408 protein-coding genes, 8 tRNA genes, 1 rRNA gene and 10 pseudogenes are annotated in these 452,184 nt (G+C 71.0%); 265 read left to right on the plus strand and 162 right to left on the minus strand.

Annotated features, from left to right (window positions below; translation table 11 throughout):
- The 3 genes and pseudogenes from rrf to AB0E78_RS19430 all read left to right on the plus strand — a co-directional run.
- Nucleotides 1-95: ribosomal RNA gene (gene rrf / locus AB0E78_RS19420) — 5S ribosomal RNA — on the plus strand; the annotation flags it as partial.
- A 219-nt stretch (nt 96-314) separates the two neighbouring features.
- Nucleotides 315-1,412: pseudogene (locus AB0E78_RS19425) on the plus strand (hypothetical protein); the annotation flags it as partial.
- 78 nt (nt 1,413-1,490) lie between these two features.
- On the plus strand, nt 1,491-2,312 hold the full coding sequence (locus tag AB0E78_RS19430; protein WP_361834612.1) for a hypothetical protein: 822 nt from the start codon (nt 1,491-1,493) through the stop codon (nt 2,310-2,312).
- 93 nt (nt 2,313-2,405) lie between these two features.
- Here AB0E78_RS19430 and AB0E78_RS19435 read toward each other — a convergent pair whose 3' ends face one another.
- Complete coding sequence (locus tag AB0E78_RS19435; protein WP_361833834.1) at nt 2,406-3,683, minus strand: DUF1015 domain-containing protein; 1,278 nt, start codon at nt 3,681-3,683, stop codon at nt 2,406-2,408.
- Nucleotides 3,684-3,755: 72 nt separating this feature from the next.
- Between AB0E78_RS19435 and AB0E78_RS19440 the strand changes: the two genes are divergently transcribed.
- Complete coding sequence (locus AB0E78_RS19440) at nt 3,756-4,784, plus strand: HAD hydrolase-like protein (RefSeq protein ID WP_361833836.1); 1,029 nt, start codon at nt 3,756-3,758, stop codon at nt 4,782-4,784.
- A 157-nt stretch (nt 4,785-4,941) separates the two neighbouring features.
- On the opposite strand, the gene AB0E78_RS19445 is transcribed toward AB0E78_RS19440, so the two are convergent.
- The 3 genes from AB0E78_RS19445 to AB0E78_RS19455 are packed head-to-tail and all read right to left on the minus strand — an operon-like array spanning nt 4,942 to nt 7,003.
- The gene (locus tag AB0E78_RS19445) at nt 4,942-5,775 is read right to left on the minus strand and encodes a siderophore-interacting protein (protein ID WP_361833838.1); all 834 of its coding nucleotides are present in this window, start codon (nt 5,773-5,775) and stop codon (nt 4,942-4,944) included.
- Nucleotides 5,775-6,821: an ABC transporter substrate-binding protein gene (locus AB0E78_RS19450; RefSeq protein WP_361833840.1), complete on the minus strand. Its 1,047-nt coding sequence runs from the start codon at nt 6,819-6,821 to the stop codon at nt 5,775-5,777. The genes AB0E78_RS19445 and AB0E78_RS19450 overlap by 1 nt, the downstream gene beginning before the upstream one ends.
- A complete protein-coding gene (locus tag AB0E78_RS19455) occupies nt 6,821-7,003 on the minus strand; it encodes a hypothetical protein (RefSeq protein WP_361833842.1) in 183 nt (60 codons plus the stop codon). Before AB0E78_RS19455 ends, AB0E78_RS19450 begins: the two co-directional genes overlap by 1 nt.
- Nucleotides 7,004-7,060: 57 nt before the next feature.
- Here AB0E78_RS19455 and AB0E78_RS19460 point away from each other — a divergent pair, with 57 nt between their 5' ends.
- Genes AB0E78_RS19460 through AB0E78_RS19470 form a run of 3 tightly spaced genes read left to right on the plus strand, consistent with a single transcriptional unit; the run spans nt 7,061 to nt 10,034 of the window.
- Entirely contained in the window at nt 7,061-8,104 is a 1,044-nt protein-coding gene (locus AB0E78_RS19460; protein ID WP_361833844.1) for an iron chelate uptake ABC transporter family permease subunit, read from the plus strand.
- Nucleotides 8,101-9,129, plus strand: coding sequence for an iron chelate uptake ABC transporter family permease subunit (locus AB0E78_RS19465; protein WP_361833846.1), 1,029 nt, complete (start codon nt 8,101-8,103; stop codon nt 9,127-9,129). The genes AB0E78_RS19460 and AB0E78_RS19465 overlap by 4 nt, the downstream gene beginning before the upstream one ends.
- Nucleotides 9,126-10,034: an ABC transporter ATP-binding protein gene (locus AB0E78_RS19470; RefSeq protein ID WP_361833848.1), complete on the plus strand. Its 909-nt coding sequence runs from the start codon at nt 9,126-9,128 to the stop codon at nt 10,032-10,034. Before AB0E78_RS19465 ends, AB0E78_RS19470 begins: the two co-directional genes overlap by 4 nt.
- On the opposite strand, the gene AB0E78_RS19475 is transcribed toward AB0E78_RS19470, so the two are convergent.
- Entirely contained in the window at nt 10,018-10,365 is a 348-nt protein-coding gene (locus AB0E78_RS19475; protein WP_361833850.1) for an SCP2 sterol-binding domain-containing protein, read from the minus strand. The two genes, AB0E78_RS19470 and AB0E78_RS19475, sit on opposite strands and share 17 nt — an antisense overlap.
- Nucleotides 10,366-10,407: 42 nt before the next feature.
- On the opposite strand from AB0E78_RS19475, the gene AB0E78_RS19480 reads away from it, so the two are divergent.
- From AB0E78_RS19480 to AB0E78_RS19490, 3 genes are read left to right on the plus strand one after another with little or no spacing between them, the layout of a single operon-like run.
- Nucleotides 10,408-10,755 carry a hypothetical protein gene (locus tag AB0E78_RS19480; protein WP_361833852.1) on the plus strand — a complete coding sequence of 116 codons (348 nt, stop codon included), beginning with the start codon at nt 10,408-10,410 and terminating at the stop codon, nt 10,753-10,755.
- A gap of 7 nt (nt 10,756-10,762) precedes the next feature.
- Nucleotides 10,763-11,578: a TlyA family RNA methyltransferase gene (locus AB0E78_RS19485; RefSeq protein WP_361833854.1), complete on the plus strand. Its 816-nt coding sequence runs from the start codon at nt 10,763-10,765 to the stop codon at nt 11,576-11,578.
- 11 nt (nt 11,579-11,589) lie between these two features.
- On the plus strand, nt 11,590-12,495 hold the full coding sequence (locus AB0E78_RS19490; protein WP_361834615.1) for an NAD kinase: 906 nt from the start codon (nt 11,590-11,592) through the stop codon (nt 12,493-12,495).
- Nucleotides 12,496-12,535: 40 nt separating this feature from the next.
- On the opposite strand, the gene AB0E78_RS19495 is transcribed toward AB0E78_RS19490, so the two are convergent.
- Nucleotides 12,536-13,885 carry an FtsX-like permease family protein gene (locus AB0E78_RS19495; RefSeq protein WP_361833856.1) on the minus strand — a complete coding sequence of 450 codons (1,350 nt, stop codon included), beginning with the start codon at nt 13,883-13,885 and terminating at the stop codon, nt 12,536-12,538.
- 234 nt (nt 13,886-14,119) lie between these two features.
- On the opposite strand from AB0E78_RS19495, the gene recN reads away from it, so the two are divergent.
- The 3 genes from recN to AB0E78_RS19510 all read left to right on the plus strand — a co-directional run bounded on the left by recN (nt 14,120) and on the right by AB0E78_RS19510 (nt 18,320).
- Nucleotides 14,120-15,847: a DNA repair protein RecN gene (recN, locus tag AB0E78_RS19500; protein WP_361834618.1), complete on the plus strand. Its 1,728-nt coding sequence runs from the start codon at nt 14,120-14,122 to the stop codon at nt 15,845-15,847.
- Between the two features lie 44 nt (nt 15,848-15,891).
- Complete coding sequence (locus AB0E78_RS19505; RefSeq protein WP_361833858.1) at nt 15,892-16,668, plus strand: hypothetical protein; 777 nt, start codon at nt 15,892-15,894, stop codon at nt 16,666-16,668.
- A gap of 506 nt (nt 16,669-17,174) precedes the next feature.
- Nucleotides 17,175-18,320, plus strand: coding sequence for a glycosyltransferase family 4 protein (locus AB0E78_RS19510; protein WP_361833860.1), 1,146 nt, complete (start codon nt 17,175-17,177; stop codon nt 18,318-18,320).
- A gap of 24 nt (nt 18,321-18,344) precedes the next feature.
- On the opposite strand, the gene AB0E78_RS19515 is transcribed toward AB0E78_RS19510, so the two are convergent.
- Nucleotides 18,345-19,982, minus strand: a complete 1,638-nt coding sequence (locus tag AB0E78_RS19515; RefSeq protein WP_361833862.1) for a PucR family transcriptional regulator — start codon at nt 19,980-19,982, stop codon at nt 18,345-18,347.
- 153 nt (nt 19,983-20,135) lie between these two features.
- On the minus strand, nt 20,136-21,947 hold the full coding sequence (locus tag AB0E78_RS19520) for a glycoside hydrolase family 15 protein (RefSeq protein ID WP_361833863.1): 1,812 nt from the start codon (nt 21,945-21,947) through the stop codon (nt 20,136-20,138).
- A 414-nt stretch (nt 21,948-22,361) separates the two neighbouring features.
- On the opposite strand from AB0E78_RS19520, the gene AB0E78_RS19525 reads away from it, so the two are divergent.
- The 11 genes from AB0E78_RS19525 to AB0E78_RS19575 all read left to right on the plus strand — a co-directional run bounded on the left by AB0E78_RS19525 (nt 22,362) and on the right by AB0E78_RS19575 (nt 35,139).
- Nucleotides 22,362-24,029: a CTP synthase gene (locus AB0E78_RS19525; protein WP_361834621.1), complete on the plus strand. Its 1,668-nt coding sequence runs from the start codon at nt 22,362-22,364 to the stop codon at nt 24,027-24,029.
- A gap of 86 nt (nt 24,030-24,115) precedes the next feature.
- Nucleotides 24,116-24,742 carry an NUDIX hydrolase gene (locus tag AB0E78_RS19530; RefSeq protein ID WP_361833865.1) on the plus strand — a complete coding sequence of 209 codons (627 nt, stop codon included), beginning with the start codon at nt 24,116-24,118 and terminating at the stop codon, nt 24,740-24,742.
- Nucleotides 24,743-24,957: 215 nt separating this feature from the next.
- Nucleotides 24,958-27,009 carry a tetratricopeptide repeat protein gene (locus AB0E78_RS19535; protein ID WP_361834624.1) on the plus strand — a complete coding sequence of 684 codons (2,052 nt, stop codon included), beginning with the start codon at nt 24,958-24,960 and terminating at the stop codon, nt 27,007-27,009.
- A 144-nt stretch (nt 27,010-27,153) separates the two neighbouring features.
- On the plus strand, nt 27,154-28,269 hold the full coding sequence (gene ald / locus AB0E78_RS19540) for an alanine dehydrogenase (protein WP_361834627.1): 1,116 nt from the start codon (nt 27,154-27,156) through the stop codon (nt 28,267-28,269).
- A 324-nt stretch (nt 28,270-28,593) separates the two neighbouring features.
- Complete coding sequence (locus AB0E78_RS19545; protein ID WP_361833867.1) at nt 28,594-29,805, plus strand: ParA family protein; 1,212 nt, start codon at nt 28,594-28,596, stop codon at nt 29,803-29,805.
- A complete protein-coding gene (locus AB0E78_RS19550; protein WP_361833868.1) occupies nt 29,790-30,386 on the plus strand; it encodes a hypothetical protein in 597 nt (198 codons plus the stop codon). The genes AB0E78_RS19545 and AB0E78_RS19550 overlap by 16 nt, the downstream gene beginning before the upstream one ends.
- Nucleotides 30,387-30,404: 18 nt before the next feature.
- Nucleotides 30,405-31,352 carry a segregation/condensation protein A gene (locus tag AB0E78_RS19555; protein ID WP_361833870.1) on the plus strand — a complete coding sequence of 316 codons (948 nt, stop codon included), beginning with the start codon at nt 30,405-30,407 and terminating at the stop codon, nt 31,350-31,352.
- The gene (gene scpB, locus AB0E78_RS19560; protein ID WP_361833872.1) at nt 31,349-32,014 is read left to right on the plus strand and encodes an SMC-Scp complex subunit ScpB; all 666 of its coding nucleotides are present in this window, start codon (nt 31,349-31,351) and stop codon (nt 32,012-32,014) included. Before AB0E78_RS19555 ends, scpB begins: the two co-directional genes overlap by 4 nt.
- Nucleotides 32,015-32,024: 10 nt before the next feature.
- Complete coding sequence (locus tag AB0E78_RS19565) at nt 32,025-33,257, plus strand: pseudouridine synthase (RefSeq protein WP_361833874.1); 1,233 nt, start codon at nt 32,025-32,027, stop codon at nt 33,255-33,257.
- A gap of 131 nt (nt 33,258-33,388) precedes the next feature.
- A complete protein-coding gene (locus AB0E78_RS19570) occupies nt 33,389-34,135 on the plus strand; it encodes an NUDIX domain-containing protein (RefSeq protein ID WP_361833876.1) in 747 nt (248 codons plus the stop codon).
- Nucleotides 34,132-35,139, plus strand: coding sequence for an ADP-ribosylglycohydrolase family protein (locus AB0E78_RS19575; RefSeq protein WP_361833878.1), 1,008 nt, complete (start codon nt 34,132-34,134; stop codon nt 35,137-35,139). Before AB0E78_RS19570 ends, AB0E78_RS19575 begins: the two co-directional genes overlap by 4 nt.
- Here the strand turns inward: AB0E78_RS19575 and AB0E78_RS19580 are convergent.
- From AB0E78_RS19580 to AB0E78_RS19595, 4 genes are read right to left on the minus strand one after another with little or no spacing between them, the layout of a single operon-like run.
- Nucleotides 35,136-35,831 carry a nucleotidyltransferase domain-containing protein gene (locus tag AB0E78_RS19580; protein WP_361833880.1) on the minus strand — a complete coding sequence of 232 codons (696 nt, stop codon included), beginning with the start codon at nt 35,829-35,831 and terminating at the stop codon, nt 35,136-35,138. The genes AB0E78_RS19575 and AB0E78_RS19580 overlap by 4 nt on opposite strands.
- A 22-nt stretch (nt 35,832-35,853) precedes the next feature.
- Nucleotides 35,854-36,327 (minus strand): Rieske (2Fe-2S) protein, encoded by a 474-nt coding sequence (locus AB0E78_RS19585; RefSeq protein WP_361833881.1) that lies wholly within the window; start codon nt 36,325-36,327, stop codon nt 35,854-35,856.
- Nucleotides 36,324-36,917, minus strand: a complete 594-nt coding sequence (locus AB0E78_RS19590) for a DUF6529 family protein (RefSeq protein WP_361833883.1) — start codon at nt 36,915-36,917, stop codon at nt 36,324-36,326. The genes AB0E78_RS19585 and AB0E78_RS19590 overlap by 4 nt, the downstream gene beginning before the upstream one ends.
- A gap of 28 nt (nt 36,918-36,945) precedes the next feature.
- Complete coding sequence (locus tag AB0E78_RS19595) at nt 36,946-37,638, minus strand: hypothetical protein (RefSeq protein WP_361833885.1); 693 nt, start codon at nt 37,636-37,638, stop codon at nt 36,946-36,948.
- A 190-nt stretch (nt 37,639-37,828) separates the two neighbouring features.
- Here AB0E78_RS19595 and AB0E78_RS19600 point away from each other — a divergent pair, with 190 nt between their 5' ends.
- The 6 genes from AB0E78_RS19600 (at nt 37,829) to der (ending at nt 42,911) form a co-directional block, all read left to right on the plus strand.
- On the plus strand, nt 37,829-38,296 hold the full coding sequence (locus AB0E78_RS19600; protein ID WP_361833887.1) for a YidB family protein: 468 nt from the start codon (nt 37,829-37,831) through the stop codon (nt 38,294-38,296).
- Nucleotides 38,297-38,429: 133 nt separating this feature from the next.
- Nucleotides 38,430-38,792: a chorismate mutase gene (gene aroH / locus AB0E78_RS19605; protein WP_361833889.1), complete on the plus strand. Its 363-nt coding sequence runs from the start codon at nt 38,430-38,432 to the stop codon at nt 38,790-38,792.
- Complete coding sequence (locus tag AB0E78_RS19610; protein ID WP_361833891.1) at nt 38,789-39,874, plus strand: prephenate dehydrogenase; 1,086 nt, start codon at nt 38,789-38,791, stop codon at nt 39,872-39,874. The genes aroH and AB0E78_RS19610 overlap by 4 nt, the downstream gene beginning before the upstream one ends.
- A 166-nt stretch (nt 39,875-40,040) precedes the next feature.
- The gene (gene cmk / locus AB0E78_RS19615; RefSeq protein ID WP_361834630.1) at nt 40,041-40,724 is read left to right on the plus strand and encodes a (d)CMP kinase; all 684 of its coding nucleotides are present in this window, start codon (nt 40,041-40,043) and stop codon (nt 40,722-40,724) included.
- Entirely contained in the window at nt 40,682-41,368 is a 687-nt protein-coding gene (locus AB0E78_RS19620) for a lysophospholipid acyltransferase family protein (RefSeq protein WP_361833893.1), read from the plus strand. Before cmk ends, AB0E78_RS19620 begins: the two co-directional genes overlap by 43 nt.
- A 70-nt stretch (nt 41,369-41,438) precedes the next feature.
- The gene (gene der / locus AB0E78_RS19625; RefSeq protein ID WP_361833895.1) at nt 41,439-42,911 is read left to right on the plus strand and encodes a ribosome biogenesis GTPase Der; all 1,473 of its coding nucleotides are present in this window, start codon (nt 41,439-41,441) and stop codon (nt 42,909-42,911) included.
- Nucleotides 42,912-42,983: 72 nt separating this feature from the next.
- On the opposite strand, the gene AB0E78_RS19630 is transcribed toward der, so the two are convergent.
- Both AB0E78_RS19630 and AB0E78_RS19635 read right to left on the minus strand, forming a co-directional pair.
- Nucleotides 42,984-43,283, minus strand: a complete 300-nt coding sequence (locus AB0E78_RS19630; protein WP_361833897.1) for a hypothetical protein — start codon at nt 43,281-43,283, stop codon at nt 42,984-42,986.
- A gap of 178 nt (nt 43,284-43,461) precedes the next feature.
- On the minus strand, nt 43,462-44,265 hold the full coding sequence (locus AB0E78_RS19635; protein ID WP_361833899.1) for a hypothetical protein: 804 nt from the start codon (nt 44,263-44,265) through the stop codon (nt 43,462-43,464).
- 526 nt (nt 44,266-44,791) lie between these two features.
- Here AB0E78_RS19635 and AB0E78_RS19640 point away from each other — a divergent pair.
- Nucleotides 44,792-45,424, plus strand: a complete 633-nt coding sequence (locus AB0E78_RS19640; protein ID WP_361833901.1) for a transglycosylase family protein — start codon at nt 44,792-44,794, stop codon at nt 45,422-45,424.
- Nucleotides 45,425-45,544: 120 nt separating this feature from the next.
- Nucleotides 45,545-46,480 (plus strand): transglycosylase family protein, encoded by a 936-nt coding sequence (locus AB0E78_RS19645; RefSeq protein ID WP_361833903.1) that lies wholly within the window; start codon nt 45,545-45,547, stop codon nt 46,478-46,480.
- Here AB0E78_RS19645 and AB0E78_RS19650 read toward each other — a convergent pair.
- The 3 genes from AB0E78_RS19650 to AB0E78_RS19660 are packed head-to-tail and all read right to left on the minus strand — an operon-like array spanning nt 46,455 to nt 50,888.
- Nucleotides 46,455-47,156 (minus strand): ATP-binding cassette domain-containing protein, encoded by a 702-nt coding sequence (locus AB0E78_RS19650; RefSeq protein ID WP_361833905.1) that lies wholly within the window; start codon nt 47,154-47,156, stop codon nt 46,455-46,457. The genes AB0E78_RS19645 and AB0E78_RS19650 overlap by 26 nt on opposite strands.
- Complete coding sequence (locus AB0E78_RS19655; RefSeq protein ID WP_361833907.1) at nt 47,153-50,371, minus strand: ATP-binding cassette domain-containing protein; 3,219 nt, start codon at nt 50,369-50,371, stop codon at nt 47,153-47,155. The genes AB0E78_RS19650 and AB0E78_RS19655 overlap by 4 nt, the downstream gene beginning before the upstream one ends.
- 4 nt (nt 50,372-50,375) lie before the next feature.
- Nucleotides 50,376-50,888, minus strand: a complete 513-nt coding sequence (locus AB0E78_RS19660) for a hypothetical protein (protein ID WP_361834632.1) — start codon at nt 50,886-50,888, stop codon at nt 50,376-50,378.
- Between the two features lie 201 nt (nt 50,889-51,089).
- On the opposite strand from AB0E78_RS19660, the gene AB0E78_RS19665 reads away from it, so the two are divergent.
- The 5 genes from AB0E78_RS19665 (at nt 51,090) to AB0E78_RS19685 (ending at nt 56,333) form a co-directional block, all read left to right on the plus strand.
- The gene (locus tag AB0E78_RS19665) at nt 51,090-51,599 is read left to right on the plus strand and encodes a hypothetical protein (protein ID WP_361833909.1); all 510 of its coding nucleotides are present in this window, start codon (nt 51,090-51,092) and stop codon (nt 51,597-51,599) included.
- On the plus strand, nt 51,574-52,854 hold the full coding sequence (locus AB0E78_RS19670; protein ID WP_361833911.1) for an ABC transporter substrate-binding protein: 1,281 nt from the start codon (nt 51,574-51,576) through the stop codon (nt 52,852-52,854). The genes AB0E78_RS19665 and AB0E78_RS19670 overlap by 26 nt, the downstream gene beginning before the upstream one ends.
- Nucleotides 52,855-53,018: 164 nt before the next feature.
- On the plus strand, nt 53,019-54,299 hold the full coding sequence (locus AB0E78_RS19675; RefSeq protein WP_361833913.1) for a glycosyltransferase family 4 protein: 1,281 nt from the start codon (nt 53,019-53,021) through the stop codon (nt 54,297-54,299).
- The gene (locus tag AB0E78_RS19680; RefSeq protein ID WP_361833914.1) at nt 54,296-55,171 is read left to right on the plus strand and encodes a hypothetical protein; all 876 of its coding nucleotides are present in this window, start codon (nt 54,296-54,298) and stop codon (nt 55,169-55,171) included. The genes AB0E78_RS19675 and AB0E78_RS19680 overlap by 4 nt, the downstream gene beginning before the upstream one ends.
- Before the next feature lie 91 nt (nt 55,172-55,262).
- The gene (locus tag AB0E78_RS19685; RefSeq protein ID WP_361833916.1) at nt 55,263-56,333 is read left to right on the plus strand and encodes a YafY family protein; all 1,071 of its coding nucleotides are present in this window, start codon (nt 55,263-55,265) and stop codon (nt 56,331-56,333) included.
- Here the strand turns inward: AB0E78_RS19685 and ctaD are convergent.
- A pseudogene (ctaD, locus tag AB0E78_RS19690) lies at nt 56,269-57,906 on the minus strand (cytochrome c oxidase subunit I); the annotation flags it as partial. The gene AB0E78_RS19685 and the pseudogene ctaD overlap by 65 nt on opposite strands.
- A 416-nt stretch (nt 57,907-58,322) precedes the next feature.
- On the opposite strand from ctaD, the gene AB0E78_RS19695 reads away from it, so the two are divergent.
- Nucleotides 58,323-58,538 (plus strand): I78 family peptidase inhibitor, encoded by a 216-nt coding sequence (locus tag AB0E78_RS19695; RefSeq protein WP_361833918.1) that lies wholly within the window; start codon nt 58,323-58,325, stop codon nt 58,536-58,538.
- A gap of 140 nt (nt 58,539-58,678) precedes the next feature.
- On the opposite strand, the gene AB0E78_RS19700 is transcribed toward AB0E78_RS19695, so the two are convergent.
- Both AB0E78_RS19700 and AB0E78_RS19705 read right to left on the minus strand, forming a co-directional pair.
- Nucleotides 58,679-59,692, minus strand: coding sequence for a phosphatase PAP2 family protein (locus AB0E78_RS19700; protein ID WP_361833919.1), 1,014 nt, complete (start codon nt 59,690-59,692; stop codon nt 58,679-58,681).
- A gap of 236 nt (nt 59,693-59,928) precedes the next feature.
- Nucleotides 59,929-61,089, minus strand: coding sequence for a glycosyltransferase family 39 protein (locus tag AB0E78_RS19705; protein WP_361833921.1), 1,161 nt, complete (start codon nt 61,087-61,089; stop codon nt 59,929-59,931).
- Nucleotides 61,090-61,319: 230 nt separating this feature from the next.
- On the opposite strand from AB0E78_RS19705, the gene AB0E78_RS19710 reads away from it, so the two are divergent.
- Together AB0E78_RS19710 and AB0E78_RS19715 are read left to right on the plus strand one after the other, a co-directional pair.
- Entirely contained in the window at nt 61,320-62,951 is a 1,632-nt protein-coding gene (locus AB0E78_RS19710) for an MFS transporter (protein ID WP_361833922.1), read from the plus strand.
- 119 nt (nt 62,952-63,070) lie between these two features.
- Nucleotides 63,071-64,267 carry an acyl-CoA dehydrogenase family protein gene (locus AB0E78_RS19715; RefSeq protein WP_361833923.1) on the plus strand — a complete coding sequence of 399 codons (1,197 nt, stop codon included), beginning with the start codon at nt 63,071-63,073 and terminating at the stop codon, nt 64,265-64,267.
- Between the two features lie 13 nt (nt 64,268-64,280).
- Here AB0E78_RS19715 and AB0E78_RS19720 read toward each other — a convergent pair whose 3' ends face one another.
- Complete coding sequence (locus AB0E78_RS19720; protein ID WP_361833924.1) at nt 64,281-64,724, minus strand: cell division protein SepF; 444 nt, start codon at nt 64,722-64,724, stop codon at nt 64,281-64,283.
- A gap of 289 nt (nt 64,725-65,013) precedes the next feature.
- Between AB0E78_RS19720 and AB0E78_RS19725 the strand changes: the two genes are divergently transcribed.
- Nucleotides 65,014-66,294, plus strand: coding sequence for a DUF5685 family protein (locus AB0E78_RS19725; protein WP_361833925.1), 1,281 nt, complete (start codon nt 65,014-65,016; stop codon nt 66,292-66,294).
- Nucleotides 66,295-66,340: 46 nt separating this feature from the next.
- Here AB0E78_RS19725 and AB0E78_RS19730 read toward each other — a convergent pair whose 3' ends face one another.
- Entirely contained in the window at nt 66,341-67,345 is a 1,005-nt protein-coding gene (locus AB0E78_RS19730; RefSeq protein WP_361833926.1) for an ABC transporter substrate-binding protein, read from the minus strand.
- 532 nt (nt 67,346-67,877) lie between these two features.
- On the opposite strand from AB0E78_RS19730, the gene AB0E78_RS19735 reads away from it, so the two are divergent.
- The 9 genes from AB0E78_RS19735 to adhE all read left to right on the plus strand — a co-directional run bounded on the left by AB0E78_RS19735 (nt 67,878) and on the right by adhE (nt 78,822).
- Nucleotides 67,878-68,741 carry an amino acid ABC transporter permease gene (locus AB0E78_RS19735; protein WP_361833927.1) on the plus strand — a complete coding sequence of 288 codons (864 nt, stop codon included), beginning with the start codon at nt 67,878-67,880 and terminating at the stop codon, nt 68,739-68,741.
- Nucleotides 68,738-69,616 carry an amino acid ABC transporter permease gene (locus tag AB0E78_RS19740; protein ID WP_361833928.1) on the plus strand — a complete coding sequence of 293 codons (879 nt, stop codon included), beginning with the start codon at nt 68,738-68,740 and terminating at the stop codon, nt 69,614-69,616. The genes AB0E78_RS19735 and AB0E78_RS19740 overlap by 4 nt, the downstream gene beginning before the upstream one ends.
- On the plus strand, nt 69,613-70,374 hold the full coding sequence (locus tag AB0E78_RS19745; protein ID WP_361833930.1) for an amino acid ABC transporter ATP-binding protein: 762 nt from the start codon (nt 69,613-69,615) through the stop codon (nt 70,372-70,374). The genes AB0E78_RS19740 and AB0E78_RS19745 overlap by 4 nt, the downstream gene beginning before the upstream one ends.
- A 92-nt stretch (nt 70,375-70,466) precedes the next feature.
- A complete protein-coding gene (locus AB0E78_RS19750; protein ID WP_361833932.1) occupies nt 70,467-71,438 on the plus strand; it encodes an ABC transporter substrate-binding protein in 972 nt (323 codons plus the stop codon).
- 72 nt (nt 71,439-71,510) lie between these two features.
- Nucleotides 71,511-72,329, plus strand: coding sequence for a DUF1684 domain-containing protein (locus AB0E78_RS19755; protein WP_361833933.1), 819 nt, complete (start codon nt 71,511-71,513; stop codon nt 72,327-72,329).
- A 285-nt stretch (nt 72,330-72,614) separates the two neighbouring features.
- Nucleotides 72,615-73,511 (plus strand): S1 family peptidase, encoded by an 897-nt coding sequence (locus tag AB0E78_RS19760; RefSeq protein WP_361833934.1) that lies wholly within the window; start codon nt 72,615-72,617, stop codon nt 73,509-73,511.
- Between the two features lie 164 nt (nt 73,512-73,675).
- Nucleotides 73,676-74,614: a slipin family protein gene (locus AB0E78_RS19765; RefSeq protein ID WP_361833936.1), complete on the plus strand. Its 939-nt coding sequence runs from the start codon at nt 73,676-73,678 to the stop codon at nt 74,612-74,614.
- Nucleotides 74,615-74,889: 275 nt separating this feature from the next.
- On the plus strand, nt 74,890-75,975 hold the full coding sequence (locus AB0E78_RS19770) for a S1 family peptidase (protein ID WP_361833938.1): 1,086 nt from the start codon (nt 74,890-74,892) through the stop codon (nt 75,973-75,975).
- A 213-nt stretch (nt 75,976-76,188) separates the two neighbouring features.
- Entirely contained in the window at nt 76,189-78,822 is a 2,634-nt protein-coding gene (gene adhE / locus AB0E78_RS19775) for a bifunctional acetaldehyde-CoA/alcohol dehydrogenase (protein WP_361833940.1), read from the plus strand.
- A gap of 18 nt (nt 78,823-78,840) precedes the next feature.
- On the opposite strand, the gene AB0E78_RS19780 is transcribed toward adhE, so the two are convergent.
- Both AB0E78_RS19780 and AB0E78_RS19785 read right to left on the minus strand, forming a co-directional pair.
- On the minus strand, nt 78,841-79,986 hold the full coding sequence (locus AB0E78_RS19780) for an AAA family ATPase (RefSeq protein ID WP_361833942.1): 1,146 nt from the start codon (nt 79,984-79,986) through the stop codon (nt 78,841-78,843).
- Between the two features lie 210 nt (nt 79,987-80,196).
- Nucleotides 80,197-81,258 carry a DUF3533 domain-containing protein gene (locus AB0E78_RS19785; protein WP_361833944.1) on the minus strand — a complete coding sequence of 354 codons (1,062 nt, stop codon included), beginning with the start codon at nt 81,256-81,258 and terminating at the stop codon, nt 80,197-80,199.
- A 175-nt stretch (nt 81,259-81,433) separates the two neighbouring features.
- On the opposite strand from AB0E78_RS19785, the gene AB0E78_RS19790 reads away from it, so the two are divergent.
- The 4 genes and pseudogenes from AB0E78_RS19790 to AB0E78_RS19805 all read left to right on the plus strand — a co-directional run bounded on the left by AB0E78_RS19790 (nt 81,434) and on the right by AB0E78_RS19805 (nt 87,436).
- Complete coding sequence (locus AB0E78_RS19790) at nt 81,434-84,889, plus strand: DNA polymerase III subunit alpha (protein ID WP_361833946.1); 3,456 nt, start codon at nt 81,434-81,436, stop codon at nt 84,887-84,889.
- On the plus strand, nt 84,886-85,860 hold the full coding sequence (locus AB0E78_RS19795) for a hypothetical protein (protein ID WP_361833947.1): 975 nt from the start codon (nt 84,886-84,888) through the stop codon (nt 85,858-85,860). Before AB0E78_RS19790 ends, AB0E78_RS19795 begins: the two co-directional genes overlap by 4 nt.
- A 330-nt stretch (nt 85,861-86,190) precedes the next feature.
- Nucleotides 86,191-86,373: pseudogene (locus AB0E78_RS19800) on the plus strand (helix-turn-helix transcriptional regulator); the annotation flags it as partial.
- Between the two features lie 196 nt (nt 86,374-86,569).
- Nucleotides 86,570-87,436, plus strand: a complete 867-nt coding sequence (locus AB0E78_RS19805; protein ID WP_361833949.1) for an alpha/beta fold hydrolase — start codon at nt 86,570-86,572, stop codon at nt 87,434-87,436.
- A gap of 73 nt (nt 87,437-87,509) precedes the next feature.
- Here the strand turns inward: AB0E78_RS19805 and AB0E78_RS19810 are convergent, their stop codons facing one another.
- Nucleotides 87,510-88,502, minus strand: coding sequence for a lytic polysaccharide monooxygenase (locus AB0E78_RS19810; RefSeq protein ID WP_361833951.1), 993 nt, complete (start codon nt 88,500-88,502; stop codon nt 87,510-87,512).
- A 900-nt stretch (nt 88,503-89,402) separates the two neighbouring features.
- Between AB0E78_RS19810 and AB0E78_RS19815 the strand changes: the two genes are divergently transcribed.
- Nucleotides 89,403-90,065 (plus strand): sigma-70 family RNA polymerase sigma factor, encoded by a 663-nt coding sequence (locus AB0E78_RS19815; RefSeq protein ID WP_361833953.1) that lies wholly within the window; start codon nt 89,403-89,405, stop codon nt 90,063-90,065.
- 4 nt (nt 90,066-90,069) lie between these two features.
- The gene (locus tag AB0E78_RS19820) at nt 90,070-90,714 is read left to right on the plus strand and encodes a hypothetical protein (RefSeq protein ID WP_361833955.1); all 645 of its coding nucleotides are present in this window, start codon (nt 90,070-90,072) and stop codon (nt 90,712-90,714) included.
- A 25-nt stretch (nt 90,715-90,739) separates the two neighbouring features.
- Here the strand turns inward: AB0E78_RS19820 and AB0E78_RS19825 are convergent, their stop codons facing one another.
- The gene (locus tag AB0E78_RS19825) at nt 90,740-91,426 is read right to left on the minus strand and encodes a response regulator (protein WP_361833957.1); all 687 of its coding nucleotides are present in this window, start codon (nt 91,424-91,426) and stop codon (nt 90,740-90,742) included.
- Nucleotides 91,427-91,630: 204 nt separating this feature from the next.
- Between AB0E78_RS19825 and AB0E78_RS19830 the strand changes: the two genes are divergently transcribed.
- From AB0E78_RS19830 to AB0E78_RS19845, 4 genes are read left to right on the plus strand one after another with little or no spacing between them, the layout of a single operon-like run.
- The gene (locus AB0E78_RS19830; protein ID WP_361834635.1) at nt 91,631-92,614 is read left to right on the plus strand and encodes a tripartite tricarboxylate transporter substrate binding protein; all 984 of its coding nucleotides are present in this window, start codon (nt 91,631-91,633) and stop codon (nt 92,612-92,614) included.
- A complete protein-coding gene (locus tag AB0E78_RS19835) occupies nt 92,611-93,165 on the plus strand; it encodes a tripartite tricarboxylate transporter TctB family protein (RefSeq protein WP_361833959.1) in 555 nt (184 codons plus the stop codon). The genes AB0E78_RS19830 and AB0E78_RS19835 overlap by 4 nt, the downstream gene beginning before the upstream one ends.
- Nucleotide 93,166: 1 nt before the next feature.
- Nucleotides 93,167-94,675: a tripartite tricarboxylate transporter permease gene (locus AB0E78_RS19840; protein WP_361833961.1), complete on the plus strand. Its 1,509-nt coding sequence runs from the start codon at nt 93,167-93,169 to the stop codon at nt 94,673-94,675.
- A gap of 20 nt (nt 94,676-94,695) precedes the next feature.
- Nucleotides 94,696-95,139 (plus strand): N-acetyltransferase, encoded by a 444-nt coding sequence (locus tag AB0E78_RS19845; protein ID WP_361834638.1) that lies wholly within the window; start codon nt 94,696-94,698, stop codon nt 95,137-95,139.
- Between the two features lie 6 nt (nt 95,140-95,145).
- Here the strand turns inward: AB0E78_RS19845 and AB0E78_RS19850 are convergent, their stop codons facing one another.
- Nucleotides 95,146-95,292, minus strand: coding sequence for a hypothetical protein (locus tag AB0E78_RS19850; RefSeq protein ID WP_361833963.1), 147 nt, complete (start codon nt 95,290-95,292; stop codon nt 95,146-95,148).
- A gap of 108 nt (nt 95,293-95,400) precedes the next feature.
- Between AB0E78_RS19850 and AB0E78_RS19855 the strand changes: the two genes are divergently transcribed.
- Nucleotides 95,401-96,882 carry a trifunctional class I SAM-dependent methyltransferase/NUDIX hydrolase/VOC family protein gene (locus AB0E78_RS19855; RefSeq protein ID WP_361833965.1) on the plus strand — a complete coding sequence of 494 codons (1,482 nt, stop codon included), beginning with the start codon at nt 95,401-95,403 and terminating at the stop codon, nt 96,880-96,882.
- 77 nt (nt 96,883-96,959) lie between these two features.
- Here AB0E78_RS19855 and AB0E78_RS19860 read toward each other — a convergent pair whose 3' ends face one another.
- Together AB0E78_RS19860 and AB0E78_RS19865 are read right to left on the minus strand one after the other, a co-directional pair.
- Complete coding sequence (locus tag AB0E78_RS19860) at nt 96,960-97,481, minus strand: DUF402 domain-containing protein (protein WP_361833968.1); 522 nt, start codon at nt 97,479-97,481, stop codon at nt 96,960-96,962.
- On the minus strand, nt 97,462-98,391 hold the full coding sequence (locus AB0E78_RS19865; RefSeq protein ID WP_361833970.1) for a GNAT family N-acetyltransferase: 930 nt from the start codon (nt 98,389-98,391) through the stop codon (nt 97,462-97,464). The genes AB0E78_RS19860 and AB0E78_RS19865 overlap by 20 nt, the downstream gene beginning before the upstream one ends.
- A gap of 76 nt (nt 98,392-98,467) precedes the next feature.
- On the opposite strand from AB0E78_RS19865, the gene AB0E78_RS19870 reads away from it, so the two are divergent.
- On the plus strand, nt 98,468-98,860 hold the full coding sequence (locus AB0E78_RS19870) for a GntR family transcriptional regulator (protein WP_361834641.1): 393 nt from the start codon (nt 98,468-98,470) through the stop codon (nt 98,858-98,860).
- Between the two features lie 56 nt (nt 98,861-98,916).
- Here AB0E78_RS19870 and AB0E78_RS19875 read toward each other — a convergent pair whose 3' ends face one another.
- A complete protein-coding gene (locus AB0E78_RS19875) occupies nt 98,917-100,011 on the minus strand; it encodes a DUF5925 domain-containing protein (protein WP_361833972.1) in 1,095 nt (364 codons plus the stop codon).
- Between the two features lie 153 nt (nt 100,012-100,164).
- Between AB0E78_RS19875 and AB0E78_RS19880 the strand changes: the two genes are divergently transcribed.
- On the plus strand, nt 100,165-101,589 hold the full coding sequence (locus AB0E78_RS19880) for a xylan 1,4-beta-xylosidase (protein WP_361833974.1): 1,425 nt from the start codon (nt 100,165-100,167) through the stop codon (nt 101,587-101,589).
- A 39-nt stretch (nt 101,590-101,628) separates the two neighbouring features.
- Here the strand turns inward: AB0E78_RS19880 and AB0E78_RS19885 are convergent, their stop codons facing one another.
- The 6 genes from AB0E78_RS19885 to AB0E78_RS19910 all read right to left on the minus strand — a co-directional run bounded on the left by AB0E78_RS19885 (nt 101,629) and on the right by AB0E78_RS19910 (nt 110,169).
- Nucleotides 101,629-105,405 carry a lipopolysaccharide biosynthesis protein gene (locus AB0E78_RS19885; RefSeq protein WP_361834643.1) on the minus strand — a complete coding sequence of 1,259 codons (3,777 nt, stop codon included), beginning with the start codon at nt 105,403-105,405 and terminating at the stop codon, nt 101,629-101,631.
- A 151-nt stretch (nt 105,406-105,556) separates the two neighbouring features.
- On the minus strand, nt 105,557-106,357 hold the full coding sequence (locus AB0E78_RS19890) for a polysaccharide deacetylase family protein (RefSeq protein ID WP_361833975.1): 801 nt from the start codon (nt 106,355-106,357) through the stop codon (nt 105,557-105,559).
- 31 nt (nt 106,358-106,388) lie between these two features.
- Complete coding sequence (locus tag AB0E78_RS19895; RefSeq protein WP_361833977.1) at nt 106,389-107,420, minus strand: glycosyltransferase family 2 protein; 1,032 nt, start codon at nt 107,418-107,420, stop codon at nt 106,389-106,391.
- Entirely contained in the window at nt 107,417-108,253 is an 837-nt protein-coding gene (locus AB0E78_RS19900) for a glycosyltransferase family 2 protein (protein WP_361833978.1), read from the minus strand. Before AB0E78_RS19900 ends, AB0E78_RS19895 begins: the two co-directional genes overlap by 4 nt.
- Nucleotides 108,254-108,632: 379 nt before the next feature.
- Complete coding sequence (locus AB0E78_RS19905) at nt 108,633-109,733, minus strand: GNAT family N-acetyltransferase (RefSeq protein ID WP_361833980.1); 1,101 nt, start codon at nt 109,731-109,733, stop codon at nt 108,633-108,635.
- A 1-nt stretch (nt 109,734) separates the two neighbouring features.
- Nucleotides 109,735-110,169 carry a hypothetical protein gene (locus AB0E78_RS19910; RefSeq protein ID WP_361833982.1) on the minus strand — a complete coding sequence of 145 codons (435 nt, stop codon included), beginning with the start codon at nt 110,167-110,169 and terminating at the stop codon, nt 109,735-109,737.
- Between the two features lie 234 nt (nt 110,170-110,403).
- On the opposite strand from AB0E78_RS19910, the gene AB0E78_RS19915 reads away from it, so the two are divergent.
- A complete protein-coding gene (locus AB0E78_RS19915; RefSeq protein WP_361833984.1) occupies nt 110,404-111,228 on the plus strand; it encodes an SGNH/GDSL hydrolase family protein in 825 nt (274 codons plus the stop codon).
- A 20-nt stretch (nt 111,229-111,248) separates the two neighbouring features.
- On the opposite strand, the gene AB0E78_RS19920 is transcribed toward AB0E78_RS19915, so the two are convergent.
- Together AB0E78_RS19920 and AB0E78_RS19925 are read right to left on the minus strand one after the other, a co-directional pair.
- Entirely contained in the window at nt 111,249-112,838 is a 1,590-nt protein-coding gene (locus AB0E78_RS19920; RefSeq protein ID WP_361834645.1) for a serine/threonine-protein kinase, read from the minus strand.
- A gap of 110 nt (nt 112,839-112,948) precedes the next feature.
- A complete protein-coding gene (locus AB0E78_RS19925) occupies nt 112,949-113,323 on the minus strand; it encodes a hypothetical protein (RefSeq protein ID WP_361834700.1) in 375 nt (124 codons plus the stop codon).
- Nucleotides 113,324-113,379: 56 nt separating this feature from the next.
- On the opposite strand from AB0E78_RS19925, the pseudogene AB0E78_RS19930 reads away from it, so the two are divergent.
- The 4 genes and pseudogenes from AB0E78_RS19930 to AB0E78_RS19945 all read left to right on the plus strand — a co-directional run.
- Nucleotides 113,380-113,704: pseudogene (locus AB0E78_RS19930) on the plus strand (sigma factor-like helix-turn-helix DNA-binding protein); the annotation flags it as partial.
- On the plus strand, nt 113,701-114,450 hold the full coding sequence (locus tag AB0E78_RS19935) for an anti-sigma factor (RefSeq protein WP_361833986.1): 750 nt from the start codon (nt 113,701-113,703) through the stop codon (nt 114,448-114,450). The pseudogene AB0E78_RS19930 and the gene AB0E78_RS19935, both read left to right, overlap by 4 nt.
- Before the next feature lie 116 nt (nt 114,451-114,566).
- Nucleotides 114,567-114,833 (plus strand): hypothetical protein, encoded by a 267-nt coding sequence (locus tag AB0E78_RS19940; protein ID WP_361833988.1) that lies wholly within the window; start codon nt 114,567-114,569, stop codon nt 114,831-114,833.
- Nucleotides 114,834-115,089: 256 nt separating this feature from the next.
- Complete coding sequence (locus tag AB0E78_RS19945) at nt 115,090-116,760, plus strand: amidohydrolase (protein ID WP_361833990.1); 1,671 nt, start codon at nt 115,090-115,092, stop codon at nt 116,758-116,760.
- 15 nt (nt 116,761-116,775) lie between these two features.
- Here the strand turns inward: AB0E78_RS19945 and AB0E78_RS19950 are convergent, their stop codons facing one another.
- Both AB0E78_RS19950 and AB0E78_RS19955 read right to left on the minus strand, forming a co-directional pair.
- On the minus strand, nt 116,776-117,558 hold the full coding sequence (locus tag AB0E78_RS19950; protein WP_361833992.1) for an ABC transporter permease: 783 nt from the start codon (nt 117,556-117,558) through the stop codon (nt 116,776-116,778).
- A gap of 84 nt (nt 117,559-117,642) precedes the next feature.
- Nucleotides 117,643-118,581: an ATP-binding cassette domain-containing protein gene (locus tag AB0E78_RS19955; protein ID WP_361833994.1), complete on the minus strand. Its 939-nt coding sequence runs from the start codon at nt 118,579-118,581 to the stop codon at nt 117,643-117,645.
- A 62-nt stretch (nt 118,582-118,643) separates the two neighbouring features.
- Between AB0E78_RS19955 and AB0E78_RS19960 the strand changes: the two genes are divergently transcribed.
- Nucleotides 118,644-119,354: a TetR/AcrR family transcriptional regulator C-terminal domain-containing protein gene (locus AB0E78_RS19960; RefSeq protein ID WP_361833996.1), complete on the plus strand. Its 711-nt coding sequence runs from the start codon at nt 118,644-118,646 to the stop codon at nt 119,352-119,354.
- Between the two features lie 37 nt (nt 119,355-119,391).
- On the opposite strand, the gene AB0E78_RS19965 is transcribed toward AB0E78_RS19960, so the two are convergent.
- The 3 genes from AB0E78_RS19965 to hmgA are packed head-to-tail and all read right to left on the minus strand — an operon-like array spanning nt 119,392 to nt 122,736.
- Nucleotides 119,392-120,603 (minus strand): type ISP restriction/modification enzyme, encoded by a 1,212-nt coding sequence (locus tag AB0E78_RS19965; protein ID WP_361833998.1) that lies wholly within the window; start codon nt 120,601-120,603, stop codon nt 119,392-119,394.
- A 15-nt stretch (nt 120,604-120,618) separates the two neighbouring features.
- Nucleotides 120,619-121,368, minus strand: coding sequence for a GntR family transcriptional regulator (locus tag AB0E78_RS19970; RefSeq protein ID WP_361834000.1), 750 nt, complete (start codon nt 121,366-121,368; stop codon nt 120,619-120,621).
- Between the two features lie 21 nt (nt 121,369-121,389).
- Nucleotides 121,390-122,736 carry a homogentisate 1,2-dioxygenase gene (gene hmgA, locus AB0E78_RS19975; protein WP_361834002.1) on the minus strand — a complete coding sequence of 449 codons (1,347 nt, stop codon included), beginning with the start codon at nt 122,734-122,736 and terminating at the stop codon, nt 121,390-121,392.
- A gap of 101 nt (nt 122,737-122,837) precedes the next feature.
- On the opposite strand from hmgA, the gene AB0E78_RS19980 reads away from it, so the two are divergent.
- The 4 genes from AB0E78_RS19980 (at nt 122,838) to AB0E78_RS19995 (ending at nt 128,701) form a co-directional block, all read left to right on the plus strand.
- On the plus strand, nt 122,838-123,470 hold the full coding sequence (locus AB0E78_RS19980) for a TetR/AcrR family transcriptional regulator (RefSeq protein ID WP_361834004.1): 633 nt from the start codon (nt 122,838-122,840) through the stop codon (nt 123,468-123,470).
- A gap of 110 nt (nt 123,471-123,580) precedes the next feature.
- Nucleotides 123,581-125,866, plus strand: coding sequence for a molybdopterin-dependent oxidoreductase (locus AB0E78_RS19985; RefSeq protein WP_361834005.1), 2,286 nt, complete (start codon nt 123,581-123,583; stop codon nt 125,864-125,866).
- Between the two features lie 121 nt (nt 125,867-125,987).
- Entirely contained in the window at nt 125,988-127,421 is a 1,434-nt protein-coding gene (locus AB0E78_RS19990) for a citrate:proton symporter (protein ID WP_361834007.1), read from the plus strand.
- Nucleotides 127,421-128,701 (plus strand): MFS transporter, encoded by a 1,281-nt coding sequence (locus AB0E78_RS19995; RefSeq protein WP_361834009.1) that lies wholly within the window; start codon nt 127,421-127,423, stop codon nt 128,699-128,701. Before AB0E78_RS19990 ends, AB0E78_RS19995 begins: the two co-directional genes overlap by 1 nt.
- Here AB0E78_RS19995 and AB0E78_RS20000 read toward each other — a convergent pair.
- Nucleotides 128,685-129,899: a S8 family peptidase gene (locus AB0E78_RS20000; RefSeq protein WP_361834011.1), complete on the minus strand. Its 1,215-nt coding sequence runs from the start codon at nt 129,897-129,899 to the stop codon at nt 128,685-128,687. The genes AB0E78_RS19995 and AB0E78_RS20000 overlap by 17 nt on opposite strands.
- A 340-nt stretch (nt 129,900-130,239) precedes the next feature.
- Here AB0E78_RS20000 and AB0E78_RS20005 point away from each other — a divergent pair, with 340 nt between their 5' ends.
- Together AB0E78_RS20005 and AB0E78_RS20010 are read left to right on the plus strand one after the other, a co-directional pair.
- A complete protein-coding gene (locus tag AB0E78_RS20005; RefSeq protein WP_361834013.1) occupies nt 130,240-131,628 on the plus strand; it encodes an aldehyde dehydrogenase family protein in 1,389 nt (462 codons plus the stop codon).
- A 59-nt stretch (nt 131,629-131,687) separates the two neighbouring features.
- The gene (locus tag AB0E78_RS20010; RefSeq protein ID WP_361834015.1) at nt 131,688-132,770 is read left to right on the plus strand and encodes a Zn-dependent alcohol dehydrogenase; all 1,083 of its coding nucleotides are present in this window, start codon (nt 131,688-131,690) and stop codon (nt 132,768-132,770) included.
- Here AB0E78_RS20010 and AB0E78_RS20015 read toward each other — a convergent pair.
- Nucleotides 132,767-133,813: an urea transporter gene (locus tag AB0E78_RS20015; protein WP_361834017.1), complete on the minus strand. Its 1,047-nt coding sequence runs from the start codon at nt 133,811-133,813 to the stop codon at nt 132,767-132,769. The two genes, AB0E78_RS20010 and AB0E78_RS20015, sit on opposite strands and share 4 nt — an antisense overlap.
- Before the next feature lie 133 nt (nt 133,814-133,946).
- Nucleotides 133,947-134,606 (minus strand): TetR/AcrR family transcriptional regulator, encoded by a 660-nt coding sequence (locus tag AB0E78_RS20020; RefSeq protein WP_361834019.1) that lies wholly within the window; start codon nt 134,604-134,606, stop codon nt 133,947-133,949.
- Nucleotides 134,607-134,682: 76 nt separating this feature from the next.
- Between AB0E78_RS20020 and AB0E78_RS20025 the strand changes: the two genes are divergently transcribed.
- The 3 genes from AB0E78_RS20025 to AB0E78_RS20035 all read left to right on the plus strand — a co-directional run bounded on the left by AB0E78_RS20025 (nt 134,683) and on the right by AB0E78_RS20035 (nt 136,909).
- On the plus strand, nt 134,683-135,834 hold the full coding sequence (locus AB0E78_RS20025; RefSeq protein WP_361834021.1) for an acyl-CoA dehydrogenase family protein: 1,152 nt from the start codon (nt 134,683-134,685) through the stop codon (nt 135,832-135,834).
- A gap of 82 nt (nt 135,835-135,916) precedes the next feature.
- Nucleotides 135,917-136,207 (plus strand): YiaA/YiaB family inner membrane protein, encoded by a 291-nt coding sequence (locus AB0E78_RS20030; RefSeq protein ID WP_361834023.1) that lies wholly within the window; start codon nt 135,917-135,919, stop codon nt 136,205-136,207.
- A 69-nt stretch (nt 136,208-136,276) separates the two neighbouring features.
- Nucleotides 136,277-136,909 (plus strand): TetR/AcrR family transcriptional regulator, encoded by a 633-nt coding sequence (locus AB0E78_RS20035; protein ID WP_361834025.1) that lies wholly within the window; start codon nt 136,277-136,279, stop codon nt 136,907-136,909.
- Between the two features lie 13 nt (nt 136,910-136,922).
- On the opposite strand, the gene AB0E78_RS20040 is transcribed toward AB0E78_RS20035, so the two are convergent.
- Entirely contained in the window at nt 136,923-137,387 is a 465-nt protein-coding gene (locus AB0E78_RS20040) for a MaoC family dehydratase (RefSeq protein ID WP_361834027.1), read from the minus strand.
- A gap of 127 nt (nt 137,388-137,514) precedes the next feature.
- Between AB0E78_RS20040 and soxR the strand changes: the two genes are divergently transcribed.
- Nucleotides 137,515-137,982: a redox-sensitive transcriptional activator SoxR gene (gene soxR / locus AB0E78_RS20045; RefSeq protein WP_361834029.1), complete on the plus strand. Its 468-nt coding sequence runs from the start codon at nt 137,515-137,517 to the stop codon at nt 137,980-137,982.
- Here soxR and AB0E78_RS20050 read toward each other — a convergent pair.
- Entirely contained in the window at nt 137,939-139,249 is a 1,311-nt protein-coding gene (locus tag AB0E78_RS20050; RefSeq protein WP_361834031.1) for a solute carrier family 23 protein, read from the minus strand. The two genes, soxR and AB0E78_RS20050, sit on opposite strands and share 44 nt — an antisense overlap.
- Nucleotides 139,250-139,253: 4 nt before the next feature.
- On the minus strand, nt 139,254-140,396 hold the full coding sequence (locus AB0E78_RS20055; RefSeq protein WP_361834648.1) for an aryl-sulfate sulfotransferase: 1,143 nt from the start codon (nt 140,394-140,396) through the stop codon (nt 139,254-139,256).
- Nucleotides 140,397-140,479: 83 nt separating this feature from the next.
- On the opposite strand from AB0E78_RS20055, the gene AB0E78_RS20060 reads away from it, so the two are divergent.
- Nucleotides 140,480-141,064, plus strand: coding sequence for an XRE family transcriptional regulator (locus AB0E78_RS20060; RefSeq protein WP_361834032.1), 585 nt, complete (start codon nt 140,480-140,482; stop codon nt 141,062-141,064).
- Nucleotides 141,065-141,169: 105 nt separating this feature from the next.
- On the opposite strand, the pseudogene AB0E78_RS20065 reads toward AB0E78_RS20060, so the two are convergent.
- A pseudogene (locus tag AB0E78_RS20065) lies at nt 141,170-141,400 on the minus strand (RNA ligase family protein); the annotation flags it as partial.
- Nucleotides 141,401-141,409: 9 nt separating this feature from the next.
- Complete coding sequence (locus tag AB0E78_RS20070; protein WP_361834034.1) at nt 141,410-142,132, minus strand: 3-keto-5-aminohexanoate cleavage protein; 723 nt, start codon at nt 142,130-142,132, stop codon at nt 141,410-141,412.
- A 51-nt stretch (nt 142,133-142,183) separates the two neighbouring features.
- On the opposite strand from AB0E78_RS20070, the gene AB0E78_RS20075 reads away from it, so the two are divergent.
- A complete protein-coding gene (locus AB0E78_RS20075) occupies nt 142,184-142,702 on the plus strand; it encodes a hypothetical protein (RefSeq protein ID WP_361834036.1) in 519 nt (172 codons plus the stop codon).
- 53 nt (nt 142,703-142,755) lie between these two features.
- Here AB0E78_RS20075 and AB0E78_RS20080 read toward each other — a convergent pair whose 3' ends face one another.
- The gene (locus AB0E78_RS20080) at nt 142,756-143,364 is read right to left on the minus strand and encodes a hypothetical protein (protein ID WP_361834038.1); all 609 of its coding nucleotides are present in this window, start codon (nt 143,362-143,364) and stop codon (nt 142,756-142,758) included.
- A gap of 249 nt (nt 143,365-143,613) precedes the next feature.
- On the opposite strand from AB0E78_RS20080, the gene AB0E78_RS20085 reads away from it, so the two are divergent.
- A complete protein-coding gene (locus AB0E78_RS20085; protein WP_361834040.1) occupies nt 143,614-146,436 on the plus strand; it encodes a penicillin acylase family protein in 2,823 nt (940 codons plus the stop codon).
- Nucleotides 146,437-146,461: 25 nt separating this feature from the next.
- On the opposite strand, the gene AB0E78_RS20090 is transcribed toward AB0E78_RS20085, so the two are convergent.
- From AB0E78_RS20090 to AB0E78_RS20105, 4 genes are all read right to left on the minus strand, one after another.
- Nucleotides 146,462-147,742: a serine-threonine protein kinase gene (locus AB0E78_RS20090; protein WP_361834042.1), complete on the minus strand. Its 1,281-nt coding sequence runs from the start codon at nt 147,740-147,742 to the stop codon at nt 146,462-146,464.
- Between the two features lie 61 nt (nt 147,743-147,803).
- Entirely contained in the window at nt 147,804-149,057 is a 1,254-nt protein-coding gene (locus tag AB0E78_RS20095) for an MFS transporter (protein WP_361834651.1), read from the minus strand.
- Between the two features lie 131 nt (nt 149,058-149,188).
- On the minus strand, nt 149,189-150,538 hold the full coding sequence (locus AB0E78_RS20100; RefSeq protein WP_361834044.1) for an erythromycin esterase family protein: 1,350 nt from the start codon (nt 150,536-150,538) through the stop codon (nt 149,189-149,191).
- Nucleotides 150,539-150,667: 129 nt separating this feature from the next.
- Entirely contained in the window at nt 150,668-151,948 is a 1,281-nt protein-coding gene (locus tag AB0E78_RS20105) for a DUF1343 domain-containing protein (RefSeq protein ID WP_361834045.1), read from the minus strand.
- Between the two features lie 158 nt (nt 151,949-152,106).
- Here AB0E78_RS20105 and AB0E78_RS20110 point away from each other — a divergent pair, with 158 nt between their 5' ends.
- From AB0E78_RS20110 to AB0E78_RS20120, 3 genes are read left to right on the plus strand one after another with little or no spacing between them, the layout of a single operon-like run.
- The gene (locus AB0E78_RS20110; protein ID WP_361834047.1) at nt 152,107-152,871 is read left to right on the plus strand and encodes an SDR family oxidoreductase; all 765 of its coding nucleotides are present in this window, start codon (nt 152,107-152,109) and stop codon (nt 152,869-152,871) included.
- Entirely contained in the window at nt 152,817-154,592 is a 1,776-nt protein-coding gene (locus AB0E78_RS20115; RefSeq protein WP_361834049.1) for an AMP-binding protein, read from the plus strand. The genes AB0E78_RS20110 and AB0E78_RS20115 overlap by 55 nt, the downstream gene beginning before the upstream one ends.
- Nucleotides 154,593-154,614: 22 nt before the next feature.
- Nucleotides 154,615-155,208 (plus strand): TetR/AcrR family transcriptional regulator, encoded by a 594-nt coding sequence (locus AB0E78_RS20120; protein WP_361834050.1) that lies wholly within the window; start codon nt 154,615-154,617, stop codon nt 155,206-155,208.
- A gap of 13 nt (nt 155,209-155,221) precedes the next feature.
- Here AB0E78_RS20120 and AB0E78_RS20125 read toward each other — a convergent pair whose 3' ends face one another.
- From AB0E78_RS20125 to AB0E78_RS20135, 3 genes are all read right to left on the minus strand, one after another.
- A complete protein-coding gene (locus AB0E78_RS20125; protein ID WP_361834052.1) occupies nt 155,222-156,445 on the minus strand; it encodes an acyl-CoA dehydrogenase family protein in 1,224 nt (407 codons plus the stop codon).
- 7 nt (nt 156,446-156,452) lie between these two features.
- Nucleotides 156,453-157,487 carry a phosphotransferase family protein gene (locus AB0E78_RS20130; RefSeq protein WP_361834054.1) on the minus strand — a complete coding sequence of 345 codons (1,035 nt, stop codon included), beginning with the start codon at nt 157,485-157,487 and terminating at the stop codon, nt 156,453-156,455.
- Nucleotides 157,488-157,716: 229 nt separating this feature from the next.
- Nucleotides 157,717-158,013: a hypothetical protein gene (locus AB0E78_RS20135; RefSeq protein WP_361834056.1), complete on the minus strand. Its 297-nt coding sequence runs from the start codon at nt 158,011-158,013 to the stop codon at nt 157,717-157,719.
- A 205-nt stretch (nt 158,014-158,218) separates the two neighbouring features.
- On the opposite strand from AB0E78_RS20135, the gene AB0E78_RS20140 reads away from it, so the two are divergent.
- Nucleotides 158,219-159,175: an NADP-dependent oxidoreductase gene (locus AB0E78_RS20140; RefSeq protein ID WP_361834058.1), complete on the plus strand. Its 957-nt coding sequence runs from the start codon at nt 158,219-158,221 to the stop codon at nt 159,173-159,175.
- Between the two features lie 27 nt (nt 159,176-159,202).
- Here AB0E78_RS20140 and AB0E78_RS20145 read toward each other — a convergent pair whose 3' ends face one another.
- From AB0E78_RS20145 to AB0E78_RS20170, 6 genes are read right to left on the minus strand one after another with little or no spacing between them, the layout of a single operon-like run.
- Entirely contained in the window at nt 159,203-159,526 is a 324-nt protein-coding gene (locus AB0E78_RS20145) for a DUF202 domain-containing protein (RefSeq protein WP_361834060.1), read from the minus strand.
- The gene (locus tag AB0E78_RS20150; protein ID WP_361834062.1) at nt 159,526-159,918 is read right to left on the minus strand and encodes a DUF202 domain-containing protein; all 393 of its coding nucleotides are present in this window, start codon (nt 159,916-159,918) and stop codon (nt 159,526-159,528) included. The genes AB0E78_RS20145 and AB0E78_RS20150 overlap by 1 nt, the downstream gene beginning before the upstream one ends.
- Nucleotides 159,919-159,938: 20 nt before the next feature.
- Nucleotides 159,939-160,475, minus strand: coding sequence for an NUDIX domain-containing protein (locus AB0E78_RS20155; protein WP_361834063.1), 537 nt, complete (start codon nt 160,473-160,475; stop codon nt 159,939-159,941).
- A 15-nt stretch (nt 160,476-160,490) separates the two neighbouring features.
- Nucleotides 160,491-161,264, minus strand: coding sequence for a glucose 1-dehydrogenase (locus AB0E78_RS20160; RefSeq protein WP_361834064.1), 774 nt, complete (start codon nt 161,262-161,264; stop codon nt 160,491-160,493).
- A complete protein-coding gene (locus AB0E78_RS20165) occupies nt 161,257-161,886 on the minus strand; it encodes a helix-turn-helix domain-containing protein (RefSeq protein WP_361834066.1) in 630 nt (209 codons plus the stop codon). The genes AB0E78_RS20160 and AB0E78_RS20165 overlap by 8 nt, the downstream gene beginning before the upstream one ends.
- Before the next feature lie 36 nt (nt 161,887-161,922).
- Nucleotides 161,923-162,918, minus strand: coding sequence for a DMT family transporter (locus AB0E78_RS20170; protein ID WP_361834068.1), 996 nt, complete (start codon nt 162,916-162,918; stop codon nt 161,923-161,925).
- A 189-nt stretch (nt 162,919-163,107) separates the two neighbouring features.
- Between AB0E78_RS20170 and AB0E78_RS20175 the strand changes: the two genes are divergently transcribed.
- The 5 genes from AB0E78_RS20175 to AB0E78_RS20195 all read left to right on the plus strand — a co-directional run bounded on the left by AB0E78_RS20175 (nt 163,108) and on the right by AB0E78_RS20195 (nt 168,943).
- Nucleotides 163,108-164,763, plus strand: coding sequence for an FAD-binding dehydrogenase (locus AB0E78_RS20175; protein WP_361834070.1), 1,656 nt, complete (start codon nt 163,108-163,110; stop codon nt 164,761-164,763).
- A gap of 210 nt (nt 164,764-164,973) precedes the next feature.
- Entirely contained in the window at nt 164,974-165,942 is a 969-nt protein-coding gene (locus AB0E78_RS20180) for a hypothetical protein (RefSeq protein ID WP_361834072.1), read from the plus strand.
- A gap of 42 nt (nt 165,943-165,984) precedes the next feature.
- Complete coding sequence (locus tag AB0E78_RS20185; protein WP_361834074.1) at nt 165,985-167,562, plus strand: APC family permease; 1,578 nt, start codon at nt 165,985-165,987, stop codon at nt 167,560-167,562.
- Nucleotides 167,563-167,703: 141 nt separating this feature from the next.
- Nucleotides 167,704-168,369 carry a molybdopterin-dependent oxidoreductase gene (locus tag AB0E78_RS20190; protein WP_361834654.1) on the plus strand — a complete coding sequence of 222 codons (666 nt, stop codon included), beginning with the start codon at nt 167,704-167,706 and terminating at the stop codon, nt 168,367-168,369.
- Nucleotides 168,341-168,943, plus strand: coding sequence for a cytochrome b/b6 domain-containing protein (locus tag AB0E78_RS20195; RefSeq protein WP_361834076.1), 603 nt, complete (start codon nt 168,341-168,343; stop codon nt 168,941-168,943). Before AB0E78_RS20190 ends, AB0E78_RS20195 begins: the two co-directional genes overlap by 29 nt.
- A gap of 119 nt (nt 168,944-169,062) precedes the next feature.
- Here AB0E78_RS20195 and AB0E78_RS20200 read toward each other — a convergent pair whose 3' ends face one another.
- Together AB0E78_RS20200 and AB0E78_RS20205 are read right to left on the minus strand one after the other, a co-directional pair.
- A complete protein-coding gene (locus AB0E78_RS20200) occupies nt 169,063-170,460 on the minus strand; it encodes a gluconate:H+ symporter (RefSeq protein ID WP_361834078.1) in 1,398 nt (465 codons plus the stop codon).
- A gap of 47 nt (nt 170,461-170,507) precedes the next feature.
- Nucleotides 170,508-171,017, minus strand: a complete 510-nt coding sequence (locus AB0E78_RS20205) for a gluconokinase (protein WP_361834080.1) — start codon at nt 171,015-171,017, stop codon at nt 170,508-170,510.
- A 169-nt stretch (nt 171,018-171,186) separates the two neighbouring features.
- On the opposite strand from AB0E78_RS20205, the gene AB0E78_RS20210 reads away from it, so the two are divergent.
- The 4 genes from AB0E78_RS20210 to AB0E78_RS20225 all read left to right on the plus strand — a co-directional run bounded on the left by AB0E78_RS20210 (nt 171,187) and on the right by AB0E78_RS20225 (nt 176,991).
- Nucleotides 171,187-171,888 (plus strand): FCD domain-containing protein, encoded by a 702-nt coding sequence (locus tag AB0E78_RS20210; RefSeq protein ID WP_361834082.1) that lies wholly within the window; start codon nt 171,187-171,189, stop codon nt 171,886-171,888.
- A 54-nt stretch (nt 171,889-171,942) separates the two neighbouring features.
- Nucleotides 171,943-172,344, plus strand: a complete 402-nt coding sequence (locus AB0E78_RS20215; RefSeq protein ID WP_361834084.1) for a YchJ family protein — start codon at nt 171,943-171,945, stop codon at nt 172,342-172,344.
- Nucleotides 172,345-172,703: 359 nt separating this feature from the next.
- Nucleotides 172,704-175,589: a peroxidase family protein gene (locus AB0E78_RS20220; RefSeq protein ID WP_361834085.1), complete on the plus strand. Its 2,886-nt coding sequence runs from the start codon at nt 172,704-172,706 to the stop codon at nt 175,587-175,589.
- On the plus strand, nt 175,576-176,991 hold the full coding sequence (locus tag AB0E78_RS20225; RefSeq protein WP_361834087.1) for a hypothetical protein: 1,416 nt from the start codon (nt 175,576-175,578) through the stop codon (nt 176,989-176,991). Before AB0E78_RS20220 ends, AB0E78_RS20225 begins: the two co-directional genes overlap by 14 nt.
- A 107-nt stretch (nt 176,992-177,098) precedes the next feature.
- Here AB0E78_RS20225 and AB0E78_RS20230 read toward each other — a convergent pair.
- A tRNA-Leu gene (locus tag AB0E78_RS20230) sits at nt 177,099-177,183 on the minus strand.
- A gap of 181 nt (nt 177,184-177,364) precedes the next feature.
- On the opposite strand from AB0E78_RS20230, the gene AB0E78_RS20235 reads away from it, so the two are divergent.
- From AB0E78_RS20235 to AB0E78_RS20245, 3 genes are all read left to right on the plus strand, one after another.
- Nucleotides 177,365-178,717 carry a M20/M25/M40 family metallo-hydrolase gene (locus tag AB0E78_RS20235; RefSeq protein WP_361834089.1) on the plus strand — a complete coding sequence of 451 codons (1,353 nt, stop codon included), beginning with the start codon at nt 177,365-177,367 and terminating at the stop codon, nt 178,715-178,717.
- Nucleotides 178,718-178,913: 196 nt separating this feature from the next.
- A complete protein-coding gene (gene chpH / locus AB0E78_RS20240; protein WP_361834091.1) occupies nt 178,914-179,147 on the plus strand; it encodes a chaplin ChpH in 234 nt (77 codons plus the stop codon).
- Nucleotides 179,148-179,287: 140 nt separating this feature from the next.
- Entirely contained in the window at nt 179,288-180,088 is an 801-nt protein-coding gene (locus AB0E78_RS20245) for a chaplin (RefSeq protein ID WP_361834093.1), read from the plus strand.
- Nucleotides 180,089-180,170: 82 nt separating this feature from the next.
- Here AB0E78_RS20245 and AB0E78_RS20250 read toward each other — a convergent pair whose 3' ends face one another.
- Nucleotides 180,171-180,359: a DUF5703 family protein gene (locus AB0E78_RS20250; protein ID WP_190082655.1), complete on the minus strand. Its 189-nt coding sequence runs from the start codon at nt 180,357-180,359 to the stop codon at nt 180,171-180,173.
- A 47-nt stretch (nt 180,360-180,406) separates the two neighbouring features.
- Here AB0E78_RS20250 and AB0E78_RS20255 point away from each other — a divergent pair, with 47 nt between their 5' ends.
- Nucleotides 180,407-181,180 (plus strand): hypothetical protein, encoded by a 774-nt coding sequence (locus tag AB0E78_RS20255; RefSeq protein ID WP_361834095.1) that lies wholly within the window; start codon nt 180,407-180,409, stop codon nt 181,178-181,180.
- 60 nt (nt 181,181-181,240) lie between these two features.
- On the opposite strand, the gene AB0E78_RS20260 is transcribed toward AB0E78_RS20255, so the two are convergent.
- Nucleotides 181,241-183,529 (minus strand): helix-hairpin-helix domain-containing protein, encoded by a 2,289-nt coding sequence (locus AB0E78_RS20260; protein WP_361834097.1) that lies wholly within the window; start codon nt 183,527-183,529, stop codon nt 181,241-181,243.
- Entirely contained in the window at nt 183,526-184,506 is a 981-nt protein-coding gene (locus tag AB0E78_RS20265; RefSeq protein ID WP_361834099.1) for an aldo/keto reductase, read from the minus strand. Before AB0E78_RS20265 ends, AB0E78_RS20260 begins: the two co-directional genes overlap by 4 nt.
- Before the next feature lie 177 nt (nt 184,507-184,683).
- On the opposite strand from AB0E78_RS20265, the gene AB0E78_RS20270 reads away from it, so the two are divergent.
- Entirely contained in the window at nt 184,684-185,733 is a 1,050-nt protein-coding gene (locus AB0E78_RS20270) for an LLM class F420-dependent oxidoreductase (RefSeq protein ID WP_361834101.1), read from the plus strand.
- A gap of 237 nt (nt 185,734-185,970) precedes the next feature.
- The gene (locus tag AB0E78_RS20275) at nt 185,971-186,759 is read left to right on the plus strand and encodes a ferritin-like domain-containing protein (protein WP_361834656.1); all 789 of its coding nucleotides are present in this window, start codon (nt 185,971-185,973) and stop codon (nt 186,757-186,759) included.
- 12 nt (nt 186,760-186,771) lie between these two features.
- Here AB0E78_RS20275 and corA read toward each other — a convergent pair whose 3' ends face one another.
- Nucleotides 186,772-187,770: a magnesium/cobalt transporter CorA gene (gene corA, locus AB0E78_RS20280; protein ID WP_361834659.1), complete on the minus strand. Its 999-nt coding sequence runs from the start codon at nt 187,768-187,770 to the stop codon at nt 186,772-186,774.
- Nucleotides 187,771-187,832: 62 nt separating this feature from the next.
- Between corA and AB0E78_RS20285 the strand changes: the two genes are divergently transcribed.
- The 5 genes from AB0E78_RS20285 to AB0E78_RS20305 all read left to right on the plus strand — a co-directional run bounded on the left by AB0E78_RS20285 (nt 187,833) and on the right by AB0E78_RS20305 (nt 194,546).
- Nucleotides 187,833-188,519, plus strand: coding sequence for a histidine phosphatase family protein (locus tag AB0E78_RS20285; RefSeq protein WP_361834103.1), 687 nt, complete (start codon nt 187,833-187,835; stop codon nt 188,517-188,519).
- Between the two features lie 81 nt (nt 188,520-188,600).
- Nucleotides 188,601-189,191, plus strand: coding sequence for a DUF3090 domain-containing protein (locus tag AB0E78_RS20290; protein WP_361834105.1), 591 nt, complete (start codon nt 188,601-188,603; stop codon nt 189,189-189,191).
- On the plus strand, nt 189,155-190,000 hold the full coding sequence (locus AB0E78_RS20295; RefSeq protein ID WP_361834107.1) for an SCO1664 family protein: 846 nt from the start codon (nt 189,155-189,157) through the stop codon (nt 189,998-190,000). Before AB0E78_RS20290 ends, AB0E78_RS20295 begins: the two co-directional genes overlap by 37 nt.
- Before the next feature lie 153 nt (nt 190,001-190,153).
- The gene (mshC, locus tag AB0E78_RS20300; RefSeq protein WP_361834108.1) at nt 190,154-191,383 is read left to right on the plus strand and encodes a cysteine--1-D-myo-inosityl 2-amino-2-deoxy-alpha-D-glucopyranoside ligase; all 1,230 of its coding nucleotides are present in this window, start codon (nt 190,154-190,156) and stop codon (nt 191,381-191,383) included.
- Between the two features lie 103 nt (nt 191,384-191,486).
- Nucleotides 191,487-194,546 (plus strand): NPCBM/NEW2 domain-containing protein, encoded by a 3,060-nt coding sequence (locus tag AB0E78_RS20305; protein WP_361834110.1) that lies wholly within the window; start codon nt 191,487-191,489, stop codon nt 194,544-194,546.
- 123 nt (nt 194,547-194,669) lie between these two features.
- Here the strand turns inward: AB0E78_RS20305 and AB0E78_RS20310 are convergent, their stop codons facing one another.
- From AB0E78_RS20310 to AB0E78_RS20325, 4 genes are all read right to left on the minus strand, one after another.
- On the minus strand, nt 194,670-195,332 hold the full coding sequence (locus tag AB0E78_RS20310) for a hypothetical protein (RefSeq protein ID WP_361834112.1): 663 nt from the start codon (nt 195,330-195,332) through the stop codon (nt 194,670-194,672).
- Nucleotides 195,333-195,405: 73 nt separating this feature from the next.
- Nucleotides 195,406-197,223, minus strand: coding sequence for a S8 family peptidase (locus tag AB0E78_RS20315; protein WP_361834114.1), 1,818 nt, complete (start codon nt 197,221-197,223; stop codon nt 195,406-195,408).
- Between the two features lie 289 nt (nt 197,224-197,512).
- Nucleotides 197,513-198,589, minus strand: coding sequence for a PAC2 family protein (locus AB0E78_RS20320; RefSeq protein WP_361834116.1), 1,077 nt, complete (start codon nt 198,587-198,589; stop codon nt 197,513-197,515).
- 140 nt (nt 198,590-198,729) lie between these two features.
- On the minus strand, nt 198,730-199,401 hold the full coding sequence (locus tag AB0E78_RS20325; RefSeq protein ID WP_361834118.1) for a FadR/GntR family transcriptional regulator: 672 nt from the start codon (nt 199,399-199,401) through the stop codon (nt 198,730-198,732).
- A 157-nt stretch (nt 199,402-199,558) separates the two neighbouring features.
- Here AB0E78_RS20325 and AB0E78_RS20330 point away from each other — a divergent pair, with 157 nt between their 5' ends.
- Nucleotides 199,559-200,101 (plus strand): MarR family transcriptional regulator, encoded by a 543-nt coding sequence (locus AB0E78_RS20330; protein WP_361834120.1) that lies wholly within the window; start codon nt 199,559-199,561, stop codon nt 200,099-200,101.
- A 3-nt stretch (nt 200,102-200,104) separates the two neighbouring features.
- On the opposite strand, the gene AB0E78_RS20335 is transcribed toward AB0E78_RS20330, so the two are convergent.
- Genes AB0E78_RS20335 through AB0E78_RS20385 form a run of 11 tightly spaced genes read right to left on the minus strand, consistent with a single transcriptional unit; the run spans nt 200,105 to nt 210,159 of the window.
- Entirely contained in the window at nt 200,105-201,124 is a 1,020-nt protein-coding gene (locus AB0E78_RS20335; RefSeq protein WP_361834121.1) for an aromatic ring-hydroxylating dioxygenase subunit alpha, read from the minus strand.
- Nucleotides 201,125-201,129: 5 nt separating this feature from the next.
- A complete protein-coding gene (locus AB0E78_RS20340; protein WP_361834123.1) occupies nt 201,130-201,363 on the minus strand; it encodes a recombinase-like helix-turn-helix domain-containing protein in 234 nt (77 codons plus the stop codon).
- A gap of 49 nt (nt 201,364-201,412) precedes the next feature.
- Nucleotides 201,413-202,348, minus strand: a complete 936-nt coding sequence (locus AB0E78_RS20345; RefSeq protein WP_361834125.1) for a PDR/VanB family oxidoreductase — start codon at nt 202,346-202,348, stop codon at nt 201,413-201,415.
- A 12-nt stretch (nt 202,349-202,360) separates the two neighbouring features.
- Nucleotides 202,361-203,986 carry a thiamine pyrophosphate-binding protein gene (locus AB0E78_RS20350; protein WP_361834662.1) on the minus strand — a complete coding sequence of 542 codons (1,626 nt, stop codon included), beginning with the start codon at nt 203,984-203,986 and terminating at the stop codon, nt 202,361-202,363.
- Between the two features lie 21 nt (nt 203,987-204,007).
- Nucleotides 204,008-204,793 (minus strand): SDR family oxidoreductase, encoded by a 786-nt coding sequence (locus AB0E78_RS20355; protein WP_361834127.1) that lies wholly within the window; start codon nt 204,791-204,793, stop codon nt 204,008-204,010.
- Between the two features lie 19 nt (nt 204,794-204,812).
- The gene (locus AB0E78_RS20360) at nt 204,813-205,553 is read right to left on the minus strand and encodes an SDR family oxidoreductase (protein WP_361834129.1); all 741 of its coding nucleotides are present in this window, start codon (nt 205,551-205,553) and stop codon (nt 204,813-204,815) included.
- On the minus strand, nt 205,546-206,067 hold the full coding sequence (locus AB0E78_RS20365) for a cupin domain-containing protein (RefSeq protein ID WP_361834131.1): 522 nt from the start codon (nt 206,065-206,067) through the stop codon (nt 205,546-205,548). The genes AB0E78_RS20360 and AB0E78_RS20365 overlap by 8 nt, the downstream gene beginning before the upstream one ends.
- A gap of 27 nt (nt 206,068-206,094) precedes the next feature.
- A complete protein-coding gene (locus AB0E78_RS20370) occupies nt 206,095-206,874 on the minus strand; it encodes an alpha/beta hydrolase (RefSeq protein WP_361834133.1) in 780 nt (259 codons plus the stop codon).
- Nucleotides 206,871-207,668 carry an aspartate dehydrogenase domain-containing protein gene (locus AB0E78_RS20375; protein ID WP_361834135.1) on the minus strand — a complete coding sequence of 266 codons (798 nt, stop codon included), beginning with the start codon at nt 207,666-207,668 and terminating at the stop codon, nt 206,871-206,873. Before AB0E78_RS20375 ends, AB0E78_RS20370 begins: the two co-directional genes overlap by 4 nt.
- Complete coding sequence (locus AB0E78_RS20380; protein WP_361834137.1) at nt 207,665-208,618, minus strand: VOC family protein; 954 nt, start codon at nt 208,616-208,618, stop codon at nt 207,665-207,667. The genes AB0E78_RS20375 and AB0E78_RS20380 overlap by 4 nt, the downstream gene beginning before the upstream one ends.
- 53 nt (nt 208,619-208,671) lie before the next feature.
- Nucleotides 208,672-210,159 carry an aldehyde dehydrogenase family protein gene (locus AB0E78_RS20385; RefSeq protein ID WP_361834139.1) on the minus strand — a complete coding sequence of 496 codons (1,488 nt, stop codon included), beginning with the start codon at nt 210,157-210,159 and terminating at the stop codon, nt 208,672-208,674.
- A gap of 269 nt (nt 210,160-210,428) precedes the next feature.
- Here AB0E78_RS20385 and AB0E78_RS20390 point away from each other — a divergent pair, with 269 nt between their 5' ends.
- Nucleotides 210,429-211,808: an MFS transporter gene (locus AB0E78_RS20390; protein WP_361834140.1), complete on the plus strand. Its 1,380-nt coding sequence runs from the start codon at nt 210,429-210,431 to the stop codon at nt 211,806-211,808.
- A gap of 100 nt (nt 211,809-211,908) precedes the next feature.
- On the opposite strand, the gene AB0E78_RS20395 is transcribed toward AB0E78_RS20390, so the two are convergent.
- The 8 genes and pseudogenes from AB0E78_RS20395 to AB0E78_RS20430 form a co-directional block, all read right to left on the minus strand.
- Nucleotides 211,909-212,655, minus strand: a complete 747-nt coding sequence (locus AB0E78_RS20395) for a ferredoxin reductase (protein ID WP_361834142.1) — start codon at nt 212,653-212,655, stop codon at nt 211,909-211,911.
- A 46-nt stretch (nt 212,656-212,701) separates the two neighbouring features.
- Complete coding sequence (locus tag AB0E78_RS20400; RefSeq protein WP_361834664.1) at nt 212,702-213,313, minus strand: sulfite oxidase-like oxidoreductase; 612 nt, start codon at nt 213,311-213,313, stop codon at nt 212,702-212,704.
- A 2-nt stretch (nt 213,314-213,315) separates the two neighbouring features.
- Nucleotides 213,316-214,740 (minus strand): amidohydrolase, encoded by a 1,425-nt coding sequence (locus AB0E78_RS20405; protein WP_361834144.1) that lies wholly within the window; start codon nt 214,738-214,740, stop codon nt 213,316-213,318.
- Nucleotides 214,741-214,815: 75 nt separating this feature from the next.
- A complete protein-coding gene (locus AB0E78_RS20410) occupies nt 214,816-215,589 on the minus strand; it encodes a nucleoside phosphorylase (protein WP_361834146.1) in 774 nt (257 codons plus the stop codon).
- Entirely contained in the window at nt 215,586-216,482 is an 897-nt protein-coding gene (locus AB0E78_RS20415; protein WP_361834148.1) for an ABC transporter permease, read from the minus strand. The genes AB0E78_RS20410 and AB0E78_RS20415 overlap by 4 nt, the downstream gene beginning before the upstream one ends.
- Complete coding sequence (locus tag AB0E78_RS20420; RefSeq protein WP_361834150.1) at nt 216,479-217,579, minus strand: ABC transporter permease; 1,101 nt, start codon at nt 217,577-217,579, stop codon at nt 216,479-216,481. Before AB0E78_RS20420 ends, AB0E78_RS20415 begins: the two co-directional genes overlap by 4 nt.
- A gap of 275 nt (nt 217,580-217,854) precedes the next feature.
- Nucleotides 217,855-219,363: pseudogene (locus AB0E78_RS20425) on the minus strand (ABC transporter ATP-binding protein); the annotation flags it as partial.
- Nucleotides 219,347-220,405 (minus strand): BMP family ABC transporter substrate-binding protein, encoded by a 1,059-nt coding sequence (locus AB0E78_RS20430; RefSeq protein ID WP_361834152.1) that lies wholly within the window; start codon nt 220,403-220,405, stop codon nt 219,347-219,349. The pseudogene AB0E78_RS20425 and the gene AB0E78_RS20430, both read right to left, overlap by 17 nt.
- 353 nt (nt 220,406-220,758) lie before the next feature.
- On the opposite strand from AB0E78_RS20430, the gene mtnA reads away from it, so the two are divergent.
- Nucleotides 220,759-221,829: an S-methyl-5-thioribose-1-phosphate isomerase gene (mtnA, locus tag AB0E78_RS20435; RefSeq protein WP_361834154.1), complete on the plus strand. Its 1,071-nt coding sequence runs from the start codon at nt 220,759-220,761 to the stop codon at nt 221,827-221,829.
- A gap of 79 nt (nt 221,830-221,908) precedes the next feature.
- On the opposite strand, the gene mtnB is transcribed toward mtnA, so the two are convergent.
- The 8 genes from mtnB to AB0E78_RS20475 all read right to left on the minus strand — a co-directional run bounded on the left by mtnB (nt 221,909) and on the right by AB0E78_RS20475 (nt 230,204).
- A complete protein-coding gene (mtnB, locus tag AB0E78_RS20440; protein ID WP_361834156.1) occupies nt 221,909-222,523 on the minus strand; it encodes a methylthioribulose 1-phosphate dehydratase in 615 nt (204 codons plus the stop codon).
- The gene (mtnC, locus tag AB0E78_RS20445) at nt 222,520-223,242 is read right to left on the minus strand and encodes an acireductone synthase (RefSeq protein WP_361834666.1); all 723 of its coding nucleotides are present in this window, start codon (nt 223,240-223,242) and stop codon (nt 222,520-222,522) included. Before mtnC ends, mtnB begins: the two co-directional genes overlap by 4 nt.
- A 2-nt stretch (nt 223,243-223,244) precedes the next feature.
- Nucleotides 223,245-223,829 carry a cupin gene (locus AB0E78_RS20450; RefSeq protein ID WP_361834158.1) on the minus strand — a complete coding sequence of 195 codons (585 nt, stop codon included), beginning with the start codon at nt 223,827-223,829 and terminating at the stop codon, nt 223,245-223,247.
- 71 nt (nt 223,830-223,900) lie between these two features.
- Nucleotides 223,901-224,965, minus strand: a complete 1,065-nt coding sequence (locus AB0E78_RS20455) for an LLM class flavin-dependent oxidoreductase (protein WP_361834160.1) — start codon at nt 224,963-224,965, stop codon at nt 223,901-223,903.
- Nucleotides 224,966-225,090: 125 nt separating this feature from the next.
- Nucleotides 225,091-226,698, minus strand: coding sequence for a glycerol-3-phosphate dehydrogenase/oxidase (locus AB0E78_RS20460; RefSeq protein ID WP_361834162.1), 1,608 nt, complete (start codon nt 226,696-226,698; stop codon nt 225,091-225,093).
- Nucleotides 226,699-226,703: 5 nt separating this feature from the next.
- Nucleotides 226,704-228,251 carry a glycerol kinase GlpK gene (glpK, locus tag AB0E78_RS20465; RefSeq protein WP_361834164.1) on the minus strand — a complete coding sequence of 516 codons (1,548 nt, stop codon included), beginning with the start codon at nt 228,249-228,251 and terminating at the stop codon, nt 226,704-226,706.
- A gap of 61 nt (nt 228,252-228,312) precedes the next feature.
- Complete coding sequence (locus AB0E78_RS20470) at nt 228,313-229,104, minus strand: MIP/aquaporin family protein (protein ID WP_361834166.1); 792 nt, start codon at nt 229,102-229,104, stop codon at nt 228,313-228,315.
- 335 nt (nt 229,105-229,439) lie between these two features.
- Nucleotides 229,440-230,204, minus strand: a complete 765-nt coding sequence (locus tag AB0E78_RS20475) for an IclR family transcriptional regulator (RefSeq protein WP_361834168.1) — start codon at nt 230,202-230,204, stop codon at nt 229,440-229,442.
- A gap of 340 nt (nt 230,205-230,544) precedes the next feature.
- On the opposite strand from AB0E78_RS20475, the gene metH reads away from it, so the two are divergent.
- From metH to AB0E78_RS20495, 4 genes are all read left to right on the plus strand, one after another.
- On the plus strand, nt 230,545-234,063 hold the full coding sequence (metH, locus tag AB0E78_RS20480; RefSeq protein ID WP_361834170.1) for a methionine synthase: 3,519 nt from the start codon (nt 230,545-230,547) through the stop codon (nt 234,061-234,063).
- 98 nt (nt 234,064-234,161) lie between these two features.
- Nucleotides 234,162-234,863: an HAD family phosphatase gene (locus AB0E78_RS20485; protein ID WP_361834172.1), complete on the plus strand. Its 702-nt coding sequence runs from the start codon at nt 234,162-234,164 to the stop codon at nt 234,861-234,863.
- 322 nt (nt 234,864-235,185) lie between these two features.
- Nucleotides 235,186-236,793, plus strand: a complete 1,608-nt coding sequence (locus AB0E78_RS20490) for an ABC transporter substrate-binding protein (protein WP_361834174.1) — start codon at nt 235,186-235,188, stop codon at nt 236,791-236,793.
- Nucleotides 236,794-236,865: 72 nt separating this feature from the next.
- Nucleotides 236,866-238,452 carry an ABC transporter substrate-binding protein gene (locus AB0E78_RS20495; RefSeq protein WP_361834176.1) on the plus strand — a complete coding sequence of 529 codons (1,587 nt, stop codon included), beginning with the start codon at nt 236,866-236,868 and terminating at the stop codon, nt 238,450-238,452.
- 94 nt (nt 238,453-238,546) lie between these two features.
- On the opposite strand, the gene AB0E78_RS20500 is transcribed toward AB0E78_RS20495, so the two are convergent.
- Together AB0E78_RS20500 and AB0E78_RS20505 are read right to left on the minus strand one after the other, a co-directional pair.
- Complete coding sequence (locus AB0E78_RS20500; protein WP_135332738.1) at nt 238,547-239,218, minus strand: response regulator transcription factor; 672 nt, start codon at nt 239,216-239,218, stop codon at nt 238,547-238,549.
- Between the two features lie 14 nt (nt 239,219-239,232).
- On the minus strand, nt 239,233-240,114 hold the full coding sequence (locus AB0E78_RS20505; RefSeq protein WP_361834178.1) for a RecB family exonuclease: 882 nt from the start codon (nt 240,112-240,114) through the stop codon (nt 239,233-239,235).
- Between the two features lie 128 nt (nt 240,115-240,242).
- Between AB0E78_RS20505 and AB0E78_RS20510 the strand changes: the two genes are divergently transcribed.
- The 3 genes from AB0E78_RS20510 (at nt 240,243) to AB0E78_RS20520 (ending at nt 243,517) form a co-directional block, all read left to right on the plus strand.
- On the plus strand, nt 240,243-241,769 hold the full coding sequence (locus AB0E78_RS20510; RefSeq protein WP_361834180.1) for a site-2 protease family protein: 1,527 nt from the start codon (nt 240,243-240,245) through the stop codon (nt 241,767-241,769).
- 47 nt (nt 241,770-241,816) lie between these two features.
- Nucleotides 241,817-242,728: a tRNA (adenine-N1)-methyltransferase gene (locus tag AB0E78_RS20515; RefSeq protein ID WP_361834182.1), complete on the plus strand. Its 912-nt coding sequence runs from the start codon at nt 241,817-241,819 to the stop codon at nt 242,726-242,728.
- Nucleotides 242,729-242,938: 210 nt separating this feature from the next.
- Nucleotides 242,939-243,517, plus strand: a complete 579-nt coding sequence (locus AB0E78_RS20520) for a hypothetical protein (protein WP_361834184.1) — start codon at nt 242,939-242,941, stop codon at nt 243,515-243,517.
- A 125-nt stretch (nt 243,518-243,642) separates the two neighbouring features.
- Here AB0E78_RS20520 and AB0E78_RS20525 read toward each other — a convergent pair whose 3' ends face one another.
- Nucleotides 243,643-243,957 (minus strand): ferredoxin, encoded by a 315-nt coding sequence (locus AB0E78_RS20525; protein WP_361834186.1) that lies wholly within the window; start codon nt 243,955-243,957, stop codon nt 243,643-243,645.
- Nucleotides 243,958-244,211: 254 nt separating this feature from the next.
- Between AB0E78_RS20525 and arc the strand changes: the two genes are divergently transcribed.
- The 6 genes and pseudogenes from arc to prcA all read left to right on the plus strand — a co-directional run bounded on the left by arc (nt 244,212) and on the right by prcA (nt 249,980).
- A complete protein-coding gene (gene arc, locus AB0E78_RS20530) occupies nt 244,212-245,978 on the plus strand; it encodes a proteasome ATPase (protein WP_361834188.1) in 1,767 nt (588 codons plus the stop codon).
- Between the two features lie 213 nt (nt 245,979-246,191).
- A complete protein-coding gene (gene dop / locus AB0E78_RS20535; RefSeq protein WP_361834190.1) occupies nt 246,192-247,703 on the plus strand; it encodes a depupylase/deamidase Dop in 1,512 nt (503 codons plus the stop codon).
- A gap of 124 nt (nt 247,704-247,827) precedes the next feature.
- On the plus strand, nt 247,828-248,046 hold the full coding sequence (locus AB0E78_RS20540; RefSeq protein WP_249590985.1) for a ubiquitin-like protein Pup: 219 nt from the start codon (nt 247,828-247,830) through the stop codon (nt 248,044-248,046).
- An 87-nt stretch (nt 248,047-248,133) separates the two neighbouring features.
- A pseudogene (locus AB0E78_RS20545) lies at nt 248,134-248,329 on the plus strand (recombination endonuclease VII); the annotation flags it as partial.
- Entirely contained in the window at nt 248,281-249,126 is an 846-nt protein-coding gene (prcB, locus tag AB0E78_RS20550; protein ID WP_361834192.1) for a proteasome subunit beta, read from the plus strand. The pseudogene AB0E78_RS20545 and the gene prcB, both read left to right, overlap by 49 nt.
- A 53-nt stretch (nt 249,127-249,179) precedes the next feature.
- Complete coding sequence (gene prcA, locus AB0E78_RS20555) at nt 249,180-249,980, plus strand: proteasome subunit alpha (protein ID WP_361834194.1); 801 nt, start codon at nt 249,180-249,182, stop codon at nt 249,978-249,980.
- 69 nt (nt 249,981-250,049) lie between these two features.
- Here prcA and AB0E78_RS20560 read toward each other — a convergent pair whose 3' ends face one another.
- Nucleotides 250,050-251,075, minus strand: a complete 1,026-nt coding sequence (locus AB0E78_RS20560) for a LacI family DNA-binding transcriptional regulator (protein ID WP_361834196.1) — start codon at nt 251,073-251,075, stop codon at nt 250,050-250,052.
- 130 nt (nt 251,076-251,205) lie between these two features.
- Between AB0E78_RS20560 and AB0E78_RS20565 the strand changes: the two genes are divergently transcribed.
- The 17 genes and pseudogenes from AB0E78_RS20565 (at nt 251,206) to AB0E78_RS20645 (ending at nt 268,040) form a co-directional block, all read left to right on the plus strand.
- Complete coding sequence (locus AB0E78_RS20565; RefSeq protein WP_361834198.1) at nt 251,206-252,465, plus strand: MFS transporter; 1,260 nt, start codon at nt 251,206-251,208, stop codon at nt 252,463-252,465.
- A gap of 9 nt (nt 252,466-252,474) precedes the next feature.
- Nucleotides 252,475-253,836 carry a Pup--protein ligase gene (gene pafA / locus AB0E78_RS20570; RefSeq protein WP_135334215.1) on the plus strand — a complete coding sequence of 454 codons (1,362 nt, stop codon included), beginning with the start codon at nt 252,475-252,477 and terminating at the stop codon, nt 253,834-253,836.
- 130 nt (nt 253,837-253,966) lie between these two features.
- Entirely contained in the window at nt 253,967-254,968 is a 1,002-nt protein-coding gene (locus AB0E78_RS20575; RefSeq protein WP_361834669.1) for an FKBP-type peptidyl-prolyl cis-trans isomerase, read from the plus strand.
- Between the two features lie 43 nt (nt 254,969-255,011).
- On the plus strand, nt 255,012-255,386 hold the full coding sequence (locus tag AB0E78_RS20580) for an FKBP-type peptidyl-prolyl cis-trans isomerase (protein ID WP_361834201.1): 375 nt from the start codon (nt 255,012-255,014) through the stop codon (nt 255,384-255,386).
- A gap of 138 nt (nt 255,387-255,524) precedes the next feature.
- The gene (locus tag AB0E78_RS20585) at nt 255,525-256,478 is read left to right on the plus strand and encodes a WYL domain-containing protein (protein WP_361834203.1); all 954 of its coding nucleotides are present in this window, start codon (nt 255,525-255,527) and stop codon (nt 256,476-256,478) included.
- A gap of 14 nt (nt 256,479-256,492) precedes the next feature.
- Nucleotides 256,493-257,491, plus strand: coding sequence for a WYL domain-containing protein (locus tag AB0E78_RS20590; protein ID WP_361834205.1), 999 nt, complete (start codon nt 256,493-256,495; stop codon nt 257,489-257,491).
- A gap of 29 nt (nt 257,492-257,520) precedes the next feature.
- Nucleotides 257,521-257,754 carry a hypothetical protein gene (locus AB0E78_RS20595; RefSeq protein WP_361834207.1) on the plus strand — a complete coding sequence of 78 codons (234 nt, stop codon included), beginning with the start codon at nt 257,521-257,523 and terminating at the stop codon, nt 257,752-257,754.
- Between the two features lie 9 nt (nt 257,755-257,763).
- Nucleotides 257,764-257,961, plus strand: coding sequence for a hypothetical protein (locus AB0E78_RS20600; protein ID WP_361834209.1), 198 nt, complete (start codon nt 257,764-257,766; stop codon nt 257,959-257,961).
- Nucleotides 257,962-258,210: 249 nt separating this feature from the next.
- Nucleotides 258,211-258,504 carry a Sec-independent protein translocase subunit TatA gene (gene tatA / locus AB0E78_RS20605; protein WP_361834211.1) on the plus strand — a complete coding sequence of 98 codons (294 nt, stop codon included), beginning with the start codon at nt 258,211-258,213 and terminating at the stop codon, nt 258,502-258,504.
- 47 nt (nt 258,505-258,551) lie between these two features.
- A complete protein-coding gene (gene tatC, locus AB0E78_RS20610) occupies nt 258,552-259,514 on the plus strand; it encodes a twin-arginine translocase subunit TatC (protein ID WP_361834213.1) in 963 nt (320 codons plus the stop codon).
- 43 nt (nt 259,515-259,557) lie between these two features.
- Nucleotides 259,558-260,203: pseudogene (locus tag AB0E78_RS20615) on the plus strand (diacylglycerol kinase family protein).
- 52 nt (nt 260,204-260,255) lie between these two features.
- Nucleotides 260,256-263,066 carry a DEAD/DEAH box helicase gene (locus AB0E78_RS20620; protein ID WP_361834216.1) on the plus strand — a complete coding sequence of 937 codons (2,811 nt, stop codon included), beginning with the start codon at nt 260,256-260,258 and terminating at the stop codon, nt 263,064-263,066.
- Nucleotides 263,067-263,476: 410 nt separating this feature from the next.
- Nucleotides 263,477-265,114 (plus strand): ATP-binding protein, encoded by a 1,638-nt coding sequence (locus AB0E78_RS20625; RefSeq protein WP_361834219.1) that lies wholly within the window; start codon nt 263,477-263,479, stop codon nt 265,112-265,114.
- Nucleotides 265,111-265,518 (plus strand): roadblock/LC7 domain-containing protein, encoded by a 408-nt coding sequence (locus tag AB0E78_RS20630; RefSeq protein ID WP_361834221.1) that lies wholly within the window; start codon nt 265,111-265,113, stop codon nt 265,516-265,518. The genes AB0E78_RS20625 and AB0E78_RS20630 overlap by 4 nt, the downstream gene beginning before the upstream one ends.
- Complete coding sequence (locus tag AB0E78_RS20635) at nt 265,515-265,922, plus strand: DUF742 domain-containing protein (RefSeq protein ID WP_361834223.1); 408 nt, start codon at nt 265,515-265,517, stop codon at nt 265,920-265,922. Before AB0E78_RS20630 ends, AB0E78_RS20635 begins: the two co-directional genes overlap by 4 nt.
- A complete protein-coding gene (locus AB0E78_RS20640; RefSeq protein ID WP_361834226.1) occupies nt 265,903-266,517 on the plus strand; it encodes an ATP/GTP-binding protein in 615 nt (204 codons plus the stop codon). The genes AB0E78_RS20635 and AB0E78_RS20640 overlap by 20 nt, the downstream gene beginning before the upstream one ends.
- 65 nt (nt 266,518-266,582) lie before the next feature.
- Nucleotides 266,583-268,040 carry a cytochrome P450 gene (locus tag AB0E78_RS20645; RefSeq protein ID WP_361834671.1) on the plus strand — a complete coding sequence of 486 codons (1,458 nt, stop codon included), beginning with the start codon at nt 266,583-266,585 and terminating at the stop codon, nt 268,038-268,040.
- Here AB0E78_RS20645 and AB0E78_RS20650 read toward each other — a convergent pair.
- From AB0E78_RS20650 to AB0E78_RS20665, 4 genes are all read right to left on the minus strand, one after another.
- Nucleotides 268,034-268,936: an RluA family pseudouridine synthase gene (locus tag AB0E78_RS20650; protein ID WP_361834673.1), complete on the minus strand. Its 903-nt coding sequence runs from the start codon at nt 268,934-268,936 to the stop codon at nt 268,034-268,036. The two genes, AB0E78_RS20645 and AB0E78_RS20650, sit on opposite strands and share 7 nt — an antisense overlap.
- An 88-nt stretch (nt 268,937-269,024) precedes the next feature.
- Nucleotides 269,025-269,621, minus strand: a complete 597-nt coding sequence (locus AB0E78_RS20655; RefSeq protein ID WP_361834229.1) for a GNAT family N-acetyltransferase — start codon at nt 269,619-269,621, stop codon at nt 269,025-269,027.
- A 182-nt stretch (nt 269,622-269,803) separates the two neighbouring features.
- The gene (locus AB0E78_RS20660) at nt 269,804-270,646 is read right to left on the minus strand and encodes a siderophore-interacting protein (protein ID WP_361834231.1); all 843 of its coding nucleotides are present in this window, start codon (nt 270,644-270,646) and stop codon (nt 269,804-269,806) included.
- Between the two features lie 52 nt (nt 270,647-270,698).
- A complete protein-coding gene (locus AB0E78_RS20665) occupies nt 270,699-271,604 on the minus strand; it encodes a 5'-3' exonuclease (RefSeq protein ID WP_361834675.1) in 906 nt (301 codons plus the stop codon).
- A 280-nt stretch (nt 271,605-271,884) separates the two neighbouring features.
- Between AB0E78_RS20665 and AB0E78_RS20670 the strand changes: the two genes are divergently transcribed.
- Both AB0E78_RS20670 and AB0E78_RS20675 read left to right on the plus strand, forming a co-directional pair.
- The gene (locus tag AB0E78_RS20670; RefSeq protein WP_361834234.1) at nt 271,885-273,048 is read left to right on the plus strand and encodes a glycine betaine/L-proline ABC transporter ATP-binding protein; all 1,164 of its coding nucleotides are present in this window, start codon (nt 271,885-271,887) and stop codon (nt 273,046-273,048) included.
- Entirely contained in the window at nt 273,041-275,653 is a 2,613-nt protein-coding gene (locus AB0E78_RS20675; RefSeq protein ID WP_361834236.1) for an ABC transporter permease/substrate binding protein, read from the plus strand. Before AB0E78_RS20670 ends, AB0E78_RS20675 begins: the two co-directional genes overlap by 8 nt.
- Nucleotides 275,654-276,147: 494 nt before the next feature.
- Here the strand turns inward: AB0E78_RS20675 and AB0E78_RS20680 are convergent, their stop codons facing one another.
- Entirely contained in the window at nt 276,148-276,510 is a 363-nt protein-coding gene (locus tag AB0E78_RS20680; RefSeq protein ID WP_361834239.1) for a transposase, read from the minus strand.
- 101 nt (nt 276,511-276,611) lie between these two features.
- On the opposite strand from AB0E78_RS20680, the gene AB0E78_RS20685 reads away from it, so the two are divergent.
- The 5 genes from AB0E78_RS20685 to AB0E78_RS20705 all read left to right on the plus strand — a co-directional run bounded on the left by AB0E78_RS20685 (nt 276,612) and on the right by AB0E78_RS20705 (nt 280,292).
- Nucleotides 276,612-276,989, plus strand: a complete 378-nt coding sequence (locus AB0E78_RS20685; protein ID WP_361834241.1) for a helix-turn-helix transcriptional regulator — start codon at nt 276,612-276,614, stop codon at nt 276,987-276,989.
- A gap of 173 nt (nt 276,990-277,162) precedes the next feature.
- On the plus strand, nt 277,163-277,675 hold the full coding sequence (locus tag AB0E78_RS20690; protein WP_361834244.1) for a phospholipase A2: 513 nt from the start codon (nt 277,163-277,165) through the stop codon (nt 277,673-277,675).
- A gap of 211 nt (nt 277,676-277,886) precedes the next feature.
- Entirely contained in the window at nt 277,887-278,879 is a 993-nt protein-coding gene (locus AB0E78_RS20695; protein ID WP_361834246.1) for a hypothetical protein, read from the plus strand.
- 105 nt (nt 278,880-278,984) lie between these two features.
- A complete protein-coding gene (locus AB0E78_RS20700; RefSeq protein ID WP_361834248.1) occupies nt 278,985-279,557 on the plus strand; it encodes an XRE family transcriptional regulator in 573 nt (190 codons plus the stop codon).
- Between the two features lie 12 nt (nt 279,558-279,569).
- Nucleotides 279,570-280,292, plus strand: a complete 723-nt coding sequence (locus tag AB0E78_RS20705) for a helical backbone metal receptor (protein ID WP_361834250.1) — start codon at nt 279,570-279,572, stop codon at nt 280,290-280,292.
- Here AB0E78_RS20705 and AB0E78_RS20710 read toward each other — a convergent pair.
- Nucleotides 280,219-281,400: a TDT family transporter gene (locus AB0E78_RS20710; protein ID WP_361834252.1), complete on the minus strand. Its 1,182-nt coding sequence runs from the start codon at nt 281,398-281,400 to the stop codon at nt 280,219-280,221. The two genes, AB0E78_RS20705 and AB0E78_RS20710, sit on opposite strands and share 74 nt — an antisense overlap.
- Nucleotides 281,401-281,470: 70 nt before the next feature.
- Between AB0E78_RS20710 and AB0E78_RS20715 the strand changes: the two genes are divergently transcribed.
- Entirely contained in the window at nt 281,471-282,421 is a 951-nt protein-coding gene (locus AB0E78_RS20715; RefSeq protein ID WP_361834255.1) for a LysR family transcriptional regulator, read from the plus strand.
- A 305-nt stretch (nt 282,422-282,726) separates the two neighbouring features.
- Here AB0E78_RS20715 and AB0E78_RS20720 read toward each other — a convergent pair whose 3' ends face one another.
- The 3 genes from AB0E78_RS20720 to AB0E78_RS20730 all read right to left on the minus strand — a co-directional run bounded on the left by AB0E78_RS20720 (nt 282,727) and on the right by AB0E78_RS20730 (nt 285,823).
- On the minus strand, nt 282,727-283,434 hold the full coding sequence (locus tag AB0E78_RS20720; RefSeq protein WP_361834256.1) for a gamma-glutamyl-gamma-aminobutyrate hydrolase family protein: 708 nt from the start codon (nt 283,432-283,434) through the stop codon (nt 282,727-282,729).
- Nucleotides 283,435-283,476: 42 nt separating this feature from the next.
- On the minus strand, nt 283,477-284,922 hold the full coding sequence (gene eat, locus AB0E78_RS20725) for an ethanolamine permease (protein WP_361834259.1): 1,446 nt from the start codon (nt 284,920-284,922) through the stop codon (nt 283,477-283,479).
- A gap of 130 nt (nt 284,923-285,052) precedes the next feature.
- Complete coding sequence (locus AB0E78_RS20730; protein WP_361834260.1) at nt 285,053-285,823, minus strand: FCD domain-containing protein; 771 nt, start codon at nt 285,821-285,823, stop codon at nt 285,053-285,055.
- Between the two features lie 77 nt (nt 285,824-285,900).
- On the opposite strand from AB0E78_RS20730, the gene AB0E78_RS20735 reads away from it, so the two are divergent.
- From AB0E78_RS20735 to AB0E78_RS20760, 6 genes are all read left to right on the plus strand, one after another.
- Nucleotides 285,901-287,265, plus strand: a complete 1,365-nt coding sequence (locus AB0E78_RS20735; protein WP_361834262.1) for a glutamine synthetase family protein — start codon at nt 285,901-285,903, stop codon at nt 287,263-287,265.
- 43 nt (nt 287,266-287,308) lie between these two features.
- On the plus strand, nt 287,309-288,682 hold the full coding sequence (locus AB0E78_RS20740; RefSeq protein WP_361834678.1) for an aldehyde dehydrogenase family protein: 1,374 nt from the start codon (nt 287,309-287,311) through the stop codon (nt 288,680-288,682).
- A 6-nt stretch (nt 288,683-288,688) separates the two neighbouring features.
- Nucleotides 288,689-289,468: a 3-oxoacyl-ACP reductase gene (locus AB0E78_RS20745; RefSeq protein WP_361834264.1), complete on the plus strand. Its 780-nt coding sequence runs from the start codon at nt 288,689-288,691 to the stop codon at nt 289,466-289,468.
- A gap of 95 nt (nt 289,469-289,563) precedes the next feature.
- Nucleotides 289,564-290,865, plus strand: a complete 1,302-nt coding sequence (locus tag AB0E78_RS20750; RefSeq protein WP_361834267.1) for an HAD family hydrolase — start codon at nt 289,564-289,566, stop codon at nt 290,863-290,865.
- Nucleotides 290,866-290,899: 34 nt separating this feature from the next.
- Nucleotides 290,900-292,204: a haloacid dehalogenase-like hydrolase gene (locus AB0E78_RS20755; RefSeq protein WP_361834268.1), complete on the plus strand. Its 1,305-nt coding sequence runs from the start codon at nt 290,900-290,902 to the stop codon at nt 292,202-292,204.
- A 64-nt stretch (nt 292,205-292,268) separates the two neighbouring features.
- Entirely contained in the window at nt 292,269-293,228 is a 960-nt protein-coding gene (locus tag AB0E78_RS20760; RefSeq protein WP_361834269.1) for a DUF2510 domain-containing protein, read from the plus strand.
- 13 nt (nt 293,229-293,241) lie between these two features.
- On the opposite strand, the gene AB0E78_RS20765 is transcribed toward AB0E78_RS20760, so the two are convergent.
- On the minus strand, nt 293,242-294,444 hold the full coding sequence (locus tag AB0E78_RS20765) for an amino acid deaminase/aldolase (RefSeq protein ID WP_361834271.1): 1,203 nt from the start codon (nt 294,442-294,444) through the stop codon (nt 293,242-293,244).
- Nucleotides 294,445-294,660: 216 nt separating this feature from the next.
- Between AB0E78_RS20765 and AB0E78_RS20770 the strand changes: the two genes are divergently transcribed.
- Genes AB0E78_RS20770 through AB0E78_RS20780 form a run of 3 tightly spaced genes read left to right on the plus strand, consistent with a single transcriptional unit; the run spans nt 294,661 to nt 298,047 of the window.
- Nucleotides 294,661-296,115 (plus strand): hypothetical protein, encoded by a 1,455-nt coding sequence (locus AB0E78_RS20770; RefSeq protein ID WP_361834273.1) that lies wholly within the window; start codon nt 294,661-294,663, stop codon nt 296,113-296,115.
- Nucleotides 296,112-297,284, plus strand: a complete 1,173-nt coding sequence (gene mycP, locus AB0E78_RS20775) for a type VII secretion-associated serine protease mycosin (protein ID WP_361834275.1) — start codon at nt 296,112-296,114, stop codon at nt 297,282-297,284. The genes AB0E78_RS20770 and mycP overlap by 4 nt, the downstream gene beginning before the upstream one ends.
- A gap of 31 nt (nt 297,285-297,315) precedes the next feature.
- Entirely contained in the window at nt 297,316-298,047 is a 732-nt protein-coding gene (locus AB0E78_RS20780) for an SseB family protein (RefSeq protein WP_361834278.1), read from the plus strand.
- Nucleotides 298,048-298,078: 31 nt separating this feature from the next.
- Here the strand turns inward: AB0E78_RS20780 and AB0E78_RS20785 are convergent, their stop codons facing one another.
- The gene (locus tag AB0E78_RS20785) at nt 298,079-298,465 is read right to left on the minus strand and encodes a DUF1844 domain-containing protein (RefSeq protein WP_361834281.1); all 387 of its coding nucleotides are present in this window, start codon (nt 298,463-298,465) and stop codon (nt 298,079-298,081) included.
- 390 nt (nt 298,466-298,855) lie between these two features.
- On the opposite strand from AB0E78_RS20785, the gene infC reads away from it, so the two are divergent.
- The 10 genes from infC (at nt 298,856) to AB0E78_RS20835 (ending at nt 309,924) form a co-directional block, all read left to right on the plus strand.
- Nucleotides 298,856-299,542, plus strand: coding sequence for a translation initiation factor IF-3 (gene infC, locus AB0E78_RS20790; protein ID WP_361834681.1), 687 nt, complete (start codon nt 298,856-298,858; stop codon nt 299,540-299,542).
- Nucleotides 299,543-299,647: 105 nt separating this feature from the next.
- Nucleotides 299,648-299,842: a 50S ribosomal protein L35 gene (rpmI, locus tag AB0E78_RS20795; RefSeq protein WP_135330421.1), complete on the plus strand. Its 195-nt coding sequence runs from the start codon at nt 299,648-299,650 to the stop codon at nt 299,840-299,842.
- Between the two features lie 94 nt (nt 299,843-299,936).
- The gene (gene rplT / locus AB0E78_RS20800) at nt 299,937-300,320 is read left to right on the plus strand and encodes a 50S ribosomal protein L20 (RefSeq protein ID WP_361834284.1); all 384 of its coding nucleotides are present in this window, start codon (nt 299,937-299,939) and stop codon (nt 300,318-300,320) included.
- Nucleotides 300,321-300,436: 116 nt separating this feature from the next.
- The gene (locus tag AB0E78_RS20805; RefSeq protein WP_361834286.1) at nt 300,437-301,282 is read left to right on the plus strand and encodes an RNA methyltransferase; all 846 of its coding nucleotides are present in this window, start codon (nt 300,437-300,439) and stop codon (nt 301,280-301,282) included.
- Nucleotides 301,283-301,337: 55 nt separating this feature from the next.
- On the plus strand, nt 301,338-302,480 hold the full coding sequence (locus tag AB0E78_RS20810; RefSeq protein WP_361834289.1) for an ATP-binding protein: 1,143 nt from the start codon (nt 301,338-301,340) through the stop codon (nt 302,478-302,480).
- Nucleotides 302,481-302,640: 160 nt separating this feature from the next.
- On the plus strand, nt 302,641-303,768 hold the full coding sequence (gene pheS, locus AB0E78_RS20815; protein ID WP_361834291.1) for a phenylalanine--tRNA ligase subunit alpha: 1,128 nt from the start codon (nt 302,641-302,643) through the stop codon (nt 303,766-303,768).
- Nucleotides 303,768-306,275, plus strand: coding sequence for a phenylalanine--tRNA ligase subunit beta (pheT, locus tag AB0E78_RS20820; RefSeq protein WP_361834294.1), 2,508 nt, complete (start codon nt 303,768-303,770; stop codon nt 306,273-306,275). The genes pheS and pheT overlap by 1 nt, the downstream gene beginning before the upstream one ends.
- A gap of 374 nt (nt 306,276-306,649) precedes the next feature.
- Nucleotides 306,650-307,639 carry a PP2C family protein-serine/threonine phosphatase gene (locus tag AB0E78_RS20825; RefSeq protein WP_361834683.1) on the plus strand — a complete coding sequence of 330 codons (990 nt, stop codon included), beginning with the start codon at nt 306,650-306,652 and terminating at the stop codon, nt 307,637-307,639.
- Nucleotides 307,640-307,907: 268 nt separating this feature from the next.
- Nucleotides 307,908-309,257, plus strand: a complete 1,350-nt coding sequence (locus AB0E78_RS20830; protein WP_361834297.1) for a transcriptional regulator — start codon at nt 307,908-307,910, stop codon at nt 309,255-309,257.
- Between the two features lie 124 nt (nt 309,258-309,381).
- The gene (locus tag AB0E78_RS20835; RefSeq protein WP_361834300.1) at nt 309,382-309,924 is read left to right on the plus strand and encodes an NUDIX hydrolase; all 543 of its coding nucleotides are present in this window, start codon (nt 309,382-309,384) and stop codon (nt 309,922-309,924) included.
- Here the strand turns inward: AB0E78_RS20835 and AB0E78_RS20840 are convergent.
- A complete protein-coding gene (locus tag AB0E78_RS20840; RefSeq protein ID WP_361834302.1) occupies nt 309,921-310,178 on the minus strand; it encodes a hypothetical protein in 258 nt (85 codons plus the stop codon). The two genes, AB0E78_RS20835 and AB0E78_RS20840, sit on opposite strands and share 4 nt — an antisense overlap.
- A gap of 199 nt (nt 310,179-310,377) precedes the next feature.
- Nucleotides 310,378-311,238 carry a 3-hydroxybutyryl-CoA dehydrogenase gene (locus tag AB0E78_RS20845; protein ID WP_361834304.1) on the minus strand — a complete coding sequence of 287 codons (861 nt, stop codon included), beginning with the start codon at nt 311,236-311,238 and terminating at the stop codon, nt 310,378-310,380.
- Between the two features lie 180 nt (nt 311,239-311,418).
- On the opposite strand from AB0E78_RS20845, the gene AB0E78_RS20850 reads away from it, so the two are divergent.
- Nucleotides 311,419-312,651, plus strand: coding sequence for a family 10 glycosylhydrolase (locus AB0E78_RS20850; protein ID WP_361834307.1), 1,233 nt, complete (start codon nt 311,419-311,421; stop codon nt 312,649-312,651).
- A gap of 36 nt (nt 312,652-312,687) precedes the next feature.
- Here AB0E78_RS20850 and AB0E78_RS20855 read toward each other — a convergent pair whose 3' ends face one another.
- Entirely contained in the window at nt 312,688-312,882 is a 195-nt protein-coding gene (locus tag AB0E78_RS20855) for a DUF1918 domain-containing protein (protein ID WP_361834310.1), read from the minus strand.
- A 91-nt stretch (nt 312,883-312,973) separates the two neighbouring features.
- A complete protein-coding gene (locus AB0E78_RS20860) occupies nt 312,974-313,933 on the minus strand; it encodes a DMT family transporter (protein WP_361834312.1) in 960 nt (319 codons plus the stop codon).
- On the opposite strand from AB0E78_RS20860, the gene AB0E78_RS20865 reads away from it, so the two are divergent.
- Nucleotides 313,932-315,377, plus strand: a complete 1,446-nt coding sequence (locus AB0E78_RS20865; protein ID WP_361834315.1) for a PLP-dependent aminotransferase family protein — start codon at nt 313,932-313,934, stop codon at nt 315,375-315,377. The genes AB0E78_RS20860 and AB0E78_RS20865 overlap by 2 nt on opposite strands.
- Nucleotides 315,378-315,412: 35 nt before the next feature.
- Nucleotides 315,413-315,853, plus strand: a complete 441-nt coding sequence (locus AB0E78_RS20870; RefSeq protein ID WP_361834318.1) for a GNAT family N-acetyltransferase — start codon at nt 315,413-315,415, stop codon at nt 315,851-315,853.
- Between the two features lie 138 nt (nt 315,854-315,991).
- Here the strand turns inward: AB0E78_RS20870 and AB0E78_RS20875 are convergent, their stop codons facing one another.
- The 5 genes from AB0E78_RS20875 to AB0E78_RS20895 all read right to left on the minus strand — a co-directional run bounded on the left by AB0E78_RS20875 (nt 315,992) and on the right by AB0E78_RS20895 (nt 319,982).
- On the minus strand, nt 315,992-316,513 hold the full coding sequence (locus AB0E78_RS20875; protein ID WP_361834320.1) for a DUF6314 family protein: 522 nt from the start codon (nt 316,511-316,513) through the stop codon (nt 315,992-315,994).
- Between the two features lie 47 nt (nt 316,514-316,560).
- Nucleotides 316,561-317,547: an aldo/keto reductase gene (locus AB0E78_RS20880; protein ID WP_361834321.1), complete on the minus strand. Its 987-nt coding sequence runs from the start codon at nt 317,545-317,547 to the stop codon at nt 316,561-316,563.
- A gap of 131 nt (nt 317,548-317,678) precedes the next feature.
- A complete protein-coding gene (locus AB0E78_RS20885; RefSeq protein WP_361834323.1) occupies nt 317,679-318,152 on the minus strand; it encodes a VOC family protein in 474 nt (157 codons plus the stop codon).
- Nucleotides 318,153-318,290: 138 nt separating this feature from the next.
- On the minus strand, nt 318,291-319,295 hold the full coding sequence (locus tag AB0E78_RS20890) for a MerR family transcriptional regulator (protein ID WP_361834326.1): 1,005 nt from the start codon (nt 319,293-319,295) through the stop codon (nt 318,291-318,293).
- Nucleotides 319,296-319,298: 3 nt separating this feature from the next.
- Nucleotides 319,299-319,982 (minus strand): HEAT repeat domain-containing protein, encoded by a 684-nt coding sequence (locus AB0E78_RS20895; protein WP_361834329.1) that lies wholly within the window; start codon nt 319,980-319,982, stop codon nt 319,299-319,301.
- A 131-nt stretch (nt 319,983-320,113) separates the two neighbouring features.
- Between AB0E78_RS20895 and argC the strand changes: the two genes are divergently transcribed.
- From argC to AB0E78_RS20920, 5 genes are read left to right on the plus strand one after another with little or no spacing between them, the layout of a single operon-like run.
- Nucleotides 320,114-321,142, plus strand: coding sequence for an N-acetyl-gamma-glutamyl-phosphate reductase (gene argC, locus AB0E78_RS20900; protein ID WP_361834332.1), 1,029 nt, complete (start codon nt 320,114-320,116; stop codon nt 321,140-321,142).
- A complete protein-coding gene (gene argJ, locus AB0E78_RS20905) occupies nt 321,139-322,293 on the plus strand; it encodes a bifunctional glutamate N-acetyltransferase/amino-acid acetyltransferase ArgJ (RefSeq protein ID WP_361834334.1) in 1,155 nt (384 codons plus the stop codon). Before argC ends, argJ begins: the two co-directional genes overlap by 4 nt.
- Nucleotides 322,290-323,231 (plus strand): acetylglutamate kinase, encoded by a 942-nt coding sequence (gene argB / locus AB0E78_RS20910; RefSeq protein WP_361834337.1) that lies wholly within the window; start codon nt 322,290-322,292, stop codon nt 323,229-323,231. The genes argJ and argB overlap by 4 nt, the downstream gene beginning before the upstream one ends.
- Nucleotides 323,228-324,436 carry an acetylornithine transaminase gene (locus tag AB0E78_RS20915; protein ID WP_361834340.1) on the plus strand — a complete coding sequence of 403 codons (1,209 nt, stop codon included), beginning with the start codon at nt 323,228-323,230 and terminating at the stop codon, nt 324,434-324,436. Before argB ends, AB0E78_RS20915 begins: the two co-directional genes overlap by 4 nt.
- Before the next feature lie 7 nt (nt 324,437-324,443).
- Nucleotides 324,444-324,998, plus strand: coding sequence for an arginine repressor (locus AB0E78_RS20920; RefSeq protein WP_361834342.1), 555 nt, complete (start codon nt 324,444-324,446; stop codon nt 324,996-324,998).
- 5 nt (nt 324,999-325,003) lie between these two features.
- Here the strand turns inward: AB0E78_RS20920 and AB0E78_RS20925 are convergent, their stop codons facing one another.
- The 8 genes from AB0E78_RS20925 to AB0E78_RS20960 all read right to left on the minus strand — a co-directional run bounded on the left by AB0E78_RS20925 (nt 325,004) and on the right by AB0E78_RS20960 (nt 332,049).
- On the minus strand, nt 325,004-325,258 hold the full coding sequence (locus AB0E78_RS20925; protein WP_361834345.1) for a hypothetical protein: 255 nt from the start codon (nt 325,256-325,258) through the stop codon (nt 325,004-325,006).
- Between the two features lie 88 nt (nt 325,259-325,346).
- Nucleotides 325,347-326,330, minus strand: a complete 984-nt coding sequence (locus AB0E78_RS20930) for a PfkB family carbohydrate kinase (protein ID WP_361834348.1) — start codon at nt 326,328-326,330, stop codon at nt 325,347-325,349.
- Nucleotides 326,327-327,793 carry a cytosine permease gene (locus tag AB0E78_RS20935; RefSeq protein WP_361834349.1) on the minus strand — a complete coding sequence of 489 codons (1,467 nt, stop codon included), beginning with the start codon at nt 327,791-327,793 and terminating at the stop codon, nt 326,327-326,329. The genes AB0E78_RS20930 and AB0E78_RS20935 overlap by 4 nt, the downstream gene beginning before the upstream one ends.
- Nucleotides 327,794-327,852: 59 nt before the next feature.
- Nucleotides 327,853-328,857 carry an ADP-ribosylglycohydrolase family protein gene (locus AB0E78_RS20940; RefSeq protein ID WP_361834351.1) on the minus strand — a complete coding sequence of 335 codons (1,005 nt, stop codon included), beginning with the start codon at nt 328,855-328,857 and terminating at the stop codon, nt 327,853-327,855.
- Nucleotides 328,854-329,573, minus strand: a complete 720-nt coding sequence (locus AB0E78_RS20945) for a GntR family transcriptional regulator (protein WP_361834354.1) — start codon at nt 329,571-329,573, stop codon at nt 328,854-328,856. Before AB0E78_RS20945 ends, AB0E78_RS20940 begins: the two co-directional genes overlap by 4 nt.
- A 71-nt stretch (nt 329,574-329,644) precedes the next feature.
- Nucleotides 329,645-330,628: a bile acid:sodium symporter family protein gene (locus tag AB0E78_RS20950; protein ID WP_361834357.1), complete on the minus strand. Its 984-nt coding sequence runs from the start codon at nt 330,626-330,628 to the stop codon at nt 329,645-329,647.
- A gap of 116 nt (nt 330,629-330,744) precedes the next feature.
- A complete protein-coding gene (locus tag AB0E78_RS20955; RefSeq protein ID WP_361834359.1) occupies nt 330,745-331,458 on the minus strand; it encodes a L,D-transpeptidase family protein in 714 nt (237 codons plus the stop codon).
- A 3-nt stretch (nt 331,459-331,461) separates the two neighbouring features.
- Nucleotides 331,462-332,049 carry a pyridoxamine 5'-phosphate oxidase family protein gene (locus tag AB0E78_RS20960; protein ID WP_361834362.1) on the minus strand — a complete coding sequence of 196 codons (588 nt, stop codon included), beginning with the start codon at nt 332,047-332,049 and terminating at the stop codon, nt 331,462-331,464.
- A 139-nt stretch (nt 332,050-332,188) separates the two neighbouring features.
- Here AB0E78_RS20960 and argH point away from each other — a divergent pair, with 139 nt between their 5' ends.
- The 4 genes from argH (at nt 332,189) to AB0E78_RS20980 (ending at nt 336,877) form a co-directional block, all read left to right on the plus strand.
- Complete coding sequence (gene argH, locus AB0E78_RS20965; RefSeq protein ID WP_361834365.1) at nt 332,189-333,619, plus strand: argininosuccinate lyase; 1,431 nt, start codon at nt 332,189-332,191, stop codon at nt 333,617-333,619.
- Nucleotides 333,620-333,715: 96 nt separating this feature from the next.
- Nucleotides 333,716-334,690, plus strand: a complete 975-nt coding sequence (locus AB0E78_RS20970; protein ID WP_361834367.1) for an aldo/keto reductase — start codon at nt 333,716-333,718, stop codon at nt 334,688-334,690.
- A gap of 97 nt (nt 334,691-334,787) precedes the next feature.
- Nucleotides 334,788-335,339, plus strand: coding sequence for a TetR/AcrR family transcriptional regulator (locus AB0E78_RS20975; protein ID WP_361834369.1), 552 nt, complete (start codon nt 334,788-334,790; stop codon nt 335,337-335,339).
- The gene (locus AB0E78_RS20980; RefSeq protein WP_361834372.1) at nt 335,336-336,877 is read left to right on the plus strand and encodes an MFS transporter; all 1,542 of its coding nucleotides are present in this window, start codon (nt 335,336-335,338) and stop codon (nt 336,875-336,877) included. Before AB0E78_RS20975 ends, AB0E78_RS20980 begins: the two co-directional genes overlap by 4 nt.
- Nucleotides 336,878-337,034: 157 nt before the next feature.
- On the opposite strand, the gene AB0E78_RS20985 is transcribed toward AB0E78_RS20980, so the two are convergent.
- Nucleotides 337,035-337,655 (minus strand): lysophospholipid acyltransferase family protein, encoded by a 621-nt coding sequence (locus tag AB0E78_RS20985; RefSeq protein ID WP_361056899.1) that lies wholly within the window; start codon nt 337,653-337,655, stop codon nt 337,035-337,037.
- Nucleotides 337,656-338,132: 477 nt separating this feature from the next.
- Here AB0E78_RS20985 and AB0E78_RS20990 point away from each other — a divergent pair, with 477 nt between their 5' ends.
- The 3 genes from AB0E78_RS20990 (at nt 338,133) to AB0E78_RS21000 (ending at nt 340,439) form a co-directional block, all read left to right on the plus strand.
- On the plus strand, nt 338,133-339,293 hold the full coding sequence (locus AB0E78_RS20990; RefSeq protein WP_361834374.1) for a glycerophosphodiester phosphodiesterase: 1,161 nt from the start codon (nt 338,133-338,135) through the stop codon (nt 339,291-339,293).
- Between the two features lie 89 nt (nt 339,294-339,382).
- Nucleotides 339,383-339,898, plus strand: a complete 516-nt coding sequence (locus AB0E78_RS20995) for a sigma-70 family RNA polymerase sigma factor (RefSeq protein ID WP_361834376.1) — start codon at nt 339,383-339,385, stop codon at nt 339,896-339,898.
- 37 nt (nt 339,899-339,935) lie between these two features.
- Nucleotides 339,936-340,439, plus strand: coding sequence for a GNAT family N-acetyltransferase (locus tag AB0E78_RS21000; RefSeq protein ID WP_361834378.1), 504 nt, complete (start codon nt 339,936-339,938; stop codon nt 340,437-340,439).
- Between the two features lie 16 nt (nt 340,440-340,455).
- On the opposite strand, the gene AB0E78_RS21005 is transcribed toward AB0E78_RS21000, so the two are convergent.
- Together AB0E78_RS21005 and AB0E78_RS21010 are read right to left on the minus strand one after the other, a co-directional pair.
- Entirely contained in the window at nt 340,456-340,875 is a 420-nt protein-coding gene (locus tag AB0E78_RS21005; RefSeq protein ID WP_361834380.1) for a hypothetical protein, read from the minus strand.
- A gap of 1 nt (nt 340,876) precedes the next feature.
- A complete protein-coding gene (locus tag AB0E78_RS21010) occupies nt 340,877-341,236 on the minus strand; it encodes a hypothetical protein (protein ID WP_361834381.1) in 360 nt (119 codons plus the stop codon).
- 70 nt (nt 341,237-341,306) lie between these two features.
- Here AB0E78_RS21010 and AB0E78_RS21015 point away from each other — a divergent pair, with 70 nt between their 5' ends.
- The 10 genes from AB0E78_RS21015 to AB0E78_RS21060 all read left to right on the plus strand — a co-directional run bounded on the left by AB0E78_RS21015 (nt 341,307) and on the right by AB0E78_RS21060 (nt 354,634).
- Entirely contained in the window at nt 341,307-341,954 is a 648-nt protein-coding gene (locus tag AB0E78_RS21015; RefSeq protein ID WP_361834384.1) for an HAD family hydrolase, read from the plus strand.
- A gap of 406 nt (nt 341,955-342,360) precedes the next feature.
- Nucleotides 342,361-343,419: an ATP-binding cassette domain-containing protein gene (locus tag AB0E78_RS21020; RefSeq protein ID WP_361834385.1), complete on the plus strand. Its 1,059-nt coding sequence runs from the start codon at nt 342,361-342,363 to the stop codon at nt 343,417-343,419.
- Entirely contained in the window at nt 343,416-344,147 is a 732-nt protein-coding gene (locus AB0E78_RS21025) for a methionine ABC transporter permease (RefSeq protein ID WP_361834388.1), read from the plus strand. Before AB0E78_RS21020 ends, AB0E78_RS21025 begins: the two co-directional genes overlap by 4 nt.
- 56 nt (nt 344,148-344,203) lie before the next feature.
- Complete coding sequence (locus AB0E78_RS21030) at nt 344,204-345,037, plus strand: MetQ/NlpA family ABC transporter substrate-binding protein (RefSeq protein ID WP_361834390.1); 834 nt, start codon at nt 344,204-344,206, stop codon at nt 345,035-345,037.
- 2 nt (nt 345,038-345,039) lie between these two features.
- Nucleotides 345,040-345,867 (plus strand): MetQ/NlpA family ABC transporter substrate-binding protein, encoded by an 828-nt coding sequence (locus AB0E78_RS21035; RefSeq protein WP_361834393.1) that lies wholly within the window; start codon nt 345,040-345,042, stop codon nt 345,865-345,867.
- A gap of 134 nt (nt 345,868-346,001) precedes the next feature.
- Nucleotides 346,002-346,646, plus strand: coding sequence for a GNAT family N-acetyltransferase (locus AB0E78_RS21040; RefSeq protein ID WP_361834396.1), 645 nt, complete (start codon nt 346,002-346,004; stop codon nt 346,644-346,646).
- 119 nt (nt 346,647-346,765) lie between these two features.
- Nucleotides 346,766-347,977 carry a precorrin-6y C5,15-methyltransferase (decarboxylating) subunit CbiE gene (cbiE, locus tag AB0E78_RS21045; RefSeq protein WP_361834398.1) on the plus strand — a complete coding sequence of 404 codons (1,212 nt, stop codon included), beginning with the start codon at nt 346,766-346,768 and terminating at the stop codon, nt 347,975-347,977.
- 354 nt (nt 347,978-348,331) lie between these two features.
- Nucleotides 348,332-352,336 (plus strand): nicotinate-nucleotide--dimethylbenzimidazole phosphoribosyltransferase, encoded by a 4,005-nt coding sequence (gene cobT / locus AB0E78_RS21050; protein WP_361834400.1) that lies wholly within the window; start codon nt 348,332-348,334, stop codon nt 352,334-352,336.
- Nucleotides 352,337-352,497: 161 nt separating this feature from the next.
- A complete protein-coding gene (gene cobA / locus AB0E78_RS21055; protein WP_361834402.1) occupies nt 352,498-353,730 on the plus strand; it encodes a uroporphyrinogen-III C-methyltransferase in 1,233 nt (410 codons plus the stop codon).
- A gap of 85 nt (nt 353,731-353,815) precedes the next feature.
- Nucleotides 353,816-354,634 (plus strand): RNA methyltransferase, encoded by an 819-nt coding sequence (locus tag AB0E78_RS21060; protein ID WP_361834404.1) that lies wholly within the window; start codon nt 353,816-353,818, stop codon nt 354,632-354,634.
- Here AB0E78_RS21060 and AB0E78_RS21065 read toward each other — a convergent pair.
- Nucleotides 354,625-355,938 (minus strand): serine/threonine-protein kinase, encoded by a 1,314-nt coding sequence (locus AB0E78_RS21065; protein ID WP_361834406.1) that lies wholly within the window; start codon nt 355,936-355,938, stop codon nt 354,625-354,627. The two genes, AB0E78_RS21060 and AB0E78_RS21065, sit on opposite strands and share 10 nt — an antisense overlap.
- 195 nt (nt 355,939-356,133) lie before the next feature.
- Here AB0E78_RS21065 and AB0E78_RS21070 point away from each other — a divergent pair, with 195 nt between their 5' ends.
- The 4 genes from AB0E78_RS21070 (at nt 356,134) to AB0E78_RS21085 (ending at nt 358,378) form a co-directional block, all read left to right on the plus strand.
- Entirely contained in the window at nt 356,134-356,430 is a 297-nt protein-coding gene (locus tag AB0E78_RS21070; protein ID WP_361834409.1) for a hypothetical protein, read from the plus strand.
- A 198-nt stretch (nt 356,431-356,628) separates the two neighbouring features.
- A complete protein-coding gene (locus AB0E78_RS21075; protein WP_361834411.1) occupies nt 356,629-356,835 on the plus strand; it encodes a hypothetical protein in 207 nt (68 codons plus the stop codon).
- 229 nt (nt 356,836-357,064) lie between these two features.
- Nucleotides 357,065-358,003 (plus strand): aminoglycoside phosphotransferase family protein, encoded by a 939-nt coding sequence (locus AB0E78_RS21080; protein ID WP_361834414.1) that lies wholly within the window; start codon nt 357,065-357,067, stop codon nt 358,001-358,003.
- A gap of 69 nt (nt 358,004-358,072) precedes the next feature.
- Nucleotides 358,073-358,378 carry a zf-TFIIB domain-containing protein gene (locus tag AB0E78_RS21085; protein WP_361834417.1) on the plus strand — a complete coding sequence of 102 codons (306 nt, stop codon included), beginning with the start codon at nt 358,073-358,075 and terminating at the stop codon, nt 358,376-358,378.
- Between the two features lie 54 nt (nt 358,379-358,432).
- On the opposite strand, the gene AB0E78_RS21090 is transcribed toward AB0E78_RS21085, so the two are convergent.
- The 5 genes from AB0E78_RS21090 to AB0E78_RS21110 all read right to left on the minus strand — a co-directional run bounded on the left by AB0E78_RS21090 (nt 358,433) and on the right by AB0E78_RS21110 (nt 358,925).
- Nucleotides 358,433-358,507, minus strand: a tRNA-Val gene (locus tag AB0E78_RS21090).
- A gap of 45 nt (nt 358,508-358,552) precedes the next feature.
- Nucleotides 358,553-358,624 (minus strand) — tRNA-Val (locus AB0E78_RS21095).
- 42 nt (nt 358,625-358,666) lie between these two features.
- Nucleotides 358,667-358,738, minus strand: a tRNA-Val gene (locus AB0E78_RS21100).
- 1 nt (nt 358,739) lies between these two features.
- Nucleotides 358,740-358,813: transfer RNA gene (locus AB0E78_RS21105), tRNA-Cys, on the minus strand.
- Nucleotides 358,814-358,852: 39 nt separating this feature from the next.
- Nucleotides 358,853-358,925 (minus strand) — tRNA-Gly (locus AB0E78_RS21110).
- A 163-nt stretch (nt 358,926-359,088) separates the two neighbouring features.
- Here AB0E78_RS21110 and AB0E78_RS21115 point away from each other — a divergent pair.
- The 3 genes from AB0E78_RS21115 to AB0E78_RS21125 all read left to right on the plus strand — a co-directional run bounded on the left by AB0E78_RS21115 (nt 359,089) and on the right by AB0E78_RS21125 (nt 361,867).
- Nucleotides 359,089-360,147 (plus strand): chorismate-binding protein, encoded by a 1,059-nt coding sequence (locus AB0E78_RS21115; RefSeq protein WP_361834686.1) that lies wholly within the window; start codon nt 359,089-359,091, stop codon nt 360,145-360,147.
- Entirely contained in the window at nt 360,147-360,968 is an 822-nt protein-coding gene (locus AB0E78_RS21120) for an aminodeoxychorismate lyase (RefSeq protein ID WP_361834420.1), read from the plus strand. Before AB0E78_RS21115 ends, AB0E78_RS21120 begins: the two co-directional genes overlap by 1 nt.
- 74 nt (nt 360,969-361,042) lie before the next feature.
- Nucleotides 361,043-361,867, plus strand: coding sequence for a GNAT family N-acetyltransferase (locus tag AB0E78_RS21125; RefSeq protein WP_361834422.1), 825 nt, complete (start codon nt 361,043-361,045; stop codon nt 361,865-361,867).
- Between the two features lie 25 nt (nt 361,868-361,892).
- Here AB0E78_RS21125 and AB0E78_RS21130 read toward each other — a convergent pair whose 3' ends face one another.
- Nucleotides 361,893-362,426 carry a DsbA family protein gene (locus tag AB0E78_RS21130; RefSeq protein ID WP_361834425.1) on the minus strand — a complete coding sequence of 178 codons (534 nt, stop codon included), beginning with the start codon at nt 362,424-362,426 and terminating at the stop codon, nt 361,893-361,895.
- A gap of 200 nt (nt 362,427-362,626) precedes the next feature.
- Here AB0E78_RS21130 and AB0E78_RS21135 point away from each other — a divergent pair, with 200 nt between their 5' ends.
- Nucleotides 362,627-363,070 carry a hypothetical protein gene (locus tag AB0E78_RS21135; RefSeq protein ID WP_361834428.1) on the plus strand — a complete coding sequence of 148 codons (444 nt, stop codon included), beginning with the start codon at nt 362,627-362,629 and terminating at the stop codon, nt 363,068-363,070.
- 360 nt (nt 363,071-363,430) lie between these two features.
- Nucleotides 363,431-363,601, plus strand: a complete 171-nt coding sequence (locus AB0E78_RS21140) for a hypothetical protein (protein ID WP_361834430.1) — start codon at nt 363,431-363,433, stop codon at nt 363,599-363,601.
- A 67-nt stretch (nt 363,602-363,668) separates the two neighbouring features.
- Here AB0E78_RS21140 and AB0E78_RS21145 read toward each other — a convergent pair whose 3' ends face one another.
- Nucleotides 363,669-364,241, minus strand: a complete 573-nt coding sequence (locus AB0E78_RS21145) for a CGNR zinc finger domain-containing protein (protein ID WP_361834433.1) — start codon at nt 364,239-364,241, stop codon at nt 363,669-363,671.
- 227 nt (nt 364,242-364,468) lie between these two features.
- Nucleotides 364,469-364,882: an SsgA family sporulation/cell division regulator gene (locus tag AB0E78_RS21150; RefSeq protein WP_003959770.1), complete on the minus strand. Its 414-nt coding sequence runs from the start codon at nt 364,880-364,882 to the stop codon at nt 364,469-364,471.
- A gap of 191 nt (nt 364,883-365,073) precedes the next feature.
- On the opposite strand from AB0E78_RS21150, the gene AB0E78_RS21155 reads away from it, so the two are divergent.
- Both AB0E78_RS21155 and AB0E78_RS21160 read left to right on the plus strand, forming a co-directional pair.
- Nucleotides 365,074-365,505 carry a TIGR02611 family protein gene (locus AB0E78_RS21155; protein WP_361834436.1) on the plus strand — a complete coding sequence of 144 codons (432 nt, stop codon included), beginning with the start codon at nt 365,074-365,076 and terminating at the stop codon, nt 365,503-365,505.
- A gap of 66 nt (nt 365,506-365,571) precedes the next feature.
- Nucleotides 365,572-365,643 (plus strand) — tRNA-Val (locus tag AB0E78_RS21160).
- Between the two features lie 116 nt (nt 365,644-365,759).
- On the opposite strand, the gene AB0E78_RS21165 is transcribed toward AB0E78_RS21160, so the two are convergent.
- Nucleotides 365,760-368,255 carry a hypothetical protein gene (locus AB0E78_RS21165; RefSeq protein WP_361834439.1) on the minus strand — a complete coding sequence of 832 codons (2,496 nt, stop codon included), beginning with the start codon at nt 368,253-368,255 and terminating at the stop codon, nt 365,760-365,762.
- A 92-nt stretch (nt 368,256-368,347) separates the two neighbouring features.
- On the opposite strand from AB0E78_RS21165, the gene AB0E78_RS21170 reads away from it, so the two are divergent.
- The gene (locus tag AB0E78_RS21170; protein WP_361834441.1) at nt 368,348-368,794 is read left to right on the plus strand and encodes an SRPBCC family protein; all 447 of its coding nucleotides are present in this window, start codon (nt 368,348-368,350) and stop codon (nt 368,792-368,794) included.
- A gap of 62 nt (nt 368,795-368,856) precedes the next feature.
- A tRNA-Val gene (locus AB0E78_RS21175) sits at nt 368,857-368,928 on the plus strand.
- Nucleotides 368,929-368,989: 61 nt separating this feature from the next.
- Here AB0E78_RS21175 and AB0E78_RS21180 read toward each other — a convergent pair.
- Complete coding sequence (locus tag AB0E78_RS21180) at nt 368,990-369,715, minus strand: 3'-5' exonuclease (protein WP_361834444.1); 726 nt, start codon at nt 369,713-369,715, stop codon at nt 368,990-368,992.
- 169 nt (nt 369,716-369,884) lie between these two features.
- Here AB0E78_RS21180 and AB0E78_RS21185 point away from each other — a divergent pair, with 169 nt between their 5' ends.
- From AB0E78_RS21185 to thrS, 3 genes are all read left to right on the plus strand, one after another.
- Nucleotides 369,885-370,451: a DUF4365 domain-containing protein gene (locus tag AB0E78_RS21185; protein ID WP_361834447.1), complete on the plus strand. Its 567-nt coding sequence runs from the start codon at nt 369,885-369,887 to the stop codon at nt 370,449-370,451.
- The gene (locus AB0E78_RS21190; RefSeq protein ID WP_361834689.1) at nt 370,448-371,689 is read left to right on the plus strand and encodes a hypothetical protein; all 1,242 of its coding nucleotides are present in this window, start codon (nt 370,448-370,450) and stop codon (nt 371,687-371,689) included. The genes AB0E78_RS21185 and AB0E78_RS21190 overlap by 4 nt, the downstream gene beginning before the upstream one ends.
- A gap of 120 nt (nt 371,690-371,809) precedes the next feature.
- Complete coding sequence (gene thrS / locus AB0E78_RS21195; protein WP_361834449.1) at nt 371,810-373,786, plus strand: threonine--tRNA ligase; 1,977 nt, start codon at nt 371,810-371,812, stop codon at nt 373,784-373,786.
- A 41-nt stretch (nt 373,787-373,827) separates the two neighbouring features.
- On the opposite strand, the gene AB0E78_RS21200 is transcribed toward thrS, so the two are convergent.
- Nucleotides 373,828-374,493 carry a potassium channel family protein gene (locus AB0E78_RS21200; protein ID WP_361834451.1) on the minus strand — a complete coding sequence of 222 codons (666 nt, stop codon included), beginning with the start codon at nt 374,491-374,493 and terminating at the stop codon, nt 373,828-373,830.
- 67 nt (nt 374,494-374,560) lie between these two features.
- Here AB0E78_RS21200 and AB0E78_RS21205 point away from each other — a divergent pair, with 67 nt between their 5' ends.
- Complete coding sequence (locus AB0E78_RS21205; protein WP_361834454.1) at nt 374,561-375,124, plus strand: HIT domain-containing protein; 564 nt, start codon at nt 374,561-374,563, stop codon at nt 375,122-375,124.
- Nucleotides 375,125-375,130: 6 nt separating this feature from the next.
- On the opposite strand, the gene AB0E78_RS21210 is transcribed toward AB0E78_RS21205, so the two are convergent.
- Together AB0E78_RS21210 and AB0E78_RS21215 are read right to left on the minus strand one after the other, a co-directional pair.
- The gene (locus AB0E78_RS21210; RefSeq protein WP_361834456.1) at nt 375,131-376,798 is read right to left on the minus strand and encodes a hypothetical protein; all 1,668 of its coding nucleotides are present in this window, start codon (nt 376,796-376,798) and stop codon (nt 375,131-375,133) included.
- Nucleotides 376,799-376,930: 132 nt separating this feature from the next.
- Nucleotides 376,931-379,129 carry an elongation factor G-like protein EF-G2 gene (locus AB0E78_RS21215; RefSeq protein ID WP_361834459.1) on the minus strand — a complete coding sequence of 733 codons (2,199 nt, stop codon included), beginning with the start codon at nt 379,127-379,129 and terminating at the stop codon, nt 376,931-376,933.
- 202 nt (nt 379,130-379,331) lie between these two features.
- Here AB0E78_RS21215 and pgsA point away from each other — a divergent pair.
- The 15 genes and pseudogenes from pgsA (at nt 379,332) to AB0E78_RS21290 (ending at nt 394,797) form a co-directional block, all read left to right on the plus strand.
- Nucleotides 379,332-380,059 (plus strand): annotated as a pseudogene (pgsA, locus tag AB0E78_RS21220) (phosphatidylinositol phosphate synthase).
- Nucleotides 380,056-380,994 (plus strand): phosphatidylinositol mannoside acyltransferase, encoded by a 939-nt coding sequence (locus AB0E78_RS21225; RefSeq protein WP_361834461.1) that lies wholly within the window; start codon nt 380,056-380,058, stop codon nt 380,992-380,994. Before pgsA ends, AB0E78_RS21225 begins: the two are co-directional and overlap by 4 nt.
- On the plus strand, nt 380,991-382,151 hold the full coding sequence (locus AB0E78_RS21230; RefSeq protein WP_361834464.1) for a glycosyltransferase family 4 protein: 1,161 nt from the start codon (nt 380,991-380,993) through the stop codon (nt 382,149-382,151). Before AB0E78_RS21225 ends, AB0E78_RS21230 begins: the two co-directional genes overlap by 4 nt.
- 78 nt (nt 382,152-382,229) lie before the next feature.
- Complete coding sequence (locus AB0E78_RS21235; protein WP_361834466.1) at nt 382,230-382,775, plus strand: hypothetical protein; 546 nt, start codon at nt 382,230-382,232, stop codon at nt 382,773-382,775.
- Between the two features lie 137 nt (nt 382,776-382,912).
- Nucleotides 382,913-383,827, plus strand: coding sequence for a pyridoxal 5'-phosphate synthase lyase subunit PdxS (pdxS, locus tag AB0E78_RS21240; protein WP_361834469.1), 915 nt, complete (start codon nt 382,913-382,915; stop codon nt 383,825-383,827).
- Nucleotides 383,828-383,839: 12 nt separating this feature from the next.
- On the plus strand, nt 383,840-384,448 hold the full coding sequence (pdxT, locus tag AB0E78_RS21245) for a pyridoxal 5'-phosphate synthase glutaminase subunit PdxT (RefSeq protein WP_361834472.1): 609 nt from the start codon (nt 383,840-383,842) through the stop codon (nt 384,446-384,448).
- Nucleotides 384,449-384,523: 75 nt separating this feature from the next.
- A complete protein-coding gene (locus tag AB0E78_RS21250) occupies nt 384,524-385,282 on the plus strand; it encodes a YebC/PmpR family DNA-binding transcriptional regulator (RefSeq protein WP_361834475.1) in 759 nt (252 codons plus the stop codon).
- Between the two features lie 134 nt (nt 385,283-385,416).
- Complete coding sequence (ruvC, locus tag AB0E78_RS21255) at nt 385,417-385,974, plus strand: crossover junction endodeoxyribonuclease RuvC (protein WP_361834691.1); 558 nt, start codon at nt 385,417-385,419, stop codon at nt 385,972-385,974.
- Nucleotides 385,971-386,579, plus strand: a complete 609-nt coding sequence (ruvA, locus tag AB0E78_RS21260) for a Holliday junction branch migration protein RuvA (RefSeq protein WP_361834478.1) — start codon at nt 385,971-385,973, stop codon at nt 386,577-386,579. The genes ruvC and ruvA overlap by 4 nt, the downstream gene beginning before the upstream one ends.
- A 36-nt stretch (nt 386,580-386,615) precedes the next feature.
- Nucleotides 386,616-387,698: a Holliday junction branch migration DNA helicase RuvB gene (gene ruvB / locus AB0E78_RS21265; RefSeq protein ID WP_361834481.1), complete on the plus strand. Its 1,083-nt coding sequence runs from the start codon at nt 386,616-386,618 to the stop codon at nt 387,696-387,698.
- 164 nt (nt 387,699-387,862) lie between these two features.
- Complete coding sequence (yajC, locus tag AB0E78_RS21270) at nt 387,863-388,330, plus strand: preprotein translocase subunit YajC (RefSeq protein WP_361834483.1); 468 nt, start codon at nt 387,863-387,865, stop codon at nt 388,328-388,330.
- Between the two features lie 170 nt (nt 388,331-388,500).
- Complete coding sequence (gene secD / locus AB0E78_RS21275) at nt 388,501-390,279, plus strand: protein translocase subunit SecD (RefSeq protein ID WP_361834486.1); 1,779 nt, start codon at nt 388,501-388,503, stop codon at nt 390,277-390,279.
- A gap of 1 nt (nt 390,280) precedes the next feature.
- Nucleotides 390,281-391,420, plus strand: coding sequence for a protein translocase subunit SecF (gene secF, locus AB0E78_RS21280; protein ID WP_361834488.1), 1,140 nt, complete (start codon nt 390,281-390,283; stop codon nt 391,418-391,420).
- Nucleotides 391,417-391,965, plus strand: coding sequence for an adenine phosphoribosyltransferase (locus AB0E78_RS21285; RefSeq protein ID WP_361834490.1), 549 nt, complete (start codon nt 391,417-391,419; stop codon nt 391,963-391,965). The genes secF and AB0E78_RS21285 overlap by 4 nt, the downstream gene beginning before the upstream one ends.
- 228 nt (nt 391,966-392,193) lie before the next feature.
- Nucleotides 392,194-394,797 carry a RelA/SpoT family protein gene (locus tag AB0E78_RS21290; protein ID WP_361834492.1) on the plus strand — a complete coding sequence of 868 codons (2,604 nt, stop codon included), beginning with the start codon at nt 392,194-392,196 and terminating at the stop codon, nt 394,795-394,797.
- 73 nt (nt 394,798-394,870) lie between these two features.
- Here the strand turns inward: AB0E78_RS21290 and AB0E78_RS21295 are convergent, their stop codons facing one another.
- A complete protein-coding gene (locus AB0E78_RS21295; RefSeq protein ID WP_361834495.1) occupies nt 394,871-396,103 on the minus strand; it encodes a DUF349 domain-containing protein in 1,233 nt (410 codons plus the stop codon).
- Nucleotides 396,104-396,237: 134 nt separating this feature from the next.
- Nucleotides 396,238-397,059: a peptidylprolyl isomerase gene (locus AB0E78_RS21300; RefSeq protein ID WP_361834497.1), complete on the minus strand. Its 822-nt coding sequence runs from the start codon at nt 397,057-397,059 to the stop codon at nt 396,238-396,240.
- A gap of 146 nt (nt 397,060-397,205) precedes the next feature.
- On the opposite strand from AB0E78_RS21300, the gene AB0E78_RS21305 reads away from it, so the two are divergent.
- The 6 genes from AB0E78_RS21305 to rpsD all read left to right on the plus strand — a co-directional run bounded on the left by AB0E78_RS21305 (nt 397,206) and on the right by rpsD (nt 403,264).
- The gene (locus tag AB0E78_RS21305) at nt 397,206-397,910 is read left to right on the plus strand and encodes an MBL fold metallo-hydrolase (protein WP_361834500.1); all 705 of its coding nucleotides are present in this window, start codon (nt 397,206-397,208) and stop codon (nt 397,908-397,910) included.
- A gap of 13 nt (nt 397,911-397,923) precedes the next feature.
- Nucleotides 397,924-399,186, plus strand: a complete 1,263-nt coding sequence (gene hisS, locus AB0E78_RS21310; protein WP_361834503.1) for a histidine--tRNA ligase — start codon at nt 397,924-397,926, stop codon at nt 399,184-399,186.
- A 252-nt stretch (nt 399,187-399,438) separates the two neighbouring features.
- On the plus strand, nt 399,439-400,089 hold the full coding sequence (locus AB0E78_RS21315; protein WP_361834506.1) for a vitamin K epoxide reductase family protein: 651 nt from the start codon (nt 399,439-399,441) through the stop codon (nt 400,087-400,089).
- A 48-nt stretch (nt 400,090-400,137) separates the two neighbouring features.
- Nucleotides 400,138-401,487 carry a replication-associated recombination protein A gene (locus AB0E78_RS21320; RefSeq protein ID WP_361834509.1) on the plus strand — a complete coding sequence of 450 codons (1,350 nt, stop codon included), beginning with the start codon at nt 400,138-400,140 and terminating at the stop codon, nt 401,485-401,487.
- A gap of 50 nt (nt 401,488-401,537) precedes the next feature.
- Nucleotides 401,538-402,305, plus strand: a complete 768-nt coding sequence (locus AB0E78_RS21325; protein ID WP_361834510.1) for an HNH endonuclease family protein — start codon at nt 401,538-401,540, stop codon at nt 402,303-402,305.
- A gap of 344 nt (nt 402,306-402,649) precedes the next feature.
- On the plus strand, nt 402,650-403,264 hold the full coding sequence (gene rpsD, locus AB0E78_RS21330) for a 30S ribosomal protein S4 (RefSeq protein ID WP_361834513.1): 615 nt from the start codon (nt 402,650-402,652) through the stop codon (nt 403,262-403,264).
- Here rpsD and AB0E78_RS21335 read toward each other — a convergent pair.
- Nucleotides 403,252-405,432: a regulator gene (locus AB0E78_RS21335; protein ID WP_361834516.1), complete on the minus strand. Its 2,181-nt coding sequence runs from the start codon at nt 405,430-405,432 to the stop codon at nt 403,252-403,254. The genes rpsD and AB0E78_RS21335 overlap by 13 nt on opposite strands.
- A 139-nt stretch (nt 405,433-405,571) precedes the next feature.
- On the opposite strand from AB0E78_RS21335, the gene AB0E78_RS21340 reads away from it, so the two are divergent.
- From AB0E78_RS21340 to nusB, 13 genes are all read left to right on the plus strand, one after another.
- Entirely contained in the window at nt 405,572-406,042 is a 471-nt protein-coding gene (locus AB0E78_RS21340) for a DUF948 domain-containing protein (protein WP_361834519.1), read from the plus strand.
- Between the two features lie 7 nt (nt 406,043-406,049).
- Nucleotides 406,050-406,415, plus strand: coding sequence for a DUF6167 family protein (locus AB0E78_RS21345; protein ID WP_361834521.1), 366 nt, complete (start codon nt 406,050-406,052; stop codon nt 406,413-406,415).
- Nucleotides 406,415-409,084 (plus strand): alanine--tRNA ligase, encoded by a 2,670-nt coding sequence (alaS, locus tag AB0E78_RS21350; RefSeq protein ID WP_361834524.1) that lies wholly within the window; start codon nt 406,415-406,417, stop codon nt 409,082-409,084. Before AB0E78_RS21345 ends, alaS begins: the two co-directional genes overlap by 1 nt.
- 20 nt (nt 409,085-409,104) lie before the next feature.
- A complete protein-coding gene (ruvX, locus tag AB0E78_RS21355) occupies nt 409,105-409,569 on the plus strand; it encodes a Holliday junction resolvase RuvX (RefSeq protein WP_361834694.1) in 465 nt (154 codons plus the stop codon).
- Nucleotides 409,570-409,693: 124 nt separating this feature from the next.
- On the plus strand, nt 409,694-411,415 hold the full coding sequence (mltG, locus tag AB0E78_RS21360; RefSeq protein WP_361834527.1) for an endolytic transglycosylase MltG: 1,722 nt from the start codon (nt 409,694-409,696) through the stop codon (nt 411,413-411,415).
- Entirely contained in the window at nt 411,415-412,242 is an 828-nt protein-coding gene (locus tag AB0E78_RS21365) for a shikimate dehydrogenase (RefSeq protein WP_361834529.1), read from the plus strand. The genes mltG and AB0E78_RS21365 overlap by 1 nt, the downstream gene beginning before the upstream one ends.
- A 156-nt stretch (nt 412,243-412,398) precedes the next feature.
- Nucleotides 412,399-413,583, plus strand: coding sequence for a chorismate synthase (gene aroC, locus AB0E78_RS21370; RefSeq protein WP_361834532.1), 1,185 nt, complete (start codon nt 412,399-412,401; stop codon nt 413,581-413,583).
- Nucleotides 413,580-414,095: a shikimate kinase gene (locus tag AB0E78_RS21375; protein ID WP_361834535.1), complete on the plus strand. Its 516-nt coding sequence runs from the start codon at nt 413,580-413,582 to the stop codon at nt 414,093-414,095. Before aroC ends, AB0E78_RS21375 begins: the two co-directional genes overlap by 4 nt.
- Nucleotides 414,092-415,204, plus strand: a complete 1,113-nt coding sequence (gene aroB, locus AB0E78_RS21380; protein WP_361834538.1) for a 3-dehydroquinate synthase — start codon at nt 414,092-414,094, stop codon at nt 415,202-415,204. The genes AB0E78_RS21375 and aroB overlap by 4 nt, the downstream gene beginning before the upstream one ends.
- Before the next feature lie 161 nt (nt 415,205-415,365).
- On the plus strand, nt 415,366-416,304 hold the full coding sequence (locus AB0E78_RS21385) for a Pro-rich N-terminal domain-containing protein (protein WP_361834541.1): 939 nt from the start codon (nt 415,366-415,368) through the stop codon (nt 416,302-416,304).
- A gap of 86 nt (nt 416,305-416,390) precedes the next feature.
- A complete protein-coding gene (locus AB0E78_RS21390; protein WP_361834544.1) occupies nt 416,391-417,497 on the plus strand; it encodes a M24 family metallopeptidase in 1,107 nt (368 codons plus the stop codon).
- Nucleotides 417,498-417,555: 58 nt separating this feature from the next.
- On the plus strand, nt 417,556-418,122 hold the full coding sequence (efp, locus tag AB0E78_RS21395) for an elongation factor P (RefSeq protein WP_344521662.1): 567 nt from the start codon (nt 417,556-417,558) through the stop codon (nt 418,120-418,122).
- A gap of 2 nt (nt 418,123-418,124) precedes the next feature.
- Nucleotides 418,125-418,559: a transcription antitermination factor NusB gene (nusB, locus tag AB0E78_RS21400; RefSeq protein ID WP_361834547.1), complete on the plus strand. Its 435-nt coding sequence runs from the start codon at nt 418,125-418,127 to the stop codon at nt 418,557-418,559.
- Between the two features lie 210 nt (nt 418,560-418,769).
- Here the strand turns inward: nusB and bldD are convergent, their stop codons facing one another.
- Complete coding sequence (gene bldD / locus AB0E78_RS21405; RefSeq protein WP_249591133.1) at nt 418,770-419,270, minus strand: transcriptional regulator BldD; 501 nt, start codon at nt 419,268-419,270, stop codon at nt 418,770-418,772.
- Nucleotides 419,271-419,468: 198 nt separating this feature from the next.
- On the opposite strand from bldD, the gene pyrR reads away from it, so the two are divergent.
- The 14 genes from pyrR (at nt 419,469) to AB0E78_RS21475 (ending at nt 436,195) form a co-directional block, all read left to right on the plus strand.
- Nucleotides 419,469-420,041, plus strand: coding sequence for a bifunctional pyr operon transcriptional regulator/uracil phosphoribosyltransferase PyrR (pyrR, locus tag AB0E78_RS21410; protein WP_361834550.1), 573 nt, complete (start codon nt 419,469-419,471; stop codon nt 420,039-420,041).
- A gap of 84 nt (nt 420,042-420,125) precedes the next feature.
- Nucleotides 420,126-421,112: an aspartate carbamoyltransferase catalytic subunit gene (locus AB0E78_RS21415; RefSeq protein ID WP_160503766.1), complete on the plus strand. Its 987-nt coding sequence runs from the start codon at nt 420,126-420,128 to the stop codon at nt 421,110-421,112.
- A gap of 3 nt (nt 421,113-421,115) precedes the next feature.
- Nucleotides 421,116-422,402 carry a dihydroorotase gene (locus AB0E78_RS21420; protein ID WP_361834552.1) on the plus strand — a complete coding sequence of 429 codons (1,287 nt, stop codon included), beginning with the start codon at nt 421,116-421,118 and terminating at the stop codon, nt 422,400-422,402.
- Nucleotides 422,399-422,995 (plus strand): hypothetical protein, encoded by a 597-nt coding sequence (locus AB0E78_RS21425; RefSeq protein ID WP_361834555.1) that lies wholly within the window; start codon nt 422,399-422,401, stop codon nt 422,993-422,995. Before AB0E78_RS21420 ends, AB0E78_RS21425 begins: the two co-directional genes overlap by 4 nt.
- Entirely contained in the window at nt 422,992-424,158 is a 1,167-nt protein-coding gene (gene carA, locus AB0E78_RS21430; RefSeq protein WP_361834558.1) for a glutamine-hydrolyzing carbamoyl-phosphate synthase small subunit, read from the plus strand. The genes AB0E78_RS21425 and carA overlap by 4 nt, the downstream gene beginning before the upstream one ends.
- On the plus strand, nt 424,151-427,459 hold the full coding sequence (gene carB, locus AB0E78_RS21435) for a carbamoyl-phosphate synthase large subunit (protein WP_361834561.1): 3,309 nt from the start codon (nt 424,151-424,153) through the stop codon (nt 427,457-427,459). The genes carA and carB overlap by 8 nt, the downstream gene beginning before the upstream one ends.
- Nucleotides 427,460-427,533: 74 nt before the next feature.
- Nucleotides 427,534-428,640: a quinone-dependent dihydroorotate dehydrogenase gene (locus tag AB0E78_RS21440; protein ID WP_361834564.1), complete on the plus strand. Its 1,107-nt coding sequence runs from the start codon at nt 427,534-427,536 to the stop codon at nt 428,638-428,640.
- Nucleotides 428,637-429,482, plus strand: a complete 846-nt coding sequence (pyrF, locus tag AB0E78_RS21445) for an orotidine-5'-phosphate decarboxylase (RefSeq protein WP_361834566.1) — start codon at nt 428,637-428,639, stop codon at nt 429,480-429,482. The genes AB0E78_RS21440 and pyrF overlap by 4 nt, the downstream gene beginning before the upstream one ends.
- Before the next feature lie 276 nt (nt 429,483-429,758).
- Nucleotides 429,759-430,082, plus strand: a complete 324-nt coding sequence (locus tag AB0E78_RS21450) for an integration host factor (RefSeq protein WP_003956414.1) — start codon at nt 429,759-429,761, stop codon at nt 430,080-430,082.
- A 38-nt stretch (nt 430,083-430,120) separates the two neighbouring features.
- Nucleotides 430,121-430,714: a guanylate kinase gene (gmk, locus tag AB0E78_RS21455; RefSeq protein ID WP_361834569.1), complete on the plus strand. Its 594-nt coding sequence runs from the start codon at nt 430,121-430,123 to the stop codon at nt 430,712-430,714.
- Nucleotides 430,715-430,788: 74 nt separating this feature from the next.
- Nucleotides 430,789-431,061: a DNA-directed RNA polymerase subunit omega gene (gene rpoZ / locus AB0E78_RS21460; RefSeq protein WP_005319902.1), complete on the plus strand. Its 273-nt coding sequence runs from the start codon at nt 430,789-430,791 to the stop codon at nt 431,059-431,061.
- 118 nt (nt 431,062-431,179) lie between these two features.
- Nucleotides 431,180-432,400 (plus strand): bifunctional phosphopantothenoylcysteine decarboxylase/phosphopantothenate--cysteine ligase CoaBC, encoded by a 1,221-nt coding sequence (gene coaBC, locus AB0E78_RS21465; protein WP_361834572.1) that lies wholly within the window; start codon nt 431,180-431,182, stop codon nt 432,398-432,400.
- Nucleotides 432,401-432,714: 314 nt separating this feature from the next.
- The gene (metK, locus tag AB0E78_RS21470) at nt 432,715-433,923 is read left to right on the plus strand and encodes a methionine adenosyltransferase (protein ID WP_361834575.1); all 1,209 of its coding nucleotides are present in this window, start codon (nt 432,715-432,717) and stop codon (nt 433,921-433,923) included.
- A 124-nt stretch (nt 433,924-434,047) separates the two neighbouring features.
- Nucleotides 434,048-436,195, plus strand: coding sequence for a primosomal protein N' (locus tag AB0E78_RS21475; protein WP_361834577.1), 2,148 nt, complete (start codon nt 434,048-434,050; stop codon nt 436,193-436,195).
- Nucleotides 436,196-436,491: 296 nt separating this feature from the next.
- On the opposite strand, the gene AB0E78_RS21480 is transcribed toward AB0E78_RS21475, so the two are convergent.
- Entirely contained in the window at nt 436,492-437,040 is a 549-nt protein-coding gene (locus AB0E78_RS21480; protein WP_361834580.1) for a hypothetical protein, read from the minus strand.
- Between the two features lie 348 nt (nt 437,041-437,388).
- Between AB0E78_RS21480 and fmt the strand changes: the two genes are divergently transcribed.
- Together fmt and AB0E78_RS21490 are read left to right on the plus strand one after the other, a co-directional pair.
- Complete coding sequence (fmt, locus tag AB0E78_RS21485) at nt 437,389-438,333, plus strand: methionyl-tRNA formyltransferase (RefSeq protein ID WP_361834582.1); 945 nt, start codon at nt 437,389-437,391, stop codon at nt 438,331-438,333.
- Between the two features lie 34 nt (nt 438,334-438,367).
- Complete coding sequence (locus AB0E78_RS21490; RefSeq protein ID WP_361834584.1) at nt 438,368-439,825, plus strand: transcription antitermination factor NusB; 1,458 nt, start codon at nt 438,368-438,370, stop codon at nt 439,823-439,825.
- On the opposite strand, the gene AB0E78_RS21495 is transcribed toward AB0E78_RS21490, so the two are convergent.
- Nucleotides 439,799-442,021, minus strand: a complete 2,223-nt coding sequence (locus tag AB0E78_RS21495; protein WP_361834586.1) for an MMPL family transporter — start codon at nt 442,019-442,021, stop codon at nt 439,799-439,801. The two genes, AB0E78_RS21490 and AB0E78_RS21495, sit on opposite strands and share 27 nt — an antisense overlap.
- Nucleotides 442,022-442,153: 132 nt before the next feature.
- On the opposite strand from AB0E78_RS21495, the gene rpe reads away from it, so the two are divergent.
- The 5 genes and pseudogenes from rpe to AB0E78_RS21520 all read left to right on the plus strand — a co-directional run bounded on the left by rpe (nt 442,154) and on the right by AB0E78_RS21520 (nt 446,501).
- Nucleotides 442,154-442,840, plus strand: coding sequence for a ribulose-phosphate 3-epimerase (gene rpe / locus AB0E78_RS21500; RefSeq protein WP_361834589.1), 687 nt, complete (start codon nt 442,154-442,156; stop codon nt 442,838-442,840).
- Between the two features lie 207 nt (nt 442,841-443,047).
- Entirely contained in the window at nt 443,048-444,046 is a 999-nt protein-coding gene (locus AB0E78_RS21505; RefSeq protein ID WP_361834697.1) for a sugar-binding domain-containing protein, read from the plus strand.
- A 75-nt stretch (nt 444,047-444,121) separates the two neighbouring features.
- Nucleotides 444,122-444,507, plus strand: a pseudogene (locus tag AB0E78_RS21510) (ribonuclease domain-containing protein).
- The gene (locus AB0E78_RS21515; RefSeq protein WP_361834591.1) at nt 444,504-444,884 is read left to right on the plus strand and encodes a barstar family protein; all 381 of its coding nucleotides are present in this window, start codon (nt 444,504-444,506) and stop codon (nt 444,882-444,884) included. Before AB0E78_RS21510 ends, AB0E78_RS21515 begins: the two are co-directional and overlap by 4 nt.
- Nucleotides 444,885-445,058: 174 nt before the next feature.
- A complete protein-coding gene (locus AB0E78_RS21520; protein ID WP_361834594.1) occupies nt 445,059-446,501 on the plus strand; it encodes a GuaB1 family IMP dehydrogenase-related protein in 1,443 nt (480 codons plus the stop codon).
- A gap of 69 nt (nt 446,502-446,570) precedes the next feature.
- On the opposite strand, the gene AB0E78_RS21525 is transcribed toward AB0E78_RS21520, so the two are convergent.
- Genes AB0E78_RS21525 through AB0E78_RS21535 form a run of 3 tightly spaced genes read right to left on the minus strand, consistent with a single transcriptional unit; the run spans nt 446,571 to nt 449,427 of the window.
- Nucleotides 446,571-447,509: a GDSL-type esterase/lipase family protein gene (locus AB0E78_RS21525; RefSeq protein WP_361834597.1), complete on the minus strand. Its 939-nt coding sequence runs from the start codon at nt 447,507-447,509 to the stop codon at nt 446,571-446,573.
- On the minus strand, nt 447,506-448,315 hold the full coding sequence (locus AB0E78_RS21530) for an SDR family oxidoreductase (RefSeq protein WP_361834599.1): 810 nt from the start codon (nt 448,313-448,315) through the stop codon (nt 447,506-447,508). The genes AB0E78_RS21525 and AB0E78_RS21530 overlap by 4 nt, the downstream gene beginning before the upstream one ends.
- Nucleotides 448,312-449,427, minus strand: coding sequence for an LLM class flavin-dependent oxidoreductase (locus AB0E78_RS21535; RefSeq protein WP_361834602.1), 1,116 nt, complete (start codon nt 449,425-449,427; stop codon nt 448,312-448,314). The genes AB0E78_RS21530 and AB0E78_RS21535 overlap by 4 nt, the downstream gene beginning before the upstream one ends.
- A 307-nt stretch (nt 449,428-449,734) precedes the next feature.
- Between AB0E78_RS21535 and AB0E78_RS21540 the strand changes: the two genes are divergently transcribed.
- The gene (locus AB0E78_RS21540; protein ID WP_361834605.1) at nt 449,735-451,204 is read left to right on the plus strand and encodes an amino acid permease; all 1,470 of its coding nucleotides are present in this window, start codon (nt 449,735-449,737) and stop codon (nt 451,202-451,204) included.
- A gap of 10 nt (nt 451,205-451,214) precedes the next feature.
- On the plus strand, nt 451,215-451,670 hold the full coding sequence (locus tag AB0E78_RS21545) for an Lrp/AsnC family transcriptional regulator (protein ID WP_361834607.1): 456 nt from the start codon (nt 451,215-451,217) through the stop codon (nt 451,668-451,670).
- Here the strand turns inward: AB0E78_RS21545 and AB0E78_RS21550 are convergent.
- Nucleotides 451,667-452,184, minus strand: a 518-nt coding sequence (locus AB0E78_RS21550) for a hypothetical protein (RefSeq protein ID WP_361834609.1), incomplete at its 5' end; no start/stop codon positions are given. The genes AB0E78_RS21545 and AB0E78_RS21550 overlap by 4 nt on opposite strands.

The following is a 452,184-nucleotide window of genomic DNA, read 5'->3' on the forward strand; positions in this document are numbered from 1 at the left end:
AAACGCCCGGTTACATTCCGAACCCGGAAGCTAAGCCTCATAGCGCCGATGGTACTGCAGGGGGGACCCTGTGGGAGAGTAGGACGCCGCCGAACAATCTTTGGAGGACCCTTGGTCCCAGCGTCCACGCTGGGACCAAGGGTCCTTTTTTGTTTTGTCGAAGCGCGCCGGCTACCCGGCTGCGCGAGAATGACTGCGGTACCGAAGACTAGGAGTCACCGATGTCCACCAACTCTCCCGACGAGCGACCGGAGCGCGGGCAGCGCAGCCGGGACGGTGGCGACCGGGGCGGAAACCGTGGCGGCGCACCGCGTCGCGACAACGACCGCAGCGGTGGCGGGCGTCCTCCGTTCCGCCGCGACGACCGCCCCACCTCCGGTGGTCCCCGCCGCGACGACCGCGACCGGGGTGCCCCTCGTCGTGACGACCGTGGCGGCAGCGGTGACCGTGGCGGCTTCCGTCGTGACGACAACCGTGGTGGCGGCGGTGACCGTGGTGGTTTCCGTCGTGACGACAACCGTGGTGGCGGCGATCGCCCCGGGTTCCGTCGCGATGACCGCTCGACCTCCGGTGGCCCGCGTCGCGACGACCGTGGTGGCGACCGTCCCCCGTTCCGTCGCGATGACCGGCGTGACGACAATCGTGGCGGCGGTGACCGTGGTGGTTTCCGTCGCGATGACAACCGTGGTGGCGGTGACCGTGGTGGTTTCCGTCGCGATGACAACCGTGGTGGCGGTGGCGGCGGCTTCCGTGGGCGTGACGACCGTGAGGGTGGCGGGCGTCCTCCGTTCCGTCGTGACGACCGCTCGACCTCCGGTGGCCCGCGTCGCGACGACCGTGGTGGCGACCGTCCCGCTTTCCGTCGTGACGACCGCTCCACCTCCGGTGGCCCGCGTCGCGACGACCGTGGTGGCGACCGTCCCCCGTTCCGTCGTGACGACCGTCGGGATGACCGACGTGACGATCGCGGTGGTGACCGTGGTGGTTTCCGCCGTGATGACAACCGTGGCGGCGGCGACCGCGGTGGCTTCCGCCGAGACGACCGCCGTGACGACAACCGCGGCGGCAGCGGTGACCGTGGCGGTTTCCGCCGCGACGACAACCGTGGCGGCAGCGGTGGCGGCGACCGTCTCCCGTTCCGCCGTGACGACCGGCGCGATGACCGGCCCCGCGGTGGCGACCGTCCCGCTTTCCAGCGCGATGACCGTCGTGATGACAACCGTGGCGGCGGCGACCGCGGTGGCTTCCGTCGCGATGACCGCGGCAGCGACCGTGGTGGCGATCGCGGTGGTGACCGTGGCGGCTTCCGGCGCGATGACAACCGTGGTGGCGGCGGTGGCGGCGGCTTCCGTGGGCGTGATGACCGCGGACCGCGGCGCGACGACCGTGGTGGGCGGCCCGGCGGGTTCCGTGGCCGCGACGACCGGCGTGACGGCGACCGGGGTGGATACCGCGGGCGTGACGACCGTGACCGCGAGCCGATCAAGCGGCTGCCGATCCCCGATGACGTCACGGGCCGCGAGATCGACAAGGACGTACAGCAGGAGCTGCAGAGCCTTCCCAAGGGGCTCGCTGAGGACGTCGCCAGGAACCTGGTGATGGTCGCCAACCTCATCGACGACGAGCCCGAGCAGGCCTACGAGTACTCGCGGATCGCGCTGCGGCTCGCCTCGCGCGTCGCCGCCGTACGAGAGGCGGCGGGATTCGCCGCGTACGCGACCCAGAAGTACAACGAGGCGCTCGGTGAGTTCCGGGCCGCCAAGCGGATGACCGGCACGGTCGAGCTCTGGCCCGTCATGGCGGACTGCGAGCGCGGGATGGGCCGGCCCGAGAAGGCGCTGGACATGGCCGGTGCGCCCGAGGTGCAGAAGCTGGACAAGCCGGGGCAGGTCGAGATGCGTCTCGTCGCCGCCGGTGCGCGGCGTGACCTGGGGCAGATCGATGCCGCCATCGTCACCCTGCAGGGCCCCGAGCTGGCCTCGAACTCCGTCCAGCCGTGGACCGCGCGACTGCGGTACGCCTACGCCGACGCGCTGCTCGCCGCGGGGCGTGAGGACGAGTCGCGCGAGTGGTTCGCGAAGGTCATCGAGTCCGACAAGGACGGCAGCACCGATGCGTCGGACCGCCTGGCCGAGCTGGACGGTGTCGAGTTCGTCGACGCGCTCCATGGCGACGCGGACGCGCCGGTCGCGGAGCCCGCGGTCGTCGATGCCGCCCCCGTCCACGAGGACGAGGACGAGGGCGTCGAGGAGTACTACGACGAGGACGACTTCGAGCTGGACGACGAGGGTGACGAGGACCGCAAGGCCTGAGCACTGACCTGGTAGTACGACAACGGGCGGGATCCCTTCGGGGATCCCGCCCGTTGTCGTATCCGGAAGAGGTCGTATCCGCAAGAGGCGGAATCAGAGGCCGAGGCTGCGCAGGACCAGGCCCGATGCCGGCTTGGGGCCGAAGGACGTGGACTTGCGGGGCATCGTGACCCCCTGGCGGGCCAGGTCGCGTACGACCTCTTCGCGGACCGGGTGCATCAGGACGGCCGTGCCGCCGTCACGTTCCGCCTTCTCCACGGTCGCGCCGGTGTCGTGGATGTACGCGATGTGCTCCGGGGCGTCCGGGATCTGCCAGATGTGATCGAGGAGCGTGGAGTGCAGGACCGTCGCGTCCAGGGTGCGCCAGGCCTCAGGAGGGCCGGCCGGGATCGTCCGGGCCAGCAGGTCGGGGTCGGGCCGGTCTATGAGGTGGAAGGCGCCATCACCCACGAGGAGGAACGCGTTGCCTTCGGCCGCCGCGTCGGCCAGGGCTTCGAGCGCGTGCGGCAGGGGGCCTTCGACGGTGCGTACGCGGAAGGAGCCCGCGAGGGCGGCGAGGGCGTCCGGGACCGGGAGCCGGTGCAGGTAGCGGTGGATGGCGCGGACCCGGAGCGGGTAGCGCGCGGTGTCCACCAGGAGCACCAGGCCGTAGTCCCACGGGCTGGACGACGGGTGCTCGGAGCGCAGCCGGAGATAGGTCGCCCAGCGGTGGTGGCCGTCCGCGATCAGGGCCTGGTGGCGCGCGAGATCTGACTGGATCTCGGCGAGATCGGCGGGGTCGGTGACCGCCCACAGACGATGGCTGAAGCCGTCCTCCGTGGTCGTCGACAGGAGCGGCTCGTGCGTCACGGTGCGCTCGATGACGGCTGTCGCGCCGGTGGCGTCGCCGTTCGAGCGGTATGTCAGGAGCAGCGGTTCGAGATTGGCGCTCGTCGTGCGCATCAGGGCCGCGCGGTCCTCCACGACATGGGTCATGACGCCTTCGTGGGGCAGGACGATGCCTTCGTCCGCCTCGGACAGGCGCAGTGCTCCGATGACGCCGCGCTGCAGGATGCTGCCGTCGCGCTGTTCGTAGATGTAGAGGCTCGGCTCCGGGTCGGGCGCGAGGATGCCCCGCGCGAGCCAGGCCCGCAGGGTCTCGGCTGCCTGCTGGTTGCGGGCCTCCGGTGTGGTGGCCTGCGGGAGGATCAGCCGGACGATGTTGTGCGGGTCGGCGGACTCCAGGTGGAGCAGGCCGTCGGGCCGTACGACCACGTCGTACGGCGGGGACGTCACGGCGGCAAGGCTGCCGACCTGCTCAGGGACGTAGCGCACGCCTCGGAACGGGATCAGGTCGAGGCCTTGGTCGTCGGTATGACCCGCTGTGTTCATTGCTGCATCGTATGTGTGTCAGTGGCATGAGCGATGATCGGGGGAGTGGGATCGATCGAGGAGCGATGCGTAATGAGCCAGACCGCCAGGACGCGGCCCGAAGGCAGCCGAAATGTGCTGAGCGAGGCGTATGACACGGCGCTGCTCGACCTGGACGGGGTGGTGTACGCGGGCGGCCACGCGATCGCCCACGCCGTCGAGTCGCTCGGCACGGCCCGGTCCGGCGGCATGCATCTCGCGTACGTGACGAACAACGCGCTGCGCACGCCGGACGCGGTGGCCGGGCATCTGACGGAGCTCGGCATCCCGACCGGGGCGGCGGACGTCATCACGTCCGCGCAGGCGGCGGCGCGGCTGGTGAGCGAGCAAGTCCCCGCGGGGGCGCGGGTCCTCGTGATCGGCGGCGAGGGGCTGCGGGTCGCGCTGAAGGAGCGCGGGCTGGAGCCGGTGGAGTCGGCGGACGACGGTCCGGTGGCCGTCGTGCAGGGGTACGGCGGCCCCGACATGGCGTGGGGCCGTTTCGCCGAGGCCTGTTTCGCGATCGCGCGGGGCGTGCCGTGGTTCGCGTCCAACACGGACCTGACGATTCCCAGCGCGCGGGGCATCGCGCCCGGCAACGGCGCGGCGGTCGAGGTCGTACGCATCGCGACGGGCGCGGAGCCGCAGGTCGCGGGCAAGCCGCTGCCGCCGATGCACCGCGAGACGATCCTGCGGACGGGCGCCGAGCGGCCGTTGGTCGTGGGGGACCGGCTCGACACGGACATCGAGGGCGCGTTCAACGGCGAGGTGGACTCGCTGCTCGTCCTGACCGGGGTGACCGATGGCGCCCAGCTGCTCGCGGCCCCGCCCGAGCACCGGCCCACGTACGTGGACGCGGATCTGCGCGGCATGCTGACCGGCCAGCCCGAAGTGACCCCGGTGGAGGGCGGCTTCGGCTGCGGCGGGTGGACGGCCGCGGTGCGGGGCCAGGAGCTGGTGCTCGACGGTGAGGGCGACGCCATGGACGGGCTGCGGGCGCTGTGCGCGGCGGCGTGGACGGAGGCGGGGGACGGGAAGTGCACGCTGGACGGAGAGAAGGCGTTGTCGCGGCTGGGGTTGTAGCCGGAGCAAGGCCGTAGCTCCGAAGCTCAGACTGCTTGCCGGGCCCGGCTGTGCGGGCCCGGGGCCCGGTGCCCTGCGCTGGCCGCTCGCCTCGTGGCGAAGCCCCGGCCTGCGGGCGGTCGGGGCTTCGGCGTGCAGTAAGGGGTGGGGAGAGCGGTCAGGCCGTCTCGTTGCGGTCGATCAGCTCGTCCGTGGTGGTGCCCCTGCGCCAGTAACCGGAGAACGAGATCCGCTTGCGGTCGAAGCCGCGGTCGCCGACCAAGTGGCGGCGCACTGTCTTGACCGTCGCGGACTCGCCCGTGACCCAGGCGTACGGAGTGCCCGAAGGGAGCTCGGCGGCACGGACCGCCGACGGCGTCGCGTCCTGCTCCGTGAGCCAGGTGATCTCGGCATCGGCCTTCGTGGGCAGCTCCTGCTTGTCCGCCAGGTCGTGGACCTCGATCCAGACGCGGGTGGGCATCGCCGGCGGGAGCGTCTCCAGGATGGCCGCGACCGCCGGGAGCGCCGACTCGTCGGCGGTCAGCAGGACCCAGTCGGTGTCCTGCGGGGGCCTGAAGTCGTAGGCGCCGTTCTCCTCCTCGATCGGGGCGAGTACGCCGATCCGTGCGCCGGGGCGTGCGGACCGCGCCCAACTGGTGGCCGGGCCGTCGTTCGGCGAGGGAGCCGCGCCGTGGACCGCGAAGTCGACGATCAACTCGTCCGGGTCGCGGCGCAGTTCACGTGTGGTGTAGGTGCGCATGATGCCCCGGACGTCGGGGTCGAGGGCGAGCCAGTCGGCGTACCAGCTGGCCGCGTTCCCCTCCGAGGTGTCCGGCATGACGGGGGCGTCCTGCCCGGGGTGCGGAAGGAACACCTTGATGCGCTGGTCGCGGCCCGCCGAGCCCATCCGGGCCAGTCCTTCGCCGCCGAGGGCCACGCGGATCATGGAGGGCGTGACGTACTCGGTGCGCAGCACGTGGACGTCGAAGAAGTGGTACGGGGAGTCAGTCATCAGGTGAGCCTCTTCGACTTCTCGATGGCGGCGGCGAGTTGTTCGAGCACGGGGGCGTAACCGGCGTAGCTGTAGCGCTCCTCCATCGGCCAGGGCACGGTCTGGCCGGCCTTGACGGCGGGGAGCAGCTCCCAGGTGGGTTTCTTCGCGAGATCCTTGGGCGACAGCGCGGTCGACCGGTTGTCGATCATGATGAGATCGGCGTGGTACTTGTCGGCGTTCTCCCAGCTGAGGAACTCCCAGAAGCCCCAGTCGTCGCTCTTCTTGCCCTCGACGAACTCGACGCCCAGGTCCTTGAAGTAGTTGAGGTCGCAGTACGAGTCCGGCACGGCGACGTAGAACTGGTCGTCGTCGCCGGTCATCGCCAGGACCTTCAGGCCGCGGTTGGCCTTCGCGGCCTTGCGCAGTGTCCGCTCGGCCTTGTCGAAGCGGGCCTTGGCCGCCCGCACCTTCTCCGTCCCGAGGTCCGCGCCCAGGGACTCGGCGAGCTCGGTGTAGCGCTTCAGCGGTTCCAGGAGCGAGGCGCGGGCGCCGTTGATGCCGACGGTGGGCGCGAGCGACTCGATCTTCTTGGTGCTGTCCGCGGGTACGAACCACAGGGCGGGCGGCGGGAACATGTTGCTGATCAGCAGGTCGGGCTCGAGGGCCGCGTACTTCTCGATGCTGAACTGGTTGAAGGACTCGCCCAGGCTGGTCAGTTTGTCGACATCGAGATCGCCCGCTTGCGGGTTGGGCTTGCCGCCCACCGGCTTGGAGGGGCCGAAGATGCCGGTGCACGAGACGCCGTAGTCGTGCAGGGCGGCAGCCGTACTGACGAAGGCGACGATGTTCTTCGGGGCGTGGTCCACCTTGGCGGTCCTGCCGCGGTCGTCCTTGAAGCTCCAGGGTCCGGAGCCCGTGCCCTTCCCGGATTTCCCGGCTTCCCCGGATTTCTCCTCGCTCCCGCAGGCGCTGAGCAGGGCGCCGAGGCCGAGGGCTCCGCCGGAGGCCAGCAGGCCGCGGCGGGACATGCCTCCGGGGGCGGGGGAGCGGTGGGTGGTGGGCATCAGGCTGCCGCCTTCGTCGTGGCTTGCGGGGTGGCTTTCGCGGTGGCTTTGCGGTCGCCCTCGAAGCTGTCGCCCTTGAAGCTGTCGCCCTTGAAGGTCCGGTCCGAGCCGCCGCCCGGCGATCTTGCGCCGCCCTCCCCGCCGAAGACGGCTCGGACCAGGAGGTATCGGGCGGCGGGCACGCATCGGTGGTGCTTCTCTCGTCGAAGTCGAGTGCGAGGGTAGGCTAACCTAACCTGGTGTTGGTCGACAGTCCCCCAGAAGCCAGCGCGGAGACCGCCCCCGCGCCACCCAACCGCCGCGCGATACGCAGCGCCGGGCTCCTCGTCTCGGTCTGTGTGCTGCTGCTCGTCGTCGTGGCGAGCATCGCGGTCGGAGCCAAACAGATGTCTCTGGACCAGGTCTGGCACGGCCTCTTCCAGGACACCGGGACGTACGGCGATGTCGTCGTCGGAGAGCGGCTCTCGCGGACGCTGCTCGGCGCGCTCGTCGGTGTGGCCCTCGGCCTCGCGGGCGCCGTCCTCCAGGCGCTGACCCGCAATCCGCTGGCCGACCCCGGACTGCTCGGCATCAACCTCGGCGCATCGGCCGCCGTCGTCACCGCGATCAGCTTCTTCGGCGTCACCTCGCTGAGCGGCTATGTGTGGTTCGCCTTCTTCGGAGCGGCAGTCGTCGGCGCCGCCGTCTATGCCCTCGGCGGGACCCGCAACGCCACGCCCGTGCGGCTCGCGCTCGCCGGCACCGCGCTGAGCGCCGCCCTCTACGGCTATCTGCAGGCCGTGATGATCACGGACAACGCCGCGCTCAACAAGATGCGCTTCTGGACGGTCGGTTCGCTGGCCTCCGCCAAGAACGAGACCATCCTGCAGGTCCTGCCCTTCCTCGTGATCGGCATCGTGCTCGCCCTCGCCCTCGCCCGGCCGCTGAACGCCATGGCCATGGGCGACGACACCGCCCGCGCGCTCGGCGCCCATCTGAACCGCACCCGCGCCCTGTCCATGACCGCCGCGACCCTGCTCTGCGGGGCCGCCACCGCGGCCTGCGGGCCCATCGTGTTCGTCGGCCTGATGGTGCCGCACATCGTGCGCTCCTTCACCGGGCCCGACATGCGCTGGATCCTGCCGTACGCGGCGATCCTCTCGCCGGTCCTGCTGCTCGGCGCCGACGTCGTCGGGCGTGTGGTCGCGCGGCCCGCGGAACTGCAGGTCGGCATCATCACCGCGTTGATCGGCGCTCCGGTCTTCATCTTTCTCGTACGACGGCGGAGGCTGGCACAGCTGTGAAGGCGATACGCACCCGGGGCGGGCTCAGCTTCCGCCTCGACGTCCGCACGGCCGTGGTCGTCGCCGTGCTCATCCTGGCCGCGCTCGTCGCGAGCGTCGTCCTGATCGGCACCGGCGACTTCCCCATCCCCGCCGCCGACGTCATCCGCACCCTGCTCGGCAACGGGGACGCCGGGCAGGAGTTCATCATCAACGACCTGCGGCTGCCGCGGGTCATCGTCGGTCTCCTGGTGGGGGCCGCGCTCGGGCTCGGCGGCGCGATCTTCCAGTCCATCTCCCGCAACCCGCTGGGCAGTCCGGATATCCTCGGCCTCGGGCAGGGGTCCACCGCGGGCGCGCTCATCATGATCGTGCTCTTCCAGGGCACCGCGGTGCAGGTCGCGGGCGGCGCGTTGGTGGGCGGTCTGGTGACCGGCTTCGCGATCTACGTGCTCGCCTGGAAACGGGGCGTGCACGGCTTCCGGTTCGTCCTGGTCGGCATCGGCGTCTCCGCCTTCGTCACCGCGATCAACGGCTATCTGCTCACCAAGGCGGACCTCGTCGACGCCGCCCGCGCCGTCGTCTGGATGACCGGCTCGCTCAACGGCCGGGACTGGGATCAGGTCTGGCCGTTGCTCGTCCTGTGCGCGATCCTCGTACCGCTCGTCATGACGTACGCGCGTCCGCTGCGGATGCTGGAGATGGGCGACGACGTCGGGTACGCGCTCGGCGTGCCCGTCGAGCGCACCCGCATCGTCCTGATGGCCTCGGCCGTGCTGCTCACCGCTGCCGCCACCGCCGCGGCGGGGCCCGTCAGCTTCGTGGCGCTCACCGCGCCGCAGCTCGCCAGGCGGCTCACCCGCTCGCCCGGGCCGAACCTGATGCCCGCGATGTTCATGGGCGCCACCCTGCTGATCGTCGCGGACTGGGCCTCGCAGCGGGCCTTCGGCGCCGACCAGCTGCCCGTCGGCGTGGTCACGGGTGTGCTCGGCGGCATCTACCTGCTGTGGCTCCTCGTCATCGAGCGCAAGGCGGGGCGGATATGAGGACGCGCACCGCCAGCGACACGAAGACCTCTGATACCTCTGAGAGCACCGACAGGCAGGAGCGTGCCGCAGTGAACCGGCTCATCGCGGATGACGTGACCCTTGGTTACGACCAGCGCGTCATCGCGGAGAAGTTGTCCGTCGAGATCCCCGACAACTCCTTCACGGTGATCGTCGGCCCGAACGCCTGCGGCAAGTCCACCCTGCTGCGCGCCCTGTCGAGGATGCTCAAGCCCTCGGCGGGCCGTGTCCTGCTCGACGGGAACGTCATCCAGTCGATGCCCGCGAAGAAGGTGGCACGGACGCTCGGCCTCCTCCCGCAGTCGTCCATCGCGCCCGACGGGATCACCGTGGGCGACCTGGTGGCGCGCGGCCGCTACCCCCACCAGGGGCTGCTGCGGCAGTGGTCGGGCGAGGACGAGCGGATCGTGGGCGAGTCGATGGCCTCGACCGGTGTCGCCGAACTGGCCGATCGCTATGTCGACGAACTGTCGGGCGGACAGCGCCAGCGCGTCTGGATCGCGATGGCACTCGCCCAGCAGACCCCGCTGCTCCTCCTGGACGAGCCGACGACGTTCCTGGACATCCAGCACCAGATCGACGTCCTCGACCTGTGCGCCGACCTCCACGAGGAGCAGGGCCGCACGCTCGTCGCCGTGCTGCACGACCTCAACCACGCGGCCCGGTACGCGACCCACCTCATCGCCCTGCGCGACGGTCAGGTCATCGCCGAGGGCGCGCCGGCCGACGTGGTCACCACGGAGCTGGTGCGGGACACCTTCGGGATGGACTGCCAGATCATCGACGACCCGGAGACCGGGACGCCGCTCGTGGTGCCCGCGGCGCGGCGGGGCCGCAAGAAGCCGGCGGAAGCGGCGGGCGCGGGGACTAAAGCAGCGACCTGAGGCGGAGCATGTCGCGCAGGCCCGCCTCCAGCTTGACCCGGCCGGAGGCCCAGGCCTTCGCGAAGTTCAGCTCGCCGTCGACCATCGCCACCAGATCGTCGCCGGACATGGCGAGCCGGATCTCGGCCTTCTCGCGAGGGGCGCCAGGATGCGTGTCGAGCACCGTGATCCGGCCGTTCTCGAGGCGGCCCGTGAAGGTCACGTCGAGATCGGTGATGTGGCAGCTCAGCGAGCGGTTGAGCGCGGCGGCGCTGCGCACGCCGCCTTCGGCGCCCGCCAGGTTGTCCGAGAGTTTGTCCAGTGCCGTGCGGCACTCTTCGATCGTCGCCATCGTGATCGACGGTACCGCAGCGCTTCGCGGTAGCGTCGGGGCATGAGCGACTCGTTGCCGGGCCCCGAGCCCGAGCCGGTGGAGCCCGAGGTCCCCGCGGCCCCCGAGGCCTCCGAGGTCCGGGCGGAGACGTACGACCCGGTCGGGCCCGCGCCCCTCGGGGTGGAGCGTGTCCCGACCGGCGACGCGGAGGTGGACGGCCTGCTCGGGCGGCTCGGCGATGCCGACCACCTCGCCACGGACGGCCACATCGAGGTGTACGAGGATGTACACCGGGGACTGCGTGACGCGCTGACCGCGCTCGACGCACGCCCCGGGCCGCCGGCCCCCTCACCCATGGGGGCGCCCGCGGCTTCGTCCCCGCACTCACCCCCGTACATCAGGAGCTGAACAGAACGTGGCAGGAGTGGCACGCCGCCGCCTCGACGCCGAACTGGTCCGGCGCAAGCTCGCGCGCTCGCGCGAGCACGCGAGCCAGCTGATCGCCGCCGGGCGGGTGACCGTCGGCAAGAACACCGCGACGAAGCCCGCGACGCAGGTGGAGACCGCCGCAGCCATCGTGGTCGCGACCGACGAGAGCGATCCCGACTACGTCTCGCGCGGCGGCCACAAGCTGGCGGGCGCGTTCGCCGCGTTCGTGCCGCAGGGCCTGGCCGTCGAGGGGCGGCGCGCGCTCGACGCGGGCGCGTCCACCGGTGGCTTCACCGATGTGCTGCTGCGCGCGGGCGCCTCGGGCGTCGTCGCCGTGGACGTCGGGTACGGCCAGCTCGCCTGGTCGCTGCAGAGCGACGACCGGGTCACCATCAAGGACCGCACGAACGTACGAGAGTTGACGCTGGAGGCCATCGACGGGATCCCCGTCGACCTGGTCGTCGGCGACCTCTCGTTCATCCCGCTCGGTCTCGTGCTGCCCGCTCTCGCGCGCTGCGCCGCCCCGGACGCCGACCTGGTCCTGATGGTCAAGCCGCAGTTCGAGGTCGGTAAGGAGCGCCTGGGCAGCGGCGGTGTGGTGCGCAGCGCGGAACTGCGGGCCGACGCCGTGCGCGGTGTGGCCCGGCAGGCGTGGGGGCTCGGGCTCGGAGTGCGTGGCGTGACTGCGAGCCCGCTGCCCGGACCTTCCGGAAATGTCGAGTACTTTCTGTGGCTGCGTGCCGGGGCGCCCGAACTGGACCCGGCGGACGTTGACCGTGCCGTGGCGGAGGGGCCCCGTTGACTCAGACCCGAGTGACCCAGACCCGAGCTCGTACCGTTTTCCTGCTCGCGCACACCGGACGGCCTGCCGCCATCCGCAGTGCCGAACTCGTCGTCCAGGGGTTGCTGCGCAGCGGCATCGGCGTACGGGTCCTGGAGGCGGAGGCGGCCGATCTGCCGCTGCCGCCCGAGGTGGGCACCGTGAAGGAGGCCACGCCCCAGTGCCTCGACGGCTGTGAACTGCTCGTCGTCCTCGGCGGGGACGGCACGCTGCTGCGCGGCGCCGAGTTCGCCCGCGCCTCCGGGGTGCCGATGCTCGGCGTGAACCTGGGCCGCGTCGGCTTCCTCGCCGAGGCCGAGCGCGACGACCTCGACAAGGTCGTCGACCGGGTGGTGACCAAGGCGTACGAGGTCGAGGAGCGGATGACCATCGACGTCGTCGTGCACAGCAACGGCGATGTCGTGCACCGCGACTGGGCGCTCAACGAAGCGGCCGTGCAGAAGATGTCGGCCGAGCTGATGCTCGAGGTCGTCCTGGAGATCGACGGGCGTCCGGTCACCGGCTTCGGCTGCGACGGCATCGTCTGCGCGACCCCGACCGGCTCCACCGCGTACGCCTTCTCCGCGGGCGGGCCCGTGGTGTGGCCGGAGGTGGAGGCGCTCCTGATGGTGCCGATCAGCGCCCACGCCCTGTTCGCCAAGCCGCTGGTGACCTCGCCGGACTCGGTGCTCGCCGTGGAGGTCCAGCACCACACGTCGCACGGGGTGCTGTGGTGCGACGGGCGCCGGACCGTGGAACTGCCGCCGGGGGCGCGGGTCGAGGTGCGCAGGGGCGGGGTGCCGGTGCGGCTCGCGCGGCTGCACCACGCGTCGTTCACCGACCGGCTGGTCGCGAAGTTCGCCCTGCCGGTGTCCGGGTGGCGCGGGGCCCCTCAGTAGCCGTACGTCGGATTCCCGGGCGCCGTGGCGGGGCGCGCCGTCACGCCGTGGCGACGACCGTTATCGCGCGGCGCCGCATCACGCTCGCCACCGGCAGGCCGGTGGCGAGCAGCGTGAGGAGCAGGGTGCCCGCCGCGATCCCCGCCGGCACACCCCACGGCAGATACGGGAGCGCCGAGCCGAAGGCGGTGCTGAGGATGGGGGCCAGCGTGCCGAGCGCGATCGCGGTGCCGAGCAGCAGCGCCGTCCCGGCGACGACCACGGCCTCCCAGGCGGCCATCGCCCGCACTTGGGCGCGCTGGCTGCCCACCACCCGCAGCAGGGCGACATCGCGGCGCCGCTCGAAGGAGATCATGGCGAGGGTGTTCGCCGCGGCGATGGCGGCGAAGCCCGCGTAGAGCCCCGTGCCCACGTAGTCGAGCCAGACCTCGCCCGTGCTGCCCGCCGAACCCGTGTGGTGCTGCGCCGTGGTGTGCATGCCGATCTTCGTCAGGCCGAACCCCACGACCAGCAGGAGCGGCACCACCGCGGCGGAGAAACGGCGGGGCTGCGAGCGGACGTTGAGCATCGCCAGGCGCGCGCTCGCGCCGAACCGGCCCACCAGTGCGGAGACGAGCCAGGCCGCGGGCCCGATGATCCGCGGGCCAAGGAGACCCGCGCCGACGCAGAAGAGGATCAGGACGAGGAAAGCGCCCTCGCTCGCCTCGTCCGCGGGCTGCTTCGACAGCAGCACCGAGACCACGCAGGCCCCCGCGGCCGCGATCAGGCCGAGGGGCGCCCGGAGCATGCCGAGCCCCCGCCGCCCGGTCGCCGCCTCGCTCAGGGCGCGGGCCGGGCGGAGCAGCGAGAACCGCAGTGCCGAGAGGAGCGCGGCGAGCGTCGTCGTCACCACGGCCACGCCGAGGCACACCGGCAGGGCGACCCAGCCGAACCGGAAGTCCGCCTCCGCGGGGAGCAGCCCGTGCGACACCATGCCCGCGTGCCACCAGCGCGCGACGAAGCCGCCGAGGACGAAGCCGGCGAGCGCCGCGGGGACCGACGCGGCGAGGGCCTGAACGGCGACCGCGCGGCGCACCTGACGGGGCTTGGCGCCGATGGAGCGGACCATGGCCAGCTCGCGGTGCTGCTGCGTGACGGCCGTGCCCATCGTCGACGCGACCACGAATATCGACATGTAGACCGATCCGATGAGAAGGACGACGGCCATGTCGCCGACTCCGTTCTCCGTGATCTGCCTGCGGGCCCGTGCGGAGAGCCCGTCGGTGCCCGTCGTGCCGAGCATCATCGTCGACGCGCTCACCACGGTCGCCGCGAAGAGCGCGGCCACCGCCGTGCCCACGAATGCCGGTCGGTGCGCGCGCAGCGCCGCCTGTGCCAGTCCCGTTCCCATACTGATCATGGTGGGGTGCCGGGGTATCCGCCCACCAGGAGGCTGGCAGGAAGATCCTTGTGGGGGTAATCCCCACCCTCGGAGCCCCCACCCGGAATCCGTACCCCTGCGGGTGACGCGTCCGTTCGGTCCGCCTTTGCCACCTGCGTCTTCGTGGACGGAAGGTGGAAGGAGACCAGGGGCCGTCGCACACCTGGCCCATGACCTCGTAAGGTCGTGTCCGTGTTGGAGGAGATGCGGATACGGTCGCTCGGAGTCATCGACGACGCAGTGGTCGAGCTGTCGCCGGGGTTCACCGCGGTCACGGGCGAGACCGGTGCGGGCAAGACGATGGTGGTCACCAGCCTTGGCCTGTTGCTCGGCGGTCGCGCCGATGCCGCCTTGGTGCGGATCGGTGCCAAGGCGGCGGTGGTGGAGGGCCGGATCACGGTGCCCGAGGGCACATCGGCCGCCGTGCGCGCCGAGGAAGCGGGGGCCGAACTCGACGACGGAGCGCTGCTCATCAGCCGTACGGTCTCGGCGGAGGGACGCTCCCGTGCGCACCTCGGCGGCCGTTCGGTGCCGGTGGGCCTGCTGTCCGAACTCGCCGACGACCTCGTCGCGGTGCACGGCCAGACGGACCAGCAGGGCCTGCTCAAACCGGCCAGGCAGCGCGGGGCCCTCGACCGGTACGCGGGCGACGCGGTCACCGTGCCGCTGGCCAAGTACACGGCCGCGTACCGCAGGCTGCGGGCCGTGACGACCGAGGTCGACGAGATCACCACGCGTGCGCGTGAGCGGGCCCAGGAGGCCGATCTGCTGCGCTTCGGCCTCGACGAGGTCGCGGGCGTGGAGCCGCGCGAGGGCGAGGACACCGAACTGGCCGCCGAGGCCGAGCGGCTCGGTCACGCGGAGGCGCTCGCCTCCGCCGCCACGGCCGCGCACTCCGCGCTCGCGGGCATCCCCGAGGACCCGGAGGGCGTCGACGCCGCGACGCTGGTGGCGGGCGCCCACCGGGCTCTTGAGGCGGTCCGTTCGCACGACCCCGCGCTGGCCGCCCTTGCCGAGCGGATCGGCGAGATCGGGATTCTGCTGGGCGATGTGGCGGGTGAGCTCGCGGGGTACGCGGACGACCTCGACGCCGATCCCCTGCGCCTCGCGGCGGTGGAGGAACGGCGTGCCGCGCTCACCCAGCTGACGCGGAAGTACGGCTCCGACATCGACTCCGTGCTGGCCTGGGCCCAGGAAGGGGCCGCGCGGCTCACCGAACTCGAGGGCGACGACGACCGCCTGGAGGAACTGACCGCCGAGCGGGACGCCCTGCGGAGCGAACTCGCGGGGCTCGCGCAGGCGTTGACCGATGCCCGGATGGAGGCGGCGTCGCGGTTCGCGGCGGCCGTCACCGCGGAGCTGGCCTCGCTGGCGATGCCGCACGCGCGCGTGACGATCGACATCACCAGCACGGAGGTGCCGGAGGGCGCGGACGGCGTGCCGGTCGGCGGACGCGTCGTCGCGTACGGCCCTGCGGGCGTCGACGAGGTGGAACTCCTCCTCGCCCCGCATCCGGGCGCTCCGCCGCGGCCGATCGCCAAGGGCGCGTCCGGCGGTGAGCTGTCGCGCGTGATGCTCGCCGTGGAGGTCGTCTTCGCGGGCACGGATCCCGTGCCGACGTACCTCTTCGACGAGGTCGACGCCGGTGTCGGCGGCAAGGCCGCGGTCGAGATCGGCCGCAGGCTCGCCCGCCTCGCCAAGTCCGCGCAGGTCGTGGTCGTGACGCATCTGCCCCAGGTGGCGGCCTTCGCCGACCGGCAGCTGCTGGTCGAGAAGACGAACGACGGGAGCGTCACGCGCTCCGGCGTGCTGGTCCTCGAGGGCGAGGACCGGGTACGGGAGCTGTCCCGGATGCTGGCGGGCCAGGAGGACTCGGAGACCGCGCGGGCGCATGCCGAGGAGCTGCTGGCGACGGCCCGCGGGGACGGCTAGGGGGGACGGGGGCCGGGTGCGCGCCCGGCCCTAGGCTGGGCCGCATGATCGACCGCAAGCCCGCCCGGCGCCTCACGGCCCTCCTCGCCTCCGCCGCCGTCACCCGCGCGGCCACCACCCTGCTGCGCTCACGCGCCCCAGGCGGTCCCGACCGCTGGCAGCGGAAGAACTACGCGGGGCGGGCGGTGGAGTTGTACGCCGGGCCCGCCGCCGCCATCGGTGCGGCGTCCGGAGCCGTGGCGCTGCCCGCCAGGACCCGGGCCGCCGCCGCGCTCGCCGTGCTCGCGGCGGGGGCCTGCGGGGCGTACGACGACACGGCGGGGGAGGGCGATCCGCGCCGTGGCTTCCGTGCGCACCTGGGCGCGCTGCGGGACGGCGAAGTGACCAGTGGGGCCGTGAAGTTGTTCGGGGTCTCCGCGGCGGGGCTCGCCGCGGGTGCGCTGCTCAAGGAGCGGCCGGTGGACAAGCTCCTTGCGGGCGTCGTGATCGCGGGCACCGCCCACTTCGTCAACCTCGTGGACGTACGGCCGGGAAGGGCCGCCGGAGCGGTGGTCGGGCTGGGAGCACCGGGGCTGCTGCGCCGAGGCACCGCCGGGGTCCTCGCCGCCGCCTCCGTGGGGGCCGCGGTGGCCGTGCTGCCGGACGACATCGGGGAGCGCGCCATGATCGGCGATGCGGGCGCCCACGCCTTGGGCGCGGCCCTGGGCACCGCCATCGTCGCAGGCAACGCCCGCCTGGGCCTCACCGCCCACGCGGCGGCCCTGGTTGCGGCTGCTGTGTGCGGGGAGAGGGTGAGCGCGGTGGCGGGGAGTCGGGGCTAGGGGGGGGCGGGGGCATGCCTGGCCGGAGCTCGGGAACGGCACGGCTGTGCGAGCCTCACCGCCCATGCGGCGGCCCTGGTGGCAGCTGCCGTGTGAGGGAAGAAGATCAGCAGGGCCCAGAGCCAGGCAGCTTGGAGTCTTGGTCGAGCCACGCCGGAGCATTGCCCGGCCGGGGTGCGCCATGCCAAGGTCCTGCCCAGCCGGGGCTCTGCCCGGCCAGGGCCTTGCACAGCCAAAGCGCCGCACAGCCAAAGCCTCCGTCTGGCCAGCGGCCTGCCGCGCCGAGGTTCTGAAAGGCTTTCGCTTGGGGGGTGGGCGCTGCGAAGATGCGGGGGCCGTAGGTCCTCCTCGGTGCTGAATCCCCGTTGTCCTCACCCGTGTGGGTGATCCGCGTCAGGGAGTTGCCCGCCCCGACACGGAAGAGGCCTTTCGGCGGTGCCGGAACGTCCGTACGGACTGGCATCCTTGGCGCAGCCCCCCGACGCCGACCCAGGAGCCCCGGCTACGTGAGCCACGTGAGCAGCCACTCACCGCACGGTCAGATCCCGCTGCACACCGTGCAAGTGCTGGGCGGTGGCAGCGCGGGCAGCAGTGCCCACGTCAGGTCGCTCGCCGCGGGCCTCGCGGCGCGCGGCGTGCGGGTCACGGTGTGCGCCCCTTCCGAGGCGGCCGGCGCCTACGACCTGACGGGCACCGGCGCCCGGCACGTACACGTGGCCCGCAGCAGCGACCCCGCATCCGTCGCCGCCCTCCGGATGGCCTGCGTGGACGCCGACCTCGTGCACGCGCACGGACTGCATGCCGCGCTCCGCGCCGTCCTCGCGCTCACCGGACGCCGCATCCCCCTCGTCGTCACCTGGCACACGCGCGCGCACGCGGAAGGCGCCCGCGCCCGGCTCCTGCACCTCCTGGAGCGACGCGTCGCCAAGGCCGCCGCCGTGGTCCTCGGCACCTCGTCCGACCTCGTGGACCGTGCCCGCAGCAGGGGCGCACGGGACGCCCGTCTCGCCCCCGTCACGTTCCCCGCGCCGCGCGCGGCGGCCGGGACGGCAGGGGCGGTCGAGGACGCCGAAGGGCTGCGCCACAAGGCCCTGGCCGAACTCGGCGCCGTCGGACGGCCGCTGATCGTCACGGTCGGCACGCTCGAACGGCAGCGGGGCCACGACGTCCTCCTGGAGGCCGCGCGCGCCTGGCGCCACCTCGACCCCCTGCCGCTCGTCGTCATCGCGGGCGAAGGGCCCGAGCGCGCCGCCCTGCAGCGCCGTATCGAGAGTGAACGCCTTCCGGTCCGGCTCGTCGGGCGGCGTGACGACGTGCCCGAGATGCTCGCGGCGGCCGATCTCGTGGTGCTGCCCAGCAGCTGGGAGTCCCGCTCCGTGCTCGCCCAGGAAGCTCTGCACGCGCGCGTGCCGCTCGTCGCGACCGCGGTCGGCGGCATCCCCGAACTGGTCGGTGACGCCGCCGCGCTCGTCCCGTACGGTGACGCCGAGGCCCTGGCCACCGCCGTCGCACGGCTCCTCGCCGACCCCGCGCTCAGGGAGCGGCTCAAGGACAAGGGCACGGCGCAGGCGGCGACATGGCCGACCGAGGACGAGACGGTCACCCAAGTCCTCAGCGTCTACGACGAGTTGACGCAGCCCTTCGCCACCTAGGACCCCAGGCCCAGGGCCCACGCGCTACGCCACATGCCTCCGGGCCCGCAGTGCCAGGCTCAGCGCGAGCACCGTCTGCGGGTCGTCCAGGTCCGTGCCCAGGAGTTCGCTGATCCGGGCGAGGCGGTTGTAGAGCGTCTGCCGGTTCAGGTGCAGTTCGCGCGCCGTCTCCGCCTTGCGTCCCGCATGCGCCAGGTACGTCTGCAGAGTGGGCAGCAGCGGGGGCTTGGAGCGCCGGTCATGGGCCCGCAGCGGGCCGATCGCGCGGTCCACGAACGCCGCGAGCGCCGAGTCGTCGTAGTTGTGCAGGCGCCACAGCAGCAGGTCGATGTCCAGGCGCCGCGCGTCGTACCAGGGGCGGTCCGAGAGGCCCTGCGCGGCCGTCGCCGTCTCCGCCGCGTGCCGCAGCCCCGCCGAGGCCGCCGCCCAGCCGCCCGCCACCCCGACCACCACGACCGGCGGCAACGCCCCGGCCCGCTGCATCCCCGCCCGCTCCACGCCTGCCCGCAGCGCGGCGGCGACCCGGTCGGCCACCGCCGTGCGTTCGGACTCCGAGCGCAGGCCGAGCAGCAGCGGAACACGCCCCTCGACCGGACGTACGCCGAGCAGCACCGGCACCCCCACCGCGGCGAGCTCCTCCGCCACCGCACGCGCGAGCACGGCCCAGCCGCCCCCGGGCGGCAGACCGTCCGCGAGCCGCATCACCACCGGGAGCAGCGGGCTCTCGCCGGGCTTGAAGCCGAGCACCCGCGCCTGGGCGGGCGCGTCGTCGGCCTGGATCCGCCCCTCCGCAAGATCGGTCAGGAAGTCGCCCCGGCCGCGCGCGGCGAGCTCCTCCTCCTGGCGCGCCTGCATCAGGACCACCGCGAGCGAGCCCGCGGCCCGCTCCGCCGCGATCCGGTGCACCGGAAGCAGCGCGGACTCCACGGCGAGCAGCACCAGGCGGGCGCGTACCGAACCCGAGCCGGGACCGCCGCCGGGCACGTCGACGAGCAGTGCGCCCGCGGGCGGCCCGTCCTTGTGCTGGCCCCGCAGCCCCTCCCACACCTGGAGCGGATCGGCGCACTCCGTGCCCGCCCCGGCGGCGTACAGGAGCTGCCCGTCCGCCGTCTCCAGGAACACCGGGTTGCCGCTGAAGTCCGCCAGGACGTTCAGGACCTGGGGTACGCCGCCCCCGCCGAGCAGCGCCTCCGTGCAGCGCCGGTGGACCTCTTCGGCCCGCTGGAGCAGCGCGTAGTGGCCGTTGACGATCTCGGTGTGGACCTCTTCGGTGACCGTCACGAAGGGCACCTCGCGGTGCAGCTGCACGAGCGGAAGACCCGCGGCGCGCGCCGTCTCCACTATCGCCGCGGGGAGGCGCGTGAAGCGCGGGCCCAGCTCGACGACGAGGGCCGCGATGCCGCGCTCGGCGAGCTTGCGCACGAAGACGCGCTGCTCGGCGGGGCGTGCGCCCAGGCCGAGGCCCGTGGTCAGGAGCAACTCGCCGCCCTTGAGGAGCGAGGCGATGTTCGGCACTTCGCCCGCGTGCACCCACCGCACCGTGCGCTGCAGCCGTTCGGCGCCCGCGACCACCTCGGGGAGGCCACCGCGCAGCCCCGGAAGTTCCAGGGCACGCTGCACGGTGATGCCGCCCTGGGTGCCCTGCGTGCCCTGACTTTCCATGGAGCGGACGCTACCTGCGCATTCGCTCCGGGAACATCTCCGACCGGTTACGGGAGTGATCTGTTCCGCTCATGTCCCGGCAACCGGTCGCCCCGGAACGGAAAACGGACGGCGACGGGAAATCCCGTCGCCGTCCGGACCTGAAGGGCCTCGCTAGCCGCCGTACGCCCCGCTCGCGGTCAGCCGCAGTGCCGTGTCGATCAGCGGCACGTGACTGAACGCCTGCGGGAAGTTGCCGACCTGGCGCTGCAGCCGCGGATCCCACTCCTCCGCGAGGAGCCCCAGGTCGTTGCGGAGCGCGAGCAGCTTCTCGAAGAGCTTGCGGGCCTCGTCCACCCGGCCGATCATCGCCAGGTCGTCCGCCATCCAGAACGAGCAGGCCAGGAAGGCGCCCTCGTCACCCTCCAGGCCGTCCACGCCCGCGTCGTCGCCGGTCGTGGGGTAGCGCAGGATGAAGCCGTCCGACGTCGAGAGCTCCCGCTGGATCGCCTCGATCGTGCCGATCACGCGCTTGTCGTCCGGCGGCAGGAACCCCATCTGCGGGATGAGCAGCAGCGAGGCGTCCAGCTCCTTGGAGCCGTACGACTGCGTGAACGTGTTCCGCTCCTTGTCGTAGCCCTTCTCGCAGACGTCCCGGTGGATGTCGTCGCGCAGCTCGCGCCACTTCTCCAGGGGGCCGTCGGCGTCGCCGGACTCGATGAGCTTGATCGTGCGGTCGACGGCGACCCAGACCATCACCTTGGAGTGCACGAAGTGGCGGCGCGGGCCGCGCACCTCCCAGATGCCCTCGTCCGGCTGGTCCCAGTTCGTCTCCAGGTACCGGATCAGCTTGAGCTGGAGCAGCGAGGCGTAGTCACTGCGGGCCAGGCCCGTCATGTGCGCCAGGTGCAGCGCCTCGGTGACCTCGCCGTACACGTCGAGCTGGAGCTGGTGCGCGGCGCCGTTGCCCGCCCGCACCGGGGTCGAGCCCTCGTACCCCGGCAGCCAGTCGAGCTCCGCCTCGCCGAGCTCACGCTCGCCCGCGATGCCGTACATGATCTGCAGGTTCTCGGGGTCGCCGGCCACCGCACGCAGCAGCCACTCGCGCCAGGCGCGGGCCTCCTCGCGGTACCCGGTGCGCAGCAGCGAGGAGAGGGTGATGGCGGCGTCACGCAGCCACGTGTAGCGGTAGTCCCAGTTGCGGGAGCCGCCCACGTCCTCCGGCAGCGATGTCGTGGGCGCCGCGACGATGCCGCCCGTGGGGGCGTACGTGAGGGCCTTCAGCGTGATCAGCGAGCGGACCACGGCCTCGCGGTACGGGCCGTGGTACGTGCAGTGATCCACCCACTCGCGCCAGAAGTCCTGCGTGGCCACGAGGGCGTTCTCGGGCTCGGCGGGCGCGGGCGGCCCCTTGTGGGAGGGCTGCCACGAGATGGTGAACGCGATCCGGTCACCGGGCGCGACCGTGAAGTCCGAGTACGTCGTGAGGTCCTTGCCGAAGGTCTCGGCCGACGTGTCGAGCCACACCGAGTCGGGCCCCGCGACGGCCACCGTGCGTCCGTCGACCTTGTGCACCCAGGGCACCACACGGCCGTAACTGAAACGCATCCGCAGGGCGGAGCGCATCGGCACCCGGCCGCTGACGCCCTCGACGATCCGCACGAGCTGCGGGGCGTCGGTGTCGCGCGGCGGCATGAAATCCGTCACGCGGACCGTGCCGCGCGGGGTGTCCCACTCGGATTCCAGGATCAGCGAGTCGCCGCGGTAGGTGCGCCGCGCGGCGGTCGGCGGTGGTGCGTCGGGGCTGTGAGCGGGCCCGAGACGCCAGAATCCGTGCTCCTCCGTGCCGAGCAATCCGGCGAAGATGGCGTGAGAGTCGAAGCGGGGCAGGCACAGCCAGTCGACTGTGCCGTCCCGGCAGACCAGGGCAGCGGTCTGCATGTCTCCGATGAGTGCGTAATCCTCGATGCGCCCGGCCACGTGCATCTCCAGTCAAACGGCCACGTCGCCCTCTCGGGGCGCTCGCTCTACGGTCAAGGGTTCGCTGTAAAACGAACTGCACGAGCCTCTTGTTCCGGGTGAACGGACGGGGATGATTGCCGTTGATCGGTCCGGCTCGGCAGCGAGTGTCCGAGCAGGATACGACGCACCCAGGTGATCTGCGCGCCGCTCCCGGCAACGAGCCTGCGTCGAACGGGTGAGCGCCAGGTGAGGGAGGTGTGACCGGAGTGCCCGAGCGTGGCCGGAAGCAGCCTCCCCCGGTCGCTGATACCCTGGTAGCCCGTGAGCCGGTGGTCATTGAACCCCCGAACCGCAGCGACGGCACCTCCTCCAGAACCACCTGAGGACGACGCCGGTACGCACCCTCCAGACCGCGACCACGGGAGCCCCCTCTTGGCCATGCAGCCCGCTGCTTTTCGAAACAGCACAGCCACGACGACCAAGCACATCTTCGTCACCGGGGGTGTCGCGTCCTCCCTCGGGAAGGGGCTGACGGCCTCCAGTCTCGGCGCGCTGCTCAAGGCCAGGGGTCTTCGGGTCACCATGCAGAAGCTCGACCCGTACCTGAACGTCGACCCCGGCACGATGAACCCCTTCCAGCACGGTGAGGTGTTCGTCACGAACGACGGCGCCGAGACCGACCTGGACATCGGTCACTACGAGCGCTTCCTCGACGTCGACCTCGACGGCTCGGCCAACGTCACCACCGGCCAGGTCTACTCGCAGGTCATCGCCAAGGAGCGGCGCGGCGAGTACCTCGGCGACACCGTGCAGGTCATCCCGCACATCACCAACGAGATCAAGCACCGCATCCGCCGCATGGCCACCGACGACGTCGACGTGGTCATCACGGAGGTCGGCGGCACGGTCGGCGACATCGAGTCGCTGCCGTTCCTGGAGACGGTCCGCCAGGTCCGCCACGAGGTCGGCCGCGACAACGTCTTCGTCGTGCACATCTCGCTGCTGCCCTACATCGGCCCGTCCGGTGAGCTGAAGACCAAGCCGACCCAGCACTCCGTCGCGGCCCTGCGCAACATCGGCATCCAGCCCGACGCCATCGTGCTGCGCGCCGACCGCGACGTGCCGACCGCCATCAAGCGCAAGATCTCGCTGATGTGCGACGTCGACGAGGACGCGGTCGTCGCCTGTGTCGACGCCAAGTCGATCTACGACATCCCGAAGGTCCTGCACACCGAGGGCCTCGACGCCTACGTGGTGCGCAAGCTGGACCTGCCGTTCCGCGACGTGAACTGGACCCAGTGGGAGGACCTCCTGGACCGGGTGCACAACCCGAACCACGAGGTCACCATCGCGCTGGTCGGCAAGTACATCGACCTGCCCGACGCCTACCTCTCGGTGACCGAGGCGCTGCGCGCCGGCGGCTTCGCCAACCGCGCCCGCGTCAAGGTCAAGTGGGTCACGTCGGACGACTGCAAGACCGCGGCCGGCGCCGCCAAGCAGCTCGCCGACGTCGACGGCATCTGCATCCCCGGCGGCTTCGGCGACCGCGGCGTGACCGGCAAGGTCGGCGCGATCACCTTCGCCCGCGAGAACAAGATCCCGCTGCTGGGCCTCTGCCTCGGCCTGCAGTGCATCGTGATCGAGGCCGCCCGCAACCTCGCGGACATCCCCGACGCCAACTCCACGGAGTTCGACTCCGCCACCGGCCACCCGGTCATCTCGACCATGGCCGAGCAGCTGGACATCGTCGCCGGTGAGGGCGACATGGGCGGCACGATGCGGCTGGGCATGTACCCGGCGAAGCTCGCCGAGGGCTCCATCGCGCGCGAGGTGTACGACGGCAAGGAGTACGTCGAGGAGCGCCACCGTCACCGCTACGAGGTGAACAACGCCTACCGCGCCGAGCTCGAGAAGAAGGCCGGCATCCTCTTCTCCGGCACGTCCCCGGACGGCAAGCTCGTCGAGTACGTCGAGTACCCGCGCGAGGTCCACCCCTACCTGGTCGCCACCCAGGCGCACCCGGAACTGCGCTCGCGCCCGACCCGCCCGCACCCGCTCTTCGCGGGCCTGGTGAAGGCCGCGGTGGAGCGCCAGACGGGTAAGTAACACAAGAGCGATACGGTTGCCGGGGTACGAGCCTTATGGGGCGCGTGCCCCGGTTTCTGTTTGCACGTGTGGGAGGACAGGGCGACATGACGATCAAGGACACCGCCGAGGAGTGGCAGGTCACGGAGACCCGCACGCCCTTCGTGGGGAACAAGACCTCCGTCCGTACGGACGACGTGGTCATGCCCGACGGCACGGTCGTCACCCGTGACTACCAGGTGCACCCCGGGTCGGTCGCCGTGGTCGCCCTTGACGACGTGGGCCGCGTCCTGGTCCTGCGTCAGTACCGCCACCCCGTCCGCCACAAGCTCTGGGAGATCCCGGCCGGGCTGCTCGATGTCCCCGGTGAGAACCCCCTGCACGCGGCCCAGCGCGAGCTCTACGAAGAGGCGCACGTCAAGGCCGAGGACTGGCGCGTCCTGACCGACGTCTACACCACGCCCGGCGGCTGCGACGAGGCCGTGCGGATCTTCCTGGCACGCGATCTGTCCGAGGCCGACGGCGAGCGCTTCGAGGTCTCCGAGGAGGAGTCCGACATGGAGCTGGCGCGCGTACCGCTCGACGAGCTCGTACGCGGCGTGCTCGCCGGAGAGCTGCACAACAACTGCCTCGTCGTGGGCGCCCTTTCGCTGACCGCCGCACTGGCGGGTGACGGCGTCGACGCGCTGCGCCCCGCCGACGCGCCCTGGCCGGCGCGCCCCTTCGAGGCCTGAGGGGCCTGAGGGGCCATCAGAGCTCTCCGGTGTGACGATCTGTTGATCCGATCGGGGGACTTGTGCGCGCCGCTCGCCGGAGGAGGCGCCACGGCCTGAACTAGGCTCTGGAAGCGTCCCGACCGGAGTCCCGGCGGGTTCGCGCGCAGGCGGACGGAGCATGGCCCGTGACGGATCAGGCGGTCGACACGGACGGTTCGGCGGCGGGCGGCGCGGTGCCGCGGCCCGCTCCGGCCCAGACTTCCGAGGGCGGTCGGTTCGTCGGCCGTCGCAGGGAGTTGAAAGAGCTCCGGGCCGACATCGACCGCGCGGGGCTCGACACCATCTCGGGCCGCAAGGCGCCACGGGCCCGGGTGCTCCTCATCGCGGGCCGCCCCGGATCAGGCCGCACCGCACTAGCCGAGGAACTCGCCCGGCAGGTCGCCGACACCTACCCCGACGGAGTGCTGCGCGCCCAGCTCACGGAACCCGACGGCACGCGCGTGCCCACGGAACGCACCGCCCGCGAACTCCTGGACGCCCTCGAGGTGCCCGCACCGGCGGGAGCCGACGAGGACGAGCTCGCCGAAGTGCTCCGCGAGGCCCTCTCCGGACGCCGGGCCCTGCTCCTCCTGGACGGGGCCGCGGACGCCGAGCAGGTCGACCCGCTGCTCCCGGACGCGCCCGAGTGCCTGGTCGTCGCCGTGTCCCAGGGCCCGCTCACCGGGATCCCGGACGTGCGGCCGTGCACGCTGGGCGGCCTGGACACCGCGGCGGGCGTCGAACTGCTCTCCCGTGCGGCGGGCCCGGTGCGCATCACGGTCGACCCGCGGTCCGCGGAGAGCCTGGTCGAGGCGTGCGCCGCGCACCCCGCCGCGCTCGTCCTGGCCGGCGGCTGGCTCTCCGGGCGGCCCAAGGCGGCCGTCGCCGACCTGGCCAAGCAGGTGCACGACCGGCCCGAGGACGAATCGGCGCCCGGCGCGCTCTCCCGCATGTTCCAGCTCTCGTACGCCTCGCTGCCCGGGGCGGCCGCGCGGATACTGCGTTACCTCTCCCTCGCCCCGGCCGGTCACGTCGACCCGCACACCGCGTCCGCGCTCGCCGGCTGCTCGGTCTCCGCGGCCCGCACGACCCTGGACGACTTCGTGAAGCTCGGCCTGGTCAGGGCCGTGGATTCACCGCTTCCGCAGTACGAGCTGCCCGCCTGTCTGGTGCCGCTGCTGCGTGCGCGCACCGAGAACCAGGACCGGGCCGCCGAGGTGCAGCTCGCGCGGGCCAGGATGCTGGAGCGGACCGTGCGCCTCCTCCAGTCCTGCCGGGCGATCACGGAGCCGGACGGCTCCGGGGCCCGCAAGAAGCTCGCGGGCCTGCCGCGAGCCCTGCGGTTCCCCAGCCCCGCCGCGGCCTCGGAGTGGCTGCGTATCCGGCAGCCCGCCCTGCTGGCCGCCGCACGGCTCGCGGTCGCCGACGGGGAGCTCGACACCCTCGCGCGACGCCTGATGGCGGCCCTGACGCGGGCCCTGGTCGCCCACCGGGGCACGGAGGAGGCGGCTCCGGAGCTGTATGGAATCCACCGTCTTGTCCTTGATGTCGCCGAGCGCCGGAATCTGCCCCGCGAAAAGGCGGCTGCCCTCCTGAATCTCGCGGATCTGGACGCGCGGACGGGGCGCACGCAGGAGGCGCTGGTGCGCTATCGGCTTGCTCTGGATGCCGGACGGGAAGCAAATGATCCGTACGCGACCGGTCGGGCGATGGAATCCGTAGGTGGCGCCTACCAGGAGCTGGGGGACTGGTCGCGGGCCTCGGACTGGTTCGGGCGCGCCCTCGCCCATCGGCTCGCGCGCGACGAGCGCACCGACGCCGCCCGCCTCTACGGCCGTATCGCGACGGCGCACACCTATGCGGGCCGCTACGGCGAGGCGCTGCGCAACTGGAGCTCCGCCGTCACCGGGCACCGCAAGACCGGTGATGTGGCGGGCCAGGCGCGGGCGTTGAGCGAGCTGGCGCGGGTCCAGGAGTACGCGGGGCGGCCCGAGGAGTCGCTGCGCACCTGCCAGGAGGCCGTCGAGTGGGCGCGGCAGGCCGGTGACCTACGTCTCCAGGCGGCGCTGCAGCTCAGGCTGGCCGACACCCTGGACCGGCTCGGCGACCCGGCGGCCGCCCGGCTGCACCGCAGTGCCGCCGAGCGCATGCTGGGAGGGGAGCTCGACGAGGTCACAGGGCTTGCATCGAAAGATGGAGCAGCGGCTTCCGCCTACGAAATCCGTAGCGCTTCCGCAGAAGATTGATGCATTGAAAGGCTAGACAGCGAGAAGTCCTTCATTAGACTGGCTCCGCCGCGTACTTCCGCGGTGTCTCCGATGCGCCCTCTTGTGTATCGGTATGTAGTTCATTGCCCGAAAGATCCCTGAGCCAAGAGGACCGTGATCGACGTGAAGGTCGGCATCCCCCGCGAGGTCAAGAACAACGAGTTCCGGGTGGCCATCACCCCCGCCGGCGTGCATGAGCTGGTGCGCCACGGCCACCAGGTCGTCATCGAGCGGAACGCCGGTGTCGGCTCCTCGATCACGGACGCGGAGTACGTCTCCGCGGGCGCCCGGATCCTGGACACCGCCGACGAGGTCTGGGCCACCGCCGACCTCCTCCTGAAGGTCAAGGAGCCGGTCGCCGAGGAGTACCACCGCCTCCGCAAGGACCAGACGCTCTTCACCTACCTGCACCTGGCCGCGTCCAAGGAGTGCACGGACGCGCTCCTGGACTCCGGCACGACCGCCATCGCGTACGAGACCGTCGAGACCGCCAACCGTGCGCTCCCGCTGCTCGCCCCGATGTCCGAGGTCGCGGGCCGCCTGGCCCCGCAGGTCGGCGCCTACCACCTGATGGCCGCCAACGGTGGCCGCGGTGTCCTGCCCGGCGGTGTCCCCGGTGTCGCGGCCGGCAAGGCCGTCGTCATCGGCGGCGGCGTCTCCGGCTGGAACGCCATGCAGATCGCCATCGGCATGGGCTTCCACGTGACCCTGCTCGACAAGGACATCAACAAGCTCAAGGAGGCGGACAAGATCTTCGGCACGAAGATCCAGACCGTCGTCTCCAACGCCTTCGAGCTCGAGAAGGCCTGCCTCGAGGCCGACCTCGTCATCGGCGCCGTCCTCATCCCGGGTGCGAAGGCCCCCAAGCTCGTCACCAACGAGCTCGTGTCGCGCATGAAGCCGGGAAGTGTCCTTGTCGACATCGCGATCGACCAGGGCGGCTGCTTCGAGGACTCGCACCCGACGACGCACGCCGAGCCGACCTTCCCGATCCACAACTCGGTGTTCTACTGCGTCGCCAACATGCCCGGCGCGGTGCCCAACACCTCGACGTACGCGCTGACCAACGCGACGATGCCGTACATCGTCGAGCTGGCGAACCGCGGCTGGGTCGAGGCGCTCCGCCGCGACAAGGCCCTTGCCCTGGGCCTCAACACCCATGACGGCAAGGTCGTTTACAAGGAGGTCGCCGAGTCGCACGGTCTCGAGCACGTCGAGCTGGAGACGCTCCTCGGCTGAACCTGACCGCTTTCGTCAACGAAAGTCGTCAATCTCACGCCAACGGCCGGACCTTGAGAGGGGTCCGGCCGTATGCGTATGTCCGTGGACATGGTCAACTCGCCTTGAACGTAACCCTTTAACCGATTCGCACACCCCGGAATCGTGCCGAAGACACGCCGTGCACCCTTGACATGGGGGCGTTCGATTGCCGACACATCGGGCCGGGTCCGGCGGATTGTGTTGCTGCGGACCGGTGACACGCCATAGAGTCGCCAACCGTCGGCATGGTGCCACGCTGACCTATCGAGAAATTTCCTGGTCACCAAGGAGGTAAGACGACTTGTGAATGAGTCGACATTTGCTCCCGGGGGTGGTCAACCAGGAACCTCTGAGCGGGGCCAAGGACCCGTGGGGCTCGAGGTTGTCGGCTCCGTCGCTGTCCGCACCTTCGCAGCCCGCCAGAACCCCCAGCAGACACAGCCGACGCAACCGACCCAGTCGACCCAGTCGGCATCGTCTGCACCCCAGAGCATGGATGGCCATCACGTGAACGCCATGGCCGGCGACCGGAGTGGCGAGAACACCACCCACACCCAACTCGCCGACTACGAGGAAACGCCCCAGGGGCACTTCTACGACCCTGACGCCGAGTACGAGCCCGATCCCGAGTACGCGGCCACGCTGGCCCCGGACGCGGCCCGTCAGCGCCGTGAGCGCATCGGTCCCACGGGGCGCCCGCTGCCGTACTTCCCGATTCCGGGTCCGCTGACCGATCACGGTCCCGCGAAGATCATCGCGATGTGCAACCAGAAGGGCGGCGTGGGCAAGACGACGTCGACCATCAACCTGGGTGCCGCGCTCGCGGAGTACGGACGCCGGGTCCTGCTGGTCGACTTCGACCCGCAGGGCGCGCTCTCGGTGGGCCTCGGGGTGAACCCGATGGAGCTGGACCTGACGGTCTACAACCTGCTCATGGAGCGGGGCATGTCGGCCGACGAGGTGCTGCTGAAGACGGCGGTCCCGAACATGGACCTGCTGCCCAGCAACATCGACCTGTCGGCCGCCGAAGTGCAGTTGGTGAGCGAGGTCGCGCGCGAGTCCACGCTGCAGCGGGCGCTGAAGCCGCTGATGCAGGACTACGACTACATCGTGATCGACTGTCAGCCCTCGCTCGGCCTGCTCACCGTGAACGCCCTGACGGCGGCTCACAAGGTGATCGTGCCGCTCGAGTGCGAGTTCTTCGCGCTGCGCGGTGTGGCCCTGCTGACGGAGACCATCGAGAAGGTCCAGGAGCGGCTCAACCCCGACCTGGAGCTCGACGGCATCCTGGCCACCATGTACGACTCCCGCACGGTGCACAGCCGTGAGGTGCTCGCGCGGGTGGTCGAGGCCTTCGACGATCACGTGTACCACACGGTGATCGGACGCACGGTCCGCTTCCCGGAGACCACGGTCGCCGGTGAGCCGATCACGACGTACGCATCGAACTCGGTCGGCGCGGCCGCTTATCGCCAGCTCGCCAGGGAGGTGCTCGCCCGGTGTCACGCCGAGTGAGTCTGCCGGGGGCCGACGAACTGTTCCGTACGACCGGGGGGATGGCGCTGCAGTCGTCCTCCCCGCGACGCCAGGCGAACGGCGAGGCGAGGGTGCCCCCGCCCGCGGGCGAGAGCGACGAGGCCGCCGCCGGTGACACCCACGGTGGCGCCGCGGCGGGAGACGGCGGTGACGCCGCCGAACACGGCGCCGCCGACGCGGAGTCGGGTGAATCCCGCAGCCGCTCGGCCGCCGAGGGCGAGAAGGACGGGCGCCGTCCCGCCCAGGGCCAGGAAGGCGCCGCCGCACAGGGCGGCGGCGGCCGGTCCGCGAACTCCTCCTCCACGGCACAGGCGCGGCGGCGCGCACGGGCCGCCAACCGGCGGCCCAGCGGGCGCGAGCGGCACGACGAGAAGATCACCGTGTACGTGTCCGCCGAGGAGCTGATGGACCTCGAGCACGCGCGTCTGGTGCTGCGGGGCGAGCACGGGCTCGCGGTCGACCGCGGGCGCATCGTCCGTGAGGCGGTGGCCGTCGTCCTCGCCGATCTGGAGTCACGCGGGGACGCGAGCATTCTCGTACGACGGCTTCGCGGGCGGTAGCGGTAGCGTTCCCGCCTGATGGCCACGACTGACGACTCCGCACCGCCTGCCCCTCGCCGCGCCCTGGGGCGGGGCCCCGGTGTGGCTCCCGCGGAGCCCGAGCCGGAGCCTCAGCCCGAGCCGTCCCCGGAGCCCGAGCCGTCCCCCGAGCCGGACGACGGGCGGTTCAAGGTCCGGCTCGCCAACTTCGAGGGCCCCTTCGACCTGCTGCTTCAGCTCATCTCGAAGCACAAGATGGACGTCACCGAAGTCGCGCTGTCCACGGTGACCGACGAGTTCATGGCGCACATCCGCGCCATGGGTCCCGACTGGGACCTGGATCAGACCACCGAGTTCCTGGTGGTCGCCGCCACCCTGCTCGACCTCAAGGCGGCCCGCCTGCTGCCCTCCGCGGAGGTCGAGGACGAGGCGGATCTCGCGCTGCTCGAAGCGCGGGACCTGCTCTTCGCACGGCTGCTGCAGTACCGCGCGTACAAACGGATCGCCGACATCTTCAGCGAGCGGCTCGAGGCGGAGGCCCGGCGCTATCCGAGGACCGTCGGCCTTGAGGCCCATCACGCCGAGCTGCTGCCCGAGGTCGTCATCAGCATCGGCGCCGAGGGGTTCGCCGCGCTCGCCGTGAAGGCGATGCAGCCACGGGCGAAGCCCCAGGTGTACGTCGACCACATCCATGCCCCGCTGGTCTCCGTGCAGGAGCAGGCCGGGGTCGTCATGGCCCGGCTCCGGGAGCGGGGCGAGGTCAGCTTCCAGGTGCTCGTCGAGGACGCGGGGGACACCCTCACCGTCGTCGCCCGCTTCCTCGCGCTCCTGGAGCTGTACCGCGAGAAGGCCGTGGAGCTGGACCAGGAGACCGCCCTGGGCGAGCTGATGGTGCGGTGGACCGGCGGGGACGGCGACGGGCAGCCGACGGTGACCGACGAGTTCGACCGCGCCCCGGAGCCGGTGAGTGAGGAGAAGGCCACATGAGCCCCACGAGTGCCGAGAGTCCTGCGGGAGACCTGGCGGGCGCCGTCGCCGATCTGGAGCTGCGGCCCGCCCTGGAGGCCGTCCTCATGGTCGTCGACGAACCGGCCACCGAGGAGCACCTCGCCAAGATCGTCGACCGGCCCCGGCGGCAGGTCGCGGACGCGCTGCGGGAGCTCGCCGACGAGTACACCGTGCAGAAGCGGGGCTTCGAGCTGCGGCTCGTGGCGGGCGGCTGGCGGTTCTACACCCGGCCCGAGTACGCCGCGGCCGTGGAGCGCTTCGTCCTCGACGGGCAGCAGGCGAGGCTCACCCAGGCGGCCCTGGAGACCCTCGCGGTCGTCTCGTACCGCCAGCCGGTCAGCCGTTCCCGGGTCTCGATGGTGCGCGGAGTGAACTGTGACGGCGTGATGCGGACGCTCCTCCAGAGGGGTCTGGTGGAGGAGGCGGGCGCGGAACCCGAAACAGGTGCGATCCTGTATAGGACGACGAACTACTTTCTGGAGCGGATGGGCCTGCGCGGCCTGGACGAGCTCCCGGAGCTCGCGCCCTTCCTCCCCGAGGCTGAGGCGATCGAGGCCGAGACGCTGGAAGGCGTTCCGTCGTTCGACCCGGACGCACCCGATGCGCCGGGTTATGAGTACACCGAGGGCACAGTCGACTAACGGAAATTTGATGCGAAGCAGCAACGGCAGGAACAGCAGCGGAAACAACGGCGGGAGCCGTGGTGGCAACAGCGGCAGCCGTGGCAGCAGCGGTGGGCGCCCGACCGGCGGCGGTCGCGGAGGCGGCGGTGGCCGCCCGACCGGCGGTGGCCGTGGCAGCAGTGGCGGCGGCGGTGGCGGCCGTGACTACCGGGGTTCCGGTAACAGCCCCGACCGGCAGGGACGCGGCGCCGGTGGCGCGCGCGACGACCAGCCGCCGAAGCGGGAGAGCAAGCCCCGTCCCGAGGAGCGCCGCTACGACGTAGGCGGCGACGCCTCCAGGAAGGGCCGCGGCGCGGCAGCGCGCGGTGGCGCCAAGGGCGGCCCCAGGGCGCCCCAGGGCTCGGACCGCGGTACCCGGCGCGGCGCGGGAGCTCCCTCGACGTCCCGCGAGTACGACGCGAGGCAGGAAGAGCGCAACCGCGAGCGTTACGCGGGCAAGCCGAAGGTCAGCCCGCCCAAGACCTTCCCGGGCGCCGAGCAGGAGGGCGAGCGGCTGCAGAAGGTCCTCGCCCGCGCGGGCTACGGCTCGCGCCGTGCCTGCGAGGAGCTGGTCGAGCAGGCGCGCGTCGAGGTCAACGGCGAGATCGTGATGGAGCAGGGCCTGCGGGTCCAGCCGGAGCGCGACGAGATCAAGGTGGACGGCCTGACGGTCGCCACCCAGTCGTACCAGTTCTTCGCGCTGAACAAGCCCGCCGGTGTCGTCTCCACCATGGAGGACACCGAGGGCCGCCAGTGCCTGGGCGACTACGTGACCAACCGCGAGACGCGGCTGTTCCACGTGGGCCGTCTGGACACGGAGACCGAGGGCGTCATCCTGCTCACCAACCACGGTGAGCTGGCCCACCGCCTCACGCACCCGAAGTACGGCGTGAAGAAGGTCTACCTCGCGCACATCGTCGGTCCCATCCCGCGTGACCTGGGCAAGCAGCTCAAGGACGGCATCCAGCTCGAGGACGGGTACGCCCGCGCGGACCACTTCCGCGTCGTCGAGCAGACCGGCAAGAACTACCTCGTCGAGGTGACCCTCCACGAGGGCCGCAAGCACATCGTGCGCCGCATGCTCGCCGAGGCGGGCTTCCCGGTCGACAAGCTGGTGCGGACGTCCTTCGGGCCGATCGCGCTGGGCGACCAGAAGTCGGGCTGGCTGCGCCGGATGTCCAACACCGAGGTCGGCATGCTGATGCAGGAAGTCGACCTCTAGGCGACGGCCCCGGGCTGAGGAGAGGCGGCCGGTTCCCGCGTGTGCGGGGGCCGGCCGCCTTTTCGTGTCTTGCGGGGCGCCACCCCCTCCCTTTATAGTCGAGCTGACTATAAAGGGAGGGGGTCGAAACCATGCAGGGCTACGACAAGTACGCCTTCGAGCCGTTCGCCGTCACCGTCGACCTCGCCGTCTTCACCGTCCGCGTCGGCCGCCTGCACGTGCTGCTCGTCGAGCGCGGCCAGGAGCCGTACGCGGGCCGCTGGGCACTGCCCGGCGGATTCGTGCTGCCCGAGGAGTCCGCCGAGAGCGCGGCGGGACGCGAGCTCGCCGAGGAGACCGGCCTCACCGACAGCGCAGGGCTCCACCTGGAGCAGCTGCGCACCTACAGCGAACCGGACCGCGATCCGCGGATGCGCGTCGTCTCGGTCGCCTTCGCGGCGCTCGTCCCCGATCCGCCCGCCGTGCGCGCGGGCAGCGACGCGGCTCGCGCGCAGTGGCTGCCGTACGGCAGCCAGGGGCCGCTCGCCTTCGACCACGACCGGATCCTGGCCGACGCCCACGACCGCGTCTGCGCCAAGTTCGAGTACACCGGCCTGGCCACGGCCTTCTGCCCGCCCGAGTTCACGCTCGGCGAGCTGCGGCAGGTCTACGAGACGGTGTGGGCCGCCGAGCTCGACCCGGCCAACTTCCGGCGCAAGGTGCTCGGCACCTCCGGCTTCGTCGAGGCGATCCCCGGTGCCGCGCGCCTGACGGGGGGACGCGGCAAACCGGCGGCCCTGTACCGCGCCGGTCCCGCCACCTCCCTGCACCCGCCCCTGCTCCGCCCCTCGGTCGTCCCCGCGGAACCCGCGGAATCCTCGGAAGGAAAGCCCTCATGAAGCGTGCCGCCACCGGATCCCTCATAGGCCTGGCCCTGGGGGACGCGCTCGGCTTCCCGACCGAGTTCAACGACGTGCCGTCGATCCTCGCCAAGTGCGGGCCCTGGCGGGAGATGGAGCTGCCGAGGCCCGCGATCGTCACGGACGACACGCAGATGACGCTGGCGCTCGCGCGCGGGCTGCGGGCCGCCATGGACCGTGGGCCGCTCGGGCCGAAGAGGATGGAGCGGCCGGTACGCGAGGAGTTCGTGGAGTGGTACCAGTCGCCGGAGAACAACCGCGCGCCCGGCAACACCTGCCTGGAGGCCTGCTACCTCCTCAGGACCGGCAAGCCGTGGGAGGAGGCGAGCCAGGTGCACTCCAAGGGCTGCGGCGCCAACATGCGGGTCGCGCCCCTCGGCTTCGTCCCCGGCCTGAGCGACGAACAGCGGGCGGGCGCCGCCCAGTTGCAGTCCGCGCTCACGCACGGCCACCCGACGGCGCTCGCCGCCTCCGACCTGACCGCCCACGCCGTGCGGCTGCTCGCGGAGGGGGCCGAGCTCACGGGGCTCGTGGGGCTGCTGCGCTCCTACGCGTACGAGAACCGCGAGACGTACCACCACCGCTGGCTCGGTGACCTGTGGACGCGCGGTGGGGCACCGACCCCGGGGGTCTTCATCGCCGAGGGCTGGGACGAGTGTCTCGCCGTCCTGGAGCGCCTGGAGTCCGCACTGCGCGGCGCCAACCCGGAGACCGACCCCTGCCTGGCCACCGGCGCGGGCTGGATCGCCGAAGAGGCCCTCGCCACCGGTCTGCTCTGCTTCCTGATGTTCCCCGACGAGCCCCTCACCGCCCTGCGCCGAGCAGCCTGCACCTCGGGCGACTCCGACTCGATCGCCTGCCTGGCCGGTGCCTTCGCCGGGGCCCACCTGGGCGCGGACGCCTGGCCCGCCGAGTGGGCCGGGCGGATCGAGTACCGCGACGAGCTGCTCGAACTCGGGGCGCTGTGGGACGGGGACGCCTAGGCCGCGGCCGCCCAATCCCGTCGTACACGGAACAGGAAGTCCTCGATCCGGCGGCGGTCCGGCCCGGCGGGGAGCGGGGTGCGGGTGGCTGCCTCGTCCGCTTCCGCCGCGAGGCGGTTCATCCAGGACTCGACGTCCTGCCAGGACACCTCGCCGCGCTTGACCGCCAGCAGGGGCTCGCGCTGGTCGCCGACGTCGATCGTCAGGCTGCCGGTGCGCAGCAGGTCGCGGCAGCTCGTCAGGAGGCGCAGGAGGTGCATGGCGTGCTTCCAGCGGGGGGCGCCGTGCAGGCGTACGTCCGCTTCCAGCTTCTTGTGCTGGCCGAGTGCGTAGCGGCCGAAGGTGGTGTGGACCTGGCGGGACAGAAAGGCGTCGCGCAGGGCCAGGAGTTCACGGCCGGTGTCCGTGAGCTGCTCCACGAGGGGGGAGTGCAGGCACTCCAGGATGTTCGGGTTGGCGCGCAGGGCCAGCTCGCAGAAGCGTTCGAGCTCCCAGCTGAACTGCTCGTCCGCCGGGCCGTCCACGTGCGTGGGCGGCTTCTCGAAGTGCCAGAAGAGCGGCGTGGGGGCCAGGAAGACGCCCCTGCGGTCGGTGTCGCTGCCGTCCGTGGCCAGGCCGAAGGCGCGCGAGCCCATCACACAGGCGTAGACGGTGTGGTCGCGTACGAGGTCCAGGTCCGTGGGGCGGTGCATGCGGGGAGCGTACGGGGGCGGGCTAGCCGAGCGTGATCGAATTTCCGGTGACGTCGATGTTCTGCGGGGGCAGCGGGCGCGGCGCGGGGCCGTCCGCCACCGAGGCGTCCGCCACCCGGTACTTGCTGCCGTGGCAGGGGCAGTTGATCGTGCCGCCCTCGACCGCGCCGACCGTGCAGCCCGAGTGGGTGCAGACCGCGGAGAAGGCCTTGAATTCACCCTTCTCCGGCTGGGTCACGACCACCTTCTTGTCCTTGAAGATCTTCCCGCCGCCGACCGGGATGTCGGACGTCTTGGCCAGCTCCTCGGCCTTGGGCGGCGGCTGCTTCTTCCCGCTCTTCCCGCCGGACTTCGACGGCGCTGCCGAGCTGGTCTCCGACTTCGGCGGCTCCTCCGGCTGCGCGCCCTCGTCCCCGTACTTGCTGCACCCGGCGGTCAGCGCGACCGCGCCGCCCGCGGCGATGACCGTGCGCCGTGAGGGCGGTGCCCCGCTCATGTCGTCACCCCGAACGTACGGAAGAACCACAGCGCCGACGTCAGCCAGACCACCGTGAGGACCACGAAGAGCAGGCCGCCGACCACCGGAAGCAGCCAGCCGGGCAGCTTCTCCGCGCGGAGCAGCAGCATCTTGGCGCTGAACGCGCCGAAGAAGAAGCAGCCGAGCAGCGAGTGCCACATCACCCGGGACGAGTACGTCTGGTAGCCGAGCGCGTAGAGGCAGTGCACCGCCACCGGGACCGCCGTCAGGAACGCGATCCGGCCCGACCAGCGGTGCAGCGCCGACGACCAGGACGGGCCCGGCAGGCGTCCGTACACCATGAACGCCGAGACGACCTGGACCAGCGCGAAGGCGAACGCCGTCGTGCCGAGCCAGGCCTTGACCGCGCTCGTGCTGCTGAACCCGGCGAGGTTGAAGGCCGTGCCCTGTGGGTCGTGCGTCCTGCCGTACACCCCGAGGCCGATCGCGACCGCGGCGGCGACCAGGGCGGGGACGAGATAGCGGGCCGGGTGCGGGCGGCGGTGGCCGCCCATGCCCGGAGGCGGGCCGAATCCGCCCTGTGTCGCGGCGTTCGGATCGACGCTCATGGCGGCTCCCTGGTCGGGGCGGAGCGGGTCAGGGGACGACGGGGCGGGCGGTGATGCGGGCGCCGTCGACCGTGACGGCGCCGGTCTCGGGGTCGAGCCGCGGTGCCTTCCGCGGCTTGTCGTCGCGCTTGACGATGCCGACCTGCCGCCCGTCGGGCAGGACGATCCAGCCGCCGTCGATCTTCGCGCCGCGCACCTCGGTGGTCGCGCGGTAGAGCCCGGACGGCTTCTTGGCCCTGGCGGCGGTGAAGTCCCGCGGCTGCTTGCCGACCTCGACCTTGCCGGTGACCGCGTTGCCGGCGAGGGTGCCGTCCAGCTTCGCGCCGTGCTTGCCGGTGAGACGCATGGAGCCGTCGTCCTCGACGTTGCCCTTCAGCCAGGACTCCGCGTCACGGCCGTTGCAGTAGTACGCGATGGCCTTGTCGTCGCGGATCGAAATGGAGACGGCGGCGGCGTCGTTGGCCGTGCGGCCCGCGTACTCGGATTTCCCGGCCGGTTTCTTCGACGGGCTCTTCGACGGGCTCTTGGTGGGGCTCTTGGTGGGCGTGGGGGACGGGGTGTCGTTGGTGGACTTCGAGGCGGAGGGGGCCGGTGGCGCGCCGCCGGGCGAGTCCCCTCCGTACGACGAATTGCCCGTCCCTGTGGTCGCGTTGAGCGACAGCATGAACAGGGCGAGCAGCAGCCCCCCGAGAAGCGTGTAGAGCGGGCCTGAGCGCTTCATGCGGCCTCCCCCGAGGCGTGGGCCTTGCCGGCCCCTCCATGCAAGCGGACCTGTGCCCCCGGCGTCCATAGTTGAACGCCCACCAATCGGGCCAAGTGGCGACAGAGGGCGATTCGGGTGACATTGGCAGGGTCTGAGGTCCGTGCCCCTTCGAGGCGCCGACCCGGCCCCTCACTCGAAAGGCGTGACCATGGCGGGTAACGATCTGGGAAGCCTCCTCGGCGGTCTCCTCGGCGGCGGCCAGGGGGGCCGGGGCGGCGCCGGTGGCTCCGGCGGCGGCAACGTCCTCGGCTCGCTGCTCGGCGGCCTGCTGGGCGGCGGCGCGGGCGGCACAGGCGGCGGCGGTCAGGGCGGCTCCGGCGGCGGCAACCCGTTGGGCGGCCTGATGGACATGATCACGAAGTCGGGCCTGGTCAGCCAGGACCAGCTGGACTCCTGGGTCGGCAAGGGCGACAACCAGCCGCTGAGCCCGGACCAGGTCAAGCAGGCCGTCCCCGACGAGACCCTGGACAAGGTGGCCACCGACGCGGGCGTCAGCCGTGACGAGGCCGCCGACCAGATCGCGCGGCAGCTCCCGCAGGCCGTCGACAAGCTGACCCCCGAGGGGCAGGTCCCGACGGGCTCGCTGGAGGACATCATCAGGGAGCAGAAGCTCTGATCCCACCCGGGCTCCCACCCCGGTGAGGCCCGCGGCGTCCGTCTCGGCAGGCGGGCGCCGCGCACTCGTCCCCGGGGCCCTGACTACCCTTGTCGGTACAGCAGTCATACGTACGCGAGCGAGGAGCAGCACTGTGGCGGTACGAGCGGTCCGGGGCGCCGTCCAACTGGAGCGGGACACCGCCGACCACATGGACGAGCAGGTCAGCGAGCTGCTCACCGCCATCCTCGAGCGGAACGAGCTGACCCAGGACGACCTGATCAGCATCTGGTTCACCGCGACGCCCGATCTGCACAGCGACTTCCCCGCCGCGGCCGCGCGCAGGCTCGGCATCGTGGACGTCCCGCTGATCTGCGCGCAGGAGCTGCAGATCGAGGGCGCCATGCCGCGGGTCGTCCGCGTCCTCGCGCACATAGAGTCCCCCCGGCCCCGCGCCGAGATCACGCACGTCTACCTGGGCGCCGCGGCCACCCTGCGCAAGGACATCGCCCAGTGAGAACCGCTCTCGTCATCGGCACCGGCCTGATCGGCACCTCCGCCGCCCTCGCCCTCGTCTCGCGCGGCGTGACCGTGCACCTAGCCGACCACGATCCCGGGCAGGCCCGCACGGCAGCCGCGCTCGGCGCCGGCACCGACGAGATGCCCGAGCGCCGGGTCGACCTGTGCGTCGTCGCCGTGCCCCCCGCGCACGTCGCGGCGACCCTGGCCGACGTCATGCGGCGCGACGTGGCCCGCGGCTACCTCGACGTGGCGAGCGTCAAGGGCGGCCCGCGCAGGGAGCTCGAAGCGCTCGGCGTCGACCTCACCCCGTACATCGGCACGCACCCCATGTCGGGCCGTGAGCGCAGCGGCCCGCTGGCCGCCACCGCCGACCTCTTCGAGGGGCGGCCCTGGGTCCTCACGCCGACCCGCGACGCCGACACCGAGGTCCTCAACCTCGCCCTTGAGCTCGTCGCCCTCTGCCGTGCCGTGCCGGTCGTCATGGACGCCGACGCGCACGACCGCGCGGTCGCGCTCGTCTCGCACATGCCGCACCTGGTCTCCAGCATGGTCGCCGCCCGCCTCGAGAACGCCGAGGAGACAGCGGTGCGGCTGTGCGGGCAGGGCATCCGTGACGTCACGCGCATCGCCGCGTCGGACCCGCGGATGTGGATCGACATCCTGTCGGCCAACCCCGGCCCCGTAGCCGATCTGCTGTCCGCCGTCGCCACCGATCTCGACGAGACGGTGACCGCGCTGCGGGCGCTGCAGTCGGCGGACGAGGCGAAGCGCAGCGAGGGCGCCGCGGGCGTCGAGAGCGTGCTGCGGCGCGGGAACGCGGGACAGGTCCGGGTACCCGGCAAGCACGGCGCCGCGCCGGCCGCGTACGAGGTCGTCGCGGTGCTCATCGACGACCAGCCGGGACAGCTGGCCAGGATCTTCGCCGACGCGGACCGTGCCGGGGTGAACATCGAGGACGTCCGCATCGAGCACGCGACGGGGCAGCAGGCGGGCCTCGTGCAGCTCCTGGTGGAGCCGAAGGCGGTCCCGATACTCGCCGCGGCGCTGCGCGAGCGGGGCTGGTCCATCCGGCAGTGACCCGGGCCGGCCGGCCGCGGGGCGACCGGGCGGGGGCGGGCGGGACAGGGGTCGCCCCCCGGGCAGTAAGAGGCGGCCACGGGAGCCAGTAACCTTATGCAGGGCAAGAATGCCGCCCTGCTCTCGCCCCGTGCACACAGAAAGGTGCCCGCACCCCGTGGAAACCGTGGAAACCGCCCCGGCATCAGTGATCGTCGCCATCGACGGGCCCTCCGGCACGGGCAAGTCGAGCACCTCGAAGGCCGTCGCCGCCCAGCTCGGCCTCAGCTACCTCGACACCGGCGCCCAGTACCGTGCGATCACCTGGTGGATGGTGCACAACGGCATCGAGCTGAGCGACCCGACCGCCATCGCCGATGTCGCGGGCAAGCCCGAGATCATCTCCGGCATCGACCCGCTCGCCCCGACCATCACGGTCGACGGCACGGACGTCGCGGGGCCGATCCGTACGACCGAGGTCACCTCGAAGGTCAGCGCCGTCAGCGCCGTCCCCGAGGTGCGCGCCCGCATCACGGAGCTGCAGCGCACCATCGCCGCCTCCACCGAGAAGGGCATCGTCGTCGAGGGGCGTGACATCGGTACGACCGTCCTGCCCGACGCCGACCTGAAGATCTTCCTCACGGCTTCGCCCGAGGCCCGCGCCGCCCGCCGCAGCGGCGAGCTCAAGGGTGCCGACGTCGCCGCCACGCGTGAGGCGCTCATCAAGCGGGACACGGCCGACTCGAGCCGCAAGACGTCCCCGCTGGCCAAGGCCGACGACGCCGTCGAGGTGGACACCACCGAGCTCACGCTGCAGCAGGTCATCGAGTGCGTCGTCACCCTCGTCGAGGAGAAGCGGGCAGCGAAGTGACCGCGGCGCCGTCGGAACGGGGTGCGGAGGTCGGCCGCCGCATCGGCGTCGGCCTCATGTACGGCCTGTGGAAGCCCCGCGTCCTCGGCGCCTGGAAGGTCCCCGCGACCGGCCCGGTGATCCTGGCCGTGAACCACTCCCACAACGTCGACGGCCCGATGGTGATGGGGACGGCCCCCAGGCCGACGCACTTCCTCATCAAGAAGGAAGCGTTCATAGGCCCCCTGGACCGTTTCCTGCAGGGCATCGGGCAGGTCAAGGTGGACCGTGAGATCGCCGACCGCACGGCGATCACCCGGGCCCTCGGCGTGCTCGACCACGGCGGCGTCCTCGGGATCTTCCCCGAGGGCACCCGGGGCGAGGGCGACTTCGCCTCGCTGCGCGCCGGCCTCGCGTACTTCGCCGTGCGGAGCGGGGCGCCGATCGTCCCGGTCGCGGTCCTGGGAAGCACGGAGAAGCGCGGACGGTTGTTGAAGGGGCTGCCCCCGCTGCGCAGCAGGGTCGACGTCATCTTCGGTGACCCCTTCGAAGCGGGCGACGACAGCGGACGGCGTACGCGCAAGGCGCTGGACGAGGCGACCGTGCGCATCCAGCAGCGGCTCACCGCGCACCTGGCGGACGCCAGGCGCCTGACCGGGCGCTGAGCGAGACTTTCAGTAGTGGACCCCTCCGAGGCGGTCCACCGATCACGAATACGACAGAGGTACGGACTTCATGAACGACCAGATCCAGCCCGAAGGCTCGGCTGAACACGAGCACGGGGCGCTTGGCGATGCCGAGTACGCGGAGTTCATGGAGCTCGCCGCGGAAGAGGGCTTCGACGCCGAGGAAGTCGAGGGCGCCATCGGCGAGGCGGGCCACGGCCCGCTGCCCGCCCTCGCCGTCATCGGCCGCCCGAACGTCGGCAAGTCGACCCTCGTCAACCGCATCATCGGCCGCCGCGAGGCCGTCGTCGAGGACCGCCCCGGCGTGACCCGCGACCGCGTGACGTACGAGGCCGAGTGGGCGGGCCGCCGCTTCAAGCTCGTCGACACCGGCGGCTGGGAGCAGGACGTCCTCGGCATCGACGCGTCCGTGGCCGCCCAGGCCGAGTACGCGATCGAGGCCGCCGACGCGGTCGTCTTCGTCGTGGACGCCACGGTCGGCGCCACCGACACGGACGAAGCCGTCGTGCGCCTTCTGCGCAAGTCCGGCAAGCCCGTCGTGCTGTGCGCCAACAAGGTCGACGGCCAGTCCGGCGAGGCCGACGCCACCGCCCTGTGGGCGCTCGGCCTCGGTGAGCCGCACCCCGTCTCCGCGCTGCACGGCCGCGGCACCGGCGACATGCTGGACGCCGTCCTGGACGCGCTGCCCGAGGCGCCCGCCCAGTCCTTCGGCACCGGCATCGGCGGCCCCCGCCGCATCGCGCTCATCGGTCGCCCGAACGTCGGCAAGTCGTCGCTGCTCAACAAGGTGGCGAACGAGAACCGCGTGGTCGTCAACGAGATCGCGGGCACCACCCGTGACCCGGTCGACGAGCTCATCGAGCTGGGCGGCATCGTCTGGAAGTTCGTGGACACCGCGGGCATCCGCAAGCGCGTCCACCTCCAGCAGGGTGCCGACTACTACGCCTCGCTGCGTACCGCCGCCGCCGTCGAGAAGGCGGAGGTCGCGGTCATCCTGATCGATGCCAGCGAGTCGATCAGCGTCCAGGACCAGCGCATCGTCACGATGGCCGTCGAGGCGGGCCGCGCCATCGTCGTCGCGTACAACAAGTGGGACACCCTCGACGAGGAGCGCCGCTACTACCTGGAGCGGGAGATCGAGACCGAGCTCCTCCAGGTCGCCTGGGCCCCCCGCGTCAACGTCTCCGCCGAGACCGGCCGCCACATGGAGAAGCTCGTCCCGGCGATCGAGGCGGCCATCGCGGGCTGGGAGACGCGCGTCCCGACCGGCAGGCTCAACGCTTTCCTCGGTGAGCTCGTGGCCTCGCACCCGCACCCGATCCGCGGTGGCAAGCAGCCCCGCATCCTCTTCGGCACGCAGGCGGGCACGAAGCCGCCGCGGTTCGTGCTCTTCTCCTCCGGCTTCATCGAGCACGGCTACCGCCGCTTCGTGGAGCGCAGGCTCCGTGAGGAGTTCGGCTTCGAGGGCACGCCGATCCACATCTCGGTGCGGGTGCGCGAGAAGCGCGGCCGCAAGAAGTAGGCACGGATGGACCAAGGGGCCGGGCCCCGCCTTCTTGACGAAGGCGGGGCCCGGCCCCTTGACGGTGGTGCCTCAGAATCCCCTGCGCGGCCCCGGCGGCAGCGCCGCCGGGAACTGCTGGTGCACCGTGCCGTGCTGCTCGTGCCCGTAACGGGTGACGTGCAGCTGGCTGAAGGTGTTGTGCCGGGGGTCGAGCCGGTCACCGACGCGGTGCATGCCGTACGGCGCGCTGCCGAACGACGTGAAGCCCAGATCCTCCTCGCCGGTCCGGTCTCCCGGAAGGGCCTTGAACGACCTGCGGTACTCCGAGTAGAGCGCGTCGTAGATCGGTGTGGCCGAGTGGTCGCCCCCCGTGTCCTGCGCCGAGCGCATGGAGGGAATGGGGGCCTGGTACGCCGGCCGGGGGCGGGAGGGGTCGTATGTGTGCACGTATGTGCCAACGACCCCGTGGTCGTACGGATGCGGGGGCCGCGCCGCTTTCACGGGGCGCCCGGAGCGTGACCGGCGCGGCCGGGGCTCGGGGCGTGAGAGCGGCGCGGCCCGCACGGGCTCAGGTGCCCGCGAGCGGCATCGACGCCGCGACGAGGCGGCCGTGGGTCGCCGCCTTGTCCAGGGCGCCGCGCAGCAGGTCCTCGCGGGGCTGGCGGCCGATGGAGCCGACCGGCGCCGCGAACAGGAGTACGCTCTGGAGCTTGTTCGCCGCCGAGCGCCAGTCCTCGGTGACCTGGAGCGGGTGGTGGGCCTGCCACCAGGCGACGGGGGAGCCGCCGCCTGCCGCGGGCTGGAGCACCGCGTGCAGCTGGCCCGCGGCGAGCAGCACCGACCAGCCGTGCAGCACGGGGGGTACGACGTCCAGCGAGGCCGCCGGCGTGAAGCCCTGCTCCACCAGGAGCTGCAGGAAGTCGTCGCCGCCGCCGGGGGCGGACCCCGGGCGCGCGATGGCGCCGGTCGGCTCGACCACGAGGGCGGGCCGCAGCTCGCCCTCGATGAGGACGAGACCGCTGGTCACGCCGAGGACCGCCTGGTCGGGCACGCCTTCGCCACCGGATCCCGCGACACCGGCGAGGCCGGTGCCGTCCTCACCGGTGATGGAGCGCACGGCACCCTGCAGCTGCTCCTCGGAGACCTGGACGATCTGGGAGGGCAGGCAGGTGGCGTGGGCGAAGGCGAGCACGGCGGTCTCGTCGCCGATGAACAGGACCGTGCTGGTGCGTTCCTGTTCCGTGTCGCCGGGGGTACGGCAGGACGTGCAGTCGTAACTGCCCGGGGCGTTCTCTCCGGCGAGCAGCCGGTCGGCTTCTTCGTCGCCGATCTCGGCGCGTACGTCGTCGCCGACGTCGAGCATGCGCGGCACGGGGGGCTCCTCGGAATCGTTGAGTGCGGACCGGGGGTGCCCGGCTCATAAGAAGACAACGGGCGATCAGTGGCGCAGGTCACGCGCGAAGGCGAACGGAATCGAACCATCCGCAGCGGAGGGTGAGTTGCCCGGCGGAATCCGTCACTCCGCGCCAACGGCTTCTGCGTGCAGGCAAGTTGGGTCGGTGAGGTGGGTCACAGATCACCATGGCGACAGGTCGACAAATGCTGAAATCAGGGAATTAAGTGGCTGGCTTGAATTGGCCGATACCGGGGGTAACGGCTAACTGGCCTGGAATGACAAGGAGTTGGTTGATATCGGGGCGAGCAGGCGCCTAGATTCCACCGCCGTGTGCAGCGAGCACCGCTCGGGCACGTCCGCCGGCCGCACCAGGCAGCCAGCTCAAGCACCACGGCACGCATGTGCCGAACTCCGGCGGACGGGGTGAGCGGACCTCCGGCGTCAGACGCGCGAGGAGGTCCGGGACACCTGGGGGACCCCGGGTTCTTCGAGAGGGATATTCATGTCCGCACGTCCCAAGTGCGTTCGCAGGACAGCAGTGATCGGCGGAGCGGCGTTGCTCGCCCCGCTGGGACTGCTCACCGCCACCGGCCAGGCGTCGGCGGCGGACGGCGGAGTGTGGGATCGCATCGCCCAGTGCGAGAGCGGCGGAAACTGGCGCGTCAACACCGGGAACGGCTACTACGGAGGACTGCAGTTCTCCGCCGGTACCTGGCGCGCGTACGGCGGGGGCGCCTATGCGGCGACCGCCGACAAGGCGTCCAAGGCGCAGCAGATCGCTGTCGCCTCGAAGGTCCAGCGAGCCCAGGGATGGGGCGCTTGGCCCAGCTGCTCGGCGCGAGCCGGTGCGTCCGGCAGTGCGCCGGGGGCGGCAGCCGCTCCAGCGGCCCCCAAGGCGGCCAAGGCTCCCCAGGCCCCCAAGGCCCGGCAGCAGCCCGCCGGGCCGCGGACGCGGACGCCGAGTCACGCGAACCGGGGATCCGGGCGCGGTGACTACACCGTTCGGCAGGGGGACACCCTCGGCCGGATCGCTGCCGCGCACGGCGTGAGCTGGCAGCAGGTGTACTCCGCCAACAAGGCGGTCATCGGCGGGAATCCGAACGTGATCCTGCCCGGGCAGCGGCTCGACCTCTGAGCCCCGGCCGCCCAGGGGCGCGGTCCCGCCCGGTCGCCCGACCGGGTGGGGCCGCGCCCGCGGCGGCGCGGCACGGCTCCGCGCCGCGGTGGCGCTGCCTAGCGTGGGCGGATGTATCCGATGCCGATCAAGAGTCTCCGGTCGTCGTGGCCCGCTGGTCTGGTCATCGCCGCCGTCTCCTCGCTGCTGCTCCCCGTGACCGCGTACGCGGCTCCGACGCCGCCACGGCCCCTGCCGGGGTCCGCTGCCGCCGCGTACGACTGCTCCCGTACCGACGGGCCGTGGAACTGCCTCGCGGAGTGCGAGAGCACGGGCCGGTGGCACGTGAACACGGGGAACGGCTTCTACGGAGGGCTTCAGTTCAAGCAGTCCACCTGGGAGGAGTTCGGCGGGCTCAAGTACGCGCGGCGCGCCGACCTCGCCACCAAGGCGGAGCAGATCAAGGTCGCCGAGGAGGTGCTGCGGGTCCAGGGCTGGAAGGCCTGGCCCGTGTGCTCCAAGAAGATCCCCAGGGAGATCCGCGAGGGCTGGGGCACCGTGCATGTCGTCAAGGCGGGGGAGACGCTCAGTTCCATCGCCCGCCGTTATGACGTGAAGGGCGGATGGCAAGCCCTGTATCGAGCCAATCGCAAGGAGGTCGGGAGCCGTCCCGACCGGCTGTCGGTCGGCACGAAGCTGGTCATCCCGAAGAAGGGGGCGAAGGTGGCCGGGCCGGCGGGGGCGGCGAAGCCTGCTAAGCCTGCTAAGCAGTCGAAGCCTGGGGAGTCGGGTAAGCCTGCCGAGCCCGCGAAGCCGTCGAAGCCATCCAAGCCGTCCAAGCCGTCGAAGTCGACTGAGCCTGGCGCGTCGGCCAAGCCTGCGGAGTCGGGTAAGCCCGCTGAACCTGGAGCGTCGGCTGGGCCTGTTGAGCCTGGGGAGTCCGCTGGGGCTGCTGAGTCGGTCAAGCCTGATGTGTCGGCCAAGCCCGTGGAGTCGGCTGGGCCTGTTAAGCCTGTTAAGCCTGTCGAGTCGGCCAAGGCCGGTGAGTCGGTCAGGCCGACGGCCTCGGGCGGCTGACTTCTGTTGCCTCGCCGCTGAACACGACCGCGCCACGGCGCAGTTCGTGCACCACCACTGCCGTCCGGCCCGCGTGTTCGCGCAGGCCGGGCGGCAGCCGTTGTTCCGCCGTCATGACGCAGGTGCCCGGGCCGCGCGTGCTCAGGGCGATGAGGAGGTCGTACGTTCGGGACGCGACGGCGGGGGACATGCCCTGGGTGGGCTCGTCGATCAGGATCACCCGGGCGTCGGAGGCCAGGAGTGCGCGGGAGAGGGCGAGCATGCGTTGTTCGCCGCCGGAGAGGGTGCCCGCGGGGCGGGGGAGGAGCGGGCGCAGCTCGGGGTACGCGGCCAGGGCCGGGGCGATGTCGGCCTTGTCGCCGGGGCCGGAGAGGCCGAGGTTCTCGGTGACGGTGAGGTGGCCGAACACCGCTTGTCCGTCCGGTACGAAGCACAGGCCGCGCCGGGCGCGGGCGTGAGCGGTGAGCCGGGTGACGTCCGTGCCGTCCCAGGTGACGGTGCCGGTGGTGAGAGGGACCGTGCCGGCGAGGGCGCGCAGCGCGGTGGTGCGGCCCGAGCCGTTGCGGCCCAGGAGGACGGTGAGGCCCGGGGACGGGGCGGCGATGCTCACGCCGTGCAGGGCTTCGAGGGGGCCGTAGCGGACGCGGGCCTCGCGGAGTTCGATGCCGGTCCTCATGGGGTCGCCCTGGGGAGGACTTCGGCCGGTGGGCCCGACGTGACGATGCGGCCTGCTGCCATGACGTGCACGGTGTCGGCCAGGTCGGCCACCAGGTCGATGTCGTGCTCGACGACCAGGAGGGCCATGCCGTCGGCGGCCAGGGCGCGCAGGACGCGGGCCAGCGCGGCCACTTCGGCGGTGTCCAGGCCTGCTGCCGGTTCGTCCAGGAGGAGCGTGTGGGGGTGGCCTGCGAGGGCTCGGGCCAGTTCTACGCGTCTGAGAGTGCCGGTGGGGAGGTCCGCGGCGGGGTGGTGGCGGGTGGTGTCGTGGTGGAGGGACAGGAGGCGGAGCGCTTGGGCGGTGGCTTGGGGGCTCCGGGGCCCGCCGGCCTGCTCAGCGCCCACTCGGACGTTCTCCGCGATGGTCAGGGACGGGAACACCGCCAGTTGCTGGAACGTGCGGGCCACGCCCAGGCGGGTGCGGGCGTGGGCGGGGGTGCGGGTGATGTCCTGGCCGTCGAGGGTGATGCGGCCGGCGTCGGGGCGGAGGGTGCCGGCCAGGCAGTGGAAGAGGGTGCTTTTGCCCGCGCCGTTGGGTCCTACTACTGCGGTGATGTGGCCCGGGGGTATGCAGAGGTCGACGCTGTCGAGAGCCGTGAAACCGTCGTAGGTGGCGGTGATGTGGTGAGCCGTGAGAGGTAGCGGGACGTCGCGACGGGCTCGGCTCGGGGCCGGGCCCGCCTCGGTACGGTCCGGTGGCCGCGGGACTGCCGCACCCCCGAGGCCCCGCGAACCACGCTCCGAGCGACCCTCCCGAACCACCCCATCGTCCCGCCCCGACGCCTGCACCCCGGCACCACTTTCCCGCTCCCCGTCGCGTCCCGGCCCCCTGCCGGGCAATGGGACGGACCTCACCCACCGACCGAGCCACGGGAGGGGACCCTCCTGCCCGCTGCGGGGCGATCGGGTGGGGTCCGCCCGCCAGCGAAGCCATGGGACGGGATTTGCCCGTCGGTTGAGGGGCGATCGGATGGGCCCCGGCCGCCAGCGAAGCCATCGGGCGGCACCTGCCTGCCCGCTGCGAGGGGATCGGGTGGGGCTCGCCTGCCGACCGAGCTCTGGAATACGGCCCGTCCGCCCGCTGCGGGGTGATCGGTTGGGGTCTGTCCGCCGGCCAAGCCCTGAAATAGGGCCTGCCTGTCCGCTGCGGGGCGATTGGGTGGGGCTTGCCCGGCCACGAAGCCGTCGGAGGGGACTCGCTCGCCCGTTGCCTGGCCATCGGACAGGGCCCGTCCGCCGACCAAGCCAGCGGGCAGGACCTGCCCCTCCGCTGCCGGGCAATCGGGTGGGTGGGTGGGAGAGGTTGTTCGTGGAGGTGGACGTGGAGGTGGAGGTGCGGGGGGCCGGGGGGATGGGGAGCAGGGCTGTGGCGGCTCGGGTGGCCAAGGGGGTCAAGAAGCGGCGGCGGTGGTTCCAGTTGGCGGTAGCCGGGACGCGGCCCACCAGGACCGCGAGGACACCGATCACCGCGGCGGCCACCCCGCCCCGGGCCCCCGCGTCCAGGCCCACAAGGAGCGCCGCCGCCACCAGCGCCCCCAGCAGGCTGTCCGCGCCGAGGACCACCACCGCCGCGAACCAGAGGAGCCCGCGCACGGGGTCGTACGCGGCGGGGTCGAAGGCCCGTAGACCCATGCCCAGCATCCCGCCCCCCAGGGCGGCCAGCGCCGCACCGGCCACGAAGGCCGTGAGCTTCAGGGTGCGGACGGGGACGCCCGCGGCCGCCGCCCCCGCCTCGTGGTCCCGCATCGCGGCCAGCGCGCGCCCCGTACGGCCCCGCCGCATGCTGAGCGCGAAGAGCAACGCCGCGGCGAGCAGGACCAGTTCGAGGACGTAGTACGCGCGGTCGCTGTCGAAGCCCGCCGGACGGTCCAGGGCGAGGCCCGACGTCGCGTACGGCTGGGCGAAGACGAAGCGGCTGACGCCGACGCCCACCGCGAACGTCGCCAGGGCGAGCGCGAGGCCCCGGCGGGTGATCGCGGGCCAGCCGGTGAGGAGACCGAGGGGGGCCACCAGGAGGACGGCCACGGCCAGGGCGGGCAGGTGGGGGAGTGGGGGCAGGCCCGGAAAGCGGCCCGCCGCCAGGAGTGCGGTGAAGAGGGCGCCCAGACCCGCGTACGCCGCCTGGCCGAGGGAGATCTGGCCGCCCCGGCCGGTGACGATCACCAGCGAGAGCAGGATCACCGCAAGGGCCGGGACCTGGACGGACGTGGTGAGGTCCGAGCCCGCGAAGCCCAGCGGGATGAGGAAGAGGACCGCCGCCACGATCCACGCCCCCGGTGGCGTCGGGACGCGCGCGGTCGCCGTGCGCGGGAGCGTGTTCCGCGAACCGAGGCCCGGCAGCGCGAGGGCCGCGACGAGGAGGGCCACCACGAACAGGTTCGCGCCCAGGGACTGGAGGAGCTCTTCCGCCCAGCCGGAAGGATGCAGGCGGGTCAACTGGCTCTGGGCCACGCCGAGTCCGAGGGCCACCGATATCGCGATGAACAGGCTGCGCATACGGGCCGCCACCGCGACCGCCATCACCTCCATGACCAGCAGCGGCATGCCGTAGGGGTCCAGGCGTACGAAGGGGGCGAGCAGGGTGCCGGTGAGGCCCGCCGTGAAGGCGCCGAACGCCCAGCCCGTCGAGGCGACCCGGTCCGCGTCGATACCGCTGAGGACCGCGAGGGGGCGGTTGTCGACCACGGCCCGCAGCTCGCCGCCGAAGCGGGTCCACCGGGTCACGGCCCAGACCGTCGCGGCGAGGGCGACCGTCACCGCCAACGGGGCCCAGGGGTCCGCCGACACGAGGGTGGGGGCGTCCGCCTTCGCTCCCGGGCCCCAGATCAGTGCGGCCCCGCCGACCAGCAGGACGAAGACGCCGATGGACGCCACCAAGGTCTGGGCCGGATCGCTGCCCAGGACCGACAAGGGGCGGAAGACCGCCTTCTCCAGGAGGAGCCCGATGGCCGGGGCGACGAGGAGGAGCGTGACCGCCGTGGCCAGCGGCAGGGGCCAGTGCCACTCCACCGCCAGCTGGCGCAGGACGTACGCGCAGACCATCGCTATCGCGCCGTGCGCGAAGTTGAGGACACCGGTCGCGCGGTACGTGACGATCAGGCCGATGCCGGTGAGGGCCGCCGCGCTGCCGACCGCGAGCCCGGCCAGTGTCAGGTCGTAGCTCAGGGAGGCCACCGGGTCATCGCTCCGGTGACGGGGTGAGGGGGGTCTCCTGCGGTTCGCAGATGGGGCACGGGCTCAGATCGCCGGTCGCGAGGATGTGGGCGTCCGCGGGGACCGCCTCCGGTTTGCCCGCCACCAGGGGGCAGTCGGCCCGGTGCCAGAGCGTCCCGCCGGGGATCATCAGGAGGTCGCCGCTGGTCGCCACCGGGGCCGGGCGCTCCGTCGTGGCGGGAGCCGTGCCCGCCGCCACCAGGAGTTCGTACAACTCCTCGACGCGCGCCGTGGCCAGGGTGCTCCTGCCGTGGGTGAGGAGCACCGCACCGGCGATGATCAGGGCCGCGCCCGGCACCGTGCACGACGCGAGATACGGGAGCTGACGTTCGGCGAAGCGTTCGCCCGAGATGCCGTACCAGCCGATCACGCAGAGGACCGCACCGGCGGCGAGGGCGGCGAAGGCCGTCCAGAGGACGGGGCGCACGGCACGGAGCCCGGCCGAACGAGCTGTCTGATCCGGTTGAGCCGCCCGCATCTGCGCCCCCTGGGACACGTTCGTAGCGTCGGTGGGCTGTCCATGTCAGCCGATGGATTGCACTATGCCTTCTGCAAGCTGACCCTGAAAGCTCCGGGCCGCGATGGCCCGGACCGATACCCGGTGGTGAGCCAGATGGTTCTCTGGACCAGCCCCAAGCGGGGGAGCGATCTCAGGCGGGGAAGGGTGCGGAGCGCGGCGTTGGCGGCTGCCGCGGTCCTGCTGGTCGCCCCGGCCGCCGTGGCATGCGGTGACGACAGCGGCGGGGGCGGCGACAGCGATCCGCCCAAGCCGTCCGCGGAGAAGTCGACCCAGGACACCCCTTCCGATGCTCCGTCGGAGGATGCGCCCGCCGATCCGGCGGCTGCCGAGAAGCAGGTCAAGGAGAACTTCGAGAAGTTCTTCGATCCCGCCGTCCCCGTGAAGGACAAGGAGGCCGTCCTGGAGGACGGGGCGAAGATGCGGGGCGTCCTGGAGAGCTTCAGCGGCGACAAGCGCGGCAGGCAGGTCAGCGCCGACGTCACCAAGGTCGAGTTCAGCTCGGCGACCGAGGCGGACGTGACGTACGCCCTGACCCTGAAGGGTGCCACCGCGCTGCCCGACGCCTCGGGCACCTCCGTCAACCAGGACGACACCTGGAAGGTGTCCGTCAAGACGCTCTGTGCCCTGGTGAAGCTGAGCGGCAATGAGTCGCCCGGTCCGGGCTGCTGAGGCACTGGCCGCAGCCGCGCTGCTGGTGGCGGTGGCGGGGTGTGGCAGCCGGCTCCCCGAGAGCGACTTCGAGAACAGGAGCACGGCGCCCGCCCCGTCGCGGGCGCCGGTCCGGGTCGGCGTCATCACGAGTGCGACGAGCCCGGTCGGCGGCTCCGCGTTCACCGGGCCGCGGGACGGGGCCAAGGCGTACTTCGAGCGGCTGAACGCGCGGGGCGGGATCGACGGGCGCAAGGTCGAGGTGCGTACGTGTGACGACGGCGGCAGCGGCGTCGGCAACAACGAGTGCGTGCACAAGCTGGTCGAGGAGGAGCGCGTGGTCGCGCTCGTCGCGACCTCCTCCCTCGACTACGCCGGGGCCTCCCGGGTCTCGGACGCCCGCGTGCCCGACGTCGGGGGCCAGCCGATCGGTTCCGCGTACGACACCTATCCGCACCTGTACGGGATCTACGGCAGCCTCGCCCCGCGGAACGGGAAGCCCGGCTGGGGCGGCAAACTGATCGGCGGGACCGAGGTCTACCGCTACTTCAAGCGGGAGCAGGGGGCACGGACCGCCGCCGTCGTCTCCTACAACCAGGCCGCGTCCGCCGCGTACGCCCGTCTCGTCACCCGGGGCCTGAAGGCCGAGGGCTACAAGGTGATCACCGAGCAGGTCGACTTCGCGCTGCCCAACTTCCGCGCGGCGGCGGCCGACCTGAAGGAGCAGGGCGCCGACCTGGTCTTCGACGCGATGGACACCCACGGCAACGCCCAGCTCTGCGAGGCGATGGACGACGTGGGCGCGCGGGTCACCGCCAAGGTCACCAACGTCCAGAACTGGACGTCCACCGTGTCCGAGGACTACAAGGACGCGCCGCGCTGCCGCAACGCCCTGTGGGCCACCGGCGCGAGCCGCAACTACGAGGACACGGACCAGCCCGCCGTACGTGAGTTCCGTGCCGCCATGAAGGGCCACAAGGAGCTCTCCCAGTGGCAGCTGGAGGGCTGGGCCGCCGCCATGTGGTTCACGGACGCGGCGAAGTCCTGCCGGGGTGACGTCACGCGCGCATGTGTCGACCGCTTCATGAACCGCGACGCGTCCTACACGGCACGTGGACTGCTGCTCCCGGTGACGTACGAGAAGCGGGCCGAGCCGCCCGGGGCCCGTAGGGCCTGTGTGTCGGTGGCCCGCTGGAAGGACAGTGAGGGCTGGGTCACACAGGGAGACATGAGCGACAACTGCTTCACGGTGCCGCAGCTCTCCTACCAGCCATGATGCATGTACCTAGCAGGAAAGTTCCCGAAACCGGGTACCGATAGCACAACTGTTCAGGAACAAGATGATGATGAAACCCAACCCTCTGTCCGTAATCCCCGTCTAACCCTGCGGTAGGCGGACGAGAGGGACTGTCCGCGGGGAAGCGTGGAATACGGGGACGCATGCACATCTCTTTCCTTATTCACAACGCGTACGGAATCGGCGGGACGATCCGGACGACGTACAACTTGGCGAACACCCTCGCCGAGCAGCACGACGTCGAGATCGTCTCCGTCTTCCGGCACCGCGACGAGCCCGTGTTCTCGCCCGACTCCCGCGTCCGGCTCAGTCACCTCGTCGACATGCGCAAGGAAAGCCCCGGCTACGAGGGTGAGGCCGCCGAAGCCCTGCGGCCCGCCCGGACGTTCCCCAGCGCGGAAGGCCGCTACGACCAGTACAGCGCCCTCACCGACCGGCGCATCGCCGAGCACCTCTCCTCGGTCAGCGCCGATGTGGTGGTCGGCACGCGGCCCGGCCTGAACGTGCACCTCGCCCGCGAGACCGCGCGCGGCCCGCTGCGCGTCGGCCAGGAGCACCTCACCCTGGACAGCCACTCCAAGGAACTGCGCCGCCAGCTCCGCAGCGTCTACCCCCGCCTCGACGTCCTGACCACGACGACCGAGGCCGACGCCCGCGCCTACCGCCGCAAGATGCGCCTGCCCGGCGTCCACGTCCAGGCCGTGCCCAACCCCGTGCCCGCGCCCGGCATCGAGCCCGCCGACGGCTCCCAGAAGTGGGTCGTCGCGGCCGGGCGGCTCGCCCCCGTCAAGCGCTACGACCTGCTGATACGGGCCTTCGACCAGGTGCGCGCCGAGCGCCCCGACTGGCGCCTGCGGATCTACGGCGGCGGCAAGCAGAAGGACAAGCTGCGCGCCCTGATCGACGAACTCGGCCTCTACAACCACGTCTTCCTGATGGGACCCGCCCACCCCATCGAGCCCGAGTGGGCCAAGGGCTCCATCGCGGCCGTCACCTCCAGTCTCGAGTCCTTCGGCATGACCATCGTCGAGGCGATGCGCTGCGGCCTGCCCGTCGTCGCCACCGACTGCCCGCACGGGCCCGGCGAGATCATCGACAACGGCGTCGACGGACGCCTCGTCGAGGTCGGCAACCCCGACGCGATCGCGGGCGGACTGCTCGAACTGATCAACAACGACGGGTTGCGTCGGCAGATGGCGGACGCCGCCCTGGAGGACTCCGAGCGCTTCGACCCGGCCCGCATCGCCGAGCGCTACGACGCGATGTTCACCGGGATGCTGGACCGCGGCAGCTCCTTCGGCGGCCGGATGCGCGGCTCACTGCACCGCACCCGGGGCGCGCTCCTGAACGGCGCGTACGCGGTGCGGGACATCGGACACGGGGTACCGACCAGCGGCATACAGACGAAGGGATCCACCGCATGACGGCCTTGGCCACCTCGGACGCCTCATCGCCCTGCGGCACCGGTGCCGATCAGGACGTCGCGACGGCACCACGCGCCGACTGCATAGCCGACTCCGCCGGAGGCCTCACCTTCGATGTCACCGACCCCGGTGGCAAGGGCGCGGCCTACCTGCTGCTGCGCCGCCGCGACGCGGCCTCCACCGACGAGGACGTGCGGCTCCCGCTGTCCCCGGCGGCCGACGGCAGGCTGCGGGCCGCGCTGCCCAGCAGCGTCGAGCTGGCCGAGGGACGCTGGAACGCCTACGCGGAGGTCGGGGGCGGCACCCCCCGCCGCCTCGCGCCCGGCGTCAACGACCTGCGCTCGCTGGTCGACCGTGCCCCCAGCGGCGCCCGCGGCCACATCGCCGTCCGCATTCCGTACGCGACCAAGCAGGGCAACCTCTCCGTACGCAGCTGGCTGCGCGCCCCGCACGCGGAGGTCGGCGAGCTGCGGATCGCCGGGACCGCGGTCACCGCGCAGGGCCGCGTGTACGGCACCGCGCTGACCGGCGCCGCATACGCCGAGGCGTCCCGCCGCGCCGAGCCCGACCGGATCGAGCGCTCCGAACTGGACGCCGACGGCGTGGAGTTCAGCTTCGGCCTGCACTGCGACGTGCTCGCGGCCGGCGGCCCGGGGCCCTGGGACCTCTGGCTGCGCCCGGCGGGGGAGAGCGGGCCGCGGATCCGGCTCGCCCGGATCCTGGACGACGTCCCGGACAAGAAGCAGATCTTCACCTACCCGGCGGTCCGGCTCGACACCGCGGCGCACGGCTCGCTGGAGGCCGGGGCGTACTACACGAACGACAACGACCTCTCGGTACGCATCCGCGAGGCGGAGCCGGCCGAGGACTGACGCACGTCGAGGACTGACACATAGGGAGCCCAGGGAGAGCTGACGTCATCGCGGACCGTGGCTGTCCGCGACGCCGGGCACAATCAGCCCCATGTTGGAGACCTCCGCACGTCTGCTCCGCCTGCTCTCGCTGCTCCAGGCCCACCGCGACTGGTCGGGCGCGGACCTGGCCGACCGGCTGGGCGTCACCCCGCGCACCGTGCGCCGTGACGTGGACCGGCTCCGCGAGCTCGGCTACCCCGTCAACGCGAGCCCCGGCACGGGCGGCGGCTACCAGCTGGGCGCGGGCGCGGAGCTGCCGCCGCTGCTCCTGGACGACGACGAGGCGGTCGCCGTGGCCGTCGGCCTGCGCACCGCCGCCGGACAGGGCATCGAGGGCATCGGCGAGACCTCCGTACGCGCCCTGACCAAGCTGGAGCAGGTCCTGCCGAACAGGCTGCGGCGCAGGGTGGGAGCCCTGACGGCGTTCACCGTGCCGATGCTCAGGACCCCGCGGCAGCAGGCCGTCGACCCCTCGGTCCTGACCGAACTCGCCCATGCCTGCCGGGACGCGGAGCGGCTGCGCTTCGACTACCGCGACCACGGCGGCAGTTCGACCCGCCGCACCGTCGAACCGCACCGCATCGTCTGCACCGAGCGCCGCTGGTACCTGGTCGCCTGGGACGTCGACCGCGACGACTGGCGCACGTTCCGCGTGGACCGCATCGCCCCGAGGCCGCCGCACGGCCCGCGCTTCGAGCCGCGCACCCCGCCCGCCGACGACCTCGCCGCGTACGTCTCCAAGGGCGTCTCCACGCGCGCGTACGCCGCCCAGGCGGTGCTCAGGCTCCTGGTGCCCCTGGAAGAGGCGGCCCAGCGGATCACCCCGTCGGACGGCACGCTGGAGGCCGAGACCGAGCGCAGCTGTCTGCTCCGCACGGGCGCCCTGAGCCTGGACGTCATGGTGATCCACGTGCTCCTGATGGGCTTCGAGTTCGAGGTCGTCGAGCCGGCGGACTTCACCGAACGGATCGGCGAGGCGCGGGACCTGCTCAGCCGGGCCCTGGACCGGGGTGTTCGGTCTGCGGATCCGGATGCTGTTCCTCCGGTGGCTGGAACGCCGCGTACTCGGGATGGTGCAGATCGAACGCCGGGGACTCGGAGCGGATCCGGGGCAGCGTGACGAAGTTGTGGCGCGGCGCCGGGCAGGCCGTGGCCCACTCCAGGGAACGGCCGAAGCCCCAGGGGTCGTCGACGTCGACCTTCTTGCCGTACTTGGCGGTCCTCCAGACGTTGTAGAGGAACGGCAGAGTGGACATGCCGAGCAGGAACGCCCCGATGGACGAGATGGTGTTGAGCGCCGTGAAGCCGTCCGCCGCCAGGTAGTCCGCGTACCGCCGTGGCATGCCCTCCGCGCCCAGCCAGTGCTGGACGAGGAACGTCACGTGGAAGCCGACGAAGAGCGTCCAGAAGTGGATCTTGCCGAGCGTCTCGTCGAGCATCTTCCCGGTGAGTTTGGGCCACCAGAAGTAGAAGCCGCCGAAGGTCGCGAAGACGACGGTGCCGAACACGACGTAGTGGAAGTGCGCCACGACGAAGTACGAGTCGGTGACGTGGAAGTCGAGGGGCGGCGAGGCCAGGATGACGCCGGTGAGCCCGCCGAAGAGGAAGCTCACCAGGAAGCCGATGGCCCACAGCATCGGTGTCTCGAAGGACAGCGAGCCCTTGAGCATCGTTCCCGTCCAGTTGAAGAACTTCACGCCCGTGGGGATCGCGATGAGGAAGGACATGAAGGAGAAGAAGGGCAGAAGCACCGCGCCCGTCGCGAACATGTGGTGCGCCCACACGACGACGGAGAGCCCGGTGATGGCCATCGTCGCGCCGATCAGGGGCAGATAGCCGAAGATCGGCTTCCTGCTGAACACCGGGATGATCTCGGAGATGATCCCGAAGAACGGCAGCGCGATGATGTAGACCTCGGGATGCCCGAAGAACCAGAAGAGGTGCTGCCACAGCAGCGCACCGCCGTTCTCCGGGGCGAACACCATGGAGCCGAAGCGCCGGTCCGCCTCCAGGACGAGCAGCGCGGCCGCGAGCACGGGGAACGCGAGGAGCACCAGGATCGAGGTGAACAGCACGTTCCAGGTGAAGACGGGCATCCGGAACATCGTCATGCCCGGCGCCCGCATCCCGATGACGGTCGTCAGGAAGTTCACCGAGCCGAGGATCGTGCCGAACCCGGAGAGCGCGAGCCCCATGATCCACAGGTCGGCGCCGATCCCCGGCGACCGCTCCATGCTGTTGAGCGGCGCGTAGGCGAACCAGCCGAAGTTGGCGGGGCCGCCGGGCACCAGGAACGAGCCGAGCACCATCAGGCCGCCGAAGAGGAACAGCCAGTACGACAGCATGTTGAGCCGCGGGAAGGCCACGTCCGGGGCGCCGATCTGCAGCGGCATGATCTCGTTGGCGAAGCCCGCGAAGGTCGGCGTCGCGAAGAGCAGCAGCATGATCGTGCCGTGCATGGTGAACATCTGGTTGAACTCGTTGTTCGACATGAGCTGCAGCCCGGGACGGGCGAGCTCGGCGCGCATCATCAGGGCAAGCAGGCCCGCGATGAGGAAGAACACGAACGACGTGATCAGGTACAGGTGACCGATCTTCTTGTGGTCGGTGGTGGTCAGCCAGTCCACGAGGACCCGGCCCGGACTCTTCTGCCGGACCGGCGGTGCTGCCGCGGTTGCGGTCTCAGTCCCCATCGCTCGCCCCTTCGCCGTTGCGCCACTGGCCCTGCACGAAGCACCCGCCATGATGCTCGCGTCCCACCCGGATCCGACAGGGGGCGTACCGGCCCGCTGTGCTGGAACCCTGAATTCCCTATGCGTCGTCACCTCTCGCCGAGCGCCCCGGATTCGGAAATGGGGAGGGTGTGTAAAGGCAACTCCGTGCTCTGTCCGGCGCGCTATTTCGGTGGTATCGGAGCGCTCTCGGGGAGCTCGCGGGAAATCCAGGAATGGCGTCGCAACAACTGCGGAACCGCCCGTACGTGTGACGGAGTTAAGGCGAAACGGGCGTCGTGATCCTGTGACAAAAGCGTGACCGGAGGGGGACCGGTGACGCATGGTGTCCGGCTACGGCCTTCCCCGGCCCGGCCGGGCCGCCTACCGTGGCGGGCATGGCACCTATACCGACCCCTCCCGCCGAACCCCAGGACAGCTTCGACGCCTACGTCGGCCTCGCGGCCGAGGGCGCCGAGCGGCAGGCCCGCGAGCGCGGCTGGTCCACCGTCAGGTCGCTGCCGCCGGGCGCGATCATCACCATGGAGTACCTCGCGGGGCGGCTCAACTTCGAGGTCAAGGAAGGCGTCGTGATCCGCTGCTGGAAGGGCTGACGACTCCGGCCGGCCCCGGCGGCGTATGACCACGGCGCGGCGGCCACGGCACGGCGAAAGGCCCCGGTTCCTGGACGGAACCGGGGCCTTCGCGATGCGGGGGATGGGTTGTGCGTACCGACCCCCGCTGTCTTGGGGTGCTAGCCGCCCGCCACCGGGCGGGGCGACGTGGCGGCGCGTGAGGCCCGCTCGGAGTGCGGCGGGCGGCGGCTGCCCGCCGGGGTGACCGGGCTGCGCTCGGAGCGCGGCGTGTGCGGTCCCGGCGCGAGGTAGGCCGGGGCGCGGGCCGGGCGGGCGGCGCCGACCGGCTCGCGGAGCGGAGGCTCGCCGGCCGGGGCGGTCGCGGGCTGCGGCACCCTCGCGGGCGCCGGGGCGACCGGGGCCGTGAGACCGGCGCGGCGGGCGCGCCACAGGTCCCGCACGCTGAAGATCCAGCCCTCGACCCGGGTGAGCAGCGGCTCCACCCAGGGCAGCGCGAGCAGGACGAGCAGACCCGCGGCCCAGCCGAGGAGGACGTCGCTCAGCCAGTGCGTGCCGAGGTACACCGTGGTCAGGCCGACGCTGAGGGAGACCACGGCGGAGAGCGCCGAGAGGTAGCGGCGGGTGCGCGGAGTGGAGGCCATGTAGGCCAGGATTCCCCAGGTCACGACGGCGTTGGCGGTGTGACCGGAGGGAAATATATCGCCGCCGAGCCACATCTCGTTGGCGCCGATCGTGGTGGCGTAGTGCGGGCCGAGGCGGCCCATGCCGAGCTTGGCGGCGCCGACCGTGACGTTGAGCAGCAGCAGGGCGGCGCCGAACGTCAGGAGCGGGCGGATGGTGTGCTGGCGCCAGGAGCGCCAGCCCAGCCAGGCCGCGACCATCACGGCGGTCGGGCCGCGCTGGCCGAGGACCACCCAGTAGTCGAGGAAGGCGTGGATCTCGGGCCACTGCTGGTAGGGCCGGAAGAACATGACCTGCCAGTCGAACCGCACCAGCCACGACGTGGTCAGCACGGCGACCACGATGGCGAGGTAGAAGGCCAGGGTCGCGCTGAAGAGCACGATCCTGTGTCTGCTCATCCTCGGCAGATCGAGGCCGGCCGGTCGTTCCGGCTCCCGGTCGAGACGGGCGAAGACCCGGTCCAGACGGGTGAGGTTTCGTTCGGTACGCACCCAATCGACGTTACAGCGAGTGAGTGAGGGACTAGGCCGAATCAGTGGCTTTGTGATGACGATGTGATGTGGCATTGATCTCAGGCGGAAGTTTATTCCTGAGGTTTCCCTATTCCGGGACGAGGCCATTACCGAATTCGTTGATCATTTGCGGGACCGTTTTATGGCCCTTATTAATTCGTTCACCGGGGGCTGGTGCGGAATTTCCCGTACGCTCACCGGGCCCCCGGAAATGATCATGGCGGACCCGAGCCGTTCAGCCAGAACGCCCCGTACACCGCGCTCGCCACGGCCACACCCCCCAGGACCAGCGCCGACCTGGGCGTACGCAGCCGGGCGAGCGCCACCGCGAGCGGCAGGAGCAAGGGGAAGGCGGGCAGCAGGAGGCGCGGCTTCGAGCCGAAATAGCCCGCGGCGCACAGGGCGAGCGCCACGACGATCCCGCAGTAGACGAGGAGCGGCAGCGGCTGCTGCCTCCGTACGCCGATGACGTACAGCCAGACCACCAGGGCGACCCCGATGATCAGGCCGGCTCCCGCGAGGGCCCCGGGGAAGCCGGTGAACTTGTCGCCGACGAAGCGGGCGAAGGCGTAGCCGAAGTCGAAGCCGTTGCCCCAGCCCGCCTGGACGTCGAGATAGCCGAGGAGGCCGTCGCCGGTGCGGTGGCCGACCCACAGGACATAGCCCGCGGCGCCGAGCGGCGCGAGGACCACCCCGAGGATCATGCGCGGATCGGGCCTGCGCTCCCGGTAGAGGCGGACGGCCGCCGTCACCCAGATCGCGGCGACGACCGCGGCACCGACCGGCCGGGTCAGGCCCGCGCAGGAGGCGAGCACGCCCGCCCACACCCAGCGGCCGGTGAGCACCGCGTACAGCGACCAGGCCGCGAGCGCGGTGAAGAGGGACTCGCTGTACGCCATCGACTGCACGATCCCCACGGGGAGGACCGCCCACAGCGCGATCGCGCAGACACCGGCCCGGCGTCCGTAGAGGTGATCGGCGATCGCGAAGATCCCCGCGGCGGCGCAGAGCGAGGCGAGCCAGCTCACCACCAGGCCTGCATCGGCGTACGACAAGGGGCTGACCGCCGAGACGAGACGTTCCAGCCAGGGCAGCAGCGGGAAGAACGCGAGGTTCGAGTGGACGCTGCCGTCCGGGAGCGTCACCTCCCAGCCGTAGCCGTGCTCGGCGACGCGGGTGTACCAGAGGGAGTCCCAGCGGGCGGTGAGGAGCGTGTGCGGGCTCTTGCCCGCCGCCGCGCTCCACACCGCGAGGACCACGACCCCCAGGGCGCGCACCCCCGCATAGGCGAGGAGTGCGGGCGCCGCACGGCGCAGCGCGGCGCTCGCACGGGCGCCGTACGACGGCGGGGGCAGGCGTTGGTCCAGGTCGGTCACGGGCTCGATTATCGGCGCAGGCGGGAACCGGCCGCCCGCCCGGGTGCGTGGTCCAGGGGTGTGCCGCGTGGCGTACGCCACACCCTCCGCGCGCAACCGTGAGAGGTCCACCACGCGACACTGCCGTGAACTCGCGTACTCTGACGGCTCACTCGCCTTTCGTTGCCGCCAGCTGGGAGATCACGTCCCGCGGGGCCGCCGATGCGAGGGATCACTGGGAGGTATCGCACATGTCGGGTTCAACCACGGCCACCGCTCCTTCCGGCCGTCGGGTACCCGGGTCGCAGGGTGGCGCCAACCGCTGGCTGGTGCTCGTCGTTCTCTGCGTGAGCCTGCTGCTCGTCGCCGTCGACGCCACCGTTCTGCACGTCGCCGTGCCCGCCGTCACCGAGGACCTGAAGCCCGGTGGCATCGAGCTGCTGTGGATCGTGGACATCTATCCACTGATCTGCGCCTCGCTGCTCATCCTCTTCGGCACCCTCGGTGACCGGGTGGGCCGCAGACGCGTGCTGCTCCTCGGCTATGCCCTCTTCGGTGTGGCATCGGCCGTGGCCGCCATGGCGGACAACGCCCAGATCCTGATCGCGGCCCGCGCCCTGCTCGGCGTCGGCGGCGCGATGATCATGCCCGCGACGCTCTCGATCCTCCGCCAGGTCTTCCCCGACCGGCGTGAGCGCGCCGTCGCCATCGGTGTGTGGAGCGCGGTGGCCGGAATCGGCGCCGCGGGTGGGCCGCTGCTCGGCGGGTTCCTCCTGGAGCACTTCTGGTGGGGCTCGGTCTTCCTCATAAACATCCCGCTGATGCTGGTCAGCCTGCCCATCGGGCGTCTGTTGCTTCCCGAGTCGACGGGCGACCGCGACGGGCCGTGGGACGTGGTCGGCGCGCTGATGGCCGCGGGCGGTCTCTTCGGCCTCGTGTTCGCGGTGAAACGGGCGGGCGGCGGCGAGTCGCCGTTCGGCATGACGACCCTCCTCTCGTTCTTCCTGGGCGCGGCCCTCCTGGTCGGCTTCGTCCGCAGACAGCGGCGGCGCGAGCACCCGCTCATCGACCTGTCGATGTTCGCGCGGCCCGCGTTCAGCACCTCGCTGGGCTGCATCGTGCTCGCGATGCTCGCCCTGGTCGGCCTGGAACTGGTCGCCGCGCAGTATCTGCAGCTGGTGCTCGGCCTCTCCCCGTTGGAGACCGGCATGCGGCTCGTGCCGCTCACCGTCGCCGCGATGGCCGCGGGCCTGGCCGGATCGAAGCTCCTGCACCGCTTCGGCCCGCGCGCGATGGTCGCCTCCGGCTTCACCCTCACGGCGGTGGCCGTGGTGATCCTCACCGGCATGGGCGACCAGCTGAACGACCCGCTGATGATGACCAGCTTCGTGCTCCTTGGCCTCGGCCTGCAGACCACGCTCTTCGGGTCCTACGAGTCGATGCTCAGTGAGGCACCCCAGGCGCAGGCGGGCGGCGCCGCCGCGATCGGCGAGACCTCCTACCAGCTGGGTGCCGGTATCGGCATCGCGCTGCTCGGCAGCGTCATGAACGCGGCGTACGCGCCGGGCCTCTCCTCCGTGCAGGGCGTGCCCGCCAAGGAGAGCGCCGCAGCGAGCCACTCGCTCGGCGAGGCGTACGAAGTCGCTTCGGGGCTCGGCGGCGGGGCGGGCGAGGCTCTGCGCAACGCCGCCCGCGAGTCCTTCGTGCACGGACTGCATGTGACGTTGCTGGTCAGTGCGGGGCTGCTGCTGCTCGGCGCGCTGATGGCGCTGAAGCTGCCGCGGACCATGGAGTGCGGGACGCCTGCGGCGCTGCCCGAGCGCGAGCCGGGGGTACCGGCACCCCGGGGCGAGGCGGGAGTCCCTGCGGAGTCCATCCGCTGAGCCGCACCCCGGCGCGACAGCCGGGGCGGGCCGCTCTGGACGTGCGGGATGCTGCGTCGTAACGTCAGCCGAGCCGTAGCTAACTACCACTGCTAGTTTTCGTGTCGCCGGAGGCCCGCATGTCCGCAAGCGCCCGCATCCCTCTGCCGCCCTTCGACCCCGCCGACCCCCTCGGCATCGACGACCTCCTGGAGCCGGAGGACCTCGCGATCCGGGAGACCGTCCGCAGCTGGGCGGCCGACCGCGTCCTGCCGCACATCGCCGACTGGTACGAGAAGGGCGAGCTGCCCGGCATCCGCGATCTCGCCCGCGAACTCGGCTCGATCGGTGCGCTCGGCATGTCCCTGGAGGGCTACGGCTGCGCCGGGGCGAGCTCCGTCCAGTACGGCCTCGCCTGCCTGGAGCTGGAGGCCGCCGACTCCGGCATCCGCTCGCTCGTCTCCGTGCAGGGCTCCCTCGCCATGTACGCCATCCACCGCTTCGGCTCCGAGGAGCAGAAGCAGCGCTGGCTGCCCGGCATGGCCGCCGGCGAGATCATCGGCTGCTTCGGCCTGACCGAGCCCGACCACGGCTCCGACCCGGCGTCCATGCGCACCTTCGCCAAGAAGGACGGCACCGACTGGGTGCTCACCGGGCGCAAGATGTGGATCACCAACGGATCGGTGGCCGGGGTCGCCGTGGTCTGGGCCCACACCGACGACGGGATCAGGGGCTTTGTCGTCCCCACGGAGACCCCCGGCTTCTCGGCGCCCGAGATCAAGCACAAGTGGTCGCTGCGCGCGAGCGTCACCAGCGAGCTGGTGATGGACGAGGTACGACTGTCCGCCGACGCCGTGCTTCCGGAGGTCACCGGGCTCAAGGGCCCGCTGAGCTGTCTCTCCCACGCGCGCTACGGCATCGTCTGGGGAGCCATGGGCGCGGCCCGCTCCTCCTTCGAGGCGGCCGTCGAGTACTCCAAGACCCGCGAGCAGTTCGGCAGGCCCATCGGCGGCTTCCAGCTCACCCAGGCCAAGCTCGCCGACATGGCGGTCGAGCTGCACAAGGGCATCCTGCTCGCGCACCACCTCGGCCGGCGTCTGGACGCGGGCAGGCTCCGTCCCGAACAGGTCAGCTTCGGCAAGCTCAACAACGTACGAGAAGCGATCGAGATCTGCCGCACGTCCCGGACGATCCTGGGCGCGAACGGGATCTCGCTGGAGTACCCCGTGATGCGGCATGCGACGAATCTCGAGTCGGTGCTCACCTATGAGGGCACCGTCGAGATGCATCAGCTCGTGTTGGGCAAGGCGCTCACCGGCCTTGACGCCTTCCGGTGAGCGGCCCTGCCCGCTAGCTCTGGTTGAAGAAACCGTCCGCCGGACGGCTTGTCGCCTCCCCGTTGACGATGTGCGTGTCGGCGGGGGTGAGCAGGAAGACCCGCGTCGCCACGCGCTCGATGGAGCCGCGCAGACCGAACGTCAGGCCCGCCGCGAAGTCCACGACGCGCTTGGCGTCGCCGGGCTCCATCGACGTGAGGTTGATGATGACCGGGACACCGTCCCGGAAGAGCTCGCCGATGCCGCGCGCGTCCCGGAAACTGTCCGGGGTCACGGTGCCGATCCGGCGCCCTTCCTCTTCGGCGGCCTCGGCGACCACCCGCACCCGCGGGTCGGTCACCCAGGCTTCGCCGGGACCCTCGGCCCCGTCGTCGTCGTAGCCGTCGTAGTAACGCTCGTCATTGTTGTTGTCGTCGACGAGGCCAAGCCAGGCACTCGCCTTGCGCACCGATCCCATGGACGCCTCCTCTCACAGCGGGCTTTCTGCGTTCCGCATCCCCATGTTCGTCCATGATGCGGATAGTGCGCCAAGTGGATAGTCGCCGCGCGGGGTTTTCGTGACGGTACTGGTGCAGAGTCAACACGCCGTAAACGCGTGAGCCCCAAGGGTCCTGCTGTGTACAGCTGCTGACAGTGAGTGAAATATGATTCTTCACGGCGTACGGGTGACGACCGGTGCGTCCGGGTGAACGGACCCCTCGATACGATGCCCCAGTTGAACGAAAACAGGCTCACGGGGGAGTCGCATGTTCGGAATCGTCAGGCCCTGCAGTCATCGTCTGGGCGAGGGGCTGAAAACACAATGGATGGCGCACCTCTGCGGCCTCTGTCTCGCGCTGCGCAGTGATCACGGGCAGTTCGCCCGCGTCGTGACCAACTACGACGGCCTGATCATCTCGGTTCTGACGGAGGCTCAGGCGGAGCGGTCCACCGGCTGGCGCCGCACCGCGGGCCCCTGTCCGCTGCGCGGCATGCGCACCGCTTCCGTCGCGCAGGGCGAGGGCGCACGGCTCGCCGCCGCGGTCTCGCTGGTGCTCGCGTCGGCGAAGGTGCGCGACCACGTCGTCGACGGGGACGGCCTCTTGGCCCGCAGGCCGGTGGCCGCCGCCGCCCGCAAGGTGGCGCGGAGCTGGGACCGGGCGGGCGCCCGCACGGGCGCCGATGTGGGATTCGACACGGCGGTCCTGCTCGACGCCGTCGAACGGCAGGTCGGCATCGAGGGCTTGGCCGGCCCCGGCACCTCCCTGCTCACGGTCACCGAGCCGACCGAGACCGCGACCGCCGCGGCCTTCGCGCACACCGCCGTCATCGCGGGCAGGCCGGGCAACGCCGAGCCGCTCGCGGAGGCCGGACGGCTCTTCGGCAGGCTCGCGCATCTCCTGGATGCCGTGGAGGACAGGGAAGCTGACGCCGCGTCGGGTGCGTGGAACCCGCTGACGGCCACGGGCACCGGCCTCGCCGAGGCCCGGCGGCTGGCCGACGACGCGCTGCACGGCATTCGCCTGGCACTGCGCGACGCCGAATTCACCGACGGCAAGCTCGCCCATGTGCTGCTCGCGCATGAGCTGGGGCGTTCGGTGGACCGCGCCTTCGGCACCGACGCGTGCGGGCACACACATGAGGTGACGGCCCATCAGGGCGGCACGTTCGGACCGCCGCCGGAGCAGGGCGGACCGTACGGACCTCCCTCCAGCGGTCCGTACGGCCCGCAGTCCCCGTACGGAGGTGGCAATCCGTACGGAGGCGGGGCACCCGGCGGGCCCGTCGGTCCTGGTGGACCCGGCGGTCCCGGCGGGTTCGGGGGTGGGCCCGGGTTCGAGCCGCAGCCGCCGAAGCCGGGCAAACGGGGCTTCTGGGCGGGGTGCGCGGTCGCCATCGGGCTCTGCTGCACCTGCAAGGTCTGCTGCGCCGATTCCTACGAGGGCCCCTGGTCCCGCAAGAAGCGGGAGGGCTGCTGCAACAACTGCGGCGACTGCGGGTGCTGCGGTATCTGTGAGTGCTGCCAGTGCTGTGACTGCGGGATCTAAGAGGTGAGAGGGCCCTGCGGAGGCGCGGGAGGCCTCTGACGGGCCATCAGTCCTTGATCTCCGGCGGTGAGATCCGCGACGTCCTGATCGCCGAGTCCTGGGTTCCCCACTTCTTCAGGATGCGGTCGTACGTCCCGTCCTCGATCAGCCGGTTCACCGCGGCCTGGAAGGCGGGCGCCAGCTTCGTGCCCTTCTTGAAGGCGAAGCCGACGTCGAGCCGGTGGTACTCGCCGAGGAACTTCAGGCCCTCCTGGTGGGCGACCGCGTAGCGCAGGCCGTTGATCGTGGACATCACCACATCGCTGCGGCCCTGCTGGAGCGAGCCCCAGATCGCGCCCTGCTCGGCGTACGTCTTCACGCTGTACGGCTTCTTGCCCGCGTCCTCGCACACGTGCTTGTTGTCCTCCAGGGTGACCTCGAAGGTGGTGCCCGCGCCGGTCGCCACGTTCAGACCGCACAGCTGCTTGAAGTCGGTGACCTTCTTCAGCTTGCTGTCGTCGCGGACGGCGAAGCCCTGGCCGTCGTTGATGTAGGTGACGAAGTCGATGGTCCTGCGCCGTTCCTCGGTCACGCCGAAGTTTCCGGTGCCCAGGTCGTACTTCCCGCTGTCCAGGGCGGGCAGGATCGCCTCGAAGCTCGCGGCCTCGCGCTTCAGCTTCAGGCCGAGCGCCTTGGCGACGGCCTCCGCGAAGTCGGCGTCCTGGCCGACGATCGTCCTGCCGTCCTCCAGATACGTGTTGCCGGGCGGACTGCCGCCGACGGCCGTCGCGAGACTGAGGGTGCCCCGCTCGCGTACGTCCGCCGGCAGGAGTTTCGCGGCCGCCGCGTCCTTCTCGACCGCGGAGACCACGTCCCGGGTGGGGATCTTGTCGCTCTTGCCCGCGGGCGCCGCGCCGCCCGTGGTGTCGGCGGAGCCTCCGGAGCCGCAGGCGGTGAGCGTGAGCGTGGCGGCGGTGATCAGGGCGAAGGCCGCCTGAACACGAGCCGTCTGGATACGAGCCGTCTGGATACGAGCCGGCTGGCTGTGACGGGAATGCGGGGACTTGCTCATGGCGTGACGATCTCCATCGGGCAGCAGGGCAGGGCGAAGCGGACGTACGAGGGAGGGGTGCCGCCGCTCAGAGCGGTGCGGCGGCGGAGTATGCGTGTGAAGGCGAGGTCAATGGCGCGCGGACGCACGGGAGACGCGACGCAGAGGAGACGCGGCGCACGGGAGATGCGAGGCCGAAGAGACCCGGAAGGGAAAAGGGCTCAGCGCGCAGGGGGTCGGCTCAGAGAGTCGTCGAACACGACGCCGACCACACTCGACCGAAGTCGATGTGGGAGCGCGTGACCAGCCACTGCTGCGGATGCATGGGGCAAGTGGAGCAGGCATCCGTTTCCCCGTCAACTGCCGTGAGACGTACCGCTCATATCCTGGACGGCCTTGACAGCGGGCCGAAAGCGACCCGTACTCTCAGGGCGGATCGTGCTGAGGGGCTCGGTCCGTGTGAAGGCACCACCCGTGTGTGATCTCCCGCCGAGCGTTGCGCCAGGCGTTCCGCCGCGCGCCGGAGATCTCCCGTATCCACGGAGCCTTCGCCATGTCTTCGTCATCCGGCACGCTCGCCAAAGCCGCGACCGCCGCTCCCGAGAACCCGCCACCCGATGTCCCGCGCATCGTGCCGCAGCGCCGCACCGGGCAGTGGGTCGCCGCCGCCGCGGTCCTCGTGCTCCTCGCGCTCGCCCTCAACTCCGTCGTCCGCAACGAAGCGTTCCAGTGGGACGTGGTCGGTGACTACTTCACCTCCGCCTCCGTGCTGCGCGGACTCTGGCTCACGCTCTGGCTGACCGCCGTCGTCATGGCGCTCGGTTTCGCACTCGGCGCGGTGCTCGCCATGGGGCGCCTCTCGGCCAACCCCGTTCTGCGCGCGGTCAGTTGGGGCTATGTGTGGCTCTTCAGGTCGATGCCGATCCTCGTGCAGCTGCTGTTCTGGTTCAACATCGGGGCGCTGTACCCGTACCTCTTCGGCGTGAAGACGGTGAACCTCCTGGGGCCCATCACCATCGCCGTCATCGGGCTCACCCTGCACGAGGCCGCGTACGCCGCCGAGGTGGTGCGCGGCGGGATCCTCTCCGTCGACCGCGGGCAGATCGAGGCCGCGCAGGCGCTCGGGCTCAGCCGGTGGCGCAGATGGCGGCGGATCGTCCTTCCGCAGGCCATGCGCTCCATCGTGCCGCCCGCCGGGAACATGCTGATCGGCACGCTCAAGGGCACCTCGATCGTCAGCGTGATCGCCGTGCAGGACCTGCTGTACTCCGTGCAGCTCGTCTACCACCGCACCTACCAGGTCATCCCGCTGCTCCTGGTCGCCACCATCTGGTACGTGGTGATCACCTCGCTCCTGAGCGTCGGCCAGTACTACGTGGAGCGGCACTACGCGCGCGGTTCGGAGCGCACCCGATGAGCGTCACGGAGCACAGGCCGCCCGCAAGTGACCTCGCGAAGGACGACTTCGGGGCGCTGAAGGTCGTCCCCGTACGCCATCCCTGGCGCTGGGCCGCCGTCCTCGCGACGGCCGTCCTCGTGGCCCAGTTCGCGCACGGCCTGGCCACCAACTCCGGCTGGGAATGGGAGGTGTTCGCCGAGTTCTTCACCGCCGACGTGATCCTCAAGGCGGTCTGGGTCACCCTTCAGCTCACCTTCTACGGCACGGCTCTCGGCTTCGCGCTCGGCATCGTGATCGCCTTCATGCGGCTCTCGGCGAGCCCCTTCCTGAGGGCGGTGGCCTTCGCCTACATCTGGGCGTTCCGGTCGATCCCGCTGATCGTGCAGCTGCTCTTCTGGTTCAACCTGGCCTATCTCTACAAGGAGCTGCAGTTCGGGATCCCGTTCGGGCCCGGCTTCTTCTCCTTCGACACGATGGGGCTCGTCGGCGCGATGAGCGCGGCGGTCCTCGGCCTCGCCCTGCACCAGGCCGCGTACGCCGCCGAGATCGTGCGCGCCGGCGTCCTGTCCGTCGACAGCGGTCAGCTGGAGGCGGCGGCGGCCCTCGGCATTCCCCGGCTGCGGCAGATCCGCCGCATCGTCCTGCCACAGGCGATGCGCTCGATCCTGCCCAACGCGGCCAACGAGATCATCTCCCTCTTCAAGGGCACCTCGATCGTCTCCGTGATGGCGATCGGCGAGCTCTTCTACCAGGTGCAGGTCATCTACGGCCGCAACGGCCGCGTCGTGCCGCTCCTGATGGTCGCCACCGCCTGGTACGTCCTGCTCACCAGCGCACTCTCCGTCCTCCAGCACTACGTCGAACGTCACTTCTCAAAGGGGGCATCGCGATGAGCGCGATGGTCGAACTCCGGTCCGTACACAAGTCCTTCGGGTCCCTGGAAGTCCTGCGAGGCCTCGATCTGGAGGTACGGAAGGGAGAAGTCACCGTCATCCTCGGGCCCTCCGGCTCCGGCAAGTCCACGCTCCTGCGCGCCATCAACCACCTGGAGAAGGTGGACCAGGGGTGGATCAGCGTCGACGGTGCGCTCGTCGGCTACCGCCGCTCCGGCGACAAGCTGTACGAGCTGCGCGAACGCGACGTGCTCAAGCAGCGCACCCAGATCGGCTTCGTCTTCCAGAACTTCAACCTCTTCCCGCATCTGACCGTCCTGGAGAACATCGTCGAGGCGCCCGTCTCGGCGCTGAAGCGCCCGCGCAAGGAAGCCGTCGCCGACGCCGGGACCCTGCTCGCCCGGGTCGGGCTCGCCGACAAGGCGGACGCCTACCCCAAGCAGCTCTCCGGCGGGCAGCAGCAGCGCGTGGCCATCGCCCGCGCGCTCGCCCTGGAGCCGAAGCTGCTGCTCTTCGACGAGCCGACGTCCGCGCTCGACCCCGAACTGGTCGGTGAAGTCCTCGACGTCATCAAGGACTTGGCGGGCCAGGGCACCACGATGATCGTCGTCACCCACGAGATCGGCTTCGCGCGCGAGGTCGCCGACACGGTCGTCTTCATGGACGAGGGACTCATCGTCGAGCAGGGCACCCCCGGCGACGTGCTCGACCGGCCGCGGCACGACCGCACCCGCGCGTTCCTCTCCAAGGTCCTCTAGCCACTCTTCCCCCCTTACCCCTTTCCCCCCTTACCCCTTTTCTCCACTTTCCCCTCTTTCCCCTCTTTCTCAGGTCATCCAGGAGCTCCCGCATGTTCTCCCGACGCACCCTCTCCGCATCCGTCGCCGCCCTGGCCCTCGCACCCCTGCTGGGCGCCTGCGGCGGGGACAGTGACGCCGCGACCGGCGGCGGCGAGCCCGGCACAAAGAAGGTCGGCAACATCAACATCGGGCCCGACCAGAACCGCGTACGCGGGAAGAAGGTGGACGCCGTCGCGGACCTCGTGCCCGACGAGGTGCGCGAGCGCGGCACGCTGCGGCTCGGCGGCAGCGCCGACTCGGTCGCGCCCCTCGGCTTCTACGCCACCGACGACAAGACGCGGATCGGCTCCGAGGTCGACATCGCGAGCCTGGTCGCCGACACGCTCGGCCTGAAACCCACGTTCCAACAGGTCTCCTGGGAGAACCTCTTCGTCGGCCTGGACAGCGGAAAGTTCGACGGGGTCTTCTCGAACGTCACGGTGACGGAGGAGCGCAAGGAGAAGTACGACTTCGCGACCTACCGCCACGACAACATCGCCTTCGAGGCCCGCAAGGACGCCGACTGGACGGCGAAGAAGCCGGCGGACGTGGCGGGGAGGTCGATCGCGGTCTCCTCCGGCACCAACCAGGAGAAGATCCTCCTCGACTGGAGCGAGCAGAACGAGAAGGCCGGGCGCGAGCCGGTCGCCGTCAAGTACTTCCAGAAGGACTCCGACTACTACCTGGCCCTCCAGTCGGGCCGCATCGACGCCTACCTCGGCCCGAACCCGTCGGCCGCGTACCACGTCGCGTCATCGGGCCAGACGAAGATCATTGGGACGCTGTCGGGCGGCGGACCCGACATCCAGGGCGAGATCGCCGCCACCACGAAGAAGGGCAGCGGGCTCGTCGACGCGTACGCCGCCGCGCTCAACCACGTGATCAAGGACGGCAGTTACGCCAAGGTCCTCAAGCGCTGGGGTCTGACCGGCGAGGCAGTGAAGAAGTCGCAGATCAACCCCAAGGGTCTGCCCAAGCCGTAGGCACGGAATTCGAGGGCGCGACGCCGCGCTCACCTCTCGGGCCGAGCGTGCCCGTATGGAAGGGTTGATCACATGACGACGGACGCATCGACGGACGCATCGCGCGACTGGAAGCACTGGCACGAGCAGCGGACGGAGACGGTGTCGGCGCCCTACGGCCCGCTCGCCCTCACCGGCACACACTGGCTCGCGGACTACCCGGACGGCTCGCTTCCGGACATCCCCGGGCGCTGGACCGAGGCGGGCGACGAGATCGTCCTGACCGCCGAGGTGAGTGACGGGCTCACCCTCGACGGGCAGCTCTTCGACGGAGAGGCCCGGCTCACCGCCGACCCCGGCCCGGTCGGCGCGGCCCGCGTCGGGCACGGCGACCGCCGCCTGGTCGTGCTGCGCCGCGAAGGCCTCTGGGCGGTACGCGACTTCGACCCGGAGTCCGCCGCGCGCCGCGCCTTCCGGGGCATCGAGGCCACCGGGTACGACGCGCGCTGGGCGGTACCCGGGCGTTTCACCCCGTACGCCGCCGAGAGCACCACCGACGGGGTGCGCACCGTACGGGTCGGCAACGCGGACAGGGTGGAGCGGGGGCTGGGCCTAGGCGGTGAGCTGGCCTTCACCTTGGCCGGAAAGGACCACACGCTCCAGGTGTCGGTGGAGGGCGACGGCTCGCTGTGGGCGGTGTTCGCCGACGCGACCAGCGGGGTGTCCAGCTACCGGTTCCGCTTCCTGCGGCCCGCCGCGCCCGACGCCGAGGGCCGTACGACGGTGGACCTCAATCGCGCGCTTCTTCCCCCGTGCGCCTTCGCCGACCACTTCATCTGCCCTTTCCCGCCTCCGGGCAACACCCTTGACGCCGAGATCGCCGCGGGGGAGCGGAACCTCATCGATCGCTGACGCGTCACAAGCGCAGCTTCGGGAGCAGAGCCCGGAAGCCGAGCCGAAGACCCGAGCCCCGGCGGCGTACGACAGGTACGACAGCCGCCGGGGCCGGTCGCCGTGTATCCGGCTGACGGCCGAAAGGCGCCCTTGTGCGCGGTGTCCCCGGCCCGAATACTCCCGAGCAGCGCTTGTCAGGAGCACGGCTTATCCGGAATCCGGCTTGCCTTTTGCTCATTGGCTGCGCCTCACGGGCCTTCAACCCACGCGGGCCCACTGACTTCCCCCCGGGAGGAACAACAAGTGAGGAACAAGCGCACCACCCCCCGCAGCGGCATAGCGAGACGTACTCGTCTGCTCGCCGTGGCCACCGGACTTGTGGCCGCCGGCGCGCTCGCCGTCCCCGCTGCGAACGCCAATGACGTCACCACCTTCAGCTCGGCGCAGCTCACCAAGGCGAGCGACGCGGTGCTCGACGCGGATGTCGCAGGCACCGCATGGAGTGTCGACAAGGCGACGAACCGCCTGGTCGTCACCGCCGACAGCACCGTCTCCAAGGCCGAGATCGCCAAGATCCGGGAGGCGGCGGGCAGCAACGCCGACGCCCTCAAGGTCGAGCGCACTCCCGGCAAGTTCAACAAGCTGATCTCCGGCGGCGACGCGATCTACGCGTCCAGCTGGCGCTGTTCGCTCGGCTTCAACGTCCGCAGCGGCAGCACCTACTACTTCCTCACCGCCGGTCACTGCACCGACGGCGCGGGCACCTGGTGGTCCAACTCGGGCCACACCACGACGATCGGGAGCACGACAGGGTCCAGCTTCCCGACCAACGACTACGGCATCGTCAAGTACTCCGGTTCGGTCAGTCACCCCGGAACGGTCGGCAGCCAGGACATCACCAGTGCCGGCAACGCCACCCTGAACCAGACCGTCACCCGGCGCGGCTCCACCACCGGTATCCACAGCGGCAAGGTCACGGGCCTGAACGCGACCGTCAACTACGGCGGCGGTGACATCGTCTACGGCATGATCAAGACCACGGTCTGTGCCGAACCCGGCGACAGCGGCGGTCCGCTCTACGCGGGCACCAAGGCGATCGGCCTCACCTCGGGCGGCAGCGGCAACTGCTCCTCGGGCGGCACGACCTTCTTCCAGCCCGTCACCGAGGCGCTGAGCGCGTACGGCGTGAGCGTCTACTGATCCACGTACGGCCCATGGGTCAGTCTGCAGCCAGCAGCAGGAGAGCCCCCGTCCGGCAGTCCGGGCGGGGGCTCTCTCCTGTCTTCCGTCTCCCTTTGTGCGCCCGGCGGCGTTACCTTCGAAGTGCACGCCCAACACGCCCAATTCGGACCCTGGGGGCCGGCATGGTCGAGGAGCTGGTGGCGGCGGCGGTGACCGTCGGGTCTGTCGGAGCGCTCTACGCGATGGCCGCGGCGCGTGTGGTCAAACAGTACGAACGGGGCGTGGTGCTCCGGCTCGGACGCCTGCAGCGTTCGGTGCGCGAGCCCGGGCTCACGATGATCGTGCCGTTCGTGGACCGGCTCCGTAAGGTGAACATGCAGATCGTGACGATGCCGGTCCCGGCGCAGGACGGCATCACCAGGGACAACGTCACGGTGCGGGTGGACGCGGTCATCTACTTCAAGGTGATCGATGCCGCCGAGGCCGTCGTCCAGGTGGAGGACTACCGCTTCGCGGTGTCGCAGATGGCGCAGACCTCCTTGCGGTCGATCATCGGCAAGAGCGATCTGGATGATCTGCTCTCCAACCGCGAGAAGCTCAACCAGGGTCTGGAGCTGATGATCGACTCTCCCGCGGTCGGGTGGGGCGTGCAGATCGACCGGGTCGAGATCAAGGACGTGTCGCTCCCGGAGACGATGAAGCGGTCGATGGCCCGCCAGGCCGAGGCTGACCGCGAGCGGCGGGCCCGCGTGATCAACGCGGACGCCGAGCTGCAGGCCTCCAAGAAGCTGGCCGAGGCCGCGCACCAGATGTCGGAGGAGCCTGCCGCGCTCCAACTGCGGCTGCTGCAGACCGTGGTGGCCGTCGCCGCCGAGAAGAACTCGACCCTCGTGCTGCCCTTCCCCGTGGAGCTCCTGCGTTTCCTTGAGCGGGCCCAGCAGCCGGCCGCTGCCGAGCCTCTCGCCGTGGTGCCTCCTGCCGCGGCGCCTCCCGCAGCGGTGTCCGAGGCACCCGCCGCCGTGACCGAATCTCCCGCCGTCGCGCTGCCGGACTTTGGCGTTCCGGGGCCGGAAGCCAACGCTCAGAGCGCGCCAGGAGCGTCGAGAACCGGACAGGACTAGTCCTTACCCGCTGCCGATCACCCGCTCGCACCGGGTGTTTGCAGCGGGAACCGACGTGGTGAGACGGACGTCGGTGAAGACGCCGGGGGCGCACGGTGTTTGTCGCGTGCGCGTCCTGAAGTAGACCTTGTGTGCTACCGGGCGGCATCGGGATAGTGGGCCGCACCCTTTGGCATGGACGCGGCTTTCGCAGCGTGTGCGACTCCGTGCCGGTACGCCTTCCGGTCCCCAGGTCCCCACACCGAACGGGCCGACCCCCCACAGGAGGACGTGAGTTGAAGCACCGACGCGTATCCAAGCGACGTGCCGCCGTGGCAGGTGCGGGCATCACCGCACTGATCGCCGCCGGAATCACCTTCCAGACTGCGAACGCGAGTGAGAGTGCCCCGACCCCCACGCCGGACACCCTCTCGATCGCGAAGGCCGGAAAGCTCGCCTCGTCCCTCGGGAAGGATCTCGGCCTCGACGCGGCCGGAACGTACTACGACGCCAAGGCCAAGAACCTCGTCGTGAACGTCCTCGACGAGAGTGCGGCCGACGCCGTCGAGTCGGCGGGCGCCAAGGCGAGAATCGTCGAGAACTCCCTCGCCGAGCTGAAGGGCGCCCGGTCGACGCTCAGTGACAAGGCCTCCATCCCCGGCACCTCGTGGGCGGTCGACTCGGCCACCAACAAGGTCGTCGTCACGGCCGACCGCACGGTCAAGGGCGCCGACCTCGACAAGCTCGGCGCGGTCGTCAAGGGGCTCGGCTCCAAGGCCGAACTCCAGCGCAGCAAGGGGGAGTACAAGCCCTTCATCGCGGGTGGCGACGCCATCTGGGGTGGCGGCGGCCGCTGCTCGCTCGGCTTCAACGTGGTCAAGGACGGTGCGCCGCACTTCCTGACCGCGGGCCACTGCACCGAGTCGATCACCAGCTGGTCCGAGGAGCAGGGCGGACCGGTCATCGGTGAGAACGCGGGCTCCAGCTTCCCCGACAACGACTACGGCATCGTCAAGTACAGCGGCGACACCGCGCACCCGAGCGAGGTGGACCTGTACAACGGCTCGAAGCAGGCCATCACCAAGGCGGGCGACGCGACCGTCGGGCAGAAGGTGCAGCGCAGTGGCTCGACCACGAAGGTGCACGACGGTACGGTCACCGGTCTCGACGCCACCGTGAACTACGGCAACGGCGACGTCGTCAACGGACTCATCCAGACCGACGTCTGCGCCGAGCCCGGCGACAGCGGCGGCTCGCTCTTCGCGGGCGACACCGCGCTCGGCCTGACCTCGGGCGGCAGCGGTGACTGCAGCGCCGGCGGGGAGACGTTCTTCCAGCCGGTTCCGGAAGCGCTGAGCGCCTTCGGCGCGGAAATCGGCTGAGGCCCAAGCGGCTGAGGCAGTAGCCCCCGGCGGGGGCAGCAGGATGTGGGGCCGGTCCGCCACGGCGGACCGGCCCCTTTCCTCGCTCTCTTGTGAAATCTTTCACAAAGTGACCTTCGGCCTGCCCGGAGAGGTCTTTGGCGGCGCCTGACGCACGGCACGCGGGTGTGCAATTGAGGCATAAGCGAAAAGTCTCACCGAAGGAGCCCCGTCATGGAGGCCAAGGAGATGGTGGACGGACTGGTCGAGGGAGCGCTGACCGCGCTCGGCCGGTTCGCGTCGTACGACCAGGAGCAGGTCGACCACATCGTCAAGAAGGCCTCCCTCGCCGCGCTGGACCGGCACGGGGAACTGGCGAAGCTGGCCGCGGAGGAGACCGGTCGCGGGCTCTTCGAGGACAAGGCCGTCAAGAACCTCTTCGCCTGCGAGCATGTCGTCAACTCGATGCGCGGCCTGAAGACCGCGGGCGTCATCTCCCGCGACGAACTGAACGGCATCACCGAGATCGCCGAACCGGTCGGCGTCGTCTGCGCGATGACCCCGGTGACCAACCCGACGTCGACGACCCTCTTCAAGGCCCTCATCGCCCTGAAGACCCGCAACCCCATCATCTTCGCCTTCCATCCCAGCGCCCAGCGCTGCTCCGCCGAGGCCGCCCGGATCGTGCGCGACGCCGCGGTCGAGGCCGGCGCCCCCGCGGACTGCGTGCAGTGGATCGAGGAGCCCTCGATGGAGGCGACGGGGCTGCTCATGAACCACGCGGGCGTCTCCACCATCCTCGCCACCGGCGGCAACGCCATGGTCAAGTCCGCCTACTCCTGCGGCAAGCCCGCGCTCGGCGTCGGCGCGGGCAACGTACCCGCGTACGTCACGCGCAGCGGAAAACTGCGGCGCGCCGTGCACGACATCGTGCTCTCCAAGGCCTTCGACCACGGCATGATCTGCGCATCGGAGCAGGCCGTCATCCTCGACCAGGAGATCTACGACGAGGGGATCGCGGAGTTCGAACGGCTCGGCGCGTACGTCGTCACGGCGGCCGAGAAGACCAAGCTGGAGGAGTTCGTCTTCGGGACGACCGCCTTCGGCGCCGACTGCTCGGGCGCGAAGCTGAACGCGTCCGTCGTCGGCAGGTCGCCGCGGTGGATCGCCGAGCAGGCCGGATTCGAGGTCCCCGAGGGCACCTCGGTCATCGTCGCCGAGTGCGCGGAGGTCGGCGAGGGCGAGCCGCTCACCCGCGAGAAGCTCTCCCCGATCCTGGCCGCCCTGAAGGCCGACTCCACCGAGCGGGGCCTCGAACTGGCAGCCCAGATGGTCGAGTTCAACGGTCTGGGCCACAGTGCCGCCATCCACACCGAGGACGAGGAGCTCGCCGAGGAGTTCGGCAGGCGCGTCAAGGCGGTCCGCGTCATCGTCAACGCACCCTCCACCTTCGGCGGCATCGGCGATGTCTACAACGCCTTCCTGCCCTCGCTCACCCTCGGCTGCGGCTCCTACGGACACAACTCGGTGTCCGACAACGTCTCCGCGGTCAACCTGATCAACGTCAAGCGAATCGGACGGCGGAACAACAACATGCAGTGGTTCAAGGTTCCGCCGAAGATCTACTTCGAGCGCAACTCCCTGCGCTACCTGGGCGAGATGGACGGCATCAAGCGGGTGTCGATCGTGACGGACAAGACGATGTCGGCGCTCGGCTTCGTACAGCGCGTGACCGACATCCTCGCCGCACGCCCCGGAGCCGTCACCGTCCAGGTCATCGACGACGTCGAGCCCAACCCGGAGCTCGCGACCGTGCGTGCCGGAGCCGCGCGCATGCGGGACTTCGAGCCGGACACGATCATCGGGCTCGGCGGCGGCTCACCGATGGACGCGGCCAAGATCATGTGGCTGATGTACGAGCACCCGGAGATCGAGTTCGCGGACACCAAGGAGAAGTTCTTCGACATCCGCAAGCGGGCCTTCAAGTTCCCGGGCCTTGGCGAGAAGGCGCAGATGGTGGCCATCCCGACCACCTCGGGCACGGGCTCCGAGGTGACCCCGTTCGCCGTCATCTCCGACCCGAAGGCCGCGCAGAAGTACCCCCTGGCCGACTACGCGCTCACCCCGAACGTCGCGATCGTCGACCCGGTCCTGCCGATGAAGCTCCCCGCGACGGTCACCGCCGACTCCGGCTTCGACGCGCTGACCCACGCCACCGAGGCGTACGTCTCGGTGTACGCGAACGACTACACCGACGGGCTCTGCCTCCAGGCGATCAAGCTGATCTTCGAGAATCTGGAGCGGTGCGTCGTGAACGGGGCCGGCGACCCCGAGGCGCGCGAGAAGATGCACAACGCCTCGACCGTGGCGGGCATGGCCTTCGCCAACGCCTTCCTGGGCCTGGTGCACGCGATGGCACACACGCTTGGCAACACCTTCCACGTCTCGCACGGCCGCACCAACGCGCTGCTCCTGCCGCACGTCATCCGGCACAACGGCACCGTCTCCGGCAAGGCGACCCCGTGGCCGAAGGCCGAGGTCTACCGCGCCCCGGAGCGGTTCCAGGAGATCGCCCGGATGCTGGGGCTTCCGGCGGCTTCCCCTGAGCAGGGGGTCGAGTCCTACGCCCGTGCCGTCGAGGAACTGCGTGCCAAGTGTGGTCTTCCCTCGTCCTTCGCGGAGGAGGGCGTCGACGAAGCCGCCTTCATCGAGGCGCTGCCCGAGCAGGCGATGAACGCGTATGCCGATCAGTGTGCGCCGGCCAACCCTCGGATGCCGATGCTCTCCGAGATGGAGGGGCTGATGCGGCAGGCGTACTACGGGGTCGAGCCCCGAAGGGGCGCGGGGAACTGCGCGACCAGCCGCTGACGACCCGCAGGTTCGAACTCAGCGCTTCGGCCAGTACCAGAGCGGTTCGTCCAGGAGACTCTCCCGGCCCGCCACCGCCGTCTGCCCCGACTCCTTGAACAGCTCTAGGGAGTTCACGTCGACCCGGTGGCGCACCGCTCTCTTGGCCACGGCTTCGGCAAGAGGGCGGGCATGGGTCACCAGGACGACCTGCGTGTCCTTCGTCGCCGTGAGGATCAGGTCCGCGAGGGGGCGCAGGAGGTCGGGGTGCAGGCTCGTCTCCGGTTCGTTCAGGACCAGGAGCGAGGGCGGCCGGGGCGTGAGCAGTGCCGCGGTCCACAGGAGATAGCGCAGGGTGCCGTCGGACAGCTCGGCCGCTCCGAGGGGGCGGGTCAACCCGCGCTGGTGCAGCTGGAGTTCGAAGCGCCCTCCGCTGTCGATGGTCCGCACCCGGCTGCCGGGGAAGGCGTCGTCCACCGCGGCGTCAAGGGCCGCCGGGTCGCCGATCTCGCGGATGGTCTGGAGCGCCGCGGCCAGGTCGGCGCCGTCATGGCCGAGGACCGGGGTGCGGGTGCCGATCCGTGCGGCTCGCGCGGGGGCTTCGGCGTCCGTACGGACGTGGTCGTAGAACCGCCAGGAGCGGATCAGTTCGCGCAGCCGCAGCAGGTCGGGCGCGAGCTGGGGGTCCGCGAGCTCGCTCAGCATGCTGTCGTACGGACGGATGCCCTGGGAGCGGTGCCAGCCGCCGTCGGCCGTACGGGTGCGCACGGCAGGACCCGAGCGGTCGGAGAGCAGGGCGGCGGGGCGCAGGACGGGCCCGGCCCAGGTGCACTCGCGCTTGATCTCCGGGTCGAGGTTGAAGAGGGAGGGCGCCGCGCCCGTGCCCGAGGTCGGGATGGGGTACCCGAAGTCGACCGCGTACCCGAACTCGTCGCCCGCGAAGCCGAGGCGCAGGCCGGCCGCCTCCGCCTTCTTCTCGCCCGCCCACATCGCCGAGGGGAGTCCGCCCTCGCGGGCCAGGGCCGAGACCGCGCCGCCCCGAGCGGAGTCGGCGAGCAGCCGCAGCGCGCGGTACAGGCTCGACTTGCCGGTGCCGTTCCCGCCCGTCACGACGTTCAGCCGGTCCAGCGGGACGATCAGTTTGCGCAGGGAGCGGTAGTTCTCGACCGCCAGGGTGCTGATCATTGCTCCAGCCTCGCACCAGGGTCTGACAACGGCGCCCGGATCCGGCTCGGAGGTACAGCGCCCCGGCGGTCGCGCCGTGCCCGGACCAGCCGGTGACCCGGTTCCAGCCCACGGAGGTGAGTCCGAGCGGCCCGAGCTGGGCCTGCGCGGTGGGCTCCATGCGCTTGACGGAGACCGCCTGCGCCGCGGGGCCCGAGCGGTGCGGAAAGTTCACGCGGCGGTGCTGCCCGAACCCGAGCCGGCGCCGTGCGTCTCCGGCGGCTTCTTCTCGCCCGGCTGGCGGTCCCCGCGCAGCGCGGACATGACCAGGGTGACGACGGTGCCCAGGACCGCCCAGGCGGCGAGCACCAGCATCGGTCCGGTGATCGCGTTGCCCTTGAAGTACGCGATCGAGCGGGCCACCCAGGTGCCCGCGCCCGGCGGCAGCCAGGGCCCGATCTCCTTCCAGAACGGCGGCAGCATCGGCAGCGGGAAGGCGCCGCCCGCGCTCGGGTTGCCCGCGATCACCACGAGCAGCACGGCGAGGCCGATGCCCACGATGCCGGTGAGCGACTGCAGGGCGAGCGTGATCATGCCGACCGAGAAGACGACGAGCGAGCCGAGGCCCCACAGGCCCATGATGCTGCCGGGCAGGGCGCCGAGGACCGGCCCGATGATGATGGCGCCGCCGATGCCGCCCGCGATCGAGTAGAGCGCCATGACGCCGGTCCTGATCAGTGCGCGCTGCCGGTTGGTGGCCCGGGAGCCGGCGCTGATCGCCAGGATCGAGGCGCACAGGTAGCCGCCGACGCACCAGCCGACGACCAGGTAGAAGGACGAGAGCCCGTCGAAGTCCTTGGTGGACGCCGGGGCCACGTCCACGGTCTTGACCGTCCGCTTCTCGGCCGCGTCGACCTGGGTGGCGATCTTCTCCAGTGCGGTGGCGAGCACGGTGCCGCCGCCCGAGCCGACCAGGAGGGTGTCGGTGGTGCCCCGGGGGTCGACGATCAGGGCGCCGTCGATGTCGCGGTTCATGATCTGGTGCCGTGCCGCGGCCTCGTCCTTGAGTACGCGGGGGTCGAGCGGATCACCGGGGAGTTTCCCGAGCTTGTCCGAGGTCTCCTTGGCCGCGGGGCCCGGAGCGACGACCCCGAAGGGCACGTCCTTCGGCTTCGGGTCGTGCAGGGCCCCTACATAGGAGGCGATGAACAGTAGCTGCAGGACCAGTACACCGATGACCAGCAGGGCTGCTCGCGGGGTGACGGCGCTCTTCAACTCGTCGGTGAAACTCATGCCCCCACGCTCCGTGTCCCCTGCCGTTCCCGCAGGCGGGCGGGGCCGAATGGGCGAAGCGGGTGCGGGTCGGATGGGGTGCCGTACGCCGGTGTCGTACGTACGTTCGAAACTTGGTCTATGGTGGAGGCGGGGGATGTGAGAACGGATCGATTCAGGGTTTCAGGAGGTGCGTGTGCCCGGGTTCACGCATCTGCACACCGTCTCCGGGTTCTCCCCGCGGTACGGGGCCTCGCACCCGGAGCGGCTTGCCGAGCGCGCCGCCGAGCGGGGCATGGACGCCCTCGCGCTCACCGACCGGGACACCCTCGCGGGGGCCGTCAGGTTCGCCAAGGCCTGCGCGAAGGCGGGGGTGCGGCCGCTGTTCGGGGCCGAGCTCGCGGTGGGGGAGCCGGCTCCGCCGCAGGGTGCCAGGCGGCGGACCCCGGTGCGCGGAGGTGCCTTCATCGATGAATCGACCCCGCGCGTGACCTTCCTCGCCCGCGACGGCGCCACGGGCTGGGCCGCGCTGTGCCGCCTGATCACCGCCGCGCACCGGAGCGGCGAGGGGCAGCCCGTCCTTCCGTGGGAGGAGAACCACGGCGAGGGCATGACCGTGCTGCTCGGCCCCGCGTCCGACGTGGGGCGCGCGCTCGCCGCCGGGCGCCCCGACCGGGCCGCCCGCCTCATCGCCCCCTGGCGCGAGCGCTACGGGGACGCGCTGCGCCTGGAGTCCGTGTGGCACGGCCGCGAAGGCACCGGCCCCGGCTCGCTCCGCCTCGCCGCCCGCACCGTCGGCTTCGCCGCCGAGCAGGGGGTCCGTCCCGTCCTGAGCAACGCCGTCCGCTACGCCGACCCGGGCATGGGCCCGGTCGCCGACGTGCTCGACGCCGCCCGCCGCCTCGTTCCCGTCGACCCGACCAAGGAACTCGACAGCGGGGAAAGGTGGTTGAAGGGCGCCGACGCCATGCTGGGCAACGCCGAGCGGATCGTGGAGGCGGCCGGTTTCCGCCGCGACACCGCCCACCGCCTCGTCGAACAGACCCGGACGGCCGCCGCCGAGTGTCTCGTCGACCCTGAGGACGACATCGGCATCGGCTCCGTCCGCTTCCCCGAACCGCACCTCGTCGGCGCGGGCCGCCGCAGCGCCCAGCGCGTGCTCGCCTCGCGGGCGGCGGCGGGGATGGTCCTTCGGGGGTACGACCGCGCCCCGGACGCCTGCGGCTACTGGGAGCGGATGCACCACGAGCTGGACATCATCGCGTACCACGGCTTCGCCTCCTACTTCCTCACCGTGGCCCAAGTGGTCGACGACGTACGTGACTTGGGCATCCGGGTCGCGGCGCGCGGCTCCGGCGCCGGGTCCCTGGTCAACCACCTCATCGGCATCGCGCACGCCGACCCCGTCGAGCACGGCCTGCTCATGGAACGGTTCCTGTCCACGCGCCGGTCCGTCCTGCCCGACATCGACATCGACGTCGAGTCGGCCCGCCGCCTCGAGGTCTACCGCGCGATCATCGGCCGCTTCGGCACCGAGCGGGTCGCGACCGTCGCGATGCCCGAGACCTACCGGGTCCGCCACGCCATCCGCGATGTGGGCGCCGCCCTCTCCATGGACCCGGCCGAGATCGACAGGATCGCCAAGGCCTTCCCGCACATCCGCGCGCGCGATGCCCGCTCGGCGATGGAGGAGCTGCCCGAGCTGCGCGAGGTGGCGGGGGAGGCGGAGAACCACGGCCGCCTGTGGGAGCTGGTCGAGGCCCTGGACGCGCTGCCGCGCGGGGTCGCCATGCACCCGTGCGGAGTGCTGCTCTCCGACGCCTCGCTGCTCGCCCGTACGCCCGTCGTGCCCACCAGCGGCGAGGGCCTGCCCATGTCCCAGTTCGACAAGGAGGACGTGGAGGACCTCGGGCTGCTCAAGCTCGACGTGCTCGGGGTGCGGATGCAGTCGGCGATGGCGCACGCGGTGGAGGAGGTCGAGCGGGCCACGGGTGAGCGGGTGGACGTGGACGCGGTGCCGCCGGGGGACCCGGCGACGTACCAACTCATCAAGTCCACCGAGACGCTGGGCTGCTTCCAGATCGAGTCGCCGGGCCAGCGGGACCTGGTCGGGCGGCTGCAGCCCGCCACCTTCCACGACCTGGTCGTCGACATCTCGCTCTTCCGGCCGGGACCGGTCGCCGCCGACATGGTGCGGCCCTTCATCGAGGCCCGGCACGGCCGCGCGCCCATCCGCTATCCGCACCCGGACCTGGCGGGCCCGCTCAAGGAGACGTACGGCGTCGTCGTCTTCCACGAGCAGATCATCGAGATCGTGGACATCATGACCGGCTGCGGGCGCGACGAGGCGGACCGGGTGCGGCGCGGGCTCTCCGACCCCGAGTCGCAGGGGCGGATCCGGTTCTGGTTCGCGCAGCAGGCGGCGGCGAAGGGGTACGACGGCGAGACGATCGGCCGGACCTGGGAGATCATCGAGGCCTTCGGCTCGTACGGCTTCTGCAAGGCGCACGCGGTGGCCTTCGCCGTGCCGACGTACCAGTCGGCGTGGCTGAAGGCCCATCACCCGGCCGCCTTCTACGCCGGGTTGCTCACCCACGACCCCGGGATGTACCCGAAGCGGCTGCTGCTCGCGGATGCGCGGCGGCGGGGGGTGCCGATCCTTCCCCTGGACGTGAACAGGTCCGCGGTCGCTCACCGTATCGAACTGGTGTCCGGTTCTGGCTCGGCTCCGGACCGCTGGGGCCTGCGTCTCGCCCTCTCCGACGTCCACGGCATCAGCGAGGCCGAGGCCGCGCGGATCGCCGACGCGCAGCCCTACGCCTCGCTCCTGGACTTCTGGGAGCGGGCCAGGCCCAGCAAACCGGTCGCCCAGCGGCTCGCACAGGTCGGCGCGCTGGACGCGTTCGGCGCCAACCGCCGCGATCTGCAACTGCACCTCACGGAGCTCAGGCGGGGCTCGCGGGGCTCCTCCGGGGCCCAACTCCCGCTGTCCGGCGGGCGGAAGACGGCCCCCGCCGGGCTGCCCGACCTGGACGACGCGGAACGACTCAGCGCCGAACTCGGCGTCCTCGGCATGGACTCCTCGCGCCATCTCATGGGCGACCACGCGGAGTTCCTCCGGGAGCTCGGCGTGCTGACGGCGCGCCGCCTGAGGGAGGCCGAGCACGGGGCGACCGTGCTCGTCGCGGGCGCCAAGGCGGCCACCCAGACCCCGCCGATCCGCTCCGGGAAACGCGTCATCTTCAGCACCCTGGACGACGGAACGGGCCTGGTCGACCTGGCCTTCTTCGACGACGCGCACGAACGGTGCGCGCACACCGTCTTCCACTCCTGGCTGCTCCTGGTCCGCGGCGTGGTGCAGCGGCGCGGGCCGCGCAGCCTCAGCGTGGTCGGCGCGGCGGCCTGGAACCTGGCGGAACTGGTGGAGCTGCGGCAGGAGGGCGGGCTGGAAGCGGTGGGGGCGCGTCTTGCCGAGTCGGGGCCGGAGCCGGGGCCGGAGGGGGAGTCCGACGGAACCCCGGCGGACGCCGGCCGCCGCATCCGGATGTCCACGGGGTACGAGATGCACCCCTGGGCCGACCTCCAGCCGCCCGGCGAACGGGCGGCGACAGGGCGGAAGTTGTGGCACCAGAGCCCAGGGAGCGCGGGATGAGCACCCTCTGCGTACGGTTCCTCCTGCCGCCCATGTACGAGGCGGCCGTGCCCCGACTGCTCACGTTGCTCGGCGAGTTCAGCCCCGTGGTCGAGGCGCTGCCGCCCGACGCCGCGCTCGTCGACGTACGGGGAGCTATGCGTTACTTCGGGCGGGACGCCGTCGAGCTCGCCTCGGTGATCCGGGTGCGGGCGCTCGCCCTGTACGGCGTGGACTGCGTGATCGGCGCCGGACCCGGGCCGATGCTGGCGCGGATGGCCGCGCGGGAGGCCGCGCCCGGGGTGACCCGGGCCGTGGGCGGGGATCCCGACGCCGTCGCGGAGTTCCTCGGGCCGAAACCGGTCGCCGAACTGCCGGGGGTCGGCCGCGCCACCGCCCGCACCCTCTGCTCGTACGGGCTCGACTCCGTCGGCAAGGTGGCCGCCGCGCCGCTCTCCACGCTGCAGCGCCTCGTCGGCGTCCGCGCTGGCCGCGAGCTGCGGGAGAAGGCGCACGGCGTCGACCGCGCGCGTGTCGTGCCGAACGCCGCCGCGCGCTCCCTCGCCTCCGAACGCTCCTTCTCTCGCGACGAGTTGGACCCCACGCGGCACCGCAGGGCGCTGCTCTCGCTCACCGAGGAACTCGGCGCGCGGATGCGCGTCGAGGGCCAGGTGTGCCGCTCCCTGACCCTCACCGTGCGGTACGCGGACCGCTCCACGACGACCCGCACCCGTACGCTCCCCGAACCGACCGCGCACTCCTCCGCGCTGACCGCCACCGCGTACCGCATGTACGAGGCGCTCGGCCTCCAGCGGGCCAGGGTGCGCGGCATCTCCCTGCGCGCCGAAGGGCTCGGGGACGCCGAACAGGCCTCCCACCAGCTGATGTTCGACCCGGTGGACGACAGGGCCCGCCGGATCGAGGAGGTCGCCGACCGGGCGCGGGCCAAGTTCGGGCCCGGCGCGATCGTGCCGGGGACGCTGGCGGCGTAGCACCGCGCCCCGGGGTCACAGGTCCCGGCGGGCACGGTGTCGCGCCCCGGGGGCGCCCGGCACCGGGCCGTCGGCCACACCCGCGACGGCTCCAACAGCCCACGGGCGTACGCCCACAGGCCAATACCCCCGGGAGGGAGGGCCGCATACGATCGGCGCATGGACATAAAGCCAGGTCAGCCGCTGCCCGAGCAGGGCCGGAGCGGGGACGGGAGCGCGACGGTCGGGAGCGGGGACGGGAGTCGTGGCCGGAGCGGGAGCCGCGGCAGGCTCGCCGCCGGGCGTCCGTGGCCGGCCGTGCGCGCGGGCCTGGCCTGGAGCCGGGCATGCGAGGTGCTCACGCTGGTCGGCCGCGGGCTTTCCAACGCGGAGATCGCGGCCGAGCTCGTCATCGCCGTGGCCACGGTCAAGGCGTATGTGGCGCGGCTCTTCACCAAGCCGGATCCCCGCGACCGGGTCCAACTGGTCATCATCCCGTACGAGTTGGGGCTGGTCGTGCCGCCGAGGAGGTGACCCGGCGGGGCGGCGGCCGGGTGAGACCGGACGCGGTGGGCCGCGCGATCGTGCCAGTGGTCACTGGAAGTTTTACCGACGCGTAACTTCACACTTTCACTACCGGCTCGTAATTTGTCGTGTGCACGGCATCCTCGTGATCCGGATCACAGGGCTCACTCATCGCAACTCCCTTGAGCCGCAAGGAGATCACACGATGCTGCCCTGGAGACGAGCGCTCAGAGCGCTTGCCGCCGCCCTCCTCATGACGGGCGCGCTCACCCTCACCCCTGCCGCCACGGCGTCCGCGGCCCCCGCCGCCGCAGCCGCCACGTCGAGCGGCTGGAACGACTACGGCTGCAAGCCGTCCGCCGCCCACCCCCGCCCCGTGGTGCTCGTCCACGGCACCTTCGGCAACTCCATCGACAACTGGCTCGTCCTGGCGCCGTACTTGGTGAGGCGCGGCTACTGCGTCTACTCCCTGGACTACGGCCAGCTGCCCGCAGTGCCCTTCTTCAACGGGGTCGGGCCGATCGACAAGTCGGCCGAGCAGCTCGACGGCTTCGTCGACAAGGTGCTCGCCTCGACGGGCGCCGCGAAGGCGGACCTCGTGGGCCACTCGCAGGGCGGCATGATGCCCCGCTACTACCTGAAGTTCCTCGGCGGCGCGGCGAAGGTGAACGCCCTGGTCGGCCTCGCGCCCGACAACCACGGCACCACCCTGCTCGGCTTGACCAGGCTGCTGCCCTACTTCCCCGGCATCGAGGACCTGCTCACCACCAACACCCCGGGCCTCGCCGACCAGATGGCAGGATCACCGTTCCTGACCAAGCTCAACGCGGGCGGCGACACCGTCCCCGGCGTGCGCTACACCGTCATCGCCACCAAGTACGACGAGGTGGTCACCCCGTACCGCACGCAATTCCTGACCGGCCCCGGCGTACGCAACGTGACCCTCCAGGACCTGTGCTCCGTCGACCTCTCCGAACACGTGGCGATCGGGATCCTCGACCGCGTCGCGCACCATGAGGTCGCCAACGCGCTGGACCCGGCGCACGCGACCCCGAGCACGTGCCTGTCCTGACCGAGCGCGGACAGCGGGCCGCCGCCTCCCCGGAAGCGTGAGGGGAGGCGGCGGCCCGCTGATTGCTCCGTACTCAGCGGCCGTGGCGCGCCGAGCGGCGGCGGGCCGTGCCGAACATGGCCGCGGCGCCGATGGCGAGGGCGGCTGCGCCGCCGATCGCGATGTACGGGGTGGTGCTGTCGCCGCCGGTCTCGGCGAGGTTCTCGTTCGTGGCCGCGACGGGCTTCTCGGCGCCGCCGTTCACCTCGGGCTCGTTGGCGGCGGTGTCGTCAGCCGCGGCCGGGGCCGGTGCGGAGGCCTCGGCGCCCGTCTTGGCGTCGCTGTCACCGTGGCCGTGGTGCTCGACGGTCGACTTGTCGGCGCCCGCGGCGATGTCCTTCTCGGAGGGCGCGGAGGCGGTCGGGGCCGGAGCCGCGGCGCCGCCGCCGCTGTCCTTGCCGAAGACGACGTCGGAGCAGGTGTAGAACGCCTCGGGGGAGTCCGAGCGCTGCCAGACCGAATAGATCAGGTGACGGCCGGTCTTGGCCGGGACCTTGCCGTCGAAGACGTAGTCGCCGTTCTCCATCTTCGGGTCGGCGACGTCGACGAAGGGCTTCTCCTCCAGGTCCGACCACTTCAGGGGCTTGGACGGGTCGTACGAGTCCTTCGTGATGTACAGCTCGAAGGAGCCCTTGTGCGGGGCGGTGCCCTTGTAGTGGAAGGTGTGGTTGCCGCCGGACATCTTGCTGGACGGCCAGTCGGCGCGCGGCAGGTCGAGGCCCTTGTACTTGTCGTTGCCGGCGCTGCACAGCTTGCCGTCGGGGATGATCTCCTTCGACTTGCCCGCGGCGTTGGCGATGTTCACGCCGTTCCAGTCGTAGAAGGCCTGCGCGCCACTGGCCGCGACGGCCGCCTTGCAGGCAGCCGACTTCGGGGCCTCGGGACCCTCCTGGAAGCACGCGGAGACACGGCTCACCGGGTCCGTCATCGAACCGTGCGCGGCGGCGGGGGCGGCCGAAAGGGCGGTCAGGGCGAGCGGGGCGATGCCGGCGGCGGCGATCGCGGCGACCTTGCGACGTGCGGTCATGGGTGGTTCTCCTCAGCGGCGGTTCTGGGGGTGGGGGACACGAGACGGTTGCGAACGGCCGGTGCCGCCCCCCGATTACGTGCGGCGCCGACGGTTCGTAACCGGCCCGGCGACGAGAAAGCTAGCCGCTGAAATCCCCGAATTCGCCTGCTGGGAGGGGGTGATGGCGATCTTTATGGTCGACTTAAGGGAGGGCTAACCGGGGGCTCAGGCTGGGTCCGTGTGAGTCCCGGTTTGGCCGGTAGGTGAGCTACGGGCCGGTCCGGAGGGGGTCGCCGGGAAGCCGGAAGCGCTGTCGGGCCCGTCAGTTCGACCCCGCGTGACTCAACAGGCCGCCACGTGACCGGAGTTGGGCACAGTAGAGTGATGTGAGTCACATTGGGGGCCAGTTCTGAACGCGATGCGTCGGCGCGAGGGGCGCGGGAGGGGGCGTGGGCCGCATGCCCCGGTGGCATGTGGCGGGAGGGTTTGCGCTGGCCAGAGCGCCGCACGCAGAGTGACGACCAGTTACCTATCGTTCACTCTCGAACACAAATTCTTCCCCACAGTTACTCCCAAGTCACTTTGCGTCCAGAATTGGCCGCCTCGGACATACGCGTTTGCCCCGGCGATCCGAAATCCTGCGGTTGAGGACATCGACGTTCTCCGGTGGTCCGCACCTGGTGCAGGGCGGCCTGCCGTCAGCAGGACAAAGGACAGGAACAGTGACCTTCACCCTCGACGAACTTCTCGCCGCGACGGTCGTCGTCACCGCGCTGCGGGTCTTCGCCCCCGACGCACGCCATCTGACGCGCCGCCTGCTGGCGCCGGAGTGCGCGTGGGCGCCGCCGAACTGCTCAAGGGGAAACGTCCCTCCGACACCGTCGAGCTGCCTGCGCCGAGCGACGAGGGAGCCCGGTGATGAGCGACCCCACCACGTCGGTGCCCTCCGAGGACGCCGAACAGCCCAAGGACGCCGGCTTCGCCACGATCGGGATGTCCTGCGCCCCGTCGTCCGACCTGCCCGCCCTCACCGGCATGTCCTACGAGATGCCCCCCGACCTGGAACGCTGCTTCGCCCGCTACGCCAAACCCCAGCTCCGCTACGCACACTCGATGCTCGGCGACAAAGAAGCCGCCAAGGCCGTCGTGCGCCGCTGCTACCGGCACCTCGCCCTGAACTGGCGCAACGTGCAGCAGGAGGAGAGCCCGGAGGCGTACGCCTGGAAGCTCCTCAAGCAGCGCGTGGAGATCCACCTGCGGCTGGCCGGGCGGCCCGCCCCGGCCCAGATGGTGCAGAGCGCCGCTTTCCAGCACACCGCCCGCGCCACCCTGGAGGCCGCGCGTCACCAGTTCACCGCGATGGAATCCGCCCTCGGCCTGTACACCGCGATAGCGGGCCTTCCCGAGCGCCAGTACGACGTCATCGTGCTCCACTACGTCCTGGGCTATCCCTCCCGGCGCATCGCCCACATCATGGGGATCAAAGCTGACACCGTTCGTTCTCACCGGCGCCTGGCGCGCCAGCGCATGGCCATCAAACTCGGTCTGTCGATCGATCCAGCCGCCGACGAGAAGGAGTAACCCCGTGCCGAGCCACATCGACACCGCCCTCGCCCAGGCTGCGATGGACGACGTGTTCACCGACGCCGACCTCGCCGACCTCAAGCAGGAGATCGTCAGGGACGTCACCCAGACCCTGATGTTCGGGGCCGTGCCCGGCCCGGCCGGTCACATGCCCACCGTCCACGAGCAGGCCGCGGCCAGCCTGGACGTGGTGTCCACCCAGGTCCTGCACCATCCTGAGGCGGCCGGACACCTCTCCCGGCTGGCCGCCCGCGGACCCGACAATCCCGACGGCGCGCTGCACTTCGCCTGCCTGCTCGGTCTGGCGGGCTGCTGGGAAGGTGCCCAGTTCTGGTGGCAGTTCTCCGCCGGTGCGGGCAACGCGGTCGCCGCCCACTGCCTGAACCTCTACCACCTCAGCCGGGGTGAGCTCCGCGATGCCAACTTCTGGGCCGAGCAGGCCATCACCCTCGCCGACCCGCCAGGACCCCGCTCCCCGCATCAGCGCCGACCGGTCGCGCAGCGCGAGCCCCGGCTGCCCCGGCGCCTGCACGAGGCCGTGCGCCGGCTCAAGGTCGACACCGTGGAGGACTTCGGCATGGGCAAGGTCCCCTACCCGGACTCGCACCTCGTCGATCAGGCGGTCGAGGAACTGACCACCGCCTGACGGCCAGGGCCGCCACTCCGCAGGGCTACCGCACCCACCGGTACCGCCGCTCCGGCCGCCCCGTCCCCCCGTACCGCAGCGTCACCTCGGCCCGGCCCGTGTCCGCGAAGAACTCCAGGTAGCGGCGGGCGCTGACCCGGGAGAGCGTTCCCTCCTGGGCGCACTCCGAGGCGGAGAGCCCGCCCGGATGCCCCCGCAGGGTCTGCTCGACCAGGTCCGCGGTGTGGGCCGCAAGGCCCTTCGGGAGTTCACGGGAGCCGGGCGGCCGGGTGCCGAAGATCTGGTCGACGTCCTCCTGGCGTGCCTCGTCCAGGCCGTCCAGGCGGGCCCGCACCGCCGCCACGTGCAGCAACTGCTCACGCAGGGCGGCCTGGTTGAACGGCTTGATGAGGTAGTGCAGGGCTCCGGCCCGCAGCGCCGCCCGCACGATCTCCGCGTCCCGCGCCGCCGTGATGAACAAGGCGTCAAGCGGCTGCCGGTCCCGGTCGCGCTCCTCGACGGCACGCAACTCCCGTAGCACCGCGATGCCGTCCATGTCGGGGAGATAGATGTCGAGGAGGATCAGATCGGGGCGCAGCCGTTCCACCGCCGCCAGCGCCTGAGCACCGCTGTGCGCCACCCCCACCACCGCGAATCCGTCCACCGCGGACACATAACGGCTGTGCAGTTTGGCGACCATGAAGTCGTCGTCCACGACCAGCACCCTTGTCATCGCCGCAGGCTATGGGCGCGACCACAACGACCACAACGTCCGTTGATTCCGGAAGAGAGACAGCTTCTTAACGCGCAGGCAACATGTGGGCCACCTCACAGGAATCCCCGTCCCCGCGGACGGCGGCCGGGTTCCCGCCCCCACGGGGAGCCCGGCCGCACCGACTCCCCCCAAACGACTACGTACCGACAGGTGGTGGCACACGTGCGTCTGCGCACACCCCTTGCCCTGCTCGGGGCCGCGCTGCTCGTGCTCGCAGGGCCGCCGCTGCTCTCCACGGGCGGCGGCGCCGAGACCGGCACACAGATCCCCGGCCTGCGCCTCATGGTCCCCAACACCCCGGGCGGCGGCTACGACATCACCGCCCGCACCGCGGCGAAGAACGCCGAGGATGCCGGACTCACCCACAACATCGAGGTGTTCAACCTGCCCGGCGCCGGCGGCACCGTCGGCCTTAGCCGCCTCGTCGGCGAACACGGCAACGGCAAGCTCGCGATGTCCATGGGCCTCGGGGTCGTCGGCGCCGCACGCTCCAACGACTCGCCCAAGACCCTCGCCGACACCACCCCGATCGCCCGCCTCACCGAGGAGCCGGACGTCGTCGTGGTCGCCAAGGACTCCCCGTACAAGGACATCAAGCAGCTCGTCGCCGCCTGGAAGAAGAACCCGGGCAAGCTGCCGGTCGGCGGCGGTTCGTCCCCGGGCGGCCCCGACCACCTCGCCCCGATGCTGATGGCACGCGCCGCCGGGATCGACCCGAAGAAGGTCAACTACGTCCCCTTCGACGGCGGCGGCGAACTCCTCGCCTCGATCCTCGGCAAGAAGGTCGCCTTCGGCGTCTCCGGCGTCGGCGAGTACCTCGACCAGATCAAGTCGGGCGAGCTGCGGCTGCTCGCGACCACCGGACCGAAGCGCGTGAAGGGTCTGGAAGGACCGACCCTCAAGGAGTCCGGCTACGACGTGGACTTCACCAACTGGCGCGGCATCGTCGCCCCGCCCGGCCTCTCCGACGCGGAACGCAAGAAACTCACCGGCCTGGTCAGGAAGCTCCACGACTCCCCTGAGTGGCGCAAGTCCCTCAAGACCAACCGCTGGGACGACGCCTTCCTCACCGGCGACGAGTTCGGCGACTTCCTGGCCGCCCAGGACAAGAGCGTGGTGTCCGTGCTGAAGGAGCTGGGACTGTGACGACGACGACCGAATCCCCGTCGACCCCGCCCGACGAGCACGGCAGCGGAAGCAGCCGCCGCACCTGGCTGCGCGAGCACTCCGAACTCGGCGTGTGCGTCATGCTGCTTGCCCTCGGCGCCCTCGTCCTCACCGACGCGCTCACCATGGACGTCGAGATCGCCCAGCGCGGCCCCATCGGCCCCAAGACGGTCCCGGTCGTCGTGGGCATCGGCCTCCTCGTCGTCGCCGTGATCCTCGCGGTCGACGTCCTGCGCGGCGGTCGCGGCGAGGCCGAGGGCGGCGAGGACATCGACCTCTCCGAACCCGCCGACTGGCGCACCGTGCTGCTCCTCGCCGGAGTCTTCCTCGGCGCCGCCGTCCTCATCGAACCGCTCGGCTTCCCCGTCGCGGGCGCCCTGCTGTTCTGGGGCGCGGCGTACGCGCTCGGCAGCCGGCACCTGGACCGCGATCCGCTCATCGCGGCAGGGCTCTCCCTCATCACGTACGTCGTCTTCAACAACCTGCTCGGGGTGCCGCTGCCCGGCGGACCACTGATGGGAGTGCTGTGACATGAACGCCTTCAACTCCCTGATGGACGGCTTCGGCACCGCCCTCACCCCGATGAACCTGCTCTGGGCCGCCGTCGGCGTGCTCCTGGGCACCGCGATCGGTGTCCTGCCCGGCATCGGCCCCGCGATGGCGGTGGCACTCCTGCTCCCCGTGACGTACGGCCTGGAGCCGACCGGCGCGTTCATCATGTTCGCGGGCATCTACTACGGAGCGATGTTCGGCGGCTCGACGACCTCCATCCTGCTCAACACCCCGGGCGAGAGCGCCGCGGTGGTGGCCGCGATGGAAGGCAATCCGATGGCCAAGGCGGGGCGCGGCGCACAAGCCCTCGCCGCCGCCGCCATCGGGCACTTCGCGGGCGGCATCATCGGCACGACCCTCCTGGTGGCGCTCGCGCCGACGGTCGCCGACCTCGCGGTCGACATCGGGGCGCCCGACTACTTCGCCATCATGGTCCTCGCGTTCATCGCCGTGACGTCGGTGCTCGGCTCGTCCCGTGTACGAGGACTCGCCTCGCTCCTGATCGGCCTCACCCTCGGCCTGGTCGGCCTCGACCAGATGACCGGGCAGCAGCGACTGACCTTCGGCTCGCTCCAACTCGCCGACGGCATCGACGTGGTGATCGTCGCGGTCGGTCTCTTCGCGATCGGCGAGGCCCTGTGGGTCGCCGCCCATCTGCGGCGCACGAGCGGCGAGGCGATCCCCGTCGGCCGCCCCTGGCTCGGCAAGGCCGACGTGAAGCGCACCTGGAAGTCCTGGCTGCGCGGCCCGCTCATCGGCTTCCCGTTCGGCGCGATTCCCGCGGGCGGCGCGGAGATCCCCACCTTCCTCTCGTACGTCACCGAGAAGCGCCTGTCCAAGCACAAGGACGAGTGGGGCAAGGGCGCCATCGAGGGAGTCGCGGGCCCCGAGTCGGCGTCCTCGGCATCCGCGGCGGGCACCCTCGTCTCCATGCTGACGCTCGGCCTCCCCACGACGGCGGTGGCCGCGGTGATGCTGGCCGCCTTCCAGCAGTACGGAATCCAGCCGGGCCCGCTCCTCTTCGAACGCGAACCGGACCTGGTGTGGGGCCTGATCGCGTCCCTCTTCGTCGGCATGGTCCTGCTCCTGGCCCTGAACCTGCCGCTGGCCCCGGTCTGGGCCAAACTGCTCCGCATCCCAAGGCCCTACCTGTACGCGGGCATTCTCTTCTTCGCCGCGGTGGGCGCGTACGCGGTCGGCGGCGAGGCCCTCGACCTGGTGATCCTGCTGATCATCGGCCTGATCGGCTTCGGCATGCGGCGTTACGGACTGCCGGTCCTGCCCGCCGTCATCGGCGTCATCCTCGGCCCGAACGCCGAGCAGCAGCTGCGCCGCGCCCTGCAGATCAGCGACGGCAGCGTGAGCGGCCTGGTCGACACGCCCTTCTCGATCACGGTGTACGTGATCATCGCGCTGATCGCGCTGTGGCCGCTCCTGAAGAAACTGCTGGTGCGGGGCAGGAGGACTGACGTAGATGTAAAGGCATGACCCACGACGTGACCCGCCCCATGCCCGATGAGATCCGCCCCGCCACCGCCGCCGATGTCCCCGCCGTGAAGGCGGTGACGGACGCGGCGTACCACCCCTACATCGCGCGCATCGGTGTCGTGCCCGTCCCCATGGAGGCGGATCACGCGGCGGACGTGGCGGCGGGGCGGGTGTTCGTCACCGGGGACCCCGTGGTGGGTCTCCTGGTCCTCGTCCCGCACGCGGACCATCTGTTCCTGGACAGCATCGCGGTCCACCCCGAGGCGGCGGGCCAAGGGGTGGGCCGCCGCCTGCTCGCCTTCGTGGACGAGCGGGCGCGGTCGCTGGGACTTCCCGAGGTCAGGCTCTATACGAACGCGATGATGTGGGAGAACCAGAAGCTCTACCCGCGCCATGGTTACGAGTTGGTGGAGCGCAGGGTGGACGGCCCGTACGACCGCTTCCACTACAAGAAGACCCTCTAGCTGATCTCACCCATCGGGCCACCAGGTCCGCTGGATGTCCTTGCGGACCTCGGGGCGCTCGCGAGGCCGCTCGCGCTCCTCGGACTCGTACTTCTCCCGGACCTGCCGATTGGTGGGCTTACCGACGGTCTTGTGCACGGTCACACGGCGCATGGCTGCCTCCCTGTACTACCGATGTCCAAGGTAGGACGTCGGTAGACCTCTGCAGGGAGGGTTTCTCATCGAAGTTGGATTGTCAGTGGCGGGTGTCACCATCGCCGGATGACGATCGACTGGGACGCCGAGGCGGCCACCTTTGACGACGAGCCGGACCACGGACTGCGGGACACGGTGGTGCGGGACGCGTGGGCGGAGCGCCTGCGGGACTGGCTGCCGAAGACCCCCGGCGACCTCCTTGACCTGGGCTGCGGCACCGGAAGCCTCTCCTTGCTGGCCGCCGAGCGAGGGCATCGCGTCACGGGCGTGGACCTGTCCCCGAACATGGTGGAGCTGGCCCGCGAGAAGCTGTCGGGGCACGCGGCCCAGGTGCTGGTCGGCGATGCGGGTGAGCCTCCGGTGGAGGGACGTCTTTTTGACGTGATCCTGGCCCGGCACGTGCTGTGGATGTTCCCGGACCCGGAGGAGACGCTGCGGCACTGGTGCGGGCTGCTGCGGCCGGGCGGACGCCTGGTGCTCGTCGAGGGCGTGTGGGGCACGGAGAACCCCGCCGGAATCCCCGCGGACCGCCTGATCGGCGCGCTGACGCCGGTGGCCGGTCAGCTCCGTGCCGAGCGGCTCTCGGGCGACGAGCGGCTGTGGGGGAAGCGGGTGGAGGACGAGCGTTACGCGGTGATCGCCGACCTCCTGGCGACGCCCGCCCGGCACAAGGAGGTGGTGGACGTCCACCTCATCCTGCGCCGCGGCGACGAGGTGCTGCTGGCCCGCCGCGCCGGGACCGGTTACGGGGACGGACTGCTCAACCTCCCCTCCGGTCACGTGGAGGCCGGCGAGGACGTCCGTACGGCCGTGATCCGCGAGGCCCGCGAGGAGATCGGCCTGGCGCTCACGCCCGACGACGTCAGCGCCGAACTGGTCCTCCAGCACCGGGGTCCTGGCGGGGCAGCCCGCATCGGCTGGTTCTTCGAGGCGGCGTACGGCGCGGGCGGCGAGCCCTTCAACGCGGAGCCCGACAAGTGCGACGAGCTGAGCTGGCACGGGGTGGCCGAGCTGCCGGACGACATGGTGGCGTACTGCAGGGCGGCTCTTGAGGCGTGGCGGGCGGGGGAGCGGTTCGCCCTGCACTGGCAGGAGGCGGGTGACGCGGTGCGGTACGAGAGGGGCGGGGCCGATCGGTCGGTCGCCCTCACGCCTGCGCGGGGCGCGCACCATGTGGAGCTCTGGGTGCCGGACTTCGCCGCCGCGGAGGCTTCGTGGGGCTGGCTGCTCGGGGAGCTGGGGCATGTCCGTGAGCAGCGCTGGCAGGGCGGCGGCAGCTGGCGGCGAGATGCGTCGTACGTGGTCCTTGAGCAGTCGCCGGACATGCGGGACAGCGGCCATGACCGGCTGCGGCCCGGCCTGAACCACCTGGCGTTCCATGTGCGCAACAGGGCGGAGCTGGACCGGCTGGTGGCGCGGGCGCCCGGGCACGGATGGTCGTTGCTCTTCCCGGAGCGGCATCCGTTCGCGGGAGGCGAGAAGCATTGCGCGGCGTATCTGGAGGACGGGGCGGGCTTCGAGGTGGAACTGGTCGTCGGGGCGCCCTGACCGGAAGGGCCCGAACGCCGGACGGCCCGGACCGTCATCCGGGCCGTCCGGCGCATGTGGACCTGAAGCGCCTGGTCCTACGGCGCGTCGTGGAGGGCGGAGGCCGGGGCGAGGGGTTCTCCGTCGCGGGCCAGGCGCTCCAGTTCGTCCAGGGCGGACAGGGCCCTGGACGCCGCCTCGGGGTCGCGCTCGGCGAGGCCGCTCTCGGCGAACTCGTCCTCGTCCAGGCGCAGGATCGTCCGGCCGTCCGCCGAGCACCACAGGTCGAGGTCCAGGTCCTCCACCGTCAGCGTCGAGCCGTCCCGCACCGCCGGGCGCGTCACGTCGCAGTACCAGCCCTTCAGGACGCCCGTGGAGGTGCGGACCTCCTTCACGGCGTACCAGCGATCACGCCAGTAGTGCTCCGTGAAGACGTCGCCCGGCTCGAAGCGCACGAAGCCGAAGTCCCGTACGCCGTCGGCCGCCCACGGTGCTCGGACCGTCACCACGGTGCCGTCGTCCGCGACGACCTCCGCCGGATAGCGGATCTTCGTGCGGCCCGCCTTCATCAGGACGACTTCCACCTGGCCGGGCGTCGTGTCAGCCGAGGTCTCGGACATGACGTACCTCCGTCGCGCAGATCTCGTAACCGAACCACTTGTTGATCGCCAGCATCGGCTCGTTGCCCGCGTCGTTGCCGGTGAACGCCTCCGTGCAGCCCGCGGCACGCGCCCGGTGCAGGGAGTCGTTCTTGGCGAGCTTGGCCAGGCCGCGGCCGCGGAACGCGCGTCCGGTGCCGGTCATGCCGCTCGCGTAGCGCGACGCGCCGTCCGTGCGGGCCAGGGTGAAGGCGGCCGGGCGGCCGTCCACCACGGCCACCGTGGTCAGCTCGCGGTTGACCAGGGGGTGGTTCCAGGTCTCGGCGAGCCAGTGCGCGTAGTCCGTGAACTCCGCGGCCACATCGCTCGGTTCGTCCGCGACGGTCTCCGCGTCCAGGTCGAAGAGGGCACGCGGGTCGTCCCCGTACGAGGCTCCCGTACGCAACTCCACCCCGTCCGGCGGCTCTTGGCGGGGCGGCAGCACGCCGCCCGCCAGGTCAAGCCGGAGGAAATGGGCGGAACGGCTCGCGCGGTAGCCGCGTGCGGCGGCGAAGGCGCGGTTCGCGGGCTCGTCGAGCACCCAGGAGAAGACCGTCGAGACTCCCTCACCCGACAGGTACTCCTCCGCCGTCCGCAGGATCAGCGATCCGGCGCCGATGCCGCGCCGGCCGGGGAGCACGTAGACGTTGGCGAAGCCCTGGCCCGGCTCGGGGCTGTCGTAGGAGACACCCACCTGCGCCGTGCCGATGATCTCTCCGTCGCTCTCGGCGACCAACTGGCTGTACCGGGACTCCGGATGGGCGTGTGCCAGATCGAACCTGACGGAATCGGCGGTGGCGAGCATGGCGGGCACGCAGGCGCGGCGGACCACGGCGAACGCCTCGGCGTCCGGCGTGTTGCCGGGGCGCAGGGCGCGGACAAGGACGGTCATGGGGCCGCACGCTACGCGCGGAGCGTGCCGTGGTGCCTCTTATTTTCCGGGGGTGCGGGACAATCGCCGCGTGACGTTGAAGATCGAGATCGAAAGCGACGGGGCCGGCGCGGGCACGGGCGGTGTACCGGCCTACGAGCAGGTGCGGGCCCAGATCGCCGAGCAGGCGCGGGGCGGTGCGCTGCCGGTCGGCTACAAGCTGCCGACCGTGCGGGGGCTCGCCCAGGAGCTGGGGCTCGCCGCCAACACGGTGGCCAAGGCGTACCGGGCGCTCGAGGGCGACGGGGTGATCGAGACGCGGGGGCGCCACGGGACGTTCGTCGCCGCCGCGGGGGACGCGGCGGCGCGGGAGGCTTCGGGGGCCGCCCAGGCCTTCGCCGAGCGGGCTCAGCGGCTCGGGCTTTCCGAAGCCGCCGCGCTTGCCGCCGCGCGGGATGCTTTGCGGGCCGCTTATGGGGACTCGGGGTGAGCTGACCCCGTGCTGCCCGCCCACTGTGGCGAGCACGCCCCGCTACAGAGACCCCGCTACAGGTACAGCCCCGCGTCCGCTCCCTCTCTCGGGTCCGGCACCGACGTCGGGGACGTGCCGCGGCGCAGGGCGTACAGCTCCGCCAGGGTCGCGCCCTCGCGGGGGACGCCTTCGTCCGTGCCGAGCCAGTCGACCGACTCGGCGCGGGTCAGGCTCCCGACCTCGATCCGGGCGAGGCAGCGGCCGGGCCGGACCACCGCCGGGTGGAGCCGCTCCAAGTCCTCGTTGGTCGTGACGCCGACCAGGACGTTGCGGCCCTGCCCGAGCAGCCCGTCCGTCAGGTTCAGGAGCCTCGACAGCGCCTGCCCGGCGGTGTGCTTCGCCTCGCCCCGGATCAGCTCGTCGCAGTCCTCCAGGAGCAGCAGCCGCCAGCGGCCCTTCGCCGTGCCGTCGTCCTCACCGATCGCGATGTCCATCAGATAGCCGACGTCGCTGAACAGCCGCTCCGGGTCCAGGACGCAGTCCACCTGGCACCAGTCCCGCCAGGACCGCGCGAGCGTCCGCAGCGCCGACGTCTTGCCCGTGCCCGGCGGGCCGTGCAGCAGCAGGAGGCGGCCCGAGATGTCCTCGGGGCCCGTCTTCATCAGGGAGTCCATGGCCCCGGCGACCGGCGCGGTGTAGTTCTCCCGCACCTCCTCCCACGTACCCGCGGCGATCTGCCGTGTGGTGCGGTGCGGGCCGCGCCTGGGGGACACGTACCAGAACCCCATGGTCACGTTGTCCGGCTGGGGCTCCGGTTCGTCCTGCGCGCCGTCCGTCGCCTGCTTCAGGACCTTCTCCGCGAGGTCGGCGCTCGTCGCCGTCACCGTGACGTCCGCGCCGCGGTTCCAGCGCGAGATCAGGAGCGTCCAGCCTTCGCCCTCGGCCAGCGTCGCGCTGCGGTCGTCGTCGCGGGCCGCGCGCAGCACCGTCGCGCCCGGCGGAAGGAGCGTGGAACCGGACTTGACGCGGTCGATGTTGGAGCTGTGCGAGAAGGGCTGCTCGCCGGTGGCGAAGCGGCCGAGGAAGAGAGCGTCCACGACATCGGACGGAGAGTCGCTGTCGTCGACGTTGAGCCGGATCGGCAGGGTGTCCTGAGGGTTCGCAGACATGCCGCCATGATCCGGCACGCAAGTGCCCTTGTGCATCCCGGTTTACGTACTCCGCCGTACTCCGTTCAGGTGCCGGGTCCGGTGGCGCCCCGTGGCAAAGCTGTGGTCCGGAACCTGTCCCACCGACAACCACCGCCGTTACTCTTGTCCTTGATGGCACGTCATGGGTGGAATTCGGGGGCACAGCGGTGGCGACTGACCGCGCTGCTCGGCGTTGCTCTGGCCGCACTGGCCCTGATCCTGACCGTAACCAACACACTGCCCGGTGACGGCACGGGCACCGAGGGCACCACGCGCGACGGCGACAAGGTGCACGGCACGCCCGCCGTCCCGCCCGGCGAGGCGAAACCGGCCGTCGGCTGGGGCTTCACCCACACCCAGTACAGCGCGGACGAGGGCGGCGACGCCGCCACCCGGCGGGTCGAGGAGCTGCTCGCGGGCAAGCCTCGCCCGCTGCCGCAGATCCAGCACATCATGGGCTGGGGCGCGGGCAACCCCGAGCCGGTCAAGGGGCGTTACGACTTCTCGGCGATGGACAAGCGGATGGACTTCATCCGCGCCACCGACGGCACGCCCGTCGTCACCCTGTGCTGCTCCCCGGACTGGATGAAGGGCGGCAAGCCCGGCGCGGACAACACCGACTGGAGCCAGCAGGCCCTGGAGACCGCCCCGGAGCGCGCCCACTACAAGGACTTCGCCAAGCTCGCGGCGACCGTCGCCAAACGCTATCCGGACGTACGGCACTTCATCGTCTGGAACGAGTTCAAGGGCTTCTGGAACAGCGAGAAGGCCCGCTGGGACTACGAGGGCTACACCGAGCTCTACAACCTGGTCTACAAGGAGCTCAAGAAGGTCAACGAGGACATCCTGGTGGGCGGCCCCTACCTCGTCATGGACAGCCTCGACCCGCGCCAGAGCGAGGGGGCGTCGACGAAGGTCGAGGGCGACTGGGGCCGCATGGACCAGCGTGCGCTCGACGCCTTCGACTACTGGAACAAGAACAAGGCGGGCGCGGACTTCGTCGTCGTGGACGGCTCCAGCTACACCGTCGACGACGAGATGCTGCCCGACGAGTTCAAGGCCACCGACAAGCTCACCGCCGTGAGCAAGTGGGTGCGGGAGCGCACCGGCGACCTGCCGCTGTGGTGGGCCGAGTACTACGTGGAACCGGGCGACAGCAACGACGACCGCGACGACTGGTCCGAGCCGCACCGCGTCGCCGTGCAGGCCTCGGGACTGATGGCGATGGTGCGCGGCGGCGCGAGCAGCGGCTTCTACTGGAATCCGCAGAACAAGGGCGAGAGCTGCGCGGGCTGCCTGTGGCGCTCCACGCAACTCGACGACGGCGGAACGGAGTTGCCCATGCTGACGATGCTCTCCCGGTTCAGCGAGGAGTTCCCGCCCGGCACGGAGTACGACAAGGTCTCCGTCGCCCCCGACGACGTACCGAACGTACGCGTCCTCGCGAACAAGAAGACGGTGCTCGTCGTGAACACCCTCGACCGCCCGATCAACGCGAAGATCGACGGGCAGCGGTTCGGGATGAAGGGGTACGAGGTGAAGTGGCTGAAGCGCTGATCCGCTTCAGCCACCGTCCCCACCCCGCGGCCCGGCTCGTCACGCCATCGTCAGGAACCGCTGGATCAGCGAGGCGAGCAGCACCGCTAGGAGTGGCAGCGAGAACCAGAAGCTGCTCTGCAGCCAGCGCAGCTGCCGCACGCTCGGCTCCACCGCTACCCGCACGACCTCGCGGGTGACGAGCAGCAGGACCAGGGCGATCGCCGCGAGCGCGCCGACCACCGACCAGGGGGTCCAGGTCACCTGCGGGCCGATCGGGCCCGGGGCGGCCTTTTCGACCTTGCCGTCCGGCTGCTCGCGCAGGGTGTAGAGGGTCGCGTCGTCGTTCGTGAAGACCTTCTTCAGCTCCTGGCGGTTGTCGAGGTTCGTGATCAGCCGGGTGTCCCAGGTCCTGGGGTAGCCCACGTCCATCTGGAGATAGACCGTCTGACTCTTGTTGATCATCAGATACGAGTGGGGGCCCGCGTCCTTGAGCGCCTTCACCAGGCTGGAGACCAGGACCGGGTCGGCCGGGGCGAGGGTCGGGACGTACTGGACCTTCTCCATGTCACGCGCGCCCCACGGCATCGCGGGCGTCACGTTGTTGAGCGTGTCGTCGCTCATCCACAGCAGCCGCACCGTCGGGTCGTCGTGCGCGTACACGTACTCCATGGCGGCGACCTCGCCGACCCGGGTCCGCTCGAAGGGTTCGTTGCCCCAGCGCGCCACCAGGAAGCCGCCCATCAGGACGAGACCCGCCATCAGCGCGGCGATCGGCGCCAGGCTCACCCGGTCGCGGTCCCGTTCCTTCGCGGTGATGCCCGCGCGCGGGAACAGCGCGAGACCGCCCAGGAGCGCGGCGCCCGGCAGGGCGAACATGAAGACCCGCAGTGCCATCTCGCCGCCGTACGACTGCATGCCGAAGCCGAGGAACGGGACGAAGGTCAGGACGAGCAGCGAGCGTTCCGTGTACTTGTGGTCGCGCCGCCGCCACCAGCCCCAGCAGGCGAGCGCCATGACGGTGCCGGCGAGCGCCACGCGCGCGTAGAGCACGAGTTGATGGGTCGAACTGCCGCCCTCGATGCGCCCGGACACCGACGAGGACACGTTGTCGCCGACACCGCCCATCCCGCCGAACAGCTCGTCGAAATGCCCCGACCAGTACGGTTCCGCCAGGAAGCCGACCCAGACGGCGACGAACACCGCGAACAGGATCGGCAGGCCGCGCAGCTCCGAGCGGCCCACCAGGACGAGCACGGCCAGGACGCCGAGCATCACGAACGGCGTGAGCTGGTGGGCGGGGACCGTCGCCGCGAACAGGGCGATCAGGACCCCGAGCAGCACCGCGCGCTGGCGCCGGTCCGCGGGTTCGACCTCGAGCTCGCCCGGGCGCCGCTTGGCCCACAGCACGTGCGGCGCGCGGAACCACACGAGGAGCACCGCGACGAACACCAGATAGAGCAGATACGTGAAGCCCTGCGGGGAGAAGTAGTCCTGGCCGACCCAGCCGCTCAGTGCGAAGATCCACAGCCCGGCCCACTTGGCGCGCCAGGACGCCCGCATGGAACGCACGAGCAGGAGCATCGGCGCCAGATAGAGCAGCTGCATCGCCAGCGGCCACCAGCGGATCACCTCGGTCATGTCCGAGACCCCGCACGCCTTCGCCACGAAGGTGGCCGCGGCGAAGAACCCGGGCCAGCTCCAGCGCGCGTCCAGGTCGGGCACCGCCGTGCCGGTCCTGTCGATGTACTCCATGAAGCCCAGGTGCTGCCAGGCCGTCGCGAACCGCGGCTCGTCCTCCAGGACGGCGGGCAGGGCGTGCAGGCAGATCACCGTGACGACCAGCGTCACCAGGAGCAGGGTCTTGTGCGGCCGTTCCAGCCAGAGCAGCGAGGCGAAGACGACGACGAGCAGCGCAGCCCCGACCAGGGTCGGCACGGGCAGGACGGAGATGAGCCCGAGCCCGCCCATCGTGTCCAGGTCCGCCTCGGTGATGCCCACGGTGGGCAGCCAGTAGAGGGCGAGCGCGAAGGCGAGGAGCAGCGCCATGAAGGCGGCGCGGCGGCGGGGGAGCGGTCCGGGCGCGACGACGGGCGGGGGCAGGGGCGGGGCCTGCGGCGCGGGTGCGTCGGTGCCTGGCTCCGCGGCGGGCGCCGTGACGGCCGATGACACCGAGGGCTGCATCGGCGCGGACGGCTCCGGATCCGGCTCGCGTGGCTTGGGCGGTGTTCTCAGCGCCCACGTCGGCCGGTTCTCCATGTCGTCCCCCTCGTCCCCCGTACCCGCGGCCTTTCCGGAAGCGGCCCGCTCGGAAGCCGGCTTCCCGGACGCGGTGCTCCCCGAGGCGGCTCTGCTGACCGCCGGTGTCCCGAAAGCCGGTGTCCCGGGACCCGGGCGCATGTCGGGTCTGCGCTCCGGATGCTCGAAGTCGGTCAGCACCGCGAGGTGCAGCGTGTCCGAGTCGAGCGACTCGCGCAGCGCCCAGGCGGGCCCGCGCCGCGCCTTCTTCTGACCCGGCTGACCCGGCTGACCCGGCTGACCCGGCTCGTCCGCGGGGAGCGCGGGCGGCGCGTCGGCCGTCCCCAGGTCCGCGAGATCGCCGTCCGGCGCCCCGCCGTCGGCCGGCTCCGCCGACGGCGTTCCCCGCGCCACCCGGTACAGCTTCGGCGCCGCGATCGCCACGATCACCGAGAGGCTGGAGACCTCCGCGACGCCCGCGCCCGTAAGACCCATCCGCGGCAGCAGAAGCAGTGTCAGGCCGAGCACGAGCACGCACAACAGGCCCTGCAGCCAGGCGATCCCGGACGTCCGGCTCTGGGCACGCTGCACCGCGAAGTACGTCTCCATGACGACCCGCAGCGCCGCGCCCACCGCGAACCAGCGCAGCAGCGGCGTCGCCGCGTCCGCGTACCCCTGGCCGAAGACCCGCAGGATGTAGGGCGCGCAGAGGAAGAGCAGACCGCACACCGGCAGCATGATGCGCGCCATGCGGCGCAGCGCGGCCCGGGTGTTCGCCGCGAGCCGCGCCGGGTCGTGCGCGCCCTCGACGGTCAGTGAGGCGCCCATGTTGATGGCGAGCAGGTTGACCGTGCCGCCGATCGTGGTGGTGATGTAGAAGTACGCGTTGTCGACCGAACTGACCTGCGAGGCGACGATCACCGGTACGAGATAGACCACGGCGAGCGAGAAGAGCGAGCCCGTGTAGTCGCCCGCCAGGAAGCGGCCCATCTCGCGCAGCGTCGGCGGCTGCGTCTTGTCCTGGGTCGCCTTGATGTGCCGCGGCACGAGCCGCCGGAACACCAGGAAGCCGAGCGGGATGACGGACAGGGCGATCGCGGCGACCCACGACACGAAAACGCCCGCCGTCGGGATCGCGGCGGCGATCGCGATCAGCAGGCCCAGCTTGACGACCGAGAAGATCGTGTTGCCGACCGGCACCCACAGCGCGCTGCGCAGCCCCGTGAGCACCCCGTCCTGCAGGGTGAGCAGCGACCAGGCGACGACCGCGGCGATGAAGCCGAGGCCGTTCAGCGGGCCGTGCAGGAATTTGTACGAGGGTCCCCACAGGTCCAGCGTGAACAGGAAGATCAGTGCGGCGAACGCGACGACCAGCGAACTGCCCGCGTACGTACGGAAGATGAGCCTGCCGGTGGCGCGTCCCGCGACGGGGATGAAGCGCGCGAGGGCCCCCATCAGGGTGAGCGCGGTGAGGCCCGCCAGGAACTTCATGGCGGCGATCGCCGCCGAGCCCTGGCCGACCGCCGACTCGGAGTAGTACCGGGCGGCGGCCAGCCAGAAGCCCAGGCCGAGCACGCCGGAGATGCCGGTGTTCAGCATCAGTGCGTAGGCGTTGCGGAACAGGGGACTCCCACCGCCTGATCCGCCCAGGCCGGGCAGCCGCAGTCTGCGCGGCCTGCCCGACCTGCCGGACGACGGCTGCTGTTCGGTACCGGGAGCCCCAGAGACGTCTGCCTGGGCGGTGGACGTGTCAGACACGGGTACGAGTTGCCTTCCGGCGGGCCTGTCGGACTCTGCGGATCACGGCGTACCCCTTGGTGAGGGCGGAGTCCTTGGCGAAATTACGGCCGATCGCACGGCCCTCGACGAGCCGCTCGAACTCCTCGATGCCGGTGGACCGGCGCACGGTCACCCGCTGCAGGGCATAGGGCCCCTGGGTGCGCCGCGCGAGACGGTTGCCGACCGCGAGCGACTGGGCGAACCCGGCGCCGCGCACCGTCCGGCGCACCCGGCGGCTCGAATAGCCGTACGGGAAGGCGAAGGAGGCGGGCCGGGTGCCGAGTTCGTCGGTGATGATCTCCTTGCAGCGCAGCAGTTCGAACCAGAGGTCGTCGTCGTCCAGTTGGTCGAGCTGCGGGTGCGTGTGGCTGTGACCGCCGATCTCCGTGCCCGCCGCCGCCAGTTGGCGCACCTGGTCCCAGTCGAGCATCCGGTCGAGGCCGCCCCCGGTGTCGTGCGCCCCGCGCAGCCACCCCGTGGAGACGAAGAGCGTCGACGCGAAGCCGTGCTTGGCGAGCGCGGGCAGCGCGTGCCGGTGCACGCCTTCGTAGCCGTCGTCGAAGGTGATCAGGACGGGCCTGGCCGGCAGCGCGCGGCCGGGGGTACGCCAGATCGCGGCGAGCCCGGCCGTGCTGAGCGGTGTGAACCCCCGCTCGCCGAGCAGTTCGAGCTGCTCGGTGAACGCCTTTGGAGACACGGACAACTCCCGTGTCTCCAAAGTCGGTTCATGGGCGATCGAGTGATACATCAGTATCGGCACGGGCGGGTTCATGGCGGCCCTCCTCGGCCGGTCGGTGCCGCGCTCATGCGGCAGCCCCCTCACCATCCGCGTCCTTCCCGATCTCCACGACCGAGAAGGTGGCGCCTCCCCTGCGCGCGCGGACACTCCCGAGGACGTACCCCCCGGCCGCGGTGACCACGCCCGCCACGATGGCCCCGGCGCGGCCCGCGCCGCCCGGACGGGCGAGCAGCGCGTCCCGCAGGCCGCGCCCGACACCGGCGGGCAGGACGCGCGTGGTGTACCGCCGCTCGGACTCGAGTCCCTTGCCGGCCCCGACGCTCCGGGCCACGAGCGCCTTGGAGAGCCCCTCCGCATACGTCCGCGTGCGGAAGTAGTGGAAGCGCTCCCGCGCGGCGGGGACCCGGTGGTGGATCACCGCGCGGTCGTCGATGAGCAGGACGGCGTCGGGGCGTGCCCGCGTGAGGCGGATGCACAGCTCCGTCTCCTCGCAGCCCAGCGGACGCTTGTCGCCGTCGCGCCCGATGCCGGTCGCGAAGCCCCCCGCCACCTCGAAGGCGCTACGCCGGAAGGAGGCATTGCCGCCCAGGACATTGCGCACCCGCACGCGCCCCTCGGGCAGCCCCCTGTACGTACAGCCCACGACCCAGTCGAACTCCTCGGGGAACCAGGCGGGCCTGCGCCGTGACTCCCAGACGGGCATGGTGCGCCCGCCCACCGCGAAGACCTTCGGGTCGGCGTACCCCTCGGCGAAGTGGCGCAGCCAGTCCCGCTCCGCGACGGCGTCGTCGTCGAGGAACGCGATGATCTCGCCGCTGGAGGCGGCGATCCCGGTGTTGCGGCCCGCGGAGAGGCCGCGGGGGCCCGCGTTCGCGAGCACCCGCACCCCTTCGGCCTCCTTGTACTCCTTGGTGAGCCGGTCAAGGAGCGAGGCGTTGTGATCCACCACGAGAAGCGTCTCCAGCGCCGCCAGGGACTGCGCCCGCACCGAGGAGACCGCCGCGAGGATGTCCTCCCAGCGGTCCTCGGTGTAGACGCAGATGACGACGGAGACACCCGCGACCGCGCTGCCCCCGTGGTGGCCGGGAGCGCTCAAGACACCTCTCCCTGACGCGTGGGGAAGGGACCTCCACGGGCACGGCGGCGCTGCTGCCCGCGGCGGTTGGAGCGCTCGGTGAGGATCACCTTCAGGACGCGCAGACCGTCGCGCACGGCCCTGAGATTGCTGACGCCGTGGATGCGCAGATACTCGTGGCTGGGGATCTCCTGAACCTTGAGCCCGGCCTTGACCACCCTGATGTTCATCAGGGTCTCCACCTCGAAGCCCGTGCAGTCGAGCTCTATCTTGTCCAGGCAGTGCTTCCAGAAGGCGTTGTAGCCGTAGCACAGGTCGGTGTAGCGGGCGCCGAACTTGGCGTTCACCACGGAGCAGAGCACGTGGTTGCCGAGCTTGCGGATCGGCGTCATGTCGTCCGTGGCACCGCCGTTGGCGAACCGCGAGCCCTTGGCGAAGTCCGCACCCGAGACGAGGGCGGAGACATAGCTGACGATCTCGTGCCCGTCGGCGGAGCCGTCCGCGTCGACCATCACGATGATGTCGCCGGTGCACGCCTCGAATCCGGTGATCAGGGCGTCGCCCTTGCCCTTGCCCAGCTGTCTGACGACCTTCACGTCCGGCCACAGCTCCCGGGCGACGGCCACCGTTTCGTCGGTGGAATTGCCGTCAACAAGAACGACTTCGTGAATCCATTCGGGCAGCGTCTTGAAGACGTAGGGAAGATTCTCCGCTTCATTCATGGCGGGAATCACGACACTCACCGGCGGAGTGATCGCCAGGTGGGTGGAAATCGGCCGGTAGTTGCCGGACAGCGCTTTCTTCTCCAACGGATCCGGCCCCGGTTCGGTGGCCGGGCGCACAACAGAACTCATGAGTCTTGTCCCTCTCGTCCGGTGGACCGCCCACCCCCGGGCGGTCCGGATATGTATCCGGTTCGAAAGGGGGGTTCTCACGTGAGCATGACGAAATGGATCTCCGTGCATGCCGAGTGAGCTGGCATCGCGCGGGACGTGACTCGGCATGAATTCGGTCGCCGAGCACGGCACCCCCCTACCGCGCCCCGCGTCGGCACCACCGCGACCTTGAGCCCTCCCCTAGATCGCAACGCGTGATGGACCGATGCGGGTGGATGTACGACGGTATTGATGATTGAGACCGTATGGCAAGGCCTGGAACGGGCCCTCACGTTTTTGATGATTTGGCCGATCTTGATGGGCACATATGGAGCGCACTGTTCCTTCCTGCGCCCGCTTATTCCTTCTTTCTTGATCGAATTTGGCCCATGCGTTTCAGCAGCTTGTCGGCCGGTTCGAAGAGTTCCGGACGGGACAAGACCGTGTTGCGCAGCGCCCTGACCGGAGCGCGCCGCGCCCGGTGTCCGATCGCTGCCGGATGGCGCAGAGCCACCCACCCCTCGGACACGGTGAGTTCGCGCGTCTTGAGGGAGTCCTTGTACTGCTTCTGGCCCCGCCCCAGATCGAGATAGGCGATGCCGTCGGCGGCGGCCTCCTCGGCCATGCGCAGATGCATGATCAGGCCGGGCGAGTACTTGGCGAACGCCGGGTCGTAGGCGGGGAACCACTGCGCGATCACCCGCTCGGAGCGCAGCCCGAAGTGCGCCGCGGCCGGTACGTCGTCCACGTACAGGACGGAGAGCACACCGGCGAACTGTTCGGACCTGGTATGGAAGAGCTGGCGCACGAGCTGCCTGATCCAGGCCTGCGCGAAGCGGTCGCTGCGGCCGGTCCTGCGGTACTGGGCTGACTTCCACTCCATCAGGACGCGCAGCACCTCGGGGTCGCGCTCGTCGTGCACATAGCGCACGGTGCCGCGGTCGCGCCCCAGCCTGCGCTCCTTGGCGAGTGTCGTGCGGGCGAACTTCGGCGACTTCGCCTTGAGCTGGGCGAGATAGGCCTCGTACCCCTGGTCGATGTCCATGACGGGGGAGGCGAAGGAGCCGGAGGCGCCCGCCTCGAACGGCTCCTGGCCGCCGGCCAGGTGGTCGAACTCGTACATCGCGAGCCCGCAGGCCCGCAACAGCTCCCGCGCGTCCCAGGTGAAGCCGGGCCGGTGCACCAGGCCCTGACAGTCGGAGACGCCGAGGCCGATGGCCCGGCCGATGCCGGTGATGGATCTCTGGAACGGGAAGAACGCCGCGGGCTCATCGGCCTCGCGTACGACCGCGATCCGCACCCCGCGCCGCCAGTGGCCCACCGCGAGGGTGAACTCCGGCGAGAGGAACGGATTGCCCAGCTCCGGCGCGCCGTTGAGGTGGGCCTTGGACTGCAGTGCTGTCCAGGCCACCCGGTCCGCAGCGGTGAGTTCTCCAGGGCGGTGCACGGTGATGTCCACGTCAGGAGGTCCGCCTCGTCGGGGCACGGCGGCGTCGCAGCCGCCGTGCCAGTACCAGCAGATGGATGAGCGAGCCGATCACGGTGATGGCCACGACCCCGCCGCGCGCCGACCACAGGTGGAGGGCCAGCATCGACTGGGTCACCAACAGGTTGACCGCGACGGCCCCGGAAACGGAAGCGATGATCCGGCCGCACGGATCAAGTCCCCTGAGGGCGGCCGCGATTGCCCCGCCGGGAGCGGCCAGCAGGAAGAACAGGGTGAAGGGGGCGCGCAGCGGCGAATCGACGTCCGTGAGCGCGAGCACCGCGCCGACCGCGCCCACCGCCACGGCCGTGCCCGCGAGCAGCGGCAGCGCGTCTTCCTGGCGTCTCGGCCGGTCGTCGGGCCCTCGCCCGGTGTCTGATGACGGTGCCTTGATCCCGATGGTCTGCATGGGCGACTTTGCCCCCCGAAGCGCCGGATGCCGGGCTTCAATGTCGCGCAGTCGACGGCGGCGCGTCAAGGTGCGGAGGGAGTGTGGAGATGTTCGCCGCAGGGCCCTTGAACCGCAAGGGAACTTCCTCTGTGGACAAGGGAATTGCAGGCGAACTTGTTGTCATGAACACTATCGGCGCCCTGGAGGGAGTGGTACCACAGTCGAGGCAGAAATCCTGCTAAGGGAGGTTCCATGAGATTGTCCCGAATCACGGCATACGTTTCCTCACTCCTCCTCGCCACCGCCTTCGCCCTCACCGGGGCCACAGCGGCTCAAGCGGACCAGCCCCCCGGTCAACAGGCCGCGGCCACCGGCTATGTGGCACTCGGCGACTCCTACTCCTCCGGTGTCGGAGCCGGCGGATACGACAGCGGGAGCGGCAACTGCAAGCGCACCCCGCGCGCGTACCCCGCACTCTGGGCGGCCGCCCACTCACCCTCGAGTTTCAGTTTCACGGCTTGCTCGGGCGCTCGTACGGGTGATGTCGTGGCCAACCAGCTCGGCCCGCTCGGCTCCGGGACGGGCCTGGTCAGTCTCTCCGTCGGCGGCAACGACGCCGGCTTCGCCGACGTCATGACGACCTGTGTGCTCCAGTCCGAGAGCAACTGCCTCGCACGGATCGCCCAGGCGCGCAGTTACGTCGAGACGACGCTGCCCGGCAATCTCGACAAGGTCTACTCGGCGATCAGCGCCAAGGCACCGGCCGCCGAGGTCGTCGTGCTCGGCTACCCCCGCTTCTACAAGCTCGGCGGCGGCTGCATCGCCGGCCTCTCCGAGAAGGAACGCGGCGCCATCAACAGCGCCTCCGACTTCCTCAACTCCACGACGGCCAAGCGCGCCGCCGACCACGGCTTCACCTTCGGCGATGTGACCCCCGCCTTCACCGGGCACGAGATCTGCTCGAGCGACGCGTGGCTGCACAGCGTGAACTGGACCAACATCGGCGAGTCCTACCACCCCAAAGCCGCGGGCCAGTCCGGCGGCTACCTCCCCGTGTTCAGCGCCGCCGCGTCCTGACGCACCCCGCTCGGCTCCACTCAGTCCGGCGCATAGGAGGAGGCCCCGCCCGTCGGGGTCTCCTTTTCGCATGTCACCGAGTACGCCACCGAGTTGGAGCTCGTCTTCACCGGACTGCGCACCTCGACACTGACAGAGTTCTGATACGTCGAACCCGGCTCCCCGGCGACCGTCTCCGTGTGGTGCACCTGCTTGGTCCTCCCGCCGCCGGAGGCGAAGCTGAGCGACTTCCAGCCGGGGTCGCTCGACTCGCCGGACTTGGTCACCCAGCGGTAGTCGACGGTGACCGGGACCCGCCCCACGGTGAACGTCGCCGTGAACGAAGGGGAGGTGGCCGGCGGACAGGCGCCGCTGTACTCCGTGTTCGTACCGGTGACCGAGACCTTGACGGACTGCGCAGGGTGCGTGGTCGAACCGCCGTTCCCGCCGCCGGTCTTCCCGCCCGAGCCGCCGCCCGTGGTGCCGCCGGTGGAGCCGCCGTCACTGCCGCCGTCGCCCGACCCTCCGCCGTCGCTGCCGCCCGAGGTGCTGCCGCCGTCCTTGCCGCCGTCGGAGCCACCGCTGCCGTTCCCGCCGCCGTTGCTTCCGCCGCCTTCGGACGCCCCGCTGCTGCTGCCGCCCCCGCCCCCGTCGTCGCGGTTCACCAGGGCGTACACGAGTCCGCCCAGGGCAAGCGCCAGGGCCACCAGACCCGCGGCAAGGACGAAGACCGAGCGGCGCGAGCGCTTCGGGGGGACGGTGCTCGTCGTGGTGACGAGGGGGTCCTGCGGGCCCGGCGGAGGTGGCGAGGGCAGCTGTTGTTGCTGCTGCGAGGTGACGGTCGGCATGTACGGCAGCGGCATCGGCGCCTGCGGGGTGCCGCCCGCCGCGACGAGCCGCAGCTGGTTCTCGGCATCGGCGGCGGAGATCCGCGCGGCGGGGTCCTTCCGCAGCAGCCCTTCGATGACCGGGTACAGCGGCCCCGCGTTCCGCGGCGGCGGCAGCTCCTCGTCGACGACCGCGCGCAGCGTGCTGAGCGGGGTGTCCTGCCGGAAGGGGGAACTGCCCTCCACGGCCGCGTAGAGCAGCACTCCCAGCGACCACAGATCGGACTCTGGGCCCGGCCGCCGCCCCAACGCCCGCTCCGGGGCCAGGAATTCGGGGGAGCCCACCACCTCACCCGTCATGGTGAGGGCCGAACTCCCCTCCACCATGGCGATCCCGAAGTCGGTGAGGACGACCCGCCCGTCGTTCGCGATGAGTACGTTGCCCGGCTTCACGTCGCGGTGCAGCACCCCGGCGTCATGGGCGGCGCGCAGGGCGGCGAGCACCTCGGCGCCGATGCCCGCGGCGCGCTGCGGGAGCATCGGCCCCTCCGCGTCCAGGACGTCGGACAGCGAGAGACCCCGCACGATCTCCATGACGATCCACGGGCGCCCGTCCTCGCTCGCCACGTCATAGACCGTCACCACGTTGCGGTGCGGGATCCTGGCGGCGGCCCACGCCTCGCGCTCCAGGCGGGCGTACAGCCGGTCGACGTCAGGGGCCGGGAGCCCGGCGGGCGCCCGCACCTCCTTGACCGCGACCTCGCGGCCCAGGACTTCGTCGCGGGCCCGCCAGACCGTGCCCATGCCGCCCTCGCCCAAGGGGGACAGCAGGCGGTAGCGCCCCGCGATCACACGCTCGTTCCCGCTCACGGGCGTCCCCCATCGGCAGCCGGGCGATTCTCCACAAAATTACCTCAACCGAGCGCGGTTGCCGCCCCCTTGAACACCAATCCACACCCGAGGGCGACCACGACGCAGGCGGAACCCCACGGCAGGAACCGATGCGTGGCCCGATGCAGCCACCGGGGCCCGTGGACCCGCCGCCCGGCGAGGGCCCCGACCCGCACGACGAGGAACCCGGCGGCCGTCAGCGTGACCGCGAGCCCGACCCCGTACGCCAGTACGAGCAGTAGCCCGAACCAGGCCTCGCCGAGGGCCGCGGCCCCGACGAGCACGACCAGGGCGGCCGGGCTGGGCACGAGGCCACCCGCGAAGCCGGGTGTCAGGTCATGGCGGGCCACGAGCCCGGTCAGCGTCTGCGTCCACCGGTCCGCGCCGCGCGGCAGCACGGAGGCAGGCGCCTGAGGCCGCTCCTCGCTCAGGGCCGGGCCGCCGGGGGGGGATCCGCAGGGCGGTCGACCGGGTCCGCAGCGTCCGCGCGGCGAGCGACCGCGAACGGCGCGTGGCCGAGCGGGGCGACGGGCCTGCCTTCGACGAGGTCGCCGAGGCGGTCGAGGGCCGCCTCGAGCGCGAATGGGTGCGCCGCTGCCTGCGGCGCCTCACCGACCTCCAGCGCCAGGCCGTCACCCTCGCCTACTACGACGGCTATACGTACCGGGAAGTGGCCGGGCGTCTTTCCGTGCCCCCCCGGCATCGTCAAGACGCGGATGCGGGACGGACTGCTGCGGCTGCGCGACTGCCTGGGCGCCGCAACGGGAGACGCGACATGAGCCGGGACCGCGGCCACGGCGGCCGTCGAACTCCCGCCGTCGGGCGACCGCGGCCCCTGCGGCGCGTCCACTCCCTGGCCGCCCCCTACGCCCTGGACGCCCTCGAACCCCTGGCGGGTGCGGCGGCGGTCCCGCCACCACCCGGCCTGCGCGAGCGGGTGCTCACCGCCGTACGCACGACGGAGCAGGACCCGGCGCCGAGGGCGCCCGTCACCCGGAGCGCGCCCCCTCGCTCCCACGCACTTCTCCCCGTCGGCCGCATCGGTCGCGTAGGCCCCTTCGGTCGCGTGGCCATCGCCGGTCTCACCGCTCTCGCGCTGGCGGTGACCGTGATCCTCGCCGTCCAACTGGTCCGTTCCGACGGCCGGCTCGGCCGTGAGCGTGCCGAAGCACGTGAGATCGCCCACGTCCTGGCCGCTCCGGACGCTCGCGTGGGCGGAACGGAGGACGCGTGGGGGCGCGGCATCAACGTCGTAGCGTCGGAGTCCAGGCGGCGCGCCGTGGTGACCGTCACGGGGTCCGGGGCACCACTGAAGGGCCGTGCGCACCAGCTCTGGCTGCGGCGGCCCGGCTCCGCGCCCCGCTCCCTGGGCGTCCTGGACGGCGAAACGCCGGTGATCGCCACGATCCTGAGTGCGTCCGCTACGTCACTCGCCGTGACCACCGAACCCGACGGTGGCTCAGAGGAGCCCACTTCCGCCCCTCTTGTCCAACTCGCCCTGGAATCAGTTGGATTCGGAGAGTAATCGTCAACATCCTTACGGGGTAGGTGAATCCTGTGACCGGGATACACGAGTGTCGGGACGGGGCGATAGGGTTAACCTGCCCTGGGCCGGGTGCCCTCGTACGGGTGGGGAGTGACATGGAACAGATAACGGTGCGCAGCAGGGCGCGTGTCCCTGCGATCACCTGCGGGAGCAGCGCGACCAGCTCGCGTCTCGACCGCCATCTCTCAGTGCTGGGCGGCCCCGCCGTCCCGCAGCGCGAGACGGCGGAAGCGACGCTGCTGATGCGTGAGCTGACCTCGCGGGGCGCGCACGACCGCAGTGGCCGTAGTGCACGTGTGCGGAGGGTCTCTCTCTTCGCTCCCTTGCGCAGGCTGCGTCGGTCCCTCTTTGGGGGTCGCTGACCACGGGTGGTCGGGGGTTCGGCCGCCGCTCAGCGGCGGATTGCTCCCACCCACCCGCCCCTTACCTCTCCGTACACCTCACCTGTCACACAGTTCACGTAACACCCTTGTCATGCGCACCTGTTGACGCCGCAACTTTCCGGCCCCAATGTGGCTGATTGATTGGCTGATACACCCAACCTCACCCCCGGAGGTGCGCGTGTGTGACCTGCACGATCAGCATGAGCATCAAGCACTCCCCGCGAGCGGCCCGCCCTTGAGCCGCCGCCACATCATGCAGCTCCTCGGCGCGGCCGGTGTCACCGCCGGCGTCATGACCGCCGACGCGGACCCGGCGATGGCCGCGGGCACGGACGACAGCCCCGCGGCGTACGAAGCGCCCGAAGGCCTCGCGGCCGACACCCCCGCCAAGCGCGCGGCGCTCGACTGGATCACCTCCCACGACGACCGGATCACCGGCCTGAACGCCGAGATCTGGGACAACGCCGAGCTGTCGCTCCGTGAGTGGAAGTCCTCCATCGCCGAGGCCGACTTCCTCGAACGGGCCGGATTCGACGTCAAGTTCGGCACCGCGGGCTTCCCGACGGCGTTCACCGCGACCTTCACGCACGGCAAGGGCGGCCCGGTCCTCGGCTTCAGCGGCGAGTACGACGCGCTGCCCGGCCTCTCGCAGAACAAGGGCGTGGGCCACCACGATCCGCGCGAGTACATCCACGACCCCTTCGCGCCGAGTTACGGGCCCGGCCACGGCTGCGGCCACAGCGCGCTCGGCACGGCGGCAGCCGCCGCCGCGGCGGCCGTCGCGCAGGCCGCGAAGAAGCACCGGCTGCCCGTCACCGTGAAGTTCTTCGGCTCCACGGCCGAGGAGATGCTCATCGGCAAGACGTACGCCGTCAGCAAGGGGGTGTACGACGGCCTCGACGCGTTCCTGGACTGGCATCCCTCCACGGCCAACGCGACCGGCTGGGGCAGCACCACCGCGATGACCGCCGTCACCTTCACCTTCCTCGGCGTGGCCGGGCACGGCGGCACCCCGCTCGGCAACAAGTCCGCGCTGGACGCCGCCGTGATGATGGCGACGATGTCGGAGTTCCTGCGCGAGGAGAACCTCGCGCCGAGCGGCCGGCTGCACTGGGTGATCAACAACGGCGGTGACATCCCGAACGTCACCGCCGAGATCGCAGAGATCTCGTACTACGTGCGCGAGGGAAGCCCCGCCCGCGTCCAGGTCCTCCTGGACAAGGTGATCGCGGTCTCCGAGGCGGCCGCGAAGGCGTCACAGACGACGGTCCGGCACCGCGTGACGTCGGCCTGCTGGAACCAGCTCCCGGCCAAGGCCTTCGCCGAGCTCCTGCACGCGAACATGCGGGAGATAGGCCCGCCCGAATTCCCTTCCGCGGCCCATGAGTTGGCCAAGGAGCTCCAGGAGTCACTCGGGCTGCCGCAGAAGGGCATGCACGACGAGATCGGTGAATTGAACCCGCCCAACCCGGTGTTCATGGGCGGCGGTTCGACGGACGTCGCCGACATCAGCTGGAACGTCCCCACCGTCTCGATGGGCGCCGCACTCGCCCCCATCGGCACCAAGATGCACACCTGGTCCACGGCCGCCTGCGCTGCGGCAGCCCCCGGCCAGGCCGCGGTGATCGCCGCGGCGAAGTACCTGGCGGCGACGGCGGTCGACCTGATCACGCAGCCCGAGCGCCTGAAGGCGGTCAAGGACGAGTTCAAGGAGCGTACGAAGGGCGTCAGTTGGAAGACCGCCCTGCCGGACGGCTATGAGCCGCCGATGTACGAGCCCCCGGCGTGGTTCCTGAAGAAGACCGGCCAGAAGTGGCCGCCGCCGAACATCACCTGGCCGCCGAAACGGGTGGTGTCCCAGGAGAAGTTCTCCTCGCTGGGGCCGGAACTCGCACCCCAGAAGTAGGGCGCGGCCGTACGCTCACCGTCCTCCGCGCGTGTACCGGCGGACGGCGAGCGGCACGCACACGGCGAGCAGCGCGAGCGACCAGAGGACCGACCCCGCCACGGGGTGCGCCACCGGCCAGGCGGCGTCCGCGGGCACGGGCGCGTTGCCGCACAGATCGCGCACCGCCGTGGCCACCGCGCTGATCGGATTCCACTCGGCGACGGTGCGCAGCCACCCGGGAAGCCCGTCGGCGGGGATGTACGCGTTCGAGAGCAGCGGCAGCATGAACGTCGCGCCGCCCAGCTGCCCCGCAGCCTCCTCGCTCTGCGAGACGAGCCCGAGCAGGATGCCGACCCAGGTCGTCGCGAACCGGAACAGCAGCAACAGGCCGAAGGCGGCGAGGGACTGGAGCGGTCCGCCCTCGATCCGCCAGCCCATCGCGAGGCCGACGAGCATCAGCGGCACGAGCCCCACCGCGGTGGTCAGCAGGTCGGCGGCGGCCTGCCCGAGCGGCACGGCCGAGCGGCTCATGGGCATCGTGCGGAACCGGTCCATGACGCCCCGGTGGGAGTCCTGGGCGGCGGTGAACATGCCGGTCATGATGCCGTTCGCGGCGGTCGCGACGAGCATGCCAGGGACGAGGAACGCACGGTAGTCCGCGCCGGGCATGGCGAGGGCGCTGCCGAAGACGTAGCCGAAGAAGAGCAGGAAGACGATAGGCATCGTCTGGGTCATGACGAGGATGGCGGGCGCGTGCTTGATGCGCCGCAGATGCCGGCCGAGGACGGCGGTGCCGTCGTAGAGGATGGCGCTCATGAGAACCCTTCGGGGTGTGCGCGGGGTATGCGGAGTCGGGGTGATCGGGTGGCTGGGCGGAAGAATCCGTCGTGAAGCGGCGGTCTAGGAAACGCGCGAGACGAGCCGCAGAAAGACCTCGTCGAGCGTCGGCGCCCGCAGCGTCGCGTCCACGACGGGCACCCCGGCGGCATCCAGCTCCCGTACGACACGCGGCAGCGTGAGATCCGCGTCGAGGGCGACGGCGCCGGCGGTGCGCTTCTCCTCGTCGAGGACCGGCTCGGCCCCGGTGAGCTGATCCAGGACGACCGCGGCGGCGTGCAGCGCCTGCCTCTCCGCATCAGGGGCGAGGACGACCTCGACGTAACTCCCGATCTGCGCCTTCAGCGCGCCCGGCGTACCGCGGTGCGCGGCCCGCCCGCCGTCGATCAGCACGATCTCGTCGGCGAGCTGATCGGCCTCCTCCAGATACTGCGTGGTCAGGAGCACGGTCGTCCCTTCGGCGGCCAGTTCCCGTACGGCCTCCCAGATGCCGTTGCGGCTGTGCGGATCGAGTCCGGTGGTGGGCTCGTCGAGGAAGAGCACGCGCGGCCGCACCAGAAGGCTCGCCGCGAGATCGAGCCGCCGCCGCATGCCGCCGGAGTAGGTGCGCGCGGGACGGTCGGCCGCGTCCGCGAGTCCGAACCGATCGAGCAGTTCGTCGCCCCGCGCCCGCGTAACCCGCAGCAGCCGGGCGAAGAGCCGCAGATTCTCCCGTCCCGTCAGATCCCCGTCGACGGAGGCGTACTGCCCGGTGACCCCGATGAGCCGGCGCACCGCGGCGGCCTCCCGCACCACGTCGTGCCCGGCGACGAGCGCCCTCCCGGCATCCGGTGTCCGCAGCGTGGTGAGCAGGCGCACCGCCGTCGTCTTGCCCGCCCCGTTCGGGCCGAGCAGACCGCAGACCGTGCCCTCGGGGACGGCCAGATCGAGCCCCCGCAGGGCATGGACGTCCCCGAAGTGCTTCTCCAGACCCTCACTAAGTACAGCGTACGTAGAAGTCATGCCCGCACGGTACCTCACTACGTACGCTGTACGTAACTAAGATGGGGTCGAGGTGATGATCAATGGCGGGCCGAGCGGCCGAACCGGAAGTGATCTGGGCGCGCCCCGAGCGTGCGGGCCGAGGCCCGAAGCCCGCGTACAGCAGGGCGGACATCGCGGCGGCGGCCGTCCGCATCGCCGACGCGGACGGCATCGACGCGGTCTCCATGCGCAGGGTCGCGGGCGAGCTGGGCTGCGGCACCATGTCGCTCTACAACTACGTGCCGCGCAAAGAGGACCTCTACGAGCTGATGGTCGACGCGGTGAGCGGCGAGTACGTGCTGGCGGAGGGGCCGGCCGGCAGTGACTGGCGCGCGGAGATGCTGGCGCTCGGCCGCCAGACGCGCGACCTCATGCGACGCCACCCGTGGCTGCCCCGGATCATGTCGGCGCTCTACGGCTTCAGCCCGAACGCCCTGCGCTACCTGGAGCACTGCCTCGGCGCCCTGGAGGGTCTCGACGCGCCCTACGGCACCAAGGCGGAACTCATCGGCATGGTCAACGGCTCGGTCATGACGTACGTCTCCAGCGAGCTCGCCATGGCGGAGCGCGCGCGGGCACTGCCCTGGTCGGAGGAGAGGGAACAGCAGGCGAGGTACGCGTATCTCGCCGGGCAGGTGGCCACCGGGGCCTACCCGCGGCTCGCGGAGGCGCTCAAGGAGACGCCCGCGCCGGGCGACGCGGACGAGCTCTTCGACCGGATGCTGAACCGGCTCCTGGACTCGTTCGCCTGAGTGACGCGGGGCGGGCTCAGGGCGGGGTGAAACCGGCTCAGAGCAAGGCGAACTGGCCGCCCGGGCCTTCCTCGTGGTGGTCGAGGACCGATGCCGGGCGCCTGGCGGTGTCGGGGACGGGGAGCACGCCTGCTTGGTGCAGGGCGCCCGTCGAGATGCCGGGGTCCGCCGACGTGGTCAGTGACGTGGCCAATTCCGTGTGCAGCGGGCGCAGTTCCGCGAGGAGGGCCAGCACCGTGATGAGTTCCAGTAGTTCGGACGTCCAGGTCTGGGGCCACTCCGCGGGCCGGATCGCCTCCAGGGAGCCCGCCTCGCCCGCCGCCGTCCGCCGCTCGAACCACAGCTCGATGACCCGCACTCCGCTCACCTCGAAGTCCCATGCCTCCCGCGGCACCGGCGAGATGCGGCCCGCGTCCACGCACAGGGCCTCCTCCTCGGGGTCGTACGACACCTCGGCGGGGCGGGCGGGGAGCGGTGCCCGTACGTAGGGCCGGCGCCCGCCCGGAAGCTTCGGCCGGGTGCCGTCGCCGCGGGCTTGGAGCGCGAGAACGCGGCGCCCGAGCTCCGTGCCCCGCGCCCAGATCCCGGCGTCGGACGTCAGCGGCACCCGGCAGCCGCCGGGGGACGCCTCCGCGACGGCGAGCGTCCAGGCGGCCAGGTCACCGGTGCCGACGTCCTGGCCCAGCGCCGAGGAGAGATGGTCGAGCAGTCCGGGAGCAACGTTGGGTTCGAGCCCGCCCGGGCGGCGGAACAACGGCCGGATGCGCCCAGGGCGCCCGGCGGGGGAGCGGCCGTCCGGCAGCACGGCGGAGGCAAGGACCGCGGGGCCCGTGGAGCCGGTGACGTACCCCTGCTCGACGAGGAACAGCTGGCCCTCGCCCGCGACCCGCCACAGCTCCGGCCGTGCGGTGTCGATGAGCCGGTGGTCCGGGATCAGCCACTGCTCGTCGAAGGGGCCGTGCAGGACGCGCACCGGATCGGGGCAGGCGCCCGAAGCGGCGGCCAGCGGGACCGTCGCGCCCTGGTGGCCGGGCAGTTGGGAGACCGCGGTGTGCAGGGTGCGCGAGCGCGAGGGGGAGAACAGCCTCTCGCGCTCAGCCGGATCCGCCCGTACGAACGCGGCCCAACGGGCCCTGAGCGTCGCGGCGTCCGGCCCCATCGGCCACCCGCGGCCCGGCCGGAGCGGCGCGACGGACCACGGCATCAGGTCGCCGAGCAGCGGCGCTTCGTCGTGCGTCACGCCCGGCATCGTACGTCGGGACCCTTACGTCGCGTCGAGGGTGACCGTGAAGGAGAAGCGGTCGCCGCGGTAGTGGATGCGCGCCACGTCCAGGGCGCGGCCGTCCTCGTCGTACGTGATGCCCGTGTAGTGCAGGATCGGGCTGAGCAGCGGCACTTCGAGGAGGCGGGCCGTCTCCGGGTCGGCGAGCGTGGCCTCGACGGTGTCGGTGATGCGGCTGATGCGGACGCCCACCACATCGCGCAGGACCTTCGTCATGGGCCAGCGCGCCAGGTCGTCGAGTTCGACGCGGTCCGCGAGCTCGGGACGTATGAAGTTATGGGCGTGATTGGTCGGTTCGCCCGTCTTCTCGTCGCTGCGCAGCCGGTGGTACGTCGCCACCTCGGTGAGGTCCGGGAAGTGCTCGGTGAGTTCGCCCGGGACCGGGGCCGTGCCGTGTGCCAGCAGCTGCGTGCTCATGCCCGACTGCTGGGCCACGATCGCGTCGACCGAGCCGAGCAGCCGGACCGGTGAGCCGCGCTGGGCGCTGGGCTCGATGAACGTGCCGCGCCGCCGGTGCCGGGTGATCAGGCCCTCGTCCTCCAGCTCCTTGAGCGCCTGCCGCATGGTCAGGACGCTCACGCCGTAGTGCCCCGCCAGCTGCTCCTCGGTGGGCAGCCGGAGCGGGGCATCGGGCGTGCGGCCGAGTATCGAGGCACGCAGGGACTGCGACACCTGATACCAGAGCGGCAGCTTGCGATTCAGGACGATCGAGTCCGGGGCGAAAGCGGTCACGGTCTCTCCGAATCAGCTCGATCAGTTTCGAAAATGGCGCTCCAGACCCTCCCACACATCGTCGTATCCGCGCTGCAGATGGGAGGCCTGAGCTGCTTGTTCGGTCGCCGTCACCGGCCAGCGTGTCTCGAACATGAAGGCAAGCCCGTCGTCGATCTTCTGCGGCTTCAGCTCGGCGGCCGACGCCTTGTCGAAGGTGTCGCGGTCGGGGCCGTGCGCCGACATCATGTTGTGCAGCGAGCCGCCGCCCGGCACGAAGCCCTCCGCCTTCGCGTCGTACGCGCCCTCGATGAGACCCATGTACTCGCTCATCACGTTCCGGTGGAAGTACGGCGGCCGGAAGGTGTCCTCGCCGACCAGCCAGCGCGGCGCGAAGACCACGAAGTCGACGCCCGCCAGGCCCGGGGTGTCGGACGGCGAGGTGAGGACCGTGAAGATGGACGGGTCCGGGTGGTCGTAGCTGATGGTGCCGATGACGTTGAAGCGGCGCAGGTCGTACACGTACGGGACGTGGTTGCCGTGCCAGGCGACGACGTCGAGCGGCGAGTGATCATAAGTCGCCTGCCACAGGTTGCCGCAGAACTTGTTCACCACCTCCACCGGACGGTCGTCGTCCTCGTACGCGGCGACCGGGGCCCTGAAGTCCCGGGCGTTGGCCAGGCCGTTCGCGCCGATCGGGCCCAGATCGGGGAGCTGGAAGACCGCGCCGTAGTTCTCGCACACATAGCCGCGGGCGGTCCCGTCCAGGAGCTCCACGCGGAAGCGCACCCCGCGCGGGATCAGCGCCACCTCGCCCGGCTCGGCGCGCAGCAGGCCGAACTCGGTGCGCAGGAGCAGGCCGCCCCGCTCGGGTACGACGAGGAGTTCGCCGTCCGCGTCGCTGAACACCCGGTCCGTCATGGAGGAGTTGGCGTGGTAGAGGTGCACGGCCATGCCGGTGCGCTGGGTGGCGTCTCCGTTGCCGCCCAGCGTCCACAGGCCCGCGAGGAAGTCCGTGCCGGGCGCGGGCTCGGGGAGCGGGTTCCAGCGCAGGCGGTTGGGGTCGGCGTCCTGGGTGAACGGCGCCGTGCGGATCGTGCCGTTGTCGACGCGGGTGAACGCGGGGTGCGCGGCCGAGGGGCGGATGCGGTAGAGCCACGAGCGGCGGTTGTGCGCGCGGGGCTCGGTGAAGGCGGTGCCGCTCAGCTGCTCCGCGTACAGCCCGAGGGGAGCGCGCTGGGGTGAGTTGCGGCCGTGCGGCAGGGCGCCGGGCACGGCTTCGGAGCTGTGTTCGTTGCCGAAGCCGGAGAGGTACGTCAGTGCCTCAGCCGTCTTGCGCGGGTCGTTCGCGTCACCACGGCTTGCGTCGCTGGTGTATTCCCGGCTCATCATCGCTCCCTCGTCAACGATTCCTATGGCACACCGTAGGATTCACGTTTTCCTTCCGCAAGGGGATCCATGGATGTGAACAATGCTCTACTCTCCCGGGGGTGCCCCACCGTGATCAGCGCAAGCCCCCGCCGCCCCCGAAAACCCTGCGCCGCGTGCCCGTGCAGGAGCGCAGCGCCGAGCGGCTGACCCGCATCCTCGACGCCTGCGCCGACCTCCTGGACGAGGTCGGCTATGAGGAGCTGAGCACCCGCGCCGTCGCCGCCCGCGCGGGTGTACCGATCGGTTCCGTCTATCGCTTCTTCGGCAACAAGCGCGCCATGGCGGACGCCCTGGCCCACCGCAACCTCGACGCGTACGGGGAGCGCGTGGCGGCGCGCATGGCCGGTGTGGAGCGCGGGGACTGGCGCGGCGCCGTCGACGCGGCCTTCGACGAGTACCTCGCCATGAAGCGCAGCGTCCCCGGCTTCGGCCTGGTCGACTTCGGCATCCCCTCGGCCCCCGACGCGATGCCCGACGCCAACTCGGACGTCGCCGAGCGGGTGGCGGGGCTGCTCGCCGCCCACCTCGACCGGCCGCTCGACAAGAAGCTGCGCCGGACGGTCCTCGTCGGCGTCGAGGCGGTGGACGCCGTCCTGCAACTCGCCTTCCGCGCACACCCGTCGGGCGATCCCGACCTCATCGACGAGACGCGGACCCTGCTGCACTCCTATTTCGCGGGTTCGCTGGACTGAGCCGGGCCCGCGGGTTTGCGACCTCGGTCCCTCAGGGGCCTGACGCCATGCATACCGGTCGGTATGGTGAGGGCGCACGTGCGACGCCGCCGCCGCCCTGGAGGGTCTCCATGCCCAGCACCGCCCTGCGTATCTGCCCGCTCTGCGAAGCCACCTGCGGGCTCACGCTCACCATCGAAGGGACCGCCGAAGGTGCGCGCGTGACCGGTGCGCGCGGGGACCGGGACGACGTGTTCAGCCGCGGCTTCATCTGCCCCAAAGGTGCCTCCTTCGGAGAGGCCGACTCCGACCCCGACCGTCTCAAGACCGCCCTCGTACGCAAGGACGGCGTACTCCAGGAGGCAAGCTGGGACGAGGCGTTCGACGCCGTCGCCGCCGGGCTCCGCCCGCTGATCGAGCGGTACGGGCCGCAGGCGATCGGCGTGGTGCTCGGCAACCCGAACGTGCACACCATGGCGGGCGGCCTCTACCCACCCGTGCTCCTCGGCTCGCTCGGCACCCGCAACGTCTTCACCGCGAGCACTGTCGACCAGATGCCCAAGCACGTCTCCAGCGGGCTCCTCTTCGGTGACGCGTTCGCCATTCCCGTGCCCGACCTGGACCGCACCGACCATCTGCTCCTGCTCGGCGCCAACCCCCTGGACTCCAACGGCAGTCTGTGCACCGCCCCCGACTTCCCCGGCAAGCTGAAGGCGCTGCGCGCCCGCGGCGGCACCCTCACCGTCGTCGACCCGCGCCGCACCCGCACCGCGAAGCTCGCCGACCGTTACCTCGCGATCCGGCCCGGCACGGACGCGCTGCTGCTCGCGGCCATGGTCCAGGTCCTCTTCGAGGAGAAGCTCACCGACCTCGGCGCACTCGTGGACCAGGTGGAGGGCGTCGAGGACGTGCGCGAGGCCGTACGCCACTTCACGCCCGACGCCGTGTCCGCGGCCTGCGACGTGCCCGCCGACACCATCCGCGCCCTCGCCCGCGACCTCGCGGCGGCGCCCACCGCCGCCGTCTACGCCCGCGTGGGCGCCAGCACCGTCGCGTACGGCACGCTCACCAACTGGCTGGTCGACGTGCTGAACGTGCTGACCGGCAACCTCGACCGGCCGGGCGGCGCCCTGTTCCCGCTCTCGGCCACCGACCGCGCGCCCCGCCCGGCGGGCCCCGGCAAGGGGTTCGCCCTCGGCCGCTGGCACAGCCGCGTGAGCGGGCACCCCGAGGCCAAGGGCGAACTGCCGATCGCCGCGCTCGCCGAGGAGATCGACACCCCGGGCGACGGGGCGATCCGCGCGGTCGTCGCCGTCGCGGCCAACCCGGTCCTCTCGGCGCCCGACGGCGACCGCCTCGACAAGGCCCTTGCCTCGCTCGACTTCATGGTGAGCGTCGACCCGTATCTGAACGAGACCTCCCGCCACGCCCACGTGGTCCTGCCGCCGCCCCCGCCCTCGCAGAGCGCCCACTTCGACTTCGTCTTCAACGGATTCGCCGTACGCAACCAGGTCCGCTACACCCGCGCCGCGCTGCCCCTGGCGGCCGGCAGGATGCCCGAGACGGAGATCCTCGCCCGGCTCGTGCTGGCGGCGAGCGGGATGCACGGCGCCGATCCGGCGGCCGTCGACGCGATGGTCGTCGACAAGACCCTCGGCAAGGCCGTCACCGAGGCGCACTCGCCCGCGTACGGACGTGACCCCAAGGAACTGTCCGCCCTCCTCACCGGCGAGAGCGGGCCCGAGCGGCGGCTCGACCTGATGCTGCGCCTGGGCCCCTACGGCGACGGATTCGGCGGGCGCGGCGACGGCACGGACGGCCTCACCCTCGACCGGCTCCTCGCCCACCCGCACGGCATCGACCTCGGGCCGCTGGAGTCCCGCCTCCCGCAGGTCCTCAGGACCCGCAGCGGACGCGTGGAGCTCCTCCCGGGGCCGATCGCGGACGACCTGCCCCGCCTGACGAACGCGCTGCGTGCCGCCCCGGACGGGCTCGTCCTCGTGGGCCGCCGTCATCTGCGCTCCAACAACAGCTGGATGCACAACGTGCGCACCCTCACCGGCGGCTCCAACCGCTGCACCCTGCACGTCCACCCCGAGGACGCCGCCCGCATCGGCCTGGAGAACGGCGGCCACGCGCGCGTGGAGGCCGCCGGCGGTGAACTGACCGTCCCCGTGGAGGTGACCGACACCGTGCGCCCCGGAGTCGTCAGCCTGCCGCACGGCTGGGGCCACGACCGCCCCGGCACCCGCCTGTCCGTCGCGGCCGAGAACCCCGGGGCCAATGTGAACCAGCTCCTGGACGGCACGCTCCTCGACCCGCTCTCCGGGACGTCCGTCCTCAACGGCTTCCCGGTGTCCGTCACTGCCCTTGTGCCAGCACCCGTACCGGCGGCTGTTCCGGAAGCAACTCGTTGACCAGGAGTTTTGCGCTTATTGCTCGCACGTCAACATCTTGTTAACGCCGGAGAGCGGGTCCTAACGTCAACCGGACCGCCAGACCTGGTGGGAGTTCGATGGTGAACGTTAGGTAGCCCCCATGCTGACAATCCTCGGATTCGTCATGATCGCCACCTTCCTGGTGCTGATCATGATGAAGAAGATGTCGCCGATCGCGGCGCTGGTCCTGATCCCCGCACTCTTCTGCGTGTTCGTAGGAAAGGGAGCCCATCTCGGGGACTACGTCCTCGAAGGCGTCGGGAACCTGGCGCCCACGGCGGCCATGCTCATGTTCGCCATCGTGTACTTCGGCGTCATGATCGACGTCGGCCTCTTCGACCCGATCGTCCGGGGCATCCTGCGCTTCTGCAAGGCGGACCCGGTGCGCATCGTGGTCGGCACCGCGCTGCTCGCCGCGATCGTCTCGCTCGACGGCGACGGCTCGACGACCTTCATGATCACGGTCTCGGCGATGTATCCGCTCTACAAGCGCCTCAAGATGAGCCTCGTCGTCATGACGGGTGTCGCGGCCACCGCCAACGGCGTCATGAACACCCTGCCCTGGGGCGGCCCGACGGCCCGCGCCGCGACCGCGCTCAAGGTCGACGCGGCCGACATCTTCGTGCCGATGATCCCGGCGCTCGCCATGGGCCTCGTGGCCGTCTTCCTGCTCTCCTACGCACTGGGTCTGCGGGAGCGCAAGCGGCTCGGCATGCTCTCCCTGGACGAGGTCCTGGAGAAGGAGACGGCGAGCGAGACCGTTCTGGTGGGTGCCGGCGGTTCCACGGGCGGCCGTACGTCGCTCACGAAGAAGACCACCGGGGGAGCGGGCTCCGGAACGGACGCCGCAGCCGCTTCCGGTGCGGCCGACGAAGCCGACGAGGACGACGGCTTCCAGGGTCTCGACCCGAACCGCGCCACCCTGCGCCCCAAGCTCTACTGGTTCAACGCCGGTCTCACCGTGGTCCTGCTCACCGCCATGATCATGGAGTGGCTGCCGATTCCGGTCCTCTTCCTGCTCGGCGCCGCGCTCGCCCTGACCGTCAACTTCCCGCACATGCCCGACCAGAAGGCCCGCATCGGCGCCCACGCGGAGAACGTCCTCAACGTCACCGGCATGGTCTTCGCAGCCGCCGTCTTCACCGGCGTCCTCCAGGGCACCGGCATGGTCGACAGCATGGCCAAGTGGCTCGTCGACGCGATCCCGGAGGGCATGGGCCCGCAGATGGGCCTGGTCACCGGCCTCCTGTCGCTGCCGCTCACCTACTTCATGTCGAACGACGGCTTCTACTTCGGTGTCCTGCCGGTCCTCGCCGAGGCGGGCCAGGCACACGGCGTCAGCACCCTGGAGATCGCCCGCGCCTCGATCGCCGGACAGGCCCTGCACATGTCGAGCCCGCTGGTGCCCGCCGTGTACGTCCTCGTCGGCATGGCCAAGGTCGAGTTCGGCGACCACACCAAGTTCACCGTCAAATGGGCCGTGCTCACCTCGCTCGTGGTGCTCGGCTCCGGAATCCTCTTCGGCATCATCTGATGCCATCGACACCGGGCCGGGCCTGGTTGCTGCGCCTCGTCATCGCCTTCAGCTTCGCGCAGGGGGCGGTGTCGATGGCGCGTCCGGCCGTCTCCTACCGGGCCCTCTCACTGGGCGCCGACGAGCGGGCGATCGGCGTCATCGCGGGCGTCTACGCGCTGCTTCCGCTCTTCGCCGCCGTGCCGCTGGGGCGCAGGACGGACCACGGGCGGTGCGCGCCGCTGCTCCCGGTCGGCGTCGTCCTGATCGCCGGAGGGTGCGCGCTCAGCGGTACGGCGGGTTCGCTCGGCACGCTCGCCGCCTGGAGCGGCGTGATGGGCCTGGGCCACCTCTGCTTCGTGATCGGCGCCCAGTCGATCGTCGCCCGGCAGTCGGCCCCCGACGAACAGGACCGCAACTTCGGGCACTTCACGATCGGCGCCTCGCTCGGGCAGCTGGTCGGGCCGATCGCCGCGGGCTCCCTCATCGGCGGGGACATGGGCCGCACGAGCGCCCTCGCCCTGCTCGTGTCGGGGGCGGTCGCGGCGGTCTCGCTCACCTCGCTGTGGCGCATCGAGCATGTCCGTCCCGCCGGCGCCTCGTCGAAGCGGAGCGACAAGGTGCCGGTACTCGGCATCCTGCGCACCCGTGGCGTACCCGCGGGGATCTTCATCAGCCTCGCGGTGCTCTCCGCGACGGACATCCTCACGGCTTACCTGCCGGTGGTCGGCGAACACCGGGGCATCGCGCCCGCGACGGTGGGCGTACTGCTCTCGCTGCGGGCCGCGGCGACGATCGCCTGCCGGCTCGTGATGACGCCGCTGATCAATCTGCTCGGCCGTACGGTGCTGATCGTCGTCACGTGTCTGCTGGCCGCCGTGCTGTGTGCGGGGGTCGCGCTGCCGGTGCCGGTGTGGGGGCTCGGCGTGATGCTGGTGCTTCTCGGGTTCTGCCTGGGGGTCGGGCAGCCGTTGTCGATGACGACTGTGGTGCAGGCGGCTCCTGAGGGAGCACGGTCCACTGCGCTTGCCTTGCGGCTTACGGGGAATCGGCTGGGCCAGGTCGCCGCCCCGGCCGGGGCGGGCCTCATCGCGGGAGTCGCAGGGGTGGCCGCGCCGTTCGTGACGCTGGGCGGGCTCTTGCTGGTGGCGGCCGGGTTGGGGCTGAGGCGTAACCCTGTGAGGCCTCGACCGCCGGACGGGCTGGGAAAAGCCCGTCCGGCGATTGAGGACGAACTCGGCGGAGCCGGTGATGGGCGGTGCACCGACCCCGGGTCACGGGCTGCTACGGGACGATCTTGAGCAGCCTGTTCGGGGATCCGGTGCCGGGGCTGGTCACCTTGCCGGTCGTGGCTCCGTTCACCAGCGCCGAGGCGACCTGAGCGGGCGTGGCCGAGGAGTGCCCCGCCAAGTACACCGCCGCCGCACCCGCGACGTGGGGCGTGGCCATCGACGTACCGGAGATGGTGTTCGTGGCCGTGTCGCTGGTGTTCCAGCCGGCCGTGATGGAGACGCCCGGCGCGAAGATGTCCAGGACCGAGCCGTAGTTGGACCAGCTGGCCTTGGCGTCCGTGTTGCTGGTGGCGCCCACCGTGATGGCCGCGGGGACCCGCGCCGGGGACGACGAGGAGGCGTTGACGCCCTCGTTGCCCGCGGCGACCGCGTAGCTGACGCCGTCGGCGATGGAGTTCTTCACCGCGTTGTCGAGCGTGGTGGAGGCGCCGCCGCCGAGCGACATGTTGGCCACGGCGGGTGCGCCCGCCGCGTGGTTGCTCGTCACCCAGTCGATGCCCGCGATGACACCGGCGGTCGTGCCGGAGCCGTTGTTGTCGAGCACGCGGACGGCGACGATCTTGGCCTTCTTGGCGACGCCGTACGTCTTGCCCGCGATGGTGGTGGCCACGTGCGTGCCATGGCCGTTGCCGTCCTGGGCGGTGCTGTCGCCGTCCACGGCGTCATAGCCGTTGACCGCGCGCCCGCTGATCTCGGAGTGCGTGATGCGCACGCCTGTGTCGATCACGTACGCGGTGACGCCCGAGCCCGCGGTGTCCGGGTAGGTGTAGGTGCCGGACAGCGGCAGGCTCGTCTGGTCGATGCGGTCCAGGCCCCAGGGCGCGTTGCTCTGGGTCGCGTCCGCACGGACCGTCCGGTTCTGCTCGACCGAGGCGACGGCGGGGTCGGCGGCGAGCTGTCTCGCCTCCGCCGCGCTCAGGTCGACGGTGTAGCCGTCGAGCGCGGACCTGAAGGTCTTCTTCACCGACCCGCCGTACTCGGATATCAGGCCCTTGCCCTGGGTCGAGGCGGCGCTGAAGCCCGAGTTCTTCTTCAGGGTGACGATGTAGCTGCCCTTGACGGCGTCGGCCGAGCCGGCTCCGATCACGGTGCCCTCGGCGGGGGCGGCCTGGGCCGGAAGGGCGGTGACCGCACCGAACAGCGTGGCGGCGGTGGCGGTCGAGATCGCCGCGGCGATCACAGTCTTCTTGCTGCGCAGCATTGCCATTACGAGGGAGTCCTCCTCATAGGCGGCGCTCGCCCTGGGTCGGGCGGCGCAACTGTGGGGGCGTGTGCGTGATCGCACACACAGCCGGGAGCGGTGCGTTCCGCTCCCGGCGCGAACAGAAGAATGTCGGCTCTACGGGCGTAGATCAAGGGAGTTGGCGCCTTGACATGTTTCTGTCACATGCGCGAAATCGAAGGCCCGTCGAATGCCGCGGCCGAGTGCCGGGGGAGTGCGTGGGGGTAGGTGTGGAGCCGGGGTGAATGCCCCCGGCCCGGACGCCCCTGGTGCCCAAAAACTATCAGCGCTAGTTTGGGGTGCGGACGACTACCTGAGGAGTGCGATGAAGGCCCACGACGGCATGTACATCGGCGGCGCCTGGCGGCCCGCCGCCGGTACGGACACGATCACGGTTCTCAACCCGGCCGACGAGCAGCCGGTCGGGCAGGTCCCCGCCGGTACGGCGCAGGACATCGACGCGGCGGTGCGCGCCGCCCGCGAGGCGTTCCCCGGCTGGGCGGCGACCCCGCCCGCCGAGCGCGGCGCGCTCATCGGGGCGCTGCGTGACCAGTTGGTCGCGCGGCAGGACGAGATCGCCGAGACGGTGACGGCGGAGCTCGGCTCCCCGCTCCCGTTCTCGCAGATGGTGCACGCGGGCGTGCCGATCCTGGTCTCCGGTTCGTACGCCGAGCTCGCCGCGACGTACGCCTTCGAGGAGAAGATCGGCAACTCCACCGTCTATATGGAGCCGGTCGGCGTCGTCGGCGCGATCACACCCTGGAACTACCCCCTCCACCAGATCGTCAACAAGGTGGCCCCCGCGCTCGCCGCGGGCTGCACGGTCGTTCTCAAGCCCGCCGAGGACACCCCGCTCACCGCCCAGCTCTTCGCCGAGGCGGCGCACGAGGCGGGCATCCCCGCCGGTGTCTTCAACCTGGTCACCGGGCTCGGCCCGGTCGCGGGGCAGGCGCTCGCCGAGCACGAGGGCGTCGACCTGGTCTCCTTCACCGGCTCGACGGCGGTCGGCAAGCAGATCGGCGCGACCGCGGGCGCCGCGGTCAAGCGCGTCGCCCTGGAGCTCGGCGGCAAGTCCGCCAACGTCATCCTGCCCAGCGCGGATCTGACCAAGGCGGTCAAGGCCGGCGTCGCCAACGTCATGTCCAACTCGGGCCAGACGTGCAGCGCGTGGACCCGCATGCTGGTGGACTCCGCGCGGTACGACGAGGCGGTGGAGCTCGCCGCGGAGGCCGCCGCCAAGTACGGCTCCCGCATCGGCCCCGTCGTCAACGCCAAGCAGCAGGCGCGCGTGCGGGGTTACATCGACAAGGGCGTCGAGGAGGGCGCGCGCGTGGTGGCCGGCGGCTCCGAGGCCCCGCGCGAGCAGGGCTACTTCGTCCAGCCCACGGTCTTCGCCGACGTCACCCCGGAGATGACGATCGCCCAGGAGGAGATCTTCGGCCCGGTCGTCTCGATCATCAGGTACGAGGACGAGGACGACGCCCTGCGGATCGCCAACGGCACGGTGTACGGGCTCGCGGGCGCGGTCTGGGCCGCCGACGACGCCGAGGCGATCGCGTTCGCCCGCCGCATGGACACGGGCCAGGTCGACATCAACGGCGGCAGCTTCAACCCCCTTGCCCCGTTCGGCGGTTACAAGCAGTCGGGGGTGGGGCGCGAGCTGGGTCCGCACGGGCTCACCGAGTACCTCCAGACGAAGTCCCTCCAGTTCTGACCCCTTCCGCACCCTCCGCTGCCGGCCTTGGCCGTCAGCCCTCTAAGGAGTACGCCACCGTGGTCCGCGCCGCTGTTCTGCCCGCCGTCGGTTCTCCCCTGGAGATCACCGAGATCGATCTGCCCGAGCCGGGCCCCGGCCAGGTGCGGGTGCGTCTCGCCGCGGCCGGGGTCTGCCACTCCGACCTGTCCCTGACCAACGGCACGATGCGGGTGCCCGTGCCCGCCGTGCTCGGGCACGAGGGCGCGGGGACGGTCGTGTCCGTGGGCGAGGGCGTCACCCATGTCGCGCCCGGTGCCGACGTGGTCCTCAACTGGGCTCCGTCCTGCGGCAGTTGTCACCCCTGCTCGCTCGGAGAGGTGTGGCTGTGCGTGAACGCGCTGGCCGGTGCCGCCGACGTGTACGCCCGCCGCGCCTCGGACGGCGCCGACCTCCACCCCGGCCTGAACGTCGCGGCGTTCGCCGAGGAGACGGTGGTGGCGGGCAACTGCGTGCTGCCCGCCCCGGTCGGCGTCCCGCTGACGGACGCGGCGCTCCTGGGCTGTGCGGTGCTCACCGGGTACGGCGCCGTGCACCACTCCGCGAAGGTCCGCGAGGGCGAGACGGTGGCCGTCTTCGGGGTCGGGGGAGTGGGCCTCGCGACGCTCCAGGCGGCCCGGATCGCCGGTGCGTCGCGGATCATCGCCGTCGACGTGTCCCCGGAGAAGGAGGAGCTGGCGCGGTCGGCCGGGGCGACGGAGTACGTGGTCGCCTCCGAGAAGACGGCCAAGGCCATCCGCGGGCTGACCGACGGCCAGGGCGTGGATGTGGCGGTGGAGTGCGTGGGGCGCGCGGTGACGATCCGTACGGCCTGGGAGTCCACGCGGCGCGGCGGCCGTACGACGGTGGTCGGCATCGGCGGCAAGGACCAGCAGGTCACGTTCAACGCTCTGGAGCTCTTCCACTGGGGCAGGACGCTCGCGGGCTGCGTGTACGGGAACTCCGACCCGGCGGCCGACCTGCCGGTGCTCGCGGACCATATCCGGGCGGGACGCTTCGACCTGGGTGTGCTGGTGACGGACCGGATCGCGCTGGACGGGATCCCCGCGGCCTTCGAGAACATGGTCGCGGGCAAGGGCGGACGGGCGCTGGTGGTGTTCTAGACGGCAGGGGGTGCGACCGGTTCCGGTGCCGTTTCCACCGACGGCGCCGGAGCCGTCGTGCGCAGCCGCGCGAAGGACTTGGCCGCCGCCAGGAACGCGAGCGTCGTCAGCACGAACGGCCAGGTGAAGGTGTGCCCGCCGGACGGTGCGAGGAGCGCCGACATGGCCGAGCTGACGGCGGTCGCCGTGGCGGCGCCCACGAGCGCGTACGCGAGCGTCGCGCCCCGCACCGGAAGGAAGACGCCGCACAACGCCAGGGCGACGAGCACCGAGTTGTATCCCATCGAGCCGTCCGCGATCTGCGCGGCCGGTGCCCCGAGCGCCCATGCCGAACCGATCCCGACCGCGCTGCCGAGGCACGCCACGACGCCCGCGCGACGGCTCGCGACGAAGAGGCCCACGAGCAGCACCGCGCCGACGTACCACTGCGGCATGAAGAAGATCTGGGCGAAGTCGGCGAAGAACGCCCGTGCCAGGTCGGCGGGTTCGAGCGAGGTCGGGCCCGTCGCCGCGCGCGTCAGCGCGGCCAGCGCGTCCCCGTGGTGCCAGACCCGCTCGAAGCCGGGCGCGGCGATCGTCATGGCGCTCGCGAGCAGGCAGTACGGGAGCGTGAGCGAGGGCAGGTCCCAGACGGCGAGGAGGTTGACGGCCGCCGCCGTCACGACCGTGACCACCACGCAGCCCGCGAGGGCGAGCGCGGCGGTGGACAGGTGCCCCGCGCCGAGGAACACCGCGAAACACAGCGCGGTGAGGCAGGCGTTGAAGCCTTCGAGGCCGGTCGAGACGCGGTCATGCGCGGCGCCGAGCAGCCAGGCCGTCCCCGTGCCGACGGCCGTGCCCGCGAGGCCGTAGAGGCCGTACTCCCAGCCCGCCGCGAAGAGCGCCACGCAGAAGATGCCGCCCGCCGCCGCGCTGGGCAGGAAGGTGACCTGCGCCTGACCGCGCAGGACGTGGGCGGCGAAGGGCAGTGCCCTGGAGAGCGGGCCGGAGGGCGGCCCCGTGGTCCCAAAAGGCAGGCTTCTGGCATCCGTTGAGTGCCGCACGGCTCACTCCCGTGTTACGTCCATGTTTCGCCCGGCAAGACGGATGCACCTTACATCTACCTGGGGGAGCGTGGCGATACCGAGGTGCGCACGCCCGCTCCGAAGTGATCGACCGTCAGGGCGAACCCCGTCGTCAGGCCGTCGGCGCCGCCACCTGTGCGTACTGGAGCGCGAGCCCGTCGAGCAGTGCGCGAAGGCCCGTCTCGAAGGCCCGCTCGTCGATCTGCTGCTGACGCTCGGCAAGCAGGTGGGCCTGGCCCAGGTGCGGATAGTCGGCCGGGTCGTAGGCGGTCTCGTCGTCCACGAAGCCGCCGGCGAAGGACCCGAGCGCCGAACCCATGATGAAGTACCGCATCAGCGCGCCGATCGACGTGGCCTGTCCGGCGGGCCAGCCCGCGTCGACCATCGCCCCGAACACCGCGTCCGCGAGCCGCAGTCCGGCCGGGCGGCGGCCGGGACCGCCGGCGAGCACCGGAACGATGTTGGGGTGCAGGGTGAGCGCCGCGCGGTACGAGACGGCCCAGTCGTGCAGCGCCGTCCGCCAGTCCCGCTCGTCGCCGGCCTCGAACATCGACAGGTCGACCTGCGCGCTCACCGAGTCCGCGACCGCCTCCAGGATCTCGTCCTTCGTGCGGAAGTGGTTGTAGAGCGAGGGCCCGCTGACCCCGAGCTCGGCGGCGAGGCGGCGCGTCGAGACGGCGGCGAGACCCTCGGCGTCCACGAGCGCGCGCGCCGTCTCGACGATGCGATCTCTGCTGAGGAGGGGCTTGCGCGGTCGGGCCATGCGGCACATAGTAGGGCTGCCGCCAGAAACTAGCAGTGCTAATTTAAATGTGGACCCACACGTCGATCCGAAGAGGTGCCCCGCGATGAACCTGGAGCTCAGCGAGGAGCAGTCCGCCGTCCGGCAACTGGCCAAGGACTTCGTGGCCCGCGAGATCGCGCCCCACGTCATCGAGTGGGACCGCGCCGAGAGCGTGGACCGGTCGATCGTGAAGAAGCTCGGTGAGGTCGGCTTCCTCGGGCTCACCGTCGAGGAGGAGTACGGCGGCTCGGGCGGCGACCACCTCGCGTACTGCCTGGTGACCGAGGAGCTGGGCCGCGGCGACTCGTCCGTGCGCGGCATCGTCTCGGTCTCGCTGGGGCTCGTGGCCAAGACCATCGCGTCCTGGGGGAACGAGGAGCAGAAGCGGCAGTGGCTGCCCGGGCTCACCTCCGGGGAGCTCGTCGGCTGCTTCGGGCTCACCGAGCCGGGCACCGGGTCCGACGCGGGCAACCTCACGACGAAGGCCGTGCGCGAGGGCGGCGACTTCGTCATCAACGGCTCCAAGATGTTCATCACGAACGGCACCTGGGCCGATGTCGTGCTGCTCTTCGCACGGACGAACGACGCCCCCGGACACAAGGGCGTCTCCGCCTTCCTCGTGCCGACCGACACCCCCGGCCTGACCCGCCGCACCATCCACGGCAAGCTCGGCCTGCGCGGCCAGGCCACCGCCGAGCTGGTCCTCCAGGACGTCCGCGTCCCGGCGTCGGCCATGATGGCGCCCGAGGGCAAGGGCTTCTCCGTCGCCATGTCGGCGCTCGCCAAGGGGCGGATGTCGGTCGCCGCCGGGTGCGTGGGCATCGCCCAGGCCGCCCTCGACGCGGCCGTGACGTACGCGACGGAGCGCGAGCAGTTCGGCAAGGCCATCGCGGGACATCAGCTCGTCCAGGAGCTGATCAGCGACATCGCGGTGGACGTGGACGCGGCGCGCCTGCTGACCTGGCGGGTCGCCGACCTCATCGACCGCGGGCAGCCCTTCACCACCGAGTCGTCCAAGGCCAAGCTGTTCGCCTCGGAGGCCGCGGTGCGCGCCGCCAACAACGCGCTCCAGGTCTTCGGCGGCTACGGCTACATCGACGAGTACCCCGCGGGCAAGCTGCTGCGCGACGCGCGCGTGATGACGCTCTACGAAGGCACGAGCCAGATCCAGAAGCTGGTCATCGGGCGGGCGCTGACCGGGGTCTCGGCCTTCTGAGGTGGCGGGGTGCAGGAGCTGAGTACGCGAGCTGAGTACGGGAGCGGATGTGACGGGGCCGCTCCCGGGTGAAGCTCTGATCATGAGTGAGACACCGGTCAAGCAGCAGAGCACCACCGCCTACTACGGCCAGGCGGTCGCGTCCTTCGCCGTGGCGCTCGGCGCGACGGCCGTCGGCATCTACAGCCTCGACGTCAGCGGCTGGATCCGCGCCTTCCTCGCCATTTCCGTCCTGTACCTGACGACGTCCGCGTTCACCCTCGCCAAGGTGGTCAGGGACAAGCAGGAGGCCGGTCAGCTCGTCAGCCGCGTCGACCAGGCCCGCCTGGAGAAGATCCTCGCCGAACACGACCCGTTCAAGCCGGTGGTCTGACCGCCGTCCTAAGCGCTTGCTCACCGTCAGGGGTATGGTGTCCCTCCCGACCGGCGGAAGGAGTGGGCGATGAGCACGGCGGAGCAGACCGAGGGCGATGACCTGCCATGGGGCGAGGTCACGCCTGATGCGGCGCGGCGGCTGCTGGTCGCCGCCGTCGAGGCCTTCGCCGAGCGCGGGTACCACGCGACGACGACCCGGGACATCGCGGGCCGCGCCGGCATGAGCCCCGCGGCGCTCTACATCCACTACAAGACTAAGGAAGAGCTGCTCCACCGCATCAGCCGGATCGGCCACGACAAGGCGCTGCGGGTGCTGCGTACCGCGGCCGACGGTCCCGGCACCGCGGCGGAGCGGCTCGCCGACGCCGTACGGTCCTTCGTGCGCTGGCACGCCGACCATCACACCACCGCCCGTGTCGTCCAGTACGAGCTGGACGCGCTCGGCGAGGAGCACCGCACGGAGATCGTCGCGCTGCGCCGCCAGTCGGACGCGGCCGTGCGGGACATGATCAACGACGGGGTGCGGGACGGGGAGTTCGACGTCCCCGACGTGCCGGGCACCACGCTCGCCGTGCTCTCGCTCTGCATCGACGTGGCCCGCTGGTTCAACGTCGCGGGCCACCGGACGCCCGACGAGGTCGGCGCACTCTACGCCGACCTCGTGCTGCGGATGGTGGGGGCCCGGGCGCAGGCTGCCTGAGCCCCGCCCGGGCTCAGAAGTAGTAGCGGGACACCGACTCCGCGACGCAGGCGGGCTTCTCGGCGCCCTCGCGCTCGACGGTGACCACGGCCGTCACCTGCACACCGCCGTCCTTGGTCTGCTCGACCTCCTTGAGTACGGCGGTCGCCCGCACCCGGGAGCCCGAGGGCACCGGCGAGGGGAAGCGGACCTTGTTGGTGCCGTAGTTGACACCCATCTTCATGCCCTCGACCCGCATCACCTGCGGCACCAGGCTCGGCAGCAGCGACAGCGTCAGATAGCCGTGCGCGATGGTCGTCTTGAAGGGGCCCTGCGCGGCCTTCTCCACGTCCACGTGGATCCACTGGTGGTCGCCCGTGGCGTCGGCGAACAGGTCGATTCGCTTCTGGTCGACCTCCAGCCATTCGCTGTGCCCGAGCTGCTCGCCGACTCCGGCACGCAGGTCGTCGGCCGACGCGAAGATCCTCGGCTCTGCCATGTCCCTGGCCTCCTCAAAGTATTCGAACTAAGCGCTTGCTCAGCATGCTGGGTGCGCCGACGTGTGTCAACGGACCGGCCGGGAGGGCGGACAGTCCAGCGATTGCCCAGCGATTAGGGTGTGAGGGGTGCCCCAGATCCCAGAGAAGATCCACGAGCTCACGGTCGGCCAGCTCTCGGCCCGAAGCGGCGCGGCCGTGTCGGCCCTGCACTTCTACGAGTCCAAGGGTCTGATCAGCAGCACCCGCACCTCGGGCAACCAGCGCCGCTACCACCGTGACGCGCTGCGCCGCGTCGCCTTCGTCCGCGCCGCCCAGCGCGTCGGCATCCCGCTCGCCACGATCCGCGACGCGCTCGACTCGCTCCCCGAGGAGCGCACCCCCACCCGCGAGGACTGGGCGCGCCTCTCGGAGACCTGGCGTTCGGAACTGGACGAGCGCATCCAGCAGTTGGGCCGGCTGCGCGATCACCTCACGGACTGCATCGGCTGCGGCTGTCTCTCCCTGGAGACGTGCGTGCTCTCCAACCCCGACGACGTCTTCGGTGAACGCCTCACCGGTTCGCGTCTGTTGGCGGAGCGCCGGCCCCGGTCGTGACCTCGGGCCTTTCCCGCGGCCCCAGATGGCGGAAGGCCACGCTCAGGATCACCGCGGCGAGCGCCCCCGCGGCCACCCCGCTGCCGAAGATCGTGTGTGCCCAGGGCGGCAGCGGCGCGTACAGGCCGGGGGTCATCACCGGCAGCAGCCCCACGACCAGGGCGAGCGCGACGACGATGCTGTCGGTGCCGTGGGTGAGGTCGACCCGGGACAGCATGCTGAAGCCGAGGACGGCGATCACCGCGTAGATCACCAGACCCGCCGCGCCGACCACCGGCTCGGGGATGGCGGCGAGCAGCCGCGTCAGCGGCGTGAGCAGCCCGCAGGCGATGAGCAGCACGCCCGCGCCCGCCGTGACGAACCGGCTGCGTACGCGCGTCAGTTGGACGATGCCGATGTTCTCGGCGCTCGTCACCATCAGGGACGTGCCGAAGACTCCGGCGCCCAGCGAGACGAGGGCGTCGGCGCGGGCGATGCGCGGCACGTCCCGGCCCGCGTCCGGGGTGCGGCCCACCGCCTCGCTGTTGAGCACGGTCTGGCCGGTGGCCTCGGCGAGCGAGGCGAGCGCGAAGACAAGCAGCGGGATCGCCGCGAGCAGGTCGAAGTGCGGGGCGCCGTAAGGGAACGGGTCCGGCAGGGCGAAGGAGCCGCCGGACGCGAGGTGGATGTCCGTGCCCAGGAGGAGCGCGATGACCGTGCCGCCCGCCAGGCCGAAGAGCACCGCCATCTGCCGCCACACGCCCCGCAGGACGAGGAAGAGGACCGCGATGACGCCGAGCGTCGCGAAGCCGGGTCCGGGACCCGACGCCACCATCGGCGCCGTCACCTTGATCATGTTGATGCCGATCAGGACGACCGTCGTGCCCATCACCAGCGGCGGGAAGAGCCGCACCACCCTTCCGTAGAAGGGCAGTACGCAGATCAGGAACACCGCGGCGATCAGGACGGAGCCGGACGCCGTCGCGGGCCCGTACTCCTTTCCGATCTGCAGGAAGATCGCCACCGCGGCCCCGCCCGGCAGCATCAGGAACGGCAGCCGGGCGCCGACCCGCAGCGCCCGCACCCCGAGGGACTGGAACAGCGCCCCGATGCCGCAGAGCACCAGCGTGGCGCTGAGCAGGGAGGCCGTCTCGCCGGCGGTCAGCCGCAGCGTCGTGCCGATCAGGATCACGGAGGAGACCGGAGCGGCGATCCCGGCCAGGAGGTGCTGGAGGGCGAGCGGTGCGAGGCGCGGCAGCGGGAGGCGCTCGTCGACGGCGGCCACCACGGGCTCAGCCCTTCGCTGGAGCGGCAGCCGGGGTGAGCCAGGGCAGTTCGGAAGGGGCGTAACGGTAGGCGCGGAAGACGGCGTTGGGTTCGGAGGGGAAGAGTTTGCGGACCTCTTCCTCCTCGTAGCCGCCGAAGAAGGGAACGACGTACTCCCAGCAGAGATAGCCGTCCGCGGTGACCTCGAAGAGGCGGCCCGCGGGGGAGTCGGCGACCAGCGTGTTGCCGTTCGGCAGGCGCTGGGCGCTGCCCATGAACGGTGCGAAGAACGACTCGCGGGCCGGGTCGTGGTACTCCCAGACGATCTTGCCGCTGGAGCGCTCGATCTCGATGACCCGGCTGAACGGCACGTCCCAGTGCGGCCGGAAAACGCCGTTGTCGAAGACCAGGAAGTTGCCGTTCGGCAGTTCGGTCGGGCAGTGCTGCTGGGAGACGACGCCGGGCTCCGACCGCCAGATGATGTCGCCCGTGGCGCGGGATATGACCACGACGGCGGAGACCGAGCGGAAGCTGGCGAGGATGTTGCCGTCGCTCGTCGGCAGGACGCTGTTGATCAGCGGGTAGTGCTCGCGGGCGTAGTCCGGGTGGAGCGGGAAGTCCGCGCGGCCGAGCCGCTCGGAGACCTTCCACTCCCAGGTGGTGTTCCCTTCGGCGTCCACCTCGACGATGGTGTCCGCCCAGATGGTGCCTTCGGCCTCGGAACCGGGCACTCCGCCGCGGACCGCGTCCGCGTCCGCGCCGGTCAGGGGTTCGAGCGCGGTGTAGAGGAGCCGCCCGTCGCCGTAGTGGTGCGCGTCGTGGTGCTGGAAGCGGTCGCGGTGCTCGCGCAGGACCGTGCCGTCCGGGGCGATCTCCTGCATGATCCCGCCGCGGTACTTGTGCCACATGGGGAAGAGGGCGGGCTCGTCGGGGAGTACGCCGTTGTAGGCGAGGTTCCCGTTCGGCAGGATCCGCGCGTGCCGTCCCGGGCGGTGCGGGAGGTTCCACTGGTGGGCGATCTCGCCGTGGGCGTCGATGAGGTAGACCTCGCCGGTGCCGGTGAGCGGGGCGAAGAGGGTGTAGCCGCCGTAACTGGCGTCCTCGTCCAGGGCCATCAGGCCGGTGCCGCGGCGGCGGCGCTGATTCTGGTCCACGCGGGAAGGGGTCATCGGGGTCATGCGGGGTCTCCTTCGTTTCCTTAACTTTCTTAAGTGACGCCGAAGAGGTTAACCCCACCGATAGGCTGAGGGACATGGGTACGAGTGAGGAAAATGCTGCGGGCGCCCCGCAGGTGGGTCCCGGCATCCGCAGGCTCCGCCGGGCCCTCGACCTGACGCTGGCTGACGTGGCGGCGCGGGCGGGGGTCTCGGCGCCGTTCCTCAGCCAGGTGGAGAACGGCCGCTCCCGGCCCAGCATGGGATCCCTGCAGCGCATCGCCGACGCCCTCGACACCACGGCCGTCCAGCTCCTCGCCTCGGCGGATCCGCCGAGGCCGGTGGACGTGGTGCGCGGCGACTCGGCCTCGGTGCGGGAGGGGGACGGGGAGGCGCGCATGCGGCCGCTGGTCCGCGGCCATCAGCGGCTGCACGCACTGGAGTTCACCGGGGACCACGACTGGGGCCGCGAGTACCGCCACCGCAACGACGAGATCCTGTACGTGGCCGACGGCTCGGCGGAGGTGGAGGCGGACGGCTCCGTATACCGCCTGACCCGCGGGGACACGCTGTACTGCGCGGCGGAACTCCCGCACCGCTGGCGCCCGTTGGAGCCGGGGACAAGGGTCCTGGTGGTGGGGATCGCGGACGGGGTGAGGGTGACGGACGAGGGGGCCCGCTGAGGCCGGCCCCAGTGCCGGCTGCGGGAAAGCTCGTGCGTCGAGGGGCGGATGCCGGGCAATCGGGTGGGTGGGAGAGGTCCTTGCGGGGCGGCCCCCGCCGGGGGCCTACTCGTACTCCGTGCCGCCCTTGCGGGGCAGGTAGGCCGCGCTGGCGGCCTTGGCGATGGCCCGCCCCCCGGTCACGGGGGAGTACCGCTCGGCCGCGGCCCGGATCACGACCCCCTCCCGCACATGCAGCTCACGCCCCGACACGGTCTCCCGCCCCGCCGCCTCCAGGACGAGCCCGGCGTCGTACGGCCCCTCGTACAGACATGGAACGAGAGGGAGTTGGCCCTCGGCGGGCAGCTAATGGGGTGGAGTGCTGAGCATGGAAAGCGCCGTCGACACCAACTGGGCGTTCGACACCGCCGGTTCCCCGTCCGGGAGGACCAGCGTGTCCTCGAGGCCGATCCGCGTCGCCAGCCCCAGGCGCCCCGCCAGGCGCAGTACGGGCCAGGTGCCGCCCTCCTCGCCGTGCAGCAGGACGGGGCGGCCGTGCGCCGGGCCGATCGCGGCGAGCAGGGCGCGGGCCGAGTCGCGCGCCGTGGCCGGGTCGGGATCCGTGACCTCCGCGAGGACCCGCAGGACGCGCGGGCCGAGCGCCCACGCCGCGAAGCGTTCCGCGGCCTCCGTGCCGGACCAGATGCCCGCCTCCACGCCGACACCCCGGTCCAGGAGCGCCTCGGCCACCGCTTCCGCGCCGGGCTCGTGCCAGTTCACCGACGCGTGGTCGGGCAGCACCGTCCACGCGCGGATGTCCGCCACCCGCCCGCCGGGGTCCGGGTCGGCCCAGGCGCCGGTGGTCACCCCGACCGGGACGGACGTCACCGAGCGGACCGCTTCCAGCGTGGCCGCAACCGCACGTGGCGCCAACGTGTCTTGTCCACAAGGGGACTTGGGGTGTACATGAACATCCCGAGCACCGGCCGCGACGGCGTGGGCCACGGACTCGGCCATCGCACCGGGCGACAACGGGATCGACGCACCATCGCCCGCGCCGCGGGCGCCGTTCACACATACCTGCATCACCACAGGACAGCACAGACGACGGGACACGGACGAGACACAGGGGGAGGGCCGATGGGAATCGCCATCTGCTCGTTGAAATGGTCCGCCGCACGCACCGGGCCGCAGAAGATCAGGTACGACAGCGACGGCTACCACCTCGTGCGTTTTCCGTACGCGGACGCCGAGGAGTCGTACGACCCGTGGCACATGCACGACCCCTCCAAGGGGCACACGAGCCCGTCCGCCTTCCCGGACGCCCGGTCGGGTCTCATCTGGCCGAGCCACGACGGCTGGGCCACCCTGTCGGCGATGATCTTCTGGGAGCCCGACGACCGGCCCACCGAGCACCGGGCGCGCTACGTGCGCGATCCGCTCGGCCTCTCCACCGGGTACGACTCGACGGCCAGCACCGACTGGGTTCCCACCAGGGGCGGGCAGTACCGGACGCACATGTGGCAGATGTTCGTCCACCCGCAGACCCCGGTCGGCCTGAAGATATCGGCGCGCGGCCCCGGCGACGTGAAGGTCGCCGCGCCGCTCATGTTCGCCGAGTTCAAGCTGGCCATTCAGTGGGACGTGGCGACGCCCTAGCCGCCGTACGCCCGCAGCCGGTCCGGCCGGACCTCATTGCGTGACCCCGGGCCTCATACCGAGACCAGTGGCCGGGTCCGCCGTGCCCGCGCCCGTGCCATCGCGTCGGGCGTGAGCACCGGGGCCGGCACGACGATCCCGCAGCCCGTGCAGACGGCCCCCGACGAGGGGTCGTGGGCCAGGCCGTGGGTCCAGACGAGGTCGGACCGGTCGCACACCGGGCAGACCGCGCCCGGCTCCCGCTCGAGCGCCGCGATCAGCCGGCGCAGTACCTCGGCGAGTGGCCCGGAGGGGTGGACGCCGGGATCGTCGCACCAGGCGACCCCGAACCCTCCCCAGGTGCACCGGTGCCAGTCGTCCACGCTGCCGGGCCGCCGCAGCCCGTCGTGCTTCTCCTTGCGGCGGCGCTCCGCGAACCCCTCCTCGTAGGCGAGCCAGACCGCTCGCGCCGCTTCCAACTCGTCGAGCGCGGCCACGAGCCGCGCCGGGTCGGGCGAGCGGTCCTCGGGCCCGAAGCCCGCCCGGGAGCACAGATGATCCCAGGTCGCCCGGTGTCCATAAGGGGCGAACCTCTCCAGGCACTTGCGCAGTGAGTACCGCCGCAGTGCCAAATCGCTCAACGGATCACGCACCTGTCTCGCGAGACTCCGGAATCCGGCCATCGCCCTGCACCTCCGTCGCACGTTCTCGGACGTTGCCGAGTAGACGTATCGACACGCGATTCGGCTCCCTTATGGCCCATCCGATTTCGGATGGATGCCATCAGAGCCGAGATGAAGGGCTTTGAGCAGTGACGATGTGGTGATTCTGGAAAAGCGACGCATGTTCATCTTCCGGGTTCGGCAACCCGCCAGTAACCTCCGCCCCAACTCCACCCCACAGGAGCACAAGCGGAGCCCAGAGGAGCACCCATGCGACAGCGCACCGTCCGGCTCAGAACCCTCACCGCCACAGCGGCCCTCGCCCTCGCCGCGTCCCTCCTCGCGCCCCAGCCGGGGGCGGCGGCCGACGAGCCGCCACCGGCCGCCGACTACTGCGAGGGGCAGTGCGCGGACGTCCTGCCGCCCGGCGCGAACGGCAACGCCACGCTCGCCGAGATCCTCGCCCACCGGCTCCTCGGCACCCAGCCCGCCCACGCCGATGACCAGTTGGGCCCCTACGACGCGCTCTCCTCCGGCTATCCGTCCCTCACCGACGACAAGCTGACGGAGTTCTTCAACGACGCGTCCTTCGGCGTCCCCGCCGGGCAGGCCGCCTCCGTCACCAGGCCGCGCGACGACGTGACGATCACCCGGGACAAGAAGTACGGCATCCCGCACATCAAGGGCTCCACGCGCTACGGCACCGAGTTCGGCGCGGGCTTCGCGGCCGGGCAGGACCGGCTCTGGCTCATCGACCTGTTCCGGCACATCGGCCGCGGCCAGCTGACCTCCTTCGCGGGCGGCGCCCTCGCCAACCAGGGCCTGGAGCAGGAGTTCTGGCCGCAGGCCCCGTACGAGGAGAAGGACCTGGAGAAGCAGGTCGAGTACATCAGGACGACCCAGGGCGAGCGCGGCAAGCAGGCCATGGAGGACGCGCAGGCCTACATAGACGGACTGAACGCCTACCGCGTGAAGTCCAAGAACGGCCGCTACTTCCCCGGTGAGTACGTCCTGACCGGCAAGATCGACGCGATCACCAACATCGGCGAGATCGAGCCCTTCAAGGTCACCGACATGATCGCGCTCGCGTCCGTCGTCGGCGGTCTCTTCGGCAACGGCGGCGGCGGAGAGGTCGACTCGGCCCTCTCCCTCCTCAAGTCCCAGGAGAAGTACGGCGTCGAGAAGGGCACGAAGGTGTGGGAGTCCTTCCGGGCCCGCAACGACCCAGAGGCCGTCCAGACCATCCACGACGGCACGAGCTTCCCGTACGCGGGCAAGCCGGAGAACGCGCGCGGCACCGCGCTGCCCGACGCCGGTTCCGTCGAGCGCGAGCAGCTCGTCTACGACCGGGAGGGCGGCGCCAAGTCCCCCTCCAAGGCCCTCAAGGACCCGGTGAAGGCGCCCAAGAAGCTGAAACCGCTCCAGGGGATGTACGACGACGGAGTGCTGCCCGGCGGCCTGTTCAAGAAGGACGGGCAGAAGAAGGGCATGTCGAACGCCCTCGTCGTCTCCGGGAAGCACACCGCGAGCGGAAACCCGGTCGCCGTCTTCGGCCCGCAGACCGGCTACTTCGCCCCCCAGCTCCTCATGCAGCAGGAGCTGCAGGGCCCCGGCATCAGCGCGCGCGGCGTCTCCTTCGCGGGCGTCGGTATGTACGTCCAGCTCGGGCGCGGCCAGGACTACGCCTGGTCGGCCACGTCCGCCGGGCAGGACATCACGGACACGTACGCCGTCGAGCTCTGCGAACCGGGCGGCGGCGCCCCCACCAAGCAGTCCACCCACTACCTCCACCACGGCACCTGCACCCCCATGGAGAAACTGGAGCGCAAGAACGCCTGGAAGCCGACTCTCGCCGACTCCACGGCCGCGGGCTCCTACCGCATGCAGGTGTTCCGCACGAAGTACGGCGTCGTGACGCACCGCGCGAGCGTCGAGGGCAAGCCCGTCGCCTACGTCTCGCTGCGCTCCACCTACCGCCACGAGGCCGACTCGATCATCGGCTTCCAGATGCTGAACGACCCGTCGTACGTCAAGGACGCGGCGACCTTCAAGAAGGCCGCCGAGCACATCAGCTACGCCTTCAACTGGTTCTACGCCGACTCGCGCGACACCGCGTACTACAACAGCGGCGCCAACCCCGAGCGCGCCAAGGACATCGACCCCGCACTGCCCGTCAAGGCCCAACAGGCCAATGAATGGAAGGACTTCGACCCGGACAACAACACCTCGGCGCAGACCCCGCCGGCCGAGCACCCGCAGTCCGTCAACCAGGACTACTACATCTCCTGGAACAACAAGCAGGCCAAGGACTTCAGCGCGGCGGGCTTCGGATTGAGCGCCGTGCACCGCGGCGACCTGCTCGACGGGCGGGTGAAGAAGCTCACCGAGAAGGGCGGCGTCACACGGGCCGCGCTGACCCGGGCCATGTCCGAGGCGGCGGTCACCGATCTGCGCGGTGAGCAGGTGCTGCCCGAACTGCTCAAGGTGGTGCGCAGCAAGCCGGTCACGGACCCCCAGCAGGCCAAGGCCGTCCAGCAGTTGGAGGCCTGGCAGAAGGCCGGGGCCCAGCGCAATCAGACGGCTGCGGGCTCCAAGACGTACGCCCACCCCGACGCCGTGCGCATCATGGACGCCTGGTGGCCCCTCCTGGTCGAGGCCGAGTTCAAGCCAGGCCTGGGCAAGGACCTGTACGAGGCGCTGACGGCGCAGCTCGGCACCGACGAGTCACCCTCCGCGGGCCACGGCCCGACCGGGGCGCACGCCGGTTCGGCTTTCCAGTACGGCTGGTGGGGCTTCGCGGACAAGGATCTGCGGGCAGTCCTGGGGGAGCCCGTCGAGGGCAAGCTCGGGGACGCGTACTGCGGCGGGGGCAAGCTCGACGCCTGTCGTGACGCGCTGCTCGCCACCTTGACGCAGGCCGCCGCCAAGCCCGCCACCGAGGTGTATCCCGGCGACGACAACTGCAAGGCCGGCGAGCAGTGGTGCGCGGACTCGATCATCCACCGGGCGCTCGGCGGCATCACGCACGGGCCGATCCAGTGGCAGAACCGGCCCACGTACCAGCAGGTCGTCGAGTTCCCCGAGCACCGCTAGACAAGTACCTCCAGACGCAAGGGAGTCACGCCAGAGCGATCCGCCCTGCGGCGAACACGACACGCGCCAGCTCCTCGTGGCAGATGTCGCTGTGTGCGCCGCAGGGCGGTCCGCCGCGCCGCACCACCGCCGACGCGTCCACGCTCACGCATCCCTTGGCGGGGATCGCCCGGCCCAGCTTGACGCGCTTGGCGCCGTCCACCGCCCGGATGCCGTCGTACCCGATGGCGCCCCAGCGCTCCCAGAGGCCGAGGAACGTCGAGGAGTCCCCGGCGATCTTCGAGGCCAGCGGGTAGATCTTGCCCAGGGCGTCGTCATGGCGGGAGTAGCAGGACACCAGCGGCCCGTCGATCCGCCGCTGCATGCCGTTGAGCGCGCCGCTGCGCGAGGGCGCGTGCGGCAGGCGTCTGGAGAACGCGTAGTGCGAGAAGGCCCCTTGGAGCAGCGTCGTGGACTTCACGCTGCGCACCGACGCGGGCATCCCGTGCAGGGCGTACGCCACGAGCCGCGCGCCGAAGCTGTGCCCGATGAGATGCACCCGTACGTCCGGTGCCTCGCGGGCGAGCAGTCCGATCGCGGGGCCGAGACCCAGCTGGCCCACGGAGCCCGCCCGGCGTTTCATGGCGTAGTAGCTGGCCTGGCGCAGGAGTTCGTGCGCCCCGTTCCACAGCCGTTTGCGCAGGCCGCCGAAGAGCTCCTGCTGGCCGGTCTCCTCCATCGCCGCGGCGAACACCTGGCACACCTCGACCGCGTCGTCGGTCAGCATGGCGGGCTCGCCCGCCCAGGTGTCGTTGGCGAATCGCCGGGCGGCGCTGTTCTCGTGCACGGCGACCAGGTCGCGGACGAGGCGCCCGTACTCGTAGAGGCGCGACGGCACCGGGGAGCGCTCCGCGAGCAGCGCGCCGATCCGCTCAAGTTCGTTCTCGTGGTCGGGGAACGCGCGGGCGAGGAGGAGCCGGGTCGGCTCGTCCAGGAGGGGTCCCGCGCCCGGTGCCGGGCCCGGCCCGGTGGCGGTGAGCGAGGGCTCGTAGTCCGGGATCGGTTCGTCGGGGAAGCGGATGGCGGGCCAGAGCACGCCCACGTATCCCAGGCGTACGCGCGGGCCCGCGAGGTTCTGGCACGGTGCGAAGAACCGCCGGTAGAGGTCGGTCGCCATGTCTTGGTCGTTGTTCCAGCCGTGCGCGAGGACGAGGAGATCGGTGACGTGCTCGTCGGCCACCTCGCGGAGGAGGCGGTCGCGTTGCGTGGTGTCGACATCCCCGTCGGCGTCGAAGGTCAGTTCCCAGTAGGGCTCCACGTGGACCATCGTCCTGCGGCCCCGGTGCACTGACCAGATGTCCCGCACCACACATCGGGACCGCTCGGGCTCACGCCAGTTCGCGTTCGCGGGTTTCCGGCAGCGCGAGCACGCACACCAGGGACACGACCGCCATGGCGCTGACGTACCAGCCGACCGACGAGGAACCGAAGGCGGACTGCAGCCGCGTCGCCACCAGCGGGGAGACCGCGCCACCGAGCACACCGCCCAGGTTGTAGGCGAGCGAGGCGCCGGAGTAGCGCACGGTCGCGCCGAACAGCTCCGGCAGGTACGCGCCCATGGGCCCGTACACCACGCCCATGCAGAACAGCGCGCCGCCGATCGCCAGGGCCATGAGCACCGGCTGCTCGGTGTCCAGGAGCGGGAAGAGCACCAGGCCCCACACCACCGCGAGCCCGGCGCCCACGAGGATGAGCTTGCGGCGGCCGGCACCGTCGGAGCGGGTCGCGGCGAGCCACGTACCGGCCGCGAGGAAGAGACAGGCGACCAGCGAGAGGCCGAGCATGGTGTTGCGGGAGACGCCCAGGGTGCCGGTGGAGTAGGCCAGGCAGTACGTCGTCGCCGTGTAGAAGAGGCCGTAGGCGACGATCATCCCGCCCGCGCCGAGCAGCAGTTCGCGCGGATGGCGGCGCAGGACGTCGAGCGTGGGGACCTTGCTCGCCTCCTGGGCGTCCATGACCTTCGCGAAGACCGGAGTCTCGCTGATCCGCAGCCGTACGAAGAGCCCGACGGCGACGAGGAGGAAGGAGAGCAGGAACGGCACGCGCCAGCCCCAGGACCGGAACGCGTCGTCGGACAGCACGGAGGACAGCAGCCAGAAGACGCCCGTCGCCGCGAAGAACCCGACGGACGGCCCGAGTTGGGGGAAGGCGGCATACAGGCCGCGCTTCTTCTTCGGTGCGTGCTCCACCGCGAGCAGCGCGGCCCCGCCCCACTCGCCGCCGAGCCCGATGCCCTGCAGGAAGCGCAGCAGGATCAGCAGGACCGGCGCCCAGATGCCCAACGTGCCGTATCCGGGCAGGAGTCCGACGAGCGCCGTCGAAAGCCCCATGAGCAGCAGCGAGGCCACGAGCACCGACTTGCGGCCGACCCGGTCACCGAAGTGCCCGAAGACCACCGACCCGATGGGCCGCGCCGCGAACGCCACCGCGTACGTCGAGAAGGAGGCGAGGGTGGCGTTGACCGGGTCCAGGGTCGGGAAGAACGCCTCGTTCAGGACGAGCGCGGCGGCCGTTCCGTAGATGTAGAAGTCGTAGAACTCGATGGCCGTCCCGATGAACGACGCCACGGCCACGCGGCGCATGCTCTCGGGGCTCGCGGCCGGCTCGGGCCCGGCGTCCGGCTGGGTCTTCTCTGGTGAGATTTCGCTGTGCACGAGCGGCACTCTCACGTTGGATGTATGGGCCAGTCAATAGCCGGGACGGCCTGTCTCGGTCATTGAGACTGGCGGTGAGCTGCGGTGACGCGATGCAGGTGGACGAGGATGTCGTGGGTGGGCGCCAGCCGGATCTTGTGGGGGCCGTCCGGGTAGGCCGTGCCGATGCTCCGGGTCAGCCGGCCCTTGCCGAGCCACTTCCGGGCGGTCGCGGGGGCGGTCCTCATATCGAGGAAGTAGTCGTCGTGCCGCACCTTGTCGAGGGTGTACTCGTTCGTGCCGCGCTCGGCCGCGCCCACGGACCGGGGCTTCCACACCTCGGACTCAGCGCTCTGCGCCATGAACGACCCCTGGTCGAAGGTGAATCCGATGCTGACGTACCGCTTGCCGAGCCGGTCGCGCAGGAAGGCGCCCTGCATCTTCGGGTAGCGCGGATCGTAACTCTCGTACCCGACATGGGCGTTGTGCGCCGACAGGAGCACCTTGTCGCCGGTCTGTTTCTGCCACCAGGCGGTGTTCCGAGCCATGAGGCGGTCGCGGTACAGCATCCCGTCCTTGACCCCTTCGGGGGTGTCGAAGGGGAAGGCGTAGATCGTGGCGGTCTGTGAGACGGACCGGGCGTGCTGCATCACCATGGTGAACTCCCGGTCGGGCGAGGCCGGTTGCAGGTCCTTGAGCAGCTTCAGTGCCTCCCGTGCCTGTCCGGCGAGCTTCCGCCGCTCCTCCAGGGGCCTGGCCATGTACGTGTCGCCGTCCGAGAGGCGGCGGATCGGCGCGTACAGCTCGGTGATCCTGGGCAGCAAGTCGGGCTCGTGCGCGCGGACGTAGTCCTCCACGCCGTCGAACAGCTCATGCCCGAGTTCGGGGTAGTTGAGGTCATCGCCCAGGAAGCGCACCTGGCGGTCCGGGTGCTTCTCGTTGTACGCGCGCATCCACGTCAGGAGCTCGACGTACTCCTCGGTGTCCCAGGGTGTCTTCGCCAGCTCCTTGTGAACGAGCTCGCGCACGTCCCCCTCGCCCCCGTGCACGTACGCGTCGAAGCGCAGTCCCGTCGTCCAGCTGACTTCCTGGGCGAAGGTGGTGAACCCCTTCTCCTCGACGAGATAGCGGAAGACCCGGTCCTTCATCGTGAAGAACTCGTGCGAACCGTGTGTGGCCTCGCCCAGGCCCACCACGGAAGCGTCACCGACCATGCGGCCCATCGGCCGCAGGTCCTTGGTGGAGCCGCCCGGGTCGGTCGAGCGGAGGGGGTGGGCCGCGCGCTCGATCGCCGGGACCGGATTCGCGGGGCGGGGCTCTGTCCGGGCGGCGGCCTGGGGCGCGACCAGCGCCCCGAGGCCGAGTGTGCCGACCAGCGCCAGGGGAACTGCGCGACGTGCCGTCCGTGCCGTCCGTGCCGTCCGTGCCATGCGGGATCTCCTCAACTCGGGTGTACGGAGCTGAAGATCACGATCCCGGTCCGTCAGGGGTGCCTGCCATCCGGCAGGCACCCGGTTCGCCGGTGGGGTCTGCCCCACCGGCGAACCGGGCGGGGCGGCTCAGTGGTAGCGCAGATACCGCTTCCGCACGGCACGGAAGCGGGCGAGCTCGTCCTGCCAGCCGCCCACCACCTCGTCCGTGTCCGCGCCCGCGTCGATCATGGTGCGGACCCGCGTGGAGCCCGTCAGCTTGTCGATCCAGTTGTCGGAGCGCCAGGCGAAGCCGCTCCACACCTTCTTGGCGGTCACCAGGAGCGCGATGCCGGTGCGCACCGGGTCGTACGACTCCCGGTCGTGCACGTGGAGCTGGACGCCGCCGATCGTCCTGCCCTGGAACTTGGAGAACGTCGGCGCGAAGTAGGCCTCCCTGAAGTGCACCCCGCGCAGGCCCGCGTCGTTCGCGGCGGCCGCCCACTTCCGGTCGATGCCGTCCGCGCCGAGCAGCTCGAAGGGGCGGGTCGTGCCGCGCCCCTCGGAGAGGTTCGTGCCCTCGAAGAGGCAGGTGCCGCTGTAGACCAGGGCGGTGTCGGGCGTGGGCATGTTCGGGCTCGGCGGCACCCACGGCAGCCCGGAGGCGTCGTAGAAGTCCGAGCGCTTCCACCCGGTCATCCTCACGGTCTCCAGCTCGACGGGACGCTCCAGGAACTCGCCGTTGAACAGCAGCGCCAGCTCCGTCACCGTCATGCCGTGCGCCTGCGCTATCGGCTGCCTGCCGACGAACGTGGCGAATTCCTTGTGCAGGACGGGACCGTACGCGCCACGCCCCGTCACCGGATTCGGCCGGTCCAGGACGACGAACCGTTTCCCCGCGAGCTCGGCCGACTCCATGCAGTCGAAGAGCGTCCAGATGTACGTGTAGAAGCGCGCACCCGCGTCCTGGATGTCGAAGACGATCGTGTCGACCCCGGCGGCCGTGAAGATGTCGGCCAGCGCCTTGCCGCTCTTCTGGTACGTGTCATAGACGGGGAGCCCGGTGGCCGGGTCGTCGTGGCGCCCCTCGGAGCCGCCCGCCTGCGCCGTCCCCCGGAAGCCGTGCTCGGGGCCGAAGACCGCGACCAGATTCACCCGGTCGTCGGCGTGCATGACGTCCACGATGTGCCGTACGTCCCGGGTGACGCCGGTCGGGTTCGTCACGATGCCGACGCGCTCGCCGTCCAGGAGCGCGTAGCCGTCCGCGGACAGCCGCTCGAAGCCGGTGCGCAGCCGCCGGCCGCCGCCCGGTCCGCCGCCCGATCCGCCCCCGCCTCCCGCCGCGGACGCCGGGGCAGCCGAGGTGAGAGCGGTGGCCGTGGTGGCGGCCAGCAGGCCCCGTCTGGACAGGCTGCGTCGGGACAGGTTCATGCGGAGACCTCCGTGAGCGCGGTGGCTGTCATGGCCACGCACGCTAGCGCGCGGACCCCCGCCGGGGAACGAACCCGGCGGTCCGGCCCCCTTCCATCCGAACATACCGACTGGTTAGTCTGCGATCACAGCGGAGCCGCAGTCGAAGGAGACCGAACGTGGAGACCCTGCAGGACAAGGGAGTTGTCGTCACCGGTGCCGGAGGCGGGATCGGGGCCGCGCTGGCCCGCCGGTTCGCCGCCGCCGGGGCGCGCGTCGTGGTCAATGACCTGGACGCGGCCAAGGCGAAGACGGTGGCCGACGAGATCGGTGCCGTCGCCGTGCCGGGCGACGCGTCCACGATCGTGCCGGAGGCCCGAGAGGCGCTGAGCGGCACGATCGACGTGTACTGCGCCAACGCGGGCCTCGGCTCCGGCGGCTCGGAGGCCGCCCCGGAGGAGGTCTGGGCCACGGCCTGGGACGTCAACGTCATGGCCCACGTCCGCGCGGCCCACGCGCTGCTCCCCGACTGGCTGGAGCGCGGCAGCGGCCGCTTCGTCTCCACCGTCTCGGCGGCCGGCCTGCTCACCATGATCGGCGCCGCGCCCTACAGCGTCACCAAGCACGGCGCGTACGCCTTCGCCGAGTGGCTCTCGCTGACCTACCGGCACCGCGGGATCGACGTCCACGCGATCTGCCCCCAGGGAGTGCGCACCGACATGCTCGCCGCCACCGGCACCGCGGGCGACATCGTGCTCACCCCCACCGCGATCGAGCCGGAGGACGTCGCGGACGCGCTCTTCGCCGGGATGGAGGAGAACCGCTTCCTGATCCTGCCGCACCCCGAGGTCGCCGAGTACTACCGCATCCGCGCCGCCGAGCCCGACAAATGGCTCACCGGCATGAACCACCTCCAGCAGCAGTGGGAGGCGACGGAGCGGTGAGCGACGTGACCCCGACCGCCGCCGCGGACGCGACCCCGACCGCCTCCATATACGCCGCCAAGCCCTGGCTCGGCCGCCTCAACGACGCCCAGCGCGGGCCCATCGAGCCCGCCGCGTCCGTCGTGCACGCCTTCCGCGCCTCGGTGCTCCGGGCCCCCGAGCACACGGCCCTCGCCTATTTCGACGGGCGCCTGAGCTACCGCGAGGTGGATGCCCTCAGCGACTCCGTCGCCGGACACCTGGCCGCGCGCGGGCTCGCCCGGGGCGACCGGGTCGCGATCCTGCTGCAGAACACCCCGCACTTCGTGATCGCGCTGCTCGGCGCGTGGAAGGCGGGCGCCACGGTCGTGCCGGTGAACCCCATGTACAAGTCGGCGGAGGTCGGGCACGTCCTCGCGGACGCCGACGTGACCGCGCTGATCTGCTCGGACCGCGCCTGGGAGACGTATCTGCGCGACACGGCGGCGGCCTCGCCCGTCCGCATCGTGCTCACCGCCTGCCAGCTCGACCTGCAGACCCGCAACGACACCCGGGTCCTGGACTTCGAACGCCTCCCGCAGGCCGCCGACGCCGAAGACCTGGTGACCGTCGCCCGGCAGGAGCTCCCCGCCCCCGGAGACCGGCAGCTCGGCCCCGCCGACATCGCACTGATCAGCTACACCTCGGGCACGAGCGGCACCCCCAAGGGCGCCATGAACACCCACGGCAACATCACCTACAACGCCGAACGGCAGCGCACCGGCGCCGGCATCCCCGAAGGCGCCTGCTACTTCGCGATGGCGCCGCTCTTCCACATCACCGGCATGGTCGCGCAGGTCGCGGGCTGCCTGACCAACGCCGGTACCCTCGCGCTCGCGTACCGCTTCGAGGCCGGGGTCGTCCTGGACGCCTTCGCCGAGCACCGCCCCGCGTACACCGTGGGCCCCTCCACGGCCTTCATGGCGCTTGCCGCCCACCCCTCCGTCACGCGGGAGCACTTCGACTCCTTCGCGATGATCTCCTCGGGCGGTGCGCCGCTGCCGCCCGCCCTGGTGGAGAAGTTCCGCGCCGGCTTCGGCCCGTACATCCACAACGGGTACGGCCTCACCGAGTGCACCGCCCCCTGCGCCTCCGTGCCGCCGGGCCAGGAGGCACCCGTCGACCCGGTGTCCGGCACCCTCGCCGTCGGCGTCCCAGGCCCCGAGACGGTCGTCAGGATCGTCGACGACCACGGCGCGGACGTCCCCTTCGGCGAGCAGGGCGAGATCACCGTGCGCGGCCCGCAGGTCGTGCCGGGCTACTGGAAGCTTCCCGACGCCACGGACGAGGCGTTCCCCGACGGCGAGCTGCGCACCGGCGACATCGGCTTCATGGACGCCCAGGGCTGGCTCTACGTGGTCGACCGCAAGAAGGACATGATCAACGCGTCGGGTTTCAAGGTCTGGCCGCGCGAGGTGGAGGATGTCCTCTACAGTCACGCAGCCGTCCGTGAGGCGGCGGTGATCGGCGTCCCGGACAGCTATCGCGGCGAGACCGTCAAGGCCTTCGTCAGCCTGCGCCCGCAGGCCGAGGTGGCGCCGGACGAGCTGGCGGCGTACTGCAAGGAACGGCTCGCGGCGTACAAGTACCCCCGCGCGGTCGAGATCCTGCCGGAGCTGCCGAAGACCACAAGTGGGAAGATCCTCCGGCGGGAACTGCGTTCCCGCAACGACACGAGCTCTCGGCACGACGAGAACCAGTAACCTCGAAAGGCAGGTGGCGGCAGTGGCCAGGACGACGGACGGTGACGGCACGCCCGTCCCTCAGCGGCTGCTCGCCGCCGCCACCCGGCTCTTCGCCGACCGCGGCTACGACCGCACATCGGTGCAGGAGATCGTGGAGTCGGCAGGCGTCACCAAGGGCGCGCTCTACCACTACTTCGGCTCCAAGGACGATCTCCTGCACGAGGTGTACGCACGCGTCCTGCGCGTCCAGCAGGAGCGCCTCGACGCCTACGCGGACTCCGACGCGCCCATCGAGCAGCGGGTGCGGGACGCGGCGGCGGACGTGGTCGTCACGACGATCGACAACCTCGACGACGCCTCGATCTTCTTCCGCTCCATGCACCACCTGAGCCCGGAGAAGAACAAGCAGGTGCGCTCCGAGCGCCGCCGCTACCACGAGCGGTTCCGCGCGCTGATCGAGGAGGGCCAGGAGGCCGGGGTCTTCTCCAAGGCGACCCCCGCGGACCTGGTGGTGGACTACCACTTCGGGTCCGTCCACCACCTCTCCACCTGGTACCGCCCGAACGGCCCGCTCACCCCGCAGCAGGTCGCCGACCACCTGGCGGACCTGCTGCTGAGAGCGCTGCGGCCGTAGCCCCCGAGGGCCCCTACAGGTACTTCTTCAGCTCGCGCCGGGCCAGCGACCGCTGGTGCACCTCATCGGGACCGTCGGCCAGCCGCAGCGTCCTCGCGGAGGCCCACAGCTCCGCCAGCGGGAAGTCCTGGCTGACGCCGCCCGCGCCGTGCAGCTGCACGGCCTGGTCGAGGATGTCCACCACCGTCCGCGGAGTCGCGATCTTGATGGACTGGATCTCCGTGTGCGCACCCTTGTTGCCCACGGTGTCCATCAGCCACGCGGTCTTCAGGACGAGCAGCCGCAGCTGCTCCACCGCGACCCGGGCGTCCGCGATCCACTCCTGGACGACGCCCTGCTGGGCGAGCGGCTTGCCGAACGCCGTACGCGCCACCGCACGCTGACACATCAGCTCGATGGCCCGCTCGGCCATCCCGATCAGGCGCATGCAGTGGTGGATGCGGCCGGGACCGAGCCGGGCCTGGGCGATGGCGAAGCCGCCGCCCTCCTCGCCGATCAGGTTGCTCGCGGGGACCCGGACCCGGTCGAAGACGACCTCGGCGTGCCCTCCGTGGGAGTGGTCCTCGTAGCCGTACACCTGCATGGCGCGGCGCACTTCGAGGCCCGGGGTGTCGCGCGGCACGAGCACCATGGACTGCTGGCGGCGCGGGTCGGAGTTCCCGGGGTCCGTCTTGCCCATCAGGATGAAGATCTGGCAGTCCGGGTTCATCGCCCCGGAGATGTACCATTTGCGCCCGGTGATGACGTAGTCGTCAGTGCCGTCGGAGGCTCGCTCGATGAGCGTGGTGATGTTCGTGGCGTCGGACGAGGCCACCTCGGGCTCGGTCATCGCGAACGCCGAGCGGATCTCACCGGCGAGCAGGGGCTCGAGCCACTGCTTCTTCTGCTCCTCGTTGCCGAACTGGGCGAGGACCTCCATGTTGCCGGTGTCCGGGGCGGCGCAGTTCAGCGCGGTGGGCGCCAGGTGCGGGGAGCGGCCGGTGATCTCGGCGAGCGGCGCGTACTGGAGGTTGGTGAGCCCGGCGCCGTGCTCGGCGTCCGGCAAGAAGAGGTTCCACAGCCCCTGCTTGCGGGCCTCGGCCTTCAGCTCGCCGACGATCGCCGGGGTGTCCCAGGGCGAGGCGAGCTGGGCGCGCTGTTCCTCGGCGGTCTTCTCCGCCGGGTAGACGTGCTCGTCCATGAAGGTGAGGAGCCTGTCGCGCAGCTCTTCGGTGCGGGCGTCGAATGCGAAGTCCATGGCTGTCTCAGCCTTCCTGTCGTCCTTGGAGGGTGGTGAGGCCGTGCTCGATGAAGACGGGGACCAGCTCCCCGATGCGGTCGAAGCCCGCGCCGACCGTCTGGCCGAGCGTGTACCGGTAGTGGATGCCCTCCAGGATCACGGCGAGCTTGAACCACGCGAACGCCGTGTACCAGGACACCGCGGAGACGTCGCGCCCCGACCGCGCGGCGTACCGCTCGACCAGCTCGGCGGCCTCCGGGTGCCCGGCCGCGCCGGCCGTGGTGCTGATGGGGGAGTCCGGAAGCTGGAGCTTGGTGCTGTACATGACGAGCAGGCCCAGGTCGGTGAGCGGATCGCCGAGCGTGGACATCTCCCAGTCGAGGATCGCCTTGATCTGGTCGTCCCCGCCGATCAGGACGTTGTCGAGGCGGTAGTCGCCGTGCACGACGGTGGCCGCGGGGGAGACGGGCAGCTGTCGCCCCAGGGCGGCGTGCAGCTCGTCGATCCCCGCCAGGTCGCGGTTGCGCGAGGCGTCCAGCTGCTTGCCCCAGCGGCGCAGCTGCCGGTCCAGGAAGCCGTCGGGCCGCCCGAAGTCACCGAGGCCGACCGCTTCCGGGTCCACGGAGTGCAGGTCGACGAGGGTGTCGACGAGGCCGAGGACCGCGGCACGGGTGCGCTCGGCACCCAGCGGCGCCAGCTCTTCGGCGGTGCGGAACGGCGTGCCCTCCACGAAGTCCATGACGTAGAAGGGCGCCCCGAGCACGTCGGTGTCCTCGCAGAGCAGCACGGGCGTCGGCACCGGCACGTCGGTCCCGTGGTGCAGCGCGCTGATCACACGGTGCTCGCGCTTCATGTCGTGCGCGGTCGCCAGGACGTGCCCGAGCGGTGGCCGCCGCACGACCCAGCGCGTGGCGCCGTCCGTCACGGCGTACGTGAGGTTCGACCGGCCGCCCTCGATCAGCCGGGCGGTGAGCGGCCCGCCCACGAGACCCGGCCGCTCGCGGTCCAGGTGGCCGCGCAACTGGTCGAGGTCGAGGCCGGGTGGATGGTCTGAGCTCATCTTCGCTCCTGGTCGGACGGTCGTCGTCGGTGTCGCCGCGCTGCGTCGCGCTGACGTTCATGATGCCGACCAGTCGGTATGTAGTCCAGAGCGCAGGAGGAACGTGATCAGGATCGCGGCGGCGGGAATGCCCCCGAATACGCCGATCCCCCGCCACAGACTGCCACTTGGCGTCCGTGCGGGGGAAGGCGGCCGGGGCGGCGCACCCCGGAGTGGCTGGGCGGGAGCCTCAGTGGTCGTCCCAGTGGTCGCCGTGCGCCGCGTGCCGGTGGCCGTCGTGGACGTAGTCGACGTGGTCGCCGTGCAGCACCGAGGTGTGCCCGCAGCCCTCGCCGTGCCGGTGGTCGTGCCCCTCGTGGACGGAGTGCTCGTCCGCCTCGCACTCGTCCCAGTGGCCGGAGTGCAGGCGGTGCATGTGCCCGTCGTGCGCGTAGTCGACGTGGTCGCCGTGCGGCACCTCGGGGTGTCCGCAGGCCGGGCCGTGGACGTGCTCGTGGACGGGGTGTTCGTGGTGGAGCGTGGTCATGGCGCGTGCACCTTCTGTGGGGGCCGGGGGAGGGGAGTGACCCTCTCAGGCTAGTACTCGATGCCCCTTTGATGGGGATATGGAAGCCTTGTTGATGTTTCCACCACCGGACGGCCCCGGACGGCCCAGGACGATCACCGGACCGCCACCGCACCGCTGCCCCACAAGGGCGAACCCACGAAGGCACTCCCATGAAGCCGACCCCATGAAGGCGATCAGCTACCGCCGGTACGGCGGCCCCGAAGTCCTCGAGTACGGCGATGTGCGCGACCCCAAGGTCGGCCCCGACTCCGTGCTGGTGAAAGTCCGCGCCGCGTCGGTGAACCCCGTCGACTGGAAGTGCATGGCGGGACACCTCGACGGCATCCTCGACCCCGTTTTCCCGGTGATCCCGGGCTGGGACGTCGCGGGTGTCGTGGTGCAGCCGGGCGCCTCGGTCCCGGAGTACGTGGTGGGCGACGAGGTCATCGGCTACGTACGCGAGGACTTCCTCTCGCGCGGCACCTTCGCCGAGTACGTCGCGGCCCCCGTGCGCACCCTGGCCCGTAAACCGCGCAACCTCACCTTCGAGGAGGCCTCGGGCCTGCCGCTCGCCGGGCTCACCGCCTATCAGGTGATCGTCAAGACGCTCGCGGTGACGGAGGGCGACGTCGTGCTCGTGCACGCGGCGGCCGGCGGCGTCGGCTCCATCGCCGTCCAGCTGGCCCGGCACGCGGGCGCCCGCGTCATCGGCACCGCGAGCGAGCGCAACCACGACTTCCTGCGCGAGATCGGCGCCGAACCGGTGACCTACGGCGACGGTCTGGCCGAGCGCGTACGCGCCCTCGCCCCGGAGGGGGTCGACGCCGCCTTCGACACGGTCGGCGGCGACACCCTCAAGGTGTCGGTCGAACTCCTCGCGCCCGGCGGCCGTCTCGCCTCGATCGCGGACGGCGCGGTCATCGGCCTCGGCGGCCACTACTGCTTCGTGCGCCCGGACGCCGACGATCTCCGGCGCCTGACGCAGCTCGTGGAGCAGGACGTCGTCACGGTCCATGTCTCCGAGACGTTCCCGCTGGAGCGGGCGGCGGACGCGTACCGCCTGAACGCGGAGGGCCGGACGCGGGGAAAGATCGTCGTCACGGTGGACTGGACTGCCGACGACGGCCCGGCCAAGCACTGACGGAGGCGTTCTTCCCGGCCGGGCCGCTCAGAACACCATGGCCGTCGCGCACGCCGCGAGCGCCATCGTGCACAGGGCGGCCGTCGCCGCGGCCCGCACCGGAAGCCGGAGCGGCCTGCTGCTGGCGGCGAGCTCGGTCATCCTGCGGTGCGCCACGACCAGGAAACCGAGCCACAGGAGCAGGCAGAGGGCGCAGGCGACGACGGACAGGGCGGTGGTGCCCTCCTGGAGGGCGGCCCGCGCCGCCAGGACCGCCGCGACGGTGCAGGACAGCGTCGTACGCCGCCACGCGAGGCGCGTGCGCTCCGGCTGCAGCCCCGGATCGCGGACCTGGACCGGGGCCTGGTCCATCACCCCTCCCACCCGAAGAGCACGACGACGACCATGGCGAGCGCCACGACCGCGACGGCCACGCTCAGGACGGTCGGGAAGCGCGAGACCGGCAGATCCTCGCCGCGCCGCATGGCCCGCTCGCAGCGCACCCAGTGGTTGACCGCGCGCAAGGAGCTGAGCACGCCCGCGGCGAGCAGGGCGAGGGCGAGCCCGATGCGCCACCCCCAGCGCAGGTCGGGCAGGAACTGGTCCACCGCGAAACCGCCGCCGATGAGGGCGAGCGCGGTGCGCAGCCAGGCGAGGAAGGTGCGCTCGTTGGCGAGCGAGAAGCGATAGTCGGGGGTGTCGCCCTCGTCGCGGATCCGCTCGGGCGCGAACCACAGACGCAGGCTCTGTACGAAGTTGCTCACTCGCCGCACCCTAACCCGCCCTAACCCGCACGGAACTCCCGCAGCCGCTCGTACGCCGCGAGCCCGTCCGGCACCCACGCCCACTCGCCGAGCCGCCGCTCCAGCTCCTCGTCGGTGAGGAAGGCGTGCCAGGCGACCTCCTCGACCTGCGGGTCCACGGGCAGGTCGCAGCGCACCTCGTAGAGGTACGACCACCAGGTGTGCCCCGCGCCGTCGTCGTACAGGAACTTGAACAGGGGCGTGGGGCGCGGCAGTCCGTGGACCCCGAGCTCCTCCTCCGCCTCGCGCAGGGCGGCGTCGTCGTAGGACTCGCCGGCCCCGACGACACCGCCGACGAACATGTCGTACATCGAGGGGAAGACCAGCTTGACGGGCGTGCGCCGGTGCACGAAGACGCGGCCCTCGGCGTCCCGTGCCTGGATGAACACGCAACGGTGGCGCAGGCCCCGCGCGTACGCCTCACCGCGCGGGGCCTCGCCGACGACCTCGTCGTTCTCGTCGACGATGTCCAGGATCTCTTCGCTGGGGTCGGGCACGGGCCGGCTGTTCGTCGTCATGCCGGCCATCCAACCTCACTGCCCCATGACGTACTTCACGGTGGGTCCCGCGGTCCAGCCGCCGTCGACGGCGAGCTCGGCGCCGGTCACGTACGAGGCGGCGTCCGAGAGCAGGAAGACCATGGCGCCCGCGATCTCGTGCGGCTCGCCGACCCGGCCCATCGGGGTGTTGGGGTACTTGCCCTCGCCCTTCTCGATGCCCACCTGCGCGGTCATCGGGGTGTACGTCATGCCCGGGTGGACGGAGTTGACGCGGATGCGGGCGGTGCCGAGCTCCACGGCGCCGATCTTGGTGAGGCCGCGGACGCCCCACTTTGACGCGCCGTAACCGGCGGTGAGCGCGAGGCCCATGAGTCCGGCCGCGGACGAGATGTTGACGATGGAGCCGCCGCCGGCCTCCTTCATGGCCGGGACGACGCTCTTCATGCCGATGAAGACGCCGGTGAGGTTGATGTCGAGGACCTTGCGGAAGTGCTCGACCGACTCCGACTCCAGGAACTGGCCCGTGGATATACCGGCGTTGTTGACCAGGCCGTGCACCCCGCCGAACTCGGTCACCGCGAGCGCCACGACGCGCTGCCAGTCCTCCTCCGACGTCACGTCGTGGTGCGCGAAGCGGGCACGCTCGCCGAGCTCGGCGGCGGTGACCTCGCCCTCCTTGTCGAGGACGTCGGTCAGGACGACGTTCGCACCGGCGGCCACCGCCTGGCGGGCGGCCTCGGCGCCGAGGCCGCGGGCGGCTCCGGTGATGACGACGGTCTTGCCGGTGAGGTCGTGCGCTTCACTCATGGTTCTCTCCGCGATGTGGGGCCCGTAGCAGGGCCGTGGTGGTCTCGACGAGATCCGCGAGGAAGAGCGGTTCGCCGGTCAGGGGGGTGGCGCCGGCCAGGTACTGGCCCGCGCGGTCGGACATGGCGGCGCCGACGAGGGTGAGGGCCAGGTCGATGCGCTCCAGGCGGAGCGGTTCCGGGAGCGCGGTGAGGCAGTCCTCGACGCGGCCGATCAGCTCCCAGTAGACGGTTCCGTCGAGGGTCGGGTGCGGGGTGCGGGTGCGGACGCCGCTCTCGTGGCTGAGCTGGGCGGAGACGCGCAGACAGCGCAGGCCCCGCTCGGTGCGCAGCTCGGAGGCCTCGGCTGCCACGAGGGCGTGCAGGAGCCCGCGCAGTCCGTCCGGGGCGTGCGCGAGCCCGGCGGCCAGCACCTTCTCCGTACGGGTCTGGCGCTCGGCCATGACGGCGTCCAGGAGGCCCGCCCGGCTGCCGAAGTGGTACTGCACCGCGGAGGGGTTGCTCTGCCCCGCGAGCCGCACTATGTCCCGCAGCTGCGCGCCGTGCACGCCCTGCGCGGCGAACACTTCCTCGCCCGCGCGGATCAGCTTCTCGCGGGTCTCGGGTCCTGAGGTCCTCGGCATGGGCCCATTGTAATGCTGGCCATTATTAAAGGCGAGTCACCTGTGGTGCCGCCCCAGGCCCCGCTGCCCAGACGCCGAAGGGCCAGGATCCGCGGCCGGTCCGGCGCTGGAGGGCGAACTCGGCGGAGCCGGTGACGACGGTGCGCACGGCCCAGGGGCCCGTAATCGCTCCCCGGTCCTCGGCATCGCCGGATGCGACCCCAGCAGCACGATCCCGCCCACGATGGCCGCGAGACCGGTCGCCTGCCACGCGAGCGCCCCCGCGTCCATCCGCAGCTGGTCCCCCAGGAACCCCACCCCGCACGCGATCCCGGCCAGCGGCTGCGCGGCGGTCAGCGCGGGCAGCGACATCCGCAGCGGCGCCGTCTCGAACGCGCTCTGCACCAGGAGCAGCCCGGTCACCCCGAGCACGAGCACCGCGTACGGCTGCCACCCCGTGAGCAGGGCGAGCCAGCCCTCGTCGGAGAGCCGTCCCCCGCTCACCCGGGTCAGCGCGTCCTGCACGCCGTAGAGCAGCCCCGCCGCCACGCCGAGCAGCACGGGTCCGGCGGTGAACCGGTGCCGGGACCCCTTCGCGTACACGGTGAGGAGCATCGCGGAGCCCACCATCACGCCGATGATCAGCCACTGCCGCAGCGGATCCGACTCGGCGTCCCCGCCCCGCGGCTCACCCGCCACGATGAACGCGGTGACCCCGCCCGCGAGCAGCACGAGCCCCGACCAGCCCTGCCGCCCCAGGGGCTGCTTGGTGCGATGGCGGGAGAGGGTGAGCGCGAAGAGCAGGTTCGTGGCCAGCAGCGGCTCCACCAGGGACACCTCGCCCTGGCCGAGCGCGAGCGCGCCGAGGACCATGCCGCACACCATGAGGCCGATCCCGCCGAGCCACTCCGGCACCCGCACCAGATCGAGCAGCAGCCGCGGCGAGAGGAAGTCGCTCAGCGGGGCGCGCTGCGCCGCGTCCTGCTGGAACACGAAGCCGAAGCCCAGGCAGCAGGCGGCCGACACGGAGAGGACGAGGACCAGAACCGACACGTCGTACCTCAGGACGGGAGAGGGCTCGATGCGGGCCAGGGGGCGGGGATTAGGCGGGTACCCGGCCGACGATAGTCCTCCCCGGGATGCTCCGCTCCACGAGTCACCCCGGCCGGACGGTTGACGCCGGTCACTTCGCTGCACAGGATCTGACTCATCAGTAAGCCCCTGCTTAGGAGGAACCCCCGGATGGCCTACGACGCAGACGTCATCGTGATCGGCGCGGGCCTCTCGGGCCTCGCCGCCACCGCGGAACTCGTCGACGCGGGCCGCCGGGTCATCCTCATCGACCAGGAACCCGAGCAGTCGCTCGGCGGCCAGGCCCACTGGTCCTTCGGCGGGCTGTTCTTCGTCGACTCCCCGGAGCAGCGCAGGCTCCGCATCAAGGACTCGCACGCCCTGGCCCTCCAGGACTGGATGGGCACGGCCGCCTTCGACCGCCCCGAGGACCACTGGCCGCGCAAGTGGGCCGAGGCGTACGTCGACTTCGCGGCGGGCGAGAAGCGCGCCTGGCTGCACGGGCAGGGCGTGCGGTTCTTTCCCGTGGTGGGCTGGGCCGAACGCGGCGGCTACGACGCGCAGGGGCACGGCAACTCCGTGCCGCGCTTCCACATCACCTGGGGCACGGGCCCCGGCCTGGTCGCCCCCTTCGAGCGGCGCGTGCGCGAAGGCGTCGCCCGCGGCCTCGTCCAGCTCAAGTTCCGCCACCGGGTCTCCGGGCTCTCCCGCAGCGCGGGCAGCGTCGACACCGTCAGCGGCGAGGTCCTCGAACCCTCCACCGCCGAGCGCGGCAAGCCCAGCAGCCGTGAGGTCGCCGGATCGTTCGAGTTCAGGGCCCAGGCGGTGATCGTCACCTCCGGCGGCATCGGCGGCAACCACGACCTCGTCCGCGCCAACTGGCCCGAGCGGCTCGGCACTCCGCCCGAGCGGATGGTCTCCGGCGTGCCCGCCCACGTCGACGGGCGGATGCTCGGCATCACCGAGGAGGCCGGCGCCCGCCTCATCAACCGCGACCGCATGTGGCACTACACCGAGGGCATCCAGAACTGGAACCCCATCTGGGACAACCACGGCATCCGCATCCTGCCGGGCCCCTCCTCGCTCTGGCTCGACGCACGCGGGGACCGCCTGCCCGTGCCGCTCTTCCCCGGCTTCGACACCCTCGGCACGCTCGAACACATCATGAAGTCCGGGTACGAATACACGTGGTTCGTCCTCAACCAGCGCATCATCGGCAAGGAGTTCACGCTCAGCGGCTCCGAACAGAACCCCGACCTCACCGGCAAGTCCGTGCGCGGCGTCATCGACCGGGCACGCGCGGACGTGGCCGCCCCGGTGAAGGCGTTCATGGACAACGGCGCCGACTTCGTCGTGGAGAAGGACCTCACCTCCCTGGTGCGCGGCATGAACGCCCTCACCAAGGAGCCCCTCATCGACGAGGCCGCACTGCGCCGCACGATCACCGCGCGCGACCGCGAGATCGCCAACCCCTTCACCAAGGACCTCCAGGTCACCGCGATCCACGGCGCCCGCAAGTTCCTCGGTGACCGGCTCATCCGGGCCGCCGCCCCGCACCGCATCCTCGACCCCAAGGCGGGCCCGCTCGTCGCGGTGCGGCTCAACATCCTCACCCGCAAGACCCTCGGCGGCCTGGAGACCGACCTCTCCTCGCGCGTCCTGACCGAGGGCGGCGAACCGCTTCCCGGCGTGTACGCGGCCGGGGAGGCGGCCGGTTTCGGCGGCGGGGGAGTGCACGGCTACCGCTCGCTCGAAGGCACCTTCCTCGGCGGCTGCCTCTTCTCAGGGCGCACGGCGGGCCGCGCGGCCGCCAAGTCGGTGAGCTGAAAGGCGCGTTCGCCGCATCGCGGAATGATCGTCGCCACTTGCCCGAATCGTGTCCTGCTGCGCAACCCCGCAGGTCGGGTGTGAAGTCTGAGGATTCTGAAACGAGTTGGTGAAGAGCGGGAGGTAGGCGGCCCTTGACTGGAGCGCCGCCTACCGCTTTGCTGTGCGTGATCATCCGCACGCGAGCCGCGCCGGGGAGGAAGTCCCGCGGTGTCACCACCCCCACCCCCCTTGGGCCGTTCCCGCAAGCGAGCGGCCTACGCCTTCGACCCCGCACTCGACGACGCCGAACTCGTCGACGCCCGTACCGCGCTGGCCCAGGGCCGCTGGACCGAGGTCCGCGCGCTGCTCGCCGCCACCGGCGACGACTGGGACCGCAGGGGCCACCGGTTCGACGTACTCGCACAGGAGCACGCCACCACCGCCTGGACCCGTGACTGGCGGATGGCCGAACCGGAGAGCACCGACGCCGCGGTGCTGCTCGCCTATGCCTCGGTGCACCTCGCGCTGCGCGGAAAGGGCCGCTCGGAGCAGGCGCGGGACGCCTGCCGCGAGGTGGCCGCGCTCCGGCCCGCCGACCCCACGCCCTGGCTCGCGCTGCTCACTCTGGAGCGTTCCCTGGGCCGCGAGGAGGACGTCGTCCGGCTCTTCGACGAGGTCCGCCACCGGCACCCCGGACACCACCACGCCCACCACCTGATGGTGGCCAGACTCGCCGAACGGCGGCCCGCAGCGGGCCAGGACCCGCTGCACGAGGTGTACGACTTCGCCGCGTGGGCCGCTGAACAGGCGCCCGATGATTCGCCGTTGGCGGTGCTGCCCGTCATCGCGCACGCCGAGCGCTACCGCGTCCTCGCCGCCGCGGGCAGCGAGCCCCTCGACCCCGCGGCCTCCCAGCACTGGACGGGACGCAGGGCCCGCCAGGTCATGAAGGCCGCCTTCGACTGGTGGCTGGAGTGGGACATGCCCGGGAGCCCCGGCAGTACGACGCACCCGCGCTGCCGCGTCGACCTCAACTTCCTCGCCCACGCCAAGTTCTGCGAGGGCCGGGCCGCCGAGTCGGCCGCCCTCTTCCACCGCATCGGACGGCACGCGACCCGAGCCCCCTGGTCCTACCCGGACCGGGACCCGTACAAGGCGTTCACCGCCGCGCGCGGCGCCGCGCTCGGCGCCGCCTGACCCACCGCACCCACCGGCCCACTCCGAAAGGACAACCGCGCCATGGCGACGGGCAGTTCGAGCAGCACGAGCGACACGAGACCCGCGAGCACAGCCGCCGGGAGCGGGATCAGCACGTACAAGGGCGAGGAGACGGCATTGCGCGCCGGCCGGCTCGGCACGGCGGGCCTGCTCCTCTCCGTCCTCGCGGCGACCGGTCCGCTCATGGTCGTCGCCGGTGTCATGCCCACCACATACGGCGTGATGGGTGTCGTCGGTCAGCCGCTGCTCTTCCTCATCCTCGGCGTGGTCCTCGGTCTGTTCAGCTTCGGGTACGCCGAGATGAGCCGTCACGTCCACAACGCGGGCGCCTTCTACGCGTACATATCGAGGGGCCTCGGCGGCACCGCGGGCGCGGGCGCCTCGCTGGTCGCGCTCGTCGCCTACAGCGTCCTGCAGGCGGGCCTCTACGGCCTCCTCGGCTTCGAGGTCTCCGGGCTGCTCAACACCTACTTCGACGTCGAAGTCGCCTGGTGGATACCGGCACTCGTCACCGTCGCCCTCGTCGGCGTGCTCGCCTGGCTGAAGATCGACCTGAACGCGCGCGTGCTCGGCGTGCTGCTGCTCATCGAGGTGGCGCTCGTCGTCATCTTCGACATCGCGGCCATCGCGGACCCGGCCAAGGAAGGCCTGTCCCTGCACGCGTTCAACCCCGACACCCTCACGGGTGCGGGCGTCGCCACCTCGCTCTGCTTCTGCATCGCCGCCTTCACCGGCTTCGAGCAGGCTCCCGTGTACGCGGAGGAGACCAGCCGCCCCCAGGTCGTCGTCGCCCGCGTGATGTTCTTCGCGGTGGGCTTCGTCGCGATCTTCTTCGCGATCAGCTCCTGGGCGCTCACGGTCGCCGCCGGACCCTCGGGCATCGTCCCGGCCGCGCGGGAACAGAGCGCTGGGCTGCTCTTCGGGCTCACCGAGTCCCGGCTCGGCGGCACCTTCACCGACGTACTCCACGTCCTGTTCGTGACCGGCATGTTCGCGGCGATCCTCTCCTTCCACAACGTGGTCGCGCGGTACGCCTTCGCCATGGGCCGCGAGGGCCTGCTGCCCGCCACGTTCGGCAGGACCAACACCTCGACCGGCGCCCCCGGCACCGGCTCCCTGCTCCAGACGGTCGTCTCCGTCGTCATCGTGATCGCCTTCGCGGTGACCGACGACGGCGAGTTCGGCGACCCGACCGCCCCGGTCCTGCACCTCTTCACCTGGGGCGGCAACATCGGCGCCCTGGGCGTCATCCTCCTGATGGCCACCGCGTCCGTCGCGGTGATCGTCTTCTTCGTACGACGCGGCGCCGCGCGCGCCCAGGTCTGGCGCATCACCGCCTCCGCGCTCGCCGCGGCCGGCCTGCTCGTCATCGCGGGCTACACCGTCAAGGACTTCGACGTCCTGGTCGGCGCGGGCCCCGGCTCGGCGCTCAGCTGGGTGCTGCCCGGCATCATCCTGCTCGCCGCCGTGATCGGCGTGGTCTACGGCGCGGTCCTGCGCTCGACCAGGCCCGAGGCGCATGCGCGGATCGGCCTGGGCAACGAGGCGTTCCAGCTGGAGAAGGCGGCCGAGGAGCCGTCCGGCCCCGTTCAGGTGTGACGGAACGCTGACGTCTGCCCGCGGCCCCTGTACCCCGGGGGCCGCGGGTGCTCGAATCGAAGGGTGACAACCTCCCCTCGACACCCGCCCGAAGAGGACCAGGGCGGCGGCACGCCCGTCGGCCGCCGTCTGGTCCTGGGCATGCTCGGCCTCGGCGCCCTGGGCGTGGCCGCCGCGCCGCCGCTCCAGCGGGGCCTCGAATCCTTCCTGGGCGCCGCGTCCGACAAGGACCCCACGGGCCTGACGGACCTGCTCCCGAACGGCGGCGGCTTCCGCTACTACTCGGTGGCCGCGTCCGTCCCGCACAAGAGCGCGTCCACGTACCGGCTGAAGATCGACGGCCTGGTGGACCGCCCCACGACGTACTCCCTCGCCGAACTGCGCGCCCTGCCGCAGACCCGCATGGTGCGCGACGTCCAGTGCGTGACGGGCTGGCGGGTGCCGGACACGCCCTTCGAGGGCGTACGCCTCTCCCGCCTGCTGGACGCGGCCGGGGTACGTCCCACAGCCCGGGCTGTCCGCTTCACGTGCTTCGACGGGGCGTACAGCGAGAGCCTGACCCTGAAGCAGGCGCGCCGGGCGGACATGCTGGTGGCCCTGCGCATGCGGGACAAGGACCTGGGCCACAGCCACGGCGGCCCGGTCCGCCTCTATGCCGCCCCCATGTACTTCTACAAGTCGGCGAAGTGGCTCTCCGGGATCACGCTCACCGACGAGGTGGAGCCGGGTTACTGGGAGAAGCGCGGCTACGACGTCGACGCGTGGGTGGGTGATTCGAATGGCAGGGACGACAAGCCCACGGCCTGAAGTGACCGCACGGGTAAGGCGGTTCAGCCCTGCGGAGCGGTGGGTGCACCGGACGACGGCACTCCTGATGCTGGTCTGCATCGGGACCGCGGCGTGCCTGTACGTTCCTCAGCTCGCCGAGCTGGTGGGGCGCCGCGCGCTGGTGGTGACCGTCCACGAATGGTCGGGGCTGCTGCTCCCGGCCCCCTTCCTGGCAGGCCTCGCGTCCCGCGCCTTCCGCGGCGACCTGCGCCTCCTGAACCGCTTCGGGCCGTACGACAGGGCCTGGCTGCGGCGCCGCACCCGACGGGCGGGCAAGTTCAACGCGGGCCAGAAGCTGTACGCGGGCTGGCTGGCCGGGGCGGTCCTGGTGATGCTGGGCACGGGCCTGCTGATGTGGTTCACGCACCTCGCCCCGCTGGCCTGGCGCACGGGAAGCACGTTCGTCCACGACTGGCTGGCCCTGGCACTCGGCGTGGTGATCGCCGGGCACGTGGGAATGGCGTGGGCGGACCCGGAGGCGAGGCGGGGCATGCGGACCGGCTCGGTGGACCCGGAGTGGGCGGAACGGGAGCATCCGCTGTGGCGGAAGTAAAGGCAAAAAGCCGGCCGGGCCGGAAGTGTCCAGCCCGGCCGGATACTTCCAGCCCGTCCGGCGTGTGAGGACGAACTCGGCGAAGCCGGTGGTGAGGGCAACCAAGGCCCCCGGCCCGGCTAAATCACAAGCGACAGCAACAGCACCAGCCCGCCCGCGACGACGGAGATGATCGTCTCCATCACGGACCACGTCTTGATCGTCTGCCCCACGCTCAGTCCGAAGTACTCCTTCACCAGCCAGAACCCGGCGTCGTTCACGTGCGAGAAGAACAGTGACCCCGCACCGATGGCGAGCACGAGCAGCGCCGTGTGCGCGGTGGACATGTCCGCGGCCAGCGGGGCGACAAGCCCGGCGGCCGAGATGGTGGCCACCGTCGCCGACCCCGTGGCGAGGCGGATCACCACGGCGATCAGCCACGCGAGGAGCAGCGCCGGGATCGACCAGTCCTTGGAGATGTCGAGGACCATCTCACCGACGCCCGAGGCGATGAGGGTCTGCTTGAAGCCGCCACCCGCACCCACGATCATCAGCACACCGGCGATCGGCGCGAGCGACTTCTCGACAGTGGTCGAGAGGCGGTCCTTCGTGAACCCGGCCGCACGGCCCAGCGTGAACATGCCCACGATCACCGCGGCGAGCAGCGCGATCAGCGGTGAACCGATGACGTCGAAGACACGCTGCACCGTGTGGTCCGGGTTGTCCACGATGATGTCGACCAGGGCCTTGGCCAGCATCATCACGACGGGCAGCAGCACGGTCGCGACCGTCACGCCGAACCCGGGCCGCTTCTCCAGGTCCTCCGAAGGACGCTGCGGCATCATCTTCTCGGGGGCCGGGACGTCCACCCACTTCGCCGCGTACTTCGAGAAGACGGGACCGGCGATGATCACGGTGGGGATGGCGACGAGCACACCGAGGGCGAGGGTGACGCCCAGGTTCGCGTCCACCGCGTCGATCGCGACCAGCGGGCCGGGGTGCGGCGGGATCAGGCCGTGCATCACGGACAGACCGGCGAGCGCCGGGATGCCGATCCGCATGAGCGAGTAGTTGCCCCGCTTGGCGACCATCAGGACGACCGGGATCAGCAGCACGATGCCGACCTCGAAGAAGAGCGGAAGGCCGATCACCGAGGCGATCAGGACCATCGCCCACGGCATCGCGCGCCCGCCCGCCTTGGCGAGGATCGTGTCGACGATCTGGTCCGCGCCGCCGGAGTCGGCGAGCAGCTTGCCGAGGATCGCGCCGAGCGCGATCAGCACACCCACGCCCGCGACCGTCGAACCGAGACCCTCGGTGAAGGCCGCGATCGTCTTGTCGAGCGGCGCGCCCGCGAAGGCGCCCAGGGCGAGCGACCCGATCGTCAGGGCCAGGAACGCGTGCAGCTTGAACTTCGTGATGAGCAGGACGATGACGGCGATGCCCGCGAGGACGGCGATACCCAGCTGGGCATGGCCAGCGGAAGTGATCGGCTCGACGGCGTCCGCTGCCAGCATCTCAACGCTGAGACTGGTCACGGTGTCTTCCTTGTACGTCAGGGGAGGGGGGTGCGGGGGACGGGGTACTACTGGCCGAGCGCGCCCAGTGCCCGGAAGGCGCGCTCGCTGATCTCTTCCGGACCGCCGGTGACATCGACGGCGACGCCCGCCTCGTCCGGGCCGAGCGGCTGGAGCGTGGCGAACTGCGAGTCGAGCAGGGCCGTCGGCATGAAATGGCCCTGCCGGTGGGACATCCGGTCCTCGATGAGGGCCCGGTCACCGGTGAGGTGGACGAAGACGATGCCGGGCGCCGCGGCCCGCAGCCGGTCGCGGTAGCTGCGCTTCAGCGCCGAGCTGCTGACCACACCGCCGAGCCCGGCCCTGCCGTGGGCCCAGGCGCCGATGGCATCGAGCCACGGCCAGCGGTCGTCGTCGGTCAGCGGGGTCCCGGCCGACATCTTGGCGATGTTCGCCGGGGGGTGGAAGTCGTCGCCCTCGGCGTACGGAACGCCGAGCTGTGCCGCGAGCAGGGGGCCGATCGTTGTCTTGCCGGTTCCTGCCACGCCCATCACCACGACGACGTGGGGGGTGCTCATCGCTGTCCTGCCTCGCTGTCCTCTTCGACATCGGTGTCACGAGCCACGGGCCGGGGGAGACCCGTGGCTCGTTCACGTCACTGAAACCCATTAGGTCAGACGAATTCAAGAGTCTGTGACACAAAAGTCTGACTTTTTGTTCCCGCGGGTCCCCACATACCCTGACGACATGACCGATCAGGCCCGTGGGCTGCACGCTCGCGTACTGGAAAGCCTCGGGCCCGCCATCACCGGCGGCGAGTACCCGCCGGGCAGTGTGCTGCGTACGGACGAGCTGTCCCAGCGCTTCGAGGTGTCACGCTCGGTCGTGCGGGAAGCGGTGCGGGTCCTGGAGTCGATGCACCTCGTCGAGTCCCGCCGCCGGGTCGGTGTGACCGTGCGGCCCACCGAGGAGTGGAACGTCTACGACCCCCAGGTCATCAGGTGGCGCCTGGCCGGCGCCGACCGGCCGCGCCAGCTGCGTTCCCTCACGGTCCTGCGCTCGGCGATCGAACCGGCCGCCGCCGGGCTCGCCGCCCGGCACGCCACCCCCGAGCAGTGCGCGGCCCTCACCGAATGCGCCCTCGGCATGGTCGCCACCTCGCGCGGGCAGCAGCTCGAGGGCTACCTCTTCCACGACATCAACTTCCACCGCATCGTCCTGAACGCGTCGGGCAACGAGATGTTCGCCCGCCTGGGCGACGTCGTCGCGGAGGTCCTCGCGGGCCGCACCCACCACCAGGTCATGTTCGAGGACCCCGACCCCGCGGCCGTCACCCTGCACGTCAGGCTCGCGGAGGCGGTGCGCGAGGGCGACGCGGCCCGCGCCGAGGAGCTGACGCGGGAGATCGCCGTGGGAGCGCTGCACGAGCTGGACATCCTCGCGCCGTAGCGGGGGACAGCGGCGGGGGACAGTGGTCCGCGCGCGTCGGGGACAATGGTCCGCATGTCCCGACGCGCCCCCCGTCCCCAGTCCTGCCCCTGCGGCCACCCCGAGCCGTACGAGAAGTGCTGCGGCAGGCTGCACCGGGGCGAGGCCGCGGCCGCCGTGCCCGAGGAGCTGATGCGCTCCCGGTACTGCGCCTTCGCCGTCGAGGACGAGGCGTACCTCCTGCGCACCTGGCACCCCCGCACCCGGCCGCCGCGCGTGGAGTTCGACCCGGGGCTCCGCTGGGTCGGCCTGGAGATCCTGGACACGGCGGACGGCACCGCGTTCCACACCACCGGCACGGTCGAGTTCCGGGCCCGCTACACCGACGGGGGCCGCAAGGAGGCCCTGCACGAGCGGAGCCGTTTCGAGCGGCTCGACGGGGCCTGGGTGTACGTCGACGGCGCCTTCATCGACTAGCGACTGCCTAGCGACTGCCTGGCCGCTGCCTGGCCGCCGCCCGGCCCGCCGCCCGGCCCGTCGCCCAGCCCCGCGCCGATGGCCCGTCACGGACCGGCCATCGGCGCGCAGCGCTCCTGAGGCCGGTGGGGGAGAAGACCCCAGAGGGACGTCGGGACGATCACCCGGGCCGTCCCGCCCGGCAGCCCCAGGGCGCCCGACAGGCCCAAATACCGCCGCCCGCCTGCGTGTTCGACGCCCGGGAGGTGCCCCGCACATAGGCGGGAACGCACGCTGCGGCCGTCCGGTGCCGCCGCTAGCGTCCTGGGCCCCAGGGCCTAGCACCCGCCCCGTATGCCTGCGTGCGAAGGAAGCGCCTGATGGCCGACACCGGACAGTACGAGCAGACCTACGAGCGCTACATGGGCGGCAGCCCCGAGGCGGAGTACCGGATCTTCGAGCGCCTGGCCCGCGAAGTGATGAAGGTCCAGGCGAAGAACATGCGCACCAGCAGCGCCGGTTCCCTCGCGCGCACCCAGCACGCGAAACCCGCGCTCGGCGTGGAGAACGCCCGCCTCACCTTCAACGAGGACCTGCCCGAGGCCCTGCGCACCGGATTCGCCCGGCCCGGCGCCGAGTACGCGGCGACCGTGCGGCTCTCCAACGCCAGCGGCACCCGGCAGCCCGACGCCGTGGCCGATCTGCGCGGCGTCGCCGTGCGCGTGACGGTGTCCGATGAGGAGAGCCACGACCTGCTCGCCACCAACTTCCCGGTGTCGCACGCCCGCGACGCCCGTGAGTTCGTCGCCTTCGCCAAGGCCATGGCGGGCGCGAACAACCCACTGCAGAAGGCCTTCGGCCTGCTCGTGAAGCTCCCGCTCGCCGTCGGCCTCTCCACCGCCACCCGGATGCGGCGCAACATCCAGGCCGCCACCCGGCAGAAGGTCGACAGCCTCGCCAAGGAGACGTACTGGAGCCGCGGCGCCATCCTCTGGGGCGAAGCGGGCCCCGTCCGCTATCTCCTGCGCCCCGTCGTCGGCAGCGCCCCCGAGCCGAAGCCCGAGCGCCGCGACCCCGGCTTCCTGCACCGCGAACTCGCCCACCGCCTCGTCACGTCGGACGTCGCCTTCGACCTGTGCGTCCAGCGGTACGTGGACGAGCAGCGCACACCCATCGAGGACGGCTCGGTGGAGTGGAAGGACGTCATCACGCCCGCGGTGCCCGTCGGACGCCTCACCGTGCCACGCCAGGACCTGGCCACCGCCGAGGCGCAGGCGGCTGCGGGCCGGGTCGAGGAGCTCGCCTTCAACCCCTGGTACACGACCGACGACTTCCGCCCCCTCGGCAACCTCAACCGCGCCCGCAAGGCCGCGTACGAGGCGAGCGCCGCCCACCGCCAGGGCCTGCGCTTCACCACCGGGGAGCCGCTGCGCAACACGGTCCTCGGCATCCCCGTCGGCCGGTTCTTCGGCGCGCTCAACCGCTATGTGCCGTGGTACAGGCTGCCGTTGGAGTCGAGCCTGCTGAACCTGGTCTTCCTGCGCAAGGTGCTCCGGCGCCTCAACCTCATCGACACCGACGTCCACGAGGCACCGCCGAAGGCCGTCCGCGTACCGGCCCCGGCCGACGAGCGGCTGCGCACCGCACGGTCGTACGACGGGACGTACAACGACCTCTCCGCGCCCTCCATGGGAGCCGTGGGCGCGGCCTTCGGACGCAACCTGAAGCCGGACTACCGCCCCGACCTCTTCGACACCCCGAACCCGGTCACCGTCAGCCGCCAACTCCTCCAGCGCGACACCTTCATACCCGCGACCTCGCTCAACATCCTGGCCGCCGCCTGGATCCAGTTCCAGGTCCACGACTGGGTCAACCACCGCCGCTACCCGGCGGGCACCAAGTCGGTCGAGGTCCCGCTGCCGCCCGGCAGCACCTGGCACAACACCCCGGGCGGCCCGCCCGAGAACGTCATGCGCTTCGCCGAGAACGAGGGCATCCCCGTGTCCGGCATCCCCGGCAACCAGCCGCCGATCCTCTTCGCCAACACCGCTTCCCACTGGTGGGACGGCTCCGAGGTGTACGGCGCGGACGAGCGCACCGCGAAGTTCCTGCGCGAACCGGGCGGCGGCGCCGAACTGCGCCTGGAGGACGGCCATCTGCCCGCCGGCCAGAACGGCATCCCGCTCACCGGCTTCAACGAGAGCTGGTGGCTCGGCCTCAGCGCCATGCACACGCTCTTCGCCCGCGAACACAACGCGGTCTGCGCGGCGCTGCGCCGCGAATACCCCGCGATGAGCGAGGACAGCATCTACCACACGGCACGCCTCGTCGTCTCCGCCCTCATCGCCAAGATCCACACCGTGGAGTGGACCCCGGCGATCCTCGCCACCGAGGCCATCGACCTCGGCCTGCACACCAACTGGGAGGGCCCGCCGGACAAGTGGCTCAACAAGCTGGGCCTGTGGCTCCTGGAGGCCCACTCGCTGACCGGCATCCCCAAGACGCTGCCGGACCACCACGCGGCGCCGTACTCCCTCACCGAGGACTTCGTCACCGTCTACCGGATGCACCCGCTGATCCCCGACGACTACGAGATGCGCGAGCACCACTTCGGGCAGCGCCTGGAGAGCCTCGGCTTCCAGGACATCCAGGGCGGCGCGGCCGAGGCCGCCATCCGCAAGACGGGCCTCGCCGACACCCTCTACTCGCTCGGCATCGCCCACCCCGGCGCGATCACCCTGAACAACTTCCCGCGCGCGCTCCAGCGCTTCGAACGCGACGGCGAGATCATCGACCTCTCCGTCCTCGACCTCGTCCGCACCCGCAGGCGGGGCGTGCCGCGCTACAACGACTTCCGCGCGGGCCTGCACAAACCGCGTATCCGCCGCTTCGAGGACCTGAGCCAGGACCCCGAGACCGTCGCGCGCCTCAAGGACGTCTACCGCTCGGTCGACGAGATCGACACCGTGGTCGGCCTGTTCGCCGAGAACCCGCCGACCGGCTTCGGCTTCAGCGACACGGCCTTCCGCATCTTCATCCTGATGGCCACCCGGCGCCTGCAGAGCGACCGCTTCCTGACCGTCGACTACCGCCCCGAGATCTACACGCCGCTGGGCATGGACTGGGTCGAGAAGGGCGGCATGAAGTCCGTGATCCAGCGGCACGCCCCGGACCTCGCGGGTCTGCTGCCGCGCAACGCGAGCGCGTTCGCGCCGTGGCGGCAGGTCAAGCCGGTGCGGGACGGAGGCAGCGATGCCACCGGGTGACGGCGGGCCCGACAGCCGGGCGAACGGCCACCACCCCGGGCTCGCCGACCTCTTCGTACGCCCCCTCCTGGAGACGGTCTGGCGCCGCCGCACGCACCGGGTGAGCCAGGGCGCCACCGTCCCCGCGGGCTCGATGAGTTACGTCTCCGACAACGCCCCGCAGCCGCTGACCGAGCTGGAGGAGGCGGTCCTGATCGCCCTCACCGGCTGCACCGGCCTGACGATGCCCGACCGCCCCTTCGAGGATCCGCGGAACGGCAAGCCGATCATGGCGAAGCCGAACCTGACCATGGCGGGGCGCACGGCGGGCAGCCCCGACAACGCGCAGGGCACGCACTTCTTCCTGATCAACGACACCGGCACGTACTACCTGAGGAAGCTGCCGCCGGCGCCCGAGGAACCCTTCGATGACGCGACGCTGACCGCCCGCGCACGGAAGGCCAAGGTCAAGGTCCTCGACCACCGCCTGGACGTGGCGCAGAACCTGCGGGACTTCCCGGCCTACCTGGACTCGAACCGCTTCCTGTCCAACCTGCCGGGCACGACGGTCCTCTTCCCGGTGGTGGACCTCTCCCACCAGTACATCAACGCCCTGATGTACCTGCTCACGCAGCCGGACGGGGCACGGCCCACGCTGGTGGACGACCGGAACTTCTACCGCCCCGCGGGCGTCAAGAAGTGGATCAAGAACGGGTTCCTGAACGAGAAGCTGAAGCTGCCGCTGGGCGCGCTCGGCCCGCTCCGCACCCAGATCGAGGCGGACCTGCTGCTCCAGAACCTGATGCTGGTGGCGGAGGCGATGGGCCTCGGCGCCTGGATCCACGCGTCCATCAACCCGCAGATCGCCCTGGGCGACCCGAAGTTCTCCCGCACCTACGGCAGGATGCTCGGCTTCACCTTCGTCACCCCGCGCTGGCGCCCGGCCGACGTGTGGCGCTGGCACATCCCGCTCCCCAAGTACGCGAACGTGCGCTCGCACCCGGTGGGCCTCAAGAGCCCCGGCGGCGAACAGCTGATCTCCGCCATGTGCCCGCCCGCGTTCGCGTCGATGTCCGACGCGGTCGACGCCGTCATCCGCGACAAGTTCGGCCCCGGCGGCGTCTACGGCGACAAGGACGTGTTCACCCGCATCTACCGCGAGGACTACGGCCAGCGCTACCTCGCCGAGGCGAGCGAGTACGAGGAGCGGGTGATCGAGTGCGCCCGTGACATCTGCACGTACATCCTCCGGACGCACCGCCGCTTCCCCGCGCACACGGACGCGATCCACGTCCCCGGAATCTGGCTGCAGGCCCACCACGTGGAGAGCGCGTACTACGACAAGTACTTCACGCAGGGCCTCACCCCGGCCCACCGCCGCCACGGCGGCCTGTGGCACGGAGTCCGTGATCCACGAGACTGATGTCCACCGCGCCCCACCCTGGAGACCTCCCGCTGACCACCCCGCAACGCGGAAGAGCGGGCCAGGAATCCTGGCCCGCTCTTCGCGGTGTATCTGTGTTGCCTCTGTGTCCGAGGGGGGACTTGAACCCCCACGCCCGATAAAGGGCACTAGCACCTCAAGCTAGCGCGTCTGCCATTCCGCCACCCGGACCGGTGGTCTGTCGCGGTTTCCCGCGGCGACGTGGAAAACCATAGCAAACATTCGGGGGCCTCTGATCACACAGGTCAGGAGCGTGAACGGCGTATGACGGCGGGTGCCCGGCCTTGGGTGTCGGAGGGTGGACGCGGGAGGATGAGGAGGACCACCAGCAGCGATAGCGGGAGGAACCATCGTGAGCGAGCCGAGCAGGGCCGACAGGGCGGGCGAGGCGGACCGGTCGCGGCCCGTCACCGGTGAGGACGAGGTCGTCGATCTCTGCCGCGATCTGATCCGCATGGACACCAGCAACTACGGCGATCACTCGGGGCCGGGCGAGCGCAAGGCCGCCGAGTACGTCGCGGAGAAGCTCGCCGAGGTGGGGCTCGAGCCGCAGATCTTCGAATCGCACCCCGGACGGGCCTCCACGGTGGCCCGCATCGAGGGCGAGGACCGCTCCCGGCCCGCGCTGCTCATCCACGGCCACACCGATGTCGTACCGGCGAACGCGCAGGACTGGACGCACCACCCCTTCTCCGGGGAGATCGCGGACGGCTGTGTGTGGGGCCGTGGCGCCGTCGACATGAAGGACATGGACGCGATGACCCTCGCGGTCGTCCGCGAGCGCATGCGCACCGGCCGCAAGCCTCCGCGCGACATCGTGCTCTCGTTCATGGCCGACGAGGAGGCCGGCGGCACGTACGGCGCGCGCTACCTCGTCGACAACCACCCGGAGCTCTTCGAGGGCGTCACGGAGGCCATCAGCGAGGTCGGCGGCTTCTCCTACCAGGTCAACGAGGACCTGCGGCTCTACCTCATCGAGACGGCCCAGAAGGGCATGCACTGGATGAAGCTGACCGTGGACGGCACCGCCGGCCACGGTTCGATGATCCACAAGGACAACGCCATCACGGAACTGTCCGAGGCCGTCGGCCGGCTGGGGCGGCACGAGTTCCCGGTGCGGGTGACCAAGACGCTGCGGCACTTCCTGGACGAGCTCGGCGACGCCCTCGGCACCGAGCTCGACCCCGAGAACATGGACGCGACGCTCGCCAAGCTCGGCGGCATCGCCAAGCTCATCGGCGCCTCGCTGAAGAACACCGCCAACCCGACCCAGCTGGGCGCGGGCTACAAGGTCAACGTCATCCCCGGGCAGGCGACGGCGCACGTCGACGGCCGCTTCCTGCCGGGGTACGAGGAGGAGTTCCTCGCCGACCTGGACCGCATCCTCGGCCCGAACGTCAAGCGGACGGACGTACACGCGGACAAGGCCCTGGAGACCACCTTCGACGGTGCGCTCGTCGACGCCATGCAGACGGCGCTGCAGGCCGAGGACCCGATCGCCCGCGCCGTGCCGTACATGCTCTCCGCGGGCACCGACGCCAAGTCCTTCGACGACCTCGGCATCCGCGGCTTCGGTTTCGCGCCGCTGAAGCTGCCGCCGGAGCTGGACTTCGCGGGCATGTTCCACGGCGTGGACGAGCGGGTGCCGGTGGACGGCCTGAAGTTCGGTGTGCGCGTGCTCGACCGGTTCATCGACGCGTCCTGAACGCCGGTCCGTACGCCCCTCCACGCGCCCATCCGTGCCGCAAATGCGTGCTGAAACGAAACTCCAATAATCGTCAGCGCGTGCGTACTTGACTGAAAAGAGTGAAAGGGACCATAGGCTCGTAGCCCCATTACTCCCTCCTCGTTACAGGTGGTGCGGTCCGCGGCTGGGATCGCATTGCCAACAAGGAGGAATAATGATCAAGAAGGTCGTCGCTGCTGCGGTTGCCACTGGTGGTCTCGTGCTCGCGGGTGCGGGTATCGCTGCTGCCGACGCCGGTGCTCAGGGTGCCGCCGTGAAGTCCCCCGGCGTGCTCTCGGGCAATGTCGTCCAGGCGCCCATCCACGTGCCGGTGAACGTCTGTGGCAACACGGTCTCCGTGATCGGGCTGCTGAACCCCGCCTTCGGCAACACCTGCGCCAACGTCTGACGTTGTTGTGCCTCACCCCACGAGGGTCTGAGCCTGTCGGCCCCGGAGTGCGAGCCACGCACTCCGGGGCCTTCGGGCATTCCGTGTACGCGCCCCGAGGCGCGTACGCATTCCTGAAGGTCATAAGGCAGGGAAAACCTATGCGACAGGTCACTCGTAAAGGCCTGATCACGGTGGCGGCCGCGACAGGCGTGCTCGCCATCAGCGGTGGATACGCGCAAGCCGATTCCGGCGCCCACGGGGGTGCGTCGAATTCTCCGGGTGTGCTGTCCGGCAACTCCGTGCAGCTCCCGGTCGACGTACCGGTGAACGTCTGCGGCAACAGCGTCAACGTCGTCGGGGTGCTCAACCCCACGGCCGGCAACCACTGCGCCAACACCTCCCACCACGGCGGCAGCGGCTCGCACAAGCCCTCGGGTGGCGGGTCCGCGGCGGACGGGCACACCAGTGACTCGCCCGGCGTCGCCTCGGGCAATGACGTCCAGCTCCCGGTCGACGCGCCGGTGAACGTCTGCGGCAACAGCGTCACCATCGGCGGTCTCGGCAACGCGACCACAGGCAACGAATGCGCCAATGACTCGCACGGCGTGCCGCCGGGCAGCGGGAAGCCACCCACGAAGCCGGAGCAGCCGCCGGGCGGCCCGGAGCAGCCCGAGACGCCGGGTAAGCCGGGCGAACCGGGCAAGCCGGGTGAGCCGGGTGAGCCGGGTAAGCCTGGGGGCCCCGAGCAGCCGGGGAAGCCCGGTACGCCGGGTGAGAAGCCGGTGGACGACCGGGCGATGCCGAACGAGCCGGGGGCACAGACCGTCGCGCAGCCCAAGGGCTCGGAGTCGCTGGCCCAGACGGGGAGCGAACTGCCGATGGGCGTCGTGCTGCCGGTGGGCGCGGGCATGCTGCTCGCGGGCACGGTGCTGTACCGAAGGACCCGGTCGGCCGCCTGATCAGCGTGCGAGGCACCGCTTGATCGGTACGGAACGGAGGGTGTCCCGCCTGGTCGGGGCACCCTCCGTTCGCGTTCTCAGCTCACCAAGTGGCCCGCAGCTGGCGGATGATCCGCCGCTTCAGCCGCACCCTGCGGCTGCCGTCCGCGTGCAGGCTCAGACGGTCCAACTCCCAGTGTCCGTACTCCGCGTGGTCCGTCAGCAGGCGCGTTGCTTCCTTGCGGGTGACCCCGCGTGGGACATACACGTCGACAAATTCGTATTCCGGCATCGCATCTATTGTGCAAGTACGGGCCCGGTACGGATAGCGTCTGCACTATGTCTGATGCTGCGCAGCCCACCGCTGCCGAGGTACGCGCCGCCGCCGAGGCGGTCAAGACCGCGCTCGACCGTCACCTTGCCGCGGTCGAACGCAGGTCGGGGGAGGACGACCCGGCCGTCTACGAAGCGTTCAACGAGCTGGCCGCCGCGGCCGAGGAGTACGACGAGCTTCTCTACGACCGCTATGACGAGGTCACCCCCTTCGAGATCCCCGGCTCGGACAGCGACGTGCTGCCGCCCTACCAGGGCCCGGAGGAGGCGAACGCGCTCAGCGTGCTGATCCGCAGGGACTACGCCGTCGCGGAGCCGCAGCGGCTCCTCGCGCAGGCCCAGCGGGTCGCGGACCTCGACGAGGGAACGGCGGGCGAGAGTCCCGCCGCAGCGGCGGCCGGCAGCAGTGTGCACGCCGCGCTCGGCGTCCTCTTCGGTGAGTTCGAGCCGGACGAGATCGCCTCCCGGCACAAGGAGTTCGGCCTGGAGGAGGGCGACTCCACGCTCTGGGTCACCGCGGCGGACGAGCCGGCCGAGCCGGGGGAGTGGCTCGATGCCCCCTTCGACCAGGCGGACCCGCACCGGGTCGTGTGCCGCTTCGACGTCAGCGCGGTCTTCGACGACGAGCCGGACGACGACGGCATCGACCCCGACGTCCACGTCCATGCGGATCCGGACGCCGTGGCGGTCCTGGAGGAGCTCGACGAGCTCGACGAGGCGGACGACGCCGATGTCGCCGACGTCAACGACGGCCGAAGGGCGCTGGACGCGGATCGCTGACCTGCGGGGCGCAGCCGTCGCGGCTGCGCCCCACAGCTCGTGCGTGTCCGGTCGCCCGGCTCACGCCGTGGCGGGCACCTGGGGGCGCAGCAGGGTCTGCAGGCGCGTCGTACGGGCCTTCGCGGGGATCTCCGCCACCGCGCGCGGCAGCGCCTGCTCCGCGCCCTGGACCACCGACAGGTGCCGCTCGCCGCGGCTGAACGCGGTGTAGACCCACGGCCTGCTCAGGGCCGCTGTCGCGTCGCCGGGCAGCACCACGACCGCAGCGGGCCAGCTGAGGCCGACGGCCTGGTGCGCGGTGAGCGCCCAGGCATGCCGCACCGTCTGCTCCACCTGCTCCTTCGGTACGACGACGGGGGCGCCGTCACACTCCAGGTGCAGCCCCTCCGCGTCGGCCCGCAGGACCCGGCCCAGGATCGTGCGCCCGGGCGCCGGTACGTGGGCGACGCGGTCGCCGGGGTCGAAGCCGCCGAACCGGCCGGGGCCGGGGTTCAGCCGCTCCTTGAGCGCGGTGTTCAGGGCGCGGGTGCCCGCGGCGCCGCCGTGCCCCGGAGTGATCACCTGGGTGTCCTCCGTGGGTACGCCGATCGCCCGGGGCACCGAGTCCGCCACGAGCTGCACCGTGCGGTGGACCGCCTCGCCCGCGTCGCGGACCGGGACGATCACGACTTCCTTGCCCGGCGCCTCGACCTGGTTCAGCTCGCCGATGCCGACGCCCGAGACCAGCTCTCCGATGGGCCCGGGGTCCGGGACGCGGGAGACGACCTGGGGGCAGCAGTGCGCCGCGGTGAGGTCCGCGAAGACCCGGCCGGGGCCCGCCGACCACAGCACCCCCGGATCGCCGCTGAGCACCAGGCGGGCGCCGTCAGGGAGGGACTCCACCAGCATCGCGGCGCTCTCCACGTCCAGCTGCGGCGCGTCCAGGACCACCAGGAGGTCGAGGGCGAGTGCGCCGTCCCTGTCCCGTCCAGGGCCCTCCGCTCCGGAGAGCAGCCCCGCCACGGTCGCGGCGCCCGCCTCGTCCGCGTCGGCGCCGATCAGCCCGGCGACGCGTCGGCGTCCCGCGGAGCTGTGCGTGGCCGCCCAGGCCCGCAGGCCGAGACCGGCCGCGGCCCTCACCAGCGCGGCGGGCTCGGCGCGGGCCGCCTCGCCGCCGGTGTGCAGGACGAGGCCGTGTCCGGCCACCGCGCGGATCAGCTCGGCGGTGGAACCCGAGGCTTGGCCCGCCGCGGACTCCCAGTCGGCGGCCCGCGGGCCCGAACCCTCGTCCTTGGGCAGGGAATTGATCACCCGGGCGAGCCCGTCGGCGAGGCTCTCCTCCGCGAGGGCGTACTGCTCGAGGCCGACCAGGACGCGGACCGGCTGCTCGGTCTCCTCGCCCTCGCCGTCGCCCTCTTCCCGGACGGGGGCCGCGGGGGCCGGTGCGCCCGGCGTCTCGATGACGTCCTGGAAGACCAGGATGTCACCCTCCGCGATGGCGCTCTGCACCGCCGCGTCCGGATCGGGCACGGCGCGCTGCCCGAGCGCGGCGGTGAGCGCCGCCGCGTCCAGGGCCGTGTGGCCCGCGACGGCCGCCTGCTCGAGGAGCCAGGTGGTGATCGCGCGTCCCCTGCGCTCGTCGTCGGGCCCGCACTCCGCGCCGAGCAGCGCCCGCGCGAATCCGTCGGCCTGCTCCGTGCGCACGCCACTGACCCGCAGCAACCGCCAGGGATCCGCGCGCAGTTGGGTGTCCGCGCCCTCGCCGAGCACCGTGGCCGCGCGCGCGGCCAGGGTGGCGGGTGCGCCTCCGTCGGCGAGGACGGCACGGACCGCTTCCACGGCTTCGTCGCCGGGGCCGGCCGAGGTGGGTGCCGCGACGGGCTGGGGTCGCCGCACAGGCTCCTGCACGGCCTTGCGGGGTGCGGGTTCGGGCTCGCTGAAGGCGCTGACGACCGGCTTCTCGCCGCTCTCCACCGCGCGCACGGCGGCCAGCAGATCGGCGGCCTTGCCGCTGAGCTTGGCCCCGGCGTCGACCGGCCCCTGCTTGGCTGCCTTCCGCGCGGCGATCCGCTCCTGAAGCTCCCGCTGAGCAGCGATCTCCGCCTCGGTCTCCGACAACTCCTTGCTCTCCGCGGCAGCTTCGCCTTCCACGGCGGCGTCAGGAGTGCCGGCGTCAGCATCGGCGACGTCGGCGCCGGCGGCATCAGGCTCGGCGGCTTCAGAACCAGCGGCCTCAGGACCGTCGACGTCAGTGCTGGCGGCTGTGGCGGTGTCGGTGGCGTGCTCGGCCTCCGGTGCCTGCGGCCCGGTTTCCTCCGGGGCGGCGGCCTCCGCTTCCTCCGCGGCAGCGGTTTCCGGCTCCGTACTCACAGCGTGCTCCAGTCCTGATCGGGGTAACGGTGCACGGGCGCCGACACGTCGTCGAGCGCCTGGCAGATCTCGTCAGGAAGACTAAGGGTCTCCACTGACAATGCGGCCGTGAGCTGCTGCGCGTTGCGCGCGCCGACGATCGGCGCGGTCACTCCGGGGCGGTCGCGCACCCACGCGAGGGCGACCTGCAGGGGCGTGGCCGCGAGGCCGTCCGCCGCCGTGGCGAGCGCGTCGACGATGCGGCTCGCGGCGTCATCGAGATAGGGCGCGACGAACGGCGCGAAGTGCTCCGAGCCACCGCGCGAGTCGGCCGGGGTGGAGTGACGGTACTTCCCGGTGAGCACGCCGCGGCCGAGCGGTGACGAAGGAAGCAGGCCCACGCCGAGGTCCATCGCGGCCGGCAGCAGCTCCCGCTCGACACCGCGCTGCAGCAGGGAGTACTCCATCTGCGTGCTGGCCAGGCGGGTCCGGGTCCCCGGGGCGGCGAGCTGCCAGGTGGCCGCCTTGGCGAGCTGCCAGCCGGAGAAGTTCGAGATGCCCGCATAGCGCGCCCGGCCGCTGCTGACGGCTATGTCCAGGGCCTGGAGCGTCTCGTCCAGGGGCGTGCGGGGGTCGAAGGCGTGCAGCTGCCACAGGTCCACGTAATCCGTGCCCAGGCGGGAGAGGGACGCGTCGAGCGCGGAGAGGAGGTGGCCCCGTGAGCCGTCGAAGCGGCGGTCGGGATCGGGCACGCTGCCCGCCTTGGTCGCGATGACCAGGTCGCGCCGCGGCACGAGCCGTTCTATGAGTCGGCCGAGCAGGTACTCCGCCTCCCCGTCGCCGTACACATCGGCTGTGTCGACGAGGCTGCCACCGGCTTCCCAGAACACCTTCAAAAGATCGGCGGCGTCGCTTTCCTGGGTGTGCCCCCAGGTCAGGGTGCCGAGTCCGATCCGGGACACGCGAAGGCCGGTACGGCCGAGATGCCTCTGCTCCATGGGCGCTGAGATTACTGGCCGTGCTCCAGCGGCGTGAGGGGCTGTGGACAAACCTGTGACTGTGGAGAACCCGGCCACCCGGTCACCCGCCCCGCCCGCCTGCCGATGACGGTCCCGGGGGCCACGCGCTACAGTCCCCGGCACAAGGACGTTACTGCTCAGTAAGGGGATTCGGCCATGCAGCTCGGGATCAACCTCGGCTACTGGGGCGCGGGGATGGACGCGGACAACCTCGCCGTCGCCAAGGAGGCCGACAAGCTCGGCTACGCGGTCTGCTGGGCCGCCGAGGCCTACGGCTCGGACGCCGCGACGGTGCTGTCCTGGGTGGCCGCGCAGACCGAACGCATCGACATCGGATCCGCGATCTTCCAGATCCCGGCCCGGCAGCCCGCGATGACCGCCATGACGGCCGCCACGCTCGACTCGCTCTCCGGCGGCCGTTTCCGGCTCGGCCTCGGCGTCTCGGGTCCGCAGGTCTCCGAGGGCTGGTACGGCGTCAAGTTCGACAAGCCGCTGGCCCGCACCCGCGAGTACGTCGAGATCGTCCGCAAGGCGATGACGCGCGAGCGCCTCAGCTACGAGGGCGAGCACTGGACGCTCCCGCTGCCGGACGGGCCGGGCAAGCCCCTCAAGCTCACCGTCCACCCGGAGCGCGAGCACATCCCGCTGTACGTCGCCGCGATCGGCCCCAAGAACCTGGAGCAGACCGGTGAGATCGCCGACGGTGCCCTGCTGATCTTCCCCGCGGCCGAGCACCTGGAGGAGACCGCGATCCGTCACCTGCGCGCGGGCCGCGAGAAGGCGGGCAAGACGATGGACGGCTTCGACGTCGTCCCGACGGTGCCGCTCGCGGTGGGCGACGACATCAACGGCCTCGCGGACATGTTCCGCCCGTACACCGCCCTCTACGTGGGCGGCATGGGCAGCCGCAAGCAGAACTTCTATAACCAGCTCGCCCAGCGCATGGGCTACGAGAAGGAAGCGGCCGAGATCCAGGACAAGTACCTGGCCGGCGACAAGGCCGGCGCGGCGGCAGCGGTGCCGCACGAGCTGATCGACTCGACGACGCTCCTCGGCTCCGTGGACCGCATCGCCGAGCGGATGCAGGCCTACGCGGCTGCCGGGGTCACCACACTGACGCTGGCACCGGCCGGCTTCACGCTGGAGGAGCGGATCACGGCCCTGCGCGCCGGTACGCAGGCGCTGGAGCGCGCCGGTCTCGCGTAACCCGGAGAGATAACCCGGAGGGAGAAGTTCTGCGGCCGTGGTGGGGGCTCGGGGGTCTTCCCCGCCACGGCCGTCACGGGGCACAACGCGTCACGGCGCCCCTCGGTTACGGCCCCGTCCGGGGGCAACTGTCCTTCGTTTGGCGGAGCCGGCCCCGGCATCTGTTGCCATGCCCGCGCCACCGCATTTGACTTGCTCTTTGCGGAGGTTCGCGTGGAGGGCATGGAGGTGCCACTGATGCTGTCGGCCAGGAGTGTCTTCGAGGAGATCCTCGACAACGACGAGTCGTTCCAGCTCTTCTGTTCCATCGCAGCCAGCGGGGAGTCGCAGGGCGGCTGGGAGAACGGGCGCATCGCGGCGCTCCTGCCCGAGAGCCAGCGCGCCCTCACCGCCAAGGTCACCCGGCACGGCGCCGACGAGGACAAGCACGGGCGGATCTTCAACGCCCTCCTGAAGAAGCGCGGCCTCGATCCCGTCCCGGTCCCGCCCGGGACGGACTACACCATGCTCCTGGAGCAGCGGGGCATCGGTCTGGCGCACGAGAAGCTGCGCCGTGAGGAGCCGCTGAGCGAGCGGGACGTCGTCGTCTACCTCGCGCACAGCCGCGTCACCGAACAGCGCGCCTCCGACCAGATGGGCATGCTGGCCAAGTACTTCGGGGACCACCCCGAGGTCGGCAGGGCCGTCACGATGATCTGCCGCGACGAGGACAACCACCTGGCGTACTGCCACGAGGAACTGCTGCGCCTGGCCGCGGCCGGACACGGGCGGACGATCCTGGACACCCTGCACGAGTGCGCCCGGGCCGAGACGCGTGTGTACCGGGACGTGAGCATCGCCGTGATGGGCCACATGGGGCGCATCCTGGGCTGGCCGAGGCCCAAGTCCGCGGCGCTCGCCTCGGGCATCCACGCCATCTACGGGTACGAACGGTGCGGCGGCTGGCGGCGGATGGTGTCCCTGAAGCTGCCCGAGCGGCGCGACGCCCTCGGCGGGCCCGCCACGGCGGCGGCCGGTTTCGCGTGACCCCGCCGCCGGCTAGAGCCAGCCGCGGCGCTTGAACAGCCGGTAGAGGAAGACCTCGAGCGCGACCATCAGCAGGATCACGGCCGGGTAGGACCAGAGCCAGTGCAGCTCCGGCATGTGGTCGAAGTTCATGCCGTAGACCCCCGCGATCATGGTGGGGACCGCGGCCATGGCCGCCCACGCCGAGATCTTCCGCATGTCGTCGTTCTGCCGCACGCTCATCTGCGCCAGGTGCGCGGAGAGGATGTCGGAGACCAGCCGGTCGAGGCTGTCCACCCAGTCGTTCACGCGCGTCAGATGGTCGCTGACGTCCCGGAAGAACGGCTGGGCCGTGTCCTTCACGAACGGCACGTCAGGCGCGAAGGGGCCCGTTCCGGAGAGGCGCATCATGGGCATCGCCAACGGTCCGGTGGCCCGGCGGAACTCGACGATCTGCCGCTTGAACCGGTAGATCCGGGACGCCGTGTTGCGGCTGCCCCCGTTGTCGGGCGAGAAGACCTCCGCCTCCAGCTCCTCCAGGTCGGTCTGCAGCTCGCCCGCGACGTCCAGGTAGTGGTCGACCGTGGCGTCCGCGATCGCGTACAGGACGGACGTGGGGCCGTGCTTGAGCATCTGGGTGTCCGCCTCCATGCGGTGGCGTACGACGCCCAGGGGCGAGCCCTCGCCGTGCCGGACCGTCACCACGAAGGCGTCGCCGATGAAGACCATGACCTCGCCCGAGGAGACGGCGTCGCTGTCCGGCTCGTAGACGACCGGCTTCAGGACCACGAACAGCGAGTCGTCGTACACCTCCAGCTTGGGCCGCTGATGCGCCTTCAAGGCGTCCTCCACGGCCAGCGGATGCAGCCCGAACTCCCTGCTGACCTCGTCGAACTCCTCCTCCGTCGGTTCGTGCAGGCCCACCCAGACGAACGCGTCGCCCGCGGCGCGCGCCTCGTCGAGCGCATCGGAGAAGTCCGCCTCGCACTCGCTCCGGCGGCCGTCCCGGTACATCGCGCAGTCCACGATCACGGAGCGCATTCTTCCGAACCTCTGCTCGGGGCGCACCCCCTCGGCGGCTTAGGCTGGCCCGCATGCCCACGCTGATCCTCGTCCGGCACGGACGATCCACCGCCAACACCGCGGGCCTGCTCGCCGGGTGGACCCCCGGCGTGGCCCTGGACGAGCGCGGCACCGCACAGGCCGCCGCGCTCCCCGGACGCCTCGCGGACCTGCCGCTCGCCGAAGTCGTCACGAGCCCCCTGCAACGCTGCCAGGAGACCGTCGCGCCGCTGCTCGCCGCCCGGCCGGACCTGCGGGCGCACACCGACGACCGCATCGGGGAGTGCCACTACGGCGACTGGTCGGGCCGCAAGCTCGCCGAGCTCTCCGACGAGCCGCTCATGGAGGTCGTACAGCAGCATCCGTCGGCGGCCGCCTTCCCCGGCGGCGAGTCCATGCGCGCCATGCAGACGCGGGCGGCCGAGGCGGTACGCGAGTGGAACGCGCGCGTGGAGCGCGACCACGGCCCCGACGCCGTGTACCTCATGTGCTCGCACGGCGACATCATCAAGTCCCTTGTCGCGGACGCCATCGGCCTCCACCTGGACCTCTTCCAGCGCATCTCCGTGGAGCCCTGTTCCGTCACCGCCATCCGCTTCACGCGGCTGCGCCCCTTCCTCGTACGACTGGGGGACACCGGCGACTTCGGGTCGCTCGCGCCCCGTGTGGAGCCGTCGGGCAGCGACGCGGCGGTGGGGGGCGATGCGGGAGCACCGTGATCGTCACCCGCAGTAGGGTGCAGTCGTCGCGCCGAACAGGCGCAAATGATCAACCGCAGTCGATCCCAATGGAGACAGGACGTGTCGCGTCAGGTGTTCCTCTACGACCCGCCGGAACGCTTCGTGGCCGGAACGGTCGGACTCCCCGGACGGCGTACCTTCTTCCTCCAGGCTTCCGCCGGTGGCCGGGTGACCAGCGTCGCCCTGGAGAAGACCCAGGTGGCCGCCCTCGCCGAACGCATGGAAGAGCTGCTCGACGAGGTGGTGCGCCGCAGCGGCGGCAACACCCCCGTGCCCGCGGTGGCCCCCTCCGAGATCAGTGACAGCGCGCCTCTGGACGCGCCGGTCGAGGAGGAGTTCCGCGTCGGCACGATGGCGCTGGCCTGGGACGGCGACGAGGAGCGGATGATCGTCGAGGCGCAGGCTCTGGTCGAGCTGGACGCTGAGTCCGACGAGGACCTCGCGGAAGCCGAGGAAAGGCTTCTGCAGGACGAGGAGAACGGGCCGCCGATGCTGCGCGTCCGGCTCTCCGGGGTGCAGGCGCGCGCGTTCGCCCGGCGCGCCCTGGACGTCGTGAACGCGGGCCGGCCGCCGTGCCCCCTGTGCAGCCTCCCGCTCGACCCGGAAGGACACGTATGCCCGCGGCAGAACGGATACCGGCGGGGAGCGTGACCTCCGACGCCATGGAGCTGCTCTCCCGCGGTGAGCTGACCGTGCGGGGGCGGATCCGCGAGGCCTCGAACGCGGTGCTCTACTGCTCCGTCGCGTACGAGGGCCAGGAAGCCGCCTGCGTCTACAAGCCGGTGGCCGGGGAGCGGCCGCTGTGGGATTTCCCCGACGGGACGCTCGCGCAGCGCGAGGTGGCCGCGTACGAGGTCTCCGAGGCGACGGGGTGGGGCCTGGTCCCGCCGACCGTGCTGCGGGACGGGCCGCACGGCGAGGGCATGTGCCAGCTGTGGATCGAGGGCTCGGACACCGACCCGGAGTCCTCCGAGGACGGCGGGGAGCTGCTGGCCCTCGTCGAGGGCGCGGAGCCGGGTGAGGGCTGGAAGGCGATCGGCTTCGCCGACGTGGGGGAGGGGCGTACGGCGCTTCTCGTGCACGCGGACGACGAGCGGCTGCGGCGGCTCGCCGTGCTCGACGCGGTGATCAACAACGCGGACCGCAAGGGCGGCCATCTGCTGACCGACGCGGGCCGCCTGTACGGCATCGACCACGGGGTCACCTTCAACGCCGAGGACAAGCTGCGGACCCTCCTGTGGGGCTGGGCGGGGGAGCCGCTGACCGCCGAGGCGGTCGGGGTCCTCGAGTCCCTGCGGGGCGCGCTGGCGGACGGGGCGCCGCTGGGCCTCCGGCTGGGGAAGCTGATCACCGGGGCGGAGCTGGACGCGGTGCGCGCCCGCGTGGACGCCCTGCTGGCGTCCGGGAAGCATCCCGTGCCCGGCGGGGAGTGGCCCGCGATTCCGTGGCCGCCGGTGTAGGCGTGGCCTCGCGGCGATGGTGTTGTCCCCCACGTTTGGGCGGGCGGAACGCCTGCCCACAACGGGAGTGGCCGCTCTGCCGTGATTCCCGGATCAAGGTGCCCCGCCAGCCCCCACTCGTATACGGACGCTCCGTCCGGTTAGGCTCAGGGCATGCATGCCTGGCCCGCTTCTGAGGTCCCCGCCCTGCCTGGCAAGGGCCGCGACCTCCGGATCCACGACACCGCGACCGGTGGTCTTGTCACCCTTGACCCCGGTCCCGTCGCCCGTATCTACGTCTGCGGCATCACTCCGTACGACGCGACCCATATGGGTCACGCGGCGACCTACAACGCGTTCGACCTCGTGCAGCGCGTGTGGCTCGACAACAAGCGGCAGGTTCATTACGTCCAGAACGTGACCGACGTGGATGACCCGCTCCTGGAACGCGCCATCCGTGACGGCAAGGACTGGGTGGAGCTCGCCGAGGGCGAGACCGCCCTGTTCCGCGAGGACATGACCGCCCTGCGGCTGCTCCCGCCGCAGCACTACATCGGAGCCGTCGAGGCGATACCCGGCATCGTGCCGCTCGTCGAACGGCTCCGGGACATGGGCGCCGCCTATGAGCTCGAGGGCGACGTCTACTTCTCGGTCGAGTCCGACCCGCACTTCGGTGAGGTGTCCGGCCTCGACGCCGCCGCGATGAAGCTGCTCTCCGCCGAGCGCGGCGGCGACCCGGACCGCCCGGGCAAGAAGGACCCGCTCGACCCGATGCTCTGGATGGCCGCCCGCGAGGGCGAGCCGAGCTGGGACGGGGCCTCGCTCGGCCGCGGCCGGCCCGGCTGGCACATCGAGTGCGTGGCCATCGCCCTTGACCACCTGGGCATGGGCTTCGACGTGCAGGGCGGCGGGTCCGACCTCGCCTTCCCGCACCACGAGATGGGCGCGTCGCATGCCCAGGCGCTCACCGGCGAGCACCCCTTCGCCAAGGCGTACGTGCACGCGGGCATGGTCGGCCTGGACGGCGCCAAGATGTCGAAGTCCAAGGGCAACCTCGTCTTCGTGTCGAAGCTGCGGCGGGACGGGACCGACCCGGCCGCCATCCGCCTCGCGCTCCTGGCGAACCACTACCGCGCCGACTGGGAGTGGACCGACTCCGTCCTGACCGAGGCCGTGGAGCGCCTGGGCCGGTGGCGTGCCGCCGTCTCGCGCCCCGACGGACCCTCCGCCGACGCTGTGGTCGAGCAGATGCGCGAAGCCCTGGCCAACGACCTGGACTCACCGGCCGCGCTCGCCGCGGTCGACGCCTGGGCCGCCCGCCAGGCCGCCGATGGCGGTACGGAAGAGGGCGCCCCCGGCGTCGTATCCCGTGCCGTGGACGCGCTGCTCGGCGTCGCACTGTAGGACCCGTCCGCCGGGCCGCCGCCGGACTCCGTTTCGAGGAGTCCAGCAGCGGCTCGGCAAAGTCCATGGCCTCCACACCCTCCGGGGCGCTAGACACCGGGCCATGAGATCACCCACCCGCTCCAGACGGGCGGCCGTCGTCGCCGCCCTGTTCGGCCTCCTCGCCGTGTTCGCCGGTCCCGGTGGCGGCGCCGCGCAGGCCGCCGATGAACCCGCGACCACCGTCGGGGACGTCACGGACTTCGCCGCCGACGGCTCCGTCTACCGCCTCACCGCGGGCAAGGCCGTGGCCCGCGTCAGTTTCGTGTCGGCCGAGACGTTCCGGCTCGAACTCGCCCCCGAGGGCGAGTTCACCGACCCGACGGGCAAGGACATCGTCCTGCCGCAGGGCGAACCGCCGCGCGCCAAGTGGGCCGACAAGGGCGACCGTTACGAACTGAGCACCTCCAAGGTGACCCTGCGCGCCTACAAGTCGCCCCTGCGCTTCGCCCTCTACCGCGCCGACGGCACCCAGGTCTGGGCCGAGTCGAAGGGCCTGAGCTGGACCAAGGACGCCACCACCCAGTCCCTGGCCCGTGGCGCCGACGAGCAGTACTACGGCGCCGGAATGCAGAACGGGCGGGGCAACACCTCGCACCGGGGCAAGAAGGTCGAGGTGAGCGTCGACTACGACTGGGACGACGGCGGCCACCCCAACTCCGTGCCGTTCTACGTGTCTTCGCAGGGCTATGGAGTCTTCCGCAACACGTACGCGCCCAACACCTATGACTTCGCCGAGCCGGTGACGACCAGCGCCAAGGAACAGCGCTTCGACGCCTACTACTTCGCCGGGCGTGGCGCGAAGGACGTCAAGGGGGTCATAGGGCAGTACACGAAGCTCACCGGGAAGCCCTTCCTGCCGCCCGTCTACGGCCTGGAGGTCGGCGACGCCGACTGCTACCTCCACAACGCCAACCAGGGCGAGCGGCACACCCTGGACTCCCTGAAGGTCGCCGACGAGTACCTGAAGCACGACATGCCCAACGGCTGGATGCTCGTCAACGACGGCTACGGCTGCGGCTACGAAGACCTCGCCGAGACCGCCAAGGGCCTCCAGGACCGCGACATGCAGATGGGCCTGTGGACCGAGGACGGCATCGACAAGATCGCCGACCAGGTCAAGGCGGGCCAGCGCGTCGCCAAGCTCGACGTCGCCTGGGTCGGCGACGGCTACAAGAAGGCGCTCGACGGCTGCAAGGACGCGTACAAGGGCATCGAGGACAACAGCGACGCCCGCGGCTTCACCTGGGCCCCGGAGAGCTGGTCGGGCGCCCAGCGCTGCGGGGTGCAGTGGTCCGGCGACCAGAGCGGAAGCTGGGAGTACATCCGCTGGCAGATCCCGACCTACGCGGGCGCGACCATGTCCGGCATGGCCTACACGACCGGTGACGTGGACGGCATCTTCGGCGGCAGCGCCAAGACGTACGCGCGTGACCTGCAGTGGAAGTCGTTCCTGCCGGTCACGATGACGATGGACGGCTGGGCCGCCAACGACAAGCAGCCCTTCCGCTACGGCGAGCCCTACACCTCCATCAACCGCAAGTACCTCAAGCTCCACGAATCGCTGCTGCCCTACTTCTACTCGTACGGCCACGAGGCGACGAAGACGGGCGTCGGCGCCACGCGTCCGCTGGCCCTCGAATACCCCGACGACCCGAAGGCCGCCACCGAAGCGGCCAAGTACGAGTTCCTGGCGGGCGAGGACTTCCTCGTCGCGCCCGTCTACAAGGACACGACCGTCCGCGACGGCATCTACCTCCCCAAGGGCACGTGGACCGACTACTGGAGCGGCCGCACGTACCAGGGTCCGACGACCGTCGACCACTACAGCGCGCCCCTCGACACCCTGCCGCTGTTCGTCAAGGGCGGTGCCAGCGTGCCGATGTGGCCCGGCATCAGGTCCTACAAGGACCGCACCGCCGCCTCACCGCTCGCCTGGGACATCTACCCGCAGGGCACGTCCTCCTTCGAGCTGTACGAGGACGACGGCGTGACCCGGCAGCACCGCGACGGCAAGTACGCCACCCAGCGTGCCGACGTCGAGGCGCCCCGCTCCGGGGCGGGCGACGTACGGGTGCGGATCGGCGCGAGCAAGGGGGAGTTCAGCGGCAAGCAGACCAAGCGGCCCTACGCCTTCACGCTGCACACCGGTGACGCGCCCAGCCGGGTGGAGCTGGGCGGCGACAGGCTGCCGCGGCTCACCTCGAAGGCTGCGTACGAGAAGGCGGCGCAGGGCTGGTTCTACGACCGGGACGACCGGGGCGGTGTCGTCAAGGTGAAGACGGCGGCGCTCCGCACGGACCGCGCCTTCGAGCTGGAACTCGACGACACCAGCGCGGTCGGCGGTGCCGTGCCCGGCGCGAGCGCCGCGGTGAGCGCCCCCGCCGGTCAGGAACTCGGCGCGGGTACGGCGGGCAAGATCGCCGTCGACGTCACGGCGGGGACGCGGGACGCCACCGGCGTCGACGTCACCCTGGACGTGCCGGAGGGCTGGACCGTGGGCACCGCCCACGCCGACCGCGTCAAGGCGGGCACCACCCGCCGCGTCGAGGTCGCCGTCACCCCGCCCAAGGGCGCCGACCCCGGCGAACAGCCGCTGACGGCGACGGTCCGCCACCGCTCGGCGGGCCAGGACCGCACCGCCACCCAGCGGTTCGCGGTCGCCGTCATGCCACCGGCGCCGACGGCCGACACCTGGGCGAGCGACATGGTGTGGCTGAAGTCGGCCAACGGCTACGGTCCCGCCGAACGCGATCGCAGCAACGGCGAGTCGGGCGCCGAGGACGGCCACACACTGACCCTCGCGGGCAAGACGTACGACAAGGGGGTCGGCACCCACGCCGACTCCGCCATCGAGGTCTACACGGGCGGCAAGTGCGGACGGTTCACCGCCGACGTGGGCATCGACGACGAGATCAACGGCTACGGAGAGGTGGCCTTCTCGGTCGAGGCCGACGGCAAGGTCCTGTGGACCTCGCCCAAGGTGACGGGCGCATCGGCGACCGTCCCGGTGGACGTCGACGTGAGCGGCGCCCGGCACGTGGAGCTGAAGGTGAGCGACACCAACGGCTCCAAGAGCGGGGACCACGGGGACTGGGCAGCGGCGAAGTTCAGCTGCGCGTAGGCCGGTCACCGGCAGGGAGCGGCGCCGGGCGGGAAGGACTCCGCCCGGCGCCGCCGTATGTGCCGCAACCTGTACGTCACTTGATCCGTACGTCGCTTCGGCCGTACGTCACTCAGCCGTACGTCACTTCGTCGTGATCACGATGGCCACGAGATACGACGGGTTGGTGGTGTCGTAGTAGCCGATCACCTGCTGACCGTAGGCGAAGGCTTCCTGGACCGCGTCGTGGGTCTGCTGACTCGGGTTGATGAACGCCTTCCAGGCGTTGTCGATCAGCAGGTAGAGGACCACCGACTGGCCCGGCAGGGGCTGGATGACGTCCCAGAACGACACGGCGATGCCCGACGAGACCGCCTGGGTGGAGATCTCCGGTGCCTGCGCCTGCGGGACGCTCTCCTGGCTGAGCTGCTGAAGCAGCTGCTGGTAGGGCTGCTGCTGGCCGAGCTGCTGGAGCTGCTGCTGGAGGTGCGGCGGGACCGGCTGCTGCATGCCCTGCATTCCCTGCATGCCCTGGGCCCCTTGCATCCCCTGCATCCCCTGTGTTCCCTGCATGCCGCGCGTGCTCTGCGGGCCGAACTGGCGCTGGCCGTAGGACTGCTGGCCGAACGGCTGCTGCGGGTACTGCTGTTGCTGGCCGGCCTGCTGCGGCGGCGCGGTGCTCGGGCCCTGCGGCTGGCCCTGCTGCCCCTGCCCCTGCTGCTGCCCCTGCCCGGGGCCGAACGGCTGCTGCGGTCCGTACTGCTGGCCTTGCTGCTGCATGGGACTCATGTGCGGGGTGGTGCTCATGCGGATGCCACCTTCCCTCAATGGTTGTGGTGCTTCAGCAACGCGCGTGGTGCTCCGGTGTCACACGGGCGCCTCAGCCCGTGACGACCAGGCCGACGATCTCGTCGTCCGAGAACCAGACGCGTACGTCGGGGTGTCCGCCCGCGAAGGCGGCACGCACCGCCTGGCGGATGTCGGGGGACGGGTCGTTCAGGTTGCGCCACTCTCCCGCGACGAACAGCCGCAGGCGCGGCGGGAGGTCGGGGGGATAGGGGATCAGTTCGTCCCAGTAGCGCTCGGCCCGGCCCGAGCCCACCGCCGACGGCAGCAGATTGGTGACCGCCGACCTGATGTCGGGGCGGTTGCCGATCCGCTGGGATGCCGGGCGGCCCGGGGCGTCCTGCTGCGGCGAGCCCGTCGAGCGCAGCACCGCACGCGCCCGGTCCGGTGTCATCAGCTGCTGGCCCGCGGCCTTCAGCATCCCCTGCAGGCACGCCAGGGCGCCGACGACGACGGGGGAGGCGGACGAGGTGCCGGAGAACGTGTCCGTGTACCAGGCGATCTCGTCCGGGCCGCCCTGGAGGTCGCCCGGCTGGTTCCAGGAGCCGCCGGTCGTGGTCGTCTCGCGGCCCCAGCCCTGCGCGTCCACGCGGGCGCCGTAGTTGGAGAACCCCAGGCGCGAGCGGTCCGGCCCGTGATCGCGGCCGTGGGTGCCGGGCGGCGGTGCGCCCGCGCCGACCAGGACGGCGCGCGAAGGCCGGTTGGAGGGGTTGAAGGGGTTGCGCCACCACGCGGGGAACTCGTCGGGCCTGCGCTCGTACACCGCGTCGTCCAGGGACTCCGCGCCGTTGCCCGCCGCCTGGACGACGATGACGCCCTTCGCGGTGGCGTACCGGATCGCCGCGTAGTCGTCCGGCCACCACTCCAGGGCGATGTAGCCCCGCTGGTCGTCGCGCGGCTCGAAGTCGAACCGCGGGCCCGGCCGGTGCAGTTCGATCAGCACGATGTCGCCGGGGCCGAGCCGCTGCGCCGCCGCGTGGATCGTGGCCGCGGTGCCCAGGGGCTGGAAGGAGGCCGTCGCGGTCATGGCCTCGGGCGCGATGCCGGTGATGCCCACGCCGTTGCGGTCGCCGCCGATCACACCGATCACCGCGGTGCCGTGGTTGCGCCAGGCCACGTCCTGGAGGGGCGTCCCGACGACGACACCGGCGAGCTTGCTTGTCAGGTCCTCGTGACTGAGCTGCCAGGCGCCCTCGATGTCGATCACCGTGATGCCCTCGCCCGAACCGCCGAGCCGCTGCCACGCCCAGTACGCGTCGACGCCCTCCGGCGCCGGGCGCAGATAGCCCTGGCGGCCGGTGAAGTCGGGGGTGACGGGGGCGCCCTCCTTGCGGCGCCCGGATTCACCGGCGTCGGGCGAACCGAACGGCCCCGGCTGACCCTGGAGCGGGGACTGCGGCCGGTCGGTCGAGCCGAGCGTCGCCGGTACGGCGCCGGGCTTGACGTACGCCGTGTCGATCCCCGGCAGCGCCGCGATCCGCGAGCGCAGCTCCTGCGCCCTGCTCTCGCCGCCGCGCACGCGGTAGAAGAGCGCAAGATCGGGCACGTCGTCGCTGTCGCTGGCGCCGTCGCCGCCGTACGGTTCGCCGGGCTGCCGGCTCGTGGGCCGGAGCCGCTCCTCGTTGCCGAACAGCGGCTCCAGGGCCAGCTGTTCATCGGTGAGGAACATGTTCAGGGCCGATACGTCGGAGCCCGCCGCCGAGCGGACGCCCTCCGTGCCGGCACGCAGCCGGGCCTCGGGCCGTGCGACGACGATCAGCTCCTGCTCGGACGCGCGGTAGGTGAATCCTGCCCCGTCGGGTCCCGGGCCGCTGGCTCCCGGGCCCCCTGTCGGCTCTACCTGGTCGGTCATCGCTTCACCGCTCCCTTGGGTCGAAGAGGTCTCCCCTGCCCGAACGGATTCGAGGTCTCGGGGGGACGGGTGCCGTGCCGTGCGCTGTGGCCGCGTATTCCGGGGCACACCCTGCTACCGCCGGGCGCGGTCGTCCACCCCCTTTGCCCCAACTGCGTTTGAAATCAAGGCAATCAGGGAACCCCGTGCAATTCGTCCGGAAGGCGATGTCACGCCTCGATCCCGCCAATCGCAACGCAAAGGGGCGGCATCCTTGCGGATGCCGCCCCATGTCGCTCAGTGCCTTCTGTCAGTCCTCGGAGGAATCAGCGGGTCCGGATTCGCCGCTGCTCTCTTCGCCCGACTCCGGTCCCGGTCCCGACCCCGTTCCGGGGCCCGGTTCCGTGTCCGTCTCCGTGTCTGTCTCCGTGTCCGGACGGGTCTGCGGCTTCGGCGGCCGTGTGCGGTCGCCTCCGGGGCTTTCGCGCAGATACGGCGATGCGTCGCCGCCGTCCGTGGCATGGCCGCCGGGCTGCGGCGGGCCGCCGCCGTCGCGCCGCCGCAGATAGCGCTCGAACTCTCGGGCGATCGCCTCGCCGGTCGCCTCGGGCAGCTCCGCGGTGTCCCGCGCCTCCTCAAGCGACTGGACGTACTCGGCGACCTCGCTGTCCTCGGCCGCGAGCTGGTCCACGCCCACCTGCCAGGCGCGCGCGTCCTCGGCGAGGTCGCCCAGCGGGATGCGCAGGCCGATCAGGTCCTCCAGGCGGTTCAGGAGGGCGAGCGTGGCCTTCGGGTTGGGCGGCTGCGAGACATAGTGCGGCACGGCCGCCCACAGGCTGACCGCCGGGACGCCCGCGTGCGTGCACGCCTCCTGAAGGATGCCGACGATGCCCGTCGGACCCTCGTACTTCGTCTCCTCCAGGTCCATGGTGCGCGCCAGGTCCGGGTCGGAGGTGACGCCGCTGACCGGGACGGGGCGGGTGTGCGGGGTGTCACCGAGCAACGCGCCCAGGACCACCACCAGCTCCACGCCCAGCTCATGGGCGAAGCCCAGGATCTCGTTGCAGAACGACCGCCAGCGCATCGACGGCTCGATCCCGCGCACCAGCACGAGGTCACGCGGCTTGTCGCCGCCCACGCGGACCACCGAGAGCCGGGTCGTCGGCCAGGTGATCTTGCGGACGCCGCCTTCCAGGAAGACCGTGGGGCGGTTGACCTGGAAGTCGTAGTAGTCCTCGGCGTCCAGTGCCGCGAAGACCTCGCCCTTCCACTCCTTGTCGAGATGCGCGACCGCGGTGGAGGCGGCGTCGCCGGCGTCGTTCCAGCCCTCGAACGCGGCCACCATGACCGGGTCGACCAGCTCGGGAACCCCCTCGAGCTCGATCACCCAGGCCTCCTTCCGACGTCCTTTACGTACGCCCCAACCTTACGGCGTCCGGCGGGGCCCTCCGCAGCCCCCTTGCGCGGGCCGCGATGAATGGATCATTGCCCCGCGGGAGGCCCGCGCACTCCCTCGGCGGCCGTGCTTCACAGCGTCGAGCGCAGCCACTGCTCCACGCTCGCGATGTGCACCGTCGCCCATGACCTGGCCGCCTCGGCGTCGCGGTCGCGCAGCGCGGTGAGGATCGCGCGGTGCTCGTGCAGGGTGCGGCTGACGGCGTCCTCCTGGGTGAGGCCGCGCCAGATGCGGGCCCGGGTGGTGGGTCCGGAGAGGCCGTCGAGGAGCGAGCAGAGCACCGAGTTGCCGGACGACTGCACGATGCCGCGGTGGAACTCCAGGTCGCAGGCGACCAGCTCCTCCACCGAGGGCGCGGGCCCCAGGGCGTCCAACTGGGCGCTCAGCACGTCGAGTTCGGCCTCGGTGATGTGCGTGCTCGCCATCGCCGTGGCCGCAGGCTCCAGGATGCGGCGCACCGCGAGGAACTCCAGGACCGTGTCGTCGCGGTGGAAGTCGACGACGAAGCTCAGCGCTTCGAGGAGGAGCTGCGGGTCCAGGCTCGTGACGTACGTACCGTCGCCCTGGCGCACGTCGAGGATGCGGATCAGCGAGAGAGCGCGCACCGCCTCGCGCAGGGAGTTGCGTGAAAGGCCCAGGTCGGCGGCGAGTTCACTCTCCTTGGGCAGCCGGTCGCCGGGGCGCAGCGCGCCGGAGACGATCATGCCCTTGATCTTTTCGATGGCTTCGTCGGTGACAGCCATGGGGACCTCGCCTCACAAGACAGAAGACATCCGATGTATCGGACGATTATGGCGTGTCCCGGGGCCGTCGCGCACACCAGTCCTGCGAATACGTACTTCTCTCAGGGCTAAGGTTTCCTTACTGACCGCGGTACGGGCGAGAGGGAGGCTACGGCAGATGGCCGGGAAGAAGTCGGCGGGGCCCCAGCGGGACGCGGTCGCATCGATCATCGAGGACTGGGCGAGGGAACGGCCGGATCTCGACACCGCGCCCCTGGAGGTCCTCGCGCGGCTGCACCGGACCTTCCTGCGCTACAACACCAGGCTCACCACGGCGATCGAGCGGCACGGCCTCGCGGTCGCCGGGTTCGACGTGCTGACCGCGCTGCGCAGGGCCGGGGCGCCCTACCGGCTCACGGCGGGACAGCTCGCCGACTCCGGTCTCGTCTCGTCGGCCGGGGTGACGCTGCGCATCGACCGCCTGGAGAAGGACGGTCTGATCGTGCGCGAGCGCGACGCCGAGGACCGCCGCGTCGTCTACTCACGGCTCACCGACACGGGTCTCGCCAAGATCGACGAGGTGTTCGCCGAGCATCTCGACAACGAACGCCGGATGCTCGGCGGGCTCACCCCGGCCGAGTGCCGCCAGCTGGCCCGCCTGATGTCCAAGCTGGAGCGGTCGATCACCGACTCCGACGCACCCGACGAAGCCGAGGCCTGAGTCCTACGAGGCGGCGGCCTGAGCCTCCGCCTCCGTGCGGTACATCCGGCGCAGCCTGACCACGCCCAGGTCGTGCTGGTAGAGGTTCTCGCGCTGGTCGGCGTCGGCCGGCATCGCCTCCAGCATCACCCGGTCCTGTTCGAGGACCTGCCAGTGGCGCTCCTCGATGAGGGTCTTGTAGAGGAAGCGCCAGGTGTCGCGCTGCCAGCCCTGCACGCGGCGGTAGCGCCAGAAGAAGACTCCGGTGCGGTTCTCGTCGACCGGGCAGACCATGCCGACGATCCCGAACGGGCCGCCGGGGCCGGCCGACGGCGGGTACGGGATGGTCAGGTCGACCCAGTCCACGCCGGTGCGGCACAGCTCCACCCAGTCGAAGTTGACGCCACGCTGGTCGGTCTTCTCGAAGAAGTAGCCGCGGTCCGTCTCCCGGATGCGGAACTTGGCGGTGGTGTCGCCGTCGTACATCGTGTGCGACTCGTGGTGCAGGAAGGCGCCGTGCATCGGGTCGAGGAGGTTCTCCACCGCGAACCGCCAGGGTCCTTCCCACTCCGCGTAGCAGAGGAACGCGTCGACCTCGGGGTCGGTCAGCGGCTCCGGCAGTGTCAGTTCGGCCGGTTCCGGGTGCTTCTCGTCGCCGAAGTACGCGAGGATCGCCCCGCCGATCTCCCGTACGGGCAGCGACGTGACCAGTTTCCTGCCCTCCAGGTTGCAGCCGGGCAGACCCGGTACGGAGGAGACGGTGCCGTCGGTCTCGATCTCCACGCCGTGATACCAGCAGGCCACCCGGTCGCCGAGGTGTTTCCCCAGTGAGAGGGGCGCCCCGCGGTGCGGGCAGCGGTCGGCGAGCATCGACAGGGCGCCGTCGGAGCGGCGGAAGAGCAGCCACTGCTCGCCGAGGGCGGTGACCTTGCGCATGGCGCCGGGGGCGACGAAGTCCGAGGGGACGACGGGGTGCCACTGGTTGCGCAGGCCGGTCGCGTAGATGTGGTCGGCGGAAGCGGTCGGGCCGGTAAGGGCGGTCATCGGGGTCACGCTCCCAGTCGGTTCATCTCGGCACGGAAGGACTCTTCGGTCCAGGGGGCGCCGTCGGGCGCGTGGACCTGACGGGCGTTCAAGCCGTCCACCACATCGGAGAGTTCATGGCCCCCCTTGGTGAAGACCTCTTCGAGGGTGGCGGCGAGCTTGTACTCGTAGGGGGTCGGCTCGCGCGTCCGGGACTGGTGCACTTCCAGGTACGGCCAGGTGGGGGTCGCGGTGGTCACTGTTGCCTCCGGTGGGGAATCACGGATCGGGGAATCACAGGTCGAGGAGTCACAGGTCGAGGACGAGACGGCCGGACGCGCACCGCGAGACGCAGATCATCATCGAGGTGTTGGCCGCGTGCTCGGCCTCGCTGAGCAGGAAGTCGCGGTGGTCGGGCGTGCCGTCGAGCACGCGGGTCTCGCAGCTGCCGCAGATGCCTTCCTGGCAGGAGCTGGTGACGTTCAGGCCCGCGGCCTCTGCGGCCTGGAGGACCGAGGTGCCCTCGTCGACGGAGAGGGTCACGCCGGAGCGGCGGCACTCCACCTCGAACGCCGAGTCGTCCCCGGTGTGCTCCACGACGGGCGCGGCGAACCGCTCCACGCGCAGCCGGTCCGCCGGGCAGAGCGCCTCCACGGCCGCGAGCAGCGGCTCGGGACCGCAGCAATACACGAGCGTGCCCTCGGACAGCCCGTCGAGAGCAGCGGCGAGGTCGATGTGCCCGTGCTCGTCCTGCGGCACGACGGTCAAGTCACCGCCCAGGGAGGCCAGTTCATCGGTGAACGCCATCGAACCCCGGCTGCGCCCGCCGTACACCATGCGCCAGGCCGCCCCGCGCCGTGCGGCCTCGCGGGCCATGGCGAGGAGCGGGGTGACGCCGATGCCGCCCGCGACGAAGAGGTAGCCGGGTGCGTCCTCCAGGGCGAAGTGGTTGCGCGGTTCGGAGGCGGTGACCGTCTGGCCGGGGCGCAGCTCGGTGTGCACGTACCGCGAACCGCCGCGCGAGGAGGACTCGTTGAGGACGCCGATGCGGTACGCGGTGGTGTTCCGCGGGTCGCCGCACAGACTGTACTGGCGTACGTGCCCGCCGGTATGGAGGTCGAGGTGCGCGCCGGGGGTCCAGGCGGGCAGCGGCTTGCCGTCCGGGTGGGTGAGCTCGACGGAGAGCACTCCGTCCGCCTCCCAGGTCATGCGGCGTACGAGCAGCGTGAGTTCACTGTCGGTCATGGTGGGTCCTCCTCACTGGCCGGGGATCTTGACGGGCGGAGTGAACGGGTTCTTCATCGGTCCCAGGCGGGCCAGGTCGACCTCGACGAGGGTCGGCCCGTCGGACGCGACGGCGTGGCTGATCACGGGCTGCGCGTGCTCCTCGGCGGCGATCCTGGCGTAGGGCAGGCCGCACGCCTGGGCCAGGAGTTCGAAGTCGGGGGTGGCGAGATCCACGCCGGAGCGCCGCTCGCTGTAGCGGTCCTGCATGTTGCGCAGCACGCCGTACCCGCCGTCGTTGAAGACGATCAGGGTGAGGCGCGGCCGCTCCTGGGCGAGTGTGAGCAGTTCGCCCAGGTGGACGGCGAGCCCGCCGTCCCCCGCGAGGACGACGGTGGGCGCGTCGGGCCGCGCGAGCGCCGCGCCGATGCCCATGCCGAGCCCCTGCCCGATGCCGCCGCCGCGCGGGAAGACGTTGTCGCGGGGGTCGTACATCTCCAGGAGCCGGTTGCCCCAGCTGCTGGACGGGATGGTCACGTCGCGGGCCACGACCGCCTCGCGGGGCAGCGCGGCACGGATAGCGTCGCAGATCGCGGCCTGCGGGCCGATGTTGTCGTGCAGGGTGGCCCGGACGTCGGCGCGGACGGCCGCCACACGGCGCGTCCAGCTCTCGTCGGCCCGGCGCGCGGCGGGCAGCAGGGCCGTGAGCACGTCGGGAGCGTGACCGTGCAGGGCGTGCCGTGCCGGGTACACGCGGCCGAGGGCGGCGGCGTCGACGTCGATCTGGATGTGCGCGTCGGGCAGCGCGAGCCCGTAGTCGGCGGTCTCGTTGGACCGGAAGTGCGTGCCGATGGTCAGCAGCAGGTCCGCGTCCGCGAGGAGGGCGCGGGCGGCCGGGGTGGTGGCGAAGTTCCCGATGACCTGGGGATGGTCCTCGGGCACGGCGCCACGGCCGGAGTTGGAGCTGAGCAGTCCCGCCCCGGTGGCGTGAAGCAGCTCGGCCAGCTCGGCGCCGGCGCGGGTGGCGCCGCCGCCGGCCCAGATGAGGGGGCGTTCGGCGGAGGCCAACACAGCGCGTGCCGCGCCCAGTTCAGCCTCGGCGGGGTGAGGGAGGGCCTGCACGCTCACCGCATCGGCGGCATCGGTCTGGGCCGCGTACTGCAGGTCCACCGGCCACTCCACGCTCGCCGGGCCGCCGGGGTCGGTCAGGGCCGCTCCGGCCGCGTCGCGCAGGACGCGGCCCGCGTCCGCCGCCGAAGGAATGGTCGCCGCGTACGTGGAGACCGCCCGGAGCATGCCCAGCTGGTCCTTCGTCTCGTGGATGAAACCACGGCCGCTGCCCAGGAACTCGCTCTCCACCTGACCGGTGACATGCAGGACGGAGGTGCCCGCGCTGAGCGCCTCGACAAGGGATCCGGCCGCGTTGCCCGCGCCCGTACCCGTCGAGGTGAGCGCGCAGCCCAGGGAGCCGCGGGCACGGCCGTAGGCGTCGGCCGCGTTCACGGCGGTCGCCTCGTGGCGCACCGGAACGAAGCGCAGCTCCCGGTCGACCGCCTCGACCAGCGGCAGATTGTGCACGCTGACGATCCCGAAGACCGTGTCGATGCCGAGTTCCCGCAGGACGGCGACGAGGAGATCGCCGCCGGTGGCGTAGTGCATGGGTGGCATGGGGTGAGCTCCTCAGAGGATGCCGCGGCCGACGCCGCCGCAGACGTCGATGCTGGTGCCGGTGGTGTAGGAGGCGCGGGGCGAGAGCAGCGCGACGATCGCGTACGCGACCTCCTCCGCGCGGCCCAGCCGGCCGAGGGCGATGCCGCGGTCCGCCGCGAGCTCCGCCTGCCAGTCCTCGTAACTCAGACCGGACGCGGCGGCCGCGTGGCGGCGGGTCCACTGGCCCGTGTCGATCAGGCCCAGACAGACCGAGTTGACGCGGATGCCCTGAGGGGCGAGCTCCGTGGCCAGGGACTTGGAGAGGTTGAGGATGCCCGCGCGGGCCGCGCTGGTGGTGATGAGGCGGGGCTCGGGCTGCTTGGCGAGCACCGCGTTCACGTTCACGACGCTCGCCGCGGCCGAGGCGGCCAGGTACGGGCGGGCCGCGTGCAGGGGATTGAGGACTCCGGCGAACTTCAGCTCCAGCTCGTCGCGCCAGTCGTCGGCGGTCGACTCGTCGAGGCCCTTCATGCGGGACTGCCCGGCGTTGTTGACCAGCCCGTCGACCGAGCCGAAGGTGTCGGCCGCGTGCCGCGTGAACTCCCGCACGGCGTCGGCGTCACGCACATCGCACACGCCCGTGAGCAGCCGGTCGCCGCCGCCGAGCGAGGCCGCGGCCTTCCCGAGCCGCTCGGCGTCACGTCCGCAGGTCGCGACGCGCGCGCCCTCGTCGAGCAGGGCGCGGACCGTGGCCAGGCCGACACCCGAGCTGCCGCCGGTGACCAGGACGGTCCGGTCGGCGAGGCCCAGATCCATAACTCATCGCTCCTGTACGTCAGTTCATGGTGAAGCCGCCGTTGACGGCGACCACTTGTCCGGTGAGATAGCGGGACTCCTCGGAGAGGAGGAAGGAGACGAGGCCGACGAGGTCGTCCGGCTGCTGCGGGCGAGAGATCGCCCGGTTGCCCCGGTAGAGCGCGTGCCGCTCGGCGGGCACCGTCTCGGTGGCCTCCACCTCGGTGAGGCCCGGTGCCACCGCGTTCACGGTGATCCCCTTCTCGCCCAGCTCACGCGCCATCGCCCGGGTCAGTGCGATGACCGCGCCCTTGGAGGCGATGTAGTGGGCCAGGCGCGGCGACCCGTAAAGGGCCGCGTCCGACGCGATGTTGACGATGCGGCCGGGGGAGCGGAACAGCGGGTGTAGGGCCTTGGCGACCAGCCAGGGGCCGCGGGCGTTGACCGCCATCAGGCGGTCCCACACCTCGACGTCGATGTCCTGGAACTCCTTGCCGCCGACGCCGTTGGCGAGTGCGGCATTGTTGACCAGGCCGTACAGCGTCCCCAAGTCCCTTACCGCAGCGGCCATTTCCTCCACGGAAACGGGGTCGCCCACATCGCACCGCACGAAGCGCGCGTCGAGGCCCTCGGCCCGCAGCTCCGCGACGGCCCGCGCGCCGAGCGCGGGATCCACCTCCGCGACGACGACCCGGAAGCCGTCCTCGCCCACCCGGCGGGCCATGGCGAGTCCCAGGCCACGGCCCGCGCCGGTGATGACGACGGTGCGGTCGTCAGTCACGGGTGACGCCGTGCATCGGCGAGTGCTCGGGGTACGTCGGGACCTGCGGCTTCTGCGTGCCGATGACGACGCAGAACAGCGCGTCGGTGTCGCCCTCGTTCTTCAGGGAGCGTGCCACGCCCGCCGGGACGACGATCATGTCGCGGTAGCCGAGCGTGCGGTACTCGGCCTCGTCGGGGCCCCGGTGGATGCCCACCTTGACCTGCCCCTCCAGGACGAAGAAGGCCTCCTCGACGTCGTGGTGGGTGTGCTCGGGGCCCTCGGCGCCGGGCGGCAGGAGCATGTTGGAGAAGGTGAAGCCGCCGGAGGGCAGGATGCGGCTGTCGTTCTCGTGGTTGCCGGTCGCGCCGGAGCCGACGTAACGGATCTGGCCGCGGCGGTACTGCGGGCCCGCCTTCTCCTGGAAGGAGAGCGTGCTGAAGTCCGCGACACGGGACTCCTTGGTGGCGATCAGCGAGTCGGTGTACTTGCCGAGGTCGCCGCCGTTGTCGTATTCGGTGGTGGTCAGAGGCATGGGGAAGCTCCTACTCAGGGATGGGGGCTACTCAGGGATGTGGGCGGTGATGCGGAGGTGGGAGAGCACCCAGGCGTTGAACGCCTCGGGCCGCTCCTGGTTGGCCAGGTGACCGGCGTCCTTGACGATCACGTAGGCGGTCTTGTGCAGGGCCCCGGCGATGGCCTGGGAGGCCTCGACGCCGGTGACCCGGTCCTGGTCGCCGCAGAGGACGAGGGCGGGGGCGGTGATGCCGGGGATCTCGGGGCGCAGATCGGCGTCGGCCATGGACGCGGCGGCGTACGCGTAGCCGGGCAGGCGCACGGAGGCGGCCATGGTGTCGACGACCCGGCGGACGAGCTGAGGGGGCGCGTCCGGCGAGACGAGCCGTGGCCCGCGCCGCTCGGCGAACTCCCGCGGCCCGAGCTCCGCGAGCTCGGCGGCCCGCTGCCGCATGGCGTCGGCCTTCGCGGGATCGGTGCCGGAACCGGCGCTGGAGTCCGCGACGATCAGCGAGTCGACGAGTTCGGGGTGCCGGGCCGCGAGCCGCAGCGCGATCACCCCGCCCCACGAGACACCCAGGACATGGGCGCTCGCGCCGCGCTCCCGGATGAGGCCGGCCGCCGCGTCCGCGAACCCGTCCAGGTCCAACGGACCTTCCGGATCCGCCGACTTGGCGTACCCGGGAGCGTCCCAGGCCACGACCCGCACGTACGCGGACAGCTCGGCGAGCTGCGGTGCGAAGGCGGCCGACGAGGAGCCGATGCCGTGCAGGCAGAGCAGGAGAGGGCCCCGCTCGCCGGACTCCTCCACATGGACGGCGGTCACAGGATCTGCCCCGTCCGCCCCGCGAGCGCCGCGAGGCTGCGCAGGACCGCGTACGGCACGACCTGGCTGGTCGCCGGGTTGCCCGGGTCCGGCAGATGGGCGACCTCGAAGCGGTACGTGCCGTGCGCCCCGGACGCCTCGATGACGTGCCGCGTGTGGTGGGCGCCGGGATCGGCGACGACCTGGACCCGCACAGCGTCCAGGTCGCCGACGGCGAGGGCGACCGAGGCGGCGACGTTCGTCGACTTGGGGAATCTCACCGGGACGTCGCGCGCGGTCCCGGACATGACCACGACCGGTCCGGTCGCCGCCCGCATCCGGGCCAGCAACTCAGCGTCCATCCAAGGTTGTTCGAGGGTGGCGGGCAGCTTGGTGGTGGTGAGCCTGACCTCTTCGAGGGGGCCGAGGGAGCGCACCGCCTGGAGCAAGTCGAGCCCGCCGACCGCGCCCCCGGTGAAGTACACCCGGCCGGGGCCGGCGGCCAGGAGCCGCTTGGAGAGCTCCTCGTCGGTGAGCGCGCCGGTCGATGCGATCAGCAGATCGGTGCCGGAGGTGAGGACGCGCTCGCCCCATTCCCGTACGACACCCTGGCCCGCCGCTTCGACGATGAGATCGCAGCGTTCCAGGGCCTCGTCGAAGGAGACCTGCGGGGCGGGGGCGCTCTCGCCGAGCGGACGGTTGTCGACGAGGCACGTCAACTCGGCGCCGGTGACGCGGTGTTCGGCGAGCGCGGTGCCGACGACCCGCCCGATCGCGCCCCAGCCGACGATGCCGACCTTGCGTACGGCACTCATGCCTGGACCTCCTGGGTCTCCACGAGGGAAAGCGGGCCGGGGTCGGGCGACCCCGCCATGTGGCAGCGGATCTCCTTCGACGGCGGCCCTGCCGTCCCCCACAGGTCGGACAGCTCGGGGACCCGCCGCCAGACCTTGGCGATCCACGAGTCCTCCACGATCTGCGCGACCTCGGAGGTGTACTCGCAGACCAGCCCGGAGGGGTCGGTGAAGTAGGAGAAGGTGTTGTTGCCGGGGCCGTGCCGTCCCGGCCCCCACTGCGGGTCGACGCCGTGGTGCCTGAGCCGGCCGAGGCCCCGCATGAAGTGGTCGACCGAACTCATCTCGTACGCCACGTGGTTGAGCGAGGCCCACTCGGCCTGGTTGAAGGCGATGCAGTGGTGGTCGGCGTTGCAGCGCAGGAAGGCCATCTGGTGCTCGGACCAGTCGGAGACGCGCAGCCCGAGGACGTCGCGGTAGAAGGCGACCGACGCGTCGATGTCCGCGGTGTTGAGCACCGCGTGCGTGACGCCGACCGGCACGGCGCCGTCCCGGCCGCGCGGCGCCACCGCGTGGACCTCCGCGCTGATCTCGATCAGACGGTGCTCCGGGTCGGTGAAGCGCAGGCCGTAGCCGCCGCCGACCTGATCGAGAGGGCCGGGCCCGGCGACCGGCGTGATGCCGCGGGCCTGGAGCCTGCGGGCGGCCTCGTCGACCTCGGCGGGCGTGCCCACCGCGAAGGAGATCCTGCCGAGCCCGACGCGGTCGGCGCGGGTGAGCTGGAGGGCGTGGTGCTCGGCGCCGGTGCCGCGCAGCCAGGCGGCCCTGCCGCGCTCGGCCTCGACGGTCTCCAGGCCCCATACCTCTTGGTAGAAGTCGGCCGCCTCGATGAAGGAGGGGGTGAGGAGCTCGACGGAGCGCAGGGCGCGGAGACGGGCGATCGGGGGCTGGGGGACGGGGGGTCGGGACATGACCTGCTCCAGAGGGACGGGGTTCAGGTGCGGCGGGGTTCAGGCATGGGGGCTCAGTTGGCCCACGGGAGAGGCGCGTCGGAGACGCCCCAGTACAGGGACTTCTGGCGCTGGTGGGCGCGGATGCCGTCGCGGCCCTTCTCCCGGCCGAGGCCGCTCTCCTTCATGCCGCCGAAGGGCGTGGCGATGCTGAACTGCTTGTAGGTGTTGATCCAGACCGTGCCCGCGTCGACGCGTCGCGCGATCCGCCAGGCGGCCCGGTGGTCACGGGTCCAGATGCCGCAGGCCAGGCCGTAGACACTGGAGTTGGCCTGCCGCACGAGGTCGTCCTCGTCGTCGAAGGGCAGCGCGACCAGGACGGGCCCGAAGATCTCCTCCTGGCAGGTCCGCGAGGAATTGGGCAGGCCGTCCAGGACCGTGGGCAGGTAATACGCCCCGTCCCGGTACTCCGCGCCCTCCGGCACGCCCCCGCCGCACAGCACCCGCGCGCCTTCCTCGCGGGCGAGATCGACGTACGAGGCGACGGAGTCCCGGTGCCTGTGGTGGACGAGGGGCGCGACCTGGGTGTCGGGTGAGGTGCCGGGCCCGACCCGCAACTTCCGTACGCGCCGCACCAGTTCGCCGACGAACTCCTCGTACAGCTCGCGGGCGACGAAGAGCCGTGACCCAGCGATGCAGGACTGGCCGCTGGAGGAGAAGATCCCGAACAGGACTCCGGCCAGGGCCTGTTCGACGTCGGCGTCGGCGAGGACGACCGTCGGTGACTTCCCGCCCAGTTCGAGCGAGACCGGCATCAGCTTCTCGGCCGCCGCGTGGGCGAGCGTCCGGCCGGTGCTCGTGCCGCCGGTGAAGGTGACCTTGCCGACGTGCGGATCGCGGACGATCGCGTCCCCGACGACGCTGCCGCGCCCGGTGAGGACGGACAGCAGACCGGCCGGGAGGCCGAATTCCGCCAGGGCGCCGCTGACGAGTCGGCCGAGCGCCAGCGAGACGAGCGGGGTCCACTCGGCGGGCTTGAGCAGGACCGCGTTGCCGCCCGCGAGTGCCGGGGCGAGCTTCTGGGCATCGCTGGCGACGGGGGAGTTCCAGGGATTGATCGCGCCCACGACGCCGATCGGCTCGTACACGCTCATCGTCACGTAGTCGCCGCGCGGCGGAGTGATCGCCTCCTCGGCGGTCTCCAGGGCGGCGGCCGTGTAGCGGAAGGTGGCCGCCGCGCTGCCCACCAGGGCGCGGGTCTCGGCGAGCGCCTTGCCGGTGTCGGCGGTCTGCAGGGCCGCGAGGTCGTCCGCGGACGCCTCGATCAGCTCGGCGACGCGGTGCAGGAGCAGGGCGCGCCGGTGGGGCAGGAGGTCGCGCCAGCGTGGGTCGGCGGCGGCCTCGGCGGCTCCCCGGGCCGCTTCGGCCACCTCCTCGGGCGAGACGGCGTGGATGGTGGCGAGGACGCGGCCCGTCGCGGGGTCGACGGTGTCGGCCGGGGCGCCCGCGCCGCGTCGCCACTCGCCCGCGATGAGCGCTTCGTCGGCTGGGATGCGGGGCATGGAGGGGCCTCCTGGCGGAACGGGGCTCGGTGAACGCCCAGTTGACTTCGGTAAGCGCTAGAAATCTAAGGGCTTAAATATCTGGAGCGCAAGACCCCATCGAAGAGTGGTCTTCGGGATTTCCGCTGCGGAGACCCTTGACGCGCTCCGGTGCCGGGACGGTACAACTTAAGCGCTTAGAAACTTTGCGCTTACCTGCCCCTTGGCTCGGGTTTCCCCGCCCTCCTGTTCGTCCCCCGTCCCCGCCCCCTCAGCAGCGGAGTACCCGCATGACGATCGACGCCTCCCCGGACCCAGCGGTCCGGGCCGCCATAGCCGCCCGCTTCGAACGGCTCCCCCTGTGCCGCTGGCACGTCACCGTCCGGCTCATCGTGGGCGCGGTCACCTTCTTCGAGGCCTTCGACCAGCTCCTGATCGCCTACGCCCTGCCGGAACTGCGCCATGAGTGGGACCTCAGCACCTCCGCCGCGACACTGCTGCTCACCGTCGGCTCGATCGGCATGCTGATCGGTGCGCTGCTCTCCGGGCGCCTCGCGGACCGGATCGGCCGCGTGAAGGTCATCGCGCTGTGCATCGCGCTGTCCAGCGTCGCCAACCTGGCCCTCTCCCTGTCCACGTCGCCCGACGCCTTCATGGCCCTGCGGTTCGTCCAGGGCCTGGCGATCGGCGGCGAGGTGCCGGTGGCGGCGACGTTCATCGCCGAGATCACCCGCAGCCACCAGCGTGGCCGCTTCGTCCTGCTCTACGAGCTGGTGTTCCCGGCGGGGCTCACCGTGGGCGCGCTCGTCGCGGCCTGGGTGGTGCCGATCCTGGGCTGGCGCTGGATGTACGTCCTCGCCGCGGTGCCCGGTCTGCTCTGCGTCCTCGTCCAGCGGAAGGTCCCCGAGTCGCCGCGGTGGCTCGCCGACCACGGCAAGGTCGACGAGGCGTCCGAGGTGATGTCCGGCATCGAGGCGGAGGTCGAGCGGATCACGGGAAAACCCCTGCCGCCCGTCCCCGAGGCGCTTCCCGTCGTGGCTCCGGGAGAGGCCGCATCCGGGCTGCGCGGCCTGTTCACCGGCCGCTACCGCCGCCGCACCCTGGTGATCGGCGTGCTCTGGTTCACCGGCTACTTCGTCAACTACGGCATCACGTCCTGGCTTCCGACGATCTACCAGAACCGCTACGGCCTCTCCCTCTCCGACGCGCTCCTCTACTCGACGGTCACGTCCTGCGCGGGCCTCGTCGGCTGCCTCGTGGCCGCGCTCACCGTCGACCGGGCGGGACGGCGGAAGGTCATCACCGGCTGTCTGGGCGGCGCGGCGGTCATGCTGGTGGCGCTCGCGGCGGTCGGCGCCGACACACCCGTCCAGGTCCTGGTGTGGACTTCGCTCGCGGCGGTCTTCTTCTTCGGCTCCAACATCTGCCTGTACCTGTACACACCGGAGCTCTTCCCGACCCGGATGCGGGCGCTCGGCAGCAGCATGGGCGGGGCGATGAACCGCCTCGGCGTCATCCTCGGGCCGATCGTGGTGGGCGTCGTGTACGCGGGCGGCAACGTCTCCACGGTGTTCGTGATGCTGGGGGCCGTGGCATTGGTGGGAGCCGTGGTGGCGGGGTTCGGCGCGGAGGAGACGGCGGGACGCAGGCTGGAGGAGGTCTCGCCGTAGGGGCGGGGGGCGGGGATTCAGCCTGTCCGGCGTTTGAGGACGAACTCGGCGGAGCCGGTGATCAACGGTGCGCAAAGCAACGGCCCCCGAAGCCCAGGGGCTAGCCGAACCGCTCGATGCGGATCCGATCCACCGGCTGGCCCCCGGCCACCAGCAGCCGCGACGCGTGCTCGGCGAACCCGTTCGACCCGCAGACGTACGCCTCCCAGCCGCCCTCGGGCTGAGCGGGGCCCAGGAACGGCGCCAGGTGCTCGGCGCTCAGCCGGCCCTCCGTCCGCGTGAGGACGACGGTGGTCTCGTCGCCGTACTCGTCCGCGTAGATCAGGTCATCCCGCGTACGCGCCGAGACCAGAAGCCGCAGCGGCACCGGATACCCGGCCCCCCGCCAGTGCCGCAGCATCGACATCAGCGGGACCACGCCGGATCCCGCGCCGAGGAGCAGCGCGGGCCGGTCGCCGGGCCACGCGAAGAACCCCGAGAGGGGACCCCGCACCTCCACCACGTCGCCGACGCGGGCGACCGTGTGCAGATGCCCGGACACCTCGCCGCCCGGCACGTGGTCCAGGGTCAGCTCGATCTCGCCGCCCTCCTCGGGAGGAGAGGCGATCGAGTAGTGGCGCTGGGCCACGTAACCGTCCGGGGCCGTCAGCCGCAGCATCAGATGCTGGCCCGGCAGGTGCCCCTGCCAGCCGGGCACCTTCAGGCGGAAGGTCGAGACCGTTCCGGCGGCGTTGTCCCGGCGCACGTCCACCACGGTCGCCCGCTGCCACTCGGACGCCGCGCGATTGCTCACCGCGATCCGCCCCGGCACGGCGAACCGCGTCGGCGGCACGAAGGCCCCGGCCACAGCCCCCGCCTCAGTCCCAGCCGCAGTTCCCGTCTCAGTTCCCGTCTCAGTCACCGGAGTAACGCTCCTCCCGCCAGGGATTTCCCCGGTGGTGATAGCCGTTCTGCTCCCAGAAGCCGGGCTCCTCGTGGTCCAGGAGGCGCAGCCCCGCGATCCACTTCGCGCTCTTCCAGAAGTAGAGGTGCGGGACGATCAGGCGCGCCGGACCGCCGTGCTCGGGAGGCAGCGGGCCGTCCCCGTACTCCCAGACGATCCACGCCTTGCCGCCCGTCACGTCGGAGAGCGGGAGGTTCGTGGTGTAGCCCGTGTGCGAGTACGCGACGACGTGCGAGGCCTCCGGGCGCGGCCCGGCGGCGGCCAGGAACGCGTCCAGGCTCGCCCCGCCGAAGCGCACCCCGAACTTGGACCAGCTGGTCACGCAGTGGATGTCCCCGCGGTACTCGGACGCGGGCAGCGCGTGCGCCTCGTCCCACGTCCAGGTGTGCGGGGTCGTGACGAGCCCGTCCACGCGGAACGTCCAGTCCTCGGCCGTGAGCGAGGGCGTCACCTCGGCCGACAGGACGGGCCAGCCGTCGGCCGCGTCGTACTGCCCGGGAGGCAGCCGCGGGTCGCGGTCGGCGGCGCGGGCGCGGCCGGTGAAGCCGCGGGTGGGTTCGATGGTCATACGTCGCTTGCCACTTCGGAGGTGCCTGTGGTGCCTGTGCTGCTGGTGGTGTCTGTGCTGCTTGCGGTGCTGGTGGAGCCGGGCGCCGCGGAGTCCGCCGCGTCCCGCAGGGCGCGCAGCGCGCCCTGCTCGTCCAGTGTCTCCAGCGTACGGTCCCGCATCAGGACCCGGCCGTCGACGACCGTGTCCCGCACGTCACTGGACGCGGCCGCGTAGGCCAGCATCGACCACGGGTCGTGCCGCGGGGTGAGGTGCGGCCGGTCCAGGCCGAGGACGATCAGGTCGGCGCGCTTGCCGGGCTCCAGGGAGCCGAGCTGGCCGCCGAGGCCGAGGGCCCGGGCCGACTCGATGGTCGCCATGCGCACCGCCTGCTCGGCGCCGACCGCCGTCGGGTCGCCGCCCGCCTTGTGCACGAGCGCCGCGACCTTCACCGCGCCGAGGAGGTCGAGGGTGTTGGAACTCACCGCGCCGTCCGTGCCGAGGCCCACCGTGACGCCCGCGTCGAGCAGGTCGGGGACGCGGGCGATGCCGCAGCCCAGCTTCAGGTTCGACACCGGGCAGTGCGCGACGGACGTCCCGGTGCGGGCGATCGTCCCGATCTCCGCGTCGGTGAGGTCGACGGCGTGCGCGAGCAGCGTGTCCGGGCCGAGCACGCCGAGCGAGTCGAGCAGTTCCACGGGGCGCATGCCGTGCTGCTCGGTGACCATCTCCACCTCGCCCGCGTTCTCGGCGGCGTGGATGTGCAGCAGGGCGCCGTGCTCGCGGGCCAGCGCGCTGATCGCCGTCAGCTGCTCGGGCACGAGGGTGTACGCGGAGTGCGCGAAGACCACCGGGCGGGTGCCCGGCGCCGGGGCGCGGGCGGCCAGGTCCGCCGCCGCCCAGCCGAGCCGGTCGGCGTAGGGGCGGCCGTCCGGCGGGCCCGGCACGTCCATGAACGTGGGGCCGGTCAGCAGGCGCCACCCGGCGTCGCGGGCCACGGCCTCGGCCGCCTCGTGGAACCAGTACATGTCGAGCGCGGTGGTGACCCCGCCGCGTACGGACTCGGCGATCGCGCCCTGGATGCCCGCCGTCACCGTCTCCGGCGAGAGTCCCTTGGCCTCGGCCGGGATCACGCGGGACAGGAAGCCCTGGAGCGTGACGTCGTCGGCGATGCCGCGGAACAGCGTCATCGCGAGGTGGGTGTGCGTGTTGATCAGACCCGGCAGCACGAGACAGTCACGCGCGTCCAGCTCGTCGGAGGCTTCGTAGGTCGCGCGCAGCCGGTCGGCCGGGCCGACCTCGACGATCCGGCCGTCGCGCACGGCGACGGCGCCGTCCCGCACGACGGTGCCCGACGCGTCGACGGTGAGGACGTCGCCGCCGTGGACCAGGAGATCTATGGAGCCGCCCCGGTCCTGGGCCGGCAGGTCAGTGGGGTGCATCGGTTCCGTTCTCCACGAGGTCGTGCGGTGTCTGTCGTGCGGTGTCCGGCGTACGGCGCCTGTCCCGCGGTGCCTTCAGTGCTCCGTCGCGCTCAGCAGGCGCAAAGCGTCCAAGGTTATCCGGGCGCCCCGGTCGACTCCTTCGGCCACCACGTCACGGTGCGGGTTGTATCCGCCCGTGGTCTCCTCGTCGACGAGTTCGTCGGCGTTCGCGCCGTCGACGACGAGCGCGCCGCCCGCCGTGAGGCCGTGCGTGGACGCGAAGACGAGGAGCGCCGAGAGTTCCATCTCGATGGCCGCGATCCCGGCGGCCGCGTACGCCTCGCCGGGCAGCGGCAGGAAGCCCGGCTGGAACGCGGCCCGCGTCCACACCACACCACGGTGGTACGGCGCTTCGGCCGCGCGGGCCGCCCGCTGCAGCGCGATGACCGCCTCCGGAGTCGCGAACGCCGGGTACTCGGCGGGGATCAGCTGCTGCGTCACGCCGTCGTCGCGCACCGCCGCGTCCGCGATGACCAGGTCGCCGTCACGGATGCCGGGACGGATCGCGCCCGCCGTGCCCAGCCGCAGGATGGTGGTGACGCCCGCCTCGGCGAGCTCCTGGAAGAGGAGGATCGCGCCGGGGGCGCCGACGCCGTGCGAGGCGACGACGACCGGGGTGCCCTGCCAGGTGCCGGTGAAGGTGCGGTACTCGCGGTGGTACGACACCTCCTTGGCGTCCTGGAGCAGGTCCGCGACGGCGGTGGCGCGCGCCGGGTCGCCGACGACGACGGCGTGGGCTGGCAGACCGGTGCGGGGGACGCGGGTGATGGGCAGCGCGTCGGTGGGCGTACGGGCTTCGGTCGTCATGAAGGTGCTCCTACCAGGGGCTGCTTGCGGCGGCGCCTGCGCGCCGTGGACAGGAAGAGGGCGGCAAGGGTCACCACGTACGGTGCGGCATCGGTCGCCTGCTGCGGCATGCCGAGCCCCTGGAGGCGGAAGCCGACGGCCTCCGCGACGCCGAAGAGCAGCCCGGCGAGCAGGACGCCGAGCGGCAGGGCACGGCCCAGCATCACGGCCACCACGGCGATCCAACCACGCCCGGCCGTCATGTTCTCCGAGAACAACGTGACGTTGCCGAGGGCGAGTTGGGCGCCCGCCAGGCCGCACAGGACGCCCGACGTCAGCACGGCGGCGTACTGGTACTTCGCGGGGCTGACCCCCAGCGTCGCCGCGGCGTCGGGCGCCTCGCCGACGCCCCGCAGCCGAAGACCCCACGGGTGGCGGGCCAGGAACACCCCGGCCACGGCGACGGCCGCCCACGAGAGGTACACGAGCGCGGAGTGCCCGGAGAGGACCGCCCCGGCGAACGGGATGTCGATGCCGTCGAGACCGGCGAGATCCGGATCGGAGAAGGTGCCCTGCACGCCGAAGACCGTACGCAGCAGGAACCCGGTCAGACCGACCGCGAGGAGGTTGAGCGCGACGCCAAGCACGACGGCGTCCCCGCGCAGACTGATCGTCCCGACGGCCAGGATCATCGAGTACGCCGCCGAGGCGAGGGCGGCGAACACCACGCCGAGCCAGGCGCTCCCGGTGAACCAGCTGCCCGCGACGCCGCTGAAGCAGCCGATCAGCATCATGCCTTCGAGGCCGATGTTGAAGACGCCCGCGCGCTCGCAGATCGCGCCGCCGAGTGCGGCGAGGAGGATCGGGGTGAGGGCGAGGAGCGCCGAGTGGAACAGCGCGGAGTCGATGCTCATCGCACGCTCACTTCCTTCGTTTCGGTGGGCTCCGGCGCGTCGGCGGTCTTCTTCCCGGCCCGCCGCCACGTCAGGTTGAGCCGGGCCGCGAGGAAGACGATGACGACGGCCTGGAGGACCTGCGTCAGCTCGCGCGGCACTTCGGTGGTGCGCTCCATGGCGAGCCCGCCCACTTCGAGCGCCGCGAAGAACAGGGCGGCGAGCACGGTCCCGACCGGCGCGGCGGCGGCGAGGAGCGCGGCCGTCAGACCGGTCCAGGTGTGCCCGGCGGCGGTGAGCGACCCGTCGATGAAGCGGTACGGGAAGCTGAGGACACCGATGGCGCCGACCAGGCCGGCGACGGCTCCGGAGAGCGCCATGAGCCGCAGCGTGAGCCGTGGCCTGTCGACCCCCGCGTACGCGGCGAACCGCGGATTGAGCCCCGTCATGCGGATCTCGTAGCCGGTGGCGGTGCGGGCGTCGGCGAACGCGAAGACGGCGGCGGCGACGGCCACGAGGAGCAGCCCCACCGTGACGGTCGATGACCCGAAGGCGGGCAGCTCGACCCCGTCGGGCAGCCGCCGCGTCTGCGGGAGGCTCGACCCGTCCTCCTTCAGCGGGAAGCGCGCGAGATAGGAGGCGAAGGACATCGCCGGATACCCGAGCAGCAGACTGCTGACGAGGAGCGGCACCCCGAACCGGTTCTGGCACACGGCGGCGAGCGCCGCGTAGGCCGCGCCTGCCGCCATCCCCGCGAGCAGCGCCGCGACGACGGTGAGGGGCGCGGGCAGCGGGGAGTAGAGCCCGGTGGCGGCAGCGGCGATCCCGCCGAGCACCAACTGCCCGTCCCCGCCCAGGTTGAGCAGCCCCGCCCGCATGGGGATCGCGAGCGCGACGGCGAGCCCGATGATGCCGGTCCCGGTCGTGAGCGTGGACCCGATGCCGTCGGGCCCGAGCGCCCCGGTCACCACGGAGCCGTAGGCCCCGATGGGATCGGCCCCGGTCCCGAGCAGGAAGAGCGCCCCGACGAGCACGGCGGCGACGACGGAGTGCAGGGCGGGCGCGCGCAGCACGCGCGCGGCGATGGCCCCGGCGGTGCCGGGGGTGTCGGCGGCCATCAGGGTGCCTCCTTCGCGGGGGCGGGATCGTCGCTCCCGCGGGGAGGCGGGACGGCGTCACCGGAATCGGTTGGCGCTTTCGGAGCCGCGAAGCCGGCGGCTCCGGGGGCGGAAGGTGCCGCTTCGGCCGGGACCGGGGCCGGGACCGCGACTGCGCCCGCGGCGGCGGGTGCTGTGGGTGCGGCCTTCGCCGCGACGTCGGCCGGCGGTCCGGCGTCGGAGCCGTTCGTCGAGCCTGCTGTGCCGGTTTCGGCAGGCGTGGCGTGCGTGGTCGCGCCGCCCGCCATGGCGAGGCCGAGTGTGCGCTCGTCCGCGTCCTCGCGTGCGTACTCGGCGGCCACCCGGCCCTCGTACATCACCAGGACACGGTCCGAGAGGCCGCGGATCTCGCTCAGTTCGGCGGAGACCAGGAGGATCGCGTGGCCCGCGTCGCGGTGGGCGACCAGCTGGTCGTGGATCGTCTGGACGGCGCCGATGTCGACACCCCGGGTGGGCTGCTCGACGATCAACAGGGGGGATTCGTGGGCGAGTTCGCGGCCGATCACCAGTTTCTGGAGATTGCCGCCCGACAGCGAGGCCGCCGTGTGACGGGTCGAGGCCGCCTTGATGCCGAAGCGTTCGATCAGGACGCGCGCGTGCTCGCGCAGCCAGGACGGGCGCAGCAGGCCGTGCCCCCGGTGGTGGCCCATCGCCAGGTTCTCGGCGATCGTCGCGGCCGGTGCCGTGCCGACCGTCACGCGGTCCTCGGGGACGTAGGCGAGCCCCGCCGCGCGGCGCCCGGCCGCCGACGCGTCCGTGATGTCCTGACCGGAGAGCGTGACCCGCCCGGCGGCGACCGGACGCAACCCGGCGATCGCCTCGACGAGTTCGCTCTGGCCGTTGCCCGCCACTCCCGCGACGCCCACGATCTCGCCCGCGCGGACGCAGAGCGAGACATCGCGCACCCCGTCCGCCGACTGCGAATCGACCGACAGGGACTCGACCGTCAGGACATCGCCGCCCGGCGCACCCGGCGGATGCACGCGGTCCAGCTCCACGGCCCGCCCGGTCATCGCCGCGGCGATCGCGTCCGCGCTGGTGTCGGCGGTCCGCATCCGGTCCGCGACCCGGCCGTCCCGCAGGACCGTCACCGCGTCGCTGCCCTCGATCACCTCGCGCAGCTTGTGGGTGACGAGGAGCACCGTGCGCCCGTCGTCCGCGAGGGAGCGCAGGACACGGAACAGGCCGTCGGCCTCCGCCGGGGTGAGGACCGCCGTCGGCTCGTCGAGGATCAGCGTACGGGCGCCTCGGTAGAGGAGCTTGAGGATCTCCACGCGCTGGCGGACCCCCACCGGCAGGTCCCCGACCTTCGCCGCCGGATCCACCGCGAGGCCATGTTCCTCGGCGAGCGCGGCCACCCGCCGCAGCGCCTCAGCCCGGTCCGTCAGGCCGAAACGGCGCGGCTCGGCGGCGTACACGACGTTCTCGGCGACCGTGAAGGACGGGAAGAGCTTGAAGCTCTGGTGCACCATGCCCAGGCCCGCCGCGATCGCCTCGCTGGGGTTGGCGAACACCACCTCGCGCCCGTCGAGCAGGATCTGCCCTGCGTCCGGCCGCTGCAGCCCGTACAGGACGGACATCAGCGTCGACTTGCCCGCGCCGTTCTCGCCCATCAGGGCGTGGATCTCGCCCCGCGCGACGGTCAGGTCGACGCGGTCGTTGGCGAGGGTGCCGGGGTACTCCTTGGTGATGCCGCGGAGTTCCACCGCGGGGGCGGTGGTGACGGGATCAGGCCGCGGGGTCATTGACCTTCAGCTTCCCCGCGACGATCTCGTCCCGCAGCGACTCGACGCGCTTCAGCACGTCCTTGTGATCGGCGATCAGGCACTTGGAGTCCGCGACGCCCGGCTCGAGTCCGGTCAACGACATGCCGCCCTCCTTGAGGCCGTACGACACCGTGCTGCCGCCCTTGCCGTCCAGGATCTGCGCGATGCCCTTCTCGACGGCGACATCGGTCTTCTTCAGTACGTTGTCGACGACGACCCCGGGGCTGCCGACGCACTGGTTCGCGTCGACGCCGTACGCCTTGAAGCCCTTGGCCTTCGCGGCCTGGAAGACACCGGTGTTGCCGCCCGCGGCGGCCGCCATCACCTGGTCGACGCCGCCGGCACCGAGCGTCGCCGCCTGGTCCTTGGCGCGTGCCGCGTCATTGAAGGGCGACTGCCCGCCGACGAAGAGCGTGCGGGACCTGACCCCCGCCTTCACCTTCTTCGCACCGGCCGCGAACGGCTCGCTGTACCGGCGGAACTGCGTGGTGTCCAGGACGTCGACGGCGCCCACCTTCTTGCTCTTGGTGAGCAGCCCGGCCTCGGCGCCCGCGAGGTACACCGCCTCGTGCTCGCGGAACACCGCACAGGTGACGTTCTTGTACGTCTTCTTCGTGCACGCGTCGACGAGCAGGAACTGCTGCTTCGGGTGCGCCTCGGCCTGCTGCGCCGCGATGTCCGCGAACTCGAAGCCGACCAGGGCGATCACATCGGGCGCGGAGTCCACGGCCGACTGCACGTTCTGCTGCTGCGAGGAGGTGTCGCTGCTCTGGAAGACCTTCGGCGCCCCGGCGCCCTGCGCCTTCGCCGCCGACTTCACCCCGCTGACGGCCAGCTTCAGGAACTCGTTCTGGGCCACCGGGTCGGGCGTGACCAGCGTGAACTCCTTGGCCCCTGCGGCACCGTCACCGTCCGAGCCGTCCTTCTTCGCGGCGGCGTTGCAACCGGTGGCGAGCAGGGCGGCGCCGACGGCGAGCGAGGACAGCCGAAGGGACGTACGACGGGACACGCGAAGCGACATGCGCAAGGACATCAGGGGAGCGCCTTCTCGAAGGAGCCTGGGAACCCAGGCGGCGGTGGCAGGGAGGTCGGACGTGCGGAGCGCGGTCGCTCAGCGACAACAGCGACAGCAGCGACAACCGCGGCGACAGCCGGTCACGGCGGGGCAGCACATGGAGCCGGCGGTCTGCTGGGTCTTCATGGCCGTCCTCCTCGCACCGTGGGTCGATCCGTCCTGGGTGGCGGTGAGGGTAACACCGGATTTCGGACAGCCGCACGAACGTCTCGAAATATGGTTCGAGCACGTCAGGTACGGTGTCGGCACCCCTCCCCGCATGGCCGCAAACGCCCCTATTTTCCCGGAGTTGAGTACTCATGAGCAGCCAGGAACTGCGTGCTGTCCAGTGGCAGGAGGCCGCGGAGGGCGGTACCGCACCGGCCCTTTCCCTGATCGACCAGACGGCGCTCCCGCACGCCCTGAACCGCCTCGACGTCACCACCGTCGACCAGCTGATCGACGCGATCGTGCGGCTCGTGGTCCGCGGCGCTCCCGCGATCGGCGCGGCCGGCGGCTACGGCGTCGCGCTCGCCGTGGCGCAGGGCGAGCGCGAGGGCTGGGACCGGGCACGCCTCGACGCGGAGGTCGCCCGCATCCGCGCGGCGCGGCCCACCGCGGTGAACCTGATGGTGTGCGTGGACCGGGTGGCTCCGCTCATCGACGCCGGTCTGTCCGCGGTGCTCGCGGAGGCGGACGCGATCGTGCGCGAGGACCTGGCGGCGAACCACGCGATGGGCGCGTACGGCGCCGACTGGCTCCTCAAGCACACCGCCGCCGACCGGCCGCTGCGCATCCTCACCCACTGCAACACGGGCGCGCTCGCCACGGCCGGCTGGGGCACGGCGCTCGGCGTCATCCGCGAACTGCACGGCCGCGGCGCCCTGGAGAGGGTCTACGCCGACGAGACCCGCCCCCTGCTCCAGGGCGCGCGGCTCACCGCGTGGGAGCTGGCACAGGAGGGAATCGCACACTTCGTCCAGGCGGACGGGGCCGCGGCGGGCACGATCCTGCGGGGCGAGGTGGACGCGGCGATAGTGGGCGCGGACCGCATAGCGGCGAACGGCGACACGGCGAACAAGGTCGGCACGGTGGGCATCGCCCTGGCCTGCGCGCACGCGGGCATCCCCTTCATGGTGGCCGCCCCCACCACGACGGTGGACCTCGCCACGGCCACGGGGGCCGACATCCACATCGAACTGCGGGGCGAGGACGAGGTGTTGGAGTGGGCGGGAGTACGCACCGCTCCGGCGTCCTCGCGGGGCCACAACCCGGCTTTTGACGTGACTCCGGGTTCACTGGTGAGCGCGCTGGTGACGGAACGGGGGGTGCTGGAGGTGTCGGCGGGGGAGTGGCCCGGGCTCGAGAAATCCAGCCCTTCCGGCGTTTGAGGAGCGGGGTCCGGAGCGGATCCCCTGCGCGGCGCAGCCGCCGATAGACGCAGCCGGGAAGAGGCGGGGTTGGGGAAACTCAGCCCCGCGTCAGCTCCAACTCCAGCAACCACTCCACCACCTCAGTACGATGCCGCGCCTCGCGAGGATCCGCCCCCCACACGTACAGCCCATGCCCGGCAACGACAACCGCCGGCATCCCAGGAGCGAGCGCCGCCTCAAGCCGATCCCCCAGCACAGCCATGTCCTGGCTGTTCTCGATGACCGGCAGCGTCACCGCCACCTCATGCGTCGGATGCCCGAGGCCCTTCAGCATCTCCAGGTCCCGGAACTCCACACCCCCCGGCTTCCGGTGCCCCATGGCCACTGACGCCACGGTGTGGACGTGCACCACGGCCCCGGCCCCGGTGAGCGCGGCCACCCGCGCATGCAGCGCCGCCTCCGCCGAAGGCCGCCCCGGGCCGAGCGCCGCACCGGAGGCATCCGTCAACACCACATCCGCGGACGTCAGTTCACCCTTGTCCCGCCCACTCGCCGTCACCGCGAGCTGAAGCGGCGTACGGGAAAGCACCACGGACAGGTTCCCGGACGTACCCCGCATCCACCCGAACGACGCGAAGCGCGCGGCCTCGGCGGCGAGGACGGCCCCCGCCTCCCCCAGATCCAGCACGGAAGTGGTTTCGGTCGAACTCATCGAACGCTCCTCGCAAGACTGATCTCATCGAAGGTCGAAACCTCCGGATGCCCGCCGACCCCGGCGGCAAAGTACGGCTCCCCGGCCCGTCGTACCCCGACGGTCCGCCACCCCGCGTCCCGCGCGGCGTCCAGCTCCCCGAGCCGGTCGGAGAGGAAGAGCGTGCGGTCGGCGGCCACGCCGATCGCGGCCGAAATGGCCCGGTAGGAGTCCGCCTCCTGCTTGGGGCCCGCGTTCTCGGTGTCGTAGAAACCGCTCACGAGGTCCATCAGGGACCCCTCGGGCGAGTACGTGAACCACGCCCGCTGCGCCGCGACGGACCCGGACGAGTACACGTACAACCGCACCCCGTCCGCGGCGGCCCAGGCCCGCAGCACGTCGATCACCTCGGGGTAGAAGTGCGAGACGAGCTCGCCCCGCGCGAAGCCCTCCGCCCAGAGGATGCCCTGAAGCGTCTTGAGGGGCGTCGCCTTGCGGTCGGCGTCGACCCACTCGCCGAGCACCTTCTCCACCCGCCCGGCGTCCGCGTCCGGCTCACCGGCCAGTTCCCGCACCTGGGCGACGGCCCGCGCCACCTCCGGCTCGTCGCCGCGCGAGGCGAGCAGCGCCCCGAAGCGCTCGCGCGCGTAGGGGTACAGCACATCCACCACGAACCCCGTGGCGCTCGTGGTCCCCTCGATGTCGAGCACCACGGCGTCCACGTCGAACCCCGGCCCCACCGTCACGCGGCGTACCCCGCGTGGATCGCGTCGAAGTCCGGGAAGCGGTCGGCGATCGGGCTGCCCGTGAACGTGCCGATCCAGCCGTCCTCCTCGTGGAAGAAGCGGATCGCCGTGAACGAAGGGGACGTACCCATGTCGAACCAGTGCGTCGTGCCGCGCGGCACCCCGAGCAGATCGCCCTTCTCGCAGTAGACCGCGTGCACTTCGCCGCCCACGTGCAGATAGAAGATGCCCGCGCCCGCGACGAAGAACCGCACCTCGTCATCGTCGTCGTGCGTGTGCTCGGCGAGGAACTTCTGCCGGGCCGCCTTCGCCTTCTCGGGCCACTCGGGGTCGTCGCTGGGGTGCAGCCCGACCACGTCGACCGTCCGGAAGCCCTCCTCGGCGTTCAGCAGGTCGATCTCCGCGCGGTACGCGGCGAAGACGGTGTCGCTGTCCGCGTCGGCGGGCACGTCCTCGCGCACCGGCCACTGCTCGTAGCGCACGCCGACGGGGGCGAGCGCGGCAGCGATCTCGACCGGGTCCGCGGTGCGGCGTACGACGGTCTCGGGGCCGGACTCCGGCCAGGTCGTCAGGAGGGTCATGGCTCGCTCCAGAGGGGGACAAGGTGGGTACGGGGGATCGTAACTCCCAGGTCAGCAGACGTCAGCCGCGCTTACGCGCCGTCCCACAGCGTGGACGGCGCGGCCCTGCGGACCACCGGCGCGACCTCCTCCGCGAACCGCTGGAGCGTCTCGATCTGCTCGCCGTGCTCCAGGCCGAAGCCGTCCACGGTGATCGACTGCAGGTCGTGCCCGTACACCTCGTGGTAGCCGAGGATCTTGTCGATGATCTGCTGCGGGGAGCCGATGAGCTGCGGCCCGTCGGCGATCGCGTCCTCGATCGTGCGGAAGGGCGTGTTGTAGCCCGCCCTGCCCTCCAGGTGCGGCTTGAACGTCTGGCGCACCTTCGCCTCGTACAGCTCGCCGTAGCGCTCGACCGCCTGCTCGGCGGAGTCCGCGATCAACAGCCCGCCGGAGCCCGCCGCGACCCGGGCGCGCGCCGGATCGTGCCCGTACGCCTCGAACCGCTCGCGGTAGTGCGCGATCAGCTTCGCGTACGCGGCGCGCGGCTGGATGGCGTTGGCGGTGAAGAGCGGATCTCCGTGCCTGGCCGCCAGATCAGGGGAGTTGAGGGACGTCGCCGAACCGTGCCAGATGCGCGGCACGCCCGCGTACGGGCGCGGCACCGTCGTCACGTCCTTGAGCGCGGGCCTGAACTCGCCCTCCCAGTCGACGTTCTCCTCGCTCCACAGGCGGCGGAGCAGCTCGTACTTCTCCTTCTGCAGATCCCACTGGCGCTTCTCGTCGAGCCCGAAGAGATCGAAGTGCCCGGCCTCCGCGCCCTTGCCGATCACCAACTCGATGCGCCCGCGCGAGATCTGATCGAGCGTCGCGTAGTCCTCGGCGACCCGCACCGGGTCGAGGATCGCCACGACGGTGACACCGGTCAGCAGCTTGATACGGGTGGTCCGCGCGGCCAGCGAGCCGAGCACGACGGTGGGGCTCGACGACAGGAAGGCGCCCGCGTGCCGCTCTCCCACGGCGTACGCGTCGTAGCCGAGCCGCTCGGCGGCCACGCCGACCTCGATCACGTCCGCCAACCGGTCGGCGGACGTGGGGAGTTGGCCGGTCAGCGGGTGCGGGGCATGACCGATGATCGAGAGCACCTGGAACTTCATGGATCCACTCTCCCCGCGGCCTGTTGCACGCGTATGTACGCGGCATGGCGGCCCGCCCGGACACGCCGAAGGGCGGCTCCCGCAGGGGGAGCCGCCCTTCAGTTCGTGTCTGCTTGCCTACCGGCCTACTTGCCGTCGAGCACGTCCTGGACCTTGGCGCGGACGTCGTCCGTGGCGAGGCCGCGGATCGTCAGCGTCGTACGGCGGCGCAGCACGTCGTCCGCAGTCTCGGCCCACTCGTGGTCACGGGCGTAGACGACCTGAGCCCAGATCTCGGGGGCGTCCGGCGAGACGCGCTCGGCGAGCTCCGGGTTCTCGTTCGCCAGGCGGGCGATGTCGAAGGAGAGCGAGCCGTAGTGCGTCGCCAGGTGCTTGGCGGTGTCGGCGGCCATGCGCGGGCCGGGCGCCGGACCGTCCACCAGGAGACGGTGCGCGACCGCGCGCGGGTTGGCGATGCCGGGCAGCGGAAGGCGCTTCTGGAGCTGCGAGATCGGCTCGTAGTCGTCGCCGAGGGGGTGGCCCGGCAGCGACTCCAGCTTCTTCATGACCGTACGGCCGATGTGGCGGAAGGTCGTCCACTTGCCGCCCGCGACGGAGAGCATGCCGCGCGCGCCCTCGGTGACGACCGTCTCGCGCTTGGCCTTCGACGTGTCGCCGGGACCGCCGGGCAGCACCCGCAGACCCGCGAAGGAGTACGTGATCAGGTCACGGGAGAGCTGCTGGTCGCGGATGGAGAACGCGGCCTCGTCCAGGATCTGCGCGGTGTCGGCCTCGGTGACGCTCACGTCCGCCGGGTCGCCCTCGAACTCCTCGTCCGTGGTGCCGAGAAGGAGCATGTCCTCCCACGGCAGGGCGAACGTGATGCGGTACTTGTCGATCGGCGTGGCCAGCGCGGCCTTCCAGGGGGCGGTGCGCTTGAGGACCAGGTGCGCGCCCTTGGAGAGGCGGATGGAGGGAGCCGCGTCGGGGTTCTCCATCTTGCGCAGGTGGTCGACCCAGGGGCCAGTCGCGTTCAGCACGAGCCGCGCGTTGACGCCGAACTCGGTGCCGTCCATGCGGTCCTTGAGCTCCGCGCCCGTGACCCGGCCGCTGGTGAAGCGCAGTCCTGTGACCTCGGCGTGGTTGAGGACGGCGGCGCCGGCCTCGACGGCCGCGCGGACCGTCATCAGGGCCATGCGCGAGTCGTTCATCTGGTCGTCGCCGTACACCGCGACGGCCTTGAGGTTGTCCGTACGCAGCTCCGGCACGTCCTGCGCGGCCTTCGACGGCGAGAGCAGGTGGCCGACGCCGTCGCCGAACGCGGAGAGCGCGCTGTACGCGAAGACGCCCGCGCCCAGCTTGGCGGCGCCGTGCGGGCCGCCCTTGTACACGGGCAGGTAGAAGGTGAGCGGGTTCGCCAGGTGGGGGGCCACCTGACGCGACACCGCGCGACGCTCGAAGTGGTTCTCCGCCACCAGCTTCACCGCGCCGGTCTGCAGGTAGCGCAGACCGCCGTGGAGAAGCTTGGAGGAGGCGGAGGAGGTGGCGCCGGCGAAGTCACCGGCGTCCACCAGGGCCACCCGCAGTCCCGACTGCGCGGCATGCCAGGCGGTGGAGATGCCCAGGATCCCGCCGCCGATCACCAGGAGGTCGTACGTCGCCTTGGAAAGCTGCTCCCGGGTCTCGGCGCGGCTCGGGTTGGAACCGGCAGCCGGATGCGTCCCGAGGGCAGGGACGCTCTGCAGGGTGGTCATGTTGATTACTCCTCGCCACTTTCGTCGAGCCAGCCCATGGAACGCTCTACGGCCTTGAGCCAGCTCTTGTACTCACGGGCGCGGGTGTCCGCGTCCATGCGGGGGGTCCACTCCGCCGCCCGGCGCCAGTTGGCGCGCAGCTCGTCGGTGCCGGACCAGAAGCCGACGGCGAGACCGGCGGCGTAGGCGGCGCCGAGGCAGGTCGTCTCGGCCACCATCGGGCGCACCACCGGTGCGTCGAGGAAGTTCGAGAGGGTCTGCATCAGCAGGTTGTTGGAGGTCATGCCGCCGTCGACCTTGAGGGCCGTGAGCTCGACGCCGGAGTCCTTCGTCATGGCGTCGGTGATCTCACGGGTCTGCCAGGCCGTGGCCTCCAGGACGGCGCGCGCGATGTGCGCCTTGGTGACGTACCGGGTGAGACCGGCGATCACACCGCGGGCGTCGGAACGCCAGTACGGGGCGAAGAGGCCGGAGAAGGCCGGTACGAAGTAGGCGCCGCCGTTGTCCTCGACCGACGACGCGAGCGTCTCGATCTCGGCGGCGGAGTTGATCAGGCCCATCTGGTCGCGCATCCACTGCACCAGCGAACCGGTGACCGCGATGGAACCCTCGAGGGCGTAGACCGGCTTCTGCTCGCCGATCTGGTAGCCGACGGTGGTCAGCAGGCCCGAGTAGGAGTTGATGGCCGACTCACCGGTGTTCATCAGCATGAAGGTGCCGGTGCCGTACGTGGACTTGGCCTCACCCTTGGCGAAACAGGTCTGCCCGAAGAGGGCCGCCTGCTGGTCGCCGAGCGCGGAGGCGACGGGGATGCCTGGCAGGACGTCGCCGAGCTTGCCGCCGGTGACCTCGCCGTAGACCTCGGCGGAGGAGCGGATCTCGGGGAGCATCGCCATCGGGACGCCGATGGAATCGGCGATCGACTCGTCCCACTTCATGGTGTGCAGGTTCATCAGCATGGTGCGCGACGCGTTGGTGACGTCGGTGACGTGCTTGCCGCCGTTGACACCGCCCGTCAGGTTCCAGATGACCCAGGAGTCCATGGTGCCGAAGAGGATGTCGCCCGCCTCGGCGCGCTCGCGCAGGCCCTCGACGTTGTCGAGCAGCCAGCGGGCCTTGGGCCCGGCGAAGTAGCTGGCGAGCGGCAGGCCCGTCTGGCGGCGGAAGCGGTCCTGGCCGACGTTGCGGCCGAGCTCCTTGCACAGGGCGTCGGTGCGGGTGTCCTGCCAGACGATGGCGTTGTGCACCGGCTCGCCGGTGTTCTTGTCCCAGAGCAGCGTGGTCTCACGCTGGTTGGTGATGCCGATCGCCTTGATGTCTTCGTGGGTGATGCCGGCCTTGGAGATGGCGCTCGCGACGACTTCCTGGACGTTGGTCCAGATCTCGGTGGCGTCGTGCTCGACCCAGCCCGGCTTCGGGAAGATCTGCTCGTGTTCCTTCTGGTCGACCGAGACGATCCGGCCGTCCTTGTCGAAGACGATGCAGCGGCTCGAGGTGGTGCCCTGGTCGATGGCCGCGATGAAGGGGCCGGCGGTGTGCGCGTCGTTGCTCACGGTGTGCTCCTGATTTCTTGCTCGGCGGTCTGTCTCAGCGTCGTCGGTGGCTGTCGCGGTCCTACTTGAACGCGAGGTTGTAGAGGCCACCCGCGATGGCGCCGCCGATCAGCGGCCCGGCGATCGGCACCCAGGCGTACGTCCAGTCCGAGCTGCCCTTGTTCGGCAGCGGGAGCAGGGAGTGCACGATGCGCGGACCGAGGTCACGGACCGGGTTGATCGCATAACCCGTCGGGCCACCGAGCGAGAGGCCGATGCCGACCACGACGAGGGCGGTGATCAGGGCGCCGAGCACGCCGATGCCGTTGCCGTTGTCGTTCAGGCCCTGGGTGAGGATCGCCAGGACGAGCACGGTGGTCGCGATGACCTCGGTGAGCACGTTCTGCGCGTAGTTCCGGATCTCGGGGCCGGTCGAGAAGACGCCGAGCACCGGGCCCGCCTTGGGGGCGGCCTTCTGGTCGACGAGGCCCTCCTCCATCGGCTGCGCGGCGAGGATCTCCGGGTCCGTGAGGTGAGCCTTGAACTGACCCAGGTAGGCGAGCCAGACCAGGACGGCGCCGATCATCGCGCCGAGGAGCTGCGAGCCGAGGTAGAGCGGAACGTCGCTCCACTTGGTGCCGCCCTCGATGGCGAGACCGACGGTGACCGCCGGGTTGAGGTGGGCGCCTGACACGCCACCCGCCAGGTAGGCGCCGGTGAGCACCGCGAAGCCCCACCCGAAGGTGATCGCGAGCCAGCCGGCGTCCTTGGCCTTGGAGGCCTTGAGCGTGACCGCGGCACAGACGCCGCCGCCGAGCAGGATGAGTATGGCGGTACCGATGGTCTCGCCGATGAAGATGTCGGAGCTGGACACCCGCGACTCCTTTGTCCTTCGTCCAGGGGAAGGCGAACCCCGGGTCCCTCCGGAGGTCCGCGACCTCAGGTGAGGTCTTGCCGGCCCTTGGCCTTGTCACACTCTAACGCGTAATGCCGGTAGGTGTTCGACAATGCCGACCGATGGACGCGAGTCTCGCCCTGGGGTTACTTGCCCGTCAAGAGCTCTGTTATTGAAAACACGATCGTTATTGATCGTTTCGGGTTATCGGTCCTGACGGAGGTCGCCGCGAGGTGAAACACGTGCATCGATGATCGCGCGGAAAGGTGCCACCTGCACCTTGAGCGGCGGTGAGTGCTGCGCCGGCGGAACGCCTAGAAGCGCCCGGCGCCCAGGTCCCGCGACACGGCGCGGGCGCAGTCCCGTACGGCCGCGATCAGTTCGGGGCGCAGCTCGCCGTCCTTCTGGACGCGCTCCACCGCCCCGGTGATGGCGATCGCGCCGACCGGCATGCGGCGCCGGTCGTGGATGGGGGCGGCCACGGAGGCGATGCCCTCCCAGGTCTCCTCGACGTCATCCGCGTACCCGCGCGCGCGGGTCAGGTCCAGGACGCCCTCGAAGGCCTCGGGCTCCACGACGGTGTGCTGCGTGAAGCTCTGCCAGTCGGCCTCGGCCGCCTCGCTGTGCGCCACCGGGTCGTAGGCGGCGAGCACCTTGCCGAGCGCCGTGGAGTGCAGCGGCTGCATGGCCCCCACCTCCAGGACCTGGCGGCTGTCGTCGGGCCGGAAGACGTGGTGCACGATCAGGACGCCCTGCTGGTGCAGGACCCCGAGGTAGACGCTCTCGCCGCTGGACCGGGCCAGGTCGTCGGTCCACACCAGGGCGCGGGCCCGCAGCTCGTGGACGTCCAGGTAGCTGTTGCCCAGGCGCAGGAGTTCGGCACCGAGCTGATAGCGGCCCGAAGCGGACTCCTGCTCGACGAAGCCCTCCGCCTGGAGGGTGCGCAGAATGCCGTGGGCCGTGCCCTTGGCCAGGCCAAGGGCGGACGCGATTTCCGAGAGGCCGAGCCGTCGCTCTCCGCCCGCGAGCAGCCGCAGCATCGCGGCGGCCCGCTCGAGCGACTGGATGTTCCGTGCCATCGCAGCCCCTTCCTCCGTCCCCTCTGACTCCACGTTCGACAATGCTGAACACTATCGGTCGTTGCCGACCTCCCGCGACAGAGCGGCAGGCTGTGTTTCTCCGGTTCTCCGCGGTTGTCCGCGGTTCTCCGTGATTCCGAGCGGTTCTCGCCGCTCCCCGCCGTTTCTGGCCGATTCCCGCCCTGCCCCGCGCCACACCCCGGGACGCGGGCGGGACCGGTCCGGGGTGTCCGGGTCGTGAACACTCCAGCGCTGTGGACCTTCGTCCCGTTACCCTGACCGAGTGCGCCTTCCTCCGAAGCGCAAAGCCGACAGCCGTCGCACCTCAGGGAGCTCATTCATGGCCTCGTTGCCTACCCCCTCGTCCGGTACCCCGAACGGGACCCGGGCCGATGCCCTCCGCGAAGCCCTCGCCACCCGCGTGGTGGTGGCCGACGGCGCGATGGGCACGATGCTCCAGGCACAGGACCCCACTCTTGAGGACTTCCAGAACCTCGAGGGCTGTAACGAGATCTTGAACGTGACCCGCCCGGACATCGTCCGCTCGGTCCACGAGGAGTACTTCGCGGTCGGCGTCGACTGCGTCGAGACGAACACGTTCGGCACGAACTTCGCCGCCTTGAGCGAGTACGACATCCCCGAGCGGAACTTCGAGCTCTCCGAGGCCGGCGCCCGCATCGCCCGCGAGGTCGCCGACGAGTTCACCGCCTCCACCGGCCAGCAGCGCTGGGTCCTCGGCTCGATGGGTCCGGGCACCAAGCTGCCGACCCTGGGACACGCCCCCTACACCGTCCTTCGCGACGCCTACCAGACCAACGCCGAAGGCATGATCGCGGGCGGCGCCGACGCACTCCTGGTGGAGACCACCCAGGACCTGCTGCAGACCAAGTCCGCGATCCTCGGCGCCCGCCGCGCCCTGGACGCCACCGGCGCGAACCTGCCGCTGATCTGCTCGGTCACCGTCGAGACCACCGGCACGATGCTGCTCGGCTCGGAGATCGGCGCCGCGCTGACCGCCCTGGAGCCGCTCGGCATCGACATGATCGGCCTGAACTGCGCCACGGGCCCGGCCGAGATGAGCGAGCACCTGCGCTATCTCGCCCGCCACTCCCGCGTCCCGATCTCCTGCATGCCCAACGCGGGCCTGCCGGTCCTGGGCAAGAACGGCGCGCACTACCCCCTGACGGAGGCCGAGCTGGCCGACGCCCAGGAGACCTTCGTACGCGAATACGGCCTCTCCCTGGTCGGCGGCTGCTGCGGCACCACCCCCGAGCACCTGCGCCAGGTCGTCGAGCGCGTCCGCGGCGTGGAGACCACCCGCCGCGAGCCGCGCCCCGAGCCGGGCGCCGCCTCGCTCTACCAGACCGTGCCCTTCCGCCAGGACACCTCCTACCTGGCCATCGGCGAGCGCACGAACGCCAACGGCTCGAAGAAGTTCCGCGAGGCCATGCTGGACGGCCGCTGGGACGACTGCGTGGAGATGGCCCGCGACCAGATCCGCGAGGGCGCCCACATGCTCGACCTCTGCGTCGACTACGTGGGCCGTGACGGCGTCAAGGACATGGAGGAGCTCGCGGGCCGTTTCGCGACCGCCTCCACCCTGCCCATCGTCCTGGACTCCACCGAACTGCCCGTCATCCAGGCCGGCCTGGAGAAGCTGGGCGGCCGTGCCGTCATCAACTCCGTCAACTACGAGGACGGCGACGGCCCCGAGTCCCGCTTCGCGAAGGTCACCGCGCTGGCCAAGGAGCACGGCGCCGCGCTGATCGCCCTGACCATCGACGAGGAGGGCCAGGCCCGCACCGTCGAGCACAAGGTCGCCATCGCCGAGCGCCTCATCGACGACCTGACCGGCAACTGGGGCATCCACGAGTCGGACATCCTCATCGACACCCTGACCTTCACCATCTGTACCGGCCAGGAGGAGTCCCGCAAGGACGGCATCGCCACCATCGAGGCGATTCGCGAGCTCAAGCGCCGCCACCCGGACGTGCAGACCACCCTGGGCCTCTCGAACATCTCCTTCGGCCTCAACCCGGCCGCCCGTGTCGTCCTGAACTCCGTCTTCCTGGACGAGTGCGTCAAGGCGGGCCTGGACTCGGCGATCGTGCACGCCTCCAAGATCCTGCCCATCGCGCGCCTGGAGGAGGAGCAGGTCAAGGCCGCCCACGACCTGATCTACGACCGCCGCGAAGAGGGCTACGACCCCCTGCAGAAGCTCATGGAGCTCTTCGAGGGCGTCAACATGAAGTCGATGAAGGAGGGCAAGGCCGAGGAGCTCCTGGCCCTGCCCCTGGACGAGCGCCTCCAGCGCCGCATCATCGACGGCGAGAAGAAGGGCCTGGAGGCCGACCTGGACGAGGCCCTGCAGACCCGTCCGGCGCTCGACATCGTCAACGACACCCTCCTGGAGGGCATGAAGGTCGTCGGCGAGCTCTTCGGGTCCGGTCAGATGCAGCTGCCGTTCGTGCTGCAGTCCGCCGAGGTCATGAAGACCGCGGTCGCCCACCTCGAACCGCACATGGAGAAGTCGGACTCCGAGGGCAAGGGCACCATCGTCCTGGCCACCGTCCGCGGCGACGTCCACGACATCGGCAAGAACCTCGTCGACATCATCCTGTCCAACAACGGCTACAACGTGGTCAACCTCGGCATCAAGCAGCCCGTCGCCGCGATCCTGGACGCGGCGGCCGAGCACCGCGCCGACGTGATCGGCATGTCGGGTCTCCTGGTGAAGTCGACCGTGATCATGAAGGAGAACCTGGAGGAGCTCAACCAGCGCAAGATGGCCGCGGACTTCCCGGTGATCCTAGGCGGCGCCGCGCTCACCCGGGCCTACGTCGAGCAGGACCTGCACGAGATCTACGAGGGCGAGGTCCGCTACGCCCGCGACGCGTTCGAGGGCCTGCGCCTGATGGACGCCCTCATCGCGGTCAAGCGCGGTGTCCCCGGCGCCACCCTGCCCGAGCTGAAGCAGCGCCGCGTGCCCAAGAAGGACACCCCCGCCCTGCAGGTCACCGAGGACGAGGGCCCCGCCCGCTCGGATACCTCCACCGACAACCCCGTCCCGACCCCGCCGTTCTGGGGCACCCGCGTCGTCAAGGGCATCCAGCTCAAGGAGTACGCCTCCTGGCTGGACGAGGGCGCCCTGTTCAAGGGGCAGTGGGGCCTCAAGCAGGCCAGGACCGGCGACGGCCCCTCGTACGAGGAGCTGGTGGAGACCGAGGGACGCCCCCGGCTGCGCGGCTGGCTGGACGAGCTGCACACCAAGAACATGCTGGAGGCGGCCGTCGTGCACGGCTACTTCCCCTGTGTCTCCAAGGGCGACGACCTGATCATCCTGGACGAGCAGGGCAACGAGCGCACCCGCTTCTCCTTCCCGCGCCAGCGCCGCGGTCGGCGCCTGTGCCTGGCGGACTTCTTCCGCCCGGAGGAGTCCGGCGAGACCGACGTGGTCGGCCTGCAGGTCGTCACCGTCGGCTCGAAGATCGGCGAGTTCACCGCCGAGCTGTTCGCCGCCGACTCCTACCGCGACTATCTCGAACTGCACGGCCTGTCCGTGCAGTTGGCCGAGGCGCTCGCCGAGTACTGGCACGCGCGCGTGCGCGCCGAGCTCGGCTTCGGCGGCGAGGACCCGGCCGCCGTGGAGGACATGTTCGACCTGAAGTACCGCGGCGCGCGCTTCTCGCTCGGCTACGGCGCCTGCCCCGACCTGGAGGACCGCGCCAAGATCGCCGAGCTCCTGGAGCCGGAGCGGATCGGCGTACAGCTCTCCGAGGAGTTCCAGCTGCACCCCGAGCAGTCCACGGACGCGATCGTCATCCACCACCCCGAGGCGAAATACTTCAACGCGCGCTGAGCGGTCAAGTCGTACACTTATCGGTCCAGTGCAGGCCGGTTGCCCACCCGTCAAAAGGGGGCAGCCGGCCTTCTCGTCCCTCATGGAGGTGTGCCCGGATGACCAGTACGGTTCCCGCGCTCGGTACCCGAACGGCCGAAGGCTCCGCCCTGCAGGCGGTGCTCCTCGACATGGACGGAACACTCGTGGACACCGAGGGGTTCTGGTGGGACGCGGAGGTCGAGGTCTTCGCCGCACTCGGACATACGCTCGATGAGGCCTGGCGTGACGTGGTCGTCGGCGGCCCCATGACGCGCAGCGCCGGGTTCCTCATCGCGTCCACCGGAGCCGACATCACGGTCCCCGAGCTGACCGTGCTGCTCAACGACGGCTTCGAGAACCGCATTGGCCGCGCCCTCCCGCTGATGCCGGGCGCCGCCAGGCTCCTTGCCGAGCTCGCCGCGCACGAGGTGCCGATGGCCCTCGTCTCCGCGTCGCACCGGCGCATCATCGACCGCGTGCTCGACTCGATCGGATCCCACCACTTCACGCTCACCGTCGCGGGCGACGAGGTGACCCGGACCAAGCCGCACCCCGATCCGTACCTCCTCGCGGCGGCGGGGGTTGGCGCGGAACCGGCCAGATGTGCCGTCATCGAGGACACCGCCACGGGTGTCGCGGCGGCCGAGGCCGCGGGCTGCAGAGTGGTGGCCGTGCCCTCCGTCGCGCCGATCGCACCGGCCTTCGGCCGCACCGTCGTCCCCTCCCTCGAACACGTCAACCTGCCTTTCCTGCAAGGACTGATGGCCGGAAAGTGCTGAACGGTTGAAGCTGTGACCTTTCCCACTCGCCGGGGGGTCGACAGTCGGTCACGGCTGTGCCGAGCCCCCGATTTGGGCGAGTTGTGGAGTGACGTTGTGTCCTGATTGAGGGGAACCTCACGAAACCTTCCCGTGTCGGGTTATCGGTGCGTCCGCGCCCGGTTTCGCTGCGTGATTGAGGGTCAACTCCGGTCCCTTCCAGCCCTCCTGGCGGTGCGGACTAATGTCGTCGCGAGAACATCGACATGCCCCCCACGGACTGACTGACCCCACCCCTCGTTGTCGGTCCGGACGGGACCAACAGCTCTGGAGAACGTCGAGCATGAACCGTAAGACTTTGGTGCTGCCGGCCGTCGTGGGTCTGCTCGCTCCCGCGCTCGCGGCGTGCGGCGGGTCGGGCAACGGTGGGGGAGATGACGCGATCACCGTCGGCACCACGGACCGGTTCTCCACCTCAGCCGAGATCCCGGCCCCCTTCGATCCGGCGTACGCCTATGACGCGGGCTCCTGGAACGTCGTGCGCCAGACGGTGCAGACGCTGATGGCCGCCCCGCGCGGCGGCGGAGAGCCGGAGCCCGACGCCGCCGAGAAGTGCGGCTTCACCGACACCGGCAACGAGCGCTACGAGTGCACGCTGCGCAAGGGCCTGAAGTTCGCCGACGGCGAGCCGCTGACCGCCACCGATGTGAAGTTCTCCATCGAGCGGGTGCGGGACATCAAGATCAAGGACCCCAGCGGCTCCGCCGGCATGGTGTCCAACGTCGACGCGATCGAGACCGAGGGCGACCGCACCGTCGTCTTCCACCTCAAGAGCCCCGACGCGACGTTCCCCTACAAGCTGGCCACGCCCATCGCGGGCATCGTCAGCTCGGACCACTACGCCAAGAACAAGCTGCGCGACGGCTTCGACCTGGACGGCTCGGGCCCCTACACCGCCAAGCAAGAGGTCAAGGGCAACGAGCTCGTCAAGACGGTGTTCTCCAAGAACCCCAACTACAAGGGCGTGCTGAAGCCCAAGAGCGAAAAGATCGAGATGCGCACCTACGCGTCCGCCGACTCGATGGGCGACGCCCTCAAGAGCGGCGACCTCGACATGATGACGCGCACCATGTCGCCCGAGCAGATCAAGCAGCTCGACGCGGACCCGGGCAACAACATCGAGCTGGTCGAGACGCCCGGCCTGGAGATCCGCTACCTCGGCTTCAACACGGACGCCACCACCGTCAAGTCCAAGGCGGTCCGCCAGGCCATGGCCCAGATCGTCGACCGCGGCGCCCTCGCGTCCGGCGTCTACGGCGACGCGGCCGAGCCGCTCTACTCCCTGGTGCCGGCCACGATCACGGGCCACACCAACTCGTTCTTCAACCAGTACGGCAACCCGAGCCCGTCCAAGGCCCGCACCGTGCTGCAGAAGGCCGACATCAGCACTCCGGTGAAGCTCACCCTGCACTACACGACGGACCACTACGGGCCGGGCACCAAGAAGGAGTTCCAGCTCCTGCAGAAGCAGCTCAACGCGAGCGGCCTGTTCGACGTGGCGATCAAGGGCACGGACTGGAACACCTTCCGCCCCGCCGAGCAGAAGGGCGCGTACGACGTCTACGGTATGGGCTGGTTCCCCGACTTCCCCGACGCCGACAACTTCCTCACGCCGTTCCTCGACAAGGACAACATCCTCGGCTCGCCGTACGCGAACAGCACCATCAACGACGAGCTGCTGCCGGACTCGCGCCGCGAGGCGGACCGGCTCACTGCCTCCAAGAGCATCAAGAAGATCCAGGACATCGTCGCCGAGGACGTGCCGGTGCTTCCCCTCTGGCAGGGCAAGCAGTACATCGCGGCCCGGGACGACATCACCGGCGTCGAGTGGGCCCTCAACTCCTCCTCGAACCTCCAGCTGTGGGAGCTCGGCCGCGGTGTGAGCGGCTGACCTCCGCACACGCCGGCAGACAAGACCGCCGCGCTTCGCTCCACCGAATGACATCAACGACAAGGCACGTTCGTGAATTTGCGTAACCAGTGGCTGGCCCTTCCCCTCACGGGAGGGCTGGCCGCGGCTCTGCTGACCGGCTGCGGCACGGAAACGGGTGGAGCGGGGGAAGGCGGCGACTCGGTGGTGATGGGGATGTCGGACGACGTCCTGGCCACCGACCCGGCATCCGGCTACGACCCCGGGTCGTGGCTCCTGTTCAACAACGTCTTCCAGTCCCTGATGAGCTTCCCGAACGGGGCCACGGAGCCGGAGCCCGAGGCCGCCAAGGAGTGCGGCTTCACCGACACGGAGACCAAGGTCTTCGAATGCACGCTGCGGGACGGGCTGAAGTTCAGCAACGGCAACGCGCTCACCTCGAAGGACGTCAAGTACTCCTTCGACCGCGTGATGAAGATCAATGACGCGAACGGCCCGGCGCTCATGTTCCCGATGCTCGACCGCGTCGAGACACCGAACGCCAAGAAGGTCGTCTTCAAGCTCAAGTACGCCGACGCGACCTTCCCCAGCAAGATCGCGTCCGGCGCCGGCTCCATCGTCGACCACGCGTCGTACGACATGAACAGCCTGCGCGGCGGTGACGAGGCCACCGGCTCGGGCCCGTACAAGCTCGACTCGTTCAACGACGACCAGGCGGTCTTCTCGGTCAACCCCGACTACAAGGGCACCGCCAAGGTGAAGAACAAGGGCGTCACGCTCAAGTTCTTCCACGACGACCAGAAGGGCCTGAAGCAGGCACTCCTGGACAACAAGGTCGACATCGCCTACCGAGGCCTCGCCGCCTCCGACATCGCGGGCATCGAGGCCGACACCTCCGACGCCAGCCAGAACATCGACGTCGTCGAGGGCACCAGCGCCGAGGTGCAGCACCTGGTCTTCAACATGAAGGACCCGGTCGCGGGCAAGCTGGGCGTCCGCAAGGCCATGGCGTACCTGCTCGACCGCGACGCCCTGGTCAAGGACGTCTACCGGGACACGGCGACGCCGCTGTACTCGATCGTCCCGGCCGGGATCGGCGGTCACACCACCGCCTTCTTCGACACCTACGGCGCCCGCCCGCAGCGCTCCAAGGCCGCCGCCGCCCTGCGCGCGGAAGGCCTGAACGGCAAGGTCAAGCTCACGCTCTGGTCCACGCCCTCGCGCTACGGCCCCTCGACCGACCAGGAGCTGAAGGCGATCGCCAAGCAGCTCAACGCGAGCGGTCTCTTCGACGCCGACGTGAAGTCGGTCAAGTTCAGCCAGTACGAGCGGGACATCAAGTCCGGCAAGTACGGCGTGTACGTCAAGGGCTGGGTGCCGGACTACCCGGACCCGGACAACTTCACGCAGCCGTTCTTCGGCAAGGGCAACGTCCTGGACAACAACTACCGGAACAGCGACATCACCGGGAAGATCATCCCCGGCACCGCCGCCGAGGCCGACCGGACCAAGACCGACGACGACTACTCCAAGCTCCAGGACACCGTGGCCGACGAGCTGCCCATCCTGCCGGTCTGGCAGGCCAAGCAGTACGCGGTGATACGCGACGACGTCTACGGCGTGGAGTCGTGCCTCGACGCGTCGACGGTGTTCCGCTTCTGGGAGCTCAGCAAGGCCTGATCCCCGGCCCCACGCACACATGAAGGTGGCCGCCCCCCCCTGACCGAGGGGAGCGGCCACCTTCGTCGTTCGTCCTTGTTCGTCCTGGCCGCCCCTACTGGGCGCCGGGCCGCACCAGACCGCTCTCGTACGCGTACACGGCCGCCTGCACCCGGTCGCGGAGCCCCAGCTTCGTGAGCACATGGCCCACATGCGTCTTGACCGTCGTCTCGCTCACGAACAGGTCCGCCGCGATCTCCGCGTTCGACAAGCCGCGCGCCACCAGCTTGAGGACCTCGACCTCCCGCTCGGTGAGCGTGTGCAAGGTGTCCGGCACCGGCTCGTCGCCCGAGGGAAGATGACCGGCGTACTTGTCGAGGAGCCTGCGGGTGATGCTCGGCGCGAGCATCGCCTCACCCGACGCGACCACCCGGATCGCCTGCACCAGCTCGTTCGCCGGCGCGTCCTTCAGGAGGAAGCCGCTGGCACCCGCGCGCAGCGCCTCCACGACGTACTCGTCGAGGTCGAAGGTGGTCAGGACCAGGACCTTCGCCGGTCCGTCCCGGCCGGGCCCGGTGATCTGCCGGGTCGCCTCGACGCCGTCCATCCGCGGCATGCGGATGTCCATCAGGACCACGTCGGGCTGCAGCGCCCGCACCTGGTCGAGAGCCTGCAGGCCGTCCCCGGCCTCGCCGACGACCGCGACATCCTGCTCGGCCTCCAGAATCATCCGGAACCCGGTGCGCAGCAGTGGCTGGTCGTCGACCAGTAGGACACGGATCGCCACGTAACTCTCCTTCGCTAGCCCGGGGCCATTCTGCCCTGCGCGTCCTCCTCGGACTCGGGCACCCTCACCGCAAGGGGGTACGGCGGGGGAGTCCCGCCGAATTCCGGACATACGGCCTGGTGGTCGCACCAGCCGCAGAGCTTCGTCGGCCTGGGCCGCCAGTCACCCGTCTCGGTGGCGAGGGTGATCGCCTCCCACAGCGCGTGCAGCTTCCGCTCGACCTGCTCCAGATCCTCGGTCCTGGGGTCGTACGTGATGACGTCGCCGCTGCCCAGATAGACGAGCTGGAGGCGGCGCGGGACCACACCCTTCAGGCGCCACACCACCAGGGCGTAGAACTTCATCTGGAAGAGCGGGCCGTCCGCGTACTCGGGGCGCGGGGCCTTGCCCGTCTTGTAGTCGACGATCCGCACCTCGCCCGAGGGCGCCACGTCCACCCGGTCGATGATGCCGCGCAGCTTCAGGCCCGAGTCCAGCTCCGCCTGCACGAACAGCTCGCGCTCGGCGGGCTCCAGACGGGTGGGGTCCTCCAGGGTGAACCAGCGCTCGACGAGCTTCTCCGCGTCCCCCAGCCAGCGCGCGAGCCGCTCACCCTGCTCGTCGTCGGCGAACAGCTCCGTCAGCTCCGGCCTGGCCTCGCGCAGCCGGTCCCACTGACCCGGGATCAGGGACTTCGCGCGCGGCGCCGTCCGCTCACCCGCGGGCGCGTCGAAGAGCCGCTCCAGGACGGCGTGCACCAGCGTGCCGCGGGTCGCCGCCTCGCTCGGCTTCTCCGGCAGCTTGTCGATCACCCGGAACCGGTAGAGCAGCGGACACTGCATGAAGTCGCTGGCGCGCGAGGGCGACAGGGACGCCGGACGCACGGCCGTCACGCCACCATCGGTGCTGGTTTCCATAGGGACAGACCCTACGACCCGCCACTGACAACGGCCGCATACCATCGACGACAGACCCTCTCGCCCTGCATGATCGTGCGTGTACCGCGCCGGACAGGGGCGAGGGACGCTTCGAACGAGGGGACATCGTGGACGAGAGCGGCGGGAGCGGCAGGCCGCGATCCGACGGCACGGACGGTCGGCGACCGGCTGCCGCAGAAGGTGCCGCAGCAGGCTCCGAGGCCCCTGAAAAGGCCGACGGCGCCCACGGCGCCGCCAACACCGACGCCGACAGCGCTGCCGGTACGGACGGGGCCGACGACACCGCCCGGCCGCGTGAAGAGACGATCCGGCAGGCGCCCGGGGAAGAGCAGCGGCCCGCGGCCGAATCCCCGCAGTCCGCCGACCGCCTCACCAAGACCCCGCACGACACGCCCGGGAAGGCACCACAGGACACCCATCCCGAGTACGCGCACGCCAGCCACGGCCCCGCCCCGAAGACCACCCCTCCCAAGAACAAGAAGGGACCCGGGGGAGGCCTGCTGATGGGACGCCCCTTCGGCGTGCCCGTCTACGTCGCGCCGAGCTGGTTCCTCGTCGCCGCCCTCATCACCTGGGTCTTCGGCGGCCAGCTCGACCGCGTCCTGCCCGAACTCGGCGCCGCCCGCTACCTCGTCGCGCTCTTCTTCGCCGTCGCCTTCTACGCCTCCGTACTCGTCCACGAGCTGGCCCACACCGTCGTCGCCCTGCGCTACAAGCTGCCGGTGCGCCGCATCCAGCTGCAGTTCTTCGGCGGCGTCTCCGAGATCGAGAAGGAGTCCGAGACACCCGGACGCGAGTTCGTCCTCGCGTTCGTGGGCCCGCTGCTCTCCCTCGTCCTCGCGGGCGTCTTCTACGGGGGCATGCGCGCCGTCGATCCCGGCACCGTGCCCGGCGTCCTGCTCGCGGGCCTGATGATCTCGAACCTGATCGTCGCCGCCTTCAACCTCCTGCCGGGCCTGCCCCTGGACGGCGGCCGCATGCTCCGCGCCGTCGTCTGGAAGATCACCGGCAAGCCCATGAGCGGCACCATCGCCGCCGCCTGGGTCGGCCGCGCGCTCGCCATCTCCGTCCTCATCGGCCTGCCCCTGCTCAACCAGTCCGGCGCGCTCGGCGGCGAGACCCAGGACATCGGCGGCATGGACACCGTCACCGACGCCCTGCTCGCCGCGATCCTCGCCGCGATCATCTGGACCGGCGCCGGGAACAGCCTCCGCATGGCCCGCCTGCGCGAGCACCTGCCCGAGCTCCGCGCCCGCGCCCTGACCCGCCGCGCCGTCCCCGTCGAGTCGGCCACCCCGCTCTCCGAGGCGCTGCGCCGCGCCAACGACGCCGGGGCCCGCGCCCTCGTCGTGGTCGACGCCGACGGCGACCCGATGTCGGTGGTCCGCGAGGCGGCCATCGTCGGCGTGCCCGAGCACCGCCGCCCCTGGGTCACCGTCAGCGGCCTCGCCCAGGACATCAGCGAAGGCATGCGGGTCTCCGCCGAGCTCGCCGGCGAGGAACTCCTCGACACCCTCCGGGCCACACCCGCCACCGAGTACCTCGTGGTCGAGGCGTCGGGGGAGATCTACGGGGTGCTGTCCGCCGCCGACGTGGAGCGCGCCTTCGTCAAGGCGATGGCCCGCCCCAGCTGAGCCCCACCCTGGTCCCCGGCCCTCGAACGGGCCGGTAGGCTGGTCACATGTCCGAACCGACCGGTGCCGCCCGCCGACGCGGGCCCTTCAAGGTCGGGGACCAGGTTCAGCTGACCGACCCCAAGGGCCGCCACTACACGTTCACGCTCGAGGCCGGGAAGAACTTCCACACCCACAAGGGTTCCTTCCCCCACGACGAGCTGATCGGTGCTCCCGAGGGCAGCGTTGTCCGCACCACGGGAAACGTCGCCTACCTCGCGCTGCGCCCCCTGCTCCCCGACTATGTCCTGTCCATGCCCCGCGGCGCCGCCGTGGTCTACCCCAAGGACGCGGGGCAGATCCTGGCCTTCGCGGACATCTTCCCCGGCGCCCGCGTCGTCGAGGCGGGTGTGGGCTCCGGCTCGCTCAGCAGCTTCCTCCTGCGCGCCATCGGCGACGAGGGAATGCTGCACTCGTACGAGCGCCGCGAGGACTTCGCCGAGATCGCCCAGCAGAACGTGGAGCGCTACTTCGGCACCCCGCACCCTGCCTGGCAGCTCACCGTCGGAGACCTCCAGGACAACCTGAGCGACACCGACGTCGACCGCGTCATCCTCGACATGCTCGCCCCCTGGGAGTGCCTGGACGTCGTCTCCAAGGCGCTCGTCCCCGGCGGCATCCTCTGCTGCTACGTGGCGACCACCACCCAGCTCGCAAGGACCGTCGAGTCCATCCGCGAGATCGGCGGCTTCAACGAGCCCACCGCCTGGGAATCGATGATCCGCAACTGGCACGTCGAGGGCCTCGCCGTCCGCCCGGACCACCGCATGATCGGCCACACCGGCTTCCTGCTCACCGCCCGCCGCCTCGCGGACGGCGTCGAGCCGCCCATGCGCCGCCGCCGCCCCTCCAAGGGCGCCTACGGCGACGACTACACCGGCCCGAACGCCGACGGCGGCACCCCCCGCGCGGAGAGCTGACGGCTCAGACCGCCGCGTACGACAGCTGAACGCACAGGCGCCGTCGCCGAGTTCCCCCCTTCGACCGGGGAACTCGGCGACGGCGCCTCTCCGTTACGGGCTCGTGCGGACCCAGACCTTCCTGGACCCCGGTGTTCCGCCCCGGTGTGAGGTATGGCACGATGCTCGCCACCTCCCCCACCGGCACAGCCCTCACAGGAGACACTCCTAGTGCAGCACCCCGCCGTCCCGGAACTGGCACACAACACCACCCGTCCCATCCACTGGCTGGCCACCGCGGCCGCGCTCGCCGCTGTCGTCGCCGGCTCGTCCTTCCTGCAGCCCGACCCCGCGAACGCCGCCCAGCCCGGCTCCAAGCCGTCCAGCAGGACCGCCGCCGCCCCCGCGCCCGCACCGGATCCGGCCACCGTCACGTTCCCCATCGCCTGCGGCACGGTGAAACCCGTCGTCAAGAAGAAGGCCTCCGGGGACCTCGACGGGGACGGCAGCCCCGAGACCGTCGCCGTGGTGCACTGCGCCGCCGGATCGGGCACGCCGCCCGACGGCGTGTACGTCGTCACGCGCGCCACCGGGGGCAAGCCCCGGGTCGTCGCCACCCTCGTCGACCCGAAGGACCGCCAGAACGTCAGCGACTTCGCCCTGCGTGACGGTGTGATCACCGCCACCCTCCTCGGGTACTCGTCACCGAACGTGCCCAGCTGCTGCCCGGACCTCCAGGACGAGGCCAAGTGGCAGTGGAAGGACGGCACGTTCGCGCGGTCCACTCCGGCCGGGGCGCACAGCGTGTGACCTCCGCGGGTGACCCCGGGGGACATGAACAAGGGCCTGTGCCCGCCGTCCAGCGGCGGGCACAGGCCCTTGTTCATGCGTCAGTTCATGGGCCGGTTCATGAGTTCATGCGCCGGCCCATGGCCTCAGGCGGCGTCCGGGCCGTACACCTCGACCCTGTCCGAAACGCGACGCACATGAATGCAGTCGCCCGGGCACTCCTTGGCCGAATCGACCACGTCACGCAGAAGCGGCAACGGAACGGGCGTTGTGGCGCCCGGAGCCTGCAGCAGCTCGTCCTCGCCGCTCTTCACATAGGCGAGCCCGTCGATGTCCAGCTCGAAGACCTCAGGCGCGTACTGCGCACAGATGCCGTCGCCAGTGCAGAGGTCCTGGTCGATCCAGACCTCCAGCGGATCACGGCTCTCGGAGCCGTTTCCGGCCTCGTCTCCCACGGTCATCTCTCCTGCCGATCGTCACGCCGAGTGAGCCCACTTTCCAGCAAGTCGGGCCAGCCCTGACGGGTGTTGAACGCTTCGACGATACAACCGCCCGCTTTCCGATGTTGTTGGGTGGGTAATGACCTGACGTGAGGGAGAGCGCAAGGGTGAAGATCGGACACACCTCTACCGTCTTTGTGATCTAGGGGTTTCAATCGACACCCACCCAGGTAGGGTCTGGAAGCGTCCAGCTCCCCTTGGAGGAGGTGAGGACCGTGGCAGCCCACGACGACGACATCAACCGCGGCATCCGGCCGGGGCGAGGGTCTGAGGACCCCGCCGGTCAGGTTGCCTATCTCGAGCAGGAAATCGCCGTCCTGCGACGCAAGCTCGCCGACTCTCCGCGTCATACGAGGATTCTCGAAGAGCGGATCGTCGAGCTGCAGACAAACCTGGCCGGCGTGTCCGCGCAGAACGAGCGGCTCGCCAACACGCTCCGTGAGGCCCGCGACCAGATCGTGGCCCTCAAGGAGGAAGTCGACCGGCTCGCGCAGCCGCCGGCCGGCTTCGGAGTCTTCCTCGTGGCGAACGAGGACGGCACGGCGGACATCTTCACCGGGGGCCGCAAGCTCCGGGTGAACGTCAGCCCGAGCGTGGAGCTCGAAGAGCTCAGGCGCGGCCAGGAAGTAATGCTCAACGAAGCGCTCAACGTGGTCGAGGCCATGGAGTACGAGAGCGTGGGAGACATCGTCACCCTCAAGGAGATCCTCGAGGACGGCGAGCGCGCCCTGGTGGTCGGGCACACCGACGAAGAAAGGGTGGTGCGGCTCGCCGAACCACTCCTCGACGTCACGATCCGCCCCGGCGACGCACTCCTGCTCGAACCGCGCTCCGGCTACGTCTACGAAGTGGTTCCCAAGAGCGAGGTCGAAGAGCTCGTCCTGGAAGAGGTCCCGGACATCGGCTACGAGCAGATCGGCGGTCTGGGCAACCAGATCGAGCTGATCCGCGACGCGGTCGAGCTGCCCTACCTCTACCCGGACCTCTTCAGGGAGCACGAACTGCGGCCGCCCAAGGGCGTCCTGCTGTACGGGCCCCCCGGCTGCGGCAAGACGCTGATCGCGAAGGCCGTCGCCAACTCCCTTGCCAAGAAGGTCGCCGAGGTGACCGGACAGGCATCGGGGAAGAGCTACTTCCTCAACATCAAGGGACCCGAACTCCTCAACAAGTACGTCGGCGAGACCGAGCGTCACATCCGCCTGGTCTTCCAGCGTGCGAGGGAGAAGGCGAGCGAGGGCACCCCCGTCATCGTCTTCTTCGACGAGATGGAATCCCTCTTCCGCACCCGCGGATCCGGTGTCAGCTCGGACGTGGAGAACACCATCGTCCCCCAGCTGCTCGCCGAGATCGACGGCGTGGAAGGCCTGGAGAACGTCATCGTCATCGGTGCCTCCAACCGTGAGGACATGATCGACCCGGCGATCCTGCGGCCCGGACGACTCGACGTGAAGATCAAGATCGAGCGCCCGGACGCCCAGGCGGCGAAGGACATCTTCGCCAAGTACCTCACCGAGCGGCTCCCGCTGCACGCGGACGACCTCGCCGAACACAGCGCCGACCGGCGCACCACCGTGGACGGCATGATCCAGTCCGTCGTGGAGCAGATGTACGCGGAGTCCGAGGAGAACCGCTTCCTCGAGGTGACGTACGCCAACGGCGACAAGGAAGTCCTGTACTTCAAGGACTTCAACTCCGGCGCCATGATCGAGAACATCGTCGGACGCGCCAAGAAGATGGCCATCAAGGCCTTCCTCGACGCCAACCAGAAGGGCATCAGGGTCTCCCACCTCCTCCAGGCTTGCATCGACGAGTTCAAGGAGAACGAGGACCTGCCCAACACCACCAACCCGGACGACTGGGCCCGCATCTCCGGCAAGAAGGGCGAACGGATCGTGTACATCCGTACGCTCGTCACCGGAAAGCAGGGCGCGGACACCGGACGCTCCATCGACACGGTGGCCAACACCGGTCAGTACCTGTAGAAAGCAGGGCGGCTGCGGGTGTCCTTCGTGGGTACCCGCAGCTGTCTGTTTTTCAATGAAGGCAATGATCTCCCCACCAGCGCAAAGGCGCTCTAGGCTCTTCGGTACCGCCGAGTCGCGCAGTGCGGGGACGGGCACCGCACACGCACCGGAGAACCAGCGGTACTTGAGCGCCGCGCCCGAATGGGAGCGCCGCCGGGCAAGGAGGGCCGCATGACCGTACGGCGAGTAATGGGCATCGAGACGGAGTACGGCATCTCCGTCCCTGGCCACCCGAACGCCAATGCCATGCTCACCTCGTCCCAGATCGTCAACGCCTACGCCGCGGCGATGCACCGGGCGCGACGCGCCCGCTGGGACTTCGAGGAGGAGAACCCCCTGCGGGACGCGCGGGGCTTCGACCTCGCCCGTGAGACCGCCGACTCCAGTCAGCTCACCGACGAGGACATCGGCCTCGCCAATGTGATCCTCACCAACGGGGCGCGCCTCTACGTGGACCACGCGCACCCCGAGTACAGCTCACCCGAGGTCACCAATCCCTGGGACGCCGTCCTGTGGGACAAGGCCGGCGAGCGCATCATGGCGGAGGCGGCCGAGCGGGCCGCACAGCTGCCCGGGGCCCAGCCGATTCACCTCTACAAGAACAACACCGACAACAAGGGCGCCTCGTACGGCACGCACGAGAACTACCTGATGAAGCGGGAGACCCCCTTCTCGGACATCGTGCGCCACCTGACGCCCTTCTTCGTGTCCCGGCAGGTCATCACCGGCGCGGGACGCGTCGGCATCGGCCAGGACGGGCACGAGCACGGCTTCCAGCTCAGCCAGCGCGCCGACTACTTCGAGGTCGAGGTCGGCCTGGAGACCACCCTCAAGCGGCCCATCATCAATACCCGCGACGAGCCGCACTCCGACGCCGAGAAGTACCGCCGCCTGCACGTCATCATCGGCGACGCGAACCTCTCCGAGATCTCGACGTATCTGAAGCTGGGCACGACATCCCTGGTTCTCGCCATGATCGAGGACGGCTTCATCGCGGTGGATCTCGCCGTCGACCAGCCCGTGCGGACCCTCCACCAGGTGTCCCACGACCCGACACTCAAGCGTCTGATCACGCTCCGTAGCGGCCGGACACTCACCGCTGTCCAGCTCCAGATGGAGTACTTCGAGCTGGCCCGCAAATACGTGGAGGAGCGGTACGGCTCCGACGCCGACGAGCAGACCAAGGACGTGCTCGCCCGCTGGGAAGACGTCCTGGGCCGCCTGGAGAGCGATCCGATGAGCCTCTCCGGAGAGCTCGACTGGGTCGCCAAGCGGGAACTCATGGAGGGCTACCGCCGTCGTGACGGCCTCGACTGGGACGCGGCGCGGCTGCACCTGGTCGACCTCCAGTACGCGGACGTACGGCCCGACAAGGGCCTCTACAACCGTCTGGTGGCACGCGGCAAGATGAAGCGCCTCCTGGAGGAGCCTCAGGTCGAGCGCGCCCAGACCAAGCCTCCGGAGGACACCCGCGCGTACTTCCGCGGCCGGTGTCTGGAGCAGTACGCCGACGACGTGGCCGCGGCCTCGTGGGATTCGGTCATCTTCGACCTTCCGGGGCGCGACTCGCTCCAGCGGGTGCCCACACTGGAGCCACTGCGCGGCACGCGGAACCACGTCAAGGAGCTCCTTGACCGCTGCCGCACGGCAGAGGATCTGGTACGGGTGCTCTCCGGAGGCTGAAAGACCCGGCGTGTGGGAATCATCGAGGTGGTCCCCGGACGTTCTAGTAACTACGGGGCCGATGTCAGACCTGGCTTATAGGGTCTGATCAAGTGCATCGAACCGAACGAGCGGGGTGAGGTAGATGGCGACCAAGGACACCGGCGGCGGACAGCAGAAGGCCACGCGTTCCACCGAGGAGGTCGAGGAGCAGACAGAGGAAGCGCAGGGCTCCGAGGACCTCAAGGAACGCCAGGAGAAGCTGAGCGACGACGTGGACTCCGTCCTCGACGAAATCGACGACGTGCTCGAGGAGAACGCCGAGGACTTCGTGCGGTCCTTCGTTCAAAAGGGCGGACAGTAAGCACGGCGGACGCGGTGTGCGGTGCGGGGAGTGCGTGGCGCGGCAGCGGGCCACGCATGACCGGCGGTTTCAACGACCTCGACCGCACATGTGGATCACCGCCACCAGGCGGGTAGGGTCCCTGACGTACCGCCCTTCAGACGTACTGCGCTTCAACTGCAATTCGGCCACCGGCGAGTTGGGATCCGCTCCCGGCGCTCAGCGCCCGGCCGTCACTTACCTGGAAGGAAACGCGTGGAAGCCAACACTCGTAGCACCGGGCGTCTACCAGCTGCCTTCCTGACGCCTGGTTCTTCGTCCTTCATGGACTTTCTGTCCGAGCATCAGCCCGACATCCTGCCGGGCAACCGGCAGTTGCCGCCCACGCAGGGTGTGATCGAGGCGCCGCACGGCACGACCATCGTGGCGACGACGTTCCCCGGCGGTGTAGTGCTCGCCGGTGACCGGCGGGCGACCATGGGCAATGTGATCGCGCAGCGCGACATCGAGAAGGTCTTCCCGGCCGACGAGTACTCGGCGGTCGGCATCGCGGGCACCGCCGGTCTGGCCGTGGAGATGGTCAAGCTCTTCCAGCTGGAGCTCGAACACTTCGAGAAGGTCGAGGGCGCCACGCTTTCCCTGGAGGGCAAGGCGAACCGGCTCTCCACGATGATCCGGTCGAATCTGGGCATGGCCATGCAGGGCCTCGCCGTCGTCCCGCTCTTCGCGGGGTACGACGTGGACCGCGAGAAGGGACGCATCTTCTCGTACGACGTCACGGGCGGCCGTTCCGAGGAGCACGGCTTCGCGGCCACCGGCTCCGGTTCGGTCTTCGCGCGCGGTGCGATGAAGAAGCTCTACCGCAACGATCTGACGGAACAGGAAGCGACGACGCTCGTCGTGCAGGCGTTGTACGACGCCGCGGACGACGACTCGGCGACGGGTGGTCCGGATGTCGCCCGCCGGATCTATCCGATCGTCACCGTGATCTCCGACGAGGGTTTCCGGCGGCTGGGGGATGAGGAGTCCTCCGAGATCGCCCGCTCGATCCTTGAGCGGCGCATGGAGCAGCCCGACGGCCCGCGGGCCTCGCTGCTCTGATCGATCCGTATTCGCCACTGACTGAGTCACTGACAGAAAGGGACGGATAGCCGGTGTCGACGCCGTTCTATGTCTCACCCCAGCAGGCCATGGCCGACCGGGCGGAATACGCCCGCAAGGGCATCGCCCGTGGTCGCAGCCTTGTTGTGCTGCAGTTCGCCGATGGCATCGTGTTCGTCGGCGAGAACCCGTCCCGTGCGCTGCACAAGTTCAGCGAGATCTATGACCGGATCGGCTTCGCCGCCGCCGGCAAGTACAACGAATACGAGAACCTCCGGATCGGCGGCGTGCGCTATGCCGATCTCCGGGGATACACGTACGACCGTGACGACGTGACGGCCCGTGGGCTCGCGAACGTCTATGCCCAGACGCTGGGCACGATCTTCTCGAGCAACGCGGAGAAGCCGTACGAGGTCGAGCTGGTCGTCGCCGAGGTGGGCGCCACACCGGACGGCGATCAGATCTACCGGCTGCCGCACGACGGTTCGATCGTGGACGAGCACGGCTCGGTCGCGGTCGGCGGCAACGCCGAACAGATCAGCACGTATCTCGATCAGCGGCACCGCGACGGCATGTCGCTCGCCGAGGCCCTGAAGCTGGCCGTGCAGTCGCTGTCCCGCGACACCAACGGCAGCGAGCGGGAGATCCCCGCGGAGCGGCTCGAGGTGGCGGTCCTGGACCGTACGAGGCCGCAGCAGCGGAAGTTCAAGCGGATCGTCGGGCGTCAGCTCGCGCGGCTGCTCGAGGGGGGCGCCTCGGCCCCGACGGACGCCGCGTCCGACAACGAGGAGCCGGATGCCGAATCCGGCTCCGCCTCGGACTCCGGTTCGGACTCCGCTTCGACCGAGGAGTAGTTCGGTTCTTCGTACGCCCCGTGTCCCGGCCCTGCGGCCGGGGTGCGGGGCGTACGTGCGTGTGGAGGGCTAGCGGGCGGCGGGGGCCGTAGATCCGCGGACCACCAGCTCGACGGGGAGAGTGTCCGTCCGGGGCGTGCGGCCGTCGAGGACGGCCAGCAGGGACGCCATGCCCCGCTCGCCGAACTGCTCGGCGGGCAGCCGCACGGTGGTGAGCTCGGGTTCCACGGCGGTCGCCAGGGTGAGGTCGTCGAAGCCGGTCACGGAGAGGTCCTCGGGCACGCGCAGGCCCAGTCGGCGGGCCGCCTTGCAGGCGCCGGCGGCGAGGATGTCGTCGTCGCAGACGAGCGCCGTGGGGCGGGGCCCCGGCGCGGACAGGGCGGCTTCAGCGGCCGTGCGGGCGTCCTCGACGGTGAGGAGTGCCCGGACGGTGCGTACGGCCGTGTCGGTGCCGCTCAGCGCCGCCGCGAGGGCGTCGGAGCGCACGTCGAAGGTCCAGGAGTCGACGTCCGCCGCGAGATGCAGGACGTCGCGGTGGCCCAGGGCCAGCAGATGCTCGGCGGCCCGGCGCATTCCGTCGCCGATGTCGAGGTTGACGGTGGCCGCGCCGAGGCTGCCCGCCGGGTCGCTGTCCAGCATGACCAGGGGGAGTTCGTCGCCCTGGATGGTGGCGAGCGCGTCGGATGCCATGGAGGACGCGAGGACGCCGTCGAGGGCGGCGCGGCTGGAGTCGAAGGGGTCGCGGGCGGGGCCGATGCCCTCGGGGGAGGGGTAGAGGACGACCGCGAAGCCGTTCTCGGCGGCGACGCGGGCGGCTCCGGTGTAGACGCGGGCGAAGAACTCGTTCGTGAGGGCGGGGACGACGAGGAGCGCCGTCCTGGTGCGGCCCAGGCGCAGGTTGCGGGCGGCGAGGTTCGGGCGGTAGCCCAGCTCGCGCGCGGCGGCACGGACGCGCTCGGCGGTCCGCTCGGCGACCCGGCCGCGCCACTTCTCGCCGAACACGAGGGAGACGGTGGCCTGGGAGACGCCGGCGGCGCGTGCGACGTCACGGCTGGTGGGGCGTGGCCCCGCGGCCTCCTGCTGTGGCCCGGCCACTACTGGTACCTCCCAGGTCGGTCCCGCGGTGCGTTCGGGATGGACCCGCGGTGAGCGCTCATGGTACGTATGACGCTCGACGTTATACGTAAAACCTCGGCGCGTCGGCGCAGAGGGAGGGGCGGGAAGCATGGCTGCCGGATACGCGGAGATCCTCCGGACGAGATACGCCGGACGGCTGCTTGCGGGCACCCTGGTGGGCCGGCTGCCGAACGCGACGGCCGCGATCGCCATCGTGCTGTTCATCCGCGCCGAGGGCGGCACCTACAGCCTGGCCGGCGCGCTCGCCGCGGTGTACGGCGTGGCCAACGCGGTGGGGCAGCCGCTGCTCGGCCGCCTCGTTGACCTCTACGGCCAGCCGCGGATCCAGCTTCCCTCGGCGGTCGTCTCCGCCCTCGGCATGGGCGCCTTCGCCTTCACCGGCCCCGATTCGCTCGCTCTCGCGTATGTCGCGGTGGGCGTGGCCGGTCTCTTCACGCCGCCCCTGGAGGGCGGCCTGCGCGCGCTGTGGCCGAGCGTCCTGGGCAAGGAGGAGCAGGTGCACACGGCGTACGCCATGGACGCCATCGCCCAGGAAGTCATGTTCACCGTCGGACCGTTGCTCGTCACGGGCTGCGTCGCGCTCTGGTCGGAGCAGGCCGCGCTGCTCGTCGTGAACGCCATCGGCGTACTGGGCGCCCTCTCCGTAGTGCTGTCGCAGCCCTCGCGCGCGTGGCGCTCGGCACCCCGCGAGGCGCACTGGCTCGGCGCGCTGCGCTCAACCGGCCTCATCGCGCTGCTCGGCGCGTTCCTCTTCATCGGCATGGCGCTCGGCTCCATCACCGTCGCCGGAGTGTCGTACGCCGACGAGCACGGCGGCGACGCCGTGTACGGCTGGATGATGGCCGCGCTCGGACTCGGCGCCCTCGTCGGCGGCTCCGTGTACGGGGCGCGCCAGTGGGCCGGGGTGCCGGAGAAGCGGCTGACCTTCCTGGTGGCCCTGCTCGCCCTCTGCTACTGGCCGTTGACGCTGACGCCCGGGGCCGTCGCCATGACGGTGCTCGCGGCCGTCGCCGGGGTCTTCCTCGCGCCCGCGCTCGCGTGCGCGTTCATCATCGTGGACCGGCACGCCCCCCGGGGCACTGTCACCGAGGCGTTCTCCTGGCTCGTGACCACGTTCACCGTCGGCGCGTCGCTCGGCACGGCCGCTGCGGGGCCGGTCGTCGAGTGGGGCGGGACCCGGTGGGGCTTCGCCGTTCCGGGGGCGGCGGGCGTCGCCGCGCTGCTTGTTCTGCTGGCCACGGCGCGGGCGCTCGTACTCCCCGCTGATTCGGCGGTCGTTGCGGGTTCATCGGAAAATGATCGAAACGGTGCCGTCGAACCCGGTTTCAGGGCAGGGCATCAGGCGTAATGTTCAGTCATGGACCGCCGCATTTTCGGGCTGGAGAATGAGTACGGCGTCACGTGCACGTTTAGGGGACAGCGCCGTCTGTCGCCTGACGAGGTGGCGCGCTACCTCTTCCGCCGTGTTGTCTCATGGGGCCGCAGCAGCAACGTCTTTCTGCGGAACGGCGCCCGCCTCTATCTTGACGTCGGGTCACATCCGGAATACGCAACACCGGAATGTGACAACGTGACCGAACTGGTCACGCACGACAAGGCGGGCGAGCGCATTCTGGAAGGCCTGCTCGTCGACGCCGAACGCCGCCTGCACGAGGAGGGAATCGCGGGCGACGTCTATCTCTTCAAGAACAACACCGACTCGGCGGGAAACTCGTACGGGTGCCACGAGAACTATCTGGTGGCCCGGCACGGGGAGTTCTCGCGGCTCGCGGACATCCTCATTCCCTTCCTCGTCACGCGACAGCTGCTGTGCGGCGCGGGCAAGGTGCTGCAGACTCCACGCGGCGCCGTGTACTGCGTCAGTCAGCGTGCCGAGCACATCTGGGAAGGGGTCTCCTCCGCGACCACCCGCTCCCGGCCGATCATCAACACCCGCGACGAACCGCACGCGGACGCCGAGCGCTACCGCCGGCTGCACGTCATCGTCGGCGACTCGAACATGTCCGAGACGACCATGCTCCTGAAGGTCGGCGCCACCGACCTCGTCCTGCGCATGATCGAAGCGGGCACGGTGATGCGGGACCTGACCCTGGAGAACCCGATCCGGGCGATCCGCGAGGTCAGCCACGACATCACGGGCCGCCGCAAGGTGCGTCTGGCCAGTGGCCGCGAGGCCTCCGCCCTCGAAGTGCAGCGCGAGTACTACGAGAAGGCCGTGGACTTCGTGGAGCGCCGCGGCATCCGCACGGGCACCGTCGAGCAGGTCCTCGAACTGTGGGGCCGCACGCTCGACGCGATCGAGGCCGAGGACCTCGACCGCATCGGCACCGAGATCGACTGGGTCATGAAGTACAAGCTCATCGAGCGGTACCGAGCAAAGAACAACATGACCATGTCGCACCCCCGGGTCGCGCAGATAGACCTCGCCTATCACGACATCCACCGCCGTCGTGGGCTGTACTACCTCCTGGAGAGGAAGGGCCAAGCCGCCCGCATCTGCAACGACTTGAAGATCTTCGAGGGCAAGTCGGTGCCGCCGCAGACGACCCGCGCGCGGCTGCGCGGGGACTTCATCCGCAGGGCCCAGGAGCAGCGCCGCGACTTCACGGTCGACTGGGTGCACCTGAAGCTCAACGACCAGGCACAGCGCACGGTGTTGTGCAAGGACCCCTTCCGGTCGGTGGACGACCGGGTGGAGAAACTGATCGCCGGCATGTAACCCCCGATACAGGAGGTGCGTTGCGGGAACGCAACGCGGGGCGCCGTACGTTCCTCGTACGGCGCCCTTCTCCATGCGTAGAGTTGCGCGCACGCCAACCGACAAGATCGACCGATACGAGGCCCCCACCGTGCGCCGACGCTCACTTCTGCTTGCTGTTCCGGCCGGCCTGCTCACCCTGGCCGGGTGTGGTGACGACAAAAAGGCCGACAAGGCCAAGTCCAGCGACACCCCGTCCCCCGCGAACTCCTCCTCGGCCGCGCCGACGGCCAAGATCGTGGACGGGCCCCTGCCCGAGATCACGAAGGGGACGAAGTTCGGCCAGAAGCCGACCGTCGCGAAGGGGCCCGGCAAGCCGTCCTCCGACCTCGCGGTCAAGACCCTGGTCGAGGGCAAGGGCGACGAGGTGAAGAAGGGCGACTACCTCCAGGCCAACTACCTCGGCCAGATCTGGGCCACGGCCAAGGTCTTCGACAACTCGTACGACCGCGGCAACCCCACGGTCTTCCCGATCGGTGTCGGTCAGGTCATCCCCGGCTGGGACCAGGCCCTCGTGGGCAAGAAGCTCGACAGCCGCGTGCAGCTCGCCATCCCGCCGAAGATGGGTTACGGCACGGAGGGCAACAAGCAGGCGGGCATCAAGGGCGACGACACGCTGGTCTTCGTCGTCGACCTGGTGGGCACCTTCAGCGCCAAGAGCTCCGCCAAGGGCAAGGAGGTCGCGCAGTCCAACATCGACCTCCCCAAGGTCGGCACGAACACGGACGGCAAGGCCCCCTCGGTCGACGTCCCCAAGAAGGACGCCCCGAAGAAGCTCGTCGCGAACTACATCCTCGAGGGCGACGGGGAAGAGATCAAGGCGACCGACAGCCTCCTGTGCCAGTACAAGGGCGTGCTGTGGGCCGACGGCAAGGAGTTCGACTCCTCGTACAAGAGGAACGAGCTCGCCTCGTTCCAGCTGGCGCAGGTCGTCAAGGGCTGGGCGCAGGGCCTGACCGGCAAGAAGGTCGGCAGCCGCGTCCTGGTCGTCGTCCCGCCGAAGCTTGGGTACGGTGACAAGCCGCCGCAGGGCAGCCCCATCAAGAAGGACTCCACGCTGGTCTTCACCGTGGACATCCTCGCGAAGATGTAACACTGTCCCGGCAGGCCATTCGTATCAAAGCAGGAGCATTGACGTGAGCATCGAGAAGCCCGAGATCGACTTCCCCGACGGCCCGGTCCCGACCGACCTCGAGATCGTGGACATCTGGGAGGGCGACGGCCCGGAGGCCAAGGCGGGCGACACCGTCCAGGTTCACTACGTGGGTGTCTCCTTCTCCAGCGGTGAAGAGTTCGACGCGTCCTGGAACCGCGGCAACCCGCTCGCGTTCCAGCTGGGTGCCGGTCAGGTCATCGCGGGCTGGGACCAGGGTGTCCAGGGCATGAAGGTCGGCGGCCGCCGCAAGCTGACCATCCCGTCGCACCTCGCGTACGGCGAGCGTGGCGCCGGTGGCGGCGCCATCAAGCCCGGCGAGACGCTGATCTTCGTCTGCGACCTCATCGCCGTCTGAGCGACGTCCGGGGCCAGGGTCCGACCGGACCTGCCCACCGAGGGTCCATGCCTGTCCCGGCATGGGCCCTCGGCTTTTGCCCGGACACCCCGGGGCGGTACGGTCGGCGGTCGGAAGCACTGTTGAGAAAGGGCGTCGATGGCGATTGCCAAGGCCGAGCGGCTGATGAACCTGGCGCTGTGTCTGCTCGGGACGCGACGGCCGCTCAGCAAGCGCGAGCTGCGCGAGTCCATCGAGGCCTATCTGGAGGCGGGGTCGGACGACTCCTTCAACCGGATGTTCGAGCGCGACAAGGACGATCTGCGCGAACTCGGCCTGGTCATCGAGACGGTGGAGAACCTCGACGGCGAGGTCGGCTACCTCGCGCGCCGCGACAGCAACCGCCTCCCGCCCATCACCATCGACGCCGAGGAAGCCGCCGCGCTCGGCCTCGCCGCCAAGGTCTGGCAGCAGGCCCGCCTCGCCGGAGCCGCCAGCGGCGCCCTGCAGAAGCTGCGCGCCGCCGGACTGCCCGAGGACGTGGACCCGTACGAGGCGCACAGCGCCCTCGAACCACGCATCCCCGTGCACGAGGCGTCCTTCGAGCCGCTGATGCTCGCCTGCCGCGACCGGCGCCCCGTCGTCTTCGACTACCGCAAGGCCACCGCGGCCCGGCCCGAGCCCCGCCACGTCGAGCCGTGGGCGCTCGAATGCTGGCGCGGCCACTGGTACCTCGCGGGCTGGGACCGTGACCGCGGCGCCGAGCGCGTCTTCCGGCTCTCCCGCATCACCGGGAAGGTCCGCGCCCGCGCCGGCAAGTTCACCGCCGAGATCCCCGATGTGGTCACGGTGCGCGAGACCGTCGCGAGCTGGGCGGGGGAGAGCGCCGACCGCTCCGCCCTGATCCGCCTGCGCACGGGCGCGGGCTATCCGCTGCGCGCCAAGGCCGCCCACATACGTGAAGTGGGCGAGGGGTGGGACGAGTTGGAGATTCCGTACGGGCACGGGCTGGACGCCTGGCTGGTGGAGTTCGGGCCCGACGTGGTGGTCCTGGAGCCCGCGGAACTGCGGGCCGACGTGGTGGACCGGCTGCGCGCCGTGGCCAAGGGCTGAGGGGACGTACAACCATGGCCTCGAACGCCATCGACCAGACCCGGCGGATGCTCTCCCTGGTGACCTATCTGCGGGAGCGCCCCGGCGCCCACGTCAGCGACGTCGCCCGCGCCTTCGGCATCACCGAGGACGAACTGATCTCCGACCTGGACGTGCTGCCGCTGTGCGGGACCAGCTTCCGCGGCGGCGACCTCCTGGACATCGACACCGACGGCGACCGCATCTGGTGGCACAACCCGGACGACGTGGCGGCCCCCCTGCGGCTCGCCGCCGACGAGGCCACCGCGCTCCTGGTGGCCGCCCGCGCGGTCTCCACGCTGCCGGGGCTGCGCGAGAGCGACCGGCAGGCGCTGGTGCGCGCCACCGCGAAGCTGGAGACGGCGGCCGGCGAGAACGCGGGCGCCAGCGCGCGGCTCTCGGTGACCTTTGAGTCCGAGGGCGGCGTCTTCGCCGACGTCGACCGTGCCATCTCCGAGCGGCGCCGGCTCTGGCTGCGCTACTACTCGCCCGCGCGCGACGAGCTCACCGAGCGCGAGGTCGACCCGATCCGGCTCTTCGCCGTCGGGCACACGTACATGGAGGCGTGGTGCTACCTCTCCGAGGCGCGCCGCACCTTCCGCCTCGACCGGGTCGCCGAGATCAGGATCATGGACGAGCCGTCGTCGCCGCCGGAGGTCGAACTGCGCGACCTCTCCGAGGGGCTCGTGCAGCCCGCGGCGGAGGACCCCGAGGTGGTCATCGAGGTCGGGCCCGGCGGCCGCTGGGTCGCCGAGTACTACCCCCACGACAGCGCCGAGGAGCTCCCCGACGGCGGCCTGCGGATCACTCTGCGGACCCCGGACCCCACCTCGCTGCGCAGGCTCGCGCTGCGGCTCGGCGGGGACGGGCACATCGTCTCCCCGGCGGATCTCGCGGACAGCGCACGGCTGGCGGCACGCGAGGCGCTCGCGGCCTATGACGAGCACGACACACACCCCGGCGGGTCGTACGACAGGCAGGAGCAAGGGCGTTGAACACCAGTATCTTGTCCGAGATTCCCGGAATGTCGAGAATCGCCCCTGTGCTCTTCAAGGCCGCGTGCCCCGACTGCCGCGCCCGCTTCGAGCTCTCCGCGGGAGCCCTGCGGTTGGCCATCGGCGCCTCGGCCCGCACCACCTTCTACTCGTTCACCTGCCCCGAGTGCGGGACCGCGGTGCGCAAGCCCGCGGGCGAGCGCATCGTCGAACTGCTCACCGGCGGCGGGGTGCGGACACTGCGTCTGCACTCGACCGTCTAGGCTCGGCGCATGTTCTGGGCGATGCTGGCGATTGCCGCGGGGTTCTGTGGCCTCGCCGTGCTCGGCGTACTGGCGATTCGGGTCTTCATCGAGGCGCAGCGCCTCAGCACTCAAGTGACGCAGACCACGCAGCGCATCAATCGCGCGGCGGAAGATCTCGAGGCGGCGGCGACGGGTGTGGCCCGTGCTGGTCGAGATGTCCTGTAGATCCTGTGTGTTCCGCAGATACCGCTGAGGCGCGCATCGACGCCGCGGCCTGTCAACTTCCCTTGTCCGGAAGGTACGCTGCTCAAGTGGCCCGGAGTGCGAGGCGCGGGCCGCAACTGGGAGTACGCACAGGGATTGCCCTGCGTTCACCCCTGAGCGTTACGATCGCTGCCAGCACGGTGGCCGGACAGCAAGTCCGGCCTGTCCGGCAGCCCCGCCCCTGCCGCCTCGGTGAGAAGGTAAAGACCTATGTTCGGAAAGATCGGCGCCCCCGAGATCATTCTCATTCTCGTCGTCATCGTTCTGCTGTTCGGCGCGAAGAAGCTTCCCGACATGGCCCGGTCGCTCGGCAAGTCCGCGCGCATCCTCAAGAGCGAGGCCAAGGCGATGAAGTCGGACGGGAAGAAGGACGAGGCCGCCCCGGCCGACCCGCCCACCGACTCCACCGCCACCGCTCAGCCGCGCACCATCCAGGCCGCACCCGGCGACGTGACCAGCTCGCGTCCGGTCACCGAGCCCACCGACAGCACCACGAAGCGCTGATCCAAGGCCGGCGACGGCCGGCCTGCCGCACGAGATGAGGACGTGGGTTGCTCAAGTCTGCCCGCAAGAAGGAACAGGATCCCGAGGGGCGGATGCCTCTTGCGGAGCACCTGCGTGAGCTGCGCAACCGACTGGCCAAAGCCGTGCTGGCCATCATCGTCGTCGCGATCGTCGCCGCCTTCTTCTACAAGGACATCATCGAGTTCTTCACGAACCCGATCCTGAGCTCCGTAGGGTGCGAGTCCAGCTTCGCCGAGCTGGCGGAGAAGGGCGGCGAGGAGACCTGCGCACGCATCGTCCTGAACGGCCTGCTCACGCCGTTCACACTCGCCCTGAAGATCTCCCTCATGGCCGGAGTGGTGCTCGCGTCCCCGGTCTGGCTCTACCAGCTGTGGGCCTTCGTGGCCCCCGGCCTGCACAAGAGCGAGAAGAAGTACGCCTACGGCTTCGTCGCCGCCGGCTTCCCGCTCTTCCTGGGCGGCGGCTTCTTCGCGTACAAGACGCTGCCGACGATGGCGCGCGTGCTGCTCGAGTTCTCCCCGGGCGGGGTGGACAACCAGCTGCCGCTCGACGAGCTGATCGACCTCGTCACCCGCATGGTGATCGTCTTCGGCCTCTCCTTCGAGATGCCGCTCCTGCTCGTGCTCCTGAACCTCACCGGCGTGCTCACCGGCAAGCGGATGCTCGGCTGGTGGCGCGGCATGATCATGGGCATCACGGTCTTCGCGGCCGTGGCGACGCCCAGCACCGACCCGCTCACCATGATCATGCTCGCCGGGCCGATCTGGGTGCTCTACTTCGCCGCCACCGCCTTCTCGCTCCTCAACGACCGCCGCAAGGCGAAGGTCGAGGCCGCGGGACCCGACGACGACGAGGCCTCCGACCTCGACCTGACCCCCGAGGACGTCGGCGCGATCGAACCCGTGTCCGCGAACAAGGCGCTCCCCGAGCAGGCCAGCGGCGACGGCGCGACCCGGGACCGGGTCAACGGTTTCGACGACGTGACCTGACCTTGTAGGGTCCTCCCTCACACTCTGTCCGGGGGGACCCCTAGTGACCAGCGAGATCACTCTCTTCGTCAATCCCACCGCGGGACGCGGCCGGGGCGCCCACGCCGCGCAGCCGGCCGCTTCCGCGTTGCGGGCCGCCGGCCACTCCGTGCGCACCGTCATCGGCGAGGACTCCGCCGACGCACTGCGCCGCGCGCGCGACGCCGTCGGTGCCGGTACGCGCGCCCTCATCGCCGTCGGCGGTGACGGCATGGCCAGCCTCGCGCTGCAGGCCGTCGCGGGGACGGACACACCCCTGGGGGTGATCGCCGTGGGCACCGGAAACGACTTCGCACGTGCCCTCGGGCTCCCGGTGCGCGATCCGGCCGCCGCGGGGGCGGTCATCGCCGACGCGCTCGACGCGGGGCGCACACGCGACGTCGACCTCGGCCGGGTGGGCAAGACCTGGTTCGGCACGGTCCTCGCCGCCGGCTTCGACTCGCGGGTCAACGACCGGGGCAACCGGATGCGAGGGCACGCACCTCCACCACCCCAAGGTCACCGTGTTCCGGGCCTCGAAGGTGGAGCTCGCCGCCCCCGGAGTCACCGGATACGCGGACGGGGAGCAGCTCGGCGGGCTCCCGCTGACGGCGGAGTGCGTACCCGGCGCCGTGCGGATCCTGGGACCCGAGGGGCCGCGGGAACGGTAAGACAGATAATGATCGTCCGTTGTCAGTGGTGGCCGGTAGTCTCGAAAGCACGATGACAGAGGACCTCTCACCGGCCGAGCGGTACGCGGCGGCGCGCGAGCGCGCTGTCGAGCAGGCCACAGCACTCGCCGGCTTCCGCGAGATGTACGAATTCGGCCTCGACCCCTTCCAGATCGACGCCTGCCGGGCGCTCGAGGCGGGCAAGGGTGTGCTCGTGGCCGCCCCCACGGGCTCGGGCAAGACGATCGTCGGCGAGTTCGCCGTGCACCTGGCCCTGCTGCAGGGCAAGAAATGCTTCTACACCACGCCGATCAAGGCGCTCTCCAACCAGAAGTACGCCGACCTCGCCAAGAGATACGGCGCGGACAAGGTCGGTCTGCTGACCGGCGACAACAGCGTGAACTCCGATGCCCCGGTCGTCGTGATGACCACCGAAGTACTGCGGAACATGCTGTATTCGGGCTCGCAGTCCCTGCTGAACCTCGGCTATGTGGTGATGGACGAGGTGCACTACCTCTCCGACCGCTTCCGAGGCGCCGTCTGGGAAGAGGTGATCATCCACCTCCAGGAGTCGGTGACGCTGGTCTCCCTGTCGGCGACCGTCTCGAACGCCGAGGAGTTCGGCGACTGGCTCGACACCGTGCGCGGCGACACCCAGGTGATCGTCTCGGAGCACCGGCCCGTGCCCCTGTTCCAGCACGTCCTCGCCGGGCGCCGGATGTACGACCTCTTCGAGGAGGGCGAGGGCCAGCGCAAGGCCGTCAACCCCGACCTCACACGCATGGCGCGGATGGAGGCCAGCCGTTCGTACAACCCGCGTGACCGCCGCAAGGGCAAGATGGTCCGCGAGGCCGACCGCGAGCGCGAACGCCGACAGCGCTCGCGGATCTGGACGCCGGGCAGACCCGAGGTCATCGACCGGCTCGACTCCGAAGGGCTGCTGCCCGCCATCACGTTCATCTTCAGCCGCGCGGCCTGCGAGGCCGCCGTGCAGCAGTGCCTGCACGCGGGGCTGAGGCTGAACGACGAGGACGCGCGGATGCAGGTCCGCGAGATCGTCGAGGAGCGCACGGCCGCCATCCCCGACGAAGACCTGCACGTCCTCGGGTACTACGAATGGCTGGAAGGCCTGGAGCGCGGCATCGCCGCACACCACGCGGGCATGCTGCCGACCTTCAAGGAAGTCGTCGAGGAGCTCTTCGTCCGCGGCCTGGTGCGCGCCGTCTTCGCCACCGAGACCCTCGCCCTGGGCATCAACATGCCCGCGCGCAGTGTGGTGCTGGAGAAGCTCGTCAAGTGGAACGGCGAGCAGCACGCGGACATCACCCCCGGCGAGTACACGCAGCTGACCGGCCGTGCCGGGCGGCGCGGCATCGATGTCGAGGGCCATGCGGTCGTCCTGTGGCAGCGCGCCATGAGCCCGGAACACCTCGCGGGACTCGCCGGTACGCGCACCTACCCGCTGCGGTCCAGCTTCAAGCCGTCGTACAACATGGCGGTGAACCTGGTCGAGCAGTTCGGGCGGCACCGCTCGCGCGAGCTCCTGGAGACGTCCTTCGCGCAGTTCCAGGCCGACAAGTCCGTCGTCGGGATCTCCCGCCAGGTGCAGAAGAACGAAGAGGGACTCGAGGGGTACAAAGCCTCGATGACCTGCCACCTGGGCGACTTCGAGGAGTACGCCCGGCTGCGCCGCGAGCTGAAGGACCGGGAGACCGAGCTCGCCAAGCAGGGCGCCAACCAGCGCAGGGCGGCGGCCGCGACCGCCTTGGAGAAGCTCAAGCCCGGTGACGTCATCCACGTGCCGACCGGGAAGTACGCGGGCCTCGCGCTCGTCCTGGACCCGGGGCTTCCGGCGGGACGGGTCAACGGCCACCGCGGGCTGGAGCACCACGACGGGCCGAGGCCGCTGGTCCTCACCGCCGAGCGGCAGGTCAAGCGCCTTGCCTCGATGGACTTCCCGGTGCCGGTCGAGGCACTCGAGCGGATGCGCATCCCGAAGTCGTTCAACGCGCGCTCACCGCAGTCGCGCCGGGACCTGGCGTCCGCCCTGCGCACGAAGGCCGGTCACATCGTGCCGGAGCGGCACCGCAAGGGGCGCGCGGTTGCCGCCGACGACCGCGAGATCGCCCGGCTCCGTACGGAACTGCGGGCGCACCCCTGCCATGGGTGCGACGAGCGGGAGGACCACGCGCGGTGGGCCGAGCGCTTCTACCGCCTGCGGCGGGACACCGTGCAGCTGGAGCGGCGCATCGAAGGGCGCACGAACACCATCGCGCGGACCTTCGACCGCATCGTGGCGCTCCTCACCGAGATGGATTACCTCCGCGGCGACGAGGTCACCGAGAACGGCAAGCGGCTCGCCCGGCTCTATGGGGAGCTGGACCTCCTTGCGAGCGAATGCCTGCGGGACGGCGTATGGGAGGGCCTCAGCCCGGCCGAACTGGCCGCCTGCGTCTCGGCGTTGGTGTTCGAGGCCCGGATGGCGGACGACGCGCTCGCCCCCAAGCTGCCCAACGGCACGGTGAAGGCCGCTCTCGGCGAGATGGTGCGCATCTGGGGACGCCTCGACGCCCTGGAGGAAGAGTTCAAGATCAACCAGGCGGAAGGGGTCGGCCAGCGGGAGCCGGACCTCGGCTTCGCCTGGGCCGCGTACATGTGGGCGTCGGACAAGGGCCTCGACGAGGTGCTCCGGGAGATCGAGATGCCGGCCGGGGACTTCGTGCGATGGTGCAAGCAGGTGATCGACGTCCTCGGACAGATCTCGGCGGCCGCTCCCCGCGAGGGATCGACCGTGGCGAAGAATGCGCGTAAGGCTGTGGATCAGTTGCTGCGGGGCGTGGTGGCGTACAGCTCGGTCGGATGACAGATGACAGGTGACAGAAGCTGACATCTGACAACTGACGGCTGGCACCGGAGAGAGGGCGGGCCCGGGGGTTTCCACCCCCGGGCCCGCCCCTTTTCGTACCCAGACCCGCCTGTTCGACGCCATCACTCCACGTGTTCGATTGATCGCCACGCGTGCAAATGGGGCCGAGTGTATGCCTGTCGACGGGGTCGCGCAGAGCCTTGCTGAATATGACTCGGCGATGATTTCGGCCGACTAAGCTCGCCCGGAGCGCGGCGAGTTGAAACGAGTTGCGATAGATTCGCGCGCTTGTTCCCAAATCTTCAGCAAGTTCCCCTATGTCTTCCGTTCCCAACTCCCCGTAGGATCCCCACATTTCCCAGTACCACCCCCCATTCCCCCCCAAGACAAGTGTTCAGAGGGCATACATGGTGAGTGTTCAATCGCCTCCCGGTGGCCGAGAAGTCCCTTACGCACGCGTGCTGTTGCTGCCCGCCATGCTGATGGCCGCGGCCACCGGCGCCGCCGTGGCGGCGGTGACGGAACCCGCCCGCATCGCGGTGGGCTGGTGCGGTGCGATCGCGACCCTCGTCGTGGTCGCGGTCGGCACCGAAGCCGTGCGTCGCGGCCGGACCATCCGGGAGTTGCACACCCAGTACGCGCAGCGGCTCGCTCATCTCGAGCGCCGCATCGCATCCCATGACGATGAGACCGTCCGCCTGGGCAGGGAGATCATCCCCGAGGCCGTCTACCGGCTCCGGCAGGGCGAAGCACCCTCGGAAGTGATCCGCAATCTCGTCGACGGCGACGAGTCCTTCTCCGAACTCCCGCAGTCCCAGCGCAAGATGCTCCGGCATGTCCTTGACACCCTGGACACCGGAGAGGCGATGCGCGAGTCCTCGCAGCGCGCCTTCGTCAACATCGCCCGGCGCGTCCAGTCCATCGTCCATCAACAGTCCGCGGAACTGCGCGAGATGGAGGAGTTCCACGGCCGCAACCCCGAGGTCTTCGACGACCTCCTGCGCATCGACCACGGCACGGCACTGATCGGCCGCCTCGCCGACTCGATCACCGTCCTCGGCGGCGCCCGTCCAGGACGCCAATGGCCCAAGCCCGTACCGCTGTTCAGCGTGTTGCGCGGCGCCATGTCCCGAATCCTGGAGTACCAGCGCGTCGACCTGCACTCGATCGCCAAGGTCGCGATCCGCGGCACGTCCGTGGAACCGCTCATCCACGCCTGCGCCGAGCTGCTCGACAACGCCACCCGCTACTCCCCGCCGCAGACCCGCGTGCACGTCACCGCCGTCGAGGTGCAGACCGGCATCGCCATCGAGATCGAGGACGGCGGCGTCAGCCTCAGCGAGGAGGCGCGGGCACGGGCCGAGCGCATGCTCGCGCAGGCCCAGGCCGGCATCGACCTGAACGACCTCGGCGAGAGCCCGCGCCTGGGCATGGCCGTCGTGGGACGTCTCTCGCAGATGTACAACCTGCAGGTCTCGCTGCGGCAGTCCGCGTACGGCGGCGTCCGCGCGGTGCTCATCGTCCCGCGCGAGATGATCACCACCGGACCGGCCCCCGGCCTCGCCCACGGCATCGGCGCCTCCGCCGTGCCCCGGGTGAACGCCGAAGGCGTGCCCATCGAGGAGGCCCACGGCATCCGGCGCAAGAAGCCCCGCGTGATGACGGCCGGACCACCACTCTCCAAGTCGCTCGGCGCGGCCATGGCGGACGACATCCCCGAGGTCACCGAGTGGACGTCGAACGGCCTGCCGCAGCGCCGCAGCCGGGTCCACACCCCGCTCGCCGAGCGGCTGGCCCAGGAAGCCGCGGACGAGCGGTACGCGGCACAGCGCGCCCAGTACTCCCCGCAGGCCGCCGCACCGGTCGTACCCGAACCGGCGAAGAAAGAGGAGAAGGAACCCGGCCTCTGGATCGAGGCCTTCATGAAAGGCGTCAACGGCGACGACTCCGCAGCCGATGACCCGTTGTTCCCCAAGGGCCACAGCGAGAACGACCACGGCGCCGCCGACGGTGCCGACAACGCCGACGAGGGGGGCTGGAAGTGATCCAGCAACGGGCCAATTTCGACTGGATGCTCAAGGAGCTCGCCGACGGCGTGCCGCAGACCCGGCAGATCGTGGTGCTCTCCGCGGACGGCCTGCGCATCGCGCGCTACGGCGGAGACCCCGACGCCGCCGACCGGATCGCCGCCGCCTGCGCGGGACTTCAGTCCCTGGCCGCCGCGGTGGCCACCGAGATCCCGCGCAGCGACGGCGGGATGCGCATGGTGATCATCGAGGTCGACGGCGGTTACTTCTATCTGATGGCCGCGGGGGCCGGGGCGTACCTCGCCGTGCTCGCCGACGAGACCGTCGACGCGGGCCTCATCGGCAATCGCATGCGGGACCTGGTCGTCCGGATCGGCGCCCATCTGACGAGCCCGCCCCGTCGAGACGGGCAGGCCGTATGAATCCTCCGCAAGGCGAGAACCCCTCCCACCGAGACGACCCTCCCCACCGAGACGACCCTCCCCAACGGGAACGGCGCAGCCCGGAGAATCCCGAGCGGCTCTACATCCTGACCGGCGAGGACACGGAGCGGGCATCGCTCGACCTCGTCACGCTGATCGTCGCGCACGGCGAGGCATCGCCCACCGCCCAGCCCGAGCACTCCGTCGTCCTGCGGCTGTGCAGGACGCCGCTGTCCGTCGCCGAGCTCTCGGCGTATCTCGCGCTGCCGTTCAGCGTGGTGACCGTCCTGCTGACGAAGATGCTCGGGGCCGACCTGGTACAGGCGCGGGCGCCCATCGTCCGCTCCACGCTCCCCGATCGTTCCCTCCTCGAAGCGGTGATGCATGGACTTCAAAAGCTCTGACACGATCACCGGGCCCAGCAGCGATGAGGTCCTGCCGCACACGGCCACGGCCGCGGTGAAGATCGTGATCGTGGGCGGATTCGGCGTCGGCAAGACGACGATGGTCGGCTCGGTCAGCGAGATCCGTCCGCTGACCACCGAAGAGACCATGACCCAGGCCGGCATCGGCGTCGACGACAACTACGGCTCCGAGACCAAGACGGCCACCACCGTCGCGATGGACTTCGGCCGGATCAGCATCTCCGAAGAGCTGGTGCTCTATCTGTTCGGCACCCCGGGCCAGGAGCGCTTCTGGTTCCTGTGGAACGGCCTCTTCGAAGGGGCGCTCGGCGCGGTGGTCCTCCTCGACACCCGGCGCCTCGAAGTCAGCTTCGACGTGATCGGCCGCCTGGAGGAGCGCGGTGTGCCTTTCGTCGTCGCCGTCAACGACTTCCCCGACGCGCCCCATCACCCGATGGAGACGCTGCGCCGCGCCCTCGACCTGGACGAGGCGGTGCCGATGGTGAAGTGCGACGCCCGGCAGCGCGCATCGAGCCGGGACACCCTGCTGACCCTCATGCGGTACCTGCACGCCCTGACCGTGGCCCGCGTCTGACACCTCACCTCATCCGCAACCCCGGAGCGACGAACGTGACGACCCCTTCCCACTCCCGCCCCGGCATGGACGACCCCGCCATGCCCCCGCCCGGCTGCCCCGCGCACGGGCTCGGCCCCGGCGGCCTGCGCCGGCTCTACGGACCCGAGGCGGAAACCGACCTCGCGGGCCTCTACGAGAAGCTGCGCGCCGAGCACGGCGCGGTGGCCCCGGCCCTGCTGCACAACGACGTACCCATCTGGGCGGTCCTCGGCCACAGCGAGAACCTCCACATGGTCCGCACCCCCTCGCAGTACACCCGCGACTCGCGCCAGTGGCGGGCCGTGCAGGACGGTTCCATGGGACCGGACAACCCGCTCGCCCCCGTCGTGACCTGGCAGCCCATGGCCAGTTTCGTGGAGGGCGACGAACACCAGCGGCTGCGTGGCGCGGTCACCGGTGCCATGGCGGGCCTCGACCACCGGGGCATCCGCCGCTACATCAACCGCTACAGCAATCTCCTGCTCAACGACATCTGCCAGGACGGCAAGGCCGACCTCGTGAGCGGGTTCGCCGAGCATCTGCCGATGATGGTCATGTGCCATGTCCTCGGTATGCCCGAGGAGTACAACGAGCGGATCGTGCAGGCCGCACGCGACATGCTCCGGGGCACCGAGACCGCCATCGCCAGCAACGCGTACATCATGGACGCGCTGATGCGCCTGGTGGCGCGGCGCCGGGCGCAGGCCGAGGAGGACTTCACCAGCAACCTCATCGCACAGCCCCAGCAGCTGACCGACGAGGAGGTCGGCACGCACCTGCGGCTCGTGCTCATCGCCTCGTACGAGGCGACGGCCAACCTCATCGCGAACGCCCTGCGCATGGTCCTCACCGACCCGCGCTTCCGCGCTCAGCTCAGCGGTGGCCAGATGACGGTGCCGGAGGCGATCGAGCAGTCCCTGTGGGACGAGCCGCCGTTCAGCGCCATGGTCGGCTACTTCGCCAAGCAGGACACGCAGCTCGGCGGCCAGCAGATCAAGGCGGGCGACGGTCTGATCTTCGGCATCGCGCCGGGAAACGTGGATCCCGTCGTACGCCCCGATCTCGCCGCCAACATGCAGGGCAACCGCTCCCATCTGGCGTTCGGGGGCGGGCCGCACGAGTGTCCGGGGCAGGACATCGGCCGTGCCATCGCCGAAACCGGCGTGGATGCGCTGCTGATGCGCTTCCCGGACGTGGAACTCTCCGTCGAGGAACACGAGTTGAAGTGGACGTCGTCGATCCTCTCCGGGCATCTGGTGTCGCTTCCGGTGCAGTTCGCGCCGCGGCCTCCGCAGGACGTGATGGCGCGGCCCATGGCGCGGGTGCCGGGTGCGCGCAACGACTGGCATGTGTCGTCCCCCGCGCCGCGGCCCGCGCATCCCGCGACGCCGGCGCCCCAGCCCGTATCGCCGCCGCCCGCGCCGGAGTCCGCACCGGTGGTGGCACCGGTGCCGCGGCAGGGGGCGTGGCGGAGGCTGGTCACCTGGTGGCGCGGCTACTGACCGCCCGCTGAGCCGCTCTCCCACGTGTCGTACGAGGTCCAGGCGTCCAGTGCGCGGGCGCTGACGAAGCGGTGGTCGGCGCCCGTGACGGGGTCGGTGAACTCCAGTACGCGGGAGAGAAGTTGGAGGGGCCGCCGGAAGTCGTCCGGCGGCACCGGGCTCGCCACCACCGGGTAGACCGGATCGCCGAGGATCGGCAGGCCGAGCGCGTTCATGTGGACGCGCAGCTGGTGGGTGCGGCCGGTGTGCGGGGTGAGGCGGTAGCGCCCCAACGAGCCGTTGTGCTCGGCGAGTTCGATGCGGCTCTCGCTGTTGGGCTCGGCGCCGGGGACCTCGTACGCGGCGATGATGCCGCGCTCCTTGACGAGGTGGCTGCGCACGGTGCGGGGGAGTTCGGTTCGGGGGTCGTGGAGGGCCACGGCCTCGTACTCCTTGCGCACCCGGCGCTCGCCGAACAGCGTCTGGTACGCGCCGCGTTCCTCCGGCCGCACGGTGAAGAGGATGAGCCCGGCGGTGAGCCGGTCGAGGCGGTGCGCGGCGCCGAGCGCGGGGATGCCGAGGTCCCTGCGGAGGCGGGCGAGCGCGGTCTCGGTGACGTGGCTGCCGCGGGGTGTGGTGGCCAGGAAGTGCGGCTTGTCGGCGACGACGATGTGCTCGTCGCGGTACACGACGTCGATGCCGTACGGCACCGGGACCTCGTCCGGCAGATCCCGGTGGAACCACACGAAGGTGCTGGGCACGTACGGGGTGTCCGGCGTCACGGGAAGCCCGTCGACGCCGACGATCAGTCCGTCCCGCAGCATCCCGTCGATCACCCCGGGCCCAACCTTGAGCCGCTCGACGAGATGATCCCGCACGGTCGCCCACGCTCCGTCGGCGGGCAGCTTGACCCGCATGGGGTCGACGCCGTGCCGCTGCGGCAGGGGAGAGGGCGGAATGCGGGGCTTACGGGTCACAACCGGCAAGAGTACGGGGCGCCCGAGGTCAGGAGTCCGCGGGCGCGTCCGCCTTGATGCGGGCGTGCAGATGCATGTCGTGCCAGCCGTCCTCGTGCAGCACCGCGCTGCGCTTGGTGCCCTCCGGCGCGAAGCCGGTCTTGAGCGCGACGCGGCAGGACGCCTCGTTGGCCACGGCGTGGAGGAGTTCCAGGCGGTGCAGGCCCACTTCGGTGAAGGCCCAGTCGGACAGCGCGGTGAGGGCGCGCGGGGCGATGCCACGGCCGCGGGCCGCCGGCATGGTCCAGTAGGCCACCTCGGCCTGCCCGTCGCCGAACACGATCTGGCGCAGCGCGATCCGGCCCACCACCGCGTCCGTCGTGGCGTCGGCGATGGCCCAGTACGCGTCACGCTCCTCGGTCCAGGCCTTGCGCCAGCCCTCGATCCAGCCGCGGGTCTCGTCGACGGAATCGGCCACACGCGCGTGCCAACGCTGGATCACCGGATCCTGGAACGCCTCGTACACGGCGGGCGCGTCGGCGAGGGACCAGGGGCGGATGATCAGCCCGCCGGGGACGGGGATGGTCGGCTGCTCCTGGTGGGCGAAGGTGCCTGCTGCGACGACGTCAGGGATCTTGAAGGGCATGCGGGCATCGTGTCAGCGCCCGCCCCCGGAGGAAACGGGATTTCGCCGGGCCCCCACCGAGGGACGGGCCCGTAAGGGGCGCGGGGAACTGCGCGGTCAGCCCCCCACCCAGCGGCAGACAACGGCGCCCCGGCGCCCCGGCACCCGAGGGAACCGCACCCCGTCAAGCCGAGCCGCAGCGGTCACGCCGAGGGCGCCGGCTCCTGCTCCGCTTCCACCTGTGCGTTCCAGTCGCGCTTGGATGCCTGCCAGCCGTCCTCGTTGTGGCCCAGGCGCCAGTAGCCGGAGATCGAGAGGCGCTCGCGCGGGATCTCGCGTTCCATGCGGAGGTGGCGGCGCAGCTCCTTCACGAATCCGGCCTCGCCGTGCACGAACGCCTGCACGTCGCCCGCCGGGAAGTCGAGGGAGCGTACGGCCTCGACGAGGGCCTCGCCCACGGGGCGCGAGCCGCGGTGCAGCCACTGGATCTGCGCGGCGGAGCTGACCTTCTGCTCCTCGTCCGCGTCGGCGACCTCCACGAAGGCGAACGCCTTGGCGCCCTCGGGCAGGGCCTCCAGGGCCGCGGCGATCGCGGGCAGCGCGCTCTCGTCACCGGCCAGCAGATGCCAGTCGGCGTCGGCGTCCGGGGCGTACCCACCGCCCGGGCCGAGGAAGCGGATCGTGGTGCCCGCCTCGGCGTCACGCGCCCACGGTCCCGCGAGGCCCTCGTCGCCGTGGATGACGAAGTCGACGGCGAGCTCGCGGGTCTCCGGGTCCCAGGAGCGCACCGTGTACGTCCGCGTCACGGGCCACTGGTCGCGGGGGAACTCCTCGCGGATGCGCTGCATGTCGAACGGCTGGGGGTACGTGACGCCCTCGGCGTCGAAGAGCAGCTTCACGTAGTGGTCCGTGGAGCCGTCCGTCGCGAACTCGGCGAGGCCCTCGCCGCCCAGGACCACGCGCTGCATGTGCGGGGTGAGGCGCTCGGTGCGCACCACCCGGCCCACGTGGGTCTTCGGTGCCTTGCGTGCCGGACGTTCTGCCATGGCGGCGGCCTCCCCTGATCAAATGCTGCTTAGGCTTACCTAAGCTAACACCTCAGCCTTCGAGAGTCGTGAGCAACCGCTTGAGTGCTCCACCGAGGTTCCACCGCTCGGCGAGCTCGTCCAGGGCCGCCGGATCACGGGGCTCTGCCGGAAGCGCGAGGTCCACTTCCGGCAGTGGCACATCGCCCGCGACGCGGACCACCGTCGGCGCGACGGCCACGTACGCGCGGGATTCGTCGAGCCGCTTGCGCTGAGAAGGCGTCAGCTTGCTCATCGGGTCGTCCACCGCGGCCATGATCCCGGCCAGATTCCCGTACGCGTCGAGCAGCTTGGCCGCGGTCTTCTCGCCGATGCCGGGCACGCCGGGCAGGCCGTCGCTCGGGTCGCCGCGCAGCAGGGCGAGGTCGACATAGCCGGAGCCGTCCACCCCGTACTTCTCGCGGAGCCAGGCCTCGTCCGTGAGCTGGAGGGAGCCGACGCCCTTGAGGGGGTAGAGGACGCGGACGCCCCGCTCGTCGTCGACCAGCTGATAGAGGTCGCGGTCACCGGTGACGATGTCGACCGGTCCGGTGGCGCGGCCGGCATAGGTGCCGATCACGTCGTCCGCCTCGTACGACGGCACGCCCACGCGGGCGATGCCGAGCGCGTCCAGGACGTCCTCGATGATCGGGACCTGCGGGGAGAGGGTGTCGGGGGTCTCCTCGGTGTCCGGGCCCTGCTCCACCTCCTCGGCGACGCGGTGCGCCTTGTACGAAGGGATCAGCTCGACCCGCCAGTGCGGGCGCCAGTCCGCGTCCATGCAGGCGACCAGGTCGTCCGGGCGGTGGTCCTGGACGAGCCGGGCGATGAAGTCGAGCAGGCCGCGCACCGCGTTCACCGGGGTGCCGTCCGGGGCCTTCACGGAATCGGGGACCCCGAAATAGGCCCGGTAGTACAGGGACGCCGTGTCGAGCAGCATGAGCCGTCGCGTTCGCTGAGTCACCTTCGCATCATGCCGCACCGCACTGACATCGCACCGGGCGGCGGACCGCGGCGCTTTCCGGTCGACAAAAGTGAACAGAATGTGAACTGGAACACTCTTCCGTTTGATTCGTGTAAGTGAGGGCAGGCGCCGAGCCGGAGCGCCTCCGGTCGAGGATTCAACTATTTCGCCGGGTAACTAGCGAGCGGAACTCGCGTCGCTCCACGGCCCGCCGGCGGGGGAGGCGGGCCGTCTTGGTTCAACCCGAGAGGTGTATGTGTCCAGGCTGCAAGCCGAACACCTGTACAAGGTATTCGGCAGACGACCCGCTGACGCGGTGGAGAAACTCCGCCACGGAACCGATCGAGAGGAGCTGCGCGCCGAAGGCACCACTGCCGCGGTGATCGATGCCTCCTTCACGGTCGAGCCGGGCCAGATCTTCGTCGTCATGGGTCTCTCCGGATCCGGCAAGTCCACGTTGTTGCGCATGCTCAACGGGCTGTCGGAGCCAACGGCCGGACAGGTGCTGTTCGACGGTCAGGACCTGACCGGGCTGAGCGCCCGCGAGCTGCGCGAGGTGCGTTCCAAGAAGATCAGCATGGTCTTCCAGCACTTCGCGCTCTTCCCGCACCGCAGCGTCCTGGAGAACGCCGGTTACGGCCTCGAGGTGCAGGGCGTGCCGCGCGCCGAGCGGGAGGAGCGCGCCACGGTGGCGCTCGAACTCGCCGGCCTGAAGGGCTGGGAGAAGTCCTGGCCCGACGAGCTCTCCGGCGGTATGCAGCAGCGCGTGGGCCTGGCCCGCGCCCTCGCGACCGACGCGGACCTGCTCCTCATGGACGAGTCGTTCAGCGCGCTCGACCCGCTGATCCGCCGCGACATGCAGGACCAGCTCCTGGAGCTCCAGAAGCGGCTGAAGAAGACCATCGTCTTCATCACCCACGACCTGAACGAGGCCATGCGCCTCGGCGACCAGATCGCCGTCATGCGCGACGGCGAGATAGTCCAGATCGGCGGGGCCGAGGACATCCTCGTCACGCCGGCCAACGACTACGTCGCCGCGTTCACGCAGGACGTCGACCGCGCCCGGGTCCTCACGGCGGGCGCCATCATGGCCGAGCCCGAGACCGTGTTCGGCACGAAGACGGCCGAGGGCAAGGAGCTGAAGACCGCACAGGACGTGCTGTCCGCGGCCCCCGCCACGGTCGCCGCCGACACCCCCATCATCGAACTGTTCACGCCGTGCTCCACCAGCAGCCTCCCGGTCGCCGTCACCGACGGCGAGGGCGGCCTCATCGGAGTCGTCCCGCACTCGCGTCTGCTCGCCGTGCTCGGCGAGCCGATGCCCGCGGTGGACGAGTCCGGTGACACGCCGCGGAACGCGGCGCAGGTGAAGCAGGACAAGGGCGAAGGCCCCGTGAGCAAGGTGATCGCCAGTGCCTAGGATCCATATCGGCGACTGGGTCGCCTCCGGCGTCGACTGGCTGCGCGACAACTGCGAGTGGCTCTTCGACTTCATCAAGATGGTCGTCGGGAACGCCTACGACGGCGTCAACGCCGTCCTCACCTCGCCCGAGCCGCTGCTCCTCATCGGCATCTTCGCCGTGCTCGCCTTCTGGCTGCGCGGAATTCTCGCCGCCGTGGCGACCTTCGCGGGATTCGCGCTGATCGACTCGATCGAGCAGTGGGAACCGGCGATGAACACGCTGTCCCTCGTGCTCGTCTCCTGCGTGATCATCTTTGTGTTCGCGCTGCCGATCGGCATCTGGGCGGCCAAGAACCGCACCGTCAGCGGCGTCATACGCCCGGTGCTCGACTTCATGCAGACCATGCCCGCCATGGTCTATCTGATCCCGGGCATCTTCTTCTTCGGCGTCGGCCCCGTCCCCGGCATGGTCGCGACCATCGTGTTCGCGATGCCGCCGGCCGTCCGCCTCGCCGAGCTCGGCATCCGCCAGGTCGACGAGGAACTGATCGAGGCCGCCGAGGCGTTCGGCACGCACCCGCGCAACACGCTGTGGCGCGTCCAGCTCCCGCTGGCCCTGCCCACGATCATGGCGGGCGTCAACCAGGCGATCATGCTCGCCCTGTCGATGGTCGTCGTCGCCGGCATGGTCGGCGGTGGCGGTCTCGGCTCCACCGTCTACGACGGCATCAGCTCGGTCGACGTCGCGCTCGGCTTCGAGGGCGGCATCGCGGTGGTCATCCTCGCGATGTACCTGGACCGTATGACCGGTGCCCTCAACCAGCGCGTCTCGCCGCTCGGCCGGCGCGCCCTGGCCAAGGCCAACTCCGCGCTCGGCGGCCTGAAGATCATGCGGTGGAAGCCGGCCACGCCGGTCGCCATGGTCGGTGTCCTGGTCCTTGCGCTCGTCGCCGGCGGCCTGAACATCTTCGGCGGCGACGACGAGGGCCCCGCGGTCTCCGCCAACGTCGGCCAGGGCCGCTCGGTCAAGATGGGCTACATCGACTGGCCCGAGGGCACCGCCTCCACGTACCTGTGGAAGAACGTCCTCGAACAGCGCGGCTTCAAGCCCGAGGTGCAGTCGCTCGAGGTGGGCGCGCTCTACAACGGTCAGGCGCAGGGCAGCGTCGACGTGCAGACCAACTCCTGGCTGCCGGCCACGCACGCCCCGTACTGGAGCAAGTACAAGAACCAGCTCGAGGACTACGGCAGCTGGTACGACCCGACCTCGCTCGAGATCGCGGTGCCCAAGTACGTCAAGGGCGTCAAGACGCTCGACGACCTCAAGGGCAAGAGCAGCCAGTTCAAGGGCAAGATCTACGGCATCGAGCCCGGCGCGGGCGAGACGAAGCTGTACGAGGACAAGGTCCAGAACGAGTACGGCCTCAAGGGCAAGTACGAGCTGGTCAAGTCCAACACGTCGGCGATGCTGGCCCAGCTGGACCGTGCGTACAAGAAGAAGGAGCCCATCGCGGTCACCCTCTGGTCGCCGCACTGGGCATACGACAAGTACAAGCTGACCAAGCTGAAGGACCCCAAGGGCGCCTTCGGTTCGGGCGACGGCATCCACACCCTGGGCCGCAAGGGCTTCGCCAAGAAGGAGCCGCAGGTCGCCCAGTGGCTCAAGGACTTCAAGCTCAGCGAGGCGCAGCTCACCTCGCTCGAGGGCGCGATCCAGGACGCCGGCAAGGGCAACCAGGACCAGGGCGTCAAGGACTGGATGAAGAAGAACCCGGGCATCGTCGACAAGATGGCCCCGGTCGCCAAGGGCACGTACGAGAAGGGCAAGCAGGCCGGCGCGGCGCCGAACATCGGCTTCCCGGCCTGGGACGAGGGCATCGCGGCCACGTACCTGTGGAAGAACGTCCTGGAGAAGCGCGGCTACAAGCCGAAGACCACCAAGCTCGACGTCGGTCCGCTGTTCACGGGTCTGTCCACCGGGCAGGTCGACTTCGAGCTCGACGGCTGGCTGCCGGTCGCGCAGAAGCAGTACTGGGAGAAATACAAGAAGGATCTCGTCGACGTCGGGGCGTGGTACGACAGGACCACGCTCGAGGTCGCGGTCCCGTCCTACGTCAAGGGCGTCAAGACCATGGACGACCTGCGCAAGAACAAGGACAAGTTCAAGGGCAGGATCATCGGCATCGAGCCGGGCACCGGCCAGATGACGCGTCTCAAGGACAAGGTCATGCCGGCCTACGGTCTGGACGGCTTCGAGCTGACCAGCGCGGGCACGAGCTCGATGCTCGCCGAGCTGGAGCGCGCGTACGCCAAGAAGGAGCCGGTCGCCGTCGTGCTCTGGTCGCCGCACTGGGCGTACAACAAGTACGACCTCACGCGCCTGAAGGACCCCAAGAAGACCTGGGGTGCCAACAACCAGATCAAGACGCTGGCCAACAAGAGCTTCCCGAAGAAGTACTCGGAACTCAACGGCTGGCTGAAGAACTGGCACATGAGCCCCGACGAGCTGATGAGCCTCGAGCAGGCCGTCCAGAAGGCCGGCCGGGGCAATGAGGAAGACGGCGTGCAGAAGTGGGTCGACGCCCACCCGGGCATCGTCGACAAGATGGCGCCGGTGAAGTAGCCGGACCACCAGCACAGTTGAGCCCCCGTCGACGGCAGTCTGCCGTCGACGGGGGCTCGGTCGTGCCCGGGTTCAGGCGCGGTGACACGTCGTGGTCTCCTCTCGTGCGACCCGCCGCAAGTTACTAGCCGCCGTCGGCGCCCGGTATTGGCCGAAAGGGCACTGCCTGAAAGGGATGTGACGGGTGGCTGCCGAGGGCTGTCGGGGAGTCGCCTTCGCAATGTGCAGCGCGTAATAGCAAATCCGGCGCTATGGGTGAGATCGGCGGCTTTCAGCCCGTTGGCGGCCATCTTGCGAGAGGCGGGGCGCACCGGCCGCACGGCAACCTCAGATCCACCTCAAGGAGAACTCTCCGACGCTCGGTGGCCTGTCAAAATGCCTGACAGGACCGGAAGATGGGCACTAATGGCGACATTGCGGAGCTGCCTGTTCCGGTGAGCGGAAGCGGGATCGGATCATGTAACGAACGTCCTTGGCTTCGCTGTCTCACGTGGTCAGCCGGAACGCCTTGCCGCAGCCGCGGCGATCGCCGCCGTCCACTCCGGCTCGACCCCGGCCTCCGCCGCTGCGGCCTGCAGGCGTTGCCACAGGTCGGAGCGGGTCCAGGCGGTGCAGCGGCGATGCGTGGTGGCGGGCGAGACGCCGAACATCGTGGGCAGCTGCCGCCACGGGCAGCCGCTGGTCAGTACGTACACCACCGCTGTGAACACGGCGCGTTCATCGTGCGGGGCCGTGCCGCCGCCCTGCGGGCGCGCGGTGAAGCGAGGCAGCAGCGGACGTGCCAGTGCCCAGAGTTCTTCAGGTACGAGACGGAGTGAGAGGTCGTCGGTCACGCCCGCCATGATGCCGTAGGCCATACGCCACATGAGACATGACAATTCTGCCTCACTACTGCGAACTCATTGGCCTACAGTGCCTGTTGAGTCATGACAACGGGGAACAACGGGGAACGGGGAAGGTGACCATCGCAGTGACGATCCAGAACGCGGAGCAGAACCACCTGTGTGGCGAATCGCTGGACACACTCAAGACCATGGAGGAGCTGGAGCCCCACTGTCCGTGCCGGTCCGCGCTCCACTCGGCCATGGCGCCGCCGGCCGTCGATGACCTGACGGCCCGTGAGAGGGAGGTCCTGCTGCTCCTGGGTGCCGGGCTGCCCAATCCGGCCCTGGCCCGGCAGTTGGGGATAGCGGAGCGCACGGTCAAGGCGCATGTCGCGCGCATCACGGAGAAGTTGGGGCTGCGCAGCCGTCTCGACGCCGTGGTCCTCGCCATCGTCCACCACGGGCTGCTGTGCCCGGACGGAGCGGGGACCGGAGCGTCGGCGCGCGCCTGACCGGCGACACCGCTGCTCCATCTCCACGGCCCACGGCCCACGGCCCACCACCCACTGGCCAAAGGACTGCTTGCACTAAAGGGCAGTGCACAAAGATTCACTATGAAGCGTTCCCCGGTCTTCCTACGCTCTTGCCCGTAGCGGAGCAGGACCGATGAACGGGGAACAACAGAATGATCATCGCGCGGACAACCGTCGCGTCACTGGCCGTGGCGGGAGCCCTGGTCGCAGGTTCGGGCGTGGCCCAGGCCACGCCCGAACCCGGCCCTGAGGCGACGGCTTCCACGGCCTCCACGGCGGGCGGCCCGAGCAAGATGGGGCGGCTCCATGAGCTCACCCGCTCCACGAAGACGAGCGTCACCGACTGGCGTCAGACGCGCAAGCTCGCCAAGGCGGGCGTCGACCGCTGGTCGTTCCGCTGGGACACCGACTGGTGCACGCGCCTGGCCGACAAGCCCGGCGGCTTCGATTTCCGGCTCTCCTGCGCGCGGCACGATTTCGGGTACCGCAACTACAAGGCGCTGATCGGCAAGAAGGCGTTCACGGGCTCCACGCACGAGCGGCGCGTCGACAAGGCGTTCCTCTTTGACATGAACCGCCAGTGCGCCGCTCAGCCGCACAAGACGAAGGCCGAGCGCACGAAGTGCCGCAAGAAGGCCAAGGCGTACTACGACCGGGTCAGCTGACCCCGGCGTACTGACACCGCCCGGCCGGGCGCGGCGAGGCGGTGTGGACGAGGCGGGGTGGGACGTGCCGTGTGGCGCATCCCACCCCGCGTTTCGCACCGGTGGACGGGGTCGAGTCCCTAACCTCGGTCAGGTCCCCGCCAGCCTCGGCGGGGCCCTCGCCGCCCCGCACGCCGCCCCGCGTGAATCTCCCCCGTGAGCAGCCCCGCCCGTGACCGACACCCGTTCCCTCCGGGCCGTACCGCTCCTGGCCGTCCTGGCCCTGGCTCTCCTCGGGGTGCTGCTCGGCTGGCGCCTGCCCACCGCGAGCGCTTCCCCCGCCTCCGCGGGCACCGCCCGCCTCGCCGCGCTCGCCGACGACGTGACGGCCGCCGACGGCCACCGCTACGACGCACGGGACCACACCGGCCGCACCATGGACGCCGCGCAGATCACGCAGGCCACCGACGGCACCTATCTGGCCGTCTACCACACCCTTCTGGACGACGACCGCTTCCATGCCGCCGTGGCCACCTCCACCGATCTGCGGCACTGGCACCGCCGCCACGACTTCGGGCCCGGAACCCACCAGGCGTCGCTCGCCGCCGACGGACGCGGCGGGTACGTCCTCGCGTACGAGAGGGACCCGGAGAACCACATCGCCGTACGCGGGTACGGGGACCGGGCGGCGCTGCTCGACGGGCGGGCCGCCCGCGCCTTCGACGCGCCGCGCACCCTCTCACGGTGCGCCGAGGGCACGCCCAGCATCACCGCCGTACGCGGGAACACCATCGAGCTCACCGGGCACTACCGCGCCGACTGCGACACCGATCGCCAGCTGCGCGCCACCCTCACCGGGTTCCGCGACTGGCACGCGACGCCCGACCGGCGGCTCGACCGGGCGCTCCAGACGTGGGGCAACAGCGGGAACTTCGGGGACCGGGCGCCCGTCGAGCTCGACGGGCGTCGGCTGCTCCTCGTGGAGGGGCAGCGGTGGCGGGGCGACTTCGGGAGCTGGCGGACCTACGCGTACGACCCTGAGAGCGGCCGGGCCGACCGGCTCGCCCTCTCCACCCATGGCGGAAGCCGCGCCTTCGCCAATCCCTCGGCGACCCTCCTCACCGACCCGCGGGGCAGGCCTTCGTTGCTGGTCAGCCTGTTCATACCGGCCGAAGGGGCGGCTCCCGGGGAGGCGGGTCAGCTTGTCTACTGGCGGAAGCTGTAGACGGCGGTCCTCGCAACGGGGCAAAACCGTTTGGCGAACATGCGTAGGGTGCAGAAAACCCCTCAGGGTTGAGAGTGGACCGACGCGCAGAAGGGAGCCGAGGCGATGGACGAGCAGAAGGAAACCCTCCGGGTGGGCTCGGCCGTGCGGCGCCGCCGCCGGCAGCTGGAGCTCACCCTCGCCGTGGTGGCCGAGCGCAGCGGTCTCTCGGTGCCCTTCCTGAGCCAGGTGGAGAACGAGCGGGCGCGGCCCAGCAGGCGCTCCCTGCAGCGTGTCGCCGACGCCCTCCTGACGACCGACGTCGAACTGCTTGCCGCCGCCGACCCCGCGTGCACGGTCGACCTGACGCGCGCCGACGAGGGCGACGGCGAGGGCACGGCCCCTGACGCCCGGGTGCGCGACCTGGTCCGCGGCCACCATCAGCTGCACGCCATCGAGTTCACCGGCGACCACGACGAGGGACGCGAGTTCCAGCACCGGAACGACGAGCTGATGTACGTGGTGGGCGGCGCCGTCGAGGTCGAGGCGGAGGGCAGGGCGTACCGCCTCGGGCGTGGCGACAGCCTGTATCTGACCGGCGGGGTGCGCCACCGGTGGCGGGCGACCGTGCCGGACAGCCAGGTGCTCGTCGTGGCCGTGGCCGATCACATCGAAGCCGTGGACGGCTCGCGGCGCTGAGGGGAGCGCACGGTGGCTGCGGTACAGGTCGTGTCCCTGGTGCCCTCACTGACCGAGGCGGTCGCGGTGAGCGCGCCGGGAGCGCTGGTGGGGGCCACGGAGTGGTGCAGCCATCCGGAGGACCTCGACGTCGTCCGCGTCGGCGGCACGAAGAACCCTGACGTGCGCCGGATCATCGGCCTCGCCCCGGACCTGGTGATCGCCAATGAGGAGGAGAACCGCGCGCCCGACCTCGCGGCGCTGCGGGCGGCGGGGCTCCAGGTGCTCGTGACGGAGGTACGCGACCTGCCGGGCGCCTTCCGCGAGCTGACCCGTGTGCTTGCCGCCTGCGGGGCGGGGCGGCCCGGATGGCTGGCGCAGGCGGAGACCGCGTGGGATCAACTCCCCGAGCCGGGCGCCCGGTTGAGGGCGGTGGTCCCGATCTGGCGGCGCCCCTGGATGGTCCTGGGGCGCGACACGTTCGCCGGGGACCTGCTGCGGCGCCTGGGCGTCGACAACGCGTACGCCACACACGCCGAGCGCTATCCGCGCATCCCGATCGAGGACCTGCGGGCGGTGTCCCCGGACGTGATGGTCCTGCCCGACGAGCCCTACCGCTTCACCCGCGAGGACGGCCCTGAGGAGTTCACGGCCCCATCCGCCCTGGTCAGCGGCCGCCACCTCACGTGGTACGGCCCGTCCCTCGCGCAAGCGCCGGCTGTTCTGGGCGAGGCGCTGCGAGCAGCTTGCCGTTGAGTGTGCCGCGCAGGGTCTGGGCGAGGGCCACTGCCCAGGCGGTCACCAGGAGGGCGTACAGGGCGATGGCCAGCCAGTCGTAGACCGCCAGGCCCGTGTGTTTGCCCAGGCCCTCGGCGCCCGTGACGCAGGTGCCGACGGGGAACGTGAACGCCCACCAGGTCATCGCGAAGCCCATGCCCCGGTGCCTGGCCCGCACCACCATCGCTCCCGCGAGCGCGAGCCACAGCAGGGCGAAGCCCATCACCGGGACGCCGTAGAGCACGGCGAAGACGGCGAAGCCCTGGTCGTACGGGGCGGGGACGACACCTGTCGCGGCCGTGTCGGCGAACTTGTTGACGGCCGTCGTCGACTGGCCCAGCGGGCCGAGCACCAGGAAGAGCGCCGGGGTGAGCGCGATCGGGAACGGGCCGCCGGTCAGCATGCGCGCGAAGATCATGGGCAGCATCACCAGGGTGGCGAGCAGGCTCAGGCCGAACATCGCGAAGCAGGCGAAGAGGAGCGTCTCCTGCGCCTGGCCCGCCGGGAGATGGGGGACCAGAAGCGGGCCGAGGGCGGCGGACACCATGGGTGCCACCAGGGGCAGCAGCCAGACGGGCGACGCCTGGCCCGGCTCCGGGCGGTGCTTCACCACCATCAGGTACGGGATCGCGACGGCCGCCGCGAGACCGATGACCGTACCGGCGACGAAGAGCACGGCGTCGAGCGCGACCGCCGCGCCCGTCCCGATCCAGTCCTCGCCCACGAGGAGGGCGCCGCCGCCGACCGCGAGCAGGGCCATGGAGAGACAGCCGTAGAAGGGGGCGACGGCCGGGTCGAGGAGATGGGCGCGGGCCTGGTCGCGGTGGTGGATCCAGTGCAGCGTCCGCGCGGCGATGAGCGCGACCAGCATGAGCAGGGAGAACGCCCAGACCGTGGTGCAGGCGGTGCGCAGGCCGGGGACGTGCACCGGCAGGGTCGCGCCCGCTCCGGCGATGATCGCCGTGCCCATGACGGAGGCGTACCAGTTCGGGCCGAGGTGGCGGGTGGCGAGGGCGATGCGGGGGCTGCCGGAGGTGGGGGACGTGGCGGAGTTCGCGGGTGCCTGCGGGTGGGCGACGGTGACCATGGGTCCACGGTCGCGCCTCGGCGGGCCCCCCACCAGGAGGCATCTTCGTATGAGGGCATAACCTGGGCTTATGAGTACGTCTTCTGGGTCCGCCGGTGTCTCCGATACGTCGCCGGGGGCGGCGCCGCTCGCGCACCGGGTGCCGGATCTCGGGGCGCTGGAGCTGCTGCTCGCCGTGGCGCGGCTCGGCAGTCTGGGGCGGGCCGCGAAGGAGCTCGGCATCACGCAGCCCGCCGCGAGCAGCCGCATCCGGTCGATGGAGCGGCAGCTGGGGGTCGCGCTGGTCGACCGCTCGCCGCGGGGGTCACGGCTCACGGACGCGGGAGCGCTCGTCACGGACTGGGCGCGGCGGATCGTGGAGGCGGCGGAGGCGTTCGACGCGGGCGCGCAGGCGTTGCGGGACCGGCGGGACTCGCGGCTGCGGGTCGCGGCGAGCATGACGATCGCCGAGTATCTGCTGCCGGGCTGGCTGATCGCGCTGCGGACGCAGCGGCCGGACACGGCGGTGTCGTTGACGGCGGGCAACTCGACCGCGGTCGCGGAGCGGCTGCTCGCGGGGGAGGCGGACCTCGGCTTCGTCGAGGGTCTTGCGGTGCCGACCGGCCTCGACTCGGCGGTCATCGCCCACGACAGCCTGATCGTCGTCACGGCGCCGGGCCACGCGTGGGCGCGGCGCGGAAAGCCGCTGGAGGCGGGGGAGTTGGCGGCCACGCCGCTGATTCTCCGGGAGGAGGGCTCGGGGACCCGGCAGGTCCTTGACGCGGCGCTGGGCGGCCTGGCCCGCCCGCTGATCGAGCTGTCGTCCACCACCGCGGTGAAGGCGTCCGCGGTGAACGGGGCGGGGCCCGCGGTGCTGAGTGAGCTCGCGGTGGGGGAGGAGTTGTCGGCTCGGCGCCTGGTGAACATTCCTCTGGAGGGGGTTCGGCTGCGCCGCGCCCTCAGGGCGGTATGGCCTACGGGGCACCGCCCCACGGGGCCGGCCCGGGACCTGCTTTCCCTGACCCGGGCGGGGACGGCTTAGCTTTCCCCGGGGGCGGGGGCCCCTGCCCCCGCCTCCGGCGACTGCTTTCCCGCCCACCCACCCGATTGCCGCTACTCGTGACGGCGAGGTGGGGGCCTGGCTTGCTCGCCGGCGTTGTCTGCGGGTGGGGCGTGACTTGAGCCCTGCCCCGGCCTTCGGCGACTGCTTTCCCGCCTTCGGCGGGCTTTCCCACTCGCCCGTCCGGTACTCCGGGTAATCGGGTGGGTGGGTGGGAAAGGTCCTGGCGAGGGTTGACCTGGCGTTGCGGATCCGGGCAGGGCAGGCCCCCCGGGCCACGGAACCCGCTAGCCCCGGGGGCGCGCCGCCCCGACCAGGGCGGTCATGACCCGGAGGTCCTCACCCATCTCCGGGTGCCACTGCACCCCCAGCGCCCAGTTCGGGGACGGGAGTTCCACCGCCTCCACGGTGCCGTCCTCCGCGTGGGCCGACGCGATCAGGTCCTTGCCGAGCCGGTCCACCGCCTGGTGGTGGTACGTGGGGACGGCAGTCGAAGCGTCCGGCGCGATGGACTCGTACAACGTGCCCGGCACCGGCTTCACCCCGTGCGTGCCGAAGACGCCCACCGCCTCCACATGCCCCTCCAGGTGCTGCACCAGCGTCCCGCCGAGCGCCACGTTCAGGAGCTGCATCCCCCGGCAGATGCCGAGCAGCGGCGTCCCGGACGCCAACGCCGCCCCGATCAGCGCCAGTTCCCACGCGTCCCGCTCCCGCGCCGGGGGGCCCGTACGCTCCTCACGCTCCGAGCCGTAACACGACGGGTCGACATCGGGGCCACCCGCGATGACCACGCCGTCGAGCCGGGCGACGACTTCATCCGCGTACGAAGGATCGTCCGGCGGGAGCATCGCGGTGAGTCCGCCCGCCGCCTGGACCAGCCGCGGGTAGCCGGCGGGGAGCAGTGCCGCGGGCAGCTCCCACACGCCCCAGCTCGCCTTCGCCTCCAGGTAGGTGCTGACGCCGATCAGCGGTCGGCGGGTGGTCTCACTGCTCACCCTCGTCTCCCGTCAAGTTCCGTCGCGACATGCTCGACATGCTCAGTCGCGTTCCAGTTCCGCCTCCGCGGCGGCCAGCGCCGCGAACTCCTCCTCCGGCGCCCGCGCCACCAGATGCTTGCGGCTGTAGAAGCCGAAGTACGCGATCGCCACCACGTATACCGCGAGCGCGATCAACGCCGCTGTCACGTCCACCAGGAACGTCGCGACCAGCGCCGAGCAGGCCAGGACCAGCGCCACCGACGAGGTCACCATGCCGCCGGGCGTGCGGTACGGCCGCTCCAGGCCCGGCTCCCTGCGGCGCAGCACGATGTGCGAGAGCGACATCAGGGCGTATGAGATGGTCGCGCCGAACACCGCCACGTTCAGCATCCGCGCACCGTCACCGGTCGCCGCGGCCAGGCCGAAGCCGATCGCCCCGGGGACCAGGAGCCCCAGGTAGGGCGCTTTGCGGCTGCTCGTGAGCGACAGGAACTTCGGCAGGTAACCCGCCCTCGACAGCGCGAACAGCTGGCGCGAACCCGCGTAGATCAGCGAGAAGAACGACGCCACCAGACCGGCCAGACCCGCGTAGTTGACGATGCGGCTCAGCGCCGTCGCCTCGCCGCCCGGCTGCAACGCCTCCACCAGGGGGTTGCCCGCACCCTGGATCGCGTTCGCGCCCCGCGCCCCCGCCGACGCGAAGAACGTGAGGAGCGCGAGGACGACGAGGATGGCCATCGACCAGCGGATCGCGCGCGGCAGCGTGCGCGCCGGGTCCTTCGTCTCCTCGGCCGCCAGCGGCACGCCCTCCACGCCCAGGAAGAACCACATGCCGAACGGGAACGCCGCCCAGATGCCCAACAGACCCATCGGCAGCCACGAGTTGGAGCCGAAGGCGTCCACCTCCACGGGGATGTCGTTCAGCTTCGACGCGTCGAAGTCCATGAACGCGCCGACCGCGAAGACCAGCAGCGCCGCCACCGCGATGCCCGTGACGACGAAGCTGAAGCGCAGCGCCTCGCCGACGCCCCACAGGTGGATGCCGATGAAGACGACGAAGCAGGCCAGGTACACCGGCCAGCCGGAGGTCAGGCCGAAGAGGCCGAGGGACTCGACGTAGTCGCCGATGAAGATGGAGATCGCGGCCGGCGCCAGGATGTACTCGATGAGGATCGCCGTGCCGGTGAGGAAACCGCCCCACGGGCCGAGCGCCCGGCGCGCGAAGCCGTAGCCGCCGCCCGCGGTGGGCAGCACCGACGACAGTTCCGCCAGCGAGAAGACCATGCACGCGTACATCACGCCCATGAGCGCCATGGCGATCGCGAGGCCGCCGAATCCGCCCTCCGCCAGGCCGAAGTTCCAGCCCGAGTAGTCGCCCGAGACGACATAGGCGACGCCGAGTCCGGTGAGCAGCAGCCAGCCCGCGCTGCCCCGGCGCAGGGTTCTGCGCTCCAGATAGTCGTCCGCCGGTTCGGCGGTACTCGTCTTGGGGGACTCCACGGTCATGGCACGGCTCCTATGCGGCGGCACTGCGGCGGGGTGACTCAATGGAACGGATCCATACCTTTGCCGTGCCGGGTGCGAGAAATCAAGACCCCTGCGTTACGCCGCGGTTAATCACCCCTGGCTCCGCCCCTTATGTCAGGAAACCCCGCAGCAAGGCGGCCGTGCCGCCGCAGTGCTCGCGCATCATCTCCCGCGCGCCGTCCGCGTCCCCGTCGAGCACCGCCTCGACGAGCGCGGTGTGCTGGCGCTGCGAATGCTCCAGGTTCCGTACCAAGAGCGGGATGCAGTCGAGGAGGTCGTTGACGGTCGCCCGGACCGCCGCGTACTGCGCGGTGAGCGAGGGGGAGCCGCACAGCTCGGCCAGGGTCAGGTGCAGCAGGGTGTCCAGGCGGCGGTACTCGGACAGGGGTGCCTCGTGGGTCTGCGCGAGCGCCGTGCGCAGCCGCTCGCGCTGTTCCCCGCTCAGGCCGTGCGCCGCGCAGAGTCCGGCCGCGCCGACCTCAAGGACCTCGCGGAACCGCAGCGCGTCCTCGACGTCGACGTCCGCCACGCGCCGCCGCAGCTCGTCCTCGCCCGCCGCCTCGGGGCGCGGGCGGACGAACGTTCCGCCGTACCTGCCCCGCCGCGACTCGACGAGGCCCTGGTCCTGCAGCACCTTGAGGACCTCGCGCAGCGTGACCCGGCTGATCCCGAGCCGTTCGGCCAACTCCCGCTCCGATGGCAGGCGTTCACCGCCGGGCACCAGGCCCAGGCGTACGACCTGGAGGATCTGTTCCAGGGCCTCCTCGAAGCCGTTGCCCGCCCGTACGGGACGCAGCACCGGCGTGAGCCGGTCGTCGGCGGTCGCGGCGGCCGTCTCCGCAGCCGTCCCCGCGGCCCCGTCGGCATCCGTGTGCGACATCTGGCCGTACCCCCTTCCCAATCAATGGTTCTCGGCAATACCTTATGGCTCTCGGCTGACCCAAGGAGGATTTTCCCGTGGCAGACCGCACACCCCCGCTCGGGATCGAGGAGCTGCGTGCTCTCGTCACGAGCGGCGAGATCGACACTGTCGTCCTGGCCTTCCCCGATATGCAAGGGCGGCTGCAGGGCAAGCGGTTCGCCGCCCAGTTCTTCCTGGACGACGTCCTGGAGCACGGCACGGAGGGCTGCAACTACCTCCTGGCCGTCGACGCGGAGATGAACACCGTCGAGGGCTACGCCATGTCCTCCTGGGACCGCGGCTACGGCGACTTCGCCATGCGGCCGGACCTCAGCACCCTGCGCCGCGTCCCCTGGAACGAAGGCACCGCGATGCTCATCGCGGACCTCGCCTGGAACGACTCCTCGCCCGTCGTGGCCGCGCCCCGGCAGATCCTGCGCCGCCAGCTCGACCGGCTCGCCGAGCTCGGCTACACCGCCAACGTCGGCACGGAGCTCGAGTTCATCGTCTTCAAGGACACGTACGAACAGGCCTGGGACGCGGGCTACAAGGCCCTGACCCCGGCCAACCAGTACAACATCGACTACTCGGTGCTCGGCACGGGACGCATCGAGCCGCTCCTGCGCCGCATCCGCAACGAGATGGCCGCGGCCGGGCTCGTCGTCGAGTCGGCCAAGGGCGAGTGCAACCCGGGCCAGCACGAGATCGTGTTCCGCTACGACGACGCCCTCGTCACCTGCGACCAGCACGCCATCTACAAGACCGGCGCCAAGGAGATCGCGTCCCAGGAAGGTGTCTCGCTCACCTTCATGGCCAAGTACAACGAGGCCGAGGGCAACTCCTGTCACATCCACCTCTCCCTCGCGGACGCGGACGGCACCAACGCCATGGCCGGTGACGGACCCGGTGGCATGTCGCCCGTCATGAGGCACTTCCTGGCCGGGCAGCTCGCGGCGCTCCGGGAGTTCTCGCTGCTCTACGCGCCCAACATCAACTCGTACAAGCGGTTCCGGCCCGGCTCGTTCGCGCCGACCGCCGCCGCCTGGGGCTACGACAACCGCACCTGCGCGCTGCGCGTCGTCGGCCACGGCCGCTCGATGCGCTTCGAGAACCGCCTCCCCGGCGGCGACGTGAACCCGCACCTCGCGGTCGCCGGACTCGTGGCCGCGGGGCTGCACGGCATAGAGCAGAAGCTCGAACTGCCCGAGGAGTGCACGGGCAACGCCTACACCGGCGACTACGCACACGTCCCCACCACCCTGCGCGAGGCCGCCGAGCTCTGGGAGAACAGCGCCATCGCCAAGGCAGCCTTCGGAGACGAGGTGGTCGCGCACTACAGCAACATGGCGCGGGTCGAGCTGGACGCCTTCGCCTCCGCGGTGACCGACTGGGAGCTCCGCCGCTCCTTCGAACGCATGTGAGGCACCCTTGCCCGACGCACAGAACCTCGACGCACAGAACGTACTGAACCTCGAAGTACTGAACCCGGCGACCGAAGAGGTCATCGCGACCGTCCCCGCCGCCACGCCCCAGGACGTCGACGCGGCCGTCGTGCGCGCGAGCGCCGCACAGGCGACGTGGGCCGCGGCCACCCCCGGCGACCGCGCCCGCCTGCTGCGCCGCTTCGCGGTGGCCGTCGACGAACACCTCGAAGAGCTCGCCCAGTTGGAGGTACGCGAGGCCGGTCACGTCATCGGCAACGCGCGCTGGGAGGCCGGCAACGTCCGCGATCTCCTGGACTTCGCCGCGGGGGGAGTGGAGCGGCTGAGCGGCCGTCAGATCCCGGTGCCCGGTGGTCTGAACGTCACGATCCTCGAACCCCTCGGGGTCGTCGGCGTCATCGCGCCCTGGAACTTCCCGATGCCGATCGCCGCCTGGGGCACCGCCCCCGCGCTCGCGGCCGGCAACGCGGTCATCCTGAAACCCGCCGAGACGACACCGCTCACCGCGCTCCGGCTCGCCGAACTCGCCCTGGAAGCAGGCCTTCCCGAAGGTCTCTTCCAGGTCCTGCCCGGCGCGGGCGCCGTCGCGGGCAACGCCCTGGTCGAGCATCCCGGCGTCGCCAAGATCGTGTTCACCGGCTCCACGGGCGTCGGCAAGCAGATCATGGCCAAGTGCGCCGCCCGCGTGAAGCGCGTGACGCTCGAACTCGGCGGCAAGAGCCCGAACATCGTCTTCGCCGACGCGGACGTGGAGGCCGCCGCCCTCGCCACGCCCATGTCGTACCTCGACAACTCCGGCCAGGACTGCTGCGCCCGCACCCGCATCCTCGTCCAGCGGTCGGTGTACGACCGCTTCCTGGAGATCGTGCGGCCCGCGGTCGAGTCGGTCGTCGTCGGTGACCCGTCCGACGAGAAGACCCAGATGGGTCCGCTGATCTCTAAGTCCCAGCTGGAGCGCGTGCGCTCGTACGTGCCGTCCGGCACCGGAATCCACGGCGCGGCCCCCGAGGGCCCCGGCTTCTGGTTCCCGCCGACGCTCCTCACCGACGTCGACCCCGCGTCGCCGGTGGCGACGGAGGAGGTCTTCGGGCCGGTCGCCGTGGTCATCCCCTTCGACGACGAGGCCGACGCGATCCGCCTCGCCAACGCGACCGAGTACGGCCTCTCCGGGTCCATCTGGACGCGGGACGTGGGCCGTGCGCTGCGGGTCTCAGGCGCCGTCCAGGCCGGGAACCTGTCCGTCAACTCGCACTCCAGCGTGCGCTATTGGACCCCGTTCGGGGGTTACAAGCAGTCCGGGCTCGGCCGTGAGCTCGGCCCGGACGCCCTCGCGGCTTTCACGGAAACCAAGAACGTCTTCATCAGCACGGCAAGCACAGAAGGCACGGAGGCCTGAACCCCCATGACAGAGAACATCTGCCGCCGTCTCGTCGGCCGCACCGCCGTCATCACCGGTGCGGGCAGCGGCATCGGCCTCGCCACCGCCCGCCGCCTCGCGTCCGAGGGCGCGCACGTCGTCTGCGGGGACATCGACGAGAGGGCGGGCAAGGCCGCCGCCGACGAGGTCGGCGGGACCTTCGTCAAGGTCGACGTCACCGACGCCGAGCAGGTCGACGCGCTCTTCAAGACCGCGTACGACACCTATGGCTCGGTCGACATCGCCTTCAACAACGCGGGCATCTCGCCGCCCGACGACGACTCCATCCTGGACACGGGCCTGGAGGCCTGGAAGCGCGTCCAGGAGGTCAACCTCACCTCCGTGTACCTGTGCTGCAAGGCCGCCATCCCCTACATGCGGCGCCAGGGCAAGGGCTCCATCATCAACACCGCGTCGTTCGTGGCGAGGATGGGCGCGGCGACGTCCCAGATCTCGTACACGGCATCCAAGGGCGGCGTCCTCGCCATGTCCCGCGAGCTGGGCGTGCAGTTCGCCCGCGAGGGCATCCGCGTGAACGCCCTGTGCCCCGGCCCGGTCAACACCCCGCTCCTCCAGGAGCTCTTCGCCAAGGACCCCGAGCGGGCCGCGCGCCGCCTCGTCCACATCCCCGTGGGCCGCTTCGCCGAGGCCGACGAGCTCGCCGCCGCGGTGGCGTTCCTCGCCAGCGACGACTCCTCGTTCGTGAACGCCACCGACTTCCTGGTCGACGGCGGCATCTCGGGCGCGTACGTCACGCCCGTGTAGTCCACCCGCCCGTGTAATTCACCTTCCAGCAACCACCCCGTCAGCCGGGCGTCGCACGACGCCCGGCTGACCTGCGTAAACACGGGAGTGTGTTCGTGAACTTCAAGCGCCGCGCCGCCGCGGCAGCAGCAGTGATAGCCGTCGCCGGAGCCGGTCTCGTCACCGTCCAAGCCACCGCGGAAGCCACCCAGCCCGTGCGGTCCCAGTCGAAGGACTGCCCCTCGCTCACCGTCTCCAAGGGCTGGTACGGCGACAACAAGGCCCGGCTCCAAAAGATGATCGACACGTACGGCCGCTGCGGTGACAGCGGTGACAGCGGGGGCAAGGGGGCGGCCAAGCCCGTCGCCACCTTCGACTGGGACAACACCGTCATCAAGAACGACGTCGGCGACGCCACCATGTTCTGGCTCCTGCGCAACAGCAAGATACGGACGCCACGGAACGCCGACTGGCACACCACGAGCCGCTATCTCACCGACCCGGCGGCCAAGGCCCTCGCCAAGGCCTGCCCCGCCGACGGCGCCACCCTCCCCACCCGCCGCGACACGGACTGCGCCGACGAGATCACCTCCGTCTACGGCGAGGGCACCACCACCGGCGGTGCCGCGGCCTTCGCCGGCTTCGACCACCGGCGCATGGAACCCCAGTACGCCTGGCTCGCCCAGCTCACCCGCGGCTGGTCCACCCGGCAGGTCAAGGGCTTCGCCGCAGCCGCCCGCAAGGAGAACCTCGCCGCACCCGTCGGCACCGAACAGCGCGTCGGCACCGGCAAGTTCACCGGCTGGGCCCGCTACTACGACCAGCAGCGCGACCTGATCCGTACGCTCAAGAAGGCCGGATTCAACGTCTACGTGGTCTCCGCCTCGCCCGAGCCGGTTGCCGAGGTGTGGGCGAAGAGCGTCGGCGTCGACGCCCGGCACACCATCGGCATCCGCAATGTCTCCGCACACGGGAAACTGACGGCCCATCTGAAGGGCTGCGGCACCGTCAAGGACGGCGACGACTCGATGATCACGTACATCGACGGCAAGCGCTGCTGGATCAACCAGGAGATCTACGGGGTCCGGGGCGCGGCGGCCGAGAAGGTCCAGCCGGCCGCCAGGCGCCAGGTGTTCGCGGCCGGTGACTCCGACACCGACATCTCCTTCCTGCGCGACGCCACCGGCCTTCGCCTCGCCCTGAACCGCAACAAGAACGAGCTCATGTGCCGTGCCTACGACAACGGCGACGGCCGCTGGCTGGTGAACCCCATGTTCATCGAGCCCAAGGGCAAGCTCGCGAAGCCGTACCCGTGTGCCAGCACCGGCTACACCGAACGGGACGGCGGGGCAGGCCCCGTGCGCCGCGCGGACGGGTCCGTCATCCCCGACCAGAAGGACACGGTGCACGGGGCCTGACCGCCCCCGGGGGATTGATGTACGGTCCATGCGCATGCGCAACAGACATGCCTTGGCGTTGACGCTGGCCACGGCCGCCGCTCTGGCGGCCGTGCCCGCGTCGCTCCCCGCGGCCGCCGCCACGCCCGCGAACCCCTCCGCTGCGAAGGCCCATTGCCCGCAGCTCTCCAAGAAGCTGACCTGGTTCGGCGACAACCGTGACCGGCTCCAGCAGATGATCGACGAGCGCGGACTCTGCGGCTCCCACCGGGGCCACGACCACAAGCGTCCCGTCGCCGCCTTCGACTGGGACAACACGGTCGTCAAGAACGACATCACCGACGCGACGATCGCCTGGTCCCTGCACCACGACAAGATCCTGCGCCCCGCGAGCTGGAAGTCCACCAGCAAGTGGATGACGGACGAGGCCGACCAGGCACTCACCAAGGCCTGCGGCACGAAGGTGCCGGTCGGCAAGCCGCTGCCCACCTCCACCGACACCGACTGCGCCGACGAGATCTTCGAGGTCCGCGAGGACGGCAAGACCATGAGCGGCGCCGCCGCCTTCGCGGGAAAGTGGGACCACCGGCACACCGTCCCGCAGTACGCCTGGGTGCCCCAGCTCTTCGCCGGACACACCGTCCCCGAACTGGAGTCGTACGCGGCGAAGGCCCGCAAGCAGGTCCTCGCCGCCCCCGTCGGCGCCACCCAGAAGGTCGGCACGCACGAGATCCCCGGCTACGCCCGCTACTACGACCAGCAGCGCGACCTGATCCGCACGCTCAAGAAGGCCGGATTCGACGTCTACATCGTCTCGGCGGGCTCCGAGCCGGTCACGGAGGTCTGGGCTGGTGGCAAGGGGGGTGTCGGCATCGACCGCAAGCACACCATCGCCATCCGCTCGGTCCTCGACCGCAAGGGCCGGATCACCACCTGGAACCAGGGCTGTGGCGACGTCCCGCGGAACAAGGGTGAGGCCATCCCCTACATCGACGGCAAGCGCTGCTGGATCAACCAGGAGATCTACGGCGTCAAGGGCAAGTCCGCCTGGGACAAGCAGGACCGGTCCCACCGCATCGCGCTCGGCGGCGGTGACGCCGACACGGACGTCACGTTCGTCGGCGACGCCACGGGCGCCCACCTCGTCCTGAACCGCAACAAGAACGAGGTCATGTGCCGGGCGTACGACGACGCCGACGGCCGCTGGGTCGTGAACCCCATGTTCATCGAGCCGATGAAGCGGAAGCCGGACCTCTACCCGTGCTCGACGGCCGCGTACAACGCACCGGACGGGAGCAAGGGACCGGTCCTGCGCGGGGACGGCTCGGTCGTTCCTGATCAGGTGGACGCGGTGTTCTGACTGGCCCGACTGCCCCGACGGTTCCGACTGTTCTGATCTTCAGGGCACGTCCTAGAGTGCCGGGATGAGCATGTCGCCCCCTCCCGGCTGGTACACGGACCCCTCGGCCCCACCGGCACAGCACGTCGAGCGCTGGTGGGACGGGTCCGCCTGGACCGAGCACCGGCGTGCGCCCGAGGCCCCGCAAGCGGCCCAGGCGCAGCCGGGGTTCGGCCCGCCGCAGCCCCAGACCCAGGTCCAGCCGCTCCCGGGGGCCTCCGGCGGCGGCCGGGGCAAGGCGGTGGCGCTGGCCACCGCCGGGGTCGTCCTGGTCGCGTCGATCGTCACCGGCGTGGTGCTCCTCAAGAAGGACGAAGAACCGCAGGTCGAGGGCCCCGTGTCGACCACCTCGAAGGAGGTGGACCCGCCGTCGCCGACCTCGCCGACGCCCACCACCTCGGCGCCGGACCCCGACCCCTCCACCCTCGTCGACCAGCTCAACGGCATCACGATCCCCGTCCCCGACGGCTGGGAGAAGGCCGACAGCACGGTCGGCGGCGACCCGACCGTCCGCACACCGGACGTCTACGACTGCCCGGGCGAGGGCAGCCTCTGCCGCCACGGCACGGTCTACTCCCGCACGTCGACCGCGACCGACGAGCGTTCGCCCAAGACGCTGGCCCTGAGGGACATCAAGGACGCGGCGGACAGCGCGTACGAGGAGGACAAGGTCGGCATGCGGCCCTTCGGGGGCATCGCGAGCCACGAGAAGGTCAAGGAGGGCTCCGTCGCGGTCGCGGGCCGCTCCGGATACCTCGTGCGCTGGCGGGTCCGCACGGAGAAGGGCCCCGGCGGATACGTCCAGTCGCTCGCCTTCCCCTCGAGCCACGGCTCCGAGGCGCTGGTCATCGTCCGCTTCGCCATCGACGCCGGGGACGCGGCGCCGCCGCTCTCCGACATGGAGAGGATCACCAAGGGGATCCGTCCGGTGGGCGGCGGAGGGACGAGCGGCGGCGTGGGCAACAGCGTGGGCGCGACGCCCTGAGAGCCCCGCAGAGCTAGAGGAACGTGTGGCCTTCCCCGCGGTACGTCGGGACGGTGGCCGTCACACGGTCGCCCTCGACGAGACGCAGCGCGTCGAACCGCTCGCACATCTCCCCGGCCTTCGCGTGCCGGAACCACACCTTGTCGCCGATCCGCAGATCGTCGGCGGGCGCGCCGAGCAGCGGCGTCTGCACCTCGCCCGCGCCTTCCTGCGGGTCGTAGCGCAGCCCCTCCGGGAGGTACGGCACCGGGGAGCGGTCGGGGCCCGCCGCACCCGACGCGGGGTAGCCGCCGCCGAGCACGGTCACGGTGCCCGGGGCGGGGCGGCGCACGACGGGCTGGGCGAACAGCGCGGCCGGACGCCCGCTGAACGACGTGTAGTTGTCGAAGAGCCGCGGTACGTACAGGCCCGACCCCGCGGCGATCTCGGTCACCGCACGCTCGGCCGCCGTGTGCTGCACGCTGCCGGTACCGCCGCCGTTGACGAACTCCAGGTCCGGCGCGACCGCCCGCACCGCGCGGATGGTCTCGGCCCGCCGCGCCGCGAGCTCCTTACGGGCCGCGGTCTGCATCAGCCGGATCGCCTGCGAGCGCGCGGGACGGCCGTCGACCGCGTCACCGACCCCCGCCACATGACCCTCGTACGCCATCACGCCCACGAGCCTGAAGCCGGGCCTGCGGCCCACGGCGCGGGCGAGCGCGGCGACTTGGGCGGGGGAGTGCAGGGGCGACCGCAGCGCGCCGACCCGCACCCGCCCGCCGAGGACCTTGTAGGCGGTGTCCAACTCCAGGCAGACCCGGACCTCTTCGCGTCCGCCGCCCCTGGCCTCGTCGATGAGCCGCAGCTGCGCGGGGTCGTCGATCATCACCGTCACCGACGAGGCGAGCTTCGGGTCGGCGGTCAGCTCGGCGAAGCCGGCACGGTCGGCCGAGGGGTAGGCCAGCAGGACATCGTCGAACCCGGAGCGCGCGAGCCACAGGGACTCGGCGAGCGTGAAGGACATGAGCCCGGCGAAGCCGTCGCGGGTCAGCACACGTTCGAGGAGGGCGCGGCAGCGCACGGACTTGCTCGCGACCCGGATCGGCTTCCCGCCGGCCCGGCGCACGAGGTCGTCGGCATTGGCGTCGAACGCCTCCAGATCGACGATCGCGAGGGGGGCGTCGAGGTGCGCGGTGGCCCGGTCATAGCGGGCCCTGTCTGCTGCACGGGCTGTCATGGCCGAAGCCTGCCAGACGCGATTACCCGAGGGTAGGGGGATGATCCGGGCAGATCGCCCGGGGGCCGAGACTGGTTCCCGCACGACCGGAAGCTGCCCTTAGAGTTACGCGCAGAAGAGCGAGGAAACGGGGGGTGCATGAGCACGGAAGCGCGACGGGCCCCAGTCCCGCCACGTCCCACGACTCCACCCCCGCCGCCGGGCCCGCCCTCGTCGATGCCGCCTCCCGCTCCGTCCGCCCGCTTCCCCGGCCAGAGCCCGCCCCCGGCGGATCCGGCACCGGAGGACCAGGGTCAGGCGGACGGAGATCAGGACTCCCTCCTGGGGGATCTGCTCGCCCCCTTCGACCGGGTGCGCAGGCCGCGGCCGCCACTGAACGACCCGGACGAACCGGACGACCCGGGCAACGTGAACAAGGCGGACGCGGCGGCCGACACCGCCGACGAGACGCAGCAGCTCGCGGACGAGGAACAGCAGTCCCCGCCCCCGCCGCCCGCGTCGGCGCGCTTTCCCGATACGCCGCCGCCGTCGGCGATGACCCGGACCCGCGCCCGCACCCCTGCTCCTGCCCCAGCTCCTGTCCCGTCCCCGCCGCTCCCTCCTGGCCCGCCGCACGTCGATGCCCCTGACGCCCCGGATGCCGAGGGCGAGCAGCACGCCGCGGACTATCCGCTGCGTCCGCCGATGCCTTCGGTGCCGCCGTCGGAGCCAGTGGTGGCGCGCATATCCGTGCCCGCCCCGGACTCCTCGTCTGCTCCCCTGCCTCCGCCTCCTCCCTCCCCCCGAACGACCGCCGCCCGCCGCGCGGTCGGCGCCATCGACCTGACGCCCGGCCCCGGAGCCGGGCGGCCCTTCGTGTCGTTCGCGCGGCCCGCGATGTACGACGACAGCACCACGCGGCTGCGCCCCGTCCGCACCTGGGCCCAGCCCCGCGTGAGTGCCGCCGCTGCCTGCGTCGTGCTCGGCCTCGGGCTCATCGGGGGCGCCGCGACCGGGAGTTGGCTGACCGACGGCTCCGAAGGGGCGGGCACCACGCGGAACACGTATGCCATGGCGGGCCAGCTCTGGCACAGCGTGCCCGTCGACCAGCTCTTCCCGGTGACCATCAAGGGAGAGGGCGCGGGCCCCGGCGGAGCCGACCGCACCTGGACCCGGATCGCCGTCGCCCCCGACTCCCCCTGCAAGGGCGCTTTCGACCCGCTCCTGCGCAAGGCCCTGGCCCCGGCGGGCTGCCTCCGGCTGCTGCGCGCCACGTACACGGACGCGACCCGCAGCCATGTCACCACCGTGGGCCTGCTGTTCACCAAGGCCGACGCCGACGCCATGCGCTCGCTGCGCACCCGCTTCACGGAGGAGGGCCTCGACCGGCGTCCCGACCTCATGCCCCGGCCCTACGCGGCCAAGGGCACCCCGGCGGCGGACTTCGGCGACGCCCAGCGCGCCTCCTGGACCGTGTCGGTGCTCCCGGACGCCCCCGTCGTCGCCTTCTCCGTCTCCGGATTCGCCGACGGCCGCACGGTCACCGAACCCGAGCCCGCCGACGAGGCCATCAGGACGTCCGCCACCTCCGCCCCCGCCCAGGCGGGCCTCGGCAACGAGGCGAGGGGCATCGCCGACCGCGTCGAGCGGCGACTGCGGAAGACCATCGCGGCCACGGAGAAGTCCTCATGAGAATCCGTCAGCTGGGTGTCGCCGCCCTCGCCGCGTCGCTCGCCCTCCTGCCCGCCACCGCCCACGCCGACGACGGCATACGCGCCCAGCAGTGGGCCCTCGACGCCCTGCACACGGACCAGGCCTGGCAGACCACCAAGGGCAAGGGCATCACCGTCGCCGTCCTGGACACCGGTATAGACGGCGGCCACCCCGACCTGGCGGGCAGCGTCCTCGAGGGCAAGGACATGGTCGGTTTCGGGGCGAAGAAGGGCGACCGCTCCTGGGCCAGGCACGGCACCGCCATGGCCGGCATCATCGCGGGCCACGGACACGGCGCGGGCGGCGGGGACGGCGTACTCGGCATCGCGCCGGATGCGAAGATCCTGCCGATCCGCGTGATCCTGGAGGACGGGGACCCGGACCGCTCGAAGGCCCGCAACACCCGGGGCAACGCCCTCGCCGACGGCATCCGCTGGGCCACCGACCACGGCGCCGACGTCATCAACCTCTCCCTGGGCGACGACTCCAAGTCCGCCCACCCGGAACCCGCCGAGGACGCCGCCGTCCAGTACGCCCTCAAGAAGGGCGCCGTCGTCGTCGCGTCAGCGGGCAACGGCGGCGAGCGCGGCGACCACATCTCGTACCCCGCGGCCTACCCCGGCGTCATCGCCGCCACCGCCGTCGACGAGGGCGGCGACCGCGCCTCCTTCTCCACCCGCCGCTGGTACGCCACCGTCAGCGCCCCCGGCAAGGACATCGTCATCGCCGATCCCGACCGGGAGTACTACGAGGGCTGGGGCACCAGCGCCGCCTCCGCGTTCGTCTCGGGCGCCGTCGCCCTCATCCGCGCCGCCCACCCCGGCCTGACCCCGCCCCAGATCAAGCAGCTGCTGGAGGACACCGCCCGCGACGTGCCCAGCGGCGGCCGCGACGACTCACAGGGCTTCGGCTTCATCGACCCGGCGGCCGCGATCACCGAGGGCGGCAAGAAGAAGCCCGACGGGCTGAAGTCCGCGGCGTACGGCGAGAAGTACTTCGGCCCGGGACCGGACACGGGCCAGGGCGACGACGGGCCCGCCGCCTGGGTCGGTCCGGTCGCGGGCGGCCTCGGCTTCGCCCTCCTCGCGGCGGCGGTACACCTCTGGCGCGGTCGCCGCGGAACCCGCACCGGCACCACCGCCCGATAGGCCCCGGGCCGCGGTCGATAGGGTCGGGGCCGTGGCGAACAAGAACATCCCGGACCCCGGCTTCTCCGACGACGACGGGTCCGCCGACCCCCGGCTCACCGAGGCCCTGACCGCGTGGGCCGGGGACCGCACGGCCCACGGCCCCGTCCTGGAGGCGCTCACCGGCGCCCGGCTGCTCGTCCCCGTGGTCGCCGTGCTCGGCGAGGTCGAAGAGGGCGCGGACGGGCTGCGCCGCGAGAAGTCCAGCGACATGGCGGTCCCCACGCTCAAGGCCGGCGACCGCAAGGCGCTGCCCGCGTTCACCTCGACCCAGGCCCTCGCCCTGTGGGACCCGGAGGCCCGGCCCGTCGCCGTCCCCCTGCACCAGGCGCTCCAGGCCGCCGCGCACGAGCAGGCCGACACGATCGTGCTCGACCTCGCGGGACCGGTCCCGTACGAGATCAACCGGCCCGCCCTGATCGCCCTCTCCGAAGGACGCCACACCAGGGATCCGCTCGCCGACCCCGCCGTCACGGCCGCCGTACGCGCGGCCGTCGCCGCCGAGCCCGCCGTCCTGCGGGCCTACCTCGGCGCGGGCACCGCGGACGGCACCCTCGCGCTCGTCCTCGACCCCGCGGCGGACCAGGCCGAAACCGCCCAGCGCGTCGCCCGGCACATCGCGGCCGACGAAACACTGAGGGCCCGCCTGGTGAGCGGCCTCGACCTGGCACTGCTGCCGGCCGGGGCGACGCCACCGGGCGAGCCCTTCTACGTACGTCCGTGAATCACATACGTACGTGTGTCATGGGTGATGCTCAGCCGAAGACCGGGCCCGTGTACTTCTCGCCCGGGCCCTGACCCGGCTCGTCCGGAACGTCGGACGCCTCGCGGAAGGCCAGCTGCAGCGACTTCAGGCCGTCGCGCAGCGGGGCCGCGTGGAACGAGGAGATCTCCGTGGCGCTCGCGTCCATCAGACCGGCGAGCGAGTGGATCAGCTTGCGGGCCTCGTCGAGGTCCTTGTGGCCCTCGCCGCCCTCGGCCAGGCCGAGGTTCACGGCCGCCGCGCTCATCAGGTGGACGGCGACCGTGGTGATCACCTCGACCGCGGGGACATCGGCGATGTCACGGGTCAGGGTGTCGAAGTCGGGGGAATCGGAGCCCGGGCCGGTGCCGGACTCGGGGGTGGGGGTCGCGTCGCTCATGCCCCACACGATAAGCGGAGCCCCGCGCGGAGCGGTCCGCGGGAGTCCGTGCGCACCGTTGATTAGCCCCACCCCCGCGGAGCTGCTAACCTTGTGTAACGACCGGCCGGATACTCGCGTGCCACGCAGAGGCCCGGCCCACAAGTGGAGGCTCCGCTTCCCACCTAGTCGCTCCCTGAGCGGCAGGTCACCGGTCAGGCAGCCGCAGTCCTCGAGACTACGGCAGGCCCGAGATGCGCCCCGCGATCACCGCGGAGGTGCTCCGGTAGTAATGGAGCCCCTTCCTGTGATCGGTTGGGGCATTTTTTATGTACTCACTCGGTTGGTCGAGATAACAGACGTAACGCGGCTGTCCGCCAGACCGCCGCGTGGTGCTACCGAGGAGGATCCATCAGCGCCGAGCCCCGCATCAACGACCGGATTCGCGTTCCCGAGGTGCGACTTGTCGGTCCCAGCGGCGAGCAGGTCGGGATTGTTCCGCTTGCCAAGGCCCTGGAGCTCGCACAGGAGTACGACCTCGACCTGGTCGAGGTGGCGGCTACCGCCCGTCCGCCCGTGTGCAAGCTCATGGACTACGGGAAGTTCAAGTACGAGTCGGCCATGAAGGCCCGTGAGGCGCGCAAGAACCAGGCGCACACGGTCATCAAGGAGATGAAGCTCCGGCCGAAGATCGACCCGCACGACTATGACACCAAGAAGGGTCACGTCGTCCGGTTCCTCAAGCAGGGCGACAAGGTCAAGATCACGATCATGTTCCGTGGTCGCGAGCAGTCCAGGCCGGAACTCGGCTACCGACTGCTGCAGCGTCTCGCGAACGACGTCGAAGACCTCGGGTTCATCGAGTCGAACCCGAAGCAGGACGGCCGAAACATGATCATGGTCCTCGGTCCGCACAAGAAGAAGACCGAAGCCATGGCCGAGGCCCGCGAGGCTCAGGCGGTCCGCAAGGCGGATGCGAAGGCCAACCCGGGCCGCTCGCAGAACTCCGCCGAGGAGGGGGAGTCCGACGAGGCTCCTGTCGAAGCTGCCGCCGAGGCCCCTGCCGAGGCCCCTGCCGAGGCTCCCGCCGAGGCCTGATCCCGGGACGTGAGTCCGGGGATCGCCACCTGATACATACGGTTCCCGGATGCCCGGTTTCACGACCGGGCATCCGAGTGCCACTGACGAGGAGAGAACGGCGCTATGCCGAAGAACAAGACGCACAGCGGTGCCAGCAAGCGCTTCAAGATCACCGGCTCCGGCAAGGTGCTCCGCGAGCGCGCCGGCAAGCGCCACCTGCTCGAGCACAAGTCGTCCCGTCTGACGCGTCGCCTCAGCGGCAACGCCGAGATGGCCCCGGGCGACGCCAAGAAGATCAAGAAGCTTCTCGGCAAGTGAGTCCGGGCGCACACCGCGCCTGAACTCTGACCGGGACCCAATCGATACCGGGTCGTGTGAGTCCAACCACGGCCCCGCTGCAAGGAGTTAACAAGTGGCACGCGTCAAGCGGGCAGTCAACGCCCACAAGAAGCGCCGCGCAGTCCTCGAGGCTGCCAAGGGCTACCGCGGTCAGCGTTCGCGCCTGTACCGCAAGGCCAAGGAGCAGGTCACCCACTCCCTGGTCTACAACTACAACGACCGCAAGAAGCGCAAGGGCGACTTCCGTCGGCTGTGGATCCAGCGCATCAACGCCGCTGCCCGCCAGAACGGCATGACGTACAACCGCCTCATCCAGGGTCTGAACGCCGCCAACATCGAGGTGGACCGCAAGATCCTCGCGGAGCTCGCCGTCAACGACCCGAACGCGTTCGCCGCGCTGGTCGAGGTCGCGCAGAAGGCGCTGCCGAGCGACGTCAACGCCCCCAAGGCTGCCTGACGCTTCGCCGTACCTGAGCGTTACTCGCGGACCCGCAGGCCCTTTGGCCTGCGGGTCCGCGTGCGTTCGGTTTCTCGTCCGCCCTCCTCTGCCGTCTCCCCCCCGAAGGTGAGCTCATGACCGCCGCTCCCGAGTTGATCTCTCCCAAGTCGTCCCGTGTCAGTGCCGCGCGGCGGCTCGGCAAGCGGAACTTCCGGGGGAAGGAGCAGCTGTTCCTCGCCGAGGGGCCGCAGGCCGTGCGGGAGGCCGCGGCGCACGCCGACACGCTCGTCGAGGTCTTCGTGACCGTCGAGGCCGCCGAGCGTTACGCGGACATCGTCGGCGAGGCCCGTGCCGCGGGGGCCCGGGTGCATCTGGCGGACGAGGACGTCATCGCCGACATCTCGACGACCGTGACGCCGCAGGGACTCGTCGGGGTCTGCCGGTTCGTGGACACCTCCTTCGACAGCATCCTCGCCGCGAAGCCCAGGCTGGTCGCCGTCCTCGCGCACGTCCGTGACCCCGGGAACGCCGGCACCGTGCTGCGGTGCGCCGACGCGGCGGGGGCCGACGCCGTCGTCCTGACGGACGCCTCCGTGGATCTCTACAACCCCAAGTGCGTGCGCGCGTCGGTGGGTTCGCTCTTCCACCTGCCCGTCGCCGTCGGCGTACCCGTCGAGCGGGCCGTCCAGGGGCTGAAGGACGCGGGCGTACGCATCCTCGCGGCCGACGGAGCGGGCGAGGACGACCTCGACGACGAACTCGACAAGGGCACCATGGGCACGCCGTCGGCCTGGGTCTTCGGCAACGAGGCCTGGGGGCTCCCGGAGGAGACCCGCGCACTCGCCGACGCCGTGGTGCGCGTTCCGATCCACGGCAGAGCCGAAAGCCTCAACCTTGCGACGGCGGCGGCCGTGTGCCTCTATGCGTCCGCCCGTGCACAGCGTGCGGCTGGAGGGTGCCGTTCCGTCACTCCCAGCTAGTAGGGTGACGGGCTCGGAGGCCTCCTGCGCCGGTCCGAGAGGTGGGGTACGGGGAATGAGCATCGGCACGAGCAGATCACCGGGAGTACAGGGCATCCTGTCCACTCGCGCGGACCATGGCGCCCTCGGTGACCTCGGCGGCCTCGGTGTCCACCCGGACGACCTGCCCGACGGTCTGGTCGTCGCGGACGAGACGGGACACGTCATCTGCTTCAACGCCGCGGCCGTGCGCATCACCGCCGTGCGGGCCGACGACGCCCTGGGCGCGCCACTGGAACGCGCGCTTCCGTTAGAGGACCTCGAAGGCCGCCGCTGGTGGCAGCTGACCGATCCGTACGGCGGCATCGCGACCCGCTTCGCGCAGCCCGAGCGCAATCTGCTGCTCCCCGGCGGACGCGAGGTCCTCGTCACCGCTCGCTACGTGCGCACCGCGCCCACCGGCCCCGTCCGCCGCGTCGTCGTCTCCATCCGCGACACCGAGGCCCGGCGCCGCACCGAGCGCAGCCACGCCGAGCTGATCGCCACCGTCGCCCACGAGCTCCGCTCGCCCCTCACCTCCGTGAAGGGCTTCACGGCGACGCTGCTCGCCAAGTGGGAGCGCTTCACCGACGACCAGAAGAAACTGATGCTGGAGACGGTCGACGCCGACGCCAACCGCGTCACACGGCTCATCGCCGAGCTCCTTGACATCTCCCGCATCGACTCGGGGCGCCTGGAACTGCGCCGTCAGCCCGTCGACATCGGTGCGGCCGTCGGCCGCCACATCCAGGCCCATGTCGCCTCCGGCCAGGACGCCGACCGCTTCCTGGTGCGGATGGAACAGCCGATGCCCGACCTCTGGGCCGACCCCGACAAGATCGACCAGGTGCTCAGCAATCTGCTGGAAAATGCCGTGCGGCACGGCGAGGGAACCGTCACCATCGACGTGGCACCCTCATCGTCCCCGCGCGAGCGGGGCGGGGTCGAGACGGCCGTGACCGTGAGCGACGAGGGGACCGGCATTCCGGAGGAATCGATGGGCCGTGTCTTCACCCGCTTCTGGCGGGGCAGCAAGCGCGGCGGGACGGGACTCGGCTTGTACATCGTGAAGGGCATCGTGGAGGCGCACGGCGGGACGATCACCGTCGGCCGCGCGCCCGGTGGCGGCGCCCAGTTCCGATTTACGTTGCCCGTGGGCACTCCGGCGTATCTCCTCTGATCTTCTCTCCGATCCGCCCGAGCACGGCCCGCGGGCTCATTCACCTGCGCCACCCCCGTTAGACTCGATCCTTGGCACGTTTGCGTCCCTGATCTGTGGACGATTCGTCTCCGAGTCGTAGACGGGGACCATCACCAGCCAACCGGAAGCACGGGAAGAGATGTCGGCACCGAACAAGTCGTACGACCCTGTTGAGGTCGAGGCACTGAAACCTGAAGAGATCGAGCGCATGCGGGACGAGGCGCTCGCCGCCTTCGCCGCCGCGGGCGACCTCGAACAGCTCCAGGAGGCCAAGGTCGCGCACACCGGCGGCACCTCGCCGCTGTCCCTCGCCAACCGCGAGATCGGCGCGCTGCCCCCGCAGGCCAAGGCCGAGGCCGGCAAGCGCGTCGGCATGGCGCGCGGCGCGGTCAGCAAGGCGCTCGCCGCCCGCCAGACCGAGCTCGAGGCCGAGCGTGACGCCCGGGTCCTGGTCGAGGAGGCGGTGGACGTCACGCTGCCGTACGACCGCGTCCCGGCCGGTGCCCGGCACCCGCTGACCACGTTCATGGAGCGTGTCGCGGACGTCTTCGTCGCCATGGGCTACGAGATCGCCGAGGGCCCCGAGGTCGAGGCGGAGTGGTTCAACTTCGACGCCCTGAACTTCACCCCGGACCACCCGGCCCGGCAGATGCAGGACACGTTCTTCGTCCAGGGCCCCAAGGGGACCGAAGGCGACGAGTCCGGTGTCGTGCTGCGCACCCACACCTCCCCGGTGCAGGCCCGCGCGATGCTCGACCGTGAGCCGCCCGTCTACATCGTCTGCCCCGGCCGCGTGTACCGCACGGACGAGCTGGACGCGACGCACACCCCGGTCTTCCACCAGATCGAGCTGCTCGCCGTGGACGAGGGCCTGACCATGGCCGACCTCAAGGGCACCCTGGACCACATGGTCCAGTCGCTCTTCGGCGCGGACATGAAGACCCGCCTGCGCCCGAACTACTTCCCGTTCACCGAGCCGTCCGCCGAGATGGACATGGTCTGCTACGTCTGCCGTGGCGAGTCCGTGGGCAACCCCGACCGCCCCTGCCGCACCTGCGGCAGCGAGGGCTGGATCGAGCTGGGCGGCTGCGGCATGGTCAACCCGAAGGTCCTCACGGCCTGCGGCGTCGACCCCCAGAAGTACAGCGGATTCGCCTTCGGGTTCGGCATCGAACGGATGCTGATGTTCCGCCACAACGTCGAAGACATGCGAGACATGGTCGAGGGTGACGTCCGGTTCACCCGGCCCTTCGGGATGGAGATCTGATGCGGGTCCCGCTTTCCTGGCTGCGGGAGTACGTCGATCTCCCCGCCACCGAGACCGGCCGTGACGTACAGGCCAAGCTCGTCGACGTCGGCCTCGAGGTCGAGACCGTCGAGCAGCTCGGCTCCGGCCTGACCGGTCCGCTCGTCGTCGGCAAGGTCCTCACCATCGAGGAGCTGACGGAGTTCAAGAAGCCCATCCGCTTCTGCACCGTCGACGTCGGCTCGGCCAACGGCACGGGCGAGCCGCAGGAGATCGTCTGCGGCGCACGGAACTTCGCCGTCGGCGACAAGGTCGTCGTCGTGCTCCCGGGCGCCGTCCTGCCCGGCGACTTCAAGATCGCCGCACGCAAGACGTACGGCAAGACGTCGCACGGCATGATCTGCTCCGGTGACGAGCTGGGCATGGGCGACGACGGAAGCGGCGGCATCATCGTCCTTCCGCCGGAGCACGAGGCCGGCACCGACGCCATCCAGCTGCTGGAACTGGTCGACGAGGTCCTGGACATCGCCGTCACGCCCGACCGCGGCTATGCCCTGTCGATGCGTGGCGTCGCCCGCGAGGCGGCCATCGCGTACGGCCTGCCGCTGCGCGACCCGGCGCTCCTCGATGTGCCCGCGCCGAACTCCCTCGGCTACCCGGTCAAGATCTCCGACCCGCGCGGCTGCGACCGTTTCACCGCGCGCACGGTCACGGGTCTGAAGCCCGAGTCCCGCTCGCCGATCTGGCTGCAGCGCCGCCTCCAGAAGGCGGGCATGCGCCCGATCTCGCTCGCCGTCGACATCACGAACTACGTGATGCTGGAGCTCGGCCAGCCGCTGCACGCGTACGACCGCTCCCGCATCGAGGGCACGATCGGTGTGCGCCGTGCCGAGCAGGGCGAGAAGTTCACGACGCTCGACGGCGCCAAGCGCGTCCTCGACGCCGAGGACCTGGTCATCACCGACGACCGCGGCCCGATCGGCCTCGCGGGCGTCATGGGCGGCGCCAACACCGAGATCGCGGACGAAGAGGCGGCCGGGACGACCGACGTCGTCATCGAGGCCGCGCACTTCGACGCGATCTCCATCGCCCGCACGGCCCGGCGCCACAAGCTGCCCTCCGAGGCGGCCAAGCGCTTCGAGCGCGGCGTCGACCCGCAGGCCGCGTCCGCCGCGGCACAGCGCACGGTCGATCTCCTCGTGCTGCTCGCGGGCGGCACCGCCGAGTCCGGGGTCACCGAGGTCATCGCGCCTTCCGCGCCCCACACGATCGCCATGCCCGCCGATCACCCGGACAAGGTCGCCGGTGTGGAGTACGGCCGCGAGACCGTCGTGCGCCGTCTGCAGGAAGTCGGCTGCGACGTGTACGGCCAGGACGCCCTGACCGTCACCGTGCCGTCCTGGCGTCCCGACCTCGCCGAGCCGAACGACCTCGCCGAAGAGGTCATCCGCCTCGAGGGGTACGAGAACCTCCCGTCGACGCTGCCCAAGCCCCCCGCGGGCCGCGGCCTGACCGGCCGGCAGCGGCTGCACCGCCGCTTCGGCCGCGCCCTGGCCGGCAGCGGATTCGTCGAGGCGCCGAACTACCCGTTCATCGGCGAGCAGGTCTTCGACCAGCTGGGCCTGGAGCCCGGCGACCCCAAGCGGCGGGTCGTGAAGCTGGTCAACCCGCTCTCCGACGAGGAGCCCGCTCTTCGTACGACGCTGCTGCCCGGGCTGCTCGGCGCGCTGCGCCGCAACGAAGGCCGCGGCAGCCACGACCTGGCGCTGTTCGAGACGGGTCTGGTCTTCCAGCCCCGCGAGGAGGCCCGTGTCGCGGTGCGGCTGCCCGTCGACCGCCGTCCCACGGACGGGGAGATCGCCTCCCTGACCGAGGCGCTCCCCGTCCAGCCGCGGCATGCCGCCGTCGTCATCGCGGGCGCCCGCGAGCAGGCCGGCTGGTGGGGCAAGGGCCGGCCGTCCGAGTGGGCCGACGCGGTGCAGGCCGCGCGTGACCTGGCCGCCGAGTCGGGCACCGAACTGCTCGTGCGCCAGGGCCAGTACGGCCCGTGGCACCCGGGCCGGTGTGCCGAGCTCGCCGTCGTGATCGACGGGGCGGAGCAGGTCGTCGGGTATGCGGGCGAGCTGCACCCGCGCGTCGTCAAGACGCTCGGTCTGCCCGCGCGCACCTGCGCGATGGAGCTCGACCTGGACCGTCTGGAGGCCGCCGGAGCCGGTGTCCCGCAGGGTCCGAAGATCTCCACGTTCCCCGTCGCCACGCAGGACGTCGCGCTCGTCGTCGACGGGGGCGTTCCGGCCGCCGACGTGGAGCAGGCGCTGAGCGAGGGTGCGGGTGAACTCCTCGAGTCCATCCGGCTGTTCGACGTCTTCACCGGCGAGCAGATCGGTGCGGGCAAGAAGTCCCTGGCGTACGCGCTGCGCTTCCGCGCGGCCGACCGCACGCTGACCGTCGACGAGGCCTCCGCGGCCCGCGACGCGGCCGTCGCCCTGGCGACCGAGCGGACCGGCGCGGTGCTGCGCGGAGCGTAGTCACTGCCAGTAGCCGTCACCAGGCGCACAAGAGGCGCAAAGAAGGGCGTACCCGGACCTCCGGGTACGCCCTTCACTCGTTTGAGTGGCAAGTAAGCCCTCTCTGGTCCGATCGGCCCATGCGGTCGACAGAATCAGTCCGGCCGCAGGGCCGTGATCTGTTCGGTTGCTTCGGTCTGCGCAGGCTGCGCGAATCACACGCTGAACAGGGCCTTAGGGGGGCCGTCGGCATGATCCGTATCAGGACTGGAGCTCCCCGCCGGGCGCTGCGCCGGGCGAGGGGCCGTGCCAGGCTCCGGACGAGGACCGGAAAGCGGGTGTCCCGCCTGGACCCGCCGCGGATCCGGCGTGTCCTCACGCTCGGTCTGCCCGCGGTGTGGGGTGCGGCGGCCGTCACGTACAAGCTGGTCTGTCCGCTCGCCCGGCAGGACGGCCTGGAGGCGCGGATCATCACCAGCGCGGTCTTCTTCGCGGTCGGCGCCGGTCTGATATTGCATGTCCGCGGCACGCTGCTCCGGGAGCTGCGTCAGCTCCGCGAGGTCGCGGGCGCCGCGCAGAACGCCCTGCTGCGCCCGCTGCCGCCACGCGTCGAGGGCCTCACGGTCGCCGCCGGGCGGCTCTCCGCGTCGCGCGGCGCCTCCGTCGGCGGGGATCTGTACGAGGTGGTGGCCACCGACCACGGGGTCCGCATCGTCATGGGCGATGTGCGCGGGCACGGCCTGACCGCCATCAGCACGGCCGCCGCCGTGCTCGGCAGCTTCCGCGAGGCGGCGCACGAGGAGACCGAACTGCCGCACGTCCTGCGGAAGTTGGAGCGTTCCCTCGGGCGGCATCTGCGGGAGCGGTCGCGGGCCGAGCACCCGGCGAACGGCGCTCCCGCGCCGGACAGCCCGGCGGCCGAGGAGTTCGTCACCGTACTCCTGATGGAGATCGGCCCGGACGGCGGGATGACCGCGCTCAACTGCGGCCACCCGTGGCCCTACCGCCTGAGGGGGCGGGCCGAGCCGGTCAGTGCCGGGGAGCCGCTGCCGCCGCTCGGCCCGTTCCCGCTCCCCGTCGAACTGCCGCTGCTGCACTGCGGGCCACTCCTTCCGGGGGAGGCGCTCGCCCTGCACACGGACGGCATGGAGGACACCCGGGACGCGGCCGGACGGTTCTTCCCGCTCCAGGCGGCGCTCACCGAAGCGGTGCGGGTCCCGCCGGTCGCGCCCCAGACCGTGATCCGCGCGGTGTACGCCCAACTCCTGCGCCACGCGGGCCGGTTGCCCACCGACGACGCGGCGCTCCTCGTGCTGCGCAACGACCGGCGGCGGGTGCCGGTACAGCAGGGGGAGACGGTGCGCCGGGAAAGCACCATGACGTGACGCACCGTCAACCTCCGCCGGCCATGCGCCGCCCGACCCCGCCCTGGAGTTGTCGGGCAGACGGCGGGGCGGACGGCGCCGGTGAGGGCCGCCGCACTTTTCGAGGGGGAGCCGGCGACCCGGCCGGCCTCCTATTGAGGAATCCCAGTCAAGCGTGACGGGAGTGGCGACGGCAGAGCGCACACCCCCCGGATTCGGGCGTTCCGTTCACACCCCGTGTGAAGTCACCTCTACTACGCTGTCCACACCGAGCCACCGGAGGGCCTCCATGCAGCCCAATACCCTGCTCGACGCGATCCTCGACGAGGCAGGAATCTCCCACGCGGGCCTGGCTGCCCACGTCAATCAGGCAGGGAAGAGGCGAGGCCTCGCCCTGCGGTACGAACACACCGCCGTATCAAGGTGGTTGAAGGGCCAGCGCCCGCGCGGCCAGGTGCCCGACCTGATCTGCGAGGTGCTCGCGGGGCGTCTCCAGCGCACCGTCACCCTCGACGACATCGGCCTCGGCGTGCCGGGGCTGCCCGCGGTGGGACGTGGCTCCGCGGCCTCGACCCTCTCCGGGTTCGTGGAGCGGGCCACGGCCCTGTGGCGCTCGGACGAACAGCAGCGCCCGCACCTCCTCGGCGCCCCCGCGGTCACGGGAACACCCGCGGTGATGCCCGTCTGGGAGTGGGAGAACCCGCCCGAGGACGTGGACGTCTCACGCGGCGGCAGGCACCCGGTGAGCACGGCCGACATCGACATGATGCGCGCGGCCCGCGCCCACTACGAGCAGATGTACCGCAAGACCGGCGGCATCGCGACCCGCACCCGCATCGTCGGCTTCCTCAACGCCGAGGCGGCGCCTCTGCTGCGGGGCAGCTACACCGACGAGACGGGGCGCCAACTGCACAGATCCACCGGCGGGTTGGTGGCCATCGCGGGAATCTGCGCCTATGACTCGGACGCGCACGGCCTGGCCCAGCGCTACTTCCACCAGGCGCTGCGGCTGGCAAAGGCCAGCGGGGACCGGGGACTTGGGGCCTACGTCATCGCGCTCCTGGTCAACCAGTCGCTGTTCATGCGCGAGTACCGCCAGGCGGTGGCCTTCGCGGAGGCCGCGCTGCGCGCCGCGGGGCGCGAACTCACCCCGGCCCTCGCGTCCGATCTCTACGCCATGCAGGCCAAGTCGTACGCGCACCTGGGCGACGGCAGCAGCGCGCTGTCCTGCATCCGGCGTGCGGAGGTCGCCGCCGACCGCATCCGGCGCGGGCGCGAGCCGGACGAGACCGGCTATGTCCAGCCCGGGCTCGTCAACGTACAGGTGGCGGAGGCACTGCTCAGCCTCGGCGACCTCACGGGAGCGCACGAGCATGCGGCGGCGGCGGTGGACACCCCGGCGCACGACCGGGGCCGGGTCCATCGGCTCGCCATGCTCAGCCAGATCGAACTGCGCCAGGGGAACACCGACGAGGCCGTGGCCACAGCAGTGGAAATGGCAGAACAGGCACGGGGGATGGAGTCCCAACGGCTGCGCGACCGGCTGCGGGCCGTGCGGGAACATCTGGTCCGCAGCGACTGCGCGGGCACGGCCGAGGCGGCCGAACTCATCGACGGGGCGCTGCGCGTACCCCTGTGATGCGCACCGCACGTACGACAGCGACCACCCGCGGCGCGCGCTGAAGCCCGACGCCGTTCACACGCTGCTCTGATCGCCCTCCTGCTGCGATATTGCCATCTACTCGGCGGAAGGTGGCAGAACCGTGCAGTGGACGAAACAAAGCGAACAAACTGTGTATGGAAATCGATGGTTCACGGTCAATCTGGCAGATGTGGAACTGCCCGACGGCCGTCACCTCGATCACTTCCTGATACGGCTGCGGCCCGTCGCCGTGGCCACCGTCGTCAATGAGGCCAACGAGGTGCTGCTGCTCTGGCGGCACCGCTTCATCACGGACAGCTGGGGCTGGGAACTCGCGGCAGGCGTCGTCGAGGACGGCGAGGATCTCGCCTACGCGGCCGCCCGGGAAATGGAGGAGGAGACCGGCTGGCGGCCGGGCCCGTTACGACACCTGCTGAGTGTCGAGCCGTCCAATGGGCTCACCGACGCCGTGCACCACATCTACTGGTCGGATGAGGGCACCTACATCGGTCATCCCGAGGACGACTTCGAGTCCGACCGCCGTGAGTGGGTCCCACTCAAACTCGTCCCTGACATGGTGGCCCGCGGAGAAGTACCCGCCGCCAACATGGCGGCGGCGCTACTCCTCCTGCACCACCTGCGTCTTGGCCAGGACGCGCACTAACGGCCGATGGCCTGCCAGATCGCCACGGCAAGCGCACCTACCGCCGTAAGGGCGACAAGGGCGGGCAGCGGCCATCGAGTGTGCTCGAGTGCGGTGATCCTTACGGTCAGTTCATCCTGGCTCTTGACGCTTTGCTCGTCGTGTTGGGTGAGCAACGCCAGCTGTCCGTCGACGCGGGTCAGACCCACGTCCAAGCTGCGGCGTAACTCGGCGAGTTCTTGCGGGACCACGCGATGCTCGGGGTCGGCGGTCACTGGTCCGCTCCTCTCTGTAGCTGTCGATCCCCCTGCTGCGCACAGAAAGTCAACTCGCCTGGTGGCCGGGATGGGAGAGTGTGCGAAGGGCATATGCGAGCCCATGGCGCACACGGTGTGTGAACGCCGCGGGCCCGGCACTCGATCGAGTGCCGGGCCCGCGTGCGGTGCGAAGTCCTGGATGCCGGTGTGAGCCGTGTCAGGCGTACGGGTAGAAGCCCGAGCCGGACTTGCGGCCGAGCCGGCCCGCGTCCACCATCCGCTGCAGCAGCGGGGGAGCGGCGTACAGCGGCTCCTTGTACTCGGCGTACATGGAGTCGGCGACCGAGGCGACGGTGTCGAGGCCGATCAGGTCGGCGAGCTTGAGCGGACCCATCGGGTGGGCGCAGCCCATCTCCATGCCGTTGTCGATGTCCTCGCGGCTCGCGATGCCCGACTCGAACATCCGGATCGCGGAGAGCAGATACGGGATGAGCAGCGCATTGACCACGAAGCCCGAGCGGTCCTGGGCGCGGATCGCGTGCTTGCCGAGGATCTTCTCGACCATCGACTGCGCGCGGCTGATCGTCCCCTCGGACGTCGTGAGCGCGGGAATCAGCTCGACGAGCTGCTGCACCGGGGCGGGGTTGAAGAAGTGGATGCCGATGACGGCGTCGGGGCGGGACGTCGCGACGGCCAGCTTCACCAGCGGGATGGACGAGGTGTTGGAGGCGAGGATCGCGTCCTGCCGGGTCACCACCTGGTCGAGCACCTGGAAGATCTCGGTCTTGACCGCCTCGTTCTCGACGACGGCCTCGATGACGAGGTCGCGGTCGGAGAACTCCCCGAGGTCGGTCGTGAAGCTGAGGCGGGCGAGCGTCTCGTCCCGCTCCTCCTCCGAGATCTTGCCGCGCTCGGCGGCCTTGGAGAGGGAGTTGTAGAGCCGGGTGCGGCCGATCTCCAGGGCCTCGCCGGTGGTCTCCGCGACCATCACATCCAGTCCGGAGCGGGCGCAGACCTCCGCGATCCCGGCGCCCATCTGGCCACAGCCCACTACTCCGACGCGTGCGATGTCGGGCATAGAGTCGGTCACCTCGTGCCTTTCGCTGATCAACGGGCGGGCAGGCCCCCGTATGGGTGTGGTCTCTGCCCCAGCGGTGAACGTTACTCCGGAACCTCAGGTGCATGACGTGCCGGGTCGGGCATGCTGTCCCCGACAGCACTGCGGTTCCGGCGGATACAGAGGCCAGGGGGCAAGCGGATGAGGCGTATGTCACGCCGAGGGTTCACGATTGCGGCAGCCGCGATGGTGGCGGGGCTCACAGCCGCGGGCGACGCGGCGGCCGTGCCCGAGAGGGCCCGTTCGCGTCGTGAGCTGAGGGGCATGTGGCTGGCGACCGTCGCCAACCGTGACTGGCCCTCCAAGCCCGGACTCCCGGCCGCCGAGCAGCGCGCGGAGCTGATCGGCCACCTCGACACGGCCGTACGGCGCCGGCTGAACGCCGTGGTCTTCCAAGTGCGCCCCACCGCCGACGCGTTGTGGCCCTCGCCGTACGAGCCGTGGGCGGAGTGCCTGACCGGCGTGCAGGGCAAGCATCCCGGCTGGGACCCGCTGGGCACCGCCGTGACCGAGGCGCACCGCAGGGGCCTCGAACTGCACGCCTGGTTCAACCCTTTCCGCATCGCCAACCACACGGACCCCTCACGCCTCGTCCCGACCCACCCCGCGCGGCTGCACCCCGACTGGGTCGTGCCGTACGGCGGGAAGCTCTACTACAACCCCGGTCTGCCGGAGGTGCGGCGCTTCTGCCAGGACGCGATGCTCGACGCCGTGCGCCACTACGCCATCGACGCCGTGCATTGGGACGACTACTTCTACCCGTATCCGGTCGCCGGGCAGGTCTTCGACGACGACGACGCCTTCGCTCGCTACGGCGGCGGCTTCCCGGACCGGGCCGCCTGGCGGCGCGACAACATCGACCGCCTGGTGCGCGAGATGGGTGCGCGGGTGAAGAAGGTCCGCAAGCACGTTCAGTTCGGGATCAGCCCGTTCGGGGTCTGGCGCAACGCCTCGACCGATCCGCTCGGTTCGGACACGCAGGCCGGTGTGCAGACCTACGACAATCTGCACGCCGACACCCGTGGCTGGGTCAAGAAGGGCTGGCTCGACTACATCTGCCCGCAGCTCTACTGGAACATCGGCTTCACCGTCGCGGACTACGGCAAGCTGCTGCCCTGGTGGGCCGACGTCGTCAGGGACACGGGCGTGCGGCTGTACGTGGGGGAGGCCCTCTACAAGGCGGGCGATCCCGCGCAGCCCGCCGCCTGGCAGGACCCCGCCGAGCTGTCCCGCCACCTCACGTACGCCAAGCAGTTCCCCGAGGCGCGCGGGCACGTGTACTTCTCGGCGAAGGAGGTGGGCGTGGACAAGATCGGCGCGATGGCACGCGTGGTCGCCGACCACTACCAGAAGACGGCCAAGCCGCCCCGCTGACCGGGGCTCCCCACCCGGCCCGAAGCCGGCCCGGCGTTACGGGGCCGGGTCCTGATGCCGTACGACGGTGTCGGGGCCCGGTGACAGCAGCGTCTCGTGGCCGTCCTCGAAGCGGACACGGAACGGTGGGCCGCCGTCCGCTCCCAGCACCTCGACGATCTCCGCGATCCGGTCGTGCTGCCCGACGGTCCTGCCGTGCAGCACCAGCTTCTCGCCTACGGTTGCACGCATCTGGAGCGACCTCCTCGTCCCACCCTGCGGTTGCCTTCCGTGGCCGCAAGTGTACGGCTGGTGGCGGAACCTGAGGCCCGGCCGTCAGGGTCTAGCCGCGTGCCCGTTGGGTGACCCCGATGCACACGAGGACGGCGGCGGCGGTCAGCGGCGCGGCAGGCGTGAGGTGCTCGCCGAGCAGGAAGACCGACCAGACCAGCGTGAGCAGCGGCTGCGCGAGCTGGAGCTGGCTGGCCTTGGGCACGCCGATCGCGGCCATGCCGCGGTACCAGACGACCAGGCCGAGGAACTGCGAACCGATGGCGGCGTAGAGCAGTCCCGCGGTGCTGTGCCCGGTGAGCTGGAAGGGCTCGTACTGCAGGGCGACGGCCGCCCCCGCCACGGCGAGCGGCAGGCACAGGATCAGCGCCCAGCCGATGACCTGCCAGCCCGGCATCTCGCGGGCGAGACGGCCACCCTCGGTGTAACCGGCCGCGCAGATGAGGAGCGAGGCGAAGAGGTAGAGATCGGCGGTCGACAGGGCGCCGCCGCTCTGCTGGACCGTGAACGCGATCACCGCTGCCGCGCCCGCGAGGGCGGCGGCCCAGAAACCCCGCGAGGGCCGCGCCCCGGTGCGCAGCACCGAGAACACGGCGGTCGTCAGCGGGAGCAGGCCGACGACCACGGCCGCGTGGGCGGTGGTGGAGGTCTGCAGGGCGAGCGTGGTGAGTAGCGGGAAGCCGATGACGACCCCGGCGGCGACGACCGCGAGCCCGGCCCAGTGGCGGCGGGCGGGCAGCGGAACGCGCAGGGCGAGCAGGGCGCCGCCCGCGATGACCGCGCTCAGGACGCAGCGCAGGGCCACGAACGACCAGGGGCCGATGCCCTCCAGGCCCCAGGCGGTGGAGGGAAAGGTGAGCGAGAAGGCGGTGACGCCGAGCGCGGCCATGACGGTGCCGGCGCGGCGGGAGCCATGCTGTGCGGGGCCGTGCTGCGCGGGGCCGGCACCGGTGTTTGCGGGGGCGGTGACTGCTATCCGGCTCGGGCGAGTAGCGCTATCCTGTGCTGTCATGCATGAGGGTAGCAGTGTGGCTGATTTGGCAAAACGGTTGCGGGATGAGCTGGACCGCTACTCACCTGGTGGAAAGCTGCCGTCGAGTCGGGCGCTGGTCGACCGGTTCAGGGTGAGCCCGGTGACCGTGTCGCGGGCCCTGGGGCAGCTCGCCGCCGAGGGTCTTGTCGTCACCCAGCCCGGCGCCGGGGTCTTCCGCGCCGAACCGCAGGCCGCCGCCGCACCGGCGGGCGACACCTCGTGGCAGGAGGTGGCGCTGAGCGCCGACGCGGCGACGGAGCTGGTCCCGCGCGCGGTGGACGCCTCCGGGGTCCTGGTCACGCTCGCGGCGCCGTCGCCCGGCGTCATCGAGTTCAACGGCGGCTATCTGCACCCCTCGCTGCAGCCCGAGCGCGCGATGGCGGCGGCCCTGGCGCGGGCGGGGCGGCGGCCCGGCGCGTGGGGGAGACCGCCGATCGACGGGCTCCCCGAGCTGCGGGAGTGGTTCGCGCGGGGCATCGGCGGGGCGATCACGGCCGCGGAGGTGCTGATCACCGCGGGCGGCCAGAGCGGGCTCACCACGGCGCTGCGGGCGCTCGCCCCGCCGGGCGCTCCCGTCCTGGTCGAGTCGCCGACGTATCCCGGCATGCTGGCCATCGCCCGCGCGGCGGGGCTGCGGCCGGTCCCGGTGCCGGTGGACGTGGACGGCGTACGCCCTCAGCTGCTCGCCGCGGCGTTCAAGGCCACGGGGGCACGGGTCTTCGTCTGCCAGCCGCTGTTCCAGAACCCGACGGGGGCGGTGCTCTCCGCGGAGCGCCGCCCGGAGGTCCTGCGCATCGCCCGCGAGGCCGGGGCCTTCGTCATCGAGGACGACTTCGTGCGCCGCCTCGTCCACGAGGACGCGGGGCCGCTGCCCAGGCCCCTGCAGTCCGACGACCCCGACGGGGTCGTCGTGCACGTCTGCTCGCTGACCAAGGCCACGTCGCCGAGCTTCCGGGTGAGCGCGCTCGCCGCGCGCGGACCGGTCCTGGAGCGGCTACGCGCCATCCAGGTCGTCGACCACTTCTTCGTGCCGAGACCGCTCCAGGAAGCGGCGCTCGAACTGGTCGGCTCCCCGGCCTGGCCGCGCCATCTGCGGCATGTGGCGGGCGAGTTGAAGGACCGCAGGGACGCGATGTCCGCGGCCCTGCGCCTCCATCTGCCCGAACTGGCCCTGCCGCACATCCCCGCGGGCGGCTACCTCCTGTGGCTGCGCCTGCCCGACGGCGCGGATGAGGCGGCACTGACGGGCGCGGCGCTGCGCGCGGGCGTCGCGGTGGCCCCCGGCCGCCCGTACTTCGCGGCCGAACCCCCGGCGGCGTACCTGCGGATGAGCTTCGCGGCGGTCGCGGGGGTCGGGGAGATCACCGAAGGCGTGCGCAGGCTCCGCGGCGCGTGCGACGAGGTGTGGGACTCCGCCCGCTGAGGCCGCCGGGCGGGGCGGCTGCGAGGCTTGCCGCCATGACTGACGCACCGCACACGCTGCCCGCCGGGTACGAGATGTCCACCGAGACCGCCCGCCTCGACGCCGCCCGCGTCCATCAGTGGCTCTCCACGGACGCGTACTGGGCGAGGGGCAGATCCCGCGAGAAGCAGGACCGGGCGATCGCCGGATCGCTCAACTTCGGGGTATACGAGGTGACTTCCGGCGAGCAGGTCGCGTATGCCCGTGTGGTCACGGACCACACGACCTTCGCCTGGCTCTGTGACGTGTACGTCGACCGGTCGGTGCGCGGCAAGGGCTTCGGGAGCGCGCTCGTGGCGGGGGTCAGGGACCACCTGGAGCCGTGCGGTCTGCGGCGGATTCTGCTGGCTACGGCCGATGCGCACGGCGTGTACGAGAAGGTCGGATTCAGCGCGCTCGAAGACCCGGAGAAGTGGATGGCGCTCGGCCGGCAGTGAGCGGTCGGCTTCGCGGCACCCCGGGCGGGCGCCTTCAGGGCGTAGACGAGCGCCGCCCGGACCACCGCGGGCTCGGCCACCGCGATGGCGTCCGAGGGATCCGCGCTGGGAGACGTGCCCCGGAAGCCGTGCGGATCGCTACCCGTCCGGACTTTCCGGAGACGGACGATGTGGCTGAGTCGTGTGCGGCGGTGTGGGGTCGTGTCGGGTGTACGACGTCGTGAGGATCAGGTCCTTGGCGGGGCCCGCGACCCGCCACCGCATCCGCCAGCGCTGCTCGTCGTACACCTCGAACTCGCCCCGGTAGAGGTCGAGCGCGCACGGATGGTCGGCGGTGTGCCTGCCGGTGCGCAGGTCCAGGTCGTGAAAGGGGCGGCCGTCGGCGAACAGGACGCGTGCGGTGCCCGGTCCGTCGCCCGGCAGGAAGCGCAGGGTGCGTTCGGCGGGGCGCGGGGTGCCGCGCCAGGTGAAGATGCCGGACTCGTGGTGCAGGAGGCCGCCGTCCCCGGACGCGGTGAACGCCGTCGTGCCCGAGAAGTGGCCCTCCGCGTTGCCCGCCACATCCCGCGCCGTCCGCTCCACCTGCCATGTCCCGGCCAGATACGCCAGCACGTCCGGCACGCCGTGAAAGGCCTCGGCTGCTTCATCCGGAAAGGGCATGTCCGCAGGTTACGCGGCGCCCTGCCCCGCTCTCCGCCCCGGGATGTCTACTTGTCGACGAACCCGAGGCTGTTCTCGTCGTACCGGGTCCCGGCGACCGCATCCGCGGGCGCCGCCGCGTCGATCGCCGCGAGCTCGTCGGCGGAGAGCTCGATGGCCAGCGCGCCCAGGTTCTCCGTGAGGTACTTCTCCCGGCGCGTGCCGGGGATCGGCACCACGTGGTCGCCGCGGTGCTGCACCCAGGCCAGGGCGAGCTGCCCCGCGGTGACGCCCTTCTCCTCGGCGAGCTTGTCGAGGGCGGCCACGATGGGCAGGTTCCGCTCCAGGTTCCCGTCGGCGAACCGCGGCTGCTCGCGCCGCATGTCCCCTTCCTGGAGACCGGCGACCGAGGTGTAGCGCCCGGTCAGGAAGCCACGGCCGAGCGGCGAGAACGGCACGACCCCGATGCCGAGCTCCCGGCAGACCGGCGCGATCTCCGCCTCCAGGTCCCGCGTCCAGAGCGACCACTCGCTCTGCAGCGCGGCGATCGGATGCACCGCGTGCGCCCGCCGGATCGTCCGCGCGCTCGCCTCGGAGAGCCCGAGATGGCGTACCTTCCCGGCCTCGACGAGCTCGGCCATCGCGCCGACCGTCTCCTCGATGGGCACGTCCCGGTCGACGCGGTGCAGGTAGTACAGGTCGATGTGGTCGGTCCCGAGCCGCCGCAGCGAAGCGTCGCACGCCTCGCGTACGTACGCGGCGTCGCCCCTGATCCGCGTCGACTCGCCGAGGCGGTTGGCGAAGCCGAACTTCGTGGCGACGACGGCCTGCTCGCGCCGGCCGGCCAGCGCACGGCCGATCAGCTCTTCGTTGTGCCCCGCGCCGTAGAAGTCGGAGGTGTCGAGCAGGGTGACGCCGAGGTCGAGTGCGCGGTGCAGCGTCGCGATCGACTGCGCGTCGTCCGAGGCGCCGTACGCGTGGCTCATCCCCATGCAGCCGAGTCCCTGCGCCGAGACGGTCAGTGCTCCGAGACGGCGGGTGGGAATGCTGGTCATGCCGGTACCTCCAGGTGGAGCCGAATGCCCTTTTCAGGGCGGTCGGCTCCGACCCTAGGAGTTGGAGTCGACTCCAAGTCAAACCATTTCTGCGGGCGTTGAGGCCCACGTTGAGGCCGGCGTCGCGGCGGTCACGTCCCGTCCGCCGCCGCGTACAGCGCCGCCACGTCGAGCTTCTTCATGCCGAGCATGGCCGTCATGGCGCGCTGCGCCCGCCCTCGGTCGGGGTCGGACATCAGCTCGCCCATGGCGGCGGGGACAACCTGCCAGGAGAGACCGAACTTGTCCTTGAGCCAGCCGCAGGGGCCTTCCTCGCCGCCCTCGGAGAGCTTCGTCCAGTAGTGGTCGACCTCCTCCTGGTCGGCGCAGTCGATCGTGAAGGAGACCGCTTCGTTGAAGGTGAACTGGGGGCCGCCGTTGAGCGCCAGGAACTGCTGCCCGTCGAGCTCGAACTCGACGGTGAGCACGGTCCCGGCGGGCCGCGGCCCGGCCTCGCCGTAGTAGGAGACGTTCGTGATCTTCGAGTTCGGGAACACCGAGACGTAGAACGTGGCGGCGTCCTCGCCCTGCTCGTCGAACCAGAGGCTGGGCGTGATCCGGGTCATGACTCTCTCCTGTCGTACGGCGTGGTGTGCGGCTGCCTCTATTGACCCCTGCCGCCGCGCGAACTCATCGCCGTCCGGGACCGAGTCGCCGAGTTTTTTCCCCGCGGGCCGCTTGCACGGCACCCGGGGCGAGATACGTCATCGTGCGTCGCGCAGCTGAAGGAGGTACGCCGCGGTCAGCGCGACGGCACGGTCCGTGTCGTGCGACAGCTCCACGAGGGCGCCCGACGCCCTGGCCCCCGGGATGCCCGCAAGCGCCTGGGTCAGCCGTCCGCGGGCGGGCGCTGCGGTGGTGTCGAGGGTGAGGCGGTCGACGAGCCTCGCCGCGATCTGGTCCGCCATCGCGGTGTCGCTCGCCAGCACGCTCAGCGCATCGGCCGCGTCGGTGTCGTTCCTTCCCTCCACGATCATGTCGACGAGCGTCGGGACCGCATCGGCCACCCCACGTGCCCCGAGTGCCAGAGCCGCGCACCCGCGGACCACGGTGTCGGAGTGCGCGAGGGCGTCCCGCAGGTGCGCGGCGGCCGCACCGCCGGGCATCTCGGCGAGGGACCGGACGGCGCGTTCCCGTACCGCGGCCGCCGGTGAACCGAGGCCCTTCGCCAGCAGGGCGGTGCCGCGGTCGCCCGATCGCGCCAGCGCCCATCGGAGGGCCCCGGCGACGTTCGGATCCCGCTCGCTCAGTGCCGCCTCGACCAGGGCCTCCACCGGTACCGGAACCTCGTCGACGGAGGTCAGGGCCGCGCGCTGGCGCGTGTCGGCGCTCTTGGATCCCAGCGCCTGGAGGAGCGCCACGATCTGGAGGACGTCCTCCCAGCCGGCGGGGTCCGCGGCATCGATCCGGCGCAGCCGCGTGAGCAGCTCGGTCTCCGCCGCGACGCGTTCGCGCGTCTGACGGATGAGGTCGTCGACGAGCGCTGAGGGCGTGAAGCCGGGATCGTCGAGCGCGCGGCCGATCTCGCGCAGCGAAAGCCCCAGTGACCGCAGGCTCTCGATCTGGAAGATCTGCCGGATGTCCGCCGCGGAGTACTCCCGGTAGCCGGATCCGGTACGGCCCGAAGGGCGCACCAGACCGAGCGACTCGTAGTGCCGGAGCATGCGGGCACTGACCCCGGACCGTCGCGCCACCTCACCGATCAACACGCCCTATCGTCCCTCCTGGCCGGGCCCGCCGAGAGCCACGACGCGCTTCGCCTCCTCGATCGCGGCCTCGAACCCGGTGTCGGGGTCGCGCAGCAGCCGTTGGGTGGCGAGCGCATGCGTGCGCACGCGCGGGTCGGGGCCCTTCGCCGCGGCAAGGAGAACCGGCGCGATCACTTCCCCCAGGCCGACCAGCGCCCGGCTGAGGCTCACCTGCGTCTCCCGCCCACCTCGCCCGAGCTGCGTCGCCAACGCCGTGGCCAGCGCGCCCTCCTCGCCCTCCGGCACGAGGACCACCGCGGTCCGCCAGGCGCTGCGCGCCACCTCGTCGTCGGCGTCGGACAGAAGCGCGGGTGTGATCGCCGGCCACGCCCGCCGGTCCCCGATCTTGGACAAGGTGTGCAGCGCCTGACTCCGTGCCTGCGCCCCCTCCGAGCGGACCTCACGGAGCAGCCGGGGAAGCGTCATGGACACCGGGTGGCGGGTGAGCGCCCAGGTCAGCATGTCGCGGACGAAGAACTCGGGCTCGACCGCGCAGCGCTCGACGAGCCGGTCGACGAAGCGCGGGCCGGGCGTCGTGCCGACCGCCAGGGCGGCCCGCAGCCGCACGGACGAACGCTCGTCCGCCAACCCCTGAAGCAGCCCCTGGAGCGCTCGTACCGCATCCGTGTCCTGTCGCGTGATCGTCATCGTGACCACCTCCTTGGCGAGCAGTGAAGACCTTGACACGGTGACAAGGTCAACCGGGGCGGCGGCACCGGAACCTCGTTGCATAAAACTGCGCTGATACGTATAGTCATGCCATCTAGGAGGAGGGTTCCATGGCGGTACGCGCAGCAGTGGCGGGAGCGAGTGGGTACGCGGGCGGTGAATTGCTGCGTCTGCTGCTCGTCCACCCCGAGGTGGAGATCGGCGCCCTGACCGGCAACTCGAACGCGGGCCAGCGCCTGGGCGCGCTGCAGCCGCACCTGATGCCGCTCGCCGACCGCGTCCTGGAGCCGACCACCGCCGAGGTCCTCGCCGGACACGATGTCGTCTTCCTCGCCCTGCCCCACGGCCAGTCCGCCGCCGTCGCCGAGCAGCTCGGCCCGGACGTCCTCGTCGTCGACATGGGCGCGGACTTCCGGCTGAAGGACGCGGCCGACTGGGAGAAGTTCTACGGCAGCGAGCACGCCGGGACCTGGCCCTACGGCCTGCCCGAGCTGCCGGGAGCGCGCGCGGCCCTCGAGGGGTCCAAGCGCATCGCGGTGCCCGGCTGCTATCCGACCGCCGTGTCGCTCGCGCTCTTTCCCGCGTACGCCGCCGGGCTCGCCGAGGCCGAAGCGGTCGTCGTCGCCGCTTCCGGGACCTCGGGCGCGGGCAAGGCGGCCAAGCCGCATCTGCTGGGCTCCGAGGTCATGGGCTCCATGTCGCCGTACGGCGTGGGCGGCGTCCACCGGCACACCCCGGAGATGATCCAGAACCTGTCGGCCGCCGCGGGCAGCCCCGTCACCGTCTCCTTCACGCCCACGCTGGCCCCGATGCCCCGCGGCATCCTCGCCACGTGCAGCGCGAAGGCGACGCAGGGCGTCACCGCCGAGTCCGTGCGGGCCGCGTACGAGAAGGCCTACGCGGACGAACCGTTCGTGCACCTGCTCCCCGAGGGGCAGTGGCCCGCGACCGCCGCCGTGTACGGCTCGAACGCCGTACAGATCCAGGTCGCGTACGACGAGGCCGCGGGCCGCGTCATCGTGATCAGCGCCATCGACAACCTGACCAAGGGCACCGCGGGTGGCGCCCTGCAGAGCATGAACATCGCCCTCGGCCTCGACGAGGCCACCGGGCTCACCACGATCGGAGTGGCACCGTGAGCGTCACGGCAGCACAGGGATTCACGGCGGCGGGCATCGCCGCCGGAATCAAGGAGAACGGCAACCCGGACCTGGCCCTCGTGGTCAACACCGGGCCCCGCCTGGCCGCCGCGGGCGTCTTCACCTCCAACCGCGTCAAGGCCGCCCCCGTCCTCTGGTCGGAGCAGGTCGTCAAGGGCGGGCTCATCTCGGCCGTCGTCCTCAACTCCGGCGGCGCCAACGCCTGTACGGGCCCCCAGGGCTTCCAGGACACCCACGCCACCGCCGAGAAGGTCGCCGAGACCCTGGACCTGAACGCGGGCGAGGTCGCCGTCGCGTCGACGGGACTCATCGGCGTCACGCTCCCCATGGACAAGCTCCTGCCGGGCGTCGAGGCCGCGGCCGGTGAACTCTCCGCGCACGGCGGCGAGAAGGCCGCCATCGCCATCAAGACCACCGACAGCGTGCACAAGACGGCCGTGGTCACCGGGGACGGGTGGACGGTCGGCGGCATGGCCAAGGGTGCGGGCATGCTCGCCCCCGGACTCGCCACGATGCTCGTCGTCCTCACCACGGACGCCGATCTCGAAGCGGACGTCCTGGACAAGGCGCTGCGGGACGCCACGAAGGTCACCTTCGACCGCGTCGACTCCGACGGCTGCATGTCGACGAACGACACCGTGCTCCTGCTCGCCTCCGGTGCCTCACACGTCGCCCCGGAGTACGCCGCGTTCGCCGAGGCCGTCCGTACGGTCTGCGACGACCTCGCCCGCCAGCTCATCGGCGACGCCGAGGGCGCGAGCAAGGACATCCGGATCGAGGTGGTCAACGCCGCCTCCGAGGACGACGCCGTCGAGGTGGGCCGCTCCATCGCCCGCAACAACCTCCTCAAGTGCGCCCTCCACGGCGAGGACCCCAACTGGGGCCGGGTGCTCTCCGCCATCGGCACCACGAAGGCCGCCTTCGAGCCCGACCTGCTGAACGTCGCCATCAACGGCGTCTGGGTCTGCAAGAACGGCAGCGTGGGCGAGGACCGCGACCTCGTCGACATGCGGTACCGCGAGATCCGGATCACCGCGGATCTCGCGGCCGGCACCGCCGAGCCCGTCGTGATCTGGGCCAACGACCTCACCGCCGACTACGTCCACGAGAACAGCGCGTACTCCTCATGAGCGGCAACACGAACGGCAACACGAGCGGCAATCCGACCGCGCGGAAGCACACCGCGCTCCCCAAGGCGCAGATCCTCATCGAGGCGCTGCCCTGGCTGACCCGGCACCGCGGCAAGACCGTCGTCATCAAGTTCGGCGGCAACGCCATGGTCGACGAGGAGCTGAAGGCCGCGTTCGCGCAGGACGTCGTGTTCCTGCACCACGCGGGCCTCAGGCCCGTCGTCGTGCACGGCGGCGGACCGCAGATCAGCGCGGCCCTGGACCGGCACGGCATCGTCAGCGAGTTCAAGGCGGGCCTGCGGGTCACCACCGAGGACGCCATGGACGTCGTACGCATGGTGCTCGCGGGCCAGGTCCAGCGCGAGCTGGTCGGACTGCTCAACCAGCACGGCCCGCTCGCCGTCGGCCTCACCGGCGAGGACGCGCACACCATCACCGCCACCAAGCATCAGCCCCGCATCGAGGGCGAGTTGGTCGACATCGGCCGCGTCGGCGAGATCACCGAGATCGACACCGGCGCCATCGAGGCCCTGCTCGCCGACGGCCGTATCCCGGTCGTCTCCTCGATCGCCCGTTCACAGGATGACGGACATGTCTACAACGTCAATGCTGATACGGCGGCTGCGGCACTTGCGGCTGCGCTGGACGCAGAGACCCTGATGGTCCTCACGGACGTCGAGGGGCTCTACGAGGACTGGCCGAACAGCGACGAGGTGATTAGCCGCCTGACCGCGAAGGAGCTGGAGAAGCTCCTTCCCGAGCTGGCCAGCGGCATGGTCCCCAAGATGGAGGGCTGCCTGCACGCCGTGCGCAACGGCGTCGAGACGGCCCGCGTGATCGACGGACGGGTCCAGCACTCGATCCTGCTGGAGATCTTCACCGACGAGGGCATCGGCACGATGGTCGTGCCCGACGCAGAGGGGGATGTGCGGTCGTGACGGGAAACCAGGAGCTGACGCAGCGCTGGCAGGACGCGCTGATGGACAACTACGGCACGCCCAAGCTGCCCCTCGTCCGCGGCGTGGGCAGCAAGCTGTGGGACGCCGACGGCAAGGAATACGTCGACTTCGTCGGCGGCATCGCGGTCAACGCCCTCGGCCACGCCCACCCGGCGGTCGTCGAGGCGGTCAGCACCCAGATCGCCTCCCTCGGCCATGTCTCGAATCTCTTCGTCGCCGAGCCGCCGGTCGCGCTCGCCGAGCGGTTGCTCCAGCTCTTCGGGCGTCCGGGCCGGGTGTACTTCTGCAACTCCGGTGCCGAGGCCAACGAAGGCGCCTTCAAGATCGGCCGGCTGACCGGGCGTTCGCACATGGTCGCCACCGAGGGCGGCTTCCACGGCCGCACCATGGGGGCGCTCGCGCTCACCGGCCAGCCCGCCAAGCAGGAGCCGTTCCTGCCACTGCCCGGCGACGTCACGCACGTCCCGTACGGCGACGTCGAGGCCCTGCGGGCAGCGGCCACCGAAGAGACCGCCCTGGTCGTCATCGAGCCCATCCAGGGCGAGAACGGCGTGATCGTGCCGCCCGCGGGCTACCTCAAGGCCGCCCGCGAGATCACCACGGCCACCGGAACCCTCCTCGTCCTCGACGAGGTGCAGACCGGAATCGGCCGTACCGGCCACTGGTTCGAGTACCTCGCGCACGAGGGCGTGGAACCCGACGTCGTCACGCTCGCGAAGGGTCTCGGCGGTGGCCTGCCGCTCGGCGCGACGGTCGCGTTCGGCGCGGCGGCGGAACTCTTCAAACCCGGTCACCACGGAACGACGTTCGGCGGGAACCCGGTGGCCTGCGCCGCGGGGCTCGCCGTACTCGACACGATCGAGGCGGACGGGCTCCTGGAGAACGTGAAGCGGGCGAGCGAGAAGCTGCGTGGCGGAATCGAGTCGCTCGGCCACCCGCTCGTGGGCCATGTCCGGGGCGCGGGCCTGCTGCTGGGTATCGTGCTCACCGAGCCGCTCGCGCCCCAGGCGCAGCAGGCGGCTCAGGACGCCGGCTTCCTGGTGAACGTGCCCGCCCCCGATGTCGTACGGCTGATGCCACCGCTGAACGTGCGCGACGACGAGGTGGACGCGCTCCTGCGGGCCCTGCCCGGCGTGCTTGACCAGGCCACCGCGGCCGACGGGGACGGACGATCCGGAGAATGAGACGACGATGAGCCAGGCGCAAGGCAACGAGCACGCGGAACACCCGGATCACGCCGGGCCCGCTGTGCCGCAGACCCGCACCGCACGCCACCGCCGGATCGTGGACATCCTCAACCGGCAGCCGGTCCGCTCCCAGAGCCAGCTCGCGAAGCTGCTCGCCGACGACGGCCTCACGGTCACCCAGGCGACGCTCTCGCGGGACCTGGACGAGCTGAACGCGGTGAAGATCCGCAATGCCGAGGGCGACCTCATCTACGCGGTGCCCAGCGAGGGCGGCTTCCGCACGCCTCGGGCGCCGCTGGGGGAGTCCGCCAAGGAGGAGCGGATGCGCCGCCTCTCCGCGGAACTCCTGATCTCCGCGGAGGCCTCGGCCAACCTGGTCGTCGTGCGCACCCCGCCGGGCGCGGCACAGTTCCTCGCCTCGGCGATCGACCAGGCGGAGCTGCACGACATCCTGGGCACGATCGCGGGCGACGACACCCTGATGCTGATCAGCCGGGAGGCCACGGGAGGCCAGGCACTGGCGGACCACTTGCTGCGCCTGGCCTCGAACGAGCACTGACGTCCTCACCACGCCGGACGGGCTGGATTCTCCAGCCCGTCCGGCGTCGGGATGCTGGTCGCCGCCGACCACAGACGCTCCGGCGAGCGGGAGGAACGCCTCACCCAGGCGACCGCCAGCATCCCCGGCGCCATCTTCTGGTTCCTGCTCGCCACCCTCACCATCACCGTGATCACCGCGCTGCTCACGACGACCCTGCGCATCATCCGGGACGTGGACCGGCCGTTCGACGGCATCACCGAGGTCGAGCGCCAGGCCACCCGTGACGTCCTCGCCCACCACAAGGCCGCCGAACTGCCCTGCGACGACCAGGGCAAGCGACTGCGGGCCCAGTTCCTGGGGATCCGGTCACATGGTTTCTCGGCCCAGCAGCCCGCCCAGGGGGTCGTCCCCCAGAAACGCCACCAGCTCCGCAAGACCCGGCGCCGTGGCCGGACCCCGCCGGGTCACCGCACAGGCCGCCGCCGCGTTCGCGCCGCGCGCCGCCGTCAGCGGATCGAGGCCCCGCCCCAACAGGGCCAGGAACGCGCCCACATGGGCATCCCCCGCCCCATTGCTGTCCACGGCGTCGACCGGGAAACCGGGGACGTGCACCACCCCGTCCGCGCCCGGCGCAGCCAGCCAGCACCCGTCCTTGTCGGCCCGCACGAGCACCCCGGCCCCCGGCGCGAGCCGCCCGCGCAGTTCGGCCGCCGCCTCCCGCGGAAGGGAGACGCCCGTCATCAGGCGGGCCTCCCGCGCATTGCAGCTCAGCCAGTCGGTCCGGGCAAGGACCGGATCGAGGACGGCGGCGGGGATGTCGGCGACCAGCGGCGCCGGGTCGAAACAGACGCGCACATCGGACGGCAGCCGCGCCGCGAACGCGGAGAGCAGCGGGCCGTTGGTCTCCATCACGAGGCTGTACCCGGAGAGCTGGACCGTGTCGCCGGGCCGCAGCGCGTCCGCGACGGCGGCCGTCTCCGCGGCCGTCATCCGCGCGTCCACGCCGAAACTGGTCACGAACGTCCGCTCGCCCCCGGCATCGACCAGCGCCACACAGAACCCCGTGTCCCCGTCCGTACGGACCGGATGCAGGGTCTCGACGCTCTCGTCTGCGAGGGAGCGGCGGACGAGGTCGCCGTAGGGACCGGTCCCGTGCAGCCCCGCGTACACCGCCTCGGCGCCGAGGCGCCGCGCCGCCGTCAGGGCGTTGAAGCCGCCGCCCGCGTACAGCTCCGTACGGGAGCCGATCACGTCGCCGCCCCGTTCGGGCAGCGCGGGGACCTCGATGACGAGGTCGGCGATGACGTTCCCCGCGAGGACGAGGCGAGGCGACGGTGCGGTGGTGCTCATCGGGTGGACTCCTCAAGTGTGGGGGCCAAGACGGGAGTTGACGGGGCGTCGCGTCCGCCGAAGAGGGCGTACACCGCCGCGCCCACCCCTATCGAGACCGCCCAGCCGAGGCCGTTGGCGCCGGGCCAGGTGTCGGCCAGCGGCCCGGAGAACCACACGTCGTCCGCGCCCGTACCGGCGGTGGTGAACAACAGCCCCGAGACGATCGCCGCCACCCAGGCGAGCACGGCGGACAGCCGGAAGCCGCCGTTGTACCAGTAGCGGCTGGTCCGCGAGGTGTCCATCAGGCCCTCGGGGTCGTAGTCGCGGCCCCGCAGCATGTCGACCGCGATCACCCCGATCCAGGCGGAGATCGGCACGGCGAGCAGCGTCAGGAAGGTCGAGAAGGGCCCGTAGAAATCGTCCGCGATCAGCATGAAGTAGATGCCGCCGAGGAACATCAGCACGATGTCGATGACCACGGCCCAGGCCCGCGGCACCCGAAGGCCCAGCGTGATCATGGTGAGGCCCGCCGAGTACGTCGACAGGTGGTTCGACATCAGCAGGCCGCCGAAGGCCGCGATCAGATACGGGATCGCCATCCAGGACGGCAGCATCGCGTTGATCGCGGAGACCGGGTCGGACGAGGTGGCGAGCGAGGGGTCGCCCGCCGTCAGGAGCGAGCCCAGCGAGATGAGCAGCACCAGCGGGATGCCCGCGCCGAACGCGGACGCGGTGACCAGGCGGCGCCCCGGGATCGCACGAGGGAGGTAACGGGCGTAGTCCGCACCGGCGTTGGCCCAGCCGATGCCCGTGCCCGCGGCGATGAAGCCGATGCCCGCGATGACACCGCTGCTCGGTCCGGCCGGGGCTTCGAGGACCTTCGACCAGTCGACGGTCGCGACCAGGAAGCCCATCACGATCAGGTTCAGTACGCCGAAGAGGACCGTCGCCCACTTGTTGATCCACATGATCGTGGTGTGCCCGAGGCCGCTGATCAGCAGCGTGCAGGCGATGAAGACCAGCAGGCAGAGCACCGTCAGGAAGGAGTTCTTGTCGACTCCGAAGGCCACCCCGAGCAGCGCGAGGAGCGCGTACGCCGCCGTGGTCGTGGTGATCGTCTCCCAGCCGACCCGGCTCAGCCAGGAGACCAGGGTCGGGCCCGCGTTGCCGCGCTGCCCGAACACCGCGCGGGAGAGCGTCAGCGCGGGCGCCCCGCCCTTCTTGCCCGCCAGGCTCAACGCCCCCACCAGCGCGAACGATCCGAACGAGCCGACGATCGCGACCAGCGCGGCCTGCCAGATGTTCAGTCCGCGAAAGGCGACGAGCGTCGCCCCGAGCGGCAGCCCCAGGATCGAGATGTTGGCGGCGAACCAGGTCCAGAACATCTGGCCCGCGTGGCCGTGACGCTCACTGTCGGGGACCGGCTCGATCCCTCGGGTCTCTACGGTGCCGACCGACACGTTCTTCGTCGAAGCGGTCATGACGGAACCTCCTTGCGCGATACGTGGGGCGGGGAAGCGGGGGTCCTGGACGGGGAGATTCAGCGGTGGGTGAGCAACTGGGCCGTCAGCGGCTCCAGTTCGAGGCTGTTGACCGTACGAAGGGTGCGTACGGCATCGGCGGGCAGCCCGGAGAGCCCGCGCACCGATCCGGCGACCGCGCCCGCGATCGCGCCGATGGTGTCGCTGTCGCCGCCGAGGTTCGCGGCGAGGAGCGCGCTGCGCCAGGGATCTCCGCCGGTCAGCGCGAGCACCGCGAACGCGGCGGGCACCGACTCCTGGCTTGCGACGCTGGTGCCGATGAGCGCGACGATGCGGTCGAGGGCCGTGGCCTCGTCCAGGCCGTCCACCAGCTCGCGGGCCCAGGCGACGCGGGCGGCGATGTCGGCGCCTGCGATCCAGTTGCCGCGCCGGGCACCGGCCTCGGCGGCGGCGGTCGCGGCCCGGAACGCCTCGTCGAGCGTGCCGCCCGCGACGCCCGTGCTCACCGCCGCGGCGACGGCCGCGGCGCCCGCGATGCCGATGTTCGTGTCATGGGTGACCTGGCAGGACTCCACGACCCGGTCGAGGAAGTCCGGCAGCGGATCGGCGGCGAAGGCGATGCCGACCGGGGTGACGCGCATCGCGGCGCCGTTGGTGGTGCCGTACCTGCCCGCCTCCTTGGGGTCGGTGCCGCCCGCGACGGCGTCCAGGGCGGCCTTGGTGGACGGGCCGAGCAGGTCGAAGGAGCCCTTGGCCTTCATCTCCCGCTCCCAGGAGAGGAGTTCGTCGGCGAACCGCAGCGGGTCGACGTGGCCGCCGCCCTCGACGAGCAGCCGCGCCACGATGACCGCCTGGTCGGTGTCGTCGGTGACGGCACCGGCGGGCATGCCCGCGCTCACCGGGTTGTCGTCCCGGGCGGGTTCGAACCCGGTGAGGGTGCCGTAGACGCGGACGACCTCCTCGCGGGACATGACCTGGGTCGGCATGCCCAGGGCGTCGCCCAGCGCGAGTCCGTAGAAGGCGCCGAGCGCGCGGTCGAGAAGGTCGGGCGGTGCGGTGGTCACGAGTGGCCTCCTCGGCCGGTGCGTACGTGCAGTTGGAACCGGGCAGGGTCGAGCAGGCTCGTCACCTGCTCCACGACCTCCCCATCGGCGTCGCGGAAGACCTGGGCGAGCCGGATGAACGATGCGCCGGGGGAGCGGTGAAGGAGCTCCGCGTCCTGGCCGCCGAGGCCGGACACCGTGATGTGGGCGTCGCTGGACGCGGCGATGTGGCCCGCGGCCAGCAGGGTCCGGTTGAGGGAGCCGCCGTCGAGGCCGCGTTCGGGCAGGTCGGCGAGGGCGGGCACCGCAGGGACGCGGCTGCGCTCCAGGGAGACGCCGGCGCCGTCGGGCAGCCGCCTGACGCGGTCGAGGGCGATGAAGCGCACGTCCGTCAGACCGAGTTCGGCGGCGAGCTCCGGGTCGGCGGTCCTCTCGAAGCGCAGGGTGTCCGTGGAGAGTTCGGTGCCCTGGTCGGCGAGCGCCCGGGTCCAGCCGAGCTGCTGGTCGAGCGGGGTCCCGTCGAACGTGACGATCGAACCGATCCCGGCGTGCGTCTCGATGAGCCCCTGCTCGCCGAGCGCGCTCAGCGCCTGCCGCACGGTGGTGCGGCTGACCCCGAACCGCTCCCGCAGGGCGTGTTCACCGGGGAGACGGCTGCCGTCGGCGTGCACCCCGGCGCGGATCTCGTCGGCGAGTACGTGCGCGACGCGATGATGCTTATGAACCTGTCCAGGCATGTCTAAAAGGTAAGCGGAGCCGATCCGTCCCGTCTATGGCTGCCGGAAGATTCTTTGCTGGGGGAGCGCGGTCAGGCCTGCTCGGCCCGCTGCTCCGTCCGCCGCGCCCGGTGCGACATCCAGGCGGCGACCAGGGCCCCCGAGACGTTGTGCCACACGGAGAACACCGCGGCGGGCAGCGCGGCCAGCGGACTGAAGTGGGCGGTGGCGAGCGACGCGGCGAGCCCCGAGTTCTGCATGCCGACCTCGAAGGCCATGGCACGCGAGGCCGGCGGGCCGAGGCGGGCCAGCTTGCCCGCGCCGTAGCCGAGCGCCAGGCCGAGGCCGTTGTGCAGGACGACGGCGAGGAACACGAGCAGGGCGGCCGACTTGATGGCGGCGGCGCTGCCCGCGACCACGACAGCCACGATGACGGCGATGGTCAGCGCGGAGAGCCAGGGCAGCGCGCTGAGTACCCGTCCGATGTAGCGGCCGAACAGCAGCCGTACGACGAGACCGGCGAGGACCGGGAGCAGCACGGTCTTGAGGATGTCCGTGACCATCGACCCCGCGTCCACGGGCAGGTACTCACCGGCGAGGAGCAGTGTCAGCGGCGGGGTGATGAGCGGGGCGAGCACGGTCGAGACGGTGGCGACGGACACCGAAAGCGCCACGTCACCGCGCGCCAGATAGGTCACGACGTTGGACGCGGTCCCGCTCGGCGCACAGCCGACCAGGATCACCCCGGCCGCCAGCTGGGGGGAGAGCCCGAGCGCGTGGGCGATCAGCCAGCCGAGCCCCGGCATGATCACGTAGTGCGCGACCAGGCCGAGCGCGACGGCCCAGGGCCGCTTGACGACGCCCTGGAAGTCGAGCGGGGTCATGGTGAGCCCCATGCAGAACATCACGAGCCCCAGGAGGTACGGGACGTTCGTGCCCCAGCCCTTGAAGGTGTCCGGCGTCAGCAGGCCGAGCGCGCCCGCGGCGAGCACGAGGACGGGAAAGACCGTGACGGCGAGGCGGGCCGCCTTGTCGCCGCTCTCCGTTGAACTGGGGATCGTCTGTTCGGTTCGCACCCGGCGATGCAACGCCGCCGCGGAGTGCGGACGCAACCGCGTCTCGATATGTGGTCGCTACACGGAGCTGCCGGGGCGGTGCGGCGGGGTGGTTCGGCGGCGCTTTCCGGCGGGTGTCAGTACCGGGTGACGGCGGTGGCCCCCGACTCCGTACCGATCGCCATGTGCGGTCGCCCCTCCGGCTCTGCCCAGCGCAGGATCCGGGTCATGGCCTCGTCCGGCACGGATACGCAACCCGCCGTCGCCCCGCGGCCGTTGACGTGCAGGAAGATTCCGGCGCCGCGTCCCCGTACCGGGCGGTCGTAGTTGAAGCCGATCACCAGGGCGTGCGCGTACTGGGGGTCGTAGGTGATGAGGTGTTCGGACTCGGTGGCGCGGCAGTCGGCTGGGCGGGGTCGGGTCCAGCGGTTGTAGGAGCGGGACTCGTTGTCCTGGCACCACCAGGAGTTCTTCGTGACCCGGCGGTACGGGTAGTCCGTGCCCGGCGGCTCGGCCCTGATGCCGAAGGCGTACGGGAGGCGGAAGAGGCCGGTTGGGGTGGTGTTCGTGCCCTGCTTGCGCGTGGCGCCCTCCGTCAGGCCCTTCGCGCCGAACCTGGCCGGGGCGGACCCGGACTTCAGCCACCGCCCGCCGCGCCGGTCCCACCACGTGACCGTGCCGGTGGTGGAGCCGGTGCGCGCGGCCTTCGCGGTGATGAGCTGGGTGCCGCCGCCCGTGTCGGCCATCCGGTCCGGCAGCGGGGGGCCCGCGCCGGGGGCGGCGCCGAGGGTGCCGGTGACGGCGAGCACGAGGGCGGCTGCGGACGCGAGGGCGGCGGCACGGGGGCGCATGGCTCAGACCGTAGTGGGCGGCAGGGGCAGCGGCAGCCCGGGCAGGCCGTCCATGCTCTGCGCGATGTGCTCCTTCTTGGCGAAGTACGCGCTCAGCGACGCGTCGTCCTCGCGGGCGAAACGCCGGGCGTGCAGGTCGCGGTCTTCGTCGTACGACATGTAGGGCACCGCGTATCCGCAGGAGTCGCGGACGAGTTCGGCCGTCACGACGATGATCGCCCGCAGGCCGTGCTGGGTCGGGTCGATGGCGGGGAAGTGCCCGAGCAGCTCCGCCCAGCGCGGGTCGTCGCGGAAGACGGGTTCGCCGCGGCCGTGCACCCGGACGATGTTCGGCGGGCCCTGGAAGGCGCACCACATCAGGGTGATGCGGCCGTTCTCGCGCAGGTGCGCGACGGTCTCCGCGGTGCTCCCCGCGAAGTCCAGATAGGCCACGGTGTGTTCGTCGACGACGGCGAACGAGCCGGTGAGGCCCTTGGGGGAGAGATTGACCGTCCCCTCACCCGAAAGGGGCGCGGTGGCGGTGAAGAAGAGAGGCTGGGCCTCGATGAACGAGCGGAGTCTGCCGTCTATGCGTTCGTAGGTCTTTCCCATGTCGAAGGATTATTCGTCAGAGGTACTTCGCCTGTCTAACGACTTCGCGCGATGTCTCACGCCGTGGCTGGATTGACGAAACATACGGAGCACTGCATACTCATGCATAACGGCGAATGCAGGGTAAGGAGCACGTGAAGTGAGCAGCAACAACGGCGGTGACGTCCGGCTCTGGGGCGGCCGGTTCGCGGACGGTCCGGCAGAGGCCCTGGCCAAGCTGTCGGCATCGGTCCACTTCGACTGGTGCCTGGCGCCGTACGACATCGCCGGTTCCCGCGCCCACGCGCGCGTGCTCCACAAGGCGGGGCTCCTCACCGAGGACGAGCTGACCCGCATGCTGGGCGGCCTCGACCAGCTGGAGGCCGACGTGGCCGACGGCTCCTTCGTGGGCACCATCGCCGACGAGGACGTGCACACCGCCCTGGAGCGGGGTCTGCTCGAACGCCTCGGAGCGGACCTCGGCGGCAAGCTCCGCGCGGGCCGCTCCCGCAACGACCAGGTGGCGACGCTCTTCCGGATGTACCTGCGGGACCACGCCCGCATCATCGGCGGCCTGATCGCCGACCTCCAGGGCGCGCTCATCGGCCTCGCCGAGGCGCACCCGGACGTCGCCATGCCGGGCCGCACGCACCTCCAGCACGCCCAGCCCGTGCTCTTCGCGCACCACGTCCTGGCGCACGTCCAGCCCCTCGCCCGGGACGCCGAACGCCTACGGCAGTGGGACGAGCGGACGGCCGTGTCGCCGTACGGCTCGGGCGCGCTGGCCGGCAGCAGCCTGGGTCTCGACCCGGAGGCCGTCGCCGCGGACCTCGGCTTCGAGCGCGGGAGCGTGGGCAACTCCATCGACGGCACCGCCTCGCGGGACTTCGCCGCCGAGTTCGCCTTCATCACCGCGATGATCGGCGTGAACCTCTCCCGGATCGCCGAGGAGATCATCCTCTGGAACACGAAGGAGTTCTCCTTCGTCACGCTCCACGACGCGTTCTCGACCGGCTCCTCGATCATGCCGCAGAAGAAGAACCCGGACATCGCCGAGCTGGCGCGCGGCAAGTCGGGGCGGCTCATCGGCAATCTGACGGGCCTGCTGGCGACGCTCAAGGCGCTCCCGCTCGCGTACAACCGCGACCTCCAGGAGGACAAGGAGCCGGTCTTCGACTCCTGCGACCAGCTGGAGGTCCTGCTCCCCGCCTTCACCGGCATGATGGCGACACTCACCGTGCACCGCGAGCGCATGGAGGAGCTGGCCCCGGCCGGGTTCTCGCTCGCCACGGACATCGCCGAGTGGCTGGTCAAGCAGGGTGTGCCGTTCCGGGTGGCGCACGAGGTCGCGGGTGAGTGCGTCAAGGAGTGCGAGGCGCACGGCATCGAGCTCGACCAGCTCACGGACGAGCAGTTCGCGAAGATCTCCGAGCACCTCACCCCCGAGGTCCGCACCGTCCTGAACGTCCCCGGCGCTCTCGCGTCGCGCGACGGCCGTGGCGGCACCGCCCCCTCGGCCGTCGCCGCCCAGCTCGCCGAGGTCAAGGCCGACCTGACGGTCCAGCAGGAGTGGGCAGCGGCGCGCACGTGACGCCGGATCCGCGCGTACCGCGTTGACGTGGGCATCGCGGGTTACGTTGGTCGTCTTCCGCAAGGAGCCGAAGGAGCCGACCGAACGGAGCCCGCGATGCCTTTCTCGCGCCTGGCCGCAGCGACCACCCCCACCGCCCACATCGGGTTCGGCCTCGCCGCCGTCGGCAGGCCCGGCTACATCACGCTCGGCCGTGACGCCGACCTGCCGCCCTCACGCAGCGTCGAGGCCCTGCGCGAGCGCACGCTCGAACTCCTCGACGCCGCCTACGCGCTGGGCGTCCGGTACATCGACGTCGCGCGCTCGTACGGCCGCTCCGAGGAGTTCCTCGCCGACTGGCTGCACGCCAGGCCCGACATCCGGGACGTCGTGATCGGCAGCAAGTGGGGCTACACGTACACGGCCGCCTGGAACGCCGACGCCGCGGGTCCGCACGAGGTCAAGGACCACAGCGTCGCCGCGTACGTCCGCCAGCGCGAGGAGAGCGCCGAACTGCTCGGCGAGCGGCTCGACCTCTACCAGATCCACTCCGTGACCCCGGAGAGCCCCGCGCTCAACGACAAGGAACTGCACGCCGGGCTGGCCGAGTTGGCGGCTTCGGGCGTGACGGTCGGGCTCTCGGTCAGCGGCCCCCAGCAGGCGGCCGCGATCCGTGCCGCCCTCGAAGTGACCGTCGACGGCGAGCCGCTCTTCCGTACCGTCCAGGCGACGTACAACGCCCTGGAGACCTCGGCGGGCCCCGCACTCGCCGAGGCCCACGACGCGGGGCTCACCGTGCTGGTCAAGGAGGCCATGGCCAACGGCCGCCTCGCCGGCCCGCAGGCCCCCGCGGCCCTGCGCGAGATCGCCGGGGCGAACGGGCTCGGCAGTGACGCGGTGGCCCTCGCCATGGTCCTGCGCCAGCCGTGGGCGGGCGTGGTCCTCTCCGGCGCCGCCACCTCGGTCCAGCTCGTCTCGAACCTGCACGCGGCGGCCGTCGACCTCGACGCCGGGCAGCTGGAGCGGCTCGCGGGCCTCGTGGAGGAGCCCGCCGCGTACTGGGAGCGGCGCGGGCAGCTGCCCTGGCACTGATTCCGCCCGTTTCGCGACCCGCGTGTGCGCGCCCTGCGGGTGAGTGGCGCGCGTATCTCGTGAGACAAAAATGTCTCATGTGGATTATGCTTGTCTCATGTCAGTCGATCGCGATCAGGTGCTGCGCAGCGCCGCCGCCCTGCTCACCCGCAAAGGCTCCGCCACGATGGACGAAGTGGCGCGCGCCGCGGGGATCAGCCGGGCCACCCTGCACCGCCACTTCGCCGGACGCGACGCCCTCGTGCGCGCCCTGGAGGAGCTCGGCATACAGGAGTGCGAGGCCGCCCTGGAGGCGGCCAGGCTCGGCGAGGACAGTGCCGAGGAGGCGCTGCGCCGCCTGGTGAAGGAGTTCCAGCCGGCTGCGGGCCTGCTCGCGTTCCTCGTCACCGAGAACCAGCTCTTCGAGGACGACGCCCAGCACGAGGGCTGGTCCCGGCTCGACGACAGCATCGGCGCGCTCTTCCGGCGCGGCCAGGAGAGCGGCGAGTTCCGCATCGACCTGAGCCCCGCCTGGCTCACGGAGGCGCTGTACGGACTCATCGGCGCCGGCGCCTGGGCCGTACTGGACGGCCGCGTGGCCGCCAAGGACTTCACACACATGATCGCCGAGCTGCTGATCGGCGGCGCACAACGGAGAGTGGAACCATGACCAGCATCGAACAGCGGACGGCGTCGACGGAGGTCGAGCGCAGTCCAGGGCGCTGGCTCGCGCTCGCCGTGCTGGTCCTGGCCGTGCTGCTCGTCGCCGTGGACGCGACGGTGCTCGGCCTTGCCACGCCGTACATCAGCGAGGACCTCGAGCCGACCGGCACCCAGCTGCTGTGGATCGGCGACGTGTACTCGTTCGTCATCGCCGGTCTGCTCGTCTCCATGGGCAGCCTCGGCGACCGCATCGGCCGCAAGAAGCTCCTGCTGATAGGAGCCGTCGCCTTCGGCGGTGTCTCGGTCCTCAACGCCTACGCGACCACTCCCGAACTGCTCATCCTGGCCCGGGCGCTGCTCGGTGTCGCGGGTGCGACGCTGATGCCGTCCACGCTCGCGCTGATCCGGAACATCTTCCACGACCCGCGCGAGCGCAGTCTCGCGGTCGGCATCTGGGGCGCGATGGCGTCGGCCGGTGCCGCCGTCGGACCGGTCGTCGGCGGATTCCTGCTCGAACACTTCTGGTGGGGCTCGGTCTTCCTGATCAACCTGCCGGTGATGGCCGTGCTCGTCCTGGTCGGCATCAAGCTCCTGCCCGAGTCGAAGAACCCGGCGCCGGGCCCCTGGGACCTGATCAGCGTCGTGCTCTCACTCATCGGCATGATCGCCATCGTGTACGCCATCAAGGAGGCGGCGGCGCACGGCATCCGCTGGGACATCGGGGTGGCGGCCGTGCTCGGCGTGGCGGCGCTCACCTGGTTCGTGCGGCGCCAGCTCACCCTGACGGCACCCCTCCTGGACATGCGCCTCTTCCGCAACCGGGGGTTCTCCGGGGCGGTCCTCGCCGACCTCCTCACGGTGCTCGGGCTCTCGGGCCTGGTCTTCTTCCTCTCGCAGTTCCTGCAGCTCGTGCAGGGGCGGCGGCCGTTCGAGGCGGGCCTCGCCGAACTGCCCGCCGCGGTGGGCGCGGTGGCGGCCGGTCTGATCGCGGGCATGGTCGCGCGGCGGTTCTCCGTGCGCGCGGTGGTGGCCGGCGGCCTGGCGGCGGTGGGCATCGCCCTGGCGGCGCTCACCACCCTGAGCCAGTCCACCGGGTATCCGCTGCTCGGCGCCTCGCTCCTGGTGGTCGGCATCGGCGCGGGCTTCTCGTTCACGGTGACCGCCGACGTCATCCTCTCCAGCGTGCCCAAGGAACAGGCGGGCGCCGCGTCCGCGGTCTCCGAGACGGCGTACGAACTGGGCGCGGCACTCGGCATCGCGCTGCTCGGCTCCATCGTGACCGGCGTCTACCGCGACTTCACCGCCCCGGCGGGTACCCCGCCCGAGGTGGCGTCGGCCGCGCACGAATCGCTGGGCGGCGCGGTGGAATCCACGGCGGGTCTCCCGGCCCACCAGTCCGAGGAGCTGCTTGCCTCGGCCCAGGACGCCTTCGTCGACGGCCTGCGGCTGGCCTCCGGCGTGGGCGCGGCGGTCCTGCTCGCCACTGCCGTGGCGGCGTGGTTCCTCCTGAAGGGCTCAAAGCTGGAGGACGGCATCGAGCACTGAGAGGCGCTCCGTAAGGGGCGCGGGGCTGTGCCATGGTGCGGCTCCGCCGCGTGGGCGCGACCGGCCACGCACGGCCCGCGGACGACGAAAACGCCCGCCTCGGCGCCGGGGAGTGCCCGGCGCCGAGGCGGGCGCACAGCAAGCCGGTTCCCGGCGGCTACGCCGCCTTCGCCTTCGTGGCGTACATGTCCACGTACTCCTGACCGGACAGCTGCATGACCTCCGTCATCACGGAGTCCGTCACCGCCCGCAGCACATAGCGGTCGCGGTCCATGCCCTCGTAGCGCGAGAACTCCATCGGCTCACCGAAGCGCACCGTCACGCGGCCCGGACGCGGAAGTCCCTTGCCGCCCGGCTGGAGCTTGTCCGTGCCGATCATCGCGAAGGGGACGACGGGCGCGCCGGTCATGAGGGTCAGCCGGGCGATGCCCGTACGGCCGCGGTACAGACGGCCGTCGGGGGAGCGGGTGCCTTCGGGGTAGATGCCGAAGAGCTTGCCCTCCTCCAGGACGCGGCGCCCGGTCATCAGGGCGGCGACGCCGCCGTGGCCGCCGTCGCGGTCCACGGGGATCATGCCGGAGCCGGTGAAGAACCAGGCCATGAGGCGGCCCTTGAGTCCCTTGCCCGTGACGTACTCGTCCTTGCCGATGAAGTACACCGGGCGCGGGCAGACGAGGGGCATGATCATCGAGTCGATGAACGTGAGGTGGTTTCCGGCCATGATGACCGGACCGGTGCCCGGAATGTTCTCGGCGCCTTCCACCCGAGGGCGGAACATCAGACGCAAGATCGGTCCGAGCACAGCCTTGATGAGCGCGAGACGGGACAACGGGCCCTCCGGTGTCAACGGGTCGACGACGAGTATGTGCAGGTGAGGACGATACTCGCGGGTCCCCGCTCACCGCACATCGGGTTCACGTACTCGATACGCAGAGTTGACTTCCACGTGCGTGGTGCAGCCCTCGGTGCGCCCTCCCTGTGACGACGTTATCCCTGTGTGAGGCATGTGGCTCGTCCTAGTGGTCCTTGTCACGCACCGCGGTCACGCGCTGCCACGGAGTTCGGAGGTATTCCGGGCCGGACCGAAGCCGACCGACCCGGACCCAAGGTCAGCCGAACGGACCCCCTCCCGCACACCAGTCGCCATACGGCGTCACCCTTCCGTTCGGTCCAGGGTCTCCCGTCCGTCACGTGGGGCCACCTACGATCGTCCCGCTTTGTCAGGTGCAAGGCAGTACATCGGGAGGAGTGCTCAATGGCTACGCAGAAGTCGGGTCGGCCGGAGTCCGGGGAGCGGCGGCCGGGACGGCGCGCGGTACTCGGAGCGGCGGTCCTCGGGGCGGGCACAGCCGTCGTAGGACTGCCCGGCGTGGCGAGAGCCGACGCGAAGCACGGGCACGACGACCTGCCGGTGCCCACGATCGTCGCGCACCGCGGCACCAGCGGCTACCGGCCCGAGCACACGCTCGGTTCGTACCAGCTCGCGCTCGACATGGGCGCGCACGTCATCGAGCAGGACGTGGTGCCCACCAAGGACGGCCATCTCGTATGCCGTCACGAGAACGACATCACCGCGACGACGGACGTCTCCGCGCACCCGGAGTTCGCGTCCCGCAAGACCACCAAGTCCGTGGACGGCGTCTCGCTCACCGGCTGGTTCACCGAGGACTTCACGCTCGCCGAGCTGAAGACGCTGCGCGCCAAGGAGCGCATCCCGGGCACGCGCCAGCGCAACACCCTCTACGACGGCCGCTGGGAGGTGCCCACCCTGGAGGAGGTCTTCCGGTGGGCCGACCGGCAGGGACGTGAGCGCGGCAGGCGGGTCTGGCTGCACATCGAGACCAAGCACCCCACGTACTTCCGCAAGCTGGGCCTCGGCCTGGAGGAGCCGCTCGCCAAGCTCCTGCGCAAGTACGGGCGGCACAAGAAGAACTCGCCGAACTTCCTGCAGTCCTTCGAGCCCAGCAGCCTCCAGCGCCTGAACAAGCTGGTCGGCCCGCCGCTCGTGGTGCTCCTGTCCACCGCGGGCTCCCGCCCCTGGGACTTCGTCGAGGCGGGCGACCCGCGCACCGTCGCCGACCTCATCAAGCCCGAGGGCCTGAAGTGGATGGCGTCGTTCGCGCAGGGCATCGGCCCGACGCTCGACCTGATCATCCCGAAGAAGGCGGACGGCAGCCTCGGCACCCCGACCACCCTGGTCAAGGACGCGCACGAGGCGGACCTGATCCTGCACCCGTACACGATGCGCAACGAGAACACCTTCCTGCCCACGAACTTCAGGAAGGGCACCGACCCGAACGCCTACGGCGACGCCTTCGGAGCCTTCAAGGCGTACTTCGAGACGGGCATCGACGGGCTCTTCTCCGACAACTGCGACACCGCCCTGCTGGCCCGCGAGGACTTCGTCAACAGCTGATCGTCCGGCCCCGGTTGGGGTGATAGACGGCCGCTCCGGCAACCTCCTGCCGGAGCGGCCGCGTCACGTCTTGCATGACTCGGCCCTGCATGACTCACTCGCTCATCCCCGCGTTGCGTCCGCTCCTCGCCGCCGAGGCCTCCGCCGCCGCGCACGGCTCCGGCACCGACCCCGGCGACCTCGAACAGGCCGTCTGGCTGCGCCTGCTGGAACGCATGGACGCCGCCGACCCACCCGCCGACCCGGCCACCTGGCTGCGCGCCGCCGTCGCCTCCGAGGCGCGCCGCACCCGGCGTACGGAGGAACGCGAAGTGGCGTACGCGACCGAGCCCGCCGACGACTCCGAGCGCGGACCCGAACAGCGCGCCCTGCGGGCCGACCGCGACCGCACCCTGCACGCGGCGGTACGCAGACTGCCCGGCCGCTGCCCCGGTCTCATGGCGGCGCTGCTGTCCCCCAAGGACCTCACCTACCGGGAGATCGCAGGTGAGTTGGGAATGTCACAGGGCAGCCTGGGGCCTGAACGTTCCCGTTGCCTGGGATGCCTGCGCAGAATGCTCGCGGCGGAGGTTGCGGCTCCTGAACCCTGGGGAAAGGAGCGATAGACAACCGGCGGAGCAGGTGAGCGGGAGGCATGCACACATGGGCATGAGCGTGACCATCTCGGAGGCGGGCGGACAGGACGCCGAGAAGATCCTCAAACTGCAGTACCTGTGCTACCAGAGCGAGGCCGAGCTGTACGGCGACTATTCCATCGAGCCGCTCACCCAGTCCCTCGACTCCATCCAGACCGAACTGACCGCCGGCAGCGTGCTGGTGGCCCGCCTCGGGGACGAGGTGGTCGCGTCGGTGCGCGGCACGGTCGACCCCGACGGAACGGCGCGGATCGACAAACTCATCGTCCACCCCAGGATGCAGCGCCACGGTCTGGGCGGCCGGCTCCTGGACGCGATAGAGAGGCACCTGGGGGAGGGCGGCACCGCCAAGTGCTTCCAGCTCTTCAGCGGCCATCGCAGCGAGCAGAATCTCCAGCTCTACCGCAAGCATGGGTACGCCGCGGTCGGCACCGAGCACGTGAACGAACGGCTTACGCGGATCACCCTCGCCAAGGACGTCGACGCGCGCGCCTTCGTGGCCAGCGCCTAGGCGCGGCCCGCGTCCCTCACGGGGCCTTGCGGGCCTTGTTCAGCCAGAAGATCCCGGTGATCGGCAGGATCACCGGGATGAACAGATAGCCCATCCCGAAGTCCGACCACACCGTGGCGTCGGGGAAGGCGGAGGGCTCGACGAGCGTCCAGGTGCCCACCGCCAGGACGCCCACCAGCTCGGCGGCGCAGCACACCAGCGCCGCCCTGCGGGCCTTCTCGCCGCCGCGCACGAGCGAGTACGTGATGAAGCCGTAGACGAGACCCGCGAGCGCGGACAGCGCGTACGCCAGCGGCGCCTTGTGGAAGTCCGTCGAGATCTGGACGGCGGAGCGCGACACGGCGCCGACCACCATCACCCCGTACAGCCACACCAGCAGGATGCCCGGCCCGGTGATCAGCTTCTGCTTCTGCTCCTCGGGCTCCGTCACCGTCACCTCAGCCTCCCCAGATGTCGTAGAGCCGCACTTCGAGCACGGCCAGGACCACGCCACCCGCGGCGACGGTGATGGAGCCCCAACGGGTGCGCTCCGCGAGGGACATGAAGCCCGCAGCCGGGATGCAGGCGAAGGAACCGATCAGATACGCCACGAAGATCGTCGTGCCCTGCTCCGGCTTCTCGCCCCGCGCCAGCTGGACGATGCCGACGATCAGCTGGACGGTGGCCAGGAACGTCACCACACCCATGCCGATGAAGTGCCAGTCCTTGGTCGGCTGGTCCCGGTAGGCGGCGAAGCCGCACCACGCGGCGAGGGCGAGCGCGGCCACGGCGGTCGCGATCGTCAGGGCAACAAGCATGCCGTGACTTTATTACGGGCCCTATGACCCGATGCGCGCACCCCAGGGGTGCCCCGTACGCTCGAACACCATGAAGATCCACGCTGAAGCGCTCCTGTTCGACAACGACGGCACCCTCATCTCCTCCATGGAGTCGGTGTACCGCTGCTGGAGCCGCTTGGCGCAGGAGTACGGGATCACCGCCGAGGTGTTCGATCGGGTCGAGCTGCACGGCAGGCCCGCCGCCGAGATCATCGCCGACATGCTGCCCGCCGAGCGCGTGGCCGAGGCCGTCGCCCGCATCGAGGAGCTCGAGGTCTCGGACGTCGCGGGCGGCGTCGTGCTGCTGCCCGGCACCCGTGAGCTGCTGGAATCCCTGCCGCCCGAGCGCTGGGCCGTTGTCACCTCCGCCGGACGGCGGCTTGCCGAGGCCCGGCTCGCGGAGGTCGGCATCGACGCCAAGATGGTGATCGCCGCCGACGACATCACGCGTGGCAAGCCCGACCCGGAGCCCTTCCTGCTCGCCGCCGCGAAACTGGGCGTCGACCCGGCCCGCTGCGTCGTCTTCGAGGACGCTCCCGCGGGTCTCACGGCGGGGCGCGCGGCCGGCATGACCACCGTGGCGTTGGCCACAACTCACACCGCGGGCGAGCTCTCCGCGGACATCGTCGTGAAGGACCTTTCGGCCGTGTCCGCACTGGCCACCGAGGGGGGCGTGGAGATCACCGCGGAGGGCTGAGCAGCCGCCCCCACGCGTCCGTACCCGTCCAGAAGTTGTCCGTATAGCGGACAACCGTGGCGGGCCTCAGACGCACGCGTGTTTTACTGGTCCACATGACCACGACGAGCAACCGCACCCTTGCGACCGAGGCGATCACGACGCCCGGTGCTCGTTGTATGTGTCGAATGTGCGCCTTCTGAGGGCCCCCGCACCACTCCTGAGCATCGCGCCCCGAAGCGAAGCCGCTGTGCCACGCCCCTATGCGACGTACGCCTTACCGGCGACATGACGTAGGAAGCGAGCCTGCCCCGCGCACACCTCCTCCGGTTCCTTTCGCCACCGCGAGAAACCGTGCCGCGTTCCCCACGAATGCCCCGTGCCCGGCGACAACCGCGCCGCGCACTCGACAGTGACGGAAACCCCTGTGATCACCACTTCCGGCCTTACCAAGGTCTACCGCTCACGCGGTCGTGAAGTAACTGCCCTCGACGGCGTCGATCTGCATGTCCGCGAAGGCGAGGTGTACGGCGTCATCGGCCAGTCCGGCGCCGGCAAATCCTCGCTGATCCGCTGCGTGAACCTCCTGGAGCGCCCCACCGCCGGCACCGTCAGCGTCGCCGGCCAGGACCTCACCGCCCTCGCGGGGCGCGGCAGCCGCGCGAGCAAGGACCTGCGCCGGGCGCGCAGCCGCATCGGCATGGTCTTCCAGCACTTCAACCTGCTGTCCTCGCGCACCGTCAAGGACAACGTCGAGCTGCCCCTGGAGATCCTGGGCCTCAGCGGCGCCGAGCGCTCCCGCAAGGCCCTCGAACTCCTCGACCTGGTCGGCCTCGCCGACAAGGCGAAGTCCTACCCGGCCCAGCTCTCCGGCGGCCAGAAGCAGCGCGTCGGCATCGCCCGCGCGCTCGCCGGCGACCCGAAGGTGCTGCTCTCCGACGAGGCGACCAGCGCCCTCGACCCGGAGACCACCCGCTCCGTCCTGGGGCTCCTGCGCGACCTCAACCAGCAGCTCGGCCTGACCGTCCTGCTGATCACGCACGAGATGGACGTCGTCAAGAGCGTCTGCGACTCCGCCGCCCTCATGGAGAACGGGCGGATCGTCGAGTCCGGCACCGTCACCGAGCTGCTCGCGACGCCCGGCTCCGAGCTGGCCGCCGCGCTCTTCCCCGTCAGCGGCGAGGCCACGGGCACCGACCGCACCGTCGTCGACGTGACCTTCCACGGCGAGGCCGCGACCCAGCCGGTCATCTCCCAGCTGTCGCGCACGTACAACATCGACATCTCGATCCTCGGCGCCGCGATGGACACCGTCGCGGGCAAGCAGGTCGGCCGCATGCGCATCGAACTGCCCGGCCGCTTCGAGGAGAACGTCGTCCCGATCGGCTTCCTGCGCGAGCGGGGACTGCAGGTCGACATCGCGGGCCACGACCCCGTGACCACACCGGAGAACGCCACGCTGCTGGTCAAGGAAGGTGCCAAGTGACCTGGTCGGAGATGCAGCCCCTGCTGGAGCAGGCCTGTTGGGACACCCTCTATATGGTCGGCTGGTCGACGCTGATAGCCGTCGTCGCCGGACTGCCGCTCGGTATCCTGCTGGTCCTCACCGACCGCGGCGGGCTGCTGCAGAACACGGTCCTGAACAAGCTCATCGGGCAGATCGTGAACGTCGCGCGCTCGATGCCCTTCATCATCCTCATGGTCGCGCTGATGGGCTTCACGCGTTGGATCACGGGCACCACGATCGGCCGTGAGGCCGCCATCGTGCCGCTCGCGATCGGCGCGACGCCGTTCTTCGCGCGGCTCGTGGAGACCGCGGTGCGCGAGGTCGACGGCGGCCTCGTCGAGGCCGTGCAGTCGATGGGCGGCAACACCTGGACCATCGTGCGCAAGGTCCTCGTGCCGGAGTCGCTGCCCTCGCTGATCTCCAGCACCACCACGACGATCGTCACGATCATCGGCTACTCGGCCATCACCGGCGCCGTCGGCGCGGGCGGCCTCGGCGACATCGCCATTCGCTACGGCTACCAGCGCTTCGAGACCGAACTGATGTGGATCACCGTCGGCATCCTCGCTGTCGTTATCTCGGTCATCCAGTTCGGCGGCGACTACGCGGCCCGCAGGCTGCACCGGCGCGGCGGCCACTCGGGCGCCGCTCCCAAGCTGCGCCTGCTCAAGCTCAAGACGCCGGCACCCCCGACCCCCTCGATCTGACCCACCCCCGCACACCCCATCGCGGGGCGTACCACCCATGGAGAAAGGCACTTTTCGTGCGTAACACCGCCAAGATCACCACCGCTGTCCTCGCTGCCGGAGCCCTCACCCTCGGGCTCTCCGCCTGCGGCTCCGACAAGGGCTCCGCCGCGGACAAGGACGGCAAGCTCATCGTCGCCGCGACCCCGACGCCGCAGGGCGAGATCCTGGACTACGTCCAGAAGAACCTCGCCAAGAAGGCCGGTCTCGACCTCGAGGTCAAGGAGTTCACCGACTACGTCACGCCGAACACCGCCGTTCAGCAGGGCGAGGTCTTCGCGAACTACTTCCAGCACAAGCCGTACCTCGACGACTTCAACAAGAAGAACGGGACGGACATCGTTCCCGTCCCGAACGCGACGGTGCACCTGGAGCCGCTCGGCGTCTACTCCAAGAACGTCAAGAAGCTCGACGGCCTCAAGAAGGGCGCCACGATCGCGCTCCCGAACGACACCACGAACGAGGCCCGCGCGCTCAAGCTCCTGGCCGACAACGGCCTGATCGAGCTCAAGAAGGGCGTCGGCTACGAGGCCACCCCCAAGGACGTCTCGAAGAACCCCAAGAACCTCAAGTTCAAGGAGCTCGAAGCCGCCCAGGTGCCCCGCTCCCTCGGTGACGTCGACGCCGCGGTGATCAACGGCAACTACGCCCTGGAGGCCAAGCTCAGCCCGGCCAAGGACGCCATCGCCGCCGAGCCCGCCAAGGGCAACCCCTACGGCAACTTCCTCGCCGTGAAGAAGGGCGACGAGAACGACCCGCGCGTCAAGAAGCTCGCCAAGCTCCTCACCTCGCCCGAGGTCAAGAAGTTCATCGACGACAAGTACGACGGTGCCGTCGTAGCGGCGTTCTGATCATGCGTACGCCCGTCATGGCGGCCGTCGCGGGGGCACTCGCCCTCACAGTCGGCCTGACGGCCTGCGGCAGCGAATCGGGCTCGGGAAGCGGCGACGGTGACACGCTCACCGTCGGCGCCACCCCGACCCCGGCCGGTGAAGTCCTCGCGTACATCAAGCAGAACCTCGCGAAGAAGAAGGGACTCGACCTCAGGATCACGGAGTTCACTGACTACGTCACGCCGAACACTGCGCTCCAGGAAGGGTCCCTCGACGCCAACCTCTACCAGCACGCCCCGTACCTGGAGGACTTCAACAAGTCCAAGAAGACGGAGCTCACGCCGGTGACCGAGGTCTACCTGCCGCCGATGGGGGTGTACGCGAAGAAGGCGAAGGACGTCACCGAGCTGCCCGCCGGTGCGACCGTCGCCCTTCCGAACGACACCACCAACGAAGGCAGGGCGCTGCAACTCCTCGCCTCCCAGGGCGTCATCGGGCTCAAGAAGGGGGCCGGTTCGACCGCCACCCCCGGGGACGTCACGTCCAACCCGAAGAAGCTCACCCTCAAGCCGCTGGAACCCGCCCAGCTGCCCCGCTCCCTGGAAGACGTCGACGCCGCGGTCATCAACAACAACTACGCGCTCGACGCCGGACTCAGCCCCAAGAAGGACGCCATCCTTCTCGAGTCGCCCAAGGACAATCCGTACAACAACGTGCTCGCCGTCAAGAAGGGCGACGAGGACGATCCGCGGGTCAGGAAGCTGGCCGAACTGCTCACTTCACCCGAGGTGAAACAGTTCATTAAGGACAAGTACAAGGGCTCCGTCCTGCCCGTCGAAACGAGCTGACGCACAGTCCGTTTCCGCCCTCGGCACGGGGTCCGCTCCTGATGAAGGAGCGGACCCCGTGGTGCGTTTGCGCGTGGACATGCTGCATGCTGGGCTCTCCAGCAGGCCCGAGGTTCCAGGTTACGGAGCAGCGCATGACAACCACCCTCCCCGACATCTCCATCAGCACGGAGCGGTTGGTGCTGCGCCCGTTCGAGGAAGCCGACGTCTCCGCGTACACGGAGATGATGAACGACGAGATGGTCACCGCCTGGACCTCCGTGCCCCAGCCCTACACCGAGGCCGACGCCCGCGACTGGATCAACCGCCTCGCACCCGCGGAGCGCACCGAGGGCCGCGGAATCGCCCTCGCCGTCACGGAGTTCCTCACCCAGCGCCTGGTCGGCATCGTCCAACTGCGCGACATCGACTGGCGCGTACGCTCCGGCGAACTCAGTTACGTCGTCGCCCCCTGGGCCCGCGGCGAGGGCTACGCGTCGGAGGCGGCGCTCGCCACCGCCCAGTGGCTCTTCAACGACCAGCGCTTCGAGCGCATCGAGCTACGCACCGCCGCCGACAACACCGCGGCCCAGCAGGTCGCGCAGAAGATCGGCTGCATCAGCGAGGGAGTCCTGCGGGGCGCCTGGATAGCGCGTACGAGGAACGGCGGGGATCCGTTCGGCGGCTGGCTCGAGGTCCGCACCGACCTCATCGTGTGGAGCCTGCTCCCCGAAGATCTGGAAGGAGTCGGCGAGCAGCTCGCCGACAGCGGGTTCACCGCTTTCTCCGACTGGAACTGACCGCCGGGGCGTCACGCCGGTCCAGCGGGTACGCTCGCCCCTGGCCGCACGCGGTTGCCCCCTACACGCGACGCCCGGCCCCCTCAGACGATCCGCGAGACTCCAGGAGACAGACGACGATGGCCGACCGCGTCACGGTGATCGGCTGGGACGGCTCGCCGCTGACCGCCACCGCGCGCTCGGCGCTCGGCGCCGCCACACTCGTCGCGGGCGCCGCCCACCACCTCGCGCTCGGCGAGGTGCCGCCTGCCGCGGAACGCATCCGCCTGGGCAGCGTGAGCCTGGCCGCCCGCCGCATCGCCGCCCACCGCGGCACCGCGGTGGTCCTGGCCGACGGCGACCCCGGGTTCTTCGGCGTCGTCCGCACGCTGCGCGCCCCCGAGTACGGCCTCGAGGTCGAAGTGGTGCCCGCCGTGTCCTCCGTCGCCCAGGCCTTCGCCCGCGCCGGGATGCCCTGGGACGACGCCCAGGTCGTGGTCGCCCACCCGCGCACCCTGCGCCGCGCGGTGAACGTCTGCCGCGCGCACCCCAAGGTCGCCGTCCTCACCTCGCCCGGCGCGGGCCCGGCCGAGCTCGGCCTGCTGCTCCAGGGCGTGCACCGCACCTTCGTGATCTGCGAGGAGCTCGGCACCGAGCGCGAACAGGTCACCGTCCTCACCTCGGACAAGGCCGCCGACCACACCTGGCGCGACCCGAACGTCGTCATCGTCATCGGCGGCCCGGCCGCCGCCTCCGACACCGGCTGGATCGCGGGACGCGACCCGGGCACCCCGCGCGGCTGGGCGCTGCCCGCCCCCGCCTACGGCGGCGACGCCCAGCTCGGCGAGGGCGAGAGCGACCGCCTGCGGGCCGTCCAACTCGCCCGCATCGGCCCGCGCGTGGGCGACCTGGTCTGGGACATCGGCTGCGGCAGCGGCGCCTTCGCCGTGGAGGCGGCACGTTTCGGCGCCGCCGTCATCGCCGTCGACGCCGACCCCGACGCCTGCGCCCGCACCACGGCGGTCGCCCGCCACTTCGGCGTACAGCCGGAGATCCTGCACGGCACGGCGCCGCACATCCTCGAAGACCTGCCCGAGCCCGATGTCGTACGGATCGGGGGCGGGGGAGCCGAGGTGGTCTCCGCCGTCGCCGACCGACGCCCGGCGCGCATCGTGACGCACGCGTCGACCCGTGACGCCGCCGAACTCATCGGCAGGGGCCTGACGGAGCACGGATACGCGGTCGAATGCGCGCTGCTCCAGTCCGTCGAACTCGACACGCGCGCGTGGACGGAGCGGGAGCGGACCGTGGTCTTCCTGCTCTCCGGACAGTTGCCCGATCGCGCCCCGTGACCCTGCTGCCGCACGGTGCGGGGTAGGCTGGCCGATCGTTGTACCGCACCCGAGTGTCCGGCAAATAGTTGGTCAATGTCCGGAAAGCTCGCCCGTTTTGGGGGGTGTGTGGTACGGCAGGACCGGAGGGCGCGCAACGTGGCGCAGCCCACAGCGGGCCGTTGCGGATCAAGCCGCCGCGGTGGCAGGCCACCCGGGACAATGCCTGTTGTCCGTACGCGGTTCGTGCCGCGTGGCGCACACGCTCGTTGAGATGGACGGGCGGTTGGTGCGCCGCTCCGGGCGATGGGGCTTCCCCGGCCGAAGGCTGAGGGGCGGTCGAAGAAGCACTAACCGATGGGCGAGGGGTTACGCATGACCGACACCGGCCAGGTCCCGGGCGAGGGACTGCCGGAGAACGCAGGCATGGTGGAGCAGCCGGGCGTCCCCGCCCCGGGCGCGTACACCTACCTCGACCCCTCCGAGAATCCCGCCGAGAGCGTCGCCCCCGCGGACGATGACGACCTGTTGCTGATGCCGGGTGCCCAGGGCGCCTGGAGCGAGCCGGCGTCGGCTCAGCCGCAGCCGGGTCAGCCGGTGGCTGCCGGGCAGGGTGTGGGCCGGCCTGTGGCGGACCCGTCGCTCGGGGGCCAGTACGCCGCCGGGCAGCCGGTGGTCGGTCAGCCCGGTGTCGATCCTTCTGCGGTGGACCAGCCGCAGCCCATGCCCGACGACGCCGTCGGTGGCCAGCACGCGGCCGGTCAGTCGATAAGCGGTCAGTCGATAAGCGGTCAGTCGATGGGTGGCGGCCAGCCCCTCGTCGGCCAGCACGCGGCGGCCCCGCAGGCGTTCGCCCAGCAGCCGGCCGCCCAGCACGCGGTCGGGCAGCAACCGGCCGGGCAGCCGCAGCCCCTGCATCAGCCGGGCCCGCACGAGACGGCCGGCCGTGACAGCGGCTCGGTCGACCTGAACGGCGTCCAGCTGCCCGGTGCGGCCACCCCCGCGCCCGCGTCGCACCCCGGCCCGTCCCGCCGCCCGCTCCACCGGGGCCCTTCGGGTCCCGCCGTTCCCGACGGCTCGGGCAGTCCCGTACGTTCCCTCGCCGACCGCGGTCCGGCCGGTGCGCCGCAGCACGCCGCGCCCGTGCGGCACGCGGGACCGCCCACCGTGGGGCCCGAGTACCTCGACATCCCGCGCGACGGGGAAGGGATGCTGCCGGGTCAGCAGCTCGGTGAGAACGCGCCGCAGGGCGCGACTCCGTGGACGCCTCAGCCGCAGCAGTCCCAGCACGCGCAGCAGTCCCAGCACGCGCAGGACTCCCAGGTCTCCCAGGACTTCCAGGTCTCCCCGTCTCCTCAGTACGGGCAGTCAGTGCAGTCCATCGCACCAGCAGAAACGGTCGTCCCAGAAGTCACTCCCGTCAGTCCCGTCGCTCCCGTCACAGAGGGCACGCCGGACGCACAGGACGCCCAGGACGCACCGGCTGCACAGGGCGCGCAGGACGCCGTCGCGCCCGAGTCCCCGCAGCCCGCGCCGGCCGCCGAGACGCCCGCTGCCGCCTTCCCGCAGGCCGCGGATGCCGCCGACCTCGCGGTCGCGCAAGGCACTGAGGCCGACGCCCAGTTCGCGCACGCCGTCACCGAAGCCGAGCAGCCCGCGTTCACCGTGGACGCCGAGCAGCCGTCGGCCGAGCAGCCGGTCGCCGTGGACCCGTCCGCGCCCGCCCCGGAAGCGAGCCAGGAGGCCGTGCACGCGCAGGGCTCCGGCCAGCCGCAGTTCGCCATGGCGGGCGCGCAGCCCTGGTCGGACGCGCCGCTCGCGGGCGCGGGGCACGCGACCCAGGGCCCGCACATCCCGCAGGCCCAGCAGGCCCAGCAGGCCCAGCAGTACGTAGATGTCCCCATGGCCCAGGCGCCGCAGGGCGAGGGGCTTCCGGGGGACCCGAACGCGCAGCCTTACGCGGCGCCCGAGGCGCCCCAGGCCCCCACGCCCCTCGGTCAGTTCGTGCCGGTCGAGGGCTCCGTGCCGACCACGCCTCACCTGGCACCGACGCCTCCGCACGCCCTGTCGGTGCCCCCGGAGTCCGTACCGCAGGCGTCCGCGCCTTCGGCGCCCGTGCCTCCGGAGCACTTCGAGGCCCCGCAGCCCGAGGCCCCCGAGGCGCAGCCGGAGGCCGCCCTTCCGGCAGCCGACGTCCCGGAGGCGCCGGTCACCCCGGAGGCCCCCGAGGCCCAGGACCCCTCGGCTCTCCTCGAAACCGCCGAACCCGCCGAACTCGCCGAACCCGCTGAAGCCGCAGAGATCACCGAAGCCGTCGAAGCCGCCGAAACGCCCGCCTCCCTCCAGCCCGAGGCCACCGTGCCCGCACCGCGTGACAGTGGAGAGGCCGCGGCGGCAACTCCCGCCCCGGACGCGGCGGAGGAGGCCGAGGCCCCTGAGGCGCAGCCCGAGCCCGTCGAGGCGGAGGCCGCCCCTCCGGCCGTCGAGATCCTGGAGGCGCCGGCCGCGCCGGAGGCCCCCGAGCCCCTGGCCGTCGTCGAGGCCGGGCCCGTCCAGGTGACCGAGGCCGCCGACCCGGCGGAAACCGCGGACGAGGCCGTCGTCCCCGAGCCCGTCAGGCAGCCGGAGCCGGTCCAGCAGTCGGAGGCGCCCGCCGCCCCCGCCTACGACGACGCCGAGCGCGAGGCCGTCCTGCGCGTCATGCGCGAACGCCGCGACATCCGCAACGGCTTCCGCAGCGACGCCATCCCGCACGAGGTGCTGCTCCGTGTCCTGGAGGCGGCCCACACGGCGCCCTCCGTGGGCCACTCGCAGCCCTGGGACTTCGTCGTCATCCGCTCGGCGGACACCCGCCGCACGATGCACGAGCTGGCCATGCGCCAGAAGGACGCGTACGCGAAGTCGCTCCCCAAGGGCCGCGCGAAGCAGTTCAAGGAACTGAAGATCGAGGCCATCCTCGACACCCCGGTGAACATCGTCGTCACCGCCGACCCGACCCGCGGCGGCCGCCACACCCTCGGCCGTCACACGCAGCCGCAGATGGCTCCGTACTCCTCGGCCCTCGCCGTCGAGAACCTCTGGCTCGCGGCGCGCGCCGAAGGGCTCGGTGTCGGCTGGGTCAGCTTCTTCGACGAACGGGAGATGGTCAGGACCCTCGGCCTGCCCGAGCACCTCGAAGTGGTGGCCTATCTCTGTGTCGGATACGTCGACGAGTTCCCCGAGGAGCCTGAGCTGATGCAGGCAGGCTGGTCCAAGCGCCGTCCCCTCTCCTGGGTGGTCCACGAGGAGACGTACGGCCGCCGTGCCCTGCCCGGCGAGGACCCGAGCGACCTGCTGGCGGAGACCGTCTCCAACATCCGCCCGCTGGACGCGAAGGCGCTCGGCGAGGCGTGGGAGCGGCAGAAGCGGATGACGAAGCCGCCGGGCGCGCTCGGCATGCTGGAGATCATCTCCGCGCAGCTCTCCGGCCTCTCCCGGCAGTGCCCGCCGCCGATCCCGGAGCCCGCGGCCGTCGCGATCTTCGCGGGCGACCACGGTGTGCACGCCCAGGGCGTCACCGCCTGGCCCCAGGAGGTGACCGCGCAGATGGTCGCCAACTTCCTCGGCGGCGGCGCGGTCTGCAACGCGTTCGCCAACCAGGTGGGCGCCGAGGTGTGCGTCATCGACGTGGGCGTGGCCAGTGAACTCCCGGCCACCCCCGGCCTGTTGCCGCGCAAGATCCGGGCGGGCACGGCCGACATGACGACCGGCCCCGCGCTGAGCCGCGAGGAGGTCAAGGCGGCCATCGAGGTCGGCATCGAGACCGCCCGCGATCTGGTGGCCGCGGGCAACAAGGCCCTGCTCACCGGCGAGATGGGCATCGCGAACACCACGGCGTCCGCGGCCCTCATCTCCGTCTACACGGACACCGACCCGGGCGAGGTGACCGGCCGCGGCACGGGCATCAACGACGAGATGCACAGCCGCAAGGTCGACGTCGTGCGCCGCGCCCTGGAGCTGCACCAGCCCGACCCGGCCGACCCGATCGGCGTCCTCGCGGCGATCGGTGGCCTGGAGCACGCGGCGATGGTGGGCCTGCTCCTCGGCGGTGCCTCCCTGCGTACGCCGGTCATCCTGGACGGCGTGAGCGCCGGCGCGGCGGCCCTGGTCGCCCGCGCCATCGCCCCCGAGGTCCTCGCGGCCTGCATCGCGGGCCACCGCAGCGCGGAGCCGGGCCACGTGGCGGCCCTGAACAAGCTGGGCCTGCGCCCCCTGATCGACCTCGACCTCCGCCTGGGCGAGGGCACCGGCGCCCTGCTCGCCCTCCCGGTGGTGCAGAGCGCGGCTCGCGCGATGCACGAGGTGGCGACGTTCGACTCGGCGGGGGTAACGGAGAAGTAGCCGCGTTCTGGGGCGAAGCCCCGGTTGTCGGGGGTAGGGGCGGGCTCGCGGAAAGAGCCCGCCCCTACCCGCACCGTAAAGTGAACCCGCACGTCAGAACCCGCACGTCAGCGCCGCTCCACCGCCGCAGCGGCAGCGCCCCGCACGAGGAGCCTCCCGCCATGGCTGAAAGCCCCGCCTACCCCGTAGGCCTCCGCCTCACCGACCGCCGCACGGTCGTGCTCGGCGGCGGCCAGGTGGCCCAGCGCCGCCTCCCCGCCCTGATCGCCGCGGGCGCCGACATCCACCTGGTGTCGCCGACGGCGACCCCTTCCGTGGAGGCGATGGCGGACGCGGGGGAGATCACCTGGGAGCGCCGCCGCTACGAGACCGGCGACCTCAAGGACGCCTGGTACGCCCTCATCGCCACCAGTGACGGCGAAGCCAACAGGGCCGCATCCGCGGAGGCCGAAGCCCACCGCGTCTGGTGCGTCCGCTCGGACGACGCCGACGCCGCCACCGCGCTGACCCCCGCGACCGGCCGCTCCGAAGGCGTCACGGTCGCCGTCCTCACCACGGACATCCACGGCCGTGACCCCCGCCGCACCGCGGCCATCCGCGACGCGGTCGTCGAGGGCCTGCGCGACGGCACCCTCGTGGCGCCCCACCACCGCACCCGCACCCCCGGCGTCGCCCTCGTCGGCGGCGGGCCCGGCGACCCCGACCTCATCACGGTCCGCGGCCGGCGTCTCCTCGCCGAGGCGGACGTGGTCATCGCCGACCGGCTCGGCCCCCGCGACCTGCTCGCGGAACTCCCGCCGCACGTCGAGGTGATCGACGCGGCGAAGATCCCGTACGGGCGCTTCATGGCCCAGGAGGCCATCAACAACGCCCTCATCGAGCACGCGAAGCAGGGCAAGTCGGTCGTGCGTCTCAAGGGCGGCGACCCCTTCGTCTTCGGGCGTGGCATGGAAGAGGCCCAGGCGCTGGCCGAAGTGGGTATTCCCTGCACGGTGGTCCCCGGCATCTCCAGCTCGATCTCGGTGCCCGGCGCGGCGGGCATCCCCGTCACACATCGCGGCGTCGCCCACGAGTTCACGGTGGTCAGCGGCCACGTGGCCCCCGACGACGAGCGCTCCCTGGTCGACTGGGCGGCCCTGGCCAAGCTGCGCGGCACCCTCGTGGTCCTGATGGGCGTGGACAAGATCGGCAGGATCGCCGAGACGCTCACCGCGCACGGCAGGTCGCCCGAGACCCCCGTCGCCCTGATCCAGGAGGGCACCACCGCGGCCCAGCGCCGCGTGGACGCCACCCTCGCCACCGTCGCCGCCGAGGTCGCCGCCCATGAGGTGAAGCCCCCGGCCGTCATCGTCATCGGCGACGTGGTGAATGTGGGCCCCGACCGTTCCGCCTAGTCACCCCGACCCCTCGAGTAACCACCGGTAACCCAACCCGTTCCCAGGCGTTGGCACCACACCCAGGACAAGGCAGTATCACCCTGTGGCTGATCTCATCACCGTTGACGACCCCACCGACCCGCGCCTGCGCGACTACACGGGCCTGACCGACGTCGAACTGCGCCGCAAGCGCGAGCCCGCCGAGGGCCTCTTCATCGCCGAGGGCGAGAAGGTGATCAGACGTGCCAAGCAGGCGGGCTACGAGATGCGCTCGATGCTGCTCTCCGCCAAGTGGGTCGACGTCATGCGGGACGTCATCGACGAGGTCCCTGCCCCGGTGTACGCGGTCAACCCCGACCTGGCCGAACAGGTCACCGGCTATCACGTGCACCGCGGCGCCCTCGCCTCGATGCAGCGCAAGCCGCTGCCGACGTCGGACGAACTCCTCAGCACGGCGCGCCGCGTCGTGGTCATGGAGTCGGTCAACGACCACACCAACATCGGCGCGATCTTCCGCAGTGCCGCCGCCCTGGGCATGGACGCGGTCCTGCTCTCACCGGACTGCGCGGACCCGCTCTACCGCCGCTCGGTGAAGGTCTCCATGGGCGCGGTCTTCTCCGTCCCCTACGCCCGCCTCGAATCCTGGCCCAAGGGCCTGGAGGGCGTACGCGAAGCGGGCTTCAACCTCCTCGCGCTCACCCCGGACGAGAAGGCGAAGACCCTGGACGAGGCGGCGCCCCACCGCATGGACCGGGTCGCGCTGATGCTCGGCGCGGAGGGCGAGGGCCTCACCACGAAGGCCCTGATGGCAGCCGACGAATGGGTCCGCATCCCGATGGCCCACGGCGTCGACTCGCTGAACGTGGGAGCGGCGGCCGCGGTCGCGTTCTACGCGGTGGCGACGGGCCGCCCTCAGCTCTGAGGGCCCGGACCCGGGTCCTGCCGCTGGCTCTGCTGTACGTCGCGCACCTCGTGCGCGCCGCTGCCGCCGAGCCCGCGCGCGGGCCCCTGGCATCCCTGGGCCGCCGCGATCCCCAGGGCCACGAGCAGCGTCACGACCACGAAGACGAAGAGCCGCTGGCGCAGCAGCCGCGGGTTGGCGGGCCGCCGGGCGCCGCCGGAGCGCGTGGTGTTCCTGGCCTGCCCGGGACGTGAACCGGACCGCGAGGAACTGGATCCGGACCGCGAGGACTGGGGCCGGGACGCACCCGGGCGCGAGGAACCCGTGCGCGAGCCCCCGGTCCGCGAAGAACTCGGCCGTGACGAACTGGGCCGGGGCGGGGGAGTGCCCTGCGGATGACGCCGCTGGGTGCGCTGGTCCGCGTACTCCTCGGCCATCCGTCCCGTCGGACGGTCCTGGTCCTGCCGGGGCGCGGGCGGCCGCGGGTCCGTCAGGCCCTGTGCCTCACGGGCCGCGATCTCCTTGAGCCTGAGTGACAGTTGGAGCGTGCTGGGACGCTCCTCCGGGTCCTTGGCGAGGCAGGCCCTGATCAGCGGGGCGAGCGCGTCCGGAACCCCGCCGAGCTGCGCCTCCTCATGCACGACGCGGTAGAGCATGACCTCTGAACTGCCGTGCCCGAAGGGTGAGTCCGCCATCCCCGCGTACGCAAGGGTGGCGCCGAGGGCGAACACGTCCGTGGCGGGTGTGACGGCGGCGCCGCGCACCTGTTCGGGCGCGAGGAAACCGGGCGAGCCGACGGCGGTGCCCACATGGGTCAGCGTCGAGGCGCCGGTGGCCCAGGCGATGCCGAAGTCGATGATCCGGGGTCCCTTCGGGGACAGCAGGATGTTCGACGGCTTCAGGTCGCGGTGCACGACACCGGCTTCATGTACGGCGACGAGGCCTTCGGCGAGCGCCGAGCCGACGACCGCCACATCGGCCGCGGAGAGCGGCCCCTCGGCGGCGACCTTGTCGTGCAGGGAGGGCCCGGGGACGTACTGCGTGGCGAACCACGGCCGGTCGGCGTCGAGATCGGCGGCGACGAGCCGCGCGGTACAGCCGCCGCGGATGCGGCGGGCCGCGGAGACCTCGCGCGCGAAGCGCGACCTGAACTCCTCGTCCTCCGCCAGATCGGGCCGGATCACCTTGAGGGCGACGCGCTGCCCCCGCCGGTCCGACCCCAGGTAGACGACACCCATGCCGCCGGCGCCCAGCCGCCTGTGCAGTCTGAACGAGCCGACGACACGCGGGTCCTCGCGCCGGAGCCGCATCATCGCCATGTCCATCCCCGCTGCCCGGTCCGTTGTCGTGCCACAGCTTACGTTTCCGTGGCCGGGCAGGTGCAGAGGCCGCGCCCTCGCGGCCCGACCGATTGTCAGTGCCGGGTGGGAAACGTGAAGAGTGGTCAGGGCGCCGGGGGAGAGCGGCCGTTGTACGGGGCGCGCTCCCCAACCATCCATCGCTGAAGGGGGATTGATCCCGTGAAGGGTGATCGCGTGGAGATAGTCGTGGACGCCGGGGACACGACACGGACGTACGAGGTGGTGGCGAGCCGGGCGGGCCGCCGGGTGGAGACGGCGGTGCGCCGAGGGGTGGTCGAAGTGAGCGAAGTCACCCTGGGGGTGCCCCCACGCCCTTCAGCCAGTGGGGGAGGCTCCGTCGTACGGACGGCACGGTTCATGGCGACTCGTGTGCCGGCTCTGGTCGAGCAGCCCATTCCGCGGGAGGACACCTCCGAGCAGGCGGCACGCCCCCTCCGGGAAGACCCTGAGACCTAGGACCCCGTCTCCACCCATGGGAGTACACGAGGGCCGATCGCTCATCCTCCGGGAGGCCCGCCAATCGGTACGAGGGCATGACGACCCAGGCTTCGGGCGCACCTAGATTTGAGGTCAAGCGGCGGGTGCAGCACTCGTCCCCCGAGGTCCGACACCCGCCGCTCTCACCTTCATACAGACTCGGTCAGGAGAGGAACCATGGCGGACACGGCACCGCGGGCAATGGTCCGCACGCAGGGACGTAAGGCTTTCGCCACGTTCGGCGTCCGCCCGTCCGGCACGCGCCATCCCTTGGTGGCGACGGCCATGGTTCTTCCTCTGGCGGCCCTGCTGGTGGTCGTCTTCGGCGGCTGGGAAGCAGTGGTCACACAGGCGTCGTCCGTGGGCGTGATGCTGGGGCGCTGAGCGGCGCCCCGGGCCCGGATGAGCGGTCCGGGCGGGGACATCCGGCCAGGAAACCCCGTGGGGACGGGGGTGCGGCGGACGGCACGAGAAATGCCCGCGCAGCTGGGGAGCTGCGCGGGCACTTCTTTGCGCCGAGGGGCTCTGCGGGGTGCCGGGGACTCCGCGGGGTTCTCCTGCGCAGCCCCGCGTACGCTCGCGGGAGCATCGATCGACGTACCCCGGGGGATCCGTGACCGCCTTGCTGGCTGTGCTGACCGAGGAGGCCGGGCAGGCGGCCCACCGGGCGTCGCGTCCCTGTGCGTGCGGGCCCGAAGTCGTTCTCGCGGACCGGGACGATGCCACGGTCGTCCGGCATGGTGACACCGTCGCCAAGGCGCACGCTCCTGGCACGGACCCCGTAGAGCTGGCGGTCCGTCTGCGGGTTGCCGCCGCCCTCCACGGCACCCTTCTGCCGCCGCTCGGCGTGACGGCGACACCACTGCACGGGCGCCTCGTCACCTGCTGGGAGGCCGGTATCCCGGTGGACCGCGACGACCCCGACGCCGCCCCCTGGGAAGCCGCCGCCACCCTCCTCGCCCGCCTGCACGCCACCTCCCCCGCGGAACTCCCGCAGCCGCTCCCGGACATGCGCGGCCCCGTGAAGGCCGCCCGCGCGATGACGCGGATGCGGGCCGCGGGTCCGCACCCCGCGGCAGCCCCCGTCGAGCGGGCCTGGGCCACGCTTCCCGCCTGGGCCCGGGCCGAGGCGCCCGCACCGCTCCCCAAGCTCCTGTGCCACGGAGACCTGCACCTGGGCCAGCTCGTCCGCACCCCCGCGGGGCGCTGGCTGCTCATCGACATCGACGACCTCGGCCTCGGTGACCCGGCCTGGGACCTGGCCCGCCCCGCCGCCTGGTACGCCTGCGGCCTCCTCGCCCCCGACGAGTGGACCCGCTTCCTCAGCGCCTACCGCGCGGCACGCGGACCGGCGGTCCCGGCCGACGGCACGGACCCCTGGCCCGCCCTCGACGTACCGGCCCGCGCCCTCACCGCGCAGACCGCCGCCCTGGCCGTCGCCAAGTCCGTCAAGGAGAACCGGGCCCTGGACGAGGTCGAGCTTGCAGTGGTCGACGCCTGTGATCGAATGGCCGCCCTCCCGCCGGAGTTGGAGCCCACCACCACGAAGTAGGGTGCAACGCACCGAAGCCGGGCAGAGTTCCGGCGAAGCAGTCACGACCGGCGAGGAGTTGAGCCGACCATGCAGTGTCCCAAGTGCCACGCACCGATGCACACGTACAACCGCAATGGCGTCCAGATCGAGCAGTGCAGCGGTTGCCGCGGGATATTCCTCGACTATGGCGAGCTCGAGGCCCTGAGCCGGCTCGAGAGCCAGTGGGGCGGCCAGCAGGCCCCGCCGCCACCGCCCGCCCCGCAGGGCTACCCGGCCGCTCCGGCCCCGGCCTGGGGCGCTCCCCAGCACGGCGGCCACCACGGCGGTCACGGCGGGCACTACGGCCACAACAAGCGCCACCAGAGCTTCGGACACATGCTCTTCTCCTCCTGACCGGAGGAACGACGAAGCCCCCGGCCGTGGGAACGGCCGGGGGCTTCGTACGGATGGTGCGCGATACTGGGATTGAACCAGTGACCTCTTCCGTGTCAGGGAAGCGCTCTCCCGCTGAGCTAATCGCGCGGGTCAACCTGCGTGTGCTGCGTACAGCGTGTGGTGCGTCATGCGTGCGCGATACTGGGATTGAACCAGTGACCTCTTCCGTGTCAGGGAAGCGCTCTCCCGCTGAGCTAATCGCGCGGGTTCAGACCTCAGGAAGACGGAGCCTTCGAGAAGATCCAGTGGACGATACTGGGATTGAACCAGTGACCTCTTCCGTGTCAGGGAAGCGCTCTCCCGCTGAGCTAATCGTCCTTGGAGGTGGAGACGGGATTTGAACCCGTGTAGACGGCTTTGCAGGCCGTTGCCTCGCCTCTCGGCCACTCCACCAGGAGTGCGGGGGGTCGGGAAGATCCCCCACTTCCTGCGAGCGGACGACCAGGTTCGAACTGGCGACCTCAACCTTGGCAAGGTTGCGCTCTACCAACTGAGCTACGTCCGCTTGTCTTTCCCGGCCCGCTTGCGCGTCCCGGCGACGTGTTGAACTCTAGCGGATTCCTGGGCCAGTACAAAAACGCGTTTGCGCAGCGTGCTGCGCTGTCACCGGCCCGGGGCGCGACCAGGACGCCGGTCATAGACTCACAGACGTGCACAGCGCCCCTCGGATGTCCTCCCGGCCGCCCTCCGGGGCGTCCCTGCCCATGGCGCGCTTCGGCGGCCTCCTCGCGACCGGCCTCAGGGACGTGACCAGCGATCCCTCGGCGCTGGACTCCCACGGCTTCTGGGCCGTCTCCGCGGACTTCGAGGGCGGACTGGTCTGTGCCCGCTTCGACGACGTGCGCGCGGAGCCGGTGCCCGCGCCGGTGCCCGGCGCGTGGCGGGGGCCCGCCGCCGGTGACTGGACGTCGTCGCTCGACCGCGCCGCGTATGTGGACGGTGTACGTCGTGTGCGGGAACACATCGCGGCCGGAGACGTCTATCAGGCGAACCTCTGCCGCGTGCTGTCCGCGCCCGCCCCCGAGGGCGCCGACGTGGACGCCCTGACGGCCCTCCTGGCGCGCGGGAACCCCGCTCCGTACGCCGGGACGATCCGCCTGCCGGACCACGGCGTCGAGATAGCCACGGCCTCCCCGGAGCTGTTCCTGCGGCGCGCGGGCAGCGTCGTCGAGTCGGGGCCGATCAAGGGAACGGGCCGGACCGAGGCCGACCTCCTGGAGAAGGATTACGCCGAGAACGTCATGATCGTGGACCTCGTCCGCAACGACCTCGGGCGGATATGCGTGACCGGCTCCGTGACCGTGCCCGACCTGTGCGTGGTCGAGAAGCATCCGGGCCTCGTCCATCTCGTCTCCACCGTCCGGGGCGAGCTGCGGCCCGGCGCCGGCTGGCCCGAACTCTTCGCGGCCGCTTTCCCGCCCGGTTCCGTCACCGGTGCCCCCAAGTCCAGCGCCCTGCGCATCATCGACGCCCTGGAGACAGCGCCCCGCGGCCCGTACTGCGGCGGCATCGGCTGGGTCGACGCCGACCGGGGCACCGGCGAACTGGCCGTCGGCATCCGCACCTTCTGGATCGACCGCGCGGAGGGTGTGCTGCGGTTCGGCACCGGCGCCGGGATCACCTGGGGCTCGGACCCCGAGGGGGAGTGGCGGGAGACCGAACTGAAGGCGGAACGGCTGCTGGCGGTAGCGTCGGGAGCGTACGAAGTGAGTGGAGGGACCCTTTAGTGAAGATCTGGCTCAATGGCGGCCTGCAGGATCTCGAGACGGCCCGTGTCTCCGTGCTCGACCACGGACTGACCGTCGGCGACGGAATCTTCGAGACGGTGAAGTCGGTCGAGGGGCGGCCCTTCGCGCTGACCCGGCACCTGGACCGGCTCGCCCGTTCGGCACGTGGCCTCGGTCTGCCCGAGCCGGACCTCGACGAGGTGCGCGCGGCCTGCGCCGCGGTTCTCGACGCCAATCCGATGCCGCTGGGGCGGCTGCGCATCACGTACACCGGAGGCCTCTCGCCGCTCGGCTCGGACCGGGGTGACCAGGGGCCGACGCTGATCGCCGCCCTCGGTGAGGTCAGCAGGCGACCCGACTCGACGGCCGTCATCACGGTGCCGTGGACCCGCAACGAACGCGGCGCCCTGACCGGCCTGAAGACCACGTCGTACGCCGAGAACGTCGTCGCCCTCGCGCGCGCGAGCGAACAGGGCGCCACGGAGGCGCTGTTCGCCAACACCGTGGGGCAGCTCTGCGAAGGCACCGGATCGAACGTCTTCGTGGTGCTCGACGGCGAAATCCACACGCCGCCGGTCGCCTCCGGGTGCCTGGCGGGCATCACGCGCGCGTTGACCGTCGACTGGACGGGCGCGCGCGAGAGCGATCTGCCGCTCGACGTCCTGGACAGGGCCGACGAGGTGTTCCTGACGTCGACGCTCCGTGACGTGCAGGCCGTGCACCGGATCGAGGGGCGTGAACTGCCGGGCGCACCGGGCCCCGTGACGGCCAAGGCGATGCGGATCTTCGGCGAGCGGGCGGCGGACGACCTCGACCCGTGAGCGGCCGGGCAAGAGGCCGCAACTGCTTGTAATCCACATGACGCACGAGCCGCAGGGCGGGTAGAACTCCACTGATGACCACGACCCTGCGGCCGACCGGGCCGCTTCAGCAGAGCGCTGACGGCGCCAAGTCACGCACGTACGAAGTGCGCGTGAACAGCCGTCCTGTGGGCGGGATAGAACTCGCCACGCATCCCGTGTTCGGGCCCGGTGTCGCCGAGATGCGGGATCTGAGCATCAAGGAGCCCGACCGCAGACGCGGCCGTGCCACCGTGGCGGTGCTCGCCGCCGAGGAGGTGGCGCGCGGCTGGGGCTGCGAGCGGATCGAGGTGGCCGTGCCCGCCGAGGCCGCGGCGGCCCACCGCCTCGCCGTGTCCCTCGGCTACGTGGAGCGCAACCGTCAGATGGTCAAGTCCCTGGCCGAAGGGCCGCCCGCGCTGCCGGAGGGCGTCGAGGGGCGGCCGATGACGGAGGACGAGTACGAGGTCTGGCTGGCCCGCGAGAAGGAGGACTACGCACAGACCTGGATCGAGCGCGGCGTCCCCGCGGCGGAGGCGCGCGCCAAGTCCGACGCCGACCACGCGGACCATCTGCCGCAGGGCATCGCCACCCCCGGCACCCGCCTCAGTGTGCTCACCCACGAGGGCACGGCGGTCGGCACCCTGTGGCTGGCGCAGCGCGGATCCGACGCGTTCGTCTTCGACGTCGCGGTCGACGAGGAGTACCGCGGGCGCGGCCACGGCCGGTCCCTGATGTGCCTCGCGGAGACCCAGGCGCAGGAGGCGGGCCTCGGCCGCCTGGGCCTCAACGTCTTCGCGGGCAACACCCCGGCCCTGCGCCTGTACGAGTCGCTGGGCTTCGAGCCGGTCATGTACTACGTCTACAAGCAGCTGCTCTAGCGTTTCAGGAGCCGTTGCAGGTGTTCTAGGCGTCCTGGCCGTCGGCCGCGAGCAGGCGGTCCGCGATCTCCTCGACGCGCTCGCGCAGGCCCTCCTGGCTCTTGCCGCCGTCGAGGCGCTCGCCCCCGATGACGTACGTCGGCGTCCCGGTGACGCCGATCGCCTTGCCCTCGGCCTGGTCCGCGTCGACGATCAGGATGTGCCGGCCGTCGACGAGCGCGGTGTCGAACTCCTCCGCGTCCAGGCCCAGTTCCCGCGCGGCCTCGACCAGGAAGGGTTCGCCCTTGCGGGTCAGCTCCTCGACCGCGCCGAGCACGGCCTCGACGTACGGCCAGCCCTGCCCCTGCTCGAAGGCCTCCTCGGCGGCCTGGGCGGCGGCGAAGGCGTGCTGGTGCTTTTCGAGGGGGAAATGCCGAAGGCGCAGGTCGACACGGTCGCCGTAGCGGGCACGGAGCGCGCGTACGTCGTCGAGGGCGGTCCGGCAGTCCGGGCACTGCAGCTCGCACCAGATGTCGATGACGAGGGGGCCGGCGGGGGCCGCGGGGGCAGAGTCGCTCATGGGACACAGTCTTCCAGCCCCGCGTCCGCCTCCCAACCGGGGCCGGGGGCGCCGACCGGAACCTGCGGAGGAGACGTGACCCTGATATGTCCCTGAAGTCCGCTCGGAGCGTGGCCCGGGAGGGCCCACCCGGTGCAGGATGGAAGGGAAGACCGTGCCATTCAGGGCCACCGTCTACGCCCGCACGCCTGGAGGACCGGATGATTGCCGAGACCGTCTGTTCCGCCGTATCCGCGGCCGGCCTCGGCATTGCCGCGATCACGGCCTACCGCAAGCGTTTCCTCGCGGCCACGCGCCTTGCCGCCTACTCGCTGGTCCCGGTCGCCCTCGTGATGACCGGTGTCGTCGGATGGCTGTCGGACACCGCCTTCAGCATGAAGGCGTGGGCCGGCTTCGGGGTGCTCGGCGTCGCCTGGCTCCTCTTTATGATCACTCGCACCGTGGAGCGCCGCTCCGGAGGCACCCGCAAGGAGCGCAAGGCCGCGAAGGCGGCCCAGCGCGATGCGGTGGCCCCCGCGGCGTCCGCACCCTCCCTGGGCCAGGGCGCCCGCCCGGCCGCCCAGCCCGCGGCTCAGTCGAAGGCCGCCGCGCCCAAGGAGGACTTCAGCGACATCGAGGCCATCCTGAAGAAGCACGGCATCTGAGACCGGCATCTGAGACCGGCATCTGAGACCGGCCTCAGAGAGCGGCTTAGAGAGCGGAGCGCCACGGCACTCGTGCGCGAGGCGGTCAGCCGGGGAACGCGGGGTCGGGGAGCGGCACCAGCGCGGCAGCGGTCGTGCCGAGCGCGGTCGTCAACATCCGTCTGCGTTCGATGCCCATCGGAGTCCCTCGTTCGTGTGGACGGCGGTGCCCCCGAGTCTGACGAGGCGCGTCGCTGCTGGGTCATGGCCGGAACGCGCGGGACGCTGGACTTTCGCAGGTCACGGAATGCGGCGAACTCCCGCGCTTTCCGGGCGTGTTGGTCATCGGCACCTCCGCGACTGAGTCATCATCGCGGCGAGATGCTGGACACCGCACAGGGCGATGCCGCCCCGCCGACCGATGAGCGAGCCGCGACGGAAGAGCCCAAGGGCTGTCTGTTCGCGCTCTCCCAACCACCCCTGATGATCTTCCTGGCGGTGATCGGTGTGCTGATCCTGATGGGGTCGCTGCACGATCTGCTGCGGCTCTAGCGGGAGGCTCGGGAGGCTCGGGGGGCCTCGGCGGGGGAAAGCGCCGGGTCCACGCCGCGGCAGGGGCTCAGCCCGCGGCTTCCTTGCGCCGGGCCCGGTAAGCGGCGACGTGCAGCCGGTTGCCGCAGGTGCGGCTGTCGCAGTAGCGGCGTGAGCGGTTACGGGAGAGGTCGACGAAGGCGTGCCGGCAGTCGGGGGCCTCGCAGCGTCGCAGCCGCTCCTGCTCGCCGGCGACCACGAAGAAGGCGAGCGCCATCCCGCAGTCCGCCGCGAGGTGGTCGGCGATGGAGGCGCCGGGCGCGAAGTAGTGCACGTGCCAGTCGTAGCCGTCGTGGTCGGTGAGGCGGGGCGTGGTGCCCGCCGCCGCGATCAGCTCGTTGATCACTGCCGCCGCGGCCTGCGGCTCGGGTGCCGCGAAGACTTCCTGGAAGCGGCCCCGGATGTGCCGGACCCCGGTCAGGTCACGCTCCGTGAGTACCCCGACGTCGCTTATGTCGTGGTTTCGTACGAACTCGCCCAGGGCCGCCAGGTCCGCGAGCCCCTCCGTCCCGCCGCTCGCCGCGCTCTCGGTGTCCGGTGCGGTGTTCACCAGATCGACCACGGCGTCGAGTGCGCACCGGGTGTCGTGGGTGATCAGCACGATTTGCTCCCTGGCCTGGGGGTGGTGGGGGTCCCCCCTGCTCGTTGAGAGCGTGGAAGGGTGCCCGCCGGTGCTGGCCGATGCTAGCGGCTTCACGACACGACACACCGGCGCCGTCCCCGCGGGAATCCGCGGCGACGGCGCCGGTGTGTCTGCTCTGTGCGGTTGTCATGCCCGAGCCGTCGCCCCGAGTCGGACGGCGCCGGGCGCTCTCGCGCGGCCTGGAACTAACTTTCGGCCAGGATGTGCGAGAGCTCCGTATCCAGATCGAAGTGGCGGTGTTCCGTACCGGGAGGCACGGCCGCGTCGGTTCGCTTCAGGAACGATTCCAGGGCCCGCGCCGGGGCCTCGAGCAGAGCCTCACCCTCGGGGGAACTCAGGGCGATGCAGACAACACCCTGACCGTGGCTCCGGGACGGCCAGACTCGGACGTCGCCGGTACCGGTGGGCCGGTGCAGGCCCTCGGCGAGGAGGTCGCGGGCGAACACCCACTCGACGGTTTCCTCGGCTCCGGTGTGGAAGGTGGCGTGCACGGCATAGGGATCGGCCGTGTCATACCGCAGTCCTGCGGGTACAGGCAGTGAGGACTCGCTCGACACAACGAGGCGCAGGTGCAGCTCGCAGCTGACCGTGGTGTTCATAAGCGCCAGGGCCTTTCGCTCAGTGTGCGCTCGGGGATTCGCACGTCGGCGAAATCGACATGCCACCTACGGTGCCGTTGTAAACCCCTCTGAGGGTTTTGGGTGTCTTTAGGTAGCTCGTACGGCGGGTTGTTCGTTCGGTTGGTACAGCCATTCCAGTGACGGGTTTCCGTCCGGTAGGGTTTGGCCGTATGAATACGGGGAGTAACGAGCCGGAGGTTGCCGAAACAATCGCCGGCACGAAGGACGAACAGCCGCTCGGATCGCGTGCGCCGGAGTTCATCCAGGCCCGCAAGGCGCTGCACCTCAGCTGGCAGGTGGGCGTCTTCATCGTCGGCCTCGCCGTGGTGGCCGCGGGCATCGTCATGCTGCCGCTGCCCGGGCCCGGCTGGCTGGTGATCTTCGGCGGAATGGCGATCTGGGCGACCGAGTTCGTCTGGGCCCAGCTGGTGCTTCGCTGGACGAAGCGGAAGGTCACGGAGGCGGCGCAGCGTGCGCTCGACCCCAAGGTGCGCCGCCGGAACATCATCCTGACGACCATCGGCCTGGTGATCATCGCCGTACTGGTCGGGATCTACGTCTGGAAGTTCGGCTTCGAGATGCCGTGGAAGATCAAGGAGTGACCCGCGGGTGACTCCGAGGCGGTCGGAGGCACCCGCTGACATGCGGTAATGTTCTCCGTGCGCCCGGGGCGATTAGCTCAGTGGGAGAGCGCTTCGTTCACACCGAAGAGGTCACTGGTTCGAACCCAGTATCGCCCACCCCGGAACTGCGGCCCGGAGGCTTAAAGCCTCCGGGCCGCAGTCGTATTCGCTCGATTTCCCGTGTGGCAGAAGGAAATTGATACTCCGTCGGCTGTCGCCGCGGAAAAGCGGAGTCAGTGCATTCTGCCGAGAACGTCACGGACCCGGCGTGCGTCGCGCAGCCGCTGTTCATACGTCGCGCCGATCGCGAGGAGCAGAAGCCCGGCGAGTGCCGGCGGCAGCCAGCGCGGCAGGGTGTCCACCACTTGGACGATGTAGGGCGCCAGTTCGTGCAGGGCGTCCAGGGCGAGGACCGTGCCGCCGAGCACCAGGGGCGCCTGCAGCCGGTGCCGGGCGCCCGCCAGCGTGATCAGCAGGGCCGCACTGCCGAGGATCAGCGGACGCTGCCAGTGGGCGTCGCTCCAGGCGGCGACGAGGCTCGGCAGGAGGGTCGCCGCGAGGCCGGGGCCGTAGGCCGTCCAGGAGGACGTCTCGGGGGCGCGGCGCAGGCGCAGGGCGCCGATCAGCAGAGCGGGGACGGTGACCGGCAGGGTGTAGGCCTCCGGGGTCGTGACGTCCCAGGCGGCCAGCCGCACCCAGCTCGCCAGGAGGAACAGCACCCCGGCCGCGTATCCGGCCCGGCGGCGGTCCGTGCGGAGCGCGGTGCCCGCGGCGATGACGCCGCCGAGCGCGAGGGCCAGGGCGAGGGTCGCCGTGTGCCCCGCGGTGAGGACGATCGCGAGCCCGCCCGCGACGGCTCCGGTGATCTCGACCGGCGGCGTCAGCGGATGCGGGCCGAGCCGGGCCGCGGAGAGGGCGCTGAGCGCCGGGACGACGAGCACGAGCAGCCCGATGTGCTCAGGACGCAGGTCCCAGGCCGTGCCCGCGGCAGACAGGAACGCGGTGGCGTACGCGACGGTGGCGCAGGCAGCGGCGGGCGCGGCGCCCGGCGCGGCGGTCCGGCGGCGGGCGGCGAACACGGTCGCCGCCAGGAACAGCACGGTCAGGGCGCCGAGGGTGCCGAGCGTCGCCTCAACGCTTGCCAGCGCCAAGAACGCGACGCTCACCGAGGAGCTGACCGCCAGGCCCAGCGAGGTGAGGCCGACCGCCTTCGATCCGACACGCGACGCGACGGCGAGCAGGGCACCGGCCAGCGCGACATACGCCGACACCCCGATCGCGTACGGGAGTTGGAGTGCGGACGGCAGGACGAGGAGGGCGGCCCAGGCGAGGGTCAGGGCGGCGCAGCGGGTGGCGCTGATGGCGTCGAGGGGCGGTGTGCTCGTGGGCGCTGCGGCGGGACCCGTGCCAGGAGCTGAGGCAGGGGCGGCCGCGGTGTGGCCCTGTGGTGCTTCCCCGGGGTGTTCGAGGGCCGGGAGCAGGAGTCGGTGCGCCGTGGACAGGACCCCGGCCACGGTGGCGAGGACGAGTGCTGCCATGACGGGGTGCTGCACGGGCAGTCCGGGGAGGGCGAGCGCGTCGTCCATGTCCCGCGGTGCGCCCGACCATGCCTTTGCCGCCCAATTCGTGGGACCAAGGAGAGCGGTGACGACCGCCGGAAGCGTCCACAGTGCCGCGAGCGCCTGCACCAGGAGTGCCGCACCGGCGATGCCGCGCAGGACCGGGCGGGGCAGTGCGGTGCGTACGACCGCCAATAGTGCGACGGCGCACACCAGATAGGCGGGGACCGTCCAGGCGGCGGGCAGTGCCTCGCGCAGCACGCCACCGGTCGCGGCGGCGATGAGCAGACCGCCCGCGAACGCCGAAGCCGTTGCCGCCGGGGGTTCCGCGATCAGCCATGCCGCCACCAGCGCGATCGACGCGCCCAGTATCAGGAGCGCCCCGGCCGCCGCCGCGGCGGGCAGATCCGTGGCCGACCAGGACAACTGCCCGGCGGCCAGCGCGCCCCACAGTCCCGTGGCGCAGGCGCCGACGGTCGCGACGGTGCGGATGACCGGGTCGCTCACCCGCAGCGCGACGGCGGCATCGAGCGCCGCCGTCACCAGAAGCGCCGCCGCCGTCGCGTGGTCACCCGCGTCCGCGGCCCGCGCCCACAGGAACAGGGGAAGCTGACCGGTCACCACGGCCAGCGGCAAGGGCAGCCGCAGCGAGCGGAAGGAGAGGCCGTACGCCGTCCACAGCGCGGCCAGCACGGCGGACGCCGCCGCGGTGTAGCCGAGGGCATCGGCCCGCGGCAGGGCGACAGCATGGACGGCGTACGCGTCGAGGACGGTCAGAGCGAGGCCGAGCGCGGCCACCGTCTCCGCCGTCGAGCGCAGCTTGCGGCGCAGCAGCAGCACGGGCACGCCGAGCGCCGTCAGCGTCACGGCCGCCAGGACCGCGCTGCGCCCGCCGATGCCCAGGTGCCCCCAGCTCACCAGCGTGAAGGCGACCGCCGCGATCGTCAGGAGGATGCCGCCGAGTGTGAGCAGCGCGTTCTGCACGTTCGGCGGTGTGGCCTCGGGAGCACGGACCTGCCGTGGAGGAGGAGGCGCGGGCGTGGCAGCCCTCGGGAGGGCGCCGATCAGCCAGGCGCGGCGTTGCAGCAACTGCGTCCTGCGCGCGTCGAGTCCGCGCAGCTCCAGGTCGAGGATGCGAAGCTCCTCGGCCGGGGACGGAATGTTCGTCATGTCCGTGGAGTGTGGTCCAGGACACGTCGCCGGGCATGGGCGCGGATACTCAGTACGTACTCAGATCGGTGCCTTACCGGCAGACTCGGTCCATGGACTGGAGTCACTACCGCTTCCGCAGTGTCTGGAACGTGCCCGCGCCACCCGCCGACGTGTACGCCGTCCTCGAACGCGCCGAGGACTATCCGGCGTGGTGGCCGCAGGTGCGGGAGGTGACCCCCGTCGACGACCACACCGGCACCGCGCGCTTCCGCTCCCTGCTGCCGTACGACCTGTTCGTCACCGCCGAGGAACGGCGCCGCGACCCGGCCGCCGGGATCCTGGAGATCGTGATGACCGGGGATCTGGACGGCTGGGCGCGCTGGACCGTCACGGCGGTGCCGGGCGGGACGCGGGCCCTCTACGACCAGGAAGTGGTGGTGCGCAAACCGCTGATGCGACGCCTCGCCGTCCCCGGGAGACCCGTCTTCCTCCTCAACCACGCGCTGATGATGCGCGGGGGAGAGCGAGGCCTGAAGGCGCACCTCAGAGGAGACTGAGGGCATTCGTGGAAGCGGTTTGAAGGAAACCCGCGAAGACCTGTAGTGTTCAGTCCGTTCCCGGGCGATTAGCTCAGTGGGAGAGCGCTTCGTTCACACCGAAGAGGTCACTGGTTCGAACCCAGTATCGCCCACCCGGAGAATGCCGGTCCGTCACCGACGGACCGGTTTTTTCATGCCCGAAGACAGCATGTGTCAGGCCGCCGCCGGAAGTTCGGGACGCAGCGGCCATGCCGGATCCACCGTCTCCGGCGTACCACTGCGCGCGAACCAGGCCTGCAGACCGCGCGCCTGCGCCGCGTGCCACACCGCCTGCAACGCGTGCAGCTCGGCCGCCGAGAGCCGCTCGAGCCGGGACGCGAAACGCTTTCCCACGGCTCGTACGACATCCAGCGCGGCCTGCGCGTCGGCCGCCGCGTCATGCGCCTCGTCCAGCTCCACCGCGTAGTGCGCGCACAGATCGGTGAGCGTGCGGCGGCCCTTGCGGTACCGGTCGAGCTGCTTGTCCAGGACCCGCGGATCCAGGACGCACAGCGGTGAGCCCGCTATGTAGTGACCGAGCGACGACGCGCGATGCCTGCGCAACTCCCGGTCCAGGATCGTCAGATCGAACGGTGCGTTCATGACGACCAGGGGGCGGCCCGCGGCGCCCTGTTCCGCCAGTTCCCTCGCTATCTCCTCCATCACCGGGGCGGGCCATCGGCCGTTGTGCTGCAGATGCTCCTCCGTCAGGCCGTGCACCGCGGTGGCCCCCTCGGGCACCGGAACGCCCGGGTTCACCAGCCAGCGCGTGATCCGCGGGCGGGTGCCCGCACCTTGCTGGACGACGACGGCGGCCGACACAATGCGGTCGGTCTCGACGTCGACGCCCGTGGTCTCCGTGTCGAATGCGGCCAAGGGCCCCTCGTACCAGCACGTCATAGTGACGCAACTCCTCGATCATGTCCGGCAGATGGCTGTTCTCCCCCTGCCCACACCGGTGATACCCGGGCCGTTTGCGCTGTACGCGGCCCGGAGACAACAGAGGTACAGGGCTTGGACGTTGACCGGCCCGATGCGGGGATTCACTGGTTCGGAAGGCTCGTTGGACATGGCGCTCGCGCAGCCCGAACAGGGTGGGCTGCTGCCCGAGCGGATCGCACCGCCGCGCGGCACACTCGCCACCACCGCCTGTATGGAGACCCTTCAGGTGGGTTATCTGCACGCCGTCGCCGCCGCGGCGGGGTGCTCGCTCTCCCAGCCCTTTCCCGACAACGGCATCGACTGGCACGTCAGCCACAGCGCCCCCGGGCACACGGTCGACGACGAAGTCACCATCAAGGTGCAGCTCAAGTGCACCTACCAGATACCGCCGAACCCGGCGGGTCCGGCTTTCTCCTTCACTCTCGACAACCCCCACCTGGAGAAGCTCGCCCGCACCCCGGTCTCGGTGCACAAGATCCTGGTCGTGATGCTCGTGCCCCGGTCGCAGGACGACTGGCTGCGGGCGAGCCATGACCGGCTCGACCTGCGGCACTGCTGCTACTGGACCAACCTCGCCGGACACCAGGTGACCGGCCGGCGCAGGACGACCGTCCGTGTCCCGACCTCGCGGATCTTCGACGACAGGGCCCTCTGCGAGATCATGACGCGGGTCGGGACGGGAGGGAGACCCTGATGCACCGCCCGATGGAAGAGCCACTACGCCCCGTCCGCCCCCACCCCGTCGAAGCCGCGGCCGGCTGGCCCGGCCCGCAGGCACCGCTGGGTCCCCCCGAGCCCTCGCAGGTCGACCCCGCCGTACTCGGCGCGCTGCTCGCCCGGCACGGCTGGCGCCGGCGCGGGGGAGCGGCAGGGCGCTACGCCCGCTGGACCCCGCCGGGGCCCGGCGGTGGCGGCACGAGTCTGCTGGTCCCGGAGAACAGGGCCTTCCCGGACTGCGAGGACCTGCTCGGCGAGGCGCTCACCGCCCTGGCGCGCAGCGCGTCGCCGTCCGCGCGCGACGTGCTCGTGGGGCTCACCGTGCCCAGCGACGAGATCCGCTGGTGCCGGGACGTACCGGCCGGTCCCGCGGGCGCGGCCACCTGGACGGCGGAGGAACAACTGCGGTCGGCGGCACGGCAGATGCTGCTCGCCGGAGCCCTCGCGGCGCGCGGCCGTGCCGGGTACTACGGGGCGCGGCACCGCGGGCCCGCCGCCGCGTCCCTGGAGAGCGTCCTGGTCGGGCCCGCTCCGGGCGGGCGGCAGCTCACCGCGTTCGTGCCCGTCCTGACCGGGCGGCTCATCGCGGTACGGCTGCACCAGGCGCTGTACGCGGTCCGCGAGGCCGTGGACTACCAGCGCGCCACCGGTGGCATGGACGCCTTCGACGGCGCCGTCGAGGCAGGCGTCAGCCATGAGCTGACGGAGGCCGTCGTCGCCCTGGTGCGGGGCACGGAGGGGGCGCGGGTCGCGGTGGACTGGGCGCCCGCGGCCGGGGTGCCCGAGGGGTGCGCCGTCGACGCCGAGCCCGTCGAGTTCTCGCCCGGTGATCTGACGGTGCTGCGGGAGGCGAGCGCCCGCTATCTGCGGGACGAGCCGGCGATGCCGGTGCGGATCACGGGGGCCGTGGTGCGGATGCGGCGGTCGGGGCCGCGGGGAGAGGGCACGGTGCGGGTCCGGGTGCTCGCGGGCGCCGACGTCCCCCACGTACGCATGACCCTTGACGAGGAGTCGTACCGCATCGCGGGCCATGCCCATCTGGTGGGGCTGCCGATCCGGGTGCACGGACGCCTGGAGAGCAGGGGCGGGTTCCGGCGGCTCACCGGGGCCTCCGGGGTGGCGCCCGTGCAGGTGGACGAGGGCGAGAAGGACCGCCTGATGAAGTCGCTCCAGGAGAATCTCGACTTCTTCGAGGAGGCGTGCAGCGGGGACTGAGGCGGGGCGCGGCGGGGGCCGGGGAGAGAACCGTTTCGCGATGGGCGCCCCCGGCTCGGTACGATTCGTTTCGCGCGCAGGAGCAGACTGCCGCGACCCCCTTCAGGTAGGAGAAGACCGGTGTCAGACGTCCGTGTGATCATCCAACGCGATTCCGAGCGGGAAGAGCGCGTGGTGACGACGGGCACTACGGCCGCCGAACTCTTCCCCGGAGAGCGCACCATCGTCGCCGCCCGCGTGGCCGGCGAGCTGAAGGACCTCGCGTACGCCGTGCGGGACGGCGAGGAGATCGAGCCGGTCGAGATCTCCTCCGAGGACGGCCTGAACATCCTGCGCCACTCCACCGCGCACGTGATGGCCCAGGCCGTGCAGGAGCTCTTCCCCGAGGCCAAGCTGGGCATCGGCCCGCCGGTCAAGGACGGTTTCTACTACGACTTCGACGTCGAGAAGCCGTTCACGCCCGAGGACCTCAAGGCCGTCGAGAAGAAGATGCAGGAGATCCAGAAGCGCGGCCAGCGCTTCTCGCGCCGCGTCGTCACCGACGAGGCCGCCCGCGAGGAGCTCGCCGACGAGCCGTACAAGCTGGAGCTCATCGGCATCAAGGGCTCCGCGTCCAGTGACGACGGCGCGGACGTCGAGGTGGGCGGCGGCGAGCTGACCATCTACGACAACCTCGACCCGAAGTCCGGCGACCTGTGCTGGAAGGACCTCTGCCGCGGTCCCCACCTGCCCACCACCCGCAACATCCCGGCGTTCAAGCTGATGCGCAACGCCGCCGCGTACTGGCGCGGCAGCGAGAAGAACCCGATGCTCCAGCGCATCTACGGCACCGCCTGGCCCACCAAGGACGAGCTCAAGGCGCACCTGGAGTTCCTCGCCGAGGCCGAGAAGCGCGACCACCGCAAGCTGGGCAACGAGCTGGACCTGTTCTCCATCCCCGAGCAGATCGGCTCCGGCCTCGCGGTCTTCCACCCCAAGGGCGGCATCATCCGCCGGGTCATGGAGGACTACTCCCGCAAGCGGCACGAGGAGGAGGGGTACGAGTTCGTCTACACCCCGCACGCCACGAAGGGGAAGCTCTTCGAGACCTCGGGCCACCTGGACTGGTACGCCGACGGCATGTACCCGCCCATGCAGCTCGACGAGGGCGTGGACTACTACCTCAAGCCCATGAACTGCCCGATGCACAACCTGATCTTCGACGCGCGCGGGCGTTCGTACCGTGAACTGCCGCTGCGCCTCTTCGAGTTCGGCACCGTGTACCGGTACGAGAAGTCGGGTGTCGTGCACGGTCTGACCCGTGCCCGCGGCTTCACCCAGGACGACGCGCACATCTACTGCACCAAGGAGCAGATGGCGGACGAGCTCGACTCGACGCTGACCTTCGTGCTGAACCTGCTGCGCGACTACGGCCTGACCGACTTCTACCTGGAGCTGTCCACCAAGGACCCGGAGAAGTTCGTCGGCTCGGACGAGATCTGGGAAGAGGCCACCGAGACGCTGCGCAAGGTCGCCGAGAAGCAGGGCCTCCCGCTGGTCCCGGACCCGGGCGGCGCCGCGTTCTACGGCCCGAAGATCTCCGTGCAGTGCAAGGACGCCATCGGCCGCACCTGGCAGATGTCGACCGTGCAGCTCGACTTCAACCTGCCGGAGCGCTTCAACCTGGAGTACACCTCGCCGGACGGCTCCAAGCAGCGTCCGGTGATGATCCACCGTGCCCTCTTCGGGTCGATCGAGCGGTTCTTCGCGGTGCTCCTGGAGCACTACGCGGGCGCCATGCCGCCGTGGCTCGCCCCCGTGCAGGCGGTCGGCATCCCCGTCGGGGACGCGCACATCCCGTACCTCCAGGAGTTCGCGGCCGAGGCCAAGAAGAAGGGCCTGCGGGTCGACGTGGACGCCTCGTCGGACCGTATGCAGAAGAAGATCAGGACGCAGCAGAAGCTGAAGGTCCCGTTCATGATCATCGTCGGTGACGACGACATGAACGCGGGCACGATCTCCTTCCGCTACCGCGACGGCTCGCAGGAGAACGGCATCCCGCGCGACGAGGCGCTGGCCAAGCTGCTCGACGTGGTGGAGAGCCGCCAGCAGGTGTGACCCCCTCCCGCTGACGCGGCGAGACGAGGCCCCCGGGACGTTCAGCGCCCCGGGGGCCTCTCGTTGTCCTCGGGGTCCTCCCGCGCGAACACCTGGAGCAGCCACGACGAGAACGACCCCGTCACCGCGCCGAGCAGCGCGAGGCCGCACGCCATCATGCCCACCGCGATCAGGCGCCCCATCGGCGTCACGGGCGACACATCGCCGTAGCCCACGGTCGCCAGCGTGGCCGCCGCCCACCACACCGCGTCCCCGAACGTATGGATCGTCGTGCCCCGTGCCGTGTGCTCCTGCTGGTAGACGGCGAGCGCCCCGGTGAAGCCGAGGAGCAGCGCGGAGAGACCGGCGTACGTGACCACGCGCGCGTGCAGCGCGAGACGCGGCCTCCCGTGTCTGCGCTGGACGGCCTCGTAGACGTGCACGACGCGCAGCGGCCGCAGCAGGGGCAGAACGAGGACCAGGGTGTCCAGCCAGTGGGTGCGCACGAAGCGGGGGCCCTGCCCGCTCAGCCGCCACCGCACCGCGTAGTCCACGGCGAACGCGGCCCAGGCGGCCAGGAGCACCGCCAGGCAGACGCCCCGCCACACCGCGGGCAGCCCGGCGGCGAGGACCCATACCGCGTACACGGTCAGGTAGAGCAGCGAGGCCACGGCGAGCGGAGCCTCCGTGCGGTTCTCCCAGCGTGCCTGACGCCTTTCATCCCTCATCGCCCCAGCTTCGCGGTGCTGCGCCCGGCGGGCGCCCCGCCGACACGCTTCGATCGGGCGAAGTCATATGCTGCACTGCATGACGAGTGAGCCGGAGCAGCAGATCGGAGTGGGGACGCAGGACGCGTTCCAGCGCCTGTGGACGCCCCACCGGATGGCGTACATCCAGGGCGAGAACAAGCCGAGCGGCCCGGGGGCCGACGACGGCTGTCCCTTCTGCTCCATCCCGGCCAAATCCGACGAGGACGGCCTGGTGATCGCGCGGGGCGAGCAGGTGTACGCGGTGCTCAACCTCTACCCGTACAACGGCGGCCACTTGATGGTCGTGCCCTACCGCCACGTCGCCGACTACACGGAGCTGACCGCCCCGGAGACGGCCGAACTCGCCGAGCTCACCAAGCAGGCCATGACGGCCCTGCGCACCGCCTCAGGCGCGCACGGCTTCAACATCGGCATGAACCAGGGCACGGTCGCCGGCGCCGGCATCGCCGCGCATCTGCACCAGCACATCGTGCCGCGCTGGGGCGGGGACACGAACTTCATGCCGGTCGTCGGCCACACGAAGATCCTTCCGCAGCTGCTCGCGGACACCCGCAAGATGCTGGCCGACGCCTGGCCCGCCGCTCTCTGACGCGCCTCACGCGTCGTACACGTCCGCCTTCCTCGGCATCGGGTCCTGGACCATCCCGCTGAGGAGGCCGGAGCGGTTGCCGAACTTCGCCGTGTCGACGCCGTTCTCCTCGAGGACCTTGATGGCCGCCGAGTGCACTACGCGGAGCACCGGGGTGGCGGCGCGCAGCGCGTCGTCGGCCATGAAGCGGTGCCGCCACGGCTTGTCAGCCCAGGCGTGCCGCAGCCCGAAGGGCTCGGGAAGCACCAGCTTGCCGCCGAGGTGGTCCAGGATCGGCGGATACCACGTGAAGGGCGCACGCACCGCGAGGCGCACGACCTCGTCGGCGTCGATCAGCGGCAGCTTGCGCTCCATGGTCTCCCAGAACTTGATGGGCTTGGCGACACTCTTGACCTTGGGGTCGGGCTTGCTGGTGAACAGCGAGTGGACCGGGCCGAGCGCGTGGCCGGTGACCTCGATGCGCAGGGTCTCGTGCAGGACGGTCACCGTGATCAGCATCGTGATGACCAGCTGACCGTCCCAGAGAGTGAACTGGCAGCCCAGATAGTGCCGGTCGCCGCCGCCGAACTGCTGCTCGTTGCAGATCCGCTGTATCTCGTGGCCGCGGACCTGGAAGGCCTCGACCTCCGTGCCGCCGGGGCGGGAGACCGCCTTCGCGTTCTCCCCGACGGGGGAGACGATCCAGTGCTTTATCGACGGGGTCGGAAAGCCGCCGGTGTGCAGGGGGCCGCGTTCCAGCATGCGCAGCTGGTCGTGCACGGCCCGTATGACGTCCCAGCTGCGGAACGGATGGATCTCCGTGCCTTCCTTGCTGGACACCAGCTCCTCGGCCAGCTGCCAGCTGCCCCAGCGCGTGCCCATGCCCAGTATTCCCTTGGGCCCCGCGTAGAAGACCGAGTTGCTCTGCTGCTCGGCGGAGAGGCGGGCCAGGCCCTGGCGCAGCTGCTCGGCGGTCGTCTCGCCCGGACTGCCCGGCACCGCCTCGGGGATCTTGGCGCCGATGCCGCCGCCGGCCAGCAGGCTCGACCAGCGGTCGCGCAGGTCCCTCGCGGTGCGCTCGGCGATCAGCTTGGCCCAGAACCAGCCGGCCACGGGGACGACGATCGCCGCGCGGATGTACCAGCCGAGGAGGCCGCCGATCGGCAGCTTGATGAGGAAGATCACGGCGAGGACTCCCACGGCGACCATCACGGCCGTCGCGATCGCGCTCGCCCGCTTGTTGTCCCGCTTGACGACCGCCTGCTTGGCCGTGAAGAGCAACAGCCACAGGAGCAGTCCGGGCAGGAACAGCAGCCCGCACAGCACCATCACGAGGGTGAGCCAGCGGTCGCGCTCCTTGCGGATGTTGTTCGCCGCGAGGCAGTGCTCGACGATCGACTGCGGCTCCATGCCGAACGACTGGATGAGCGGCTTGCGCGCGCCGCCGAGCATCCGCACCTGCACGGCACGCGCGAACGCCTCGCCCAGATTGGGTGCGAAGAGGGACCAGAGGCCCTTGTGCACCTCGGACTTGTGCCACTCGTTGTTGGCGTCGAGGATCTTCGACACCTTGTCGTCGCGGTACGCGGCCGACGCGAGGGCATTCGTCGCCGCCGTCTGTCCCGCGGTCCCGGACAGGGGGACCTGGGCCCCGGGCCTGAAGTCGAATCCGTCGTCCGCCACTGCCGCCCCCATCGCCGCACTGTCTCGCTGCTGCGGCTCTTCCCGACTTCCTTGCCTGGCACACCTGTTGATCAGGTCATCAGCGTATCGGTGTGCACCGGCATCCGGCAGGGCGCATCCGGTGCACCCTGCCGGGGCCGTCAACTAGGTGACGTCCTGGGCCTGTTCACGGATCCTCTCGGAGAGCTGCGGCGGCATGGGTTCGTGCCGTGCGTACGCGCGGCTGAAGCGTGCGGTGCCCTGCGAGAGGGACCGCAGGTCCACGGCGTAACGCCCGATCTCGATCTCGGGCACCTCGGCCCGAACGAGTGTGCGTCCGCCCGGTGCCTGCTCGGTCCCGACCACCCGGCCGCGGCGCCCCGAGAAGTCGCTCATCACCGAGCCCACATGGTCGTCGCCGACCAGGACCCGCACCTCGGCAACCGGCTCCAGGAGGTGGATCCTGGCGTCGGCCGCGGCCTCGCGCAGGGCGAGCGCGCCCGCCGTCTGGAACGCGGCGTCGGAGGAGTCCACCGAGTGCGCCTTGCCGTCGAGCAGCGTGATGCGTACGTCGATCAGGGGGTAGCCCGCGGTCACACCCCTCGCGGCCTGCGCGCGCACGCCCTTCTCGACGGACGGGATGAACTGCCGGGGCACGGCGCCGCCCACGACCTTGTCGACGAACTCGATGCCGCTGCCGCCCGGCAGCGGTTCGACCTCGATCTCGCAGATGGCGTACTGGCCGTGGCCGCCGGACTGCTTCACATGACGGCCGCGCCCCGCCGATTTGCCCGCGAACGTCTCCCGCAGGGAGACCTTGTGGGAGACCACGTCGACCTGCACGCCGTACCGGCTGCGCAGCCGCTCCAGGGCGACATCGGCATGGGCCTCGCCCAGGCACCACAGCACCACCTGATGGGTGTCCTGGTTCTGTTCCAGGCGCATCGTCGGGTCCTCGGCGACCAGCCGGGAGAGCCCCTGGGAGAGCTTGTCCTCGTCCGCCTTGCTGTGTGCCTGGATGGCGAGCGGAAGCAGCGGGTCGGGCATGTCCCAGGGCTCCATCAGGAGCGGATCGTCCTTGGCCGAGAGGGTGTCGCCCGTCTCGGCGCGGTTCAGCTTGGCGACACACGCCAGATCTCCCGCGATACAGCTGGAGAGCGTGCGCTGATGCTTGCCGAAGGGGGAGGAGAGCGCGCCGATGCGCTCGTCGACGTCGTGGTCCTCGTGGCCGCGGTCGGCCAGGCCGTGCCCGGAGACGTGCACCGTCTCGTCGGGGCGCAGGGTGCCGGAGAAGACCCGTACGAGCGAGACGCGCCCCACGTAGGGGTCGGACGCGGTCTTCACGACCTCGGCTACCAGCGGTCCCGCGGGGTCGCAGGTGAGCGCGGGCCGCGCCTTGCCGCCGGGGGTGGTGACGGCGGGCGCCGGGTGCTCCAGGGGAGTGGGGAAGCCGCCCGTGATCAGTTCGAGGAGTTCCACCGTGCCGATGCCCTGCCGGGCGCCCTCGGCCGCGGGGGCCGCCGCGAGCACGGGGTGGAAGATGCCGCGTGCCACGGCCCTTTCCAGATCGTCCACGAGGGTCTTGAAGTCGAGTTCCTCGCCGCTGAGATAGCGGTCCATGAGGGACTCGTCCTCGCTCTCGGAGATGATCCCCTCGATCAGTTTGTCGCGGGCGTCCTCGATGAGCGGGAGCTGGTCCTCGCCCGGCTCGGACTCCTTCCGTTCGCCGGACGCGTAGTCGAAGATCCGCTGCGAGAGCAGCCCGATCAGGCCGGTCACCGGTGCGTGCCCGTCCGGTCCCTTGGCGCCGTGCAGCGGCAGGTACAGCGGCAGGACCGCGTCGGGGTCGTCGGCCCCGAAGGCCGCGGCGCAGGTCCGCGTCATCTCCCTGAAGTCGGCGCGCGCCGCCTCCAGGTGCGTCACCACGATGGCCCGCGGCATGCCGACCGCCGCGCACTCCTCCCACACCATGCGGGTCGCACCGTCCACGCCGTCGGCCGCCGAAACGACGAAAAGGGCCGCGTCCGCCGCGCGCAGACCGGCCCGTAACTCTCCGACGAAATCGGCGTACCCGGGTGTGTCCAGGAGATTGATCTTGAAGCCGTCCCATTCGACCGGTACCAGGGACAGCTGTACCGAGCGCTGTTGCCGGTGCTCGATGTCGTCGTAGTCGGACACGGCGGTGCCGTCCTCCACACGGCCCGCCCGGTTCACCGCCCCCGCGGTCAGCGCGAGGGCCTCCACCAGAGTCGTCTTGCCCGATCCGCTGTGGCCGACCAGCACCACATTCCGTACGGACGCGGGGTGGTCGGCCGCTGTAGCCCTGCCGGCGGCTCCGGGGTGTGCGTTCGCCTTGTCGCCCATGCCTTGGCCTCCCGGTTACGTGCACGGTGAGGAGGCACAGCCCCCTCGGGGATGCTGGCTGCTCGCGGACACGCGGGGCCGGGTGCGGGTCGGCTCCGGCGACGCCCGCGGTGCTTTCGAGCTTTCCACTCGGGTCACTGTGCGTCCATACGTCGTACGCGATCGTGAGGGGGCGAGCCGGTCCGTCAACGTCGTGACTACGATGGGCCAGCCGGTGGCCAACAGGGCCGCGCGGCTCACCGACCCCTCGGGAAGGCCATGCTGAACAAGTACGCGCGTGCATTCTTCACGCGTGTTCTCACACCGTTCGCCGCGTTTCTCATCCGTCGCGGCGTGAGCCCCGACGCGGTCACGTTCATCGGCACGGCCGGTGTGGTGGCGGGCGCGCTGGTCTTCTTCCCCCGCGGCGAGTTCTTCTGGGGCACGATCGTCATCACGCTCTTCGTGTTCTCCGACCTCGTCGACGGGAACATGGCGCGGCAGCTGGGACGCTCCAGCCGCTGGGGAGCCTTCCTGGACTCGACGCTCGACCGGGTCGCCGACAGCGCGATCTTCGGCGGCCTCGCGCTCTGGTACGCGGGCTCCGGCGACGACAACGTCCTGTGCGCCGTCTCCATCTTCTGCCTGGCCAGCGGCCAGGTGGTCTCGTACACGAAGGCGCGCGGCGAGGCGATCGGGCTGCCCGTCGCGGTCAACGGCCTGGTGGAGCGCGCCGAGCGTCTGGTGATCTCGCTGGTCGCCGCGGGCCTCGCGGGGCTGCACAAGTTCGGTGTCCCCGGCATCGACGTCCTGCTGCCCATCGCCCTGTGGATCGTCGCCGTCGGAAGCCTGGTGACGCTCGTCCAACGCGTCGTGACCGTGCGCAAGGAGTCCGCGGAGGCGGACGCGGCCACGGAGACCCGTGCGCAGGGCAGTGAGGCCACGTCGTGAAGGACCGACTGACCGACGCGCTCTACGGAGCCGCCTGGAGCTCGGTCAAGAAGCTCCCCGAGCCGGCGGCCGTGCGCCTGGGCCGGACCATCGCCGACGCCGTGTGGAAGCGGCGCGGCAAGGGAGTCCTGCGCCTTGAGGCGAACTACGCGCGCGTGGTGCCCGACGCGAGCCCGGAGCGCCTGCGCGAGCTGTCCAGGGCGGGCATGCGCTCGTACCTGCGTTACTGGATGGAATCGTTCCGGCTGCCGTCGTGGAGCCGGGAGCGCATCAAGGGCGGCTTCGACGGCAAGGATCTCCACCATCTGACGGACGGGCTCGCCTCCGGCAAGGGCGTCATTCTGGCCCTTCCGCACCTGGGCAACTGGGACCTGGCGGGCGCATGGGTCACCACGAAGCTGGAGACGCCGTTCACGACGGTCGCCGAGCGGCTCAAGCCCGAGACGCTGTACGACCGTTTCGTCGCCTACCGCGAGGGCCTGGGCATGGAGGTCCTGCCGCACGAGGGCGGCTCCGCGTTCGGCACCCTGGCGCGCCGGCTGCGTGCGGGCGGCCTGGTCTGCCTGGTCGCGGACCGGGACCTCTCGGCGTCCGGCGTCGAGGTCAAGTTCTTCGGGGACACCGCGCGGATGCCCGCGGGGCCCGCGATCCTCGCGCAGCAGACGGGGGCGCTGCTACTGCCGGTCACCCTCTGGTATGACGAGACGCCCGTCATGAAGGGGCGCGTTCACGCCCCCATCGATGTCCCCGAGACAGGTACCCGTACGGAGAAGACGTCTGTCATGACGCAGGCCCTGGCAGACGCCTTCGCCACGGGTATCGCCGACCATCCGGAGGACTGGCACATGCTGCAGCGCTTGTGGCTCGCTGATCTCGACCCCGCGAAGGGGCCCTCCGACGGTCCCGGGACCCTCGCCGAGGGGAACACGCCGTGAAGATCGGCATCGTCTGCCCTTACTCCTGGGACGTGCCGGGCGGCGTCCAGTTCCACATCCGCGACCTCGCGGAGCACCTGATCCGGCTAGGTCACGAGGTGTCCGTCCTGGCTCCCGCGGACGACGAGACCCCCCTCCCGCCGTACGTCGTCTCGGCGGGCCGCGCCGTCCCCGTGCCGTACAACGGCTCGGTGGCCCGGCTCAACTTCGGGTTCCTCTCGGCCGCGCGGGTGCGCCGCTGGCTGCACGACGGCACGTTCGACGTCATCCACATCCACGAGCCGACCTCGCCCTCCCTCGGGCTGCTCACGTGCTGGGCGGCGCAGGGACCGATCGTCGCGACGTTCCACACGTCCAACCCGCGCTCCCGGGCCATGATCGCCGCGTATCCGATCCTGCAGCCCGCCCTGGAGAAGATCAGCGCGCGCATCGCGGTGAGCGAGTACGCGCGCCGCACGCTCGTCGAGCACCTGGGCGGCGACGCGGTCGTCATCCCGAACGGCGTGGACGTCGACTTCTTTACGAAGGCCGAGCCCAAGCCGGAGTGGCAGGGCGGGACGCTCGGCTTCATCGGCCGCATCGACGAGCCGCGCAAGGGCCTGCCGGTACTGATGAAGGCGCTGCCGAAGATCCTCGCCGAGCGCCCGGACACCCGGCTGCTCGTCGCGGGCCGCGGCGACGAGGAAGAGGCCGTCGCCTCGCTGCCCGCCGAGATGCGCGACCGCGTGGAGTTCCTCGGCATGGTCAGCGACGAGGACAAGGCGCGGCTGCTGCGCAGCGTCGACGTGTACGTCGCCCCCAACACCGGCGGCGAGAGCTTCGGGATCATCCTCGTCGAGGCGCTCTCGGCGGGCGCACCCGTCCTCGCCAGCGACCTGGACGCCTTCGCGCAGGTCCTCGACCAGGGCGCCGCGGGCGACCTGTTCACCAACGAGGACGCGGACTCGCTGGCCGCGGCGGCCCTGCGGCTCCTCGGCGACCCCGAGCGCCGCGCGGAACTGCGCGAGCGCGGCAGCAAGCACGTGCGCCGCTTCGACTGGTCGACGGTGGGCGCCGACATCCTCTCCGTGTACGAGACGGTGGCGGACGGGGCGGCCGCGGTGGCCGCCGATGAACGCTCGAGCCTCCGGTCACGCTTCGGGCTCGCACGGGACTGACCACCCGCGGGGCTCCCCGGGACGGCCTTGGGAGCCCGGCGGTGAACCGCCGCCGCCGATGCGACTAGCCTTCCCCCGGTGACCTCGACACTGATCTGGATCGCGGTAGCCCTCTTCGCGATCGGCCTCTACCTGAGCTGGACCGCGGGCCGCCTCGACCGGCTGCACGCCCGCATCGACGCGGCCCGCGCCGCCCTCGACGCCCAGTTGCTGCGCCGCGCCTCGGTCGCCCAGGAGCTCGCCACCTCGGGGGTGCTGGATCCCGCGGCCTCCATCGTGCTCTACGAAGCGGCGCACGCGGCCCGGCAGGCCGAGGAGGAGCACCGGGAGGTCGCCGAGAGCGAGCTCAGCCAGGCGCTGCGCGCGATCTTCGGCGAGGCACAGCAGGTCGAGGCGGTGCGCGAGGCTCCCGGCGGCGACGAGGCGGCGACCGAACTGGCGGCGTCCGTACGGAGGGTGCCGATGGCCCGGCGCTTCCACAACGACGCCGTGCGCGCGGCCCGTGCCCTGCGCAGGCACCGCAAGGTCCGCTGGTTCCGCCTCGCCGGGCACGCGCCCTTCCCCATGGCCTTCGAGATGGACGACGAACCGCCGGTCGCACTGGCCGACCGCGCGACCACGTAGAGCCACCGATACGCCGCTGACCAGGGGCGTACGGGAAAAATGAGCCACCGGTCACCCATTGGCCCTTGCTGTGGACTGGTCGCCGGGAGTTTCCTCGTAGACGCAGTAACCCGTCTTCAGCGAGCGAGGTCAACTCCGTGTCCAGCACCCTCTCCAGCAGCAACCAGTCGCCCGAGACCGGCACCGCGCGCGTCAAGCGCGGCATGGCCGAGCAGCTCAAGGGCGGCGTCATCATGGACGTCGTCAACGCCGAGCAGGCGAAGATCGCGGAGGACGCCGGCGCGGTCGCCGTCATGGCGCTGGAGCGGGTCCCCGCCGACATCCGCAAGGACGGCGGCGTCGCCCGGATGTCCGACCCGAACATGATCGAAGAGATCATCGAGGCCGTCTCCATCCCGGTCATGGCCAAGTCCCGCATCGGCCACTTCGTCGAGGCCCAGGTCCTGCAGTCCCTCGGTGTCGACTACATCGACGAGTCCGAGGTCCTCACCCCGGCCGACGAGGTCAACCACAGCGACAAGTTCGCCTTCACGACCCCGTTCGTGTGCGGCGCCACCAACCTGGGCGAGGCCCTGCGCCGCATCGCCGAGGGCGCGGCCATGATCCGCTCCAAGGGCGAGGCCGGCACCGGCAACGTCGTCGAGGCCGTGCGCCACCTGCGCCAGATCAAGAACGAGATCGCCAGGCTGCGCGGCTTCGACAACAACGAGCTGTACGCCGCCGCCAAGGACCTGCGCGCCCCGTACGAGCTGGTCAAGGAGGTCTCCGAGCTGGGCAAGCTGCCGGTGGTCCTCTTCTCGGCCGGTGGCGTCGCCACCCCCGCCGACGCCGCCCTGATGCGTCAGCTCGGTGCCGAGGGCGTCTTCGTCGGCTCCGGCATCTTCAAGTCGGGCGACCCGGCCGCGCGCGCCGCCGCCATCGTGAAGGCCACCACCTTCTACGACGACCCCAAGATCATCGCGGACGCGTCCCGCAACCTCGGTGAGGCCATGGTCGGCATCAACTGCGACACCCTCCCCGAGGCCGAGCGCTACGCCAACCGCGGCTGGTAAGGCACCACGCAGATGAACGACACCCCTGTAGTCGGCGTCCTGGCACTCCAGGGCGACGTACGGGAGCACCTGATCGCCCTGGCCTCGGCGGACGCCGTGGCCAGGCCGGTCCGGCGCCCCGAAGAACTGGCCGAGGTGGACGGCCTGGTCATCCCCGGCGGTGAGTCCACCACCATCTCCAAACTGGCCGTCCTGTTCGGCCTGATGGAGCCCCTTCGCGCGCGCGTGCGCGCCGGTATGCCGGTCTACGGCAGCTGCGCGGGCATGATCATGCTCGCCGACAAGATCCTCGATCCGCGCTCGGAGCAGGAGACCTTCGGCGGCATCGACATGATCGTGCGGCGCAACGCCTTCGGGCGGCAGAACGAGTCCTTCGAGGCGGCCGTCGACATCGCCGGCATCGACGGCGCTCCCGTGGAGGGTGTCTTCATCCGCGCTCCCTGGGTCGAGTCGGTCGGCGCGCGCGTCGAGGTGCTCGCGGAGCACGAGGGCCACATCGTCGCCGTGCGCCAGGGCAACGCCCTCGCCACGTCGTTCCACCCCGAGCTGACGGGCGACCATCGCGTGCACGAGCTGTTCGTCGGGATGGTGCGGGGGAACGCGACGGCGGGATCCTTGTAGGATCTCGGGTACCTCCCGGGCCCCTGAGACCTGGGGGCGTTCGTACAGGTTGGGTTACGCGAAGGAGACAGGCAGATGTCCGGCCACTCTAAATGGGCTACGACGAAGCACAAGAAGGCCGTGATTGACGCCAAGCGCGGCAAGCTCTTCGCGAAGATGATCAAGAACATCGAGGTCGCGGCCCGCACGGGTGGCGCCGATGTGTCCGGTAACCCGACCCTCTTCGACGCCATCCAGAAGGCCAAGAAGAGCTCGGTCCCGAACAAGAACATCGACTCCGCGGTCAAGCGCGGTGCCGGTCTCGAAGCCGGCGGCGCCGACTACGAGACGATCATGTACGAGGGCTACGGCCCGAACGGCGTCGCGGTGCTCATCGAGTGCCTCACCGACAACCGCAACCGCGCGGCCTCCGACGTACGCGTCGCGATGACCCGCAACGGCGGCTCCATGGCCGACCCGGGCTCCGTCTCGTACCTCTTCAACCGCAAGGGCGTCGTGATCGTCCCCAAGGGCGAGGCCGGTCTCGCGGAGGACGACGTCCTGGGCGCCGTCCTGGACGCGGGCGCCGAAGAGGTCAACGACCTCGGCGAGTCCTTCGAGGTCCTCTCCGAGGCCACCGACATGGTCGCGGTCCGCACCGCGCTCCAGGAAGCCGGCATCGAGTACGACTCGGCCGACGCCAACTTCGTCCCGACCATGCAGGTCGAGCTGGACGAGGACGGCGCGCGCAAGATCTTCAAGCTCATCGACGCGCTCGAGGACAGCGACGACGTCCAGAACGTCTTCGCCAACTTCGACGTGAGCGACGAGGTCATGGAGAAGGTCGACGCCTGAGCCGGGCCTCGAACCGGCCGCATGACGGCTTTCGTTGACGGGCCGGCAGGGGACACACCCCCTGCCGGCCCGTCGCGTTGTCAGTGCGAGCCGATAGCCTGCACAAACAGGTGAGCGAAGAACTGGGGGTACTCGTGCGCGTGCTGGGTGTGGACCCGGGTCTGACCCGGTGCGGTGTGGGGGTCGTCGACGGAGTCGCCGGACGCCCGCTGACCATGCGCGGGGTCGGCGTCGTCCGCACGCCCGCCGACGCCGAGCTCGGTCACCGCCTGGTCGCCATCGAGCAGGGCATCGAGCAGTGGCTCGACGAGTACGACCCGGAAGTCCTCGCCGTGGAGCGGGTGTTCAGCCAGCACAACGTACGTACGGTCATGGGCACCGCCCAGGCCAGCGCCGTCGCCATGCTCTGCGCGTCCCGCCGCGGCATCCCGGTCGCCCTGCACACGCCCAGCGAGGTCAAGGCCGCCGTCACCGGCAGCGGCCGCGCGGACAAGGCCCAGGTCGGCGCGATGGTGACCCGCCTCCTGCGGCTCGACGCACCGCCCAAGCCCGCCGACGCCGCGGACGCCCTCGCCCTCGCCATCTGTCACATCTGGCGCGCCCCCGCGCAGAACCGCCTCCAGCAGGCCGTCGCCCAGAACCGTCTCCAGCAGGCAGCAGCCCTGCACGCATCGAAAGGCCGTACCGCATGATCGCCTTCGTCAGCGGCCCCGTCGCCGCCCTCGCCCCCGATTCCGCGGTGGTCGAGGTCGGTGGCATCGGCATGGCCATCCAGTGCGCGCCGAACACCCTCTCCACTCTGCGGATCGGCCAGCAGACCAAGCTCGCCACCTCCCTCGTCGTCCGCGAGGACTCCCTCACCCTGTACGGCTTCGCGGACGACGACGAGCGCCAGACCTTCGAGCTCCTGCAGACCGCGAGCGGCGTCGGACCGCGCCTCGCGCAGGCCATGCTCGCCGTGCACAGCCCGGACGCCCTGCGCCGCGCGGTCGCCACCGGCGACGAGAAGGCGCTCACCGCGGTCCCGGGCATCGGCAAGAAGGGCGCCCAGAAGCTCCTCCTGGAGTACAAGGACCGCCTCGGCGAGCCCCTCGGCACGGGCGGACCGGCGATCGGCACCCCGGTCACCGCCGGCTGGAGCGACCAGTTGCACGCGGCACTCATCGGCCTCGGGTACGCGACGCGCGAGGCCGACGAAGCCGTCGTCGCCGTCACCCCGCAGGCCGAGGCCTCGGAGAAGCCGCAGGTGGGCCAGCTCCTCAAGGCCGCCCTGCAGACGCTGAACCGCACCCGCTAGCCCCTGACCACCAGAACCACATCGCGAGGCGAGCTCATGAACTGGGACGAGACGACCGACGACGCGACCGCCCCGGCGGGCGCGGCCGAGCGGCTCGTCGGTGCGTCGGCCGACGGCGAGGACCAGGCGGTCGAGGCCGCCCTCCGCCCCAAGGACCTGGGCGAGTTCATCGGCCAGGAGAAGGTCCGCGAGCAGCTCGACCTGGTCCTGCGGGCGGCCCGCGCGCGCGGCGCCACCGCCGACCACGTGCTGCTCTCCGGCGCCCCCGGCCTCGGCAAGACCACCCTCTCGATGATCATCGCGGCCGAGATGGGCGCCCCGATCCGCATCACCAGCGGCCCCGCCATCCAGCACGCGGGGGACCTCGCCGCGATCCTCTCCTCCCTCCAGGAGGGAGAGGTGCTCTTCCTCGACGAGATCCACCGGATGTCCCGACCCGCCGAAGAGATGCTCTACATGGCGATGGAGGACTTCCGCGTCGACGTCATCGTCGGCAAGGGCCCCGGCGCCACGGCCATCCCGCTGGAGCTGCCGCCCTTCACCCTGGTCGGCGCCACCACCCGGGCGGGCCTGCTGCCGCCGCCGCTGCGGGACCGCTTCGGCTTCACCGCGCACATGGAGTTCTACGAACCCGCCGAGCTGGAGCGCGTGGTCCACCGCTCCGCGCAGCTGCTCGACGTGGAGATCGACCCGGCGGGCGCCGCCGAGATCGCGGGCCGCTCGCGCGGCACGCCCCGTATCGCCAACCGCCTGCTGCGCCGCGTGCGGGACTATGCGCAGGTCAAGGCCGACGGCGTGATCAACAAGGACATCGCGGGCGCCGCCCTCAAGGTCTACGAGGTGGACGGCCGCGGCCTCGACCGCCTCGACCGTGCGGTCCTGGAGGCCCTGCTCAAGCTCTTCGGCGGCGGCCCCGTCGGCCTGTCGACGCTGGCGGTCGCCGTGGGGGAGGAGCGCGAGACGGTCGAGGAGGTCGCCGAGCCCTTCCTGGTACGGGAGGGACTGCTCGCCCGGACCCCCCGGGGCCGGGTCGGGACCCCGGCGGCATGGGCGCATCTCGGCCTTGTCCCGCCGCGGCAGGCGGGCGGAATCGGACAAGGGGACCTGTTCGGGGCGTGACGGCGCGCGTACTCGCCGGGTCAGGAACTGCGGTGCCATGCTGAGCGTTGTTCGTTAGGTGCGGACTCGCTTAGACTCCGCCGATGCCGCCCTTGTGGGCGGCGCGCCCACCCCCGTCCATCAGGCCGCTTACCTGCGCGGTCATGCGAAGGAAACTCCGTCCCGTGAATATCGTGACCCTCCTCCCGTTCGTCGTGCTCATCGGGGCCATGTTCCTGATGACCCGCTCCGCCAAGAAGAAGCAGCAGGCGGCCGCGGCGATGCGCAACGAGATGCAGCCCGGCACCGGCATCCGCACGATCGGGGGCATGTACGCCACCGTCAAGGAGGTTCACGACGACGCGGTCCTCCTTGAGGTGGCTCCGGGCGTGCACGCGTTCTACGCGAAGAACTCCATCGGCGCCGTCCTCGAGGACGACGAGTACAACCGCATCGTCCACGGCACCGCTGTCGACCTGAAGTCGGACAGCCCTGTCGTCCCGGACGACGCCTCCTCCCTCACCGAGACCGACGAGCCCGCCGCCGCTTCCGACGACTCGCCCATCGACCTCGGCAAGAAGGACGCGGACAGCGCCCCCGAGGCCGACGACGCCGAGCCGAAGAAGACCGACGGCGAGACCGACACGAAGTAGCCAGCACCGGGGCCCGTGGGGCGCGCCGCTCGCGCTGCCACGGCCCCCGCAGTGCGTGGGTTTCGTGACGGGGCTCGACACCATTTCATGGCCGCCCGACCCGGGAGCTCCCCGCTCAATGCGGGGCGGTGCACCGGACGCCGGGGCGGTTGGACAGGGAGAACGAGAAGGTGGCAGCACCTAAGAAGGGCCGAAGGCAGAGCGCTCCGGGCAAGCCGGGACGCTCTTTGGCCTTCATCCTGATCGCCCTCGTGGCGCTCACCGGGGGGATGTTCCTTTCGGGGAACACCACGCCTCGCCTCGGCATCGACCTCGCCGGCGGCACGAGCATCACGCTCCAGGCGAAGAACGAGCCGGGCCAGAAGAACGCGATCAACCCGACCAACATGAACACCGCGGTCAGCATCATCAACAACCGCGTCAATGGTCTGGGTGTGTCCGAGGCCGAGGTGCAGACCCAGGGCGAAGACAACATCATCGTCAACATCCCCAAGGGCACGAACGAGAAGCAGGCGCGCGAGCAGGTCGGCACGACCGCTCAGCTCTACTTCCGTCCCGTCCTGACGGTGGCCAGCGGTGAGCCCGCCCCCGACCCGTCCGCCAGCTCGTCCGGCAAGGAAAAGGACAAGGGCGACAAGGGCAAGGACACGCCCAAGGCGACGGACAAGGGCGACGACAAGGCGTCCTCGACGCCGACTGCCACCGGCTCGCCCAGCCCCCAGGGCCGCGCCGTCACGGACGGTCTGAAGGCCGACGCGACGCCGACCCCGAAGGCCTCGGACAAGGACGGCGACAAGGGCAAGCCGACCCCCACCCCGTCCGCGGACCCGGCCACGGCCGCCCTGCAGAAGAAGTTCACCGCGCTCGACTGCACGGACAAGGCCCAGCGCGGCAAGGTCGGCGACGGCATCAAGCCGTCCGAGCAGACCATCGCCTGTGGCAAGAACAACGCCGGCCAGTGGGAGAAGTACGTCCTCGGCCCCGCTGAGCTGAACGGCAAGGACGTCGACGACGCCAAGGCCACGATCAACCAGCAGAGCGGCGCCTGGGTCGTCAACATGGAGTTCACGGGCGGCGGCTCGAAGAAGTTCTCCAAGACCACCAGCAAGCTCTCGCAGCAGCAGCCCCCGATGAACCAGTTCGCCATCGTCCTCGACGGCGAGGTGGCCTCGGCCCCCAGCGTCAACACGACGCTGAGCTCGAACGCGGAGATCTCCGGCAGCTTCACGCAGGACTCGGCCCAGGACCTCGCGAACATCCTGTCGTACGGCGCACTGCCCCTGACCTTCCACGAGCAGAGCGTCACCACCGTCAGCCCGGCACTCGGCGGCGAGCAGCTGCACGCCGGTCTGATCGCCGGCGCCATCGGCCTCGCGCTGGTCATCATCTACCTGGTGGTCTACTACCGCGGCCTCTCGCTGATCGCCATCGCGAGCCTCCTGGTCTCGGCGGCCCTGACGTACACCCTGATGACCCTGCTCGGCCCGGCCATCTCCTTCACCCTGAACCTCCCCGCGGTGTGTGGTGCGATCGTTGCGATCGGTATCACCGCGGACTCGTTCATCGTGTTCTTCGAACGCGTGCGGGACGAGGTCAGAGAGGGACGCACCCTGCGGCCCGCCGTCGAGCGTGCCTGGCCGCGTGCCCGGCGCACCATCCTGGTCTCCGACTTCGTGTCGTTCCTCGCGGCCGCGGTGCTCTTCATCGTGACGGTCGGCAAGGTCCAGGGCTTCGCGTTCACGCTCGGCCTGACCACGCTCCTCGACGTCGTCGTGGTGTTCCTCTTCACCAAGCCGCTGATGACCCTGATGGCGCGCAAGCCGTTCTTCGCGAACGGCCACAAGTGGTCCGGCCTCGACCCGAAGCGCCTCGGCGCCAAGCCGCCGCTGCGCCGCACCCGCCGTGCCACTGGTTCGTCCGCTGGCCCTGTCGACCCGAAGGAGGCGTGAGATGTCGAAGCTCGGCAGTCTCGGCGCCAGGCTCTACCGCGGTGAGGTCGGCTACGACTTCGTCGGCAAGCGCAAGATCTGGTACGGCATCTCGATCCTGATCACCATCACGGCCATCGTCGGCCTTGCGGTGCGCGGCCTGAACATGGGCATCGAGTTCGAGGGCGGTGCCGTCTTCACCACGCCGAAGACCAGCGTCTCGGTCGCCGAGGCAGAGAAGTCCGCGGAAGCGGCCTCCGGTCACGACGCGGTCGTCCAGGAGCTCGGCTCAGGCGGTCTGCGCATCCAGGTCGCCGGTGTGGACACCGCCAAGTCCGACCAGATCAAGGCGGATCTGGCCAAGGACATGGACCTCAAGGCCGACACCATCAACGCCGACCTCGTGGGCCCCAGCTGGGGTGAGCAGATCAGCAAGAAGGCCTGGACCGGCCTGATCATCTTCATGGTCCTCGTGGTGATCTATCTGGCGATCGCCTTCGAGTGGCGCATGGCGGTCGCCGCCCTGATCGCCCTGATCCACGACATCACGATCACCGTCGGTGTGTACGCCCTGGTGGGCTTCGAGGTCACCCAGGGCACGATCATCGGTCTGCTGACGATCCTCGGTTACTCGCTCTACGACACGGTCGTGGTCTTCGACAGTTTGAAGGAGCAGTCGAAGGACCTCACCAAGCAGACGCGGTGGACCTACAGCGAGGTCGCCAACCGCAGCATCAACAGCACCCTGGTGCGCTCGATCAACACCACGGTCGTCGCGCTCCTGCCGGTCGCCGGGCTGCTCTTCATCGGTGGCGGCTTCCTCGGCGCGGGCATGCTGAACGACATCTCGCTGTCGCTGTTCGTCGGCCTCGCGGCCGGTGCGTACTCCTCGATCTTCATCGCCACGCCGCTCGTCGCCGACCTCAAGGAGACCGAGCCGCAGATGAAGGCGCTCAAGAAGCGCGTCCTCGCCAAGCGTGCCGCGGCGGCGGCCAAGGGCGAGTCCGCGGAGAGCGCCCCGCGCGACGACGACGGCGAGTACGACGACGCGTCGCAGGACGACCTGACGGAGGACGCCGCACCCGCGGGCGTCGTCGGCCCGCGCACGCAGCCCGCGTCCCGCAACCGCGGCCGCGGCCGTCCTTCGGGGAAGCGCCGATGACCGAGCTCGCCGGGACGACGGAGCTGCTGCTCAGCCGCATCCGGGACGTCCCCGACTACCCCGAGCCCGGGGTGATGTTCAAGGACATCACGCCGCTCCTCGCGGACCCGCGTGCCTTCGCCGCACTGACCGAGGCCCTCGCGGACCTCGCCGTGCGGCACGGCGCCACGAAGATCGTCGGCCTGGAGGCCCGCGGCTTCATCCTGGGCGCCCCGGTCGCGCTGCGCGCGGGGCTCGGCTTCATCCCCGTACGGAAGGCGGGCAAGCTCCCCGGAGCGACCCTCGGCCAGACGTACGACCTGGAGTACGGCAGTGCGGAGATCGAGGTGCACGCCGAGGACCTCGCCGCAGACGACCGCGTCATGGTCATCGACGACGTCCTGGCGACCGGCGGCACCGCCGAGGCGTCCCTGCGGCTCATCCGCCGCGCGGGCGCTCAGGTCGCCGGTGTGGCCGTCCTGATGGAGCTCGGCTTCCTCGGGGGCCGCGCCAAGCTGGAGACGGCCCTGGAGGGCGCCCCGCTGGAGGCCCTCCTCACGGTCTGAACCGGCTGAGCAGCCACCACGCACACCCTGAGGCGGGCCCGGAGGAATCCGGCGCCCGCCTCAGGTGTTCCTTCTGTAGAGACCTCGGGTTCGCGCTGTGGAGACCTCAGGTGTTTCTCCCGTAGTGAGCCGTCTCACGGGCTGAAGGAGAGCCGAAGGTCCAGGATCGATACCATGGGCTCTTCGGGGCCTGACCGGGGGACCCGGATCGCGCACAGGGAGCGCCTCTTGCCAGACGAGTCCAAGGCACTCACCGCCGCCAAGGCCGCAGAGCAGGCCCAGCGCGCGGCGGCGACGGCTGCCGCGCCCGCCAAGAGCACGCCGCCCGCCAAGGGCGCGACGCCGGCGAAGGGCGCGACGCCGGCGAAGCGGGAGAGCACGCCCCCCAGCACCACATCCGCACCGAGCACGCCCGGCGCCGGCGCCACGGGCGATAGGCCGGCCCCCGATCCATCGCGCCCCAAGCCCCCCACGGAGGCCCGCGCGGGCAGCACGACGCCCACGCCACGGCCCACCGCGGCCAAGAACGAGCGCTCCGGCTCCTCCAACCGCGTACGCGCCCGCCTGGCCCGCCTCGGCGTCCAGCGTTCGAACCCGTACAACCCGGTCCTGGAGCCGCTGCTGCGGATAGTGCGCAGCAACGACCCCAAGATCGAGACGGCGACGCTGCGCCAGATCGAGCGCGCGTACCAGGTCGCCGAGCGCTGGCACCGCGGTCAGAAGCGCAAGAGCGGCGACCCGTACATCACGCATCCCCTCGCCGTGACGACGATCCTCGCCGAGCTCGGCATGGACCCGGCCACGCTCATGGCGGGTCTCCTGCACGACACCGTGGAGGACACCGAGTACGGCCTGGACACCCTCAAGCGCGACTTCGGCGACCAGGTCGCCCTGCTCGTCGACGGCGTCACCAAGCTGGACAAGGTCAAGTTCGGCGAGGCCGCGCAGGCCGAGACCGTCCGCAAGATGGTCGTCGCCATGGCCAAGGACCCCCGTGTCCTGGTCATCAAGCTCGCCGACCGCCTGCACAACATGCGCACGATGCGCTATCTCAAGCGGGAGAAGCAGGAGAAGAAGGCCCGCGAGACCCTTGAGATCTACGCGCCCCTGGCCCACCGCCTGGGCATGAACACCATCAAGTGGGAGCTGGAGGACCTCGCCTTCGCGATCCTCTACCCCAAGATGTACGACGAGATCGTGCGCCTGGTCGCCGAGCGTGCCCCCAAGCGCGACGAGTACCTGGCCATAGTGACCGACGAGGTCCAGGCAGACCTGCGGGCCGCCCGCATCAAGGCCACCGTCACCGGGCGCCCGAAGCACTACTACAGCGTCTACCAGAAGATGATCGTCCGCGGCCGTGACTTCGCGGAGATCTACGACCTGGTGGGCATCCGGGTCCTTGTCGACACCGTGCGCGACTGTTACGCCGCGCTCGGCACGGTGCATGCGCGATGGAACCCGGTCCCCGGCCGGTTCAAGGACTACATCGCGATGCCGAAGTTCAACATGTACCAGTCGCTGCACACCACGGTGATCGGCCCCAGCGGCAAGCCCGTCGAGCTCCAGATCCGTACGTTCGACATGCACAGGCGCGCCGAGTACGGCATCGCCGCGCACTGGAAGTACAAGCAGGAGCCGTCCGCCGGCGCCTCCAAGGTGCGCACCGACGTGCCGAGGAAGGCCGGCGGCAAGGACGATCACCTCAACGACATGGCGTGGCTGCGCCAGCTCCTCGACTGGCAGAAGGAGACCGAGGACCCGAGCGAGTTCCTCGAGTCGCTGCGCTTCGACCTGTCGCGCAACGAAGTCTTCGTCTTCACGCCGAAGGGCGACGTCATAGCGCTCCCGGCGGGCGCCACCCCGGTCGACTTCTCGTACGCGGTCCACACCGAGGTCGGCCACCGCACCATAGGGGCCCGGGTCAACGGACGGCTCGTGCCGCTCGAATCGACCCTGGACAACGGCGACCTGGTGGAGGTCTTCACCTCCAAGGCGGCCGGCGCGGGCCCGTCCCGCGACTGGCTCGGCTTCGTCAAGTCCCCGCGGGCGCGCAACAAGATCCGTGCGTGGTTCTCCAAGGAGCGCCGCGACGAGGCCATCGAGCAGGGCAAGGACGCCATCGCGCGCGCCATGCGCAAGCAGAACCTGCCGATCCAGCGGATCCTCACGGGCGACTCGCTCGTCACGCTCGCGCACGAGATGCGCTACCCCGACATCTCGTCCCTCTACGCGGCGATCGGCGAGGGCCACGTCACCGCGCAGTCCGTCGTGCAGAAGCTCGTCCAGGCGCTCGGCGGCGAGGAGGCCGCCAACGAGGACATCGCCGAGAGCACACCGCCCTCGCGCAGCCGCAGCAAGCGCCGCGCCAACGCCGACCCCGGTGTCGTCGTCAAGGGCGTCGAAGACGTGTGGGTCAAGCTGGCCCGCTGCTGCACGCCTGTCCCCGGGGACGGGATCATCGGCTTCGTCACGCGCGGCAGCGGCGTATCGGTGCACCGCAGCGACTGCGTGAACGTCGACTCGCTCTCCCGTGAGCCCGAGCGGATCCTGGAGGTCGAGTGGGCGCCCACCCAGTCGTCGGTCTTCCTGGTCGCCATCCAGGTCGAGGCCCTGGACCGCTCGCGGCTGCTCTCGGACGTCACGCGCATCCTGTCGGACCAGCACGTGAACATCCTGTCCGCGGCCGTCCAGACCTCCCGCGACCGGGTCGCCACCTCGCGCTTCACCTTCGAGATGGGCGACCCCAAGCACCTGGGCCACGTACTCAAGGCGGTCAGGGGAGTCGAGGGCGTCTACGACGTCTACCGGGTGACATCGGCCCGCAGACCGTAAACCGGTCCACTACGTAGAGGGGCTCCCGTACATCACGTACGGGAGCCCCTCTACGTAGCAAGCAGAAAACTGCTCAGCCGCCGAACTCGTGCAGACCCTTGAGGGCCTGGTCGAGAAGCGCCTGGCGGCCGTCAAGTTCCTTCTGGAGCTTGTCCGCCTTGGCGTTGTTGCCCGCCGTACGCGCCTTCTCGATCTGGTCGACCAGCTTGTCGACGGCGGCCTGCAGCTGACCGGTCAGACCCTCGGCACGCGCCCGCGCCTCAGGGTTCGTCCGGCGCCACTCGGCTTCCTCGGTCTCCTGCAGGGCACGCTCCACCGCGTGCATCCGGCCCTCGACCTTCGGCCGCGCGTCACGCGGGACGTGGCCGATGGCCTCCCAGCGCTCGTTGAGCGTACGGAATGCGGCACGCGCCGACTTGAGGTCCTTCACCGGGACGAGCCTCTCGGCCTCCTCGGCCAGCTCCTCCTTCAGCTTCAGGTTCTCCGTCTGCTCGGCGTCGCGCTCCGCGAAGACGGAGCTGCGCGCCGCGAAGAACACGTCCTGGGCGCCGCGGAAGCGGTTCCACAGGTCGTCCTCGTGCTCGCGCTGGGCACGGCCCGCGGCCTTCCACTCGGTCATCAGGTCGCGGTAGCGCGCGGCCGTCGGACCCCAGTCGGTCGAGTTCGAGAGGGCCTCGGCCTCGCCGACCAGCTTCTCCTTGGTCTTGCGGGCCTCCTCGCGCTGGGCGTCCAGCGAGGCGAAGTGGGCCTTGCGCCGCTTGGAGAACGCCGAGCGGGCATGCGAGAAGCGGTGCCACAGCTCGTCGTCCGACTTGCGGTCGAGGCGCGGCAGACCCTTCCAGGTGTCCACCAGCGCGCGCAGCCGCTCGCCCGCCGCCCGCCACTGCTCGCTCTGGGCGAGCTCCTCGGCCTCGACGACCAGCGCCTCCTTGGAGTGCCTCGCCTCGTCCGACTGCTTGGCCTTCTGGACCTTGCGCTCTTCACGGCGCTCGTCGACCGTCTCGACGAGCTTGTCCAGGCGCTTGCCCAGGGCGTCCAGATCGCCGACCGCGTGCGCCTCGTCCACCTGCTGGCGCAGGTGATCGATGGCGGTCATGGCGTCCTTGGCCGACAGGTCCGTCGTTTTCACCCGGCGCTCGAGAAGTCCGATCTCGACGACCAGACCGTCGTACTTGCGCTCGAAGTAGGCGAGGGCCTCGTCAGGTGACCCCGCTTTCCACGAACCGACCTCACGCTCGCTGCCGTCGGCCTTGCGCACGTACACGGTCCCCGTCTCATCGACGCGGCCCCACGGGTCGCTGCTCACAGCGCCTCCTCCACATGATGCCTGCGCAGGGCCTCGGGGCCCCCGGCATCGTCCACAGTTTCGTCACCGCCAACATAGGCGACCGGCGGGGCGGCTGTCCGCACCCCGCGCGTCCGAAGTTTGCCCGCGGGCGGTCAGGATTTCGACACGGTGGCCTTGTCGATGACGACCGTCGCGTTCGGTGCGCCGTCGCCCTGCCCGGTGCTCTCGCCGGCGTCGGCAATCTTCTTGAGCACCTTCATCCCGGAATCGGAAATGGTCCCGAACGGTGTGTAGTCGGGCGGCAGCTGACTGTCCTGGTAGACCAGGAAGAACTGGCTGCCGCCGGTGTTCCGGCCCTGCTTCTTCTCGGCGTTGTACTGGTTGGCCATCGCGACCGTGCCCGCCGGATAGACGTTCCCCTTCAGGCTCTTGTCCTTGAGGTTCTCGTCCGGGATCGAGTAGCCGGGGCCGCCCTCGCCGGTGCCCTTCGGGTCACCGCACTGCAGGACGAAGATGCCGCCCGCGGTGAGCCGGTGGCACTTCGTGTGATCCAGATAGCCCTTGTTCACCAGGAAGTTGAAGGAGTTGACCGTGTGCGGGGCCTTGGCCGCCGACAGCTTCAGGTCGATGTCGCCGCAGGTGGTGGCGAGCTTCATCGCGTAGTCGGCCGACTTGTCGATCGTCAGCTTCGGTTCCTTCTTGAAGCTGAGCGGCTTCACCTTGCCGCCCGCGGGCTGCTCGCAGGGGTCCGCCTTGGTGGTGGGGCTCGCGTTCGCCGTGTTCTCGGACTTGCCGTCGTCGTCGAAGGCTCCCGCCGCGTACGACACCGCGCCACCGGCCACGACCACCGCGAGGGCCGAGGCGATCACCGCGTTGCGCATCCGCGCCCTGCGTCGCGCGGCCTCCCGGCGCTGCTGCTGCCGCAAGAACTTCTCCCGGGCGAGCTGACGCCGCCGCTGATCGTTGCTGACCACCGGGTTCTCTCTCCTCTGCGTGGATGACCGCTTCTGTTAGCCCCGTACCGTATATGGGTTAGCTGTGGAATCGGGAGCGCCGGTAGGCTCTGATCTGCCGCGATCCTGCGCGGTCACCTCCGCCGGACGACGAACGAAGGACGATCGTGCTCATTGCCGGGTTTCCCGCCGGGGCCTGGGGCACCAACTGCTACTTGGTCGCCCCCGCCGCAGGCGAGGAGTGCGTGATCATCGACCCGGGCCACCAGGCCACCGAGGGAGTCGAGGACGCACTCAAGAAGCATCGGCTCAAGCCCGTCGCGGTCGTGCTCACCCATGGCCACATCGACCATGTCGCCTCGGTCGTCCCCGTCTGCGGCGCGCACGACGTGCCCGCGTGGATCCACCCCGACGACCGGTACATGATGAGCGACCCGGAGAAGGCCATAGGCCGTTCCTTCGGCGCGCAGCTCCTTGGCGAGCTGACGGTGGGGGAGCCTTCCGACGTGAAGGAGCTGGCCGACGGCGCGCGGCTGAAGCTCGCCGGGCTCGACTTCTCCGTCGCGCACGCGCCGGGGCATACGAAGGGGTCGGTGACGTTCCAGTTGCCGGAGTCCGCCGAGGTTCCCTCGGTGTTCTTCTCGGGTGACCTGCTCTTCGCCGGCTCCATCGGCCGCACCGACCTGCCCGGCGGTTCGCATGACGAGATGCTCGAGTCCCTGGCGCGTGTGTGCCTGCCGCTCGACGACTCGACCGTGGTCCTGCCCGGTCACAACGAGCACACGACCATCGGCCGTGAGCGCGCCACCAACCCTTATCTGCGCCAGGTGGCCGCCGGCCTGGGAGCCGACGCTCCCCGACGAGGAATGTGACGAGAGAAAACCCGTGAGCACCTTCAAGGCCCCCAAGGGCACGTACGACCTGCTCCCGCCCGACTCCGCGAAGTACCTGGCCGTGCGCGAGGCGATCGCCGCACCGCTGCGGAACTCCGGGTACGGCTACGTCGAGACGCCCGGCTTCGAGAACGTCGAGCTGTTCTCGCGCGGCGTCGGCGAGTCCACCGACATCGTCTCCAAGGAGATGTACGCCTTCGAGACCAAGGGCGGTGACCAGCTCGCCCTGCGCCCCGAAGGCACCGCGTCCGTGCTGCGCGCTGCCCTGGAGGGCAACCTGCACAAGGCGGGCAACCTCCCGGTCAAGCTCTGGTACTCCGGCTCGTACTACCGCTACGAGCGCCCGCAGAAGGGCCGCTACAGGCACTTCTCGCAGGTCGGCGCCGAGGCGATCGGTGCGGAGGATCCGGCCCTGGACGCCGAGTTGATCATCCTCGCCGACCAGGCGTACCGCGCCCTGGGGCTGCGCCAGTTCCGCATCCTGCTGAACTCGCTCGGCGACAAGGAGTGCCGCCCCGTCTACCGTGCCGCGCTGCAGGACTTCCTGCGCGCGCTCGACCTGGACGACGAGACGCGCCGGCGTATCGACATCAACCCGCTGCGGGTCCTGGACGACAAGCGCGACGACGTCCAGAAGCAGTTGGCCGGCGCCCCGATGCTGCGCGACTACCTGTGCGACGCGTGCAAGGCGTACCACGAGCAGGTGCGCGAGCTCCTGACGGCGGAGGGTGTCGCGTACGAGGACGACCCGAAGCTGGTCCGCGGCCTGGACTACTACACCCGCACGACCTTCGAGTTCGTCCACGACGGCCTCGGCTCGCAGTCCGCGGTGGGCGGTGGCGGCCGCTACGACGGCCTGTCCGAGATGATCGGCGGCCCCTCGCTGCCGTCGGTCGGCTGGGCACTCGGCGTGGACCGCACGGTCCTCGCCCTGGAGGCGGAGGGCGTCGAGCTCGAACTGCCCTCGGCGACCAGCGTGTTCGCGGTGCCGCTCGGCGAGGAGGCCAGGCGCGTCCTGTTCTCCAAGGTGACCGAGCTGCGCAGGGCCGGTGTCGCGGCTGACTTCTCGTACGGCGGCAAGGGCCTCAAGGGCGCCATGAAGAACGCCAACCGCTCCGGCGCCCGCTTCACGATCGTCGCGGGCGAGCGTGACCTCGCCGAGGGCGTCGTGCAGCTCAAGGACATGGAAACCGGCGAGCAGGACGCCGTGGCGGTGGACGAGCTCGTGGCTGTCCTGAAGACGAAGCTGGCTTAGCAGTCCTGTTCTCCAGCACCGGAGGGGCTGAGCACTCAGCCCCTCCGGTGCGCAGTCCGCGTACGCGTACCGCGAGTTCGTCCGGGTGGGGTGCGGTGCCGTCCTCAGCTGTCATGCCGTCGAGCATTCCGGCGGACCGAACGCTCCGGGCCCTTTGCCCGTACCTCCTTATGTCCATCGAACGGTGGACACCCGCGTGCGTGCGGCACAATGTCCGTGCCCGCAGGCCACCACAAGCGACGGAACGGCGTGATGAGCAAGACGACCCCGGCAAGCGACAGCCTCCCCGAGCACGACTGCGGGGGAACGGACGCGGATGCTCCACGCGGTGTCGGCGGGAGCCGTGCGTTCGCGCTGCTCCTGGTGATCACGGGTGCCGCGGGGCTGCTCGCGGCGTGGGTCATCACGCTGGACAAGTTCAAGCTCCTGGAGGACCCGGACTTCACGCCCGGCTGCAGCCTCAATCCGGTGGTCTCCTGCGGCAACATCATGAAGAGCGAGCAGGCGTCGGCCTTCGGGTTCCCCAACCCGATGCTGGGCATCGCCACGTACGCGGTGGTGATCTGCGTGGGGATGAGCCTGCTGGGCCGTGCGCGCTTCCCGCGCTGGTACTACCTGACGCTGAACGCCGGCACGCTCTTCGGGGTCGGCTTCTGCACCTGGCTCCAGTACCAGTCGCTGTACGAGATCAACTCGCTGTGCCTGTGGTGCTGCCTCGCCTGGGTCGCCACGATCATCATGTTCTGGTACGTCACGTCGTTCAACGTCCGCAACGGCTTCCTGCCCGCGCCCTCCTGGCTGCGCACGTTCTTCAGCGAGTTCACCTGGGTGCTTCCGGTGCTGCACATCGGCATCATCGGCATGCTGATCCTGACGCGCTGGTGGGAGTTCTGGACCAGCTGACGGGCAGCGCCGACGGCGTTGTCAGTGGGCTGACGTAGGGTTCGATCCGTGGAGCCCGACCTGTTCACCGCAGCTGCCGAGGACCGCCAGGAGAAGGACCCTTCGACAAGTCCCCTGGCCGTCCGGATGCGCCCGCGCACCCTCGAAGAAGTCGTCGGCCAGCAGCATCTGCTGAAGCAGGGATCACCCTTGCGCAGGCTCGTCGGCGAGGGCGGCGGAGGGCCCGCGGGGCCCTCTTCGGTGTTCCTGTGGGGACCACCCGGCATCGGCAAGACGACCCTTGCCTACGTGGTCTCGAAGGCCACGAACAAGCGCTTCGTGGAGCTCTCCGCGATCACCGCCGGAGTGAAGGAAGTCCGCGCGGTCATCGAAGGGGCCCGCAGGGCCATGGGCGGCCACGGCAAGGAGACCGTCCTCTTCCTGGACGAGATCCACCGCTTCAGCAAGGCCCAGCAGGACTCCCTGCTGCCCGCCGTCGAGAACCGCTGGGTGACGCTGATCGCGGCGACGACCGAGAACCCGTACTTCTCGATCATCTCCCCGCTCCTCTCCCGCTCCCTCCTCCTCACCCTCGAACCCCTCACGGACGACGACCTGCGCGGCCTGCTGCGCCGGGCGCTCACCGAGGAGCGGGGCCTGGGCGGCGCGGTGGAGCTGCCCGAGGACACCGAGGAGCACCTCCTGCGGATCTCCGGCGGCGACGCCCGGCGCGCGCTCACCGCCCTGGAGGCCGGCGCCGGCTCCGCCCTCGCCAAGGGGGAGAAGGAGATCACCCTCCAGTCGCTGGAGGAGTCGGTCGACCGCGCGGCCGTGAAGTACGACCGTGACGGCGACCAGCACTACGACGTCGCGAGCGCCCTGATCAAGTCCATCCGCGGTTCGGACGTCGACGCGGCCCTGCACTACCTGGCCCGGATGATCGAGGCGGGCGAGGACCCCCGCTTCATCGCCCGGCGCCTGATGATCTCCGCGAGCGAGGACATCGGCCTCGCCGACCCCACGGCGCTGCCCACGGCGGTCGCCGCCGCCCAGGCCGTCGCCATGATCGGCTTCCCGGAGGCCGCGCTCACCCTCAGCCACGCGACGATCGCCCTCGCCCTGGCCCCGAAGTCGAACGCCGCGACGATCGCCATCCAGTCCGCCCAGGCCGACGTCCGCGCGGGCCTCGCGGGGCCCGTCCCGCCCCACCTGCGCGACGGGCACTACAAGGGAGCGGCCAAGCTCGGCCACGCCCAGGGCTATGTGTATCCGCACGACGTGCCGGGCGCGATCGCCGCCCAGCAGTACGCACCGGACGCCGTGGCCGCCAAGCGTTACTACCAACCGACGCGCTACGGCGCGGAGGCGCGGTACGCGGACGTGGTCGAGCGGGTGCGGGAGCGCCTGAAGGGCGAGTAGCCGCAGCGCCTGGCGGGCGGGCCCAGCCCCTCCCGCCTAGGCTCGGCGCCATGAGCACGGCAGCCGGAGCGGGCACGGGGGCCACCCTGCTCGTCCTGGCCGCCTTCGCCGCGGGCTGCACCCCGCCCCAGCTGGAGCGCGCCGGGTCCCGCCACATGACCGGCACCCCGACGGTCAAGGCGACGCCCACCGCCAAGCCCACACCCGCGGCCCCGCTCGCGAGCCCCGGCTTCCCGCCCACCGCCGCACAGGCCCGCGACCTGCTCACCCGCCTCACCGTCGCGTGGGGCAAGAACTGGCAGACGTACAAGCGGTCCGCATTCGGCGTCGGCTGGTCGGACGACACCGACGCCCCCGGCGGCCGCAACGGCTGCGACACCCGCGACGACGTCCTGCGACGCGACCTCAAGGACCTGCGCGAGGGCGACCGCAACCCCTGCGTCGTGCTCTCCGGCGTCCTGCACGACCCCTACACCGGCAAGGAACTGCCCTACTCCTACCGCCGCGCCTCGCAGATCCAGACCGACCACGTCGTCGCGCTCGGCGCGGCCTGGCGGGCCGGAGCCTGGGCGTGGACCGCCGAGCGGCGCCTCACGTACGCCAACGACCTGGACGTCCTGCTCGCCGCCGACAAGGACACCAACTACACGAAGAGCAGTCGGACCCCTGACAAGTGGAAGCCCCCGCGCAAGGAATACTGGTGCGAGTACGGGCGCCGCTGGACCGGGATCAAGGCCAAGTACGGCCTCACCGTCACGGCCCCCGAGAAGCTGGCCCTCCAGGACCTCCTCGCGGCCTGCGCAGATGTCCGCGGCTGAGGCACCCCCCGTCACCCGGTACACTTGCCCGAAGTGCTGCGTCCCGTGTCCGGTCTCGTACCGGCACCACCAGAACGGGACATCCAGCCGGAGCCCCGGACCTCACCGTCCAGGGATCTCCAGGAGCGTCGCGCACCGTCGAAGGTGTCGCGGGCAGCCCACCACCATCTCGTACTCCGGGAAGCGGTCGGTGGGCCACTCGCGTGCTGCACATAGTGCCCAGACCAGGGAGCGGCTGCCCGCCGGATCCAGCACCACCGGATCCGATGGGTTTCCCAGGCTGCGGATGCGACCTCCCCTAACCCTGGTGAAGCCGATTTCACACTGAACAGAGAGGTTGGTTCATGACGAACCAGTCCCGCCCCAAGGTCAAGAAGTCGCGTGCCCTCGGCATCGCGCTGACCCCGAAGGCCGTCAAGTACTTCGAGGCCCGCCCCTACCCGCCGGGCGAGCACGGCCGTGGGCGCAAGCAGAACTCGGACTACAAGGTCCGTCTGCTCGAGAAGCAGCGTCTGCGCGCGCAGTACGACATCAGCGAGAAGCAGATGGCCCGTGCCTACGACCGCGCCAAGAAGGCCGAAGGCAAGACCGGCGAGGCCCTGGTCATCGAGCTCGAGCGCCGTCTCGACGCCCTGATCCTGCGTTCGGGCATCGCCCGCACGATCTACCAGGCCCGTCAGATGGTCAGCCACGGCCACATCGAGGTCAACGGCGGCAAGGTCGACAAGCCGTCGTTCCGCGTCCGTCCCGACGACGTCGTGATGGTCCGCGAGCGCAGCCGTGAGAAGCCGCTGTTCGTGGTCTCGCGTGAGGGTGGCTTCGCCCCCGACGGCGAGATCCCGCGTTACCTCCAGGTGAACCTGAAGGCCCTGGCCTTCCGTCTGGACCGTGACCCGAACCGCAAGGAGATCCCCGTGATCTGCGACGAGCAGCTCGTCGTCGAGTACTACGCCCGCTGACCCGGACGTAGCTCTCCCTGCTTCAGCCCGTCGCCCGCCCTCCCTTCGTGGTGGGGCAGGCGGCGGGTTTTTGCGTTGCCCCTGGAGCCCGTGCCCAGGGCCCGGGTCACCGCCGCGTCCGGGGCGAGACGTGTCCCGGCAGCCACGCACTCCTCGTACCGCGCGTCGCCCAGCTGCTCGCGCGCCTGCGACTCGCACAGCGCGTGCGGCCCGCCGAAGTTCCCCGAGCCGAACAGCGGAAGCCCCACCGAAGGCCAGATGCGGGACGCGGCGCCCTGCAGGACCGCGGCCTCGGCCGGATCGCCCTCCACCACGGTGAACAGGGCGAGCAGCTCGATCGCGAGCACCGTGCCGAGCAGATCGTTGAAGGCGTGGTCCAGTGCCAGGCACCGCATGACCAGATCACGGGCCGTCGAGGCCTCGCCGCGCGTCCAGGCCGCGAAGCCGAGCACATAGAGGGCGTACGCGAGAGTCCAGCGCTCGCCGTGGTCCTCGCAGACCCGGCGTACGTCCTCGCAGAGCTCCACCGCGTCGGCGAGCTCCCCGCGGAAGGCGAGCGCCATGGCCAGCTCGACCTGGCCCATCAGGACGTTGCTGTTGAGCTCGCCGATCTCGCGGTACTGGTCGAGGGCCGAGCGCAGCAAGGTTTCCGCGCGCTCCATGTCGTCCGCGAGGAGCGCGAGGCAGCCGATGCGGTGCACCGCATACGCGGTGGCGATCGCGCTGCCCGTGCGCTCCGCCTCGTCCTTGCACTCCTGCAGCGCCGCGAGCGCGGCGACCGTGTCGCCCTGCAGGACCGCGACATAGCCGAGCACCCACAGCGCCTTGAGGCGGGAGTCGTCGTGGCCGCCGTCCAGTTCGAGGGCGCGGTCGAGCCAGTGCCGCCCCTCCGCGAGCCGCCCGCAGCCCACCCAGTAGAACCACAGGCTGCCCGCCAGATACTGGCCCAGATGCGTCTCGTCCGGTTCGGTCAGGCAGTACTCGAGGGCGCCCCGCAGATTGGGCAGTTCGCAGTCGACGAGCTCGGCGACCCGCGCCTGGCGCGGCGAGAACCAGTCCAGCTCGCACCAGGTGGCGAGGCCCATGTACCAGTCGCGGTGCCGCCGCCGCATCCGCGCCGCGTCGCCGGACGCCTCCAGCCAGTCGGCGCCGTACGCCCTGACCGTGTCGAGCATGCGATAGCGGACGCCCGCCGGGCCTTCCTCGCGGGTCACGACGGACTGCGCGAGCAGCTCGCCCAGTACGTCGAGGACGTCATCGGCGTGCAGTCCGTCCCCGCTGCAGATGTACTCGGCGGCCTCCAGGTCGAAAGGACCGCAGAACACGGAGAGCCGCGCCCACAGGAGGCGCTCGCCCGCCGTGCACAGCTCATGGCTCCAGCCGATGGCCGTACGCAGGGTCTGGTGCCGCGGCGGCACATCGCGCCGCGTACCGGTGAGCAGCGCGAAACGGTCGTCGAGCCGGGAGAGCAACTGCGCGGGAGAGAGCGCCCGCAGCCGCCCCGCCGCCAGTTCGACGGCCAGCGGGATCCCGTCCAGGCGGCGGCAGAGCTCCGCCACGTCCGCTGCGTTCTCCTCGTCCAGGGCGAACCCCGGGAGCCCCGCAGCAGCCCGGTCGGCGAACAGCGTGGCCGCGTCGTCGGCGGGCAGCGGCGCGAGCGGGAAGATCCGCTCGCCACAGGTGTCCAGCGGCCGGCGCCCCACCGCGAGCACGCGGAGCCCGGGGGAGCGGTGCAGCAGCTCCCCCACCAGCGAGGCACACGCCTCCACGAGGTGCTCGAACCCGTCGACGACGAGGAGGACTTCCCGCTGCGCGAGATGGTCGAGCAGCACCGTGCGCGGCGGGCGGCGGGTGTGATCCGTCAGACGCAGCGCGTCGGCGACCGCGTGCTCCACCAGATCCGGGTCCCGGACCCCGGCGAGTTCCACCAGCCAGGCGCCGTCCCGCGGCGCGGTGCCGGAGGCGGCCCGGAGGGCGAGGCGGGACTTCCCGACGCCGCCCACCCCGGTCACCGTGACCAGGCGTGCGGCCTCCGACGCGGCGGCGAGAGCGGCGAGTTCGGCGGTGCGTCCGACGAAGGCGTTGAGCTCCAGAGGGAGGTTGCCGGGTCTCGGTGGCGGTGCGGAGGAGCCGTGCCGTTGGTCGCCCGTGCGCTGATCGCGTCGCATGAGATACGGAGCGTACTCATCCGTAAGCAGTCCGTACAATCACTTCAGGCAACTCCCCTGCCCGTACACGGTAATGCGGTGCGGAGCCTCGGCCCCGGCGCGATAGGGTCGGAGGACGACTTTTCGATGTTCAGGACCGATGTTCAGGGAGCGGTGCGCAGTGTCGGGTGGAGAGGTGGCCGGGATCCTGGTGGCCGTCTTCTGGGCGATCCTCGTCTCCTTCCTGGCCGTGGTGCTGGTGAGGCTGGCGCAGACGCTCAGGGCGACCACCAAGCTCGTCGCGGAAGTGACCGAGCAGGCCGTCCCGCTCCTCGCGGACGCCTCCACCGCGGTGCGTTCCGCGCAGACCCAGATCGAGCGGGTCGACGCCATCGCCTCGGACGTCCAGGAGGTCACGTCGAACGCGTCGGCGCTCTCCACGACGGTCGCCTCCACCTTCGGCGGGCCCCTCGTCAAGGTCGCGGCGTTCGGCTACGGGGTGCGCAGGGCCCTGGGCCGCAAGGCAGGACCCGAATCAACCAATGTGCCCCCGACGCCCGCCCGACGTACCGTGATCGTGGGGCGCACCGTCCCCTCCGCGCGGCGGCGGGGCAAGCGGAAGAAGGACTGACGCAGCGATGTTCCGCCGTACGTTCTGGTTCACCGCGGGCGCCGCTGCCGGTGTGTGGGCCACCACCAAGGTCAACCGCAAGATCAAGCAACTGACCCCCGAAAGCCTCGCGGCGCAGGCCGCGAACAAGGCGGTCGAGGCGGGTCACAAACTCAAGGACTTCGCTCTCGACGTCCGCGACGGCATGGCCCAGCGCGAGGCCGAACTGGGCGAGGCCCTGGGCCTCGACGCCCCGGCCGACCCCGAACTGCCGGGACAGCGCCGGGTGGTCGTGGCCATCGAGAACGCCAGGACCAGCAAGACCGACAAGAACAAGCAGGGCAAGTACCTCTCGAAGTCGAAGTACTCGTACAACCGGAATGAGGACCACTGATGGAGTCGGCCGAGATTCGCCGCCGCTGGCTGAGCTTCTTCGAGGAGCGCGGGCACACCGTCGTCCCTTCGGCGTCGCTCATCGCGGACGACCCGACTCTGCTCCTCGTCCCCGCGGGCATGGTGCCCTTCAAGCCCTACTTCCTGGGTGAGGTCAAGCCGCAGTTCTCGCGCGCCACGAGCGTGCAGAAGTGCGTGCGCACGCCGGACATCGAAGAGGTCGGCAAGACCACGCGGCACGGCACGTTCTTCCAGATGTGCGGCAACTTCTCCTTCGGTGACTACTTCAAGGAAGGCGCCATCAAGTTCGCCTGGGAGCTGCTCACCAGCTCCGTGGCGGACGGTGGCTACGGCCTGGACCCCGAGCGCCTCTGGGTGACGGTCTACCTCGACGACGACGAGGCCGAGACCATCTGGCGCGAGAAGGTGGGCGTCCCCGCCGAGCGCATCCAGCGCCTGGGCAAGAAGGACAACTACTGGTCCATGGGCGTCCCCGGACCCTGTGGCCCCTGCTCCGAGATCAACTACGACCGCGGCCCCGAATTCGGCGTCGAGGGCGGCCCGGCCGTCAACGACGAGCGGTACGTGGAGATCTGGAACCTGGTCTTCATGCAGTACGAGCGCGGCGAGGGCACCTCGAAGGAGGACTTCGAGATCCTCGGCGACCTGCCCAGCAAGAACATCGACACCGGCCTCGGCCTCGAACGTCTCGCCATGATCCTGCAGGGCGTGCAGAACATGTACGAGACCGACACCCTGCGCGTGGTCATGGACAAGGCCACCGAGCTGACCGGCGTCCGCTACGGCGCCGAGCAGGGCTCGGACGTCTCCCTGCGCGTGGTCGCCGACCACATGCGTACGTCCGTGATGCTCATCGGCGACGGTGTGACGCCCGGCAACGAAGGCCGCGGCTATGTGCTGCGCCGCATCATGCGCCGCGCCATCCGCAACATGCGCCTGATGGGTGCCACCGGCCCGGTCGTGCACGAGCTCGTCGACACGGTCATCAAGTCGATGGGCGAGCAGTACCCCGAGCTGGAGACCGACCGCAAGCGCATCGAGACCGTCGCGCTCGCCGAAGAGGCCGCCTTCCTCAAGGCCCTCAAGGGCGGCACGAACATCCTCGACACCGCCGTCACCGAGACCAAGGCCGCCGGCGGCACGGTCCTCTCCGGCGACCGGGCGTTCCTGCTCCACGACACTTGGGGCTTCCCGATCGACCTCACCCTGGAGATGGCCGCCGAACAGGGCCTCTCCGTGGACGAGGACGGCTTCCGGCGCCTGATGAAGGAGCAGCGGGAGCGTGCCAAGGCCGACGCGCAGGCCAAGAAGACCGGCCACGCCGACCTGCACGCCTACCGCGAGATCGCCGACGCCTCCGGCGCCACGGACTTCACGGGCTACACCCTCACCGAGAACGAGGCCGTGATCGTCGGTCTCCTGGTCAACGGCGTCTCGTCCCCCGCCGCCCGTGAGGGGGACGAGGTCGAGGTCGTCCTCGACCGCACCCCCTTCTACGCCGAGGGAGGCGGCCAGATCGCCGACTCCGGCCGGATCCGCCTCGACAGCGGTGCCGTCGTCGACATCCGTGACGTGCAGAAGCCGGTCCCCGGCGTGCACGTCCACAAGGGCGTCGTCCAGGTCGGCGAGATCACCGTCGGCGACCAGGTCTGGGCCTCGATCGACGTGCACCGCCGCCGTGCCATCGCCCGCGCGCACTCCGCCACGCACCTCACGCACCAGGCGCTGCGCGACGCGCTCGGCCCGACGGCCGCCCAGGCCGGTTCCGAGAACCAGCCGGGCCGCTTCCGCTTCGACTTCGGCTCCCCGTCGGCCGTGCCCACGGCCGTCATGACGGACGTCGAGCAGAAGATCAACGAAGTCCTGGCCCACGAACTCGACGTGCAGGCCGAGGTCATGTCGATCGACGAGGCCAAGAAGCAGGGCGCCATCGCCGAGTTCGGCGAGAAGTACGGCGAGCGGGTCCGCGTCGTCACCATCGGCGACTTCTCCAAGGAGCTGTGCGGCGGCACGCACGTGCACAACACCGCCCAGCTGGGTCTGGTGAAGCTGCTCGGCGAGTCGTCCATCGGCTCCGGCGTGCGCCGTATCGAGGCCCTGGTCGGCGTCGACGCGTACAACTTCCTCGCCAAGGAGCACACGGTTGTCGCCCAGCTCCAGGAGCTGGTCAAGGGCCGTTCCGAGGAGCTGCCCGAGAAGGTCTCCGCCATGCTCGGCAAGCTGAAGGACGCCGAGAAGGAGATCGAGAAGTTCCGCGCGGAGAAGGTCCTGGCGGCCGCCGCCGGTCTCGTCGACAACGCCAAGGACGTACGCGGCGTCGCTCTCGTCACCGGCCAGGTGCCGGACGGTACGGGCGCCGACGACCTGCGCAAGCTGGTCCTCGACGTGCGCGGTCGCATCCAGGGCGACCGCCCGGCCGTGGTGGCGCTGTTCACCACGGCCAACGGCCGCCCGCTGACGGTCATCGCCACGAACGAAGCCGCCCGCGAGCGCGGCCTCAAGGCCGGCGACCTCGTCCGTACGGCCGCCAAGACCCTCGGCGGCGGTGGCGGTGGCAAGCCGGACGTCGCCCAGGGCGGCGGCCAGAACCCCGCGGCCATCGGCGACGCCATGGCCGCCGTCGAGCGCCTCGTCGCCGAGACGGCCTGATGACCGAGGCCGCCGCGGGCATGCGCCGGGGCCGACGCCTCGCGATCGACGTCGGTGACGCTCGGATCGGGGTCGCCTCGTGCGACCCCGACGGGATCCTCGCCACGCCGGTGGAGACGGTGCCGGGACGCGATGTCCCGGCTGCTCAGCGCAGGTTGCAGCAGCTCGTCGACGAGTACGAACCGATCGAGATCGTCGTCGGTCTCCCTCGCTCCCTCAAGGGGGGTGAGGGCCCGGCGGCCGTCAAGGTCCGCGCCTTCACCCAGGATCTGGCGCGGCTGGTCGCGCCCATTCCGGTGAGACTTCTCGACGAGAGGATGACCACAGTGACGGCCAGTCAGGGGCTGCGCGCCTCGGGCGTGAAGTCCAAAAAGGGCAGGTCTGTCATCGATCAGGCGGCGGCCGTCATCATCCTTCAGCAGGCACTGGAGTCCGAACGGGCGTCAGGTAAAGCTCCGGGCGAGGGCGTCGAAGTGGTCATGTGATCGCGATACGGTAACGTTCCGCGCGATGCGGCGGTGTTCGAACAGCTGCCGCACAGCATCAAGAGGCGGAACGGTTGCCCTCCCACTCAGACGGCGGCCCCGCCTCGCGGCATGTAGGGGATCGATGACTGAGTATGGCCGGGGTCCAGGCTCCGAACCGTGGCATCCCGAGGACCCGTTGTACGGGGACGGCGGATGGGGAGGACAGCAGGCCGCCGGCGGCCCGTCCCCCTACGGCGGCCAGGGGCAGTACCACCCTCAGCAGCCGCAGCACCCCCAGCAGGCGCAGTACGACGACTGGAGCACGGGCCAGCAGCAGGGCTACGGCCAGCAACAGTACGGCGGGCCCGCAGGCCAACAGCAGTACGAGGGTGCCCCCCAGCAGCAGTACGACGGCGGACCCGACCAGGGGTACAACGGCGGCCCGGAGCAGCAGCAGTACAACGGCGGCTGGGACGCCGGGCAGCAGGGCCAGGTCCCGTACGGCACCGATCCGTCGGACCCCTACGGCGGTCAGCAGGGCGGCTACGGCGCGGAGAGCCCGGACTTCTACGGCACCCCCGACGCCTACCCGCCGCCGGAGCCGCCGTCCCGGCGCCGTCCTGACCCCGAGCCCAAGCAGGACTGGGATCCGGGACCGGACCAGGGCGAGCACGCCTTCTTCTCCGGCGCCGATGACGACGAGGACGACGACGATGACCCGGGGCGCCGCGGTGGCCGCGGCGACCGTCGGGGCGGCCGGGGCGGCAAGAAACCGAAGAAGCGCAGGAGTGGCTGCGCGTGCCTGGTCGTGACGTTGGTCTTCGCCGGTGGCCTCGGCGGGGTCGGCTATTTCGGGTACCAGTTCTACCAGGACCGATTCGGTACGTCGCCGGACTACGCGGGCGAGGGAACCGGCCTCGCGACCGTCGACATCCCGAAGGGAGCTGGCGGCTATGTGATCGGCCAGAAACTGAAGGAAGCCGGAGTCGTCAAGAGCGTCGACGCCTTCGTCTCCGCGCAGGCACAGAATCCCAAGGGCGATTCCATTCAGGACGGCGTTTATGTCCTGAAGAAGGAAATGTCGGCCAAGAGCGCGGTCGAACTCATGCTCAGCCCCAAGAGCCGCAATAACCTCATCATTCCCGAGGGCAAGCGGAACTCCTGGGTCTACAGGCAGATCGATACGCGCCTGGAACTCGACAAGGGCACCACCGAGGGTGTTGCCAAGAAGAACTGGAAATCCCTCGGACTTCCTGACTGGGCGAACACCAACAAGGACATCAAGGACCCGCTCGAGGGCTTCCTCTACCCCTCCAGCTATCCGGTCGCCAAGGGCCAGAAGCCGGCGGACGTCCTCAAGAAGATGGTGGCCCAATCAAGCCAGAAGTACGACGAGTTGGGTCTCAAGTCGAAGGCCGCCGAGCTGAACCTGAAGGACCCGCTCCAGGTGCTCACGGTGGCGAGCCTGGTCCAGGCGGAAGGCAAGTACAAGCACGACTTCGATAAGGTCGCGACGGTCGTCTACAACCGCCTCAAGCCGAACAACACGGAGACGTACGGTCTTCTCGACTTCGACTCCACGGTGAACTACGCCAAGGCCGAAAGCACCCTGGAGACCGGTACGGTCGACGATCTCCGCAAGTTCAACGACCCGTACAACACGTACAAGATCAAGGGTCTGCCCCCCGGGCCGATCGGCAACCCCGGTGACGAGGCGCTCAAGTCCGCGCTGCATCCCGCCAAGGGGAATTGGTACTACTTCGTCTCCATCAACGCGGACGAGACGCTGTTCGCCGAGACGAATAAGCAGCACGAGCGCAACCGTCAGAAGTACCTCGAGGAACAGAAGAAGAATTCCGGGTGATGAGCACCAAGCGCCGAGCCGCAGTCCTGGGCTCACCGATCGCCCATTCCCTCTCCCCGGTGCTGCACCGCGCCGCATACGGGGAGCTGGGTCTGGCCGACTCGACGTATGACCTGTTCGACGTCGACGAGGCGGCCCTGCCCGGCTTCCTGAAGGACCTCGGGCCGGAGTGGGCCGGGCTCTCCCTGACGATGCCGCTCAAGCGCGCGGTGATCCCGCTGCTCGACGAGATCAGCGAGACCGCCGCCTCCGTAGAGGCGGTCAACACCGTCGTCTTCACGGACGACGGCCGCCGCGTCGGCGACAACACCGACATCCCCGGCATGGTCGCCGCCCTGCGGGAACGCGGCATCGAGCAGGTCGAGTCGGCGGCGATCCTCGGCGCGGGCGCCACCGCGTCGTCCGCGCTCGCCGCGCTCGCGCGGATCTGCACGGGCGAGGTCGTCGCGTACGTACGCAGTCAGGCCCGCGCCGCCGAGATGCGGGAGTGGGGCGAGCGGCTCGACGTGCAGGTGCGCACGGAGGACTGGGCGGACGCCGAGCGGGCGCTGAGCGCGCCGCTGGTGATCGCCACGACTCCGGCGGGCGCGACCGACGCGCTGTCGGCCGCCGTGCCCGAGCGGCCCGCGACCCTTTTCGACGTCCTGTACGACCCGTGGCCCACCGCACTGGCGGCCCGCTGGTCGATGTACGGCGGTGCCGTCGTCAGCGGCCTCGACCTGCTGGTGCACCAGGCGGTGCTCCAGGTCGAGCAGATGACCGGACGCTCGCCCGCGCCGCTGGCCGCCATGCGCAAGGCCGGAGAGCGCGCGCTGGCCGCGCGCTAGACGTACGCCGACCGTCCGCCCGCTGTCCGCCGGTCGTCCGCTTTCTGGACCGGAGGACGGCTCCCGGCCCCCGACGTGGGAGGATCGGGGATGGCGGGCCAGGGCCGCGCACCCGGTCGCGCCACGCAGTTCCAGGCGCGAGCATGAGGAGCACCGTTGAGCAGGTTGCGTTGGCTGACCGCGGGAGAGTCCCACGGACCCGCACTTGTCGCGACGCTGGAGGGTCTTCCCGCCGGCGTGCCGATCACCACGGAGATGGTGGCGGACCACCTGGCCCGGCGGCGCCTCGGCTATGGGCGCGGTGCGCGCATGAAGTTCGAGCGCGACGAGGTCACCTTCCTGGGCGGTGTCCGGCACGGCCTGACCATGGGCTCGCCGGTCGCGATCATGGTGGGCAACACCGAGTGGCCCAAGTGGGAACAGGTCATGGCGGCCGACCCGGTCGACCCGGAAGTCCTCGCCGACCTGGCCCGCAACGCCCCGCTGACCCGGCCCCGGCCCGGTCACGCCGACCTCGCGGGCATGCAGAAGTACGGCTTCGACGAGGCCCGGCCGATCCTGGAGCGCGCCTCCGCCCGCGAGACCGCGGCCCGCGTCGCGCTCGGCGCGGTCGCCCGCTCGTACCTCAAGGAGACGGCCGGGATCGAGATCGTCAGCCACGTCACGGAGCTGGCGGCGGCGAAGGCGCCCTACGGCGTCTACCCGACCCCCGCCGACGTGGAGAAGCTCGACGCCGACCCGGTGCGCTGCCTGGACGCGGACGCGAGCAAGGCGATGGTCGCCGAGATCGACCAGGCCCACAAGGACGGCGACACCCTGGGCGGCGTCGTCGAGGTCCTCGCGTACAACGTGCCGGTCGGCCTCGGCTCGCACGTGCACTGGGACCGGCGGCTCGACGCACGGCTCGCCGCCGCGCTCATGGGCATCCAGGCCATCAAGGGCGTCGAGGTCGGCGACGGCTTCGACCTCGCGCGCGTGCCGGGCTCCAAGGCGCACGACGAGATCGTCTCCACCGACGACGGCATCAGGCGCACCTCCGGCCGCTCCGGCGGCACCGAGGGCGGCCTGACCACCGGTGAACTGCTGCGCGTGCGCGCCGCGATGAAGCCCATCGCGACCGTGCCGCGCGCGCTCGCCACCATCGACGTCGCCACCGGCGAAGCCACCAAGGCCCACCACCAGCGCTCCGACGTGTGCGCGGTCCCGGCCGCGGGCATCGTCGCCGAGGCGATGGTCGCGCTGACCCTGGCCGACGCCGTCGCGGAGAAGTTCGGCGGCGACAGCGTCCCTGAGACCCGGCGCAACGTCCAGTCGTACCTCGACAACCTGCAGATCCGGTGACCGGCCCGCAGATCGTTCTGGTCGGACCGATGGGCGTGGGCAAGTCGACGGTGGGCACGCTGCTCGCCGAGCGCCTCGGTTCCGTCTACCGGGACACCGACGCCGACATCGTGGCCGCACAGGGCCGGGAGATCTCGGACATCTTCCTGGACGACGGTGAGTCACACTTCCGCGACCTGGAGCGCGACGCCGTGCGCACGGCGCTCGCCGAGCACGGGGGCATCCTCGCGCTCGGCGGCGGCGCGATCCTCGACGAGTCGACCCGCGCGCTCCTCGCCCCGCACCCCGTCGTCTATCTCTCGATGGACGTCGAGGAGGCCGTCAAGCGCACCGGCCTGAACGTCGCGCGCCCGCTGCTCGCGGTCAACCCGCGCAAACAGTGGCGCGCACTGATGGACGCCCGCCGCCACTTGTACGCCGAAGTCGCCCGCGCCGTCGTCGCCACCGACGACCGCACCCCCGAAGAGGTAGCCCAAGCGGTCCTCGACGCACTGGAGTTGAAGGAAGCATGACGGAGATGGCTGAGACGGCGGGGCAGACGCCCACCCGAATCCAGGTCGGCGGCACCGCGGGCACCGAGCCGTACGAGGTGCTCGTCGGGCGGCAGCTCCTCGGTGAGCTGCCCGGCCTGATCGGCGAGCGGACCAAGCGCGTCGCGATCATCCACCCCGAGGCGCTGGCCGAGACGGGCGACGCGCTGCGCGAGGACCTGGCGGGCCAGGGCTTCGAGGTCGTCGCCATCCAGGTGCCGAACGCGGAGGAGGCCAAGACCGCCGAGGTCGCCGCGTACTGCTGGAAGGCCCTCGGCCAGTCCGGCTTCACCCGCAGCGACATCATCATCGGCGTCGGCGGCGGAGCCAGCACGGACCTCGCCGGGTTCGTGGCCGCGACCTGGCTGCGCGGGGTCCGCTGGATCGCCGTGCCGACCACCGTGCTCGGCATGGTGGACGCAGCGGTCGGCGGCAAGACCGGCATCAACACCGCCGAGGGCAAGAACCTCGTCGGCTCCTTCCACCCGCCGGTGGGCGTGCTGTGCGACCTGGCCGCGCTCGACTCGCTGCCGGTCAACGACTTCGTGTCGGGCCTCGCGGAGATCATCAAGGCCGGCTTCATCGCCGACCCGGTGATCCTCGAACTCATCGAGGAGGACCCCGAGGCGGCACGCAGCCCGCAGGGACGGCACACCGCCGAGCTGATCGAGCGCTCCATCAAGGTCAAGGCCGAGGTCGTCTCCGGCGACCTCAAGGAGTCGGGCCTGCGCGAGATCCTCAACTACGGCCACACCCTGGCGCACGCCATCGAGAAGAACGAGCGCTACAAGTGGCGGCACGGCGCCGCCGTCTCCGTGGGCATGGCCTTCGCGGCCGAACTCGGCCGCCTCGCCGGACGCCTCGACGACGCGACCGCCGACCGGCACCGCGCCGTCCTGGAGTCGGTCGGCCTGCCCCTGAGCTACCGCTACGACCAGTGGCCCAAGCTCCTGGAGACCATGAAGGTCGACAAGAAGTCCCGCGGTGACCTGCTGCGCTTCATCGTCCTGGACGGCCTCGGCAAGCCGACCGTCCTGGAGGGACCCGACCCCGCGGTGCTCCTAGCCGCGTACGGCGAAGTGTCCAACTAGCGCTCCAGCAGCACGGAATCGGCCCGCAGGAACAAGCCACGGGCACCATGCGGCCTCCCCGGCCGTTCACACAACGTCGGCCGGGGGCGGTACCGTTCGGTAACGGGTGGCCCCGGCCGCCGCCCGACCAGCGTCAGTCGCACGAGACGGAGTGGCACCGGATGCAGCACGCAGTGGGGTCTCCGCTGCCGCCGCCCCATCAGCCGGGGCACGGACCGGCCACCGGCTGGTCCCCGGCCGCACATCACCCGAGTGGTCCGCCGCCGGGTGCCGCGCCGGGCGGCCCACCGCCTCCCGCGCCGGGCTTCGCCGGCGCCCCGCACCCCCCTGGCACGGCCCCCCATCCGCAAGGGCCGGCCCCGCACCCGCACGCCCCGGCGCCGCAGCACGTGCCACCGGGCGCCCCGCAGCACGGCCACGTCCCGGTCGGCGGTGCCCCGGTGCCCCCGACCCCGGACACGACGGGCCACATCCAGCTCCCGCCCGGCGGCCCCGTCGCCATGCCGAGCCCGCCGCCCGGCACGGCCCAGGCGGACACCGGCGGCACCACGCTCGCCGTCCTCCTGATCGGCCCGGCGGGCGCGGGCAAGACGAGCGTCGCCAAGTACTGGGCGGAGCACCGCCGGGTGCCGACCGCCCACATCAGCCTCGACGACGTACGCGAATGGGTGCGCTCGGGCTTCGCGGACCCCCAGTCCGGCTGGAACGACCACTCCGAGGCGCAGTACCGCCTGGCCCGCCGCACCTGCGGTTTCGCCGCACGGAACTTCCTGGCCAACGGCATCTCCTGCATCCTCGACGACGCGGTCTTCCCCGACCGCCCGGTCGTCGGCCTCGGCGGCTGGAAGCGCCACGTGGGCCCCGGGCTGCTTCCGGTGGTCCTGCTGCCCGGCCTGGAGATCGTCCTGGAGCGCAACGCCGAGCGCAGCGGCAACCGCCGCCTCACGGACGAGGAAGTGGCCCGCATCCACGGCCGCATGGCCGGGTGGTACGGCTCGGGTCTGCCCATCATCGACAACTCCCAGCTGGACGTGCCCGCCACGGCCCGGGTCCTTGACGACGTCCTCGCCCGCTCCATCGCGAGCCCGCCGCAGTGGTAGCCGCGTCCACCTGACGTCCGCCGCCCGCCGCCCCGGTCGGACGCGCTCGACCGGCCGTCCCGCGCCGCCACTCATAGGCTCGTCCCATGTCTGAGGTCTACGCGGCCCGCCGTGAGCGGTTGAGGGAGCGTTGTGCCGCGGGAGGCAGCGCGTCGGCGCTGGTGTCCCGTCCCGCCAACGTGCGGTATCTCGCGGGGGCGGCGCCGCAGGGCGCCGTGCTCCTGCTGGGCAGCAGCGAGGATCTGCTGCTGTGCTCAAGACCGCTCGGTGACGAGCAGGGCGAGGGGCGGCCCGACGAGGGGCTGCGGGTGCAGCTGCTCGACGCGTCCGGCGGGGATCCCGCCGTCGCGGGCGGCGATCTCGCGGCGGCGCAGGGCGCCGACTCGCTCGCCGTGGAGGAGCACGACCTCACGGTCGCCCGGCATCGCGCGCTGGGATCCGTCGCGCCGAGGCTGCGGCTCACGGATCTCGGCGGAGCGGTCGAACAACTGCGGCTCGTCAAGGACGAGGAGGAGATCTCCTGTCTGCGGATCGGCTCCGAGATCGCCGACCAGGCGCTCGGTGAGCTGCTCGAATCCATTCTCGTGGGGCGTACGGAACGCCACCTCGCCCTTGAGCTGGAGCGGCGCCTCGTCGATCACGGCGCGGAAGGGCCCGCCTTCCCGACCTCCGTCGGCACCGGACCGAACGCCGGCCGTGGCGGCCACCGCCCGACGGACCGGCGGGTGGAGGAGGGGGATTTCCTCTCCGTGTGCCTCGGGGCCAGTTATCGCGGTTATCGTTGCGAGATCGGGCGTACGTTCGTCATCGGTACGTCTCCCGCGGACTGGCAGATCGAGTTGTACGACCTCGTCTTCGCCGCTCAGCGGGCGGGCAGGGAGGCTCTCGTACCGGGTGCCGCCTACCGAGACATCGACCACGCGGCACGTCATGTACTGGACTCTGCGGGGTATGCGGACGGCCTTGCTCCGCTGATGGGACATGGGGTGGGGCTCGAAATCGACGAGGACCCGCAGTTGGCGCCCGCGGCCATGGGTAAACTGGACGCTTGCGTGCCGGTCACCGTCGAACCGGGGGTTCACATCCCGGGACGGGGAGGTGTCCGGATCGATGACACGCTCGTCGTGCGCCCCGAGGCGGACGGCGGACCCGAGCTACTCACCATTACGACCAAGGAGCTGCTCGCGCTCTAGCCTCGAGCTGTGCGCGTGCGCCGGGGTCGTCCACGTCAGTCCAGGAGATTCCGCAACCGTGGCTTCCACGAACGACCTCAAGAACGGCCTGGTGCTCAAGCTCGACGGGGGCCAGCTCTGGTCCGTCGTCGAGTTCCAGCACGTCAAGCCCGGCAAGGGCCCCGCCTTTGTGCGCACCAAGCTCAAGAACGTGATGTCGGGCAAGGTCGTCGACAAGACGTTCAACGCCGGCGTCAAGGTCGACACGGCGACGATCGACAAGCGCGACATGCAGTTCTCCTACATGGACGGCGACTACTTCGTCTTCATGGACATGGAGACGTACGACCAGCTGCACGTCGACCGCAAGTCCGTCGGTGACGCCGCCAACTTCCTGATCGAGGGCTTCACGGCCTCCGTCGCGCAGCACGAGGGCGAAGTCCTCTTCGTCGAGCTGCCGGCCGCCGTCGAGCTGGTCATCCAGGAGACCGAGCCCGGCGTCCAGGGCGACCGCTCCACCGGCGGCACCAAGCCCGCGACGCTGGAGACCGGCCACCAGATCCAGGTGCCGCTCTTCATCACCACCGGCGAGAAGATCAAGGTCGACACCCGTGACAGCGGCTACCTCGGCCGGGTGAACAGCTAACCGTGGCTGCTCGTAATACGGCCCGCAAGCGCGCCTTCCAGATCCTCTTCGAGGCCGACCAGCGTGGCGCCGACGTAGTGACGGTCCTCGCGGACTGGGTGCGCCACTCGCGGGCCGATACCCGGCAGCCGCCGGTGAGCGAGTACACGATGGAGCTGGTCGAGGGGTACGCGCAGCACGCGCGCCACATCGACGAGCTGATCTCGCAGTACGCCGTCGGGTGGACCCTGGACAGGATGCCGGTCGTGGACCGCAACATCCTGCGGCTCGGTGCCTACGAGCTGATCTGGGTCGACGCGACGCCGGACGCCGTGGTGCTCGACGAGTCCGTGCAGCTCGCCAAGGAGTTCTCGACGGACGATTCGCCGTCCTTCGTGAACGGCCTGCTCGGCCGCTTCAAGGATCTCAAGCCGAGTCTGCGCCGCGACGAGGCGTAGTTCGGGGGTTCCTCAAGACCCCCACGCCGCTCAGAGGGCCCGCAGCACGCCGCTGCGGGCCCTCTGGCGCGTCCAGGAGCCGTCCAGGGGCTCCGGGGGCCGCTGTGGCCTCTGAGGGCGCGGGCGGCCACGTAAAACGCCGGGGTGGCCGGAACCCGATCGGTTCCGGCCACCCCGGCGTTACGTTTCTGCTCAAGTGCCCCTTGGGGATCAGACGTCGTCGTGGGCGACGGCGCGACGCGCGTCCGCGTCCAGGACTCCCCAGCTGATCAGCTGCTCGGTGAGAACCGAGGGCGACTGGTCATAGATCACGGCGAGGGTGCGCAGGTCGTCCTGGCGGATCGAGAGCACCTTGCCGTTGTAGTCACCGCGCTGCGACTGGATCGTGGCGGCATACCGCTGCAGCGGGCCTGCCTTCTCCTGCGGCACGTGCGCCAGGCGCTCCAGATCGAGCACCAGCTTCGGCGGCGGCTCGGCGGCGCCGCCCGGAGCGGTGCCGGGCAGCAGTTCCTGGACCGGGACGCCGTAGAAGTCCGCCAACTCGGCAAGGCGCTGTACGGTCACGGCGCGGTCGCCGCGTTCGTACGAACCGACCACGACCGCCTTCCAGCGTCCCTGGGACTTTTCCTCGACACCGTGGAGGGAAAGGCCCTGCTGGGTACGGATGGCGCGGAGCTTGGCCCCGAGCTGTTTGGCGTATTCGCTGGACATATAGCTCCCCGGACGAAGAACGGTAACTCACTGTGAGGTTACGCAGCGTTACTTGGGTGCGTCAAGCCGAATGGTCCGTACCGACCCCTCCGAGGGGGGCCGTGACCGGCGGTGTTGCCGATGCTGGTAGCGTGGATGGCGCAATTCCGACGTCCTTTAAGGTCCGTCCCGTGAGGCGGAGAAGGAGGTCCGTTTCATATGGACTCGAACAACACGAACGAACCCGATGTCGCGCGCCCCGTGCTCGAAGGCCCGGACATCGCACGGGTGTTGACCCGTATCGCGCACGAGATCGTCGAGCGCGCCAAAGGCGCCGAAGACGTGGTGCTGCTCGGCATTCCCACGCGCGGCGTATTCCTCGCCCGGCGCCTCGCCGAGAAGCTCGAAGAAATCACCGGACGCACGATCCCGGTTGGCTCACTCGACATCACGATGTACCGCGACGATCTGCGCATGCATCCGCCGCGCGCACTCGCCCGCACCGAGATCCCCGGTGACGGTATCGACGGCCGCCTCGTCGTCCTCGTCGACGACGTGCTCTTCTCCGGTCGCACCATCCGCGCCGCCCTCGACGGTCTGAACGACATCGGGCGCCCGCGCGCGGTGCAGCTCGCCGTCCTCGTCGACCGCGGCCACCGCGAACTCCCGATCCGCGCCGACTACGTCGGCAAGAACCTCCCCACGTCGCTGCGGGAGACGGTCAAGGTCCAGCTCGCCGAGGAGGACGGCCGCGACGCCGTGCTGCTCGGTGCCAAGCCCGCTTCCGCGTAGGACCGGCTCCCCTCTCACGGGCACCGGGGCACACCCCTGCGCGCCCGCGTGCCCGCACACCTCCACATGACGGAGTACACCCAGATGATGCGACACCTCATCTCGGCCGCCGACCTCACCCGCGACGACGCCGTTCTCATCCTCGACACCGCCGAGGAGATGGCCCGGGTCGCCGACCGGCCGATCAAGAAGCTTCCCGCCCTGCGCGGCCGCACGATCTGCAATCTGTTCTTCGAGGACTCGACCCGGACCCGGATCTCCTTCGAGGCCGCCGAGAAGCGCCTTTCCGCCGACGTCATCAACTTCGCCGCCAAGGGCTCCAGCGTCTCCAAGGGCGAGTCCCTCAAGGACACCGCCCAGACCCTGGAGGCGATGGGCGTCGACGCCGTCGTCATCCGGCACGGCGCGTCCGGCGCCCCCTACCGCCTCGCCACCTCCGGCTGGATCGACGCCCCCGTGATCAACGCGGGCGACGGCACCCACCAGCACCCCACCCAGGCGCTGCTCGACGCCTTCACCATGCGGCGCCGCCTCGTCGGCAGGGACGCGGGCCTCGGCAAGGACCTCAGCGGCAAGCGCATCACGCTCGTCGGCGACGTCCTGCACAGCCGGGTCGCGCGCTCGAACGTCGACCTCCTGCACACCCTCGGCGCCCAGGTGACCCTGGTGGCGCCGCCCACCCTCGTGCCGGTCGGCGTGGACAGCTGGCCCTGCGACGTCTCGTACGACCTGGACCGGGTGCTCCCGAAGTCCGACGCCGTGATGATGCTGCGCGTGCAGCGCGAGCGCATGAACGCCGCGTTCTTCCCGACCGAGCGGGAGTACTCGCGCCGCTACGGCCTGGACGGCGAGCGCATGGCGAAGATGCCCGAGCACGCCATCGTGATGCACCCGGGCCCGATGGTCCGCGGCATGGAGATCACCGCCGAGGTCGCCGACTCGGACCGCTGCACGGTCATCGAGCAGGTCGCCAACGGCGTCCACACCCGGATGGCCGTCCTCTACCTGCTCCTGGGCGGCAACGAACCCGCCGTCACCCACACCCGCCCCACCGGTTCCGAGGAGAAGTAAGACATGAGCAAGACCCTGATCCGTGGTGCGAAGGTCCTTGGCGGCGAGCCCCAGGACGTCCTGATCGACGGCGAGACCATCCTCGAGGTGGGGACCGGCCTCGACGCGGGCGACGCGACCGTGGTCGAGGCCGACGGCAAGATCCTGCTGCCCGGCCTCGTCGACCTGCACACCCACCTGCGCGAGCCCGGCCGCGAGGACTCCGAGACCGTCCTGACCGGCACGCGGGCCGCCGCGTCCGGCGGCTACACCGCCGTGTTCGCCATGGCCAACACCTTCCCCGTCGCCGACACCGCGGGCGTCGTCGAGCAGGTCTACCGCCTCGGCCAGGAGGGCGGCTACGCGGACGTCCAGCCCATCGGCGCCGTCACCGTCGGCCTGGAGGGCAAGAAGCTCGCCGAGCTCGGCGCCATGCACGAGTCCGCGGCCGGCGTCACCGTCTTCTCCGACGACGGCAAGTGCGTCGACGACGCCGTGATCATGCGCCGCGCCCTGGAGTACGTGAAGGCGTTCGGCGGGGTCGTCGCGCAGCACGCGCAGGAGCCGCGCCTCACCGAGGGCGCACAGATGAACGAGGGCATCGTCTCCGCCGAGCTCGGTCTCGGCGGCTGGCCCGCCGTCGCCGAGGAGTCGATCATCGCGCGTGACGTGCTGCTCGCCGAGCACGTCGGCTCGCGGGTGCACATCTGCCACCTGTCGACCGCCGGATCCGTCGAGATCGTCCGCTGGGCGAAGTCGCGCGGCATCGACGTCACCGCCGAGGTCACCCCGCACCACCTGCTCCTGACCGACGAGCTGGTCCGCTCGTACAACCCGGTCTACAAGGTCAACCCGCCGCTGCGCACCGAGCGCGACGTCATGGCGCTGCGCGAGGCCCTGGCCGACGGCACGATCGACATCGTCGCCACCGACCACGCCCCGCACCCGCACGAGGACAAGGACTGCGAGTGGGCCGCGGCCGCCATGGGCATGGTGGGCCTGGAGACGGCGCTCTCCGTCGTCCAGCAGACGATGGTCGAGACGGGCCTGCTGACCTGGGCCGCCGTCGCGGACCGGATGTCCGTCAAGCCCGCCCGGATCGGTGGCGCCACCACCCACGGCCGCCCCGTCTCGGCAGGTGAGCCCGCGAACCTCGCGCTTCTCGATCCGGCTTACCGTGGTGTCGTGGACCCCGCGGGCTTCGCCTCGCGCAGCGGCAACACCCCCTACGAGGGCCGTGAGCTGCCCGGTCGCGTGACGCACACGTGGCTGCGGGGCCGCGCCACGCTCGTCGACGGGAAGCTCGCGTGACCTCTCTGATCTCTGCCGCCGCAGGAAACGCCGTCGTATTCGCCGCCGAGAAGAAGTCGGCGGATGTGACGGACTGGGCCGCTCGCGCGGGCTGGGTCGTCGGACTGCTGCTCTTCATCGCGCTCGTCTACTGGCTGATGCGCGAGGGCTGGAAGTGGCGCGGCACGCTCCAGGGCGACCTGCCGCCGCTTCCCGTGGTGCCGGATGACCCGGGCCCGGCGAGACTTGAGCTGACCGGCCGCTACCACGGCTCGACCACGGCAGGACAGTGGCTGGACCGCATCGTGGCGCACGGTCTCGGTACCCGCAGCCGCGTGGAGCTGACGCTCACGGACGCGGGCCTCGATGTCGTACGCCCCGGGGCGGCCGACTTCTTCGTCCCGGCCGCACAGCTGCGGGAGGCCAGGCTCGACAAGGGCATCGCCGGAAAGGTCCTCGCGGAGGGCGGTCTGCTGATCGTCACGTGGGAGCACGGCGAGAAGCTGCTCGACTCGGGCTTCCGCTCGGACCACGCGGCCGAGCAGGCCCAGTGGGTCGAGGCCATCAACAACATGATCAACACGACCAGCACGAAGGAAGGCACCGCACGATGACGACCTCCACCAGGGGAGCCCACAAGACTCCCGCCGTACTCGTCCTGGAGGACGGCCGCATCTTCCGCGGCCGCGCCTACGGGGCCGTGGGGGAGACCTTCGGCGAAGCGGTGTTCTCCACCGGCATGACCGGTTACCAGGAGACGCTCACCGACCCCTCGTACCACCGCCAGGTCGTCGTCATGACGGCCCCGCACGTCGGCAACACGGGCGTGAACGACGAGGACCCCGAGTCGAAGAAGATCTGGGTCGCCGGCTACGTCGTGCGCGACCCCGCGCGCGTGCCCTCCAACTGGCGCTCGCAGCGCACGCTCGACGAGGAACTCGTCAATCAGGGCGTCGTCGGCATCAGCGGCATCGACACGCGTGCCCTCACCCGCCACCTGCGCGAGAGCGGCGCGATGCGCGTCGGGATCTTCTCCGGCAACGCGCTCCCGGACGAGGGCGTCATGCTCGCCGAGGTCCGTCAGCAGCCCGAGATGAAGGGCTCGGACCTCGCCGCCGAGGTCGCCACCAAGGAGACGTACGTCGTCCCCGCGATCGGCGAGAAGCGCTTCACCGTCGCCGCCGTCGACCTCGGCATCAAGGGCATGACCCCGCACCGCATGGCCGAGCGCGGCATCGAGGTGCACGTCCTGCCCGCGACCGCGACCGCCGAGGACATCTACGCGGTCCAGCCCGACGGCGTGTTCTTCTCCAACGGTCCCGGCGACCCGGCGACCGCGGACGGCCCCGTCGCCGTCATGCGGGCCGTCCTGGAGCGCAAGACTCCGCTGTTCGGCATCTGCTTCGGCAACCAGATCCTCGGCCGCGCCCTCGGCTTCGGCACGTTCAAGCTGAAGTACGGCCACCGCGGCATCAACCAGCCCGTGCAGGACCGCACGACCGGCAAGGTCGAGGTCACCGCGCACAACCACGGCTTCGCCGTCGACGCGCCGCTCGACAAGGTCTCCGACACCCCCTACGGGCGCGCCGAGGTCTCCCACGTGTGCCTCAACGACCAGGTGGTGGAGGGGCTCCAGCTCCTCGACCAGCCCGCGTTCAGCGTCCAGTACCACCCCGAAGCCGCTGCGGGACCGCACGACGCCGCGTACCTCTTCGACCGCTTCGTTTCCCTGATGACCGCAGCCCTGATGACCGCAGAAGGAGCCCAGCGTGCCTAAGCGCACCGATATCCAGTCCGTCCTGGTCATCGGCTCCGGCCCGATCGTCATCGGCCAGGCAGCGGAGTTCGACTACTCCGGCACCCAGGCCTGCCGCGTCCTCAAGGCCGAGGGCCTGCGCGTCATCCTGGTGAACTCGAACCCGGCGACGATCATGACCGACCCGGAGATCGCCGACGCGACCTACGTCGAGCCGATCACCCCGGAGTTCGTCGAGAAGATCATCGCCAAGGAGCGCCCCGACGCGCTCCTGCCCACCCTCGGCGGCCAGACCGCGCTCAACACCGCGATCTCCATGCACGAGCAGGGCGTCCTGGAGAAGTACGGCGTCGAGCTCATCGGCGCCAACGTCGAGGCGATCAACAAGGGCGAGGACCGCGACCTCTTCAAGGGCGTCGTCGAAGAGGTCCACAAGAAGATCGGGCACGGCGAGTCCGCCCGCTCGTACATCTGCCACTCCATGGACGACGTCCTCAAGGGCGTCGACGAGCTCGGCGGCTACCCCGTCGTCGTCCGCCCCTCCTTCACCATGGGCGGCGCCGGTTCCGGCTTCGCGCACGACGAGGAGGAGCTGCGCCGCATCGCCGGACAGGGCCTCACACTCTCGCCGACCACCGAGGTGCTCCTCGAGGAGTCCATCCTCGGCTGGAAGGAGTACGAGCTGGAGCTGATGCGCGACAAGAACGACAACGTCGTGGTCGTCTGCTCCATCGAGAACTTCGACCCGATGGGCGTGCACACCGGCGACTCGATCACCGTCGCGCCCGCGATGACGCTGACCGACCGCGAGTACCAGACCCTGCGTGACGTCGGCATCGCGATCATCCGCGAGGTCGGCGTCGACACCGGCGGCTGCAACATCCAGTTCGCCATCGACCCGACGGACGGCCGGGTCATCGTCATCGAGATGAACCCGCGTGTCTCGCGGTCATCCGCGCTCGCGTCGAAGGCCACCGGATTCCCGATCGCGAAGATCGCAGCGAAGCTGGCCGTCGGCTACACGCTGGACGAGATCCCGAACGACATCACCGAGAAGACCCCGGCCTCCTTCGAGCCGACGCTCGACTACGTGGTGGTCAAGGCCCCGCGTTTCGCCTTCGAGAAGTTCCCCTCGGCGGACTCCACCCTGACGACCACCATGAAGTCGGTCGGTGAGGCCATGGCGATCGGCCGCAACTTCACCGAGGCCCTCCAGAAGGCGCTGCGCTCGCTGGAGAAGAAGGGCTCGCAGTTCACCTTCGTGGGCGAGCCCGGCGACAAGGCCCTTCTTCTGGAAGAGGCCGTCCGGCCCACCGACGGGCGCATCAACTCCGTCATGCAGGCCATCCGCGCCGGCGCCACCCCCGAAGAGGTCTTCGAGTACACGAAGATCGACCCGTGGTTCGTCGACCAGCTCTTCCTGATCAAGGAGATCGCTGACGAGCTGACCGCCGCCGAGCGCCTGGACGTCGACCTGCTCGCCGAGGCCAAGCGGCACGGCTTCTCCGACCACCAGATCGCGGAGATCCGCGGTCTGCGCGAGGACGTCGTCCGCGAGGTGCGGCACGCCCTCGGGGTGCGCCCGGTCTACAAGACGGTCGACACCTGCGCCGCCGAGTTCGCCGCCAAGACGCCGTACTTCTACTCCTCGTACGACGAGGAGAACGAGGTCGCCAAGCGCGAGAAGCCCGCGGTGATCATCCTGGGCTCGGGCCCCAACCGCATCGGCCAGGGCATCGAGTTCGACTACTCCTGCGTCCACGCCTCCTTCGCGCTGAGCGACGCGGGCTACGAGACCGTGATGGTCAACTGCAACCCCGAGACCGTCTCCACGGACTACGACACCTCCGACCGTCTGTACTTCGAGCCGCTGACGCTCGAAGACGTCCTGGAGATCGTCAACGCCGAGGCGCAGGCCGGGCCGATCGCGGGCGTCATCGTCCAGCTCGGCGGCCAGACCCCGCTCGGCCTCGCGCAGGCGCTCAAGGACAACGGCGTGCCGGTCGTGGGCACCCCGCCCGAGGCCATCCACGCCGCCGAGGACCGCGGCGCCTTCGGCCGCGTGCTCGCCGAGGCCGGCCTCCCCGCGCCCAAGCACGGCACCGCGACGACCTTCGCCGAGGCCAAGGCCATCGCCGACGAGATCGGCTACCCCGTCCTCGTACGCCCGTCGTACGTGCTCGGCGGCCGCGGCATGGAGATCGTCTACGACGAGACGCGCCTCTCCGCGTACATCGAGGAGTCGACCGAGATCAGCCCCTCGCGGCCGGTGCTCGTCGACCGCTTCCTGGACGACGCGATCGAGATCGACGTGGACGCGCTCTACGACGGCGAGGAGCTCTACCTCGGCGGCGTCATGGAGCACATCGAGGAGGCCGGCATCCACTCCGGCGACTCGGCGTGCGCGCTGCCCCCGATCACCCTCGGCGGCTACGACATCAAGCGCCTGCGGGCCTCCACGGAGGGCATCGCCAAGGGCGTCGGCGTCCGCGGGCTCATCAACATCCAGTTCGCGATGGCCGGGGACATCCTCTACGTCCTGGAGGCCAACCCGCGTGCCTCGCGCACCGTCCCCTTCACCTCGAAGGCGACCGCGGTGCCGCTGGCCAAGGCCGCCGCGCGCATCTCGCTCGGCGCGACCGTCGCCGAGCTGCGCGCCGAGGGCATGCTCCCGGCGACCGGCGACGGCGGCACGCTGCCGATGGACGCGCCGATCTCGGTGAAGGAAGCCGTCATGCCGTGGAGCCGCTTCCGCGACATCCACGGGCGCGGCGTCGACACCGTCCTCGGCCCGGAGATGCGCTCCACGGGCGAAGTCATGGGCATCGACTCGGTGTTCGGCACGGCGTACGCCAAGTCGCAGGCCGGCGCGTACGGCCCGCTGCCGACCAAGGGCCGCGCCTTCATCTCGGTGGCCAACCGCGACAAGCGCTCGATGATCTTCCCGGCGCGTGAACTGGTCGCGCACGGCTTCGAGTTGCTCGCCACGTCCGGTACGGCCGAGGTGCTCAAGCGCAACGGCATCAACGCCACCATCGTGCGCAAGCAGAGCGAGGGCGAGGGCCCGAACGGCGAGAAGACGATCGTCCAGCTGATCCACGACGGCGCGGTCGATCTCATCGTCAACACCCCGTACGGCACCGGTGGCCGCCTCGACGGCTACGACATCCGTACGGCGGCGGTCTCCCGCTCCGTGCCGTGCCTGACGACGGTCCAGGCGCTCGCCGCCGCCGTCCAGGGCATCGACGCGCTCAACCACGGGGACGTGGGCGTCCGTTCACTCCAGGAACACGCGGAGCATCTGACCGCGGCCCGCGACTAGCAGCCCACTTGGGGGACACCGATCCGGTGTCCCCCTTCTGGTGAGCACACCTGAAGACCCCTGAGGACACCCACATGTACAAATTCTTCTTCGACCTCGTCTTCAAGCGCATGGACCCGGAGCAGGCCCACTACCTGGCCTTCCGCTGGATCCGGCTCGCGGCCCGTATCCCCGTGCTGCGCACCTTCGTCGCGGCCGTGCTCGCGCCGCGCCACAAGGAGCTGCGCACCCAGGCCTTCGGGCTGCGGATGCACGGGCCCTTCGGTCTCGCGGCGGGCTTCGACAAGAACGCCGTCGCGATCGACGGCATGTCGATGCTGGGCTTCGACCACATCGAGATCGGCACCGTCACGGGGGAGCCGCAGCCCGGCAACCCCAAGAAGCGGCTGTTCCGCCTCGTGCAGGACCGCGCGCTGATCAACCGCATGGGCTTCAACAACGAGGGCTCGGCGGCCGTGGCCGAGCGCCTGGGCGCCCGCAAGGCCGTCTTCAAGACGGTCGTGGGCGTGAACATCGGCAAGACCAAGGTCGTCCCCGAGGAGGAGGCCGCCGCCGACTACGTGAAGTCGACCGAGCGGCTCGCCGGCCACGCCGACTACCTCGTGGTGAACGTGTCGTCCCCCAACACCCCCGGCCTGCGCAACCTCCAGGCCACGGAGTCGCTTCGCCCGCTGCTGACCGCCGTGCGCGAGGCGGCCGACCGGAGCGTCACCGGACGGCGCGTGCCGCTCCTCGTGAAGATCGCCCCCGACCTCGCGGACGAGGACATCGACGCGGTCGCCGACCTGGCCGTCGAGCTCGGCCTCGACGGCATCATCGCCACGAACACGACCATCGCGCGCGAGAGCCTCGGTTTGCAATCCGAACCTTCGCTCTACGGAGAGACCGGCGGCCTTTCCGGGGCGCCCCTCAAGGAGCGCTCCCTGGAGGTCCTGCGCCGCCTCTACGCGCGCGTGGGCGACCGCATCACGCTCGTGGGCGTCGGCGGCATCGAGAACGCCGAGGACGCCTGGCAGCGCATCCTCGCGGGCGCCACCCTGGTGCAGGGCTACAGCGCGTTCATCTACGAAGGGCCCTTCTGGGGCCGCGCGATCCACAAGGGCCTGGCCGCCCGGCTCAACACCTCCCCGTACGCCACGCTCGCCGAGGCCGTCGGCGCCGACACAAGGAAGTCCGCATGAGTGCTCTCGAACCCTTCGGTACGCGCCTGCGCCACGCCATGGACGAGCGCGGGCCGCTCTGCGTCGGCATCGACCCGCACGCCTCCCTGCTGTCCGCCTGGGGCCTGAACGACGACGTCGCGGGCCTGGAGAAGTTCACCGGGACCGTCGTCGAGGCGCTCGCCGGGAGCGTCGCGGTGTTCAAGCCGCAGAGCGCGTTCTTCGAGCGCTTCGGCTCGCGCGGCATCGCCGTCCTCGAGAAGGCGGTCCAGGAGCTGCGCGCGGCCGGGGCCCTGGTGGTCATGGACGCCAAGCGCGGCGACATCGGCTCGACGATGGCCGCGTACGCCGAGACCTTCCTGCACAAGGACTCGCCGCTGTTCTCCGACGCCCTCACGGTCTCGCCCTACCTCGGCTACGGCTCGCTGAAGCCGGCCGTCGACCTCGCGCGCGAGAACGGCACCGGACTCTTCGTGCTCGCCCTCACCTCCAACCCCGAGGGCGCCGAGGTGCAGCACGCGGTGCGCGAGGACGGCCGCACGATCGGCGCGACGATCCTTGGGCACCTGGCGGCGGAGAACGCCGGTGCGGAGCCCCTGGGGTCCTTCGGCGCCGTCGTCGGGGCCACGCTGGGCGACCTGTCGTCGTACGACCTCGCGGTCAACGGTCCGCTGCTCGCCCCCGGCATCGGGGCACAGGGAGCCACCCCGGCCGATCTGCCGGGTGTCTTCGGGGACGCCGTGCGCAATGTCGTGCCGAGCGTCAGCCGCGGTGTCCTGCGGCACGGTCCCGACGCGGCGGGGCTTCGCGTCGCGGCGAACCGTTTCGCGGACGAAATCCGCGAGGCCGTCGCCTCGGCCTGAGGGTGTTTTTCCGCCTTCGAAGGACGTGTCCGGCCACGACCCCACGTTTCGTTGATGCCTCGCCGGGCCAAATCCAGGGTGAAATGCCCGAAATGCACACCTCGACAGAGGCTGACCAGGACTTTTCGTCTGTTCTCGCTGACTCTGGCGGCCATGCCCGCTAGTCTCCGACGAGAGCGAACGGGCAAGCGCGTTGCACGTTGCTCACCAGGTGTGGGGCGACTAGGTTCCTCACCGGTCCGTATCCGACAGTTCGACATCCGAGGTGACGTAGGCGTGGCTCTTCCGCCCCTTACCCCTGAACAGCGCGCAGCCGCGCTCGAAAAGGCCGCCGCGGCTCGCCGGGAGCGGGCCGAGGTCAAGAATCGACTCAAGCACTCCGGTGCCTCGCTTCATGAGGTCATCAAGCAGGGTCAGGAGAACGATGTCATCGGCAAGATGAAGGTCTCCGCTCTCCTGGAGTCCCTGCCGGGCGTGGGCAAGGTCCGCGCCAAGCAGATCATGGAGCGTCTTGGCATCTCCGAGAGCCGCCGTGTGCGCGGTCTCGGCTCCAACCAGATCGCCTCCTTGGAGCGTGAGTTCGGCGGTGGTCCTGCCTGACGTTCTCAGGCACTCCTGAGAACCTGGATAATCGCTGCATGGCTGCAACATCCCGGGGGACGACCCCCGTGCCCCCGGACGTACGTCCGCGGCTGACCGTGCTCTCCGGCCCTTCCGGGGTCGGCAAGAGCACGGTCGTCGCTCATATGCGCAAAGAACACCCCGAGGTCTGGCTCTCGGTCTCGGCGACCACCCGGAAGCCGCGCCCCGGCGAGAAGGACGGCGTCCACTACTTCTTCGTCTCCGACGACGAGATGGACAAGCTGATCGCCAACGGCGAGCTCCTGGAGTGGGCCGAGTTCGCGGGCAACCGCTACGGCACTCCACGGGGTGCCGTCCTCAAGCGCCTGGAGGCGGGCGAGCCCGTCCTCCTGGAGATCGATCTGCAGGGCGCGCGCCTGGTCCGCGAGTCGATGTCCGAGGCCCAGCTGGTGTTCCTCGCCCCGCCGAGCTGGGAAGAGCTGGTCCGCAGGCTCACCGGCCGGGGGACCGAGGCGCCCGAGGTGATCGAGCGCAGGCTCGGCGCGGCAAAGATCGAACTGGCCGCCGAGGCCGAGTTCGATACGACCCTGGTCAATACCTCCGTCGAGGATGTAGCGCGTGAGCTGCTAGCCTTGATGAAAGTTGTTTGATCTTCTTCATCCTCAGTAACCCGGATTGACCTTCATTCTCCATTCGAAGGCCGATCCCCATCGGAAGGCAGAGAGTGTCCTCTTCCATCACTGCGCCCGAGGGCATCATCAACCCGCCGATTGATGAGCTCCTCGAAGCGACCGACTCGAAGTACAGCCTCGTGATCTACGCCGCCAAGCGCGCGCGCCAGATCAACGCGTACTACTCGCAGCTCGGTGAGGGCCTGCTGGAGTACGTCGGCCCGCTGGTGGACACCCACGTCCACGAGAAGCCGCTCTCGATCGCGCTCCGCGAGATCAACGCGGGTCTGCTGACGTCCGAGGCCATCGAGGGCCCGGCTCAGTAGTCGCAGTTCTTTTCCTGCAGTTCTTCAGCACAGGCCCGGCAGCGCGACTGCCGGGCCTGTGGTGTGTCATGGAGTCGTACGTCCCCGAACGCGGGGATCAGAAGTGCGGGGAGGCACGGTGGGCAAGCCCAAGGTCGTTCTGGGGGTCAGCGGCGGAATCGCCGCGTACAAGGCCTGTGAGTTGCTGCGGCGGCTGACCGAGTCGGGCCATGACGTGCGCGTCGTGCCGACCGATTCCGCGCTGCACTTCGTGGGCGCGGCCACCTGGTCGGCGCTCTCCGGCAACCCGGTCTCGACCGAGGTGTGGGACTCCGTCCACGAGGTGCCGCACGTCCGGATCGGCCAGTCCGCCGACGTCGTGATCGTCGCCCCGGCGACGGCCGACATGATGGCCAAGGCGGCCCACGGCCTCGCCGACGACCTCCTGACGAACACGCTCCTCACCGCCCGCTGTCCGGTGATCTTCGCGCCCGCCATGCACACGGAGATGTGGGAGCACCCGGCCACCCAGGAGAACGTCGCCACGCTGCGCCGCCGCGGCGCCCTCGTCGTCGAGCCCGCCGTCGGCCGCCTCACGGGCGTGGACACGGGCAAGGGCCGCTTCCCCGACCCGGTGGAGCTCTTCGAGGTCGTACGCCGTGTCCTGGCGCGCGGAGACCTGGCCCGCGATCTCGCGGGGCGGCACGTCGTCGTCAGCGCGGGCGGGACGCGCGAGCCGCTCGACCCGGTCCGCTTCCTGGGCAACCGCTCCTCCGGCAAGCAGGGGTACGCACTGGCCCGCAGCGCGGCGGCGCGGGGCGCCCGAGTGACGCTCCTGTCGGCGAACGCGGCGCTGCCGGACCCCGCGGGCGTCGACATCGTGCACGTCGGAACCGCCGTCCAGCTCCGCGAGGCGGTCCTGAAGGCGTCCGCTGACGCCGACGCCGTGGTGATGGCCGCTGCCGTGGCCGATTTCCGGCCCGAGACGTACGCGGCCGGAAAGATCAAGAAGAGGGACGGCCACGAGCAGCCCCCGATCGCCCTGGTCCGCAACCCCGACATCCTCGCCGAGCTCGCCGGGATCGCTGCCGAGAGGCCGCGCCCCGGCCAGGTCGTCGTCGGCTTCGCCGCGGAGACCGACGACGTGCTCGCCAACGGCCGCGCCAAACTGGAGCGCAAGGGCTGTGACCTGCTCGTCGTCAACGAGGTGGGCGAGCGCAAGACATTCGGCTCCGAGGAGAACGAGGCGGTCGTGCTCGGCGCGGACGGCAGTGAGACCCCCGTTCCCTACGGCCCCAAGGAAGCGCTCGCGGACACGGTCTGGGATCTCGTCGCCGAACGTCTGCCGACGAATTCCTGAAGAAAATAGGGGCTACCCCTAGAAGAATCCCCCTGTCGAAACGACAGCAGAACAGGGGTGTAAACCTGACCCCAAATGTCACAATCGCCCCACTGGGCGCCTCAAACCCGGGAAATTCGGGCGCGAGGCCCTCTGGTGGAGACCGATCGTCGTACCGCACAATGCAGTGCCGCAGGTCACAGCACTCCCAAGTGGCGAGACGCGTGGTCCGGCGGGCGAGTGTGACCGATAAACTGGTCTCGGACGACGCCGGGCGCAGCTCCCGGCCGTCCACCAATGATCAGCCAGCAGCCGCTGCAACCACAGGGAGCGATGTGTCCCGCCGTCTCTTCACCTCGGAGTCTGTGACCGAGGGTCACCCCGACAAGATCGCTGACCAGATCAGCGACACCATTCTCGACGCGCTCCTGCGGGAGGACCCGAAATCCCGGGTCGCCGTGGAGACGTTGATCACCACCGGCCTGGTGCACGTGGCCGGCGAGGTGACGACCAAGGCGTACGCGCCGATCGCGCAGCTGGTGCGCGAGAAGATCCTCGAGATCGGCTACGACTCCTCGAAGAAGGGCTTCGACGGCGCCTCCTGCGGCGTCTCGGTGTCCATCGGCTCGCAGTCCCCCGACATCGCTCAGGGCGTCGACACGGCGTACGAGAAGCGTGTCGAGGGTGACGAGGACGAGCTCGACAAGCAGGGCGCGGGCGACCAGGGCCTGATGTTCGGCTACGCCTGCGACGAGACGCCGGAGCTGATGCCGCTCCCGATCCACCTCGCGCACCGTCTCTCGCGCCGCCTGTCCGAGGTCCGCAAGAACGGGACCATCCCGTACCTGCGCCCCGACGGCAAGACCCAGGTCACCATCGAGTACGACGGCGACAAGGCCGTCCGCCTCGACACGGTGGTCGTCTCCTCCCAGCACGCCTCGGACATCGACCTGGACTCGCTCCTGGCCCCCGACATCCGGGAGTTCGTCGTCGAGCCCGAGCTGAAGGCGCTCCTCGAGGACGGCATCAAGCTGGAGACCGACGGCTACCGCCTCCTGGTCAACCCGACCGGCCGCTTCGAGATCGGCGGCCCGATGGGCGACGCCGGCCTCACCGGCCGCAAGATCATCATCGACACGTACGGCGGCATGGCCCGCCACGGCGGCGGCGCCTTCTCCGGCAAGGACCCGTCCAAGGTCGACCGCTCGGCCGCGTACGCGATGCGCTGGGTCGCCAAGAACGTCGTCGCCGCAGGCCTCGCGGCCCGCTGCGAGGTCCAGGTCGCCTACGCGATCGGCAAGGCCGAGCCGGTGGGCCTGTTCGTGGAGACCTTCGGCACGGCCACGGTCGACACCGACAAGATCGAGGCCGCCATCGCCGAGGTCTTCGACCTCCGCCCGGCCGCGATCATCCGCGACCTGGACCTGCTGCGCCCGATCTACGCCCAGACCGCCGCGTACGGCCACTTCGGCCGCGCGATCCCCGACTTCACGTGGGAGCGCACGGACCGCGTGGACGCGCTGCGGAAGGCTGCGGGGCTGTAAGAACGCCTCGCTCAGCGAGTTCTGACGAAGCCCGGCGCCCCTGGTGGGGGCGCCGGGCTTCGTCGTGCGGCGGGGGGATATCGGGCTCGTGGCCGTGTCAGTGGGGTCTGGTAGGAATGCTGGTGTGAGCAGCGAGAACCAGAGGTCTGAGGGGGGCGGCGGGGCCGAGCCTCCGGAGCAGCTTGCGCTTATTCGGGAGGCTGTGCGGAAGGCCGAGGTGCCGCGGGCCAAGCCTCGGACGTGGCGGGGGGCCGCGTTGGCGAAGAGTCTGCCCGTGGCCCGGGTGCTGGTGGACAAGGGTGTGCTGCATCTTGACCGGTACTTCGACTATGCGGTGCCCGAGGAGCTTGACGAGCAGGCGCAGCCCGGGGTGCGGGTCCGGGTGCGGTTCGGGGCCGGTACGCGGAACGTGCGCAGTGGGCGGCGTGAGGGCGGGGGGCTGATCGACGGGTTCCTCGTGGAGCGGGTCGCCGAGTCGGACTACTCCGGGCCGCTGGCCGCCCTTGCGCAGGTCGTCTCGCCCGAGCCCGTGCTCGAGGGAGAGTTGCTCGGGCTTGCCCGGGCCGTGGCCGACCGGTACGCGGGCAGCCTCGCCGATGTGCTGCAGCTGGCCGTTCCGCCCCGGCACGCTCGGGCCGAGGCGCGGGTGGCGGGGGAGACTCCGGCGCCTCCGGCGGCGCCTGACGCGGGGTCCTGGCGGCGGTACGGACATGGGGCGGAGTTTCTCGGAGCGCTGGCCTCGGGGGGCGCTCCCCGGGCCGTGTGGACCGCGCTTCCCGGGCCCGAGTGGGCCGAGGAGATCGCGCGCGCCGTGCAGGCGGCTCTGGCGTCGGGGCGGGGGGCCCTGGTCGTCGTGCCCGCCGGGCGGCCCGCTGCGAGGGTCGACGCGGCGCTGACCCAGCTCATGGGGGCGGGGCAGCATGCTCTGCTCACCGCTGATGTGGGGCAGGAGCGGCGGTATCGGGAGTGGCTCTCCGTGCGGCGCGGTGCCGTGCGGGCGGTCGTGGGCACGCGGGCCGCCATGTTCGCCCCCGTACGGAATCTCGGGCTCGTCGTGATCTGGGACGACGGCGATGCCAGCCACAGTGATGACAACGCTCCCTTTCCGCATGTCCGTGAAGTGCTGGAGCTGCGTGCCTCGCGGGACAAGTGCGGGTTTCTGCTGGGGAGTTGGAGTTGCACGGTTGAGGCCGCACAGCTCGTGGAGAGCGGGTGGGCGGCGCCGTTGGCCGCCGACCGGGAGCAGGTGCGGGGGGCCGCGCCGCTCGTACGGACCGTGGGGGACGGCGACCTTGCCCGGGACGAGGCCGCCCGGGCCGCGCGGCTTCCGACCCTTGCCTGGAACGTGGTGCGGGAGGGGCTGAAGCATGGGCCCGTGCTGGTCCAGGTGCCGCGTCGGGGGTACGTGCCCCGGCTCGCGTGCGACAGGTGCCGGCAGCCCGCGCGGTGCCGGCACTGCGCGGGGCCGTTGGAGGCGCGGGACGGCGGCGGGCTGTGGTGCGGCTGGTGCGGGGTGGCCGAAGGCGCCTGGCACTGCGGGGAGTGCGGGGGGTTCCGGCTGCGGGCTCAGGTGGTCGGGGCGCGGCGTACGGCCGAGGAGTTGGGGCGGGCGTTTCCGGCGGTGCCGGTGCGGACGTCGGGGCGGGAGCAGGTTCTCGACACGGTGCCGGGGGCGCCCGCGCTGGTGGTGAGTACACCGGGGGCCGAGCCTGTCGCCGAAGGCGGTTATGCCGCTGCCCTGCTGCTCGACGGGTGGGCCATGCTGGGGCGGCCCGACCTGCGGGCCGGGGAGGAGGCGCTGCGGCGGTGGATCGGGGCCTCCGCCCTGGTGCGGCCCCAGGGGGCGGGCGGCACCGTGGTGGTCGTCGCCGAGCCGACCCTGCGGCCCGTGCAGGCCCTTGTGCGGTGGGATCCCGTGGGGCACGCGGTGCGGGAGCTCTCCGAGCGGGCCGAGCTGGGGTTTCCGCCCGTGTCGCGGATGGCCTCCGTGGCGGGAACTTCGGAGGCGCTCACCGAGTTCCTCGCGGCGGCGGAACTTCCGGGGGACGCAGCGGTGTTGGGGCCCGTTCCCGTGCCGGACGCGGGGCCCGGACCCGCGCGCCGGGCGGGGGCGGCGCCGGCCGGGGAGCGGTGGGAGCGGGTGCTGGTCCGGGTGCCGCCGGGCAGCGGGGCCGCGCTTGCCGCCGCGCTGAAGGCGGCTCAGGCCGCGCGGATGGCCCGGGGGGCCGGGGAGCCCGTACGGATCCGGGTCGACCCGCTGGACATCGGCTAGGCCGCTGGCTGGGCCGCCGCCTTGTTGAGCACTTCCGGGAGCGGACGCCTGCTGCCTGGCGCCCAGTGCCCAGCGCTTGTTGGGAGCTTGCCCTGTCGGTTGTCCGGGCGAGTCGTGGGGCGCCGTGTTCCCCCTTCCCCAAGCCCTCGGCTGCGCGGGGGTAGAGAAGGCCTCCGTCGCCCCGATCGCCCTGCCTGCCGCCGTGCCTGCCGTGCCCGCTCGCAACGACGGCGGCTGCCCGCACCGGGGAAACCGGTAGGGCAGCCGCCGAGTTGTCGTGCTGAGCCGTCGTGCTCTCAGCCGTTGCGTGGGCCCGGGAAGATGCTGGGGCGGGGCTCCTCGCGGAGAGCGGGGCTGCCTGCCGTGGGCTGGGTCGGCATCGCGCGGGCCGCGGGCACCGAGGGCAGGGGGGCGCCGACCGGGACCGGGGGCCGGGCAGTCGCGGGGGCGGGAACCGTCTCCGTGGCGCGCTCCGCTTCCGCCGCGGCCTGGGTCGTGGCCCGGCGGGCGCCGTAACGGCGGTGCACCGCCTGCTTGGTGACCCCGAGGGCCGAGCCCACCGCGTCCCACGAAAAGCCCAGCGAGCGGTCGAAGTCCACCGCGGCGGTCACCAGTGTCTCCACGCTGTCCCGGAGTTCCTGGGCGAGGCGGACGGTCGGGGCAGGGGCACGCCCGTACACGACGAAGCCCGCTGAGGGGCTGGAGCGGCGCGGGCGGTAGACGTTGCCGAGCTGGGCGGTGAGGGTACGCAGTGCGTCCACCTGCCGGCGGACCCGCTCGATGTCCCGAACCAGGAGGTGCAGGCTGGCCCGTGCCTGGGCGTCGTGGGTTGCGTGGTCGGCCATGAACAAGCCTCTCGAACCGGCGTTGAAAAGGATCGGGCCGCAATCGCGGCCCGCTGTGGTCAACTCTTTCTTGACCAACGCGCTAGTTCGTGTGGGGTCACGCTTCGGGGGCGTGTGCGCATATGCACAGGGCGCGCGGCCACACGTACGCCCCCGGGAGAGCCGTACGCGGTATGACCGCACGGGGCGAACGGCCTGACGGAAGGCGTCGCCTGAAGAGCAGCCCCGTGCTTACGCCTCCGTGCCCACGCTCCGGACTTACGCCCCCGCAGAGCGCGCCCCACCCCCACGGCTCATAGACTGGTGTGCTTCCCGCATCTCTTCGTTCCGAGAGGCCGACAGCCACCGATGAAGCTCGTCTTCGCAGGCACCCCCGAGGTCGCCGTCCCCGCCCTGGACGCCCTGATCGCCTCCGACCGGCATGAGGTGGCCGCCGTCGTGACCCGGCCCGACGCCCCCGCGGGCCGCGGACGCAGACTGATCGCGAGCCCCGTCGCCCAGCGCGCGGAGGAGGCCGGGATCGAGGTGCTCAAGCCGGTGAAGCCGCGCGACGAGGACTTCCTGGCGCGGCTGCGTGAGATCGCGCCCGACTGCTGCCCGGTCGTCGCCTATGGCGCTCTGCTGCCCAAGGTCGCACTGGACGTTCCGGCCCACGGGTGGGTCAACCTGCACTTCTCGCTGCTGCCCGCCTGGCGCGGTGCCGCACCCGTGCAGCACGCCGTGATGGCGGGGGACGAGATCACCGGCGCCTCCACCTTCCTGATCGAGCAGGGGCTCGACTCCGGGCCCGTGTACGGGACGGTCACCGAGGTCGTGCGGGCCACCGACACCAGCGGCGACCTGCTCACCCGCCTGGCCTTCGCGGGCTCCGGGCTGCTCGCCGCCACCATGGACGGCATCGAGGACGGCTCCCTGAAGGCCGTACCGCAGCCCGCCGACGGCATCACCCTCGCCCCGAAGATCACCGTCGAGGATGCCCAGGTGGACTGGTCCGCCCCGGCCCTCCGCGTCGACCGGGTCGTGCGCGGCTGCACCCCCGCGCCCGGCGCCTGGACCGTGTTCCGCGGGGAGCGGCTGAAGATCATCCAGGCCGCGCTCGTCGCGGACCGCACGGACCTCGCGCCCGGCGAACTCGCGGCCGCCAAGAACAACGTGTACGTCGGCTCCGGCTCGCACGCCGTGGAGCTGCTCTGGGTCCAGCCGCAGGGCAAGAAGCCGATGCGCGGCGCCGACTGGGCGCGCGGGGTGCGGATCGCCCCGGGTGAGCTGGTCGGGGCGACCGACGTACGCTGAACAGGTTCAGCCCCCACCCAATAGCGGAGCACCTTTGAACGACCAGCCAGGCCGGCGTCCCCAGCAGCAGGCCAAGTCCGGTAAGCCCGGCAAGCCGCACCGCCGTCCCAAGAAGGACCCCGTCCGTTTCCTCGCCTTCGAGGCGCTGCGTGCCGTGGACGAGCGTGATGCCTACGCGAACCTCGTCCTGCCGCCGCTGCTGCGCAAGGCCCGCGAGAAGGAGGGGCCCGACAAGTTCGACGCGCGTGACGCGGCGCTCGCCACCGAGCTGGTCTACGGGACGCTGCGCAGGCAGGGAACGTACGACGCGATCGTGGCCGCCTGCATCGACCGGCCGCTGCGCGAGGTCGACCCGCCGGTCCTCGACGTCCTGAACATGGGCGTGCACCAGTTGCTCGGCACGCGCATCCCGACGCACGCCGCCGTCTCCGCGTCCGTGGAGCTGGCGCGCGTGGTGCTCGGTGACGGGCGGGCCAAGTTCGTCAACGCGGTCCTGCGCAAGGTCGCCGCCGACGATCTCGACACCTGGGTGGAGAAGGTCGCGCCGCCCTACGACGACGATGCCGAGGACCATCTCGCCGTCGTCCACTCGCACCCCCGCTGGGTCGTCTCCGCGCTCTGGGACGCGCTCGGCGGCGGCCGTGCGGGCATCGAGGACCTTCTGGAGGCCGACAACGAGCGGCCCGAGGTGACTCTCGTGGCCCGGCCGGGACGCACCACCGCCGATGAGCTCCTGGACGCGGTCGGCGAGGAGTCCGCGCTGCCGGGCCGCTGGTCGCCGTATGCCGTGCGGCTCAGCGAAGGCGGCGAGCCCGGGTCGATCGAGGCTGTGCGCGAAGGTCGCGCGGGGGTCCAGGACGAGGGCAGCCAGCTCGTCGCGATCGCACTCGCGAACGCCCCGGTGGAGGGGCGCGACGAGAGGTGGCTCGACGGTTGCGCGGGCCCCGGCGGCAAGGCCGCCATGCTCGCGGGTCTCGCCTCGCAGCGGGGCGCCGCCCTGCTCGCCGCCGAGAAGCAGCCGCACCGGGCCCGCCTCGTCGCCCAGGCGCTGCGGGGCAACCCGGGACCGTACGAGGTCATCGCCGCCGACGGCACCCGGCCGCCGTGGCAGCCCGGCACCTTCGACCGTGTCCTGATGGACGTGCCCTGCACGGGACTCGGCGCCCTGCGCCGTCGCCCCGAGGCCCGCTGGCGCCGCCGCCCCGAGGACCTGGACGGCTTCGCGCCGCTGCAACGGGGGCTGCTGCGTACCGCGTTGGAGTCCGTGCGGGTCGGGGGCGTCGTCGGGTACGCCACCTGTTCACCGCACCTCGCGGAGACGCGTGCCGTCGTGGACGACGTGCTCAAGCAGCACCCGGGTGCCGAGCTCATCGACGCCCGGCCGCTGATGCAGGACGTACCGGCGCTCGGTGACGGACCCGATGTCCAGCTGTGGCCGCATCTGCACGGCACGGACGCGATGTACCTAGCGCTGATCCGGCGGACTGCCTGACTCCGCTCCCGTCTCCTTTCCGGTGCCCTTGCCCGCCACCACGGTCGAGGGCGTACGGGCGGCGGGGTCCTTGCTCAGGGCGTGCGGCCACCACACCTTCGGCCCCACGTCCAGGAACAACGCGGTGACCAGGACGGACCGTACGACGAAGGTGTCGAGCAGGACGCCGAGCGCGACCGCGAAGCCGATCTCGGCGAACGCCACCATCGGGAGCGTGCCGAGCGCGGCGAAGGTGCCCGCCAGGACCAGGCCCGCCGACGTGATCACCGCGCCGGTCGCGGCGAGGCCCGTGAGCACGCCCGCACGGGTGCCCTGTCGGCCCGCTTCCTCACGGATGCGGGTCGACAGGAAGATGTTGTAGTCGATGCCGAGTGCCACCAGGAACACGAAGACGAAGAGCGGGAAGTCCGTGGACTCACCCGCGTAGTCGAAGAGGTGACGGAAGGCGAGCGCGCTGATGCCGAGCGCGGCGGAGAACGAGAGCACGACCGTCGCGATCAGGAGCAGCGGCGCGATCAGGGCGCGCAGCAGCACGGTCAGGATCAGCAGGACGACCACCAGGACGAGCGGGATCACCAGCTTGTTGTCGTGGGCCGTGGCGCGGTCCATGTCCAGGAGGGCCGCCGTGCCGCCGCCCACCTGCGCGTCCGCGTCGGGCACCGCGTGCACCGCTTCGCGCACCCGCTCCACGGTCTGCTTGGCCGCCTCGCTGTCGGAGGGGTCGGTCACAGTCGCCTCGAACAGGACCTGGCCCTCGGACTCCACCTTGGTCCCCGGCGGCACGGCGACGCTCGTCCGGTCCACGCCGCGGGTCCGCGCGACCACCCTGCGGACCTCGTCGCCCTGGCCCGTGTTCGCCACGATCACCAGCGGGTCACCGCTGCCCGCGGGGAAGTACTCCGCCTGCACCTCCTGGCCCACGATCGACTCCGGCTTGTCCGTGAACGAGTCCGCGTTGCTCAGCCCTTCGGCGCGCAGCTGCGTCAGGCCAAGCGCCAGCGCCGCGAGGGCCACCGCGGTGACGCTCCAGGTCAGACGCGGGCGGTGGGCGATACGGCGGCCCGTGCGGGCCCAGACACCGCGCTCGGTGGGCTCGTCCGAACCGTTGTGCGGGATCAGCGGCCAGAACAGCCACCGGCCGCAGACCACCAGGAGGGCGGGGAACAGCGACATCATCACCAGCAGGGCGACCGCGACGCCGATCGCGGCCACCGGGCCGAGGCCCCGCGTCGAGTTCATGTCGGCGGTGAGCAGCACCAGCATGCTGACCACGACCGTGGCGCCCGACGCGATGACCGCGGGGCCCGCCCGATGCAGGGCGAGCTGCATCGCCTCGTGCCGGTCCTCGTGGCGGCGCAGCTCTTCGCGATAGCGAGCGACCAGGAGCAGGGCATAGTCCGTCCCCGCCCCGAAGACGAGGACCGTCAGGATGCCCGCGCTCTGGCCGTTGACCGTCAGGCCCGCGTACTCCGCCAGGAGGTAGACCAGCGCCTGCGCGGTGAAGAGGGAGACGATCACCGAGAGCAGCGGGACGAGCAGGAGAACCGGGCTGCGGTAGGTGATCAGGAGGATCACGACGACCACGCCGGCCGCGGCGAGGAGCAGCGTCGAGCCGATGCCCTCGAACGCCTCGGAGAAGTCCGCCGACGTACCGCCGGGCCCGGTGACGTGCACCGAGAGCCCCTCCGCCTTCTCACCGGTCCCGCCCACCACGTCGCGCATCGAGTCGACGGCCGGCGCGATCCGCTCCCAGCCCTTCTCGTCCATCGTGATGGGCACGAAGACCTGCGCCGCCTGGGCGTCGGCGGGCCGCTTCGCGTCGAAGACGGGCCCGCGGGTCTCCTGGCCCCGTACGCCATGGGCGCGCAGCTCCTTGAGCTCCCTTACGTCCTTGGCGATCCGCGCCCGGTCCGCGAGGTTCAGTCCGTCCTCGCGGGCGTACACGATGATCGCGGGAATCTGCTCGGGCCTGAACTCCTCGGAGGTGTCCAGGACTTGGGTGGATTCCGCGGAGCCGGGCAGCCAGGACGACGCCTGGTTGTCCTGGGCGTCCGTGAGCTTCTGGGCGAGCGGTGCCGCGGCGACGATCACCACCAGCCAGAACAGCACCACAAGCCACTTGGTGCGCCGCCCGCACACCAGCCCGCCCACGCCGCGGCCCGCCTCGCGCCGTCCGTCCGACCGTTCGTCTGGCATGGCTACCCCCGCTGCCCCACGTGGTGCCGGTGGACCGCCCAGCATGGCACGCGGTCCATGGTCACAGGAGCCGGTTGGCTCACGCTGCGGACCGCGGAGGGCAACGAGCGCGGGGCATGGCAGTCTTGGGGCATGGCCGTGCAGATCAACCCCAGCATCCTGTCCGCGGATTTCGCCCGTCTTGCCGAGGAGGCAAGGGCGGTGGAAGGCGCCGACTGGCTCCATGTCGACGTCATGGACAACCACTTCGTCCCGAACCTCACCCTGGGGGTGCCGGTCGTAGAGTCGCTCGCCCGGGCGACGGACACGCCGCTGGACTGCCATCTGATGATCGAGGACGTCGATCGCTGGGCCCCGCAGTACGTAGAGGCGGGCGCCGGATCGGTCACCTTCCACGCGGAGGCGGCCGCGGCCCCCGTCCGTCTTGCCCGTGAGATCCGCGCCCAGGGCGCCCGCGCCTCCATGGCGCTGAAGCCCGCGACGCCCATCGAGCCGTACGAGGATCTGCTCCCCGAGCTCGACATGCTGCTGATCATGACCGTCGAGCCGGGTTTCGGCGGGCAGTCGTTCCTCGACATCATGCTTCCGAAGATCCGCCGCACCCGTGAGCTGATCAGCAAGCACGGCCTCGAACTCTGGCTCCAGGTCGACGGCGGTGTCTCGGCCTCGACCATCGAGCGCTGCGCCGAGGCCGGCGCCGACGTCTTCGTGGCGGGCTCCGCGGTGTACGGCGCGGAGGACCCCGCGGCGGCGGTCCGTGCACTGCGCTCCCAGGCGGCCGGGGCGACGTCCACGGCGGCATGGGCATGCGGCCACTGAGCCACGAGAACGTGAACGCAGTCCTTCAGGGCTGATCAAGTACGTCGGATCTGCGAGGATGAACGGCGAACCCGGGTTGCGCTGCGGCAATGCGCGAGAAGTCGTGGCAATGCGCGCGAAGCCGCACCAATGGGTGTGAACGCGTGAACGACAGTTGCTTGAAATGACAGTGAGGAGATCGTCGTGTCGACGGGCGGCCGGTCAGCCATGCGGATGGGACCCGCGGAGCTGGTGCAGGCGGCGGCCATGGCCCGCCGCTTCTATCTCGAGGGCAAGTCCAAGATCCAGATCGCCGAGGAGTTCGGCGTGAGCCGCTTCAAGGTGGCCCGGGTCCTGGAGACGGCTCTCGAGCGTGATCTCGTACGGATCGAGATCCGTGTGCCCGCCGAGCTGGACGCGGAGCGCTCGGACGCGCTCCGGGCCCGCTACGGCCTGCGGCACGCGGTCGTCGTGGAGTCTCCGACGTCCGCCGACGAGATCGACGACTCTCCTGACCCCGAGAACCTCGGCGAGGTGGCGGCGGACCTGCTCGGCGAGCTCGTCACCGAGGGCGATGTCCTCGGCCTTGCGTGGGGGCGCTCGACCATTCACATGGCCGCTGCCCTCGACCAGCTGCCGCCGTGCACGGTGGTGCAGCTGACGGGCGTGTACGACGCCGGGACAGCCGAACGCGGGTCGGTCGAGGCCGTGCGGCGTGCCGCGCAGGTCTCCGGCGGCGAGGCCCACCCCATCTACGCGCCGATGCTCCTGCCGGACCCGGCCACCGCGGCGGCCCTGCGCAACCAGACGGGCATCGCCCGCGCCTTCGAGTACTTCGACAAGGTGACCGTGGCCGCGGTGTCCATCGGCTCCTGGGAGCCCGGCATCTCCACCGTCCACGACATGCTCAGCGACGAGGAGCGGGCGCACTACGCCTCGCTGGGCGTCGCCGCCGAGATGTCCGCGCACCTCTTCGACGCCGAGGGGCGCCGGGTCGGGCGCGACCTGGGGGAGCGGTGCATCACCGTCGAAGCCGATCGGCTTCGACGGATTCCTGAAGTCGTCGCCATCGCCGGGGGACAGCGGAAGGCCGCCGCGATTGACGCCGTGCTTCGGTCCGGGCTTGTCACCAGCCTGGTGACGGACACTGCTGCCGCGGATCAGCTGATGGTCATGGGGCACACGCCGCATCCCGCGTTGGATCGGGCTGACCCGGACGGTAACTGACCTGCTGCGGGCCGCAGAGGGCTGGTCGCGCAGTTCCCCGCGCCCCTGACGGGGCGCCGTGGCAGCATCTGACGCATGCTGAACCGGTTCGTCCCCCGTGCCCTGGCCGCGTTGCTGGTCTGCTTCGCGGTCCTCGTCACGGGGTGCTCAGCGGGCGACGGCACGGCGGACGGCACGGTGGACGGCATGGCGACCGTCCGTGCCGACCGGCTGCCCGCCGAGGCCCGGCAGACTTTGCGGCTCATCGATGACGGGGCCCCTTCCCGTACGAGAAGGACGGCTCCGTCTTCGGGAACTTCGAGGGAGAGCTGCCGAAGCAGCGGCGCGGCTACTACCGCGAGTACACCGTGCGCACCCCCGGCGAACGCGACCGCGGGGCGCGGCGGATCGTCACCGGCAGCGGCGGCGAGACCTACTACACGGACGACCACTACGCGTCCTTCAAGGCGGTACTGAGATGACGCCCGACCGGCAGCCGGCCCCCGAGCCCCTCGCGCCCGTCCTGGAGGCCGTCCGCGCCGCCGGCCTGCGGACCGTCTCCATCGACCTGGCCGGGGTGAGCGACAAGAGCGCCTTCATGGACCGCTGCGCCCGCGCGCTGGAGCTGCCCGACTGGTTCGGACGCAACTGGGACGCGCTCGCCGACTGCCTCACCGATCTGGGATGGGCGCCCGCCGCACCCGGACGGCTGCTCGTCGTCACCGGCTGGCAGGGGTACGCCGAAGCGGCGCCCCAGGAGTGGATCATCGCCCAGGAGGTGTTCACCGACGCGGTCGAGTACGCCCGGGAGCGGGGGACCGGCCTGGAGATCGTTCTCGCGCTCGGCACCCGCGCCTGAGCGGAGCGTGACCGTCCGGACGGCTGCTTGGAGGATCCGACCAGGGCTCTTGTGGCCCGGCTGGGTGATCATCCCAGGCAGCGCATCACCCGGGACATGGGACACTGAAGTACGTGCTTTTCCCTCGGCCTAACTGTCCGGGGGCCACCTCTGATCGACTGGGATGAGCAGCACGTGCGTTTCCTCAATGACATCCAGCCTGCGTACGACCTGACGTACGACGACGTCTTCATGGTGCCGCGGCGCTCCGCCGTCGGATCTCGTCAGGGCGTGGACCTCTCGTCGCCGGACGGCACCGGCACCACGATCCCGCTGGTCGTCGCGAACATGACCGCGATCGCCGGCCGCCGGATGGCCGAGACCGTCGCGCGCCGCGGTGGCCTCGTCGTGATCCCGCAGGACATTCCGATCGAGGTCGTCACCGAGGTCATCTCCTGGGTCAAGACGCGCCACCACGTCCTGGACACCCCGATCGTCCTGGCCCCCGGGCAGACCGTCGCCGACGCGCTCGCGCTGCTCTCCAAGCGTGCGCACAACGCGGGCGTCGTCGTGGACGCCGACCAGAAGCCGGTCGGTGTCGTCACCGACACGGACCTGAACGGCGTCGACCGCTTCACCCAGCTCTCCGAGGTCATGTCCAAGGACCTCGTGCTGCTCGACGCGGACATCGACCCGCGCGACGCCTTCAACAAGCTGGACGCCGCCAACCGCCGCTATGCCCCCGCGGTGGGCAAGGACGGCCGCCTCGCCGGCATCCTGACCCGCACGGGCGCCCTGCGCGCGACCCTCTACTCGCCCGCCCTCGACGCCAACGGCAAGCTGCGCATCGCCGCCGCCGTCGGCATCAACGGCGACGTCGCGAGCAAGGCCAAGCAGCTCCTCGACGCGGGCGCCGACACGCTCGTCGTGGACACCGCGCACGGCCACCAGGAGTCGATGATCGCCGCGGTCAAGGCCGTGCGCGCGCTCGACCCGCAGGTGCCGATCGTCGCGGGCAACATCGTCGCCGCCGAGGGCGTACGTGACCTGATCGAGGCCGGTGCCGACATCATCAAGGTCGGTGTGGGCCCCGGCGCCATGTGCACCACCCGCATGATGACCGGCGTCGGCCGCCCGCAGTTCTCCGCGGTGCTCGAATGCGCCGCCGAGGCCGCGAAGTTCGGCAAGCACGTGTGGGCCGACGGCGGTGTCCGTCACCCCCGTGACGTCGCGATGGCGCTGGCCGCCGGTGCGTCGAACGTGATGATCGGCTCGTGGTTCGCCGGGACGTACGAGTCCCCGGGCGACCTGCAGCAGGACGCCAACGGCCGCCTCTACAAGGAGTCGTTCGGCATGGCGTCGGCCCGCGCGGTCAAGAACCGCACCAGCGAGGAGTCGGCCTACGACCGCGCCCGCAAGGCGCTGTTCGAGGAGGGCATCTCGACCTCGCGGATGTTCCTGGACCCGGAGCGTCCCGGCGTCGAGGACCTGATCGACTCGATCATCGCGGGTGTCCGTTCTTCGTGCACGTACGCCGGTGCGGGGTCCTTGGCGGAGTTCGCGGAGAGGGCCACGGTGGGTGTGCAGAGCGCTGCCGGTTACGCGGAGGGCAAGCCCCTCCACGCCTCCTGGAGTTAGTCGCTGGGCGGGGAACTGCTCGTTCGGCCGCGGGTTTGTCGTGGCCGGGCGCGCAGCTCCCCGTGCCCCTTACGGGGCCTGGGCCGCTGCCACCGCTTTCGCCAGCAGCTCGTGGCCCTCGTCGCCCGGATGCACCCCGTCCACCAGGTGTCCCGCGTCCAGCAGCTCGCCGCCCGGCAGCAGATCGGCCCCCGCGTCCCGGGCCGCCCGCTCCACGGCGGTCCGCAGGTCCCGGAGCGTGGCGCCGAGCGCGTTCGGCGTCGTCTCGGCGTCCGGGCGGAGCACGGGGGAGACGACCAGGAGGGGGACTTCTGGGTGCCCCCGGCGTACCAGGGCCAGGAACGCCCGCGTCGTCTCGTACAGCAGCCCCGCCGAATGCGGCGTACGCGACCAGCAGTTCGTGCCGAAGGCCAGAGTGATCAAGTCGGCGTTCAGCGCGGCGAGTTGCTCGGCCGACGCCAGTTCCCCGCGCGCCGCGCCCGCGTATCCGAGGTTCACCGTCTCCACCCCGAGGGCGCGTCCCGCCCGTGCGGGCCAGGCCAGATGGGGCCGCGAGACCGACCAGCCCTCCGCGATCGAGTCGCCGTAGACGAGCCAGCGTGGCTGCCGGGCGGCGGGTGTGAGGGTGCCGCTCACCGGGCGTACGTCGTGCAGGACGGGTCGCAGCGCCTCCGGCAGATGCAGGGTGAACTCCCCGTCGGGAGCGGGGAGTTGGAGCAGCGTCCGGTGTTTGCCCGGCGATGCGGGCGTGTCGGTGGCGGCCTCGCCCGCGAGCAGCGTGAACACCGGGGGCGCGTCGCGATACGAGTCCGCCGCCGATGGGGGAGAGGCGGTGTACGTGATCTTCACCTCGCTCACCCCGTGCGCCGTGAACTCAAGGCGGACCCCGGCCGGGAGGCCCGCCCGCTCCCACGTGTCCCCGGGGAGGCGTGCGCGATCGGCGGGGTCGGCGCGCGTCACCCGCCCGTCCTCGGTCCACCAGGGCGCACCCCGCACGAATTCCCTCACCGCGCGCCTCCGATGGTCGGGTAGGGGAACTTCACGCCGACCCCGCCGTCCACGACGAGCGTCTGCCCCGTGACGTACGAGGAGAGCGGCGAGGCGAAGAAGAGCAGCGCGGAGGCGATGTCCGAGGTCTCGGCCACCCGGTCGAGCGGGGCGTTGCGGGCGTTGCGTACGCGGCCCTCCTCGCCGATCAGGCCCGCCACCCGAGGTGTCCAGACGACACCGGGCGCCACCGCGTTCACCCGCACACCGCGCGGCCCGTACTCCACCGCCGCCGAGCGGACCAGCGAGATCAGGCCCGCCTTCGCCGCCCCGTACGCGGCGTGCAGGGGCGCCGCCGTCAGGCCCGACACCGACGCGACGAAGACCAGGGGGCCGCCGCCCGCGTCGGCGAGCGCCTCACCGCCGTACTGGACCGCCAGCCAGGCGTGCCGCAGGACCAGGGAGAAGTGCCAGTCCCAGGAGGCGTCGTCCAGCTCGTCCAGGGGCGTGTAGCGGGCCATGCCCACGATGTCGACGACACCGCCGAGCCCGCCCAACTCCCGGCGGGCGTAGGCGAAGAGCTCCCGTACGTCCTCGCGCCGGGTCACGTCCGCGACGTACGCGATGCCGCCCGTCTCCGCGGCGACCGCCTCGGCGCGGCCCTGGTCGAGATCCACGCACAGGACCCGCGCGCCCGCCGCCGTGAGCGCGTGCGCGGTCTGGCGGCCGATGCCGTTGCCCGCGCCGAGCAGGACGAAGGGACGGCCGTCCAGGCGGTGCAGGGCGGCGTAGTCGGGGACGGGGGAGGTGTCGAGGGGCTCGCTCACGGTGCCGCCCGCCGGGGGCGGTAGGAGGCCAGCTCGGGGATGACTTCCTTGCCCAGGATCTCGATCGTGCGCAGGATCTCCTGGTGCTCCAGATAGCCCCACTGGACGTAGCAGATGAGCTGGTCGATGCCGAGGTCGGCGTAGCGCTTGGCCTTGCGGACGATCGTCTCCGCGTTGCCGATGAGGATCATGTCCCCGTCGTTGAACTCCTCGACGGGGACGCTCCCTTCGATGATCGGGGTGAGGAAGGGGAAGGTCCGCTCACGCTCCGCCGGGCTCAGGTGCGGCAGCTCCCAGTCGAGGGTGAACTGGGCGAGGTTGCGGTACCACCAGGCGACCGAGTCCCAGACCCGCCGCGAGGGACGGTCCGCCGCGTGCACCAGTGTGTACGCGCTCACGCGGTCCGTGGTGACGTCCGTGATCGGCGACGGCGTGCGCGCCGCGGCGCGGTAGGCGGCGACCTGGCGGGCCATCGCGTCCAGCGGCTGCATGATCGAGAAGGAGAGCAGGCCGAGGCCCGCGGCGCCCGCCACCTCCGCCGAACCGGCGGACGTGGCGGCCATCCAGCACGGGGGATGCGGGTCCTGGACCGGCTTAGGGGTGACCATCCGGCGGGGGAAGGTGAACCGCTCGGACTCGTAGGCGAAGTACTCCTCGCGCCACATGCCCGTCACGATCTCGATCGCCTCGCGCCAGTCGGACCGCGACTGCTCCCGGTCGACGCCGAAGGCCGTCTGTTCCATGGGGGTCGAGCGTCCCGTGCCCCACTCGACGCGGCCGTCGGACAGCACGTCCACGGCCGCCACCTTCTCCGCGATCCGCTGCGGGGGCGTGAAGCCGAAGGGGGTGAGGGTGACGCCGAAGCCGAGGCGTATCCGCTCGGTGAGCCCCGCCAGATGCCCCAGGAGCACCTCGGGCGCCGGGCAGTGCGAGCGGCCCTCGCGGAAGTGGTGCTCCACGGCCCACACCGTGCGGAAGCCGACCCGGTCCGCGAGCCGGATCTGTTCCACGGCCTCGCGGTAGGCCCGCTGCTCGGCGGCGCGCTGGCCGTGCGGATGGGGTCCGTCCCAGGGCTTCGGCACGTCGATCTCGTACAGCACATCGAGGTCCATCGCCTGCTGCCTCCCTCTCGACCGGGGTGCACGATGGGGCAGATCTGACGAAGTGTCAACCACTTGCCCGGGGCGACGGAACGCAACGGACGAAACGGACCGCGCAACGAAGACCCGCTGGAGGGGGATGTACGCAACGATCATGCGGGTCTGCGCAAGGTTGCTGCATTACGTACGTGAAGCGCGCCTCATAGAGTCGTCCGCTGTACGTGGTGTGGCGGGGACCGCCTGCTCGGCGGTCCCCATCCATGCGTGGGAGCTGCCGCCGGTCCCGCCGACCTGACCGGCAGCGATGAAGGAGCCATGCGTGCTCGACCAAGGCGCACCCCCGCAGAACCGCCCAAGTCCCCAGGGGGCCGCGGGACTTGCCAGTCGCCTGATGCGGCGCAAGCCGGTGGAACTCCTGGTCGCTGAGGGCGGCCAGGGTGAGGGCGGCTCGCTGCGGCGCTCCCTCGGCATGTGGCAGCTGACCATGATCAGCATCGGTGCCACGCTCGGCACCGGCATTTTCGTCGTCCTCGGCGAGAGCGTCCCCAAGGCCGGGCCCGCCGTCACCATCTCCTTCGTGATCGCCGGACTCACCGCGCTCTTCTCCGCGCTCTCGTACGCCGAGCTGGCCGGCTCCATACCGGTCGCGGGCTCCTCGTACTCGTACGCGTACGCAACGATGGGCGAACTGATCGCCTGGGTCTGCGGCTGGTGCCTGGTCCTGGAGTACGGCGTGTCGGTCGCGGCCGTCGCCGTCGGCTGGGGCGAGTACCTCAACGAGCTGCTCGACGGAACGATCGGCGTCACCATCCCGGATACGCTCTCCGCGGCGCCCGGCGAGATCGACGGCGCCATCATCAACCTGCCCGGCCTGATCGTCGTCCTGCTCGCCATGGTGTTCCTGCTCGGCGGCGCCAAGGAGTCGGCGACGGCCAACACGATCATGGTCATCGTGAAGATCGCCGCGCTGGTGCTCTTCTGCACCATCGGTTTCATGGGCTTCAAGTCCGGCAACTACTCCGACTTCATGCCGCTCGGCACGGCCGGGGTCAGCGCGGCCGCCGCGAGTCTCTTCTTCTCGTACATCGGCTTCGACGCCGCCTCCACTGCCGGTGAGGAAGCGAAGAACCCGCAGCGCGACCTGCCCCGCGCGATCATGCTGTCGCTGGTCATCGTCACGGCCCTCTACGTCCTGGTCGCCGCCGTCGCGGTGGGCGCCTGGAACTGGAAGGACTTCGAGGGCTCGGAGGCCACGCTCGCCGCGATCATGAACGACGTCACCGGGCAGAGCATGTGGGGCACGATCCTCGCCGCCGGCGCCGTGATCTCCATCGCGTCCGTCGTCCTGACCGTCCTCTACGGCCAGACCCGCGTCCTGTTCGCCATGTCCCGCGACGGCCTGGTCCCCAAGGTGTTCGGCAAGGTCAGCAAGAAGACCGGCACGCCCCGCGTGAACACCGTCATCGTGTCGCTGTTCTGCGGCGCGCTCGCCTCGGTCATCCCGCTCGGCAAGCTCGTCGACGCCACCAGCATCGGCACGCTCTTCGCCTTCGGCCTGGTCAACATCGCGGTGATCGTGCTGCGCCGGACCCGCCCGGACATGCCGCGCACCTTCCGGGTGCCGCTCGGCTGGCTCTTCCCGGTGCTCGGCTTCGGCTTCTGCGCGTACAACATGTTCAGCCTCGACACCGTGACCTGGGTCGTGTTCGGTGTCTGGATGGCCGTCGGCCTCGTGTTCTACTTCCTGTACGGCATGAGCCGCTCCCGATTGGCCTCCGCAGAGAAGTGATCCACCCCCAGTGCGACTGAACGATCTCGACGAACGCATCGTGCACGCCCTCGCCGAGGACGCCCGCCGTTCCTACGCCGACATCGGCCAGCTGGTCGGGCTCTCCGCCCCCGCCGTGAAGCGGCGCGTGGACCGGCTCCGGGAGACCGGGGCCATCACGGGATTCACCGTGCGGGTCGACCCGGCCGCGCTCGGCTGGGAGACCGAGGGCTTCATCGAGATCTACTGTCGTCGCAACACCTCGCCCGAGGCCATCCGCCGTGGCCTCGAGCGGTATCCGGAGATCGCGTCCGCCTCCACCGTCACCGGGGAGGCGGACGCCGTCGTCCAGGTCTTCGCCGCCGACATGCGGCACTTCGAGCGGGTGCTCGAACGGATCGCGGGGGAGCCGTTCGTCGAGCGGACGAAGTCGGTGCTGGTGCTCTCGCCCTTGATGCGGAGATTCTCCTCCGGGGCACCTGCCTAAAGGCGAGCCCGTGCCCCTCCGGGCCGCTGATCCATCGGGCGTACGTGAAGGTCGCCGCTGCCTGGCCTGGTCTTGTCGAACGGGGCGGCGCTCACGCACTTGGGCATGTCGTCCGGCAAGTCGTTCGGGATGCCGACCATGGCCCAGCTGTAGCCGAAGCGGTCGTGCTTGCCCTGGTCGTGGACCGTCACGCCGATGCGCTTGCCGACCGCCCCGGTGAGGCCGCCGTCCGCCTTGGTGATGACCGCCGACACCGTGGCGACCTTCCCGCCGGTCAGCAGGCAGTCCACGCGGGCCTCGGCCGAGCCGCCGAACTTCGGGTGCTCCATGTAGTGGCTGATCTTGATGGTGCCGTGCGCGGCCCCGGGGTCGTTCCGGTCCTTGGCGTCCAGGTGGGCGTCGAGGGTGACGGTGACCTCGTCGCCGGGGCGGCGGTCCAGCTGTGCGGTACCGGTCAGGGCGGCGGCCTCGCCCTCAACTCGGTGGTGCAGGGCGCCTGGGCGCAGGTGCTCGG

Source organism: Streptomyces sp. NPDC032198, from assembly GCF_040636975.1.
Lineage (GTDB): Bacteria > Actinomycetota > Actinomycetes > Streptomycetales > Streptomycetaceae > Streptomyces.

Coding starts and splice junctions, on each gene's coding strand:
- AB0E78_RS19435 (WP_361833834.1), bottom strand. CDS start 3,683: ATGAACACAGCGGGTCATACCGACGACCAAGGCCTCGACCTGATCCCG.
- AB0E78_RS19440 (WP_361833836.1), top strand. CDS start 3,756: ATGAGCCAGACCGCCAGGACGCGGCCCGAAGGCAGCCGAAATGTGCTG.
- AB0E78_RS19445 (WP_361833838.1), bottom strand. CDS start 5,775: ATGACTGACTCCCCGTACCACTTCTTCGACGTCCACGTGCTGCGCACC.
- AB0E78_RS19450 (WP_361833840.1), bottom strand. CDS start 6,821: ATGCCCACCACCCACCGCTCCCCCGCCCCCGGAGGCATGTCCCGCCGC.
- AB0E78_RS19470 (WP_361833848.1), top strand. CDS start 9,126: ATGAGGACGCGCACCGCCAGCGACACGAAGACCTCTGATACCTCTGAG.
- AB0E78_RS19475 (WP_361833850.1), bottom strand. CDS start 10,365: ATGGCGACGATCGAAGAGTGCCGCACGGCACTGGACAAACTCTCGGAC.
- AB0E78_RS19480 (WP_361833852.1), top strand. CDS start 10,408: ATGAGCGACTCGTTGCCGGGCCCCGAGCCCGAGCCGGTGGAGCCCGAG.
- AB0E78_RS19495 (WP_361833856.1), bottom strand. CDS start 13,885: ATGGGAACGGGACTGGCACAGGCGGCGCTGCGCGCGCACCGACCGGCA.
- recN (WP_361834618.1), top strand. CDS start 14,120: ATGCGGATACGGTCGCTCGGAGTCATCGACGACGCAGTGGTCGAGCTG.
- AB0E78_RS19505 (WP_361833858.1), top strand. CDS start 15,892: ATGATCGACCGCAAGCCCGCCCGGCGCCTCACGGCCCTCCTCGCCTCC.
- AB0E78_RS19515 (WP_361833862.1), bottom strand. CDS start 19,982: ATGGAAAGTCAGGGCACGCAGGGCACCCAGGGCGGCATCACCGTGCAG.
- AB0E78_RS19520 (WP_361833863.1), bottom strand. CDS start 21,947: ATGCACGTGGCCGGGCGCATCGAGGATTACGCACTCATCGGAGACATG.
- AB0E78_RS19525 (WP_361834621.1), top strand. CDS start 22,362: ATGCAGCCCGCTGCTTTTCGAAACAGCACAGCCACGACGACCAAGCAC.
- AB0E78_RS19530 (WP_361833865.1), top strand. CDS start 24,116: ATGACGATCAAGGACACCGCCGAGGAGTGGCAGGTCACGGAGACCCGC.
- AB0E78_RS19555 (WP_361833870.1), top strand. CDS start 30,405: ATGGCCACGACTGACGACTCCGCACCGCCTGCCCCTCGCCGCGCCCTG.
- scpB (WP_361833872.1), top strand. CDS start 31,349: ATGAGCCCCACGAGTGCCGAGAGTCCTGCGGGAGACCTGGCGGGCGCC.
- AB0E78_RS19565 (WP_361833874.1), top strand. CDS start 32,025: ATGCGAAGCAGCAACGGCAGGAACAGCAGCGGAAACAACGGCGGGAGC.
- AB0E78_RS19570 (WP_361833876.1), top strand. CDS start 33,389: ATGCAGGGCTACGACAAGTACGCCTTCGAGCCGTTCGCCGTCACCGTC.
- AB0E78_RS19575 (WP_361833878.1), top strand. CDS start 34,132: ATGAAGCGTGCCGCCACCGGATCCCTCATAGGCCTGGCCCTGGGGGAC.
- AB0E78_RS19580 (WP_361833880.1), bottom strand. CDS start 35,831: ATGCACCGCCCCACGGACCTGGACCTCGTACGCGACCACACCGTCTAC.
- AB0E78_RS19585 (WP_361833881.1), bottom strand. CDS start 36,327: ATGAGCGGGGCACCGCCCTCACGGCGCACGGTCATCGCCGCGGGCGGC.
- AB0E78_RS19590 (WP_361833883.1), bottom strand. CDS start 36,917: ATGAGCGTCGATCCGAACGCCGCGACACAGGGCGGATTCGGCCCGCCT.
- AB0E78_RS19595 (WP_361833885.1), bottom strand. CDS start 37,638: ATGAAGCGCTCAGGCCCGCTCTACACGCTTCTCGGGGGGCTGCTGCTC.
- AB0E78_RS19600 (WP_361833887.1), top strand. CDS start 37,829: ATGGCGGGTAACGATCTGGGAAGCCTCCTCGGCGGTCTCCTCGGCGGC.
- der (WP_361833895.1), top strand. CDS start 41,439: ATGAACGACCAGATCCAGCCCGAAGGCTCGGCTGAACACGAGCACGGG.
- AB0E78_RS19630 (WP_361833897.1), bottom strand. CDS start 43,283: ATGCGCTCGGCGCAGGACACGGGGGGCGACCACTCGGCCACACCGATC.
- AB0E78_RS19640 (WP_361833901.1), top strand. CDS start 44,792: ATGTCCGCACGTCCCAAGTGCGTTCGCAGGACAGCAGTGATCGGCGGA.
- AB0E78_RS19645 (WP_361833903.1), top strand. CDS start 45,545: ATGCCGATCAAGAGTCTCCGGTCGTCGTGGCCCGCTGGTCTGGTCATC.
- AB0E78_RS19650 (WP_361833905.1), bottom strand. CDS start 47,156: ATGAGGACCGGCATCGAACTCCGCGAGGCCCGCGTCCGCTACGGCCCC.
- AB0E78_RS19660 (WP_361834632.1), bottom strand. CDS start 50,888: ATGCGGGCGGCTCAACCGGATCAGACAGCTCGTTCGGCCGGGCTCCGT.
- AB0E78_RS19670 (WP_361833911.1), top strand. CDS start 51,574: ATGAGTCGCCCGGTCCGGGCTGCTGAGGCACTGGCCGCAGCCGCGCTG.
- AB0E78_RS19675 (WP_361833913.1), top strand. CDS start 53,019: ATGCACATCTCTTTCCTTATTCACAACGCGTACGGAATCGGCGGGACG.
- AB0E78_RS19680 (WP_361833914.1), top strand. CDS start 54,296: ATGACGGCCTTGGCCACCTCGGACGCCTCATCGCCCTGCGGCACCGGT.
- AB0E78_RS19685 (WP_361833916.1), top strand. CDS start 55,263: ATGTTGGAGACCTCCGCACGTCTGCTCCGCCTGCTCTCGCTGCTCCAG.
- AB0E78_RS19695 (WP_361833918.1), top strand. CDS start 58,323: ATGGCACCTATACCGACCCCTCCCGCCGAACCCCAGGACAGCTTCGAC.
- AB0E78_RS19710 (WP_361833922.1), top strand. CDS start 61,320: ATGTCGGGTTCAACCACGGCCACCGCTCCTTCCGGCCGTCGGGTACCC.
- AB0E78_RS19715 (WP_361833923.1), top strand. CDS start 63,071: ATGTCCGCAAGCGCCCGCATCCCTCTGCCGCCCTTCGACCCCGCCGAC.
- AB0E78_RS19720 (WP_361833924.1), bottom strand. CDS start 64,724: ATGGGATCGGTGCGCAAGGCGAGTGCCTGGCTTGGCCTCGTCGACGAC.
- AB0E78_RS19725 (WP_361833925.1), top strand. CDS start 65,014: ATGTTCGGAATCGTCAGGCCCTGCAGTCATCGTCTGGGCGAGGGGCTG.
- AB0E78_RS19730 (WP_361833926.1), bottom strand. CDS start 67,345: ATGAGCAAGTCCCCGCATTCCCGTCACAGCCAGCCGGCTCGTATCCAG.
- AB0E78_RS19735 (WP_361833927.1), top strand. CDS start 67,878: ATGTCTTCGTCATCCGGCACGCTCGCCAAAGCCGCGACCGCCGCTCCC.
- AB0E78_RS19740 (WP_361833928.1), top strand. CDS start 68,738: ATGAGCGTCACGGAGCACAGGCCGCCCGCAAGTGACCTCGCGAAGGAC.
- AB0E78_RS19745 (WP_361833930.1), top strand. CDS start 69,613: ATGAGCGCGATGGTCGAACTCCGGTCCGTACACAAGTCCTTCGGGTCC.
- AB0E78_RS19750 (WP_361833932.1), top strand. CDS start 70,467: ATGTTCTCCCGACGCACCCTCTCCGCATCCGTCGCCGCCCTGGCCCTC.
- AB0E78_RS19755 (WP_361833933.1), top strand. CDS start 71,511: ATGACGACGGACGCATCGACGGACGCATCGCGCGACTGGAAGCACTGG.
- AB0E78_RS19765 (WP_361833936.1), top strand. CDS start 73,676: ATGGTCGAGGAGCTGGTGGCGGCGGCGGTGACCGTCGGGTCTGTCGGA.
- adhE (WP_361833940.1), top strand. CDS start 76,189: ATGGAGGCCAAGGAGATGGTGGACGGACTGGTCGAGGGAGCGCTGACC.
- AB0E78_RS19780 (WP_361833942.1), bottom strand. CDS start 79,986: ATGATCAGCACCCTGGCGGTCGAGAACTACCGCTCCCTGCGCAAACTG.
- AB0E78_RS19785 (WP_361833944.1), bottom strand. CDS start 81,258: ATGAGTTTCACCGACGAGTTGAAGAGCGCCGTCACCCCGCGAGCAGCC.
- AB0E78_RS19795 (WP_361833947.1), top strand. CDS start 84,886: ATGAGCACCCTCTGCGTACGGTTCCTCCTGCCGCCCATGTACGAGGCG.
- AB0E78_RS19805 (WP_361833949.1), top strand. CDS start 86,570: ATGCTGCCCTGGAGACGAGCGCTCAGAGCGCTTGCCGCCGCCCTCCTC.
- AB0E78_RS19810 (WP_361833951.1), bottom strand. CDS start 88,502: ATGACCGCACGTCGCAAGGTCGCCGCGATCGCCGCCGCCGGCATCGCC.
- AB0E78_RS19815 (WP_361833953.1), top strand. CDS start 89,403: ATGAGCGACCCCACCACGTCGGTGCCCTCCGAGGACGCCGAACAGCCC.
- AB0E78_RS19825 (WP_361833957.1), bottom strand. CDS start 91,426: ATGACAAGGGTGCTGGTCGTGGACGACGACTTCATGGTCGCCAAACTG.
- AB0E78_RS19840 (WP_361833961.1), top strand. CDS start 93,167: ATGAACGCCTTCAACTCCCTGATGGACGGCTTCGGCACCGCCCTCACC.
- AB0E78_RS19845 (WP_361834638.1), top strand. CDS start 94,696: ATGCCCGATGAGATCCGCCCCGCCACCGCCGCCGATGTCCCCGCCGTG.
- AB0E78_RS19850 (WP_361833963.1), bottom strand. CDS start 95,292: ATGCGCCGTGTGACCGTGCACAAGACCGTCGGTAAGCCCACCAATCGG.
- AB0E78_RS19855 (WP_361833965.1), top strand. CDS start 95,401: ATGACGATCGACTGGGACGCCGAGGCGGCCACCTTTGACGACGAGCCG.
- AB0E78_RS19860 (WP_361833968.1), bottom strand. CDS start 97,481: ATGTCCGAGACCTCGGCTGACACGACGCCCGGCCAGGTGGAAGTCGTC.
- AB0E78_RS19865 (WP_361833970.1), bottom strand. CDS start 98,391: ATGACCGTCCTTGTCCGCGCCCTGCGCCCCGGCAACACGCCGGACGCC.
- AB0E78_RS19875 (WP_361833972.1), bottom strand. CDS start 100,011: ATGTCTGCGAACCCTCAGGACACCCTGCCGATCCGGCTCAACGTCGAC.
- AB0E78_RS19880 (WP_361833974.1), top strand. CDS start 100,165: ATGGCACGTCATGGGTGGAATTCGGGGGCACAGCGGTGGCGACTGACC.
- AB0E78_RS19885 (WP_361834643.1), bottom strand. CDS start 105,405: ATGCTGAACACCGGCATCTCCGGCGTGCTCGGCCTGGGCTTCTGGCTG.
- AB0E78_RS19890 (WP_361833975.1), bottom strand. CDS start 106,357: ATGAACCCGCCCGTGCCGATACTGATGTATCACTCGATCGCCCATGAA.
- AB0E78_RS19900 (WP_361833978.1), bottom strand. CDS start 108,253: ATGAGTTCTGTTGTGCGCCCGGCCACCGAACCGGGGCCGGATCCGTTG.
- AB0E78_RS19910 (WP_361833982.1), bottom strand. CDS start 110,169: ATGCAGACCATCGGGATCAAGGCACCGTCATCAGACACCGGGCGAGGG.
- AB0E78_RS19915 (WP_361833984.1), top strand. CDS start 110,404: ATGAGATTGTCCCGAATCACGGCATACGTTTCCTCACTCCTCCTCGCC.
- AB0E78_RS19920 (WP_361834645.1), bottom strand. CDS start 112,838: ATGGGCACGGTCTGGCGGGCCCGCGACGAAGTCCTGGGCCGCGAGGTC.
- AB0E78_RS19935 (WP_361833986.1), top strand. CDS start 113,701: ATGAGCCGGGACCGCGGCCACGGCGGCCGTCGAACTCCCGCCGTCGGG.
- AB0E78_RS19940 (WP_361833988.1), top strand. CDS start 114,567: ATGGAACAGATAACGGTGCGCAGCAGGGCGCGTGTCCCTGCGATCACC.
- AB0E78_RS19950 (WP_361833992.1), bottom strand. CDS start 117,558: ATGAGCGCCATCCTCTACGACGGCACCGCCGTCCTCGGCCGGCATCTG.
- AB0E78_RS19955 (WP_361833994.1), bottom strand. CDS start 118,581: ATGACTTCTACGTACGCTGTACTTAGTGAGGGTCTGGAGAAGCACTTC.
- AB0E78_RS19960 (WP_361833996.1), top strand. CDS start 118,644: ATGGCGGGCCGAGCGGCCGAACCGGAAGTGATCTGGGCGCGCCCCGAG.
- AB0E78_RS19965 (WP_361833998.1), bottom strand. CDS start 120,603: ATGCCGGGCGTGACGCACGACGAAGCGCCGCTGCTCGGCGACCTGATG.
- hmgA (WP_361834002.1), bottom strand. CDS start 122,736: ATGAGCCGGGAATACACCAGCGACGCAAGCCGTGGTGACGCGAACGAC.
- AB0E78_RS19985 (WP_361834005.1), top strand. CDS start 123,581: ATGCCCAGCACCGCCCTGCGTATCTGCCCGCTCTGCGAAGCCACCTGC.
- AB0E78_RS19990 (WP_361834007.1), top strand. CDS start 125,988: ATGCTGACAATCCTCGGATTCGTCATGATCGCCACCTTCCTGGTGCTG.
- AB0E78_RS19995 (WP_361834009.1), top strand. CDS start 127,421: ATGCCATCGACACCGGGCCGGGCCTGGTTGCTGCGCCTCGTCATCGCC.
- AB0E78_RS20000 (WP_361834011.1), bottom strand. CDS start 129,899: ATGGCAATGCTGCGCAGCAAGAAGACTGTGATCGCCGCGGCGATCTCG.
- AB0E78_RS20005 (WP_361834013.1), top strand. CDS start 130,240: ATGAAGGCCCACGACGGCATGTACATCGGCGGCGCCTGGCGGCCCGCC.
- AB0E78_RS20020 (WP_361834019.1), bottom strand. CDS start 134,606: ATGTGCCGCATGGCCCGACCGCGCAAGCCCCTCCTCAGCAGAGATCGC.
- AB0E78_RS20025 (WP_361834021.1), top strand. CDS start 134,683: ATGAACCTGGAGCTCAGCGAGGAGCAGTCCGCCGTCCGGCAACTGGCC.
- AB0E78_RS20030 (WP_361834023.1), top strand. CDS start 135,917: ATGAGTGAGACACCGGTCAAGCAGCAGAGCACCACCGCCTACTACGGC.
- AB0E78_RS20035 (WP_361834025.1), top strand. CDS start 136,277: ATGAGCACGGCGGAGCAGACCGAGGGCGATGACCTGCCATGGGGCGAG.
- AB0E78_RS20040 (WP_361834027.1), bottom strand. CDS start 137,387: ATGGCAGAGCCGAGGATCTTCGCGTCGGCCGACGACCTGCGTGCCGGA.
- AB0E78_RS20055 (WP_361834648.1), bottom strand. CDS start 140,396: ATGACCCCTTCCCGCGTGGACCAGAATCAGCGCCGCCGCCGCGGCACC.
- AB0E78_RS20060 (WP_361834032.1), top strand. CDS start 140,480: ATGGGTACGAGTGAGGAAAATGCTGCGGGCGCCCCGCAGGTGGGTCCC.
- AB0E78_RS20075 (WP_361834036.1), top strand. CDS start 142,184: ATGGGAATCGCCATCTGCTCGTTGAAATGGTCCGCCGCACGCACCGGG.
- AB0E78_RS20080 (WP_361834038.1), bottom strand. CDS start 143,364: ATGGCCGGATTCCGGAGTCTCGCGAGACAGGTGCGTGATCCGTTGAGC.
- AB0E78_RS20085 (WP_361834040.1), top strand. CDS start 143,614: ATGCGACAGCGCACCGTCCGGCTCAGAACCCTCACCGCCACAGCGGCC.
- AB0E78_RS20090 (WP_361834042.1), bottom strand. CDS start 147,742: ATGGTCCACGTGGAGCCCTACTGGGAACTGACCTTCGACGCCGACGGG.
- AB0E78_RS20095 (WP_361834651.1), bottom strand. CDS start 149,057: ATGCGCCGCGTGGCCGTGGCGTCGTTCATCGGGACGGCCATCGAGTTC.
- AB0E78_RS20100 (WP_361834044.1), bottom strand. CDS start 150,538: ATGGCACGGACGGCACGGACGGCACGGACGGCACGTCGCGCAGTTCCC.
- AB0E78_RS20105 (WP_361834045.1), bottom strand. CDS start 151,948: ATGAACCTGTCCCGACGCAGCCTGTCCAGACGGGGCCTGCTGGCCGCC.
- AB0E78_RS20115 (WP_361834049.1), top strand. CDS start 152,817: ATGGCTCACCGGCATGAACCACCTCCAGCAGCAGTGGGAGGCGACGGA.
- AB0E78_RS20125 (WP_361834052.1), bottom strand. CDS start 156,445: ATGGACTTCGCATTCGACGCCCGCACCGAAGAGCTGCGCGACAGGCTC.
- AB0E78_RS20130 (WP_361834054.1), bottom strand. CDS start 157,487: ATGAGCTCAGACCATCCACCCGGCCTCGACCTCGACCAGTTGCGCGGC.
- AB0E78_RS20135 (WP_361834056.1), bottom strand. CDS start 158,013: ATGACCACGCTCCACCACGAACACCCCGTCCACGAGCACGTCCACGGC.
- AB0E78_RS20140 (WP_361834058.1), top strand. CDS start 158,219: ATGAAGGCGATCAGCTACCGCCGGTACGGCGGCCCCGAAGTCCTCGAG.
- AB0E78_RS20145 (WP_361834060.1), bottom strand. CDS start 159,526: ATGGACCAGGCCCCGGTCCAGGTCCGCGATCCGGGGCTGCAGCCGGAG.
- AB0E78_RS20155 (WP_361834063.1), bottom strand. CDS start 160,475: ATGACGACGAACAGCCGGCCCGTGCCCGACCCCAGCGAAGAGATCCTG.
- AB0E78_RS20160 (WP_361834064.1), bottom strand. CDS start 161,264: ATGAGTGAAGCGCACGACCTCACCGGCAAGACCGTCGTCATCACCGGA.
- AB0E78_RS20165 (WP_361834066.1), bottom strand. CDS start 161,886: ATGCCGAGGACCTCAGGACCCGAGACCCGCGAGAAGCTGATCCGCGCG.
- AB0E78_RS20175 (WP_361834070.1), top strand. CDS start 163,108: ATGGCCTACGACGCAGACGTCATCGTGATCGGCGCGGGCCTCTCGGGC.
- AB0E78_RS20185 (WP_361834074.1), top strand. CDS start 165,985: ATGGCGACGGGCAGTTCGAGCAGCACGAGCGACACGAGACCCGCGAGC.
- AB0E78_RS20190 (WP_361834654.1), top strand. CDS start 167,704: ATGCTCGGCCTCGGCGCCCTGGGCGTGGCCGCCGCGCCGCCGCTCCAG.
- AB0E78_RS20195 (WP_361834076.1), top strand. CDS start 168,341: ATGGCAGGGACGACAAGCCCACGGCCTGAAGTGACCGCACGGGTAAGG.
- AB0E78_RS20205 (WP_361834080.1), bottom strand. CDS start 171,017: ATGAGCACCCCCCACGTCGTCGTGGTGATGGGCGTGGCAGGAACCGGC.
- AB0E78_RS20210 (WP_361834082.1), top strand. CDS start 171,187: ATGACCGATCAGGCCCGTGGGCTGCACGCTCGCGTACTGGAAAGCCTC.
- AB0E78_RS20215 (WP_361834084.1), top strand. CDS start 171,943: ATGTCCCGACGCGCCCCCCGTCCCCAGTCCTGCCCCTGCGGCCACCCC.
- AB0E78_RS20220 (WP_361834085.1), top strand. CDS start 172,704: ATGGCCGACACCGGACAGTACGAGCAGACCTACGAGCGCTACATGGGC.
- AB0E78_RS20225 (WP_361834087.1), top strand. CDS start 175,576: ATGCCACCGGGTGACGGCGGGCCCGACAGCCGGGCGAACGGCCACCAC.
- chpH (WP_361834091.1), top strand. CDS start 178,914: ATGATCAAGAAGGTCGTCGCTGCTGCGGTTGCCACTGGTGGTCTCGTG.
- AB0E78_RS20245 (WP_361834093.1), top strand. CDS start 179,288: ATGCGACAGGTCACTCGTAAAGGCCTGATCACGGTGGCGGCCGCGACA.
- AB0E78_RS20250 (WP_190082655.1), bottom strand. CDS start 180,359: ATGCCGGAATACGAATTTGTCGACGTGTATGTCCCACGCGGGGTCACC.
- AB0E78_RS20255 (WP_361834095.1), top strand. CDS start 180,407: ATGTCTGATGCTGCGCAGCCCACCGCTGCCGAGGTACGCGCCGCCGCC.
- AB0E78_RS20265 (WP_361834099.1), bottom strand. CDS start 184,506: ATGGAGCAGAGGCATCTCGGCCGTACCGGCCTTCGCGTGTCCCGGATC.
- AB0E78_RS20270 (WP_361834101.1), top strand. CDS start 184,684: ATGCAGCTCGGGATCAACCTCGGCTACTGGGGCGCGGGGATGGACGCG.
- AB0E78_RS20275 (WP_361834656.1), top strand. CDS start 185,971: ATGCTGTCGGCCAGGAGTGTCTTCGAGGAGATCCTCGACAACGACGAG.
- AB0E78_RS20285 (WP_361834103.1), top strand. CDS start 187,833: ATGCCCACGCTGATCCTCGTCCGGCACGGACGATCCACCGCCAACACC.
- AB0E78_RS20295 (WP_361834107.1), top strand. CDS start 189,155: ATGCCCGCGGCAGAACGGATACCGGCGGGGAGCGTGACCTCCGACGCC.
- mshC (WP_361834108.1), top strand. CDS start 190,154: ATGCATGCCTGGCCCGCTTCTGAGGTCCCCGCCCTGCCTGGCAAGGGC.
- AB0E78_RS20305 (WP_361834110.1), top strand. CDS start 191,487: ATGAGATCACCCACCCGCTCCAGACGGGCGGCCGTCGTCGCCGCCCTG.
- AB0E78_RS20310 (WP_361834112.1), bottom strand. CDS start 195,332: ATGAGCACCACCCCGCACATGAGTCCCATGCAGCAGCAAGGCCAGCAG.
- AB0E78_RS20315 (WP_361834114.1), bottom strand. CDS start 197,223: ATGACCGACCAGGTAGAGCCGACAGGGGGCCCGGGAGCCAGCGGCCCG.
- AB0E78_RS20325 (WP_361834118.1), bottom strand. CDS start 199,401: ATGGCTGTCACCGACGAAGCCATCGAAAAGATCAAGGGCATGATCGTC.
- AB0E78_RS20330 (WP_361834120.1), top strand. CDS start 199,559: ATGGCCGGGAAGAAGTCGGCGGGGCCCCAGCGGGACGCGGTCGCATCG.
- AB0E78_RS20335 (WP_361834121.1), bottom strand. CDS start 201,124: ATGACCGCCCTTACCGGCCCGACCGCTTCCGCCGACCACATCTACGCG.
- AB0E78_RS20345 (WP_361834125.1), bottom strand. CDS start 202,348: ATGACCGACAGTGAACTCACGCTGCTCGTACGCCGCATGACCTGGGAG.
- AB0E78_RS20350 (WP_361834662.1), bottom strand. CDS start 203,986: ATGCACTACGCCACCGGCGGCGATCTCCTCGTCGCCGTCCTGCGGGAA.
- AB0E78_RS20355 (WP_361834127.1), bottom strand. CDS start 204,793: ATGGATCTGGGCCTCGCCGACCGGACCGTCCTGGTCACCGGCGGCAGC.
- AB0E78_RS20365 (WP_361834131.1), bottom strand. CDS start 206,067: ATGCCTCTGACCACCACCGAATACGACAACGGCGGCGACCTCGGCAAG.
- AB0E78_RS20375 (WP_361834135.1), bottom strand. CDS start 207,668: ATGAGTGCCGTACGCAAGGTCGGCATCGTCGGCTGGGGCGCGATCGGG.
- AB0E78_RS20380 (WP_361834137.1), bottom strand. CDS start 208,618: ATGTCCCGACCCCCCGTCCCCCAGCCCCCGATCGCCCGTCTCCGCGCC.
- AB0E78_RS20385 (WP_361834139.1), bottom strand. CDS start 210,159: ATGCCCCGCATCCCAGCCGACGAAGCGCTCATCGCGGGCGAGTGGCGA.
- AB0E78_RS20390 (WP_361834140.1), top strand. CDS start 210,429: ATGACGATCGACGCCTCCCCGGACCCAGCGGTCCGGGCCGCCATAGCC.
- AB0E78_RS20405 (WP_361834144.1), bottom strand. CDS start 214,740: ATGCACCCCACTGACCTGCCGGCCCAGGACCGGGGCGGCTCCATAGAT.
- AB0E78_RS20410 (WP_361834146.1), bottom strand. CDS start 215,589: ATGACGACCGAAGCCCGTACGCCCACCGACGCGCTGCCCATCACCCGC.
- AB0E78_RS20415 (WP_361834148.1), bottom strand. CDS start 216,482: ATGAGCATCGACTCCGCGCTGTTCCACTCGGCGCTCCTCGCCCTCACC.
- AB0E78_RS20420 (WP_361834150.1), bottom strand. CDS start 217,579: ATGGCCGCCGACACCCCCGGCACCGCCGGGGCCATCGCCGCGCGCGTG.
- AB0E78_RS20430 (WP_361834152.1), bottom strand. CDS start 220,405: ATGTCGCTTCGCGTGTCCCGTCGTACGTCCCTTCGGCTGTCCTCGCTC.
- mtnA (WP_361834154.1), top strand. CDS start 220,759: ATGAGCAGCCAGGAACTGCGTGCTGTCCAGTGGCAGGAGGCCGCGGAG.
- mtnB (WP_361834156.1), bottom strand. CDS start 222,523: ATGAGTTCGACCGAAACCACTTCCGTGCTGGATCTGGGGGAGGCGGGG.
- AB0E78_RS20450 (WP_361834158.1), bottom strand. CDS start 223,829: ATGACCCTCCTGACGACCTGGCCGGAGTCCGGCCCCGAGACCGTCGTA.
- AB0E78_RS20455 (WP_361834160.1), bottom strand. CDS start 224,965: ATGAAGTTCCAGGTGCTCTCGATCATCGGTCATGCCCCGCACCCGCTG.
- AB0E78_RS20460 (WP_361834162.1), bottom strand. CDS start 226,698: ATGACCACCCTGCAGAGCGTCCCTGCCCTCGGGACGCATCCGGCTGCC.
- AB0E78_RS20475 (WP_361834168.1), bottom strand. CDS start 230,204: ATGGCACGGAACATCCAGTCGCTCGAGCGGGCCGCCGCGATGCTGCGG.
- metH (WP_361834170.1), top strand. CDS start 230,545: ATGGCCTCGTTGCCTACCCCCTCGTCCGGTACCCCGAACGGGACCCGG.
- AB0E78_RS20485 (WP_361834172.1), top strand. CDS start 234,162: ATGACCAGTACGGTTCCCGCGCTCGGTACCCGAACGGCCGAAGGCTCC.
- AB0E78_RS20490 (WP_361834174.1), top strand. CDS start 235,186: ATGAACCGTAAGACTTTGGTGCTGCCGGCCGTCGTGGGTCTGCTCGCT.
- AB0E78_RS20505 (WP_361834178.1), bottom strand. CDS start 240,114: ATGGAAACCAGCACCGATGGTGGCGTGACGGCCGTGCGTCCGGCGTCC.
- AB0E78_RS20515 (WP_361834182.1), top strand. CDS start 241,817: ATGTCCGAACCGACCGGTGCCGCCCGCCGACGCGGGCCCTTCAAGGTC.
- AB0E78_RS20525 (WP_361834186.1), bottom strand. CDS start 243,957: ATGACCGTGGGAGACGAGGCCGGAAACGGCTCCGAGAGCCGTGATCCG.
- dop (WP_361834190.1), top strand. CDS start 246,192: ATGACCGTACGGCGAGTAATGGGCATCGAGACGGAGTACGGCATCTCC.
- AB0E78_RS20540 (WP_249590985.1), top strand. CDS start 247,828: ATGGCGACCAAGGACACCGGCGGCGGACAGCAGAAGGCCACGCGTTCC.
- AB0E78_RS20565 (WP_361834198.1), top strand. CDS start 251,206: ATGGCTGCCGGATACGCGGAGATCCTCCGGACGAGATACGCCGGACGG.
- pafA (WP_135334215.1), top strand. CDS start 252,475: ATGGACCGCCGCATTTTCGGGCTGGAGAATGAGTACGGCGTCACGTGC.
- AB0E78_RS20585 (WP_361834203.1), top strand. CDS start 255,525: ATGGCGATTGCCAAGGCCGAGCGGCTGATGAACCTGGCGCTGTGTCTG.
- AB0E78_RS20590 (WP_361834205.1), top strand. CDS start 256,493: ATGGCCTCGAACGCCATCGACCAGACCCGGCGGATGCTCTCCCTGGTG.
- AB0E78_RS20595 (WP_361834207.1), top strand. CDS start 257,521: ATGTCGAGAATCGCCCCTGTGCTCTTCAAGGCCGCGTGCCCCGACTGC.
- AB0E78_RS20600 (WP_361834209.1), top strand. CDS start 257,764: ATGTTCTGGGCGATGCTGGCGATTGCCGCGGGGTTCTGTGGCCTCGCC.
- tatA (WP_361834211.1), top strand. CDS start 258,211: ATGTTCGGAAAGATCGGCGCCCCCGAGATCATTCTCATTCTCGTCGTC.
- AB0E78_RS20620 (WP_361834216.1), top strand. CDS start 260,256: ATGACAGAGGACCTCTCACCGGCCGAGCGGTACGCGGCGGCGCGCGAG.
- AB0E78_RS20625 (WP_361834219.1), top strand. CDS start 263,477: ATGGTGAGTGTTCAATCGCCTCCCGGTGGCCGAGAAGTCCCTTACGCA.
- AB0E78_RS20635 (WP_361834223.1), top strand. CDS start 265,515: ATGAATCCTCCGCAAGGCGAGAACCCCTCCCACCGAGACGACCCTCCC.
- AB0E78_RS20640 (WP_361834226.1), top strand. CDS start 265,903: ATGGACTTCAAAAGCTCTGACACGATCACCGGGCCCAGCAGCGATGAG.
- AB0E78_RS20645 (WP_361834671.1), top strand. CDS start 266,583: ATGGACGACCCCGCCATGCCCCCGCCCGGCTGCCCCGCGCACGGGCTC.
- AB0E78_RS20650 (WP_361834673.1), bottom strand. CDS start 268,936: ATGCGGGTCAAGCTGCCCGCCGACGGAGCGTGGGCGACCGTGCGGGAT.
- AB0E78_RS20655 (WP_361834229.1), bottom strand. CDS start 269,621: ATGCCCTTCAAGATCCCTGACGTCGTCGCAGCAGGCACCTTCGCCCAC.
- AB0E78_RS20660 (WP_361834231.1), bottom strand. CDS start 270,646: ATGGCAGAACGTCCGGCACGCAAGGCACCGAAGACCCACGTGGGCCGG.
- AB0E78_RS20665 (WP_361834675.1), bottom strand. CDS start 271,604: ATGCTGCTCGACACGGCGTCCCTGTACTACCGGGCCTATTTCGGGGTC.
- AB0E78_RS20680 (WP_361834239.1), bottom strand. CDS start 276,510: ATGGCCTACGGCATCATGGCGGGCGTGACCGACGACCTCTCACTCCGT.
- AB0E78_RS20690 (WP_361834244.1), top strand. CDS start 277,163: ATGATCATCGCGCGGACAACCGTCGCGTCACTGGCCGTGGCGGGAGCC.
- AB0E78_RS20700 (WP_361834248.1), top strand. CDS start 278,985: ATGGACGAGCAGAAGGAAACCCTCCGGGTGGGCTCGGCCGTGCGGCGC.
- AB0E78_RS20710 (WP_361834252.1), bottom strand. CDS start 281,400: ATGGTCACCGTCGCCCACCCGCAGGCACCCGCGAACTCCGCCACGTCC.
- AB0E78_RS20715 (WP_361834255.1), top strand. CDS start 281,471: ATGAGTACGTCTTCTGGGTCCGCCGGTGTCTCCGATACGTCGCCGGGG.
- eat (WP_361834259.1), bottom strand. CDS start 284,922: ATGACCGTGGAGTCCCCCAAGACGAGTACCGCCGAACCGGCGGACGAC.
- AB0E78_RS20730 (WP_361834260.1), bottom strand. CDS start 285,823: ATGTCGCACACGGATGCCGACGGGGCCGCGGGGACGGCTGCGGAGACG.
- AB0E78_RS20745 (WP_361834264.1), top strand. CDS start 288,689: ATGACAGAGAACATCTGCCGCCGTCTCGTCGGCCGCACCGCCGTCATC.
- AB0E78_RS20755 (WP_361834268.1), top strand. CDS start 290,900: ATGCGCAACAGACATGCCTTGGCGTTGACGCTGGCCACGGCCGCCGCT.
- AB0E78_RS20760 (WP_361834269.1), top strand. CDS start 292,269: ATGAGCATGTCGCCCCCTCCCGGCTGGTACACGGACCCCTCGGCCCCA.
- AB0E78_RS20765 (WP_361834271.1), bottom strand. CDS start 294,444: ATGACAGCCCGTGCAGCAGACAGGGCCCGCTATGACCGGGCCACCGCG.
- AB0E78_RS20770 (WP_361834273.1), top strand. CDS start 294,661: ATGCCGCCTCCCGCTCCGTCCGCCCGCTTCCCCGGCCAGAGCCCGCCC.
- mycP (WP_361834275.1), top strand. CDS start 296,112: ATGAGAATCCGTCAGCTGGGTGTCGCCGCCCTCGCCGCGTCGCTCGCC.
- AB0E78_RS20785 (WP_361834281.1), bottom strand. CDS start 298,465: ATGAGCGACGCGACCCCCACCCCCGAGTCCGGCACCGGCCCGGGCTCC.
- rpmI (WP_135330421.1), top strand. CDS start 299,648: ATGCCGAAGAACAAGACGCACAGCGGTGCCAGCAAGCGCTTCAAGATC.
- AB0E78_RS20805 (WP_361834286.1), top strand. CDS start 300,437: ATGACCGCCGCTCCCGAGTTGATCTCTCCCAAGTCGTCCCGTGTCAGT.
- AB0E78_RS20810 (WP_361834289.1), top strand. CDS start 301,338: ATGAGCATCGGCACGAGCAGATCACCGGGAGTACAGGGCATCCTGTCC.
- pheS (WP_361834291.1), top strand. CDS start 302,641: ATGTCGGCACCGAACAAGTCGTACGACCCTGTTGAGGTCGAGGCACTG.
- pheT (WP_361834294.1), top strand. CDS start 303,768: ATGCGGGTCCCGCTTTCCTGGCTGCGGGAGTACGTCGATCTCCCCGCC.
- AB0E78_RS20830 (WP_361834297.1), top strand. CDS start 307,908: ATGCAGCCCAATACCCTGCTCGACGCGATCCTCGACGAGGCAGGAATC.
- AB0E78_RS20845 (WP_361834304.1), bottom strand. CDS start 311,238: ATGCCCGACATCGCACGCGTCGGAGTAGTGGGCTGTGGCCAGATGGGC.
- AB0E78_RS20850 (WP_361834307.1), top strand. CDS start 311,419: ATGAGGCGTATGTCACGCCGAGGGTTCACGATTGCGGCAGCCGCGATG.
- AB0E78_RS20855 (WP_361834310.1), bottom strand. CDS start 312,882: ATGCGTGCAACCGTAGGCGAGAAGCTGGTGCTGCACGGCAGGACCGTC.
- AB0E78_RS20865 (WP_361834315.1), top strand. CDS start 313,932: ATGCATGAGGGTAGCAGTGTGGCTGATTTGGCAAAACGGTTGCGGGAT.
- AB0E78_RS20860 (WP_361834312.1), bottom strand. CDS start 313,933: ATGACAGCACAGGATAGCGCTACTCGCCCGAGCCGGATAGCAGTCACC.
- AB0E78_RS20870 (WP_361834318.1), top strand. CDS start 315,413: ATGACTGACGCACCGCACACGCTGCCCGCCGGGTACGAGATGTCCACC.
- AB0E78_RS20875 (WP_361834320.1), bottom strand. CDS start 316,513: ATGCCCTTTCCGGATGAAGCAGCCGAGGCCTTTCACGGCGTGCCGGAC.
- AB0E78_RS20880 (WP_361834321.1), bottom strand. CDS start 317,547: ATGACCAGCATTCCCACCCGCCGTCTCGGAGCACTGACCGTCTCGGCG.
- AB0E78_RS20885 (WP_361834323.1), bottom strand. CDS start 318,152: ATGACCCGGATCACGCCCAGCCTCTGGTTCGACGAGCAGGGCGAGGAC.
- AB0E78_RS20895 (WP_361834329.1), bottom strand. CDS start 319,982: ATGACGATCACGCGACAGGACACGGATGCGGTACGAGCGCTCCAGGGG.
- argC (WP_361834332.1), top strand. CDS start 320,114: ATGGCGGTACGCGCAGCAGTGGCGGGAGCGAGTGGGTACGCGGGCGGT.
- argB (WP_361834337.1), top strand. CDS start 322,290: ATGAGCGGCAACACGAACGGCAACACGAGCGGCAATCCGACCGCGCGG.
- AB0E78_RS20920 (WP_361834342.1), top strand. CDS start 324,444: ATGAGCCAGGCGCAAGGCAACGAGCACGCGGAACACCCGGATCACGCC.
- AB0E78_RS20930 (WP_361834348.1), bottom strand. CDS start 326,330: ATGAGCACCACCGCACCGTCGCCTCGCCTCGTCCTCGCGGGGAACGTC.
- AB0E78_RS20935 (WP_361834349.1), bottom strand. CDS start 327,793: ATGACCGCTTCGACGAAGAACGTGTCGGTCGGCACCGTAGAGACCCGA.
- AB0E78_RS20945 (WP_361834354.1), bottom strand. CDS start 329,573: ATGCCTGGACAGGTTCATAAGCATCATCGCGTCGCGCACGTACTCGCC.
- AB0E78_RS20955 (WP_361834359.1), bottom strand. CDS start 331,458: ATGCGCCCCCGTGCCGCCGCCCTCGCGTCCGCAGCCGCCCTCGTGCTC.
- AB0E78_RS20960 (WP_361834362.1), bottom strand. CDS start 332,049: ATGGGAAAGACCTACGAACGCATAGACGGCAGACTCCGCTCGTTCATC.
- AB0E78_RS20970 (WP_361834367.1), top strand. CDS start 333,716: ATGCCTTTCTCGCGCCTGGCCGCAGCGACCACCCCCACCGCCCACATC.
- AB0E78_RS20975 (WP_361834369.1), top strand. CDS start 334,788: ATGTCAGTCGATCGCGATCAGGTGCTGCGCAGCGCCGCCGCCCTGCTC.
- AB0E78_RS20980 (WP_361834372.1), top strand. CDS start 335,336: ATGACCAGCATCGAACAGCGGACGGCGTCGACGGAGGTCGAGCGCAGT.
- AB0E78_RS20985 (WP_361056899.1), bottom strand. CDS start 337,655: ATGTTCCGCCCTCGGGTGGAAGGCGCCGAGAACATTCCGGGCACCGGT.
- AB0E78_RS20990 (WP_361834374.1), top strand. CDS start 338,133: ATGGCTACGCAGAAGTCGGGTCGGCCGGAGTCCGGGGAGCGGCGGCCG.
- AB0E78_RS20995 (WP_361834376.1), top strand. CDS start 339,383: ATGACTCACTCGCTCATCCCCGCGTTGCGTCCGCTCCTCGCCGCCGAG.
- AB0E78_RS21000 (WP_361834378.1), top strand. CDS start 339,936: ATGGGCATGAGCGTGACCATCTCGGAGGCGGGCGGACAGGACGCCGAG.
- AB0E78_RS21010 (WP_361834381.1), bottom strand. CDS start 341,236: ATGCTTGTTGCCCTGACGATCGCGACCGCCGTGGCCGCGCTCGCCCTC.
- AB0E78_RS21015 (WP_361834384.1), top strand. CDS start 341,307: ATGAAGATCCACGCTGAAGCGCTCCTGTTCGACAACGACGGCACCCTC.
- AB0E78_RS21035 (WP_361834393.1), top strand. CDS start 345,040: ATGCGTACGCCCGTCATGGCGGCCGTCGCGGGGGCACTCGCCCTCACA.
- AB0E78_RS21040 (WP_361834396.1), top strand. CDS start 346,002: ATGACAACCACCCTCCCCGACATCTCCATCAGCACGGAGCGGTTGGTG.
- cbiE (WP_361834398.1), top strand. CDS start 346,766: ATGGCCGACCGCGTCACGGTGATCGGCTGGGACGGCTCGCCGCTGACC.
- cobT (WP_361834400.1), top strand. CDS start 348,332: ATGACCGACACCGGCCAGGTCCCGGGCGAGGGACTGCCGGAGAACGCA.
- cobA (WP_361834402.1), top strand. CDS start 352,498: ATGGCTGAAAGCCCCGCCTACCCCGTAGGCCTCCGCCTCACCGACCGC.
- AB0E78_RS21065 (WP_361834406.1), bottom strand. CDS start 355,938: ATGGACATGGCGATGATGCGGCTCCGGCGCGAGGACCCGCGTGTCGTC.
- AB0E78_RS21075 (WP_361834411.1), top strand. CDS start 356,629: ATGGCGGACACGGCACCGCGGGCAATGGTCCGCACGCAGGGACGTAAG.
- AB0E78_RS21085 (WP_361834417.1), top strand. CDS start 358,073: ATGCAGTGTCCCAAGTGCCACGCACCGATGCACACGTACAACCGCAAT.
- AB0E78_RS21115 (WP_361834686.1), top strand. CDS start 359,089: ATGTCCTCCCGGCCGCCCTCCGGGGCGTCCCTGCCCATGGCGCGCTTC.
- AB0E78_RS21125 (WP_361834422.1), top strand. CDS start 361,043: ATGACCACGACCCTGCGGCCGACCGGGCCGCTTCAGCAGAGCGCTGAC.
- AB0E78_RS21130 (WP_361834425.1), bottom strand. CDS start 362,426: ATGAGCGACTCTGCCCCCGCGGCCCCCGCCGGCCCCCTCGTCATCGAC.
- AB0E78_RS21135 (WP_361834428.1), top strand. CDS start 362,627: ATGATTGCCGAGACCGTCTGTTCCGCCGTATCCGCGGCCGGCCTCGGC.
- AB0E78_RS21140 (WP_361834430.1), top strand. CDS start 363,431: ATGCTGGACACCGCACAGGGCGATGCCGCCCCGCCGACCGATGAGCGA.
- AB0E78_RS21150 (WP_003959770.1), bottom strand. CDS start 364,882: ATGAACACCACGGTCAGCTGCGAGCTGCACCTGCGCCTCGTTGTGTCG.
- AB0E78_RS21155 (WP_361834436.1), top strand. CDS start 365,074: ATGAATACGGGGAGTAACGAGCCGGAGGTTGCCGAAACAATCGCCGGC.
- AB0E78_RS21165 (WP_361834439.1), bottom strand. CDS start 368,255: ATGACGAACATTCCGTCCCCGGCCGAGGAGCTTCGCATCCTCGACCTG.
- AB0E78_RS21170 (WP_361834441.1), top strand. CDS start 368,348: ATGGACTGGAGTCACTACCGCTTCCGCAGTGTCTGGAACGTGCCCGCG.
- AB0E78_RS21180 (WP_361834444.1), bottom strand. CDS start 369,715: ATGACGTGCTGGTACGAGGGGCCCTTGGCCGCATTCGACACGGAGACC.
- AB0E78_RS21185 (WP_361834447.1), top strand. CDS start 369,885: ATGGCGCTCGCGCAGCCCGAACAGGGTGGGCTGCTGCCCGAGCGGATC.
- AB0E78_RS21200 (WP_361834451.1), bottom strand. CDS start 374,493: ATGAGGGATGAAAGGCGTCAGGCACGCTGGGAGAACCGCACGGAGGCT.
- AB0E78_RS21205 (WP_361834454.1), top strand. CDS start 374,561: ATGCTGCACTGCATGACGAGTGAGCCGGAGCAGCAGATCGGAGTGGGG.
- AB0E78_RS21210 (WP_361834456.1), bottom strand. CDS start 376,798: ATGGGGGCGGCAGTGGCGGACGACGGATTCGACTTCAGGCCCGGGGCC.
- AB0E78_RS21215 (WP_361834459.1), bottom strand. CDS start 379,129: ATGGGCGACAAGGCGAACGCACACCCCGGAGCCGCCGGCAGGGCTACA.
- pdxT (WP_361834472.1), top strand. CDS start 383,840: ATGAACGACACCCCTGTAGTCGGCGTCCTGGCACTCCAGGGCGACGTA.
- AB0E78_RS21250 (WP_361834475.1), top strand. CDS start 384,524: ATGTCCGGCCACTCTAAATGGGCTACGACGAAGCACAAGAAGGCCGTG.
- ruvA (WP_361834478.1), top strand. CDS start 385,971: ATGATCGCCTTCGTCAGCGGCCCCGTCGCCGCCCTCGCCCCCGATTCC.
- ruvB (WP_361834481.1), top strand. CDS start 386,616: ATGAACTGGGACGAGACGACCGACGACGCGACCGCCCCGGCGGGCGCG.
- secF (WP_361834488.1), top strand. CDS start 390,281: ATGTCGAAGCTCGGCAGTCTCGGCGCCAGGCTCTACCGCGGTGAGGTC.
- AB0E78_RS21285 (WP_361834490.1), top strand. CDS start 391,417: ATGACCGAGCTCGCCGGGACGACGGAGCTGCTGCTCAGCCGCATCCGG.
- AB0E78_RS21315 (WP_361834506.1), top strand. CDS start 399,439: ATGAGCAAGACGACCCCGGCAAGCGACAGCCTCCCCGAGCACGACTGC.
- AB0E78_RS21325 (WP_361834510.1), top strand. CDS start 401,538: ATGAGCACGGCAGCCGGAGCGGGCACGGGGGCCACCCTGCTCGTCCTG.
- rpsD (WP_361834513.1), top strand. CDS start 402,650: ATGACGAACCAGTCCCGCCCCAAGGTCAAGAAGTCGCGTGCCCTCGGC.
- AB0E78_RS21335 (WP_361834516.1), bottom strand. CDS start 405,432: ATGCGACGCGATCAGCGCACGGGCGACCAACGGCACGGCTCCTCCGCA.
- AB0E78_RS21340 (WP_361834519.1), top strand. CDS start 405,572: ATGTTCAGGGAGCGGTGCGCAGTGTCGGGTGGAGAGGTGGCCGGGATC.
- AB0E78_RS21345 (WP_361834521.1), top strand. CDS start 406,050: ATGTTCCGCCGTACGTTCTGGTTCACCGCGGGCGCCGCTGCCGGTGTG.
- alaS (WP_361834524.1), top strand. CDS start 406,415: ATGGAGTCGGCCGAGATTCGCCGCCGCTGGCTGAGCTTCTTCGAGGAG.
- ruvX (WP_361834694.1), top strand. CDS start 409,105: ATGCGCCGGGGCCGACGCCTCGCGATCGACGTCGGTGACGCTCGGATC.
- mltG (WP_361834527.1), top strand. CDS start 409,694: ATGACTGAGTATGGCCGGGGTCCAGGCTCCGAACCGTGGCATCCCGAG.
- AB0E78_RS21365 (WP_361834529.1), top strand. CDS start 411,415: ATGAGCACCAAGCGCCGAGCCGCAGTCCTGGGCTCACCGATCGCCCAT.
- aroB (WP_361834538.1), top strand. CDS start 414,092: ATGACGGAGATGGCTGAGACGGCGGGGCAGACGCCCACCCGAATCCAG.
- AB0E78_RS21385 (WP_361834541.1), top strand. CDS start 415,366: ATGCAGCACGCAGTGGGGTCTCCGCTGCCGCCGCCCCATCAGCCGGGG.
- AB0E78_RS21390 (WP_361834544.1), top strand. CDS start 416,391: ATGTCTGAGGTCTACGCGGCCCGCCGTGAGCGGTTGAGGGAGCGTTGT.
- bldD (WP_249591133.1), bottom strand. CDS start 419,270: ATGTCCAGCGAATACGCCAAACAGCTCGGGGCCAAGCTCCGCGCCATC.
- pyrR (WP_361834550.1), top strand. CDS start 419,469: ATGGACTCGAACAACACGAACGAACCCGATGTCGCGCGCCCCGTGCTC.
- AB0E78_RS21415 (WP_160503766.1), top strand. CDS start 420,126: ATGATGCGACACCTCATCTCGGCCGCCGACCTCACCCGCGACGACGCC.
- AB0E78_RS21420 (WP_361834552.1), top strand. CDS start 421,116: ATGAGCAAGACCCTGATCCGTGGTGCGAAGGTCCTTGGCGGCGAGCCC.
- carA (WP_361834558.1), top strand. CDS start 422,992: ATGACGACCTCCACCAGGGGAGCCCACAAGACTCCCGCCGTACTCGTC.
- AB0E78_RS21440 (WP_361834564.1), top strand. CDS start 427,534: ATGTACAAATTCTTCTTCGACCTCGTCTTCAAGCGCATGGACCCGGAG.
- pyrF (WP_361834566.1), top strand. CDS start 428,637: ATGAGTGCTCTCGAACCCTTCGGTACGCGCCTGCGCCACGCCATGGAC.
- gmk (WP_361834569.1), top strand. CDS start 430,121: ATGGCTGCAACATCCCGGGGGACGACCCCCGTGCCCCCGGACGTACGT.
- AB0E78_RS21480 (WP_361834580.1), bottom strand. CDS start 437,040: ATGGCCGACCACGCAACCCACGACGCCCAGGCACGGGCCAGCCTGCAC.
- fmt (WP_361834582.1), top strand. CDS start 437,389: ATGAAGCTCGTCTTCGCAGGCACCCCCGAGGTCGCCGTCCCCGCCCTG.
- AB0E78_RS21495 (WP_361834586.1), bottom strand. CDS start 442,021: ATGCCAGACGAACGGTCGGACGGACGGCGCGAGGCGGGCCGCGGCGTG.
- rpe (WP_361834589.1), top strand. CDS start 442,154: ATGGCCGTGCAGATCAACCCCAGCATCCTGTCCGCGGATTTCGCCCGT.
- AB0E78_RS21505 (WP_361834697.1), top strand. CDS start 443,048: ATGCGGATGGGACCCGCGGAGCTGGTGCAGGCGGCGGCCATGGCCCGC.
- AB0E78_RS21515 (WP_361834591.1), top strand. CDS start 444,504: ATGACGCCCGACCGGCAGCCGGCCCCCGAGCCCCTCGCGCCCGTCCTG.
- AB0E78_RS21535 (WP_361834602.1), bottom strand. CDS start 449,427: ATGGACCTCGATGTGCTGTACGAGATCGACGTGCCGAAGCCCTGGGAC.